478 protein-coding genes, 8 tRNA genes, 3 rRNA genes, 1 other RNA gene and 5 pseudogenes (2 of these 495 cut by a window edge) are annotated in these 440,814 nt (G+C 68.6%); 209 read left to right on the forward strand and 286 right to left on the reverse strand.

The genetic code is table 11. The features are described from left to right. The 3 genes from cgi121 to NBT82_RS15145 all read left to right on the forward strand — a co-directional run. Positions 1-199, forward strand: the end of a protein-coding gene (gene cgi121, locus NBT82_RS15135; protein WP_251328941.1) for a KEOPS complex subunit Cgi121. It extends 329 nt beyond the left edge of the window; 199 of the gene's 528 nt are visible here — the last part of the coding sequence; its start codon lies off the left edge, out of view; its stop codon occupies positions 197-199. Positions 200-281: 82 nt separating this feature from the next. Next, on the forward strand, positions 282-2,000 hold the full coding sequence (locus NBT82_RS15140; protein ID WP_251328942.1) for a formate--tetrahydrofolate ligase: 1,719 nt from the start codon (positions 282-284) through the stop codon (positions 1,998-2,000). A 200-nt stretch (positions 2,001-2,200) separates the two neighbouring features. After that, positions 2,201-2,527 carry a DUF8062 family protein gene (locus NBT82_RS15145; protein ID WP_251328943.1) on the forward strand — a complete coding sequence of 109 codons (327 nt, stop codon included), beginning with the start codon at positions 2,201-2,203 and terminating at the stop codon, positions 2,525-2,527. Between the two features lie 4 nt (positions 2,528-2,531). Here the strand turns inward: NBT82_RS15145 and NBT82_RS15150 are convergent, their stop codons facing one another. Next, positions 2,532-2,885: a TFIIB-type zinc ribbon-containing protein gene (locus tag NBT82_RS15150; RefSeq protein ID WP_251328944.1), complete on the reverse strand. Its 354-nt coding sequence runs from the start codon at positions 2,883-2,885 to the stop codon at positions 2,532-2,534. A 78-nt stretch (positions 2,886-2,963) separates the two neighbouring features. On the opposite strand from NBT82_RS15150, the gene NBT82_RS15155 reads away from it, so the two are divergent. After that, on the forward strand, positions 2,964-3,623 hold the full coding sequence (locus NBT82_RS15155; protein ID WP_251328945.1) for a precorrin-2 dehydrogenase/sirohydrochlorin ferrochelatase family protein: 660 nt from the start codon (positions 2,964-2,966) through the stop codon (positions 3,621-3,623). Here the strand turns inward: NBT82_RS15155 and NBT82_RS15160 are convergent, their stop codons facing one another. From NBT82_RS15160 to NBT82_RS15195, 8 genes and pseudogenes are all read right to left on the reverse strand, one after another. Next, positions 3,624-3,959, reverse strand: coding sequence for a ferredoxin (locus tag NBT82_RS15160; protein WP_251328946.1), 336 nt, complete (start codon positions 3,957-3,959; stop codon positions 3,624-3,626). It abuts the gene before it with no gap. Further along, positions 3,956-4,975 (reverse strand): anthranilate phosphoribosyltransferase, encoded by a 1,020-nt coding sequence (locus tag NBT82_RS15165; protein ID WP_251331300.1) that lies wholly within the window; start codon positions 4,973-4,975, stop codon positions 3,956-3,958. The genes NBT82_RS15160 and NBT82_RS15165 overlap by 4 nt, the downstream gene beginning before the upstream one ends. A 25-nt stretch (positions 4,976-5,000) precedes the next feature. After that, the gene (cobA, locus tag NBT82_RS15170; RefSeq protein WP_251328947.1) at positions 5,001-5,852 is read right to left on the reverse strand and encodes a uroporphyrinogen-III C-methyltransferase; all 852 of its coding nucleotides are present in this window, start codon (positions 5,850-5,852) and stop codon (positions 5,001-5,003) included. Further along, complete coding sequence (locus tag NBT82_RS20340) at positions 5,849-6,595, reverse strand: DR2241 family protein (RefSeq protein ID WP_251331301.1); 747 nt, start codon at positions 6,593-6,595, stop codon at positions 5,849-5,851. The genes cobA and NBT82_RS20340 overlap by 4 nt, the downstream gene beginning before the upstream one ends. Next, positions 6,581-7,369, reverse strand: a pseudogene (locus NBT82_RS20345) (CbiX/SirB N-terminal domain-containing protein); the annotation flags it as partial. The pseudogene NBT82_RS20345 and the gene NBT82_RS20340, both read right to left, overlap by 15 nt. Next, positions 7,366-7,650, reverse strand: coding sequence for a DUF6360 family protein (locus tag NBT82_RS15185; RefSeq protein WP_251328948.1), 285 nt, complete (start codon positions 7,648-7,650; stop codon positions 7,366-7,368). The gene NBT82_RS15185 and the pseudogene NBT82_RS20345, both read right to left, overlap by 4 nt. Position 7,651: 1 nt before the next feature. After that, a complete protein-coding gene (locus NBT82_RS15190) occupies positions 7,652-9,430 on the reverse strand; it encodes a nitrite/sulfite reductase (RefSeq protein WP_251328949.1) in 1,779 nt (592 codons plus the stop codon). 85 nt (positions 9,431-9,515) lie between these two features. Continuing rightward, entirely contained in the window at positions 9,516-9,857 is a 342-nt protein-coding gene (locus tag NBT82_RS15195; protein WP_251328950.1) for a DUF8134 family protein, read from the reverse strand. A gap of 228 nt (positions 9,858-10,085) precedes the next feature. Between NBT82_RS15195 and NBT82_RS15200 the strand changes: the two genes are divergently transcribed. After that, on the forward strand, positions 10,086-10,256 hold the full coding sequence (locus NBT82_RS15200; protein ID WP_251328951.1) for a hypothetical protein: 171 nt from the start codon (positions 10,086-10,088) through the stop codon (positions 10,254-10,256). Positions 10,257-10,337: 81 nt separating this feature from the next. On the opposite strand, the gene NBT82_RS15205 is transcribed toward NBT82_RS15200, so the two are convergent. After that, complete coding sequence (locus NBT82_RS15205) at positions 10,338-11,453, reverse strand: glycosyltransferase (protein ID WP_251328952.1); 1,116 nt, start codon at positions 11,451-11,453, stop codon at positions 10,338-10,340. 154 nt (positions 11,454-11,607) lie between these two features. Here NBT82_RS15205 and NBT82_RS15210 point away from each other — a divergent pair, with 154 nt between their 5' ends. From NBT82_RS15210 to NBT82_RS15230, 5 genes are read left to right on the forward strand one after another with little or no spacing between them, the layout of a single operon-like run. Beyond that, a complete protein-coding gene (locus NBT82_RS15210) occupies positions 11,608-13,587 on the forward strand; it encodes an aldo/keto reductase (protein WP_251328953.1) in 1,980 nt (659 codons plus the stop codon). Continuing rightward, positions 13,584-14,354, forward strand: a complete 771-nt coding sequence (locus NBT82_RS15215) for a CDP-alcohol phosphatidyltransferase family protein (protein ID WP_251328954.1) — start codon at positions 13,584-13,586, stop codon at positions 14,352-14,354. The genes NBT82_RS15210 and NBT82_RS15215 overlap by 4 nt, the downstream gene beginning before the upstream one ends. Before the next feature lie 20 nt (positions 14,355-14,374). Continuing rightward, on the forward strand, positions 14,375-15,430 hold the full coding sequence (locus tag NBT82_RS15220; RefSeq protein WP_251328955.1) for a zinc-dependent alcohol dehydrogenase: 1,056 nt from the start codon (positions 14,375-14,377) through the stop codon (positions 15,428-15,430). A 37-nt stretch (positions 15,431-15,467) separates the two neighbouring features. Further along, positions 15,468-15,845: a 6-pyruvoyl trahydropterin synthase family protein gene (locus NBT82_RS15225; RefSeq protein WP_251328956.1), complete on the forward strand. Its 378-nt coding sequence runs from the start codon at positions 15,468-15,470 to the stop codon at positions 15,843-15,845. Continuing rightward, positions 15,845-16,672, forward strand: coding sequence for a class I SAM-dependent methyltransferase (locus NBT82_RS15230; RefSeq protein WP_251328957.1), 828 nt, complete (start codon positions 15,845-15,847; stop codon positions 16,670-16,672). Before NBT82_RS15225 ends, NBT82_RS15230 begins: the two co-directional genes overlap by 1 nt. 32 nt (positions 16,673-16,704) lie before the next feature. Here NBT82_RS15230 and NBT82_RS15235 read toward each other — a convergent pair whose 3' ends face one another. Beyond that, positions 16,705-17,070: a DUF7475 family protein gene (locus NBT82_RS15235; RefSeq protein ID WP_251328958.1), complete on the reverse strand. Its 366-nt coding sequence runs from the start codon at positions 17,068-17,070 to the stop codon at positions 16,705-16,707. Positions 17,071-17,147: 77 nt separating this feature from the next. Here NBT82_RS15235 and NBT82_RS15240 point away from each other — a divergent pair, with 77 nt between their 5' ends. Further along, complete coding sequence (locus NBT82_RS15240) at positions 17,148-17,870, forward strand: glycosyltransferase family A protein (protein WP_251328959.1); 723 nt, start codon at positions 17,148-17,150, stop codon at positions 17,868-17,870. A gap of 19 nt (positions 17,871-17,889) precedes the next feature. Here NBT82_RS15240 and NBT82_RS15245 read toward each other — a convergent pair whose 3' ends face one another. Beyond that, positions 17,890-19,095 (reverse strand): MFS transporter, encoded by a 1,206-nt coding sequence (locus tag NBT82_RS15245; RefSeq protein ID WP_251328960.1) that lies wholly within the window; start codon positions 19,093-19,095, stop codon positions 17,890-17,892. Between the two features lie 51 nt (positions 19,096-19,146). After that, on the reverse strand, positions 19,147-19,536 hold the full coding sequence (locus tag NBT82_RS15250) for a DUF8048 family protein (RefSeq protein ID WP_251328961.1): 390 nt from the start codon (positions 19,534-19,536) through the stop codon (positions 19,147-19,149). Between the two features lie 115 nt (positions 19,537-19,651). On the opposite strand from NBT82_RS15250, the gene NBT82_RS15255 reads away from it, so the two are divergent. From NBT82_RS15255 to NBT82_RS15265, 3 genes are all read left to right on the forward strand, one after another. After that, positions 19,652-20,320, forward strand: coding sequence for an ABC transporter ATP-binding protein (locus tag NBT82_RS15255; protein WP_251328962.1), 669 nt, complete (start codon positions 19,652-19,654; stop codon positions 20,318-20,320). Further along, the gene (locus NBT82_RS15260; protein WP_251328963.1) at positions 20,317-21,162 is read left to right on the forward strand and encodes an ABC transporter permease; all 846 of its coding nucleotides are present in this window, start codon (positions 20,317-20,319) and stop codon (positions 21,160-21,162) included. The genes NBT82_RS15255 and NBT82_RS15260 overlap by 4 nt, the downstream gene beginning before the upstream one ends. 73 nt (positions 21,163-21,235) lie before the next feature. Next, positions 21,236-22,600, forward strand: coding sequence for a response regulator (locus NBT82_RS15265; RefSeq protein WP_251328964.1), 1,365 nt, complete (start codon positions 21,236-21,238; stop codon positions 22,598-22,600). Here the strand turns inward: NBT82_RS15265 and NBT82_RS15270 are convergent, their stop codons facing one another. Both NBT82_RS15270 and NBT82_RS15275 read right to left on the reverse strand, forming a co-directional pair. Then, the gene (locus NBT82_RS15270) at positions 22,601-23,074 is read right to left on the reverse strand and encodes a redoxin domain-containing protein (protein ID WP_251328965.1); all 474 of its coding nucleotides are present in this window, start codon (positions 23,072-23,074) and stop codon (positions 22,601-22,603) included. Between the two features lie 57 nt (positions 23,075-23,131). Next, positions 23,132-23,644 carry a hypothetical protein gene (locus NBT82_RS15275; protein WP_251328966.1) on the reverse strand — a complete coding sequence of 171 codons (513 nt, stop codon included), beginning with the start codon at positions 23,642-23,644 and terminating at the stop codon, positions 23,132-23,134. A gap of 196 nt (positions 23,645-23,840) precedes the next feature. On the opposite strand from NBT82_RS15275, the gene NBT82_RS15280 reads away from it, so the two are divergent. Further along, positions 23,841-25,469 carry a Na+/H+ antiporter NhaC family protein gene (locus tag NBT82_RS15280; protein WP_251328967.1) on the forward strand — a complete coding sequence of 543 codons (1,629 nt, stop codon included), beginning with the start codon at positions 23,841-23,843 and terminating at the stop codon, positions 25,467-25,469. Here NBT82_RS15280 and NBT82_RS15285 read toward each other — a convergent pair. Genes NBT82_RS15285 through NBT82_RS15295 form a run of 3 tightly spaced genes read right to left on the reverse strand, consistent with a single transcriptional unit; the run spans position 25,466 to position 28,050 of the window. Beyond that, positions 25,466-25,942, reverse strand: a complete 477-nt coding sequence (locus NBT82_RS15285) for a Zn-ribbon domain-containing OB-fold protein (protein ID WP_251328968.1) — start codon at positions 25,940-25,942, stop codon at positions 25,466-25,468. The two genes, NBT82_RS15280 and NBT82_RS15285, sit on opposite strands and share 4 nt — an antisense overlap. After that, the gene (locus NBT82_RS15290) at positions 25,935-27,098 is read right to left on the reverse strand and encodes a thiolase C-terminal domain-containing protein (protein ID WP_251328969.1); all 1,164 of its coding nucleotides are present in this window, start codon (positions 27,096-27,098) and stop codon (positions 25,935-25,937) included. The genes NBT82_RS15285 and NBT82_RS15290 overlap by 8 nt, the downstream gene beginning before the upstream one ends. Before the next feature lie 31 nt (positions 27,099-27,129). After that, the gene (locus NBT82_RS15295; RefSeq protein WP_251328970.1) at positions 27,130-28,050 is read right to left on the reverse strand and encodes a DUF5995 family protein; all 921 of its coding nucleotides are present in this window, start codon (positions 28,048-28,050) and stop codon (positions 27,130-27,132) included. A 97-nt stretch (positions 28,051-28,147) separates the two neighbouring features. On the opposite strand from NBT82_RS15295, the gene NBT82_RS15300 reads away from it, so the two are divergent. Continuing rightward, positions 28,148-30,286 carry a PAS domain S-box protein gene (locus NBT82_RS15300; RefSeq protein ID WP_251328971.1) on the forward strand — a complete coding sequence of 713 codons (2,139 nt, stop codon included), beginning with the start codon at positions 28,148-28,150 and terminating at the stop codon, positions 30,284-30,286. 5 nt (positions 30,287-30,291) lie between these two features. On the opposite strand, the gene NBT82_RS15305 is transcribed toward NBT82_RS15300, so the two are convergent. From NBT82_RS15305 to NBT82_RS15335, 7 genes are all read right to left on the reverse strand, one after another. After that, a complete protein-coding gene (locus NBT82_RS15305) occupies positions 30,292-31,437 on the reverse strand; it encodes a pyridoxal phosphate-dependent aminotransferase (protein ID WP_251328972.1) in 1,146 nt (381 codons plus the stop codon). A 96-nt stretch (positions 31,438-31,533) separates the two neighbouring features. Continuing rightward, on the reverse strand, positions 31,534-32,874 hold the full coding sequence (locus tag NBT82_RS15310) for an APC family permease (protein ID WP_251328973.1): 1,341 nt from the start codon (positions 32,872-32,874) through the stop codon (positions 31,534-31,536). A gap of 96 nt (positions 32,875-32,970) precedes the next feature. Then, positions 32,971-33,183, reverse strand: coding sequence for a hypothetical protein (locus tag NBT82_RS15315; protein WP_251328974.1), 213 nt, complete (start codon positions 33,181-33,183; stop codon positions 32,971-32,973). A gap of 102 nt (positions 33,184-33,285) precedes the next feature. Then, positions 33,286-34,548: an outer membrane protein assembly factor BamB family protein gene (locus NBT82_RS15320; RefSeq protein WP_251328975.1), complete on the reverse strand. Its 1,263-nt coding sequence runs from the start codon at positions 34,546-34,548 to the stop codon at positions 33,286-33,288. A 276-nt stretch (positions 34,549-34,824) separates the two neighbouring features. Beyond that, positions 34,825-34,897, reverse strand: a tRNA-Gln gene (locus NBT82_RS15325). A 122-nt stretch (positions 34,898-35,019) separates the two neighbouring features. Further along, on the reverse strand, positions 35,020-35,517 hold the full coding sequence (locus tag NBT82_RS15330; RefSeq protein ID WP_251328976.1) for a FlaD/FlaE family flagellar protein: 498 nt from the start codon (positions 35,515-35,517) through the stop codon (positions 35,020-35,022). A gap of 208 nt (positions 35,518-35,725) precedes the next feature. Next, a complete protein-coding gene (locus NBT82_RS15335) occupies positions 35,726-36,175 on the reverse strand; it encodes a pyridoxamine 5'-phosphate oxidase family protein (RefSeq protein ID WP_251328977.1) in 450 nt (149 codons plus the stop codon). A 143-nt stretch (positions 36,176-36,318) separates the two neighbouring features. Between NBT82_RS15335 and NBT82_RS15340 the strand changes: the two genes are divergently transcribed. Both NBT82_RS15340 and NBT82_RS15345 read left to right on the forward strand, forming a co-directional pair. After that, a complete protein-coding gene (locus tag NBT82_RS15340; RefSeq protein ID WP_251328978.1) occupies positions 36,319-36,891 on the forward strand; it encodes an IMP cyclohydrolase in 573 nt (190 codons plus the stop codon). A 146-nt stretch (positions 36,892-37,037) separates the two neighbouring features. Beyond that, positions 37,038-37,715: a metallophosphoesterase family protein gene (locus tag NBT82_RS15345; protein WP_251328979.1), complete on the forward strand. Its 678-nt coding sequence runs from the start codon at positions 37,038-37,040 to the stop codon at positions 37,713-37,715. 4 nt (positions 37,716-37,719) lie between these two features. On the opposite strand, the gene NBT82_RS15350 is transcribed toward NBT82_RS15345, so the two are convergent. Next, positions 37,720-38,901, reverse strand: coding sequence for an aspartate kinase (locus tag NBT82_RS15350; RefSeq protein WP_251328980.1), 1,182 nt, complete (start codon positions 38,899-38,901; stop codon positions 37,720-37,722). 453 nt (positions 38,902-39,354) lie between these two features. Here NBT82_RS15350 and NBT82_RS15355 point away from each other — a divergent pair, with 453 nt between their 5' ends. Beyond that, on the forward strand, positions 39,355-39,786 hold the full coding sequence (locus NBT82_RS15355) for a hypothetical protein (protein WP_251328981.1): 432 nt from the start codon (positions 39,355-39,357) through the stop codon (positions 39,784-39,786). A 34-nt stretch (positions 39,787-39,820) separates the two neighbouring features. Here NBT82_RS15355 and NBT82_RS15360 read toward each other — a convergent pair whose 3' ends face one another. After that, the gene (locus NBT82_RS15360) at positions 39,821-41,455 is read right to left on the reverse strand and encodes a DNA-directed DNA polymerase II small subunit (RefSeq protein ID WP_251328982.1); all 1,635 of its coding nucleotides are present in this window, start codon (positions 41,453-41,455) and stop codon (positions 39,821-39,823) included. Positions 41,456-41,553: 98 nt separating this feature from the next. Here NBT82_RS15360 and NBT82_RS15365 point away from each other — a divergent pair, with 98 nt between their 5' ends. After that, positions 41,554-42,300: a S26 family signal peptidase gene (locus tag NBT82_RS15365; RefSeq protein WP_251328983.1), complete on the forward strand. Its 747-nt coding sequence runs from the start codon at positions 41,554-41,556 to the stop codon at positions 42,298-42,300. A gap of 11 nt (positions 42,301-42,311) precedes the next feature. On the opposite strand, the gene NBT82_RS15370 is transcribed toward NBT82_RS15365, so the two are convergent. After that, positions 42,312-44,042, reverse strand: coding sequence for a Cdc6/Cdc18 family protein (locus tag NBT82_RS15370; RefSeq protein WP_345780657.1), 1,731 nt, complete (start codon positions 44,040-44,042; stop codon positions 42,312-42,314). A 596-nt stretch (positions 44,043-44,638) separates the two neighbouring features. On the opposite strand from NBT82_RS15370, the gene NBT82_RS15375 reads away from it, so the two are divergent. The 5 genes from NBT82_RS15375 to NBT82_RS15390 all read left to right on the forward strand — a co-directional run bounded on the left by NBT82_RS15375 (position 44,639) and on the right by NBT82_RS15390 (position 47,589). After that, positions 44,639-45,280: an Era-like GTP-binding protein gene (locus NBT82_RS15375; protein WP_251328985.1), complete on the forward strand. Its 642-nt coding sequence runs from the start codon at positions 44,639-44,641 to the stop codon at positions 45,278-45,280. Positions 45,281-45,285: 5 nt separating this feature from the next. Continuing rightward, positions 45,286-45,672, forward strand: coding sequence for a DUF2073 domain-containing protein (locus tag NBT82_RS15380; protein WP_251331302.1), 387 nt, complete (start codon positions 45,286-45,288; stop codon positions 45,670-45,672). Next, positions 45,672-46,364 carry an OapC/ArvC family zinc-ribbon domain-containing protein gene (locus NBT82_RS15385; protein WP_251328986.1) on the forward strand — a complete coding sequence of 231 codons (693 nt, stop codon included), beginning with the start codon at positions 45,672-45,674 and terminating at the stop codon, positions 46,362-46,364. Before NBT82_RS15380 ends, NBT82_RS15385 begins: the two co-directional genes overlap by 1 nt. 344 nt (positions 46,365-46,708) lie before the next feature. Next, on the forward strand, positions 46,709-46,798 hold the full coding sequence (locus NBT82_RS20350) for a hypothetical protein (protein WP_425601758.1): 90 nt from the start codon (positions 46,709-46,711) through the stop codon (positions 46,796-46,798). Further along, positions 46,798-47,589, forward strand: coding sequence for a DUF7089 family protein (locus NBT82_RS15390; RefSeq protein ID WP_251328987.1), 792 nt, complete (start codon positions 46,798-46,800; stop codon positions 47,587-47,589). Before NBT82_RS20350 ends, NBT82_RS15390 begins: the two co-directional genes overlap by 1 nt. 4 nt (positions 47,590-47,593) lie before the next feature. On the opposite strand, the gene NBT82_RS15395 is transcribed toward NBT82_RS15390, so the two are convergent. Together NBT82_RS15395 and NBT82_RS15400 are read right to left on the reverse strand one after the other, a co-directional pair. Then, a complete protein-coding gene (locus NBT82_RS15395) occupies positions 47,594-48,178 on the reverse strand; it encodes a DUF7090 family protein (protein ID WP_251328988.1) in 585 nt (194 codons plus the stop codon). Between the two features lie 53 nt (positions 48,179-48,231). Next, positions 48,232-48,654 (reverse strand): DUF2391 family protein, encoded by a 423-nt coding sequence (locus NBT82_RS15400; protein ID WP_251328989.1) that lies wholly within the window; start codon positions 48,652-48,654, stop codon positions 48,232-48,234. Positions 48,655-48,763: 109 nt separating this feature from the next. Between NBT82_RS15400 and NBT82_RS15405 the strand changes: the two genes are divergently transcribed. Further along, complete coding sequence (locus NBT82_RS15405) at positions 48,764-48,934, forward strand: hypothetical protein (RefSeq protein ID WP_251328990.1); 171 nt, start codon at positions 48,764-48,766, stop codon at positions 48,932-48,934. A 42-nt stretch (positions 48,935-48,976) separates the two neighbouring features. Beyond that, positions 48,977-49,765 (forward strand): AI-2E family transporter, encoded by a 789-nt coding sequence (locus NBT82_RS15410; protein WP_251328991.1) that lies wholly within the window; start codon positions 48,977-48,979, stop codon positions 49,763-49,765. Between the two features lie 3 nt (positions 49,766-49,768). Here the strand turns inward: NBT82_RS15410 and NBT82_RS15415 are convergent, their stop codons facing one another. Continuing rightward, a complete protein-coding gene (locus NBT82_RS15415) occupies positions 49,769-50,554 on the reverse strand; it encodes a sulfurtransferase (protein WP_251328992.1) in 786 nt (261 codons plus the stop codon). Positions 50,555-50,794: 240 nt separating this feature from the next. Between NBT82_RS15415 and NBT82_RS15420 the strand changes: the two genes are divergently transcribed. Both NBT82_RS15420 and NBT82_RS15425 read left to right on the forward strand, forming a co-directional pair. Then, positions 50,795-51,661 carry a sulfurtransferase gene (locus tag NBT82_RS15420; protein WP_251328993.1) on the forward strand — a complete coding sequence of 289 codons (867 nt, stop codon included), beginning with the start codon at positions 50,795-50,797 and terminating at the stop codon, positions 51,659-51,661. Between the two features lie 180 nt (positions 51,662-51,841). After that, positions 51,842-52,459 (forward strand): transcription antitermination protein, encoded by a 618-nt coding sequence (locus tag NBT82_RS15425; protein WP_251328994.1) that lies wholly within the window; start codon positions 51,842-51,844, stop codon positions 52,457-52,459. 51 nt (positions 52,460-52,510) lie between these two features. Here NBT82_RS15425 and NBT82_RS15430 read toward each other — a convergent pair whose 3' ends face one another. After that, the gene (locus tag NBT82_RS15430; protein ID WP_251328995.1) at positions 52,511-52,774 is read right to left on the reverse strand and encodes a DUF7553 family protein; all 264 of its coding nucleotides are present in this window, start codon (positions 52,772-52,774) and stop codon (positions 52,511-52,513) included. A 73-nt stretch (positions 52,775-52,847) separates the two neighbouring features. On the opposite strand from NBT82_RS15430, the gene NBT82_RS15435 reads away from it, so the two are divergent. From NBT82_RS15435 to NBT82_RS15450, 4 genes are all read left to right on the forward strand, one after another. Then, entirely contained in the window at positions 52,848-54,707 is a 1,860-nt protein-coding gene (locus NBT82_RS15435) for an SLC13 family permease (protein WP_251328996.1), read from the forward strand. Positions 54,708-54,815: 108 nt separating this feature from the next. Then, on the forward strand, positions 54,816-55,688 hold the full coding sequence (locus NBT82_RS15440) for a fumarylacetoacetate hydrolase family protein (protein ID WP_251328997.1): 873 nt from the start codon (positions 54,816-54,818) through the stop codon (positions 55,686-55,688). Between the two features lie 160 nt (positions 55,689-55,848). Further along, entirely contained in the window at positions 55,849-57,906 is a 2,058-nt protein-coding gene (gene uvrB / locus NBT82_RS15445; RefSeq protein WP_251328998.1) for an excinuclease ABC subunit UvrB, read from the forward strand. Positions 57,907-57,989: 83 nt separating this feature from the next. After that, positions 57,990-58,151, forward strand: coding sequence for a hypothetical protein (locus NBT82_RS15450; RefSeq protein WP_251328999.1), 162 nt, complete (start codon positions 57,990-57,992; stop codon positions 58,149-58,151). A gap of 55 nt (positions 58,152-58,206) precedes the next feature. On the opposite strand, the gene NBT82_RS15455 is transcribed toward NBT82_RS15450, so the two are convergent. Further along, entirely contained in the window at positions 58,207-59,295 is a 1,089-nt protein-coding gene (locus tag NBT82_RS15455) for a sulfite exporter TauE/SafE family protein (protein WP_251329000.1), read from the reverse strand. A gap of 380 nt (positions 59,296-59,675) precedes the next feature. Between NBT82_RS15455 and NBT82_RS15460 the strand changes: the two genes are divergently transcribed. Both NBT82_RS15460 and NBT82_RS15465 read left to right on the forward strand, forming a co-directional pair. Beyond that, the gene (locus NBT82_RS15460) at positions 59,676-59,864 is read left to right on the forward strand and encodes a DUF7554 family protein (protein WP_251329001.1); all 189 of its coding nucleotides are present in this window, start codon (positions 59,676-59,678) and stop codon (positions 59,862-59,864) included. 7 nt (positions 59,865-59,871) lie between these two features. Then, complete coding sequence (locus tag NBT82_RS15465) at positions 59,872-60,378, forward strand: 2'-5' RNA ligase family protein (protein ID WP_251329002.1); 507 nt, start codon at positions 59,872-59,874, stop codon at positions 60,376-60,378. On the opposite strand, the gene NBT82_RS15470 is transcribed toward NBT82_RS15465, so the two are convergent. The 3 genes from NBT82_RS15470 to NBT82_RS15480 form a co-directional block, all read right to left on the reverse strand. After that, positions 60,375-61,721 carry a cytochrome P450 gene (locus NBT82_RS15470; protein ID WP_251329003.1) on the reverse strand — a complete coding sequence of 449 codons (1,347 nt, stop codon included), beginning with the start codon at positions 61,719-61,721 and terminating at the stop codon, positions 60,375-60,377. The two genes, NBT82_RS15465 and NBT82_RS15470, sit on opposite strands and share 4 nt — an antisense overlap. A 65-nt stretch (positions 61,722-61,786) precedes the next feature. Continuing rightward, positions 61,787-62,059 carry a DUF7967 family protein gene (locus NBT82_RS15475; protein WP_251329004.1) on the reverse strand — a complete coding sequence of 91 codons (273 nt, stop codon included), beginning with the start codon at positions 62,057-62,059 and terminating at the stop codon, positions 61,787-61,789. A 47-nt stretch (positions 62,060-62,106) separates the two neighbouring features. Next, positions 62,107-63,729, reverse strand: coding sequence for a methyl-accepting chemotaxis protein (locus NBT82_RS15480; protein WP_251329005.1), 1,623 nt, complete (start codon positions 63,727-63,729; stop codon positions 62,107-62,109). A 109-nt stretch (positions 63,730-63,838) separates the two neighbouring features. Between NBT82_RS15480 and NBT82_RS15485 the strand changes: the two genes are divergently transcribed. Beyond that, positions 63,839-65,572 (forward strand): excinuclease ABC subunit C, encoded by a 1,734-nt coding sequence (locus NBT82_RS15485; RefSeq protein WP_251329006.1) that lies wholly within the window; start codon positions 63,839-63,841, stop codon positions 65,570-65,572. Positions 65,573-65,650: 78 nt separating this feature from the next. Here NBT82_RS15485 and mdh read toward each other — a convergent pair whose 3' ends face one another. Continuing rightward, complete coding sequence (mdh, locus tag NBT82_RS15490) at positions 65,651-66,565, reverse strand: malate dehydrogenase (protein ID WP_251329007.1); 915 nt, start codon at positions 66,563-66,565, stop codon at positions 65,651-65,653. Positions 66,566-66,707: 142 nt separating this feature from the next. Here mdh and NBT82_RS15495 point away from each other — a divergent pair, with 142 nt between their 5' ends. Further along, positions 66,708-67,310, forward strand: a complete 603-nt coding sequence (locus tag NBT82_RS15495) for an Sjogren's syndrome/scleroderma autoantigen 1 family protein (protein ID WP_251329008.1) — start codon at positions 66,708-66,710, stop codon at positions 67,308-67,310. On the opposite strand, the gene NBT82_RS15500 is transcribed toward NBT82_RS15495, so the two are convergent. The 4 genes from NBT82_RS15500 to NBT82_RS15515 form a co-directional block, all read right to left on the reverse strand. Next, positions 67,307-69,715 (reverse strand): DEAD/DEAH box helicase, encoded by a 2,409-nt coding sequence (locus tag NBT82_RS15500; protein ID WP_251329009.1) that lies wholly within the window; start codon positions 69,713-69,715, stop codon positions 67,307-67,309. The genes NBT82_RS15495 and NBT82_RS15500 overlap by 4 nt on opposite strands. Positions 69,716-69,795: 80 nt before the next feature. Next, on the reverse strand, positions 69,796-70,038 hold the full coding sequence (locus NBT82_RS15505) for a ferredoxin (protein ID WP_251329010.1): 243 nt from the start codon (positions 70,036-70,038) through the stop codon (positions 69,796-69,798). 55 nt (positions 70,039-70,093) lie between these two features. After that, positions 70,094-70,780, reverse strand: a complete 687-nt coding sequence (locus NBT82_RS15510) for a DUF5828 family protein (RefSeq protein WP_251329011.1) — start codon at positions 70,778-70,780, stop codon at positions 70,094-70,096. 45 nt (positions 70,781-70,825) lie between these two features. Further along, positions 70,826-71,044 (reverse strand): DUF8007 family protein, encoded by a 219-nt coding sequence (locus tag NBT82_RS15515; protein ID WP_251329012.1) that lies wholly within the window; start codon positions 71,042-71,044, stop codon positions 70,826-70,828. Positions 71,045-71,131: 87 nt separating this feature from the next. Here NBT82_RS15515 and NBT82_RS15520 point away from each other — a divergent pair, with 87 nt between their 5' ends. The 3 genes from NBT82_RS15520 (at position 71,132) to NBT82_RS15530 (ending at position 72,873) form a co-directional block, all read left to right on the forward strand. Continuing rightward, complete coding sequence (locus NBT82_RS15520) at positions 71,132-71,503, forward strand: cupin domain-containing protein (protein WP_251329013.1); 372 nt, start codon at positions 71,132-71,134, stop codon at positions 71,501-71,503. Continuing rightward, positions 71,500-72,144 carry a DUF8052 family protein gene (locus NBT82_RS15525; protein ID WP_251329014.1) on the forward strand — a complete coding sequence of 215 codons (645 nt, stop codon included), beginning with the start codon at positions 71,500-71,502 and terminating at the stop codon, positions 72,142-72,144. Before NBT82_RS15520 ends, NBT82_RS15525 begins: the two co-directional genes overlap by 4 nt. Before the next feature lie 75 nt (positions 72,145-72,219). Continuing rightward, positions 72,220-72,873 carry a DUF6517 family protein gene (locus tag NBT82_RS15530; protein WP_251329015.1) on the forward strand — a complete coding sequence of 218 codons (654 nt, stop codon included), beginning with the start codon at positions 72,220-72,222 and terminating at the stop codon, positions 72,871-72,873. 12 nt (positions 72,874-72,885) lie between these two features. On the opposite strand, the gene NBT82_RS15535 is transcribed toward NBT82_RS15530, so the two are convergent. The 3 genes from NBT82_RS15535 to NBT82_RS15545 form a co-directional block, all read right to left on the reverse strand. Beyond that, entirely contained in the window at positions 72,886-74,706 is a 1,821-nt protein-coding gene (locus NBT82_RS15535; protein ID WP_251329016.1) for a carbon starvation CstA family protein, read from the reverse strand. Between the two features lie 125 nt (positions 74,707-74,831). After that, entirely contained in the window at positions 74,832-75,782 is a 951-nt protein-coding gene (locus tag NBT82_RS15540) for an ArsA family ATPase (protein WP_251329017.1), read from the reverse strand. Beyond that, the gene (locus tag NBT82_RS15545; protein ID WP_251329018.1) at positions 75,782-76,078 is read right to left on the reverse strand and encodes a DUF7990 family protein; all 297 of its coding nucleotides are present in this window, start codon (positions 76,076-76,078) and stop codon (positions 75,782-75,784) included. The genes NBT82_RS15540 and NBT82_RS15545 overlap by 1 nt, the downstream gene beginning before the upstream one ends. A 99-nt stretch (positions 76,079-76,177) precedes the next feature. Between NBT82_RS15545 and NBT82_RS15550 the strand changes: the two genes are divergently transcribed. After that, positions 76,178-77,401, forward strand: coding sequence for a CobW family GTP-binding protein (locus NBT82_RS15550; RefSeq protein ID WP_251329019.1), 1,224 nt, complete (start codon positions 76,178-76,180; stop codon positions 77,399-77,401). Here the strand turns inward: NBT82_RS15550 and NBT82_RS15555 are convergent. From NBT82_RS15555 to NBT82_RS15570, 4 genes are all read right to left on the reverse strand, one after another. Further along, the gene (locus tag NBT82_RS15555) at positions 77,398-77,619 is read right to left on the reverse strand and encodes a zinc-ribbon domain-containing protein (protein ID WP_251329020.1); all 222 of its coding nucleotides are present in this window, start codon (positions 77,617-77,619) and stop codon (positions 77,398-77,400) included. The two genes, NBT82_RS15550 and NBT82_RS15555, sit on opposite strands and share 4 nt — an antisense overlap. A 64-nt stretch (positions 77,620-77,683) precedes the next feature. Next, positions 77,684-77,875, reverse strand: coding sequence for a hypothetical protein (locus tag NBT82_RS15560; protein WP_251329021.1), 192 nt, complete (start codon positions 77,873-77,875; stop codon positions 77,684-77,686). Positions 77,876-77,917: 42 nt separating this feature from the next. Continuing rightward, the gene (locus NBT82_RS15565; RefSeq protein WP_251329022.1) at positions 77,918-78,328 is read right to left on the reverse strand and encodes an SRPBCC family protein; all 411 of its coding nucleotides are present in this window, start codon (positions 78,326-78,328) and stop codon (positions 77,918-77,920) included. Between the two features lie 17 nt (positions 78,329-78,345). Continuing rightward, entirely contained in the window at positions 78,346-78,666 is a 321-nt protein-coding gene (locus NBT82_RS15570) for a hypothetical protein (protein ID WP_251329023.1), read from the reverse strand. A gap of 95 nt (positions 78,667-78,761) precedes the next feature. Between NBT82_RS15570 and NBT82_RS15575 the strand changes: the two genes are divergently transcribed. Both NBT82_RS15575 and upp read left to right on the forward strand, forming a co-directional pair. Continuing rightward, the gene (locus NBT82_RS15575; RefSeq protein WP_251329024.1) at positions 78,762-78,935 is read left to right on the forward strand and encodes a DUF8107 family protein; all 174 of its coding nucleotides are present in this window, start codon (positions 78,762-78,764) and stop codon (positions 78,933-78,935) included. A gap of 88 nt (positions 78,936-79,023) precedes the next feature. Next, a complete protein-coding gene (gene upp / locus NBT82_RS15580) occupies positions 79,024-79,701 on the forward strand; it encodes a uracil phosphoribosyltransferase (RefSeq protein WP_251329025.1) in 678 nt (225 codons plus the stop codon). Between the two features lie 102 nt (positions 79,702-79,803). Here upp and NBT82_RS15585 read toward each other — a convergent pair whose 3' ends face one another. Together NBT82_RS15585 and trpY are read right to left on the reverse strand one after the other, a co-directional pair. Beyond that, positions 79,804-80,409 carry an IMPACT family protein gene (locus tag NBT82_RS15585; RefSeq protein ID WP_251329026.1) on the reverse strand — a complete coding sequence of 202 codons (606 nt, stop codon included), beginning with the start codon at positions 80,407-80,409 and terminating at the stop codon, positions 79,804-79,806. Then, on the reverse strand, positions 80,409-80,918 hold the full coding sequence (gene trpY, locus NBT82_RS15590; RefSeq protein WP_251329027.1) for a TrpY family transcription regulator: 510 nt from the start codon (positions 80,916-80,918) through the stop codon (positions 80,409-80,411). Before trpY ends, NBT82_RS15585 begins: the two co-directional genes overlap by 1 nt. 298 nt (positions 80,919-81,216) lie before the next feature. Between trpY and NBT82_RS15595 the strand changes: the two genes are divergently transcribed. Next, positions 81,217-81,525 carry a hypothetical protein gene (locus NBT82_RS15595; protein WP_251329028.1) on the forward strand — a complete coding sequence of 103 codons (309 nt, stop codon included), beginning with the start codon at positions 81,217-81,219 and terminating at the stop codon, positions 81,523-81,525. Positions 81,526-81,528: 3 nt separating this feature from the next. Next, positions 81,529-83,148: a methyl-accepting chemotaxis protein gene (locus tag NBT82_RS15600; RefSeq protein ID WP_251329029.1), complete on the forward strand. Its 1,620-nt coding sequence runs from the start codon at positions 81,529-81,531 to the stop codon at positions 83,146-83,148. Between the two features lie 66 nt (positions 83,149-83,214). Here the strand turns inward: NBT82_RS15600 and NBT82_RS15605 are convergent, their stop codons facing one another. The 3 genes from NBT82_RS15605 to hisA form a co-directional block, all read right to left on the reverse strand. Next, positions 83,215-83,463, reverse strand: coding sequence for a hypothetical protein (locus NBT82_RS15605; protein WP_251329030.1), 249 nt, complete (start codon positions 83,461-83,463; stop codon positions 83,215-83,217). An 87-nt stretch (positions 83,464-83,550) separates the two neighbouring features. Next, positions 83,551-84,135, reverse strand: a complete 585-nt coding sequence (gene hisB, locus NBT82_RS15610; protein ID WP_251329031.1) for an imidazoleglycerol-phosphate dehydratase HisB — start codon at positions 84,133-84,135, stop codon at positions 83,551-83,553. A gap of 109 nt (positions 84,136-84,244) precedes the next feature. Next, complete coding sequence (gene hisA / locus NBT82_RS15615; protein ID WP_251329032.1) at positions 84,245-84,967, reverse strand: 1-(5-phosphoribosyl)-5-[(5-phosphoribosylamino)methylideneamino]imidazole-4-carboxamide isomerase; 723 nt, start codon at positions 84,965-84,967, stop codon at positions 84,245-84,247. Positions 84,968-85,070: 103 nt separating this feature from the next. Between hisA and glmM the strand changes: the two genes are divergently transcribed. Next, positions 85,071-86,447, forward strand: a complete 1,377-nt coding sequence (gene glmM / locus NBT82_RS15620) for a phosphoglucosamine mutase (RefSeq protein ID WP_251329033.1) — start codon at positions 85,071-85,073, stop codon at positions 86,445-86,447. On the opposite strand, the gene NBT82_RS15625 is transcribed toward glmM, so the two are convergent. From NBT82_RS15625 to NBT82_RS15680, 11 genes and pseudogenes are all read right to left on the reverse strand, one after another. Beyond that, positions 86,448-87,575, reverse strand: coding sequence for a DUF7118 family protein (locus NBT82_RS15625; protein ID WP_251329034.1), 1,128 nt, complete (start codon positions 87,573-87,575; stop codon positions 86,448-86,450). It lies immediately after the preceding gene. Then, positions 87,572-87,940, reverse strand: coding sequence for a phosphoribosyl-AMP cyclohydrolase (gene hisI, locus NBT82_RS15630; RefSeq protein WP_251329035.1), 369 nt, complete (start codon positions 87,938-87,940; stop codon positions 87,572-87,574). The genes NBT82_RS15625 and hisI overlap by 4 nt, the downstream gene beginning before the upstream one ends. A 40-nt stretch (positions 87,941-87,980) precedes the next feature. Then, the gene (locus NBT82_RS15635) at positions 87,981-88,976 is read right to left on the reverse strand and encodes an A24 family peptidase (protein ID WP_251329036.1); all 996 of its coding nucleotides are present in this window, start codon (positions 88,974-88,976) and stop codon (positions 87,981-87,983) included. A gap of 99 nt (positions 88,977-89,075) precedes the next feature. Continuing rightward, a complete protein-coding gene (gene fer, locus NBT82_RS15640; RefSeq protein ID WP_251329037.1) occupies positions 89,076-89,465 on the reverse strand; it encodes a ferredoxin Fer in 390 nt (129 codons plus the stop codon). Positions 89,466-89,615: 150 nt separating this feature from the next. Continuing rightward, complete coding sequence (gene lpdA / locus NBT82_RS15645) at positions 89,616-91,040, reverse strand: dihydrolipoyl dehydrogenase (protein WP_251329038.1); 1,425 nt, start codon at positions 91,038-91,040, stop codon at positions 89,616-89,618. 60 nt (positions 91,041-91,100) lie between these two features. Beyond that, positions 91,101-92,360: a serine hydroxymethyltransferase gene (gene glyA / locus NBT82_RS15650; protein WP_256476632.1), complete on the reverse strand. Its 1,260-nt coding sequence runs from the start codon at positions 92,358-92,360 to the stop codon at positions 91,101-91,103. A gap of 84 nt (positions 92,361-92,444) precedes the next feature. Then, entirely contained in the window at positions 92,445-93,923 is a 1,479-nt protein-coding gene (gene gcvPB / locus NBT82_RS15655) for an aminomethyl-transferring glycine dehydrogenase subunit GcvPB (RefSeq protein ID WP_251329039.1), read from the reverse strand. After that, entirely contained in the window at positions 93,920-95,245 is a 1,326-nt protein-coding gene (gene gcvPA / locus NBT82_RS15660) for an aminomethyl-transferring glycine dehydrogenase subunit GcvPA (protein ID WP_251329040.1), read from the reverse strand. Before gcvPA ends, gcvPB begins: the two co-directional genes overlap by 4 nt. Before the next feature lie 63 nt (positions 95,246-95,308). Continuing rightward, a complete protein-coding gene (locus NBT82_RS15665) occupies positions 95,309-96,505 on the reverse strand; it encodes an iron-containing alcohol dehydrogenase family protein (protein WP_251329041.1) in 1,197 nt (398 codons plus the stop codon). 146 nt (positions 96,506-96,651) lie between these two features. After that, on the reverse strand, positions 96,652-98,124 hold the full coding sequence (locus NBT82_RS15670) for a M81 family metallopeptidase (protein WP_251329042.1): 1,473 nt from the start codon (positions 98,122-98,124) through the stop codon (positions 96,652-96,654). After that, positions 98,121-99,576 (reverse strand): annotated as a pseudogene (locus NBT82_RS15680) (aldehyde dehydrogenase family protein). The gene NBT82_RS15670 and the pseudogene NBT82_RS15680 overlap by 4 nt, the downstream one beginning before the upstream one ends. A gap of 165 nt (positions 99,577-99,741) precedes the next feature. On the opposite strand from NBT82_RS15680, the gene NBT82_RS15685 reads away from it, so the two are divergent. Further along, on the forward strand, positions 99,742-100,902 hold the full coding sequence (locus tag NBT82_RS15685) for a glutamine synthetase family protein (protein ID WP_251329044.1): 1,161 nt from the start codon (positions 99,742-99,744) through the stop codon (positions 100,900-100,902). Here the strand turns inward: NBT82_RS15685 and NBT82_RS15690 are convergent. From NBT82_RS15690 to lipA, 6 genes and pseudogenes are all read right to left on the reverse strand, one after another. After that, entirely contained in the window at positions 100,875-101,525 is a 651-nt protein-coding gene (locus tag NBT82_RS15690) for a hypothetical protein (protein WP_251329045.1), read from the reverse strand. The two genes, NBT82_RS15685 and NBT82_RS15690, sit on opposite strands and share 28 nt — an antisense overlap. 260 nt (positions 101,526-101,785) lie before the next feature. Continuing rightward, positions 101,786-103,009 carry a threonine ammonia-lyase gene (ilvA, locus tag NBT82_RS15695; protein ID WP_251329046.1) on the reverse strand — a complete coding sequence of 408 codons (1,224 nt, stop codon included), beginning with the start codon at positions 103,007-103,009 and terminating at the stop codon, positions 101,786-101,788. A 42-nt stretch (positions 103,010-103,051) separates the two neighbouring features. Continuing rightward, positions 103,052-104,563, reverse strand: a complete 1,512-nt coding sequence (locus NBT82_RS15700; protein ID WP_251329047.1) for a dihydrolipoamide acetyltransferase family protein — start codon at positions 104,561-104,563, stop codon at positions 103,052-103,054. Next, on the reverse strand, positions 104,560-105,552 hold the full coding sequence (locus NBT82_RS15705; protein WP_251329048.1) for an alpha-ketoacid dehydrogenase subunit beta: 993 nt from the start codon (positions 105,550-105,552) through the stop codon (positions 104,560-104,562). The genes NBT82_RS15700 and NBT82_RS15705 overlap by 4 nt, the downstream gene beginning before the upstream one ends. A gap of 1 nt (position 105,553) precedes the next feature. Further along, positions 105,554-106,720, reverse strand: coding sequence for a pyruvate dehydrogenase (acetyl-transferring) E1 component subunit alpha (pdhA, locus tag NBT82_RS15710; protein WP_251329049.1), 1,167 nt, complete (start codon positions 106,718-106,720; stop codon positions 105,554-105,556). A gap of 82 nt (positions 106,721-106,802) precedes the next feature. Beyond that, positions 106,803-107,747, reverse strand: a pseudogene (lipA, locus tag NBT82_RS15715) (lipoyl synthase); the annotation flags it as partial. Between the two features lie 91 nt (positions 107,748-107,838). On the opposite strand from lipA, the gene NBT82_RS15720 reads away from it, so the two are divergent. Both NBT82_RS15720 and NBT82_RS15725 read left to right on the forward strand, forming a co-directional pair. Then, a complete protein-coding gene (locus NBT82_RS15720; protein ID WP_251329051.1) occupies positions 107,839-109,281 on the forward strand; it encodes an MATE family efflux transporter in 1,443 nt (480 codons plus the stop codon). A gap of 110 nt (positions 109,282-109,391) precedes the next feature. Beyond that, a complete protein-coding gene (locus NBT82_RS15725) occupies positions 109,392-111,746 on the forward strand; it encodes a DEAD/DEAH box helicase (RefSeq protein WP_251329052.1) in 2,355 nt (784 codons plus the stop codon). Positions 111,747-111,798: 52 nt separating this feature from the next. On the opposite strand, the gene NBT82_RS15730 is transcribed toward NBT82_RS15725, so the two are convergent. Beyond that, positions 111,799-114,375, reverse strand: coding sequence for a PAS domain S-box protein (locus tag NBT82_RS15730; protein ID WP_251329053.1), 2,577 nt, complete (start codon positions 114,373-114,375; stop codon positions 111,799-111,801). Between the two features lie 94 nt (positions 114,376-114,469). Beyond that, positions 114,470-115,108, reverse strand: a complete 639-nt coding sequence (locus NBT82_RS15735) for an HAD family hydrolase (protein ID WP_251329054.1) — start codon at positions 115,106-115,108, stop codon at positions 114,470-114,472. Between the two features lie 74 nt (positions 115,109-115,182). Here NBT82_RS15735 and NBT82_RS15740 point away from each other — a divergent pair, with 74 nt between their 5' ends. From NBT82_RS15740 to pheT, 5 genes are all read left to right on the forward strand, one after another. Then, a complete protein-coding gene (locus tag NBT82_RS15740; RefSeq protein WP_251329055.1) occupies positions 115,183-115,911 on the forward strand; it encodes an Sjogren's syndrome/scleroderma autoantigen 1 family protein in 729 nt (242 codons plus the stop codon). Positions 115,912-115,954: 43 nt separating this feature from the next. Further along, positions 115,955-116,995, forward strand: coding sequence for a tRNA-intron lyase (gene endA, locus NBT82_RS15745; protein WP_251329056.1), 1,041 nt, complete (start codon positions 115,955-115,957; stop codon positions 116,993-116,995). 1 nt (position 116,996) lies between these two features. Further along, the gene (locus NBT82_RS15750; RefSeq protein WP_251329057.1) at positions 116,997-118,610 is read left to right on the forward strand and encodes a tryptophan--tRNA ligase; all 1,614 of its coding nucleotides are present in this window, start codon (positions 116,997-116,999) and stop codon (positions 118,608-118,610) included. Between the two features lie 246 nt (positions 118,611-118,856). Further along, positions 118,857-120,371 carry a phenylalanine--tRNA ligase subunit alpha gene (gene pheS, locus NBT82_RS15755; protein WP_251329058.1) on the forward strand — a complete coding sequence of 505 codons (1,515 nt, stop codon included), beginning with the start codon at positions 118,857-118,859 and terminating at the stop codon, positions 120,369-120,371. Beyond that, entirely contained in the window at positions 120,371-122,098 is a 1,728-nt protein-coding gene (gene pheT / locus NBT82_RS15760) for a phenylalanine--tRNA ligase subunit beta (RefSeq protein WP_251329059.1), read from the forward strand. The genes pheS and pheT overlap by 1 nt, the downstream gene beginning before the upstream one ends. Before the next feature lie 168 nt (positions 122,099-122,266). On the opposite strand, the gene NBT82_RS15765 is transcribed toward pheT, so the two are convergent. From NBT82_RS15765 to NBT82_RS15775, 3 genes are read right to left on the reverse strand one after another with little or no spacing between them, the layout of a single operon-like run. Next, positions 122,267-122,470, reverse strand: a complete 204-nt coding sequence (locus NBT82_RS15765; protein ID WP_251331377.1) for a PIN domain-containing protein — start codon at positions 122,468-122,470, stop codon at positions 122,267-122,269. Continuing rightward, complete coding sequence (locus NBT82_RS15770; RefSeq protein WP_251331304.1) at positions 122,431-122,622, reverse strand: PIN domain-containing protein; 192 nt, start codon at positions 122,620-122,622, stop codon at positions 122,431-122,433. The genes NBT82_RS15765 and NBT82_RS15770 overlap by 40 nt, the downstream gene beginning before the upstream one ends. Positions 122,623-122,656: 34 nt before the next feature. Next, a complete protein-coding gene (locus tag NBT82_RS15775; protein WP_251329060.1) occupies positions 122,657-122,893 on the reverse strand; it encodes an antitoxin VapB family protein in 237 nt (78 codons plus the stop codon). 148 nt (positions 122,894-123,041) lie between these two features. Here NBT82_RS15775 and NBT82_RS15780 point away from each other — a divergent pair, with 148 nt between their 5' ends. Further along, positions 123,042-125,642, forward strand: a complete 2,601-nt coding sequence (locus tag NBT82_RS15780; RefSeq protein ID WP_251329061.1) for a valine--tRNA ligase — start codon at positions 123,042-123,044, stop codon at positions 125,640-125,642. A gap of 37 nt (positions 125,643-125,679) precedes the next feature. Then, positions 125,680-125,823: a hypothetical protein gene (locus NBT82_RS15785; protein WP_251329062.1), complete on the forward strand. Its 144-nt coding sequence runs from the start codon at positions 125,680-125,682 to the stop codon at positions 125,821-125,823. A gap of 65 nt (positions 125,824-125,888) precedes the next feature. Here NBT82_RS15785 and NBT82_RS15790 read toward each other — a convergent pair whose 3' ends face one another. Together NBT82_RS15790 and NBT82_RS15795 are read right to left on the reverse strand one after the other, a co-directional pair. Beyond that, on the reverse strand, positions 125,889-126,947 hold the full coding sequence (locus tag NBT82_RS15790) for a quinone-dependent dihydroorotate dehydrogenase (RefSeq protein ID WP_251329063.1): 1,059 nt from the start codon (positions 126,945-126,947) through the stop codon (positions 125,889-125,891). Positions 126,948-126,994: 47 nt separating this feature from the next. Further along, positions 126,995-127,192 carry a hypothetical protein gene (locus NBT82_RS15795; protein ID WP_049937926.1) on the reverse strand — a complete coding sequence of 66 codons (198 nt, stop codon included), beginning with the start codon at positions 127,190-127,192 and terminating at the stop codon, positions 126,995-126,997. Between the two features lie 190 nt (positions 127,193-127,382). Here NBT82_RS15795 and NBT82_RS15800 point away from each other — a divergent pair, with 190 nt between their 5' ends. The 6 genes from NBT82_RS15800 to NBT82_RS15825 all read left to right on the forward strand — a co-directional run bounded on the left by NBT82_RS15800 (position 127,383) and on the right by NBT82_RS15825 (position 133,609). Then, on the forward strand, positions 127,383-127,694 hold the full coding sequence (locus NBT82_RS15800; RefSeq protein ID WP_251329064.1) for a non-histone chromosomal MC1 family protein: 312 nt from the start codon (positions 127,383-127,385) through the stop codon (positions 127,692-127,694). A 683-nt stretch (positions 127,695-128,377) separates the two neighbouring features. After that, a 16S ribosomal RNA gene (locus tag NBT82_RS15805) occupies positions 128,378-129,847 on the forward strand. Positions 129,848-129,984: 137 nt separating this feature from the next. Next, positions 129,985-130,056, forward strand: a tRNA-Ala gene (locus NBT82_RS15810). A gap of 208 nt (positions 130,057-130,264) precedes the next feature. Then, positions 130,265-133,181: ribosomal RNA gene (locus tag NBT82_RS15815) — 23S ribosomal RNA — on the forward strand. Between the two features lie 121 nt (positions 133,182-133,302). After that, positions 133,303-133,424: ribosomal RNA gene (gene rrf / locus NBT82_RS15820) — 5S ribosomal RNA — on the forward strand. The 16S, 23S and 5S rRNA genes sit together here with 2 tRNA genes alongside, the layout of an rRNA operon. Before the next feature lie 109 nt (positions 133,425-133,533). Then, positions 133,534-133,609, forward strand: a tRNA-Cys gene (locus NBT82_RS15825). Between the two features lie 94 nt (positions 133,610-133,703). Here NBT82_RS15825 and NBT82_RS15830 read toward each other — a convergent pair. From NBT82_RS15830 to NBT82_RS15840, 3 genes are all read right to left on the reverse strand, one after another. After that, positions 133,704-133,967 (reverse strand): DUF8150 family protein, encoded by a 264-nt coding sequence (locus NBT82_RS15830; RefSeq protein ID WP_251329065.1) that lies wholly within the window; start codon positions 133,965-133,967, stop codon positions 133,704-133,706. Beyond that, entirely contained in the window at positions 133,945-134,547 is a 603-nt protein-coding gene (locus NBT82_RS15835; protein WP_251329066.1) for a hypothetical protein, read from the reverse strand. The genes NBT82_RS15830 and NBT82_RS15835 overlap by 23 nt, the downstream gene beginning before the upstream one ends. A gap of 135 nt (positions 134,548-134,682) precedes the next feature. Further along, entirely contained in the window at positions 134,683-135,483 is an 801-nt protein-coding gene (locus NBT82_RS15840; RefSeq protein ID WP_251329067.1) for an SWIM zinc finger family protein, read from the reverse strand. Between the two features lie 509 nt (positions 135,484-135,992). Between NBT82_RS15840 and NBT82_RS15845 the strand changes: the two genes are divergently transcribed. Next, positions 135,993-136,730, forward strand: coding sequence for a hypothetical protein (locus NBT82_RS15845; protein WP_251329068.1), 738 nt, complete (start codon positions 135,993-135,995; stop codon positions 136,728-136,730). 29 nt (positions 136,731-136,759) lie between these two features. On the opposite strand, the gene NBT82_RS15850 is transcribed toward NBT82_RS15845, so the two are convergent. The 5 genes from NBT82_RS15850 to NBT82_RS15870 form a co-directional block, all read right to left on the reverse strand. Then, complete coding sequence (locus NBT82_RS15850) at positions 136,760-137,914, reverse strand: tubulin/FtsZ family protein (RefSeq protein ID WP_251329069.1); 1,155 nt, start codon at positions 137,912-137,914, stop codon at positions 136,760-136,762. Positions 137,915-137,961: 47 nt separating this feature from the next. Continuing rightward, on the reverse strand, positions 137,962-139,143 hold the full coding sequence (locus NBT82_RS15855; protein ID WP_251329070.1) for a tubulin/FtsZ family protein: 1,182 nt from the start codon (positions 139,141-139,143) through the stop codon (positions 137,962-137,964). 132 nt (positions 139,144-139,275) lie between these two features. Then, the gene (locus NBT82_RS15860; RefSeq protein WP_251329071.1) at positions 139,276-139,593 is read right to left on the reverse strand and encodes a hypothetical protein; all 318 of its coding nucleotides are present in this window, start codon (positions 139,591-139,593) and stop codon (positions 139,276-139,278) included. Positions 139,594-139,634: 41 nt separating this feature from the next. Continuing rightward, entirely contained in the window at positions 139,635-141,533 is a 1,899-nt protein-coding gene (locus tag NBT82_RS15865) for an ABC transporter ATP-binding protein (protein WP_251329072.1), read from the reverse strand. 24 nt (positions 141,534-141,557) lie between these two features. Next, entirely contained in the window at positions 141,558-142,994 is a 1,437-nt protein-coding gene (locus NBT82_RS15870) for a receiver/sensor box histidine kinase (protein ID WP_251329073.1), read from the reverse strand. 136 nt (positions 142,995-143,130) lie between these two features. On the opposite strand from NBT82_RS15870, the gene NBT82_RS15875 reads away from it, so the two are divergent. Together NBT82_RS15875 and NBT82_RS15880 are read left to right on the forward strand one after the other, a co-directional pair. Next, positions 143,131-144,147, forward strand: a complete 1,017-nt coding sequence (locus NBT82_RS15875; RefSeq protein WP_345780659.1) for an alcohol dehydrogenase — start codon at positions 143,131-143,133, stop codon at positions 144,145-144,147. A gap of 150 nt (positions 144,148-144,297) precedes the next feature. Then, a complete protein-coding gene (locus tag NBT82_RS15880; RefSeq protein ID WP_251329074.1) occupies positions 144,298-144,498 on the forward strand; it encodes a hypothetical protein in 201 nt (66 codons plus the stop codon). Between the two features lie 168 nt (positions 144,499-144,666). On the opposite strand, the gene NBT82_RS15885 is transcribed toward NBT82_RS15880, so the two are convergent. The 3 genes from NBT82_RS15885 to NBT82_RS15895 all read right to left on the reverse strand — a co-directional run bounded on the left by NBT82_RS15885 (position 144,667) and on the right by NBT82_RS15895 (position 149,020). Next, entirely contained in the window at positions 144,667-146,040 is a 1,374-nt protein-coding gene (locus NBT82_RS15885) for an ATP-binding protein (protein ID WP_251329075.1), read from the reverse strand. A 91-nt stretch (positions 146,041-146,131) separates the two neighbouring features. Next, complete coding sequence (locus tag NBT82_RS15890; RefSeq protein ID WP_251331306.1) at positions 146,132-148,003, reverse strand: cation:proton antiporter domain-containing protein; 1,872 nt, start codon at positions 148,001-148,003, stop codon at positions 146,132-146,134. A gap of 123 nt (positions 148,004-148,126) precedes the next feature. Further along, positions 148,127-149,020 carry an MBL fold metallo-hydrolase gene (locus tag NBT82_RS15895; RefSeq protein ID WP_251329076.1) on the reverse strand — a complete coding sequence of 298 codons (894 nt, stop codon included), beginning with the start codon at positions 149,018-149,020 and terminating at the stop codon, positions 148,127-148,129. A gap of 87 nt (positions 149,021-149,107) precedes the next feature. On the opposite strand from NBT82_RS15895, the gene serS reads away from it, so the two are divergent. Then, positions 149,108-150,490 (forward strand): serine--tRNA ligase, encoded by a 1,383-nt coding sequence (gene serS / locus NBT82_RS15900; protein ID WP_251329077.1) that lies wholly within the window; start codon positions 149,108-149,110, stop codon positions 150,488-150,490. A 50-nt stretch (positions 150,491-150,540) separates the two neighbouring features. Here serS and NBT82_RS15905 read toward each other — a convergent pair whose 3' ends face one another. Then, a complete protein-coding gene (locus NBT82_RS15905; RefSeq protein ID WP_251329078.1) occupies positions 150,541-150,867 on the reverse strand; it encodes a nuclear transport factor 2 family protein in 327 nt (108 codons plus the stop codon). 83 nt (positions 150,868-150,950) lie between these two features. On the opposite strand from NBT82_RS15905, the gene NBT82_RS15910 reads away from it, so the two are divergent. The 3 genes from NBT82_RS15910 (at position 150,951) to NBT82_RS15920 (ending at position 153,037) form a co-directional block, all read left to right on the forward strand. After that, positions 150,951-151,439, forward strand: coding sequence for a DUF367 family protein (locus NBT82_RS15910; RefSeq protein ID WP_251329079.1), 489 nt, complete (start codon positions 150,951-150,953; stop codon positions 151,437-151,439). Between the two features lie 51 nt (positions 151,440-151,490). After that, positions 151,491-151,964 (forward strand): hypothetical protein, encoded by a 474-nt coding sequence (locus NBT82_RS15915; protein WP_251329080.1) that lies wholly within the window; start codon positions 151,491-151,493, stop codon positions 151,962-151,964. A 68-nt stretch (positions 151,965-152,032) separates the two neighbouring features. Continuing rightward, positions 152,033-153,037 carry an NOG1 family protein gene (locus NBT82_RS15920; RefSeq protein ID WP_251329081.1) on the forward strand — a complete coding sequence of 335 codons (1,005 nt, stop codon included), beginning with the start codon at positions 152,033-152,035 and terminating at the stop codon, positions 153,035-153,037. On the opposite strand, the gene NBT82_RS15925 is transcribed toward NBT82_RS15920, so the two are convergent. From NBT82_RS15925 to NBT82_RS15935, 3 genes are all read right to left on the reverse strand, one after another. Then, positions 153,034-153,585, reverse strand: a complete 552-nt coding sequence (locus NBT82_RS15925) for an SIMPL domain-containing protein (protein WP_256476694.1) — start codon at positions 153,583-153,585, stop codon at positions 153,034-153,036. The two genes, NBT82_RS15920 and NBT82_RS15925, sit on opposite strands and share 4 nt — an antisense overlap. 150 nt (positions 153,586-153,735) lie before the next feature. Then, on the reverse strand, positions 153,736-155,148 hold the full coding sequence (locus NBT82_RS15930) for a TIGR00341 family protein (protein ID WP_251329083.1): 1,413 nt from the start codon (positions 155,146-155,148) through the stop codon (positions 153,736-153,738). Positions 155,149-155,212: 64 nt separating this feature from the next. Further along, the gene (locus NBT82_RS15935) at positions 155,213-155,917 is read right to left on the reverse strand and encodes a 5-formyltetrahydrofolate cyclo-ligase (RefSeq protein ID WP_251329084.1); all 705 of its coding nucleotides are present in this window, start codon (positions 155,915-155,917) and stop codon (positions 155,213-155,215) included. A gap of 81 nt (positions 155,918-155,998) precedes the next feature. Here NBT82_RS15935 and engB point away from each other — a divergent pair, with 81 nt between their 5' ends. Then, the gene (engB, locus tag NBT82_RS15940; RefSeq protein ID WP_251329085.1) at positions 155,999-156,613 is read left to right on the forward strand and encodes a GTP-binding protein EngB; all 615 of its coding nucleotides are present in this window, start codon (positions 155,999-156,001) and stop codon (positions 156,611-156,613) included. Between the two features lie 13 nt (positions 156,614-156,626). Here the strand turns inward: engB and ddh (NBT82_RS15945) are convergent, their stop codons facing one another. After that, positions 156,627-157,565 carry a D-2-hydroxyacid dehydrogenase gene (gene ddh, locus NBT82_RS15945; protein ID WP_251329086.1) on the reverse strand — a complete coding sequence of 313 codons (939 nt, stop codon included), beginning with the start codon at positions 157,563-157,565 and terminating at the stop codon, positions 156,627-156,629. Positions 157,566-157,928: 363 nt separating this feature from the next. Here ddh (NBT82_RS15945) and NBT82_RS15950 point away from each other — a divergent pair, with 363 nt between their 5' ends. Next, positions 157,929-158,336: a hypothetical protein gene (locus tag NBT82_RS15950; RefSeq protein WP_251329087.1), complete on the forward strand. Its 408-nt coding sequence runs from the start codon at positions 157,929-157,931 to the stop codon at positions 158,334-158,336. 70 nt (positions 158,337-158,406) lie between these two features. On the opposite strand, the gene NBT82_RS15955 is transcribed toward NBT82_RS15950, so the two are convergent. Beyond that, positions 158,407-159,636 carry an eIF2B alpha/beta/delta subunit family protein gene (locus NBT82_RS15955; protein ID WP_251329088.1) on the reverse strand — a complete coding sequence of 410 codons (1,230 nt, stop codon included), beginning with the start codon at positions 159,634-159,636 and terminating at the stop codon, positions 158,407-158,409. Positions 159,637-159,718: 82 nt separating this feature from the next. Here NBT82_RS15955 and NBT82_RS15960 point away from each other — a divergent pair, with 82 nt between their 5' ends. The 3 genes from NBT82_RS15960 to NBT82_RS15970 all read left to right on the forward strand — a co-directional run bounded on the left by NBT82_RS15960 (position 159,719) and on the right by NBT82_RS15970 (position 162,151). Continuing rightward, entirely contained in the window at positions 159,719-160,210 is a 492-nt protein-coding gene (locus NBT82_RS15960; RefSeq protein ID WP_251329089.1) for a metallophosphoesterase family protein, read from the forward strand. A 57-nt stretch (positions 160,211-160,267) separates the two neighbouring features. Beyond that, positions 160,268-161,026 (forward strand): coenzyme F420-0:L-glutamate ligase, encoded by a 759-nt coding sequence (locus NBT82_RS15965; protein ID WP_251329090.1) that lies wholly within the window; start codon positions 160,268-160,270, stop codon positions 161,024-161,026. Positions 161,027-161,167: 141 nt separating this feature from the next. Next, positions 161,168-162,151, forward strand: coding sequence for a 5,10-methylenetetrahydromethanopterin reductase (locus tag NBT82_RS15970; RefSeq protein WP_251331307.1), 984 nt, complete (start codon positions 161,168-161,170; stop codon positions 162,149-162,151). Here NBT82_RS15970 and NBT82_RS15975 read toward each other — a convergent pair. Further along, entirely contained in the window at positions 162,148-162,357 is a 210-nt protein-coding gene (locus NBT82_RS15975) for a DUF8024 family protein (RefSeq protein WP_251329091.1), read from the reverse strand. The genes NBT82_RS15970 and NBT82_RS15975 overlap by 4 nt on opposite strands. A gap of 78 nt (positions 162,358-162,435) precedes the next feature. On the opposite strand from NBT82_RS15975, the gene NBT82_RS15980 reads away from it, so the two are divergent. Beyond that, the gene (locus NBT82_RS15980; protein ID WP_251329092.1) at positions 162,436-162,645 is read left to right on the forward strand and encodes a DUF7573 domain-containing protein; all 210 of its coding nucleotides are present in this window, start codon (positions 162,436-162,438) and stop codon (positions 162,643-162,645) included. Here the strand turns inward: NBT82_RS15980 and mutL are convergent, their stop codons facing one another. The 3 genes from mutL to NBT82_RS15995 all read right to left on the reverse strand — a co-directional run bounded on the left by mutL (position 162,646) and on the right by NBT82_RS15995 (position 167,495). Further along, positions 162,646-164,298: a DNA mismatch repair endonuclease MutL gene (gene mutL, locus NBT82_RS15985; protein ID WP_251329093.1), complete on the reverse strand. Its 1,653-nt coding sequence runs from the start codon at positions 164,296-164,298 to the stop codon at positions 162,646-162,648. It lies immediately after the preceding gene. Beyond that, a complete protein-coding gene (gene mutS / locus NBT82_RS15990; protein ID WP_251329094.1) occupies positions 164,295-166,976 on the reverse strand; it encodes a DNA mismatch repair protein MutS in 2,682 nt (893 codons plus the stop codon). The genes mutL and mutS overlap by 4 nt, the downstream gene beginning before the upstream one ends. 99 nt (positions 166,977-167,075) lie before the next feature. Beyond that, complete coding sequence (locus NBT82_RS15995) at positions 167,076-167,495, reverse strand: DUF7975 family protein (RefSeq protein WP_251329095.1); 420 nt, start codon at positions 167,493-167,495, stop codon at positions 167,076-167,078. A 149-nt stretch (positions 167,496-167,644) separates the two neighbouring features. Here NBT82_RS15995 and NBT82_RS16000 point away from each other — a divergent pair, with 149 nt between their 5' ends. The 5 genes from NBT82_RS16000 to NBT82_RS16020 all read left to right on the forward strand — a co-directional run bounded on the left by NBT82_RS16000 (position 167,645) and on the right by NBT82_RS16020 (position 174,175). Continuing rightward, the gene (locus NBT82_RS16000) at positions 167,645-169,435 is read left to right on the forward strand and encodes a site-2 protease family protein (protein WP_251329096.1); all 1,791 of its coding nucleotides are present in this window, start codon (positions 167,645-167,647) and stop codon (positions 169,433-169,435) included. A gap of 415 nt (positions 169,436-169,850) precedes the next feature. Beyond that, a complete protein-coding gene (locus NBT82_RS16005) occupies positions 169,851-171,344 on the forward strand; it encodes a heme-binding protein (RefSeq protein ID WP_251329097.1) in 1,494 nt (497 codons plus the stop codon). A 77-nt stretch (positions 171,345-171,421) separates the two neighbouring features. Continuing rightward, on the forward strand, positions 171,422-172,315 hold the full coding sequence (locus NBT82_RS16010; protein WP_251329098.1) for an acyltransferase: 894 nt from the start codon (positions 171,422-171,424) through the stop codon (positions 172,313-172,315). Positions 172,316-172,345: 30 nt separating this feature from the next. Continuing rightward, positions 172,346-173,467, forward strand: coding sequence for a PQQ-dependent sugar dehydrogenase (locus tag NBT82_RS16015; protein ID WP_251329099.1), 1,122 nt, complete (start codon positions 172,346-172,348; stop codon positions 173,465-173,467). After that, positions 173,468-174,175, forward strand: a complete 708-nt coding sequence (locus NBT82_RS16020) for an Nmad3 family putative nucleotide modification protein (RefSeq protein ID WP_251329100.1) — start codon at positions 173,468-173,470, stop codon at positions 174,173-174,175. It abuts the gene before it with no gap. Here the strand turns inward: NBT82_RS16020 and NBT82_RS16025 are convergent, their stop codons facing one another. Then, positions 174,176-175,282 carry a peptidase gene (locus NBT82_RS16025; RefSeq protein WP_251329101.1) on the reverse strand — a complete coding sequence of 369 codons (1,107 nt, stop codon included), beginning with the start codon at positions 175,280-175,282 and terminating at the stop codon, positions 174,176-174,178. 341 nt (positions 175,283-175,623) lie between these two features. Further along, positions 175,624-175,694: transfer RNA gene (locus NBT82_RS16030), tRNA-Gly, on the reverse strand. A 91-nt stretch (positions 175,695-175,785) separates the two neighbouring features. Between NBT82_RS16030 and NBT82_RS16035 the strand changes: the two genes are divergently transcribed. The 8 genes from NBT82_RS16035 (at position 175,786) to NBT82_RS16070 (ending at position 182,743) form a co-directional block, all read left to right on the forward strand. Next, the gene (locus NBT82_RS16035; protein WP_251329102.1) at positions 175,786-176,076 is read left to right on the forward strand and encodes a hypothetical protein; all 291 of its coding nucleotides are present in this window, start codon (positions 175,786-175,788) and stop codon (positions 176,074-176,076) included. 104 nt (positions 176,077-176,180) lie between these two features. Then, on the forward strand, positions 176,181-177,038 hold the full coding sequence (locus NBT82_RS16040) for an NAD+ synthase (protein ID WP_251329103.1): 858 nt from the start codon (positions 176,181-176,183) through the stop codon (positions 177,036-177,038). Positions 177,039-177,154: 116 nt separating this feature from the next. Further along, positions 177,155-177,808 (forward strand): DUF7114 family protein, encoded by a 654-nt coding sequence (locus tag NBT82_RS16045; RefSeq protein ID WP_251329104.1) that lies wholly within the window; start codon positions 177,155-177,157, stop codon positions 177,806-177,808. A 43-nt stretch (positions 177,809-177,851) separates the two neighbouring features. Next, positions 177,852-177,923, forward strand: a tRNA-Thr gene (locus tag NBT82_RS16050). A gap of 471 nt (positions 177,924-178,394) precedes the next feature. Then, positions 178,395-178,766: an Hsp20/alpha crystallin family protein gene (locus NBT82_RS16055; RefSeq protein WP_251329105.1), complete on the forward strand. Its 372-nt coding sequence runs from the start codon at positions 178,395-178,397 to the stop codon at positions 178,764-178,766. A gap of 546 nt (positions 178,767-179,312) precedes the next feature. Then, positions 179,313-180,167, forward strand: a complete 855-nt coding sequence (locus NBT82_RS16060) for a DUF8171 family membrane protein (protein WP_251329106.1) — start codon at positions 179,313-179,315, stop codon at positions 180,165-180,167. A 27-nt stretch (positions 180,168-180,194) separates the two neighbouring features. Continuing rightward, the gene (locus NBT82_RS16065) at positions 180,195-181,904 is read left to right on the forward strand and encodes an ABC transporter ATP-binding protein (protein WP_251329107.1); all 1,710 of its coding nucleotides are present in this window, start codon (positions 180,195-180,197) and stop codon (positions 181,902-181,904) included. After that, on the forward strand, positions 181,904-182,743 hold the full coding sequence (locus NBT82_RS16070; RefSeq protein ID WP_251329108.1) for an energy-coupling factor transporter transmembrane component T family protein: 840 nt from the start codon (positions 181,904-181,906) through the stop codon (positions 182,741-182,743). The genes NBT82_RS16065 and NBT82_RS16070 overlap by 1 nt, the downstream gene beginning before the upstream one ends. A gap of 45 nt (positions 182,744-182,788) precedes the next feature. Here the strand turns inward: NBT82_RS16070 and NBT82_RS16075 are convergent, their stop codons facing one another. Both NBT82_RS16075 and NBT82_RS16080 read right to left on the reverse strand, forming a co-directional pair. Beyond that, a complete protein-coding gene (locus tag NBT82_RS16075) occupies positions 182,789-183,559 on the reverse strand; it encodes a PHP domain-containing protein (RefSeq protein WP_251329109.1) in 771 nt (256 codons plus the stop codon). Further along, entirely contained in the window at positions 183,559-184,251 is a 693-nt protein-coding gene (locus tag NBT82_RS16080) for a 2-phosphosulfolactate phosphatase (RefSeq protein WP_345780694.1), read from the reverse strand. The genes NBT82_RS16075 and NBT82_RS16080 overlap by 1 nt, the downstream gene beginning before the upstream one ends. 355 nt (positions 184,252-184,606) lie before the next feature. On the opposite strand from NBT82_RS16080, the gene NBT82_RS16085 reads away from it, so the two are divergent. Then, positions 184,607-185,077 carry a DUF7384 family protein gene (locus NBT82_RS16085; protein WP_251329111.1) on the forward strand — a complete coding sequence of 157 codons (471 nt, stop codon included), beginning with the start codon at positions 184,607-184,609 and terminating at the stop codon, positions 185,075-185,077. Here NBT82_RS16085 and NBT82_RS16090 read toward each other — a convergent pair. Beyond that, positions 185,074-185,709, reverse strand: a complete 636-nt coding sequence (locus NBT82_RS16090) for a non-canonical purine NTP pyrophosphatase (protein ID WP_251329112.1) — start codon at positions 185,707-185,709, stop codon at positions 185,074-185,076. The genes NBT82_RS16085 and NBT82_RS16090 overlap by 4 nt on opposite strands. 106 nt (positions 185,710-185,815) lie before the next feature. Between NBT82_RS16090 and NBT82_RS16095 the strand changes: the two genes are divergently transcribed. Genes NBT82_RS16095 through NBT82_RS16125 form a run of 7 tightly spaced genes read left to right on the forward strand, consistent with a single transcriptional unit; the run spans position 185,816 to position 190,729 of the window. Then, positions 185,816-187,048, forward strand: a complete 1,233-nt coding sequence (locus tag NBT82_RS16095; RefSeq protein WP_251329113.1) for a translation initiation factor IF-2 subunit gamma — start codon at positions 185,816-185,818, stop codon at positions 187,046-187,048. Between the two features lie 17 nt (positions 187,049-187,065). Then, a complete protein-coding gene (locus NBT82_RS16100) occupies positions 187,066-187,437 on the forward strand; it encodes a PIN domain-containing protein (RefSeq protein ID WP_251329114.1) in 372 nt (123 codons plus the stop codon). Position 187,438: 1 nt separating this feature from the next. Continuing rightward, entirely contained in the window at positions 187,439-188,011 is a 573-nt protein-coding gene (locus tag NBT82_RS16105) for a DNA-directed RNA polymerase (protein ID WP_251329115.1), read from the forward strand. After that, complete coding sequence (gene spt4 / locus NBT82_RS16110; RefSeq protein ID WP_251329116.1) at positions 188,011-188,208, forward strand: transcription elongation factor subunit Spt4; 198 nt, start codon at positions 188,011-188,013, stop codon at positions 188,206-188,208. Before NBT82_RS16105 ends, spt4 begins: the two co-directional genes overlap by 1 nt. Positions 188,209-188,210: 2 nt before the next feature. Further along, positions 188,211-188,753, forward strand: a complete 543-nt coding sequence (locus NBT82_RS16115; RefSeq protein WP_251329117.1) for a GTP-dependent dephospho-CoA kinase family protein — start codon at positions 188,211-188,213, stop codon at positions 188,751-188,753. 41 nt (positions 188,754-188,794) lie between these two features. Then, entirely contained in the window at positions 188,795-189,121 is a 327-nt protein-coding gene (locus NBT82_RS16120; RefSeq protein WP_251329118.1) for a 30S ribosomal protein S24e, read from the forward strand. Positions 189,122-189,127: 6 nt separating this feature from the next. Continuing rightward, positions 189,128-190,729 (forward strand): bifunctional N(6)-L-threonylcarbamoyladenine synthase/serine/threonine protein kinase, encoded by a 1,602-nt coding sequence (locus NBT82_RS16125; protein ID WP_251329119.1) that lies wholly within the window; start codon positions 189,128-189,130, stop codon positions 190,727-190,729. Here the strand turns inward: NBT82_RS16125 and NBT82_RS16130 are convergent, their stop codons facing one another. After that, positions 190,730-191,044: a DUF8106 domain-containing protein gene (locus tag NBT82_RS16130; RefSeq protein ID WP_251329120.1), complete on the reverse strand. Its 315-nt coding sequence runs from the start codon at positions 191,042-191,044 to the stop codon at positions 190,730-190,732. Positions 191,045-191,251: 207 nt separating this feature from the next. On the opposite strand from NBT82_RS16130, the gene NBT82_RS16135 reads away from it, so the two are divergent. Together NBT82_RS16135 and NBT82_RS16140 are read left to right on the forward strand one after the other, a co-directional pair. After that, positions 191,252-191,536 carry a DUF5808 domain-containing protein gene (locus NBT82_RS16135; RefSeq protein WP_251329121.1) on the forward strand — a complete coding sequence of 95 codons (285 nt, stop codon included), beginning with the start codon at positions 191,252-191,254 and terminating at the stop codon, positions 191,534-191,536. An 11-nt stretch (positions 191,537-191,547) separates the two neighbouring features. Beyond that, positions 191,548-192,546 carry a DUF5787 family protein gene (locus tag NBT82_RS16140; protein ID WP_345780695.1) on the forward strand — a complete coding sequence of 333 codons (999 nt, stop codon included), beginning with the start codon at positions 191,548-191,550 and terminating at the stop codon, positions 192,544-192,546. Positions 192,547-192,569: 23 nt separating this feature from the next. Here NBT82_RS16140 and NBT82_RS16145 read toward each other — a convergent pair whose 3' ends face one another. The 6 genes from NBT82_RS16145 to NBT82_RS16170 all read right to left on the reverse strand — a co-directional run bounded on the left by NBT82_RS16145 (position 192,570) and on the right by NBT82_RS16170 (position 197,410). After that, on the reverse strand, positions 192,570-192,746 hold the full coding sequence (locus NBT82_RS16145) for a hypothetical protein (RefSeq protein WP_251329123.1): 177 nt from the start codon (positions 192,744-192,746) through the stop codon (positions 192,570-192,572). A gap of 38 nt (positions 192,747-192,784) precedes the next feature. After that, entirely contained in the window at positions 192,785-193,609 is an 825-nt protein-coding gene (locus NBT82_RS16150) for an MBL fold metallo-hydrolase (protein WP_251329124.1), read from the reverse strand. Between the two features lie 39 nt (positions 193,610-193,648). After that, the gene (locus NBT82_RS16155; RefSeq protein WP_251329125.1) at positions 193,649-193,882 is read right to left on the reverse strand and encodes a DUF8028 family protein; all 234 of its coding nucleotides are present in this window, start codon (positions 193,880-193,882) and stop codon (positions 193,649-193,651) included. 70 nt (positions 193,883-193,952) lie between these two features. Next, positions 193,953-196,436 carry a heavy metal translocating P-type ATPase gene (locus tag NBT82_RS16160; RefSeq protein WP_251329126.1) on the reverse strand — a complete coding sequence of 828 codons (2,484 nt, stop codon included), beginning with the start codon at positions 196,434-196,436 and terminating at the stop codon, positions 193,953-193,955. After that, complete coding sequence (locus NBT82_RS16165) at positions 196,433-197,227, reverse strand: sulfite exporter TauE/SafE family protein (RefSeq protein ID WP_251329127.1); 795 nt, start codon at positions 197,225-197,227, stop codon at positions 196,433-196,435. The genes NBT82_RS16160 and NBT82_RS16165 overlap by 4 nt, the downstream gene beginning before the upstream one ends. A gap of 3 nt (positions 197,228-197,230) precedes the next feature. Beyond that, positions 197,231-197,410, reverse strand: a complete 180-nt coding sequence (locus NBT82_RS16170) for a DUF8131 family protein (RefSeq protein ID WP_251329128.1) — start codon at positions 197,408-197,410, stop codon at positions 197,231-197,233. Positions 197,411-197,511: 101 nt separating this feature from the next. Here NBT82_RS16170 and NBT82_RS16175 point away from each other — a divergent pair, with 101 nt between their 5' ends. From NBT82_RS16175 to NBT82_RS16195, 5 genes are read left to right on the forward strand one after another with little or no spacing between them, the layout of a single operon-like run. Beyond that, positions 197,512-197,703 (forward strand): hypothetical protein, encoded by a 192-nt coding sequence (locus NBT82_RS16175; RefSeq protein ID WP_251329129.1) that lies wholly within the window; start codon positions 197,512-197,514, stop codon positions 197,701-197,703. After that, positions 197,700-198,635, forward strand: a complete 936-nt coding sequence (locus NBT82_RS16180) for a halocyanin domain-containing protein (RefSeq protein ID WP_251329130.1) — start codon at positions 197,700-197,702, stop codon at positions 198,633-198,635. The genes NBT82_RS16175 and NBT82_RS16180 overlap by 4 nt, the downstream gene beginning before the upstream one ends. 15 nt (positions 198,636-198,650) lie before the next feature. Beyond that, positions 198,651-199,157 carry a cytochrome c oxidase subunit II gene (locus tag NBT82_RS16185; protein ID WP_251329131.1) on the forward strand — a complete coding sequence of 169 codons (507 nt, stop codon included), beginning with the start codon at positions 198,651-198,653 and terminating at the stop codon, positions 199,155-199,157. Continuing rightward, on the forward strand, positions 199,158-200,837 hold the full coding sequence (locus NBT82_RS16190; protein WP_251329132.1) for a b(o/a)3-type cytochrome-c oxidase subunit 1: 1,680 nt from the start codon (positions 199,158-199,160) through the stop codon (positions 200,835-200,837). A gap of 16 nt (positions 200,838-200,853) precedes the next feature. After that, positions 200,854-201,501 carry a hypothetical protein gene (locus NBT82_RS16195; protein WP_251329133.1) on the forward strand — a complete coding sequence of 216 codons (648 nt, stop codon included), beginning with the start codon at positions 200,854-200,856 and terminating at the stop codon, positions 201,499-201,501. A gap of 6 nt (positions 201,502-201,507) precedes the next feature. Here NBT82_RS16195 and NBT82_RS16200 read toward each other — a convergent pair whose 3' ends face one another. From NBT82_RS16200 to NBT82_RS16210, 3 genes are all read right to left on the reverse strand, one after another. Continuing rightward, positions 201,508-202,146 carry a hypothetical protein gene (locus tag NBT82_RS16200; RefSeq protein WP_251329134.1) on the reverse strand — a complete coding sequence of 213 codons (639 nt, stop codon included), beginning with the start codon at positions 202,144-202,146 and terminating at the stop codon, positions 201,508-201,510. Between the two features lie 82 nt (positions 202,147-202,228). Next, the gene (locus NBT82_RS16205) at positions 202,229-203,092 is read right to left on the reverse strand and encodes a hypothetical protein (RefSeq protein WP_251329135.1); all 864 of its coding nucleotides are present in this window, start codon (positions 203,090-203,092) and stop codon (positions 202,229-202,231) included. Positions 203,093-203,144: 52 nt separating this feature from the next. Continuing rightward, positions 203,145-203,327, reverse strand: coding sequence for a hypothetical protein (locus NBT82_RS16210; protein ID WP_251329136.1), 183 nt, complete (start codon positions 203,325-203,327; stop codon positions 203,145-203,147). A gap of 470 nt (positions 203,328-203,797) precedes the next feature. Here NBT82_RS16210 and hemH point away from each other — a divergent pair, with 470 nt between their 5' ends. Further along, the gene (gene hemH, locus NBT82_RS16215; protein WP_251329137.1) at positions 203,798-204,847 is read left to right on the forward strand and encodes a ferrochelatase; all 1,050 of its coding nucleotides are present in this window, start codon (positions 203,798-203,800) and stop codon (positions 204,845-204,847) included. Beyond that, on the forward strand, positions 204,844-206,142 hold the full coding sequence (gene hemG / locus NBT82_RS16220) for a protoporphyrinogen oxidase (RefSeq protein ID WP_251329138.1): 1,299 nt from the start codon (positions 204,844-204,846) through the stop codon (positions 206,140-206,142). The genes hemH and hemG overlap by 4 nt, the downstream gene beginning before the upstream one ends. Here the strand turns inward: hemG and hemE are convergent. Continuing rightward, a complete protein-coding gene (gene hemE, locus NBT82_RS16225; RefSeq protein ID WP_251329139.1) occupies positions 206,132-207,139 on the reverse strand; it encodes a uroporphyrinogen decarboxylase in 1,008 nt (335 codons plus the stop codon). The genes hemG and hemE overlap by 11 nt on opposite strands. Before the next feature lie 85 nt (positions 207,140-207,224). On the opposite strand from hemE, the gene NBT82_RS16230 reads away from it, so the two are divergent. Further along, complete coding sequence (locus tag NBT82_RS16230) at positions 207,225-207,569, forward strand: hypothetical protein (RefSeq protein ID WP_251329140.1); 345 nt, start codon at positions 207,225-207,227, stop codon at positions 207,567-207,569. Here the strand turns inward: NBT82_RS16230 and NBT82_RS16235 are convergent, their stop codons facing one another. Continuing rightward, positions 207,570-207,911, reverse strand: coding sequence for a winged helix-turn-helix transcriptional regulator (locus tag NBT82_RS16235; RefSeq protein WP_251329141.1), 342 nt, complete (start codon positions 207,909-207,911; stop codon positions 207,570-207,572). 221 nt (positions 207,912-208,132) lie between these two features. Between NBT82_RS16235 and NBT82_RS16240 the strand changes: the two genes are divergently transcribed. The 5 genes from NBT82_RS16240 (at position 208,133) to NBT82_RS16260 (ending at position 211,484) form a co-directional block, all read left to right on the forward strand. Beyond that, the gene (locus NBT82_RS16240; protein WP_251329142.1) at positions 208,133-208,549 is read left to right on the forward strand and encodes a DoxX family protein; all 417 of its coding nucleotides are present in this window, start codon (positions 208,133-208,135) and stop codon (positions 208,547-208,549) included. 220 nt (positions 208,550-208,769) lie between these two features. Continuing rightward, positions 208,770-209,273, forward strand: coding sequence for a DUF6789 family protein (locus NBT82_RS16245; protein ID WP_251329143.1), 504 nt, complete (start codon positions 208,770-208,772; stop codon positions 209,271-209,273). Between the two features lie 55 nt (positions 209,274-209,328). Next, complete coding sequence (locus NBT82_RS16250; protein WP_251329144.1) at positions 209,329-209,739, forward strand: hypothetical protein; 411 nt, start codon at positions 209,329-209,331, stop codon at positions 209,737-209,739. Positions 209,740-209,751: 12 nt separating this feature from the next. Further along, positions 209,752-211,143 (forward strand): hypothetical protein, encoded by a 1,392-nt coding sequence (locus tag NBT82_RS16255; RefSeq protein WP_251329145.1) that lies wholly within the window; start codon positions 209,752-209,754, stop codon positions 211,141-211,143. 20 nt (positions 211,144-211,163) lie between these two features. Continuing rightward, complete coding sequence (locus NBT82_RS16260) at positions 211,164-211,484, forward strand: DUF7410 domain-containing protein (RefSeq protein WP_251329146.1); 321 nt, start codon at positions 211,164-211,166, stop codon at positions 211,482-211,484. Between the two features lie 8 nt (positions 211,485-211,492). Here NBT82_RS16260 and NBT82_RS16265 read toward each other — a convergent pair whose 3' ends face one another. The 5 genes from NBT82_RS16265 to coxB all read right to left on the reverse strand — a co-directional run bounded on the left by NBT82_RS16265 (position 211,493) and on the right by coxB (position 215,659). Further along, entirely contained in the window at positions 211,493-211,687 is a 195-nt protein-coding gene (locus tag NBT82_RS16265; protein WP_251329147.1) for a hypothetical protein, read from the reverse strand. Positions 211,688-211,789: 102 nt separating this feature from the next. After that, positions 211,790-212,020 carry a hypothetical protein gene (locus tag NBT82_RS16270; protein ID WP_251329148.1) on the reverse strand — a complete coding sequence of 77 codons (231 nt, stop codon included), beginning with the start codon at positions 212,018-212,020 and terminating at the stop codon, positions 211,790-211,792. Between the two features lie 108 nt (positions 212,021-212,128). Continuing rightward, complete coding sequence (locus NBT82_RS16275) at positions 212,129-212,389, reverse strand: cytochrome C oxidase subunit IV family protein (protein ID WP_251329149.1); 261 nt, start codon at positions 212,387-212,389, stop codon at positions 212,129-212,131. Then, the gene (locus NBT82_RS16280) at positions 212,386-214,893 is read right to left on the reverse strand and encodes a cbb3-type cytochrome c oxidase subunit I (protein WP_251329150.1); all 2,508 of its coding nucleotides are present in this window, start codon (positions 214,891-214,893) and stop codon (positions 212,386-212,388) included. The genes NBT82_RS16275 and NBT82_RS16280 overlap by 4 nt, the downstream gene beginning before the upstream one ends. Before the next feature lie 4 nt (positions 214,894-214,897). Continuing rightward, positions 214,898-215,659: a cytochrome c oxidase subunit II gene (coxB, locus tag NBT82_RS16285; RefSeq protein ID WP_251329151.1), complete on the reverse strand. Its 762-nt coding sequence runs from the start codon at positions 215,657-215,659 to the stop codon at positions 214,898-214,900. A gap of 114 nt (positions 215,660-215,773) precedes the next feature. On the opposite strand from coxB, the gene NBT82_RS16290 reads away from it, so the two are divergent. From NBT82_RS16290 to NBT82_RS16305, 4 genes are all read left to right on the forward strand, one after another. Further along, on the forward strand, positions 215,774-216,877 hold the full coding sequence (locus NBT82_RS16290; protein ID WP_251329152.1) for a DoxX family protein: 1,104 nt from the start codon (positions 215,774-215,776) through the stop codon (positions 216,875-216,877). Between the two features lie 81 nt (positions 216,878-216,958). Further along, a complete protein-coding gene (locus tag NBT82_RS16295) occupies positions 216,959-219,280 on the forward strand; it encodes a methyl-accepting chemotaxis protein (RefSeq protein ID WP_251329153.1) in 2,322 nt (773 codons plus the stop codon). Then, a complete protein-coding gene (locus NBT82_RS16300; protein ID WP_251329154.1) occupies positions 219,277-220,017 on the forward strand; it encodes a bacteriorhodopsin in 741 nt (246 codons plus the stop codon). The genes NBT82_RS16295 and NBT82_RS16300 overlap by 4 nt, the downstream gene beginning before the upstream one ends. 135 nt (positions 220,018-220,152) lie before the next feature. Further along, positions 220,153-220,485 (forward strand): ATP-binding protein, encoded by a 333-nt coding sequence (locus NBT82_RS16305; RefSeq protein WP_251329155.1) that lies wholly within the window; start codon positions 220,153-220,155, stop codon positions 220,483-220,485. On the opposite strand, the gene NBT82_RS20125 is transcribed toward NBT82_RS16305, so the two are convergent. Then, positions 220,457-221,056 (reverse strand): 2Fe-2S iron-sulfur cluster-binding protein, encoded by a 600-nt coding sequence (locus NBT82_RS20125; protein ID WP_305882154.1) that lies wholly within the window; start codon positions 221,054-221,056, stop codon positions 220,457-220,459. The genes NBT82_RS16305 and NBT82_RS20125 overlap by 29 nt on opposite strands. A gap of 58 nt (positions 221,057-221,114) precedes the next feature. Next, entirely contained in the window at positions 221,115-222,011 is an 897-nt protein-coding gene (gene gnd / locus NBT82_RS16315) for a phosphogluconate dehydrogenase (NAD(+)-dependent, decarboxylating) (protein ID WP_251329156.1), read from the reverse strand. A gap of 127 nt (positions 222,012-222,138) precedes the next feature. Here gnd and NBT82_RS16320 point away from each other — a divergent pair, with 127 nt between their 5' ends. The 3 genes from NBT82_RS16320 to NBT82_RS16330 are packed head-to-tail and all read left to right on the forward strand — an operon-like array spanning position 222,139 to position 224,642. Next, positions 222,139-222,768, forward strand: coding sequence for a DUF7979 domain-containing protein (locus tag NBT82_RS16320; protein WP_251329157.1), 630 nt, complete (start codon positions 222,139-222,141; stop codon positions 222,766-222,768). A gap of 48 nt (positions 222,769-222,816) precedes the next feature. Beyond that, positions 222,817-223,914: an aminopeptidase gene (locus tag NBT82_RS16325; protein WP_251329158.1), complete on the forward strand. Its 1,098-nt coding sequence runs from the start codon at positions 222,817-222,819 to the stop codon at positions 223,912-223,914. After that, positions 223,911-224,642: a glycerophosphodiester phosphodiesterase gene (locus tag NBT82_RS16330; protein ID WP_251329159.1), complete on the forward strand. Its 732-nt coding sequence runs from the start codon at positions 223,911-223,913 to the stop codon at positions 224,640-224,642. Before NBT82_RS16325 ends, NBT82_RS16330 begins: the two co-directional genes overlap by 4 nt. Positions 224,643-224,645: 3 nt before the next feature. Here NBT82_RS16330 and rnpB read toward each other — a convergent pair. Beyond that, positions 224,646-225,106: RNase P RNA component (gene rnpB, locus NBT82_RS16335), an RNA gene on the reverse strand. Between the two features lie 123 nt (positions 225,107-225,229). Between rnpB and NBT82_RS16340 the strand changes: the two genes are divergently transcribed. Then, the gene (locus tag NBT82_RS16340) at positions 225,230-225,832 is read left to right on the forward strand and encodes a TIGR00296 family protein (RefSeq protein ID WP_251329160.1); all 603 of its coding nucleotides are present in this window, start codon (positions 225,230-225,232) and stop codon (positions 225,830-225,832) included. Here the strand turns inward: NBT82_RS16340 and NBT82_RS16345 are convergent. The 10 genes from NBT82_RS16345 to NBT82_RS16390 form a co-directional block, all read right to left on the reverse strand. Beyond that, positions 225,829-226,980 (reverse strand): nicotinate phosphoribosyltransferase, encoded by a 1,152-nt coding sequence (locus tag NBT82_RS16345; RefSeq protein WP_251329161.1) that lies wholly within the window; start codon positions 226,978-226,980, stop codon positions 225,829-225,831. The genes NBT82_RS16340 and NBT82_RS16345 overlap by 4 nt on opposite strands. A gap of 70 nt (positions 226,981-227,050) precedes the next feature. Then, the gene (locus tag NBT82_RS16350; RefSeq protein ID WP_251329162.1) at positions 227,051-228,475 is read right to left on the reverse strand and encodes an Hvo_1808 family surface protein; all 1,425 of its coding nucleotides are present in this window, start codon (positions 228,473-228,475) and stop codon (positions 227,051-227,053) included. Positions 228,476-228,532: 57 nt separating this feature from the next. Then, the gene (locus tag NBT82_RS16355; RefSeq protein WP_251329163.1) at positions 228,533-230,131 is read right to left on the reverse strand and encodes an Hvo_1808 family surface protein; all 1,599 of its coding nucleotides are present in this window, start codon (positions 230,129-230,131) and stop codon (positions 228,533-228,535) included. Between the two features lie 8 nt (positions 230,132-230,139). After that, complete coding sequence (locus NBT82_RS16360) at positions 230,140-230,430, reverse strand: twin-arginine translocation signal domain-containing protein (protein ID WP_251329164.1); 291 nt, start codon at positions 230,428-230,430, stop codon at positions 230,140-230,142. Between the two features lie 37 nt (positions 230,431-230,467). Further along, positions 230,468-230,752 carry a DUF3194 domain-containing protein gene (locus NBT82_RS16365; RefSeq protein WP_251329165.1) on the reverse strand — a complete coding sequence of 95 codons (285 nt, stop codon included), beginning with the start codon at positions 230,750-230,752 and terminating at the stop codon, positions 230,468-230,470. A gap of 4 nt (positions 230,753-230,756) precedes the next feature. Further along, on the reverse strand, positions 230,757-231,164 hold the full coding sequence (locus NBT82_RS16370; protein WP_251329166.1) for a prefoldin subunit beta: 408 nt from the start codon (positions 231,162-231,164) through the stop codon (positions 230,757-230,759). Between the two features lie 60 nt (positions 231,165-231,224). Further along, positions 231,225-231,521, reverse strand: a complete 297-nt coding sequence (locus tag NBT82_RS16375; RefSeq protein WP_251329167.1) for a KEOPS complex subunit Pcc1 — start codon at positions 231,519-231,521, stop codon at positions 231,225-231,227. Positions 231,522-231,526: 5 nt separating this feature from the next. Beyond that, complete coding sequence (locus tag NBT82_RS16380; RefSeq protein WP_114448489.1) at positions 231,527-231,661, reverse strand: DNA-directed RNA polymerase subunit P; 135 nt, start codon at positions 231,659-231,661, stop codon at positions 231,527-231,529. Further along, positions 231,661-231,933, reverse strand: coding sequence for an eL43 family ribosomal protein (locus NBT82_RS16385; protein WP_251329168.1), 273 nt, complete (start codon positions 231,931-231,933; stop codon positions 231,661-231,663). The genes NBT82_RS16380 and NBT82_RS16385 overlap by 1 nt, the downstream gene beginning before the upstream one ends. A gap of 51 nt (positions 231,934-231,984) precedes the next feature. Continuing rightward, on the reverse strand, positions 231,985-232,704 hold the full coding sequence (locus NBT82_RS16390; protein WP_251329169.1) for a DUF2103 domain-containing protein: 720 nt from the start codon (positions 232,702-232,704) through the stop codon (positions 231,985-231,987). An 88-nt stretch (positions 232,705-232,792) separates the two neighbouring features. On the opposite strand from NBT82_RS16390, the gene NBT82_RS16395 reads away from it, so the two are divergent. After that, entirely contained in the window at positions 232,793-234,148 is a 1,356-nt protein-coding gene (locus NBT82_RS16395; RefSeq protein ID WP_251329170.1) for a hypothetical protein, read from the forward strand. On the opposite strand, the gene truD is transcribed toward NBT82_RS16395, so the two are convergent. The 7 genes from truD to NBT82_RS16430 all read right to left on the reverse strand — a co-directional run bounded on the left by truD (position 234,145) and on the right by NBT82_RS16430 (position 240,111). Next, the gene (truD, locus tag NBT82_RS16400) at positions 234,145-235,479 is read right to left on the reverse strand and encodes a tRNA pseudouridine(13) synthase TruD (RefSeq protein ID WP_251329171.1); all 1,335 of its coding nucleotides are present in this window, start codon (positions 235,477-235,479) and stop codon (positions 234,145-234,147) included. The two genes, NBT82_RS16395 and truD, sit on opposite strands and share 4 nt — an antisense overlap. A gap of 132 nt (positions 235,480-235,611) precedes the next feature. Beyond that, positions 235,612-236,316, reverse strand: coding sequence for a high-affinity nickel-transporter protein (locus NBT82_RS16405; RefSeq protein WP_251329172.1), 705 nt, complete (start codon positions 236,314-236,316; stop codon positions 235,612-235,614). 238 nt (positions 236,317-236,554) lie between these two features. Then, positions 236,555-236,893, reverse strand: a complete 339-nt coding sequence (gene pth2 / locus NBT82_RS16410) for a peptidyl-tRNA hydrolase Pth2 (protein ID WP_251329173.1) — start codon at positions 236,891-236,893, stop codon at positions 236,555-236,557. A 45-nt stretch (positions 236,894-236,938) separates the two neighbouring features. After that, on the reverse strand, positions 236,939-237,163 hold the full coding sequence (locus NBT82_RS16415; RefSeq protein ID WP_251329174.1) for a hypothetical protein: 225 nt from the start codon (positions 237,161-237,163) through the stop codon (positions 236,939-236,941). Positions 237,164-237,202: 39 nt separating this feature from the next. Continuing rightward, complete coding sequence (locus NBT82_RS16420) at positions 237,203-238,285, reverse strand: actin-like salactin (protein ID WP_251329175.1); 1,083 nt, start codon at positions 238,283-238,285, stop codon at positions 237,203-237,205. A 49-nt stretch (positions 238,286-238,334) separates the two neighbouring features. Continuing rightward, on the reverse strand, positions 238,335-238,835 hold the full coding sequence (locus NBT82_RS16425; protein WP_251329176.1) for a FlaD/FlaE family flagellar protein: 501 nt from the start codon (positions 238,833-238,835) through the stop codon (positions 238,335-238,337). Between the two features lie 103 nt (positions 238,836-238,938). Then, positions 238,939-240,111, reverse strand: coding sequence for an MFS transporter (locus NBT82_RS16430; RefSeq protein WP_251329177.1), 1,173 nt, complete (start codon positions 240,109-240,111; stop codon positions 238,939-238,941). 106 nt (positions 240,112-240,217) lie between these two features. On the opposite strand from NBT82_RS16430, the gene NBT82_RS16435 reads away from it, so the two are divergent. Further along, positions 240,218-241,414 carry a potassium channel family protein gene (locus NBT82_RS16435; RefSeq protein ID WP_251329178.1) on the forward strand — a complete coding sequence of 399 codons (1,197 nt, stop codon included), beginning with the start codon at positions 240,218-240,220 and terminating at the stop codon, positions 241,412-241,414. Here NBT82_RS16435 and NBT82_RS16440 read toward each other — a convergent pair. After that, a complete protein-coding gene (locus NBT82_RS16440; RefSeq protein ID WP_251329179.1) occupies positions 241,411-241,701 on the reverse strand; it encodes a DUF7536 family protein in 291 nt (96 codons plus the stop codon). The genes NBT82_RS16435 and NBT82_RS16440 overlap by 4 nt on opposite strands. 132 nt (positions 241,702-241,833) lie before the next feature. Here NBT82_RS16440 and NBT82_RS16445 point away from each other — a divergent pair, with 132 nt between their 5' ends. Both NBT82_RS16445 and NBT82_RS16450 read left to right on the forward strand, forming a co-directional pair. Beyond that, complete coding sequence (locus NBT82_RS16445) at positions 241,834-242,790, forward strand: succinylglutamate desuccinylase/aspartoacylase family protein (RefSeq protein WP_251329180.1); 957 nt, start codon at positions 241,834-241,836, stop codon at positions 242,788-242,790. Position 242,791: 1 nt separating this feature from the next. Further along, positions 242,792-243,868: a pyridoxal-phosphate dependent enzyme gene (locus NBT82_RS16450; RefSeq protein ID WP_251329181.1), complete on the forward strand. Its 1,077-nt coding sequence runs from the start codon at positions 242,792-242,794 to the stop codon at positions 243,866-243,868. A 1-nt stretch (position 243,869) separates the two neighbouring features. On the opposite strand, the gene NBT82_RS16455 is transcribed toward NBT82_RS16450, so the two are convergent. Both NBT82_RS16455 and NBT82_RS16460 read right to left on the reverse strand, forming a co-directional pair. Next, positions 243,870-244,085: a DUF7511 domain-containing protein gene (locus NBT82_RS16455; RefSeq protein ID WP_251329182.1), complete on the reverse strand. Its 216-nt coding sequence runs from the start codon at positions 244,083-244,085 to the stop codon at positions 243,870-243,872. 129 nt (positions 244,086-244,214) lie between these two features. Next, complete coding sequence (locus tag NBT82_RS16460; protein ID WP_251329183.1) at positions 244,215-245,483, reverse strand: tRNA(Ile)(2)-agmatinylcytidine synthase; 1,269 nt, start codon at positions 245,481-245,483, stop codon at positions 244,215-244,217. Positions 245,484-245,615: 132 nt separating this feature from the next. On the opposite strand from NBT82_RS16460, the gene NBT82_RS16465 reads away from it, so the two are divergent. Further along, complete coding sequence (locus tag NBT82_RS16465; RefSeq protein WP_251329184.1) at positions 245,616-246,587, forward strand: transcriptional regulator; 972 nt, start codon at positions 245,616-245,618, stop codon at positions 246,585-246,587. A 205-nt stretch (positions 246,588-246,792) separates the two neighbouring features. Here the strand turns inward: NBT82_RS16465 and NBT82_RS16470 are convergent, their stop codons facing one another. From NBT82_RS16470 to NBT82_RS16485, 4 genes are all read right to left on the reverse strand, one after another. After that, entirely contained in the window at positions 246,793-247,065 is a 273-nt protein-coding gene (locus tag NBT82_RS16470; RefSeq protein WP_251329185.1) for a glutathione S-transferase N-terminal domain-containing protein, read from the reverse strand. A 60-nt stretch (positions 247,066-247,125) separates the two neighbouring features. Then, positions 247,126-248,526 carry an NCS2 family permease gene (locus tag NBT82_RS16475; protein WP_251329186.1) on the reverse strand — a complete coding sequence of 467 codons (1,401 nt, stop codon included), beginning with the start codon at positions 248,524-248,526 and terminating at the stop codon, positions 247,126-247,128. Positions 248,527-248,613: 87 nt separating this feature from the next. Next, positions 248,614-249,141 (reverse strand): orotate phosphoribosyltransferase, encoded by a 528-nt coding sequence (pyrE, locus tag NBT82_RS16480; protein ID WP_251329187.1) that lies wholly within the window; start codon positions 249,139-249,141, stop codon positions 248,614-248,616. A 72-nt stretch (positions 249,142-249,213) separates the two neighbouring features. Continuing rightward, positions 249,214-249,756, reverse strand: coding sequence for a CDP-2,3-bis-(O-geranylgeranyl)-sn-glycerol synthase (locus tag NBT82_RS16485; RefSeq protein ID WP_251329188.1), 543 nt, complete (start codon positions 249,754-249,756; stop codon positions 249,214-249,216). A 91-nt stretch (positions 249,757-249,847) separates the two neighbouring features. On the opposite strand from NBT82_RS16485, the gene NBT82_RS16490 reads away from it, so the two are divergent. After that, positions 249,848-250,468 carry a DUF502 domain-containing protein gene (locus tag NBT82_RS16490; RefSeq protein WP_251329189.1) on the forward strand — a complete coding sequence of 207 codons (621 nt, stop codon included), beginning with the start codon at positions 249,848-249,850 and terminating at the stop codon, positions 250,466-250,468. Here the strand turns inward: NBT82_RS16490 and NBT82_RS16495 are convergent. The 6 genes from NBT82_RS16495 to NBT82_RS16515 all read right to left on the reverse strand — a co-directional run bounded on the left by NBT82_RS16495 (position 250,465) and on the right by NBT82_RS16515 (position 254,939). Next, a complete protein-coding gene (locus tag NBT82_RS16495) occupies positions 250,465-251,412 on the reverse strand; it encodes a branched-chain amino acid transaminase (RefSeq protein WP_251329190.1) in 948 nt (315 codons plus the stop codon). The two genes, NBT82_RS16490 and NBT82_RS16495, sit on opposite strands and share 4 nt — an antisense overlap. 454 nt (positions 251,413-251,866) lie before the next feature. Next, positions 251,867-252,550, reverse strand: coding sequence for a 3,4-dihydroxy-2-butanone-4-phosphate synthase (gene ribB / locus NBT82_RS16500; RefSeq protein ID WP_251329191.1), 684 nt, complete (start codon positions 252,548-252,550; stop codon positions 251,867-251,869). Positions 252,551-252,552: 2 nt separating this feature from the next. After that, on the reverse strand, positions 252,553-253,263 hold the full coding sequence (locus tag NBT82_RS16505; protein WP_251329192.1) for a DUF120 domain-containing protein: 711 nt from the start codon (positions 253,261-253,263) through the stop codon (positions 252,553-252,555). A 171-nt stretch (positions 253,264-253,434) separates the two neighbouring features. Further along, positions 253,435-253,563: a hypothetical protein gene (locus tag NBT82_RS20075; RefSeq protein WP_256476641.1), complete on the reverse strand. Its 129-nt coding sequence runs from the start codon at positions 253,561-253,563 to the stop codon at positions 253,435-253,437. A gap of 39 nt (positions 253,564-253,602) precedes the next feature. After that, positions 253,603-254,640 (reverse strand): P-loop NTPase, encoded by a 1,038-nt coding sequence (locus NBT82_RS16510; RefSeq protein WP_251329193.1) that lies wholly within the window; start codon positions 254,638-254,640, stop codon positions 253,603-253,605. 56 nt (positions 254,641-254,696) lie between these two features. Further along, positions 254,697-254,939 (reverse strand): hypothetical protein, encoded by a 243-nt coding sequence (locus NBT82_RS16515; protein ID WP_251329194.1) that lies wholly within the window; start codon positions 254,937-254,939, stop codon positions 254,697-254,699. Between the two features lie 141 nt (positions 254,940-255,080). Between NBT82_RS16515 and prf1 the strand changes: the two genes are divergently transcribed. Continuing rightward, a complete protein-coding gene (prf1, locus tag NBT82_RS16520; RefSeq protein ID WP_251329195.1) occupies positions 255,081-256,325 on the forward strand; it encodes a peptide chain release factor aRF-1 in 1,245 nt (414 codons plus the stop codon). A 49-nt stretch (positions 256,326-256,374) separates the two neighbouring features. After that, entirely contained in the window at positions 256,375-257,601 is a 1,227-nt protein-coding gene (locus NBT82_RS16525) for a glycosyltransferase family 87 protein (RefSeq protein WP_251329196.1), read from the forward strand. On the opposite strand, the gene NBT82_RS16530 is transcribed toward NBT82_RS16525, so the two are convergent. The 17 genes and pseudogenes from NBT82_RS16530 to NBT82_RS16610 all read right to left on the reverse strand — a co-directional run bounded on the left by NBT82_RS16530 (position 257,598) and on the right by NBT82_RS16610 (position 272,887). After that, entirely contained in the window at positions 257,598-258,074 is a 477-nt protein-coding gene (locus NBT82_RS16530; RefSeq protein ID WP_345780660.1) for a DUF6276 family protein, read from the reverse strand. The two genes, NBT82_RS16525 and NBT82_RS16530, sit on opposite strands and share 4 nt — an antisense overlap. Before the next feature lie 33 nt (positions 258,075-258,107). Next, a complete protein-coding gene (locus NBT82_RS16535; protein ID WP_251329197.1) occupies positions 258,108-258,443 on the reverse strand; it encodes a hypothetical protein in 336 nt (111 codons plus the stop codon). An 84-nt stretch (positions 258,444-258,527) separates the two neighbouring features. Then, the gene (locus NBT82_RS16540; RefSeq protein ID WP_251329198.1) at positions 258,528-259,229 is read right to left on the reverse strand and encodes a V-type ATP synthase subunit D; all 702 of its coding nucleotides are present in this window, start codon (positions 259,227-259,229) and stop codon (positions 258,528-258,530) included. A gap of 34 nt (positions 259,230-259,263) precedes the next feature. Continuing rightward, positions 259,264-260,343 carry a Brp/Blh family beta-carotene 15,15'-dioxygenase gene (locus NBT82_RS16545; RefSeq protein ID WP_251329199.1) on the reverse strand — a complete coding sequence of 360 codons (1,080 nt, stop codon included), beginning with the start codon at positions 260,341-260,343 and terminating at the stop codon, positions 259,264-259,266. Between the two features lie 4 nt (positions 260,344-260,347). After that, on the reverse strand, positions 260,348-261,148 hold the full coding sequence (locus NBT82_RS16550; protein WP_251329200.1) for a lycopene cyclase domain-containing protein: 801 nt from the start codon (positions 261,146-261,148) through the stop codon (positions 260,348-260,350). A gap of 116 nt (positions 261,149-261,264) precedes the next feature. Further along, complete coding sequence (locus tag NBT82_RS16555; RefSeq protein ID WP_251329201.1) at positions 261,265-262,011, reverse strand: bacteriorhodopsin; 747 nt, start codon at positions 262,009-262,011, stop codon at positions 261,265-261,267. Between the two features lie 47 nt (positions 262,012-262,058). Next, positions 262,059-263,783, reverse strand: coding sequence for a bacterio-opsin activator domain-containing protein (locus NBT82_RS16560; protein WP_251329202.1), 1,725 nt, complete (start codon positions 263,781-263,783; stop codon positions 262,059-262,061). 110 nt (positions 263,784-263,893) lie between these two features. Further along, the gene (locus NBT82_RS16565; RefSeq protein ID WP_251329203.1) at positions 263,894-265,303 is read right to left on the reverse strand and encodes an ATP synthase subunit B; all 1,410 of its coding nucleotides are present in this window, start codon (positions 265,301-265,303) and stop codon (positions 263,894-263,896) included. Position 265,304: 1 nt separating this feature from the next. Further along, a complete protein-coding gene (locus NBT82_RS16570) occupies positions 265,305-267,062 on the reverse strand; it encodes an ATP synthase subunit A (protein ID WP_251329204.1) in 1,758 nt (585 codons plus the stop codon). A 1-nt stretch (position 267,063) separates the two neighbouring features. Further along, complete coding sequence (locus NBT82_RS16575; protein WP_251329205.1) at positions 267,064-267,387, reverse strand: V-type ATP synthase subunit F; 324 nt, start codon at positions 267,385-267,387, stop codon at positions 267,064-267,066. Next, complete coding sequence (locus NBT82_RS16580; RefSeq protein ID WP_251329206.1) at positions 267,384-268,433, reverse strand: V-type ATP synthase subunit C; 1,050 nt, start codon at positions 268,431-268,433, stop codon at positions 267,384-267,386. Before NBT82_RS16580 ends, NBT82_RS16575 begins: the two co-directional genes overlap by 4 nt. After that, positions 268,430-269,011: a V-type ATP synthase subunit E gene (locus NBT82_RS16585; RefSeq protein WP_251329207.1), complete on the reverse strand. Its 582-nt coding sequence runs from the start codon at positions 269,009-269,011 to the stop codon at positions 268,430-268,432. The genes NBT82_RS16580 and NBT82_RS16585 overlap by 4 nt, the downstream gene beginning before the upstream one ends. An 86-nt stretch (positions 269,012-269,097) precedes the next feature. Continuing rightward, positions 269,098-269,352 (reverse strand): annotated as a pseudogene (locus tag NBT82_RS16590) (F0F1 ATP synthase subunit C); the annotation flags it as partial. Positions 269,353-269,587: 235 nt separating this feature from the next. Beyond that, entirely contained in the window at positions 269,588-271,750 is a 2,163-nt protein-coding gene (locus NBT82_RS16595) for a V-type ATP synthase subunit I (RefSeq protein ID WP_251329208.1), read from the reverse strand. Continuing rightward, the gene (gene ahaH, locus NBT82_RS16600; RefSeq protein ID WP_251329209.1) at positions 271,737-272,069 is read right to left on the reverse strand and encodes an ATP synthase archaeal subunit H; all 333 of its coding nucleotides are present in this window, start codon (positions 272,067-272,069) and stop codon (positions 271,737-271,739) included. Before ahaH ends, NBT82_RS16595 begins: the two co-directional genes overlap by 14 nt. A gap of 97 nt (positions 272,070-272,166) precedes the next feature. Next, positions 272,167-272,397: a DUF7860 family protein gene (locus NBT82_RS16605; protein WP_251329210.1), complete on the reverse strand. Its 231-nt coding sequence runs from the start codon at positions 272,395-272,397 to the stop codon at positions 272,167-272,169. A 64-nt stretch (positions 272,398-272,461) separates the two neighbouring features. Continuing rightward, a complete protein-coding gene (locus NBT82_RS16610; protein ID WP_251329211.1) occupies positions 272,462-272,887 on the reverse strand; it encodes an OsmC family protein in 426 nt (141 codons plus the stop codon). Between the two features lie 120 nt (positions 272,888-273,007). Between NBT82_RS16610 and NBT82_RS16615 the strand changes: the two genes are divergently transcribed. After that, positions 273,008-273,259 (forward strand): DUF8151 family protein, encoded by a 252-nt coding sequence (locus NBT82_RS16615; protein WP_251329212.1) that lies wholly within the window; start codon positions 273,008-273,010, stop codon positions 273,257-273,259. Between the two features lie 205 nt (positions 273,260-273,464). Here NBT82_RS16615 and NBT82_RS16620 read toward each other — a convergent pair whose 3' ends face one another. Then, positions 273,465-274,460, reverse strand: a complete 996-nt coding sequence (locus NBT82_RS16620; RefSeq protein WP_251329213.1) for a radical SAM protein — start codon at positions 274,458-274,460, stop codon at positions 273,465-273,467. A 73-nt stretch (positions 274,461-274,533) separates the two neighbouring features. Beyond that, the gene (locus tag NBT82_RS16625) at positions 274,534-276,852 is read right to left on the reverse strand and encodes an Ig-like domain-containing protein (RefSeq protein ID WP_251329214.1); all 2,319 of its coding nucleotides are present in this window, start codon (positions 276,850-276,852) and stop codon (positions 274,534-274,536) included. A 408-nt stretch (positions 276,853-277,260) separates the two neighbouring features. On the opposite strand from NBT82_RS16625, the gene NBT82_RS16630 reads away from it, so the two are divergent. After that, on the forward strand, positions 277,261-277,839 hold the full coding sequence (locus tag NBT82_RS16630; RefSeq protein WP_251329215.1) for a cysteine hydrolase family protein: 579 nt from the start codon (positions 277,261-277,263) through the stop codon (positions 277,837-277,839). Between the two features lie 47 nt (positions 277,840-277,886). Beyond that, positions 277,887-278,315: a CopG family ribbon-helix-helix protein gene (locus NBT82_RS16635; RefSeq protein WP_251329216.1), complete on the forward strand. Its 429-nt coding sequence runs from the start codon at positions 277,887-277,889 to the stop codon at positions 278,313-278,315. 1 nt (position 278,316) lies between these two features. Here NBT82_RS16635 and NBT82_RS16640 read toward each other — a convergent pair whose 3' ends face one another. After that, on the reverse strand, positions 278,317-279,177 hold the full coding sequence (locus NBT82_RS16640) for a halocyanin domain-containing protein (protein WP_251329217.1): 861 nt from the start codon (positions 279,175-279,177) through the stop codon (positions 278,317-278,319). 138 nt (positions 279,178-279,315) lie between these two features. Here NBT82_RS16640 and NBT82_RS16645 point away from each other — a divergent pair, with 138 nt between their 5' ends. The 4 genes from NBT82_RS16645 to NBT82_RS16660 all read left to right on the forward strand — a co-directional run bounded on the left by NBT82_RS16645 (position 279,316) and on the right by NBT82_RS16660 (position 282,750). Next, positions 279,316-280,038: an alanyl-tRNA editing protein gene (locus NBT82_RS16645; RefSeq protein WP_251329218.1), complete on the forward strand. Its 723-nt coding sequence runs from the start codon at positions 279,316-279,318 to the stop codon at positions 280,036-280,038. A 134-nt stretch (positions 280,039-280,172) separates the two neighbouring features. Beyond that, complete coding sequence (locus NBT82_RS16650; protein ID WP_345780661.1) at positions 280,173-280,544, forward strand: hypothetical protein; 372 nt, start codon at positions 280,173-280,175, stop codon at positions 280,542-280,544. Further along, positions 280,545-281,417 (forward strand): class I SAM-dependent methyltransferase, encoded by an 873-nt coding sequence (locus NBT82_RS16655; RefSeq protein ID WP_251329219.1) that lies wholly within the window; start codon positions 280,545-280,547, stop codon positions 281,415-281,417. It begins immediately after the preceding gene. Positions 281,418-281,517: 100 nt separating this feature from the next. After that, positions 281,518-282,750 carry an MBL fold metallo-hydrolase gene (locus NBT82_RS16660; protein ID WP_251329220.1) on the forward strand — a complete coding sequence of 411 codons (1,233 nt, stop codon included), beginning with the start codon at positions 281,518-281,520 and terminating at the stop codon, positions 282,748-282,750. Between the two features lie 6 nt (positions 282,751-282,756). Here the strand turns inward: NBT82_RS16660 and NBT82_RS16665 are convergent, their stop codons facing one another. Further along, positions 282,757-283,566, reverse strand: coding sequence for a DUF7839 domain-containing protein (locus NBT82_RS16665; protein WP_251329221.1), 810 nt, complete (start codon positions 283,564-283,566; stop codon positions 282,757-282,759). 135 nt (positions 283,567-283,701) lie between these two features. Beyond that, positions 283,702-284,433, reverse strand: a complete 732-nt coding sequence (locus tag NBT82_RS16670; protein WP_251329222.1) for a helix-turn-helix domain-containing protein — start codon at positions 284,431-284,433, stop codon at positions 283,702-283,704. A gap of 271 nt (positions 284,434-284,704) precedes the next feature. Between NBT82_RS16670 and NBT82_RS16675 the strand changes: the two genes are divergently transcribed. Both NBT82_RS16675 and NBT82_RS16680 read left to right on the forward strand, forming a co-directional pair. After that, positions 284,705-285,811 carry a sensor histidine kinase gene (locus NBT82_RS16675; RefSeq protein WP_251329223.1) on the forward strand — a complete coding sequence of 369 codons (1,107 nt, stop codon included), beginning with the start codon at positions 284,705-284,707 and terminating at the stop codon, positions 285,809-285,811. Between the two features lie 81 nt (positions 285,812-285,892). Beyond that, the gene (locus NBT82_RS16680) at positions 285,893-286,330 is read left to right on the forward strand and encodes a hypothetical protein (protein ID WP_251329224.1); all 438 of its coding nucleotides are present in this window, start codon (positions 285,893-285,895) and stop codon (positions 286,328-286,330) included. Positions 286,331-286,668: 338 nt separating this feature from the next. Here the strand turns inward: NBT82_RS16680 and NBT82_RS16690 are convergent, their stop codons facing one another. After that, the gene (locus NBT82_RS16690) at positions 286,669-287,811 is read right to left on the reverse strand and encodes an MBL fold metallo-hydrolase (protein ID WP_251329225.1); all 1,143 of its coding nucleotides are present in this window, start codon (positions 287,809-287,811) and stop codon (positions 286,669-286,671) included. A gap of 55 nt (positions 287,812-287,866) precedes the next feature. On the opposite strand from NBT82_RS16690, the gene NBT82_RS16695 reads away from it, so the two are divergent. Further along, complete coding sequence (locus NBT82_RS16695) at positions 287,867-288,532, forward strand: hypothetical protein (RefSeq protein WP_251329226.1); 666 nt, start codon at positions 287,867-287,869, stop codon at positions 288,530-288,532. Between the two features lie 36 nt (positions 288,533-288,568). Here NBT82_RS16695 and NBT82_RS16700 read toward each other — a convergent pair whose 3' ends face one another. The 3 genes from NBT82_RS16700 to NBT82_RS16710 form a co-directional block, all read right to left on the reverse strand. Continuing rightward, the gene (locus NBT82_RS16700; RefSeq protein ID WP_251329227.1) at positions 288,569-289,438 is read right to left on the reverse strand and encodes an aldo/keto reductase; all 870 of its coding nucleotides are present in this window, start codon (positions 289,436-289,438) and stop codon (positions 288,569-288,571) included. 283 nt (positions 289,439-289,721) lie between these two features. Then, a complete protein-coding gene (locus NBT82_RS16705) occupies positions 289,722-291,323 on the reverse strand; it encodes an HD domain-containing protein (RefSeq protein ID WP_251329228.1) in 1,602 nt (533 codons plus the stop codon). 297 nt (positions 291,324-291,620) lie between these two features. Further along, complete coding sequence (locus NBT82_RS16710; RefSeq protein WP_251329229.1) at positions 291,621-291,911, reverse strand: HalOD1 output domain-containing protein; 291 nt, start codon at positions 291,909-291,911, stop codon at positions 291,621-291,623. Positions 291,912-292,015: 104 nt separating this feature from the next. Here NBT82_RS16710 and NBT82_RS16715 point away from each other — a divergent pair, with 104 nt between their 5' ends. Together NBT82_RS16715 and NBT82_RS16720 are read left to right on the forward strand one after the other, a co-directional pair. Then, the gene (locus tag NBT82_RS16715; RefSeq protein WP_251329230.1) at positions 292,016-293,419 is read left to right on the forward strand and encodes a cryptochrome/photolyase family protein; all 1,404 of its coding nucleotides are present in this window, start codon (positions 292,016-292,018) and stop codon (positions 293,417-293,419) included. A 91-nt stretch (positions 293,420-293,510) separates the two neighbouring features. Next, positions 293,511-294,524, forward strand: coding sequence for a phosphoribosylaminoimidazolesuccinocarboxamide synthase (locus NBT82_RS16720; RefSeq protein WP_251329231.1), 1,014 nt, complete (start codon positions 293,511-293,513; stop codon positions 294,522-294,524). Here NBT82_RS16720 and NBT82_RS20080 read toward each other — a convergent pair whose 3' ends face one another. Continuing rightward, complete coding sequence (locus NBT82_RS20080; protein WP_256476642.1) at positions 294,525-294,656, reverse strand: hypothetical protein; 132 nt, start codon at positions 294,654-294,656, stop codon at positions 294,525-294,527. A gap of 91 nt (positions 294,657-294,747) precedes the next feature. Between NBT82_RS20080 and purS the strand changes: the two genes are divergently transcribed. Then, a complete protein-coding gene (purS, locus tag NBT82_RS16725; protein ID WP_251329232.1) occupies positions 294,748-294,999 on the forward strand; it encodes a phosphoribosylformylglycinamidine synthase subunit PurS in 252 nt (83 codons plus the stop codon). Beyond that, the gene (gene purQ, locus NBT82_RS16730) at positions 294,996-295,688 is read left to right on the forward strand and encodes a phosphoribosylformylglycinamidine synthase I (RefSeq protein WP_251329233.1); all 693 of its coding nucleotides are present in this window, start codon (positions 294,996-294,998) and stop codon (positions 295,686-295,688) included. The genes purS and purQ overlap by 4 nt, the downstream gene beginning before the upstream one ends. On the opposite strand, the gene NBT82_RS16735 is transcribed toward purQ, so the two are convergent. The 3 genes from NBT82_RS16735 to NBT82_RS16745 form a co-directional block, all read right to left on the reverse strand. Further along, positions 295,685-297,922: a hypothetical protein gene (locus NBT82_RS16735; protein ID WP_251329234.1), complete on the reverse strand. Its 2,238-nt coding sequence runs from the start codon at positions 297,920-297,922 to the stop codon at positions 295,685-295,687. The two genes, purQ and NBT82_RS16735, sit on opposite strands and share 4 nt — an antisense overlap. Before the next feature lie 142 nt (positions 297,923-298,064). Then, entirely contained in the window at positions 298,065-299,135 is a 1,071-nt protein-coding gene (locus NBT82_RS16740) for an archaeosine biosynthesis radical SAM protein RaSEA (protein ID WP_251329235.1), read from the reverse strand. 67 nt (positions 299,136-299,202) lie between these two features. After that, a complete protein-coding gene (locus NBT82_RS16745; protein WP_251329236.1) occupies positions 299,203-299,574 on the reverse strand; it encodes a VanZ family protein in 372 nt (123 codons plus the stop codon). Positions 299,575-299,682: 108 nt separating this feature from the next. Here NBT82_RS16745 and NBT82_RS16750 point away from each other — a divergent pair, with 108 nt between their 5' ends. Further along, complete coding sequence (locus NBT82_RS16750; protein ID WP_251329237.1) at positions 299,683-301,617, forward strand: aldehyde ferredoxin oxidoreductase family protein; 1,935 nt, start codon at positions 299,683-299,685, stop codon at positions 301,615-301,617. A 39-nt stretch (positions 301,618-301,656) separates the two neighbouring features. Here the strand turns inward: NBT82_RS16750 and NBT82_RS16755 are convergent, their stop codons facing one another. Together NBT82_RS16755 and NBT82_RS16760 are read right to left on the reverse strand one after the other, a co-directional pair. Then, positions 301,657-302,217 (reverse strand): NUDIX hydrolase, encoded by a 561-nt coding sequence (locus NBT82_RS16755; RefSeq protein ID WP_251329238.1) that lies wholly within the window; start codon positions 302,215-302,217, stop codon positions 301,657-301,659. Between the two features lie 51 nt (positions 302,218-302,268). Next, positions 302,269-303,561 (reverse strand): arylsulfotransferase family protein, encoded by a 1,293-nt coding sequence (locus tag NBT82_RS16760; RefSeq protein ID WP_251329239.1) that lies wholly within the window; start codon positions 303,559-303,561, stop codon positions 302,269-302,271. A 107-nt stretch (positions 303,562-303,668) separates the two neighbouring features. Here NBT82_RS16760 and NBT82_RS16765 point away from each other — a divergent pair, with 107 nt between their 5' ends. Together NBT82_RS16765 and NBT82_RS16770 are read left to right on the forward strand one after the other, a co-directional pair. Beyond that, a complete protein-coding gene (locus NBT82_RS16765) occupies positions 303,669-304,604 on the forward strand; it encodes an MFS transporter (protein WP_251329240.1) in 936 nt (311 codons plus the stop codon). Positions 304,605-304,752: 148 nt separating this feature from the next. Continuing rightward, entirely contained in the window at positions 304,753-305,787 is a 1,035-nt protein-coding gene (locus tag NBT82_RS16770; RefSeq protein WP_251329241.1) for a disk-shape morphogenesis protein volactin, read from the forward strand. On the opposite strand, the gene NBT82_RS16775 is transcribed toward NBT82_RS16770, so the two are convergent. Beyond that, positions 305,763-306,233 carry a hypothetical protein gene (locus NBT82_RS16775; protein WP_251329242.1) on the reverse strand — a complete coding sequence of 157 codons (471 nt, stop codon included), beginning with the start codon at positions 306,231-306,233 and terminating at the stop codon, positions 305,763-305,765. The genes NBT82_RS16770 and NBT82_RS16775 overlap by 25 nt on opposite strands. 84 nt (positions 306,234-306,317) lie before the next feature. On the opposite strand from NBT82_RS16775, the gene NBT82_RS16780 reads away from it, so the two are divergent. Further along, on the forward strand, positions 306,318-307,205 hold the full coding sequence (locus tag NBT82_RS16780) for a PGF-CTERM sorting domain-containing protein (protein WP_251329243.1): 888 nt from the start codon (positions 306,318-306,320) through the stop codon (positions 307,203-307,205). A gap of 31 nt (positions 307,206-307,236) precedes the next feature. Here NBT82_RS16780 and fer (NBT82_RS16785) read toward each other — a convergent pair whose 3' ends face one another. From fer (NBT82_RS16785) to NBT82_RS16850, 14 genes are all read right to left on the reverse strand, one after another. After that, positions 307,237-307,884, reverse strand: coding sequence for a ferredoxin Fer (fer, locus tag NBT82_RS16785; protein ID WP_251329244.1), 648 nt, complete (start codon positions 307,882-307,884; stop codon positions 307,237-307,239). Between the two features lie 298 nt (positions 307,885-308,182). Further along, positions 308,183-308,255, reverse strand: a tRNA-Pro gene (locus NBT82_RS16790). Positions 308,256-308,305: 50 nt separating this feature from the next. Next, complete coding sequence (gene trmY, locus NBT82_RS16795) at positions 308,306-308,896, reverse strand: tRNA (pseudouridine(54)-N(1))-methyltransferase TrmY (protein ID WP_251329245.1); 591 nt, start codon at positions 308,894-308,896, stop codon at positions 308,306-308,308. A gap of 30 nt (positions 308,897-308,926) precedes the next feature. Beyond that, entirely contained in the window at positions 308,927-309,418 is a 492-nt protein-coding gene (locus tag NBT82_RS16800) for a DUF7974 family protein (RefSeq protein ID WP_251329246.1), read from the reverse strand. Then, a complete protein-coding gene (locus NBT82_RS16805) occupies positions 309,415-310,416 on the reverse strand; it encodes an ABC transporter ATP-binding protein (RefSeq protein ID WP_251329247.1) in 1,002 nt (333 codons plus the stop codon). Before NBT82_RS16805 ends, NBT82_RS16800 begins: the two co-directional genes overlap by 4 nt. Next, positions 310,413-311,471: an ABC transporter ATP-binding protein gene (locus NBT82_RS16810; protein ID WP_251329248.1), complete on the reverse strand. Its 1,059-nt coding sequence runs from the start codon at positions 311,469-311,471 to the stop codon at positions 310,413-310,415. The genes NBT82_RS16805 and NBT82_RS16810 overlap by 4 nt, the downstream gene beginning before the upstream one ends. Next, positions 311,471-312,484, reverse strand: a complete 1,014-nt coding sequence (locus NBT82_RS16815; protein WP_251329249.1) for an ABC transporter permease — start codon at positions 312,482-312,484, stop codon at positions 311,471-311,473. Before NBT82_RS16815 ends, NBT82_RS16810 begins: the two co-directional genes overlap by 1 nt. Next, positions 312,481-312,621 (reverse strand): hypothetical protein, encoded by a 141-nt coding sequence (locus NBT82_RS16820; RefSeq protein ID WP_251329250.1) that lies wholly within the window; start codon positions 312,619-312,621, stop codon positions 312,481-312,483. Before NBT82_RS16820 ends, NBT82_RS16815 begins: the two co-directional genes overlap by 4 nt. After that, complete coding sequence (locus tag NBT82_RS16825) at positions 312,618-313,571, reverse strand: ABC transporter permease (RefSeq protein ID WP_251329251.1); 954 nt, start codon at positions 313,569-313,571, stop codon at positions 312,618-312,620. The genes NBT82_RS16820 and NBT82_RS16825 overlap by 4 nt, the downstream gene beginning before the upstream one ends. An 11-nt stretch (positions 313,572-313,582) precedes the next feature. Continuing rightward, the gene (locus NBT82_RS16830; RefSeq protein WP_251329252.1) at positions 313,583-315,208 is read right to left on the reverse strand and encodes an ABC transporter substrate-binding protein; all 1,626 of its coding nucleotides are present in this window, start codon (positions 315,206-315,208) and stop codon (positions 313,583-313,585) included. A 57-nt stretch (positions 315,209-315,265) separates the two neighbouring features. Continuing rightward, positions 315,266-316,288: a DUF4350 domain-containing protein gene (locus NBT82_RS16835; RefSeq protein ID WP_251329253.1), complete on the reverse strand. Its 1,023-nt coding sequence runs from the start codon at positions 316,286-316,288 to the stop codon at positions 315,266-315,268. Then, entirely contained in the window at positions 316,275-317,174 is a 900-nt protein-coding gene (locus NBT82_RS16840; protein WP_251329254.1) for a S49 family peptidase, read from the reverse strand. Before NBT82_RS16840 ends, NBT82_RS16835 begins: the two co-directional genes overlap by 14 nt. Positions 317,175-317,250: 76 nt before the next feature. Further along, positions 317,251-318,018: an ABC transporter permease gene (locus NBT82_RS16845; RefSeq protein WP_251329255.1), complete on the reverse strand. Its 768-nt coding sequence runs from the start codon at positions 318,016-318,018 to the stop codon at positions 317,251-317,253. Beyond that, on the reverse strand, positions 318,015-318,968 hold the full coding sequence (locus NBT82_RS16850) for an ABC transporter ATP-binding protein (protein WP_251329256.1): 954 nt from the start codon (positions 318,966-318,968) through the stop codon (positions 318,015-318,017). Before NBT82_RS16850 ends, NBT82_RS16845 begins: the two co-directional genes overlap by 4 nt. Positions 318,969-319,192: 224 nt before the next feature. Between NBT82_RS16850 and NBT82_RS16855 the strand changes: the two genes are divergently transcribed. Together NBT82_RS16855 and aceA are read left to right on the forward strand one after the other, a co-directional pair. Further along, a complete protein-coding gene (locus NBT82_RS16855; RefSeq protein WP_251329257.1) occupies positions 319,193-319,420 on the forward strand; it encodes a hypothetical protein in 228 nt (75 codons plus the stop codon). Next, complete coding sequence (gene aceA / locus NBT82_RS16860) at positions 319,420-320,493, forward strand: isocitrate lyase (protein WP_251329258.1); 1,074 nt, start codon at positions 319,420-319,422, stop codon at positions 320,491-320,493. The genes NBT82_RS16855 and aceA overlap by 1 nt, the downstream gene beginning before the upstream one ends. A 20-nt stretch (positions 320,494-320,513) precedes the next feature. Here the strand turns inward: aceA and NBT82_RS16865 are convergent, their stop codons facing one another. Genes NBT82_RS16865 through NBT82_RS16910 form a run of 10 tightly spaced genes read right to left on the reverse strand, consistent with a single transcriptional unit; the run spans position 320,514 to position 327,080 of the window. Continuing rightward, entirely contained in the window at positions 320,514-320,852 is a 339-nt protein-coding gene (locus NBT82_RS16865) for an AzlD domain-containing protein (RefSeq protein WP_251329259.1), read from the reverse strand. After that, positions 320,849-321,535, reverse strand: a complete 687-nt coding sequence (locus NBT82_RS16870) for an AzlC family ABC transporter permease (protein WP_251329260.1) — start codon at positions 321,533-321,535, stop codon at positions 320,849-320,851. Before NBT82_RS16870 ends, NBT82_RS16865 begins: the two co-directional genes overlap by 4 nt. Before the next feature lie 51 nt (positions 321,536-321,586). Further along, on the reverse strand, positions 321,587-321,949 hold the full coding sequence (locus NBT82_RS16875; protein ID WP_345780663.1) for a DUF8048 family protein: 363 nt from the start codon (positions 321,947-321,949) through the stop codon (positions 321,587-321,589). 10 nt (positions 321,950-321,959) lie between these two features. Further along, positions 321,960-322,229, reverse strand: coding sequence for a MoaD-like domain-containing protein (locus NBT82_RS16880; protein ID WP_251329261.1), 270 nt, complete (start codon positions 322,227-322,229; stop codon positions 321,960-321,962). After that, positions 322,226-322,510, reverse strand: coding sequence for a ubiquitin-like small modifier protein 1 (locus tag NBT82_RS16885; RefSeq protein WP_251329262.1), 285 nt, complete (start codon positions 322,508-322,510; stop codon positions 322,226-322,228). The genes NBT82_RS16880 and NBT82_RS16885 overlap by 4 nt, the downstream gene beginning before the upstream one ends. Positions 322,511-322,568: 58 nt before the next feature. Next, positions 322,569-322,955 carry a DUF7971 family protein gene (locus tag NBT82_RS16890; protein WP_251329263.1) on the reverse strand — a complete coding sequence of 129 codons (387 nt, stop codon included), beginning with the start codon at positions 322,953-322,955 and terminating at the stop codon, positions 322,569-322,571. A gap of 40 nt (positions 322,956-322,995) precedes the next feature. Further along, positions 322,996-323,181, reverse strand: coding sequence for a hypothetical protein (locus NBT82_RS16895; RefSeq protein WP_251329264.1), 186 nt, complete (start codon positions 323,179-323,181; stop codon positions 322,996-322,998). Next, entirely contained in the window at positions 323,157-325,013 is a 1,857-nt protein-coding gene (locus NBT82_RS16900; protein ID WP_251329265.1) for an aldehyde ferredoxin oxidoreductase family protein, read from the reverse strand. The genes NBT82_RS16895 and NBT82_RS16900 overlap by 25 nt, the downstream gene beginning before the upstream one ends. A gap of 25 nt (positions 325,014-325,038) precedes the next feature. Then, the gene (gene arcS / locus NBT82_RS16905) at positions 325,039-326,796 is read right to left on the reverse strand and encodes an archaeosine synthase subunit alpha (protein ID WP_251329266.1); all 1,758 of its coding nucleotides are present in this window, start codon (positions 326,794-326,796) and stop codon (positions 325,039-325,041) included. Between the two features lie 26 nt (positions 326,797-326,822). Next, on the reverse strand, positions 326,823-327,080 hold the full coding sequence (locus NBT82_RS16910; protein ID WP_251329267.1) for a hypothetical protein: 258 nt from the start codon (positions 327,078-327,080) through the stop codon (positions 326,823-326,825). Positions 327,081-327,174: 94 nt separating this feature from the next. Here NBT82_RS16910 and NBT82_RS16915 point away from each other — a divergent pair, with 94 nt between their 5' ends. Next, positions 327,175-327,654: a pyridoxamine 5'-phosphate oxidase family protein gene (locus NBT82_RS16915; protein ID WP_251329268.1), complete on the forward strand. Its 480-nt coding sequence runs from the start codon at positions 327,175-327,177 to the stop codon at positions 327,652-327,654. Between the two features lie 402 nt (positions 327,655-328,056). On the opposite strand, the gene tgtA is transcribed toward NBT82_RS16915, so the two are convergent. The 3 genes from tgtA to NBT82_RS16930 all read right to left on the reverse strand — a co-directional run bounded on the left by tgtA (position 328,057) and on the right by NBT82_RS16930 (position 332,374). Next, the gene (tgtA, locus tag NBT82_RS16920) at positions 328,057-329,550 is read right to left on the reverse strand and encodes a tRNA guanosine(15) transglycosylase TgtA (protein ID WP_251329269.1); all 1,494 of its coding nucleotides are present in this window, start codon (positions 329,548-329,550) and stop codon (positions 328,057-328,059) included. 51 nt (positions 329,551-329,601) lie between these two features. Next, positions 329,602-330,420, reverse strand: a complete 819-nt coding sequence (locus NBT82_RS16925; RefSeq protein WP_251329270.1) for a CPBP family intramembrane glutamic endopeptidase — start codon at positions 330,418-330,420, stop codon at positions 329,602-329,604. Between the two features lie 94 nt (positions 330,421-330,514). Then, positions 330,515-332,374: a formate/nitrite transporter family protein gene (locus tag NBT82_RS16930; protein ID WP_251329271.1), complete on the reverse strand. Its 1,860-nt coding sequence runs from the start codon at positions 332,372-332,374 to the stop codon at positions 330,515-330,517. Between the two features lie 103 nt (positions 332,375-332,477). Between NBT82_RS16930 and pepF the strand changes: the two genes are divergently transcribed. From pepF to NBT82_RS16945, 3 genes are all read left to right on the forward strand, one after another. After that, positions 332,478-334,268 carry an oligoendopeptidase F gene (pepF, locus tag NBT82_RS16935; protein ID WP_251329272.1) on the forward strand — a complete coding sequence of 597 codons (1,791 nt, stop codon included), beginning with the start codon at positions 332,478-332,480 and terminating at the stop codon, positions 334,266-334,268. A 94-nt stretch (positions 334,269-334,362) separates the two neighbouring features. Then, positions 334,363-335,592 carry a proteasome-activating nucleotidase Pan2 gene (pan2, locus tag NBT82_RS16940; RefSeq protein WP_251329273.1) on the forward strand — a complete coding sequence of 410 codons (1,230 nt, stop codon included), beginning with the start codon at positions 334,363-334,365 and terminating at the stop codon, positions 335,590-335,592. Between the two features lie 100 nt (positions 335,593-335,692). Then, entirely contained in the window at positions 335,693-336,076 is a 384-nt protein-coding gene (locus tag NBT82_RS16945) for a DUF5811 family protein (RefSeq protein WP_251329274.1), read from the forward strand. On the opposite strand, the gene NBT82_RS16950 is transcribed toward NBT82_RS16945, so the two are convergent. After that, positions 336,057-336,296, reverse strand: a complete 240-nt coding sequence (locus tag NBT82_RS16950; RefSeq protein WP_251329275.1) for a DUF8015 family protein — start codon at positions 336,294-336,296, stop codon at positions 336,057-336,059. The two genes, NBT82_RS16945 and NBT82_RS16950, sit on opposite strands and share 20 nt — an antisense overlap. Before the next feature lie 293 nt (positions 336,297-336,589). Between NBT82_RS16950 and NBT82_RS16955 the strand changes: the two genes are divergently transcribed. Continuing rightward, positions 336,590-337,363, forward strand: coding sequence for a GIY-YIG domain-containing protein (locus NBT82_RS16955; protein WP_251329276.1), 774 nt, complete (start codon positions 336,590-336,592; stop codon positions 337,361-337,363). A 55-nt stretch (positions 337,364-337,418) separates the two neighbouring features. Here the strand turns inward: NBT82_RS16955 and infB are convergent, their stop codons facing one another. Further along, positions 337,419-339,221 carry a translation initiation factor IF-2 gene (gene infB / locus NBT82_RS16960; protein WP_251329277.1) on the reverse strand — a complete coding sequence of 601 codons (1,803 nt, stop codon included), beginning with the start codon at positions 339,219-339,221 and terminating at the stop codon, positions 337,419-337,421. Positions 339,222-339,365: 144 nt separating this feature from the next. On the opposite strand from infB, the gene NBT82_RS16965 reads away from it, so the two are divergent. After that, complete coding sequence (locus tag NBT82_RS16965) at positions 339,366-339,611, forward strand: PRC-barrel domain-containing protein (RefSeq protein WP_251329278.1); 246 nt, start codon at positions 339,366-339,368, stop codon at positions 339,609-339,611. After that, positions 339,612-340,070 (forward strand): NOB1 family endonuclease, encoded by a 459-nt coding sequence (locus NBT82_RS16970; RefSeq protein ID WP_251329279.1) that lies wholly within the window; start codon positions 339,612-339,614, stop codon positions 340,068-340,070. 84 nt (positions 340,071-340,154) lie between these two features. On the opposite strand, the gene NBT82_RS16975 is transcribed toward NBT82_RS16970, so the two are convergent. Next, a complete protein-coding gene (locus tag NBT82_RS16975) occupies positions 340,155-341,141 on the reverse strand; it encodes an LLM class flavin-dependent oxidoreductase (RefSeq protein WP_251329280.1) in 987 nt (328 codons plus the stop codon). 78 nt (positions 341,142-341,219) lie between these two features. On the opposite strand from NBT82_RS16975, the gene NBT82_RS16980 reads away from it, so the two are divergent. Next, a complete protein-coding gene (locus tag NBT82_RS16980; protein ID WP_251329281.1) occupies positions 341,220-342,968 on the forward strand; it encodes a Rieske (2Fe-2S) protein in 1,749 nt (582 codons plus the stop codon). 51 nt (positions 342,969-343,019) lie between these two features. Then, positions 343,020-343,544: an OsmC family protein gene (locus NBT82_RS16985; RefSeq protein WP_251329282.1), complete on the forward strand. Its 525-nt coding sequence runs from the start codon at positions 343,020-343,022 to the stop codon at positions 343,542-343,544. Here the strand turns inward: NBT82_RS16985 and NBT82_RS16990 are convergent. Then, positions 343,526-343,611 (reverse strand) — tRNA-Ser (locus NBT82_RS16990). The two genes, NBT82_RS16985 and NBT82_RS16990, sit on opposite strands and share 19 nt — an antisense overlap. A gap of 97 nt (positions 343,612-343,708) precedes the next feature. Between NBT82_RS16990 and NBT82_RS16995 the strand changes: the two genes are divergently transcribed. Next, positions 343,709-344,152, forward strand: coding sequence for a CopD family protein (locus tag NBT82_RS16995; RefSeq protein WP_251329283.1), 444 nt, complete (start codon positions 343,709-343,711; stop codon positions 344,150-344,152). 604 nt (positions 344,153-344,756) lie between these two features. Here NBT82_RS16995 and NBT82_RS17000 read toward each other — a convergent pair. Next, positions 344,757-345,047: a hypothetical protein gene (locus NBT82_RS17000; protein ID WP_251329284.1), complete on the reverse strand. Its 291-nt coding sequence runs from the start codon at positions 345,045-345,047 to the stop codon at positions 344,757-344,759. A 97-nt stretch (positions 345,048-345,144) separates the two neighbouring features. Here NBT82_RS17000 and NBT82_RS17005 point away from each other — a divergent pair, with 97 nt between their 5' ends. Further along, positions 345,145-345,312 (forward strand): hypothetical protein, encoded by a 168-nt coding sequence (locus tag NBT82_RS17005; protein ID WP_251329285.1) that lies wholly within the window; start codon positions 345,145-345,147, stop codon positions 345,310-345,312. Positions 345,313-345,532: 220 nt separating this feature from the next. Then, the gene (locus NBT82_RS17010; protein ID WP_251329286.1) at positions 345,533-345,976 is read left to right on the forward strand and encodes a molybdopterin-dependent oxidoreductase; all 444 of its coding nucleotides are present in this window, start codon (positions 345,533-345,535) and stop codon (positions 345,974-345,976) included. On the opposite strand, the gene NBT82_RS17015 is transcribed toward NBT82_RS17010, so the two are convergent. Genes NBT82_RS17015 through NBT82_RS17030 form a run of 4 tightly spaced genes read right to left on the reverse strand, consistent with a single transcriptional unit; the run spans position 345,973 to position 348,293 of the window. Next, positions 345,973-346,161 (reverse strand): DUF7987 family protein, encoded by a 189-nt coding sequence (locus tag NBT82_RS17015; RefSeq protein WP_251329287.1) that lies wholly within the window; start codon positions 346,159-346,161, stop codon positions 345,973-345,975. The genes NBT82_RS17010 and NBT82_RS17015 overlap by 4 nt on opposite strands. A gap of 30 nt (positions 346,162-346,191) precedes the next feature. Next, positions 346,192-346,491, reverse strand: coding sequence for a DUF8036 family membrane protein (locus tag NBT82_RS17020; RefSeq protein ID WP_251329288.1), 300 nt, complete (start codon positions 346,489-346,491; stop codon positions 346,192-346,194). Between the two features lies 1 nt (position 346,492). Next, complete coding sequence (locus NBT82_RS17025) at positions 346,493-346,765, reverse strand: ArsR/SmtB family transcription factor (RefSeq protein WP_251329289.1); 273 nt, start codon at positions 346,763-346,765, stop codon at positions 346,493-346,495. A 49-nt stretch (positions 346,766-346,814) separates the two neighbouring features. After that, positions 346,815-348,293 carry a molybdopterin-dependent oxidoreductase gene (locus NBT82_RS17030; protein WP_251329290.1) on the reverse strand — a complete coding sequence of 493 codons (1,479 nt, stop codon included), beginning with the start codon at positions 348,291-348,293 and terminating at the stop codon, positions 346,815-346,817. Positions 348,294-348,488: 195 nt separating this feature from the next. On the opposite strand from NBT82_RS17030, the gene NBT82_RS17035 reads away from it, so the two are divergent. Further along, positions 348,489-349,673: an MFS transporter gene (locus NBT82_RS17035; protein WP_251329291.1), complete on the forward strand. Its 1,185-nt coding sequence runs from the start codon at positions 348,489-348,491 to the stop codon at positions 349,671-349,673. On the opposite strand, the gene NBT82_RS17040 is transcribed toward NBT82_RS17035, so the two are convergent. The 3 genes from NBT82_RS17040 to ddh (NBT82_RS17050) form a co-directional block, all read right to left on the reverse strand. Further along, entirely contained in the window at positions 349,670-350,701 is a 1,032-nt protein-coding gene (locus tag NBT82_RS17040) for an NAD(P)/FAD-dependent oxidoreductase (RefSeq protein WP_251329292.1), read from the reverse strand. The genes NBT82_RS17035 and NBT82_RS17040 overlap by 4 nt on opposite strands. Before the next feature lie 111 nt (positions 350,702-350,812). Beyond that, complete coding sequence (locus NBT82_RS17045) at positions 350,813-352,234, reverse strand: MATE family efflux transporter (protein ID WP_251329293.1); 1,422 nt, start codon at positions 352,232-352,234, stop codon at positions 350,813-350,815. Positions 352,235-352,345: 111 nt separating this feature from the next. After that, positions 352,346-353,284, reverse strand: a complete 939-nt coding sequence (gene ddh, locus NBT82_RS17050) for a D-2-hydroxyacid dehydrogenase (RefSeq protein WP_251329294.1) — start codon at positions 353,282-353,284, stop codon at positions 352,346-352,348. 148 nt (positions 353,285-353,432) lie between these two features. Between ddh (NBT82_RS17050) and NBT82_RS17055 the strand changes: the two genes are divergently transcribed. The 3 genes from NBT82_RS17055 to NBT82_RS17065 all read left to right on the forward strand — a co-directional run bounded on the left by NBT82_RS17055 (position 353,433) and on the right by NBT82_RS17065 (position 355,700). Continuing rightward, entirely contained in the window at positions 353,433-355,046 is a 1,614-nt protein-coding gene (locus NBT82_RS17055) for a thiamine pyrophosphate-requiring protein (protein WP_251329295.1), read from the forward strand. Positions 355,047-355,205: 159 nt separating this feature from the next. Next, positions 355,206-355,388, forward strand: a complete 183-nt coding sequence (locus NBT82_RS17060) for a DUF2061 domain-containing protein (protein WP_251329296.1) — start codon at positions 355,206-355,208, stop codon at positions 355,386-355,388. A gap of 42 nt (positions 355,389-355,430) precedes the next feature. After that, a complete protein-coding gene (locus tag NBT82_RS17065; protein WP_251329297.1) occupies positions 355,431-355,700 on the forward strand; it encodes a hypothetical protein in 270 nt (89 codons plus the stop codon). A 31-nt stretch (positions 355,701-355,731) separates the two neighbouring features. Here NBT82_RS17065 and NBT82_RS17070 read toward each other — a convergent pair whose 3' ends face one another. From NBT82_RS17070 to NBT82_RS17115, 10 genes are all read right to left on the reverse strand, one after another. After that, complete coding sequence (locus NBT82_RS17070; RefSeq protein ID WP_251329298.1) at positions 355,732-356,574, reverse strand: aldo/keto reductase; 843 nt, start codon at positions 356,572-356,574, stop codon at positions 355,732-355,734. Between the two features lie 76 nt (positions 356,575-356,650). Beyond that, entirely contained in the window at positions 356,651-357,778 is a 1,128-nt protein-coding gene (locus NBT82_RS17075) for an ABC transporter permease (protein WP_251329299.1), read from the reverse strand. Further along, positions 357,775-358,464, reverse strand: coding sequence for an ABC transporter ATP-binding protein (locus NBT82_RS17080; protein WP_251329300.1), 690 nt, complete (start codon positions 358,462-358,464; stop codon positions 357,775-357,777). Before NBT82_RS17080 ends, NBT82_RS17075 begins: the two co-directional genes overlap by 4 nt. Beyond that, a complete protein-coding gene (locus tag NBT82_RS17085; protein ID WP_251329301.1) occupies positions 358,461-359,984 on the reverse strand; it encodes a COG1361 family protein in 1,524 nt (507 codons plus the stop codon). The genes NBT82_RS17080 and NBT82_RS17085 overlap by 4 nt, the downstream gene beginning before the upstream one ends. A 274-nt stretch (positions 359,985-360,258) precedes the next feature. Further along, a complete protein-coding gene (locus NBT82_RS17090) occupies positions 360,259-360,807 on the reverse strand; it encodes an NUDIX hydrolase (protein WP_251329302.1) in 549 nt (182 codons plus the stop codon). After that, positions 360,804-361,181 (reverse strand): hypothetical protein, encoded by a 378-nt coding sequence (locus NBT82_RS17095; RefSeq protein WP_251329303.1) that lies wholly within the window; start codon positions 361,179-361,181, stop codon positions 360,804-360,806. Before NBT82_RS17095 ends, NBT82_RS17090 begins: the two co-directional genes overlap by 4 nt. 42 nt (positions 361,182-361,223) lie before the next feature. Further along, positions 361,224-361,637 (reverse strand): DUF5809 family protein, encoded by a 414-nt coding sequence (locus tag NBT82_RS17100; RefSeq protein WP_251329304.1) that lies wholly within the window; start codon positions 361,635-361,637, stop codon positions 361,224-361,226. Between the two features lie 24 nt (positions 361,638-361,661). After that, a complete protein-coding gene (locus tag NBT82_RS17105; protein ID WP_251329305.1) occupies positions 361,662-362,099 on the reverse strand; it encodes a DUF5810 domain-containing protein in 438 nt (145 codons plus the stop codon). Positions 362,100-362,226: 127 nt separating this feature from the next. Further along, positions 362,227-362,709, reverse strand: a complete 483-nt coding sequence (rimI, locus tag NBT82_RS17110; RefSeq protein ID WP_251329306.1) for a ribosomal protein S18-alanine N-acetyltransferase — start codon at positions 362,707-362,709, stop codon at positions 362,227-362,229. 171 nt (positions 362,710-362,880) lie between these two features. Next, the gene (locus NBT82_RS17115) at positions 362,881-364,857 is read right to left on the reverse strand and encodes an aconitate hydratase (RefSeq protein ID WP_251329307.1); all 1,977 of its coding nucleotides are present in this window, start codon (positions 364,855-364,857) and stop codon (positions 362,881-362,883) included. 217 nt (positions 364,858-365,074) lie between these two features. Between NBT82_RS17115 and NBT82_RS17120 the strand changes: the two genes are divergently transcribed. Beyond that, positions 365,075-365,542, forward strand: coding sequence for a deoxyuridine 5'-triphosphate nucleotidohydrolase (locus tag NBT82_RS17120; RefSeq protein ID WP_251329308.1), 468 nt, complete (start codon positions 365,075-365,077; stop codon positions 365,540-365,542). 141 nt (positions 365,543-365,683) lie between these two features. Here the strand turns inward: NBT82_RS17120 and NBT82_RS17125 are convergent. The 3 genes from NBT82_RS17125 to NBT82_RS17135 all read right to left on the reverse strand — a co-directional run bounded on the left by NBT82_RS17125 (position 365,684) and on the right by NBT82_RS17135 (position 367,421). After that, positions 365,684-365,757, reverse strand: a tRNA-Lys gene (locus NBT82_RS17125). 105 nt (positions 365,758-365,862) lie between these two features. Continuing rightward, the gene (locus NBT82_RS17130; protein ID WP_251329309.1) at positions 365,863-366,534 is read right to left on the reverse strand and encodes a DUF7119 family protein; all 672 of its coding nucleotides are present in this window, start codon (positions 366,532-366,534) and stop codon (positions 365,863-365,865) included. A gap of 65 nt (positions 366,535-366,599) precedes the next feature. Then, positions 366,600-367,421: a DUF8155 domain-containing protein gene (locus tag NBT82_RS17135; RefSeq protein ID WP_251329310.1), complete on the reverse strand. Its 822-nt coding sequence runs from the start codon at positions 367,419-367,421 to the stop codon at positions 366,600-366,602. Positions 367,422-367,536: 115 nt separating this feature from the next. On the opposite strand from NBT82_RS17135, the gene NBT82_RS17140 reads away from it, so the two are divergent. Both NBT82_RS17140 and NBT82_RS17145 read left to right on the forward strand, forming a co-directional pair. After that, complete coding sequence (locus tag NBT82_RS17140) at positions 367,537-368,214, forward strand: lipoate--protein ligase family protein (RefSeq protein ID WP_251329311.1); 678 nt, start codon at positions 367,537-367,539, stop codon at positions 368,212-368,214. Positions 368,215-368,255: 41 nt separating this feature from the next. Beyond that, positions 368,256-369,563, forward strand: coding sequence for a dihydroorotase (locus NBT82_RS17145; RefSeq protein WP_251329312.1), 1,308 nt, complete (start codon positions 368,256-368,258; stop codon positions 369,561-369,563). A 64-nt stretch (positions 369,564-369,627) separates the two neighbouring features. Here NBT82_RS17145 and NBT82_RS17150 read toward each other — a convergent pair whose 3' ends face one another. Then, a complete protein-coding gene (locus NBT82_RS17150; RefSeq protein WP_251329313.1) occupies positions 369,628-370,251 on the reverse strand; it encodes a DUF5806 family protein in 624 nt (207 codons plus the stop codon). Positions 370,252-370,356: 105 nt separating this feature from the next. Between NBT82_RS17150 and NBT82_RS17155 the strand changes: the two genes are divergently transcribed. Continuing rightward, entirely contained in the window at positions 370,357-370,725 is a 369-nt protein-coding gene (locus NBT82_RS17155) for a universal stress protein (protein WP_251329314.1), read from the forward strand. Then, entirely contained in the window at positions 370,722-371,258 is a 537-nt protein-coding gene (locus NBT82_RS17160; protein ID WP_251329315.1) for a GNAT family N-acetyltransferase, read from the forward strand. Before NBT82_RS17155 ends, NBT82_RS17160 begins: the two co-directional genes overlap by 4 nt. On the opposite strand, the gene NBT82_RS17165 is transcribed toward NBT82_RS17160, so the two are convergent. Beyond that, positions 371,255-371,707, reverse strand: a complete 453-nt coding sequence (locus NBT82_RS17165; protein ID WP_251329316.1) for a universal stress protein — start codon at positions 371,705-371,707, stop codon at positions 371,255-371,257. The genes NBT82_RS17160 and NBT82_RS17165 overlap by 4 nt on opposite strands. Before the next feature lie 81 nt (positions 371,708-371,788). Here NBT82_RS17165 and NBT82_RS17170 point away from each other — a divergent pair, with 81 nt between their 5' ends. Continuing rightward, positions 371,789-372,259 (forward strand): universal stress protein, encoded by a 471-nt coding sequence (locus tag NBT82_RS17170; protein ID WP_251329317.1) that lies wholly within the window; start codon positions 371,789-371,791, stop codon positions 372,257-372,259. A 49-nt stretch (positions 372,260-372,308) separates the two neighbouring features. After that, positions 372,309-373,493 (forward strand): DHH family phosphoesterase, encoded by a 1,185-nt coding sequence (locus NBT82_RS17175; RefSeq protein ID WP_251329318.1) that lies wholly within the window; start codon positions 372,309-372,311, stop codon positions 373,491-373,493. Between the two features lies 1 nt (position 373,494). On the opposite strand, the gene NBT82_RS17180 is transcribed toward NBT82_RS17175, so the two are convergent. Further along, the gene (locus NBT82_RS17180; RefSeq protein ID WP_251329319.1) at positions 373,495-373,917 is read right to left on the reverse strand and encodes a DUF5807 family protein; all 423 of its coding nucleotides are present in this window, start codon (positions 373,915-373,917) and stop codon (positions 373,495-373,497) included. A gap of 87 nt (positions 373,918-374,004) precedes the next feature. Between NBT82_RS17180 and NBT82_RS17185 the strand changes: the two genes are divergently transcribed. Then, complete coding sequence (locus tag NBT82_RS17185; RefSeq protein ID WP_251329320.1) at positions 374,005-374,283, forward strand: hypothetical protein; 279 nt, start codon at positions 374,005-374,007, stop codon at positions 374,281-374,283. A 1-nt stretch (position 374,284) separates the two neighbouring features. On the opposite strand, the gene NBT82_RS17190 is transcribed toward NBT82_RS17185, so the two are convergent. After that, positions 374,285-374,719, reverse strand: coding sequence for a DUF7112 family protein (locus tag NBT82_RS17190; protein ID WP_251329321.1), 435 nt, complete (start codon positions 374,717-374,719; stop codon positions 374,285-374,287). Position 374,720: 1 nt separating this feature from the next. Further along, complete coding sequence (locus tag NBT82_RS17195; RefSeq protein ID WP_251329322.1) at positions 374,721-375,104, reverse strand: 30S ribosomal protein S6e; 384 nt, start codon at positions 375,102-375,104, stop codon at positions 374,721-374,723. Between the two features lie 188 nt (positions 375,105-375,292). Here NBT82_RS17195 and NBT82_RS17200 point away from each other — a divergent pair, with 188 nt between their 5' ends. The 4 genes from NBT82_RS17200 to NBT82_RS17215 all read left to right on the forward strand — a co-directional run bounded on the left by NBT82_RS17200 (position 375,293) and on the right by NBT82_RS17215 (position 380,727). Then, the gene (locus NBT82_RS17200) at positions 375,293-377,965 is read left to right on the forward strand and encodes a heavy metal translocating P-type ATPase (protein ID WP_251329323.1); all 2,673 of its coding nucleotides are present in this window, start codon (positions 375,293-375,295) and stop codon (positions 377,963-377,965) included. 184 nt (positions 377,966-378,149) lie between these two features. Next, entirely contained in the window at positions 378,150-378,683 is a 534-nt protein-coding gene (locus NBT82_RS17205) for a phosphate-starvation-inducible PsiE family protein (protein WP_251329324.1), read from the forward strand. A gap of 35 nt (positions 378,684-378,718) precedes the next feature. Further along, positions 378,719-379,606: an alpha/beta fold hydrolase gene (locus NBT82_RS17210; RefSeq protein WP_251329325.1), complete on the forward strand. Its 888-nt coding sequence runs from the start codon at positions 378,719-378,721 to the stop codon at positions 379,604-379,606. Positions 379,607-379,722: 116 nt separating this feature from the next. Then, positions 379,723-380,727 carry an AIR synthase family protein gene (locus NBT82_RS17215; protein WP_251329326.1) on the forward strand — a complete coding sequence of 335 codons (1,005 nt, stop codon included), beginning with the start codon at positions 379,723-379,725 and terminating at the stop codon, positions 380,725-380,727. A gap of 59 nt (positions 380,728-380,786) precedes the next feature. Here NBT82_RS17215 and NBT82_RS17220 read toward each other — a convergent pair whose 3' ends face one another. Genes NBT82_RS17220 through NBT82_RS17230 form a run of 3 tightly spaced genes read right to left on the reverse strand, consistent with a single transcriptional unit; the run spans position 380,787 to position 383,662 of the window. Beyond that, a complete protein-coding gene (locus tag NBT82_RS17220; RefSeq protein WP_251329327.1) occupies positions 380,787-381,362 on the reverse strand; it encodes an NUDIX hydrolase in 576 nt (191 codons plus the stop codon). A 45-nt stretch (positions 381,363-381,407) separates the two neighbouring features. Then, entirely contained in the window at positions 381,408-382,346 is a 939-nt protein-coding gene (locus NBT82_RS17225) for a CPBP family intramembrane glutamic endopeptidase (protein WP_251329328.1), read from the reverse strand. A 29-nt stretch (positions 382,347-382,375) separates the two neighbouring features. Beyond that, complete coding sequence (locus tag NBT82_RS17230; protein WP_251329329.1) at positions 382,376-383,662, reverse strand: glucose-6-phosphate isomerase; 1,287 nt, start codon at positions 383,660-383,662, stop codon at positions 382,376-382,378. Positions 383,663-383,770: 108 nt separating this feature from the next. Here NBT82_RS17230 and NBT82_RS17235 point away from each other — a divergent pair, with 108 nt between their 5' ends. Beyond that, positions 383,771-384,232: a DUF3592 domain-containing protein gene (locus NBT82_RS17235; RefSeq protein WP_251329330.1), complete on the forward strand. Its 462-nt coding sequence runs from the start codon at positions 383,771-383,773 to the stop codon at positions 384,230-384,232. Here the strand turns inward: NBT82_RS17235 and NBT82_RS17240 are convergent. Both NBT82_RS17240 and NBT82_RS17245 read right to left on the reverse strand, forming a co-directional pair. Next, on the reverse strand, positions 384,229-384,942 hold the full coding sequence (locus NBT82_RS17240; protein ID WP_345780698.1) for a hypothetical protein: 714 nt from the start codon (positions 384,940-384,942) through the stop codon (positions 384,229-384,231). The genes NBT82_RS17235 and NBT82_RS17240 overlap by 4 nt on opposite strands. A 73-nt stretch (positions 384,943-385,015) precedes the next feature. Then, positions 385,016-385,972: an AEC family transporter gene (locus NBT82_RS17245; RefSeq protein WP_251329332.1), complete on the reverse strand. Its 957-nt coding sequence runs from the start codon at positions 385,970-385,972 to the stop codon at positions 385,016-385,018. Positions 385,973-386,075: 103 nt separating this feature from the next. Here NBT82_RS17245 and hisS point away from each other — a divergent pair, with 103 nt between their 5' ends. From hisS to mobA, 3 genes are all read left to right on the forward strand, one after another. Further along, positions 386,076-387,374, forward strand: a complete 1,299-nt coding sequence (gene hisS / locus NBT82_RS17250) for a histidine--tRNA ligase (protein ID WP_251329333.1) — start codon at positions 386,076-386,078, stop codon at positions 387,372-387,374. A gap of 118 nt (positions 387,375-387,492) precedes the next feature. Beyond that, positions 387,493-388,302, forward strand: coding sequence for a tRNA pseudouridine(38-40) synthase TruA (gene truA, locus NBT82_RS17255; protein ID WP_251329334.1), 810 nt, complete (start codon positions 387,493-387,495; stop codon positions 388,300-388,302). A gap of 69 nt (positions 388,303-388,371) precedes the next feature. Further along, a complete protein-coding gene (gene mobA, locus NBT82_RS17260) occupies positions 388,372-389,001 on the forward strand; it encodes a molybdenum cofactor guanylyltransferase (RefSeq protein ID WP_251329335.1) in 630 nt (209 codons plus the stop codon). 51 nt (positions 389,002-389,052) lie between these two features. Here the strand turns inward: mobA and yqeC are convergent, their stop codons facing one another. The 5 genes from yqeC to NBT82_RS17285 form a co-directional block, all read right to left on the reverse strand. Further along, positions 389,053-389,790 carry a selenium cofactor biosynthesis protein YqeC gene (gene yqeC / locus NBT82_RS17265; protein WP_251329336.1) on the reverse strand — a complete coding sequence of 246 codons (738 nt, stop codon included), beginning with the start codon at positions 389,788-389,790 and terminating at the stop codon, positions 389,053-389,055. 53 nt (positions 389,791-389,843) lie between these two features. After that, the gene (locus tag NBT82_RS17270) at positions 389,844-390,443 is read right to left on the reverse strand and encodes a DUF7411 family protein (protein ID WP_251329337.1); all 600 of its coding nucleotides are present in this window, start codon (positions 390,441-390,443) and stop codon (positions 389,844-389,846) included. Next, entirely contained in the window at positions 390,443-390,802 is a 360-nt protein-coding gene (locus NBT82_RS17275) for a DNA-binding protein (RefSeq protein WP_251329338.1), read from the reverse strand. The genes NBT82_RS17270 and NBT82_RS17275 overlap by 1 nt, the downstream gene beginning before the upstream one ends. Before the next feature lie 50 nt (positions 390,803-390,852). Beyond that, a complete protein-coding gene (locus NBT82_RS17280) occupies positions 390,853-391,308 on the reverse strand; it encodes a 30S ribosomal protein S19e (RefSeq protein WP_251329339.1) in 456 nt (151 codons plus the stop codon). Positions 391,309-391,408: 100 nt separating this feature from the next. After that, a complete protein-coding gene (locus NBT82_RS17285; RefSeq protein WP_251329340.1) occupies positions 391,409-392,449 on the reverse strand; it encodes a lysylphosphatidylglycerol synthase transmembrane domain-containing protein in 1,041 nt (346 codons plus the stop codon). Positions 392,450-392,544: 95 nt separating this feature from the next. On the opposite strand from NBT82_RS17285, the gene thiL reads away from it, so the two are divergent. Beyond that, entirely contained in the window at positions 392,545-393,414 is an 870-nt protein-coding gene (gene thiL / locus NBT82_RS17290) for a thiamine-phosphate kinase (protein WP_251329341.1), read from the forward strand. Here the strand turns inward: thiL and NBT82_RS17295 are convergent. From NBT82_RS17295 to NBT82_RS17305, 3 genes are all read right to left on the reverse strand, one after another. Next, complete coding sequence (locus NBT82_RS17295; protein WP_251329342.1) at positions 393,411-394,538, reverse strand: site-2 protease family protein; 1,128 nt, start codon at positions 394,536-394,538, stop codon at positions 393,411-393,413. The genes thiL and NBT82_RS17295 overlap by 4 nt on opposite strands. A 109-nt stretch (positions 394,539-394,647) precedes the next feature. Next, entirely contained in the window at positions 394,648-394,902 is a 255-nt protein-coding gene (locus NBT82_RS17300) for a DUF7123 family protein (RefSeq protein WP_251329343.1), read from the reverse strand. Between the two features lie 214 nt (positions 394,903-395,116). Further along, positions 395,117-395,899 (reverse strand): molybdopterin synthase, encoded by a 783-nt coding sequence (locus NBT82_RS17305; protein ID WP_251329344.1) that lies wholly within the window; start codon positions 395,897-395,899, stop codon positions 395,117-395,119. 121 nt (positions 395,900-396,020) lie between these two features. Here NBT82_RS17305 and pyrH point away from each other — a divergent pair, with 121 nt between their 5' ends. Continuing rightward, positions 396,021-396,737, forward strand: a complete 717-nt coding sequence (gene pyrH / locus NBT82_RS17310) for a UMP kinase (RefSeq protein WP_251329345.1) — start codon at positions 396,021-396,023, stop codon at positions 396,735-396,737. Further along, positions 396,734-398,338 (forward strand): lysine--tRNA ligase, encoded by a 1,605-nt coding sequence (lysS, locus tag NBT82_RS17315; RefSeq protein WP_251329346.1) that lies wholly within the window; start codon positions 396,734-396,736, stop codon positions 398,336-398,338. The genes pyrH and lysS overlap by 4 nt, the downstream gene beginning before the upstream one ends. Positions 398,339-398,348: 10 nt before the next feature. On the opposite strand, the gene NBT82_RS17320 is transcribed toward lysS, so the two are convergent. Genes NBT82_RS17320 through NBT82_RS17330 form a run of 3 tightly spaced genes read right to left on the reverse strand, consistent with a single transcriptional unit; the run spans position 398,349 to position 399,812 of the window. Next, a complete protein-coding gene (locus tag NBT82_RS17320; RefSeq protein WP_251329347.1) occupies positions 398,349-398,687 on the reverse strand; it encodes a cupin domain-containing protein in 339 nt (112 codons plus the stop codon). A 40-nt stretch (positions 398,688-398,727) separates the two neighbouring features. Next, positions 398,728-399,075, reverse strand: a complete 348-nt coding sequence (locus NBT82_RS17325; RefSeq protein ID WP_251329348.1) for a DUF192 domain-containing protein — start codon at positions 399,073-399,075, stop codon at positions 398,728-398,730. Next, on the reverse strand, positions 399,075-399,812 hold the full coding sequence (locus NBT82_RS17330) for a hypothetical protein (protein WP_251329349.1): 738 nt from the start codon (positions 399,810-399,812) through the stop codon (positions 399,075-399,077). Before NBT82_RS17330 ends, NBT82_RS17325 begins: the two co-directional genes overlap by 1 nt. Positions 399,813-399,981: 169 nt before the next feature. Here NBT82_RS17330 and NBT82_RS17335 point away from each other — a divergent pair, with 169 nt between their 5' ends. From NBT82_RS17335 to NBT82_RS17365, 7 genes are all read left to right on the forward strand, one after another. Next, positions 399,982-400,944 carry a hypothetical protein gene (locus NBT82_RS17335; protein WP_251329350.1) on the forward strand — a complete coding sequence of 321 codons (963 nt, stop codon included), beginning with the start codon at positions 399,982-399,984 and terminating at the stop codon, positions 400,942-400,944. A 75-nt stretch (positions 400,945-401,019) separates the two neighbouring features. Continuing rightward, positions 401,020-401,229 (forward strand): zinc ribbon domain-containing protein, encoded by a 210-nt coding sequence (locus NBT82_RS17340; RefSeq protein ID WP_251329351.1) that lies wholly within the window; start codon positions 401,020-401,022, stop codon positions 401,227-401,229. After that, positions 401,230-401,427, forward strand: coding sequence for a DUF8143 family protein (locus NBT82_RS17345; protein WP_251329352.1), 198 nt, complete (start codon positions 401,230-401,232; stop codon positions 401,425-401,427). A 113-nt stretch (positions 401,428-401,540) separates the two neighbouring features. Continuing rightward, positions 401,541-402,686, forward strand: coding sequence for a multicopper oxidase domain-containing protein (locus tag NBT82_RS17350; RefSeq protein ID WP_251329353.1), 1,146 nt, complete (start codon positions 401,541-401,543; stop codon positions 402,684-402,686). A gap of 39 nt (positions 402,687-402,725) precedes the next feature. Continuing rightward, positions 402,726-403,292: a DUF7097 family protein gene (locus NBT82_RS17355; RefSeq protein ID WP_251329354.1), complete on the forward strand. Its 567-nt coding sequence runs from the start codon at positions 402,726-402,728 to the stop codon at positions 403,290-403,292. A gap of 52 nt (positions 403,293-403,344) precedes the next feature. After that, entirely contained in the window at positions 403,345-403,893 is a 549-nt protein-coding gene (locus tag NBT82_RS17360) for a GMP synthase subunit A (RefSeq protein WP_251329355.1), read from the forward strand. A 123-nt stretch (positions 403,894-404,016) separates the two neighbouring features. After that, complete coding sequence (locus tag NBT82_RS17365; protein ID WP_251329356.1) at positions 404,017-405,927, forward strand: DUF2070 family protein; 1,911 nt, start codon at positions 404,017-404,019, stop codon at positions 405,925-405,927. On the opposite strand, the gene NBT82_RS17370 is transcribed toward NBT82_RS17365, so the two are convergent. Next, positions 405,917-406,120 carry an HVO_0649 family zinc finger protein gene (locus NBT82_RS17370; RefSeq protein WP_251329357.1) on the reverse strand — a complete coding sequence of 68 codons (204 nt, stop codon included), beginning with the start codon at positions 406,118-406,120 and terminating at the stop codon, positions 405,917-405,919. The genes NBT82_RS17365 and NBT82_RS17370 overlap by 11 nt on opposite strands. A gap of 92 nt (positions 406,121-406,212) precedes the next feature. Here NBT82_RS17370 and NBT82_RS17375 point away from each other — a divergent pair, with 92 nt between their 5' ends. Next, positions 406,213-407,328, forward strand: coding sequence for a DUF373 family protein (locus tag NBT82_RS17375; RefSeq protein ID WP_251329358.1), 1,116 nt, complete (start codon positions 406,213-406,215; stop codon positions 407,326-407,328). Here NBT82_RS17375 and NBT82_RS17380 read toward each other — a convergent pair. From NBT82_RS17380 to NBT82_RS17395, 4 genes are read right to left on the reverse strand one after another with little or no spacing between them, the layout of a single operon-like run. Continuing rightward, complete coding sequence (locus NBT82_RS17380; protein ID WP_251329359.1) at positions 407,325-408,167, reverse strand: polyprenyl synthetase family protein; 843 nt, start codon at positions 408,165-408,167, stop codon at positions 407,325-407,327. The genes NBT82_RS17375 and NBT82_RS17380 overlap by 4 nt on opposite strands. Before the next feature lie 38 nt (positions 408,168-408,205). Then, positions 408,206-409,165 (reverse strand): electron transfer flavoprotein subunit alpha/FixB family protein, encoded by a 960-nt coding sequence (locus NBT82_RS17385; RefSeq protein WP_251329360.1) that lies wholly within the window; start codon positions 409,163-409,165, stop codon positions 408,206-408,208. Then, a complete protein-coding gene (locus NBT82_RS17390) occupies positions 409,162-409,953 on the reverse strand; it encodes an electron transfer flavoprotein subunit beta/FixA family protein (RefSeq protein ID WP_251329361.1) in 792 nt (263 codons plus the stop codon). Before NBT82_RS17390 ends, NBT82_RS17385 begins: the two co-directional genes overlap by 4 nt. Before the next feature lie 42 nt (positions 409,954-409,995). Then, positions 409,996-411,207 carry a helix-turn-helix transcriptional regulator gene (locus NBT82_RS17395; protein WP_251329362.1) on the reverse strand — a complete coding sequence of 404 codons (1,212 nt, stop codon included), beginning with the start codon at positions 411,205-411,207 and terminating at the stop codon, positions 409,996-409,998. A 130-nt stretch (positions 411,208-411,337) separates the two neighbouring features. Here NBT82_RS17395 and NBT82_RS17400 point away from each other — a divergent pair, with 130 nt between their 5' ends. Both NBT82_RS17400 and NBT82_RS17405 read left to right on the forward strand, forming a co-directional pair. Then, positions 411,338-412,702 carry a DUF7094 domain-containing protein gene (locus NBT82_RS17400; protein ID WP_251329363.1) on the forward strand — a complete coding sequence of 455 codons (1,365 nt, stop codon included), beginning with the start codon at positions 411,338-411,340 and terminating at the stop codon, positions 412,700-412,702. 16 nt (positions 412,703-412,718) lie between these two features. Continuing rightward, a complete protein-coding gene (locus NBT82_RS17405; protein WP_251329364.1) occupies positions 412,719-413,150 on the forward strand; it encodes a type IV pilin in 432 nt (143 codons plus the stop codon). Here NBT82_RS17405 and NBT82_RS17410 read toward each other — a convergent pair whose 3' ends face one another. The 4 genes from NBT82_RS17410 to NBT82_RS17425 all read right to left on the reverse strand — a co-directional run bounded on the left by NBT82_RS17410 (position 413,151) and on the right by NBT82_RS17425 (position 414,618). Continuing rightward, positions 413,151-413,771: a methyltransferase domain-containing protein gene (locus NBT82_RS17410; RefSeq protein ID WP_251329365.1), complete on the reverse strand. Its 621-nt coding sequence runs from the start codon at positions 413,769-413,771 to the stop codon at positions 413,151-413,153. 59 nt (positions 413,772-413,830) lie between these two features. Continuing rightward, positions 413,831-414,016, reverse strand: a complete 186-nt coding sequence (locus NBT82_RS17415) for a hypothetical protein (protein ID WP_251329366.1) — start codon at positions 414,014-414,016, stop codon at positions 413,831-413,833. Between the two features lie 3 nt (positions 414,017-414,019). Beyond that, positions 414,020-414,163: a hypothetical protein gene (locus NBT82_RS17420; protein WP_251329367.1), complete on the reverse strand. Its 144-nt coding sequence runs from the start codon at positions 414,161-414,163 to the stop codon at positions 414,020-414,022. Positions 414,164-414,351: 188 nt separating this feature from the next. Next, positions 414,352-414,618, reverse strand: coding sequence for a thioredoxin family protein (locus NBT82_RS17425; protein WP_251329368.1), 267 nt, complete (start codon positions 414,616-414,618; stop codon positions 414,352-414,354). A gap of 102 nt (positions 414,619-414,720) precedes the next feature. Here NBT82_RS17425 and NBT82_RS17430 point away from each other — a divergent pair, with 102 nt between their 5' ends. Genes NBT82_RS17430 through hisE form a run of 3 tightly spaced genes read left to right on the forward strand, consistent with a single transcriptional unit; the run spans position 414,721 to position 415,834 of the window. Then, positions 414,721-414,885, forward strand: coding sequence for a preprotein translocase subunit Sec61beta (locus tag NBT82_RS17430; protein ID WP_157689599.1), 165 nt, complete (start codon positions 414,721-414,723; stop codon positions 414,883-414,885). Continuing rightward, on the forward strand, positions 414,886-415,488 hold the full coding sequence (gene pdxT, locus NBT82_RS17435) for a pyridoxal 5'-phosphate synthase glutaminase subunit PdxT (RefSeq protein WP_251329369.1): 603 nt from the start codon (positions 414,886-414,888) through the stop codon (positions 415,486-415,488). Positions 415,489-415,525: 37 nt separating this feature from the next. Then, complete coding sequence (gene hisE / locus NBT82_RS17440; RefSeq protein WP_251329370.1) at positions 415,526-415,834, forward strand: phosphoribosyl-ATP diphosphatase; 309 nt, start codon at positions 415,526-415,528, stop codon at positions 415,832-415,834. Here the strand turns inward: hisE and npdG are convergent. From npdG to NBT82_RS17455, 3 genes are all read right to left on the reverse strand, one after another. Further along, positions 415,831-416,499 (reverse strand): NADPH-dependent F420 reductase, encoded by a 669-nt coding sequence (gene npdG, locus NBT82_RS17445; protein WP_251329371.1) that lies wholly within the window; start codon positions 416,497-416,499, stop codon positions 415,831-415,833. The two genes, hisE and npdG, sit on opposite strands and share 4 nt — an antisense overlap. A 115-nt stretch (positions 416,500-416,614) precedes the next feature. Further along, positions 416,615-416,800: a hypothetical protein gene (locus NBT82_RS17450; RefSeq protein WP_251329372.1), complete on the reverse strand. Its 186-nt coding sequence runs from the start codon at positions 416,798-416,800 to the stop codon at positions 416,615-416,617. Next, positions 416,797-417,657: a TIGR01548 family HAD-type hydrolase gene (locus NBT82_RS17455; RefSeq protein ID WP_251329373.1), complete on the reverse strand. Its 861-nt coding sequence runs from the start codon at positions 417,655-417,657 to the stop codon at positions 416,797-416,799. The genes NBT82_RS17450 and NBT82_RS17455 overlap by 4 nt, the downstream gene beginning before the upstream one ends. Before the next feature lie 26 nt (positions 417,658-417,683). Here NBT82_RS17455 and NBT82_RS17460 point away from each other — a divergent pair, with 26 nt between their 5' ends. Beyond that, the gene (locus NBT82_RS17460; protein WP_251329374.1) at positions 417,684-417,854 is read left to right on the forward strand and encodes a hypothetical protein; all 171 of its coding nucleotides are present in this window, start codon (positions 417,684-417,686) and stop codon (positions 417,852-417,854) included. Between the two features lie 85 nt (positions 417,855-417,939). On the opposite strand, the gene NBT82_RS17465 is transcribed toward NBT82_RS17460, so the two are convergent. Beyond that, positions 417,940-418,560 carry a beta-class carbonic anhydrase gene (locus NBT82_RS17465; protein ID WP_251329375.1) on the reverse strand — a complete coding sequence of 207 codons (621 nt, stop codon included), beginning with the start codon at positions 418,558-418,560 and terminating at the stop codon, positions 417,940-417,942. A gap of 56 nt (positions 418,561-418,616) precedes the next feature. After that, positions 418,617-419,030: a UPF0146 family protein gene (locus NBT82_RS17470; protein ID WP_251329376.1), complete on the reverse strand. Its 414-nt coding sequence runs from the start codon at positions 419,028-419,030 to the stop codon at positions 418,617-418,619. A gap of 39 nt (positions 419,031-419,069) precedes the next feature. Between NBT82_RS17470 and NBT82_RS17475 the strand changes: the two genes are divergently transcribed. Further along, a complete protein-coding gene (locus tag NBT82_RS17475) occupies positions 419,070-419,591 on the forward strand; it encodes an archaemetzincin family Zn-dependent metalloprotease (RefSeq protein WP_251329377.1) in 522 nt (173 codons plus the stop codon). Here NBT82_RS17475 and NBT82_RS17480 read toward each other — a convergent pair. Further along, the gene (locus NBT82_RS17480; RefSeq protein WP_251329378.1) at positions 419,588-420,040 is read right to left on the reverse strand and encodes a YbhB/YbcL family Raf kinase inhibitor-like protein; all 453 of its coding nucleotides are present in this window, start codon (positions 420,038-420,040) and stop codon (positions 419,588-419,590) included. The genes NBT82_RS17475 and NBT82_RS17480 overlap by 4 nt on opposite strands. 82 nt (positions 420,041-420,122) lie before the next feature. On the opposite strand from NBT82_RS17480, the gene hmgA reads away from it, so the two are divergent. Continuing rightward, positions 420,123-421,352, forward strand: coding sequence for a hydroxymethylglutaryl-CoA reductase (NADPH) (gene hmgA / locus NBT82_RS17485; RefSeq protein ID WP_251329379.1), 1,230 nt, complete (start codon positions 420,123-420,125; stop codon positions 421,350-421,352). Between the two features lie 15 nt (positions 421,353-421,367). Here the strand turns inward: hmgA and NBT82_RS17490 are convergent, their stop codons facing one another. Together NBT82_RS17490 and NBT82_RS17495 are read right to left on the reverse strand one after the other, a co-directional pair. Beyond that, positions 421,368-421,895 (reverse strand): DUF5817 domain-containing protein, encoded by a 528-nt coding sequence (locus NBT82_RS17490; RefSeq protein WP_251329380.1) that lies wholly within the window; start codon positions 421,893-421,895, stop codon positions 421,368-421,370. A 45-nt stretch (positions 421,896-421,940) separates the two neighbouring features. Further along, positions 421,941-422,711 carry a helix-turn-helix transcriptional regulator gene (locus NBT82_RS17495; protein WP_251329381.1) on the reverse strand — a complete coding sequence of 257 codons (771 nt, stop codon included), beginning with the start codon at positions 422,709-422,711 and terminating at the stop codon, positions 421,941-421,943. Between the two features lie 142 nt (positions 422,712-422,853). Here NBT82_RS17495 and NBT82_RS17500 point away from each other — a divergent pair, with 142 nt between their 5' ends. Beyond that, entirely contained in the window at positions 422,854-423,750 is an 897-nt protein-coding gene (locus NBT82_RS17500; protein ID WP_251329382.1) for a winged helix-turn-helix domain-containing protein, read from the forward strand. Positions 423,751-423,967: 217 nt separating this feature from the next. Here NBT82_RS17500 and NBT82_RS17505 read toward each other — a convergent pair whose 3' ends face one another. The 3 genes from NBT82_RS17505 to NBT82_RS17515 form a co-directional block, all read right to left on the reverse strand. After that, entirely contained in the window at positions 423,968-425,569 is a 1,602-nt protein-coding gene (locus NBT82_RS17505; RefSeq protein WP_251329383.1) for a COG1361 S-layer family protein, read from the reverse strand. Between the two features lie 118 nt (positions 425,570-425,687). Next, a complete protein-coding gene (locus tag NBT82_RS17510; RefSeq protein WP_251329384.1) occupies positions 425,688-426,476 on the reverse strand; it encodes an ABC transporter permease in 789 nt (262 codons plus the stop codon). Next, positions 426,469-427,353, reverse strand: coding sequence for an ABC transporter ATP-binding protein (locus NBT82_RS17515; RefSeq protein WP_251329385.1), 885 nt, complete (start codon positions 427,351-427,353; stop codon positions 426,469-426,471). The genes NBT82_RS17510 and NBT82_RS17515 overlap by 8 nt, the downstream gene beginning before the upstream one ends. 75 nt (positions 427,354-427,428) lie before the next feature. Here NBT82_RS17515 and NBT82_RS17520 point away from each other — a divergent pair, with 75 nt between their 5' ends. From NBT82_RS17520 to NBT82_RS17535, 4 genes are read left to right on the forward strand one after another with little or no spacing between them, the layout of a single operon-like run. Then, the gene (locus NBT82_RS17520; RefSeq protein ID WP_251329386.1) at positions 427,429-427,743 is read left to right on the forward strand and encodes an MTH1187 family thiamine-binding protein; all 315 of its coding nucleotides are present in this window, start codon (positions 427,429-427,431) and stop codon (positions 427,741-427,743) included. Between the two features lie 49 nt (positions 427,744-427,792). Beyond that, positions 427,793-428,725 carry a methenyltetrahydromethanopterin cyclohydrolase gene (gene mch, locus NBT82_RS17525; protein WP_251329387.1) on the forward strand — a complete coding sequence of 311 codons (933 nt, stop codon included), beginning with the start codon at positions 427,793-427,795 and terminating at the stop codon, positions 428,723-428,725. Continuing rightward, a complete protein-coding gene (locus NBT82_RS17530; protein WP_251329388.1) occupies positions 428,722-429,213 on the forward strand; it encodes a double winged helix-containing putative transcriptional regulator in 492 nt (163 codons plus the stop codon). The genes mch and NBT82_RS17530 overlap by 4 nt, the downstream gene beginning before the upstream one ends. Positions 429,214-429,266: 53 nt before the next feature. Next, positions 429,267-429,773: a DUF8056 family protein gene (locus NBT82_RS17535; protein WP_251329389.1), complete on the forward strand. Its 507-nt coding sequence runs from the start codon at positions 429,267-429,269 to the stop codon at positions 429,771-429,773. Here NBT82_RS17535 and NBT82_RS17540 read toward each other — a convergent pair. The 3 genes from NBT82_RS17540 to NBT82_RS17550 are packed head-to-tail and all read right to left on the reverse strand — an operon-like array spanning position 429,770 to position 431,798. Continuing rightward, positions 429,770-430,444 carry a TVP38/TMEM64 family protein gene (locus NBT82_RS17540; RefSeq protein WP_251329390.1) on the reverse strand — a complete coding sequence of 225 codons (675 nt, stop codon included), beginning with the start codon at positions 430,442-430,444 and terminating at the stop codon, positions 429,770-429,772. The two genes, NBT82_RS17535 and NBT82_RS17540, sit on opposite strands and share 4 nt — an antisense overlap. Beyond that, positions 430,441-431,103 carry a CehA/McbA family metallohydrolase gene (locus tag NBT82_RS17545; protein ID WP_251329391.1) on the reverse strand — a complete coding sequence of 221 codons (663 nt, stop codon included), beginning with the start codon at positions 431,101-431,103 and terminating at the stop codon, positions 430,441-430,443. Before NBT82_RS17545 ends, NBT82_RS17540 begins: the two co-directional genes overlap by 4 nt. Beyond that, positions 431,100-431,798, reverse strand: a complete 699-nt coding sequence (locus NBT82_RS17550) for a CDP-alcohol phosphatidyltransferase family protein (protein WP_251329392.1) — start codon at positions 431,796-431,798, stop codon at positions 431,100-431,102. Before NBT82_RS17550 ends, NBT82_RS17545 begins: the two co-directional genes overlap by 4 nt. Positions 431,799-432,039: 241 nt before the next feature. Between NBT82_RS17550 and NBT82_RS17555 the strand changes: the two are divergent. Beyond that, positions 432,040-433,254: pseudogene (locus NBT82_RS17555) on the forward strand (RNA-guided endonuclease InsQ/TnpB family protein). Between the two features lie 39 nt (positions 433,255-433,293). Here NBT82_RS17555 and NBT82_RS17560 read toward each other — a convergent pair. Continuing rightward, complete coding sequence (locus NBT82_RS17560) at positions 433,294-433,878, reverse strand: GNAT family N-acetyltransferase (protein WP_251329393.1); 585 nt, start codon at positions 433,876-433,878, stop codon at positions 433,294-433,296. Positions 433,879-433,961: 83 nt separating this feature from the next. On the opposite strand from NBT82_RS17560, the gene NBT82_RS17565 reads away from it, so the two are divergent. Then, a complete protein-coding gene (locus NBT82_RS17565; RefSeq protein ID WP_251329394.1) occupies positions 433,962-434,432 on the forward strand; it encodes a DUF5812 family protein in 471 nt (156 codons plus the stop codon). Positions 434,433-434,446: 14 nt separating this feature from the next. Here NBT82_RS17565 and NBT82_RS17570 read toward each other — a convergent pair whose 3' ends face one another. Then, positions 434,447-435,241 carry an alpha/beta fold hydrolase gene (locus NBT82_RS17570; RefSeq protein ID WP_251329395.1) on the reverse strand — a complete coding sequence of 265 codons (795 nt, stop codon included), beginning with the start codon at positions 435,239-435,241 and terminating at the stop codon, positions 434,447-434,449. Between the two features lie 44 nt (positions 435,242-435,285). After that, on the reverse strand, positions 435,286-435,993 hold the full coding sequence (locus NBT82_RS17575; RefSeq protein WP_251329396.1) for a helix-turn-helix domain-containing protein: 708 nt from the start codon (positions 435,991-435,993) through the stop codon (positions 435,286-435,288). Positions 435,994-436,123: 130 nt separating this feature from the next. Here NBT82_RS17575 and secF point away from each other — a divergent pair, with 130 nt between their 5' ends. Continuing rightward, positions 436,124-436,999, forward strand: a complete 876-nt coding sequence (gene secF, locus NBT82_RS17580) for a protein translocase subunit SecF (RefSeq protein ID WP_251329397.1) — start codon at positions 436,124-436,126, stop codon at positions 436,997-436,999. Then, the gene (locus tag NBT82_RS17585; protein WP_251329398.1) at positions 436,999-438,561 is read left to right on the forward strand and encodes a preprotein translocase subunit SecD; all 1,563 of its coding nucleotides are present in this window, start codon (positions 436,999-437,001) and stop codon (positions 438,559-438,561) included. The genes secF and NBT82_RS17585 overlap by 1 nt, the downstream gene beginning before the upstream one ends. A gap of 28 nt (positions 438,562-438,589) precedes the next feature. Here NBT82_RS17585 and rnhB read toward each other — a convergent pair whose 3' ends face one another. Continuing rightward, on the reverse strand, positions 438,590-439,228 hold the full coding sequence (gene rnhB, locus NBT82_RS17590) for a ribonuclease HII (protein ID WP_251329399.1): 639 nt from the start codon (positions 439,226-439,228) through the stop codon (positions 438,590-438,592). 318 nt (positions 439,229-439,546) lie between these two features. Here rnhB and NBT82_RS17595 point away from each other — a divergent pair, with 318 nt between their 5' ends. Both NBT82_RS17595 and NBT82_RS17600 read left to right on the forward strand, forming a co-directional pair. After that, positions 439,547-440,509: an AAA family ATPase gene (locus NBT82_RS17595; RefSeq protein ID WP_251329400.1), complete on the forward strand. Its 963-nt coding sequence runs from the start codon at positions 439,547-439,549 to the stop codon at positions 440,507-440,509. Next, positions 440,448-440,814, forward strand: partial view of a DUF58 domain-containing protein gene (locus NBT82_RS17600; protein ID WP_251329401.1) — the 5' end (the start) only. 761 nt of this gene lie beyond the right edge of the window; the window shows 367 of its 1,128 coding nt (coding positions 1-367); it begins with the start codon at positions 440,448-440,450; its stop codon lies off the right edge, out of view. Before NBT82_RS17595 ends, NBT82_RS17600 begins: the two co-directional genes overlap by 62 nt.

The raw sequence follows: 440,814 nt of genomic DNA on the forward strand, positions 1-440,814 counted from the left end.
GGCGGACGGGACAGAGACGAAGGCAGCGGCCGCCCTCCGTGACCGCCTGCCTCTCGATCCGACGCCGACGCTGTCGTCGATCGACGCCGAACGGGTACGGTCCTTCTTCGACGTGACGGATGCGGAACTCGACGCCGTCGAGGGCGACATCGCCGACCTAGTGTGCGAGCGCGTGGCGCTGCTGGACGTAGAGAAGTGACGCCGTGACGGATAGCGTATAAAAAACGGTGAGACAATCGCCCCCGCCGCTTACATGGTGAGGTGCCGTGTATCTCCGCAGGATGACTGGTGATGAATCCGACGACGACGACGGAGCACCGACGGACATGGAGATCGCGCGAGCGACGGAGACGCGGCCGATCGCGGACGTCGCCGGCGACCTCGGTCTCTCGCGGGACGACCTCGACCCGCAGGGGGACGGGATCGCGAAGATCGAACAGGACGCGATCCAGCGGACGCTGTCGGACGCCGACGAGGGGAAACTGATCCTCGTGACGGGGACGACCGCGACGCCCAAGGGGGCGGGCAAGACCGTCACGACGGTCGGCCTGGGCCAGGGGATCGACCACATCGGTGAGAACGGCGTCGTCGCCGTACGCGAACCGTCGCTCGGACCCGTCTTCGGCATCAAGGGCGGCGCCGCGGGCGGCGGCCACTCGCAGGTGCTTCCGATGGAGGACATCAACCTCCACTTCACGGGCGACCTGCACGCGCTGACGACGGCACACAACCTCGTCTCCGCGACGCTCGACACCAAGATCCACTACGGCAACGACCTCGACGTGGACGTCGACGAGGTGAGCTGGGAGCGCGCGCTGGACATGAACGACCGCGCGCTCCGCGACGTCGTCGTCGGCCTCGGCGGGTCGAGCAACGGCCCGCCCCGCGAGGAGGGATTCCAGATCACGGCCGCCTCCGAGGTGATGGCGGTGCTCTGTCTGGCCGACTCGCTGGCCGACCTGAAAGAGCGCCTCTCGCGGACCATCGTCGCCTACGACTCGACGGGTGAGCCCGTCACGGTCGCCGACCTCGGCATCGAGGGGGCGATGGCGATGCTGCTGAAAGACGCCCTGCGACCGAACCTCGTCCAGACCATCGAGGGGACGCCCGCGTTCGTCCACGGCGGACCGTTCGCCAACATCGCCCACGGGACGAACTCCCTCGTGGCGGACAAACTCGGCCTCGCGCTCGGCGACTACCTCGTCACCGAGGCGGGCTTTGCCGCCGACCTCGGCTTCGAGAAGTTCGGCAACATCGTCTCGCGTCACGGCGTCGCGCCCGACGCCACCGTCCTGACCACCGCCGTGCGATCCATGAAATACCACGGCAAGGACATGTGGCCGGTCGACTACGACGAACTGAAAGAGCCGGATCCGGACGCGGTGCGAGCGGGGATGACGAACCTCGATCACCACGCCGGCATCATCGAGCAGTTTGGCGTTCCCTTCGTCGTCGCGGTCAACCGCTTCCCGACCGACACCGACGCGGAGATCCAAGCCATCGTCGACCACTGTGAGCGGGAGGGTTACCCCGTCGTCGTCTCGAACGCCTTCGCCGAGGGTGGCGCGGGCGCCGCGGAACTCGCCGAGACGGCGACGGACCTCGCGGACAGCGATCGGGGGAACTTCCAACCCCTGTACGACACCGACGAATCGCTGACCGAGAAGATCCGGACGGTCGCCACCGAGGTGTACGGTGCCGCCGACGTCCACTTCACCGACGACGCCCGAGACGACCTGGAACGCCTCGACGAACAGGGCTACGGCGACATGCCGGTCTGTCTCTCGAAGACCCAACACTCGACGACCGACGACCCGACCCGGAAGGGCGCCCCGGCGCTCGACTGGACGCTGACGGTGCGCGAGTGTTATCCCGACGCCGGCGCCGGCTTCGTCGTCGTCCTCACGGGCGACGTACTCACGATGCCCGGCCTGCCCGAGACGCCCGCTGCGGAGGGGATGGACGTAGACGAGGACGGTAACATCAGCGGGCTGTTCTAGATCCGCGGTCCCGGCCGTCCGAAGGAAAAAGATTACCTCAGCCCGACCCCAGTGTTATCATGTCCGCCGGACAGTGGAGGCACCCATACGCCGGTCGTTCGATCGTCGTACCGGTGGACATCCGACCGCGACGGCCGTCGCGATCGCTCTCCCCCTTCCCTTTCGGATCGTTCAAGAGCGTCGGCCACGTACGTGGGCGCGTGTCAGACCGGATCGACGACGCTCCCACGGTCTCCTGTGAACGGTGTGGTCGGGAGTGGGACCTGTCCTACGAACTCGACGAACTGATGGCCGGGAACCGCGCCGTCGAGCAGTTCGCACTCGATCACGAACGCCACACCGGCCACTACCCCGACGGCGTGGCGACCTGGCGGGCGGTCTGTCGGCGCTGTCCGGACGGCGTCGAACGGCTCTCGGAGTCCGCCGCGCGTCGCTGGGCACGAACCCACGCCCGCCACACGCGCCACGACGTGACGCTCCGTCACGCCGAGGACGGCGAGACGACGCTGATCGAGGGCACGGAGTGAGCCCTCACCGCGGATCGCTCTCCCACCGGTAGCCACACGCCCCGCAGTCGGCGAACTCGGTGTCCCGGCGCGTCTCCGGGTAGAACGCGGCGTCGTCGATGCGTGCCTCACACGCCGGACAGATCGCGTGGTCCGGGACGAGGGTTCGCTTATAGACCGTCCCGCAGTCCGGACACTCGATCTGGCGGTCGGGGCCGTCGCCCTCGACGGTCGCACCACACTCCATGCAGGTGTAACGACGGCGCGGTCCGTCGCCGCCGTACTCGGTGCTCGGGGCGGACCAATCCAGGTCGGCGTCGTCGTTAGCGTCGGCGTCGGCGTCCCCCAGTCCGAGCCATCCAAATACCCGTCCGAGCATGGGTTCGGATACGAAGTCGAGCGCAAAACGGTTCGGGTGTGGGGGACGACTTTTCACCGCCGACCACGAGGATCGACCGTGATCCCGCTCGTCCACGACTTCGACGACGCGGTGGTGGTGGTGTTCGGCGGCGGTCCCGTCGGCGCCCGGAAGGCTCGCCGCTTCGCCCGCGAGGCCCGGGTCGTCGTCGTCAGTCCCGCCTTCGTGGACGCCGACTTCGGGGGAAGCGAGTTCGTCCGCGCCACGCCCGATCCGGAGGACGTGCCGGCGTGGATCACTCGGGCCGACCCCGCGCTGGTCGTCGCAGCGACGGACGACGACGCGTTCAACGCCGCCGTCGAGCGGTACGCCCACGAGGCGGGCGTCCTCGTCAACCGCGCCGACCGCGCCGGCGCCCGGGAGCCCGGAAGCGTCGTCGTCCCCGCGACCGTCGAGGACGACCCCGTGGGCGTCGCGGTCACGACGAGTGGCACCAGCCCGGCGGTGAGCCGCCACCTGCGACGGGAACTGGAGGGCGTCGTCGACGGAGCGGGGACGGTGGCGACCGTCGTGAGCGAGCTACGGGACGAACTGAAAGGACGGGAAATCGAACCGGACGCCCGGCGCGACGCGGTTCGGGCCGTCGCGAACGAGCCGGCGGTGTGGTCGGCTGCCAGGGAGGGAGACAGCGAGGAACGCGTCCGTGAGGTCGCGACACGGGCGGTCGACGGGGTTCTCGACGACTGGCGCTCGCCGTAACTACCAGTCGACGCTGAGCGTCCCGTCGCCCTCGGGATCGGGTGCGATCTCCTCGTCGGTGCGGCGGTCGATCACGTGGATGACGCCGCTGCCCTTCTTCGCCGGACAGACCTCGGCGGCGCGGACGTTGTGATCTAGCGCCGTCGCGTCGACGTAGTACGTCTTCGGGCGCGCCAGTCCGGTGTCGAGGTCGAGGTCCCAGTTCGCGGACACCTCGGCGCACTTCCCGGTGCCGATGCACTTGTTCGCCTCGAAGATGATCTTGTACGGTTTCTCGTCGACCGGCGGCGCGTCGGCGTCGCCGACGTCGCTCGGGCGGAGGACGTCGTCGCTCATCCCCACTCCCGCAGGTCGGCCAGCACGGCCGCGGCCGACCCGTCCGAAATGGCGGCGCGGGCGGCGTCGAGGGCCGCCGAAAGCGAGTCGGCGTCGTCGCCGGCGTAGATCCGGACGGCGGCGTTGAGCGCGACGGCGTCGGCCCAGTGGTCCGTGCGGTCGCCCGCGACCACCTCGCGGGTGAGCCGAGCACTGTCTTCGGCCACGTCGGGCACCTGCAGGTCCTCCGTCTCGAAGTCCATGCCGTACTCGGCGGTCTCGATCTCGTAATCCTCGAAGGCGCCGTCCGCCCGCCAGTCCGCGACCTTCGTGTAGCCCGGGCGGATGTCGTCGTACCCCTCCATCCCCTGGAACATGACGACGCGATCGAGGTCGTGAAACGCACTCTCTTCGAACGTCTCGACGACCTTCTTCGCGAAGGCGAGGTGATAGAAGGAGCCGAGGTGGACGCTCGCGCCGGCGGGGTTGGCGAGCGTCTCGACGGTGTTGACGAAGGTACGGACGCCCATCTGCTCCCGGCGGTCGAACAGGGCGTCGACGGCGGGGTTGAACGCGGGCTGGTAGTAGAAGCCGAAGCCGACGTCGTCGACGGCGTCGGCCGACTCGGCCGGCGTGAGGTCGGTCGCGACGCCGAGTTCGTCGAGGACGTGCTTGTACGTGTCCTGCTTCTGCGTGGGGACCCGGTCGCCGGAGTGGGCGACGACGGGCGTCCCCGCGGCGGCGGCGACGACGCCGGCGGCGACGCCCAGGATGGCCGACCGGCCCTTGCCGTCGTAGTTGGCGCCGCAGTCGACGGGGTCGGCGTCGGGGGTCGCGTACTCGACGCGGTCGCACATCCGGTCGACGAACGCGGCGAGTTCGGTTCCAGTGTTGTGCTTCCAGCGGTTGGCGAGCCAGAAGGCGCCGAGCGTCGTCGGGTCCGGGTCACCGTCGAGAATGCGCTCCATCGCCTCGCTCGCCTGGGCGCGGGTCATGTCCTCCGCGGACTTCGTCCCGGAGCCGACCACCTCGGTCATCAGACGCTTGAGCGGCCAGTCGCCGTCAGTCACCGTCGGTTACCTCCACCTCGACGATCCGCTCGTCGGGGGCGGCGAGGGGCGTCCCCTCGGCCATCGCGTCGCTGCCGCCGAGGCAGTGGGCGACCGTCTCGCGAACGCCCACGACGTCGCCGACGACGGTGACGGCAGGAGGTTCGATCGCCGCCTCGTCGACACGGGAGACGATGGTGTCGAGGGTGCCGGTGACGACCCGTTCCGCCGGGAGCGTGGCCCGTTCGACCATCGCGACGGGCGTGTCGGCCTCGGCCGCCCCCGCGCGAAGGGCGGTGACGTTGTCCGGCAGGCGACCGACGCCCATCAGGATCACCAGGGTCCCGCCGGCGTCGACGAGCGTCGACAGGGCGTTCCAGTCGAGGGCGCTGTCGGCCTTGGTGGGGTCCTCGTGACCCGTGACGACCGTCAGGCTGGACGCGTGGTCGCGGTGGGTCGCCGGAATGCCGGCGACGTCGGGAGCGGCGACGGCGCTCGTGATCCCCGGCACCACCTCGAAGGCGACGCCGTGGCGCGCGAGGTGTTCCGCCTCCTCGCCGCCGCGGGCGAACACGCAGGGGTCGCCCCCCTTGAGGCGGACCACGTCGTTGCCGGCCGTGGCCTCGCGGATCAGCCGGTCGTTGATCTCGGCCTGGGGCGTTCGCTCGCCGTCGGCGCGCTTGCCGACGTTCGCGACCCGCGTCGGGTCGGGGATCGATTCGATCACGCCGTCGCCCACGAGCGAATCGTGGAGGACGACGTCTGCCTCGTCGAGCAGACGCCGGGCTTTCACCGTCATGAGTTCGGGATCACCCGGGCCGGCGCCGACGAGATACACCGTACCGGTTGTCGTCGTGGTGTTCATCGGTGAGTGGTTGGGTTGCCGCCGGCCCGCCGGTACCGGACCCGGTAGCGGTTGGCCGGATCGGTCAGGTCGCCCGGCGGTACGTCGGCTGCTGGCTGTTCCGGTGGCTGTTCGTCCGGCGGTTCGTCGACAAGCACCTCGCGGGCCGCGGCGACGAGGAACGAACACGGCTCGCGGCAGGGGAGGTCCCCCGCGCCCCGATCGACGGGCAGCGTGTCGTCGGCCGTCTCGTCCCACGTGCGCCGCTTGGCACAGTTGCCACAGACCGCCGCGGTCACGTCGGTCAGTTCCGCACGCGAGAGGTTCGCGACGCGCTCGTAGATGCCGGTCTGTCTGGCGGCCACCTCGCGGTAGGGGACGGGGTCGGCGTCGTCGGCCCACTCCTCGATCCCGGCGGGGTACGCCGACGCGACGGCACGGAGCAGGATCGGGTCGTCAAGCCCCGGCATCACCCACCCCGTCGGCAGCGATCGCTCGCCGGCGAAGGGGCGGTAGCGGCCGTCGTCGTCGCTGCGGACGAACCCGCGGAACGTCGCGGGGTCGCGGTCGACGAGGTCGGCACGCGGGCGCCCCCGGTCGGCGCGGTGGCGGAGTTCGTACGCCTCGCCGTCGGCGACGACGAGGAGATCACCCCACTCGCGGGCCCGGCGACCGTCCGCGACGGGCGCATCGTCGACCCACGACAGGAAGGCGTCGCCGGCGTCGGGGCGGACGGGCGTCTCCGCCCCGACCGTCCGGTCCACGTCGGCGCCGGCGTCGGCCGCACGTTCCAACAGCACCTCGGGCATGAGCGGGTCGGTCCCGACGGCGGAGGTGTACCAGATCCGGCGGCCGTCGACCTCGCCGGGGACGGGGTAGCCCGAACGCGGGTCGTCCGTCACTCCGAGGAGTTCCGGAATCTCGTCTTGTGTGTGGAAGCCGTCGGCGATAAAGAGGGGGACGACCGCGACGTCGGCGGCGTCGAACCGATCGAGGACGTCGTCGACGTAGGGTTCCTCGTCCATGAACAGGGCGCCGACCTCGGCGAAGTCGGTCGTCTCGCGCAGGGCGTCGACGTGGTCGTAGATGGCGTCGGCGCTGTTGGGGTTGCGCTCGGTGCCGTGGCCGATCACCGCGAGCGCCGTCTCGGCCTCGGCGACGTCGTCGTCGAGGTAGCGACGGGCGCGTTCGGCGACCACCTCGGTCATGGCGGAGTGGGTGCCGACGGGATCGGTGTAGACGATCCGGGGTTCGTGTGACGTCCCGGTCACGTCGGCGACGCCGAGACCGAACTCCCGAGGGAGCACCCGATCGACGAAGTAGCCCTGACTCACGAACAGCGGGACGACGTAGGCCACGTCGGCGTCGACGGTTCGGATCGACGACCGGAAGGACGGGGACTCCTTCCAGAAGGCCTCCCGGACCTGCTCGAAGCAGCCACGCTCGCGGATCGCGTCGGCGTGGGCGTACGTCGGCGTCGCGGAGTCGGGGTTGCGGTGGGAGCCGTGGGCCGCGACGATCAGGGCTTGGTCGCTCATGACTCGTCGGCCCCGTCCACTCGGTCCGCGGCCTCCTGTAGTTCGGTCGCGAGGGTGCGTGCCTCCTCGGCCGAGAGCGTCACGTGATCGGCGTGCGGGGGAACCGACTCCAGTTGGGTGTTGTCGAGTTCGAGGTCGAGCGACACTGTCTCGGGATCGTTCCGGGCCGTCCGCACGTTCAGCGTGGCGAAGGCCTCCTCTTCGAACCCGTGCCCCTCGACGCTGGCGTCGAGGAGGTCGAACGTCGTGAAGGCGTTGACCTTCAGCACGCGGTCGGCCATCTCAGTCGTCCGACGGGAGCGGTTCGCCCTGGCCGTTCGTCGGCGCTGGCGAGGCGTCCATGTCGGTGTCCTCGGCGTAGGGGTACCACGTCATCTTCGTGTTGCCGAGGTAGGGGTCCTCGTAGCTCGTCTCCGCCGACTCCGCGAGGGCCGCGAGTTCGTCCTCGTCGCGGTCGGCGACGAAGTCACGGAACGACTCCTCGGGATCCGAGCGCTCCGCCTCGTAGGTTTCGAGGAGGTTTGCGATGTAGCCGGGCACCTCGTCGGCGGGCACGCGCATCTTCACCCAGTCGGCGAACTGCGGGTTCTCGCCCAGACCGCCGCCGAGGCCCACGTCGAAGGCCTCCACGGCGTCGCCGTCCTTCCGCGTTTTCATCCCCCGGAGGCTGATGTCGGCGATCTGTGGCTGGGCACACGAGGCCGTACAGCCCGAGAGGTGGATGTGGAAGTCCTCGACGCCCTCGGGGACGGGCACGTTGTCGCGGAGCCAGCGGCCGTACCGGACCATCCGATTCTTCGTCTCGACGATGGACAGCGAGCAGTACTCGGTGCCGGTACACGCGATGGAGCCACGCATGAACGGGTGCGGATCCGGCGAGTGCTCCGCCAGCAGATCCTCGGCGAGGAAGTCGTCCAGATCCTCGTCGGCGATGTCGCCGACGAGGACGTTCTGTCGCTGGGTCAGGCCGATCATCTCGGAGCCGTACTCGTCGGCCAGATCGGCGAGGTCGATCACGTCGTCGGCGGCCATGCGACCGACGAGGACGGAGAGGCCGACGAAGTTCTGCCCGTCACTCTGCTCGTGAACGCCGATGTAGTCGCCCGGGGAGTCAGAGCGGCCGGCGTTGTAGTCGTACTCGTCGCGAAGCCCCTCGCCGGCGGTGGGGAGTTCGTAGTCGACGTACTCCTCTTGCAGCACGGAGCGGACCTTCTCGGGGCCCCACTCGTCGACGAGGAACTTGATGCGGGCGTTGAAGCGGTCGTCACGGTCGCCGTAATCACGGAAGAGCGCGGAGAGCCCGGCGGCCACGTCGGCCGCGTTCTCGGGCCGGCAGAAGACGTCGATGTCCCGAGCGAAGCGGGGTTCCTTGCGGGCGAGACCGCCACCGACGTTGACGTTGAAGCCCTCGATTTCTTCCCCATCGATTTCCTTGATCGCGGGCTCGAAGGCGAGGTCGTTGATGTCGCCCTGGCCGGCGCCGCGGCGGTCGCCGGTCACGGCGACCTTCCACTTCCGGGGCAGGTTCGAGTAGAGGTCGTTGCCCTTGAACGTCTCGTGGAGTTCCTGCACGACGGGCCAGACGTCGATGAGTTCGTCGGCGTCGCGGCCGGCGACGGGCGAGCCCACGATGTTGCGCCAGGAGTCGCCACACGCCTGAATCGTCGAGAGGCCGACCGATTCGAGTTCGTCGAAGATGTCGGGGATGTCCTCGACTTTGATCCAGTGAAGTTGGATCGACTGTCGGGTCGTGAAGTCGGCGTACGCCGCGCCGAACTCGGGGTTGTCGACGGGTCCCGTCGCGTACTCCCGAGCCACTTCGCCGACGGTTCGAAGCTGTTCGGGCGTCATCCGGCCCATCGGCGTCCCGATGCGCATCATGAAGTAGCTCTCCTGTCCCTTCCGCTGGTGGTACAGGCCCCACCATTTGAACCGCTCGAACCACGCGTCGTGTTCGTCCTCCGGGATGGCGTCCCACCCCTCCTCCGCGAATCGGAGGAGGTGATCGCGTATCTCCATCCCGTAGATTTCGTCTTTCCAGCTCTCGACCTTGGACGGCATGGAGCCCTAGAGTGGACGCGAACATATACGGTCGGGCACGCCGTCAACCTTCCCCGGCTCTCCGGGGAGAAAGAAATACTTGCCGCTATCCTGGAGGCGGCGACTCAGTGCGGCGTCGCCGGCCTGGGACGTGGACGCTCCCGGGAATCACCGGACGGAACGCACCCGTCCCCGGATCGACGCGGCCGAGCATCAGCCAGTCGGTGACGCCTTCCTCGCCGCACTGGATACACCGGCCGGCGATCCGTCCCTCAACGCTCGTGCCGTCGGCACCCACCTCGACGAAGCCCTCGGCGAGGAAGTCGGCGAGTCGACAGTCACAGAAATCGTGGCTGGCGAGCCGCCAGAGGTCGCTCACGTTCACCTCGCGGGAGTCGTTGACGCTGACCCAGGCCCCGTCGTCGAGTTGGTGAACGTCGGTCGTCATGACCCCCGCTTGGCCCCCGACGGCGGTAAGCCCGTCGGCGGCCGCGAGGTTTGCCGGTCGTCGGACGGTCGATTCGGGGATCGAACGGCCGGAATCGGGAGACAGCGTTGGGTTCGTGGCCGAACACCCGCGTCAGGGAAACCGGAAAGGACCGCCTCCATGCGGGAGAACGGGTAGCGATTACGCCCTGACGCGGCCTTATACGGCCGTGACGTGTACGGATGTTCGATGAGCGAGAACAGCGAGGTCGTGAAGAGCCCGTCGGACGCCGAGGCGGAATCCGAACGTGACGAAGCTGCGGAAGCGCGAAACCACCTCTCCGACGTCGAGCCGGGTGCCGGCTGTACGGAGATTTGGGAACATCTGAGCGAGACCCGAGACGGCGCGGCACAGGACTAGCTTCTCTTTCCGTCCGCTCGATGCCGAGGCCGACGCCCCACTCCGGCCGTCGCCACCGAGCGACGCCGCTGCGGACCCGCCTCAGCGCGGGGCCGGAAGCGCCGCGACCGCGTCGCGGACGGCCGCGTGAAACCGGTCGCTCGCGTAACGGTCGCGAGGGAGCGTCGGGCGGGCGTCCGCCTCGATCGCCGCGGCGACGGTCGCCACGGCGTCGTCCGTCGAGGCGAACAGACGGTCGGGGCGACCGTCGAGCACCTCCCGCTGGCCGCCGGCGTCGGGGGCGAAGGCCACCATCCCCGCAGCGACGTACTCCGCGACCGCCATGCCGAAATGTTCCTCCGGCTTGCAGTTGAGCCCGTAGCGGTGGGTTTCGAGCAGTTCGTCGATCCGCTCGCGGGGCGCGTCCCGGTCGAGGTGGACGTACGATCGGTCGGCCGCGGCGGTGGCGACCCGCCGACCGTAGTCGGCGTAGATGGGCGAGGACGACCCGACCAGGTGGAGGTGGAGGTCGTGTCCCCGGGCGCGGACGCCGTCGACGATCCGGATCGCCCGGAGCGGCCGCTTGTCGGGTGCCAGTCGCCCGACGACCACGACTCCCGACTCGCGGTCGTCCCAGGGACGCGGATCGGGGGGCGGATCGACCGGCGGGAAACACACCGTCGGTCGGCGGCCGTAGGCGGTCTCGACGGCGTCGGCCGTCCATTCGGAGTTGGCGAGGAGGTGGGCGTCGGCGGGGAGTCGCCGGTGGCCGAGGCCGGCCAGTCGGCTCCAGAGCGAATCGAGGCGCCCCGCGTCCCCGGCCGACGTCGCCCGGCGGTTGAACTGCGGGTAGTGGACGTACTGGACCGATGGAAGCGGGAGGGCAAACTCGTTGGCGGTGCTGACGGCGGCGTCGAACCGGTCGGCGTGGCGGGCGAACAGGCGGCGAAGCAGGACGCTCCGGGGGGCCAGCGCCGGCCCGAACCGCTCGGGGAGGGCGTCGAACGCCCGGCAGACGAGGACGTTCCCCGGCGGTCGGTGGACGGGGACGTCGGCCGCGGTGTCGAACAGGCGATTCAGTTCGTCGAGCGACGACCGCGAGAGGGTAAAGAGCGTCACCTCGTGGACGGACTGCAGCGCTTCGCAGACGTGGAGACAGACGGTGTCGGCGCCGCCGCGGCCGTCGAGCGTGTTGTGGAGGACCGCCACCCGCGCCATGCCGGTCCTGGGGCGGCGACCGTCTTAATACGATGTATCGTAAGTCACTACCGGTGGTTCGCCGAGACGGTCCGGCGAATCACCGGTAAACAGGTACAATAATCCGTATAACTCCGGGCGGGAGGCTTTTCACGACCGCCGCCCGCCGACGGGTATGGAGTGTGCGTTCGTGGGCTGTGGCGCGGTAGCCGAGCAGTACGCCGCCGGCCTCGACGCGTCGTCGCTCTCGCCGGTCGCCGTCTGTGACCTCGACGCCGACCGGGCGGCGTCGCTCGCGGCCGCCACGGGCGCGACGGCCTACACCGACCTGGACGCGTTGCTCGAGGCCACGGACGCGCCGCTCGTGGTGAACCTCACGAGCCACGGCGCCCACGCGACGGTGACCGAGCGGGCGCTCCAGGCGGGGCGGCACGTCTGGAGCGAGAAACCGCTCGCGATGGAGGCCGACCGGGCGCGAGGGCTCCTCGACCTCGCGGCGTCGCGGGGGCTGGGGCTCGGCTGTGCCCCGATCACTCCGAGCGGCGAGAACCAGCGGCTCGCCCGGCGAGCGCTCGACGACGGCCGCCTCGGACCGGTCCGCCTGGGCTACGCCCACGCCCACGTCGGCCGCGTGACCGAGTGGCACGACGATCCCGGTTCCTTCCTCCGGGTCGGGCCGCTGTACGACGGGGCAGTCTACCCCTTGACTCTCCTCGTGGCGTGGTTCGGCCCCGTCGCGCGGGTGCGGTGCGCCGACGCCACCGATCCGTGGCCCGACCGCGAGGAGCGGTCACCCGAGCGACCCAGCCACGTCGAGGCGACACTCGACTTCGAGGCCGGGGCGCTAATCCGTCTCACTGCGAGCTTCTACGCCCCCCACCGGAGTCGAGAGTTCACGAGCCTCGAACTCCACGGCGACGACGCGTCGCTCTACCTCGGCGACGCGGGCGCGCAGGGCGGCGACGGCGAGAGTCACGTCTCGGTCGGCCGCGAGGGGCGGCACTACACCACGACCCCGCTCACCGCGCCGTCGCGGCGGACGGCCTACCTCGACGGGCCGGAGCGCCTCGCGGCGAGCGTCCGGCGGGGGCGGCCTGCCCGCGATACTGCCAGGCGGGCCGCCCACGTCGTCGCCGTCTGCAACGCGATCGAACGGGCGGCCGATCGGGGGGAGGCGGTCGCCGTCGACGCGGGGGGCGTCGAGACGCCGGACCGGCGCCGCGTGGTGTGGGGAACAAAGGGGGGACAGGACGCTGGAGTCGTCGGCCCGCCGACCGCCGCGCTCCGCCTGCCGCCGGTCGGGATCGGCTGTTCGCGCTACCGCGACGGGACGTACGTCGACCGCCGGGGCTCCATCGCGACGGCGCTGGACGCGGGCTATCGCCTCCTCGACTCCGCGGAACTCTACGGCAACGAGGCGCGGATCGGCGACCTCCTCGCGGCACCGGGGAGTCCCGACCGCGAGGCCCTGTTCGTCGCGAGCAAGGTGTGGAACACCAACCACGGCCACGTCGCGGAGGCCTGCGAAACGACGCTCGCGGATCTGGGGCTCGACCACCTCGACTGTTATATGATCCACTGGCCGGAGTCGTGGGCGTACACGGGGCCACTGCGACGGCTCGCAGCACTCCCCGTCGAGAAACAGGAGGCGCTCACCTTCCCCGAGACGGCGGACGGCGATCGGGACCGGGCAGAGGTGAGCCTCGAATCGACATGGCGGGCGATGGAGGACCTCCACGACCGGGGGCTGGCGGCGACACTCGGGATCTGTAACGTCGACCGGGAGATGCTTTCAGACCTGATCGAGTTCGCGCGTGTCCCGCCCGCCGTCGTCCAGGTGGCCCGGAACCCCTACCGGCCGCGCACCGATCTGGTCGAGTGGTGTCACGAGCGGGGGATCCGGGTGATCGCCCACTCGCCGTTGTCGGTACCGGGCCTGCTGGAAGAGCCAGCAGTCCGCGAGGGTGCCGCCGAGATGGGCGTCTCGCCGGCGGCGGCGGTCCTCGCCTGGCACGTCGGCGAGGGCGTCGTCCCCATCCCCGGCAGCACTGACCCCGACCACGTGGTCGAGAACCTCGGCGCCGCGACCCACCGCCTCCCCGAGGGGGCACGGGAGCGGTTCGCGGCGCTCGAAGACCCCGACTTCGAGCGATGAGCGGGGAGAACGTCCGCGGGCGGCGACTCGACGCCGCGGCGGTGACGGCGACGGCCGTGGCCGCCGCGGGCGTGGCCGTCGGCGGCTGGACCCTCGTCGCCGACGCGACCACGCGCGCCGCCGCGAACCGCTGGACGGCGATCACGGGAGCGGTGCTGGCCTACGAGGTGGGTTTTCTCGCCCTCCACCTCGACGCCGGCCGACCGGGGGCGGCCGTCGCCCCGCCGAACCTCGTCACGCTGGGCCGGGGACTGCTGTACGCCGCCACGGCCGGGTTTCTGGTCGTCCCCCCGACCACACCGGCGGTGCGCTGGGCGCCCGCAGCCTGTTACGGCACCGGCGTCGCCCTCGATTTCGCCGACGGACGCCTGGCGCGACGGACGGGACGGACGACGCCGCTCGGGGCGAAACTCGATCACGCCTTCGATACGCTCGGATTCCTGGTCGCGCCGCTCGTCGGCGTCGCGTGGGGGCGGCTCCCACCGATCTACCTCTCGCTGTCGGCCGCGCGGTACGTCTATCTCCTCGGCGTCGGGTGGCGGCGCCGACGCGACCGACCGGTCGGCGACCTTCCCGAGAGCCGGGTGCGACGGCCGCTGGCGGCGCTCCAGATGGGCTTTATCACCGTCGCGCTGGCGCCGGTCGTGCCGGCGTCGATCGTTCACCCGGCGAGTCTGGTCGCCCTCGCGCCGTCGCTCGCGACGTTCGTCCGCGACTACGTCGCCGTCACGGGGCGACTGGGCGAGACGGGCGGCAGTATGAAGTGAGCCGCGTCGCTAGAGCGGGCGTGACAGGGAGCGTCGACGACGCGGACGAGTCAGGTGCCGTCGTCCCGCCGACCGGCCGGGCGCTGTACTTCACCGGCCCCCGGTCGATCAGCGTCGAACGGGAGTCGGTCAGTGCTCCGGGGCCCGACGAGGTGCTCGTGGAAACGCGTCTCTCCGCGGTGAGTTCGGGTACCGAACTCTTGATCTATCGGGGGGAGATGCCCCGCGACCTGCCCGCCGACACGACGATCGACGCCCTTGACGGCGACCTCTCGTATCCGCTGAAGTACGGCTACGCGACCGTCGGCGACGTAGTGGCCCTGGGCGCGAACGTCGACGAGGCGTGGCGGGGGCGGCGCGTCTTCGCGTTCAACCCCCACGAGAGCCACTTCGTGGCGGCACCGGCCGACCTCGTGCCGGTGCCGGACGACGTGTCGACGGCGACGGCCGCGCTGTTGCCGACGGCGGAGACGGCGACGACGTTCGTCATGGACGGGCGGCCGCGGGTCGGCGAGCGTGTCGTCGTCTTCGGCGCCGGGATGGTCGGCCTCGTCACGACGAGGGTGCTCTCGTCGTTCCCGCTGGAACGGCTGACGGTCGTCGAACCCGTCGCCCACCGACGGGAGATGGCCACCACCCTCGGCGCCGACGAGACGCTCCGGCCCGCGGAGGCGGCACGCATCGGCGACCGCGGCGGCCCGCCCGGGGCGGATCTGGCGTACGAACTCTCGGGGTCGCCGGCGACGCTCGACGACGCCATCGACGCCGTGGGCTACGACGGCCGGATCGTCGTCGGATCGTGGTACGGGCGCAAGCGCGCCGAGACGGATCTCGGGGGCTTTTTCCACCGGAACCGGATCGACGTATCGTCGAGTCAGGTGAGCACGCTCGCCCCCGATCTCCGGGGGCGGTGGACGAAAGAGCGCCGACTGGACGTGGCGTGGGATCGCCTCCGCGAACTGTCGACCGACCGCCTCGTCACGCACCGCATCGGCCTCGGGAACGCGGCCGAGGCATACCGACTGCTCGACGACGGCCCCGAGAACGCGCTCCAGGTGTTGCTCACCTTCGAGTAGGCCGAGCGTATAAGTCGCTGCCCGCCAATCGCCGGATATGTACCGGCTCTCGGTGTCGCGGGACTTCGTGGCCCAGCACTTCCTCACGGTCCCCGACCCCGGCCCCGAAGGCGAGGTCCACAGCCACCACTTCGAGGTGGCGGTGCGCTTCGCCGGCCCCGATCTGAACGAGCATGGCTACCTCGTCGACATCGACGCGGTCGACGCCGCCCTCGACCGACTGGAAGCCCGGTATCGCGACGCCTTGCTGAACGACTTGCCGGAGTTCGAGGGCGCGAACCCGAGCGTCGAGCGGTTCGCACGCGTCTTCGGCGACCGGTTCGTCGAGGCCGTCCCGACCGAAGGACCCACGCGCCTGACCGTCCGGATGTGGGAAGACGAGGACGCGTGGGCCAGCCACGAGCGAGCGCTCTGATGGACCACGCGGACGAGCGATATCTGGAGGCGAAACGGGTGGTCGACGACCGGGCGCTCGACCGGCGGGTACGGGACCGCCTCCTCGACGAACTCCCGCCGACCCCCCGGGTGCTGGAGGCGGGGTGTGGCACCGGTGTCACCGTCCCACGGCTGGTGGACTGGGGCGTGACCGCCGGCACGTACCGGGGCGTCGACAGCGACCCGGACGTCGTCGAGCGAGCGCGCGACCTGCGGATGGCCGACCTCGACGCCGACGACGCCGACGACGCCGACTTCCGCGTCGACGATCTGACCGTCCGCTTCGAGGCCGGCGACGCCCTCGACGCGTTCGACGGCGAATGGGCGGACCTCGTGGTGGCGGGGGCGTTCCTTGATCTCGTCCCCATCGACGACGCACTCGACGCCTTCGCCGGGGCGCTCGGCACCGACGGTCTGGTGTACGCGCCGATCACCTTCGACGGGGAGACGATCTTTCAGCCGGACCATCCGGCCGACGACGCCGTCGTCGCGGCGTACCACGACGCCATCGACGACGAACCGGGGCGGGACGTCCGGGCCGGCCGGCACCTGCTCGACCGCTGTCGGGAACGCGACGGGGACCTGCTGGCGGCCGGGGCGTCGGACTGGATCGTCCACCCGCAGGACGGCGACTACGCCGCCGACGAGCGTCACTTCCTCGGGACGATCCTCTCGTTCGTCGAGGCGGCGGTCGAGGGATCGGTCCCGGGTGCCGAGGCGTGGCTCCGGACCCGCCGGCGACAGCTCGACGCGGGAACGCTGACCTACGTGGCCCACGGGTACGACGTCCTCTATCGGCCCGGCTGAGCCACGGCCGTCCGGCGCGAGGCGGGCGGGGGCTACGCTTCCCGGCGGTAGAGCACGACGAGGACCGCGATCAGCCCGGCCTGGACGATCTTGTCGGCGATGCCGCCCGGACCGAGGACGTCCGGCCAGTTCAGATAGAAATAGAGGACGATCTGCACGCCGGTAAACGGGATGCCGACGAGATAGAGCAGGCGGCGGCGGTAATCGAGGCGGAGAAGCAAGATGGCGACGAAGAAGGCGACGCCAGCGAGGACGAAACTGATGCCCTGGAGGGTGTCGATAGCGAGGACGCCGAAATAGAGGTGGACGATCCCCGTGATCGCCGCCAGCGCGATGCCGAGCCAGTGGAGTCGGGTGAGCGACGCCGTATCGAGGGTGGATTCGGACGTGGATGACATTCCCACGCGCAGTAGGGAGCGAGCGACCTAAATCGTCGGGTCGGAGATTTATGCACCGCCGGATCGTTCACGGGGGTATGGGCGTCGAGTACGTTCGACGGGCGACCGATCCGGCGGTGTCGGTCGTCGTGCCGTCGGTCCCGACGTACGATCACGACCCGACGATGGCGTGTCTCCAGGCCCAGACGTTCGACGACCCCTACGAGATCCTCCTCGTCGACGACGGGACGGTGGACCGGTCGACGGCGCGCAACCGGGGATTGGAAGCGGCATCGGCGGACGTGGTCGCGCTCACCGACGACGACACCAGGCCCCCGGCGGACTGGCTGGCGACGGCACGCGCGGCCTTCGAGGCGGATCCGGACCTGATCTGTCTGGAGGGGCCGATCTACGGGGGCTGTCGCAGTTTCGGCCCCCGGCACTACGTGGGGTGTAACCTCGCGGTCCGGCGGGCGGCCGCCCTCGACGTCGGCGGCTTCCGTTCGGCGTTCTCGGAGTGGCGCGAGGACGTGGAGTTCGGGTGGCGGATGGAGGCGGAGGCGACGGGGCGCTGCCGGTTCGAGGAGTCGTTCCGGATGTGTCATCCATCGGTACCGCGGACGGCGTTCGATCCGGCACTGGAGCGGCGACTGAAACGGGAGTATCCGGACCGCTACGACGAGGTGATGGACGCGACGGTGGGCCGACGCCTCTACCGTCGGGCGAGGGCCGTGGGACTCACCCAGCCGATCCAGCGGATTGGAAACGCACTCCGGCGGCGGCTGCGGGGGAAATGTTCCGCGGCGGAACGCGTCGAGTGACGACGACAGCGCCGGGTCCCTATCGACGCAGAGACAGGTAGACGGCGCCGCCGGCGAGCATCGCGCCGAGGCCGGCAGCGACCAGGAGGGCGCGGTAGCCGACGAGCGACGACCCGAACGCGAGTCCCGCGGTGGCGGTGAACCCGACCGGGCCGAGGGTCTGTCCGAGTCGCAACACGCTCGTTCGCATCCCCATCACGCCGGCGCGGAGGTCGTCGTCGACGAGGGTGACGACCGCGGTGTCGATGGAGGGCATCACGACGCCGAAGCCGACGCCGAAGATCAAAAGCGACGCGCCGACGGCGAGCGGTGACGGGGAGAGCCGAACGGCCAGCAGTCCCACGCCGTAGGCGACGAAGCCGAGGGCGACGAGTTCCGGTGCGGACCGACGTGTCGAGAGCCGGCCGTACTGCGAGGAGACGGCCGCACTGGCGAGTGCGACGGCCGACAGGACGGCGCCGATCCGGCCGGCGCCGAGGCCGAACGCGTCGCTCAGGAGGAGCGGGAGGACGGTGAGGACGGCGCCGTAGAAGATGAAGAAGGCGAGAAAGAGCGCGAGGAAGATAGCGAGCGCCTGCGGCAGGACGGCGACCGCCCGGAGGCGGCCGAGGTAGGTGCGCACGTCCGTCGAGCGGGCGGCGGTCGGTTCGCGCAGCGCCACGGTCGCGAACAGGCCGACGACGGCGCCGACGCCGAAAAAGAGGAAGGGCGCCGACCAGCGGATCCCCGCGAGCGCGCCGCCGAGAAGCGGGTAAAACGCCGCGCCGGTGCCGATGGTGCTCCCGTTCAACCCCATCACGGCGTCGCGGCGGCGACCCTCGTACACGTCGCCGATCAGCGTCACCGCGAGCGTGACGAGCGCGCTCGCGCCCACCCCCTGGAGGAGACGGAGGACGATCACCTCGGTGAAGGTGCGGGCGAAGGCGACGCCCGTCCCCGTGACGGCGAACAGAAAGAGGAGTGGGACGATCACGCGCCGGCGCCCGATCCGGTCGGCCGCGAGGCCGACGAAGGGCGTCACGACGACGCCCGGCAGGGTGTAGGCCGTGATGACCAGGCCGACCTGGGCGTCTGAGACGCCGAAGACCGGGCGCAGGTCGGGCAGGACCGGACTGACCAGCGAGACGCCCATCACCCCCATCAGCGAACACGACAGGACGACGTAGAGCGTCCGCGACCGCCACGGAACGAGCGCCAGCCCCCGGTCCCCGTCGAGGTCGGACACGACGGGAGGTGACGCGGCGGGCTTGTTACCGTTGCGTTCGCGGCAGCCGATCTAGAACTGCTCGGCGGTGTCGATGCCGATGACCACCCCCGCCTCGTCCGGGGAGAAGCGGTCGTCCGCGCCGACGGACGCGGCAAAGAGGAGTCGCGCCTGCTCGGTGTGGGCGAGGCGAACGGCCGCCGCCGTCGCCTCGCCGAAGTCGAAGTCGTCGATCAGCGTCGCCCACTCGTCGCGGTCGATCCGGTACGCCCGCGTCCCGTCGACGGTGACGTAGTCCGCGGTCCGCTCGAACGCCGCGTGGCGCCCCAGCAACTCCGCGTTGAGCGCGAGTAGGGCGTCGGCGATGGCGGACGGCTCGGGATCGACCCCCTCGGCCACCCGTTCGACGACCGTCCCGGTGATCGGTGCTTCGCCGGTCTCCACCGTCGCGTCGTTCGTCATATGTCAACTATTCACAGTGCTCGACCTTCGATCTTTTGGGCCGGGGCCGAACGTTGATGCGGGATGGGGTGGTAGGACGGGACGGGCACGGATCGATGGAACGCCCGGGACCCAGATGACGAACCTTCGAGCCGACTCCCTCCGGTACGAGATCGACGGCGACCGCATCGTCGACGACGTGTCGCTCGACGTCGCGAGCGGCGAGACGATCGCCATCGTCGGCCCCTCGGGTGCGGGGAAATCGACGTTTCTCCGCCTACTCAACCGACTGGACGAACCGACCGCGGGGACCGTCTACCTCGACGACACCGACTACCGGACGCTGGCGCCGGCGACGCTGCGAAAGCGGGTGGGGCTGGTGCCCCAGCAGCCGGCGCTGCGGAACGGGACCGTCCGCGAGAACGTCACCATCGGGCCGCGACTCCGCGGGGAGTCGGTCGCCGAGGAGCGTCTGACCGCGCTGCTCGCGGACGTCGGCCTGTCGGGCTACGCCGACCGGAAGACGGGCGACCTGTCGGGCGGGGAGGCCCAGCGGGTCGCCATCGCGCGGACGGTCGCCAACGATCCCGACGTGTTCCTGCTCGACGAACCGACGGCGAGCCTCGACAGCGAGGCCGAAGCGGCGATCGAGCGACTGGTGGCCGAGCTACTTGCTACGGGCGAGCGGACGGTCGTCCTCGTGACACACGACGAGCGACAGGCCGAGCGCCTGGCCGACCGGGTGGCTCGCTTCGCCGACAGTCGGATCGTCGAAGTGGGGACACCGAGGGAGGTGATCGCGTGATCGCCCTCCCCGACCGACTGGCCGATCCGGTCGTCGTCCGTGGCCTCGGCCAGGTGGCCGCCGCGACGGCGCTCGCGGCGGTCGTCATCGCCATCTCGTCGCTCCGGGACCTGGGGCTGGAGCGGGAACTCGGCGGCTCCTTCGCCCGGGGGTTCGTCCAGGTGCTCGCGATGGGCGCGCTCATCGGCGCGCTCTTTGCCATCCCGCTGGCCTACTCGGGGGTCCTGCTCGCCGCGATGGTCTGTTATGCCGCCTGGGAGTCGCGCAAGCGCGGCGACGGCGTCCCCAGGGCCTTCCGCATCTCCGTCGTCTCCCTCGCGCTCGGATCGGGGGTCGTCATCGTGACGATGGTGGCCGCGGGCGCCATCGAGCGGACGGTTCGGAACCTGGTCCCGGTCGGCGGCATGATCATCGCGAACGCGATGAAGACGAACTCGCTCACGCTCGATCGCTTCCAGGGCGAGGTGGAGTCGAACCGGGCGGAGATCGAGGCCGTCCTTGCGCTCGGCGTCCCCCCCGAACGGGCCGTCTCGGAGTTCGTCACGGAGTCGGTGCGGGCGTCGCTCATCCCCGTCGTCGACGCGATGCGGACGCTCGGGCTGGTGTACATCCCGGGGATGATGGCGGGGATGATCCTCGGCGGCGCGAACCCCATCTACGCCGCCGAGTACCAGTTCGTCATCATGGGGATGATCTTCGCCGCCGGGGGCCTGACCAGCATGACGACCAGCCTCCTGCTCTCGCGGGCGGCCTTCACCGACGCCGCACAGCTCCGGCCGTTCGACCCCGTCGATCGGACCCTGCTCGGGACGCTACGGGCGGCCCTGAACAGGGAGGGATGAGCCGCCTCGCGGCCGGGACCGTCGATCTGGAAGACTTATACGACTACACGCCAACCGGACCCTAGAGGCTTCGATGAGTGCCAGAACCGACCCGATTCGGGTGTTGCACGTCGACGACGACCCGAGGGTGCTAGATCTGGCATCGACGTTCTTCGAACGGGAGTCGGCCCGGACCGAGATTGTCACGGCCACGACCCCGAGCGAGGGAGTCGACCTCCTCGCCGGCGACGACGTCGACTGTGTCGTCTCGGATTACGACATGCCCGACCGAAACGGCATCGAGTTCCTGGAGGCCGTCCGCGCGGACCGTCCCGAACTCCCCTTCATCCTCTTTACCGGCAAGGGAAGCGAGGAGATCGCCAGCGAGGCCATCTCCGCCGGCGTCACCGACTACGTACGCAAGGGTCCGGGGACGGATCAGTATACGATCCTGGCCAACCGGATCGAGAACGCCGTCGAGGCCGCCCGCGCCCGAGAACGGGCGGCGCGACAGGAACACATCAACACGCTGATTCGCGAGGTGAACCGTCGGCTGGTGTCGGCGGAGACCGCCGAGGAGATCGAACGGGCGGTGTGTGAGTCGCTCGCGGACTCCGAGCACTACCGGTTCGCGTGGATCGGCGGCGCCGACGGCGACGAGATCGTCGCCTCCGCCTCGGCGGGAGACGCCGCCGCCTATCTCGACGAGGTGACGATCCGCCGCGGCGAGAGCCCGGAGGGACGGGGGCCGGGCGGTCGAGCGCACCGAACGGGCGAGTTACAGGTCGTCCAGCGCATTCCAGACGATCCGTCGTTCGAGCCGTGGCGGGAGGTCGCCGACCGCTACGGGTTCGAATCCGTGGCGGTCGTGCCGGTCACGTACGGGGACGACCACCGCGGCGTCCTCGCCATCTACGCCGACCATCCCCACGCCTTCGAGGCGGTCGAGCGGGCGGTGCTCTCCGAACTCGGGGAGACGATCGAGAGCGCACTCGACGCGGCCGACACGCGGCGGCGCCTGGAAACCCACGAGGCGGCCGAACGGCGGCAGCGGGAACATTACTACCGGACGCTCGCGGAGGCGCTTCCCAACGGCGCCGTCGCGCTGTTCGACACCGACCTTCGCTACACCGTGGTCGGCGGGACGGTGTTCGAGAAACTGGATATCTCGCAGGCGGAGATGGAAGGCGAGGCGCTGGCTGACGTCCACTCGGATCGGTTCCGTCGGCGGTATCTGGACCACTACCGGGCCGCGCTCGCCGGCGAGACGCGGCGTTTCGAGTTCGAGTACGACGGCCGCCGGTTCGAGGCCCACGTCGCGCCCGTCCGCGACGAGTGCGGGCGGGTCGTCGGTGGGTTGTCGATGACGCAGGAACGCCGCGAACGGGGATCGAGCCCCGGGTCCGGCGCCGATCGGGAGCCGAAATCGGGGACCGGGGCGAGGACGGGGACCGACTGATCAGGCCGACGCGACCGCGTCGAGGACGGCCCCGTAGTCGGGTTCGTTCGTCGGGTCGTCGGCGACCCAGCGGTAGGTGACGACCCCGTCGGCGTCGAGGACGAACACGGCGCGGTTCGCGATGCCGTGGAGGCCGAGGTCCGGAATATCCATCTCCAGATCGTACGCCCGGATGGCGTCGCCCGCCATGTCGCTCACCAGGTCGAATTCGAGGCCGTGTTTCTCGCGGAACGCGCCCTGTGAGAACGGCGAATCCGCGCTCACGCCGAAGACGGTCGCGCCGGCGTCGTGGAAGTCGTCGAGATGCTCCTGAAGTCCGAGCATCTCGTTCCGACAGGGTGGGGTGAAGGCGCCGGGGAAAAAGGCGAGGACGACCGGGCCGTCGCCGAGGTGGTCGGCGAGGTCGAACGATTCGTGTTCGGCGGTGCCGAGGGTCGCCGTGAACGTGGGTGCGGTGTCGCCGGGTGCAGGCATACGCGATACGTGGATCGGCGGCGGCATAAATCCAGTCACGAACGGGGACGGGCCCCGTTACGCGCGGCCGTTGAGCGGACAGATGAAGTACGCCGGCGGGCCGAAGCCGGGGCGACCGAGAGTCACGTCGATGTACGACTTCTCGAGAACGGCGTCCGCGTCGGTCAGTGGGGCGTCCTCGTTGAACGCGTCCACGTCCGTCACCTCGGCGGAGAAATGCGTCCACTTCCCCCCGTTCCAGTCCCCGTCGCCGGGGGCGGATTCGGAGACGAACGGCGACCGCTGGTCGTCGCTCGCGTCGGCGTTGTCGTCGATGCGCCGTTCCCCGTCGTTGAGGAAGTAGATCCTGTCTTCGGGATCCGGCCGCTCGTCGAGCGGTTTCACGACGTTCGTCCGCCAGAGCACGCCGTTCGCGTAGACCCGTCCGAACGTCTTGCCGTTGCCTCGCTCGTCGCCGTTCCCCGGGGTCGCCGCGGCGGGCGCGACGAGAGGGAGTGCCAGTCCCCCGACGCCGAGCGCGACGCCACTCCGGAGCACCTGCCGTCTGGTCGGATCGGTGTGTCCTGTCATTGGGAGTCGGAGGTCGTGAGCCTCCACGCGGAACCGGGCGGAGAACCCACGTGAATATTTTTCAAACTCCGAAGGAACTCCGTCGAAGGTCGGTCTAGACTGTCACTAGACTGTCTCTTCTGGCGCGGGCGATCACCGCTCAGCGGACGAGGACGATGAACGAACAACTAACACGGTGGCCGGGCAAACGGATCGCATGGCCGAGTTCGGCGTGCTCTCGCTCGTTCCGCCGTTGTTCGCGATCGGATTGGCCGTCGTCACGCGGAAGGCGGTGTTGGCGCTCTTCCTCGGCGTGTGGTCCGGTGGTGTGATCGTCACCGGTGGGATCGGGCTGGGGCGGGCGTTCGAATGGATCGCCGCCGCCGTCGGCGAGAGTACCTTCCACGCCCAGATCCTCATTTTCACGCTGTTGCTCGGGTCGGCGGTGGCGATGATCTGGCGCCTCGGTGGCTCCCACGCCGTGCGGGACTGGGCCATCACCCGCCTCGACAGCCGACGCAAGGTCGGTGTGGTGACCTGGCTGCTCGGGCTGCTCCTCTTTTTCGACGACTACGCCAACACGGCGGTCGTGGGGAGCACGATGCGCGACGTCTCCGATCACCTGCGGATCTCCCGCGAGAAGCTCTCTTACCTCGTCGACTCGACGGCGGCGCCGGTGGCGACGCTCACCATCTCCTCGTGGGTCGCCTTCCAGCTCTCCATGATCGAGTCGGGGTACGAGGCGACCGACCTCGCCGCGAGCGAGGTTCCCAACTCGTTTGCCGTGTTTTTGCAGTCGATCCCCTACAACACCTACGCCATCCTCGCCATCGCCATGGTCGGGATCGTCGTATTGAGCGGGCGGGACTACGGCGAGATGCTCACGGCCGAACGCCGCGCCGCCGAGACGGGAAAGGTGACCCGCGACGACGCCCGGCCGATGCAGGACGTCTCGGCCGAACTCGGCGAGCCGAACGTCGAGGAGCCGAAACTGCTCGCCTTCTTTCTCCCCATCGGCGTGCTGATCGCCGTCACGCTGGGGTCGGCGCTGTACACCGGCTACAGTCCCGGCGCCAGCCTCTATGATACGATCGTCGGCGCGGACTACGCGGTGGCGCTCATCTTCGGCTCCTTCGCGATGGTCGCCTCGACATACGTCATCGGCGTCGGCACCGGGCTCCTCTCGCTCGGCGAGAGCGTCGACACGACCATCGACGGCTTCGGCGTCATGCTCACTGCGGTGACCATCCTCGTGCTCTCGTGGTCCATCGGTAACGTCGTCGAGACGCTCGGCACCGGGGAGTACGTCGGGAGCGTGGCGGGCCAGGTGCTCGACCCCGGACTCCTCCCGGTCGTCGTCCTGTTCACGGGCGCGTTCATCGCCTTCTCGACGGGGAGTTCCTGGGGGACGATGGGCATCGTGACGCCCATCGCCGTCCCCGTCGCCTGGGACCTGACCGGCGGGCACACCATGGTGGCCGCGGTGGTCGGGGCCGTCTTCTCCGGTGCCATCTTCGGCGACCACGCCTCGCCCATCTCCGATACGACCGTCCTCTCGGCGACCTTTACCGGCGCCGATCTGATCGACCACGTCCGCACGCAACTGTACTACGCCGTCACCGTCGTCGTCGTGGCAGCCGGACTCCTGCTCGTGTGGGGCTACACCCGCGTGAGTCCGTGGCTCCTGCTCACGATCGGCGTCCTCGTCCTCGTGGGGTTGGTGTACGGCTTGTCCACCCTCGACGCGCGACGGCGCGGGATCGGGTCGACGGGCGCGTCGAGTCCAGGGGCGGACGACGGTGGTGGGGCCGAGACGGGAGCGGGAACGTCGACCGACGAGGGCTAGTCGTCCGCCGCGATCGGGTCGAACTCGTGGATCGGCCAGTCGCGCTCGTTGTCCAGGGCCATCGCCAGTTCGTCGTCGTCGGGCGGCCGGGTAGTGAGGCGCACGCGCATGCCGATGGCCGCGTCGGCGTGGGGGACTGTGAGCCGTCCGGTCAGCCGCGCGCCGGAGTCGAGTTCGACGATCGCGACGGTGTAGGGCGCCCGCGCTTCGAGCGCCGGCGGCGGCGTACGCACCTCCGTGTAGGTGATCACGTCGCCGGTCAGTGGCTGCGATTCGGCGCGGAGGGTCCGCCCCCCGCAGGCGTAACACGCCGGGCGCGGCGGGATCAGGTGGGCGCCACAGTCCCGACAGACGGCGGCCAGCAGGTCGCCGTCGGCGAGGGCGGCGAAGAACCCCGGGAGGGTGAAGGGACTGTCGGCGGTGACGTCGGCGGCGGTACGTGGGGCCGTCGGTGGGGACGTGTCGTCAGTCATGGATGAGGACGTGGGCGACGGTGACGGCGTCGGCGACGCCGCCCTCGTTGATCAGCAGGCCGGTCGTCGCGCCGTCGACCTGTCGGTCGGGGGTCGCGGTACCCGTAAGCTGTTCGTACACCTCGACCGCCTGGGCCAGTCCCGTGGCGCCGATTGGGTGACCCCGGGCCTTGAGCCCGCCGCTCGTGCTCAGGCGCGTCGCGGTCCATCCCTCGGCCCGCTCGTCGGGGGGGAGCGCGCTCTCGTAGCCCCGACCGCGTGGCGCCAGCCCCGCCGCCTCGGCGAGGAGCGCCTCGGAGACGGTGAAGGCGTCGTGGACCTCGGCGACGTCGACGTCGGCGGGGGAGACGCCGGCCGCCTCGTAGGCCCGGGTCGTCACCTCGCGGGCGCCCTCGACGACGGCGAGGTTCCGCTCCGCGACGGCGATGTTGTTCGTGCCGGCGCCGACGCCCGCGACCCTGACGGCGTCGCCGGGCAGCGTCGCCGCCACGTCCTCGCTCGTGACGAGGACGGCGGCGGCGCCGTCGGTGATCGGCGCACAGTCGAACAGTTTCAGCGGCGGGGCGACGTACGCGGAGTCGAGGACCGTCTCGACATCCACCTCCCGCCGGAACTGCGCGCGCGGATTGGCGACGGCGTTGGCGTGGTTCTTGACCGCGATGCGGGCCAGATCACGCTCCGTCGCCTCGGTGTCGTGCAGGTACCGCTTGGCGAGGAGGGCGTACTGACTGGGCGCCGTGACGCCGGAGCGGCCTTCGAGCGCGCGGTCGAACGCCGCCGAGAGCGCGGTGGTGGCGCCGGCGGTCCCCCCGGCGGTCATCTTCTCGACGCCGCAGGCCAGAACGGCGTCGCGGCGCCCGCTCCGGACGTCCTCGACGGCGTGACGGAGGGCCATCGCGCCGGCGGCGGCACAGCCCTCGACGCGCTCGGCGGGGACGTGGCGCAGGCCGGCCCACTCAGCGAGCAACGTCCCGTACATGATCTGTCGCTCGTAGGACTCGGACTGGTTGCCGACGTACACCGCCTCGACCACGTCGGCGGGGTCGGGCAACCCCTCGAACGCCTCGACGACGGCGGCGCCGAAGAGGTCCCGACCCGTGAGGTCGGTGTGGCCGAACGGCGAGGTGCCGACGGCCGCGACGTGTGGTTCGCTCACACACCACATCTCTCGGGCCAGCGAGTTAATCTTACGTGCCACTCGCGGCGTCGAGGTGGTCGGTGAGGGCGTCGAGCGCCCCGTCGAGCGAGAGCCGATCGCGCTCGACCCGGCGGAGCGCCGCCAGGACGGCCGGATCGATCGGTGGCGAGCCGATTACCCGGGCTCCCCCGGTGGCCGCTGCCCGGTGGAGCCACCGGGTGACCGCACGGGCCGGTGCCGCGCGGACGTCGGTCAGGACGGCAGCCGTGCGCCACGCCCACGCTCGCCCCTCGGTCATGGAGAACAGCGAGAACGCCTCGTCGAACCGGCCGAACGTCGCGTCGACCGCCGACAGTCCCGGCGCGTAGAGGTCGACCAGCGCCGCTTGCTGGGCGTCGACCAGGCCGGCGAGGACGTCGTCGATCCGGTCGTGATCCGCGCGCTTGCGAGCGCGACGGGGGTCGATGCCCAGGTCACGGAGGGTCAACGCGAGATCGTAGTTGATGTGCGCGTTGATGCCGAGAAAGGCGTCCTGAGCGACGAGGGCGTCGCCGGCCACGGCGACGTCGAAGGCCACTCGCCACGGCGCCGGCACGGCCGCGTACGCGCCGCGCTCGAAGGTCAGAAACGCCCGCCGGTAGTAGTCCGCGAAGGTCACCGTATACCGGCGCATCCACTCGGGATCGGCGAAGCGGCCGTCGTCGATGGCCGCGCGGACGGCGTGGGTCATCCGGGTGTAGATCGTCGGGAAGACGGCCCGACGGTCGCCGGCGGCGCGCAGTCGGCGTTCGAGTGCGCGCAGGCGGTCGTGGGCGTCGTCGACGGTCTCGAAGGGGGTATCGAGCAGATCGACGAACACCGGATCGGTCTCGTGATCGTCGGGGGTCGGCGCGGTCACCCGGGCGGCGAGGAGGGCCGCCCGTACGCGCCGGGCGTCGAACAGTCGGACCATCGCGGCGTAGCCGGCCATCGGGTGTCAGGGAGGTGGGGTACGAGCAAATAGATGGTGGCGTGGCCCGAGACCGGCGGAATCCCTTTGACGACCGGGAGCACACTGTCACGTCGAGATGGACGCATCGATCCGGGTGTTGCACGTCGACGACGATCCCGAGTTCAGGACGATGGCGGCGAAACTCCTGGAACGGGAGGACGAGCGAATCGTCGTCGAGACGGCAACGAGCGCTCGGGAGGGACTGACACAACTGGAGGAGGGCGACGTCGACTGTGTCGTCTCGGACTACGACATGCCCGGCCGGAACGGCATCGGGTTCCTGGAGGCCGTCCGCGAGGACTGTCCCGAACTCCCCTTCATCCTCTTTACCGGCAAGGGAAGCGAGGAGATCGCCAGCGAGGCCATCTCCGCCGGCGTCACCGACTACCTTCAGAAGGATGGCCGGACCGGCCAGTACGCCGTCCTGGCCAACCGGATCGGGAACGCGGTCGACCAGTACCGCTCGCGGCGGAAACTCGAAGCCAGTCGCGAACGGCTCTCGCTTTTCTTCGAGCAGTCGCCGCTCGGCGTCATCGAGTGGGACGAGCGGTTCGAGGTCGTCCGGGCCAACGACGCGGCGGTGGAGATCCTCGGCTACGAGGCGGAGGAACTCCGCGGGAAGTCCTGGGAGTGGATCGTCCCCGAGGCCGACAGGGACCGGGTAGAAGAGGTCGTCGAGGGCCTGCTCTCGGATCGGGGTGGCTACCGCAGCGTCAACGAGAACGTCCGCGCGGACGGCGAGGTGATCGTCTGTGAGTGGCACAACCGGGTCGTGACCGACGACGACGGCGACGCCGTCGCCGTCTTCTCGCAGTTTCAGGACGTCACCGAGCGCGAGAAACGCACGGAGCGTCTCCGTCGGACCTCCGCGCGCCTCGAAGCCCTCTTCGAGAACTCGCCGGACATGATCAACGTTCACGACACCGACGGGAACATCATCGATCCGAACCCCCGGCTGTGCGAGGAGACGGGGTACGACGCGGCCGAACTCACGGACATGAAGGTGTGGGACCTCGACCGGCGGATCGACCCCGAGACGGCACGGGAGGTGTGGGAGGGGATGGACGTGGGCGACAGGCGACGCTTCGAAGGCGTCTACCGGCGCCGCGACGGGTCCGAGTTTCCGGTAGCAATCCATCTCCGGCGCCTCGACCTGGAGGGTGACGAGCGGTTCGTCGTCATCAGTCGGGACGTCTCCGAGCGCAAGGCCCGCGAGGAGGACCTGAAGGCGACCAAAGAGCGGTTGGACACGGTCGTCTCGAACGTGCCGGTCGTCCTCTTCGCGGTCGACGCCGACGGCGTGTTCACGCTGTCGGAGGGGCGGGGACTGGAGACGCTCGGCCTGGAACCGGGCGAAGTCGTCGGCGACTCCGCGTTCGAGCGGTACGCGGAACGGCCGGAGGTGATCGAGGCGCTCGAACGTGCCCTCGACGGCGAGGAGGTCAGCACGATCCAGCGGATCGACGACCGCTTCTTCGAGACGGCCTACCAGCCGGTCGTCGAACCGGACGGCGGCGTCTCGGGCGCCATCGGCGTCGCCATGGACGTCACCGAGCGCCGTCGTCGCGAGCGGGAACTCCAACGGCAGAACGAGCGTCTGGAGGAGTTCGCCGGCGTGGTCAGCCACGACCTGCAGAACCCGCTGAACGTGGCCGCTGGTCGGGTGGAACTGGCACGCGAGGAGTGTGACTGCGATCACCTCGCCGACGCGGCACGCGCCCTCGACCGGATGGACGAGTTGGTCACGGATCTGCTCCGGTTGGCACGCGAGGGGACCCGGGTGGACGACATCGAGTCGGTCGCCCTCCCGGGACTGATCGAGGAATGCTGGGGCACCGTCGAGGCGCCGGGCGCGACTCTCGACGTCGAGACGGCGCTGACGATCCGCGCCGATCCGAGACGCCTCCGACACCTCCTGAGCAACCTCCTCCGGAACGCGGTGGAGCACGGCGCGACGGCGGGCGGCGTGACGGTCACGGTCGGGACGCTCGACGACGGGACTGGCTTTTACGTCGCCGACGACGGCCCCGGTATCCCCGACGACGAACGCGAGCGGGTCTTCGAGAGCGGGTACTCGACCGAGACGGACGGCACCGGCTTCGGCCTCGCCATCGCCGAGGAGGCGGCCGAGGCCCACGGCTGGTCGATCGACGCGACCGAGAGCGCGGCCGGCGGGGCCCGCTTCGACGTCTCGGGCGTGGACGTCGCCGAGTGACCGGCTCAGCGGTCGACCGTCGCCAGCAGGGCATCGAGGCGATCGATCGCCTCGCGGATCGCGTCGGCGTCGGTCGCGTAGGAGAGTCGGAGGTAGTCCGCTGCCTCCTCGCCGAAGTCGACGCCGGGGGTGACCGCGACCCCCGCCTCCTTCAAGAACAGGTCGGCGACGTCGAACGCGTCGCCGGGCAGGTCGCTCACGTCGGCCAGGAGGTAGTAGGCACCCTGCGGGGTGTAGCCCAGGTCGAGTCCCCAGTCGGCGACGGCGTCGACCAGGAGGTCGCGACGCTCCCGGTAGGTCTCGCGGATCGCGTCGAGTCGTTCCGGGGGCGTCTCCAGGGCGGCGACGCCGGCGTCCTGGACGAAGTTGGGGGCACAGATGAACAGGTTCTGCGCGAGGCGGTTCACCGCGTCGACGAGGGTCGGTGGAACGACCATCCACCCGAGCCGCCAGCCGGTCATGGCGAATCGCTTCGAGAACCCGTCGAGGACGACGGCCTCGTCCGTGTATTCGAGGGCGCTGTGTGCCTCGACGTCGTAGGAGAGGCCGTGATACACCTCGTCGACGACGGGCGTGGCGTCGTGTTCGGCCGCGAGGGCCACGAGGTCCGCGAGCGTCCCGCCGTCCATCACGGCCCCCGTGGGATTGGCGGGGGAGTTGAGCAACAGCGCCGTGGTGTCGGCGGACATCGCGTCGGCGAACGCCGACGTCCGGGGACGGAAGCCGTCGGCCGGACGCAGGGGAACCGTCTCCATGCGCCCCCCGACCGTCCGCACGAAGTTCGGATAGCAGGCGTAATGTGGGTCGGTGAGCACCACCTCGTCGCCCGGATCGACGAGCGCCGCCATCGACAGCAGGAGGCCCGTCGCGGACCCCGGCGTGACGACGACGCGGTCGGGGTCGACGTCGACGCCGTACGTGCGGTCGTAGTGGGCGGCGATAGCCCGGCGGAGGGCCGGCTTTCCCCGCGCAGCGGTGTAGTTCGTGTTGCCGGCCCGCAGCGACTCGACGGCCGTCTCGACGACCCGGTCCGGCGGGTCGAAGTCCGGTTCGCCGACCTCCAGGTGGATCGCGTCGTCGGTGTCGTTCGCTCGCTCCAGAACGTCCATCGCCAGGAACGGAGTCACGTCGGCAGCGCGCTCGGAGACCATCGGTGACGACGGTGGATACGACCGTGGGACGGGAATACGCTCCGGTCGCGGAACATCAGGGGTGCCGACCCGACGTCGGCGGGGGCCGACCGCGGCTCACGGCGGCACGTCGGGTGCGTACGAACTCCGATCGACGTAGAGATATTCGAGGAGGAAGACCGCCACGAACACCCCAACGATCCAGAGCAGGACGCCGACGTCGGTACGATAGAGGTGATAGACGACGATCGGAACGGCGACCGTGGTCCCGGCGAGGCCGAGCGCCGGAAACAGGCGGTTCGACCCCGTCTCGTCGGCGAGGCGGAGGTTGACGTAGTTCGTGACCGCAAAGGAGACCAGAAAGGCGACGGACCCGAACTCGGTGATCCACGTGAGCGTACCCAGGGCGGCGAAGGCGGCCGTCAGTCCCCCCATGATCAGAAGCGAGTAGACCGGCACGTCCGCCCGGTTGCGAAACGAGAAGATCCGGGGGAGCGCCCCCTCGGTTGCGATCTTATCGACGAGCCGTGCGGTGCCGAACAGCGTCGCGTTGATCCCCGACGAGGTACTCTTCATCGCCGAGAGGATGACGAGGACGAATCCGGCGGGCCCCAACACCGGGACGTGTGACACCGCCTCGGCGAGTGCGACTTCCTCGTGGGCGACGAGCTGTTCGGGCGTCAGGTGGAGCGTCGCCATGAACGACACGGAGACGTATATCAGGATGGCGATGGCGATGGCGAGATACATCCCCCGAGGCAGCACCTCCTCGACGTTCTCGATCTCCTCGTAGTCGTAGATCAGCAACTGGAACCCCTCGTAGGAGACGAAAATGATCGCAAACCCCGTGAGGGGACTGATCACGCCGCGGTCGAACACGTCGACCGCGGTCACGCTCCCCTCGTAAAAGACGATGCCCAGGACGGCGAGCGAAAGGAGAATGACGATCTTGACGTAGACCGCGATGTCCTCGAAGAGACCGGTCTCCTCGACGCCCCGGAGGTTGAGGGCGACGAACGCCGCGACGACGAGGACGGAGATGACCGGCCGCAGGAGTTGGGGTAGCTGAACGCCGACGACGGTGCGAGCGGCCGTGAGCGTGTACGCGCCGAACGCGAAGGCGTACATCGCCATGACGCCGACGTAGCCGACGACGAGGACCCAGCCGACGTACGCCGCGACCGTCGGGCTGTCGACGACGTGTTCGACGAACGAGAACACCCCGCCGTGCTCACCGAAATGCAAGGTGAGTTTGAGATAGGAGTGGGCGGTCAGCAGCGTGATGACGCCCGCGATCAGATAGGAGATGGGAACGGCGTTGCCGGTCTGACGCATCGCGACGCCGAGCACGGCGTAAATGCCGCCGGAGACCATCCCGCCGACGCCCATCGCGACGACCTCCGGGAGACCGAGCGTTCCGGAACGCTCACGGGACAGCAGGGCTGGGATCGAACGCATACCTATCGTCCCCTCGTCACGTCCGCTCGGTTATTGTTTCCGCCGATCCCCATCGAACGGGAGCGACGGGGCGGGAGGCTGGGCGGCGCCCCAGCGTCACTCCAGATAGCCCAGTTCGAGGAGTCGGTCCCGGGTCTCCGGCGCCAGTTCCAGGTCGTCGAGGACTTCGTTCGCGCGGCCGTGATTCTCCTCGATGGCTTCGAGCAACTGGATGGCCGTCCGGAGTTTGAAACGCGCCTCCTCGTCGGTCGTCTCCTGTAGGACGGCGTCGAGCAGGTCGTGAATCCGCTGAACGGTAGTGGTGCTCATACACGATGTCGGTCCGACCGGAATATAGATGATGCCGACGATTCCCGAACCGTTGGACCGGAGACGCCCGGCCACAGCTACATCGCGGACCGACCCGCAACGTCAGTCGGCCCCGGCCGACCCGACCTTGTACAGCCCACCCGTCGGCCCGTCGCCGTCGTCGAGGTACGCGCCTGATGCCCGGTCGGTGAAGTAGACCGCGCCGTCGACGACCGTCGGGGCGCTGGTCACGGAGCCGACGCCGTCCACTGCCCAGCGTTCCCGACCCGTTCGTTTCTCCAGCGCGTAGCAGGTCCGGTCGTACGAGCCGACGAGCACGTGATCCCCGGCGACGGTCGGACAGCCGATGATCGACCCGCCGGTGTCGAACGTCCACCGCGTGTCCCCGGTCGCGGTATCGAGGGCGTGGAGCCGGGAATCGTGACTCCCGACGTAGACGGTGTCGGTCGTCGTCTCGACCGCCGGCCCGGACATGACCATGTCCCCGGTCTCGACGGCCCACTCCCGGGTCCCGTCGTCGAGCGCGACCCGGTAGACGTGTTCGTCCCACGAGCCGAAGAAGGCGCTCCCGTCGTCGAGCGCGATGGGGCCTTTGATCGCGTCGCCGGTCGAGAACGACCACGCGAACGTCAGGTCGGGATACGTCCACGCGTACAGGTTGCCGTCGTTCGAGCCGACGACGAGCCGCCCGGCCTCGCGGTCGATGGCACACGTCGAGTGGGGGTGGTCCGTCGGTCGCCGATCCTCCCAGACCACCGCCCCGGTGACGGCGTCGACACCGAACATCGCGCCGCTCGGCTCGTAATACTCGACGGCGATGTAGACGGTGCCGTCGTGATATCCCGGGCTCGATCCGATGGCGTCGCCGAGCTTTCGGCGCCAGAACCGCTCGCCCGTTTCGAGGTCGAACGCGTAGAGTGCGCCGTCGTAGGCGCCGACGTAGACCGTCCCGTTGGCGATGGCGGGCGTGCCGTGGATCCCCCGTCTCGTCTCCTCGACGGCGGCCGTCCAGACGACGTCGCCGGCCGGAGTCACCCGTCGCAGGTCGCCGGTGTCGCCGGGGACCACGAGGTCACCGCCCGGCGTCGCGACGGGGCTCGCCTTCGCCGCCGTGTGGTCGCCCGTGTTCACGCCGCGGAGCGTCCACTCGACGCGGGGCTCGGCGGGAACCGTCGCGTCGGGATAGACGCCACGACGGTGGAGGCCGCCACGGAACGACGCCGTGGCGGTCGCCGAGGCCGGGAGGCCGTCGTCGTCGATGCGACCGGCCGCGGACCGTCGGGAACCGAGACAGCCGGCCACGCCGCCGGTCGCCGCGAGGCCGATGGCGCCGAGGACGGCGCGTCTGGAGCGAAAGGTGGGCATCGTGCGGAGGCGTCCACGCCGGAGGGACATAGTGCTACGGGCGGGGTGGGGCGACGCGGGCGCCGTCGCCGGAAGGCCCTTGGTCCCGACTGGACAGGTGAGGACGCATGCCTTCTCGCGACGCAGTCTGTCGAGGAGGTGGTCTGGCCGGCGGTCGAATCCGCCCTCAATGGCGTTTGCCGGCACGATCACCGTCTCACCCGGGACGCCGTTGGGTGTGACGACGGATACGCGGGGACGGTGATCCCTCCAACGAGGCTCGGAACGAACGGAGGATAGTCCATCCTGGATTCGAACCAGGGTCGAAGCCCCCAGAAGGCTTCAGGATTGGCCGCTACCCCAATGGACTGACACGTCGGCTCCCGCGAACCGCTTCGGGAGCTTCACCCGCCACTACCGGCGAGTCGCATATGAGTGTTGCGAAGTCGGTCGCCGTCGACGGACGCCCGGGTCCATCGGGACCCGGATCGGTCACGCCGTCGCGACGCCGAGCAAGCGGATCACGTGGGCGAAACTCAGCAGGTGGTCGGCCCGGTCGAGCGACCCGCCACCCGGAACGAGTGCCGCCACCGCGTCGTCGATGCGGGCGTCGAGAGTCGTGGCGGCGTCCTCGCCGAGCCATCCGAGCGCGCGGTAGCGTGAGATCGCGTTCCGGGTTCCCGTCTCACCCGCCGTCCGGACGAGGTAGGCGATCCAGTCTCGGCCGACGCGGCGGGCCTCGGGCGCGTCCGGGAAGGTCCCGAGATAGGGCCGTTCGCCCAGGGCGGAGGGGTCGACGCCGCCGATAGCGACCAGCCGCTCACACTGCTCTCGGGAGGGTTCGTCGGGCGCTGGCGCTCGATACCCCGACCCCTCCACTGGCGGGAGTGTAACCCCCGACTCGGGGTCGATGTCGGTATTGGGGTCCTCCGTGTCGGCGAGCGATCGGAGTTCCCGCGCGTCGTAGTCCCCGGGATCGAACACGTCCACCGATCGGCGCCGTCGCTCAAGGCTCTTGTGACCGGTATCACACCGGATATCGGAGGTCCGAGAGCGGGATCCGTAGCGTCGCGACGGTTCCGCGGGGCTTGGGATCGGCGTCCCCGATCCCCACGGCCACCCGGAGGCCGAACCGGAGCCGTGCTGGAGGTGGGTCTCCTCGCCCGCTTCGAGGGCGTCGAGTTCGGCGTCGGGACCGTCAGTCCGAACCGACGACCCGTCCCGACCGCTCCTCGATGTCGAGCGCCCACACGTTGGGATGTTCCTCGATGTCGTGTTCTCCGAGGAGATCCGACTCGAACGCGTTGTCGGCCAGCGCCGCGCGTGCGGTGTCCCACCGGTTCGGAGTGATCCGGTCGATCGGACCCGCGACGATGGCGCTCCGCCAACTCCCGTCGGGGTCGACGTCGAAGGCGGCGAAACTCGCTTGCCGGGATTGCTCCGCGTAGCGCTCCTTTTTGAGTTTCGTAGAGCGACCGACGAACAGGAAATAGAGGGAGTCCCCGTCGTATCCGAACGACAGCGGGACACCGTATGGTACGCCGTCGACACTCATCGAGAGCACCCCGACACCGGTCCGCGTGAGGAACTCGTCGATGTCCGATGGATCCATTTTCGAACCGAGAAGTGTGTGATATGGCGAGCTCATCGATAGTGGTTCGTCGTACGAAGGAAAAAATCTCCACTTCGGTTTTCAATCGTTGGGAACGTCCGCGTCGGTCAGTCCGGCTGGCTGCGGGCATCACGGGACGAAAGGAAAGACCCAGGTAGGCGGTGGCGGAAACGTCGGGCATGTACATCGGTCGCTTCATCGTCGTCGGTCCGGGGATCGGCGCCTACCGTGTCTCCTCTCGGTCCTTCCCGAACCGTCGGATCGTCGAACGAGGAGGGACGCTGACCGTCGCGCCCACTCCCGACGCCCCCGAGACGGACAACCCGTACGTATCCTACAACTGCGTTCGCGAGAGCGACGGCCGGGCGGTCCTCGGCAACGGCTCGCACGTCGATCCCGTGACGGAGAAACTCGATATGGGCTATCCGGCGCGGGACGCGCTGGCGACGGCGCTGCTCTCGCTGGATTACGAGAAGGACGACTACGACACCCCGCGAATCGCAGGGGTCGTCGGGGACGACGCGGCGACAGTCGGGGTCGTCCGCCGGGACGCGCTGCTGGTGGAGCGGGTCACAGAGCCAACCCTCGTCGCCACCTACGAGGAGGACGACCCCCGGCGCTTCGAGTTCGGGGCGACGACGGCCGCGGAGGCGGCCCGGGAGGCGTACGGCCTCGACTTCGAACACGCGGTCTGTGCGGCGGGGGTCGCGGTCGACGGGAGCGTAGAGAGGGCTGTCGTCAACGGAGAGTAGACGCCGCCCGACCGCGTCGCTGGAGTTCGGATCCAAGACGGGGTCGATGGCGATGGCGGCCGGACGATTGCGCCCACGGCGGCGGGCAGGACAGTCCCGGGGGAGGACACGACAAAGCCTAACCGCGGCGGGGCGCAAGCGGGACTATGCGACTGGGCGTCATCTCGGACATCCACGCCAACCGGATCGCCCTCGACGCCGTCCTCGACGACATGCCGACCGTGGACCGGCTAGTCTGTGCGGGGGACGTAGTCGGCTACAACTCCTGGCCGGTCGACTGCGTTGCCGCCGTCCGTGAACGGTCGATCCCGACGGTGATGGGGAACCACGACCGCGCGGTGGCTCGCGACACGGGCTTCCGGTTCAACGCGATGGCGGCGGCGGGCGTCGACTACGCCCGCGAGCGACTCGACGAGGACGCCCTCTCGTGGCTCGCGGACCTCCCGGACGCCCGCGTCGTCGCGGACGGGCGCGTGAAACTCGTCCACGGTCACCCGGCGGATCCGGACCGGTACACCTACCCCGAGGAGTTCTCGGCGTCGATGCTCGACGGCGAGGACCTCCTCGTCACGGGTCACACCCACGTCCAAGGGCATCGCGTCTTCGACGAGGGGGTGGTGATGAACCCCGGAAGCGTCGGACAACCGCGGGACGGCGACCCGCGGGCGGGCTACGCGGTGGTCGACCTGAACGCGGGGAGCGGCGGGGACGCCGTGACCGTCGAGGAACGGCGTGTCGAGTACGACGTCGACGCCGTCGTCGCGGCGGTGCGGGAGGCGGGGCTGCCGGAACGGATCGGGTCGCGACTGTACGAGGGCCGATAGCGGCTCAGATCGTCTGTTCCTGGACGATTTCGAGGGTCTCCTCGCGGTCGTCCCAGTCGACGAAGATGGCGACGGAGGTGGCCGAGGTGATGAGGTCGTGGATGTTGATGCCGGCCTCCGAGACGGGTTGGACGATGTCGAGGATGATCCCGGGACGGTTGGGGAGTTCGCCGCCCGTGACCCGGATGACGGCGAACTGGTTCTCGACGGTCACCGACGAGAGCGTCTCGTCGTTGACGACCTGTTCGTGGAGGACGTACTCGGCGTCCTCGGAGATGTCGTCGTTGACGTAGAAGGTGACCGAGTCCATCCCGCTGGCGACGGCGTCGATGTTGATGTTCTCGCCGCGCAAGGCGTTGGTGAGGTCGGCGAGGATGCCCGGTCGGTTGCGCAGGGCGCGACCGGCGACGGTGATGCAGGCCAGCGGTTCGTCCTGCATGTCGATGAGGTTCTGGAACTGGCCCTCGATGCGCGTGCCGCCGGTCAGCAGGTCGCCGTGCTGATAGTGGACGACCCGGACCGTCAGGTCCTCGTCTTTGTAGGAGAGGGCGCTCGGTGCGACCACCTCGGCGCCGCGAAAGGAGAGGTTCCGGAGTTCGTCGACGGTGATGTGGCCGACGTTGCGGGCACCCTCGACGACGCGTGGGTCGCCGGTCATGACGCCCTCCACGTCGGTGACGATGACCACCTCGTCGGCGTCCATGAACTTGCCGAGCATGACGGCGGTGGTGTCGCTGCCGCCGCGACCGAGGGTTGTCACCTTCCCGTCGAGGGTCTGGGCGAGAAAGCCCGTGATGACGGGGACGACGGTGTCCAGGTCGTCGGCGAGCGACCGGGCGCGTTTCAGCGTCTCCTCGGCGTCGACCTCGCCGAACTCGTCGGTGATGATCGGCCACGCCGCCGAGCCGGGTTCGACGAACATGGCGTCGACGCCGCGGGACGCCAGCGCAGCCTTCAGCATCCGGACGCTCGTCCGCTCACCCATGCTGACGATCTCCGCGCGGTCGGTATCCTCCGCCTCGAAGGTGATCTCGTCGAGGAGTTCGTCGGTCGTCGACCCCATGGCGCTGGCGACGATGGCCACCTCGTGACCCTCCTCGACGGCCTTCGCGACGGTGTCGGCCGCGCGTTCGATGCGGTCACCGCTGCCGAGCGAGGTGCCGCCGAACTTCGCCACTACGCGCATCGTGAGACCTCCCCAGGTTCCGGCCGATACGGAATCATGCGAGGGGGTAGCGAGATGGACGGTAATAACTGTGTTCACTCACACCGGACGGCGGTCCCGGGATGGGTCGGGAGGCTGGTGCTTTTGTGCTTATGACTGGTGATTTGATACTACGGAGCCGACAATGGACGACACCCAAGAGACGACGAAGACGGTCTACCCGTACTGTGGCGCGGGTGTGGCATCGCGGTGACCGACGACATCAGGGAGGGGTTTGACGACGGTCCACTTCTCGGCGGCGTTGGTCAACCGCCCCACCGACGACGTACTCGACGGAACGCGCGAAGATTCCCGAGTACAAGGCGCCCGCCCCGTCGATCGACGTTAGCGTCAAGCCGGCGGTGCCAGGCGACGACCCGCGACCGGGGCGGACGACGGCGAGCGTTTAAGCGGCTGCCGCCGTTAGGTCGTGGCATGGAAGTGCGCGACGCGGTCGAGGCCGACGCCGACGAACTCTCGGCCATCGCGGACGTGCCGGCCGACGTGGTTCGGAACCTGATCCACGATCGGACGGTCAGAGTCGCGGAGCGTGGCCCGACTGCGGCGGGGCCGAACGCCGACACCGACGACGGGAAGCACCGCGACGTCGTGGGGTTCGTGAGCTTCGACGTCCGGGATGGGACCGTCCACGTGACGCAACTGTCGGGAACCGGGACAGCCTGCGAGCGGCTGCTTGCCGAACCCGTCCGGTTCGCCACGACCGAAGGGATGACCGTCGAACTGCTGGCGATCAGCGGCGACGACGCGATCCGCGAGGCCGCCGAGGCGGCCGGCTTCGAGCGTGACGGGCAGGGGCCAACGTTCGACGGGAAATCGACCGTGCGATACCGGCTCGATCCCGCCTGAACGCGAGGGGCGACCGCCGGTCGTCGACTGACGGTCAGGCGAACTTCCGTACCGTCAGATCCAGCGTGTCGAGATCGAGGATGGGAGCGAAGCCGACGTCGGGATCGATGTTGACGCTCTTTTGGAAGGCGGTCTGGGCCTGCCAGCACCCGCTGTTGACCGCGAGGACGTTGTGGTACTTCCCGTATCCGAGCTTGTGGACGTGGCCGGTGTGAAAGACGTCGGGGACGTCCTCCACGACGAGGTAGTCCCGCTCCTCCGGTGCCAACCGCATGTGCCCGCCGTATTTCGGCGCGACGTGACGTTTTTTCAGGAGGTGGTACATCGCCCGGTGCGGGTCGTCGTAGCTCGCTTTCTCGTCGGGGAGTTCGGCGATCACCTCGTCCAGCGAGACGCCGTGATACATCAGTACCGAGACGCCCTCGACGGTCACGGTGGCGGGGTTACCGACGATCCGGGCGTCGTGGGCGGTCATGATGTCGCGGAGTTCCTCGTCGAACGCCGGCTGGGGCTCCGCGAGTCGGACGGCGTCGTGGTTGCCCGGAATCATCACGATCTCCAGATCGCCGGGCACCGCCTTCAGATGCTCCGAGAACCGCTCGTACTGGTCGTAGATGTCGACGATGTCGAGTTCCTCGTCCTGGTCGGGGTACACCCCGACCCCCTCGACCATGTCGCCCGCGATCAGCAGGTACTCCACGGCCGCGGCCTCCTCCGTGTGGAGCCAGTCGGCAAAGCGGTTCCAAGCGTCGGCGACGAACTCCTGGCTCCCGACGTGGACGTCGGAGATGAGCGCCGCCTGCACGTGTCGGTCGGCAGTGTTCGGCCGGTACGTCCGGGGGACGTCTGGAAAGTGGAGCGCGTCGACGAAGACGATACCCGCGTCGTCGGAGAGCGTTCCCTCGACGGCGATACATTCGTCGAGCAGGAGTTCGTCCACCAGATCGGCGATGTCGCGGTCCTTCGTGATCAGACAGGGGAAGGTGCCCGTGGTGTCCTCCAGTTCGACGATCCAGTGACCGTTCGCCGAGGAGCGGACGTCGTTCACCAGTCCAATCATCGCCACGTCGCTTCCACCCGGCATGTCGTCGATGGCCGACGTCGGTCGGTGATTCACCCGTCCGCGAAGCTGCCCCGAGAGGGTCTCGTAGCGGTCCCGAAACACCGAAACGAAGTCGTCGTATTCGCCGGTTCCGGTGCTCCGGCCGGTGATGTCGCCGTCGACCTCCGGCGGTTCGGGTCGACGCTCTGGAGCCTCCGACGCCGAAGACCCCTTCGTTTCGACTGGAGATTCCGACGGCATCGTGGTTGTTTCGGACGGATTCGGTGGAGTCGAAACATCGGTTCCGGACGGATCGGTTCCGGCCGGGTCTGGATCGGGGGAGTCGGCGTCGGGAACGGTGTCGGCGGGGGGAGCGTCGGTGTCGGGCGACGAATCGTCACGAGCGGGGGTCGAGGGGGTCGAACCCGTGGAGTCGGCCGTTCCCAGCGTCGCCCGGACGTGATCGGTCGTGAGTCGGAGGGCGTCGTCGGGCGCCGTCTCGACGGCGGCGTCGAGGGCCGCCGCGGGATCGGCGGCTCCCGCCAGAAGTGTCACGGCTTCCCGCTCGGCGTTGTATCCGCGACGGGCGAGTTCCCGGACGATCCGTGCGGGCGTCTCGAGAGGCACAGGGGAGGCACGACTGGCGCGGTCAAAAGGGTGCTGGATGCCGGGAGTCGAACGCACGGTCCAGAAGTTTCAACTCCGGCGACGGTAAACGGCAACCGATGAGTGCCGACGACGGTCCCCAACCACCCGACGAGTACGCGGACGACGACGAGTGCCCGCGGAAGTCGGGAGGACCACTGCGGCGGGTCGCCACGGCGAGCGAGGGGGTGCTGTTGGTCGTCCGCGAGGCGGCGCTGAGCGTCGGCGCCGTCGTGGCCATCGGTGCTCTCCTCTTTGCCATCAGCGGCGTCTGGCCGCCGATGGTGGCCGTCTCGAGCGGGAGCATGGAACCGCACATGTACAAGGGAGATCTGGTCTTCATCACCGACAACGGGCGATTCGCACCGGAAGCGGCCCACGACGCGACGGGCGTGGTCCCGCGAACGACCGGCCGGGAGGTCGGGTACCGGAAGTTCGGGGCCCACGGGTCGGTGATCGTCTACGACAACCCGACGGACGCGGGACCGCCCGTGATCCACCGTGCCCAGTTCTGGGTCGAGGCGGGGGAGAACTGGTACGACCGCGCCGACCCCGACCACGTATCGGCGGACGACTGCGAGGAGATGTCGAACTGTCCGGCGCCACACGCCGGGTTCGTTACCAAAGGCGACGCAAACGGCCGGTACGATCAGGTGAACGGTATCAGCGAACCGGTCAAGCCGAACTGGATCGTCGGCGTCGCACGCGTTAGGGTTCCCTACCTCGGATGGGTGCGACTCGGCATCTCGGGGGTCGTCCTCGAGACGTCACCGACGGTCGAACCGTCGATCGAGGGCAGCCTCGACCGGGTCCCGGCGCCCACCTGAACCCGCGGCGCTCAGTTGTCGAATCGGGCCTGGACGAACGGTTGTGCGTTCTCGATGTCGCCCAGTCGAGAGTCCGAAAGCAGGACCGCTTCGGTCTCCTCGACGGGGACCGAGAGGCTGATCTCCTTCGTCCGTCCGTAGCGTCCCTTGCTCACCACGACGGCGTTGACGATGCCGAGCATGTCGAGTTCGGAGATGAGGTCGGTGACGCGTCGCTGGGTGAGGACGTCGGCGTCGATCTCCTCACAGAGCCGCTTGTAGATGTTGTACACCTCGCCCGTGTTGATGTTGTGGACGCCGTTTTTCTCCAGGAGGATGATCGCGAAGAGGACGATCTTCGACTGGGTGGGAAGGGTGCGGACCACCTCGATCACCCGGTCGAGTTCGATCTTGTCCTGGGCCTGCCGGACGTGGCTCTCCTCAACGGTGTTGGCCTGGCCGCGCTCGGCGAGTTCGCCGGCCGTCCGGAGGAGATCGAGGGCCCGGCGGGCGTCGCCGTGTTCCTGTGCCGCGAACGCGGCACAGAGGGGGATGACGTCCTCGGTGAGTGCGCCGGGTTCGAAGGCCACGTCCGCGCGATGCTGGAGGATGTCCCGCAGTTGGTTGGCGTCGTACGGCGGGAAGACGATCTCCTCCTCGCCGAGACTCGATTTGACTCGGGGGTCGAGGAAGTCGGTGAACTTCAGGTCGTTCGAGATCCCCATGATCGAGATGCGGGAGTTGTCGAGTTCGGAGTTCATCCGCGAGAGGTTGTAGAGGGTGTCGTCACCCGACTTCTCGACGAGTTTGTCGATCTCGTCGAGCATGATGACCACCACGCGTTCGTGGTAGTCGACCGCCTCGAAGAAGGAACTGTAGACGCGGTCGGTGGGCCACCCCGTCATCGGGACGCTCTCCATCCCCTCGCGGTCCGCTTCGAGCGTCTCGATCCGGTCGTCGATGCCGTCGACCGAGTCGAACGGGGAGTCGGCAAGAGTCCGCTCGCCGTCCGTGACCGCCGACCGCAGCGTGCCGAGATCGTCGATCCGGCCGTCGATGACGTCCCGGTTTTTCTCGATGAACTTGTTGGCGAGTTGCGCGAGCACGCGATACTGCGTGTCGGTCACCTCGCAGTTGATGTACTCGACTTCACAGGGGACGTCGTACTTCTGAGAGGTGGACTCGAGTTCCTTGCTGACGAACTTCGCGCTCGCGGTCTTTCCCGTCCCCGTCTTTCCGTAGATGAGGATGTTCGACGGCGTATCGCCCCGGAGCGCCGAGACGAGGATGGTCGCCATCTGGTTGATCTGCTCGTTTCGGTGCGGGAGTTCGTGTGGCGTGTAGGACGGGCGGAGGACCTCCTTGTTCTCGAAGATCGGCTCCCCGGAAAGCAGATCGTCGAACAGTCCCTGACTGTCGTCCTCGTCGTCGAGCACGTCGTCGATGTCGACGTCACCGGAGATGTCGCTTGTCCGGTCGCGCGGTTGGGCGTCCAAGTCGCGCTCGTCGGCACCGGAGCGATCGTCGGGAGGTGAGTCGTTGGCATCCATTCGGTGAAACCCCGCCGTTTCGACTGGAAAACGCGCCCACGGGACTGGGGTGGTTCGATCGATCTCACCATCTCCGTGGGCCACTGGCGCGTCCAGATGATCCAGAGGAAACAGAGGAACAGACGGTAGAAAAACTTTCCCCCTCGTCGGGACGCACGTGTCCGAATCCGAAACCTCCGTGAACACGGGGTCAGGCGCCCTATCATCGGTCATTGGCCTACGGTCCCGTTTGGTGAGCGGTCGGTTCCAGTCGAACGGAGGGTGTGGGAGGGCAACCCCCCCACCCCTTCGTTTCGGGTGGAACGACGGAACAGTGGGGGGCGAGGAGAAGGCTACTAGAGCGACACTTATAAGTAACACTGACTGTAACTATACCCGCACTGCAGTAAAATAACTTATTACACGGGGCGGTTGTGTGGATACTAGGGATCGAGGACGACCCCCGATCGTCGGTCGCCGTCGACACCGGGGTGCCGTCCCCACGGGTTGGTCCTCTCCACCCGAAACGAAGGGGTGGGGGGCACCCCCTGCTGGGCGCCGCCACGTCGATGTCCGTCGTCCCGGTGGCCGCATCCATCGCCGTCCCGTGGGCCGTCCCGATCCGTGGTCCGACCGAGGGCCAACGGCGGCGATGTCGGCGCAGGCCTCGAAGTGGGCGTCGACGTCGATTACCGCCACTACGGCCGTCGAACGCCGGTCACTACTGACAGGTCGGTTATGGTTGTCTGACGCACACTTAAGTAATCGCGGTGACGTTCATCCCGCATACGCCCTCTCGCGGCGGTAGACGGGAGGAGCGGGAGGATAGGATGGGACTGCTCACAGGACTTAGAGACAGCATCACACGCGTAACAGAACGACTGTTCTCGGCCAGCGATCCCAAGCGGATCGGGATCTACGGGCCGCCCAACGCGGGGAAGACGACACTGGCGAACCGAATCGCCCGCGATTGGACGGGCGACGCCATCGGCCCGGAGAGTCGCGTCCCCCACGAGACTCGCCGGGCCCGTCGCAAGGAGGACGTCGAGATCGAACGAAACGGCCGCACGGTGAACATCGACATCGTCGACACGCCGGGTGTCACCACGAAAGTCGACTACAAGGAGTTCCTCGAACACGACATCGAGGAGGAGGACGCGGTCCGTCGCTCCCGCGAAGCGACCGAAGGAGTCGCGGAGGCGATGCACTGGCTCCGGGAGGACGTCGACGGCGTCATCTACGTCCTCGACAGCACGGAGGATCCGTTCACTCAGGTGAACACGATGCTCATCGGGATCATCGAGAGCCAGGATCTCCCGGTACTCATCTTCGCGAACAAGACCGACCTCGACGACTCCAACGTCAAGCGCATCGAGAACGCCTTCCCGCAACACGAGACGGTGCCGTTGTCGGCGCTCGAAGGCGACAACATGGACGAAGTGTACGACAAGATCGCGGAGTACTTCGGGTGATGGAGATGCCTGAAGCCACCCCGACCGACGTCGACGGTGTCCAGATCGACCTCATCAGCGGTGCCCGGATGGAGAACCTCACGAGCATGGAGAAGATCCGGCTCATCCTCGACGGGGTCCGTGACGGCAACATCGTCATCCTCGAGGAGGGCCTCACGCCCGACGAGGAGTCGAAACTCATCGAGGTGACGATGACGGAGATCAGCCCCGACGAGTTCAACGGCATCGAGATCGAGACGTACCCCCGATCGGAAACCGCCGACCGGAGCTTCCTCGACCGCCTGATGGGTCGGGAGTCGACGAAGAAACTCACCGTCATCGGGCCGGCCAACCAGATCCAGACGCTCCACAAGGACGAGAACCTCATCAGCGCGCTCGTCTCCAGAAAGTAATGCCTCACCAGTGTACGAACTGCGAACGAGTGTTTCCCGACGGCTCCAAGGAGATGCTTTCGGGCTGTCCCGACTGCGGTGGGAACAAGTTCCAGTTCAAGCCGGACTCCGCGACCGAGACGCCGACACTCGGCGACGATTCTCCGACTGCTCCGTCCGGTTCCCCCCCCGACGCCGGTGCGGCGGAGACGGTCGGCCCGTCCTCGACGTCCCCCGACGCACCGTCGGCAACCGGCGGCGACCCGACGCCCGAGTCGGACCCCGACCCCGACGCGGACACCTCGTCGTCCCCGCCGGTCTCCGAGGACGTGGCCGGGTCGGCGTCGGAGACCGATGGGACGTTCATCGAGGCCGACTCGGATCCGAGCGTCCTCGAGGAGGACACCGCACAGGCGGACGCTCGCCGCGACGTAGTCACCGCAGACGAACTCGACGACGCGTCGTCGTCCCCGCCGCCTTCGGCCGCCGACGCCGCCCGTACCGTCCCACCTGACGCGGACGAGTCGCCCGGAATCGACGATCTCCGCGCGGAACTCAACGACCAGTTCGAGAGCATCAAGATCCTCGAACCCGGCCAGTACGAACTGAACCTGATGGAACTGTACGACCGCCAGGAGTGCATCATCTCGCTGCAGGAGGACGGTCACTACGTCATCGAGGTGGCCGACACCTGGCGCGACGACGACCCGTAACCGTTCCACAGAATTCATCCGTTCCCGTCCCACACGCTCTTCTCGCCCGCGACGGATCACGTCTGTCCACGCTTCGGCGACGGACCGACACTGCCTCGCCCGCCCGTTCTCGCCGCCCCGACGAACCTACTTTACCCCCGTTCCGGACGTCCCCATCCATACCCCTTCGTTTCAACTGCAGTTCACTACCCGAAAGCTTCGAAGACGATTGTAGGGGCGCATCTCTATGGACGGGAAACGTTGGTGTCGGACGACCGTCACGGGATGGAACGTCCGGTCCGGGGCGTCGGTGTCGTCGGAGCGAGACTGCAATATTTATGCGGGCCCGTCCCGAGCCTTTCGGTATGAGTCAGGCGACGAAGATCGTGATCGGGACGCTCGGCGTATCGGGACTCCTCGCGGCGATTCTGGTGATCGGCTCACTGCTCGGTTGATGTTCGAGCGTCGGCGACTCTCCGCGGACCTCGAATCCGTCCGGGAGCGACACGCCCCGGACTCGCTCGTCTTCGGCGCCGACGCCGACTTCGAGACGCTCCCTCCGCCGACCGCCGAGGATCTCGGCTTGCTGGTCGACTCCCTCGATCCGGCCAGCTACCCCGAGTCCTGGGTGCCCGCGGATGCTCCTCGGCCGCTCCGCCGGTACGCGGGACCCGACTTCACCGTCGGCCTTCCGGGCGACGGGACGGTGATGTGGACTCGTCAGACCGTCCCCCCGACCGTCATCGTGAAGGCCCGCGCCGAGGGAACGCCCGACGAGTTCCTCGCGTTCCTGATCGCGGAGGCGCTCGTTCAGGTCGGCCTCGACGTGCCCGAGTCGTTCCTCCCCTTCTTCGGCGACGCGTATCCGGATCTCGATGCGGTCATCCCGCTCGACCCCGCGTCGGTCTATCAGATCGCGGCGGCGCTGTACGACGGCTGGGTGGGCCGGCAGACGCGCCCGATCTTCGCCGATTGGGCCGACGACTTCCCCGGCCTCCACGCGGCCTGGGTGGACGCCGGCGACAGTCTCCGGGACCGTGTCGACGGCCTCCCCGGCGCGGTCGCTCGCGGCGAGACCGACTTCGCCGACGCCACCGAACTCGCCTGCGCCGCGATCAAGCACGGACTGGATCTCCCCGCCCCCTTCGCCGCGCTCGATACGACGGCGTACGTGGAGTACGGGCCCGAGTACGCGGTCCGCTGGGCGGCGACGACATTCGAGAAGTTGACCGAGACCGACGATTGAACGCTCAGACGTCGAACGACGCGGTCACGCCGCCGCCGACCCCCAGGTCGAGAACGCCGTCGAACAGGTCCTGGAACCGGGTCAACGTCGCCTCGTCGTGGACTTCCTTCGAGAGGTGAAACAGCCCGACTGCGTCGTACTCGCCCAGCAGGTCGAGGAGCCGTTTCGTCGCCTCGTACACCTGCTCGTCGTCCGCGTAGTACGCCATCTCGGTGAGTGAGTCGACGCTCACGCGCCGCTTCCCACCGTGGCTTTTCAGGAACGCCTCGGTCTTGTCGACGATGCCGTCCAGGTCGTCGGGCGAGGCGACGTAGTGGACGCGGTCCGAGGGGCGCCGGGAGTAGCCCCGTTCGACCGAGAGCGTATCCAAGATGTCCGCGCGTGACTCGTCCACGTCGTAGTGTTCGAGTTTCTGTTCGACCTCCCGGGCAGTCGTTCGAGTCGAGATGACGAGGAAGTTGTCGGTGTCGGTCTTCAGAAAGTCGGTGTCGATGCGGTCGGTCTCGCCGATGCTCGGGTGGAGCAAGAGGACACCCGTCCCGCCGGGAACCGTCTCCGGCGCGCCGTCGATGGCGAGCGTGTAATCCATATCCGTCTCTCCGACCGGACGGACTTAAGACTGCGGGTGACCGCCTTCGGGTCTCAGAACAGCGAATCGGCGGTCGCTGCGCCGACGACGCTGAACACCCCGCCGACGCTGACGGCCTTGAGCGTCACCTCGATCGATCGTCTTCCCACATCCTCGCCGAGAAACGTCTCGGGGGCGCCGAACGCCAGTGCCAGCGCCAGCACCGAACAGTACGACACGAAGACGAGCGAGACGAACCGGAGCGGCACCCCGCCCACCTCGGTTTCGCTCTCGGGATCGCGGTCGTCGGCCTTGTAGAGTGCGCCATAACCGATCCCGAAGACGATGGCGACGGTCGCCAGCGTCTGCACCCAGGACATGTTCGCCGCCAGCGTCCACACCTCTTCGGTGACGACGAACGGCCCCGCGAGCAGGAACCCGCCGACGATCTGCTGAGCGGCGTCTGCCAGTTTGAACCGCCGGCTCGATCCGACCATGTCACGTCCTCACGCTCCCGGAATATAGGCGCGGGGTTCGGCGCCGGGAAACGAACGATGTTCGACGCCGGGAAACGGTTTTCCCCGCGCACGCCGCACGGGACGACGTATGACGCTCCAGCGTCGGTACGTCCTCGGCGCGGTGTTCGTGCTCGCGGCCGTCGGGACTGCCGTCCTCGTCGCGGACGTGTTGGCGACGGTGTTTTTCGCGGTGACCGTCGCCTACCTGCTTGTCCCCCTCCACGAGGGACTGACCCGCCGGGGGTTCTCCACGTGGTAGGCGAGCGTCGCCGCGACGGCGGCGGCGGCGCTCGCGGTTATCATGCTCGCGCTCCCGCTCCTGTGGATCGTCGTCGGCCGCCTCGACGAACTCCTCTCGGTCCTCTCGTCGCTCCCGCCGGCGCTGACGGTCGACCTCTATGGCTTCGCCGTGACGGTGACGCTCTCGGAGGCCAGAGCGATGGTGCTCGGGTACGGGCGCGGACTCGCCCGGTCGGTCGCTGTCGTCGTTCCCGTCCTCGCGCTCAAACTGACCGTGTTCGTGATGCTCGTGTTCGCCTTGCTCTCTCGGACCGCCGACGCCAACCGCGCGGTCATCGCCCTCGTTCCGCCGGGGTATCACGACCTGGCCCGCGGGCTGGGGAGTCGGACCCGCGCGACCCTCTTCGGCATCTACGTCCTGCAGGCGGCGACCGCGGTCGGAACGTTCGTCATCTCGGTGATCTTCTTTTTCCTGCTCGGCTACCCGTACTTCTTCACGCTGGCCGTCGTCGCCGCGATCCTCCAGTTCGTCCCGGTGATCGGCCCGTCGGTGCTGCTCGCCGTCCTCGCGGCGACTCACCTGATCGCCGGCGACCCGGTGCAGGCGGCGATGGTCCTCGTCGCCGGCCTCGTTCTGATCGCGTGGTTGCCGGATGTGTTGATCCGGCCGCGCCTCGCCCGCGAGACCGCCGACCTCCCGGGGAGTCTCTACTTCGTCGGGGTCGTCGGCGGACTCCTGACGCTGGGGCCCGTCGGGATCATCGCGGGGCCGCTGGCGGTCGCGCTCGCCGTCGAGAGCGCCGAACGCCTCTCGGCGGAACTCAACGAGGTGTCCGTCTCGGAGGGCTGAGCGCTACTCGTCCGGGTCGCCCTCCGCTACCGGTCCTCCTCGCTCCATCCACTCGGTGAGGCTGCCCTCGTAGAACCCCACGTCCTCGTATCCGAGATGGGTGAGGACGATGTACGTGTGGCTGATGCGTCGGGCCGTGTTGCAGTAGAGGATGATCCGGCTGTCGGGCGTGATTCCCCGGGCGGCGAGCAGCGACTCCAGTTCCTCGCGCGGCTTCAGTCCCCGCGTCCCTTCGTCGACGAGTTCCCGCCAGTCGAGTTGGATCGCGCCCGGGAGGTGAGCCTCTTCGTACTCCCACGCCTCGCGGGTGTCGACGATCAGTGCGTCGGTGTCGAGGGCGGACTCGACCGTCTCGAAGTCGACGAGCGGCGACGACTCCGGCTCCCGAACCTGGTAGGTCGCGCGCGACGGCTCCGGCGTCTCGGTCGTCGTCTCGTGTGATCGACTCCACGCGCTGTAGTCGCCGTCGAGGAGGTGGAGGTCGCGATGGCCGTACAATAGCGCCGTCACCAGGAACCGCGCCGCGAACACGCCGTGTTCGTCGTCGTAGGCGACCAGTCGGCCGTCGGTCGTGATCCCGGCCGCCTCCATCAGTTCCGTCCACCGCTCCTTGCCGGGGAGCATTCCCTCGTCGCCCGCCTCGCTTCGGAACCGATCGAAGGGAACGTTGACCGCCCCGGGGACGTGCCCGATTCCGTCGAACTCCCAGGCGTCGCGTACGTCGACCACGCGCACCTCGTCGCCGTGGGTCGCGAGCCAGTCGATGGATACGACGATGTCCTCGTTCATGGCCGGCGATGGGGGCCGACCGAATATAGTGACGGCGCTTCCGTCGTCCCGGCGGCGTCCCGATTCAGGTCAATATTTGCCGGTTCCAGTGCGCGCCGCCCCCGCCCCTCCCGGTCGATCCGCCGCCCCGAACGGTACGGCTCCCCAAGAGGAAGCAATAATTTCCGATTCGAGCGAGGGATGGCCGTGTCTGCCCGTAGTGTGAGGGTTATAGGGGTGGGTGCCGTAGGTGGGACCGCTATGTCAGATTCAGCGTACGCGAAAGACGTTCTGGTGTCGGCGGACTGGGTGGAAGACCACCTCGACGACTTCCAGAGCGACGACCCCGATCACCGGCTCGTGGAGGTCGACGTCGACACCGAAGCCTACGACGAGGGGCACGCCCCCGGCGCCATCGGCTTCAACTGGGAGACACAACTGCAGGACCAGACCACGCGCGACATCCTCTCGAAGGACGACTTCGAGGATCTGCTGGGGAGTCACGGCATCTCCGAGGACTCGACCGTCGTGCTGTACGGCGACAACTCCAACTGGTTCGCGGCTTACACCTACTGGCAGTTCAAGTACTACGGTCACGACGACGTGCGCCTGATGGACGGCGGGCGCGACTACTGGCTCGAGAACGACTATCCGCTGACCGAGGACGTCCCCGACTTCTCGGCTGTCGACTACGAAGCCTCTGGTCCCCGCGAGAGCATCCGTGCCTACCGCGAGGACGTCGAGAACGCCATCGAGCGCGGCGTGCCGCTGGTCGACGTGCGAAGCCCCGAGGAGTTCCGCGGCGAGATCCTCGCGCCCCCGGGACTCCAGGAGACCGCCCAGCGCGGCGGCCACATCCCCGGCGCGAAGAACATCTCGTGGGCCGCCGTCACCAACGACGACGGCACGTTCAAGACCCGCGACGAGATCGCGGACCTGTACGCCGACGAGGGCATCGACGGCGACAGCACGACCGTCGCCTACTGCCGTATCGGCGAGCGATCCTCCGTCGCCTGGTTCGCGCTCCACGAACTCCTCGGCTACGAGGACACGATCAACTACGACGGCTCGTGGACCGAGTGGGGCAACCTCGTGGGCGCGCCGGTGGAGAAGGGCGACGCCAAGTGAGCGAAGCGAACGAGGCGTCGTAGTGAAGCGGCGACACACTCACCGACGACCGGACATTTTTCGCACTGCCGACCCGCCGGAGCCGCCGCCGTCGCGTCCGAACGCCCGTCCCCCCGGGGACGCCGGCGGCGCCGGATCGCTGGCGATGCATACAAACGCGGGCCTCTCGTACCGCGGGCCATGGACGGAACGACGCTCGTGGACACCCTGACCGACGACATGGAGACGGAGCTGTCCCGACTCGGCTCGTCGAAGTGGCTGTACGCGCTGACGGACGGCGAGATGACCGCCGACACGGTTCGCGCCGCCGCGGCAACCGACGCCGCGGCCGCAGCCGACCGGTTCGAGGTGTGGGCGACCGACGCCGAGGGAGAGGCCGCGGCGCCGTTCGCGGCCCTCGCCGAGACGGCGAACGACCGGCGCGAGACCGTCGCCGCCGACCCCGCCCCCGATCCCGGGGAGCGCCGGACCTACGGGGCGCTCGCGGACCTCGACGACACCGTCGCCCGCCTCGGTGGGGCGCTCGGTCACGCGCTCGTCCTCGACCGGACCGTGGGGCAGATGGTCGGGTTCTTCGTCGGCGACGCCGACCCGTCGACGGCCGGTACCTTCCGTGACCTCCGGGATGCGGCCGACGACGACCGCGACCGGATCGTCGAGGCCCTCGATGCCCACTGCACGGGCGAGGACGACTGGGACCGCGCCCGGAGCGCCGCGGCGGCCGTCGTCGAGGCCACCTACGAGGACTACGTCGAGACCCTGGAGTCGATGGGGATCAAACCGAAGAACGTCTGCTGATCGATCTCCACCCGAAGCGAGGGGGTTCGTGAACGGTTCCCACCCGGCCGGTTACACCCCGTCGAGGGTCTCTCGGTACTCGCTGATCGCGTCCATCGCCGCCTCGATGCGTTCGCCGACGTCGGCGTCGGTCGCCGCCGTGATCTCCCGGAGCGCGTTCTCGTGACGGGCGAGACGGCCGTGGTCCGTACCGATCTCCGCCAGTTTCGCGAGCTGTTCGGCCTGTCGTTCGAGCCGGTCGCGTTCGTCGCCCGAGGCCAGTTCCGCCGCAGCGTCCAGTTCGTGGCTCGCTCGCTGGAGTCCTGATTGCGCCATGGGCGGAGCTACGACCCGGGGGGACAAGTTCCTGTCCCCATCTATTTCCCCGCTCCCCGCCCATGGGTGTTCGATGGTTCCGTCGCCGCCGCCGACCGGTACGCTCCTCGTGTTCGGCCTCATCCTCGCCGCGCTCTTCCTTTTCGTGACCGAGCGCATCCCCAACGACACCACCGCGCTCGCGGTCCTGGTCGCGCTCGCGGTCTTGGAGCCGTGGACCCTGATCACCCCGGCCGAGGCGCTCTCGGGCTTTGCCAGCCCCGCGACACTCACCGTCGTCGCGATGTACATGCTGAGCGAGGGTATCCAGCGGACGGGACTCGTCGGCCGCCTCGGCGCCACGCTGGGCCGACTCACCGGAGGGGACGAGCGCCGCCTCCTCGGCGCGACGGTGGGGACGACGGGACTCGCCGCCGGCGTCGTCAACAACACGCCCATCGTCGCGGTGTTCATCCCGATGATCACGGATCTCGCCGACCGATACGGCCTCTCCCCGTCGAAGCTCCTCCTCCCGCTCTCGTATGCGGCCATGCTCGGTGGGACGCTGACGCTCGTCGGCACGGCGACGAACATCCTCGCGAGTGACCTCTCCCGACAACTCCTCGGCCACCCGCTCTCGATGTTCGAGTTCACCAAACTCGGCGTCGTCGTCTTCCTCGTGGGCGCGGCGTACCTGCTCACGGTCGGCCGGTGGCTCACGCCCGCTCGCATCGATCCCGCCGCGGATCTCACCGAGACGTTCGATCTGGAGAACCACCTCGTTCGCCTCGTCGTCCGGGAGTCGTCGCCGCTGATCGGGGCCACTCCCGACGCGGCCGACGATCGACTCGCGGCCGACGGCCACGACCTGGACGTGTTACAGGTGGAACGCGACGGCGAGTCGTTCCTGGCACGGACGAGCGACCGACCCCTCCTGGCCGGGGACCTGCTCACCGTCCGTACGTCGCTCCAGACCGCCAACCGCGTCGCCGGCGAGTACGGACTGCGTCACCGTCACCGCGACGAGGTCACCGAGGACGACCTTTCGGAGACGCCCCACCGGGGCACGCTCGTCGAAGTGATGATCCCCGGCGAGTCACGGTTCGTCGGGACGCGACTCGGAGCGTCGGCCCTCGACGAACGGTTCGACACGACGGTGCTCGCCGTCCGTCGCGGCGACGAGGTGACACGGGCGGACCTCGACGACGTCGAACTCCGGGGCGGCGACACGCTCCTCCTCCAGACGACGGCCGGCGCCATCGCCTACCTCGCCGACCGGGACGAGGTGATCGTCACCCACGAGCCCGAAGATCCGGCGGATCTCGACGGGACGGTCCGCGCCGAGGAGCCGGGCGCTCCCCTCGATTCCCGCGCGCCGGTCGCCGTCACCATCCTGCTCACCGTCGTCGCCGTGGCAGCACTCGGCTGGCTCCCAATCGTCATCGCCGCACTCGGCGGCGTCGTGGCGATGGTGGTCACCGGCTGTCTCCGCCCGGCGGACGCCTACGACGCCGTCAGTTGGAACGTCGTCTTCCTGCTCGCGGGCGTCCTCCCCCTCGGCCTCGCGATGCAGCGCACCGGTGGCGACGCCCTGTTGGCAGGGGTCCTGGTCGCGAGCGACGCCGTCCTCCCGCTCGTCGGCGTTCTCGCGCTCGTCTACGTCGTGACCGCCCTACTCGCGAACCTCATCACGCCCGTCGCCACCGTCGCGTTGATGGTTCCCGTCGCCGTCGAAGTCGCCGCCCGCCTCGGCGCCACCCCCCTCACTTTCCTCCTCGCCGTGATGTTCGCGGGGTCGACGGCGTTCCTGACGCCCGTCGGCTACCAGACGAACCTGATGGTCTACGGCCCCGGCGGCTACCGCTTTACCGACTACCTCCGGGTCGGCGGCCCGCTGCAGGTGCTCGTGGCCGCCGTGACGACGACCGGGCTGACCGTCCTCTGGGGGTTGTAGGCCGAGCGACCTACGTCGTCGCGTCGCCGACGGGAAGCTATAAGCAGCGTTCGAGTGCGGTGTTCGGCCGGTGAAGATTTTATTGCGTCCCGGCAGCCTGACAGTTGTATGCGATACTATCGGTACACGGGAGCCGGAGGCACCAGCCACCTCGCCGTCCGTGACGGCGATACCGCGTACGACCTGACGAGTGTCGCCCCCGAACTCGAGACGTATCGGGACCTCCTTCGGACGGCGTCGGCCGCCGAGCTATCCGCGGACACCCTCGCCGAACGCCACGTCGACGAGGCCGACTCCGTCTCGCTCGACCGCCTTGCCACCGACAGGGGACAGCCCGTGGTGCCCCCGGAGGTGTGGGCCGCCGGCGTGACCTACCGGATCAGCGAGGAAGCGCGCGAGTCGGAAAGCAGTATGCCCGACCTCTATCTCGACGTCTACGATGCCGAGCGACCGGAGTTGTTCTTCAAGGCCACGCCGTCTCGCACCGTCGGCCCCGACGAGCCGGTGGGCGTTCGTGGGGATTCGGCGTGGAACGTCCCCGAACCGGAACTCGGGCTGGTGCTGTACCGGGGCGACGTGGTCGGCTACACGATCGGTAACGACATGAGTAGCCGAACCATCGAGGGGGAGAACCCGTTGTATCTCCCACAGGCGAAGGTGTACGACCGGTGCTGTTCGCTCGGCCCGTGTGTCGCCTCCGCGGATTCGGTGCCGGACCCGACGGATCTGGACATGCGCATGGTCATCCGACGGAACGGGTCGGTCGTGTTCGACGACGAGACGACGACCGCCGAGATGGTCCGTCGCCCCGACGAACTGGTGTCGTACCTGTATCGACACAACACCGTGCCGGACCTCTGTGTCCTCCTCACCGGGACGTCGCTGGTGCCCGAAGACGAGTTTACCCTGAAAACCGGCGACGAGATCCGGATCGAAATCGACCGGATCGGGACGCTGCGCAACGACGTCGTCGACGTCTGAAAGGGGCCCGTCGGGGTACCACGAAGACCTCGATCGCACGCGCTGCCGGAGTACGGTCGAGTCAGCGTGACCGATACACCTCCGATCCGTTCCGTCGGTTCGTTTTCCCCACTCCCCAAGCGAACCCGTAAAGTGATCCAGGATCCTACCCGGAGCTACCGTGAGCGAATCAGGTGGCCCCCTTTCGCCGGACAGACCGGACGCGGAGAAGGACTTCGAGGTCGACGCACCCTTCGAGCCGGCGGGCGACCAACCCGATGCGATAGCGCAGTTGGTCGATGGCTTTCGGTCGGGTATGGCACAACAGACGCTTCTTGGCGTAACGGGGTCGGGCAAAACGAACACCGTCTCCTGGGTCGTCGAAGAACTCCAGCAACCGACGCTGGTGATCGCCCACAACAAGACGCTGGCCGCACAGCTCTACGAGGAGTTCCGGACCCTGTTTCCCAACAACGCGGTCGAATATTTTGTATCCTACTACGACTACTACCAGCCCGAGGCGTACGTCGAGCAGACGGACACGTTCATCGACAAGGACGCCTCGATCAACGACGAGATCGACCGCCTGCGCCACTCGGCCACCCGCTCGCTGTTGACCCGCGAGGACGTGATCGTCGTCGCCTCCGTCTCGGCCATCTACGGCCTCGGCGACCCCGCGAACTACGTCGACATGGCCATGCGCCTGGAGACGGGCCAGGAGATCGACCGCGACGAACTGCTCGCTCGCCTCGTCGACCTCAACTACGACCGCAACGACGTGGACTTCACCCAGGGCACCTTCCGGGTCCGGGGTGACACCGTCGAGGTGTTCCCGATGTACGGCCGCTACGCCGTCCGCGTGGAGTTCTGGGGCGACGAGATCGACCGCCTGACGAAACTCGATCCGCTGGAAGGCGAGGTCAAGAGCCGGGAACCGGCCGCTCTGATCCACCCGGCGGAACACTACTCGATCCCGGAGGAGCGTCTCGAAAACGCCATCGACGAGATCGAGGCCCTGATGGCGGATCGGGTCGCCTACTTCGAGCGCCAAGGCGACCTCGTCGCCGCCCAGCGGATCGAGGAGCGCACCACCTTCGACATCGAGATGCTGCGGGAGACTGGCTACTGCTCCGGTATCGAGAACTACTCCGTCCACCTCTCGGACCGCGAGTCCGGCGAGGCACCCTACACCCTGCTCGATTACTTCCCGGACGACTTCCTCACCGTGATCGACGAGTCCCACCAGACGCTCCCCCAGATCAAAGGGCAGTACGAGGGCGACAAGTCACGCAAGGACTCGCTGGTCGAGAACGGGTTCCGCCTCCCGACGGCCTACGACAACCGCCCGCTCACCTTCGAGGAGTTCCGCGCGAAGACCGACCGGACGCTGTACGTCTCGGCGACGCCGGGCGACTACGAACGCGAGCACTCGGAGCAGGTGGTCGAACAGATCGTCCGCCCGACCTACCTCGTCGACCCCGCGATCGAGGTGGCCGAGGCCACGGGACAGATCGAGGACCTCATGGATCGGATCGACGGGCGGATCGAACGGGACGAGCGCGTCCTCGTCACCACCCTCACCAAGCGCATGGCCGAGGACCTCACCGAGTATCTCTCGGAGGCCGGGGTGGCGGTGGAGTACATGCACGACGAGACGGACACGTTGGAGCGCCACGAACTCATCCGGGGGTTGCGCCTCGGGGAGTTCGACGTGCTCGTCGGCATCAACCTCCTCCGGGAGGGGCTGGACATCCCCGAGGTGTCGCTCGTCGCCATCCTCGACGCCGATCAGGAGGGCTTCCTCCGCTCGGAGACGACGCTCGTCCAGACGATGGGGCGGGCGGCCCGGAACGTCAACGGCGAGGTGGTGCTCTACGCCGACGAGGTGACCGATTCGATGCAGGCGGCCATCGACGAGACGCGCCGTCGCCGCCGGATCCAGCGCGAGTTCAACGAGGAGCACGGCCACGAACCGACGACCATCGAGAAGGCGGTCGGCGAGACCAACCTGCCGGGGAGCGAGACGGACACCTCGGGCGTCACCGGCGACGCGCCGGAGAGCGAGGACGAGGCACGCGCCCGGATCGAGGCGCTCGAAGACCGGATGGCGGCCGCCGCCGACAACCTGGAGTTCGAACTCGCCGCGGACATCCGCGACCGCATCCGCGAACTCCGCGCCGAGTTCGAGTTCGACGACGCCGACGACGGGGTCGCCCCCGAGGTCGACGCCGACTTCTGATCCTCAGCGTTCGTCCAGTCCCTCGCCGTGCCAACCGTCACCAATGTTTATGTACCGAGGGGCGGAATGTAGAACCGTTACGGATGAGTCACGAATCCGATCCGACGCGCCTTCGCGGGGAGGGTCGCTCGACCCCCGAAGGCCCGGCGCCCAAGCGCCTCCTCGGCCGTCTCGAATCGCATCTCGCCGAGTGGCCGCGGCGCTACGTCGACATGCAGGTCGAAGCGCTCGATCCGAAGCAGTAACGCACCCCCGCGCCCAGCGCCCTCTCACGTTCGTCGCAGCCGCCCCGATGTCCGCTCAGCCCAGTCCCGCCGCCATCAGGAACAGCGCCGTCGCGATGACGCCAAAGAGCATCGCGACGAACCGCTTGATCGTCCGGGTGCTGAGCGCGTTCGACACGTAGGGAGCGACCTGTCCGCCCGTCACCGTCGCGGGGACGGTGAACACGACCATGTTCCAGGGCGTCGAGGCGAGCGAGAGCGAGTGGCCGCCGACGATTCCGCCGCCGAACACGTGGACCAGCGACGCGAGGATGGCCGTCAGCGCGACGACGATGTGGTTCGTCCCGATGGCCACCCGCACCGGCACCTTCGTCCCGAGCATCGAGATGATGCCCAGTTCGCCGATGCCGAACCCCGCGAGTCCCTGGAAGGTGCCGCCGATGCTGTAGTTCGCGGCTCGGCGCAGGTAGCCTCCCCGGGTGTACGTGTAGTCGTCACCGTCGCGGTCGACCCGCGTCACGGTGCCGTCCTCGGCCGTCTCGACCCCTGCCGGCCCGAGTTTGTTGCTGTCGTCGGGGAGGTCCGTCCCGGTCGCCGCCGTCCCGCCGTCGGCGGCGGCGCCGTCGCCGCTCCCGTCGCCCTCGCCGTGATCGAGGTTGGTCCTGAACAGCAGATACGCGGCCGCGAGCAAGGCGAGTCCGAGCAGAGCGTGAAAGACGGGTTCGGGGATGACAAAGGAGAGCAGCGCCCCGCCGACGACGAACGGGATCGACCCGCCGACGAGGGACAGCGCCAGCCGTCGGTCGACGAGGCCGTACTGGACGAACGCCACCGACGAACTCGACAGGCCGAAGGCCTCGCTGATCAGTCCGACTTTCACGAGCGTCTCGGGTTCGAGCGGCTGGGCGAAAAGCGGGAAGACGAAGATCAGGAAGGGGACGAACAGTGCGGACCCGCTGATGCCGACGGTGTTCACGATGGTCGCCCCGAGCAGGAAGGCGGGACAGAGCCACCAGAACTCGAGCCAGTAGTCGCCTCCCGCGTCGTTCGGCGCGGGCGCCGCGAAGAACACGCCGACGATGAAGATGACCGGCGCCGCGAAGACGAAGAAGTGCTGGTACTTCAGGAGCCACTTCTGTACGCGGCTGGATGACGAGGTACTCATTGGTCCGTCGGTGTCAGTGGTCGGTGGCCGTCGCCGCCGTCCGCGGGGGACGATGCGACGATACGACGTGGAAACGGGGTTCGTTCGCACGGTCACACCGTGGCACGGCCACCGCCAAGCGACGGGTCATCCCCATCCGGCGGGCCCCCTATCACCGAACGAACCGATCGTGTCGATGTCCAACACGCCGTCGACCGCGTCACGACTCATTGTCGGCCCGGTCGTAGCGCAGTCGGTGTAAAAAACCTTGAGATTCGCCATCACCGTGTGTACGGAGCCCACGCGGCCCGTCGCCCTCGACCGCCGGGAGTCGCCGATCCCCCGACACTGACGGGGGACCCGCCACCATCTTTTTGCCCGCGCCACGCTCATCGGCACGTATGCATCGCGCCTCGCTCGACGTCGAGGACCTACTGAAACTGGTCCTCCTCCTGGTCGTGGTCTGGCTCGCCCTCGAAATCGTCGGCGAGGTGTTCGACATCTTCTTCGGCCTACTCGGCTTCCTCCCGAACGTCCTCGGCCTCCTCGTCGTCGTCCTGATCGTTCTCTGGCTTCTCGACCGAATCTGAGGTCGACGTGTACAGCCTCAACGTCCCCGTGTCCGGTGCCGTCGAACGCCTCGCGGCGGATCTCCACCCGAAACTGACCGGGTTCGACCGCGTCCGTGACCGCCACGCCATCGTCTGCAAACGGTTCGAGGCCGACGAGGCCGACCTCCATCACCTCCGGGAGCGCCTCCGCTCCGCGCTCTCGCCGACGCCCGCCTTCGAGGCTCGGGTGACGGGGATCGACGCCTTCGAGACGCCGACCCACGGTCCGGGGCCGGTCGTCTACCTCGCCGTCGAGAGCCCCGGGCTCCGCGACCTGCACGCGCGACTGGTCGAGGCGTTCGGCGCCGTCGACGACGAACTCGAAGGCCCGGCGTACGTTCCCCACGTCACCCTCGCACGCGACGGTCCCGCCGACGCGGTCGACCGCCTGCTTGCGACGCCCGTCGACCCGATCACGTGGACGGTGTCGGAACTCCACCTCTGGAGTCGCGCCCGGCGCGAGACGGCGTGGAACGTCCCCGTACCCCGCTAGCGCGTCCGCACGCGCATCGGCATGCCGTCCTCGGGATGCATCGTCAGCGATCCCCGGAGATCGAACGGTTCCTCGCGGGCGTACGACAGGCTGTACTCCCGGCCGACGACCGCGAGGATGAGTTTCGCCTCGAGCAGCGAGAACTGCTTGCCGATGCAGTGACGCGGCCCGCCCCCGAAGGGGAAGTGGGCGAACCGGGGGCGGTCGGCCCGCCGCTCCCGCGACCACCGCTCCGGGTCGAACCGCCCGGGGTCGGTCCACCACCGCGGGGAGCGGTGGACCGCCCACTGTGGCAGCATGATCGCCGACCCCTCGGGCACCCGGTAGCCCCCGAGTTTCACGTCGATGACGGGTTCCCGAAACATGACGTAGACGGGGGGGTACAGCCGCATCGTCTCCTGTAGCACCCGGTTCAGGGACGCCAACTCGCGCGTGTCGGCGAACGTCGGCGGGCCGTCGAGCACCGAATCGAGTTCCTCGTGGACCCGCCGCTCTGTCGCCGGGTGTTCCGAGAGCAGGTAGAACGCGTAGGTGAGCGTCAGGGCCGTCGTGTCGTGGCCCGCGAGTAGCATCGTCACCACCTCGTCGCGCAACTGTTCGTCGGTCTGCTCCCCCCGGTTCTGCGCCCGGAGGAGGATCGAGAGGAGGTCCATCGGCGGATCCGCGTCGTCCTCGCTCCCCTCGGTCCCGCGGCGCTCGGCGACGACGTCGGCGACCACGTCTTCCAGTCGCTGGACGGCGGCCTCGTACTCGCGGTTCTCGCGGGTCGGGAGCCAGTCCGGCGTCACGAACCGGAAGGGATTCGGCTCGAACCGCGCACCCAGCGGTTCCAGGTTCTCCTGGATCGTCCGCACCCGTTCCTCGCCCAGATCGACACCCAGCATGGCGTCGGCGATGATCCTCACCGTCAGCCGCGCCATCTCCAGTTCCAGATCGAGTTCGTCGCCCGCCGACCACGAGTCGACCGCCTCGGTCGCGTGTCGGGTCATCGTCTCGGCGATGCCCGCGATCCGCGACATGTCGAACGCGGGGTTGGCGAGGTCGCGCTGTCGTCGCCACTGCTCGCCCTCGCTCAGGAGCAACCCGTCGCCGAGGAGGCGTCCGAGCGCGTCGTCCTGGAACTCCGGTTTCCGGTATTTCCCGTGGTCGCCGACGAGGATCCGCTCGATGTCCTCGGGGTTCGTCGCGATGTACGTCTCCAGCGGTCCGAGATCCACCTGGGTCACGTCGCCGTAAGCCGATTCACACGCCGACAGGAATCCGAAGGGATCCCTGGCGTACTGTCTGCTGTTACCGAAGACGGGCTCTCCACGGGGACCGGGTGGCCGTGACTGCTGACGCATCGCCGGCCGTTAGGAAGGGATCGGCATAAGCGCACGGCCCCGGGCGATTCCCGGTCGCGCCCCTCTCAGACGGTCGCGTCGGGGTCGTGTTTCTCGGCCATCCGTCGCGCCTCGCTCGCGTATCGCTCGCGCCGCGCCGTCTCCTCGACGGGCGTGAGCGTGCCCTCCTCGGCGTCGACGGCCGCGGTGACGCCGCCCGACCGCTCGACGGCGATCGGTGCTCGCTCGATCCGCCGGACCGACTCGCCGTCCGTCGTCGCGTACACCAGCGCGATGAGTCCCTTGTCGTCGTACGTTCGCTCGACGAGCCATAGCCGCGTCGTTCCGTCGTCGCTCATACCCTCCTCAATCGCCGCCACCGGGATTATACCCTCGGTCGTACGGGCTACCGGCGGTCCGCAGCGACCTGCCCGTCGCTTGCCCGCAGTTCGTCGACGCTCCGAGAGAGGTCGTCGATCACCTCGTCGGCCTCGTTGGCTGCGGCCACGATCCGGTCGGCGGCCGCGGCCGTCTCCTCTGCCCGGTCCCGGAGCGTCTCGATGGTCGCGGTGAGTTCCTCGCCGGTCGCCGCCTGGTCGTCGGCCGTCCGGGACACCTCGGCGACGCCGTCGGCGAGTCGGTCGATGGTCTCCGCGATCTCCTCGAAGGTTTCCAGTACGCCGTCGATCTGCTGGCTCGCCTCCTCGATGCGGTCGACGGACCGCGTGGCCGCCTCGACGGTCTCGTCCGTCTGTGTCTGGAGCGTCTGGATGTCGTCGGTGATCTCTTCGGTGTGGTCGTGTGTCTGCTCGGCCAGCGACTTCACCTCCTCAGCGACGACGGCGAACCCGTCGCCGTCCTCGCCCGCCCGTGCCGCCTCGATGTTGGCGTTGAGTGCCAGCAGATTCGTCCGGTCGGCCACCTCCGAGATGACCTCGACGACCGCCTCGATGTCGTCCATCCGGTCGCCGAGGGCGGTCACGTCCTCGACGAGTTCCTCGCTCACGTCCACGACGCTCTCGGTCGCTTCGCGTGCGTCCGCGCTCGCGTCGAGACCGTCGCTGGCCGCGGTCCGTGCCTCGTCGGCCGCCGATTCGACCTCGTCGGTCGTCGCCGCGACCTCCTCGATGCTCGCGCTGAACGACTGCATCTCCTCGGCTCCTTCCTGGAGCAAGCCGTTCTGGTCCTCGACGTTCTCCGCGATGTCGACCGCCGCCGTCGCCGTCCGGTCGATGGCGTCGGCCAGCGACTGCGTCTCGTCGTCGACCTCGCTGGCGAGGCTCTCGAACTCCTCGGCCGTCCGGTTCAACTCCGTGATCACCTCCGCGAGGCGGTCGTCGACCACGCGGTCGTCGGTGTCGAACGATGCCCTGGAATCTAGACGCCCGTCCGCCAGGTCGTGGAGGGTGCCCCTGATCTCGTCGACGAGGTCCGCGACGGCCTCCTGCCGTTTCACCTCGCTCGTCCGATCCCGAATCGCCTGGATGACGGCCACGAACTCACCCTCCTCGTTCAGCGGCATCGACGTGTGCCGGAAGTGGCGCGTCTCGCCCCGCCGGTCGGTCACCGTCTCGTCGGTCGCGTACAGTGACAGCGACTCGTCTTCGAGTTCTACTCCCTCGCGTTCGTCGGCCGATTCGGGCGACTCCAGGACGGTCTGGGCCAGCATCTCCCGCTCGCGCCCGTCGGGGTAAAACACCGTACTCGGCTTCGTCGAGCCGATGGCGACGTCGTCCCCGTTTCCGGAGAACTCCTCGATGCTGTGGTTCCACGCCGCGATGGCACCGCTTCCGTCGAGGATGAACACCGGCATCCCGACGCCGTCGATCAGGACGTCGTCGTCAACGTTCAGTTCCACGGCACGCCCCGCGTCCGCCCCGTCCGTAGCTCCCGTCTCCTCGGACTCCGTCGATTCGATGGTGACGGCGTCGGCGTTCGCTTCGGCACGGCCGCCGTCGGTTCGAATCCGCTCGGGACGAGGCCCGGCCACCGACGGCTGTGATCCTTGCGAGTCGGGAGTGCGATCCATGCTAGAGGCCTTACTACCGCTATTCTTAACGTTTTCCTGCAATTCTCAGCGATGAAAATGGAATCGGACACGTCAAGCTCATCAGTCCGTGGTCGCTACGAGGGCGGTGATGGACGCGAGTGCGGTTCGCGCGCGTGCGGCCAACCTCCCCCGTGATCCGGGGGTCTATCTCTTCTACGAGGCCGACGACGTGCGGTACGTCGGCAAGGCGGTCGACCTCCGGGACCGGGTCCGCTCGTACGCCGATCCGCGGAGTGATCGTATCCGGCGGATGGTCGACCGCGCAGACCGGATCGACGTGGCCGTTACCGACACGGAGACACAGGCGCTCCTGTTGGAGGCGAACCTCATCAAACGCCACCAGCCGCGGTACAACGTCCGGCTGAAAGACGACAAGTCGTACCCGCTCGTCCAGTTCACCGACCACCCGATCCCCCGGATCGAGGTGACGCGGGACCCCGAGGAGGGTGCGACCGTGTTCGGCCCGTTCACCGAGAAGGGGCGCGTCGAGACGGTCCTGAAGGCGATCCGCGAGGTGTACGGGCTCCGGGGCTGTTCCGATCACAAGTATCGGGACCGGGATCGGCCCTGTCTCGACTACGAGATGGGGCTGTGTAGCGCGCCATGCACCGACGAGATCGACGCGGCGTCGTACGCCGATGACGTGCGTGCGGCCCGCCGGTTCTTCGAGGGGGAGACGGGAGTGCTGGCCGATCCACTCCGCCGGGAGATGGCAGCCGCCGCGGAGGAGCAGTCCTTCGAGCGCGCCGCCAACCTTCGGGACCGACTGGAGGCCGTCGAATCGTTCCACGGGGCTGGCGGCGAGGCGGTGGCGTCGCCGGGCGACGAGCGGACGGTCGACGTCCTCGGGGCGGCCGTGGAGGGTGACCGCGCGACGGTCGCCCGCCTCCACAGCGAGCGCGGGCAACTCGTCGATCGCTCTCGACACCGCCTCGACGCCCCCGAGGGCGAGGACCGGATCGGCGCTCTCCTCGCCGCCTTCATCCCCCAGTACTACGCCGACCGGGACCTCCCCGACGCCGTCCTCTGCTCGGAGCGGCCGGCCGACGAGGAGCTGCTCGCGTGGCTGGACGCCGAGGGCGTCTCGCTGCGGGTCCCCGGCGCCGGCCGCGAGGCGAAGTTGGTCGACCTCGCGCTGAAGAACGCCCGGAGTCGCCCGGGCCAAGACGACGGCGGCGCCCGTCTCGCCGAGGCGCTCGGCCTCGACGGCCGGGTCGAGCGCATCGAGGGCTTCGACGTGAGCCACACCGGTGGTCGGGCGGCCGTCGGCAGCGACGTCTGTTTCGTCGACGGGAGTGCGGAGAAGTCGGCCTACCGCCGAAAGAAGCTCACCGATCGGAACGACGACTACGCGAACGTACGCGAACTCCTCTGTTGGCGCGCCGAGCGCGCCGTCGCGGGCGAAGACGACCGTCCCGATCCGGATCTCCTCCTGATCGATGGCGGCGAGGGACAACTGGCCGCCGCATGCGACGCCCTCGCGGAGGCCGGGTGGACGGTCCCGGCGGTGGCACTCGCCAAGGCCGACGAACGGGTAATCACGCCCGACGACGTCCGTGACTGGGACGACGACGCTCCTCACCTGCATCTCCTTCAGCGGGTCCGCGACGAGGCCCACCGGTTCGCGGTCCAGTATCACGGAACCGTCCGCGACGAGGTGTCGACGGCGCTCGACGAGGTGCCGGGCGTCGGCCCCGAGACGCGGCGGCGCCTCCTCCGACGGTTCGGGAGCGTCGAGAACGTCCGGGCGGCGTCGGCCGCGGACCTCCGGAGCGTGACGGGCGTCGGCGAGAAGACCGCCGAGGCGTTGCGACGGCTGTGATCGGTGGTTTCGTCGCTTTGCGGCGGTGGCCGTCTCGACGGGGGTCCTGACTGAGTGGAACCGTGGCGCTCGGGTCGCTTACGCGATCTCGTCGTACTGCTCGGCCAGTTTCTCCGCGGCGTCGTCCATCAACTCGACCTCGTAGTCGTCGAGATCCCACTCGACGACCTCCTCGACGCCGTTCGAGCCGAGTTTGACCGGGACGCCGAAGGCGGTATTCTCGTACCCGAACTCGCCGTCGAGGGCGATACTGCCGGGGAGGACCTCGCCCGTGTCCCGGATCACGGCCTCGACCATGTGGGCGACACCCGTCGCCGGGCCCCACTCCGTCGCACCCTTGCGCTCGATGACGTCCATCGCGGACTCCTGGAGGTTGCCGAGGATCTCCTCGCGTTCGTCGGCCGAGAAGTCGGGGTCGCGCCCGTCGACCCGGACCTTCGAGAAGACGGGGACCTGCGCGTCGCCGTGTTCGCCCAGGATCGTCGCCTCGACGTTCTGCACCGGCGCGTCGAATCGCTCCGAGAGGACGTAGCGAAAGCGCGCCGAGTCGAGTCGGCCACCGAAACCGATCACCGAGTGTCGGTCCCGGTCGCCCGTCTCGTAGAGATGCCGGTTCAACAGGTCGACCGGGTTCGAGGTGGTGATCGACACGAAGTCGTCGTTGTACTCGGCGATCGACGAGCCGATGTCCTCCATGATGGGTGCGTTGTCGCCCGCGAGGTCGATCCGGGTCTGGCCGGGTTTGCGCGGGATACCCGCCGTGATGACCACCACGTCCGATCCCTTGGTCGCCGCGTAGTCGCCCTGCCGGACGACCGTGTTCGAGTCGTAGGCGACCCCGTGGTTCGCGTCGGCCGCCTGTCCCACCGTCTCCGCCTCCATGTCCGGAATGTCGACGAAGACCAGTTCGTCCACGACGTCACGGAGCGCGATGTTGTACCCTGCCGCGGCCCCGACGGTTCCCGCCGCACCGATAATGCTCACTTTCGTCATATCACGTACCTGTGGCGACGGATTCCGATTAAACGCTTCGAAACACCCGGATTCGCCGCACGACCGCCGAACTGGCGTTCGACGAACGTCGATTTCTCTCCGTGCCGTGGGGTTTTTCGACCTCCACCGCCTCCGTCGATCCATGAGCGGCTTCGACAAGGAGGCCGAACGCGAGCGCCTCAGGGAGAAGTACGAACAGGACCAGGAGAAGCGAGCGGCGACACAGCGCATGAGCGAACTCCTCCTGAAGGGTGCGACGATGACCAACAGCCACTGTGATGCGTGTGGCGACCCGATCTTCCGCTACGAGGATCAGGAGTTCTGTCCGACCTGTCAGGCTCCAGACGAGGCCGGAACCTCGGCGTCCGCGTCCGCCGCCGACTCCACGTCGGCCAGCGACGCCACGCCCGCCGACGCCGACGCAACGACGGGGACCGAGGCCACCGAGAACCGGCCGACAGCCGACGCGTCCGACCCCGCCGAGTCGGGCGCGACCCCCGAGCGACCGGCGCCCCCCGCTGTCGACTCACGGGAGCGTCGCCCTGCCCCCGCCACCGGCGCCGACGCCGACGCCGGATCCGGCGCCTCCCTCGACGACGCCCGGGCGTCGCTCTCGCGGACGGTCGTTCGGTTCGCGCGGGCGGCCGAGGAGACGGACGACCCTCGGCGCGCCACGGACCTACTCGCCGCCGCCCGCGAGGCCGCCGAGACGCTCTCGGCGCTCGACGACTGCGGCCGGTTCTAGCGGTAGTCGCTCCCGACCACCGTCCGGATTCGGTCGGCGGTCACCTCTCCGACGCCGCCGACCGCCAGCAGATCCTCCTCGCGGGCCGTCATCACCGCCTCGACGCTCCCGAAGTGCTCCAGAAGCGCACGGGCGGTCACGGGACCGATGTCGGCGATGGCGCCCACGACGTACTCCTGTTGTTCGTCGAGCGTCTTCGCGCTCTTCTCGCCGTGGACGCTGACGGCCCGGTCGCGGGTGGTCTGTTCGCGCTCCGCGAGCACCGCAAGCAGGTCGGTGGTGTCCCCCTCGTCTTCGGTTCGCAGGACGCTCACGCCGAAATCGACCGTGAGCGACGCCAGCGCCCCCCGGATGGCGTCCGGGTGGACGTTGCGCTCCTCGTAGAGTCCCTCGCCTTCCAGCAGGACGACCGGGCGGGCGTAATGCCGCGAGAGGTCGCCCACCTGGTCGAAGAGGGAGCGGTCGCCGCCGGTGAGCGTATCGAGGAAGTCCGCGACGGTCTTGCGCTCGACGGCCACGCGGTCCGAGACGACGTAGTCGCCGACCGCGAGTGTCTCCAGACGCGTCTCGACCCCCTCGCGGGTCGAGAGGTCCCGCGCGATGGCCGAGTCGAGTTCCCGCTGGTCGACGACGACCTCCACGGCCTCGTCGTCGCCCTCGGCGGCCGCGACGACGCCCTCCGGCTCGTCGTCGCCGGGTCGGTCGCCGCCCGCCTCGCCGTCGGCCCCACCATCGCCTTCGTCCGGCCCGAACGCGGCGAGCCCCGGCTGGGCCGCCGCGCCGCCGTCGGCCTCCGCCGTCCCGTCCCCGTCGTCGAACGCGTCCAGCGCCGTCTGGTCGCCATCGAGTTCCTCGGCCATCTCGTCGGCGACCCCTTTCAACTTCGCGAGTTCGTCCTCCATCTCCCGCTCGCGGCGCCGAGAGATCCAGAAGAAGGCCTCGTCGCGGGTGTCCTCGGCCATGAGGACGACCACTCGGCCCTCGTCCTGGCGGCCGGTTCGCCCCTTCCGCTGGATCGACCGGATCGCAGTGGGAACGGGCTCGTAGAAGAGGACCAGATCGACCTCGGGCACGTCCAGACCCTCCTCGGCGACCGAGGTGGAGACGAGCACCTCGAACTCGCCGGCCCGGAACGCATCGAGGGTTTCGCCTTGCTCTTTCTGGGTCATCCCGTCGGACCCGTCCTTGTCGCCCTGGCCGACGAACCGTCGCACGTCGAAGCTCTCGGACAGGAAGTCGGTGAGCGCCTCGGCGGTGTCCCGTGATTCGGTGAAGACGATCACCCGCTCGCCGCCGCCGATGCCGAGCGTCCGGGCCAGCATCACCCGCGTCTGCCGGAACTTGGGGTGGAGGTCGTCGAAGGCCTCGGCCTTCCGCATCGCCTCCCGGACCTTGGGCTCGGCGACCAGCCGCTGGCTCGCCTTCGAGGCGCCGGAGGCGCGCGCGGCGTTGCGCTGGCGCTCGAAGTAGCGCCGGAGCGACTCCACCGACTGCGTCTCCGCGAGTTCGACGGCCCGCCGGAGCTTCATCACCTCGGCGTGGACGGACATCCCCTCGTACCCCTCGGACTGGTCGGCGTCGATCAACTCCTGTAGCTCGCCACGCATCCGGTTGAGGTCCCGCTGGGAGAGGTCCGGGCTCGTGGTGTTCGTGACGCCGAGTTCCTTCAGCGTCTCCAGTCGGTCGACGATCACCTCGTTGATCGCGTCGCGAATCTCCAGCACTGCGTCGGGCAACGTCACCCGCTCCCACTCCACGTCGGTGTCGTGGGTGTACTCGTCGACGTCGGCGTCGTCCTCGGTCATCACCGCCACCTCGCGGAGGCCGAGGTTCTCACAGACCGTCATAATCGCCTCCTCGTCGCCGCCGGGCGAGGCACTCATCCCCGTCACCAACGGCGCCTCGGCGTCGGCGTGGTAGCGTTCGGCGATGTAGACGTAGGCGTAGTCGCCGGTCGCCCGGTGACACTCGTCGAAGGTGCAGTGGGTCACGTCCGCAAGCGAGATGCGGCCGCCGATGAGGTCGTTCTCGACGACCTGCGGCGTCGCGATGACCACCCGGCTCTCCCCCCACAGGTCGGCCCGGTCCTCCGGGCGCACCTCCCCGGTGAAGACGGTGATCGCTTCGTCCGGGAGCGTGAGCGCGTCGCGGTAGAACGCCGCGTGCTGCTGGACCAGCGGCTTGGTCGGGGCGAGAAAGAGCGCGGTTCCCCCGACCTCGTGGAGTCGGTCGGCGGTCACGAGCAGGCTCACCGTCGTCTTGCCGAGCCCGGTCGGCAGACAGACCAGCGTGTGGTCCGCGGCGGCGGTGTCCGCGAGCCGTCGCTGGTACGCTCGCTGCTCGATGACCTCCGACGCGAGGAGGGGGTGCTCGACGTATTCGGCGTCGCCGTCGGTGGCCGCCATCGTGTCGGCTTGGTCGTCACCGGGGTTAAGGGTTGGCGAAGCGCGGTGAAAGTGATATCGCGTCCCGCGACCGCTCGCAGTCAGACGACTCGCTCGCCGTCGTCGTCGTACAGGCGGATGGCGTCGACCGGACAGGTTCGGGCGGCGAACTCCGCGTCGAGTTCCGCGTCGTCGGGCACCTCCCGGACGAACAGGTCCGCCTCCGTCTCCTCGGCGTCGACGAGGTCGGCCTTCCCCTCGTCGCGGTTCTCCTCGAACGCCGCCCACTCCTCGACGCACTGGAACATCCCGATACAGGTGTCGCGGTCGAACTCGACGTGCATACGACGCCGTAGACGGTTCGCGGGCATAGGTGTGGTGGGTCCGGCCGCCGATCGCTCAGTTGGTCGTCGACTTCGAATCGCCGCCGTTGGCCGGCGGTTCGACGCCCTCGACGACCTCCGCGACCGTGGTCTCCTTTTCGGTGTCGACGTGCCAGCGGTCGACGCTGTCCTCGTAGGTGGTGAGACGGTCGCTCACCGCTTCCTTGAGTTCGTCGTCGTTGACGTTCACCTCGAAGATGAACTGGTCCTCGTCCCCACCGCGGGCCGTCTTCTGGACGTTCGCACTCACGAGTTCGTTGTCGAAGTAGTAGGGCGCAAGTTGGGTCATTACCTTGCGGTAGACGGTGTCCTCAACGGCGCGCAGCGCCTTTCGTCCCGCCGAGTCGGCGGCGCGTGCGACGTAGTTGATCGAGTCCTGCCAGTGTTCGACGGCGCTCTCGTTGTCCCCTTTTTCGGCGCGCTCGTAGGATTCGGAGAGCTTCTCGCCCGCCGTCCGGAGGTCCTCGTCCGGGTTCTTCCCGGCCTTCTCGCCTTCGCCCTCGCCGACGCTCGCCTGCTCGGCCGTCTTCTCGTTGACGTCCTCGCCGAGGCGTTCGTGGGACTTCGGACGCCACTCGTCCCACTCCTCGAACGCCTCGCCCTCGGCGCCGTTGTCGCGGAGCGCCCGCGTGATGCGCTCCCCGTGTTCGACGATATCGGCCCACGTTCCCCGGCATTTGAATCCGGACACGCTCTCTTCCATCGCTTGTCAGGCCCACATGGTGTGGTCGTACAAAACCGTTCCGTGCTACCGCCCGTAGGTCAGACGGGTCGCGAACGCGTCGAGACGGCGTTTCACCCGTCCAAGCCACGCGGCCGGGGAGACGGCACGGAGTTGGCGTTCGTCGACCTCGATGCGGGCGTCGCCGAACGGGTCCCGTCCGTCCCCGCCGCCGTCCTCCGACGCCACGCTCACGACCGAACTCATGGCACAACGGCCACAGGCCTCGGTGTCTTTGCCACCCATCGTGCCCCACAGTACGGCCACGATCGGATTAAACCTTGTCGTGCGGGCGACGACGGGCTTTTGCCCCCGCCGCGACAGTACCCGCTCATGGGCTACCACGTCGTCGATTCCGACGAAGTCGACCCGGACCCCGACCGCCCCTGTACGCGCCGGTCGCTGTCCGATCCTGCCGGCCTCACGCGGATGGCGATCAACCGCTACACCGCCGACCCGGGTGAGGAACTCCCGCTGGCCTACCACTATCACGACGAGCAAGAGGAAGCCTTCTACGTTCTCTCGGGAACGCTCCACGTCGACACGCCCGAGGGAACGCTGGAAGCGGGACCGAACGCCCTGGTCACGATCGACCCGGGCAGCCCGCAGTTCGCGTACAACCCGGAGGATGCCGACGAGACGGTCGACGTCGTGGCCGTCGGCGCGCCGCCGGTCGACGGCGACGTCCACGCGTACGAGCCGTGAGCGACGACGACGCCGGCGTCCGAACCGGGACCGACGCCGACGCCAGCGGGACGGAGTCTCCCGACCCCACCGTCCCGGAGGACGTCCCCGAGTGGGACGACGAGTACGTCGACCGGGTGAGCGACCGCCTGATGTTCAACTACGACCTCGAACGCGACTACCGTGTCGACGGCGAGGCGTTCGACCTCTACGGCCGCCTCGAAATCCACACCCAGAAGAAGTTCTTCCACCCCGCGATCACGTACGGCCACCACGCCTCCTTCGAACACCTGTTTCTCCGGCGGGCCGAGAGCGTCCGGGTGGCGGATCTGGAGCGGTTCGTCGCCCTCGCCGACGACCTCGCCGACCGCTGGATCGAGGCCGACGAGGAACATTACGCCACGGAGTTCACCTTCGTCGTCGCCGTCCCGGAGATCACCGACGACGTCCGCGAGTTCGTCGGCTCTTTCTCCGGACGGGAGATGCTGAAGTACGGCTACAACGGCTACTACGAGGCCCACCTCGCCGTCGTCGCCCCCGAGGCCGAGACGGTCGTGACGAGTCGGCGCGCCGACGTGGCCGACGCGCTCACCGTCTGGGAGCCGATCGAATCCTCCCGTCCGGGACCGATCGAACGCCTCAAGCGACGACTCCTGGGCTGAGTCGTCCCACGCTCGTCCGCGTTCCGCGCACGACCGACCGACGCCTAAACCCCACGCGGGCGTACGGCACAGCCCGTGTACCGCACTGTTGTGCTCGTCGTCCTGGTCGCCGTCGCCGGCTGTGCCGGGGCGGGCGACGGCGCCGGGACGCCAACCGAGACGCCGCCGATCCGGGCGACCGCCGCGCCGGCGACGCTCGCGCCCGCCGTCGCCGAGGCGACCGGATACGCCCGGCGACGCGCCGACGCGCCACCTCTGAATACGACGGTCACCGCCCGCATCGAGGGGGACGTGACGCTCCAGACCACCCGGAGGGTGCGGGCGAGGACCGCCCGTCGGGTGTACGTTCGGGAGACGTCCGCCGGGCCGGCGGTCGTCGGACTCTACGCCGTTCCGGCGGTGAACCCCTTCGAGAACGCGGATCTGCGGAAGAACCCGGCCGCTGGTCTGTCGCCACCGACGCTCGCGATCCGTGCCCAGACCGTCTACGCCGACGTGCGCGACGTGTCGCAGTCGGGCGAACGGTCGGTGGCGATGCTCGGTAACGGGACGACGCTGACAACGTACCGTGCGACGGCGACCGACGACGGGGGGTCGCGGGCGGTCGCCGTCGCCGTCGCGACGGTCGCTCACGGCGGCGACTACGTCACCATCGTCGTCGTGACGCCGGCGGGACGGACGGCACCGCTCGATCGGCTGTTCGGAGCGGTCCGCCATCGAAAAGGGTGAGCGGCGTCGGCGTCAGTCGTCGTCGCTCGGTTCGCCGCCGTCGGCGACCGCCGCGCCGGTCCCTCGGGCGTTCCGGATGTTGTTGATGCCCATGTAGGCCAGCGAGAGTGCCAGCCAGACCAGCACCAGTGCGATCACGATCTGAATGCCGGCGGAGGCCATCTCGATGGTCGTCCCTCCGCCCGCCCAGTTACCCTGGATGAACTTCTGATACAGGTTCTGATACAGCGCGAGATACAGCAGGGCGGTGGTCGTGATGACCAGCATGAACGCCATCGGCGCGCCGGTGGAGATGAGCTGCTTCTGGTCGTCCCAGTTGGCGAGCCAGACGGTCGCGACCAGCAGCGCGAGCGCCGCGAGCGTCTGGTTCGCGCCGCCGAAGAGCGGCCAGAGATCCGCCCACCGGCCGGAGGCGACGAGGATGTACGCCGGAATCACCTGCAGGCTGGCGTTGACATAGCGGTTGGCCGCCACTTCCTGTACCTGCGTCTCCGGCGTCCCGACGAGTTCTTCGAGCATGTAGCGGCCGAGTCGAACCGCCGTGTCGGTGCTGGTGAGCAGGAAGCTCACGAGGACGAGCCCCATGAACGGCGCCGCGAGGGACTCCGGAATGCCGAACCCGATGTTGAGGATCAGGCCGCCGCCCGTGGCGAAGTTCGGGAGCGCGAGACCGATGCCGCCGCCCGTCGGCACCTCGGCGTACACCGCCACGGTGACGATGGCGACGGTAGCGAGCAGTCCCTCGCCGAGCATCCCTCCGTAGCCGATGGTCCGGGCGTCCGTCTCCTTGTCCAACTGCTTGGCCGTCGTCCCGGAGGAGACCAGCGAGTGGAATCCACTGATCGTCCCACAGGCGATGGTGACGAAGAGCAAGGGGAACAGCGGCAAGGTCGTTTCGACGAGCGCGCCGCCCCAGAAGCCGGCGTACGCGGGGACGTTGACGGTGAGCTGCTGGCCCGCGCCGGTGAGCGTCCCGACGATCACGGCCAAGAGCGTCCCGCCCACGCCGGCGTACAGCAGGCTCGACGTGAGGAAGTCACGCGGTTGGAGCAACACCCAGACCGGCAGGACGCTGGCGACGAAGCCGTAGACGAGGATCACCGGAATCCACGTCGCGATGTTGACGCTACCCAGCACCGGCGGTAGCGGACTCCCCGACAGCAACACGATGGTCCCCGCGGGGTAGTCGCCCGGTACCAGCGCGAGGGGGTACTGCACGCCGACCCACACGCCGGCGAAGACGGCGGCGACGAACGCCACCGTCCCCGGCAGGAACGGCAAGTCGAGCTGGTAGAGATACACCCCGAACACCAACGCCAGGGCGATGTACACCAGCGACGCCGTCGCGGCCTGTGGGTAGGCGTTGAACACCAGCGCGATCACGAGACCGAACACCGCCACCACGAGGATGATCGTCAGGAACGCGAACCACAGGATCATGTCCTTGCCGCGCTCGCCGACGTACTCCCCGATGATGTAGCCGATCGACTTCCCCTCGTGGCGCATGCTGGCCGTCAGCGCCATGAAGTCGTGAACCGACCCGAACAGTGGGTTGCCGATGGCGACCCAGAGGAACGCCGGGACCCAGCCCCAGACCACCGTCGCGGTGATCGGGCCGACGATGGGTGCTCCACCCGCGATGCTCGAATAGTGATGCCCCAGCAGCACCGGTTTCTTCGACGGGACGTACTCCTGTCCGTCCCGATACTTGTGTGCCGGCGTCTCACGCTCGTCGTCCAGGTCGACGAACTGCGAGAGGTATCGCGAGTACCCCAGATACGCCACCGTGAACGATACCAGCGTGAGCACCACCAGTGTGATAGCCTGTACCATGTGTGTGACCCAGCCTAATTTCAGGAAAAAATATTATTTAAACCTTGGGCATTTGCCCACGAAAGTTGCAATTTCGACTGACTCGCTGGCGCGTACCGTCGGTCGTCGGCAGGCGCGGCGCCGTCTCACACCCCCACGTCGAGTTCGTCGGCAACCTCGGCGAGCAGCGACCCCTTCACCTCGCGGACGCGGGTTTCCACCTCCGCGACCACCGGCGGATCGAACGTCTCGCGGAGTTCCTCGAGGCGTTCACGCTCCGTCGCCACGCGGTCCCGAAGGTATCGTGCGCCGCGGCCGTTCTCGTCGTCGTCCGGTTCCGGCGTCAGTTTGTTCACTGCCAGCCCCCGAACCGTGAGGCCGTGGTCGGTGAGGCTGTCGACGGTCCGTCGACTCTCCTTGATCGACAGTTCGTCGGGGTTGACGACCAGAAAGAAGGCTGCCTCGTCGCGGAGGGTGCGTTTCGCGAACTCGAAGGTTTCCTTGCGCTCCTGGAGGCGGGCGATGATCGGGTCGCCGTCCATCATGCGTCGGGGCTCCTGATTGCCGATGGCCGCGCGTTCGTACAGTTTGACGCTTTTCTTTCGCTTGTGGAGCAGGCGATCGATCCACCCCTCCAGAAACTCCGGCAGCGAGAGGAGCCGAAGCGTTCCGCCCGTGGGCGACGTATCGAAGACGATCCGGTCGTATGGGTCGGCGTCGCGCATCACGTCGACGAAGCGATCGAACAACGCCGCCTCGTAGGCGCCCGGCGTCTGGTGGGCCATCTCGATCTGGCGGTCGATCTCGTTGACCATCGCCGGGCTGACCTGGTCGCCCAGCGCCCGCTTCGTCTCCATCAGGTGTCGCTGGACTTCCTCGTCGGGATCGATCTCCATGACCGACAGCCCCTCGATCCCCTCGACAGGTTGCGGCTCGTCGTCGAACGCTTGGTCGAACACGTCGGCGGTGCTGTGGGCGGGATCCGTCGAGACGACCAGCGTCTCCAGGCCCGCCCGGGCACACTTCCGTCCGTAGGCACTCGACATCGTGGTCTTGCCGACGCCGCCCTTGCCGCCGAAAAAGACGAACCGCTCCATCAGAAGTGGTACTGCTCGCCTTTGCGTTCGAGCAGCGATCCCCGGTTCCACATCCGGCGCTCCCACGCCTCGAACTCGTCTTCGAGATACGGAAGGAGTTCGGCCGTGTAGTACGACACGGGACTCGGGATGCCGAAGGCCTCGGGGAAACACGCGAGCATGAACGTGTCCTCCTGGTCCTCGGCTTCGTGTTCGATCTTCTCGTAGGCCGGGTGACTCACCATGCCGTGATACAGTCCCCGGAGCCACTCCTCGGCCACCCGCCGGAAGTGGGCGATCCGTTCCGCGAGATTCATGCCTTCGACTCCCGTCGGCGCGGAGAAAAACGTATCGTCGGTCGTCCGGCGCGGCCGCACGTCCGCGGGGTTAAGAGGCCGCCCCACCCACGGTTTCCCATGCCACGGGACGCCATCCCCGTCACCATCCTGTGCGGGAGTCTCGGCGCCGGCAAGACGACGCTGCTCAACCACCTACTCCACGAAGCGGGCGACCGCGACGTCGCCGTCCTCATCAACGACATGGGCGAGATCAACGTCGACGCCGATCTGGTGAGTCAGAACGCCGATCTGGCCGTCGAGGGGGGTGTGACCGAACTCTCGAACGGCTGTATCTGCTGTGAACTGCAGGACGACCTCGAAATCGCCGTCGTCCGTCTCGCGGCCGACCGCGATTTCGACCACCTCGTCGTCGAGGCCTCCGGCATCTCGGAACCGCGACCCGTCGCCCGGCTCTTCGCGACGGGGTCGCGGGCCGCCGCCCGGTACGAGGTCGCCTCCATCGTCGCCGTCGTCGACGCCCGCCAGTTCCACGACGCGTTCGGCGACGCGGGCGCTGCGACCCGCCGAGGCGCGCCCGACGACGCGACCCGTCCGCTCTCCGATCTGCTCGTCGAGGACGTGGAAGCCGCGGACTTCGTCCTCCTGAACAAGACGGATCTGGTCACCGCGGCGGAACTCGACGCCGTCGAGGAGATGGTGCACGCCCTCCGTCCCGACGCCGAGATCCACCGGACGGAACACAGCCGCGTCGATCCGGAACGGCTCCTGCGGTCGCGCTACGACCCCGAGGCGGTCGAGCGAGCGGGCTGGAAGCGGGCGCTGGATGCGGACGGGAACGCGGGCGACGAGCCAGGACACGCTCACGACCACGACCACGCTCATCCCGAGACCGTCTACGGCGTCACCTCGTTCACCTACCGCCGCCGCCGCCCGTTTCATCCCGAGCGGTTTCGCGCCACGCTCGCCGACCTTCCCGCCTCGGTGATCCGGGCCAAGGGGACCTGCTGGGTCGCCAGTGGCGCCGATCTGGCCTACTCGATGCACCAGGCCGGCCCCTCCGTCCGCGTCGAGGCGACCGGCCCCTGGATCGCGAGCCTCCCCGAGTTCGAACGGGACGCCTACCGGCGAAACCATCCGGACCTCGACTGGGACGACCGGTGGGGCGACCGTCGCGTCGAACTCGTGTTCATCGGCCGGGGGATGGACGAGGAGGACCTGATCGCGGCGCTCGACGACTGCCTGCTCACCGACGCGGAGCTATCGGACTCGTGGGACGCGTTCGAGAACGCCTTCCCGACCGAGGCCGACGAGGAGTGGGTGGTCGTGGAGCCGACGCCCTAGCAGGCACACCCGGTCGATCCGGGCGACCGCTCGAACGTCATCGCCTCGCCACAGGCGGGGCAGGCCGGCGGTTCGTCGCCCTCGACGTCCAGATCGAGGCGCCGTTCCTCGCAGTCGTGACACCAGTACGCCCCCTTCGACTCCCCGCGCTCGTCGCCGCGGTTCGTCGACGAGGACGAGGCCTGCAGCGTCTCGGTGATCGTGTCGATCAGTCCCATAGTGAACGAATCACACGCGGACGGCTAAAGGCTCGCTCGGTTGTCCGCGGGCCGCGCACGGCCGTCACTCCTCCCCGCGTTCCGGGTTCCCGCCCCGCGGTTCCGGCACGGCGGACCGTTCCGACCGTGACGCCCACCGGGCGCCGAGGGCCGCCCCCGCGACGACGCCGCCGACGATGCCGACCGGTCCGAAGACGCCACCCAGCATCCCGAGGACGCCCGCGACCACGACGGTCACGAGGTCACGCCAGTCCATGGACGTACGTGGACGCCGGTCGTCCTATACGTGCCGTCTCCGTCACGTCGCCTCCGCGGCCAGACCGTCGAGCAGGCGTTCGAGTTCGCCCCGTCGCTTCCACGCCGCCACCCGGTCGGTCAGCGCCGGCACGGGGAGGCCCAGACTCACCGCCGACCGCGCGGTCACGCGCGACCCCTCGTCTTCCGCCTCGACCCGGAGTTCGGTCGTCATGGCGTCGAAGGGCCCCGCGTCGCCCGCCTGCGTGTAGTGGAGGCCGTCCGGTCGCGCCTCGAAGCGCAGCGTGAGTTCCAGCCCCCGGGCGCCCGCGGTGACGAGCGTTCCGTCCCCGTCCTCGCTCACGTCTCGAACCGTGAAGCTCCCCTCGCTCGCGACGACCGTCGTTGGCGTCAGCGCGCGCTCCACCGTCCGGGGCGGTGCTCGCACGAATCGTGAGACTTCCACCTCGCGCATCGTTTCGGACACACGCGTCACCGCACCAAAAGCGGGAGGGACAGCGCGGCCAGCAGCGCCGCACCCACCAGAGCGGTGTAGAAGAGGCCGAGGAGGCGCTGTTCCGGGGGGATCTCGCCCCTGAGTTCCGGTCGCGCGGTGTAGACGAGGCGATGGTACGCCACCGCGACGGCCCCCACACAGGCGAGGGCCGGGACGCCGACCACCGCCGTCCCCTCCAGCCCCACCGCGAGACAGTAGACGGGGCCAAAGGAGAAGGCGACGAGGCCGCTCATCGCCGTCACGACGAGGAAGGGGACGGCGTCGACGGGAGTGCCCTCGCGGTTCCGGAGGCGCATATCTCCTCCGTGGGACTCGGGGGCAAAAACTCGCGCGTCGGTCCCGTCACCGATCGACCCGACGGTTTAAGGTGTCGCCCCGGACACCTCGACGTATGGCCGAGGGCGACCCCCGGGTGTTGTTCGTGATGAACCTCGTGCTGTCGGGGCTCTTTGCCACCGTCGTGATCTGGGGACTGGATTTCATCGGCATCGTCGCGTTCACTCCGTGGAACGTCGCTTCCTTCGCGCTCCTCGTGATGGCCCTGACCTACGTCGTGACTCGGTGACTCCCCATTCGGTGCGTGGATCGGGTGTAGGACGCCTGCCGCCGACGATGTCGCCACTTTAAGGTTCTCGACTCGCGGAGTAGCGTGTATGACCATCGAAGACCGCGACGACGCCTACCTCATCACACACGCACTCGCGAAGGACACCCTCTCGAAGATCCGCGACGCCGACACCGAACAGGTCGCCTTCCGCAAGGGGCTGGTAAAACTCGGCCGCATCTGTGGCTACGAGATCATCGACGGGGCGATGGAGACCGAGTACGTCTCCATCGAGACGCCGATGGCCGAGACGACCGGGGAGCGCGTGAAGGGCCTCGACGACGTGGTCATCATCAACGTCCTCCGGGCGGCCACGCCGTTCGTGGAGGGACTGCTCAAGGCCTTCCCCCGCGCCAAACAGGGTGTCATCAGCGCTGGCCGCGACGAGGAGGCCGGGATGAACGAGGACGGCGAGTTCCCGATCACCGTCGACTACGTGAAACTCCCCGAGATCACGGAGGCAGACACCGTCATCGTCGCCGATCCGATGCTCGCCACCGGGTCGACGATGTCGGCCGTCCTCGACTACGTCCTCGATGGGCAGGCGACGCCGGAGAACCTCTTTGTCCTCTCGGCGGTCAGCGCGCCGGCCGGCCTCCTCCGCGTCGCCGACGCCGTCCCCGAGGCGGATCTGCTGACCGTCGCCATCGACGACCACCTCGACGAGAACGGCTTCATCGTCCCCGGCCTCGGCGACGCCGGCGACCGCGCCTTCCGGACGACCTAACCCCTTCGCTTCACGTCGAAAATCAACCGATTCCGTGCCGATCCGGGGTCGAGAAATCTCCACCGAAGCGGACCACCCCACCGCTCCGTAGTCCTCCGTAGCTCACCCGAGTTCGACCCGCCCACCGGTCGCGGAGCGCAGGCGGTCACGGAGCGCGTCGGCCGCTTCGACGGGCACGCGCACGTCGAAGCGCACGCGTTCCTCGTAGGCCGCCTCGAAGTCGACGCCCTCGCTCTCCAGAATCCCGCGAGCGGTGCCGGAGTCGTCGTAGTCGACGACGACCGTCATCCGTTCGTGGGGGCGTTCCTCGACCACGCCGGCGGCGTCGACGGCGTCGCTGACACCGCGGGCGTAGGCCCGCGCCAGTCCCCCGACGCCGAGGTTGACGCCGCCGTAGTAGCGGGTCACGACCGCGACGACGTTCCGCAGGTCGCGCTGGACGAGGACGTTCAGCGCGGGCTTGCCCGCCGACCCCGTGGGCTCCCCGTCGTCGCTCGACCACTCCCGGAGCATGTCGCCCCCGTCGGCGGGCACGCGGTAGGCGGGCACGTTGTGGGTGGCGTCGGCGTACGCCGCCCGTACCTCGTCGACGAATGCCTCGGCCTCGTCGACCGATTCGGCGGGCGCGACGTGGCCGACGAACTCCGACCCTTTCACTTCGAATGCCGCCTGTGCGCGCGCCCCGACCGTGCGGTACGTCTCGGTCATCAGAACTCGACCCGGCGGACGTACGGCAACTCGCGGATCTCGACCAGCAGGTCTCCCGGGAGCGTCGCGTCGGTGATGACGTAGAGTTTGGCGTCGTCGACGAACTCCGGATCCTCGCTGATCACCTGCCGGATGGCGATACCACGGTCCGCGATGGCGGTGGTTACGTCGGCGACGATGCCCGGTTCCGTCTCGTCGTCGACCCAGACCGTCAGCACCGACAGATCGAGCACCGGTGCCAGATCCATCAGGCTGGGGATGGCCGTGATGTTCTGGAAGATGCGCCGGAGTTCGGGGTCGTCGAGGATGGCGTCGGTCGTCGAGTCCACGACCCGGCGGTCGACGCCGATCTCACGGGCGATCCCCGTGTTCGGGATCTCGATCCCGCCGGAGACGACGCGTCCCTCGTCGCTGACGGAGAATCCCCGTTCGAGCAGGAGACGGATCACCTCCTGTTGGCTCGGACTCCCCTCGAACTTCTCCATGATTCTGTCGAACTCGTCTGCCATATCGAAACTCCCCGTCAGGGGTTACTCTCCGAATCGGCGTGGACTCTGATGGGCGTTGTGGTCGCCTCCCACCGACGGGAGTCCACCGAAAGCGACCACGAGAGGGGTCGATGCGAACGGCGCGTCGTGACGGAGGACACGCCCCCGCCGATCGGGGCGCTCCTCTCTGCCGAATCCGGTACGTGCCGCCGTGGGACGCCGATTCGAGGAATCAACGATGATATTTTGGACGGTAATTTATCATAGTTTCGGGCGAGCCTCACCGTGGGGTACATTACCAATGACAGGTGTATTCGGCGTGTTCGGTGCACAATCGCTGGTCGTCTTGATCATCGCAGTCGTCGGGCTCGTTCCCGTCGGACTGTACTACCGGAAGATCCCGCCGTGGTTCGTCGTCGCGTACGGCTTCCTGTTCGTCGCGGCGTTCGCGACCAATTTCGAGAACGTGTTCCTGCCGACGGCGATGAACCTGATCGAGCATTTCGTCGGGAATCTCGGAGCCGGAATCGCCTTTGCCGTCGCCGCGTACGCATACCGGCAGAAACGAATCGTCACCGGTGACGCGGACGCCACGGACACCGCGGACGACGCGGCGACGGGGGCCTGAGCTATGGTCGGTGAATCGATCATCCCGTACGCCGACGCGCTCGCGACGCTTGGATTCCTCGCCGCCGCCACCGTCGGTGCCCGAAACTTTCGGGACACCGAACTGGAACGGACGTTCTGGGCGAGTTTCGTGCTGGTCTCGGTCGCGGGTTCCCTCTGGATGGGACTCGTGACCGTCGAGTGGTTCGGCATCAGTGGCGAACTCATGGACACGCTCAACACGTCGCTGCAGGCCATCGTTCTCGGCGTGTTCTCGATCGGGTCCATCGGGACGTTGGCCGTCGTCGACGACCTCAAGGAATCGCAGGCGGAGACGGTCCGGCGCCGGGAGGAGGCGGAGCAAGCACGGACGGAAGCCGAAGACGCGCGTGCGGAGGCCGAACAGGCCCGCGTCGACGCCGAGGAGGCCCGCGAGGAGGCCGAACAGCTCAACACTCACCTCACGGAGAAGGCCGCGGCCTTCAGCACGACGATGAACCGCGCCGCCGCCGGCGACTTCACACAGCGGATGGACACCGAGAGCCGGACCGCCGCGATGACCGACATCGCGGAGGGGTTCAACGAGATGATGGCCGAACTCGAAACCACGCTGTCACGGGTCCGAACCTTCGCCGACGAGGTCGCGACCTCGAGCGACGAAGTGACGACGGGAGCGGCCGAGAGTCGGAAGGCGAGCGAGCAAGTCAGCGACTCGATACAGCGGATCTCCGCGGACGCCGAGACACAATCCGAGAACCTCAGACAGGTGGCCGACGAGATGCAGAGCCTCTCGGGAACCGTCGAGGAGGTGGCGTCTTCGGCCGGCGAGGTCGCTAACTCGGCACAGGCGACGGCCGACCTCGGACGGGAGAGCAAGGAGGCGGCCGCCGAGGCCATGGACGAGATGGCCGAAATCGAGGCTCGATCGGACGAGACAATCGAGGAGATGGAGCGTCTCGCGTCCGAGATCGACGAGATCGGCGAGATCGTGGACGTCATCACCGACATCGCGGAGCAGACGAACATGCTGGCGCTGAACGCCTCGATCGAGGCGGTCCGGGCCGGCGAGGCCGGCGAAGGGTTCGGCGTCGTCGCCGACGAGATCAAAGGGCTCGCCGGCGAGGTGTCGTCGGCGACCGAGGAGATCGAGGAGCTCATCGGCGAGATTCAGTCCTCGACAGACGATACGGTCGGGGACATCCGCGAGATGGGTGAGCGCGTCTCCTCGGGATCGGCAACCATCGAGGTCGCCCTCGAATCCCTGGACGAGATCGCGGCCACCGCCGAGGAATCCAACCGTGGAATCCAGGAGATCAGTACGGCCACGGACGACCAAGCGGCCTCCGCCGAGGAGGTCGCCGGCATGATCGACGAGGTGACCGACACGGCCGAGCAGGTCAGCGACGAATCCGAGAACGTCTCCGCGGCTGCCGAGGAACAGACCTCCTCGCTCACACAGGTCACACGGAACTCCCGGACACTCTCCGAACGAGCCGACGACCTCCAAGAGACACTCTCTCAGTTCCGGATCGACGCCGCCGATGACGGTCTCGGTTCCGACGCCGAAGCCGGAACTGGCCCGGCGACCGCCGACGGCGGCCTCGACCCGTCGGGGCCGGACGGTCCGACGGCACCCGATCGGTAGCCCCTCCTTCCGAACGCCTACGCTGCCCCTCGTTTCTAGCCACTCCGTGAGCGATGAACTGATCGACTACACCGGTTCGAGGGTCCGCCGCCGTTTGGGGCCGTCCCCGTCCCGGTCGGCCAGGACGACACGATTCGACCCCTCCAGTCGTCGCACCAGTCCCTCCTCGTTGAGGTAGCGGACGGTCGCCAGCACGGTCATCAGCGGGAGCCGAAGCCGGTCTGCGATCCGATCCGGCGTCGCGTCCCCGACGCGTTGCAGGTACAACACGACGAGCTTCGAGGTGTCGCTGTCGAGGGTTTCGAACGCCTGCATACGCGATCTCTCTTCCCCCGTCGACAAATAATTAACGACGTACGTCGAAAGGGAGTACGACAGCGGTTGTATACGGTGGCGTGTGGCTCAGAGTTCGCCTTTCGTGCTCGGCGTGTCCGACCGCCGGTCGTCGATCCGGGTGGCGTCGTCGAGCGTCCGCGCGAGCGCCTTGAACAGCGCCTCCACCTCGTGGTGGGCGTTCTCCCCGTCCACCTCGACGTGGAGCGTCAGCCCCGCCTGCATCGCCAGCGACCGCGCGAAGTGCCGCGCCATGACGCTCGTGAACTCGCCGACCCGTTCCTCGGAGAACTCGCCCTCGAACCGGAAGAGCGGGCGGCCGCTCACGTCGACGACGACGCTCGCCACCGCCTCGTCGAGTGGCACCCGTCGGTCGGCGAACCGGCGGATCCCCCGCTTCTCGCCGAGCGCCTCCGCGAACGCGCCCCCGAGGACGAGGGCGACGTCCTCGACGGTGTGGTGGTCGTCGATCTCTAAGTCGCCGTCGCAGTCGACGGTGAGGTCGAACAGGCCGTGTTTGGCGAACGATTCGAGCATGTGATCGAAGAAGCCGACGCCGGTGTCGATCCGGGCGTCCCCGTCGCCGTCCACGTCGAGGGTCAGATCGATCGTCGTCTCCGCGGTTTCGCGGCTTCGGGCGGCCGTTCGGTCCATGCTCGACCCTCTCGGGGCGCGCGTAAGTCGGTTTTGGGCGCCGACGAACGGCGTAACTGTTCACCGGCCGTCGCCGACGACGGTCGGGACTGATCTACGGCGGTCCGTCTCAAACCTCCATCGCCGCTTCGAGGGTGAACGCTCCCTCGTAGAGAGCCGTCCCGACGACGACCGCCGCGGCGCCCGCCTCCCGACACGCCCGCACGTCGTCGAGCGTCGCCACGCCGCCGCTGGCGATCACCGGAATGTCCACCGCGTCGGCGAGTCGTTCGATCCGTCCGGCGCGCACCCCGTCCAGGCGTCCCTCCACGTCCACGTCGGTGAACAGGAGGGCACCCGCACCCAGATCCGCGTACCGCGTCGCCGCTTCGACAGGGTCCAGTCCCGTCCCTTCGGTCCACCCCGAGACGACCACCTCGTCGTCCTTCGCGTCGAGGCTCACGACGACGCTTCCCGGGTGGGTTTCGCTGATCTCCGCGACGATCTTCGGCCGTTCGACCGCCGCAGTCCCGAGGATCACCCGGTCGACGCCCCGGTCGAGCAGGTTGGTCGCGTCCGCGACGGTACGGATGCCGCCACCTAGCTGGATCGGCACGTCGACCGCGTCGACCACCGCCTCGATCGCCGCGGCGTTCCCTCGCTCGCCCTCGAACGCGCCGTCGAGGTCGACGAGGTGGAGCGTCCGCGCCCCCGCATCCACCCACCGCCGTGCCGCATCCACGGGGTCGCCGTACCGCTTTTCGGTCCCACGCTCGCCCTGGACGAGCTGCACCACCTCGCCGTCCTGTACGTCGACCGCCGGGATCACCTCGAAGCCGGAGTCCTGTACCATGGCGGGGCGGAGGTGGCGGCGGGGTAAAATCGCCCCGGTCGGCGACGCGGACGTCCCCGGCGAGCGGAACGGATTTGTGCCCCGCGCGACGACGACTGCTCGAATGCAACTGTTCGGTTCGAGCGGCACGCGTGGGGTGGTCGGCGAGGAGTTCACGCCCGAACTCGTCCGACGGGTGGCGGCCGCCGTGGCCACCGTCTGGGACGCCGACCGGATCGCCGTCGCCCGCGACACCCGCCTCTCGGGCGGCCCGCTCGCCGACGTGGCGGCGGGCACCCTGGCGGCCGCCGGCGCCGACGTGGATCGACTCGGCGTCCTTCCGACGCCCGGGGTCGCCTACTACTGTGCGACCGCGTCGGTTCCCGCCCTTCTTCTCACCGCCTCGCACAATCCGCCGGCGTACAACGGCATCAAGCTACTCGGCGCCGACGGCACGGAACTCTTCGTCGACGCCTACGAGCGCGTCGAGGCGGCGGTCGGCGACGACGCCCTCGCCGCGTGGGACGCCGTGGGCGACGCCCGGCAGGTCGACGGCGTCGCCGACGAGTACCGGGCGGACCTGCTGGCCCACCTCGACCGCGAGGCCGTCGCGGCCGCCGACCTCACCGTCGCCGTCGACCCCGGCCACGGCGCCGGCTCGTCGATCTCACCCGACTTCCTCCGCGAACTCGGCTGTGCCGTCCGTACCGTCCACGCCGACCCCGACGGTCACTTCCCCGGCCGCGACCCCGAACCCGTCGCCGAGAACCTGACCGACCTCCGACGTCTCGTTCGGACGACCGACGCCGACGTGGGGATCGCCCACGACGGCGACGCCGACCGCGCCATCTTCGTCGACGAGACGGGCGCCGTCGTCGACGGCGACACCTCGCTCGCGGCGCTCGCGGCCGCGGAACTCTCCCGGATCGACCGGACGGCGTCCGGCGACGTCGCGGTCGTCTCCGCCGTCAACGTCTCACAGCGACTTGTCGACGTCGTCGCCGACGCCGGCGCGGAACTCGACCTGACGCCCATCGGCTCGACACACCTCGTCACGCGTGTGCGCGACCGTCGACGGGCGGGCGATCGGGTCCCCATCGCCGGCGAGGGCAACGGCGGCATCTTCTTCCCGAGATACCGTCTCACCCGCGACGGCATCTACGCTGCGGGGAAGTTCCTCGAGTTGCTCGCCGACGCGGACGCCACGGCGAGCGAGGTGGTCGCGCCCTTCACCGACTACCACTTGGTTCGCGAGAACCTGACTTACGACGACGACGCCGAGCGCGCGCGACTCCTCGACGCCGCCGAGACGTACGCCCACGAGGCCGACGTCGCCCTCGATACCACCGACGGCTACCGCCTCGATTACGGCGACGCGTGGGTGCTGGTCCGGCCGAGCGGCACCGAACCGAAGGTCCGGATCTACGCCGAGGCGCGCGACGCCGACCGGGCGTCGACGCTCGCGACCGACCTGCGTCGACGGCTCGACGCGGCGCGCTGATCACTCGGCCGTCGCCGTCAGCGCCGCCTCGATCCGCTCGCGTTCGTCGCGGGCGGCCGTCAGTTCCGCCTCGACGGCACCCCGCTCCAGCCGTTCTCGCTCCGCCTCGTCGAGTTCGTCCCGAGCGAGCGCCGTCTCCCGGAGGCGATCGTACGCGACGTCGTCGGGCAGGTCACGGAGGCGACGCGCCGCCGCGACGGTCCCCTCGTCCGCGAAGCGCGCGACGACCGAGACGAGTTCCGACGCCCGATACCGCAGGGTCTCGGCATCCGGCGGCGGCCACGACACGACGAGCGGGTCGGCGTCGAGGCGTTCGAGGTAGGTCCGGTGGGTGCCCACCCGGGTCCGCAGGGCCGCGGGGTCGTCGACGTAGTGTGAGAGCTTCGACGTCGAGTAGTCGGCGTACTCGAGCAGCGTCGGGATCGGCTCCTCGCCGGCGGGGCGGCTCTCGACGTACTCCCGCAGGTCTGGCGGGACCTCGGGGAAGGCGGCGAGCGGGTAGGCCCGACTCGCCGCGACGACGCGGAACACCTCGCGGGCGCTCGCGTCTCGCCGGAACGCCGCCCAGGCCTCCCTGACCGCCTCGTCGTAGGCCTCGATCGGCTCGCGGAGGCGGTCGACCGGCGCGTCGAGGTCCGCCTCCCCCAGTCGTTGGAGCCGCTCGAGCGAGTCGATCCGCGCGTCGAGGTCCCGCAGCCGCCGGCGCGCGTCCCGGCGCGCCGCCTCGAAGGCCTCGCGCGCCGCCTCGCGGTCCGCCAGCAGGTCGACCAGATCCGCCGCCGGGCCGAGTTCCTCGCGGGCCCGATCGAAGTCGTCCTCGCCGAGGCGCCGCTGATCGAGCAGGTCGTTCGCCGCCTTGAAGGCGTCCCGCGCCGGCAGGTCGTCGTCGAGGCCCTCGGTCAGTTCGACGAACGACTCCTGGAACTCGACGAACGCGGCGAAGTCGCCGGTGCCGGTCGCCCGCCCCTCGTACCGGTCGAGCAGGTCGGTCGCCTCGCGGTAGGCCGCTCGCACCGCCTCCAGTCGCGCCTCGCCGCGGGCCTCGACGGCCGCGCGGGCGTCGGCCAGGTCCTCGCTGGCCGCCCGCAGTCTCGACGCGACGTCGGCCGATCCGTCGTTCCCGCTCATTCGTCGTCGTACACCGCGTCGGGATCGAACACCCGCTCGCCGACCGTCTCGCCCTCGACGGTCCGGTAGAAACAGGAGCGGTGGCCGGTGTGGCAGGCGCCCCCCTCCTGGTCGACGAGATAGAGCAGCGTGTCGGCGTCACAGTCCACCCGCACCTCCTCGACGTGCTGGACGTTCCCGCTCGTGGCACCCTTCTCCCAGAGTTCGTCACGGCTCCGGGAGTAGTAGTGTGCTCGCCCCGTCTCGCGGGTGCGGTCGAGCGCCGAAGGCGAGACGTACGCCAGCATCAACACCTCGCCGGAGTCGGCGTCCTGTGCGACGGCGGGGACGAGGCCGTCGGCTCCGAAGTCCACGTCGACGGTCATATCCGACTCTGGGTGCCTTCCCCCGATAGGTCTTGTGTCACTACACGGCGCCGACCGCGCGAAGCAGTCCGAAGAGGAGGTCCCCGTAGGTCAAGGCGAGACAGAGTCCGAGAAAGAGTGGGACGATGAAGGGAATCCCGGGGGAGATCCACACCGACTCGCGGGTCGTCACGACGTCGAGTCCTTCCCGGAGCGTCTCCGGGGTCGTCCCGTAGGCGCTCCCGTCGATTTCGGCGAGGAACCGCTCGGCGGCCCACGGATCGTCGAACGACGCCTCTACGTCCGCGTCGGCCTCGTCGACGTCGGCCGGCGCCTCGCGGCGTTCGACGGCCGCCTCGTCGACAGCTCCATCGGTCGGTTCGTGTGTCTCGCCCACGCTCTCGGGGTCGCGGTAGGCTGCCGGGTTCGCCCGGAGTGCTGCGAGGCCGGTTCCCCGCCACCGCAGGTACATCCGCAGGGCGTCGAGATCGAGACCGCGCCGCGTGAACGAATCGGTCGTCTCGAACAGACGGCCGTGTTCGGCCGGCAGCGCGGAGACGTCGGTCCGCCGGCCGAGGAACATGACGGGCGCCTCGTCGCCCCGGAGGCCGTTGCGGACGCCGAGGTAGACCGGATAGGCCATCCCGACGAGGACGGCGTTCGTCAAGATCGTCATCGAGAACACGCCGACGTTCGTGACCACCGCCGGATAGGCGCCCGTCGAGAGGTAAAAGACCGGATAGGTGGGAAAGAGCACGGCGAGGGTCATCAGCGCCTTGGCGTCGGCGCCGCCGAAGCCGCCGATCCACCAGAGCCCGTACCCGAGGGGGACGAGAACGAGGACGCTGATCCCCACCCGAACGACAAAGAGTCGGTCGTCGACGCCCGCGACCGGCAGATGGGCGAGTGCATCCCACACGAGCGTCAGCAGTCCGACGGCTGCGAGGGGATACCACAGGCGGTTCGGGAGCCGACGAGTACGTACGTCGCGCCACGCCGCCCATCCCAGCGCCGGGACCGCGATCAACCGCAGCAGGTCCGTCGTCGCCGCGAGCATTATCGAACCCCGGCGCGGGGAGGAATTAGGGGTTCCGACTCGTCGGCGCTATCGCTCTCCGGTGTGGCCGAAAAAACGCGGATCGTGTCGGCGTCGCGCTCAGATGACGCGGTTCTGGAGGTAGTCGAGGTGTTTCGCGTTGTAGACGAGCTTCACCTCGTCGGCCGTCGGGCTGCCGATGCAGGTCAGCCGGACGTCCTTCTCCTCGACTTCCTCGTCCGAGAGGATCTGCTGCATGTCCATGTCGAGGTCACCCTCCATGACGATGGCCGCGCAGTTCGCGCAGGCGCCGGCACGGCACGAGAAGGGCCAGTCGTAGCCCTGTGCCTCGGCCGCTTCGAGGACGTACTCGCCCTCGTTGACGTCGAGTGAGCCGTAGTCCTCGTCGTCGAGCCCCGCGTCGGCGGCCTTCTCGAAGAGGTCGTCTTCGTCCATCTCCCAGCCGTGGTCGTCCAGCACTTCGTAATTGAGGTATTCTACCGTGGGCATCAACTGAGTAGTTGCGCGGCCACCCCATTAGACTTTGCTGTTCGGCGAAGACTCGTCGGCGAACCCGTTCGTTTTCGCCGCCGTCAACGTTGTTTCACGAACTGATGACGCTCCGAGTATGTGAACGCTGAACGATATGTGGCGCCGTGGCTACCGGTTCAGCGTGTGGATCGCCTGTCCGAGGGCGTTCTCGACGGCCTCCATCGTCGCCTCCGAGAGCGTCGGATGGGTGTGGATCGTCGCCGCTACGTCTTCCAGCCGGGCGCCCATCTCGATGGCCAGCGTCGGTTCGGCGATCAGTTCCGAGGCCTCGGGGCCGACGATCTGTGTCCCGAGCAGGAAGCCGTCTGCGCTCGCGACCACCCGGACGAAGCCCTCGGTCTCGCCGAGTGTCAGCGCCCGGCCGCTGGCGTTGAGGGGCATCTCGCCGGTCACCGGGTCGTACCCCTCCTCGGCCGCCTCGTCGGCAGTCAGGCCGACTGTCGCGATCTCCGGATCGGTGAACACCGCCGCCGGTACCGCCGCCGCGTCGAACGCCGCCGGCTCGCCCGCGATGGCCTCCGCGGCGACGATCCCTTCCGCCGACGCGGCGTGTGCGAGCATCGGCTCGCCCGCCACGTCGCCGACGGCGTAGATGCCGTCCACGTCGGTCTCGCACCGCTCGTCGGTCTCGAAGAACCCGTCGTCGTTCGGGTCGAGTCCCGCGTTCTCGGCGTCGAGCGAGTCGGTCACCGGTTCGCGGCCGACCGCGACGAGCACCCGGTCGGCGCCGTAGGTCGACTCCTCGCCGTCCGCGTCCTCGGTGGTGACGACGACCCCGCCGTCGGCGGCGTCCCGCCACCCGCTTGCCCCCTCGCCGAAGTTGAACTCGATGCCGAGCGACTCGGCGCGCTTGCGCACCACGCGCGAGACGTCCTCCTCGTATCCCGGGAGGACGTCGTCGAGCATCTCCACGACGGTCACGTCGCTTCCGAGTTTGGCAAACGACGTCGACAGCTCCATCCCGATGTAGCCCGCACCGACGACGACCAGCCGATCCGGCACCGTCTCGACCGAGAGCAGGCCGGCCGAATCCAGTACGGGATCGTCGGCGAAGTCGAAGCCCGGTAGCTGGATCGGTCGGCTCCCCGTCGAGACGATGCAGTGGTCGAACGCGACGGTTTCGGCGCCCTGCCCCTCGCCGCCGTGTTCGACGCGGACCGTCTCCTCGTCGACGAACTTCGCCGTCCCCTCGATCAGGTTCACTCCGTTGGCCTTACAGAGTTTCTCGACGCCGCCCGTGAGGTGATCGACCACGCCGTCTTTCCACTCTCGCATCCCCGCCAGATCGACGACGGGGTCGGCGTGGATGCCCATCTCCTCGGCCGTCGCCGCGTCGTGGGCGACGTCCGCGGCCGTGATGTACGCCTTCGAGGGGATACAGCCGCGGTTGAGACAGACGCCGCCGTAGGCATCGCGTTCCACCAGCGTGACGTCCAGGTCGCGCTGTGCGGCGCGGATGGCGGCGACGTAGCCGCCCGGTCCCGCGCCGATGACCAGTACCTCGGTTCCGGTAGTCACATCTCCAACGACCATCGTTGGTGAAACTCCGGGCGCCCCCGCATATAAAGCCCGGCGGGGTGCGACGGCGGACTATCACCGCGACTCGTACACCGGAAATTCGGTACAGAGGCGGTCGACTTCGGCGCGTACCTCGCTCGCCACGTCCGCGTCGTCGGGGGCGTTCAGCCGGTCGACGATCAGTTCGCCGACCGTCTCCATCGCCTCGGCGTCGAAACCACGGGTGGTGAGCGCGGGCGTGCCGATACGGATTCCGCTGGTGACGAAGGGTGAACGGGTCTCGCCCGGCACCGTGTTCTTGTTGACCGTGATGCCGACGTCGTCGAGGGCGTCCTCGGCCGCCTCGCCCGTGAGGTCCGGATGGGAGTCCCGGAGGTCGAGGAGGAGGAGATGCTTGTCGGTCCCGCCGGAGACGGGCGTGACGCCGGCGTCCAGAAACACGTCGGCGAGCGTCTTCGCGTTCTCCACGACCCGCTCGGCGTAGTCGGTAAACGAGGGGTCGAGCGCCTCGCCGAACCCCACCGCCTTCCCCGCGATGTTGTGCATCAGGGGGCCGCCCTGCCCGCCGGGGAAGATGGCCTTGTCTACCGCCTCCGCGTGCGCTTCGGTCGTCATGATCATGCCGCCGCGGCCGGCACGGATCGTCTTGTGCGTACTCCCGGTGACGAAGTCGGCGTCGCCGACGGGGGTGACGTGGACGCCGGCCGCCACCAGGCCCGTCACGTGGGCGATGTCCGCGAGGTGGTCGGCCCCGACCTCGTCGGCGATGGCCGAGAGGCGCTCGAAGTCGAACTCGCGGGGGTACGCCGAGGAGCCGCTGACGATCATGTCGGGATCGAACTCGGCGGCCTGGTCGGCGACGGCGTCGTAGTCGATATACCCCGTCTCGGGGTCGACGCCGTACTGTTCGACGTCGTAGAGTTGGCCGGAGAAGTTGACGTGGTGGCCGTGGCTCAGGTGGCCGCCGTGGTTCAGGTCGAGCGAGAGGATGCGGTCGCCAGGTTCGAGGGCGGCGAAGTAGACGCCCATGTTCGCCTGCGTCCCGCTGTGGGGCTGGACGTTGACGTGGTCGGCGCCGAAGAGTTCCGTCGCACGCTCGATGGCGAGGGTCTCGACCGTGTCCATATGCTGGCACCCGCCGTAGTACCGCTCCCCGGGGTAGCCCTCCGCGTACTTGTTCGTCATCACGCTCCCCTGGGCCTCCATCACCGCCTCGGAGACGTGGTTCTCCGAGGCGATCATCTCGAGGTTGTTCTCCTGTCTGCGCTCCTCGCCGGCGATGGCGTCGGCGACCGCCGGATCGGTCTCCCGAAGGGGTGAGGCGTTCGGTGGCACGGTTCGACCCAGGACCAACACCCAGTTAAGTAGCGGGGTCAGGTGGGACACCCACTCATTGACGGGGGCGCCCCTCCCGACCGACTACAGGTCCTGCCACGACAGCCGCGGGGTCCGTGCGGCCGCCGCCTGGTCGATCCGCCGTGCGGTCGTCTCGGTCGGCGTCTCGGCCAACCGCTCCGGATCCATCGCCGCGACGGCGTCGAACGCCGCCGCGAGGTCGTCGAGTCGCCGCTTCGACTCGGTCTCCGTCGGCTCCGTCATCAGCGCCTCGTCGACGATCTCGGGCCACTTCGTCGTCGGCGGGTGGACGCCGTGATCCAGCATCGCCTTCGCCACGTCCGCGGCGTCCTCGTCCGCGCTCGCCACGAACTCGTGGTGGAAGGGGCCGTAGGGCACCTCGTACTCGATGCGCGAGGCGAGGTAGTTGGCGTTCAACACGGCCGTCTCGCTCACCCGCTCCAGTCCCTCGTCGCCGTGCCGGAGGATGTACGCGTAGGCCTTCACCAGCACCAGCCAGTTGCCCACGAACTCGTGGACGCGCCCGATGCTGTGTTCCGGTTCGTAGGTCTCGTAGTCGCCGTCGGCTTCGCGGACCTGTGGGGTGGGGAGGTAGGGCGCGAGGGCAGCCCCGACGCCGATCGGGCCCTGTCCCGGTCCACCCCCGCCGTGCGGCGTCGCGAACGTCTTGTGCAGGTTGAAGTGCATGATGTCGAAGCCCATGTCGCCGGGACGGGCCTTGCCGAGCAGGGAGTTGAGGTTCGCGCCGTCGTAGTAGAGCAGGCCACCCGCCTCGTGGACGATCTCGGCGATCTCCTCGATGGACCGCTCGAACAGACCGAGCGTGTTGGGGTTGGTGAGCATCAGGAGCGCGGTGTCGTCGCCGGCGGCCGCCTCCAGCGCCTCGACCTCGACCCGACCGTCCTCGTCGGACGGCAGTTCCACCACGTCGTAGCCGGCCATCGCCGCGCTGGCGAAGTTGGTGCCGTGGGCCGACTCGGGGACGATTACCTCGTTTCGCGATCCCTCGCCGTGGGCCTCGTGGTAGGCTTTCGCCACCTGGATGCCCGTGAACTCGCCGGCGGCACCGGCCGGCGGCTGGAGGGTCACCGCGTCCATCCCGCCGATGGCTCCGAGCGTCTCCTGCAGTTCGTACAGCAGGTGCAGGATGCCCTGTTTGTCGTCGTCGTCTCGGAGGGGGTGGACACGGTTGCCCGGGTGAGCCGCCACGTCCTCGGTGAACGCGGGGTTGTACTTCATCGTACACGAGCCCAGCGGGATGGGGCCGGAGTCGATGCCGTAGTTCATCTGCGAGAGCCGGGTGTAGTGGCGCGTCACCTCCGGTTCGGCGAGGTCCGGAAGCTCCAGTTCGTCACGCGTCAGGTCGTCCGGCAGCGACGACGTCACCGAGACGGTTTCGGTGCCCTTCTCGCTCGACAGCGGCTCGTACCGGTCGCCGGCGTACCACCGCGCCTGCTGGTGGGGGGCCTCCCGCCCCGTTGCCGCCGACGTCCCTTCGTCGGACGATCCGTCGTCCGCTCGCTCGTGACGCTCTTGGCTCATGCGCCACCTCCGTAGCCGTCGAGGGCGTCGATCAGATCGTCCACCCGGTCGCGGTTGGTGTCGGTCACACAGACCGCGAGTCGCTCCTCGCCGCCGTCCTCGACGGTCCGGAGCGCGATGCCCGCGTGCCGGCAGTGATCGACCACGTCGGCCGGGGCGTCCGTCTCGACCAGCGCCTCGCGGAAGTGGTGGCCGTCGTAGACGGGCGCCTCGAAGCCGTCGAGGGCGTCGATCCGCTCGCAGGCATCGGCGATGCCGGTCACGCACTCCTCGGCCAGGTCGACGAGGCCGTCGGGGCCGAGCCACGTTGCGTGGATGGCCGCCCGGAGCGCCAGCCACGCCTGATTGGTGCAGATGTTCGAGGTGGCCCGCTCCCGACGGATGTGCTGTTCGCGGGTCTGCAGGGTCAGCGTGTACGCCCGGTTGTCCGCGCCGTCCTCGCCCGCGCCGACGAGGCGGCCGGGCACCTGCCGAAGGAACTCCTCGCGGCAGGCAAAGAGGCCGAGCCCCATCCCGTAGGTCGTCGGCAGCCCTAGCACGCTCGCGTCGCCGACCACCACGTCCGCGCCGTACGCCGCCGGGGGCTCCAACACCGACAGCGCGACGGCGTCCGACCCGACACAGAACAGCGCGTCGTGGTCCTCGGCTAGGTCACCGACCGCGTCGAGTTCCGTTTCGAGGACCCCCCGCGCGTTCGGCGTCGCCGCGTACACCATCGAGGTGGTCCCGTCGATCCGGTCGGCGAGGCCGTCCACGTCGACCGTTCCACCGCTCGTCGGATAGGTGTCGACGGCGATGTCGGGGCCGTCGGTGTAGTTGTCGAGCACCGACCGGACCCGGTCAGGCAGGTCGTCCGGGACGAGCACCCGGTCGCCGTCCGTCGCCCGTACTCGGTCCGCGAGCAGGGCCGCCTCGCCGAGGGCCGTCGCACGGTCGTACATCGAACAGTTGGCGACGCCCAGCCCCGTCAGTTCGACGACGAGCGACTGGAACTCGAAGAGCGCCTGGAGAAAGCCCTGCGCGATTTCGGGCTGGTACTGCGTGTAACTCGTCAGGAACTCCCCGCGGAGTGAGAGCTGATCGACCACCGAGGGCACGTAGTGGTCGTAGTGGCCGCCGCCGAGAAACTCGGTGAGGTCGGCCGACTCGTCGAGGATATCCCCGACGGCTGCCCGCGTCTCTCGCTCCGAGTGTGCCTCGATCCCGTAGTCGTCGTCGAACCGGACCGAATCGGGGATGTCGAACAGATCGTCGGGGTCCGCTACCCCGACGGCGTCCAGCATCTCCGACCGTTCCGCCTCGGAGTGCGTCACGTACGGCATGTTATTCGTCCTCGGGACGCTCGACGTATATATTCGGCGTTGTGCCCCGCCCTCTCCGGTCGATCATGTGGGCCCTCCCGCCGTTTCGAACGCCCCGTCGAACGCGCGTTCGAGGATCCCCGCCAGGTCGTCGGCGTCGGTCGTCCGGGGGTTGCCCGTGAGGCTCCCGTCCCGTGTCGCCTGCTCCGCGAGCCGGGGGATCGCCTCTCGCTCGGCCGCCGTCTCGGCGAGCGTCTCCGGGATGCGGACGTCGGCCGCCAGATGCCGCACCGCCCGCCCCGCCTTCGTCGCCTCGGTGCGCGCCGGCTTCGACGGATCCACGTCCTCGCCGAGAGCCGACGCCACCCTCACCAGTTTCTCCGGAACCTGCGGACGGTTGTACTCCATCACGTACGGCAGGAGGATAGCGTTCGCGAGGCCGTGGGGCACGCCGAAGGCGCCGCCGATCTGATGAGAGAGGGCGTGGACGGCGCCGAGTCCCGCCCCGTTGAAGGCCATGCCTGCCTGCGAACTCGCCCGTGCCATCTTCGACAGTGCCTCTCGGTCGCCGCCCCGGTACTCTACGGCGCGTGGCAGGTGCTCGCCCACCGTCTCCACCGCGTCGAGTGCGAGCGCCGAGGTGCCGCTCTGGGCCTTGATCGAGACGTACGCCTCGATGGCGTGGGTCAACACGTCCATGCCGGTCGCGGCCTTCACCGGTGCCGGCGCGCTCGCGGTCAGTTCTGGGTCGATCAGCGCCAGATCCGCGAGTAGCTTCACGTCCCCGATCTCCTCTTTGATCGAGGTCTCCGAATCCTTCACGATGGTCCAGTGACCGACCTCGCTCCCGGTTCCCGCGGTCGTGGGTACGAACACTGTCGGCGGCGTCGGGTTCGGCACGTTGCCGCTCCCCTCGAACTCCAGGATGTGGCCGTCGTTGGTGGCGAGGATGCTCGCCGCCTTCGCGGTGTCGATGGAGGACCCCCCGCCCACGCCGAGCATCAGATCGGCGTCGGCCGCGTCGTAGGCCGCCGCCGCCTCATGGACCACCGTGTCCGTCGGATCGGGCTGGACGCCGTCGTAGACGTCGTAGTCACGCCCCGACGCCGTGACGGTGTCGAGCACTGGGTCGAGGACCCCCGCGGCACGGACTCCCTCGTCCGTGACGATCAGGGGGTGCTCGGCGTCGAACTCGTCGAGATACGTTCCGATCTCCGCCGTGGCGCCCCACCCGAAGAGTATCCGGTTCGGGACGTTCCACATCTGTATGTCGTCTATCATGATCTACCGAGGCCTGTGTCGTCGGTCTCCGTCCCGAGGCTGCGTGTCTCGCGACCGGGCGGTGACCGTGGTGTATGTGATATGTTCCCGCTCCTACGCATGTCTGTTGTGTCCCACATCGCCGGGCAGTTAAATCGCCGTCCCGGCTACACGCCGTCGTCCAGCGGATAGATGGGTCGTGGCACGTGTTCGTACTCGAACGCCGAGAGGTCCGGACGACACAGTCCCGGGGTCGCCACCTCGCTGATCGCCCCGACCAGGGGATCGAACCCCGCGCGGTAGTGGACCGTGCTCTTGAGGACGAGTATCCGCGCTTCCTCCGGTGTGATCCCTTGACTCCGGAACGCCTCCGGGTCGTACGGCTGTTGCCGGTGAGAGCAGACGAGGACGTCGATCCAGTCGACTTCGATGCGTGCCGTCCGCCCGAACGACACCTGCAGGCCGGTCGACATCGGCCCCCGGTTGCGGTAGGTCCCGTCCGAGAGCAGGCGCACGCGCCCGGTCACGTCGAGAGGGTCGCCGTTCTCCCCGCTTCGACCGCCCAGCGACACCGACACCTCCTCGCCGACGCCCGCCGCGACCGCCGCGTCGACGGCCGCGGGATCGTATATCGTCGCCACCGCCGCGTCCTCGACGCCTGCCTCCAGCAACGCCGCGAGGAGGACCGTACCGTCCTGTGCGCTGCCGCCGCCCGGGTTGTCCGAGATATCCGCCAGCAACAGAGGGTCGTCGGCGTCCCAGTCCGCCGCTTCCGCGGCCGCAGCCGCGACGCTCGTGTAGTCGCGGTCGAACGTCCCTCGACGCTCGTACGCCTCGTCGGCGAGCGCACGGCAGGTTTCCCGCGTGTCCTCGGCGTGGCTCCGGTCCGCGACGCCAACCACCGAGACGCCGGCGTGGTCCACGTCGGCGTGGGCGAACCCGCCGAAGACGGAGACGTCCGGCACTGCCTCGTCCTCGGCGTCGGCCGCCGCCACGAGCAACGACCGCATGGGTTCCTCCGCGGTCCGCAGTGCCGGCAGGGGCGGGAGGAGCGGCGCCCGTTCGCCCACCACCTCGGGATCGAGGTCGCCGGCGAGCGTCGCCGCCATCGCCCGCGCTGCCGTCTCGCCCGTCCCCCCGATGTCGACGTGAGGGTAGGTGTCGTAGCCGAAGAGGCCGTCGGCGTGTCTGATCATCCGGTCCGAGACGTTGGCGTGGAGGTCGAGCGACGCCATCACGGGCACATCCGCACCCACGGCACGTCGGACGCGTTCGAGGATATATCCGTCCCCGTCCGGCGCCGCTTCGGTGACCATTGCACCGTGGAGTGCGAGGAGGACGCCGTCCGGATCCGTCGTCTCGATACCTGCCAGCACCGCCTCCAGTAGCGTCTCGCGAGCGTCCGCGGTGACCCGTCCCCCCGGCGTCGCGTCCGCGGCGACGGTCGGCACCACGTCCCAGTCCGCCTCGTCGGCGACCCGGAGGAATCCACCGATGGCGGTGTTCGTTCCCGCAAGGTCCTCGACGACCGCGTCGCCGTAGTGGAGCGAGGCGTCCGCGAACGCCGTCATCCCTGTCGGGAGCGACGAGAACGTGTTCGTCTCGTGTTCGATCTGTCCGAGCAGGACCGTGTGGCTCACAGGTAGGGGTCCTCCATCCCCTCGTGTTCGACCACGACGCTATCGACGGTCGTGAACGCCTCGATCCCCTCCAGGCCGCCTTCGCGCCCGATTCCGCTCTCCTTGTTGCCGCCCCAGGGACTCTGGGGCATCGACACGGGGAAGGTGTTGATCGCCACGAGGCCGTGATCGAGGCGGTCCGCGACCCGCGTGGCGTCCATCGACGCCGACCACACCGCCGCCGCGAGGCCGAACGGCGAGTCGTTGGCCACTGCGATCGCCTCCTCGGTCGAGGATACCGTCACGACACTCAACACCGGGCCGATAGATCTCCTCGCGCGCGACGGTCATGTCGGGTGTCACGTCGTCGAAGACGGTCGGCTCGACGAAGTGGCCGTCCACGAGCGCCGGATCGTCGGGCGTTCCGCCGCCGGTCAGGAGCGTCGCGCCCTCCGCCACCGCCGAGTCGACGTACTCCTCGATCTCCGCTCTCGTGTCCGCCGAGATGACCGGTCCCATGTCGGTGTCGGGGTCGGTCCCCGGCCCCAGTGTGATCCGCTCGGTCTTCTCGACGATCCGCGAAACCAGTTCGTCGTGGACGTCCTCGTGAACCAGACACCGCGAGGTGGCGACGCAGTTCTGGCCGGCGTTCGAGAACACCCCGGCCACGACGCCCCGGGCGGCGTTCTCCACGTCGGCGTCGTCGAGGACGATGGCGGGCGCCTTCCCGCCCAGTTCCACGTCCACGGGCGTGACGTTCTCGGCGGCGGCTTCGAGGACGCCCTTGCCGACGCCCGTCGACCCGGTGAACGTGATGGCGTCTACGTCTCCGTCCCCGGCGAGCGCTGCGCCGACCTCGCTTCCCGGTCCCGGGACGACGTTGACGACGCCGTCAGGCGTCGCCTCGGCCATCACTTCGCCGACCCACATCGTCGACAGTGGCGCCAGACTCGGCGGCTTGATCACCAGCGTGTTGCCCGTCGCCAGCGCGCTCGCGAACCCGCGGGTGCCGAGCAAGAGCGGATAGTTCCACGGGACGACGTGGGCCGTGACGCCGTAGGGACGCCGCCGGGTGTAGTTGAGACGGGTCGGCGCCGTCGGGATGGTGTCCCCGCGCACCTTGTCGACCGCGCCCGCGTAGAAGCGATACTGGGCGATCGCCTCCGCCACCTCGCCCTCGGCAGTGGGGAGGGGTTTGCCCGCCTCCGCCGCCAGCAGACGGGCGAGCGCGTCGGACACCGATTCCAGCCGGTCGGCGACCGCCCGGAGCACCGCTTCGCGGTCACCGGGTTCCGTCCGTTCCCACGCCGTCGTCGCCGTGCCGGCCGCATCGACGGCCGCCCGCGCGTCGGCCGCGCCGCCGCGTGCCACCGTGCCGACCGTCCCGCCCGTGGCCGGATTCTCGACGGACAGTGTCGCTGTAGTCTCCCGTCGATCCCCGTCGACCAGCAGGTCGTACTCGTGACTGTCCATGCGGCGAATCCCCCGTTACTGGGCCTAAGCGTTGTCCACCGGATGTGTGGTCGTTTATACGTGGCTCCACGAGCGGCGACTCGCCGCTGCGGTCGCCAACTTAATCGGTCGTAAGTCACCGGGTGAACCGCTATGCGTCGGGAGCGTCCTCGGTATCGTATCACAATGACTTCCGACGAGTACGAACGGGTTCGACTGATCTGGACGGACCTGAACGGCGTCGCTCGCGGCATCTCCCTGCCCGCCGGCGAGTTCGAGACGGCCGTCGAGGAGGGGGTCGGCTTCGCCAACGGCGTCGCGGAACTGACCCTCGAACCGGGGCTGCTCGACGATCCACGATACGGTGCCAAGGCGGGCGACATGCTGGCCCGTGCCGACCCCGACTCGCTCCGCGAGGTGGCTTGGGCCGACGACACCGCCGCCGTCTTCACCGACCTCACGAACGTCGACGGGACGCCCTTCGACCTCTGTTCGCGCGGGGCGCTGCGGCGTGTGATCGAGGACCTGCGGACCGAGAGGTTCGCCCCGCTGGTCGGCGTCGAGGCCGAATTCTCCACGCTCGTCCCCGACGGCGACGGGGGATGGGAGCCCTCAAACACCCGGTGTTCTTACGATATGGACGCGCTGGATATGGCCGCGGACGTCACTCGGGAGTGGGAGACGGCGATGGAGGCGGCCGGCGCGTCGGTACTCGGCGTCCACCAGGAGTCTCAGCCGGGACAGTTCGAGGTGAACGTCGAGTACGACGACGCCCTCACGACGGCGGACACCCTCGTGTTCTTCCGGCACGCCGCGAAGGCCATCGCCCGCGACCGGGAGATGAAAGCCTCGTTCATGCCCCGTCCGTACTCGGGCGAGGACGCAAACGGCCTCCACTTCCATCTCAGCCTCTGGGATACGGCGCTGGAGACGAACCTGTTTGCCAGCGACACGGGCGACCTGCAGTTCCCGGCCGGCAAACATCCAGACGACGAGTCCGGACTCTCCGAGACCGCCCGTCATTTCATCGGCGGTCTGCTCGATCACATGCAGGCCCTGACGACCATCTGCGCGCCGACGGTCAACTCCTACCGACGACTCCTGCCCGGCATCTGGGCCCCCGTCAACGTCGCCTGGGGCCCGGACAACCGCTCGACAGTGTTACGGGTTCCGCCGGAACTCGGACCGGCGACCCGGATCGAACACCGGGTCCCCGACTCGGCGTGTAACCCGTATCTCGGCCTCGCGGCGACGCTCGCGGCCGGTCTCGACGGGATTCGTCGGGAGACCGACCCCGGCGAGCCGACGCTCGCGAACGCCTACGAGGAGAACCACGCCGCGTCGTAGCTACTGTAGGCGTCCGCCGCCACCTCGTCCGTGTTCACGACGAAGGAGGCCCATCCGAACCGCTGGGGGGCGCCGTACATCGTCCCGTCGACGTCGAAGGTGTAGTCGTCCTCGTTGACGAAGGCGTACTTGTACCCGTTCTGCTTCTTGAACAGGTCGATGTACTGGTCGAAAGTGTACGGCTTCCAGCTCTCGTAGTCGATGGGGCGGATCAGCCCCGCCTCGACCAGACGTGGAATCCACGCCATGTCGAGGGTGGCCTGGTGGAACTGCTCCCACTCGCCGGACTCGAGCCGGTTGAACGCCTTCGGGTTCGACGTGAACAGGTCCAGTTGGGTCTGGCAGTCGAACTGCTCACGGAACGGATCTTGGACGTTCGACGCGTCGTACCCCGTCCACGTCAGGTGGTTGACGGTCTCACCAGTCTCGTCGCTCTCGTCGGGTTCGTACAGTGCCCCGTCCGACTCGGCCGGGACCGTCGCGAGCTCCTTTGTCCGCCAGCTGTTCCCCTCGCTACCGCCACCGCCGCCGCCACCGAGACAGCCGGCTGCGCCGGCCATCGCCGCGCCGGCGGTCGCTGCCCGGAGATATCGTCGCCGAGTGAGTTCGTGATCTCGTGCCATACTGGGTTCGTGTTGGGTCGTGGACGGGTGCGATGCGCCGTTTGCGTTCATCTCCGCCCACGTCACGGTACAGACTGCATGGGTGTCACACATCACCATTGCGCCGGCTACGTACGGTTGTTTATGTACTGCCCCGGAAAGAGCATATGTTTGTGCTATCCCAAAAATTTTTGAATGTTCGTCACTCCTCCGGCGCCCCCGATGGACGTGTCGTGCCGATTTCGCCCTCGTCCACAGTGATCGTCCGCTCCGAGGCCGCCTCAGTTCACGCGTTCGACCTCGTAGCCGGCGTCCTCGATTGCGCCCATCACGTTCGTGGCGTGGCTCTCGCCGCTCGTGACCACCTGGAAGACGAGGTAGGCGTCCCCGACTTCGAGGTCGCCGACCGCCCGATCGTGACGCACCGTTCGGATGTTCGCCCCCCTGTCGCCGATGATGCTCGAAATCCGGCCCATCTCGCCGGGCTGGTCGCGGATGCGGATCTGTAGGCGGAGCAGTTGACTGCGGTCGGTCAGGGCGTGGGTCAACACCGTCTGGAGCATCGACATGTCGATGTTGCCGCCACAGAGCAGGGGGACGACCGTCTCGCCCGCGACGTCCACCTCGTCGCTCAACAGCGCCGCGACCGACGCCGCGCCCGCCCCCTCGATCAGTTGCTTCGCGCGCTCCAGTACGATGAGGATACTCCGTGCGATTTCGTCGTCGCTCACCGTCACGACCTCGTCGACGTGTGACTCGATCAGGCCGAGCGTCAACTCCGAGACGCTCCCCGTGGCGATGCCGTCCGCGATGGTTTTGGGTGCCTCCTCGTCGATCGGCACCCCCTTCTGGAGGCTGTCCGGCACCGTTGCCGCTAGATCCGCCTGGACGCCGACCACCCGCACGTCCTCGTCGAGCGCGGACAGTGCCGTGCTGATGCCGCCGATCAGGCCCCCGCCCCCGATGGGGACGATGACGGTGTCCACGTCCGGAACCTGCTCGTGGATCTCCAGCCCCAACGTCCCCTGTCCGGCGACGATGGCGGGGTCGTCGTACGCGTGGACGAACAGGTGTCCCGGTTCCTCGGCCAACGACTGCGCGTACGACATCGCCTCGCCGAAGTTCGCGCCGTGGAGTTCCACCGTCGCGCCGTAGCTTCGCGTCGCGTCCACCTTCGCCTGGGGCGCGTTCTCCGGCATGACGATGGTCGATTCGAGGCCGACCGTTGTCGCCGCCAGCGCGACCCCCTGGGCGTGGTTGCCTGCGCTCGCTGCGACGACGTGGTCGTCGTTGCCCCGTTCGGCCTCCCCTTTCAGTTTGTTGTACGCGCCTCGCGTCTTGAACGATCCCGTCCGCTGGAGATGTTCCATCTTCAGGTGCACGTCCGCGCCGGACATCTCGGAGAGCGAGCGGTTCGTCTCGACCGGCGTCCGTCTGACGATGTCGGGGTCGTCGAACCGCTCCTGGGCGGCCTCGATATCCGCGAAGGTGACCGTATCAGTCATACGTTGACCCTCGCGCACGGAGTCCATAAAGGACGGCCCTGATCACTCAACCAGAAGTCGTGCCGGACTCGCGAGCAGTTCCATCACCCGGTTGGTGAACCGCGCTGCGACCGCCCCGTCGACGACGCGATGATCTACCGACAGCGACAACGGCAGGGTGTGCCGAGCGACCACGTCGCCGTCGACGACGCGGGGCCGTTCCTCGATCCGTCCGAGCGCGAGGATCGCCACCTCGGGATAGTTGACGATCGGCGTCGCGTACTCGCCACCGATCACTCCGACGTTCGTGACGGTGAACGTCCCCCCCTGCATCTCCTCGCGGGTGATGCTTCGGTCGCGCGCCCGGGCCGCCTTCCGTGCCGTCTCGTCGGCGAGGTCGAGAATCCCTTTCTCGTCGACGTCCTCGATCACCGGCACCATGAGGCCCGCGTCCGTCGCCGTCGCCACGCCGAGGTGGTAGTCGTCGTGACAGACGATCTCCTCGGCGTCCTCGTCGAGTTCGGCGTTGACCTGCGGGAAGTCCGCGAGCGCCCGAGCGACCGCTCGCAACACGAACGGGAGATAGGTGAGGTCGACGCCCGCCTCGGCGGCGTACGGTTCGAGATCGGCCTTCGTCTCGACCAGCGCCGTCACGTCGACCTCGTCCGTGTGCGTGACGTGTGGCGCCGTGTACTTCGAGCGCTCCATCCGCTCGCCGATGGCGCGACGAACCCCGCGGTAGGGGAGCCGATCGCCCGGGTGGGGGCCGTCGGCAGTCGCCGCTGCGGGCTCCCGTCCCGTCTCGGTCCCGCCGTCCCGGTCGTCCGCCGCCTCCCGTCCTCGCTCCGCGAACTCCCTGACCGCACCAGGCGTGACGAACGGCACGCCGTCACGGGCCCGATCTGTCGGCACCGCGTCGAGGTCGACGCCGAGTTCGTCGGCGAGACGGCGGGTGGCCGGCGCCGCGAGGGTCCGTTCCCGCTCCGCCTCCCCGCCCGCGCGGTCGACCGCCGCCTCCCGACGATCCTCCCGGTCGCTCCCGTCGGTCGCCTCGGCCGACGTCTCCGTCGCGGCCGTCGCCGCGGCGTCGACCGACCGGGGGGTCGGCGGTTCGTCGGCCGCCTCCGCGGCCGCGCGAACGTCGGCGGCGGTGAGGCGGCCGCCCGGTCCCGACCCCTCGACGCGCCCGGGGTCGACGCCGAGTTCGCGCGCCAGTCGGCGGACGCTCGGGGGCGCGAAGACGCGGCCGTGGCCGGCGGTCGTGTCGGTCCCGGACTCCGCGGTGGCTGTCCCCTCCCGCTCGCTTCGTTCTCCATCGCTTTCCCCTCGCTCGCCGTCCACCTCGATCGAGACGATGACCGTCCCCACCGGAACCATCTCCCCTTCCGTGACGTGGCGTTCGGTCACCGTCCCTGCGTACGGCGACGGGAGATCGACGACCGCCTTGTCCGTCTCCACCTCGGCAAGTGGTTGGTCCTCGGCGATCCGCTCGCCCGGTTCGACTAGCCACCGGACGAGTTCGCCCTCGGCGACCCCTTCGCCCACGTCCGGAAGAGCGAACGTCTCGACGGTCATGGGAACTCGACGGCCTCCCTGATCCCCTCCTCGATGCGCGTCGACGAGGGGAGGTAGTAGTCCTCGAGGGCATACAGCGGGACGGGCGTGTCGAATCCGGCGATCCGTTTCACCGGTGCCTCCTGGTAGAGCAGCGCCTCCTCCTGAAGGATGGCCGTAATCTCGCCGCCCAGACCACCGGTCTTCGGGGCCTCGTGGACCACCGCCGCCCGTCCCGTCTTTTCGAAGGACTCGACGATGGTCTCCCGGTCGAGCGGCGAGAGCGTCCGCAGGTCGATCACCTCGCAGTCGATTCCCTCGTCGGCGAGGGTCTCGGCGGCCTCCACCGTCGGCCGGGTCATCGCGCCCCACGTGTAGACGGACACGTCGCTGCCCTCCCGGCGCACGGCCGCCTCGCCAAGCGGGACCGTGTGATCGCCCGCCGGTACGTCCTCGCGGAACGCACGGTAGATGAGTTTGGGTTCGAGGAAGATCACGGGGTCGGGGTCGCGGATGGCCGACGCGAGCAGTCCCTTGGTGTCGGCCGGCGTCGACGGGATCACGACTTTCAGCCCCGGTTCGTGGACGAAGAAGGCCTCCTTCGACTCCGAGTGGTGTTCCGGCGCGCGGATGCCGCCACCGTATGGCGCCCGGACGACCAGCGGGCAGGTGAACCGCCCGCGACTCCGGTTGCGGAGCCTGGCTGCGTGGCTGACGATCTGGTCGAACGCCGGGTAGATGAAGCCCATGAACTGGATCTCGGGGACCGGTCGGAGGCCGTACGCCGCCATGCCGATCGAGGTGCCGATGATACCCGACTCCGCCAGCGGCGTGTCGATCACGCGGTCCTTTCCGAACTCCTCGTAGAGGCCCTCGGTCGCCCGGAAGACGCCGCCGTTCTTCCCGACGTCCTCCCCGAGGACGATCACGTCCTCGTCGCGGTGCATCTCGATCTCCAGACCGTCCCGTACCGCCTGTACCAGGGTCAAGTTCCGTGTGTCCGTGCTCATATCAATCCCTCAGGAAGGCGTCGTCGCCGTATCGGTCGCGCAGTCGACGCATCGTCGCCCGCTGCCGGTCCAGTTCCGCCGTCCGGACGGCGTACACGTCGTCGAACAGCGTCTCCGGGTCGGGGCGTGCGGTGGCTTCGGCCCGCTCGATGGCGGCGGCCACCTGTGCCCGTACATCCGCCTCGATTTCGTCGATCCGGTCGTCGTCGAGGCGCCCCGTCTCGCGCAGGAAGCGTTCGAGGCGGGGGATGGGGTCTCGCTTCCGCCACGCCGCAACCTCCGACTCGTCGCGGTAGACGGTCGGGTCGTCGGCGGTGGTGTGGGCGCCGAAGCGATACTGCACCGCCTCGATCAGGGTCGGCCGCGGCCGCTCGTCCGGATCGCGGGCCTTCTCGACCGCCGCCCGCATCACCCGATAGGTCGCCAGCGGATCCATCCCGTCGACCTGCACGCCGTCGATGCCGTAGGCGGCCGCCTTCCCCGCCAGCGTCGGACTCGCGGTCTGGCGCTCGCGCGGCACCGAGATGGCCCACCCGTTGTTGTTGCAGACGAACACCGCCGGCACGTCGAAGACGCCAGCCATGTTCAGTCCCTCGTGGAAATCCCCTTCGCTCGTGGCGCCGTCGCCGAAGTACGCACAGGCGACCGCGTCACCGGCCTGCGGCCGGTTTCCCGAGACACCCCCGTCCTCGCCGCCGCAGCCACCGAGTTTCGACGCCATCGCCAACCCCGTCGTGTGGGGGATCTGGGTCGCGATGGGTACCGCGGCCGGGAAGACGTTCGCGTCCGCCCCCCACCCGCCGGCTCCGTGACCCATCCAGTACAGCAGGATCTCCGAGAGCGACAGTCCGTGGACGTGGACCGCGGCGTGTTCGCGGTAACTGGGGACGATCCAGTCCTCGTCGTCGAGCACGACGGCACTGCCGACCTGAGCGGCCTCCTGGCCCGCCATCGGGGGGTAGGTCCCCATCCGTCCCTGTCGCTGGAGGGTCACCGCCCGCTCGTCGAAGTGGCGGGCGAGGCGCATGTGTCGGTAGATCTCGACCAGTTCCGCGTCGCTCATGTCGGGTGGGGTGCCGACGAGTGCTCCCGACTCGTCCAGCACCCGGACGCGGTCGTCGGGGGCGCGATCGAAGAGGGCGTCGTGACCTCCCTCTCCCCCGGTCACGGTCGACACGACCCCATGTTCGGATCCTCGCGCCCCCGCGTCTTATCGTTTCGGTGTACCGCCCCCGTGTCTCGCCCCCCGATCAGGTGGCGGCGTGTGCTTCGCGGCGCGCCTCGTCGACGCTCCGCCCGTCACGGAGGACGGCGTCGACGAACAGTTCGCCCGCCCGATAGGACGAGCGGACCATCGGTCCGCTCGCACAGTAGAGGAAGCCGAGTTCCTCCTCCGCGACCCGCCGCCACGTCTCGAAGGCGTCGGGGTGGACGTACTCGTAGACGTCGAGGTGCGAGCGGGAGGGCTGGAGATACTGCCCCAAGGTCACCACGTCGACGCCCGCTTCCCGGCAGTCCGCCAGCGCCCGGTAGACCTCGTGATCGTACTCGCCGAGGCCGAGCATCAGACTCGTCTTGGTGTACACGTCGGCGGTGTCTCCGGCGCGTTCGAGCACCGACAGCGACTGTTCGTACCCCGCCCGGCGGTCCCGAACCGGCCACTGCAGGCGCTCGACCGTCTCGACGTTGTGTGCGATCACGTCCGGCCCCGCGTCGACGATTCGGTCCACCAGGGCAGGGTCGCCCCGGAAGTCCGGGATCAGGACTTCGACGAGGATGCCGGGGTCGCGCTCCTTGATCGCCTCGATGGTGCGTGCGAAATGTCCCGCGCCCTGATCCGGCAGGTCGTCGCGGTCCACGCTCGTCAGGACGACGTAGTCCAGGCCGATCTCGGCGACGGCGTCGGCGACCTTCGACGGCTCCTCGGGATCGAGTGCCTCCATCCCGCCGGTCTCCACGTCACAGAAGTTACAGCCCCGCGAACACCGGTCGCCCATCAGCATGAACGTGGCCGTGCCGGGGCCGTTGCGGCCGCTCCAGCATTCGCCCAGGTTCGGGCAGTTCGCCTCCTCGCAGACGGTGTGGAGGTCCCGGTCCCGGAGCGTCTCCTTGATCTCCGTGAACCGCTGGCCCGACGGTGGCCGGTGTTTCAGCCAGTCGGGCTTGCGCCTACGTTCCATATCCCACCTTTCGGACTGCCTGGTAAAAACGTGTGGGCTTCCCCGGGTCGGTTCCCGTCGTCCCGACCGATACGTCTATGCCGGTGGTTCGTGAATCGCCGGCAACATGGGCGATCGGCGGGCGACAATCGTCCGGGGATCCATCCCGCGAACCCTCGTCGGCCTCGCCGTCCCGCTGGTCGCCCAGAACGTCGTCCGGGTCGCCCAGCAGGTGATCGACACGTTCTGGCTCGGCCGCCTCGGCGAGACGGCCGTCGCCGCCGTCGGCCTCACCATCCCCGTGCTCGGTCTCCTCTTTGCCCTCCTCGTGACGCCCTTCGTCGGCACGCAGATCCTCGTCTCCCAGCGGACCGGCGCCGGAAACGACGCCGGCGCCCGCCGGACCGTCGTCCACGGGGTCGTCCTCGCGCTCGCCGTCGGCGCCGGTGTCGGCGGTGCCGTCGCCCTCCTCGCTCGTCCCGTCGTGACGCTCGTCGGCGCCGGCCCCGACGTGGCGCCGTCGGCCGCCCTCTATCTCGGCACCGTCGCCCTCGGGCTCCCGGTGGCGGGCGCGAGCGACGCCCTCGAAGCCGGCTTCGTCGGCCGCGGCGACTCCCGTGCCTCCCTGTTGATCAACGTCGCCACCGTCGCCGTCAACGTCGCCCTCGATCCGCTGTTGATCTTCGGCGCCGGGCCGATCCCCGGCATGGGGGTTCGTGGCGCCGCGCTGGCGACGGTCGCCGGCTACGTCGGCGGCCTCCTCGTCGCGTCCGTCCTCGCGTTCTCTCCCCGGTTGGGGCTCGCGCGTCGCCATCTCTCGCTCTCCCGGCGTGACGTCCGTGCCCTCCTCTCGGTCGGCGCGCCGATCACGGGCCGGCGGGTGGTCAGCCAGAGCGTTCGCGTCCTCCTGATCGGCGTCGTCGCCGCCGCCGGCGGCGCCGCCGGACTCGCCGCCTACACCGTCGGTGCCCGGGTCGCCAGCGTGGCCGTCCTCCCCTCGCGGGGGCTCGGTCAGGCCGCCCAGAGCGTCGTCGGGCAGAACGTGGGCGCCGAGCGCCCCGACCGGGCCGGTCGGGCCGCCCGCGTCGGCGTCGGCATCGCCGCCGCCGCCCTCGCCGCCCTCGGTGCCGTTCAGTGGGCCGTCCCCGGTCCCCTCGCCCGCCTGTTCGTCCCGGATCTCGCCGGCCAGGGCTTCGCCTTCACCGTCCAGTACCTCCGCGTCCTCGCCTACGGCTATCCCGCCATCGGCGCCGTCGACCTCCTGCTCGCGGCGTTCAACGGCGCCGGTCACACCCGGACGAGTTTCGTCGCCGACCTGCTGAAATACTGGGCCGTCCGCCTGCCGGTCGCGGTGCTCGCCCTGCCCGCGACGGCCTCGGTATCGCTGCTCGGCGTCGCCGTCGCGCCCGGCCTCGGCCTGGGGATGCCCGCCGTCTTCTGGGCGGTCACGGGATCGAACGTCGTCGCGGCCGTCGGCGTCGGCGCCTACTACATCCGCGCGCGCCGTCGTGGGTTGTTCGCCGACGCGGTGGTTGAGGCGGCGGACGCCGCAACCGCCGGGACGGACTGAATCCGGGTCGGCCCGGCCGCGACGGAAACGCCTTTGCCTACACGGCCCCCCGACCCGCATATGATCCCTTGCCGCCTCCCGACACACGGGCCACGGGAGGTGCCGACCGCGTGAAGGTCGCCGACGCCGTCCCGGAGTTCGCCGACGCCTTCGACTTCGAGGAGTTCAACGCGATGCAACGGGAGGCGCTGCCCGTCCTCGTCGACAGCGACCACAACGTCGTCGCGTCGGCACCGACGGCGAGCGGCAAGACCGCGCTCGCGGAACTCGCGATCTGCAAGACGCTGAGCGAGGGGGGGACCGCGCTCTTTATCGCCCCCATGCGCGCGCTGACCAACGAGAAGGAAAGCGAGTGGGAACGCTTCGAGGAGATGGGATATTCGGTGTACGTCGTCACGGGCGAACGCGACCTGAACCCGCGGCGGGCCCGCCACGCCGACGTACTGGTGATGACCCCCGAGAAGGTCGACTCGGCCACCCGCAAACACGACTCGCGGCGCTACGACTTCGTGACCGACGTGGACTGTGTCGTCATCGACGAGGTCCACCTGCTCGACTCCGAGCGCCGCGGGGGCGTCCTCGAAGTGACCGTCTCCCGCCTGCGGCGGCTCTGTGACCCCCGGTTCGTCGCGCTCTCGGCGACGATGCCGAACGTCGGCGACGTGGCCGACTGGCTCGACGCCCCGCCGGAGGCCACCTTCGCCTTCGGCGACGACTATCGCCCCGTCGAACTTCGGACCGACGTCGAGACCTACACCCACGGCGAGAACAGTTTCGCCGACAAGTACCGCCGGCTCTACCGGGCGCTCGACTTGGCCGAACCACACGTCCGCGAGGACGGCCAGGCGCTCGTGTTCGTCGCCTCGCGACAGGACGCCGTCAGCGCCGCCGCCAAGACCCGCGACGAACTCGCCGAACGCGACGTCCCCATCGGCGCCCGCGGCGACTACGACTTCCACCAGGCGGCGAAGGAACTGGGAGACGACCGCCTCCGGAAGGGCGTCCTCGACGGTGTCGCCTTCCACCACGCGGGGCTCTCGAAGGACGACCGCGACCGCATCGAGGACTGGTTCCGCGAGGGAAAGATCGCGATCCTCTTTTCGACCTCCACCCTCGCCTGGGGAGTCAACCTCCCGGCGCGCTGTGTGATCGTCCGCGACACCAAATACCACGACCCGCTGGAGGGCGAGGTGGATATCAGTCCGCTCGACCTGCTCCAGATGCTCGGCCGCGCCGGCCGCCCCGGCTACGACGACGTCGGCTACGGGTGGGTGGTCTGTGACCGTTCCGACGCCGACCGCTACCGCCGGCTCCTCCGGGAGGGGACCGAGATCGAGTCCCACCTCGCGGCGGACCTCGACGCCCACCTCAACGCCGAAATCGCGATGGACACGTTGAACGACCTCGACGACGTGCTCTCGTGGCTGGAGACCACCTACTACTACGTCCGGGCGGCGTCGAAGCCCGCGGCCTACGACTTCGACGGCCTCCGCGACCGGGTGCGCGAGACGCTCGAATCGCTGGTCGACCGCGGCTTCGTCGAGATGGCCACGGACCTCGCGGTCGAGTCGACGCCCCTCGGCCGCCTCGCCTCGAAGTACTACCTCCGGCTCTCCACGGCGGAGGCGTTCCACGATCTGGCCGAGCGCGATCGGATCGACGCCGACGCCGTCCTCGAAACCGTCGCCGCCGCCGCGGAGTTCGACTCCGTCTCCGCCCGGCAGTCGGAGGCCGAGGCGGTCGCGGCCGTCCTCGGGAGCGAGGCCACCGCTGCCGACTCGGACCACCTCGACGACGGCGGCCGCAAGGTCCTCGCCATCCTCCGGGCGAGTCGGAGCGATTCGGTGCCCGCCGACCTCCGGAGCGACGCGTGGATCATCCGCCGGAACGCGCTCCGACTGCTCGCGGCGCTGGGGGAGTTCCTCGATCGCTTCTCCGGCCCCCAGGCCGCCAACCTCGTCCGGCGCCTGGAGGCCCGGATCGAACACGGCGTCAGCCGCGATGCCGTCTCGCTCACTGCCGTCGACGGCGTCGGCGCGGGCCGGGCGAGCAAACTCGCGACCGGCGGCCTCTCGCGTCCCGCCGACCTGGTCGCCGCGGGTGTGGACGAACTCGAACGTGCGGGCCTCTCGGCCGGCGTCGCCGAGCGGATCGTCGAGGCTGCCGCCGACCTCCCGGACGTCTCGGTGTCGTGGGACGACGTGCCCGACGGCGTCGCCGCCGGCGAGAGCGAGATGTGCGAGGTGCGGGTGCGAAACGGGGGTGGCGGCGCCCGTGTCGGCGTCCGCGTCACCGTCAACGGCGTCGAGATGCACGCGAAGACGACCTACCTCTCGGACGTGACGACGGTCCCCGTGGGCGTGTTCGGCGCCGACGCGGACACGCTCGACTTCCGGGTCGAAGTGACCTTCCCGGAGCTACCGGTTCGACCGGCGGCGTTCGAGCGGACGGTTCGGGTGGAGTAGTCGTCGAGTCGGCCGTTCGTAGCTGAGCGGACAGTGCGAGCGGTGTGAGATCTCACTCGGCCTTCGGCAACTCGACGACGAACGCCGCCCCGCCGTCGTCGCTGTCTTCGACGCCGATCTCGCCCCCGTAGTTCTCGACGAGTGTGTCGACCAGATACAGACCGATTCCGGTTCCTTGACTGTCGAGTCCCTTCTCGCCCTTGCCGAAGATCTGCGCTCGCTGGTTCCCGGGGATGCCCGGCCCGTTGTCCGCGACACGGACGGTGACGGCGTCGCCGTGATCGCTCACTGAGACCGTCACTTTTGGCGTCTCCGCGTCGTTGTGCTGGATCGCGTTTTTCAGGAGGTTCCTGAAGACGGAGTTCAGCATGTCGTTGGCCTCGACTGTGACCCGTGGAACGGTCGTCTCGGTTCCGATGTCGGCTTCGGGGTATATCGACTGGACCTCGGCGAGTTCGCTTCGGAGTGTGGTTCGGAGATCGGCGTGTTCCAGGTCTTGGTCGGTCGAGAGCATCACGTCGGCCATCTCCCGGGCCACGTTCGTGAGTTCGACCGCGTGATCGGCCCGTTCGAGTACCGTCTCGAGGTGATCGTCCATCTCCGCCTCGTCACCGTCGTCGGCGAGCATCCTCGTGTAGGCGGTTACCATTTGGAGGTCGTTGCGGATGTCGTGGCGGAGCACTCGATTGAGGACTTCGAGGTTGTCACGTTGCTCCTCTAACCGACGTTCGTACTCCTTGCGCTCGGAAATGTCACGTACTAGCCCGAGAAACGTCGGCTCGCCCTCGTACTCGAACCGACTGAGTTTCACCTCGGCGGGGAACGTCGTGTTGTCGACGCGCTGGTGGGTCCACTCGAAGAATGCTTCGCCCTCCTCGAAGGCCGTTTCGACGTGTTCCAGTGCGGCTTTCTCGGACTCCCTTCCGTCTGGCTGCTGGGGTGGGGAGAGATCCCAAGGTGTGTACTCGGCGAACGACTCGACCGAATCGGCGCCGAACAACTCCAGTGTCTGCTCGTTGCAGTCGAAGAACCCGTCGCGGTTCAGCAACATGAGCGCGTCGCGGGTGCCTTCGAAGAGGCTGCGATACTTCTGCTCTCGTTCCCGGAGTTTCTGCTCGCGCTCTTTGCGGTCGGTGATCTCGCGAGCCACGGCGATGAACTTCCGGACGTCGCCGTCGTCGTCGGTGATCGGTGCGACCGTCTGATCGAGGACGATCCGCTCGCCGTCCCTCCCCTCGTCGACCATCTCCGCTTCCCACCGCTCGCCCGAGCGTATCGTCTCCCAGAACTCCTCGTAGAACTCGTCGTCGTACGTCCCGGAGTTGAGGATGTGCGGCGTGTCTCCGACGGCCGCGTCCTCGCTGTAGCCCGTGATCGCTTCGAAGGCCGGATTGACGTACTCGATGGTTCCCTCGTCGTCTGTGATGTAGATGGCGTGGGCGCTCCGCTCGACGGCCGCTTTGAACTGTCGTAACTCGACTTCCCGGCGCTTGTGGTCCGTGACGTCGACGAGGTAGCCGAGCAGTTGGTCGGGATCACTTCCGCTTTCGACCGCTCTGGTGTACTCTTTCACCCACCGAACGTCGCCCGACGCCGTGATCACCCGATACGGGTCTAAGGTGATGCTTTCGACCCCCTCGGCGTCGAGTTCGCTCGCTTCCTCGGCGACCCGTTTCCGGTCTTCCCCGTGGATGAGGTCGGCGTACTCTATCTCTCTGGACCGGAGTTCGTCGGGTGTGTATCCGAGCTTCTCCTCGACGTTCTCCGAGACGTACTCGATCGGCCAGCCTTCGGTGTCTTCCCATTTGAAGACGATCGTCGGTCCCTCTTTGAACATGTCACGCTCCTGCTTCAGAGCCAGTTCGGCCCGCTTCCGATCGTCGATGTCTTGGTGGATGCCCACCGCCCGCACCGGCTCCCCGTCCTCGTCGCGCTCCACGACCTTCCCCATCGTCCGTACCCACTTCCAGGTCCCCGACTTCGTCTTCAGCCGGTGGTCGCACCGATAGTAGGGCGTCCGCTCAGCGACGTGTTCCGCCAACGCCTCGTCGTGCCGTTTCCTGTCCGCCGGATGTACTACTCGCTCCCATCCACGCATTCGATCGCCCATCTCGGCTTGCGTGTAGCCGAGCATCTCCGTCAGTAGTTCGTCGCGTGATACTTCGTCGGTTCGCATATCCCAGTCCCAGATGCCCAGGTTTGCCCCCTCCAGCGCCAGTTCCATGCGCTGTTTCGTCGTGACGAGGTCCGCCTTGCGTTCCTTGCGTTCGGTGATGTCGCGGCCGTTCACGATGATGCCACTGGTCGCGTCGCCGCCGCCCCGACTCCGCACGGTTGCCTCGAGCCAACACCACGACCCGTCGGCTCGCCGGACCCGGAGTTCGACCGTCCGTGGTTCGTCAGGAGCGGTTCGCATCGTCTCCAGCACAGTCGCGACGGTCTCCCGGTCGTCCGGATGCGTGTATTCGATCCCGTCGTTACCGACCACCGCCGCTGGATCGTATCCGAGTACCCGTTCCACCGCGCGGTTCACGTACGTTACCGTGCCATCGGTATCGACGACGGCGATGATGTCTCTCGACTCCTCGACGAGCCTTCGGTACCGCCCGGATTCCCCCACCTCTGTCATCAGTTCGGCCTACGGAGTTCGACCGTATATTACATGGGGTTGTCATCCACGCACATTTCTACGCCGTCAGCCCGGCCACGCCGCGTTTCAGAGCCTACGTGGGGGCGCCGAGTTCCGCCAAGACGGCCCGCAACGCCTCGGGATCGGCCGCGGCGTAGTCGGCAAGCGCCGACGCCTCAGGATCGCCACCGTAGGCCACCGTCGGTATGCCCGCTCGCGTCGCCGCCCGGACGCCGTTCGGGGAGTCCTCGACGGCCACGCAGTTCGCTGTGTCGACGCCGATCCGGTCGGCGGCCGCGAGGTAGACGTCCGGTTCCGGTTTCCCCGACCCGTCGACGTCCTCGGTACTCACCGTCGCATCCACATCGAGGTCGAACCGGTCGACGACCTGGGCGATCCACGCGGGCGGGCTAGAGGAGACGACGGCGACCCGCACGCCGCGGTCCCGGAGCGCGGCCAGCAGGTCTCGGAACCCCGGCATGAGGTCGGCGGACGCGTAGAGGTCCGCGGCGGCGGATTCGTAGAGACCCAGAAACGTCTCCCGGTCCACGGCCATCTCGTACCGCTCGGCGAGGTAGTCGTAGGTCTCGCGGTAGTTGACGCCGCGGATCTCGGCCTGATCGGGAGTCCCCTCGGCCACCGCCGTGGGCAGGATCACGTCCCGCTCTCGGGCGCGCCAGAACTCCTCGGTGTCGACGATCACCCCGTCCATGTCGAACAGCACGGCGTCCATACCGAGCGACCGCGCGCCATCGGTGAAAGCCCTTCGTCCGAGGGTTTTCACCCGGTGCCGCGGCCACCGCCCCCGTGACCGACGCCATCCGCGCTTTCGCCGGCGACTGCACCGTCGAGACCGACGACCGAACCCACCGCGGTCGCGTCCTCGTCCTCGTCAAACCCGACCGCACCGTCCTCGTCCACGACGCCGACGGCTACCAGCCGGTGGCGTGGCTCACCCGTGCCGACGCGGTCACCGTCGAAACCGACGGGCCGGGGTTCGGCCTCACCGCCCGCCTCGACGACCGCACGTTGCGGGTGACCGCCGACCGGATCCGGAAGTCGGTCTACAAGGTCACCGAGGCGGGGGTACCGGTGGGCACCAGCCCCGACACCGGCGGCCCGCTGGTTCGGACGGGCGGGGCGGTCGTCGACGTGGCCGACGACGTCCGGTACCCGCTGGTCGCGGGCGCGACCGTCCTCGATGCCGCGTGTCCGGACTGTGGCCTGCCGCGCATGCGCGTCGAGCGGGGTGCCGCGGTCGAGGTGTGCATCGACCGCGACTGTGACCCCCTCGACGACGCCGTCCGCGACCGGTTCGACCGGGCCTGGACCTGCCCGGACTGCGGGTCGGATCTGCGGATCATCCGCCGCAACGGCCGTCTGCTCGCGGGCTGTGACGCCTACCCCGACTGCGAGACGGCCTTTACCGTCCCGTCCGGCGTCGTCGTCGAGGACTGCCCCTGTGGCCTGCCGGTCTTCGAGACGGCGACCGGGCGGCGGTGTCTGGACGGCACCTGCGACCGGTGGTCGGGGTGACGGCACCGCAGACCCTTTACCCGCGCCCCGCCCCCATCCGGGTATGCAGGGGACCTTCGAGGACGGCGTCGTCCGCGTCGGGGGCGACGCCAGACAGCGCTTCTACGACGCCCGCGGCTACGGGCGGCCGCTCTCCGGTAACCGGATCGAACTCGCCCCCGTCGAGGCCGCTCACCTCCTCTTTCGGGGCGACCTGGGCGCCGTCGTCGCCGGCGACGAGCGGCTCGATTTCCGATCCTTCCTCGTCGCGACCGACACCGCCCTCACCTTCGTCGTGTACAAGGACCTGCGCGACCGGGGATTCTATCTCTCACCCGCTCGCGGGGGATGGGTCGACGACCCCGGGGGCGCGGACTTCGTGGTCTACCCACGGGGGAGTGGCCCCGAGGACGACGCCGTCGCACACCGGCTTCGGGTCGCCGGCGAACGCGAGACCATCCCCGCGGCGACCCTCGGCGACGTCACTCTCGCCGTCGTCGACGAGGAGGGCGAACTCACGTATCTGGAGACGGGCCGTCCGGACGCGGCGGGCGGGGCGGACGGCTCGGGCGAGCGGTACGACCCGCCGGACGGCCTCGACGCCGCCCTCCTCGCCGACCGGGCGGTGGTGTGGGCGCCGCCGGACGCCCTCCACGACCGCGGCTTCTACGGCCAGCGCCTCCACGGGCGAAACGCCGAGACCGGCCCCCTCCAACTGTCGCTGGTCGAGGCGGCCTACCTCGCCCGACGCGGCGCCCTCGACCTCGCCGAACCCCGCGTCGTCGAACGGGGTCGGGCCGTCGAGGGCGAGCGGTTCGACCGCCGACTTCGCACCTACGCGGCGCTCCGGGCGGCCGGGAGCGTCCCCAAAAGCGGGTTCAAGTTCGGTGCCGACTTCCGTACCTACGACACCTTCACCACGGTCTCGGAGATGGACCACTCCGCGCGCCTGATCCGCGTCGTCGCGCCCGACCACACCTTCCTCCCCCGCGACCTCTCGCTCGACGTCCGCCTCGCCGGCGGGGTCCGGAAACGAATGGTTTTTGCGCTGACCGACGTGAACGAGGGGATAGACTGGCTCTCGGTCGCCCGACTCACGCCCTAACATGACACGAGACACTGCGGACGACGCCGACGGAGTCGACGGCGAGGACCGACGGTCCTCGGTCGAGACGACCCCCGCCACCGACGGGGGGAAGGACACCGCCAGCGGCGCGGACGACGTGGCGCTCGACCCCTGGGGCTCCTCGACCGTCTCCGACTACCGCAAACTGTTCGACGAGTTCGGTATCGAGGCCTTCGACGAGGTGCTAAGCGAGGTCCCCGAACCCCACTACCTGATGCGTCGGGGCGTCATCTTCGGGCACCGCGACTACCGTTCCGTCGCCCGCGCGCTCCGGGCGGGCGAGGACGCCGCCGTCCTCTCGGGCTTCATGCCCACGGGCGACCCCCACATCGGCCACAAACTCGTCTTCGACGAGATCATCTGGCACCAGGAGCGCGGCGCCGACGCCTACGGCCTGATCGCCGACCTCGAAGCCCACAGCGCCCGCGGCCTCTCGTGGGACGAGATCGACGACCACGCCCGCGACTACCTGCTCTCCCTGCTCGCCCTTGGCTTCGATCCCGAGGACGGCGAACTCTACCGGCAGTCCACGAATCGGGAGGTGCAGGATCTGGCCTTCGAACTCGGCTCGAACGCCCGCTTCGCCGAGTTCGAGGGGATCTACGGCTTCGACGGCGAAACCTCCGTCTCACACATGCAGTCGGTCGTCACCCAGATGGCCGACATCCTCTACCCCCAACTGGAGGAGCCGAAGCCGACGGTCATCCCCGTCGGCCCGGATCAGGATCCGCACATGCGCCTCGCGCGGGACGTGGCCGCCCGGATGCGCTACTTCAAGGTGACCGAGGCGTACGCCTCCTTCGAGGCCGAGGCCGCCGAGCGTGACCACCTCGCGGCCGCCTACGCCGCCCTCGAAGACGACCGGGAGGTCGTCCGCTGTGCGGACGCGGCCGACTGGCTGGACGCGGAGATGACGCCCGACGCCGTCCGCGACGCGGCGATCGAGAAGCTCCGGTCCGCGGGGAAGGAGCCGCTCCGCCCCCGCGTGCGCTTCCTCGACCGCAACGCCACCGACGAGGCCTTCGACGCCCTGATCGAGGCGGTGCCGGGCGAGAAGCGCCGCTACGACGAACACGTCGACGCCTTCGAGATGGACCGCGAGGCGGCCGAGGAACTCGCCCGCGAGGTGGAGGTCGACAACGGCGGCTACGGCTTCCGTCCCCCGTCGTCGATCTATCACCGGTTCATGACCGGGCTGACCGGCGGGAAGATGTCCTCCTCCGTCCCTGCCTCCCACATCTCCCTGCTCGACGACCCCGAGGACGGCTACGACAAGGTGAGGGCGGCGACGACGGGCGGCCGCGAGACGGCGGCGAAACAGCGCGAACTCGGCGGCGAGGCAGATGAGTGTCCCGTCTACGAGCTGTACGCCTACCTGCTGGCGGGCGACGACGACGAGTTCGCCACCGAAGTGTACGAGGAGTGTGTCGGCGGCGAACGCCTCTGTGGCGGCTGTAAGGAGCAGGCCGCCGAACTCATGCGGGAGTTCCTCGAAGACCACCAGGAGAAACGCGCGGAGATGGAGGCCGTCCTTGACGATCTGGACCTCGACCTCGACTCGGAGCGCCGGGGCGTCGCCGGCGACGAACACTGACGGCATTCGGCCGTCAGAACGCTTTTGCCTCGCGGCGCGTTTCGAACGGGTATGGCGACCGAACCCGCCCCGCCCGCCCCGCTCGTCCGCGAAGCGACCGCGCTCGGGTTCGGCTTCTTCTTCGAGGCCTGAAACCACGGTCGGTGGACTCCGCCCGCGGTGGACGGACGAAACCGGGCCGCTCGGTGGGCCACGCTTCGGAACCCCTAACTGACCGGCTCGGATGCACCTGAACAAGAACGACGCATGCAACTCCCGGAATCACAGGTCGCGGTGTTGGAAGCCGCGAGCGCGACGGAGCAACGGACGATCGAACAGGTGAGCGAGGAGACGGGGCTCGACCCGGCGACGGTGACGGGTGCGGCCTTCGACCTCGACGATGCGGGGCTGATCGCCGTCTCGACCGACGAGACGGTGTCGCACGCCGTCACCGAGGAGGGCGCGACCTACGCCGAGGCGGGGCTGCCAGAGGTGCGACTCTACCGCGCCGCCCTCGCGGCCGGCGCCGACGAGGAGCCCGTCTCGATGGGGACGGTCATCGGGATGGCCGACCTCGGCGACGCCATCGACATCGCGCTGGCGAACTACGCGCGCAAGGGCTACGGCGAGGTCGAGTCGGGAGAGATCACCGCCGATCCCGACCGGGACCCGGACGCCGATCCCGAGGCCGCTGCCCTGAACGTCCTCGCCGAGGGCGACGACGATCCGGAGACGCACGCAGATGCGGACGCCCTCGACCAACTCGTGCGTCGCGGCCTCGTCGAGCGAAGCGAGCGGACCGTCCGCTCGATCACGCTCACGGACGCGGGCGTCACCGCGCTGATGGAGGGCGTCGAGGTCGCGGAGACGGTCGACCGCCTCACCCCCGAGATGCTCGCCTCCGGCGAGTGGCGGGACGTGGCGTTTGCGGACTACAACGTCGAGGCCGACGCGCCCGAGACCCGCGGCGGCACGGTCCACATCCTGCGTCAGACCGCCGAGCGCGTGAAGGACACGCTCGTCGGCATGGGCTTTCGGGAGATGGACGGCCCCCACGCCGACGCGGAGTTCTGGATCAACGACTGCCTGTTCATGCCCCAGGACCACCCGGCCCGCACCCACTGGGACCAGTTCGCGCTGGACGTGCCGCCGATGGAAGAGATTCCCGAGGACCTCATCGAACGCGTCCGTTCGGCCCACCTGGAGGGCGTCGGCGAGGACGGGCAGGGCTACCACTCCCCGTGGACCGAGGCGGTCGCCCGCGAGGTCGACCTCCGGGGGCACACGACGTCGCTGTCGATGCGCTACCTGTCGGGTCACGAGATCGGCGACCTCGACCCGCCCGAACGCTTCTTCAGCGTCGAGAAGGTGTACCGCAACGACACGCTCGATCCGACGCACCTGCTGGAGTTCTTCCAGATCGAGGGCTGGGTGATGGCCGAGGATCTCTCGGTGCGTGACCTGATGGGCACCTTCGAGGAGTTCTACCGGCAGTTCGGCATCACCGACCTGCAGTTCAAGCCCCACTACAACCCCTACACCGAACCGAGCTTCGAACTGTTCGGCGAGCATCCCGAGACGGGCGAGTTGATCGAGATCGGCAACAGCGGGATGTTCCGCGAGGAGGTCCTCCGACCGCTCGGCGTCGACTGCGACGTGATGGCCTGGGGGCTCGCCCTGGAGCGACTGCTCATGCTCATGTACGGCTTCGACGACATCCGCGACGTCCACGGGACGCTCTGTGATCTGGACCTCCTGCGGAACACGGAGGTGCTGCACTGATGCCCGTCGTCGACGTCGACCCCGACGAACTCCGCCGGCTGACGGGCCACGAGGGGAAGGACGACGGCGAGTTGATCGACGACCTGTTCGCCCTCGGCTTGGAGTACGAGGGCGAGACCGAGGACGGCGAGTTGCAACTGGAGTTCGGCCCCGACCGCCTGGATCGCCTGTCCGTCGAGGGGATCGCCCGGTCGCTTCGCTACCAGTACGGCGACGACCGCGGCGTCTACGTGCCGAACACGAACGATCCGGACTGGACGATCGTCGTCGACGAGTCGGTGCCCGACGAGCGGCCGTACGTCACCGGCGCCGTCGTTCGGGGCGTCGACCTCGACGACGACGCCCTCGACTCACTGATCCAGTTACAGGAGAAACTCCACGCGACGATGGGGCGCAAACGCGCCAAGGGCGCCATCGGTATCCACGACCTGACGATGCTGAAGGGCGCGTCGTACCGCGAGGAGGGCGAGAGCCGGAACTCGATCACCTACCGCGGCGTCGACCCCGAGGGCGACCGGTTCGTCCCCCTCGATTCCGACCGCGAGATGACGCCCGCGGACGTGCTCGTGGACCACCCGACCGGCGAGACCTACGCCCCCATCGTCGAGGAGTACGACCGCTATCCCGCCATCTACGACGAGATCGGGCTGTTCTCGTTCCCGCCGGTCATCAACGGCTGTCGGACCGAGGTGTCGACCGACTCGCGCGAACTGTTCGTCGAACTCACTGGCACCGACCAGTGGACCATCGACCGGATGTGCAACGTGATCTGCTATGCCCTCGATGCCCGCGGCGCCACCATCGAGGCGGTCGACGTCGAGTACGCGGACGGTCGGCTCCGTCGACCCGACTTCGAGGCGGAGCGAAAGACCGTCGCCCACGAGCGCATCGAGGGGATGCTCGGAATCTCCCTCGATGTCGAGGAGGCGGTCGACCTGTTCGAGCGGTCGGGGCTGGACGCCGAACCGAACGGCGACGATGGAGCGGTCGGCGGCGTCACTTACGAGGTGTCGATCCCGCCGTACCGCACCGACGTACTCCATCCGCTCGATCTGATCGACGACGTGGGGCGGGCCTACGGCTTCAACGACCTCGACCCTAGCTATCCGGACGTGGCGACCGTCGGCGGCCGCCACGAGCGATCGACGCTCGAAGCGGCGGCCCGGACGACGCTCGTCGGCCTCGGGTTCGAGGACCTGCTCAACTTCCATATGATCTCCGAGGGGGAGAACTACGAGCGAATGGGGATCTCCCCGGGCACCGACGTCGTCGGCGGCGCGTCCCCGGTGACCATCACCGAACCGTACAGCGAGGACTACACCATGCTCCGGACGTGGGCGCTCCCCTCGCTGCTGATGGTCCTCGAGAACAACACGCACCGGGCGTACCCCCAGGACCTCGCGGAGATCGGATTGGCGGCGGGTGCGGACGACGACGAGAACACCGGCGTCGCGGAACACCGGACGGTCGCGGGCGTCCTCGCGCGCCACGACGCCACCTACGAGGACGCCAAATCGCGGCTCGCCGCCCTGTGTCGGGACTTCGATGTGGACCTCGAAACGCCCGCGACGGACCACCCGACGTTCATCGACGGCCGCGCGGCCGACGTCGTGATCGACGGCGAGTCCGTCGGCGTGATCGGGGAGGTGCATCCCCGGGTGCTGGTCGATCACGACCTCGAACTGCCCGTGGCGGCCTTCGAGTTCCGACTGGATGCGCTGGCGTAGTCGGCGTCGCTTTCGAGCGGGCGCGAGCGCGACCGTCGGGAGCGCGCAGCGCTTTTTGGTCCAGCTTTTGCCGAGGGCTGGCGTCACCAGCCCGCAGCGCAAAAGGTGGGGTGTGCGGCCTTCGAGTTCCGACGGACGCGCTGGCGTAGTCGGCGTCGCCGCTCCGCGTCAGTAGGTCTCGATATCGACGCCGAACCGCTCGAAATCCGCCACGTTCCGTGTGAGAACCGGCTCAGCGACGATCTCCGCGGTCGCTCCGATGATCACGTCCCCGTCGGCGACGGCGTCCCCCTCGTTCGCTAGCTCGCCCGACAGGCGGCCGGCCTTCCGCATCACTGCGGTGTCGGCGGGATGAATCGGCTTCGAGGCCAAGACGTTCTCGACCGTCTCGCGCTCCGTCTCCGACTGCTTCGAGCGTGCAACCCGTGCTGTAACTCGAACAGCGTCATCGCCGAGACGCGTTGCTGAACGAGGTTCGCCTCCAGTTCCCGTGCTTTCTCCACGGCTCCGCCGTCACCGTCCATCAAGTCGATCAGAAACGACGTGTCGAGGAGCACGCTATGGCCCACGCAGTCGGTCGGCGACCCCTTCTAACTCCTCGTGGCGTCGCGCTCGGCGCTCGTCGACGGCTCCCCGGAGTGCGTCGGCCTCGTCGTCGTCGAGGATTCCGGCGAGGTCCAGCAGCGACCGCTCGCCGGCCAGCCTGAGGACGACCTCCGAGAACGTCTCGTCGTCGCGTTTGTGCGCGGCGAGACGTTCGTAGGCGTCTTCGGAGAGACGGATGCTCTTCGACATGTGCATACGGTTGTATGCACGTTGCAAAAGCGCTTTTCCCGGCCGGCGTCCTCCCCGACTCGCCCGTCCGGTATACGAACTAATCGTCCGGCTTGCGACCCCAACCGAGGCGTTTAACACCGGCCGCTCCGGTAGCCCCACGCGAGCAATGCCGAGCGGAGAATACGACCCGGAGACGGTCGAACGACAGTGGCAGGAGCGGTGGGTCGAGGAGGACCTCTACGCCTACGGGGACGGCGCGGTAGATCCGGATACCGTCTTCTCCATCGACTCGCCGCCGCCGACGGTGTCGGGCAGCCTCCACTGGGGGCACGTCTACGGGTTCACCCTGCAGGACTTCGTCGCCCGGTACAACCGGATGCAGGGGGGAGACGTGTTCTTCCCGTTCGGCTACGACGACAACGGCATCGCCTCCGAGCGACTCACGGAGGACGAACTCGACGTCCAACACCAGGAGTACGACCGCGACGTGTTTCAGGAGATGTGCCGCGGGGTCTGTGCGAAATACGAGGCGGACTTCACCGAGAAGATGCAGGCGCTCGGCATCTCCATCGACTGGGACGAAACCTACCGGACCATCGAACCGCGGGTCCAGCGCATCTCGCAACTCTCCTTCATCGACCTCTACGAGCAGGGCCGTGAGTACCGCCAGCGCGCGCCCGCCATCTGGTGTCCCGACTGTGAGACCGCCATCTCGCAGGTGGAGATGGAGGACTCAGAGCAGGATTCGCACTTCCACGACATCGCCTTCGAGGTGGTGGGGAGCGACGACACCTTCACCATCTCGACGACGCGGCCGGAACTCCTGCCGGCCTGCGTGGCCGTGTTCGTCCATCCCGACGACGACGAGAACGCCTCTCTCGTGGGCGAAGAGGCCGAGATTCCCCTCTTCGGCCAGACCGTCCCCATCATCGAGGACGAACGCGTCGACATGGAGACCGGGTCGGGTATCGTGATGTGCTGTACCTTCGGCGACCAGACCGACATCGAGTGGTACCAGGCCCACGACCTGCCGCTTCGCATCGCCATCGACGAGTCGGGGACGATGACCGACGTGGCCGACGAGTACGAGGGGCTGTCGGCCGACGAGGCCCGCGAGGCCATCGTCGCCGACCTCGACGACGCCGAGGCGCTTCTGGACCGTCGGCCCATCACCCACGTGGTCAACGTCCACGAGCGGTGTGACACGGAAGTCGAGTTCCTGGTGACCGAGCAGTGGTACGTCAAACTCCTCGACAAGACCGAGGAGTATCTGGAGGCGGGCCGGTCGATGGAGTGGTTCCCCGACAAGATGTTCACGCGGTACAAAAACTGGATCGAGGGACTCCAGTGGGACTGGGCCATCTCCCGACAGCGCTCGTCGGGCATCCCGTTCCCGGTCTGGTACTGTGGCGACTGCGATACGGAGATCATCGCCGACCGCGAGCAGTTGCCGGTCGACCCCCTCTCGGACGACCCGCCCGTGGACCACTGCCCGGAGTGTGACCACGACGAACTCGTTCCCGAGGACGACGTCTTCGACACCTGGGCCACCTCGTCGCTGACGCCGCTGATCAACGCTGGCTGGGACTGGAACCCGGAGACCGAGGAGATGGAGATCCAGCGCCCGGAGCTCTACCGGATGAACATGCGCCCGCAGGGCCACGACATCATCTCCTTCTGGCTGTTCCACACCGTCGTGAAGTGTTACGAGCACACCGGCGAGGTCCCATTCGAGAGCGTGATGATCAACGGGATGGTGCTCGACGAGAACCGCGTGAAGATGTCGAAATCCCTGGGGAACATCGTCTCGCCGGACGAAGTGCTGGCGGAGTACCCCGTCGACGCCGCGCGCTACTGGGCCGCCGGCAGCGCCGTCGGCGACGACCTCCCCTACAAAGAGAAGGGGCTGCGGGCGGGCGAACGCCTGCTGCGCAAACTATGGAACGCGTCGAAGCTCGTCGACGATCTGACGCCCGAGAAGCGCCCCCCACGGCCGGATCTCCGCGAGATCGACCGCTGGATGCTCGCGGAACTCGACGACCGGATCGAGACGGTCACCGGCCACTTCGAGCGCCGTGAGTTCTCGAAGGCACGCGACAGCCTCCGTTCCTTTTTCTGGCATACGTTCTGTGACGACTACCTCGAAATCGCCAAACAGCGCCTCCGAGACGGCGACGATCGCTCCGCCGCCTACACGCTCCAGACCGCCCACCGGCGGTTCTGCAAGCTGTTCGCGCCCATCCTCGCACACGTCACCGAGGAACTCTGGCGGGACATGTACAGCGGTGGGAGCGTCCACACGACCGACTGGCCCGAGCCACTCGGCGTCGAGGCGGACCTCGCGGCCGGCGAGCGGGCGATGGCGGTCGTCGGCGCCCTCCGGAAGTACAAGACCGACCACGAACTGTCGATGAACGCCGACCTAGACGCGGTGCGGGTGTACGGCGACGTCGCGGCCTTCGCCGAGGACATCGAGCGCGTGATGCACGTCGGCGACCTGGAATCGGTCGACGAGGAACCGCCGGTCGAGTCCGTGGTGACGGGCGTCGACCTCGACTACTCGCTCGTCGGCCCCGAGTACGGTGGGCGGGTGTCGGCCATCGAAGACGCCATCGCGAACGGAGCCTACGAGGTCGTCGGCGATCATCTCCACGTCGCCGACGTCGAACTCGACCCCGAGATGTTCGAACTGGAGGAAGAACGACGCTACGCTGGCGAGGGGGAGATGATCGAGGCGGGCGAGACGGTCGTCATCGTCCGGAACTAACCCTGGAGCCCGCTCAGTCTCTCACACGACGTGTCGTGTGACTCGGCGTCTACTCGTTCCGTTCGACGACTCGGACCCCGTTGGAGCAACGCCCGGTTCCGCCTGGCCGACCTGTCTCGAGGACCGAATCACGCTCCTGTACGTCGTCGCCAACAGCGACGACACCGTCGCCAGTGGGTGAGAAAACCGACCGACCAGTACCCGCAGTGGGCGCGAGTACGGCGTCGGTCTAGACACGGTCGTCGTCTACTCGACGTCGACGCCGACCGCCTCGGCGACGGAGTCGAAGCCGTCCCGCTCCAGCAGTTCGAGTAGCCCGCGGTTGATGTCGCGGGCGAGCCCCGGTCCCTCGTACACCAGCCCGGTGTACAGTTGGACGACGCTCGCCCCGGCACGGATCTTCCGGTAGGCGCCCCTCGCGTCGGTGATCCCGCCGACGCCGACGATCGGCACGTCGGTTCGCTCGGCGATGAAGCGGATCGTCCCCGTCGCCCGCTCCTCGATGGGTTTGCCCGAGAGCCCGCCCCGCTCGGCCCGGTTCGGATGCCGCAGGTCGGGCGGGCGCTCGACGGTCGTGTTGGTCGCGATGACACCCGACAGATCTAGGTCGTCGACGACGGCGAGTGCCTCGTCGATGGCCGGGGCGGCCAGGTCGGGAGAGAGTTTCACCAACAACGGCTCCGCGCCCGCGTCGACGAGTCCCCCGAGGATGCGTTCGAGCGACTCGCGGTGTTGCAGATCACGCAGCCCCGGTGTGTTCGGACTGGAGACGTTGACGACGAAGTAGTCGCCGGCGTCGGCGACACGCTCGTAGGTGTACCGGTAGTCGTCCGCCGCCTCGTCGAGCGGCGTCGTCTTCGACTTCCCGATGTTCACCCCGACCGGGGCCTCGGGGAGAGCCGCCTCGTCGAGTCTGGCGCCGATCCGGTCGGCGCCCTCGTTGTTGAAGCCCATGCGGTTGATCAACGCGCCGTCCTCGGGGAGTCGGAAGAGCCGCGGCCGGGGGTTCCCGGACTGGCGCTCGGCGGTGACGCCACCCACCTCGACGTGGCCGAACCCGAGCGCCGTCAGGATCGACGGGAGTTCGGCGTTCTTGTCGAAGCCGGCGGCGACGCCGACGGGACTGTCGAAGGTGAGGCCGAACGCCTCCGTCTCCAGTCGGTCGTCGTCGACGACATAGCGGTCACGAAGTCGGTCCTCGATTGTCGTCCCCTGGACGGTCCGGAGCAGTCGGTGCGTGGCGCGGTGGGCCGTCTCGGCCGGTAGGGCGAACAGCAACGGTTTGCACAGGTCGTAGCCCTTCATGGCCGTCTTGCCCGCTCGCTGCCGGGATCGCGAACGATCATCGGTGCTCAGAAGTCGTGTTCGACGTCGTCCGGATCGGCTTTCTGGATGATGATCTTCCCGTCGCGCACGCGGACGAACACCTCGTCGCCGATGTCCATCCCCGCCACGGCGAGTTCGTCTTCGTGCAGGTTGACGTGGACGTTGTGGTATTCGCCGTTTTCGTCCTTGGCGCCGCTTGGACTGAGCTTCTTTTTCCGGACCATCGGGGCTGTCTAGCCCCCTTTCGCCACAGGACACACATAAGTGTTGTCTACTCCAGGGTCCGTGGATCGAACGTCGCCGACACACCCCGCTTCCCGCCAGGATTTATACGTGTTTTTCCCCGACGAGCCCTCGCTTTGCCGATATATTTATGTTGTGGCATGTGCTCGATTCCCATAGAGGTGCAAAATCATGGTACGAGAGGACGGTAAGCGGAACTTCGTGATGCGTGAGGACGGCGAGGAGGACAGCGTGTTCTCGGGGAACATGCCCCGACAGGCCGCACTGAAGGCGGCACGGCGACTTTCCCCAGCGGAGTCGGAGGACGACGCCGAAGCCGACCCTACGGAGATCCGTCTTCGGGAGAAAGGGACCGACAAGGTCCACATCTTCGACGCGTGGGCGTGGGAGCAGGAGGCACCGGGCGACAAACCCGACTGGATGGGCGACCGTATCACGAAGGGCAACGTCTCGAAGAAGGGAATCGAACACCTCGACGAGTGACGAGTGGGGGGCGTCGCGGTGCCCCACCGACCAGTGCCGACAGGGCTTTGTCGGTCCGCCGATCACCTCCGTGCGCGCGGCCGCTCCCCGGTGGGACCGCTCGTACGAGCGAGGGATGACCGACCGGCCTCCAGCCGCGCAATATCCGTCACCGCGGACACCGTCCTCTCGCTTATCACCGGAGCGTGACGCACACCCGTGGAAACGAGTGACGATGCGCGGTCATTTCGACGGCCTTATTTATACCACCGTCCTCCGCAGTAGTACGCGCGTCGTCGGCCCCGATCCGTCGACCGGACACGATCCGGACGACTCACGATCGACGGCCGGCGGCGGAACGCTTCCGACGCCCTTAAGTGTATAAGGGGGCTCGGTGGTAATGCGAAGGGCGAGGGCGACGGTGCCCTCGGCCTCCCCGGACCGGTCACGCCGACCGGGGTGATTCCACGCCCGATCAACGGGCTTATGTGGGTTGCCCTCCTCGGTTCAGGTCCGGACGAAACATGAGGATCCCACCCCTGCGGTCCGCCGTAAGCCGGGATCTGATGTGAGCCTTGGTGGTTCGGTGTCACCCGGTCGGCGCGGTGACTCGAACCACGGACCTCAGTGGTCTATACGACGCGGAGACTGTCTCTCAGAGAGAGACAATCTCCCCGCCACCCCTCACTCGCAAGAGTGAGCCCATTCCGGTTGATCCTGCCGGAGGCCATTGCTATCGGGGTCCGATTTAGCCATGCTAGTTGCACGAGTTCAGACTCGTAGCGAATAGCTCCGTAACACGTGGCCAAACCACCCTCCAGCGAGCGATAACCTCGGGAAACTGAGGCTAATAGCTCATCCCCGTCTCACGTTGGAATACCGAGACGCGCAAAGCTTACGCGCTGAAGGACGTGGCTGCGGCCGATTAGGTAGACGGTGGGGTAACGGCCCACCGTGCCGATAATCGGTACGGGTTGTGAGAGCAAGAACCCGGAGACGGAATCTGAGACAAGATTCCGGGCCCTACGGGGCGCAGCAGGCGCGAAACCTTTACACTGCACGCAAGTGCGATAAGGGGACCCCGAGTGCGAGGGCATATAGTCCTCGCTTTTCAGTACCGTAGGGAGGTACTGGAATAAGAGCTGGGCAAGACCGGTGCCAGCCGCCGCGGTAATACCGGCAGCTCGAGTGATGGCCGATCTTATTGGGCCTAAAGCGTTCGTAGCCGGCCACGCAAGTTCATCGGGAAATCCGCCAGCCCAACTGGCGGGCGTCCGGTGAAAACTGTGTGGCTTGGGACCGGAAGACCCGAAGGGTACGTCTTGGGTAGGAGTGAAATCCCGTAATCCTGGACGGACCGCCGATGGCGAAAGCACTTCGGGAAGACGGATCCGACGGTGAGGGACGAAAGCCAGGGTCTCGAACCGGATTAGATACCCGGGTAGTCCTGGCCGTAAACGATGTCTGCTAGGTGTGACTCCCACTACGAGTGGGTGTTGTGCCGTAGGGAAGCCGCTAAGCAGACCGCCTGGGAAGTACGTCCGCAAGGATGAAACTTAAAGGAATTGGCGGGGGAGCACTACAACCGGAGGAGCCTGCGGTTTAATTGGACTCAACGCCGGACATCTCACCAGCATCGACAGCAACAATGACGATCAGGTTGATGACCTTGTCAGAGCTGCTGAGAGGAGGTGCATGGCCGCCGTCAGCTCGTACCGTGAGGCGTCCTGTTAAGTCAGGCAACGAGCGAGACCCGCACTCCTAATTGCCAGCACCGGCTTCGGCCGGGTGGGTACATTAGGAGGACTGCCGTGGCCAACACGGAGGAAGGAACGGGCAACGGTAGGTCAGTATGCCCCGAATGTGCTGGGCTACACGCGGGCTACAATGGCCAAGACAATGGGTTCCAACCTCGAAAGAGGACGGTAATCTCCTAAACTTGGTCGTAGTTCGGATTGAGGGCTGAAACCCGCCCTCATGAAGCTGGATTCGGTAGTAATCGCGTGTCAGCAGCGCGCGGTGAATACGTCCCTGCTCCTTGCACACACCGCCCGTCAAAGCACCCGAGTGGGGTCCGGATGAGGCCGTCGCACGACGGTCGAATCTGGGCTCCGCAAGGGGGCTTAAGTCGTAACAAGGTAGCCGTAGGGGAATCTGCGGCTGGATCACCTCCTACTGACCGGGACCTCCTTCACGGGAGGCCCACCACACGGCCACTGCCGTCCACGGTTCGCCCACCGCACCGATCGGGCACCGTAGAACCACCACGGCTCACACCACTACGCCAACGCTTCCGCCCTGTGGTGGAAGCGGGCCCATAGCTCAGCGGTAGAGTGCCTCCTTTGCAAGGAGGATGCCCTGGGTTCGAATCCCAGTGGGTCCATGCCAACCCACCCGCGCCGAATCGCACGCCTTAAGTGCGAGACGGCGTTGGGTTGGGTTACGCAAGACCGATGCACCAGCCCGCGAAAGCGCGGCTGGGAAGGGTCGAACGCGCTCGCATCCACGAGAGCGTAATGAGACCGTGTGTACGTGCGATCCAGGCGTCCACTGGACCCGACAGTCAAACCGGGTCACTAGTGTGACAACGATCAATCTGGCTACTGTGCCAGCTGGTGAATGGCTCGGCTCGAGAGCCGATGACGGACGTGCCAAGCTGCGATAAGCCTCAGGGACCTGCATGGAAGGAAAGAACTGAGGATCTCCGAATGGGAATCCCCTCGCAATTGCCTCGCGCAATGGGGAACGCTCCGAATTGAAACATCTCAGTAGGAGCAGGAACAGAACGCAAACCGCGATCCCGTTAGTAACCGCGAGTGAACGCGGGCCAGTCCAAACCGAATCTCTCACGAGACATGTGGTGTCGACTGACGATCACCGTCCGACCCGTCCCGAGAAGTCTCCTGAAACGGAGCGCGATACAGGGTGACAGCCCCGTATCGGGACACAGTACGACGCGAGTCAGTTCAAGAGTAGCGGGGATTGGATATTCCTCGTGAACGTCCCGGGCATCAACCGGGAAGACTAAACACTCCTCGAGACCGATAGCGAACAAGTAGCGTGAGCGAACGCTGAAAAGTATCCCGAGAAGGGAACTGCAATAGAGCCTGAACTCAGTTGGCGATCGAGCGACGGGGCATACAAGGTCCTTCGATAAACGACCGTGGGGCGACCCACCAGTAGGACTCGAAGGAAGCCGATGTTCCGTCGTGCGTTTTGAAAAACGAACCAGGGAGTGCACTTGCTTGGCGAGCCTAACTCGACCATCGAGGAAGGCACAGGGAAACCGATACGGCCGCAGTCTTAGGACCAGGGCCACCGTGTTCAAGCGCGGGGAGTCAAGTGGGTGCGACCCGAAACCGGGTGATCTACGCGTGGGCAGGGTGAAGCGTACCGAAAGGCACGTGGAGGCCCGTTAGGGGTGGTGTCCTACAATACCCTCCCGTGACCTATGCGTAGGGGTGAAAGGCCCATCGAACCCGGCAACAGCTGGTTCCAGCCGAAACATGTCGAAGCATGACCTCTGCTGAGGTAGTCCGCGAGGTAGAGCGACCGATTGGATGACCCGCCTCCGAGAGGAGTCGGCCATCCTGTCGAACTCCGAACTTGCGGACGCCACAGACGCAGGGAGTCCGGTGTGCGGGGTAAGCCTGTGCACCGTAAGGGAGACAACCCAGCGGTAGGTTAAGGTCCCCAAGTGTGGATTAAGTGCGATCGAAGGTGGTCCCGAGCCCTAGACAGCCGGGAGGTGAGCTTAGAAGCAGCTACCCTCTAAGAAAAGCGTAACAGCTTACCGGCCGAGGTTCGGGGCGCCCAAAATGATCGGGGCTCAAATCCACCACCGAGACCTACCCGTGTCCGTCACAGGACAATCGCGTAGGCTGGCACTCCGCTCGGGCGGAAGTACGGGAGAGATTTCGTATGGACCGAGTGGTGACGATAATCCTGGTCACAGTAGCAGCGATAGTCGGGTGTGACACCCGACGGCCTTACGAGCAAGGGTTCCTCGGCACTGCTAATCAGCCGAGGGTTAGCCGATCCTAAGTCTCGCCGTAACTCGACCGAGACAACAGGGAAACTGGTTAATATTCCAGTGCCACCACACGTTGAAAGTCGACGCTTTGGGGACAACCGAGCCGGGCTTTCGCCCGGTCGAATCGAGTACCGCCGTGGAAGCCGTAATGGCAGGAAGCGGCCAACTCTCGAGATAGTGTAAATCGGTCGTACCTAGAGCCCGTGAAAAGACGAGTGTGGTGTTCGTACCGAGATCCGACACAGGTGCTCTGGCAGCGAAAGCCAAGGCCCGTCGGGAGCAACCGGCGTTAGGGAATTCGGCAAGTTAGTCCCGTACGTTCGCAATAAGGGATGCCTGCTCTGTGGAAGAGCAGGTCGCAGTGACTCGGGCGCTCCGACTGTCTAGTAACAACATAGGTGACCGCAAATCCGCAAGGACTCGTACGGTCACTGAATCCTGCCCAGTGCGGGTATCTGAACACCGAGTACAATCGGACGAAGGACCCGTCAACGGCGGGGGTAACTATGACCCTCTTAAGGTAGCGTAGTACCTTGCCGCTTCAGTAGCGGCTTGCATGAATGGATCAACGAGAGCGCCACTGTCCCAACGCTGGGCCCGGTGAACTGTACGTTCCAGTGCGGAGTCTGGAGACCCCCAAGGGGAAGCGAAGACCCTATAGAGCTTTACTGCAGGCTGTCGCTGAGACGTGGTCGCTACTGTGCAGCATAGGTAGGAGGCGGTACACAGGTACCCGCGCTAGCGGGCCACCGAGCCAGCATTGAAATACTACCCGGTAGTGACTGCGACTCTCACTCCTGGCGGAGGACACCGGTAGCCGGGCAGTTTGACTGGGGCGGTACGCGCTCGAAAAGATATCGAGCGCGCCCGATGGTCTCCTCATCCGGGTCGGAAACCCGGAAGAGAGCGCAAGAGCACAAGGAGGCCTGACAGTGATCTTCCCAACGAGGATCGCTGACGCGAAAGCGTGGTCTAGCGAACCCACGAGGTTCATTCATGGGACCCGTGGATGACAGAAAAGCTACCTTAGGGATAACAGAGTCGTCACTCGCAAGAGCACATATCGACCGAGTGGCTTGCTACCTCGATGTCGGTTCCCTCCATCCTGCCCGTGCAGAAGCGGGCAAGGGTGAGGTTGTTCGCCTATTAAAGGAGGTCGTGAGCTGGGTTTAGACCGTCGTGAGACAGGTCGGCTGCTATCTATTGGGGGTGTTGACGGTACCTGACGGGAACAGGCGTATAGTACGAGAGGAACTCCGCCTGGGTGCCACTGGTGTACCGGTTGTCTGAGAAGGCAGTTGCCGGGCAGCCACGCACCACGGGGTAAGAGCTGAACGCATCTAAGCTCGAAACCCACCTGGAAAAGAGGTACCACCGAGGACACTCGTAGAAGACGAGTTAGATAGACTCGGGGTGTACGCGTCGAGGCAACGAGACGTTCAGCCCGCGAGCACTAACAGTCCAAGCCACATTCATTGGAGTTCGCACTGTGACCCGATTCGATTTGATTGTCGGGTCCAGGCGCAAACTGGATCGCACGTACATACGGTCAGACCGACGCTGGCGTGACGACGGTTCGATTCCGTCGGTCGGCATGAAGGCGGCCAGAGCGGCGGGGGCACACCCGTACCCATCCCGAACACGGACGTTAAGCCCGCCTGCGTATCGAGCAGTACTGGAGTGGGCGACCCTCTGGGAGTCTCGGTTCGCCGCCTCACTACTCATACTACGGATGGCGAGCGACGCGTTCGGACGCGTCGCTCGCCCTTTCCATATACACGGAGCGACCGCTAGGCTTAAGCGACGGACGCCGATACTATCGACTGCGCCAAGGTGGCAGAGTCCGGCCTAACGCAGCGGCCTGCAGAGCCGCCCATCGCCGGTTCAAATCCGGCCCTTGGCTCTCACACTTTTCCCTGAAGCCCAAGACGACTACGTCTTGGCAACTCCCCTTATTTCGAGGCGCTATGTACGGTTATCGAGAGGAAGGAGATCGACTACTCCGAATCGTCGTCGGACTCGTCGCTCGCTTCGAGGATCTCCGCCGCTACATCCGTTACGTGCTGCTGGTGGGCAACCGACGTCTGGACGCTTTGGGCTGCATCGAGCTGGTCGTTGACGACTGCGTTCTGCTGTGGTCCCCACGTCTCAGGGGGTTCGGACTCGATGTATTCGACCCAGCGCTTGATGCCTTCGATGCGCTGCTCACGGTTGCGTTCGTGCTTCGCATCGAGGCACTCATGCGCGTTTGAGTCGCTCATATTCGGCTTCGACGTCGAGTCGCGTTACCCACTCTTCGAGGCGGGGGACACTAAGACTTTCCTCGAAAAGGGCGTAGAGGTGGACCGCATCCTCGACGTCCTTCTGCGCGCCGAGGTAGAGTTTGTATGCGATCTGGAGCTCTAAGGGGCCTATCGGAATTGTCTTTCCACCGATTCGGGCCGTTGTAGCGTTTTCGAGGGACGTGCGGTCGAACTCGTCGCGCGCGAACTTGACTTCGAGGTGCGGCGTGATCTGATCCGTTGGCGCGACCCAGATGTTATCCCCGTTGTCGAGCATCTCGTACATCGATGTGAGTGGCATTGCCGGTCCCCAGAACCCTTTCTCGTCAAGCGTCTCTGCGAGTTCGTCTGCGGTCTCCTCGTCGATCTGTTCGATGAGGACGTCGACGTCTTCGGTAGAGCGCGCCCGACCAGCGAGGATGGTAACGTATCCCGCGATGTAACCGTGCTTGATGTCAAAGTGACCGAGAATCTCGGAGAACCCAATCGCCAACTCGTCGAGCCGATTTGGCTCACGCTCGACGATGAGTGTTCCGTTCCGTAGCTCGATACCGCCCATAGAGGTTCGTTTGCAGGTGGGCGCATAAATTGTCGGGAGTCTCTAGTCAACTCTCGAGTCCGACTTTGGTTCCCTGCTCCAAGGATCGTTCGGAGCAGAGCGTCCGAATCTTTTCCCGTGCGGGGGACCGGACCGTCATCGTCGCTCTTCGAGGTCGTCGATCGCTCGGTAGAACTGCTCGGTGTTCGCTGGTTGCTCCGACGTCGCTTGATCTTCTAGCGCACCGATATACTTCTCGAACTCGTCTTGGTCAGAATCGGCCGCGAGCACGCACTCGACGTATCCGTCGAGGGCAAACTCCAAGGCTTTGGCGTAGTGGTCGTATGCGGCGTCGATGCGGACTTCGTTATCGTCGATCTCCTCGAACAGCGCGCGATAGACGGCCGCGGCTTCCAGGTAGCGCTCGCGCTCGTGGTACTGCTCAGCCAACTCGAAGAAATGCGAGAAGTCGATGGCGTCGGTGACGACCGGATAGTCCTGTGTGTGCCGGTCGAACAGGTGCTCGATTTCGGCGCGATACTCTTCGACGGATTTGCTGGTGTCGGCAAAGCGTGCGAGGAACTGATCACGGAGATCCGGGCGTTCGGCGAGTACGTCGCGTAGGAATGGCCGGAGACCGTCGGCCGAGACGTTTTGGAGTACTGAGTCCACACGTCCGCTCTCGTCTCGGGGTGGATCGGCGGCAACGTCCAGCAACACTGCGACGACGTGTTTGCACTCGCCAGCATCATCGTAGGGACACGTACACCGGGCGTCGATGGTCTTGTCTCCCAGCTCGACGGTCACGTCGTATTGAGACGATCCCTGTACGACGGCGGTGACGACGTCGTCGAATCGTTCGATTCGCTGGATGCGTCTCTCGTTGCGGTACTTCTGCCCCCGCTCGAACACGGCATCAGTACACAGATCTCGGATGGTCGTTTCGTCGATGTTCATCCGTCAAGGCGTACTATGGAACTGAGGTCGTTTTGTTCCCTGGTCGTGTGGATGGCCTCCACCACGATCAACCGCCGTCCCCGCACTAGTAGTGCCGCGCTCTCGGGTTGACTCGTATTCGGGCTTGAGATACGACTACTCCCGAAATTCACCTCGTTTCCAGCCTCGTACTATATGAAACACTGCCTTAACTCAGGCGCTTGGCTTTCTCGGTCCGGACTTCTATTTCACGCACTGCACAGCGACTCTCGGTCGACAGTCCCGTCAGTGGCGACGCCGTCGACCGCTGGCCGAAGCGTTGGGGTGGGTTCGTACGACAACGCGGGCCGATGCCGACCGGTACCCAGGCGGTGGTGACCCCGTGTACGGCTCACCGTTTCGAGACACGGGGGACACGTGACGGTCGCTCCCGTCCCCCGGATTCGATGCCCACGAGGGATAGAGCGATGGCTGCAGACCGACGCGGCCGAACAAAAACTGTTAACCATCCGATTGACTATCTTGGACCGATGCAGACGGAATCCGAACTCGTCGCTGCGGTCAGAGCCGATTTCTTCCGGCTGCTAACTGCCTGGCGTGAGCTTCTGTTCTCGATGCACTCGGCCAACCACCCGGTTCGAAATCAGTGGCGTCCCCGCACGACACGAGATCGCCTCGCGTTCTGGGTCTGGAGTGTACTGGGGACCGTGCTGATCGTCGCCGTGTATCCCTTCGCAGTCATTGGGTTTTGGATTCGATACGTGACTCGACGGCTCAATCACGTCGCGACAGGGCTGGGATTGCTCGCTATCGTCGCTGCCGCGGCCGTCGCCTGGAGTGCGCTGACGGCGCTGGCGTGGGGGAGTTTTCCGGCCGCCGGATTCAAGGCCGTACTCACGGCAAGCGCGGTCGCAACGGTCTCGGCCGGACTCGCGTGGGGAACCACCCGTGCCGGTGGTCGGCGGGTGACGCTTCTCGCGGCGTATCCGTTCGCCGTCGCAGCGATCTTTCTCCCGCCCGTAACGGCTGCACTCTTTTCGCCCACGTTGGGTGCGATCATCTTGCCGAGCAGTACGTCGTTGGCCGAGTGGATCCTCGACAATATCTTGGTGGTCGGCGATCTCAGTGGCGTCATTCGACAGCAGTTCGACTTATCCGGCATCGCGTTCGTGGGGATGTGGTCCGGGCTTGCCGTCCCGATCGGGTGGGGACTGGGCCTTCTCGTCACGTTCGCGAACGCGGTCCGCCCCCACGACGATGGGGGGTGACGGTGGTCGGCCGTCGACGAGCCGGGCGATCAGTTCGACTCTTCGGGTGCCCGAAGTTCGCCAGTACCGCGTTCGTATTCGACGGCCTGCTGCTGTATCGCGTCGATCCTAGGCACCTCGGTAACGTTGGCGAGTAACACGACGGCCGCGACGGTCGACGAGTCGGATCGTGGGTCGTCGCCGGCGAGTACTTCGACCGTATCCGTCTCCTCTTCGAGCCACTGGCGGGCGCTTTCGAAGCCCCGTCGGGAGAGTTCATCCGGGGGACCGGACAGCACGACGAGTACTCGCTCGGCGCTTGATACCTCACACGGGAGCGTCAACTGTGAGTTGAGCGATTGCCGGACGAGGCTCTGGGTCTTTTCGGCGTCCGTCCGATCGTCTGCCGTCTCGTTTTCTCGGCTTCCGGTGAGGAGCGACCGGAGCCACGACAGAAATCCGCCGCCGTCCTCGAGTTCGGTTGCGGCATAGCCGACCGATGCGACCCCACCCGGCGAGAGCGTACGGATGATGTCGCTGGAGTCCAGGGTGTTCGCCCCGATCGACGAGGGATCGGAGTCGTCCCTGGCAAACAGCCTCAGGACTCGGGCGGCCAGTTCGCGGTTCGCAGGCTCGTACGGATATTCGGTGGCATCGGCCTCGGCGTCGGCATCGGCGCCGACCCATCGGTCGTTGTCGAACAGGAGGGTGCTGTCGGCCGCCGGCACGATCGACCGGAGCGAGCGAGCGGCGTTCAACGCCGCCTTGCCACCGTCGTTCGCCCCCGGCAGGACGCCGAGGACGTACACCGGCTTGTCGTACATCTCCTGTAGCCGCTCGACGAGTACGGCGCCGGCGCCACTCCCGGTGCCCCCACCGAGGCTCGTCACGACCAGCATTCCGTCCAGTTTGCGCATGGTGATCGAGTCGAGGGCACGGTGTATCTCGGGAAAGTCGGTACGGGCGATCTCGACCGCCAGATCCTGATCGCCGTCGACGCCGTCCTCGACCTCGCGGTGTGTGTCGCCGATCGTCACGTGTTGTTCCTGGGGGACGTGATCGAACTCGTCGCCGACCGTGCGCGAGATATCGACCGTCATCAGGTTCCCGTAACACAGTTGTCGGTCGCCCTCGGCCTCGATACTGCGGATGGTATCGACGAGACGGCTCCCGGTACCGCCGATGCCGACCAGCGCGAGTTTCATCGCTGCCCCCGTTGCGGGGCCGGAGCGAGTGCGGTTCGAGACACGGTTCAGACGACGGGGTCGAGGTCGTCGTTCTCGTCGGTGATCAGGTCGTTGATCTTTTGCTCGCGGGCCGCCTGCTGTTCGGCGATCTGTTCCTGCGCGTCGACGGCCTGGTTCTGAAGCGTCTCGATCCGGGAGGCGCCCGAGACGTTCGAGAGGAGTACGGCCGCCGCGAGCTGTGATGAATTCTCCCGTGGATCGTCGCCGACGAGTACTTCGACCGTTCCGGCTTCCTGTTCGAGCCACTGGCGGGCACTCTCGATCCCCTTTCGGGAGAATTCGCCTGGCGGTCCGGAAAGCACGACGAGCACTCGCTCGGCGCTCGACACCTCACACGGCAGCGTCAGCCGCGAGTTGGTCGCCCGCCGGACGAGGGACTTGATCTTCGTCGCCTGGCTGGCGTCGTCGAGGGGGTCGTCGTCGGCATCGTTGCCGCCCCACCTGTCGAGCAGGCCTTCGGGCTGTGCGTCGACCGCCGTGGCGGCGTAGCCGATCGAGGACACCCCGTCGGTGGCGAGCGTTCGGATGATGTCACTCGAGTCCATCGCGTTCTCCGCGACGTCCGTGTCGTCGGTTTCACCGGCCGCCAGCAGCGTCACGATCCGGGCTGCCAGCTCGCGGTTCATCTCCTCGTATCCTTCTTCGATCGTCTGGTCGCGGGCGCGCCAGGCGTCGTTGTCGAAGCCGATGAAGTTGTCAACCTTGTTGACGAACGACTGGAGGGAGCGGGCGGCGTTCAGCGCCGGGCGTCCCCCCTCGTACTCGCCGGGGAGGATTCCGAGGGCGTACACCGGTTCGTCGTACATATCTTGGAGGGCATCGATGACGACCGGGCCGCCGCCGCTACCGGTACCACCACCGAGGCCTGCGGCGACGAGGATCGCATCGACGTTGTGGATCTCGATGTCGTCGAAGGCACGACGTATCTCGTCGATATCCGCCGACATGACTTCGGCACCGATCTCCACGTCTCCACCCACTCCGTGGCCCTTCGATTTCTGATTCGTATCGCCGACCAGGACGCGCTGCTCTTCGGGGATGTATTCGGGCTTCGCGAGGTCCGTTCGGGCGGTGTTGATGGCATGGACGTGGCGACAGAGGTTCCGGTTGGTCTCGGATTCGAACTCGACCATCCGATCCACGACCTTGCTTCCGGCGTTGCCGACACCGATTGTAGCGAGTTTCATAACCGTCGGTCGTGTTGACTGTACGGAGGGGTATAGTTAATTTGGTTCGACAGCCGCTGGTCTCGGCGTTTCCGTTCGATCCCCCGTACCATCCGTGGGGTGACGGCTCCGGACGCGGTACGGACTCCGGTTTCAGGCCCGGTTCTCGTCGAGGGCGCGTTCGATACCTCGCCGGATCGCCGCGTCTCCGTCGACGCCGTCGTCGACGGCGGCCTCGTAGCCCGCGGTGAAGGAGACCATGACGTCTTTGGCCAGTTCGCGCGCGTCGGCCTCGGTTGGCTGGACGTTCTCGACGGCCGCCGATTCGTCAGCCTCCTCGTCGACGACCCACACTTCGAAGGTGCCGTCCTGTTCCGGCGTAGGTTGGAACTTCACCTCGACTTCGACGGTTCGGTTCTCGTACTCCCGGCGGCCGGTTTTTAGCCAGCCTTCGGGCACTGCTCGGCTCATGCGGGGTACTGGGTCCGTAATCAGGATAAGCGTATCCGTCGTCAATCGTCGGCGAGGGGGGCGGTGTCGGTGTCGGCCTGTGCGTGCCAGAGGGCGGCGTAATCGCCCTCGGCGGCGAGGAGGTCGGCGTGGGTCCCCGACTCGACGATCTCGCCGTCTTCCAGCACGACGATCCGGTCGGCGTCCTGGATGGTCGATAGCCGGTGGGCGATGACGAAGGCGGTCCGGTCCTCGACGAGGCGGTCGAGGCTCTGCTGGATGCGTTCCTCGGTTTCGGTGTCGACGTCGCTGGTCGCCTCGTCGAGGACGATGATCGCGGGGTCGTTGAGGAGGGCGCGGGCGATGGCGATCCGCTGGCGCTGACCGCCGGAGAGTTTGACGCCACGCTCCCCGACGAGCGTGTCGTATCCCTCGGGCAGGTCGGCGATAAACGCGTGCGCTTCGGCCGCCTTCGCGGCCTCGATCACCCGGTCGCGCGCCGGGGTTTCGTTCCGGCGCTCGGCGTCGAGCGCCGCCCGATCCCCGTAGGCGATGTTCTCCGCGACGGTGCCCGAAAAGAGGTAGGGGTTCTGTTCGACGACGGCAATCTCTTGGCGGAGGGCGTCGAGGGCGTACTCCCGGACGTCGACGCCGTCGACCCGGACGGCGCCCGAATCCACGTCGTGAAACCGGGGCGGGAGTTTCACAAGCGTCGATTTCCCCGCGCCGGTGGTGCCGGCGAAGCCGACGGTCGCCCCGGCGGGCACGTCGAGCGAGACGTCCCGGAGCACCGGCTCCCGATCGCCGTAGCCGAAGGTCACCCCGTCGAACGCGACGTCGCCGTCGACGGTGTCCGGGCGGTGGGGGTCGGGCGGCGAGGTGATCGTCGGCTCCTTCCCGAGGAGGCCGAAGATGCGTTCCGCGCTGGATTTCGCGAGCTGGTATTTGTTCGCGGACTTCCCGACCCGGCGCATCGGCGAGTAGAGGCGGCGGAGGTACAGAAAGAAGAGGGCGAAGCTACCGGCAGTGAGCGCACCCTCGGCGCCGGTGATGTTGTCGAGGCCGCCGATATAGAGGACGAGGACGAAGACGACGCCGGTGAGGAGACGGAGTGCGGCGAAGAAGGCCCGCCGGATGCGTAGGGCGCCGACCTTCTCGTCGTGGTAGGTCTGGCTCCGGTCGGCGACGCGGTCGCGTTCGAACGCGTAGCGGTCGAACGTCTTGATGACCGCCGCGCCGCCGAGGTTGTTCTCGAGACGGGTGTTGAGCCGCGAGACCGACTCCCTGATCGACTTGTACCGGGGCTCGATCCACGTGAGAAAGCGACCGCTCGCGAGGCCGATGAGGGGGACGGGAGCCAGTGCGATCAGGGCGAGTTTCGGCGAGTAGTGCCAGAGGACGACCGCGATGCCGCCGACGGTGGCGACGACCCGGATCACCTGTCGGAACTCGGTGTTGAGAAACTGCTCCAGGCGGTTGACGTCGCTGTTGAGGACGGACATCATCGCCCCGGTCTGGTGGTCGACGAAGAAGTCCATCGAGAGATGCTGGAGGTGGTCGTAGGTGTCGTCCCGGAGGTCACGCTGGATCTTCTGGGCCGCCGACTGGAGGAGGTAGCGGGAGACGAAGCGGGTGATCGACCGGACGAGATAGGCGAGCGCCGCGATGACGACCAGTCGTTCGAGGAGGGCGGTCCGGGCCGCCGTCCCGACGATGGGAGCGGCCGGCAGGAGACCCACCTGGGCCAACAGTCCCGGGTCCGCGGGACCGTTGATGACTCGGTCGATGGCGGTGGCGACGAGGATCGGCGGGACCAGCCTCGCGAAGCGGGTACAGAACGAGGCGAGGACGCCGACGGTCAGCCGGGGCCAGTAGGCGCGAGCGTACGCCAGCAGGCTCACCATCGGGTGTCCGTCGAGTGACTCCCTGACGTCCTCGAAGCCCCCGTGTTCGTCGGCCATCGACGCGCGATACTCGACGGACGGTCAAGTACTGTGGGGTTCGGGATCGGACCGCCGCAGTTCGACACAGAAAACGGCGCCCGTGGGGTCGTTGTCCTCGACCCAGACCGACCCGCCGTAGGTGTCGACGAGGTTGTCGACTAGGTAGAGTCCGAGGCCGCTCCCCGGGCTCTCAAGGCCCTTCTCGCCGCGGCCGAACACCTCGCGCTTTCGCGAGTCGGGGACGCCGGGGCCGTTGTCGGCCACACGGACGACGGCCGTGGCCTCGGTCACGTCGACCCCGACGTCGATCTCGACTTCGGACTTGTCGTTGTGGAAGACGGCGTTGTCGAGGAGGTTCCCGAACACCGAGGTGAGGATCGGCGTGGCCCAGACCGACACCGCCGGCAGGTCGTCGTCGCCGCGGACCGTGATCGACTGCGACCGGTAATCGAAGTTCGACCGAACGCGATCGATCTCCGTGCGGAGGACTGGAGCCAGCGCCATCGCTTCGAGTTCGGGATCGGTCGTGCCGAGGATGTCGACGAGGTCACCGACCGCCTCGGTGAGTTCCTTGGTGTGGGTGGCGGCGGTCATGATCCGTTCGAACGCGTCCGTATCCTCGGGGTCGATACGGTCGGCGAGTTCGCCACCCCAGCCCAGCGCGACCGACATGTCGTTGCGGATGTCGTGACGGACGATCTGGTTGAGGAGGGCGAGCCGATCGCGCTCGGTTTCGAGGTCCCGTTCGGCCTGCTTGCGGTCGGTCACGTCCTGCTGGAAGCCGACGTAGTGTGATGGCTCGTCGTTCTCGTCGTACAGCGGGGCGATGGTCACTTGATTCCAGAACTCCTCGCCGTTCCGTCGGTAGTTGCGCACCTCGACCGACACGGGCTCCCAGTTGTCGACCGCACGGCGCATCCGGGCGACCGTCTCGGGGTCGGTGTTCTCGCCCTGCAGAAACCGGCAGTTTCGACCGATCACTTCCGAGACCGGGTAGCCCGTGATGCGCTCGAAGGCGGCGTTGGCGTAGATGACCGGGTTGTCCGGTAGCGAGGGGTCCGAAATCGTGATACCGATGGGGGCCTCGTCCATCGCTCGCTCCTTGAGCCAGATCCCAACGGACGACCCCTTTCGGTCCTCCCGGTCCCCGTGTGAGATGACGGCGTACCGGTCGCCGTCGTGGACCAGCGCCGAGAGGTGGACGCGAAGTCCCTTCCCGTCCTCGTCGGCGTGGTACGACAACTCCTGCTCCGAGCGGCCGGTGCCGCCGAGGAGCGACCGTAGTTTGGTGCCGATCATCGACGCCTGGTCGTTCGTCGACCGGGTGAGCGCGTCGAGGTACGGCCGCTCGTCGTCGGGAACGAGCGGATGGTCGTGAGTTTCGGCGAACGTCCGCCACGGCGCGTTCGACTCGACTATCCCTCCCGTTTCGTCGAGGACTGCGATCCGGTCTGGGAGGGCATCGAGCACGTCGTCCATCAGCCACGGTGGCATACTATCGCCGTCACGACTCTTCTCTGTCGGGCCACGGTATTAGAACTGTTCTCTCGTCCGTGCGATACGCACCTCCGGAAAAACACGGGTTTTTGTGCCAGCACGCCGTCACGTCGCACACATGACGAACACGATGCGCGCGGCGGTCGTCACCGAGGCTGGCGCCGACTTCGACGTGGTCGAACGGCCGATTCCGGATCCGGATTCGACGGAGGTCCGCGTCGCCGTCGATGCCTGTGGAATCTGTCACAGCGACGCCTTCGTGAAAGAGGGGACGTTCCCCGGCGTGAGCTACCCCCGCGTTCCGGGCCACGAGGTGGTCGGTCACATCGACGCCGTCGGCGCGGACGTCACCGCTTGGAGCGAGGGTGACCGCGTCGGCGCCGGGTGGCACGGCGGCCACTGTTTCACCTGTGATCCGTGTCGGCGCGGCGATTTCCTCCAGTGTGAACACGGCGAGATAACGGGTCTCACCTTCGACGGCGGCTACGCGGAGTACGCGACCGTCCCCGCGGAGGCGCTGGCGGCCGTCCCCGCGGAACTGGCGGCGGTCGACGCCGCACCACTCCTGTGTGCCGGCGTCACTACGTACAACGCCCTCCGGCATAGCGACGCGCGCCCCGGTGATTTGGTCGCCGTCGTCGGCGTCGGTGGCCTCGGCCACCTCGGGGTCCAGTACGCCCGCGCCGCTGGCTTCGAGACGGTGGCCGTCTCGCACAGTCCGGACAAACGCGACCTGGCGCTCGACCTGGGCGCCGATCACTTCGTGGACGCGAGCGAGCGGGACCCCGCGGCGGCGCTGCAGGATCTGGGCGGCGCGCGGGTCGTCCTCTCGACGGCGCCCTCGGCGGACGCCATCGAATCGGTGCTCGGCGGTATCGGCGCCGACGGCGAGGTCGTGGTCGTCGGCATCCCCGGCGAACCGGTCTCGACCGACGTCCAGCAACTCGTCGGCACCCGCGGCGCCGTGTCCGGGTGGGGATCCGGACACGCCCGCGACTCCCAAGACACCCTCGAGTTCAGCGCCCTGCGCGACATCACGCCGGTCGTCGAGACGTTCTCCCTCGACGAGGTGGGCGACGCCTACGACCGGATGATGGCCAACGACGCCCGCTTCCGTGCCGTCCTCGACGTCTGAGTTCCGTCCGGTCACAGCAGCGTTGCCATGGTTCGAACGCCGCGTCGGGGGAGTCGTGCGGCGACGACCACTAGCCGTCGGGCGATATTCGACAAAATCTGCCGCCACCGAAACGGGATAGTGCCAGTCTGCCGTCACGGCCGGGCGACCATGGTGGACCGACGAGCAACGCTCGGCATGTCGTTCTCGGAACTGGTGATGGTTCGCATCGGGCACGGAGTCGCCGCGCTGTGTCTGCTCTTTTTGCTCCCCATCCTGCCGTTCGTCGCCGCCGCGGCGGCCGTCTCGGCGCTGGTTCGGCCCGACGGGGATCGTCCGGAGCCCTCCTACCGGCCGGACTGGGCGGAGTGAGCTGCGCGTCGAGACGGGCGTTCCACGTCGGACGGAGGCTCCGGCATTCCGAGCGGACGTCTCGACGGCGATCCGACGACCCGTGTCGGGTGGACAGTTCCCCGTTCGGGCATCGCCCGGTTGGGGCTGCAGGAGGGTGACCGATCGGTTGCGACTTCTCGTCCCCGATCAGTGATCGTGATCGTGGTCGCCCTCGGCGTGCCCGCCGTCGCCGGCGACGAGGGCGTCGGAGTCTCCGTCGATCATGTCCATGTTCTTGAGGTTATCGCGCTCCTCGAAGTCCTCGACCGCGTCGAGGACGTCCTCCTGGGTGAGCGTCGTGCGTTCCTCGGTGAGCGCTTCCAGCACGGCTTCCCGCAGGACCATCCGGAGGTCACTCCCGGTGAGTCCCTCGGTGCGTTCGGCGACGGCTCCCGGATCGAACTCCGCGATGTCCATCCGCCGCGTGATAACGTCGAGGATGTCCGACCGCATCTGCCGGTCGGGTTTGGGGAAGTTGACGATCTCGTCGAAGCGACGCCACGCCGCCGCGTCGAGCTGATCGGGGTGGTTGGTCGCGCCGATCAGGAGCACCTCGTCGCGGATGAGGCTGATGTCGTCGATGCTCTTGAGCAGGGTGTTGACCGCCCGCTTGAGTGCGGCGTGTTCGTCCGAGCGGCGGGTTTTGGCCACCGAGTCGAACTCGTCGATAAAGAGGATACACGGCGAGAGTCGCTTGGCGACCTCGAAGGTCTTCTCGACGTTCTTGGCCGTCTCGCCGAGATATTGGCTGGTGATCATCGAGAGTTTCACCTCGACGAAAGGAAGGCCGAGTTCGTGCGCGAGCGCCCGTGAAGCGGTCGTCTTTCCGGTTCCCGGCGGCCCGACGAAGAGCAGTTTGCCGATCTCGCGGAGGCCGATCTCCGCCAGATACTCGCGGTGTTCGATGGCCTTGACTATCTTCTGGATCTCGCCTTCCTGGTCCCGGGTGAGCACGAGGTCGTCGAGCGTCATCTCGATCTCCTCGGGGGCGCGCACCTGGACGAGGTCGAGCATCTCGCCGTCCTCGTCCTCGTCGAAGTAGGCGTCGAGGAGGCTGTCGATCCACACGCGGTCGGCGTGGATCGGTCGCGTCTGTTCGCGCGCCTCGGCAAGTGTCACGTCGACGTCGTCGCGGTCGGCAGCGGCCGACGCGAGCGTCGGGTTGGTCGCCAGGCGGTCCCGGTCGGCGCGCTCGATCACCCAGTCGATCGCCATCTCCGGCTGGGTGAGCGAGATGCGCCCCGAGAAGTTCTCCTGTTCGGTAAAGAGAAGCTCCGAGACGGCGTCCCAGGGGTGTTCGACCCCGGTCGCCTGTCGCGCGGTGGTCTCGGTGACGACGAGCGGCCGCTCGATCCCGCCGGTCGGCGACGGGTCGTCGCCCTCGTCGTCGGCCTCGTCCTCGTCGGCCCAGAACACCCGCCGGTATCGTGGCGGCAGGTCGTCCTCGTCGAGGCTCCGATCGTCCGTATAGATGTGGGCCGTGAGGAGGAACTCCACGACTTCGAGAGCCGGATCGGTCATCCCTATCCAGTTCTCGTGGCAGCCGTTTAAGATCGTCGGATCGCACAACGGCACCGACACGGCGCGTGAGTTCGACCCACGTCACCCGATCTCACGACTCGTCAGGGTGGGCGAACGAAAGCGCCTCCGTGACCGACTCGGCGTCGCCGATGAACGTGATGCGGTCGCCGCGTTCGAGCGTACAGTCGCCGTCGGGGACGATGGTCTGGCCGTCACGCGACACCAGTGCGATGAGACACCGTGGCGGAAGCTCCGGCCCGATCTCCGCAATGGTCTTGCCGATGAGTTCCTCTGAGGTCACCTCGATCTCCTGCACCTCGCCCTCGTGTCCGATCTCGCTCATCCAGTTGACGAGCGACGGACGCTCGATGTAGTCGTCGAAGGCCATCGCCGTCGCCTCGGTTGCGGAGATAGCCCGCACGCCGAGATCCTCGAACGCGTCGACGTTGTCGGGGTTGTTCACCCGCGCGAGGATGGTGTCGGGTGTGAACTTCGAGTCCGCAAGCTGGGATACCAGCAGGTTCACGTCGTCGTCGCCGGTGGTCGCGGCGACGATCTTGGCGTTTTCCGCCCCGGCGGAACGCAACACCTCGGTGTCGGTGCCGTCGCCGTGGTGGACGGTCAGCCCCCCGTTTCTGGCCTGTTCGACGTTGTTCGCGTCCCGTTCGATCAGGACGACGTTCTCTCCGCGGTCTTCGAGGCGCTGGGCGAGGGTCCGGCCCACGTTCCCGGCGCCGATGATGATTACACGCATGGGTATCACGTCGAGGAATTCGGCGATCTGTCTGGCGAAGCCGGCCTCCAGGGCGACCGTCAGGAAGATGACGAGAAAGACGGTGCCGACGAGGACGTTCGCCTCCGCGGCCATCCCCTGGGCCCGAAACTCGACGGCAAACAGCGTCGCGACGGACGCGGGGATGATCCCCCGCGGTCCGACGAAGCTCATGAAGAGTCGCTCCCCGCGAGTGAATCGGTCACCCTCGGTACTGACGAACACGAGCAGCGGTCGGATCACGAGCGCGACGAGGGCCGCGACGATTAGCCCGCCGACCCCCAGTCCGAGCAGATACTCGAACTGGAGGAGCGCCGCGAGCGTGATGAAAACAAACGAGAGGACGATCAACGTCACGTCGCCCTTGAAGTCCGTGATCTCGTCCTCGTAGGGCACGTCCGTGTTGCCGAGCAGGATGCCCGCGGTGGCGACGGCGGCGATGCCGGCCTCGGTGGCGACCGCCTCCGCGGCGCCGTAGGCCACCAGTGCTCCACCGAGCACCAGCAGTCTGGCGTTCTGGGGCGCGTTCCCCGGCGAGAGATCGACGTATCTGAGCGCGTAGAAGACGACGGCCGCGACGGCGATGCCGACGACGATGCCGGTCCCGAGTCGCTGGGTGAACAGCACGAACAGTTCGCCCGGTGCGCGGACGTCTTGAATGATCGCCTCGAAGATGACGACCGCGAGGATCGCGGCCGTCACGTCGTTGACGATCCCTTCGGTTTCGAGGGCGGTCCCGACGCGGTTCCGTACCGGCACCACCTCCAGGATCGGGGCGATCACGGTCGGCCCCGTGGCGACCAGCAACGCGCCGATCAGCGCAGCGACCATCCACCCCGCATCGAGGGCGTAGTGGACGACGATCGTCGTCCCGAGCAGTGCGATGGCGCCCCCGAGCGTCACCAGTTTGAACGTCGCGGCCGGGGCTTCACGCAGGCGGTCGATTCGCAGGTGGAAGGCGCCCTCGAAGACGATGATCGCGACCGAGAGGCCCACGATGGCCGACAGCGCGTTCCCGAACGAGTCGGGGCCGACGACCCCCAGCACTTCGGGACCGAGGATGACGCCCGACGCCAGCAGGAAGACGACGCTCGGGATCCGGAAGCGATCCGAGAGGAGTTGTGCGACGACGCCGACTCCGATCAGGGCAGCGACCAGCGTGATGAGATTCCCGCCCCCGGCGGCCATCAGAACACCTCCATCGTGTGCTCGCCGATGTGTGCGATGAGGATAAAACCAGTCCTTTCGCTCCCGAAACTTTGGCCGACGGACCACACGATCGATACCGTTCTCGCCGAACGACTGGACGACCGGTCAGTCGTCGTCGAGGTAGCCGAGGACGCCCCGGACGTTGAGGCGGTACTCGGCCCGCGTCTTGCGTGCCCCCCAGGGTTCGATCGGGTCGGCCGTCGCGGCGAAATGCTCGACGACGGCCTCGTCGTCGTTGAGTTCCGCCCGCTTTTCGCGCACCCGATCGACCCACGCCGAGAGGGTCTCGGCGTACTCGTCCATCAGCGCGGGGGAGAAGTCGGTGCCGCCGAAGTGGCCGAAACAGATGGTCCCGGGGTTTCGCTCGGCGATGGTCGCCGCGTCGTCGAGGCAGGTTTCGAGGTCGAAGTTCACCGGCGGGGAGGTCTGGAAGAGGTCGCCGGTGCCTCCCGGTCGGATGCCGCCCGCGTCGCCCGAAAAGAGGACGTCGTCGCCCCGGTCGTGGAAGACGACCTGGTGGGGGGCGTGGCCGGACGCGTGGATCACGTCGACGGTGCGGTCGCCCAGATCGATCGTGTCGCCGCCCGACAGCGGTTCGATGCGGTCCTCGGGGACGGGTTTCGGATCGACGTAGTACTGCCACTGGTCGCCGACGGCGGCTTTCGTCCCCGCGACCAGCCGCGAGGGGTCGATCAGGTGATCCACGCCGATTTCGTGGGTCAACACCGTCGCCCCGGGGAACGCCTCGGCCAGCAAGCCCGCGCCGCCGGCGTGGTCGAGGTGGACGTGGGTCGTCAGCACGTAGGTGAGGTCGTCGATGCCCACTTCGTCCAGCGCGTCGATCACGAGGTCCACGTTGGTCCCGAGACCGGGATCGACGACTGCGGGTCGCTCGGCGTCGACGAGGTAGACGGAGCCGTACCCGGGGACGTCGTAGGCACCGACGTCGACGTAGTGAGTGTCGGTACTGGAGACGGCGGCGAGGTCGCCGATGGCCATGCGCGAACGCCGGCGTCGTCGGTGAAAAGCGTTCTGTCGTGCGTCACGTCCCGACACGGTTTTGTCTCGCCCCCGAGAACTCCGCCCATGCTCAGCAGGCAGTACCTCCGGGAGAATCCGGACGTGGTGCGTCGAACGCTGGAGGACCGGGGGATGGCCGACGACGTGGATCTCGACCGACTGCTTGAGATCGACGAGGAGTGGCGGTCGCTCAAAAGCGAGGGTGACGACCTGCGACACGAGCGCAACCAGGTGAGCGATCGGATCGGCCGTCTGAAAGCCGAGGGCGAGGATGCGGAGGCCGCGGACGCCATCGAGCGCTCCCAGGAACTCAAGGAGCGACTGGAGGAGATCGAGTCCAGAGCCGACGACCTCGAAGCCCAGTTGGAGGCGGGGCTGATGGAGATTCCGAACGTCCCTCACGAGGACGTGCCCGTCGGGGCGGACGAGAGCGACAACGTCGAGGACCGGCGCCACGGCTTCGACGACCTGCGGGACCTGCCCGACGGGATCACGCCCCACTACGACCTCGGCGAGGACTTGGACATCATCGACGAGGCCCGCGGTGCCAAGACCACGGGTGCTGGCTTCTACTTCCTCAAAGGCGACGGCGCTCGCCTCGAACACGCCCTGATCCAGTTCATGCTGGACGTCCATCGCGAACAGGACTACGTCGACCTGTTCCCGCCGGTTCCCGTGAACTCGGCGTCGATGGAGGGGACCGGCCAGTTGCCCAAGTTCGCCGAGGACGCCTACCGTATCGGCGGGGCGGAGACCGACGAGTACGACGACGACGACCTCTGGCTCTGTCCCACCGCGGAGGTCCCCGTCACCAACATGTACGCCGACGACATCCTCCTGCGGGATGATCTCCCGTTGAAACACCAGGCCTACACCCCGAACTTCCGGCGAGAGGCGGGCGAACACGGCACCGAGACCCGCGGGATCGTCCGCGTCCACCAGTTCAACAAGGTGGAACTCGTCAATTTCGTCGAACCGTCGGAGAGTTACGACCGCCTGGAGGGACTGCTCGACGAGTCCGAGGAGGTCCTGCGGCGTCTCGGCCTCCCCTACCGCATCCTGACGCTCTGTACCGGCGACCTGACCTTCGCCTCGGCGAAGACCTACGACGTCGAGGTGTGGGCACCGGGTACCGACGCCGCCGACGGCCCCGAGCGTGGCGGTCGGTGGCTCGAAGTCTCCAGTGCTTCGAACTTCGAGGACTTCCAGGCCCGTCGGGCCGGCATCCGCTATCGTCCCGAGCGTCACGAATCGGCCGAGTATCTCCACACGCTCAACGCCTCGGGGACCGCCGTGGGTCGCGTCATGGTCGCCCTCCTTGAGTACTACCAGAACGAGGACGGGACCGTCACTGTCCCCGAACCGCTCCGTCCGTACATGGGGGGGCAGGAGGTCATCGAGGGCCACGAGAAGGTCGGTGAGAGCGCCGTCGGTGCGGGCGAGCGGTGAGCGCATCCGAACCGGCGACGCGCCCCCGCTGATCGGCCACGGCGCCGTCCCTAGTCGGTGTACGTCGTCAGCGACTCGATCCGTCCGTCGACGACCCGGAAGGCATCGACGAAGCCAAACAGGGCGTCGCCGTCGCGCGTCCGGAGGCGTCCCCGTGCGAACACCGACTCGTCGCCGCCACACACCTCGGCGAGGACGTGTTCAGTGTCGGTGCGCGGCCGGTCGTCGCGCATGAACGCCACGAACCCGTCCCGGCCCTCGAGCGTCCGGTCGGGGCGCCGGTGGACGAACTCCGGGGCGAGGAGGGCCGCCAGTCGCTCGTAGTCGCCGCGGTCGATGGCGTCGTAATACTCCCGTACGACGTCGCGCCGGTCCATGCACCCCCTTTCAGCGGGCGGCGGGATGAACCGTTCGGCCGGACGACCGCGGGCTTTTACTCGCCGGCCGTCTGGATCGGCCTGTGGACCTGCACGCGCGCTACGCGGGCGACGACGATCCCCAGAAGTGTACGGCCCGCAAACTCGCGCGGTTCGACCTGGTGGACCTGCACCGCTCGGACCGGGAAACGCCGTACGGAGTGGTGCTCAACCCACACGCTGAGCGGGCGCTCTCGCCCGCCGACGCGACCGACACCCTCGTCGCCCTCGACTGCTCGTGGGAGTCGGCCGGCGAGGCGCGCTTCTCGCTGCCGGGCGAACACCGCGCGCTCCCCTACCTCGTCGCCGCCAACCCCGTCAACTTCGGCCGGCCGATGCAGTTGACCACGGTCGAGGCGCTGGCGGCGGCGCTGATCGTCCTCGGCGACCGCCCCCACGCCGAGCGACTGCTCGCGAAGTTCACGTGGGGCGAGACGTTCCTCGAACTCAACGACGAACCCCTTCGGCGGTACGCCGACTGCGCGGACTCCGAGGCGGTCGTCGCAGTCCAGTCGGAGTATCTGGACCGGTAGCGGCGCCGACCGTGGCGTAGATTGATATGCGTCGGCTCGGAAGGCGACCGCATGCGATCCCGACGATTGGTCCCCGTCGCGCTCGCGGCCGCCGGACTGGCGGCCATCGTGATCGGCGTCTATCAGGGGTTGATCCACGTCGCACCGGGGTACGAAGGAACGATCATGAGCGGGTGGGACGGCGACCTGAACCACGAAGAGCGTCTGCTCGTCCGACTCGGTCTCGTCGCCGTCGGTGGCACGGTCACCGCCCTTCGGTGGCGACGCCTCGCCGTCGTCCCCGTGGTGGCGGGCGGCGTCGTCGCGTTCTACGCGCTCCGGGCCATCGTCCACTACGCGCTGGACCCCGGCCTGTACGCGGAGGTCGAAACGTACGGTGGCCACTCCACCCGGTTCGTCCTCGGCGCCGAACCGTTCCTGCTGGTCGCCGGTGCGGTGCTGCTCGCCGCCGCCGGCGTCCGCGCGTGGACGGCCCGCCCGTCCGGCTTCGCGGACACCGATTCCGCCCCGTCGTCGGCGACGTAGTCCGGACCCGGCGGTCTCGGCGGGCACGAACGGACGCCCTTTTATCCGCGCGTGTCGAAGGGCCGACAATGATTTTCGAAGGCCTGCCGACCACGCCCCGGTCGGAGGAACTCGTGGACAAAGCCTTCTCGCGGGCCGCCCGCTCCGGGCGAGCGAAGTCGGGGCTGGAGGCCCAGCAGTCGATGCTGCAGACGGCGGGCAACATCCTCTCGGACAACTTGGAGAACGTGGTGACCGAGTGGCCGGATTTCGGCGTCGTCGACCCCTTCTACAGGGAGCTCGCGGACGCGGTGTTGCGGCGCGAAATGGACTCGCGGACCGGCGACGACGGCGCCGAACAGGTGGGGCTCGACGCCCTCCGCGCCAGCCTCTCGGAGGTGACGTGGGCGAGCCGCCAGGTCGAGGAGATCCAGCGAGAGTACAACGCGAAACTCCGCAAGACCGACCCCGAGACGGCCCGGAAACACCGCAAGCAGGCGTTCGCTCGCATGGCCGACGTGGTCGAGGAGGTAGCCGAGGATCTCCGGCGCGTCGGCGACGCGCGGAACGCACTCCGTGACCTACCCGACATCCGCCCGGACGAACCGACGATCGTCGTCGCCGGCTACCCCAACGTCGGCAAGTCGTCGTTCGTGAACGCGATCACCCGCGCCGACAACGAGATCGCGCGTTACCCGTTCACGACCCGGGGCATCCAGATCGGACACTTCGAGCGGGGCCACATCCGCTATCAGATCATCGACACCCCCGGTCTTCTGGACCGCCCCGAGGCGGAGCGCAACGACATCGAGGGCCAGGCGGTGAGCGCGCTGGCCCACCTCGCCGACGCCGTGCTGTTCGTCGTCGACGCCAGCGAGGCGTGTGGCTACCCCCTCGACGCACAGCTCGCGCTCCGGGACGCGGTCGTCGACCGGTTCGACGCGCCCGTCCTCACGATCTGTAACAAGAGCGACCGGTCGCGGAACGTCGAGGCCGACGCCTACATGAGCGTCAGCGAGGGCGAGAACGTCGACGCGGTGCTCGACCTGGCCGTCGAGACGGTCGACTGGGAACCGGATCTCCCCTCCCGCTAGGCGGCCGCGTAGGTCACGTCGACGGTGGCGGTCACCGTCACGGGAGCGGGCTGGAAGACCGTCTCCGCCCCGGTAACGTCCTCGAACCGGGCGACGGGGAACACCTCGAACTCGGTGCCGGCAGCCGCGTGGCTCACGCCCGTCACCGACAGGTCCGCCGCCGCGATGCCGTCGGCGGCGCCACGCGCGGCGGTCATCGCGCGATCGAGTGCCGTCGCCCGGAGTTCGGCCCGGAGTGCGTCGCTCGGCGTGAACCGGACGCCGTCGACGGTCTCACCCGCGCGTCCGGGTTCGGCCTCGACGGCGAGCGAGTGAGCCCCGCGGTGGCCGCGCAGTCGTCGTTCACCGTCGTCGAAGTCGTAGATGGGGGCGATACCGAACCCCGCCGTCGTCACGTTCGCTTCGGAAACGCCCGCATCGGCGACCCCCGTCCGAATCCGGCAAACGTTCCGTGCCACGCCCGCTCTGGCCGCGGTCACTTCGACGCCGAGACTCACGACCGTCAGGTCCGCCTCGGCGTTCGCGGTGCCGGTCGCCGATACCGAGATGGTCGATCGGTCACTGGTGCCCGCCTCGGCTCCCGTCTGGAGGGGACCGACACAGCCGGCGAGGAGGACGGCGTACCGTCGTCTCGTGGGTTCACACGGCGGCGAGCTACGAAAGCTAGCTCGCTACGAGACACTCCGCTCCACGGCCGATCAGACCGCGACGGGTGTCGTCCGTGTGGACCGGCGCGCCGTGTGGCGCGGGGCAGCCGTCGGCGCGACTCGTCCCGCCGCCGTCCGGTCCTCGTTCGTCGCCGAGCGTGCCCGCTGGACGACGACGTATCGCACCTCGACAGTGACGGGTCGGTTCGCCCTGAAGGGTGTGCTGGTGATGGGTCCGAGGCGCTCGGCGAGGCGCCCGGCGAGTGCCGGCGTGTCGCTCCCCGGCGGGTGGCCGACGACGACGGTTACCTGCTCCGGACGGGTGAAGGGGAACGTCTCCTCGTATCGGACCGTGATCGAGATGCGTTCGAGGCGCTCGTAGTCGTCGAGGGTGGCGCCGACGGCGGCCCGGGTGTCCTCCTCGAAGGCCGCGGTCCGGTAGGTGCTGTACGTCACACCCGCGAGCAGCGTCGAGAGGACGAGCAATGCGGCTCCGAGCGCGGCGATGCGTTTCAGCGTCGCCACGCGCGCTTCCTCGTCCCGGAGCCACCCCCTGGGACGGTAGCCGGTCGCCCACAGGACCGCGAGCGCCGCGAAGTTGATCGAGAGGAAGTTGACGAGGACGAGGACGAGGGCTCCCGAGACGGTACGGGGCGAGCCCCACGCGAGCCCGATGCCGACGACGGCCGTCGGCGGGACGAGCGCGGCGGCGATCATGACGCCGACCAGGGCGGTCGAGACGCCGGTCGAGAGGGACAGCGCCCCCGCGGCGCCCGCCCCGAGGGCGATGACCAGCGACAGCACGTCGGGGACGAGTCGTTCGCGCACCTCGTCGATGGCGAACACGTCGGCCGTCTCCAGCGGGACGATGTGGCCGGTCCGCAACAGACCAGCGAATATCGTGGCGGCGACGACGGCCAGAACCCCTCCGACCACCTGCTGTTTCACGCCCCGCACGAGCAACTCGCGGTCGTCGACGACGGATCCCGTACTCGTGGCCATCGCCGGCCCGATCAGCGGGGCGATGACCATCGATCCGACGACGACGGCCGCGGAGTCGAGCAGCAGGCCGGCGGTGGCGACGACCGAACTCACGACCGTCATGATCGTGAACGTCCGCCAACTGGGCGCCAGCGAGCGCGCCCGCGCGGCGAGTTCCTCGCGGGCGATCCGGTCACCGTTCTCCTCGCCCTCCTCGTAGCGATCGACCAGGTCGTCGAACCGCCGGGAGATAACCGTCTCGGCGTTCAGAACGACCGTGTAGGCCTCTCGGTCCAGCCCCGCCTCGTGGAGGCTTTCGAGGACGGGTTCGACCGCCGCTTGCGGGAGCGGGAAGGTGACCGAGGCGGTGTACTCGCGGTTGCTCGTCTCTTCGGCGACGACGTAGTCGATCCCCTCCTCGTCGAGGGTCCGCAGGATGGCGTCGCGTTTCCCCGGCGGGACCATGACTTGGACGAGTCGCACGGTGGGACATCCATCTCCCGGCGGCATATAGCCTGCCGTCGTCTCGGTCCGCCGTCGCCGGTCGTCACTCCCGTTTCAGCCGTTCCAGCAGCGGCATCTCGGCGAGTCGCTCGTCGCTCAGGGCGTCCCACCGGATTCCGGACGGCTTCGTCGTCGCACCCGTTCGGACGGTTCGGTCAGGCGTCACGACCAGATCCATCGGGACGTCGTGGGATGCCGGCGGCGGGACGTCGCCGACGACCTGACGCTCGTGGACCGTCGTCACTGTCGTCGTTTCCCCGTCCACAAGGTCGAACCCTCGGAGAACGGCGAACTCCAGGTCGCTGAACCCCTCGCCTTTGCCGACGCGGGCCCCGTCACGGTTCACGGCGACGCTCCCGCTGACGATCAGGTCGATCCGTTCCATCTTCGCGGGACCGACCGGCGTGCCGTACTCGTCGATGCCGGAGACGGTGGTCGCGGCGTCGTAGTCGTCGACGGCGTCCGGATCGAGGCGGCGGAACGCCCGTTCGTCGCGCAACCGCGGGACGGCGACGTACACCGTCTTGCCGGCCCGGAGCGCCGCCCGCCGAACCGGGAGCTGTGGGGCGTCGGGGTTGGCCTTGACCGTCGCGGCCGCCTGCCACTCGGCCGTCCCGGCGAGTCGCTCGGCCGCCCCGTCCGCGCCCGCGAAGTTGGGGATGCGGCCGTGGGGCGGGAACGGGAACCGTGCCGCGCCGGAGTCCTCCAGGTCGTCCCAGACGCGCTCGCGGAGGCGATCCTTGTCCATACCCGATCACGACGCCGGAGACGCATACGTTCCGCGCCCCCGAGACGCCGAACTTAAACCCGTTAGCCGTCTACGCCGCCCATGTTCGAGGACCGCCCGGACCGCGACGAGGTCGTCCTCGTCGGCCGGTCGAACGTCGGCAAGTCGACGCTGATGCGTGAGCTGACCGGCCACGACGTCTCCACGGGCCGCAAACCGGGGGTGACTCGCCAGCCCAACCACTTCGACTGGGCGTCGGAGAAGTTCATGTTCACCGACCTCCCCGGTTTCGGCTTCATGTCCGGCGTCCCCGAGGAACAACGCGAGCGGATCAAGACCGACGTGGTGCGGTACGTCGAGGAAAACGCCGAGGACGTCCTCGCCGGCGTCCTCGTCGTCGACGGCAAGAGCGTCGTCGACATCATCGACCGCCACAGCGGCGAGGGCGAGGTGCCCCACGACGTGGAACTGTTCCACTTCCTCCGGGACGTGGGGGTCCCGACCGTCGTCGCGGTCAACAAGATGGACAAGGTCGACGACCGGGACGAGCGACTCGACGACCTCTGTGACCGCCTCGGCATCCTCCCGCCGTGGCAGCAGTGGCGGGACACGATTGCGCCGATCTGTGCGAAACGCGGCGATATCGACCCTCTGACAGACGCCCTCGAAACCCACTTTCACGAGGCGAAACGCGACGACTTGCTGAAGTTCCTCTGAGCGGCTGCCGGGATCAGACGACGCGGTTCGTCGGCGACTCGTCCGCCGCGAGACGACGCAGGTTCTCCCGAACGATGGTCGCCACCCGCTCGTAATATTCGTCGTTGATCCCCGCGGCGTGTGGCGTGACGATCACCTCCTCGCGGTCCCAGAGCGACGAGTCCGCGGGGAGCGGTTCGGTCTCGAACACGTCGAGACCGGCGCCGGCGACGGTTCCCGCGTCGAGGGCGTCGACGAGGGCCGCCTGGTCGACGACGGGGCCGCGGGCGACGTTGAGCAGGTAGGCGTCCTCGCGCATCGCGTCGAGTTCGGGCGCCGCGATCATGCCCTCGGTGTCGTCGGTCAGCGGCACCGCGAGTGCGACGAACCGCGCGTCCGCGATGGCCGTGTGGAGGTCCTCGGGGGGGACCACCTCCTCGACGCCGTCGACTGGCGTCGGCGTTCGCTTCACGCCGGTCACGTCCACCCCAAGTGCCGACGCCCGGGTGGCGATCCCTCTACCGAGCGTGCCGAGACCGACGACGCAGGCCGACTCCCGGCGCAGCGGGAAGGCTTCGTCCCACGCGGGCGTCCGCCAGTCGCCGCGCTCCTGGTTCGACCGGTGGACGTGCAGACGACGGGCGAAGGCGAGCATCATGCCGACCGCCGTCTCCCCGACGACGTCGCCGTGGATGCCGGTGCTGTTGGTGAGGCTGATCCCTCGCTCGGCCAGCGCGTCGAACGGGAACCGGTCCACGCCCGCCTGGATCGAGTGGATCCAGTCGAGGCCGGCGTCGAGGAACCGCTCCTCGTAGGCGAAGGTGACGAGGGCGTCACAGGCCGCGAGGTCGTCCCCGCCGCTCCCGACGACCCGGATCGACGGATCGGCGTCGGCGAGTGCGTCGCGGAACACCGTCGTGGGGAACACTTCCTCGACCGACTCGTGCACGCCGAGCGTCGACACTGACGACATGGCGCCGGCTACCCAGTCCGGGAGCAAAAGCCTATCTTCGAACCGCGACGGTGGCTCAGGGAGTGGGTGTCATCACACGGGGCTGAGTGGGGGTAACCGTCATCATCGCCACCGCCCCCATCTTGGATATCGCCGAGTAAAGAACTCACGGCCACCGGGCGGTCGGGTCACCCTGCCGATCGGTCGTCGCTCGCCCGCGCCGGCAGCGACGTGTCGCGTGACCGGCGGCGACGACGGACACACCCGCGTTCACCGAGCTTTATCCGGATTGAATCCGGCTTAAGGCTGGTTCAAACCGCAGAAAATCCGGGTTTACGGCATCAGGGATTCAATACCCCCTGGCCACAGTGTCCGAGCGCAACGATGACCCGAACGAAACTCGTCGCGATCGCGTTCGCGGCCCTCGTGGTGACCGTCGGTACGGTGGCCGCGACGCCCGGGAACGCGCCCGTCGATGTCGGTACGGACGACCAGTACGACGACCAGGCCGAGGCGACCGGTGACGACGCCGAGGCGCCCGCCGACGCGGGCAACGAGTCCGCCGAGCCGACCGACGTGCCGCCCGCCAACGCGGGCAACGGATCCGCCGCCGAGGCGGTCAGTGACGCCGACCGACGCGGCCCGCCCGCCGACCTGCCCGCCGCGGTGCCGGACCACGTCTCGGCCGTCCACGACCTGATCCGGTCGTTCCTCGGGGGCGACCTCGACGGCTCGCCCGGTGACGCCGTGAGCGACGCGACGCCCGACGACGGAGACGCGGACGCGGCGTAACGACCGGACTCACCCCGACCCCGCCCGAACGGCCGTCTCGCTCCGTGCCACGTGTCCCCCGCTTCGGCCCTCAATCGCGCCGTTCGTCCCACTTCGCGTTCGCTTCGTGTTCCGCCGCCACCGAGCGCACGCCCTCGCCGTCCAGTACGCCTCGCTCGGTGACCACGCCGGTCACTAGATCCGCGGGCGTCCGATCGAAGATCGGGTTCGCGACTGACACCGGCGCCGCGCCGTCGTAGAGGTCGGTCGCGTCGCCGTCCTCGCCGTGGAACCGCTCGTCCGGTCGCACCGTGTCGGCGGCGGCGGCGACGTACACCGGCACCCCGGCCCGAGCGGCGGCGAGCGCCAGGCTACGAGTGCCGACCTTGTTGACGACGCTCCCGTCCGCGAGCACCGCGTCGGCGCCGACGAGGACGGCGTCGGGAGTCCGGGCCGCGAGTTCCGACGGGAGCGCCGCGTCGGTCGTGAGGGTCACGTCCAGTCCCGCCACCGCGAGCGCGTCGGCCACCTCGGTCCCCTCCCGGGCGGGTCGCGACTCGCCGATCAGGACGCTCGGTCGCGCCCGTTCTAGCGTCGCCCGGACGGTTCCCGACCGCGAGAGGGTGGCGACGGACTCCCCACATCGCTCGGCGGCACGTGCGGCGGCCTCGGCGTCGGCGTCGAGGGCCGCCTCGACGGCTTCGGCGGCCCGGTCGCGGATCGCCACGACCGTTCGTTCGGCTTCCCTCATCACCCGGTTCACGCGGTTCGCGACGGCGGCCATGCTCGGGCGGGCGTCGCGCAGGTCGCGCGCGACGGTCGCGACGGCCGCGTCGTCATCCGCAACCGCAGCGCGGTCGCGCAGGACCTCGAGCGCACGCACGGATAGCCAGGCCGAGCCGTGGGTCCGGTCGCCGGCGACCGTCTCGACCGTCGGCCCCACGGCGGCGTAGGCATCCCACAGGCCGGGAACCGTCTCGCGGTCACGGATCGCCGGCGGCGACACCCACTTGTGGGCCGCGATCTCCTCGTTGGGCGTCACCTCGCGGTCCTCGGTCTCGAAGAGGAAGGGGTGGACGGTCCACTCCCGGTCGCTGTCCTGGATCTCGACGGGGTCACCGGCGCGGACGAGCGTCGCGTCGTCCCGGCCGGTCTCCTCGCGGATCTCGCGGCGGGCGTCCCGTTCGGCGTCGGCGGGGTCGCCCTCGACGTAGCCGGAGATCCCCGCCCAGCGACCCGTGTAGGTGCCGACGGCGTCGCTCCGGCGTCCGAGCAGGATCGCCGTGCGGTGACGCAGGAAGCAGGTGACCACGTGGGTCATGGGCCGCCTTCGGCCGCCGCGGATACGGATCTTGCGGCGCCGATGGAACACCGATTTGACGCTCGGCGCCCAACCCCTGCCTATGCGACTGGCGATCATCAGCGACACGCACGTCCCCGCCCGCGCGACGGGAATCCCGGACTGGGTTCGCGAACGCGCCGACGCCGCGGACCACGTGATCCACGCCGGCGACTTCGAGACGCCGGCCGTCGTCGACGAGGTTCGCTCGCTGGCCGACGGATCGTTCACGGGCGTCCGAGGCAACGTCGACCCCGCGGGCGTCGACCTCCCGGCCGTGGCGACCGTCGAACGCGGCGGCGTCGTGTTCGTGGTCACCCACGGCACCGGCGACCGGATCGGATACGAGGACCGCGTCGCCGCCGCCGTCGACGAACACGGCGGCGACGTGGGAATCGCTGGCCACACTCACGAGCACCTCGATACGGTCCACGACGGAGTGCGCCTCCTGAATCCGGGGTCGGCGACCGGCGCCGCCCCCGCCACCGAGACGACGATGCTGACGATTACCGTTGCCGACGGCGACTTTGACGTGACGCTCCACCGCGGGGAGTGACCCGGTCGTCCCCGCCCGTGGCGCGGCGCTTTTCACCGCCGGACGCCGAGAGGGGACATGAACGTCTTCGCCGTCCCGGACCTTCCGGAGGTCCGTCCGGGCGACTCGCTCGCCGCGCTGATCGACGAGCGGGTCGATCTCCGCCCCGACGACGTAGTCTGTGTCGCCAGTACCGTCGTCTCGAAGGCCGAGAGCCGGATCGCCGACCTCACGCAGTTCCCGGCGGGGGGCCGTGCCCGCGACCTCGCCGCCGGCCTCGAACGCGCCACGGGCGAGGGGAAGGATCCCCGGTTCGCCCAGGCCGTCCTCGAGGAGAGCACCGACCTCCTCATGGAGGCGCCCTTTCTCCTCACCGAGACGCGGTTCGGGCACGTGACGGTCAACGCGGGCATCGACCGCTCGAACGTCCCCGGCGGTGACCTGTTGCTCCTGCCCGAAGATCCGACGGCGAGCGCCGCCCGGATCGCAGCGGGACTCGACGCCGATCGGGTGATCGTCACCGACACCTGCGGGCGCCCGTTCCGACACGGTCAGCGCGGCGTCGCCATCGGCTGGGCGGGCACGCCCGCCGCCCGCGACTGGCGCGGGGAGCGCGACCGCGAGGGTCGCGAACTCGACGTGACCGTTCAGGCGGTCGTCGACGAACTCGCCGCCGCCGCCAACCTCGTCGCCGGGGAGGGCGCGGGCGGGACGCCCGCCGTCGTCGTGCGCGGCTTCGAGTTCGGCGACCACGGCGGGAGCGACGCGCTCTTTCGCGACGTCGAGGGGGATTTCGTCCGCCAGGCGCTCCACGAGTGGTCGTTCGAGGCGGACTGACGTCGCCCCCCGACCTCGACACCGACACCGGCAGGTCCCGTGACCGACGAACGGTTTTTGCGTGTCCGCGCCAACCGACGCACGAATGCACTCGACGCCTTCGTCCACCACGATCCGCTGCGGGAGGGTCAGGCATCGCTGATGTTCGGAATCGAACTCACGCCCGAACACCCGGCCGACCGGCTGGTCGACCTCGGGACGGCCGCCGAACGCGCCGGCTACGACACCGTCTTCGTTTCCAGTCACTACAACAACCGATCGCCGTTTGCCGTCCTGTCGCGGCTCGCGGCCGCGACCGACGAGGTTCGGCTGGGTCCCGGCGTGGTCAATCCCCTCGAACGCCACCCCGTCACCCTCGCGGGCGAGGTGGCGACTGTGGCGGAGGCGAGCGACGGCCGCGCGGTCTTCGGGATCGGTCCCGGTGACCCCTCGACGCTCTCGAACCTCGGCCTCGCCGAGGACCGCGGCCTCCGGCCCGTACTGGAGGCGTTCAAGGTGGCCCGACGGCTCTGGGCGGGCGAGCGCGTCACTCACGACGGCACCTTCGAGGCCGTAGACGCCGGCCTCAACTTCGAGGTCCCCACGCCCATCCCCACCTACGTCGGCGGCGAGGGGCCACACATGTGCAAGATGGCGGCCAAACACGCCGACGGGCTGCTCTTCAACGGCTCCCACCCCGCCGACCTGCGGTGGGCGCGCGAGCAGGTCGCGGACGGCCTGTCCGACCGACTCGACGACCTCGGGGCGTTCGACCTCGCGGCCTACGCGAGCGTCAGCGTCGCCGCGGACGAGACGGCCGCCCGCGAGGCGGCCCGGCCGCCCGTCGCGTTCATCGCCGCCGGCGCCGCCCCGCCGGTCCTCGCGCGCCACGACCTGGACGCCGACCGCGCCGACGACATCGGCGAGGCGATCAGTGCGGGCGACTTCTCGTCGGCCTTCGACCGCGTCTCGCCCGCCATGATCGACACTTTCTGTATCGCGGGGACGGTCGACACCGTCGCCGACCGGATGGCCGCGGTCCTCGACCACGCCGATAGCCTCGTCGTCGGGTCGCCGCTCGGCCCGGATCTCGACGCCGCCGTCGACCTCGCGGCGCGAGCCCACGACCGCGCGACCGACCGTTAACCGACGACTGCGTCGCGGAGGGCATCGAGCAACGCACCGACGGTCAGCAGGCCGAAGAAGCCGGCGGCGAACGTCGTGAGGACCGCTCCGGTGAGAAAGACCAGTAGTCCGATCGGGTCCTGCGTGGCCACGTCGGTCGCGAAGATGATGACGAGGTCGACGACGCTCCGAACCAGTTCGACGACGAGTTGCGTGACCGTGGCCATACGTCACGAACGCGCGGCGCTCACTTGGCCGTTCCGCCCGGCGACACGGCTAAGCGCCTCGCCGCCGTGGTGCCGGCCGTGCCCGACCGACCGCTCGACGAGTTCGTGACCGAGGACGGGGCCGAGAGCGAGGCCGATCGCACCGACGGGGCCGAGCCTGCGGCGCCGAGCGTCCCGACCATGCGCTGGTCGCCCGACGGCCCCCCCTGCGACGCCTGCGGCGAGAGCGTCGCCCGCCGGTGGCGGTCCGACGGCGCCTTCGTCTGTGCCGACTGCAAGGAGTGGTGATCAGCCCCGGCGCGGGTGGCGATCGAACCCCCGGGCCAGGTGTTCCTCGTCGATGGCGAGGACCGTCGGTCGCCCGTGCGGGCAGGCGAAGGGTCGGTCGCAGGCTCCCAACCGCTCGACGAGGGCCGCCGCCGCCTCGTCGGAGAGGTCGTCGCCGGCCTTCAGCGACGGGTGACAGGCCAGGTCAGCGAGGAGGGCGTCCCGGCCGTCCGGAGCCTCACCCTCGCGCAGGCCCGCCAGCGCGTCACGAAGCGATTCGGGGTCGGCCACCCGGCCGAGCGGTGCCGGCACCGCCCGTACGCGGACGGCCCCTCCACCGAAGGGTGCGGCGTCGAAGCCCAACGCCGACAGGTCGTCGGCGTGGGCCTCGACCGCCGCCGCGGCGTCCGGCGAGAGCGAGAGCGTCGCCGGCGGATCGAGCCGTCTCGACGGCACGTCGCTCGCCGCGACCGCCGAGCGCAGGCGCTCGTAGTTGATTCGTTCGTGGGCGGCGTGCTGGTCGACCACCAGCAACTCGTCGCCGTCGCCGGCCGCACAGAGGACGTAGCTGTCGCGAAACTGGCCGATCACGTCGACATCGCCCAGCACCGAGGGCGCCGTCTCGACCGGGTCGAGCGCTGCCTCCAGGTCCATCGCCACGTCCGCCGACCGCCGCAGGTCGGCCGTCGAGAGCGCGTCGGCGGCGGCTTCCTCGACGGCGTCGGCAACGGCGTCGGCCGCCCGGAGCGCCACCCGCTCTTTCGTGGGGTGGACGTTCGGGTCGACGGCTCGGGCGGGTAGCGACACCGACAGCGCGGCGACGGGGTGGCGGTCACCCGGGAGCAGCGAGCCGTACCCCCGTTCGATCGCCCGGCGGAGGTCGGGCATCGCCACCGGCCGTCCGTTGATCGCGACGCGGACGTGATCGGTCGACGCCCGGGTGATCGAGGGGTAGGCGAGCAGACCCCGCACCTCGACGGACACTTCCCGGTCGTCGACGGCGACGCCCGTCTCGGCGCCGAGGGTCGTACTCTCGCGTGCCACCTCGCGGTCGTAGACCGCCAGCGCGGCGTCCGCGACGGATCCCGACCCGGGGGTGGCGAAGGTCCGTCGACCGTCGTGATCGAGGGTGACGGCGACTTCGGGACGGAGGAGCGCGTACGCGGCGACGCGGTCGCTGATCCGCTCGAACTCCGTCGCCGGCGCGGCCAGCGACTCCCGGCGCGCCGGGCGGTTGTGGAACAGGTCCGTCACCTCGACGGTCGTCCCCCGTCCGCGGCCGGTGGTATCGACGGTCACCTCGCCGTCCTCGACCCGGACCCGCGTCCCCCGCGGCCCGCCGTCGTTCGTCGTCAGCGTCAGCGTCGCAACGTCGGCGATGCTGGCGAGCGCCTCCCCCCGAAAGCCGAGCGTCTCGACCGCCCGGAGGTCGCCCTCGGGGAGTTTGCTCGTCGTATGGCGCTCGACGGCGAGTGTCGCCTCGTCCTCGCTCATCCCGCGGCCGTCGTCGTCGACGCGGATCCGCTCTGTGCCGCCGCCCGTCACCGCGACCTCGACCCGGTCGGCCCCGGCGTCGAGCGCGTTCTCGAGGAGTTCCTCGACGACCCGGGCCGGCCGCGTCACCACCTCGCCGGCGGCGATTCGGTCGACCGTCTCCCGATCCAGGCGTCTCATGGCTCCTCGACCCGCGATTGCAGGTCCGCGAGGAGGTTCAGCGCCTCGATGGGCGTCGTCGTCGCGAGGTCCACGTCCCGGAGGTCGGCGACGACGGCCGGGTCGACCGTCGCGTCGGCCCCCCCGTGTGTCCCGTCGGTCTTGCCGCCCTCGTCGGCCACCGGGGCGCCGCCGACCCCCGACAGCGTCACCTGTATCCCCCCGTCGTGGCCGTTCGTGGTCCCGTCGGCGCCCTCCTCGACGAGCGCACGCGCCCGTTCGACGACTGGTTCGGGGACGCCGGCCATCCGCGCCACCTCGACGCCGTACGACGAGGACGCGGGCCCCTCGGCGACCCGGTGGAGGAAGGTCACCTCCGGCCCGTCGGCGGACGATCCCGCGGCGTCCCGTTCCCCGTCCTCTCGGTCGGCGGCGAAATGCAGGTTCCGGACGCGTTCGCGCTCGTCGGCCAGTTCGGTCAGATCGTGGTAGTGGGTGGCAAAGAGCGCCGTCGCGCCGACCTCGTCGTGGATGAACTCGGCGGCTGCGCGGGCGATGGCGCGGCCGTCGGCGGTGCTGGTGCCACGCCCAACCTCGTCGAGCAGGATCAGCGAGTCGGCGGTCGCCTCGTGCAGGATCTCGGTGAGTTCGGCCATCTCGCGCATGAACGTCGACTGCCCGCCCGCGATGTCGTCGCTCGCGCCGACGCGGGTGAACACCCGATCGACGACGGGGAGTCGCGCCGCGTCGGCCGGGACGAACCCGCCCGCCTGTGCCAGCACGACGATCAGCGCCACCTGGCGCATGTACGTCGACTTGCCGCTCATGTTCGGCCCCGTCACGAGCGTCACGCTCCCCGGCGGCAGCGCGGCCTCGTTCGGGACGAACCGCTCCTGGGTCGCCTCGACGACCGGGTGGCGGCCCGCCTCGATTTCGATCCCGCCGTCGTGGAACGTCGGCCGGACGTAGTCCCGGTCGACGGCCACCGTCGCCAGCGACGCCAGCGCGTCGAGTTCGGCGAGGGCGTCCGCGAGCGCCTGGAGGCGGTCCGTCTCCGCGGCGACTGCCTCCCGCACCTCGCGAAAGCGCTCGTACTCCAGCGCGTCGGCCCGCTCGGCCGCGCCGAGGATCTCGTCCTCTCGGCGCTTCAACTCGGGCGTGTAGAACCGCTCGGCGTTCTTCAGCGTCTGGCGGCGCGTGTAGTCCTCGGGCACCCGGTCGAGGTTCGGGTCGGTCACCTCGATGTAGTAGCCGTGAACCTGGTTGTGGCCGACCGACAGGGAGCCGATCCCGGTTCGCTCCCGCTCGCGGGCTTCGAGATCGGCCACCCACTCGCGGCCCTCGCGTTCGGTCGCTCGCAGGTCGTCGAGTTCGTCGTCGAACCCCTCGCGGATGACGCCGCCCTCGGTCACCTCCACCGGCGGATCGGGGTGGATCGCCCGTTCGATCAGGTCGCGGACGTCGTCGAGGGGATCGATCCGCTCGCGTAGGTCCCGCAGACGCGGGGCCTCGGCGTCGTCGAGGGCGTCGACGACGGCGGGTACGGCATCGAGCGTCGCCGCGAGCGACCGCAGGTCACGGGCGTTCGCCCGGCCACGCGAGACGCGGCCGGCGAGGCGTTCGAGGTCGTACACCTCGCACAGCGCCTCGCGGATCGTCTCCCGGGTGAGCGCCTCGGTGGCGAGTTCCGCGACGGCGGCGTGTCGCGCCTCGATCCGCTCGCGGTCGACGAGCGGCCGTCGGAGCCAGCCGTCGAGCGCCCGTCGGCCGAGCGCGCAGGCCGTCTCGTCGACGACCGAAAAGAGCGTCTCGCTCGCGCCGGCACCGCGGTTCTCGAACAGTTCGAGGCTCCGGATCGCCGTCGCGTCGAGCGCGAGGGCTTCCCGGGGATCGTACCGTCGGATCCGGGTGACGTACGAGAGGGGGCCGTCGTCGCCCTGCGTCCACTCCGCGTAGGCGAGGACGACCCCGCAGGCCCGGCGTTCGGCGGCCGACGCGACCACCGACTCCGGGCTGGCGACGTAGGCTTCGAGCCGTTCCGTCGCCGCCGCCTCGTCCATCTCGGCGGCCTCGTGGTCGGTCACCATCGGTTCGACGGTCAGCGCCTCGTGGTCAACCGTCGCGTCGGGGCCGACGAGCAGTTCCGCGGGCGCCAAGCGGTCGAGTTCCGCGAGCAGACGGGCGTCGTCCTCGACGCTCGTCACCAGACAGTCGCCGGTCGAGGCGTCGACGGCGGCGACGGCGCGGGTCGTCCCCGCCCGGACCACCGCGGCGACGTAGTTGGTCGTCCCCGTTCCGAGGAGTTCGTCGTCGACGACGGTGCCCGGCGTCACCACCTGCGTCACCGCGCGGTCGACGAGCCCCGACGCCGCTTCGGGTGGCTCGACTTGTTCCGCGATGGCGACGCGATAGCCCGCGTCGAGCAGGCGTTCGACGTACGTGGCGGCGTCGTCGACGGGGATGCCCGCCATCGGGTAGGTGCCGGTGCTGTCCTCGCGTCTGGTGAGGGTGAGTTCACAGCGCCGCGCCGTCTCCTCGGCGGCCTCGCAGTAGGTCTGATAGAAGTCGCCGTTCTGGAAGAGCAGGAGGGCGTCCTCGTAGTCGGCACAGCACTCGAAGTACTGGCGCAGCATCGGCGTCAGTTCCTCCCGGGCGTCGAGCATCCCGTCCGGGGGGCCGGTCACGGCGTCCGCGTCCATACACCCAGTCGGGCGGTCAAGAACCAAAAACCGTCAGGGTCGCCGACCGCCGCCTCCCGGGCGCGACCGAACCGGACACGGCCGGGACGGCGGCCGCGCTCAGAGTTCCGTCACCCACGCCCGGTAGTCGTCGTCGAGATCGTAGGTGACCTGCAGGGCACGGTCGAGGAACTGGCCGAGCCGGCTGGCGTCCGAGCGGGCGGTCACCCGCACGTTCGCGCCCTCCGCCTCCTCCGGCCGCTCGATTTGCTCGATGCGAAACTCCGGGAACTCGGCGAGCAGGTCCTTCAGTCGGCCGAGCTCCGCGTCGGTACAGTCGAGGTTGAACGTCTGCTCCGCGAACTGGATCCAGGGAGCCCCGCCGCCGTCTGCACCCTCCCCGTCGCCGTCCGTCTCCGGCGCGTCCGACGGGTCGACCTCGACGGTGAGGAAGGAACTCCCGCGGTTCCGGTGGGCGAGCACCGCCTCCGCGAACAGTTTGCGTCGACCGGCAGCGTCGGCGGCGTCGAACCGTGTCATGCTCCCTGCTTGAACCCCCGAGAGTAAAAGCCGGGGGGGTCCCGTCCCGGTGGTGTGGGTCGCCGCTCGGGGCGACGACGCCCCTCCGCCGACCACCGGACGCCCCCGTATCCGAACGCCTTTTGCCGTCGCGACCTTCCCTCGGGTCGATGAACACGCTGCTGTGGGTGCTCGTCGGCGTTCTCGTCTACTCTCTCGTCGCGAAGGCGCTCCAGATTCGGGGCTTCCTCCCGGACGCGATCAGGCTACAGGGCCCGATCGCCACGATCCACACCCGTCGCGGCCGCGCCCTCCTCACCCGCCTCGCCCGACCCAAACGCTTCTGGCGGGCGTACAGCAACCTCGGCGTCGGCGTCGCCCTCGTCATCATGGCTGGGATGTTCCTCCTCTTGCTCTTCCAGGCGATGACCATCCTCCGGAATCCGCCGCCGCCGTCGGCGGTCAACCAGCCACAGAACTTCCTCGTCGTCCCCGGGGTCAACGATTTCCTCCCCCTCGCGGTCGCGCCGGAGATCGTCTTCGGCCTACTGCTCGGCCTCGTCGTCCACGAGGGGGGCCACGGCCTGCTCTGCCGGGTCGAGGACATCGACATCGAGTCGATGGGCGTCGTGTTCCTGGCGCTCATCCCCGTCGGCGCCTTCGTCGAACCGGACGAGGAGAGTCAGCGCGAGGCCGACCGCGGCGGCCGCACCCGGATGTTCGCGGCCGGCGTCACCAACAACTTCGTACTGACCGCCGTCGCCTTCGCCCTCCTCTTCGGTCCCGTCATCGGTGCCGTCGGCATCGCTCCCGGCGTCGCGGTCGACGGCGCCTACGAGGGGTCGCCGGCCGCCACTGCGGGCATCGCCAACGGCGACCGCATCACCGCCGTCGCGGGGACCGCCGTCGAGACGGACGGCGACATGGACGACGCCCTCCTCGCCGCCGAAAATCGGACCGTCTCGGTCGAACTGAACGGCGAGCGGACCGTCAGGGTCGAGCGCTCGCTGGTCGTCGTCGGGAGCGTCGCGGGCAACCCCGCCAACGTCTCCGTCGAGAGCGGGAGCGATCCCATTCGAGTGACGGCCGTCAACGGCACGCCCGTCAACACCCGTGGGGAGTTCCGCGCGGCGACGGTCGACCGCGAGTTCGCCCGCATCGAGACGACCGCCGGCGACGCCGTCGTGCCCGTGGGGGCGTACGTCACCCGCGTCGCTCCGAACGGTCCGCTGGCGAACGCCAGCGCGCCGACCAACGCCAGCCTGATCGTCACCGGCATCGACGGCGAGCGCGTCACCTCCTCGGACTCCCTGGCGCGCGTCCTCGACGAGTACGACGAGGGTGCCCGCGTCCCCGTCCGTGCCTACGTCGACGGCGAGTTCGAGACGTACGACGTACGACTCGGCGAGAACCCACGCGACGGCCGTGGCTTCCTCGGCGTCGACATCTTCCCCGGCACGAGCGGCCTGCTCGTCACCGACTTCGGCGTCCGGAGCTATCCGGCCGGCACCTACCTCGAACTCCTCGGCGGCGACGGTGGGTCGAGCGCGGCGGCGTCGTTCCCGGGACTGACCGACTCGCCGCTCAGTCTCGTCTACGTCGCGCTCGTCCTGCCGCTCGCCTCCGTCGTCCTCGGGATACCCAACTTCCCCGGCTTCACCCCGTCGGTGACGAACTTCTATGTCGTCCAGGGACCGCTCGCCCCGCTCGGTGACGGGGTGTTCATCCTCGCGAACACCCTCTTCTGGGCCGCCTGGGTCAACCTCCAACTCGGGCTGTTCAACTGCATCCCCGGCTATCCGCTCGACGGCGGGCGCATCCTCCGGATGTGCGCCGAGGCGGTGGTGTCGCGGCTCCCCGTCGGCGACCCCGAACGCCTCGTCCGCACCGTCACCACCGGCGTCGGGCTGACGATGCTCGCGTCGCTGATCCTGATGATCTTCGGGCCGCAGCTACTCTGACCGACCTTTTGCTGCGCTCCGACCTTTTGCTGCGCTCGTTCGTTCGCTTCGCTCACTCGCTGGCAAAAGCTCGACCACCGCCAGAAATCGAAGATTTCTGGCTGTTCAGCCAGAACGCTCTGCGTTCTGGCGACAAAAGCCTTCGAGCCTCCCTCCGGTCGGCTCTCGGCCCGCTCGCTCACTTCGTTCGCTCGCGGTCGACAGCCCTCCCCACAGCTCCCCACAGCGACGGCCCCGCCACCGCGACGGCCCCGCCACCGCGACGGCCCCGCCACCGCGACGGCCCCGCCACCGCGACGGCCCCGCCACCGCGACGGCCCCGCCACCGCGACCGCCCCGCCCTGCGCCCGTTCCGGTTCCCACCGACTGACGCCGACACGCAACTCCCATACTCCCCCGGTCCTAACCTCCCTCCATGCGAGAGCCTCCCCAGACGGACGAAGGCTGGTACGCACTGCACGACTTCCGTCGCCTCGACTGGGCGGCGTGGCGTGACGCCCCCCAGCGGGAGCAAGAGCGGGCGATCGAGGAGGGCGTGGAGCATCTCCAGCACCACGAGGCCGTCGCCGACGCCGAGGACGGCGCCTCCGCCGTCTTCTCGATGGTGGGTCACAAGGCCGACCTGCTGATCGTCCACCTGCGGCCGACGCTCGATGCCCTCTCGACGGCCGAGCGACGCTTCGACCGAACGGCCCTCGGTGCCTTCACCGAGCAGTCCACCTCCTACGTCTCCGTCACCGAGGTGAGCGGCTACGTCTCCGACGACTACTTCGCGGAGGACGAGACGGAGGTCGACGCCGGACTGAAGCGGTACATCGAGGGGAAACTCGAACCCGAGATTCCCGAGGACCAGTACGTCAGTTTCTACCCGATGAGCCGCAAGCGGGGCGAACAGGACAACTGGTACGACCTTCCCTTCGAGCGCCGCCGGGAGATGATGGAAGAGCACGGCGAACACGGCCGCGAGTTCGGTGGTCGGGTGAAACAGATCGTCGCCTCCTCGGTCGGCCTCGACGACTGGGAGTGGGGCGTCACCCTCTTCTCCGAGGATCCCACGGATCTGAAGGATATCGTCTACGAGATGCGCTACGACGAGGCGAGCGCCCGCTACAGCGAGTTCGGTCCCTTCTACGTCGGCCGGCGTTTCCCGCCCGAGGACCTGCCCGCGTTCCTCGCGGGCGAGACGGTTCCGGCCGACGAGGCCGACGACGCTCACGGCCACGCTCACGGCGAGGATGGTGGACACCACGACGACGGCGACGGGCACCACGACGGCGACGCGGAGCACACCCGCGGCGACGGCGACGCCGACGCCGAGGACGACGCCGACGATATCCGCGGCGAACTCGAAGATCTGGACATCTACGCCGGCAAACCCCACGGCGAGGACGTGTACGCGACGGTGCTCTACTCCGAGGCCGACGCCGACGAACTGTTCGAGGAGGTCGACGGTCTGCGGTCGAACTTCGACCACTACGACACGCACGTCAAGACCGCGGTGTACGACGCCCTCGACCGGGACCGGCGGGCGGTCGTGAGCATCTGGGACACCGCGAGCGCGGCCGACACCGCCGCGGGCTTCCTCTCGGAGCTTCCCGACGTCGTCAGCCGGGCGGGCGAGGAGTCCGGCTTCGGCACCATGGGGATGTTCTATACGGTCAAGTCCGAACACCGCGAGGACTTCGTCGAGAAGTTCGAGACGGTCGGCGGCCTGCTCGCCGACATGGAGGGCCACGGCGAGACGGACCTGATGATCAACCTCGAAGACGAGAACGACATGTTCATCGCCAGCCAGTGGCGGTCGAAAGAGGACGCGATGGGCTTTTTCCGCTCCGACGAGTTCGCGGACACAGTCTCGTGGGGACGCGACGTGCTCGCTGACCGCCCCCGACACGTCTTCCTCGCGTAGACGGTTCCGCCGCGCAGATTCCCGGCGGATACGCACACCCGAACCCCTTTGGGTACCCCCGACTTACCACGCCTGCAATGACGAAGCGCCACGTCTCGCTGCCCGTCGAGGCCGACGCCGGGGTCAGGGAGTTCATCGACCACGTCGACGAGCGCTTAGCCTCCGACGAGGACACCTGCCGAGTCGTACAGGACGTGTTGATCGACCTGTTCGGGGACCGCGAGGCGTACGAGCGGTGGCAGGACGGCGGCGACGTGTCGCCGGCCGAACGCGTCCGTCTCCAGGGGTACGACCCCTGTAACGCCACGCTCGAAAGCGAGTACTACGCCGAGAAAGACGAGGACCGCTTCGAGGAGTCGAAGTATCTCCAGTGGCTTTGGCGACAGTTCGACGCCACGCCGATGGCCGACAACGTGGAGTTCGCGCTGCGCTTCCGGTCGATGCTCGCCGATCACCTCTTCGCGGAGTGTGGTGACGACTGCCGGTTTTTCAAGGGCATCACCTTCACCTACGGGCACAACATCTCGGTCGGCGACAACGTGGTCGTCCACGACGACGTCCACCTCGACGACCGGGGGAAGTTGACGATCGGCGACCGCGTCTCCATCTCCGACGGCGTCCACATCTACAGCCACGACCACGACATCGTCGACCAGACCGAGGTGCGAAACTACCACACCGTCATCGAGGACGACGCTCGCGTCACCTACGACGCGATGGTGCGTGCGGGCTGTCGGATCGGCGAGAACGCCGTCGTCGGCGCCCGGGCGGTCGTCCAGGGTGACGTCCCCGACCACCACGTCGCCGTCGGGATGCCGGCCAAGAGCGTCCGCGTCAAACCCGGCTGGGAGGACCGCGCCGCCCCCCTCGACGTCGGCGGTGAGAACCGACAGGAGTCGCGCCGCATCGAGTACGACCTCCCCGACGACCTCGACGTATTCGACGAGTTCCAGCGGGACCCCTCGACGTAGGCTTTTACCAGTCGAGCCCCCAGTGCGGACATGGACCGACGACGCTACCTGGCGACCCTCGGTGCCGCGGCGGCGCTCGGCGGGTGTGCTGGCCGGCCCCGCGACGGAGGCGCGGACGGAGCGGACGGAGTTTCTCCCACCGTCACGGACGGCGACACGCCGACCCCCGCCTCGGGTGACGGCGTCGCCGTCGAACCCCTCGCCACCGACCTGTCGGTGCCTTGGGGCGCCGCCTCCCGCGACGGCGACCTCTATCTCACCGAACGACCGGGGCGGATCGTCCGCCTCGCAGACGGGGCGATCGAACCGGTCGTCGAAGACGTCCCCGTGGCGGCCGTCGGCGAGGGCGGCCTCCTCGGTCTGGCCTTCCACCCGGAGGCACCGTACGCCTACACCCACCAGACGTACGAACCCGACGGGGGCGGGACGGCGAACCGACTGGTGCGACACGACCTGGACGACGACTGGGCCCCGGAGCCCCTGATCGAGGGGATTCCGGGCGCACACATCCACGATGGCGGGCGACTCCTGGTTCACGACGACGCGCTCTACGTGACCTGCGGCGACGCCGCGACCGGCGCACACGGGCAGGACCGCGACGTCCTCGCGGGATCCGTCCTCCGGGTCACCCCCGACGGCGACCCCCACCCCGACAACCCCTTCGACTCCCCGGTGTTCAGTTACGGCCACCGCAACCCCCAGGGGCTCACCGTCCGCGACGGCGCGGTGTACAGCACCGAACACGGCCCCTCGGTCGGCGACGAGATCAACGTCCTTCGGGCAGGGAAGAACTACGGCTGGCCCGAGGTGACGGGAGCGAGCGACGACGGCCGCTTCGCCGACCCCGTGACGAGTTACTCGCCGACGATCGCTCCCGCGAGCGCGGCCGTCTACGACGGACCGATAGAGGCGTGGCAGGGCGATTTCTTCTTCGGGACGCTCGCGGGCGAACACCTCCATCGCGTCCGATTCGACGGTGACGAGGCTCCCGGTGTCGCGGCCGAGGAACGGCTGTTCGACGGCGAGTTCGGGCGGGTCAGAACGGTCTTCACCGGACCGGACGGTCACCTCCACCTCACGACCAGCAACCGGGACGGTCGGGGGGATCCCGTCGCGGCCGACGACCGCGTGCTTCGGGTCGTCCCCGCCTAAATGGCCCGAGCCGTCGCCGTCAACGTCGGCGCCAACGCCACGCTTCCGGGGTTTCGGGGGCCGATCCTCCCCGACCGGCGGTTCGCCTACGTCCCCATCCCGGAACGGGAGCCGACGGCCGATCCGGTGCCAACGTACGCCGACCTCGACGTCCCGTTCGACGTGGACGTCTCGGCCGTCGCCGACCGCCGCGTCCATCTCGATCCCGAGTTTTCAGGACTGTACGGCTCGACCGCCTACACCTACGGCGACGAACACGGCGTGAAGGCCGGGCCACTCTCGGCGCTCGATCCGGGCGACTCCCTCTTTTTTTACGCGACGCTCTCGCTTCGCGGCGACCCCGCGGACGCGCCGGCCCTCCCGCCGGAGTGGGGTGCCTACCTGATCGGCGAGTTCCGCGTCGATCGGGCGATCACCGGCGCGGCGTATCAGGAGTTGCCGCCCGCCGAGCGCGAGCGGTTCGCGAGCAACGCCCACGTCAAGCGCGCCGCGTTCGACGCGAAGGTGCTCGTGGCCGGGAGCGAGGACTCCCGGCTGTTCGAGCGGGCGGTGCCGCTGAGTTCCCCCGAGCAGGGTGCGACGGCCGGCCCCCTCGTGACCGACCTCTCGGCCGACTCCGGGAAGGGACCGTGGTGGCGGCGCGTCCTCCGATACGACGCCGACGCCACCGAGCGACTCCGGGCCGCCGTCGACGACGCCCAGCCGTGACTACCGCCCGCGGAGGCGGTCGATCCGGTCGCCGAGAGCGACGTTCACCGAGAGCGGATTCGGCACGCGCCGGCGGGTCGGCGCCAGCGCGTGGACCGCGGCGTAGCGTTCGAGGGCGTCCGCGACCGCGTCCGCGCCGACCCGGTCCGCGGCGTCGTCGTCGGCCGCCCGGACGGCCCACCGACAGCATCGGAAGCCGACGAGGAGCGCGACGAACGCCGCGCCGAGTAACACCCACCGTGGCCCCCGCCCGGCGACCGACGCGACGAGGGGGACGGCGGCAGCGACGACACTCACCCCACGCAGGAGGTCGACGCGGCCCTCGATCCGCCCCGCCTGTACCGCCAGCAGCGCCGCGGCCGTCCCGTCGTCGAAGCGATCCAGGAACGTGCTCGTGACGAACAGCCGCCGGTAGCCCGGCGGCCCACGGACGTGGACCGTCGCCGTCTCCTCGTCGCCGGTGTCGAGCACCAGCGTGTCCCGCACGTCGAGTCCCGCCCGCTCGCGGAGCGCGTCGAGGCGGTCGCGGGTCGCGCCCGTCGGCGTCGTCGTCGAGCGCACCGCGGCGACGATCCAGGGCGCCCCGCCGAACAGCACCGCGACGGCGAGGACGAGGACGCCCGCCAGTCCCAGCGGCGACGCGATGTTCGTGAGGTGGAGCGGACCGAGGGCGAGGGCGACGACGGCGCTCACGCCGACGACGTAGCGGCCCATCCGGGCCAGCGCCCACCCGGTCGACAGGTCGATGCCGCGGGCCGCCCGCACGCCGCGGATCGTCGGCGCGTACGCCGCCAGTCCGACCAGGCCGCCCCCGAGGAGTCCCGCGAAGTCGGCGAGGACGGCCGCGGCGACGCCCTCGGTCCCGCCGAGGACGGCCGCCGCCACCGCGTCGCCCAGGCTCAGGAGCGCGAGCACGCCGTACGCGAGCAGCGCGAACGGGAGCAGGACGCCGACGTAGAGGAGTCGGTACTTGCCGACGGGGTTCGAGAGACGGCGAGCGACGGCGCTGCCGGCGGCACCGACGACGACCCCGAGGACGACGAGGACGGCGAGGATGGCCAGCGGCGGCGCGAGTGCGGGTGTCGACTGGAGGGCGACGGCGAACACGGGCGCCGGTGGGTCGCGACGACACAAAAATCGTGGCGCCGGGGTTCCGGGCGTGTGACCCGGCGGTGTCGAGTGCGGGTCCTGCGAGCGAACGGAGTGAGCGAGCAGGTCGAGAGCCGACCGAAGGGAGGCTCGAAGGCTTTTGTCGCCAGAACGCAGAGCGTTCTGGCTGAACAGCCAGAAATCTTCGATTTCTGGCGGTGGTCGAGCTTTTGCCAGCGAGTGAGTGAGCGCAGCGAACGAACGAGCGCAGCAGAAGGTCGGAGAATGCGCCATCCGGGAGTCCCGCGAGCGAACGAAGTGAGCGAGTGGAACTACGGGCGGCGCACGAACGAAGTGAGTGCGCCGTCCGGGAATTGAACCCGGGCTAGTGGCTTGGGAAGCCACTGTCCTACCACTGGACCAACGGCGCTCGCATCACGACGTCTCTCGGCGGCCCACTTCAACGTAGCGTTTCGGGGAACGAACGCTTATACTGGCTCGCGCCGTAGTTACGGGGTGATATGACCACCAACCAGTCGTTCGAAGTGTTCCTGACCGACGAGGCGAGCGAGGAGTTCGGCGACTCGTCGATCCGCGCCGAGTCGGTGGACTTCTACGACTCGGGGGTCTGGCTCACCCACGCCGACGGCCGAGATTTCTTCCCGTACCGTCGCGTCCTCCGGATCAGCGAGGGTGCCACGACGACGGACCCGGCGACAGAGGGTGGGCGTGAGGGATCGGTGGCCGAGCGTCGGGACGCCGCAAGCGGGACCGCCGGCGCCGCCGACGACACCGAACTCGACGTGACGTGACGAAACCACCAATACCGTCGGTTTCGGCCGGGCAATACGGACGCATGTCCACCACCTCCGGCTGATGAGAGAGTATTTCAAACCCGGCGCCGTATCCACGTCCGATGAGCGACGAATCCGTCATCCTGGAAGCGTCGGCGCCGCTCGATCTCCGTCTCTCGGAGGCGGAACTGGCGGCGACCCGAGAACACATCGAGACCTTCGTCGAACGAACGGTCGACGACGCCGCGGCCGAGGGCGCGGTGCTCGGTCTCTCCGGCGGTATCGACAGCACGCTGACCGCCCACCTCGCAGTCGAGGCACTGGGTTCGGATCGCGTTCACGGACTCGTGATGCCCAGCGACGTGAACGCGGCCGACAACATGAGCGACGCCGAACGCGTCGCTCGCGACCTCGGGATCGAATACGACGTGATCGACATCGCCCCCATCTACGACGCCTTCGTCGAGGCGTTCCCCGGTGAGGCGACCGAACGGCGGGTCGAGACCGATCCGCTCCGCACCGCCGCCGGTAACGTCCGCGTGCGGATCCGTGCCGTCCTGAACTACTTCGTCGCCAACGCCGAGAACCGGATCGTCCTCGGGACGGGCAATCGGAGCGAGGCGCTCACCGGCTACTTCACGAAGTACGGCGACGGCGCGGTCGACTGTCACCCGATCGGCAACCTCTACAAACAGCAGGTGCGACAGCTCGCCGCCCATGTCGGGGTTGACGAGGACCTCGTAACCAAAACACCCTCGGCGGAGATGTGGACGGGACAGACCGACGAGGAGGAGATGGGACTCGGGTACGACACGCTCGATGCCATCCTCGCGCTCCACGTCGATGGGCCGCTCTCGCGGTCCGCGACGGTCCGTCATCTCGACGTGACCGCCGAACAGATCGAGCGTGTGGTCTCCCTCTACGAGATGAGCACCCACAAGCGGTCGATGCCTCCCTCGCCCGATCCGCTCCACCTGTAGTCGCGGCCGTCGTCGGTGGTCGTTCGGCCGGCGACGAGACGACGGTCACGCCGATCTCCCGGCCGCGGCCGGGCGTTTCCAAAGGTCTTTGGCTATCGCCCCGCAACCGTACGGCAATGGACAAAGCCGTGCGGGCCCGGCGTGCCGCCCGCGACGCGCTCGCCGACATCGAGCCCGAACGGCTCGGCGAGGTGCTACAGGACCGCCTCGCTGACGCCTCGATGACGCCGAGCGTCCTGACGCTGGTGAGCGCCCGGGCACTCGACGGCAGCGTCGATTCCGACCACCTCGCCGAACGCGCCGCCGGCGTCCAACTCATCTACGAGGGGCTCCGGCTCACCCGCTCGCTGGCCCACACCGAACCCTGGGTCGGCGACGACGACAGCGCCCGTCGGGCCGACCTCGACATCCTCGCCGCCGACGTGTTCGTCTCCCGCGGGTTCTACCTGCTCGCTCGGACCGAGACTGCCGACCGCGCCGTCGAGGTGGTTCGCTCGTTCGGCCGGGACCAGACCCGCCGCCGCGAACCGGGCGCCGACCGGGGCGCGCTGGATCGCAGCCTCGAAGCCGACGTGTTCGTCCTCGCCGTCGCCGCCGGGACGACCGCCGTCGGGGTCGTCCCCGGCGACGACCTCCTCGAGTACGCCGCCGACCTCGCCCGCGAGTTCGACGGCGATCTCCCTCCGCCCGACGCCGCGCTCCCCGACGCGGTGGCTACCCGCGTGCTCGCCCTCGCCGGAGGCGACGCCGCCCCACCTGCCGACCCGTAAATCGAAACGCCTAAAGACAACTCCGGCCAAGCGGTGTACGCGTGCCTGGGTAGCTTAGCGGTAAAGCGCGTCCTTGGTAAGGACGAGAGCCCGGGTTCAAATCCCGGCCTAGGCTCTTTCTACCGTACACACGCTGTACGCGCACTCTTTGGGCACCACTTCGTTGAAATCACTCCAGTCAAGAATCCCCTCTCGCTAACCAAGGTGCCCCACGCTGTATTTCGATTCACCACCGTATCAGGAAAACAAACCTCGTGTTTTGCCTGGCTCGATGAAGGCCCAGGCTTTCACTCCCGTTTTCGGGCGTTTCGGCGTCCCTCGGTCGCTCGAATACGATCTCGACGCACGACGAGTCGAGTCGAGACGCCGGCACACGACTGCACATGGGGGTCACGTACCGCGAGTACCGCCGCGAACCGGGCAAGTGGATCTCCCCTCGACAGAACCGAACCGCGCCGTGGGATACGGCCACGACACGCACCCCGGCCGAATCCTCCCGAAGCGGCGACCTCCGTCGGTTGCGGCAGCAGCAAAAGATTTTTATAGAACCGCGAACAACATTCAGTTGCAATCGAGGTGACCAGCCATGGCGTTGCGACCGAATCCGCCAAGTTCGTGGACGAGCGGCATGGACTTTCCCAGTCAGTTCTTCGAAACCGGCCGTGACGACTACGAACTGTACGAGGAGGACGACGAATTCGTCCTGAGCGTCGAGATGCCGGGGTTCGATCCCGAGGATATCGACGTGACGTGGGACGACAGCGTCCTCAACGTCGCAGCGGAGCGATCGGACGAATCGCGGAACCGACGACGGACCTACCACCGCCGGTTCCGCTTCCCGAAGACCGTCGCCGACGAGGACATCTCGGCGCAGTATCGTAACGGCATCCTCGAGATTCGGCTCCCGGTACTCGAAGGTGCGGCGGCTCAGGGCACGGAAATCGAGATCGAGCACTGATCCGGACGAAGGATCGACCGACGACGCCGAAGCGGTCGGACGTCGTCGAACTTCCCCCCGGAACTCGATGCCCGGCCCCGTGAGCGTGTACGGGCCTTCGCTCCGGAACGTCGCGGCCGAAGACGGCGCCGTGGGGGAACGGCGCCGAGCACCGAGGTGCCAGTGGGGTGTGCCGGGCGCGCGGGTGGGGAGGATGGGAACTGAAGCCGGTAGTGCGCGCCCAGTCGGACGGTTGCCGTCCCTCGACTTAAATATACGTCAGACGATGGTGAGGTTGCCGACACGTCGACGGGGGGCAGTTGACCGGCCGGAAGCCGTGACGACACCGTCCACAGTCGGTGATCGACGCGACCGGAGCGGGTCGAAATTCGTAGCCCCCCTCCGTCGTCGTCGGGCGACGGACCCGTGATCCGGAGCGACCGACCCACGGCCAGTCGAGGGGTTCGAAGGGTCGTTCCAACGGTACCGAGGGATCGGGAGTGGCGCATACTGGAAAATATAAAAATTATAAACAGTATTCAGACACTGCCGGACAGCAGTATCTGGATGTCGCTGACAAACCAGCAGGAAGAAGGGTTGTTCAGTTTCGACAATCAGGACATGATGGTGTTCATACTCGTCATGTCACTTCACGGATTGCAGATGATGTTCGCGGAGCTGCTTCCGTCGTTCTCGCTCGGGGGGTTGGAACTCGAACTGGGGCCGTTTCTCTTCATTTCCTACACGCTCGTCTTCCTCTTTCGGTCCTTCTGGGCGTGTCTGGCCGTTCCCGTCGGTGGCATCGTCTTCGGCGAAATCCTGATAGGTGATTTCAGTGCGTTCGGGGCCGTCGAGAGCCTCCTCATGATCACGATTTCGCTGTACATCGCGACGACGATGATCAGCGATCCGGAGGACGTGAAGTGGCTCGCGGTGCTGGCGGTGGTCGCCAAGGGGCTGGAGGAACTCGCGGCACAGTTCATCGACGTCGGGAAGTTCTACGTCGGCGTCGAATCACTGGAGGCCATCGAGTGGCTTCCGGAGACGATTTGGGCCGTCGAAGTCGCGGGTGCGACCACCCAAGTCATCATCGCGGGGATTATCTTCGGTGCGCTTCCGATGATGTACTTCTATCCGCGGATGCGCGGGAAGATCGAACCGCTGCTCGGGATGGAACCGGTCGAGGGACATCCGAGCGGCAAGCGGATCAACCGGGACACGTACAAGGGACTTATCGCGTGGGTCGTTCTGACGCCCATCGCGTTCGTCTTCGAGGCCTTCAGCGAGACCAGCGGTGCGTTCCTCGTCTTCGAACCGCAGTTCGTCGAGTCCTACGGACAGGTCTTCTTCGCGGTCCCAATCGTCGCCGCCGCAGTCGTCGCCTACGGCGTGGTGTACTACCGCCAGCGGGACACCGCGTAATCGCAACGGCTCGATTTTTATACTCCAATGGCTTCAACGACAATCACTGTCGAAGACCTGACATTCAGATACCCGGGGAGCGACGACCCAGTGTTACGGAACGCGAACGTCGAGATCGACTCCAGTGAGTTCACCGCGATCATCGGCGGTAACGGGAGCGGCAAAACGACGCTCTGCAAGGCGTTCAACGGACTGGTCCCGCACTTCTTCGACGGAACGTTCGAGGGGACGGTGACGGTTGGTGACACCGTCACGACCGAGAGCGACGTCTCGGCGCTCTCCCGGACGGTCGGGTACGTGTTTCAGGACTTCGAGAACCAACTCGTCCAACCCATCGTCCTCGACGACGTGGCGTTCGCTCCGAAAAATCACGGTCTGGAAGACTACCGAGCCCGTGCGATGGACGCACTCGAAGCGGTGGGGCTCGGCGATGTGGCTGACCGCTTCATCTGGGAACTCAGCGGCGGCCAGCAACATCTGGTCGCCCTCGCCGGGGTATTGGCGATGGCACCGGACGTCATCGTCGTCGACGAGCCAGCGGCCCAACTCGACCCCGACAACGCCCGCCGAACCTACGAACAGCTCCGGGAGATCCAACGAAGCACCGACGTCGGCGTGATCGTGATCGAGCACCATACGGAGTTCATCGCCGACTACTGTGATCGGCTCGTCATGGTCGCCGACGGCGACGTGGCGTGGACCGAACCGGTCGACGCCGGTCTGAATCGGGTCGAGGAACTGCTCGACGCGAACATCCATCCGCCACAGGTCACCCAGATCGCTCGGCGACTCCCGGAGGGGGACGGAGCCTTGGCGAACGGCCGGTATCCGGTGACGGTCGAACAGGCCGTCGATGCCTTTCCGGCGGCCGTCCCCGAAGGGAGGCGTACGGTTACGCCGGACGGCAGTGGGGGTGCTGAGACCCTCGTTAGCGTCCGCGACGTGACCCACGGATATCCGACGCTCCGCGAGGGCCGAAAGACGGTTCTCGACGGGGTCGATATGGATCTGTACGCCGGGAACAGGGTCGCACTCGTCGGTGCCAACGGAACCGGGAAGTCGACACTACTCCGGTTGCTAACCGGCCTCGAATCGCCGGACGAGGGTTCCGTCGTCGTTCTCGGCAACGATACGAACGATACGCTCCCCGAGGAACTGGCCGAGGAGACGGTGTACATCCACCAAAATCCCGAGGAGATGTTCGTCGAGGAGACGGTCCGGGAGGACGTCGCGTACTACTTGAAAAATCGGGACGCGCCGAACGTCGACGAGCGGGTCGACGACGTCGTCGACTTTCTGGACCTCGAAGGGATCGCTGACCGGGACGGTCGCCTCCTGAGCATCGGCCAACAGCGACGGGCGTCGCTGGCTATCGGTCTGGCGACCGAGCCGACCATCGTGTTGCTGGACGAACCGACCGGGAGCCTCGACCTCCAGAGCCGCCGCGAGGTGACGCGAATGCTCTCGCGGTCGGAGTCCCGGACGGAGACGGTCGTCGTCGCTACCCACGACCTCAAGCTAGTGGCCGAGTGGGCGGATCGGGCCGTAGTTCTCGGTCCCGACGGGATCCTCGCCGACGAAACTCCACGGTCGCTGTTCGAACGGCCCGAACTCTTGGAGCGGGCCCACCTCCGGGCACCGCAAGTCGTCGAACTCAGTGAACGACTCGGAATCGACCCGCCCTCGCTGACGACGTCGGATATCATCGAGCGGCTGTCGAAACAGGAGGCCCGGTGATGGGGTATCTCGACGCGCTCCGGAACGTCACAATCGCCGACATCAAGGTCGACCTCATGCGGACAGCCTATGACAACGACGACGCACTGCTGAACAAGTTCGATCCGCGCGTCGTGATCATCTGGTCGGCGATATTCGTCATCGTTCCCTGGTTCTTCTACGAGCCCGAACCCCTGTTCGTGATGCTCGTCGCGTCGCTGCTCCTGGCGTACCTGTCACAGACCAGTATCTACCTCCTCGCCCTCCTGATCTGGGGGAGCCTCTCGAACATCGGCTTCATCGTCATCGTCAGTTCGGTCGTCTACTGGTGGCAAGGTGGATCGGGAGGGCTCCAGGGCGCGGTCGTCGACAACAGCGTCGCGCTCCTGCCGTTCACGATGAAACTGACCGTCATCTCGGTCGTGAGTCTGGCGGCGTTCTCGGCGATGAGTCCGAAGAAACTCGCCAAGGGAATGTTGAGCCTCGGGGTTCCCCGTCCGTTCACCTTCGCAATCGCGTACGGCTACCGGATGATGCCGGTCCTGCTCGAGGAGTACCACGATCTGGTCAACTCGTTGCGGCTCCGAAACAAGGCCCCCGAGAACCGCGGTCTACTGCGGTGGCGATACTACCTGTATCTGCTGAAACTCTCTATCAAGGCGTTCTACCCGATGGCGTTCAACGTCGCGAAACGCTCCAGAGTCACCGTCGAGGCGATGGAGACCAAGGGGTTCTCCCACTCGCTGGGCGACGAGGCCAGCCGGGAACTCAGGCTGGGCGGCCTCGAAATACAGCCTCGCGACGTGACGTTCCTGTTGGTGTCGCTGCTGTTCGTGGTCGTCGTCGCGGTATTCCTGTAGGTCGACGACCGTCGGGTGACGCGTTCGACACGCGACCCCCGGCCGCTACGCCAACAGGTCGTCGACCCCGACGAGTTCGATAGCCGCGTCGTCGGTGACGTCGCGAAGCGCCGGGACGCGATCGGTCAGTTCCCCCGGTCGGTGGCTGTCGCTCCCGAGGACGAACCCGACATCGCGGTCGGCGAACGGGCCGAACATCGACGGATCGGGGTGGGGGCGTCCCAGTGCCCGGTCGATTCGCCCGGCGTTGAGTTCCGGGACGGTCCGTGAGTCGGCCAGCGCCGCGGCGACGCGTTCGTAGTCCTCAGCGCGCGAGTGACCGCGCAGCGTCTCCAGTCGCTCGGGCAAGTCGAGGTGGCCGAGCACGTCGAACAGGTCCGATTCGACCAGGCTGACGACGGCGTCGTAGTACCGTTCGACCGCTGCCCGACGGAACCCGTCGCTCTCGCCGACGTAGGGGGTGTCGCTGGTGTAGTCGTACTCGCCGGCGAAGTGGACGCTGCCGATGGTGTAGTCGAAGCCGGCGGTTTCGAGGAACGCCTCGGTCGTGTCGGTCTCGCTCCCGACGTAACTCACCTCCGCGGAGTCGTACAGCGTCAGGTCGACGCGCTCTCGGGCCGCCTCGATGACCTCCCGCCGGCGCTCGTACGTCTCGACGAGGTCGTATCGCGTCCGGCGACCGAACGCGTCGTCGGCCACGATGCAGTGGTCGGTCAGTCCCAGAGCGTCGAGGCCGGTGTCCTCGGCCGCATCGATCATTGTGGACAGTTCGGAGCCGTCGGAGAAGGTCGTATGCGCGTGGACGTCCGTCCGCATCACGCGCTACCGGCGACGTCGTACAGTTTCTGGCCATCGAGTTTCGGCACGACGTCCCGGCTGTCGACAGCCAGGGCGTACTCGTAGAGGTCGGTGCGCTTGATCTGGGGCCGCCGTTCGTACTTCGGCCCCTTCGAGAACGCGACCATCTCGTGGTAGACCGCCAGTTCGCGGTCGGTCGGCGGATCGCCGAGCAGGTGGCGCGCGATGAACAGCGCGCCGGCGACGTCCTCCGGCGACGGCTTCCCGTTGGAGCCGGCGGCGACGAAGTACGTCTCCGCGTCCTGTTCGCGGAGGTGATCGGCCAGCGCGACGCCGTTGGTCAGGCCGCCGACGTAGACATCGACCTCGTCGCCGCCGGCCGACCGGAGGTCGGTGACGGCGTTGCCGCCGTTCGTGGAAGTCATCGCCGTCGGGCAGCCCGCGACGTCGACGCCTTGGACGAAACTCGGCGAGTTGAAGAAGTCGTAGCCCGGCTCTCCCCGGTAGTTCGGACCGGAGCCGCCACCGATCTTCGCCCGGGGGTTGGCTTCCTTGAACGCCAGTTCGTCGCCCCGGTCTTCGGTGACGTGGACGTACGTCGCGCCGTTGGCGAACAGTTCGGGCACCGTCGTCGAGAACTGCGCCACGTCGACGACGACGTAGTTCCCCGGGGTCGGATCCTCGGGGATCTGTGCCCGTGCGGGAATCATCCGGTCGAGAGGGAGAGACGCCGCCGTCCCGTCTGCGAGTAGGCTCACGCTCGCAGAACGCCGGACGATCACATGAGTGTAACTAAGAGGACTATATGCCACTACGAAGCCCTCTCGAGTTGCGGGGGAGCGGCGTCCGACACCACGGACCGAGGGGCCGTCCCGGTGCGACGCGGGACGCGCCGCCGCCCGTGCAAGGCACACCGACCGGCGAGGTTAAGCCTCTTTATCCCTCGTGACCCAGCGTCGGCCGTGACATCGACTTGGGACGACCTCTTTGCGCGCGCCGACGACTACGACCGGACCGAGGCCGACGTCATCGACGCCCTCCGTCGCCACCGTACGGCCGCCGACGATGATTGACCCCGCGCCGACGCGGGTCGTCGCCGGCGCCGACGTCCTCGCGGCGGACGTCCTCGTCGGCGACCCCTCGCGAGCGGCGCTCGATCACGTCCGCGAACACTCGTGGATGACCCTCGTCGCGGGCGACCCTCTCCTCGACGACGCCGAGGCCGTAATCGCCGACCTCGGCGACGAACGGCTGGCGGCGGACTGGCGCGTCCGCGCCGCCGAGGCCTGCGAACTCGTCGACCATCCCCCCGAGGACCACCCGGCGCTCGCGGCCGCCTACCGCGGCGGTGCGATGCACGTGTTGACCCTCGACGAGTCGCTGCTGTCGGCGTCGGCGGGGGCAGCCATCCGCGGACGAGTCGAGGCGAGCGTTCGCCACCCGCGGGCCTTCGCGACGCTTTTCGACGCCGAGAGCCTCTATCGCGAGGCCGTCGGCGGGGCGTATCCGGGGCCGGACCGCGATTCGCGAGACTAGCGGTTCGGATACCACTCCGCGAACTTCTCCAAGGCGCGGCCGCGGTGGGAGACGGCGTTTTTCTTCGCGGGCCCCATCTCCGCGAAGGTCGTTCCGTCGTACTCGAACACGGGATCGTAGCCGAAGCCCTCGTCGCCGCGCGGGTCGACGAGGCGCCCGCGGACCGAGCCCACGAAGAGTTTGACCGGGAGGTCGTCGGCATCCTCGTCCTCGTCCTCGTCGGCCGCCGCGGCCGCGGCCCGTTCCCCGCGGTCGATGGGGTCGGGGCTGGCGTCGAAGGGGTCGCCGTCGCAGTACGCGAGGACACACCGGAAGGCGGCCCGTGCCGGGTCGGGATCCGCCGCCTCGCGGGCGAGGGCGCTCACGCGCTCGATCCCGAGTTTCTCCTCGGCGTACGCGGTGTAGGGGCCGGGAAAGCCGTCGAGGGCGTCGACGAACAGGCCGGCGTCGTCGACGAGGACCGGCCCGTCGGCGTGGCGGTACGCCTCGCGGGCGCCGCGGGCGGCGATCGGTTCGAGGGTCGGCGCCTGGATCTCGGCGTAGTCGAACTCGAGCTGGGCGACCGAGCCGTCGTCGAGATACTCCCGGACCTCCCGGACCTTCCCCGGGTTGGTCGTGACGTAGTTGAGCATACCGACGGTGGGATCGGTCGTGGCAAAGAGGCGTCGGTCCGCTCCGCGCCGGAGAACAGCAACTTTATCACCGGCAGGGAGCGAAATTCCTCCAAGATTACTCTCAATGGCGACGGAAACACATCAGCAACCGGAGGTGAACATCGGTCTCGTAGGCCACGTGGACCACGGCAAGACGACGTTGGTCCAGGCCCTCAGCGGATCGTGGACGGACCAACACTCCGAGGAGATGAAACGCGGTATCTCCATCCGACTCGGATACGCGGACGCGACGTTCCGTCGGTGTCCTGGCGTCGACGAACCGGAGTGTTACACCGTCGACGAGACCTGTCCCGACGGCTCGGAAAGCGAGGTCCTGCGGACGGTCTCGTTCGTCGATGCGCCCGGCCACGAGACGCTGATGGCGACCATGCTCTCGGGGGCCGCGCTCATGGACGGCGCGGTGCTCGTCGTGAGCGCGACCGAACCGGTCCCGCAAGCCCAGACCGAGGAGCACCTGATGGCGCTCGACATCATCGGCGTCGAGAACATCGTCATCGCCCAGAACAAGATCGACCTCGTCGATCGCGAGCAGGCGGTCCGTAACCACCAACAGATCGAGGAGTTCGTCGAGGGCACCGTCGCCGAGGACGCTCCTATCGTCCCCATCAGCGCCCAGCAGGAGGTCAACATGGACCTCCTCATCGACGCCGTCGAGCGGGAGATCCCCACGCCCGACCGCGAGGAGACCGACGCCGCACGGATGTTCGTCGCGCGGAGCTTCGACATCAATCGCCCGGGGACGACGTGGGGCGACCTCAAGGGTGGTGTCGTCGGCGGGAGCCTCGTCGACGGGACGCTCGAAGCGGGCGAAGAGATCGAACTTCGACCGGGCCGCGAGGTCGACGAGGAAGGCCAGACCGAGTGGCGGCCCATCACGACCGAGGTGCGATCGCTCCAGGCGGGCAGCCAGTCGGTCGGCGTAGCCCGCCCCGGCGGCCTCTTGGGCGTCGGTACCGGGCTCGACCCGTCGCTGACGAAAGGCGACGCGCTCGCGGGCCAGGTCGCCGGCGACCCGGGGACGCTCCCGCCGACCCGCGAGGCCTTCGAGATGGACGTCGAACTGCTGGATCGCGTCGTCGGCGAGGACGGCGACGAGATCGAGGAGATCTCGACGGGCGAACCCCTGATGCTCACCGTCGGCACCGCGACGACCGTCGGGGCCGTGAGCAGCGCGCGCTCCGGCGAATGTGAGGTATCGCTGAAACGTCCCGTCTGTGCCGAGTCGGGGTCGAAGATCGCCATCAACCGCCGCGTCGGGGCCCGCTGGCGGCTCATCGGCATCGGCACGCTCAAGTGACAGGGCCACCCGTCGCCATGGACACCAGTGCGCTCATGATGCCGGTCGAATGCGACGTGCGGGTGTTCGACGAACTCGACCGCCTCCTCGGCGACGTCGAGTTCGTGACGCCAGCCGCGGTGATCGCGGAACTGGAGTCCCTGTCGGTGGGCGCGGGCGCGGGCGAGGAGGCGACGGCCGCCAGCGTCGGCCGGGATCTGGCGGAGCGCTGTCGCGTGGTGGAGACGGACGTATCGCACGCAGACGACGCGCTCGTCGAACTCGCCGACCGGGGCGAGTGCGAGTACGTCGTGACGAACGACGGTCCCCTTCGTGACCGGCTGCTCGAACGTGGCGTTCGGGTGATCGGTTTAAGGGGTCGGAACACACTGAACATAACACAACCTTAGCATGTACAAACGGGTACGACTCAAGGACACGGTCGAGGTGCCCCCGCGGCACCTCGCCGACGTGACGCCCGAGCGGGTCAAGCGCCTGCTCCAGGACAAACTCGAAGGTCGGATGGACGAGGAGGTGGGGAGCGTCGTGAGCGTCATCAAGGTTCACGACATCGGTGACGGCGCCGTGTTGCCCAACCGCCCCGGGGTCTACTACGAGGCCGACTTCGACGCCATCACCTTCGATCCACAGATGCAGGAGGTCGTCGACGGCACCGTCGTCGAGGTCGTGGAGTTCGGCGCCTTCGTCGGGATCGGTCCCGTCGACGGCCTGCTCCACGTCTCACAGATCTCCGACGAATATCTCGCCTACGATGGCGAGAACCAGCAACTCGCCTCGACCGAGACCAACCGCACCCTCGGCGTCGGCGACGAGGTCCGGGTTCGCATCGTCACCAAGAGCGTCGACGAGCGCAACCCCCGGGACAGCAAGATCGGGCTGACGGCGAAACAGCCGGGGCTCGGCAAACACGGCTGGCTCGAGGAGGAGCGACAGAAACGCGAGGCACAGATGGAGGGTAACTGATGGCCGAGGACCGCCTCGCCTGCCGTGAGTGTCACTTCATCAACGACCCCGACACGCAGACCTGCGCGAACTGCGGGTCGTCGAGCCTCACGGAGGACTGGGCGGGCTACGTCATCATCACCCACCCCGAGCGCTCGGAGGTCGCCGAGGAGATGAACGTCTCCGAAGCCGGCGGGTACGCGCTGAAGGTCCGCTGACCGTGCTCGAACTCCCGGACGACCTTCGCGGGGCGTTCAAGGAGCCGCTGGGCCGGGTGTTCACCGATCCTCGGGCGCTTCTCGCCGCCGACGGCGCCGGCGACCCACTCGTCGCGGTCGGCGACGTGGTCACCGCCCACCTCGTCGACGCCGGCCGGCGGCCGGACGTGGCCGTGATCGACGGCAAGACCGAACGCCACGCCGTCGACGATGAGGTGGCGCGGGTTCTCCCGAAGCCGGACGTCGAGGTGACGAACCCGGCGGCGACGCTCTCCCGGGACCTGCTGTCGGCGCTCGTGACCGCCCTCGACGACGGCCCGACCGTCATCGGCGTCGACGGCGAGGAGGACTTGGCGACGCTCCCGGCCGTCCTCGCGACGCCGCTCGGCGGCGCCGTCGTCTACGGACAACCCGGTGAGGGGATGGTGCTCGTCCCCGTCACCGACGAGTCGCGAGCGACCGCTCGCGACCTGCTCTCGCGGATGACTGGCGACGTCGACGCCGCCCTCGCGCTCCTCGCCGACGGGGATTCGGGCGCTTCGTAATCCTTTTGTCCGGTTCGAGACCACGTATGGGTAACTGAACGATGGATATCGATATCATCGAGGAAGACGAGAACCCCATGTTGCACCGCACGGACGTGCGTTTCCGGATCACTCACGAGGACGCGACCCCCTCCCGTCTCTCGGTTCGAGACAGTCTCGCGGCCAAACTCAACAAGGACTCCGCGGAGGTCGTCGTCCACGAACTCGACACGAAGTTCGGGATGCGCAAGACCATCGGCTACGCCAAGGTGTACGAGAGTCCGGACCACGCCCGCGACGTGGAACAGGACCACATGCTCGACCGGAACAAGATCAGTCCCGACGCCGAGGACGCCGAGGACGCCGAAGCGGACGCCGAAGAAGCGTAGCGGTCGATGCGGATTCTCGGCATCGAGGGGACGGCGTGGGCGGCCAGCGCCGCGGTCTTCGCGTACGACCCCGACGACCCCACGCCCCTCGACGCCACCAATCCCGTGATCGAAACCGACGCCTACCAGCCCGAGAGCGGCGGCATTCACCCGCGCGAGGCAGCCGAACACATGGGCGAGGCCATCCCCACCGTGATCGAGACGGCCCTCGACGCCGCCGACGGGCCCATCGACGCCGTCGCCTTCTCCCGTGGGCCGGGACTCGGTCCTTGTCTGCGCATCGTCGGCACGGCCGCCCGCGCCCTCGCGGGGACGCTCGACGTGCCCCTCGTCGGCGTCAACCACATGGTCGCACACCTCGAGATCGGGCGCCACGGTGCTGGCTTCGACTCTCCGGTCTGTCTCAACGCCAGCGGTGCCAACGCCCACCTCCTGGGGTATCACGACGGGCGGTACCGCGTCCTCGGCGAGACGATGGACACCGGTGTCGGCAACGCCATCGACAAGTTCACCCGGCACGTCGGCTGGTCACATCCCGGCGGACCGAAAGTCGAGGCGGCGGCCGCGGACGGCGAGTACGTCGACCTGCCCTACGTCGTCAAGGGGATGGACTTCTCATTCTCGGGGCTCATGAGCGCCGCCAAGGACGCTTACGACGAGGGGACGCCCGTCGAGGACGTCTGTTTCTCCCTCCAAGAGACGATCTTCGCCATGCTGACCGAGGTGGCCGAGCGCGCCCTCTCGCTGACCGGGTCGACCGAACTCGTCCTCGGCGGTGGCGTGGGACAGAACGAGCGCTTGCGGGAGATGCTGTCGACGATGTGTGCCGACCGCGGCGCCGCGTTCTACGCCCCCGCGGCCCGATATCTCCGGGACAACGCCGGCATGATCGCCGTCCTCGGAGCGAAGATGTGCGCGGCCGGCGAGACGATCACCGTCGGGGAGTCGGCGGTCGACCCGAACTTTCGGCCGGACGAGGTGGCCGTCGCGTGGCGGAGCGACGAGTCGGTCGCCATCGATCCCGTCGAGACGACGGAGCGACAGGGCGCCGAAGCCGTCGTCACGGTCGAGGCGGATCGCGTGATCAAGCGTCGCCTGCCGAAAGCCTACCGGCATCCCGCTCTCGACGCGCGACTCCGTCGGGAGCGCACGGTCGCCGAGGCTCGCCTGACGAGCGAGGCACGGCGCCGGGGCGTCCCGACGCCGGTCGTGCGTGACGTCGACGTCGCCGAGGCGACGCTCACCCTCGACCGGATCGGCGACCGTGACCTCGCTGCCGCGCTCACACCCGCCCGTGCCCGGGTCGTCGGCGCCCATCTCGCGACTCTCCACGACGTCGGCATCGTCCACGGCGATCCGACGGTGCGGAACGTCCGGATCGGCGGGGGCCGGTGCTACCTGATCGACTTCGGCCTCGGCTACCACAGCGGCCACGTCGAGGACCACGCGATGGACTGTCACGTCTTCGAAGGGAGCGTTCGTGGGACGGTCGCGGCGGCGGACGCAGAGAACGCCCTGTCGGCGTTCGAAGCGGGGTACGCCGAGGCGGGCGACGGAGCGGTTCTCTCACGACTCCGGGAGGTCGAGGGTCGTGGTCGGTACCAGTGATCAGCAGTCGGAGTCCGCCGAGGGGCGGCCGCCGAGCAGCGTCGTCCACGTCGACCAGTAGTCCGTCCAGGTGTCGACACACCGGTCGAGCGAGGACGCGGCGCTTGTCGGCTGTGGCTCCGGGGCACGCCGCTCGTCCACGACCGATCTGCAGTCGGGACAGCGGACGCAGCGGTGTCCGGCGACGGTTCGCTCGTCCCAGTCGCCGTCGAGTGGACTGGCGTGTCCACAGTCGGGGCAAAACAGCGTCGCCTTGCGGCCCTCACTCTCCCGAGGAGACGACCGGGAGGGGGTGACAGCGGAGGTGTGTTCCATGGAGATGACGTACGTGCCCAGAAGGGATAATTCTGGCGTCACAGCGTTCAGAACGGACGATAGTGAACGATTCGGGATGCGGAATCGTCGCCGGACTGCCGCCGCGTCCGCCGCCCCGTCGACGCCCCTGCGACCCGGTGGCCGTGGCAGGGTCATCCCCGCTCCCGAGCCGAAACGATTTATCCCGGGGAACCGTACCATCCCCCCATGGTCGACAAACCGCAGTCCGGTTCGATTCTCGGTATCCCGTACAACTTCGAACGCCCGAGCCTCGGGCGCCTGCTCTCCGCACACTGGAAACCCGGCGAGGGGATGGTCGTCGAGAAGCCCTTCGGCATCGGCTACACCCTGAACCTGGCGAACTGGCGGTCCTGGCTCGTCGTCCTCGTCGCCGGCGTTCTCCTCTGGCAGGAGAACGACGGCGGCCTGACTCCGGACGCGGACGCCGACGGCGGCGACGACGACCCCGTGGAAGTCGTCGTGGACGACTGATAACGGGCGTGGTGACGGAGTACGCGTTCGAACTGGCGCTGTGTTCCCACCTCGAAGACCGTCGTGAGTGGGTGCTTGGCCGCCAGCTCGGCGCCGCCGTCGCCGATCCCGGATCTCGCGTCGTCGACGTCTGTGCTGTGGTCCCCGGCCCGGCGTTCGACCACCGCACGGCCATCACGAGCGAGACGATCCCACCGCGAGCGATCGAGAGCGACGTGGGTCCCGGCCGGGCGGTCGATCCCGTCGACGCCTTCGACTGCTCGCCGGACGCCGCCCGCCGCGCCGCCGACCGCGCGGTCGAGGTGGACTTTTTCGAGGCGGAGCGACGCGGAAGTCGCCGGTACGTCCGCCAGACGACCCGCTATCCCGACTGGATCGGCCGGCTGATCGGCATCGAGAACAAACCCGACCTCGGCCGGCCGGGGGAGCTGGAGTGGCAGTTGCGCCGCGACGTCAGCCTCGGCCTCTTCGACGCCGTCGTCCTCGCCACCGAGAGCTACGTCACCGGCGCGCACCTGAACCGGATCCCAGAGGCCGTCGGAGTCTGGCGATTCTGCGGAAGCGGGGAGCCACGACCTGCGGACACCCTGGCACGGTCCGACGACGGAGAGTTCACGGTCGTCCGGGAGCCGACGCCGCTCGCACCCGACGAACCGGGCATCGAGCCCCTCGACGAGCGGCCGCTCCGGACGGACGTGGTCGTCGTCCCGCCGGCCGAGAAGGCCCGAAAACGGCGGGCGATCGCCGAACGCGCCTACGGCAAGGGGTGGCGTCCCCGGTCGTATCCGCCGTGTGCGTCGATGTGCCCGACCGACGACGGGCGGCCCTACTGTGCGGCGTTCGATCGGGTCGTCGATCCAGGGAGCGCGTGTGGCGAGTCGTGTCCGGCCTTCGAGCCGGGTGATCGGCCACCCGTTGACCGCGAGGGGCTACGCGACGCGCGGACGCCGTGGATCGCCGATCCCGACGGGGTTCGGCGGCGGCAGGCCGGACTCGACCGGTTCACCTGAGGCGCCCGGACTCGCGACGGCTCTCAGCGCCGCCCTGCGAGCGCGGTGAGGCCGGCGACGGCGACGCCGAGGACGAGTCCGACTGCGGCCGCCCGCCGCGGCTCCGGGGCGCCGAGAACGAGTAGGGAGACGGCGATCCAGACGAGCGCCCCCGCCAGCCCGCTGGCGGCGCCGCGGCCGAGCGTCGAGACGACGGTCACGGCTGTGACTGTGGCCGACCGCGGGTTATACGTTTTGTTCACAGGTCGTAGGTCTCCCCGTCGACGGCGAGGGGTTCGGCGAAGGCCTCCTCGGCGGGATAGAAGTGCGCGAGGTGGACCAGTCGGGTCCGATCGGTGTCGAGTTCGGCCGCCAGTTCCAGCGCCCCCTCGCGGGTCATGTGTTTCGTGCCGAAGGTGCGGGGGACGCCCTCGGCGTTCCGGTGTGAACCACCGTGTGGGTGGTGTTCGCACAGCGACGCCGGAACGATGGCGTCCGCCAACAGGAGGTCGGCTCCGGCGAGGGCCGCCCGCGACTCGTCGGGGATGTCGAAACTCGTGTCGCCGGTGAGCGCGCATTTCGCGCCCGTCTCTGGATCCTCGACGACGACGCCGTAACACAGGAGCGGGGGATGATCCACGGGGACGAACCGCACGTCGAGCCCACAGATCCGGACCCGTTCGTGAGGGGCGTGGTCGTGGACGCTCACCCGATCCAAGTAGTCGTACTTTCGGCGGATCGTCTCGGCGACGCTCTCCCCGGTGGCCGGATCGACGACGTCCGTCGCGTGGACGGGCAGGTCGTCGAACAGGCGGTAGGCGTTGCCGAGGCCGTCGAGGTGGTCGAAGTGGATGTGGGTCACCAGGGCCGCGTCCGGGAGCGGAACGTCCTGTGTGAGAAACTGGTGGCGAAAATCGGGGCTACAGTCGACCAGCAGCGACTCGCCGGTCCGGTCGTTCTCGACGTGGACCGAGAAGCGTGAGCGTTCGACGCCACGGGCAGTGGCACGTTCACAGGTGGTACAGTCACAGCCGACGGTCGGGGTGCCGGTCGTGTCGCCGGTGCCGAGGAGCGTCACCCGCATTCGGTCGGACGTTGCCGGGCGGCGGCCTTATACTGCCGGTTAGCGGCCGTGGCCGTGGCTTCGGTTCGGACGGGTCCGATAGCCGTGCCCGACGACCAGCGCCGCGGCGTTGAGGGCCAACACGGCGCCGACGAGGCGAAGGTTCCACCCGAACGTCAGGAGGGTGATGGCGGCAAGTGGCAGTGCAACGGCGGCCCAGAACGCGGCGGCACGCACGGCGGTCCCGGCGCGGGCGATGGCAGACCGGGCGTGGACGGAACGGACGGAGGGCATCGTGGTCGATCCTTCGACACGGGGATGCAAAAGGCTGTGTAAGACCAAAATACGCCTTTGAGCGACGCCGTCACTGACCGCCGTCGGTCGCCGCCGGTGTCACCGACGGTCGGGTGTCGCCGTCGGCCCCGCCGACGCTCGTCCCGTCGGCCACGTCGTCGATGTCGAACCCTCGCGCGGAGTTCGCGACGACCAGCAGGCTGCTCGCGCCCATGGCGACGGCGGCGACGAGGGGGTTGAGCGCGCCGAGTAGGGCCACCGGTACCGCCACGGCGTTGTAACAGAACGCCCACCCCAGGTTCTGCCGGATGCGCCGCCTCGTCGCTTCGGTGAGGTCGAACACCTTCGGTACGGTCGTCAGGTCGTCGGTCGTGACGACGGCGTCAGCGGCGTCGGCTGCGAGGCGTGTCCCGCTCTCAAGCGAGATGCCGAGGTCGGCGGCCGCGAGCGCCGGCGCGTCGTTGCTGCCGTCGCCGACCATCACGGTCGTCCCGTCGACGCGGAGGCGGTCTACCACTTTCGCCTTTGCCTCCGGGGGGACGTCCGCGAACACGTCGTCGATGTCGGGATGGTCGCGAAAGCGGGCAGCGGCCGCCTTGCCGTCGCCCGTGAGTACGACGACCCGGTCGACCGTCTCGGCGACCGCCGAGACGACCGACTCCCACTCCGGTCGCGGGCGGTCGCCGGCGACGAGGACGCCCCGCACCTCGCCGTCCCAGCCCACGAACGCGGGGATCCGTCCGGCGTCGACGGCGCGGTCGTATCGCTCGCGGTAGCGCTCCGGCACCGTCGCGTCCGCGAACAGGTCGGCCCGCCCGACCGTCACCCGGACGGCGTCGTCACCCGTCGGTCCCTCCCCCCGGACGACGCCGCTGACGCCGCGCCCGGGGTGGCGTTCGAAGTCCTCGACCGACGACTCGCGGGCGTCGACGGCCTCGCCGATGGCCCGTCCCATCGGGTGGTCGGCGAACGTCTCGACGGCCGCCGCCCGCGCGATGGCGTCGTCGTCGCCGACGGCGTCGTGGAGGCGCATCGCCCCCGTCGTCAGCGTTCCCGTCTTGTCGAAGGCGACGACGTCCGCCTCGCTCGCCCGCTCGAAGGTGTTGCCCTCCGCGATGACGACCCCCCGGTCGAGCGCTTCGCGGACGCCCGACGCGACGGCGAGCGGTGTCGCCAGTCCCAGCGCGCAGGGACACGACACCACGAGCACGGCCAGTCCGGTCAGGAAGGCGGCGGTCGGCGCCGCGCCGAGTCCGAGGTGGACGACGACCGCCGCGGCGGCGAGGACGACGACCACGGGGACGAACACCGCCGCGATGCGGTCGGCGAGACGCTGGACGCCCGAGCGCGAACTCCGGACACGCCAGAGGTGGGTCACCAGCCGATCGAGCGTGCTCGTCGCCGCCGCGGACGCCTCGATCACGATTCCACCCTCGGTCACCAGACCGCCGCCGATCACCTCCTCGCCCTCGCTCCGACGGACGGGCACCGACTCGCCGGTGACGAGCGACTCGTCGACGGCGGCGGTCCCCTCGATCACCCGGCCGTCGACCGGCACCCGTTCGCCCGTCCCGACGACGAGTTCGTCGCCCGGGTCGACGGCGTCGACGGACACCCTCTCCTCGCCCTCGGCCGTGCGGCGCCGTGCTTCGTCGACCCGGCTCTCGGTGAGTTCGGTCAACTGTCCCGCCGCCCGCTCTTTCAGTCGGGTCTCGTAGTAGCCACCCAGCGTGACCACGAGGACGACGACCGTCGTGATGTCGAAGTACACCTCGGTGCCGCCGAGCAGGAGCGTCGCGGTGCTGTAGACGTAGGCCGTGCCCGCCGCGAGCGCCACCAGGAGGTCCATGTTCGGTCGCCCGGCCCGGAGGCTGACGTACGCCCCGCGGAGGATGGGATAGCCGGTGTACCCGAGGACGACGCTCGTCATCACCCAGACGTTCCAGAGGAGGTAGCCCCCGGCGGCCCCCGTCACGTCGAACAGCAGGAGGTCCGAATCGAGACCGAGATACGTGGGATAGAGAAAGAGGACGTACCACGCCATCGTCATCATGCCGAAGAAACCGCCGATGATCAGGCGCCCGACCGTCTCGGTGGTGTCGTCCTCTCCCTCCGCGTCGACGTCGCGGGCCCGGTAGCCCGCCCCGTCCAGTAGCGGCGGCAGTTCGTCCGCGTCGAGGCGCTCCGCGTCGTAGCGTAGGCGCACCAGGTTCGACGGGTAGGACGCCTCCGCCGCCACGACGCCTTCGTTGTCGGTGGCCCGCGACTCCAGGAACGCCTCACAGGTCGCACAGTGCATCCCGTCGACGGCGACGAAGGCGGTGTCGGTCTCGGTCGTGGGGGTGTCGTCGGCCGCCTCGCCGCCGTCCGCCCCGCCCGACAGCGTCGCCCGGACGTCCTCCGGATCGGTGTCTGCGGCGGTCCGGTCGTCGTCGACCGCATCTAGCTGTCGGGCCACCTCCAGACAGCCACGACAGCAGAACGTTCCAGCCACCTCGTCGTCGGTGACGGGCGAGTCCGGCGTCGGCAGGTCACAGAGCGTACAGGACATCATCCGAGGGGCTGGTAGACGGGGATCGGTGGGTGGGGGAGGTGGATCCCGAGGAGCATCAATCCGTGTGCTAGCGGCAGGTAGCCGAGGGCGATGAACGCGACGCCGAGAGCACGGTGGAGCCCCACCCGTGAGTCCGTCCCGAGCGACTGAAAGACGGTGCCGTACGCGAGCAGCGTCGGCACGGTTCCGATTCCGAGGACGCCGAGCGAGAGCGCCCCCCTGAGCGGCGAGCCGACGGCGAAGGCGTAGATGAAGGCGGGATAGAGCAGGGGGCAGGGCAAGAGGCCGTGGAGTGCGCCGAGGGCGACGATCCGCGGGCCGCCGACCCACGCGTCGACGCGTGCGGTGACGGCACCGTACACTCGCGAGAAGGCGTCGCCGACGAGCGGGATCGAGACGCCGTGGCCGACGGAGCCACGGCGGAGGTAGCCCACGCCGGTGAAGACGATGAAGCCGCCGGCGAGGATCCCCGTGACCCCGCGCACGTCGGTCGCGAGCGTGGCGACGGCGGCGACGTCGAAGAGTACCGCCCCGAGTGCCCCCATCACCGCCCCGATGGCGGCGTAGCTAACCGTGCGGCCGGCGTTGAACAGGAGGTGCTGACGGACGTCGATGGGCCGGACACGGTCGGTCTCCGCACCCATGCGGTCGGCGTACAGCGTGACGAGCGGGCCACACATCCCGAGACAGTGGGCCCCGCCGAGGGCACCGATCGTGAGGAACACGAGCAGGGAGACGTCACCCTCGGCGGCGACGGCCGACGCCACGCCGGAGCCGGCGAGTGGGATCATCGCCTACGCTGAGGCCGCCTTGAGCGTCGACTCGCTGGGCAGGAACATCGTGTACACGCTCGCGGCGATGAGGACGACGTTGACGAGTGCCACCACGACGATCGTATCGACGGATAGCGCGTACAGCGCGGCCGGGAGCAGCGCAAGCAGCGCGACGGACGGTACCTGGTGGACGGAAACCATACTGGATGTCTGGGCGTGTCTGCTTAATAACTGCCGCCGCTATTCCAACGTTCCGAAAATGGCCGTTCGTATTATGTGACGTAGGGTCCGTGATCGCACGTATGGTGGCATTCGACGGTAGCGAACGGCTCACCGACGAGCGGTCCGGGGGTGACCCCGGGAGACGACGGGACCGTCCCTCCCGGCGTCGTCCTCGTCGGCACGAGGGACAGCGGCGGTGTCCGATCGGCCGGCCACGGCCGACGCGTGAGACGTTCACCGACGACCACGGGAACGGGGGGCGACGCGCATGACGGGGACCGATCCGACGGACCGATCCGTCCTGACTCGCCGGGGAGCGCTCCGGGCCGCCGCCGGGACCGTAGCGGCCGGCACGACGGCGGCCGGCCTCGGTGCCCGTCCCGTCGCCGCACAGAACGGCGTCGACTACGGTGGCTGGTTCGGCTCTAGCCGGGGTGCCGAGACCCAGAACTTCGACGGTACGGTGGATCGAACCGGACAGGATTCGGTGACAGTCGAGGTCGGCGCCGAGGGCAACGGCGGCCCGTACGCCTTCGGCCCGGCCGCCGTCCGGATCGATCCCGGCACGACGGTGACCTTCGAGTGGGTGTCCGACACCCACAACATCCTGCTCGAATCCCAGCCGTCCGGCGCCGGCTGGCAGGGCGTCGAGAGCATCGAGAACTCCGGATACTCCCACGAACACACCTTCGAGACCGAAGGCATCTACAAGTACTACTGTCAGCCCCACCTCGCGCTCGGCATGAAGGGCGCCCTCGTCGTCGGTGGCGGTGGCGGCGACGGCGGCGGTGGTGGTGGCGGCGACGGCGGTGGCGGTGAGGCCGGCGGCGGTGGTGGTGGCGGCGACGGCGGCGGTGGCGGTGAGGCCGGCGGCGCCTCGCCCACCCTCTCGCTCGCGTTCCGTCTCGTCGGCGGTGCCGTCGCGGCGGCGCTCGCGCTCGTTCTCGGGGTCACCGCTTGGGTGTTCCTCAACTACGACGAGTTCACGACGACCGGAGAGACGGACACGACTCCGTCCCAAGCCGCGCGGGCGCCCTCCGAATCGGTGTTCGAGGCGGGGGCCGTCCGCGACTTGGACCACGACGACTACGACCCCTACGGCACGGCGACGTTGATCGCCATCTACGTCGGGATCATCAGCCTGCTGTGGGTGTTCATGTACTTCGTCGAGTTCCTCGGTGGCGGACCGACGGTGATCGGCTAACTGGGGGGAACACGAATGGAAATTCATCGATACGAGAAAATCTGGACTGCTGTTGCGCTCCTGTTGATCGTCGGCCTCATCGCCACGGTGACCTACGGAGCGCTCGGCCCGGGGGTAAAGATGGTCGACGATTCGGGCGGCACGATCGACGCCGACTCGCTCGGCGATACCGAGTTCGCCGATCCCGGCGTGACGAAAGTCGGCGAGGACCAGTACGAGGTTCACGTCGTCGCCAGACAGTTCCTGTTCCAGCCCGGAACGACGTCGCCGATCCGCGTGCCGGCGAACTCAGAGGTGACGTTCTACATCACCAGCCCGGACGTGGTTCACGGCTTCGAAATCGCGGGCACGAACGTCAACACCATGGCGATTCCCGGGCAGGTAGCGGAGGTCACCGTCCGGTTCGACGAACCGGCCGAGTACGGGATCGTCTGTCACGAGTACTGCGGGGCCGGCCACCACACGATGGCGGGCCAACTCGTGGTCGTTCCCGAAGACGAGTACGACACGGAGGGTAGCTAAATGGCATACGTCGACGACTTCCCGACCGACGCACGAATCGTTCGCTGGAACATGCTGGTCGCGTTCACGGCGCTGGGGATCGGTGGTCTGTTCGGCATGATCCAGGGGCTCCACCGAACGGGATACTTCCGTGGCTTCGTGAGTTCCGCGGACTACTACACGGTGCTCACGGGTCACGGCGTCCTCCTCGCACTGGTGTTTACCACCTTCGCCCTCTGTGGCCTGTTCACGTGGGGGGTTACCCGGAGCCTCGATCGACCGCTCCCGAGCGCGCGGTTCGCGATGACCTGGTTCGGCCTGATGCTCGTGGGCGCGGTCATGGCGGCGGTCACCATCCTCGGCGGACTGGTGCCCCAGATGCCCCTGAACGCGGACGTGCTCTACACGTTCTACGCGCCGATGAAGGCACACCCGGCCTTCTACGCCGGGCTTGCGCTGTTCATCGTCGGCTCGTGGCTCGCCGGCGTCGACTGGTTCCGCACGTACTGGCGCTGGCGCGGTGACAACCCAGACCAGCGCATCCCCCTGCAGACGTTCATGGCGCTGACGACCATGCTGATGTGGTACATCTCCTCGGCCGGCGTGGCCGTCGAGGTACTCGTGTTCCTCCTGCCGTGGTCGCTCGGCCTGATCCAGCAGGTCGATCCGCTGTTGACCCGGACGCTGTTCTGGTACTTCGGCCACCCGGTCGTCTACTTCTGGCTCATGCCGGCGTACTTCATCTGGTACACCGTGTTGCCGAAGCTCTCGGGCGGTCGTCTGTTCAGCGACCCGCTCGCGCGAGTGGTGTTCGTCCTCTTTCTCCTGCTGTCGACGCCGGTCGGGTTCCACCACCAGTACGTCGATCCCGGCATCCCGGAGGGATTCAAGTTCATCGCGATGACGAACACCATGTTCCTCCTCCTGCCCAGCCTGCTCACCGCCTTCACCGTCGTCGCCAGCATGGAACACGGTGCGCGACAGCGCGGCGGCGAGGGTCGACTCGGGTGGCTGCGGGAACTCCCGTGGGACGAACCCGCCTTCGCCGGCTGTGCGCTCGCCGGCCTGATGTTCGCCGCCGGGGGTTTCTCCGGCATGATCAACGCCGGCATGAACATCAACTACCTGATCCACAACACGCTGTGGGTGCCGGGTCACTTCCATCTCACCGTGGGGACGGCCTCCGCGCTGACGTTCATGGCCGCGGGCTACTGGCTGTTCCCGCAGATCACCGGCAACCGCCTGCGATTCCGCTCGCTCGCGACGATCCAGCCGTACGTCTGGTTCATCGGCATGACGCTCATGTCGAACGCGATGCACCGGGCCGGGCTCGCGGGCATTCCGCGCCGCACCGCCGAGCCCCAGTACGACAGCATCACGTTCCAGGGCGTCGTCGGCGGCGTGAGCGAGATGCGCCTGCAGATAGCCATCGGCGGGACGATCCTGTTCTTGGGGCTCGTCCTCTTCCTGATCGTGATCTTCGGGACGTGGCTCGGCGGTAGCGGGAACGACTCGCTTCGGGTCAACGGGGCGATTCCGGCGCCGCTCTCCGGTCCGGAACACAGTCCGCGGATCCTCGACAACCTGAAACTGTGGACGGCGGTCGCCATCCTGCTGATCGTCCTCGCCTACGGCCTGCCGCTGTCGGCGATGATCAGCGACGGGCTGTTCGCCCCGGGTAGTCCGCCCATCCCCGTCTGATCCCCTCCATCCACTCGTGACCGACGACCTTCCGACCGGAACCGACGAGACCGACGGTACCGAGAGCGGCGCCGACGATCGGACGGCGGACGGTCCAACTCCGGACACGGACCACGGGGCGGTCGGCGGCCTCTCGAAACGGACGCTGATCCGGCTGCTCGTCGGATTCGGGATCGGCATCCCGATCCTCGTCGAGGGGCTCACGTTCCTCGGTCTCCTCCGGAACCAGTTCGGCGGCGGCGGCGGGGGATCGTCGGGTGAGGACACCGCGACGGCCACTGTCGGCTCGGACGCGGTCGCCGTCGGCGACGACATGCTTCCGGAGACCGATCGGGCCGAAACCCTCGCCTCGGCCGTCCTTCGGGAGATCGACGGCGACCGCTGGCCGCTCTCGCTGACCGTCGACGTACGGAACACCGGCGACACCGACTACGAGTTCCAACTGCTCGGCGTCCACCTCGACGACGGCCGGACCGTCTCCGGACGGACGAGTACCGATCGCCTGGCGCCGTCCGAGAGCCGTACCATCACCGCCGAACGGTCCATCCCCGCGGGGTCGACCCCGAGAGCCGTCGAGGTCGTCGCCCTCCTCTACGGCGGCGGCTCCGTCGAGACGGTCGAACGACGCGTCGAACTGGCGAAGATCCCCGTCCGCGGCGGCTGACCCACCTCACGTCTCGCTCTCGGCGTCGCCGAAGGCCGTCGGCTTCCAACGGAGCGTGCCCCGCACTGCCTCCCACTCGTCGCGCTCCTGCAACCGGTAGCGGGCGAAGGCCGGGTTTCTGACGAGTTCGAGTTCGGCCAGCCGTAGCCGGACGGCCCACCGGAGGTCCGCCCACGCACACTGATCGCGGCCTTCCTCGATTTCCTCCTCGGCGGGTTCGAAGTCGATGTACTCGTCGCCCTCCACGAATCCCTTCACGACGCCGTGCTGCGAGCGGAGCCACCGCTCGTACGACTCGAACGGGATCGTCTCCGTCGGTGTGGGCTCCCGCGAGAACAGGGATTTGAACCGCATGGCCGACTCGTCATCGCCCCACCGGTATCCACGGGCGGTCAGTTTGATCGTCCCGGCACCGTCCACGGCGCAGTTGAATTGGAGTCGCGCGTAGCCACCCGGTCCCGGGACGTCCGTCCCCTCCGCCGTCTTCGGCGTCAGAAAAGCCCCGTCCGCGTACTGGATCGGATACCGAGTCCCCACCGCACGCTCGATGACGGGCACGGCCGGCGATCCCGACGTATCGGACGGGACCTCTGACGTCCCCCATGTGCCGGCCGCCGTCTCCTTCGGGTCGATCCAGACTTTCATGGTCTATAATTGGAGACGGGTCAAAAAACGGTTCCGCCGCGTGGCGGCGACGTTGCGGCAGGAAGAGACGGGCCGTCAGTGGTCAGTATCGCGAGGGCATGTAGGCCATGCCGAGCAGCATGATCGCCGTCGCGAAGCTCACGATGGAGATTCCCCACAACCCGTTGACGTGTTCGTGGTAGGTGTCGATCTCCGCGGTCTGCCGTTGATACACGCCGTAGTCGCTCTCCAACACGAGCGTGCTGTTGTCGGGGAAGTACGCGAAGTACTGCTGGCCGTTCAGCGTGACGTTGGCCTCGTCGCCGACGTCGACGGGGTTCGTCCGGGGGGCCGTCCACGCGAGCGTCGCACTGTCGTTCGACACGCTGCTGACCGTCGTCGTGTTCCCTTGGTACGGCAGCGAGTCGCCCTCACTGTACTGGGTCGACGCCGGTTCGGGGAAGTACTCGCTCGCCGGGGTCAGCGTGCGGTTGCCGTCGGTCTCGCGGACGACGTACTCCGTGCCGTTCACCGTGACGAGTTCGTTGCGGGCGGCGGAGTCGTTCCGGAGGATCGCGCTCCGGTTGATCACCTCTTCCAGGCCGAACGTCGTGGGGTCTTCCTCCTGGACGACGACGACCCGGTAATCCTCTCCCTGGTAGGTGACGGTGGCGTCGTGTTCCCACGTCTGAGTGTACCGGGCGGAGTCGTTAGTCCAAGTGAGTTGTCCGGAGCGGGTGACACTCGCCGCACCGCCGTGGCCGCCGCCGCCACCCTCCATCTCCGCCGAGATCGTCGTGACGGTGTACTGGCGGTTCTCGACCGAGAACTCGTCCCCTTGCGCGAGCCTGTGATCGGGGTTGTCGAACTCGACCGTCGGCGCAGTGGCCGTGGCGATCAGCGAGTACGACGCCGCGCCGAGGACGATAAAGAACGCGACGTAGATGGCCGCAGCGCGTCGTTGCATACGTGGGGCCTAGTCCACCCCGCGTATAACGATTACTAACTGCCGACGACGGTTACGGACCGGGATCGTCGAGGGCCTCGACGAGTTGTAGCGCCTGCCGGAGGTGGAACCGCGTTTCGGGATTCTCCGCGTCGTCGAGCGCGGCGTGAAGGTGTCGCTCGATCGTCTCGCCTGCCGACGGCGTGATTCCCGTCTCCCCGTTCCCCTTTCGATCGCTCGCTGGTTCGGAACTCATAGCGTGTCGTTTGGCGTCATATGGCTTAGGTATCGGGAGCATACCGGGGGGTTCTACGGTTCATCGAGATCGGTGTCGATTTCTCCAAAACGTTCTATTCGTCGGGTTTCGGATGGTTCTAACCACCGATATACGTCGGCCACCACTCCAGACCGATCGGGCGTCGGGGTCGAACTCGTCGATGACGGGGTCACCGCGCCGGCGGACGTCGTCTTCGCGGGGGACGACCCGCTCGCCGCCGATCAGCCGGGGTGGGTGTTTCGTGGCGATTCGGCCGAACCGGCACTCGATCTCACGGATCGAACGGTCGATCTCTCGGTCGGTCGCTTCCGCGGACGATCCGACCCGGCCGATGTGTTCCGCGGACCGGCGTCCCGTCCGGACGGACCGTTACTTAAATGTTCGGGTCTACCCCCGGGTCGTCGGCCCGACCGACAGGTTTTGTACCGACCTGTCCCTAGGTCGAGCGCATGACCACCGGGATCGTGTTACTCAACTTCGGTGAACCTGCGGAGCCGGACCGGGACGTCGTCGTCGACTACCTCGAACGCATCTTCTTCGCCAACATGGACATCGAAGGCGAGGAGACGACCGAGGCGGAGGCACGGGAGCGCGCCAGCCAGTTGGCCGGGCGCCGCGCCCCCGGTCTCATGGAGGAGTACGGAGCGATCGGCGGGTCGCCGCTGATCGACCATGCGACCACGCAGGCGACGATGCTCGCCGAGGAGTTGGACCGCCGCGGCTACGACGTCGAGACCTACTATGGGATGCAGTACACCGAGCCGTTCATCACGGACGCCGTGGAGCGCGCCCGAGCGGACGGCGTCGACCACCTGATCGGCCTGCCGGTCTATCCGCTGTGTGGCCCCTCGACGACCGTCCAGTCGCTCGACGAACTCGACGAGGCGCTCGACGACGTGGGCTGGGACGTGTCGGTCGACGGCCTGACGGGCTGGCACAAACACCCCGCGTACACCCGCGTCCGCATCGACAACATCCGCTCGTTCCTGAACGAGAATGATCTCTCGCTGGGGGACGGCACGCAGCTCGTCTTCTCCGCTCACGGGACGCCCCAGTACTACCTCGACGAGGGGAGTCGCTACGAACAGTACGTCGAGGAATTCTGTGGCGTCGTGGCGACGGCCCTCGACGCCCCGGACTACGCACTTGGCTACCAGAACCACGAGAACCGCGACGTGGCGTGGACCGAACCCGACGTCGAGGAGGTCATCGAGACAGTCGAAGCCGACCGGGTCGTCGTCGAACCGGTCAGCTTCATGCACGAACAGAGCGAGACGCTCTCCGAACTCGACGTCGAACTGCGTGAGGAAGCCGAGGCGGCGGGCCTGGAGTTCTACCGCGTCCCCATCCCCTACGACGACGAGCGGTTCGTCGGCGCGCTCGCGGACCTCGTGGAGCCGTTCGTCGCAGGATACGATCCGTCGTACGCCGGTCTCCAGCAGTGTGAGTGTCGGGACGTTCCGGGGACGATGTGTCTGAACGCGCCCCACGACGAATGACGGTCGGTATCGTCGGCGCCGGCATCACGGGGCTCGCGCTCTCGCAGTACTGTCGCGAGCGCGGCGTCGACGCCGTGGCATACGAGGCGTCGGCCGATCCCGGCGGGGTCATCGGGTCCGAACGGGTCGACGGACGGGTGCTCGAACACGGCCCCCAGCGCACCCGCCTGACGCCCGAAATCGAGGCGCTCGTCGACGACTGCGGCCTCCGGTCGGACCTCCTGGTCGCCGACACCGACCTCCCGCTGTACGTCTACGCGGACGGCCGCCTTCGGCGAGTGCCCTTCTCCCCCCGGGAGTTCCTGTCGACCGACCTGCTCTCGACGCGGGGCAAACTCCGCCTGCTCGCGGAGCCGCTGACCGGCGGCGCCCGCGACGACGAGACGGCAGCGGACTACTTCGTCCGGAAGTTCGGCACCGAAGCGTACCACAACCTCGTCGAACCGCTGTTCGGTGGCATCTACGGCTCCGATCCGGCCGAGATGCCCGGGAAGTACGCCCTCCGGACGGTCCGCAAGATGGAGCGTTCGGGAAGTCTCGTGTGGGCGGCGGTCAACCGGCGCCTCGAGGGGAAGGAGCGCCAGCCCCCGATCTCCTTCGCCGACGGGATGGTCCAACTCCCCCGCGCACTCTACGAGCGCAACGCCGATCGCGTGGAACTGGGGACGGCGGTCGAGCGCATCGTCCCCGAGGGGACGGGGTATCGACTCGAAACCGAGGCGGGAGGGCGGACCGTCGACCACGTGGTCGTGACGGTACGGGCCGACGTGGCGGCGGGGCTGCTAGCGGACGTCGACGCCGGGAGCGCCCGGGCGCTTCGCCGCCTCTACTACAACCCGCTCGCGTACGTCCACCTCGTCTCGGAGGCCGATCCCGACGGCTACGGCTATCAGGTGCGCCACGACGACCCGCTCCACACCCTCGGTGTGACCTGGAACGCCAGCCTGTTCGACCGCGACGGCGTCTACACCTGCTTTCTCGGCGGCATGGAGAATCCGGGGCTGGTCGACCGCCCGGCGGACGAACTCGGGCACATCGCGGCCGAGGAGTTCGAGACGGTGATGGGCGCGTCCGCCGACGTGGTGAACGTCACGCGCCACCCGCGCGGCATCCCCGCCTACGACGGGTCGTGGACGGCGATGGAGTCGGTCGACCTCCCCGAGGAGATCACGCTGGCGTCGAACTACGCCGGGCGGATGGGCGTCCCGGCGCGAATCCGCGAGGCAAAGCGGCTGGCCGAACGGTTCGCGGGGGCCGACGCGGCCAATACGGCGCCGGTCGCGACTACCGGCTGATCGACTTCGCCGTCTCGACGAACGCCAGCACCGACTCGACGGGGGTATCGCGGTCGACGCCGTGGCCGAGGTTGAGGATGTGGCCGCGCGGTCCGGCGGCGTCGATGACCTCCGTCGTCCGCTCGCGAACGAAGTCGGGCGATCCGAAGAGGTACTGGGGATCGAGGTTGCCTTGCACGGGGCGGTCGCCGAGTTGCTCGCGGGCGTCGGCCATGTCGACCGTCCAGTCGAGGCCGACCACGTCGGCGCCCGTCGCCTCCAGACTGTCGAGTCGCCCGCTCATGTTGCGAACGAAGACGATGGAGGGCACCGAGAGGTCCGACAGGATCTCGCGGTGGAGCGGCAGGACGAACTCGCGGTAGTCGGCCGGCGAGAGCACGCCGGCGTAGGTGTCGAATAGCTGGACTACGTCGGCGCCGTGGTCGGCCTGATACTCCAGATACTCCCGGACCACGTCGGCGAACGCCGAGAGCAGCGTCCGGAACGCCTCCGGGTGGCGAGCCCGGAAGCGTCGCACGGGGCCGTGGTTGCGCGAGGTGCCGCCGGCGACGGCGTAGGAGGCGAGCGTGAAGGGGCCGCCGGCGAAGCCGATGATGGCCGTCTCCGACCCGACCCGTTCGACCAGGTTGTCGAGGAGCGCGCCGACGAAACCGAGGTCGTCGGCCACCGATCCGCGGGGGCGGTCGGCGTCCGCAGGCCCGTCGACGGGGTTCTCGACGACGGGGCCGACCCCGCTCTCGAGATGATAGTCGAACCCCAGCGGTTCGAGGACGGTCAGGATGTCGGAGAACATCACCAGCCCGTCCGGTTCGTACAGCTCCCACGGCAGGAGCGTGATCCGGGTGGCCACCTCCGGCGTCTCGATAGCCTCGCGGAACCCGTAATCGGCGCGGATCTCCCGGTATTCGGGGATATGCCGCCCGGCCTGTCGCATCAGCCAGACGGGCGGGCGCTCCGTTCGTTCGCCCCGTGCCGCGCGGACGAGGAGGTGCGTCATGGACGGAGGTTGGGCCGAGGCCGGCTAAGTATGTCGCAATCGGTCCCGGCCGACGGTATATGTGGCTAGGTCCCGTAGCGCGTGCATGACTTCACGGCTGCTCATCGGTGATTCCCCCCTCGACATCAGTCTGCTCGGACTCATCGCCGTCATCGTCGGCGGCTACGGTCGCGAGATATCGGTCCCTCCCGATACGTCGCCGCATCTCATCCGCTTTTTTTCGGTGTCGCCGGACCGCACCTATCCGGCAGTGATGCCCCAGGACAAGGCGTTGCTCCTCCTGAACGATCCGTCGACGACGGAGGCCACCAGAGAGGCTACCGCGGCCGGCGGATCGCTCTACGCCGTCTGGACCCTCGTCGCGGTCGTCGGCGTGTTGCTCCTGCTTGCCGGGCCGGCCGTCGCCTGGCGGAACCGGGGCGACGACTGATCAGCCACCCAGTTCCTCCTCGGCGACCCACTCCCTCGCCCAGTCGCCGATGGCGTCGAACACCGGACAGAGCGCCTCGCCTTTCTCGGTCAGCGAGTAGTACGTCGCCACCGGCGCGTCCTCCTCCAGTCGCCGGTCGACGAAGCCCATCTCCTGTAAGTCGTCGACGACCCGCGAGAGCGTCCGGGAACTCGCACCCGTCGACCGCTTGAGTTCGTTGAACCGCTTCTCCCCGCCCTGCAGGTCGTGGAGGACCGCCAACCGCCACTGGGAGCCGATCTGTTCGAGTGAGTCGATGACATAGCAGGTCTCCGCGTCCTCGGTTCCCGTCTCTATCGCCATATCTACCTGTCGCCGCTCGGACGGTTAGCAGTTACGCTACGAATCAGGTGTCGGAGTGTTACTACGCTGGGAACGGCCCCCGGTAACATCCGCGTCACCCGGTGACACCAATGTCAGATAACGTATATATTCGTCGAGGTCTTGTGAGTCGATACGATGATCCGCTCATCCACTGCCGACGCATCGCTCCGGACGACCGCCCGTCCCGAGGTGATCGCCTGATGGCCTTCGACACCGCCGGCGCGGGCGTCGCCTTCCTACTCGCCCGCCTCCTGTTCGGCGCCGTCCTCGCTTTCACTGGACTGAACCACTTTCAGAACGCGGAGGGCATGATCGGCTACGCACAGTCCAAGGGGATTCCCATGGCGTCGCTCGGCGTCCCGGCCTCCGGTGGCCTCCTGATCGCCGGCGGGCTTGGCATCGTCCTCGGCGTCTTCCCGACGCTCGCGGCAGGCGCCCTCGCCGTCTTCCTCGCCGTCGCGACGCCGACGATGCACGACTTCTGGAACGCGCCCGAGGAACAGTACCAGGACGAGTTCAACAACTTCCTCAAGAACGCCGCCCTCCTCGGTGGCTCGCTCGCTTTCCTCGTGTTCGCGAGCGAGCCGTGGCCGCTCGCCGTGAACGTCGGACTCTGATCGCCTCCCGTGGCTGAATCCGCGGGCGTTCGCCTCACGATACCCTAACCGACGGCCGGTCGTCGCCCGGCCCCGAACGTGATCGGTGCCGACCGACCATTCACCCGAACGTGATCGGGTGAGATCGCTTCTGATCGCCGTAACACGCCGCTCCGGACGTCTCACCGGCTAAAATGTTATCACAGTAACAATTATTTCCATGAAGAACCATGAAGGATGTATGGCCAACGAGCCTCGGACGGAGACGGCCGTCGAGGAACCGGCCCTTGGAGAGAGCGAGGAACCACTGTCCCTGCGGAGCATCACGAGCGCCTTCGTCGGTGGCGCCGCCGGCCTCATCGCTATGTCGCCGCTGATCGCCGGGGTCCCGATTCTGCTCGGCATCTTCCAACTGGAGTCGCTCGCGCGGCTTGCCGAGTTCGTCATCTCACAGGCCGACGCCACCCTTGGGCTGCTGTTTTTCGGCGGCGGCGGCGTCGTCGTCCTCCCGCTCTTTTTCATCGTCACGGCGACGTTTCTCCCCCCGAAGCAGCCCCGATACCTGCGCGGGGCCACCATCAGTTCCTTCTTCTGGGTCGGCTTCGTCTACATCTTCTGGCCCGCCGGGGGCGTGTTCATCAACGCGACGTTCGTGGTCGTCACGCTCGTGTCACACTGGATCTACGGCGCCGTCCTCGGACTCGTGATGCAACGACTCACCGGTATTCCGGAACACGCCGTCTGACGTCCGACCCGAACTTTCTTGTCAGAGTAAAACAAATTCTTGCGAGTGAACACGTATGTCGGCCCGAGAACTCCTGCTCGTCTCCGTCGTGATGGGACTGCTGGCGGTCGGGACCGCCGCGTCGGTCGGCCGGATCCGGCGTGAGGCGACGTATCGGCCGTCGAGTCGTCGCGTCCCGAGACTCGCCGGGGGTACGGTGGCGGGGTCGTCGACCGTCCGTTCGGACACCGTTGGCCTCGGCCTCGTTGCGCTTCTCGCCGTCTTCCTCGTCGCCACGGCGGTCGTCGACACCGCGCTGGTCGCGGTCGTGGCCCTGGCGACGGCCATCCTCGGCTACTTCGCCTGGGGTGTGTACAGCCTCGCGCGCCTCCGTGGGCTCCCCCGGGCACACGCCGTTGGACTGAGTGTGTGGCTGTTCGGCGTCGTCCTGATCGGCGTCGTCGCGGTGCAACTCCTGGTCGGGTGACCCGTCGGGCCCATGTCGACTGCGATCCCCGACCCGGTCGGGCCCCCACTCCACGTCGGTGGCCTGAGCGACGCCGTCACTGCGGCGCCCGTCCCCCCGTGGCTCACCGTTCTCACCGGCGGCGTCCTCGTCGGCGCCTCCTTTCTCGTCACCAGCCTCCTGACCGACCACGCGGCCATCCGTGCCGTCAACGCCTGGTACGCCCGCCTCCCCACACCCGTTTCGCTCCACCGCGGCGTCGCCGCCGCGCTCTCGGCGGCCGGCGTCGTCACCTTCGCCGCCGTCCTCGTGTCCGGCGCCGCCGGATCCGCGACTCCCACCGCGAACTTCGCGGTCCTCGTCGTCTGGGTCGGCTGGTGGGCCGGCTACGCGATGTCGACCTATCTCGTCGGGAACACCTGGCCGGCGGTGAACCCCTGGCGAACGCTCGCTCGCTCGCTTCCCACGACCGGGCGGCGGGTCCTCCCGAGGCGGTACGGGGCGTGGCCGAGCGTGGGCTTCCTGCTCGCGTTGGTGTGGATCGAGGTCGTCAGTCCGCTCGCGACCGTCCCGCGGGCGCTCGTCGCCCTGATCCTCGGCTACACCGCGATCACACTCGCAGGCGCGCGAAGATACGGCGTCGTCACGTGGTTTCGCCGGGTCGATCCGGTGTCGCGGGTGTTCCGCCTCTACGGACGGGTCGCGCCGGTCCAGTTCGACCGCCGGATCGAGGATCCCCCCGTGGTCGCCGGCGTCGACCTCCGGGTGCGGCTCCCGGGCGCCGCGCTCACCGACCCGACCACCGACGACCCCGGCGCGACCGCCTTCGTCGTCGCCCTCCTCTGGGCCACGACGTTCGACGGCCTCGTGACGACGCCCGCGTGGAACGCGTTCGCGCGCCGCCTCCTCGCACCGCTCGCCCCGCTTCAACTCGCCGGCCGGCCTCTGGTGTGGCTGTTCTACCTGCTCGCCTTGCTCGTCGGCTTCGCCGGCTTCCTCGGCGCCTACCGGCTCGCGGTCGCCCGGTCCCGGTCGGTCGCCGGGAGCCTGCTGGCGCCCGTCGCCATCGGCCGCCGGTTCGCGCCCGCACTCCTCCCCATCGCCGCCGGCTATCATCTCGCTCACTTCCTCGGCTACTTCCTCACGCTGTCGCCCGCCCTCGCCGCCGCCCTCGCCGACCCGTTCGGCGGGGGAACGGTCCAGGTCGCCGTGTTGCCCGCGTGGTTCGGCACGCTCCAGGTCGGGGTCGTCGTCGCCGGCCACCTGCTCGCCGTCTGGGTGGCACACGCCCTCGCGATGGACCTGTTCCCGGGCGTCCTCCGGCCGATACGGAGCCAGTATCCGCTCGTCGGCGTGATGATCGGCTACACGATGACCAGCGCGTGGATCGTCGGCCAGCCGACCGTCACCCCCGCCTTTTTGTGACGCCCGTGCCTACCTCCTTCGTGTTCCCCGACGCCGACCGCGGCGACGCGCGTGGGACCGTCACGACCCCCGAGACGGCGGTCCGCGCCGACGAGACCGTGGCCGCCGTCTGTCCCTACTGCCGTCGCCCCTTCGCCGAGCGCGAGGCTCACGACCTGCACGTCGGCGAGCGCCACGCCGAGGCCTGTTCGGCGGTCGAGCGCGACGCGTACGCGGCCGCCCGCGAGGCCGAACGCGACGCGCTGTTTTACTTCCACCTGCGGGTCGTCGCGGCGATCGGCGTCCTCTATACGATCACCGTCCTCCTCTATATGATCGCCCTCGGCGGCGGCTTCCTGTAGCGCGGCGATCAGCCGTCCGCCCGCGTCGGCGGTGGCGACCGCGCGATTGCGGCCGTCAGTCCCCCCACGGCGAGGAGCGCGAGACCGCCGCCCACGGGAACCAGATAGCCGACGCCGTGGAAGAACTCGCCGGCGAGTAGCGCGGCGACGCCGACGATCAGCAGGCAGAGCACCCCGCCGTAGGCAACTCCCGAACGGTCCATGGTAGCACGGTACGTGGTCCGGCCGAATAAAGCTATAGTAGCGATTGAAACTGCTTGCTCAGCCGATCGTACACCGTACTGCGATCAGCTGTGCAATGACGTTCAATCGCTACTATAGCCGGCGTCGGGGGACGTCTCCGTCGCGCCACGGTGGGTCGCGCCGAAGACGAAACCGGCCACGAGGAGCGCCGCCGTCCCGCCCGCCCCGACGACGAGCGGATCGGCGAGCCCGGTCCCGGCGGTCCGTGCGGTCGCCAGGGCGATGCCGCCGCCCATCGGTAGCCCGAACAGCAGCGCCCACACGGCCCGTGCCCGCACGGTCGTCATCGGCATCGCCCCGTGCGTCGCGACGGCGGCCGACCGCCACGGGCGTCGCGCGCGACGCGGCACACGGTCCCGACGCGGGCAGGAACGGCGGCAGTGGACGGTGTGAACACGGATTCAGGTGATCGAGTACGTCGAGGCGACGGTCAACGCCAGCGCCGCGAGCAGCCCCAGTCCGACGAGATACGTGAGCGACCGCGGCTCCCACCGGAGATGCTGGTAGTAGCCCGCGACGACGGCGGCCTTGACGAACGACAGCGCCATGATGAGCGCGAATGCCCGCCCGTACGGGAGCCCGGCCCCTTCGACGAGCACCTGTACCGTCGCCGAGACGAACAGGACGACGTATATCGCGGTATAGAGTTTGAGCCTGGTCATAGGATGTAAAACAGGGGGAACAGGAACAGCCACACGATGTCCACGAAATGCCAGTACAACCCGAAGTGCTCGATCGGTCCCGCGTCGTCGAGATACGCGCCCCGCCACGCTCGCGGGAGCAGGTAGGCGACGATCACCAGCCCGGTGATGACGTGGGCGGCGTGCAACCCGGTGGTCAGGAAGAACGTCGACGCTCGGATGTTCGACGAGAGCCCGACGCCCTCTCCGAAGAGGTGGGCCCACTCGATGGCCTTGTTGCCGAGGAAGCCGATCCCGAGGACGAGCGTCGTCACCAGGCTGGCGACGACTCCGAGACGGTTCCGTCGCTCGGCGGCCTCCAGGGCGAGCACGACCGCGAAACTGCTCGTCAGGAGGAGGTAGGTGTTGATCAGCCCGGGTCCGATGTTCTCCGGAATCGGCTCCCATCCCGTCCACCCGACCGAAAACCGGAGGAAGACGTACGCGCCGATGAACGCGCCGAACAGCACCACGTCCGACGCGAGGAAGATCCAGACACCGGTCTTGAGGTTGTCGACCCCCTCGAACGGCCAGCTCTCGCCGAACGGACCGCTCGGTCCGTGGAACCGTTCGTATCCCATTCCGACCAGCGTCGCGAGCGTGGCGACGAGGCCCAGTCCCAGCGTGACGGCGTAGACCGGCCCCATCGTCCCCGTCGGGAACGCCCCGTTTTCGAGCCCCGAGAGGCCGAAGAAGACGAGGAAGGCGGCGACGCCGACGCCGAACGGCCAGACGCTCGCGTGGTCCTCGCCGTGGCCGCTCGCGGCGGCACCGCCGTCGGTCACCTCCCCCGCCTCGCCGCCCGCGGTGGCCGTGGCGGACCGATCCAGGAATCGGAGGGTGCCGTCGCCGTAGCTCGGGAGCCCGGGGAAGTTCTCCAGCGGCGGCGGCGACGCGACCGCCCACTCCGCGGTCGACGCGTACGTCCAGGGGTTGTCCCCGGCGGGCTCACCGGCGTAGGCGGAGACGACCATGTTGTAGAACATGAGGAGGAACGAGGCGCCGAAGACGACCGCCCCGACGGTCGCGAGCTGGTGCCACGGCGTCATCCCGGCCTCGTACTCGAAGACCCGTCGGGGCGTCTCCCAGGCGACGAACATCGGGAAATAGAGGAGGTTGAACCCGACGAAATACGTCGCGAAGTGGAGTTTGCCGAGGAACTCGTCGTACATCCGCCCCGTGATCTTCGGATACCAGTAGTAGAGGCCGCCGACGAGCGCGGTCACGCCGCCGACCATCACGTAGTGGAAGTGTGCGACCACCCAGTAGGTGCCCCGGAACTCGTAGTCGAGGACGACCGCACCCAGAAACACGCCGGTGATCCCGCCGACGATGAACAGGAGGAGGCCACCGAACGAAAAGAGGAAGGGCGTCTTGAACCGGATGCGCCCCTTGACCATCGTGTAGATGAGCGCGAACACCATGAGGTCGAAGGGCAGCGAAATCCCGATGGTGGTCGCCATGAAGAGCGTCTTGATACTGAGGTTGATGCTGGTGAGGAACATGTGATGCATCCAGACGATGAAACTCTGGAGGGCGACCAGCACCATCGAGGCGATGAACCACTTGCGGCCGACGAGTCGCCGTCCGGTGAACGTCTGGAACGTCTCGGCCATGACGCCCACCGCCGGGAAGAAGACGATGTAGACCTCCGGGTGGCCGAAAAACCAGAACAGGTGCGTCCACAGGAGCGAGCCGTTCGCGGCCTCAGTCGCGAAGTACGTCGTCCCGAGCAGCCGGTCGGCCGAGAGGATCAGGAGCGCGGCGAGCAGCGCCGCGAAGGCAAACAGCATCATCCAGACCGTCAGCAGGATGGTCCAGGTAAACAGCGGGAGGCGACGGAGCGTCAGGCCCTCCGCGCGCATGCGGTGGATCGTCGTCAGGAAGTTCACCGAGCCGACGGTCACGGAGACGACGAAAAGCATCAACGCGAGGATGGCGGAACTGCCGCCGACGCTCGGGGTGTAGGCCGGCAGATTCAGCGGCGCGTACATCGTCCACCCGCCCGCGAACGATCCGCCCTGGAAGAACGAGACGCCGAGGAGGAGCCCCGAGGCCAGGTAGAGCCAGTAACTCAGCGCGTTCAGCCGCGGGAAGGCGAGGTCCTTCGCGCCGATCTGCAGGGGCACGACGTAGTTCGCGAAGCCGAAAGCAAAGGGCGAGAGAAACCAGAACACCATCACCAGCCCGTGGACGGAGACGGCCTGATTGTACGCGAGCGCGGAGAGCGGACCCGTTCCGGGTGCTCGCGGCACCCACAGTTGCGCCCGCATCAGGAGGGCGAGGACGCCCCCCATGGCGAGAAAGAGCAGCGACGTGACGAGATAGAGGATGCCGACGTCCTTGTGATTCGTCGTGACGAACCAGCGCTTGATCGACGCCTTCGGGGGGAACGCGTGGTCTACCGGGTCACTCGCCCCCTCGCGGGCGATTCCTCCGTCCGATCGCGCGGTCGAGCCGTCGGTCGCTGAGTCGGATGCTGACATGAGGTTACCCTCCGATACGGACGCGATCGGTCGCGTTCACGCCCGCCGTCGCGCTCGCGTTCCCTCCCTCCGCGCTCCCGTTCGCGTACCACGCCCGGTAGGCCGCCGGCTCCATCACCCGCACCTCGGCGTCCATATAGGAGTGGGCGGCCCCACAGAGTTCGTAGCAGTGCGCCCGGTACGTCCCCGTCTCCTCGGCCACGAACCACGTCTCGCTTCGCTGGCCGGGGATGGCGTCGGCCTTCGCCCGCAACTCCGGCACGCCGAAGTTGTGGAACACGTCCGCCGAGGTCACCCGCAACCGGACGCGTCGATCCTCCGGTACGCGGAGGGTTCCCGCCACCGAACGGCCGTCGGGATAGACGAACTCCCAGTAGAACTGGTGGCCGACGACCTCGATCTCCAGTGCCTCCTCGGTCTCCGTCGGCGCTGGGTCTTCGACGTACAGGAGCGTGAAGTAGGTCCACGTGATCAGCGAGACGACGACGACGGCGCTGAGAGCCAGCGAGACGAACAGTTTTCGGCCGCCGCCGCCACCCGTCGGGAGTTCGCCGACCCGCGGCCGCTCGCGGTCGTCGACCGTGTAGTCCGCTGCCGCCCGATACCGGTACGCCTTCTGCAGCATGTACGCGACGACGACGACGCCGATGGCCGTCCCCAACACGAGAAAGACGACGTAGATCTCCTGAAAGATCTCCGATCGTGCGCCTCTCGGGATCAGCGACGACTGTAAGAGCCCCTGTGGGAGACGATCGGCGGGGAACATGGCCCGTAATGTTAGACTATATTAATTATTGTTATGTAAACATTTCGCCCGGATCGCCGCCGACACCGGACCGCGGCCGAGACTTTATTATCGCCGATTGCGTCAGACGAAATAATGAGGCACGCCCGGTCACGCCGCGTCGCGGCGGCGGCGCTCGTCGCGGCGGCCGTCGCCACTCGTCCGGCCACGGCCCACGTCGACTACGTGACCGACGGGGGCGGCGACGGCCCGACCGCCGTCGAGTTCCTGACGGCCGTCTTCTCGGCCCCGCTCAACCTCGTTCTCCTCGGCGCCGGGGGCGCGGGAGTGGCCGTCGCGACGGCGGGGTGGCTCCGGTACGGTGACCACCTGGCGGACGTGACCGTGCTGCGGCGGACGCTCCGCTCGTACCAGCCGTATCTCGGCTGGCTGTTACGCCTCGCCACCGGCCTCCCGCTCATGGGCGCCGGGTTCGGGGGATATCTCTTCTCGCCTGCGGTGCCAGCCGAGGCGCGTCTCCTCCAGATTACGCTGGCGTTTCTCCTCCTCTTTGGCCTCGCGACCCGGCTGGCGGCGGCCGCGGGACTCGTGGCGTACGCCGTGGGGCTGGCGACGCACTTCCCGACGCTTCTCCTGAGTTCGGAGTACGTCGCGGGCTTTCTCGGCATTCTCGTCGTCGGTCCCGGACAGCCGAGCGCCGACCTCCTCTTCCGACGACTGGTGCTCACCGACGGCACGCTCGCCAGTCGGTTCCGCGACCTGACGACGCCGGGGGACATCCTCGCCGCACTCGGCGTCCAGAAAGCCGTTGCGCCCCTCCTCATCCGTCTCTTTCTCGGGTTCAACTTCGCCTACCTCGGCGTGACGGAGAAGTGGCTGAACCCCGGCCGGGCGCTCGAAGTCGTCGAGAAGTATCAGCTCACGCGTGTCCTGCCCGTCGCTCCCGAGATGTGGGTGTTCGGTGCCGGCCTCGGCGAACTCGTCGTCGGGCTCTGTATCCTCACCGGCACCTTCACGCGGAGCGCGGCCGGCGCGGGCTTTCTCATCCTCACGACCACGCTCTTTGGCCTCCCCGACGACCCGGTGCTCGCTCACGTCACCCTCTTCGGGCTCTCCTCGGCACTCCTGATCACGGGCAGTGGCCCGGTCGCGCTCGACCGGTCGGTGATCCCCCGCCTCCGGGCACGCTTCGGCACCACCCCGCTGACCGACGACGGGCCGGCCGCCCCGTCCGACTGACTCGCAGCCGGCAGCCGATTATCAGATATTGTACTGTGAGGGGTGCGGTTATTATAACCGCTTCACTACCCGGACGTAGGCATGGCCATTCCCCTTCTGGATCATATACGAGAGCGGTACGGGCTGAAGTTGGCTGCCGCGCTCGTCGCAGCACTCCTCTTGACCGTCGCCGTCGGCGGTGTGGTGAGTGCCAACGCGTCGACCCAGTTGCGCGAGGACGTCGAACACCACATGACGGACCGAACGGAACAGCGCTCGGCACAGCTCGACGCGTGGCTCACCGGTCTGACGACCCAGGCCCGGGTGGCCTCGGACCACCCGGCACTCCGGAGCGACGACCGGGCGGCAGTCGAGTCGTATCTCGACGAACTGGTTCGGGACGAGCGGGCGCCGCCGGGCGTCGCCGCGGTCCACTACGTCGACGCCACGTCCGGCACCATCGTGACGAGTTCCAACGACGAACTCGTCGGTGTCGACGCGCGCGCCCAGGGCGCACCGTTCGCCCAGGAAGACGTGTCGTTCGAGGGGTCGAGTGACGTGTTGGTCACCGATCCGTTCCGCCCGAACGTCGTCGACTTCACGACTGTCGCCGTCGCGACGCCGGTCGAGGGGCGGTCGGATCGGTTGCTCGTCTACATGGTCGACTTCGAAGCGCAGGTGAGCCAGTTCGCCGGCGCGAGCGACGCCGGGCGGACGGTCGTCGTCGGCGAGGACGGGACGATCATCGCGCACCCGGAGACGGACCTGATCGGCACCGGGGCGGCGGAGACGTCGACGACCGTTCCCGACGGGGGGTTCGATGGGGCGACGTTCGTCCAGCGGGACGGCCGCGCCGTCGCAGCCGCGCCGATGGAGACGACCGACTGGGCGGTGGTCGTCTCGGAGCCAGCCTCCGAGGCCTTCGCCGTCCAGCGGGGGATCGTCTCCGGCATCGTCGGACTCATTCTCGTGGCCGTCATCTCGCTGTCGCTGATCGGCGTCACCATCGGCAGTCGGACCTCCCTGTCCCTGCGGCGTCTCTCCGGGAAGGCCGAGGCGATGGCGACGGGCGATCTGGACGTCGACCTGACGACCGGCCGAACCGACGAGATCGGACAGCTCTACTGGTCGTTCGATCAGATGCGTGCCTCGCTCCGAGAACGCATCGACGAGGCGGAGGAAGCGCTCGACGAGGCGGAGACGGCCCGCGCGGAGGCGGAGGCGGCCCGCGCGGAGGCGACCCGGACTAACGAACGCCTCGAACGCACCGCCGAGACCTACGGGGAGGTGATGCAAGACGTCGCGGACGGCGACTTCACCCGCCGGATCGACGTGAGCGACTCGAACGACGCGATGGCCACCATCGGAGTCGCGTTCAACGACATGGTTTCGGCCATCGAGTCGACGATCCGCGAGGTCAAGACCTTCGGCGCCGAGGTGGCCAACGCCGCCGAGGCAGTCGACCGGAACGCGGCCGAGGTCAAGGCGGCGAGCGAGGAAGTGAACGAGGCGGTCGCGGAGATCGCCGACGGGGCGCGCACACAGACCGAGAGTCTTCAGGAGATGACCGGGGAGGTAAACGATCTCTCGGCCAGCGCCGAAGAAATCGCGGCGACCGTCGATACGGTCGCGGACACCTCCGAACACGCCGCCGAGGCGGGTGCCGACGGCCGTGCCGCCGCCGAGGCGGCCGTCGAGGAACTCGCCGGGATCGAGGAGACGACGGCGGACACCCAGACCGAGGTGGAGGCACTCCACGACGAGATGGCCGAGATCGGCGAGATCGTGGACGTCATCTCCGACATCGCCGAGCAGACGAACCTGCTGGCGCTCAACGCTTCCATCGAGGCCGCTCACGCCAACGGCGAGGCCGGCGACGCCGACGGGTTCGCCGTCGTCGCCGACGAGGTCAAGAACCTCGCGGAGGAGACCAAAGAGTCCGCGAGCGAGATCGAGGCCCGCATCGAATCCGTCCGGGAGCGAACCGAAGGGGTAGTCGAAGGCACCCAGGAGACGGGCCAGCGCGTCGCCGAGGGCGTCGAGACCGTCGAGGGAGCCATCGAGGCGCTCGAACGTATCGCAGACTACGTCGAGGAGATCGACACGAGTATCCAGGGGATCGCCGACGCCACGGACGGCCAGGCCGACTCCACCGAGCGGGTGGTCGGGAGCCTCGACGAGGTGGCGGCCATCAGCAAGCAGACTGCCGAGGAGGCCACCGGCGTGACCGACACCGCCAGTCGACAGGAGCGGACCCTCGCCGAGGTGGACGACGCGGCCGACGAACTGACACGGCGGGCCGCCCGCCTGCGCGAACAACTCGCGGACTTCGAGGTCGATTCGCCAGGGGCCGACGCGGCGGACGGGAGTTCCTCGGCCGGTGCGATCGGTGACGGCGGCCACACGGAGGGGGAGCGCCGATGATCGGCTCGACCGCGACGTGGGCCGCAATCGGCGCCGTCGGCATGGCGCTCGGCACCCTCCCGCCGCTGTGGGGGCTGGGGAACGATCCCGAGCGGCGCACCCACTACCTCGTCCTCGCCGGCGTGACCGGCATCGCGGCCGTGGCGTACGCGCTGATGGCGTTCGGGATCGGAGACCTCGTCGTCTCCGGACGGGTCGTCTCACTCCCGCGATACGTGGACTGGCTGCTCACGACCCCGCTCATTCTCCTCTTTCTCTCCCTCTTGGGGAACACCGGCCGTGGCTCGCTCACGCGACTCGTCGTCGCCGACGTGACGCTACTCGTCCTCGGCGCCGTCGCGGTCGCCGTACCCGGGACCGTCCGCTGGCTGGCGTTCGCCGGCGGTCTCGCCGCCTTCGGGGTGCTGGTGTACGAACTCTACGCCCGCATTCCCCGGCTAGCGTCGTTCTCCAGCGAGCGGGCGCGCATCCTCTTCGTCACGCTTCGCAACCTGACGATCGCGCTCTGGACGCTGTACCCCGTCGTCTGGGTCCTGGCGCCGTCGGGCATCGGCTTGCTCACCCGTGACATGACGATGCTGGTCGTCGCCTACCTCGACTTGATCAGCAAGGCGGCGTTCGTCGCGCTCGCAGTCGACGGCATGGACGCTCTCGCCGACGTCGACCGTGGCGCCGCCGCCGCCGGTGCCGTCACGGTCGAGCGCGCCCCGGACGCCGACTCGGGAACCGCCGACTGACGCCCGCGATCTCGTTTTTTCCCGAGTGTCTCGGCGCTCACACCACGACCCATACAGCGGCCGACTCCTCGGTTTAGCTTCTCTCCGTGGATGGCGATGCGTCCGCCGAGACCGGCGAGGTCGCCGTCCACATAGATGGGGGCCGACGATCGGCTGTCGGTCCGGACGGTCACCGACGCCACCCTCGACGCCGCGACCGTCGCCCTCTACACCGACGAAAGCGAGGCCGCCGCCAGCGACGCCATCGCCGACGACGGCTCCGGCATCCCCGACGCGGAGCGGGAAGCCGTCTTCGAGATGGGCGACACCACCGCCGACGAGAGGACGGCACCGGAGCTCGCCGTCGTCGAACGGATCGTAGACGAACACCGGCGGACCGTCGGCGTCGGCGATCTCTACGAGAAAGGGGCGGGAGAAGGCGGAGTGTCGACGTCGTCGACTAGGGCGCTTCGCCGGTTTCGATCGTGAAGTCGGCCTTCGGGTAGGCCACGCAGGTCAGGGTGTAGCCGTCGCCGAGTTCGTTGTCGTCGAGCATCTGCTGATCGTCGTGGACGACGTAGTCCTCGGCGTTCCCCCCGGAGGTGATCTGGCCGGCACACGAGACACACTGGCCCTGCCGGCAGGCGTAGGGCAGGTCCCAGCCGGCGTCCTCGCCGGCTTCGAGGACGGTCTCGTTCTCGGCCACCTCGATGGTGTCCCCCTCCTTTGCGTACTCGATCTCGAAGGTTTCGGCCTCGTCGTCCGAGACGTCCCACGGACCGGACTCCTCGGCCGCCTCGGCGCCTCCTTCGAGTTCGGCGCCCTCCTCCTCGCCCGCCACGGCCCCCGCGGCGACGGCACCGCCGCCGCCGGCGCCGATGGCCCGGTTCATCGGTTCCGGGAACTCCGTCTCGGGCACCGACTCGGCCCGGCGCTCGAGTACCTCCTGGCTGATGTCGGTTGTGGGCGTCCACCCCGTCCCCTTCGAGAGATGCAGGGCGACGGCCGTGAGCGTGAGGGCTGCGCCGATACTCAGCCCCACCAGATTTACCTCGACCATAACCGGGGCTTTGGATGCAGGGGTTAAGGGAATTGTGATCCTCGCGCCGGCCGGGGGTTCACTCCTCCCGGCGGGCGACCTCGTGGCGGCCGAACCCGTAGCGCAGACGGTTGGCGAGGCGTCGCGAGAACCGATCCCGGCGCGAGGCGAACCGCTCGGCGAGCGCTTGGTGGATCAGCGGTACCGGCACCTCGCGTTCCAGCGCCTCCCAAACCGTCCACGTCCCCGTCGACCCGCCGGCGACGTGGTCCGCCACGTCGCCCAGATCGCTCCCCTCCTCGCGGAACGCCTCCTCGCAGAGTTCGAGCAGCCACGACCGGATCACTGCGCCGTTGTTCCACGTCCGTGCGACCGCTTCGAGGTCGAGGTCGTACCGGCCCTCGAAGAGTAGCTCGAACCCCTCGCCGTAGGCCTGCATCAGGGCGTACTCGACGCCGTTGTGGACCATCTTCACGTAGTGGCCCGCGCCCGCGGGGCCCATCCGGTCGTGCCCGTCGGGACCGGTCGCGACGGCGTCGAAGACGGGACGCATCGTCTCGTAGGCGTCTTCGGGTCCGCCGACCATGAGCGAGAAGCCGAGGTCGGCCCCCGCGGGCCCGCCGCTCGTCCCGCAGTCGAGGTAGGCGGCCGGCGTCGACTCGGCGCGGCGGACGGAGTCCTCGAAGTGGGAGTTGCCGCCGTCGACGACCACGTCCGCGCCCGACAGGTGTGGTTCGAGTTCGTCGAGTGCGGCGTCGACCGCATCCCCCGCCGGCACCATCAGCCAGATCCGTTTCTCGTCGCCGAGGCGGTCCGCGAGCGCCGACAGCGAGTCGGCCGTTCCCGCGCCAGCGTCGGCGGCCGTCGCCACCGCTTCGTCGTCGATGTCGAACGCGACGACGTCGTGTCCCTCCGTGAGGACGCGTTCGACGACGATCTGTCCCATCCGCCCCAGTCCGACCACACCGAGTTCCATACCGGGGACTCCCGCGCGCCGGGAGGTAGTGGTTGTGGTTGTGGTCGTGGTTGCGGGTCGGTCCCCCACCGCCTCGCTACCCCGTACCACCGGAAGACGTTTTATCGTCGGCCGATCCGTCACCCGTATGAACCGGTCCCTGTCGACGCTGCTCGCCGCGCTCGTCGCCCTCTCGCTCGTCGGCGCGCCGGTCACGATGGCCGACTGGGGCGAACAGGCGACCGTCTCCGCCGAACCCGTCGAGCCGAACCGGATCGACGACGAGACGCCGGTCCTGCAGTACCGGTCGCTCTCGCCGTCCGCACGGACGGCCGTTCGCCGCGCCATCGAGGACCCCGACGGCACTCACGTCATCTACGGTCAGGAGGACTTCCCCGAGGACTTCGCCTACTCCGACTACAGCGAACCCGGATACGGGCTGTACGCCGTCGCCTACGAGGGACAACACTACCGGCTCTATACGTATGCCGCCGGGGGCTTCCCGTTCGTCTACTGGCTCTACGAACTCCCCTTCGTCGTCTACGGACTCGTCCTCGGCTTGCTCGCGTTCCGCGTCGCCCGGGGCGAGCGCTCGCCGCGGACGGCGACGCTCGCGGCGCTCCCCGGTGTCGCCGTCCACCTCCTCGGCCCCGAGTTCGACTTCCCGCTGCTCGCGCCGATGGCCGTCGTCGCGCTCGGCGCCCTGTCGGCCGCGATTGCCGTTGTCCTCCTCGTCCGTGATCCCGACCTGGATCTCGGCGACGTCCGCCGGGGGTGATCGCCCGCCGCCCCGGGCGCTTTTGCCCGCCGGTCGTCACGCTCACGTATGGACGACCGCATCCGCGCCCACGCCGAGACGCTCGTCGACTGGAGCGCCCGCGTCGATCCCGGTGACGACGTGGTGCTTCGCGTCGCCGAGGATGCTCACGACCTCGCCGTCGCTGTCGCGGCCGTCCTCGGCGACCGCGGGGCGAACCTACTGGCCACCTATGGCTCCGACGAGATGACCCGCGCGTATCTCCGCGCCCACGACGGCGACTTCGCCCCCGCCGAGGCCGAACGCGCACTCTACGACCGCGCCGACGTCTACCTCTCGCTCGGCGGCGGCCGGAACACCGCCGCGACGGCCGACGTCCCCGGCGACGTACGGGGGGAACACGCCCACGCTCGGGCGGAGGTCCGCGAGGCACGCATGGCGACCGACTGGGTGTCGACCGTCCACCCCACCCGCTCGCTCGCCCAGGCCGCCGGCATGTCCTACGCGGCCTATCGCGACTTCGTCTACGACGCCGTCCTCCGGGACTGGGAGAGCCTCGCCGCGGAGATGGCGGGGCTGACGGAGATCCTTGACGACGGCGACGAAGTCCGGATCGTCGCCGACGGCACCGACGTGACCCTCCCCATCGAGGGACGGACCGCCGTGAACAGCGCCGCCTCCGTCGCCTACGACTCCCACAACCTTCCCAGCGGCGAGGTGTTCACCGCCCCGGTCGGCGCCGATGGCGAGGTGACCTTCGACGTGCCCATCACGGTCCAGGGGACGGCGCTCCGTGACGCCAGCCTCGTCTTCGAGAGCGGCGAGGTGGTCGAGTTCTCGGCGGCGGCCGGCGAGGCGGCCCTCGCCGACCTACTCGACACCGACGACGGCGCGAAGCGACTCGGCGAACTCGGGATCGGCATGAATCGCGGCATCACCCGCCCCACCGACAACGTCCTCTTCGACGAGAAGATGGCCGGGACCGTCCATCTCGCTCTCGGTCGTGCCTACGACGCCTGCCTCCCGGACGGCCAGGCGGGCAACGGGAGCGCGATCCACGTCGACCTCATCACCCGGATGGGTGAGGGATCGCGCCTCGTCGTCGACGGCGCGACGATTCAGCGGGACGGCGTCTTCCGGTGGGAGGAGGGGTTCGACGGACAGTGACCGCCGTCGTCGCCCACCGCGGCTTCGCGGGTGTCAACCCCGAGAACACCGTCGCAGCCGTCCGCGCGGCCGCCGCCCGCGCCGACAGCGTCGAGGTCGACGTGGTCGCCTGCGCCGACGGCACGCCCGTCGTCTTCCACGACGCCCGCCTCGACGGCCGCGGGGAGAGCCGCGGGATCACCGACGGGACGGGGGCGGTGGCGGACCTCCCGCCGGAGACGGTGACGGCCGCGACCGTCGGTCCGAGCGAGGAGACGGTGCCCACGCTCGCCGACCTCTGTGGGGCCACGGCGGTTCCGCTGGACGTGGAACTCAAGCGCCCCGACGCAGTGGTCCGTCGGGGGTCGATCCCGCCGTCGGACCGCGACGCCGCCCGGGAGCGGTGGCTGCCGTTCGTCGACCGCGTCCTCGATGCGCTCGACGACCGGTCGGTCCGCTTCTCGTCGTTCTCGGAGGGGGCGCTTGCGGCGGTCCGGGAGCGCGATCCGGACGCCCGTCTCGCGGCGCTCTGTCGTGACTACGCGACGGGGCGGGAACTCACCGATCGGTACGATGCCGACGCGATCCACCCGCCGCTGTCGGCCGTCCGCGGCGCCGACCTCGACGCCGACTGCACGGTCAACGTCTGGACGGTCCGGACGTGGGACGAGGCGGTCGCGGCGGTCGAGGCCGGCGCCGACGGCCTGATCGCGGACTATCCGGGGCTAGAGCGGTGGCTGGAGGCGTAGAGCGGCTGAGAGGAGTAAGCCCCCTTCCGTTCTCCCGGCATTCGGCTGAGCGTCCACCTCCGCGTCCGGACTACCTTGACGAGGCGGACTTGCACCGGTGAGGATTCGCCGTTCCATCCGTTCTCGGCCGTCGAATTGCGGCTTCCGCCGCTCGCATCGTCCGTGATCGCTATGCGATCACGCGGTTCACGGCTTGCACCGTTCACCTGCCGGAGACGCGTAGCGTCTCCCTACTCGCGACTGACGCCGCTCGCATCGAGGCGCGGAGCGCCTCACAGCCCTCGGTGGGTCAACTCCCCTCGCTTGCGCTCGGGTTCGCACACCTCATCGGTCGGGCCGAGTGGTCTCGTTTCTGTTCCAGAGCCAGCCGTCTCCGACTCCGGGCTTGCGCCCGGTCACCCGTCCGGACGGTGGGGGGACTTTCCTCATGTCCTGGTGGACACGGGAGCCGGGCTCTCTCTGCCACGCTTATCTACCCGGGGTGGCCGAATAAGCCGTTCGGTCGACCGACCCGTCGGCCGGAAATCATCACGGTCTTCCCCGGTGGAAAGGAAGGCTTAAAGTCGGTTCGGGGCATCGTATGACGCATGTCAGAGGCGCAGACGGTACACCTTTCTTACGAGGATGGCGCCCGAGCGGTCGAACTGGCCCGCGAGGCCGTCGAAGCGTACGTGCTTCAGGGGCAGCGCGAACAGCCAGGGAGCATGCGCGACGCGTTCTACGCACGCACCGGGTCGTTCGTCCGGATCACGTCGACCCGCGGCCGCGGACGCCTCCGCGGCTGTGCCGGGGCCTATCGCGGGAACGACCAGCTCGGCCACGCCATCGTCGACGCCGCCATCACCGCTGCGTCGGACGACTCCTGTGGCTCCGAAGTCGAACCCCCCGAACTGGAGAGCCTCAACATCTCCATCTGTGTCGTCTGCAATCACGTCCTCACGAACGACCCGCTCGCCGACCTCGAACTCGGCACACACGGCATCGCCATCGACGCCGACGGTCAGCACGCCTGGATGTACCCCACGCTCCCGGTCGAAAACGACTGGAACGAAGAACAGTTTCTCACCCACGCCTGTCGGAAAGCCGGCCTCACACCGCTCGCCTGGCAGGACGACGACACCATGATCACGCTCTTCGAGGGACAGGTCTTCCGCGAGCGCCCCGAGGGCGGCAGCGTCGAACAGCTCTAGTCCGCACCGAATCCGACCGTTGCCGCGTCCGTCAGCGCCCGCTCGGCCGCCGCGTCGAGGTCGAACTCCCGGACGACCTCCCCGTCACGGATCAACGGTTCGAGCAACGGCTCCCCGTCGGCCGGCCCCTCCCGATCCGCGAGACGGATGTGGTGACCGCCCGCCGGCGTCCGATAGACCTGTTTCGTCCCCGAGAGCTTTCCCCGCTTGGCCGCCGGTTCTCCCCCGACCTCGACGATGTCGAGCGCGAAGTCCACGGGGTCCGCGTTGGAGACGTACCCACCGACGCCGAAGCCGTCGACCACGTCCCGGAGTTCGCGGAGGCGGGCGGGGCCCAGGCCGCCGCTCGCGAACAGGGTCACGTCGTCGTGCCCGCGGGCGTCGAGTTCCCAGCGTACCTCCCGGAGGATGTGACGGAAGTCACCCCGGCGGGACCCCGTGGTGTCGATCCGAACGCCGTCGAGGTTCTCGCCCAGCGCCTCGGCCGCGCGCAACACTTCCTCCACCTCGTCGCCGTAGGTGTCACAGAGCGCGACCCGCGGCACGTCCGGCCCGACCGCCTCGTCGAACGCCCGCCACCCCGCCTCCTGGTTCCCGCGCCCGAAACAGATCAGCAGGGCGTGGGGCATCGTCCCGCCGGCCTCCCGGCCGAGCACCTCGCCCGCGGCGACGTGAGAGAAGCCGTCGAGCCCGGCGAGCAACGCGCTCCGCTCGACCATCGCCGCCATCGAGGGGTGGACGTGTCGTGCGCCGAAAGAGAGCACCGTCGAGTCCGGTGCCGCCCGCCGCGCCTCTAGGGCCGCCGTCGCGATGCCGCTCGCGTGGGAGAGAAAGCCGAGCAGCGACGTCTCGAATCGGGCGAACTCCAGGTACGGTCCCTCGATGCGGAGGACCGGGCCGCCGTCGAACAGTCGCCCCTCCCGCATCGCGTCGACGTCGACGTCGAGGCCCTCCAGCAGCGTCGCGACGTCTTTCACTCCCGCTACCAGTTCGAACTCCCCGTCCGGGAACTGATCGGCAGTCACCTCGGCGACGACCGTCGGGTTCCGATCGGCGTGTCGTAGCGTCGCCTCGGTCCGCAGAAAGTAGGCGTCGGTCGCCGTCCCGTCGCGGATGGCCGCCGGGCCGACGATGTCGAACGATCCCATACCCGCGGGCTTCGACCCCGCCGGTGAAAAATCCGTTCGTTCGGTCGCCGGGGTCGAAGAGGATTCCTCTTCATCGGGCGTGGACCGAATCCAGCGCCTCGACCGTCGGTGCGTTCACGACGGTGACGGTCGTTCCGTCGTGCGTGACGCGGAAGGCGTCGGCGTAGGGGCCGGCGGGCACCACCAGTACGTCCCCGTCACGCCGTTCCGCGCCCCGACGCTCCCGAAGAAGTTGCCGGTAGGTCGCCGCGAACGCGGCGGCGTCCTCCTCCGTCGCCCACGCGGTCCGGAAGACGTAGCCCGTCCCGCCGTCCGCGCTCCGGTAGGGGACGATCCGATCGCCGGTCCACCCCGTCGTCACGGGGTGGCTGTAGTTGTACGCCCGGTGGGGCCGGCTCGTCCGCTGGAGGTGGAACGGCTCGACGGCGCCGTTGGCTCGGAGCGTCGCGAACAGCGACGCCTCGCCCACCGTGGTCCCCGGCGGCGTGTGGTTCAGTCGCGACCAGTTCGTCGCCGATCGGTCCGCGATCCGAACCCGCTCCGCCGACCAGTTCGGATATCGCTCGGGGTGGATCACCTGTGTCGAACTCGTCGGCGGGTCAGCGTAGGCGGCGTTCACCGCCTCCCACCCGCCACGCTGTCGGAGGTGGTGGACGAACGCCGGCCCGTCGCTGTAGGGCTGGTAGACGGCGACGTAGACGCCAAGGTCGCCGTCGAGGCTCGCTCCCGGGCCGCTCGGCGGCCGGGGCCGGCAGGGCCAGTCCGCCCGACACCGCCGCTCGTAGCGGTCCTCGACGTAGCCGGCGTCACCCTCGATCAACCCCTGGCGTGCCAGCCGCTCGTCACGCGTGACCCTCTGCCGGTCGACCCCGAAGTGCTGGTCCTGCAGGGCGTGGACGAGTTCGTGGGCGAGTGTCCGCCGGTCGATCCTCGGCTCCGCCGCGTCGCTCACGACCAGGATGCGGTCCTCGCTCGGCACGTACGACCCCTGCACCGACGCGCCGTAGAACGACTCGAAGGTCGCCTCGACCGACCGGTCCTCGCCGATCAGCAAGAGCGCCTCCCACACCGCCTCGTCGAACGCCGTGGCGGTCACTTCCTCCTCGGCGCGGTACGTCTCGCGGTCCACCACCGCGACCGGGACCGGGTCGGTGAACTCCAGCCCTCGAATGCGTTCGACGCGGGCCATCGTCCGCGCGACGACGGCCGTCCGCTCGCTCCCGTTCAGGCCGTCGGTGGCGTTCACCGACAGGGGCTCGTCGTACCACCGTCCCGCCTCCCAGCCCAGTCGGTCCGTCTGGGGGTCGGCGAAGTCGGGGTGATCTGCCGGCGTCGGCGTCGGCGTTCCCGTCACCGTGAACGTCGACGTCCGTGTCTCCGTCGTGTCGGCCGTCACCGTCGATGTCGTCGACTCTCCCTCGGGTGCGGTGAGGCCACCACACCCGGCGAGGACGATCAGGAGTGCTGCGAACGCAGGTGCCGAACGCCGGGCCATTCCGTCGGCCCTCGGCGTCGCCGCGTGAAAAGGATGCCGTCGGTCCGCGCCACCGCCTCAGTCGCGTCGCCGCGCCGCCACGAGCACTACCGCGGCCAGAACCGCGACGAGAGCCGCCAACGCTCCGAACCCGGGCGCTTCGAGGCCGGTCGAGCCACCCTCGTCCGTCGACGCGGCGGTCGCCTCGTCACCGCTCGCGGTCGTACCGCCCGCCGTCCCGTCCCCGTTCGCCGCCCTCGGGCGGATGTCCTCGACCGCTTCGGGCGTCGGTCCGTTGACGATGGTGACGCGCGTCCCCGACCGGTCGATGCGGAACGCGTCGGCGAACTCGCCGTCGGGGACGACGTATCGTCCCTCCCCGCTCACCTCGGGGACGCCTTGGGCTTCGAGGATGGCACCGTAGGCTCGGACGAACTCCGAGGCGTCCTGCTCGCTGTCCCACTCGGTCACCCAGACGTAGCCGTACCGGGCGTCGTCACCGCTCCCCTTTCGGTAGGGGAACACGCGATCGTTCCCCCAGCCCGCCGATGGCTCCGCGTCGTAGTTGTACAGATCGAGCGGCCCGGTCGTTTGCGTCACCGACTGGACCGGAACCGTATCGGCGCGGGCGGTCCGCGCCTGGTACCAGAACATCACGTACATCGAGGCCTCGCCGACCGTGTCGGAGCCGTTCTCCCCCTGGTTCGGGAACGTCTCCCAGCCGTTGCGGGCGCGGTCCTCGTACTCGATCGGGGTCGGCGGATCGTCCGTCCGGTGAATGATCTGCTCGCTCGATTCGGGCGGGTTTTCGAAGGCCGTGTCGACGGCGTCCCAGCCACCCCGCTCGCGGAGCCAGTCGATGTACACTGGGCCGTCGGAGTACGGTTGGAGCAGCGTCAGCAGGATGCCGAGGTTCGGCGGCTCGCCGGGGGAGCCGCCGTCGCTGGGTGTGCCCACACACTCCCACTCGTCGCCACACCGCTGGGTGTATCGCCGCTCGATGTAGTTGGCCTCGCCCTCGACGACGCCGTCGACGGCGAGGTCACCGTCCTGGGTCTCGGTGCTGCTGATTCGCTCGCCCAGGTTGTCGTTCTGGTCCTGCAGGGCGTGGACGAGTTCGTGGACCAAGGTCGCGTTGTCGATGGTCGGGCTGTCGGGCGAGTCGGTGATGATCCGGATGCGGTCGTCCGCCGGGGCGTAAAAGCCCGCAGTCGTCTGCCCGGACGCACTCTGGAGGGCGGTGTTGGCACCCGTATCCTCACCGACGACGAACAGCGCCTCCCACACCTGATCGTTCCAGGCGTCGAAGGAGGCGTTGCTCGTCGCGTTCCCGGACTGTCGCTGCTGGAACTCCTCGCGGGAGAGGATTTCGACGGGCACGTCGGCGTCGAACTCCTCCTGACGGATGTACTCCACGCGCGCCATCGCGCGGCTGACGTAAGCGTCGATCTCTGCGTCGCTCAGGCCGTCGGACTGGTTGATATCCACCCGCTCGTCGTGCCAGTATCCACCCTCCCACCCGACGGTGTCGGTGTCGGGATCGGCCCGCTGGGGCGTCACGTCCGCCCCGGTCGTCTCCGCGTCGACGGCGGTCGGGGGTTCGGCCGCCCCCGCTATCGGACCGACCGACGCCACGACGAGCAGTACCGCGAGACCGACGCATAGCCGCGTTCGCATACCCCTCGTTAGAAACCGGGACAGAAGTACCTTGTCCGCGGTGTCGGGGGTCGTCGAGCGGGCGGCTCCCGTTCGAGCACGTAGCCGCTCGCGCCGACGGCGTATTCGCCCTCGACGGTCGTCTCCACGTCGTAGAGGGTGGCTCCGATCGGCGTCTCGGCGTTCATCCACACGCGATCCGCGGCGCCGATGGTCGGCACGACCGCCAGGGCGGCGGCCGCTGCGCTACTCCGGAGGAACGTCCGTCGCGTCGTCTCGTGTATCGAACACTCCACCCGGGGCTGTGATCCGTCGGTCATTAATGTCGGGTGGCGGTTAACGGGAATTCAACCGAGTTTACGCCGCGTCGTCGGCCCGCGCGTCGGAATCGACCCCGAACAGGTCGTCGACGGCGGCCTGCGCCGCCCGCGCGGCCTCGTCGGCCACCGCCTCCGGGTCGGGGTCCGACTCGTCGTCCGGCACGTTCAGATACACGTCGACGTCGAGAACACCTTCCTCGAACGTGACCGTCACGTCGAGGTCACGGACTACCGACTGCCGGTAGTTGGCGAACACCACGCCCTCGGCGGCCTCGGCAGCCGTCCGCACGACGGTCTCGTCGTCCGGTTCGTCGGCGGCCACGGCCTTACGCGCCGCCGGCGCCGCCCGGTCCCATCGGGCCGCCGCCGGCGCCGCCGGCGCCGCCCGCGCCACCCTGCAGCATCTGCTGGAGCTCCCCCTGGAGCGACTCGAACTGCTCGCGGACGCGCTCCTCCTGTTTGCTCAACTGCTCGACGCGAACCTCCAGGCTGTCGACTTTCTCCTCTAGGTCGTCGTAGGCCTCGTCGTACTCCGTCTCGACGAGCAACTCGCCGACCTCGCGGTACATGGCGGTGTCCTCCTCGATATCCTCGAGGGCGTCGAGCGCCGTCTGGGACTCGTTGAGTTGGGTCTCGGCCTGCTGTTTCTGGGCCGCGACCTGCTGTGCCGTCTCTTGGAGATCCTGCAGTTCTTCGAGCTTATCCTGGGCTTCCGGCGGCAGATTTCCTTGCATAGGCGAATCGTCGGGACCCGGAGTGAAAAAGCCCCGTATTCCCGATTCGGGACGGTGGGGTCACCCCCCGTCAGTCCGACTCGGGACCCCCTCGGCCGCCCCGGTCACCCGCTCCGCCACGTCGAGTAGCCGCGTCCAGGTGTTCGTCCCCGCCCGGAGGGCGACCAGGTCGGCCGCGCCGATCCACACCCGGACCGTCCGTCCCTCCCGCTCGACCCGTGCTGTCGACCGCGCGTCGTCGATCTCGCCGACCTCGACCCGTACGCTCCGCTCGACGACCGCCGCGTGCCGTTCGGTGTCGTACTCGAACCGGAGGGAGAGACGGTGTGGCGCGTCGTCCGTGGACTCGACTGCCACGGGCGTTACTCGACGTCGACTTCCTTGATGGTCGGGGCGCGCTCCTTCAGGAGCACGCGATGCCCGCAGTACGGACAGCGAACGCCGCCGTACTCGTCGAGTTCGACGTCGCGCTTACACCGGGAACACTTGTAGCTCATTACTCCTCGTCGTCGGTGGCGAGTGCCGCGCGGATCGACCGCTGGACGGTGCGACCCCCGGGCGTCTCCGGCCGGTAGGCCCCGCCGGTGAAGACCTCCCCCGTCTCCTCGTTCTTCCAGACGCCCGTCCCGACTCGCGTCACGCTGTCGCCGTCGAGGGTGGCGTTCTGCATCTCGCCTTCGATCTCCTTGACGCGGCGACGGGCGACGCGCCCGTATCGCGCGCCGAATCGGCCCGCGCTCCCGGTACTGCGTGCCTTGTTTTCGGCCATGGTACCGTTCGATACCCGTAGCGAACGGATAAAGCCTGCGAGTCACGGCCGTTACTGCAGGTCCGCGGCCGCGAGTTCCTCGTTCAGATCCGTCCTGACGCGTTCGCCCGTCTCGCGGTCCATCGCCGTCGTGACGATCCGGTTTTCCTGTACGCTCGATCCGTCGCGAAGCAACAGACGGACGTTCCCGTTGCCGTCCGCCCGCGTCACCTTCGCCCGCAGGCCGGACTGCGATCCCGTCCCGCCGGCGTCGATGGGTCCGGGGACGATCTTCTTGACGTGGGGGTGTTCGGCCACCGTCGAGATAGCTCGCCGTCCCGTCCGACCGCCGATCAGCGTCGTGTGCCGCCCGCCGAGTTTCTCCTTCGGCGGCGTCTCGACCACCTCCAGTGCGCGCTCGCCCCGCCGGTCCAGCACCGCCGCCACGGGGTCTTCGCCCGCGACGCGGTAGAACTCGTAGTGGGTCTCGGCCCGCACCGCCCGGATGACCTCCCGGTCGCCGGCCGCGAACACCGTCTCCGGGCGCTTGCGACGGATCTCGTCGGCGATCAGCCCGGCGAAGTTGCGCCGTTCGATCACCCGGCTCCGCCCCTCCTCCTCCGGCCGGGTCGTGATGGTCGTCTCTCCCAGCACCGTCTCGTCGTCCAGCATGGTCAGGTGGGCACGGTCCACCGACACGTCGAGGACGACGGCGTCGCAGTTGCCGGTGTGACAGACCAGACAGTAGTCGCCGGGGCGTTCCAGCGGGGACCCACACCGCCCACACTCCATGGTGGTGACAGTCGGTCGCGTCTGATAAGTTCGTCCTTCGACGTGGCTCGACACAAGATCCATTGGGACGCGGCGGCACACGCCCCCCATGGTCCGCCGCCTCTCCCCCGCACACCTCCTGATCGCTACCCTCCTCGTCGGATCGGTACTGGGGGTCGGTCTGACGACCGCCAGCCCCCGCCCCGTCCAGGTCTGTGCGCCCTGCGACCGCGGCTTCGTCGGCGCCGCCCAGACCCACGACCTCGACGTTCGGATCGAGCACAGCACCGCCACGATGCGCGTCCACCGCAACGGGTCCGCGACGTGGACCGTCGAGACCCGACTGGCCGACGCCGAACCCTTCGAGAACGCCACGCTCCGGGAGTCGGTCGCCCGCGAGGCCGTCGCGGTTCACGACGGTCGCCTCCGCTCGACGAGCGTCGACGGCGACACCGTCAGGGTGCGCTACCGCACGCCGGACGTCGCCGTCGACGCGCCCGGCGGCCTCCTCCGCGTGACCTACTTCCGTGACGACGGGGGCGCGACCGTACGGGACGGCCTCGGCGCCGACCGCCTCACCCTCGTCGCGCCCGAGGGGATGGTCGTCGAGCGCGGTCTGCCCGGCGCCGACGTGTCCGGCCGCCGGATGACGGCCACCTCCTTCGAGGGGTCGGGCGACGGGCCGTTCGTGACGCTCGCGCCCGCCGACGCCGCCCTCGCGCCCCTGTGGAGTCTCCTCGCCGTCTCCCTCCCCCTCGTGCCCGTCGTCGGCCGCAACCTCCTCCTGCTGGTCGCGATTCCGGCGGCCGTGTTCGTCGGCGGCCTGGCGGCCGTGGCCTGGGGAACCGAGCGCGTCGGCCTCGGGACCACCGCCACCCCCGACCGCCGCGCCCTGGCCGTCCTCGCACTCGGCGTCCTCGCGCTCGCACACCCGCTCTACGCCGAGGCCGTCGTCGCGGGGACGACGCCACCGTTCGTCGCCGCCGGTGTCGGCGCCCTCGCCCTCGGCGGCACACTCGCCGTCCCCGCGGTCCGCGAGGGGCTCTCGGCTCGCCGCCTCGCCGGCGTCGTCCTCGGTGCGTTCGCCGTCGCCGTCGCGGCCGGCCTCCTGCTCCGGGCGCTCCCCCTCGGCGACCTCTCGATCCGGGACGACGCCAGCGTCCTGACGCTCGTCCTGCCGGCACTCCCCGTCTACGCGGCCACGCTCGTCGGCTACGCGGCCGCCCACGGCTCGCTCCGCCGCGGGCTGGCTGCCGCCGTCGGCGCCTTCGTCCTCGTCCTCGTCACGACGTTCTCCATCGCGTCACAGGGTGGGACGCTCTACTTCCTGGGTGTCGTCCTCGCCGTCCTCGGCGCCGTCGGGGGCGTCGTCGTGGCTGTGCCCTTCTTCCTGCTCGGCTACGGGCTGCCCGGGCCGAACGGTCGCGGCGACGGACGACGGCACGACGCCGGCGACGGTACCTAGAGGTCCTGCGGATCCACCTTCAGGAACTCCCGGAGGACGGCCGTCGCGTAGGATCCCCGTGGCAGGGAAAAGGAGAGCGAGAGCGGGTCGCGCTCGACGGTGAGGTCGGTGCCGACCAGTATCGCGCGGCGGGTGCCCGTCGAGTCGAAGTTGCCGGGCAGGTCGAAATCCGCCGGCGCGAGGTCGAGGGCGTCGAGTACCGCCCGCTCGATGTCGCCCGGGTCGCCGCCGCCGAGGTCGGTTTCGGTGCCGACGAGCGGCGCGGTGACGAACGCCCGCCCCCGCTCGCAGTGGCGACGCACCACGTCGACGCGGTCCTCGGTCACCCGCTGGAGACGGTCGGTGTCGGGAACGACGAGGTCCGACGGGGCGTCCGCATCCACGAAACAGACTACGTCGCCGACGACGGGTCGGTCGAAGGGAAGCCCGCGGCGCAGGCGCTCCGAGCACATCCGATTGAACGCGTAGGACTGGGCCGCGTTGACGAACAGTCGCTGGAGGTTCCATGGAACCGCCTCCAAGGCGGCCCGGAAGTCCGCCGCCTCCCGGCCACCGTTCTCGACCAGCGCGTGGAGCATCGAACGCTCGTAGCCGAGATGGCCGGGCATCGCGTCCAGGGCGGCCGGCCAGTCCGGGTCGTCGCCCGCCGCCACGTCCTCGACCGTTGCCCGGGCTGTCCGGGTTCGCTCCGGCTCCGTCTCGGCCGGATTGCCCACGTAGGCGAGGACAGCCTCGCGCCACTCCCCGCGGACGACGTGGAGCCCCACCTCGTGGGTGACGGGGCGCCGGCTACCGAACCGCTGGTGGCCGAACCAGTTCGGCACCGCGGGGCGCCCGCCACCGAACGTTTCGAGCGCGTCGAGAACGCTGTCGACGGCGTCTGGCCGGGGCGGCCCGGCGACCCGAATCTCGAAGGCGTTGCCGGCCAGGTCGCCGAACTCCAGGTTGCGGCCCACCCGGCCGAGCGCGGTCACCTCCGCGCCGTCGAGGGCGGGCAGGTCCGCGGGATCGACCCCCTGAACCGAGAACAGCTGTGTCGTGACCGCGCGCTTGTCCTTCGTCCCCGCCCACGACACCCGCTCGCGACTGATCCCGAGGGCGTCCGAGAGCGCCCCGGCGAAGTCGTTGGTGTCCCAGTCGGTGAGCGTCGCCCGGACGAGCAGGTGGGGGTACGCTCCCGGGTCGGCAGCGAGCGGTTCCGGCTCGACGGCTTCGCGTTCCCGTACCCGGAAGTCGGCCGGCGCCTCGCGGAGGCGCCCGCCGATCCCGGGACCGTCGCTCACGTAGTACTCGATGCCGACCTGCCGTTCCAGCGGGTGTGCCTCGCGCATTGCGGTCGTCGCCGATCGTTCGCGGTGCCGATGGGTGAGGGTGTCGGTTCCTCTCGTAGCGTTCGTCAGTCAGCACACAGCTCATCGCATGACTGCGTGCGATCGGCTGTGTAGACAGTTACGAACGCTACGCTAGCCGACGAGACCGACCCACTCGACCACCAGCAGGAGGCCGACGCCGACGCCGAGGACGCCCGCGAACGTCCGAAGCGCCCGCTCGATGCTGGTGTCGAGCGTCCGCCGCCACAGCGCCGAGACCGTCGCCATCGTCAGCACCGACGCGAGACCGAAGGCCGCGAGGAAGGACGCCGCGGTCGGGAGGTCGGGCGCCGTCGAGACGAGGGCGACTACGAGCGCGCCGCTCCCCGCGACGCCGTGGAGTGCGCCCACGATCGCGGAGTCGCCGTGGACGTGGACGTGCCCGCCGCCGATCGACAGAGTTCCCACGTCGACGTGGCTGTGGAGTGGATGCGTGCCGTGGGCGTGCTCCCGGAGGCCGACCACGCCGGCGAGCATCCGCCCGCCGAGGTAGACCAGGGCGACCCCGACGGTCGCTTCGAAGAGCCCGACCACCGACTCGGGGAGGCGAAGCCCGAACACGAGCAGGGTGACGCCGAGCGCGGCGATGGGGACGGTGTGACCGATCCCCCAGGAAGCCCCGACGAGGCCGGGGCGCGATACGCCCTCGCTGTCCGAGGTGCGTGACCCCTCGCCCTTCTCCGGGGTGTGTGGCTCCTCGCCGTCGATCAACGTCGCGATGGCGGCGAGGTGATCCGTTTCGAGCGCGTGGTGAGCGCCGAGGGCCCCCCCGGCGACAGCCGCGGCGATCAGCGACATACCGGCCACTTGCCCACGCCACACTTAGCCGTTGTGTGCTCGGTCGACCCTCGTGTCCGCCGGCGCCCCGAAGACACACCCAGACCTACCGCTATCCGGTGAGCGAGGACGCGACCGAGCGCCGGGCGGTCGAGACCCGCGCGTCGGTCGGCTATCGTAGCGTTTGGAACTGTTTGCACACCTGATCGCTAGACTGCGTGCGATCCGGTGTGCGATGACTTACAACGGCTACGATAACTCAGTACAGCGATAGTTCGCCGGTCACGCGGTCCACCTCGTCGTCGTCGCCCGGCCCCACCGCCAGCGCCGTCACGGTTCCCGGCTCCAGTTGCGTGTGGCCCGCGTCGCGGACGATGGCGTTCGGCAGTCCCGCCCGCTCGGCGGCGTCGGCCAGTTCGAACAGCTGTGACTCGCCACTCCCCTTCAGGACGACCTTCTTCTGCCCCTCCCCTTTCCACGCGCGTTTCGTCCGCTCGTCGGCGTCCTCGTAGGCCGACAGCGCGGCGTGGGCGACCTGCGCGGCGAGTTTCCCCTGGCCCATCCCGACGTCGGTCCGTGCGACGATGGCCTGTTTCATGTCCCTCCGTCCACGCGGGCGGGTCAAAGCGTCGTCGGTCCGACGTCAGTCCCGGACGGACTCGGGTGGGTCACGGACGCGCCCGACGCCCCGAACGACGCTTCCCAGCAGGTACAGGAACGCCCCGACGAACAGCGGGATCGTGACGAACGTCGCGATGCTCCCGGCGCCACCGGGGGCGATTCCGTACAGCTGCGCGGAGATGGCGCCGAGTTGCAGGAGTAGGAGGGCACCGACGCGACGGACGGTCCGCTGGAGGGCGGCGGTCATGGCCGTAGTCCCGGCAAGAGGTCGAAAAGAATTTTCGCTCTAGTACGCCCCGGCGTCGACCAGTCGTTTCGCGATGCGCTGGGCGCCGACCGCCGCGGACTCCGCCGGCTCGTCGGGCGCAACCGCCTCGACGTCCCGCTGGAGTTCCTCGCTCAGGCGTTCCTCGAACTCCTCGACGATGCCGGGGATGCAGGCCATCCCGCCCGTCAGAACGATGGGCCGATCGAGCGCCAACTGGTAGACTTTGATGTGGTCGTTCGCCAGTTCGGGGAGGAAGGCGTTGGCCACCTCCTCGACGGCCTCGTCGACGTACTCGTCGACGGCGTCCATGACGCTGCGTTCGATGGTGAACTCGTGGGAGCCGCCACCGGGTTGCTGGATCACGTCCGTGAACGGCTCGAAGTCCACGAAGTCGGCGTGGTCTTCCTTGTACTCGCGGGCGGTCGTGTTGTCGATGTTGACCCGTCCCTGGGTCTCTTCCTCGACGTAGTTGGCGACCATGCGGTCCACCTCGTTGCCGGTGACCGCGCCCGTCGTGAAGGGGACGAGTTGTTCGCCGCGACGGTAGGCGGACGCTTCGAGGTTCGTCGAGCCCAGATTGACCGTGACGAAGATGTCCTCGACGGCCTCTAGGTCGTCGCCGAGGGCGGGCACCGACCCGCAGAGCGATTCCGGGTAGCTCCGGATCAGCGCCTTGCCGATGGCGCTTCCCTCGATGACCGACTGGAGGTTCTCGAGCCCCCGCTCGTTGTCGATGGTCGGGATGGCGTACACCACCGCGCTGTCCGTCGGCACGTCGTTCGCCGCGATGACCTCCTCGAAGAACGTCGCCGTCAGGTCCGCGCCGGATTCGTCCTCGGGGAGTCCCGACCGGAGGGTGTACTGCACGCGGTCGGGGTACTCCGTCGCCGCCTCCTCGCCGTAGAGCACCCGCTCCTCGCCCGTGATGACGTCCTCGTAGGTCGCGAGGCACGTGAGCGTCTTGACCGTGCGCAGTCCGTCGCCGTCAGGGATGGCGATGACCGTCCGGGTGCTCCCGAGTTTCACCCCGATGGGCGTCGGTTCGTCGCTGCCACCGTCTTCAACCGGCTCTTCGGCCTCGTTCTCGTCGGAGTCACTCATACGGCCGCCGCTACACGCGGGGGTGATAAATAAGCACTCCCGGAATCGGTCAGCGCCCGGCGAGCGAGGCCAGTCGAGCGACGTAGTGGAGGCTGACCCGGTGGTCGTCGGCGTCAAGGCGGTTCGCGTCGTTCGCCCGCGCGTCGTCGATGCCCGCGAGGTAGGCGCCGAGCGCCTCCGCGGCGTCCGCTCCCAGCCAGCCGACGGACTCGTAGAACGCCAGCGCGTCGGCCACCGACTCGCGGCCCGCCTGCAACACGAGGAACTCCAGCCACTCGAAGATCAGCGCCTCGGCGGTCAGCGACGCCGGCAGTGCGGGGAGGTAGGGACGTTCCATCGGCCCGTCCCGGTGGTCCATCGCGACCAGATCGCGAGTTACCGACTCTTCGAACGCGGCGTCGGCTGCCGGACGGTCCGACTCGTCGGCCGTCGGTTCGTCGTCGCGTTCCTCCGCCGCGTCGTCGTCCGGCCACCCGGCATCGCCGAGCGGCGACGCGTCGCTGGCCGTCCGGAGTTCGTCGAGGTCGTAGTTTCGCGGGTCGATGGCCATCGAACGCCGGGAAATAGGGACGCCCAGAAATTAAACCTTCCCGACCGTCTGCCGTCCGTCCGACGGTCCTGTTCGGGCGTCGCTGGGGCGGGTGAGCGCGACGTCAGGCGTCGACGCCGAGCGTCCGGGTCAGGAGCAACACGACGACGAGGAGCGCCAGGAGCCCGGCGATCAGTCCGTACGCCGCGAACCAGCCCACTTCCTCGGCGACCGTCCCCGTCACGCCGCTGCCGAGCGAACTGACGAGCAACAGGACGGTCCGCACGAGGCCGAACCCCGTCCCGCGCTCGTCGGCCGCGAGGTGGTCCATGAACCGGGAGTTGACGACGCCCGGCCACGAGAGCCCCAGCGCGACGAGCCCCGTTCCCGCGACGACGGCGACGGGCCCGCCGTCGCCGAACAGGAAGCAGGCGTAGCCGGCGACACCGGCGAGAAAGGACGCCCCGAGCGCCGGATCCCGCCCGGTCGTATCCGACAGCCATCCGAGGACGGGGGCGGTAACGAGGGTGAGCGCGAACACGGCGCCGAACACGAGGCTCGCACGCCCGGTCGCGAGGCCCACGTGGGCACGGAGAAAGGTCGGGAAAAACGAGGCGAACGACTGCCAGGTGAAGAAGGCGACCATGGCAAGCGCGGTCGTGAACGCGATGCTCGGTCGGGTGAGGAGGCCGATAAGTCGCCGAGGGGTCGTCCTGTCGACGACGGCCCCGTCGCCGCTCGGCGGCGTCCTCGGGACGCGCCACGCGAACAGGACGAGGACGACCGGCGCGACGACGGCGGGGACCAACACTCCCGCCCGCCAGCCGAACCGCGTGGCCGCGGCCGCGCTCGCGACGGGGGCGATCAGCCCCGCCGACGACGCGCCGATTTCGTGGATCCCGAGCGCCCGCCCGGTGTCGTCGAACTGGGCGGTGAGAAACGACGTGCCGGCGGTGAAATACAGGCCGGCGGCCCCGCCGAGGGCGACGGCCGCGACGGCGAAGACGGCGAAGGTGGGGGCGCTCGCCAGTGCGAGACTCGCCGCGGCGATGCCCGCCATCGCGAGGAGGATCACGCGCCGCTCCCCGATCCGATCGGCGATGACGCCGCCCGGGAACTGAAACAGGGCGTAGGCCGCCCACATCCCCGAGAGGGCGACGCCGACCGTCCCGGTCGTGACGCCGAAGGCGTCGATGATGCCGGGGACGAGCGGGCTGGGCGCCAGCCGTGCTACCATCGTCACGAAGAAGGCAGCGGTCGTGACACCGAGGAGATCCCAGCCGCCGGTTCGGTCCATCGTCGGTCGATCAGTCCCGACCCGCTTCGTTCTTGTGTTCGGCGTCGACGTCTCGACCGCTCCCTGCCGGGTGGCTTTTTACCGCCCCGGCGACATTGGTCCGGGTATGGATCCCGGGGACGTCGAGTACGAACCGGTCAGCGTGAAGGCCGTCCTCGTCGAGATGAAGGACACAGCCGAACTCCTCATCGACCTGGCGTACTCGGCGGTCCTCCACGGGAGCGACGAGGTGGCGGCGGAGGTGCTGGAACTCGAAGAGCGGATGGACGTGTTGCAGTTGCAGGCGCGGATGAGCCTCCTGATGGCCGCACGCAACCCCGAGGACGCCGAGAAGTTGGCGCCGGTCCTCGGCGTCGTCGGCGCCGCCGAGAAGATCAGCGACGCCGCGGGCGACATCGCCAAAGTGGTGTTGGAGGATATCGGCGTCCCCGAGGCGATGCGGACGGCCATCCCGGCGGCCATGGAGACGGTGATCCGTGCCGAGGTAGCTTCCGACTCGACGTACGTCGGCGCCTCGCTCGGCGGCCTGAACCTCGAAACGGAGACCGGCGTCCGGGTGATCGCCCTCCGCCGGGCGGGCGAGTGGATCGTCAACCCGGACCGCGACACCACCTTCGAGGCCGCGGACGTGGCGCTCCTCCGGGGCACCGAGACGGCGCTGTCGGGGGTGTACGAGACGGTCACGGGCGACGCCTACGACCCGCCCGCCCCGGTCGATTCGACCATCGACGACCTGGATCGTGCCGTCGACTCCATCGTCCTCATGAAGAACATGAGCGAACTCGCGGTGGATCTGGCCTACGGCTCCGTCCTCTTCGACAGCGAGGGGGTCGCCGCGGAGGTGGTCGAACTCGAAGCGGAGGTCGACGCTCTGAAATCACGGTTCGAGGCGTGGGTGTTGCGCGCCGCCGGGCGGGTGGAAGACCCCATCACGCTCCGGGGACTCGTCCACCTCGCGAGCGCGACGGAGGTCATCAGCGACGCAGCACTGGAGATCAGCGAGGGCGTCCTCCGGGGACTGGACACCCATCCCGTCGTCGCCGCCGCCGTCGAGGAGTCCGACGAGGTGATCGTGCGGGTGGCCGTGACCGCCGAGACCCCGCTTGCCGACGCCTCGCTCGGTGCTCTCGAGGTGAAGACCGAGACGGGAATGCGCGTCATCGCCGTCCGCCGCGGGGACGGCGACTGGGTGATCTCACCCGGTCCCGAGACGACGGTCCACCCCGACGACGTGTTGATCGCGAAGGGGACACGCGCCGGGGCCGCCCGACTCTCGGAACTCGCGGGCGACGACTTCGCCTAGAGGCGGCGCGAGACGCGGACGGCGGTCGCCGCCGTCAGCGCCGCCGTCACCAGCAGCGCCGTCGCCGACGCGAGGACGACCCCGAGGACGAGAAACCAGCCCTCGGGGCCGATGACGGGGTACCGCTGGGTCCCGGCGTTCGGGCCGAGCAACTCGAACGTGCGGACGAGGTAGACGAGGAGCGCGAGGGCGGTGCCGACGCCGAGTCCGACGGTCGCGTTCCGCCGCACTCGTAGCGCCTCGACGAGTCCCGCCGCAGGCGGTCGATCCGGTCGGTCGTCGCTCACGGTCGTCGTCGGGGCTCCAAGATCAAAGCCCCATCGACCTCCCGGCGCGTGGCGGCCGCTCCGACCGCCGTCGTCCGACCGCCATCGGGCGGGACCGAATCGCTCAAAGGGGACGAGTCCCTGTGTCGGACAATGACTTCGGTGGGAAGCGCGGACGCGTCACCCGGGACGGCCGACACCGGCCGTCTCGAGGTCGGCGAGACGCGCGACGGCAGTCCGTTCGGCCTCCCCGTCGCCGTCGTCGAGGGTGCCCGCGACGGCCCGACGCTCTACGTTCAGGCGGCCAGCGACGGCGACGAACTCAACGGCGTTGGCGTGGTCCAACGCGTCGTCCCGCAGCTCGACCCCGACGAACTCGCGGGGACGGTGATCGTCGTCGGCATCGTCAACTACCACGCCTTCCAGGTGGCCGAACACCGCAACCCCATCGACGATACGAAGATGAACCGGGCGTATCCGGGCGACGAAAACGGCACGTCGAGCGAGCGTATCGCCGCCGCCACCTACGACATCGCCCGGGAGGCCGACCTGATCCTCGATCTCCACCAAGGGTCGACGAGCCGAATGATCGACGAGGTGCGGGTACGGTGTGGACGTCGTCACCAGCTCCACTCCCAGTGTCTCGACCTCGCGAAGACGTTCGGCTGTGGCTACGTCCTCGACCAGAAGGGACCGGACGGCCAGTTGGCCCGCGTCGCCCCCTCGGACGGCGTGCCCGCGATCGATCCCGAACTCGGCGGTGCCGTCGGCTGGGACGAGGACAGCATCGCCACGGGCGTCGAGGGCGTGTTCAACGTGCTCCGTGGCTACGACTTCCTCGACGGCGAGGTCGCCGTCGAGGCCCAGACGCGGGCCAAGGGGTTCGACCAGTACGGCTCCCCGGTCGGCGGCCTCGTCCGCTTCCATCACGACCTCGGGGACCGCGTGACCGCCGACGAGACGCTGTTCGAGGTAACCGACCCCTTCGGCGGGCTCAAGGCCCGGATCACCGCCGACAACGACGGTATCTTCTGGCGCAGTCGCCGCCTCCCGCAGGTCGCCACCGGCGAGTACGTCTGTTCGGTCGGGAAGAACGTCGACAGCTACTGACATGCCCGCGGGCCTCGTCTGTCCGGCGTGTGACCGCACCTACGCCGACCGCTGGCGGTGTCCCTGCGGCGCCCCCCTGGAGTTCGCGTCGCCGCCCCGTCCCGACGGGTCGGCACCCCCCTTCGAGACGTTCGACTCCCGGCGCGGCCTGTGGGCGTTCGACGGTTTCCTGCCCGTCACGGCGGGCGTTACGCTCGGCGAGGGATTCACCCCGCTCGTCGACGCCTCCGCGTGGGACGCGGCGTTCAAACTGGAGTACGTCTCGCCGACGGGGAGTTTCAAGGATCGGGGCGCCGCGACGGTGATCTCCCGGGCGGTCGAACTGGGCGTCGACCGGGTGATCGAGGACTCCTCGGGCAATGCCGGCGCGGCCATCGCGGCCTACGCCGCCAACGCGGGCCTCGACGCCGACGTCTACGTCCCTGCGTCGGTCACGCCGGCGAAACGGCGAGCCATCGAGGCGACGGGCGCGCGGGCGATGGCGGTCGAGGGCGACCGCGAGGCGGTCGCCGACGCGTGTCGGCGGGCCATCGAGGCAGACGAGGGATGGTACGCCAGCCACGCCTGGAACCCCGCCTTCTTCGCCGGCACCGCCACCTTCGGGATCGAACTGGCCGCTCAGCGGGACTGGTCGGCCCCCGACGTCGTCGTCGTCCCGCTGGGTCACGGCACGCTCCTGCTCGGCGCCTACCGCGGGTTCCGCGCGCTCGTCGAGGCGGGGTGGGTCGACGAACTCCCACGTCTCCTGGCGGTGCAGGCGGCCGGCTACGCCCCCGTTGCCGACGACCGGCAGGACGCCTCCGAGGACGGGGGAACGAACGACCTCGCGGACGGCATCCAGATCCGCGAACCGGTCCGGCGCGGGGCCATCGAGGCCGCTCTCGATGCGACGGACGGGGACGCCATCGCGGTCTCGGCCGCCGCAGTCCGGGCGGCCCTGGACGACCTGCTGGAGGCGGGGCTCGGCGTCGAACCGACCGCCGCCGTCGCCCCGGCCGGACTCCGCGCCTATCGTGACCGGGACGCCGTAGACGCCGACGCGGACGTGGTCGTTCCCCTCACCGGCCGTGCGAAGTGACTCACCGGATCTCGTCGATGGCGACGAAGGCGTCGTCGGTCGCCTTGATCCACGCCGTGAGTCGTCGGTCCTCGGGGACCTCCGACGGGTAGATCGTACACTGACTGCCGTCGCAGCCGACGGCCTCGACGGTGTGATCGAGCGTGAACGTCGGCCACCGGTCGAGCGCGGGGCTGTCCACCGTCGCGGGTCGGTCGTCCTCGTGGATCGAACTCACGACGGGTCACTCCGGCGAGGTGTGTCTTGCGTACACATCACACCGACGGTCATGCCCATTCCCCTTCGCCATTCACTGCTTACCGGGGCGGTAACGGCTCATTGAACCGCCGGTGAGCGCGGGGTACGGTCAGCGCTCGGGGTGGACGGGGGCGTCGAACCCGCCCCGGATCAGGGGTTTGGCGACGTGCCGGCGAGCACACGGCGGGACCTCGTACCAGCCTCGGTCGAGTTGACGGTCGAGGGCCCGCGTCACTCGGTCGGATGCGGCCGTCCCGCAGTCCCGACACCGGTAGCCCTGGTCCCGGCCGGCGCTCTCCATCGACCGCTCGCAGTCCGGACACGTCGGGACGACACGCTCGATCGTCACCGGCTCCCGGAGAGCGAACTTCTCGAGTTTGAGCGTGCCGCGTCCCACCTCGCCACAGACCGTGACGCGGTCGCCGGGACGAAGCTCACGCACCCGATCCCGGAACCGCTTGGTGGGTTCGAACGCCACGCAGGGGAGTCGGTCGTCACCGTCACGGATCGTCAGGTGGACGTGGCCGCCCGTCCGGGTTTCGGGGCCGTCGTCGACGACGCCCTCGACCCGGTAGGCCCGCCCGTCCGCGACCGCCCCGACGCGTCCCGGCCGCAGGTGGGCGTCGGTTCCCTGGTTGGTCAGGAACGTCGCCTCGCGCTCGACCGGTTCGCTCTCGATGTCCGCCGCCACGGCCCGGACGGTCTCGGCGTCGTCGCCCCGGATGCCGTAGAGGATGGGCCCGGGTGCCGACGGCACGCAGACGGGTTCGTCCTCGATCCGATCGACCGTGTCCCAGACGTCGGGGTAGGCCGCCCGGGCGGCGTCGAACACCGACTCGCGATCCACCTGCCGTGGCGTCCCACAGCGATCCAGTTCCCGGTAGACGATGTGCTCGTAAGTCCAGTCCGCGAAGGCGCGGCCGGCGCCCACGGCCGCCAGCGCACCGACCACCCCCCGGCCGCCGTCCCAGCCACGGTGACGGTAGCCGAGTTCGCCGATCAGGTCTCGGGCGTCCGCAGGGTCGATTCGCTCCCGGAGCGCCCGACGGGCGAAGTCCGCGACCGGGTCGGGGACGGCGTTGGCCGGTCCCGCCGCGACGACCAGACCGGGGCTCGTCCGCGGATCCTCGACCGCCGCGAGCGCCTCGATTTCGGCGGCTGCGAGGTCGAGGGCTCTGTCGCGTGCGAGGTCCGTTTCGAGGCAGAGCGCCGCGTTGCCCCGGGTCTTCCACTCGACGGCCGGGTTGAGACGGACCAGCCGTCGCTCGGTGACTCGGCCGCCGGCGGCCGCCACGGCCGCGGCGATCCGTGTCGCCACGTAGGTCGTGCACATTCCCCGTTCCCGGGAGTCGGTGTCGTCGAGGCCCACGAGCGTCACGGGTGCGCTACGCCGAGGACCGTTGAAAGCCGTTTCGCGTCCGAACGGGTCGGCCATCCGACACCCAATCGCCGGACGTCGGCCGGATCGCCGACACAACTTATATATGTCGCGGAGCGCTTACTTTTCGGTATGTCACGGTCAGCACTGGTCGGAAACATCACTGCGATGCTCCAAGACGCGGGATTCGTGGTGAGCGACCGGTGTTCGATTCGTCCCAAGAGCTTCGACCTGGCGGCGCGGCGCGGCGACGACCTGCTCTTGGTGAAGATCCTCGCCAACGTCGACGGTCTCGACGCCGAGACCGGCACCGAGATGCGGCGGCTCGGGTCGTATCTCTCGGCGACGCCGCTGGTCATCGGCCTACGAACCCGCGACGAGGAGCTAAAACCGGAGGTGGTGTACTTCCGACACGGCATTCCTGCGATCAACCCGGATACCGCCTTCGATCTGTTCGTCGAGAACGTCCCGCCGCTCATCTACGCGGCGCCCGGTGGCCTCTATGTCAACATCGACGGCGACCTGCTCTCGGACGAACGGGAGGAGCGCGGCTGGAGCCTCGGACGGTTGGCGACCGAACTCGGTGTCTCGCGGCGCACCGTCTCGAAGTACGAGGACGGCATGAACGCCAGCATCGAGGTGGCCATTCAACTCGAAGAGCTGTTCGACCAGCCGTTCAGCGACCCGGTGGACGTGATGGACGGCGCCGAGGGCGTGCGGGAGGCCGATCCGACCCCCGAGGACCCCGCCCTCGACCCGGACGGGGACCACGTCCTCGCCGTCCTCGCCCGCGTCGGCTTCACCGTCCATCCCACGAACCGCGCGCCCTTCACCGCCGTCAGCGAGGACGGCGACCACGAGATCGAGAACCTGCTGACGGGCCACTCCGCGTTCACCCGGAGCGCGGAGAAGCGTGCCCGGATCATGTCCTCGCTCGGCGAGGTGACCCGGACCCGTTCGATCTACGTCACCGAGGAACGCGAGAAGCGCGACGCCGTCGAGGGAACGGCGCTGGTGAGCCAGGAGGAACTCGCCGCCCTCCGGGACGCCGACGACCTCCGGGATCTCATTCTCGAACGCGCCCGGGCGCCGGCAGAGAGTTAGTCCCCGACCGCGTCGCGTCGGAGGCGGTCCGCACTCTGATCGATCACACCGACGAGACGGACGTTCGGCTCGCCGTCGGCGCGCCGCCGGTCGACACCGCCGGGAACGTCGGGGCGTCCGTGGTCGCGGAGCGAGCTATAGTAGCGATTGAAACTGGTTGCTCAGCCGATCGGACGCGGTACTGCGATCGGCTGTGTGATGACTTTCAATCGCTACTATAGTTCTCGGCTTTGGCGCCGTAGGTCTTCTCCAGGTAGGCGACGATGTCGTCGCTCTCGGACATCCCCTCGACGCCGTGGTCGGGGTCGACCAGCACCGGGACGCCGGTCTGTCCGCTCACCTCCTCGACTTCGGTTCGCTCGGCGTGTGCGCGTGGCACCTCGTGGGAGACGTACTCCAGGCCGAGTTCGTCGAGTTTCGTCGTGACTTTCGCACAGTAGGGACAGCCGGGCAGTTCGTAGAGTTCCAGCGATGGCATCGGTATCTCGTACTCGCTCCGTCCTCTTGAGGGCGGCGGCCGTGTGTGCCGCCGCCGCCCCTACGCGAGGGTGTTCGTCCGCACGACGTAGTAGAGAACGAACGCGCCCGCGAGCGCCCAGTGACCGGGACGGATGTCGTCCCACTCGCCGCGCGCGGCCTTCACGATGGGGTAGGTGACGATGCCGGCCGCGATGCCCGTCGCAATGGAGTACGTCAGCGGCATGACCAGGATGGTCATGCCCGCCGGAATCGCGTAGGAGAGGTCGTCCCACGCGATGTCGACGACGTTACCGAGCATCACAACGCCGATGACGACGAGGGCGATGTGAGAGGCATAGAGCGGGATGGCGGCCGCCAGCGGTACGACCGCGAGCGACGCGAGAAAGAGCAGGGCGACCACGAGGGCGGTCATCCCCGTTCGTCCGCCCTCCTCGACGCCCGAGGCCGACTCGATGTACGTCGTCACCGTCGACGTGCCGAGCATCCCGCCGACGGTGGTGCCGACAGCGTCGGCCATCAGCGGCCTGTCGATGCCGGGAAGGTTGCCGTCCTCGTCGAGAAAGCCCGCGATCTGGGCGACGCCAGTGAGCGTCCCCGCGGTGTCGAAGAAGTCGACGAAAAAGAAGGTGAAGACGACCAGCGCGAAGGTGAACGCCTCGATGTCGGCCACCCCGGTAACGAAGGCCCCGGCCAGCGGCGTGATGTCGTAGGTCGCGCTCGGCCCACCCGCGACGAGGGCATTCGCGGCCTCGCTTCCGACGATCCCAGCGTTGGCGACGCCCCACCCCAGTAGCGAGGTGGCGACGATGCCGATGACGATCGAGCCCCTGACCCCGCGGGCGTAGAGCGCGAACGTCAGGAACAGGCCGACGACGGAGACGATGGCCACCGGATCGGAGGCGACCGCCCCCAACTGGACGAGCGTCGCGGGGTCGTCGACGACGATACCCATCGCCTGTAACCCGATGATGGCCAGGAACAGGCCGATCCCCGTGCCGACCGCGAACTTGACCGGTTCGGGGAACGCCCGGATGACGTACTCTCGGGCGCCGGCGGCCGTGAGGGCGATGAAGATGATGCCCTCGACGACGACGGCCGCGAGTGCCGTCTGCCAGGGGATCCCCAGCGCCCCGACGACGGTGAACGCGAAAAAGGCGTTCAGCCCGAGTCCCGGTGCCTGCCCGAACGGGCGGTTCGCGTACAGCGCCATGATCAGCGTCGCCGTCGCCGCCGCGATGATGGTCACCACCGCGAGCATCGACTGGACTTCCGGCAGACTGTATCCCGGGACCGTGATCCCGGGTTTCTCCCCGGGGATTCCGGCGAGGATGCTCGGGTTCACCACGACGATGTAGGACATCGTGAGGAACGTGGTCAGCCCCGCGAGTACCTCCGTCCGGAGGTCCGTCCCGTGCTCTTCGAAACCGAAGTAGTTCGCCAGCGAGTCACTCAGCGCCATGCACGGGTGAGCGTATCCGCAATGTGGGACTTAACGGTTGGCATGCGACGGCCCCGAAATACGAACGAACGTCGATGACGGTCCCCCTCACTCGTCGGCCAGCAGGTCGGTCGCGGTCAGCAGGGCGTCGAGTTCGATGCCGTGGTCGGCGAGCAGTTCCCGGGCGCCCTCTTCGCGGTCGACGACCACCAGTACGCGGTCGACGACGGCGCCCGCCTCGCGGAGCGCCTCGACGGCATCGAGGGCGCTGTTGCCCGTCGTGGCGATGTCCTCGAGGACGACGACCCGTTCGCCCTCGTCCAGTCGACCCTCGATGCGGTTGCCCGTGCCGTACTCCTTGGCCTGCTTGCGGGCGATGACGTAGGGGCGGTCGGTCTCGGCGCTCGTCACCGCCACCAGTGGTACCGCCCCCAGGGCGACGCCAGCGAGTTTCGTCTCCACCTCGTCGATTCGTTCGGCGAACGCCGCGGCGATGAGCCGAAGACATTCGGGATCGGTCTCGAAGAGGTATTTGTCCACGTAGTAGTCGCTCGTCCCACCGTGGGAGAGTTCGAACTCGCCGAACCGCACGGCCTCCGCGTCGCGGAGCGCCGCCACGAGGTCCTGATTCGTCATTAGCACCGTGGGGGCCGCGAACCGACATAAACGGGGCGATTCGCCACGCAAACCGCCGGTGTCAGTGACGGGTTACCACGGTTCGGATTTCAGCCCCAGGAGATACGCCCCGGCGTTCGTGGTGACGTGGAGCAGTGGCGTGGCGAGAGCGATCACCGCCAGCCGCGCGGGCGAGAACGTCGCGAGCGTCCACGTCGGCGCGAGGACGGCCGCGAGGAGGAGCGCCCCGACCACGAAATCGAGTTGGTCGAGGCCGGGGACGGCGGCGCCGCGCTCTCGTCCGAGGCGGCGCTTCAGGAAGGAGGCGCCGATGTCGCCGAGCATCGCGCCGAGAGCCAGGCCGAGGGCCGCCCGGAGCGAGAAGACCGGGAGGTCGGCGCCGAGTGCCCCGGCGGCGCCCGTCCGGACGGCGTTGAGCGCCATCGCGAGGGCGACGCCCGCAACCGTCCCGACGGCCGTGCCGCGCCAGGTCTTGCCGTCGCCCAGGAGGCGACGCCCGTCGACGGTCCGCCCGCCGTCGATGGGGTGGCCGCCCCCGGCGAGGACGGCGGCGTTGTTCGGAACGTACGCCGGCAGCATCGCCCAGAGCGCGCCGGCCACGAGCGAGACGACCATACCTTCCGTTGGTGGGCGATGGATGAAAAGCCCCGGCGGTTCGCGTCGACGGGTGGACACGCTGAAGGTCCCTCCCGTCCACCATCCGGTAATGTCTTCGTGGAGACGCGACGTGGCCAGCGGGCTGGTGGTGCTCGTCCCGATCCTCGTCATCCTGTTCGTCCTCAACTGGCTGTACTCCAAGGTTGCGGAACTTCCCGTCGTCCGAACGCTGCCCCCGCATTACGGCGTCCCGGTCGCCGTCGTGGTGTTCGTCATGCTGGTGCTGTCGATCGGTTACCTGATGCGGACGACGGCCGGCCGCCTGGTCGAACGCGGCCTCGACAGCGCGATGAACCGCGTCCCCCTCATTCGGGTACTGTACAACGCCTCGAAACTCGCCGTCGAGACGGCACTCACTGGCACCGAGGATCTCCAGAAACCGGTCCGGCTGGAAACCTGGCCCGGGATCAACATGACCGCGTTCAAGACGGGGAAGACCACCGCCGACGGAAAGGTGGTGCTGTTCATGCCCACCGCTCCCAACATCACCACCGGATTCGTCATCGAGGTCGATTCCGACCGCATCGAGGAGACCGGTGAGAGCGTCGAGGAAGCACTGACGCGCATCCTCAGTGCCGGGTTCGCCGAGGACGAACACGCACAGGGCATCGACATCGCCGTCGAGGACGCGGGCGCGGAGACGACGACGGAGAGGGACGGGATCGACTAAACGTCGACGTACGTGAACCAGTCGGCGTGGGCGTCCGTCCGCCGCTCCACCAGGTCGAAGAAGGCTTGCTGGATGTCGGTCGTCACCGGTCCGCGGGTACCCTCGCCGACGACGACGTTGTCCACCTTGCGGATCGGCGTGACCTCCGCCGCGGTGCCCGAGAAGAACAGTTCGTCGGCGGTGTTGAGTTCGCCGCGGCTGATCGTCGCGTCGTCGTGGACGGTGTACCCCTGCTCGCGCGCGAGTGTGATGACGGTGTCCCGGGTGATGCCGTCGAGGATACCCTCGGCGAGGCCGGGTGTGTAGATTTCGTCGTCGCGGACGAGAAACAGGTTCTCGCCCGGCCCCTCGGCGACGTTCCCCTCCTCGTTGAGCAGGAGCGCCTCGGTGTACCCCTCGCGTTTGGCCTCCAGACTCGCCAGCACGCTGTTGACGTACGGTCCCGTCGTCTTGGCGTTGGTCGGGATCTGCGAGGAGGCGTACTTCCGCCACGAGGAGACGGTCACTTCGACGCCCTCCTCGAGGGCGTCCTCGCCGAGATACGCACCCCACGGCCAGACCGCGATGGCCACCTTCTCGGGGCAGGTCTCGGGACTCAATCCGAGCATATCGTAGCCGTAGTAGGCGACCGGCCGGATGTAACAGGAGGGGAGTTCCTGTCGGCGGATGAGTTCCGTGGTCGCCTCGGTCAGTTCCTCCCGCTCGAAGGGAATCTCCAAGTTGTAGGGCTTCCCCGACTGGTAGAAGCGGTCCAGATGCTCCTCCCAGCGGAAGATGGCCGGCCCCTCGGCCGTATCGTAACAGCGGACGCCCTCGAAGATGCCCGTCCCGTAGTGGAGGCCGTGTGTGAGGACGTGAACCTCGGCGTCGTCCCAGTCGACGAACTCGCCGTCCATCCAGACGGTGTCGACGTCGCCCGCCTCGCGCATCTCTTCGAAGCCCATCTCACGCACCCTCCGGACGCCGGTGGGTGCTTCCCGTCCGAGTCGCGTCGCGAGAAGTCGTCGTATCGAACAGCATGAGTTGGTGTCATTTGGCCCAATCCGCTCTTAACAGTTTCCGTGCGGGCCGTGGGGTTCGATCCGACCGTAGTGCCGGTCCCCCTCGCTCGACCACGGGAACCCCGCGGCTCCGTCGACTCTCCGTAGCGTGTGGACCGTTGCCGGTCCACGGAAAGAGCGAAAGACGAACGGGATCGTCGCCTGCGTGAGACCGGCGATTCGGTCAGGGTTTCAAATGGTCGCTTGTGGGGTTGAACCCCCCGCTCGCGGAACGCTGCTCGGATCTCTGCCTCGCGTTCCGGACGGACCCGTGTGGGGTCGACCCCCGACGGATTCGACGCGACCGGTTTCGGATCGCCGGGACGAAACGCGACCGCTTCCGGGTCGCCGACGCCGGTCAGGTTAGTTCGTCGACCAGCGCCGCTCCCTCGACGAACGGCAGGTCGTGCCGGCGGGCGTAGGCCAGCGCGTCGGCCGTCGAGAGCGCCTCGCCGGTCTCGTCGTCGAGCATCTCACAGCCGGCGACGGCGGGGGCGACGCCGGCCTCCCGGGCCAGCGCCAGCCCCAGTTCCGTGTGCCCGAGACGCTCGGTCAGGAGGCCGGGCGCCGCTCGCAGGAGGTGGACGTGACCCGGCGTCCGGAACTCCTCGGCGAAGGCCTCGACGTCGTAGCCGTCGTCGTCGCTCGCCTCGCCCAGGCGGCGGATGGTCCGCGCCCGGTCGTCGTCGGTCACGCCGGTGAAACTGTCGCGGTGGTTGACGGTCAGCGAGAACGAGGGCCGGGTATCGTAGTCGAGGTCGGTGTGATCGTTCGCCGGATGGTCGAGTTCCTCGTGGAGGAAGGGGAGGGCGAATCGATCGGCGACGACGGCAGTGAGGGCGACGAAGACGAGGCCGCCACCGTCGTTGCGGAGACGACTCACCGCCGCCGGCGTCACCGCGCTCGCCGGATAGAGCAGGTCCGTCTCCCCTTCGCGGTCGTCCGCGTCGTGGACCAACACCGGCTCCCCCGCACGGAAGGCGGCGACGGCGCGGTCGAGTGCCTCCGTGCCGGCGCTCGTCGACTCCCCGCGACCACGCATCGTTACTCCTCCCCCAGGTGGACCGTCAGAGCGTCACCGTCGGCGAGGGCCAGTTCGTCGCGGAGTTTGTCCGGGGCGATGAGTTCGAGCTGGGTGGCGTCGTGGTGGGTTCGATCGGGAACGATGACGTGAGCTCCGTCGTACGACGCGTCGTCGGTCTCGACCCGGGCCGCGTAGCACGTCGCCGGGCCGAAGGTCCGCTCTTCGTCCTCCCAGCCGTCGATCGGCGTCACGCCACGCTCCAGTGTGTCCATCTCGCCGCGGGTCCGGACGCTCTCTTCGGTCAGTTCGAGGTTGAGCGTGCCGGGGAACGGCTCGTAGCCGAGTCGGTCGCGGAACTGCGTCATGTATCCGGACAGCGAGATGTAGTGACGGCCCTCGCCCATGCCGCTCGTGATGGTGCCGTCGAGCGATAGCGCCGTGTCGTCCTCGAACAGGCGCCGATAGTCGGCGTACTCTCCCCGAAGCGCGGCCGTCCCCGCGTCGGTGAGGGCGACGAACTGTCCGTCGGCAAGCACCTCGCGATCCAGGAGGCCGGCGTCGTCCAGTCGCTGAAGCCGCCGTGAGGCGGTCTGGGCCGACGTGTCGAGTCGGTCGGCCAGGCCGGAACAGGAGACCTTCGTCCGTCCCGACAGCCCGCCGTCGAGTCCGATTCGCTTCAGCGCGGCGAGTTCGTCGTGGCTCACCGACGACGCCGCTACGCTCTCTGCCATACCCCGGTTTGTCGCTCGTCGCGTATAAGCATATCGAATATGAGAAGCATAACGAAAACGTGATGATTGCTCCACGTCACGTCTTGGTCGACCGAAGGTAGCGACCGTGGCGGCCTAAACGCGTCGGTGAATCGCCCCCCGACGGGTGACTCGGCCGCCCCGCTCCCCGCGTCACACCAACGGAACGGTGCCGGCGATCAGCGACCCGCCGACCGCCGACACTGCGAACGCACCGATACCGAGCGCGAGCAACAGAAACAGCAGTACCCACCAGAGCGGAACCGCGTTCGACTCTTGCATACTCCACCGTCGTCGTGGCGTCCTCAAAGAACTTCCCGTTCAGCCCAGGAGCCAGCGGAGGAATCCGGTTCGCTCGCTCCCGTCGTCGTCCTCGCTCTCGACGGTGACCACCTCCTCGTCGTCGGAATCGTCGTCGCTCGGCGTGTCGCCACGGTCCATCGCGGCCGCGGGGGTGTCGTCCGTCGAGTCTTCCGCACCCACCGCGATTCCGGCTTCCTCGTCGATCCCGGCGGCGTCCGTCTCCCCGTCGCGGGCCATCTTCTCGGCGTCGGCGACGACCACCCCGTCCGCGTCGGCAGTCGGTCCGGAAGCGGGTTCGTCGGCCGCCGCCGGGCCGAGCGAGTCGTCCCCGACCAACTCGACGGCGAGCCGACGGTAGGCGTCGGTTGCAGGGGCGTTCGGGGCGGCAGTGACCAGCGGCTCGCCGGCCTCGGCGGCGGCGGACACCGCCGGATCGTCGGGGACCGTTCCACGGACCGTGACACCGAGTCGGTCGGCGACGGTGCCGGCGTCACCGCCTTGTGACCGACCACCCCGGGAACGCCCTTCCCCCTTCCCGGCCGACGCGCGCGTCGCTACGGCACCCCACACGGGCGTTCCAAACCGGTCGGCCACCTCGCGGGTCTTCGCCGTATCGCCCAGCGCCCCCCGTTCGGCCGTCGACACCAGTACCACTTCGTCGACCACCCGGAGGGGCTCGACGCTGTCGTGGCTCAGTCCCGCCGAGGTGTCGAGGAGGACGATCTCCGTATCGAGGTCGTCGAGGAGCGTCGAGAGCGCGCCCGGATCGCCGGTCGCGAAATCGTCGAGGTCGTCCGACACTGGGAGCACCGACAGGCCGACCGGGCCCTCGCGGATGGCCGCGTCCACCGTCGCCGTCCCCGCGAGCACGTCGTTGACCGTCGGTCCCGCGTCGACGTCGACACCGAGGACGCCCGCCAGGTTCCCCATCCCGAGATCGGCGTCCACGACGACCGTCTCGTGGCCCCCCTCCGCGAGGACGGCCCCGAGGTTGGCCACCGTGGTGGTCTTGCCGACGCCACCCTTTCCACTGGCGACCGCGTACACCCGGCTCATAGGTCGTCAGAAACCTCCGCCGACGAGCATATAACTCTACTCCCCGGGCCGACCGCTCACCGTCGCACCTTCGTCGGTCGCTCGGCCCGGATGAAGGGTTCTTCCCCGTCGCCTCCGGCGAACGCCACACCGCCCTCGGCGGGCCGCGTGACCGTCCACGTCGGCAGTTCGGGGATGTCGTAGTCCGTCGGATCACGGTACCGGAACGCGACGGTCCACGCGCGGGCCCGCATGGGTGACGCCGCCCGCGGTGAGCCCCGCTCCGCCGATCCGTCGCGTCGCCTGGTGTCTTCGACCATGTTTTTAGGCAAGCCTAAACTGGCATAATCGTTCTGTTTTAGGCTGGGCTAAAACAAGAAGTCACGAACACGAGGCGGGGTCGTCGGGCCGTCTTTGCCCAGTCAAAGGTTACTTAGCCGCGGGACGGGCTAGGGACACCAATGAGTACCGACACGCAGGACGCCGACGATGACCGTCGGAAATACGAGTTCCGGAGGGTCATCGAGGATCTCAAGGAGTACGAGGGCTCCGGCACCCAACTCGTCACTATCTACATTCCGCCGGACAAACAGATATCCGACGTCGTCGCCCACGTCACCCAGGAGCATTCGGAGGCGAGCAACATCAAGTCCAAGCAGACCCGGACGAACGTTCAGGACGCGCTGACGAGCATCAAGGACCGCCTCCGCTACTACGACACCTACCCCCCGGACAACGGCATCGTGATCTTCAGCGGCGCCGTCGACGCCGGCGGCGGCCAGACCGACATGGTCACGAAGGTTCTGGAGAGCCCGCCAGATCCCATCCAGTCTTTCCGGTACCACTGTGACTCCGACTTCCTCACCGAACCCCTGGAGGGGATGCTCTCGGATAAGGGGCTGTTCGGCCTGATCGTCCTCGATCGCCGCGAGGCGAACGTCGGGTGGCTGAAAGGCAAGCGCGTCGAACCCGTCAAGTCCGCCTCCTCGCTCGTTCCCGGCAAGCAGCGGAAGGGTGGCCAGTCGGCCCAGCGGTTCGCCCGTCTCCGCCTGGAGGCCATCGACAACTTCTACCAGGAGGTCGCGGAGATGGCCAACGACCTGTTCGTCCCCCAGCGCCACGATCTCGACGGCATCCTCGTCGGCGGCCCTTCGCCGACGAAAGACGAATTTCTGGACGGCGACTACCTCCACCACGAACTCCAGGACCACGTGGTCGGCAAGTTCGACGTGTCCTACACCGACGAGTCGGGACTCTACGACCTCGTCGACGCCGCACAGGACGTCCTCGCCGACCAGGAGGTGATGAAGGACAAAAAGCAGATGGAGGAGTTCTTCGAGAACCTCCACACCGGCGACCTCGCCACCTACGGGTTCGAACAGACCCGTCGCAACCTGGTGATGGGCTCCGTCGACCGTCTGCTCATCAGCGAGGACCTCCGAAAGGACGTGGTGGTGTTCGACTGCGACGGCCAGGAGGAGTTCGAAGTGATCGACCGGCGACACTCGACGCCCGATCACGAGTGTGCGGACGGGAGCGAGGCCGAGGTTCAGGAGCGCGAGGACGTGATCGAACACCTGATGACCATCGCCGAACAGCGCGGCACCGAGACGAAGTTCATCAGCACGGACTTCGAGAAGGGTGAACAGCTCTACGACGCGTTCGGCGGTATCGCCGGCATTCTTCGGTACTCCACCGGCATCTAACCGCGTAACCGCGTCGTTTTTTGGGCTCCCGAGTCGCACTCCCGACCGAATGTCGCTCCCCCGCCGACTGCTCGCCCGCCGCCACGACCGCCCCCTGTTCGTCGTCGTCGCCCTCCTCGCACTCGTCGCCATCGGCACGTATCCCGCCGTCGACTGGTACCTCCGCTCGGTCGGCATCGCCCCGCGCTTTGGCTTCTGGGACTTCGGCGCCTACTCCAGTGCCGTCGACCGCTGGACGGCCGGCGAGTCGCTGTACGCTCCGAACGACGACGGCGGCTACCACGGGAGCTACCTCTACCCGCCCGTCGCGTTGCTCGCGTTCGCCCCCTTCCTCCTCGCGCTCCCTTTCCGTCCGGCCGCCCTCCTGTGGACCGTCTGTACGGTCGCACTCCTCTGGCTTGCGATCCAGCGCCTCGTCACCGCCCTCGGCGTCCGCCTTCGGCCGTGGGAGCGCCTCGCTGTCCTGCCGCTCGTCGCCGGCTTCCAGCCCGTACTCCTCTCGATGAAACTCGGGCAGACCGCGGCCGCCCTCGGCGCGCTTCTCACGTTCGCGGCGGCGGCATCGCTCCGCGGACGGTCGCATCTCAGCGGCGCGCTCACTGCCTGCTGTGGCGTGATCAAACTCCCCTACGCCCCGGCGGGCGCCCACCTCCTCGGCGACCGCGACCGGTTCGTCGGCGCCGTCGGCGGCGGCCTCGTGCTCTTTCTCCTGTCCCTTTTCGCGTTCGGCATCGACGCCCACCGCACCTTCCTCGACGTGCTCGCGTGGGGGATCGACGAGGGGAGCGTCGCCCGGTCGCCGCGAATCTGGCTGCCGCCGTACTACCGACCGCTGTACGACCTCCCCCACTCGCTGGCGATTCGCCTCCTCGCCAGTCTCGCCATCGTCGGCGGCGTCCTCCGTGCCCCGACCGACGCCGTCCGGGAGTCGACCGCGCTTGGCTTCGCCGCCGTTCCGCTGCTCGCACCGCTAACGTACGCCTACTACTTCGTCGCCGCACTCCCCGCCGTCGTCCTGCTCGTGGCCGCCGAACTCGACCGCCCGGACGGCGTTCCGGCGGTCCCCGTCGTCGGCCTGTTGCTCCTGCACGGTCACTCATACGGGCTCCGGACGGCGGGGCGGACGGCCCCCGAGTGGGTCCCCGCCCTCCTGCTCCAACCCGGGCTCTGGGGGAATCTCCTCCTCGTCGGCCTCGCGGCCGCCCGGGTCGCCACAGCCGGTGGCTCCGTCTCGATCCGCTCGCTCGCATCAATGGCTGGACGGCGTGAGGACTAGCGGAGCATCTCCGCCAACTGGTGACGCCGCCGGTCGACGTCGACGTGAGGATCGATCCCCTCCTCGGCCGCGAGCCGATCGAGCGTCAACAGGACGTCCGCCCCCGCCCGCTCGGCGTACGCACAGCAGTCGTCGATGTCGTCACGTCGGAGGGCCAGCGAGTTGAGTAGGCCGAGCGACAGCGCCAGCGCGGCCCCTGCCTCGCCGTCCGGGAAGGCGGAGTGGACGGCCGCGAAGTCGGACGGACCGTCGACGGCGTCCCCGCCGACTGCATGGGTCCGCAGACAGTTCGTACAGATGGCCGCGTGCCCGCCCGATCCGGGGGCGTGCTCGCGGAGCGCCGACGGCACGGCGAACGCGACGGTGTGCGCACCGCAGACCGGACACGTCATGGTCCCGCTCTCACTCCCGTCCGCTCCCACCTCGCCGCGTGCCACCGGGACGTCCCGCCGGCTGACCCTGGATCGTTGCACATGGCTCGTCGTGACGGGGCGTGGCCGGAAAAGCTAGAGGACGACCCAGAGGTTGACGCCGACCGCGCCGATCCACGGGACGGCCAGTCCGGCGAGGTTGAGGCGTCCCAGGTGTCTCGGCAGCAGGAGCCACCCGGCGAGTCCGATCAGCAGGGCCGGGGCCTTGAGGAACGCCAGAGCGGCGTAGCCGAAGAGATCGAGGCCGAACAACATGACCGGGTTCCGTTCGAGCAGCCCCTGTTTCAGGCCGTAGATCGTCAGGCCGATATCTGCCAGCATCGCGACGATCACGAGTCCCCAGAGCTGTACGTCGCGTCGCTCCAGCGCGTACGACGGTGACAGCCGTCCATCCCCGAGACGAATGTCCATCCCGACATCGTCGGGAACTGAGACTGATAAGTGTTGTCGCCACCCCGCTGGGGATCTACGTCGGAGTCGGAGTCGGAACCGCGATCAGTCGTCGGCTTCGACGACTTCGAGTCCGTTTTCGGCCTCGGCCTCGGCCTCGGCGACCGCCTCCGCTTTCTCCTCTTCCTCTTTTTTGGCCTTGATCTTCTTCAGGCGGAAGATCTCTTCACGTTCCTGCTCTTCGAGTTTCTGCTCGATGTACTCCTTGTTCTCGTGGAGGTCGGGCAGGAGTTTGAACTCCAGCGCGTTGACGCGGCGCTTGGTGGTCTCGATCTCGGTCAGCATCTTCTTCATCGCCGTCTCCACCTCGGCGGCGAGGATGATCGACTCGAGGAGTTCCTCGTAGGCGTCCGCGGCCTCGTCGATGCGTGCCGAGGAGCCGAGCAGGCCGTACCCCCGTTGATCGAGGCTCTTTCTGACGCGCGAGGACTCGATCTGTGGCACGACCACGCCCATGATGTTTTTCGACTGGGTCGTGATCTCAGGGTGTTCCTTGAGCGCGGCGGCGGCGCCGCGGACGGCCACGTCGCCTTCCATCGCCCGCGCCATGTTGATCTTTCGCTGTGCGGTCTCGTAGTTCGCGTCGAGGTCCGCGCGAATGTCCTGGGCCTGGTCCAGGATGTCCATGAACTCCATGATGAGGCCGTCCCGCTTCTGTTCGAGCGTGTCGTGTCCCCGCTCGGAGAGTTCGATCCGGTCCTCTATCGCCATGAGGTTCTTTCGAGTGGGTTTGACGTCCTCGGCCATTGCCGGAGAGTTGTGGGCCGAGCCCCTTATCCTTTTACTGTTTCCCGGCGCGCCACCCCAGGCCGAGCCGCTCCGTCCGGTCCATCCACGTCACTACGACGACGTGTGGAAGCGTCAGGACGGCGATGAAGACCAGATACAGCGCCGCCAGCGTCTCGGGTGCCGTATCCACCCCGGCGACGACGGCCACGCCGACGAGCAGGAGGACCGATACGGCGGTCAACGGCGTCGCGTCGCGTCCCGTCCGCAGGAGCGCCGCGGTCGGGCCACGGGCCGCCGCCGCCGTCCGTGCCCCGTCGTCGACGCCGATCAGCCGAACCACGTGTCGCAGCGAGTGCCACACACAGAAGTACACTCCGACGGCGAACAGCGGCGGGACGACGAGGAAGTACGCCCACAGCAACAACGTCTCGGCGGCGTCGCGGCGCCAGTCGCGTCCCCCGCTGGAGCGGTAGCCAGCGAGGAGCGTCCCGACCGTCAGGGCCACGAAGGCGACCCCGAGGCCGAGACGAACGTCGGGGGCCACGAGCCACGTCGCATCGAGGTTCCGGCCGAACAGTGCGACCCAGGCGTCGATCACCGACCGGTAGCGCTCCGGGAAGCGAAACAGCGGGACCAGCATCGGCAGGCCGCCCCGGACGAGCAGTGTGCCCGTGCGCGTCCACCGCCCGTCGAGGTGGTCGTTCCCGAGGACGTCGAGGGCGTAGAGGTCGCCCTGCCCCCAGTGCAGCCAGGTCAGCCCGACGAACAGCGCCGCCGAGGCGGCCGGCGCGACGACCCAGAACGCGGCGTAGGCCCCGCCGAACAGGAGGTAGCCGAGGCCGACGACCGCCATCGATGGCCCCGTCGGCCGCCGCCCGGCCGCCCGGGCCGGCGCGAGGTGGTCCACGGCGCCGTGGGGCAACCCGAACGCCAGGAGGCTCACGGCCAGCGGGAGATAGCGCACGAGCGGCGGAAGCGTCGGAGCCACACCGATCGCCGCCGTGACGACTGATCCGAGCGTCAGGGTCCCGACGACGATCCAGGCGGGGCGACTGCCCACCGTGTACATGAGTGCCGCTCGAATCGTCTCCCCTGACCCGTCGGCGTCCGCAGTGTGGTGTGTTCCCTCCATCGCCTCACGTCGAGTCCGGGTCGCTGACGTCGTCCGGTTTCGGTGCCGCCTCTGCCGTCCCGTACCGGTCGAGAACCCACCGGTAGAGGACCAGTCCCTGCACGACGAAACAGTTCGTCACGAGGAAGAAGGTCGCCTCCTCGACCGGGAGTCCGCCGACCGTGTGGCCGGTGGTGTACCGCTCCGAGAGGATCCAGATGCCGTACTCGATGGCGATCCGATCGGCCACACAGAGATACGCCGTCGGTACGAGGGTACCGAGCGCGACGAGTCGCCGCCGCGCCCACAGTTGCGGCGCGCCGACGGCCCACTGCAGGGCCAGTACCGGTGCCGCCCACGCCAGGATCGCTCCGAGGTAGAACGTCGCCGGCGTGCCGAGCAACCGCCAGCCGGCGACCCCGATGGTCGCCGCGAGCGCCAGCGCACCGAGCCGTTTGCGGATCGGCCCGTCGACCGTCGGCCACTCGGTCGGCACGGACAGGTGGGAGAGCCACAGCGCCGTCAGCCACGGTTGGACGAGGATGAACAGATACTCCTCGACCGGCGCGTGGCCGAGCGTCGCGAGCGTACTCCCCGCGCCGTACGACCAGACACCCCTCGCGATGAGGTAGTTGTCCCACGGCGTCGTGTACACCAGCGCGACGACGGTGATGATGGCGACACCGGACCAGTAGTCCCGCCCACCCCCGAACGCCCGGACGGTGGCCCCCACGTGCGTTCGGCTCACGAACGCCGTCGCGACCATGAACATCATGGCCGGGAGCAGGAAGGCGAGGTGGAACTGCAGGTACGTTGGTCCGGTCATCGGTGTGGGGTGTCGCCGTCGTCCGAAGCGGGTCGGGGCGGGAGTTCGTCCGATCCCGGTATAGCTTCTGGGGTCACGCTATCACGAACGGAAACGTGAGCGTGACCCACCGCCGATCAGTCGGCCGGTTCCGCGGCCGCCGCACTCGATCCCGCGGCGTCGAGTACCTCGCGGCTCGACAGGAGGATGATGCCGAAGCCGACCTTCGCGACGAGGTCGAGCACCATGAATCCCGCCGTCTCGATGGACAGTGGCACCATCTGCAGCCCTTCGGTACCGACGATCCACCACACGGGGTAGATCAGCCAGACCACCACGATCAGCGTCCGTAGCGTGCTAAACGTCGAGGCAGCCGACCCCGAGAGCTGACTGGCCTTCTCGTCGAGCGACCCGTACAGCATGTACAGGAGGACGAGCAGGAAGCCGGTGGAGACGCCCCACCAGATCAGCCGGCGCGCCCCCTCGCCGAGGGCGCCCGGTCCCGCCGACAGCGTCGCGACCGCTCCCGTCCCGATCATCAGCATGTCGAGGCCGACAAGCGCCGATAGCTGGTTTCGGCTCGCCCCGACCAGCAGGCCGAGATCGAGGAGCAAGAGCGGTGTCGTGAAGAACCAGTCCGTGTACCGCGCCCAGTAGATCGGTAGCTCCTCGCCACCGACCATCACCGTCGTCAACCCGAACCCCAGTGCCATCGCGAGATAGTTTACGAACGCGATGGCGGTGATGAAGATGGTGACGATGTAAAACTCCTGTCGCCGCCGGTCAGTTTCGCCCCAGCCCCTGGCGATGAAGTACAGCATCCCCAGGAACATGCCGAGCGTGCCGATCCAAAGCCAGATGCCTTCGCTACCAGGTTGTGGCATAGTGCGAGCAAGTATTACCGGTCGACCGTTGTAAGCGAGATGCACAACTAGTTGGGACTTGCCTCGCCGTCCGTGACCGCGCCGGCGTCGGCCCCGAACCCCCTGTCGACGAGCGCACCGACGAGTTTCCGCTCCGCCGCCCGCAAGTGCTGGTGGAACGTCGAGCGACAGACGCCCATCGCCGACGCGATGTCGTCGCCGGTCGCCTCGTGTGGCCACTCGAAGTAGCCGCCGGTGTACGCCCGTACCAGCGCCGCGTGCTGGCGCTCCGTCAGGTCGGCTTCGAGGGTCGCGAGAAACTCTCGTTGCGTTTCGGTCCGTCGGTCCTGCCGCCGAAAGCCGAGCAGATCGGCGCTCTCGAACCGTTCGGTCACGGCCTCGGCGAGCGACCTGGCGAGCGACTCCCTCGCCACGTTGACCGTGAACTGACCGGTACTCCGATCGAACGTCGCCGCCCGCAGTTCGGCCCCGTGCTCCGCGAGGAGGCCGCGGAGTCCCGGATCGGCGACCGACAGTTCGACGAGGCAGCCGTCGGCCCCGTCGACGAGGACGGCGAGTACGTCCACGTCCAGCCCCGTGACCGCCCTCCGCACCGCCTCGCCGTCGACCTCGCAGCCGGTCAGTTCGAGCAGGTCGGCCGGCTGGTCGCGATCGCCGACGCTCCCGGTGTATCTCACCCGACAGTCCAGCCGGGCTGCGAGTTCCGTCAGCGGATGCTCGTCGAACAGGCCGAACCGGAGCTCTACCGCCTCGTCGGCACGCAGTGTCCGCTGGCTCTCCAGGGCGTTCGTCCCCGTCGCGACCGTACGCCCGAGCGCCGTCAGGACGTCCCGCTCGTGTTCCGCGAACACGCTGCAGTCTCGGGAGTAGACACAGAACACCCCGTACTGGACGTCGCCGTACCACAGCGGTACCGCGGCCACCACGTTCACCTCCCCGGTGGCCGTCGCGAGCGACTCGATGCGGACGCGCCGGTCGTCGAGCGCCCCCGACACCGCCGTCGCGACGGGATCGTCGCCCCCGTCGCCCACCGGGAACGTCCGAGCCGGGACGTCACCGGCCGTCGTCCCCGCTTTCGCTGCCGGGACCACGACGTCGGCGGCGGGATCGTACTCGCCGTACCACGCGCCCGCGTACGTCGATTCGAGGCTCGAGACGACACCACACACCAGGTCGCCGTGCGACCGTGCCCGAGAAACCGCCGCCGTCACGTCGCCGACCACCCCGTCGAGACGGTCGAGGAGGTGCTCCTGTGTCGCCTGCTCGGACTCGATACGGGCGGCCCGGCGCGCCGCGGCCCGTTCGGCGTGTTTGCGTCGGGTCACGTCCTGCTGGAAGCCGACGTAGTAGGCGACCTCTCCGGTCGCGTCCCGGAGCGGTGAGAGGGTCACCTCGTTCCAGAACGGGTCGCCGTCCCGGGTGTAGTTCCGCAGTTCGACCGAGGTTGCCTCCCCCGCCTCGATGGCGGCCCGCATCCGTGCGACCGGTTCGTCGCGCGTCGCCTCGCCCTGCAGAAACCGGCAGTTCCGGCCGACGGCGTACGTCGACGGATAGCCGGTGATCCGCTCGAAGGTGGTGTTCACGTACACCAGCGGCATGTTCGGCGTCGTGGCGTCGGCGACGGTGATTCCCACCGGCGCCTCGTCTATAGTCCGCGTTTTCAACGCTTCGTCGACGGCGTCGCTACTCGCTACCCCTGTCGCCGTCCAGTCATCCGGTTTCGTCACCCCGATGGGGTCGCCCCCGGTAAACGCTCTCGGCACCTCCGACATGGCCCCCCACGGGCGTCGCTCCCAAAATGGCCGTCGGCGGTTGGCTCAGTAGTGTAAGAACGCGCACAAATTCTGGGTCTTTCCGACTGACTCGAAAAGAATCGCCGCGATCAGTCCGCCGTCGCCTCTTCTTCGGCGACGTCTTCGCGGTAGTACTCCGCGATGAGTTCCTCGTCGATCCGGTTGAGCTCCTCCTCCGGAAGCTCCGAGAGGAGGTCCCAGCCGATGTCCAGCGTCTCGCCGATGCCGCGGTTCGTGTCGAAGCCCTGGTCGACGAAGTCGCTCTCGAACGCGTCGGCGAAGTCGAGGTATTTGTTGTCACGATCCGACAGCGCCTCGCGACCGACGATGTTCACTAGGTCACGCAGGTCCTCGCCCTCCGCGTACGCGGCGTACATCTGGTCGGAGACGTCGGCGTGGTCGGCGCGGGTCAGCCCTTCGCCGATGCCGTCGTCCATCAGACGCGACAGGGAGGGAAGCACGTTGACCGGGGGCTGGACCCCCTGACTGTTGAGGTCGCGGTCGACGTAGATCTGGCCCTCGGTGATGTACCCCGTCAGGTCGGGGATCGGGTGGGTGTCGTCGTCGCCGGGCATCGTGAGGATCGGGATCTGGGTCACCGAGCCGTCACGGCCCTGAATCCGACCGGCACGCTCGTACAACTGGGCCAGGTCGGTGTACATGTAGCCGGGGTAGCCACGGCGTCCCGGGACCTCCTCGCGGGCGGCACCGATCTCGCGGAGCGCCTCACAGTAGTTGGTCATGTCCGTCAGGATCACCAGCACGTGGTAATCCTTGTCGAAGGCGAGGTACTCGGCGGTCGTCAGAGCCATCCGCGGCGTGACCGTCCGCTCGACGGCGGGGTCGTCCGCGAGGTTCATGAAGACCACGGAGCGTTCGAGCGCGCCGGTGCGCTCGAAGTCGTCCATGAACTCGTTGGCCTCCTCGGCGGTGATCCCCATCGCGCCGAAGATGACGGCGAACTCGGAGCCTTCGCCCTCTTCCTCCTCTTCGGGCACGCTCGCCTGTCGCGCGATCTGGAGCGCGAGTTCGTTGTGCGGCAGCCCCGATCCGGAGAAGATCGGGAGCTTCTGCCCGCGAACGAGGGTGTTCATCCCGTCGATGGCGGAGACGCCGGTCTGGATGAACTCCTCGGGGTACTCGCGGGCGTACGGGTTGATCGCCGCGCCGACGATGTCCCGTCGCTCCTCGGGTTCGATGGCCGGGCCGCCGTCGATGGGCTCGCCCGATCCCGAGAGGACACGGCCGAGGAGGTCCTCGGTCAATTTCATCTTCAGCGTCTCGCCCTGGAAGCGGACGAACGCGTTCTTGTCGATGCCCGAGGTCCCCTCGAACACCTGGATGGCGACGAGGCCGTCCTCGGATTCGAGCACCTGCCCGCGGCGGATCTCGCCGTCGGCCGTCTCGATCTCGACCATCTCGTCGTAGCCGATGGGTTTGTCCACCTCGGCGAACACCAGCGGGCCGCTGATCTCGGTGATCGTCTTGTACTCTTTCATGTTAGTACAGCTCCCGGAGCTGTGCCGTGATGTCGTCTTTCAGTTCGTCCATGTACGCCTCGTAGTCCTCTTGGACGCCGATGCGGTTGATGCGCGGCAGCGCCTCGATCGCCGTGATCTCCTCGACCGGCACGCCCGCTTCGAGGGCGTCGAAGGCCTCGTCGTTGAACGTCTTGATCGTCGTGAGGATCAGGTAGGTCTTGTCGGGCTCGCAGTAGGTGTCGACGTCGTGGAAGGCGTTCTGCTGGAGCCACGCCTCGCGGAGGTACCGTGCGACTTCGAGGGTGAGCTGCTGGTCCTCCGGCAGGGCGTCCTTGCCGACGAGTTGGACGATCTCCTGCAGTTCGCCCTCCTCGTCGAGGGTGTCGACCGCCCACTGGCGCACCTCGGGCCAGTCCTCGGAGACGTTGTCCTCGAACCACGGGTCCAGCTGTTCGCGGTACAGGGAGTACGACTCGTTCCAGTTGATCGAAGGGAAGTGTCGGCGTTCGGCCAGGTCGGCATCGAGCGCCCAGAAGCACTTCACGATCCGGAGCGTGTTCTGGGTCACCGGCTCGGAGAAGTCGCCGCCCGGCGGCGAGACGGCTCCGACGACCGAAATCGACCCCTCGGTGCCGTTGATGTTGTCGAAGTAGCCCGCGCGCTCGTAGAACTGGGAGAGCCGCGCCGCGAGGTAGGCCGGATAGCCCTCCTCGCCGGGCATCTCCTCCAAGCGCGAACTGATCTCGCGCATGGCCTCCGCCCACCGCGAGGTGGAGTCGGCCATCAGCGCCACGTCGTACCCCATGTCGCGGTAGTACTCCGCGATGGTGATTCCCGTGTACACGCAGGACTCACGGGCGGCGACGGGCATGTTCGACGTGTTGGCGATGAGCGTCGTCCGGGCCATCAGCGGGTTCCCCGTCTGCGGGTCGGGCAGTTCCGGGAAGTCCTCGATGACCTCGGTCATCTCGTTGCCGCGCTCGCCACAGCCGATGTAGACGACGATGTCCGCGTCGGACCACTTGGCGAGCTGTTGCTGGGTGACGGTCTTCCCGGAGCCGAACGGTCCGGGGATGGCGGCGGTGCCGCCTTTGGCGATGGGGAACAGGCCGTCCTGCACCCGCTGGCCGGTCAGGAGCGGCTCCGTCGGCGTCTTCTTGTCGCCGGCGGGACGGGCCTCACGGACCGGCCACTCCTGGTGCATCCGGATCTCCTCGCCGTTGTCGAGTTCGACGACCGTCTCCTCGACGTTGAACTCCCCCGACTCCGCGGCGACGACCTCGCCGCCCTCGTAGTCCGGCGGGACGAGCACCTTGTGCTCGATGGTCACCGTCTCCGGGACCGTGCCGACCACGTCGCCGGCCTCGACGGTGTCACCCTCCTCGACCTCGGGGGTGAACTCCCACTCCTTCTCGAGGTCGATGCCGGGCGCGTCGACCCCGCGGTCGAGGAACGCACTGTTCATCTTCTCTTGGAGCACGTCGAGGGGCCGCTGGACGCCGTCGTAGATGGTGTCCAGCAGCCCCGGTCCGAGGTCGACCGTCAGCGGCTCACCCGTGTTCTCGACGGGTTCGCCGGGGGCGACCCCGGAGGTCTCTTCGTACACCTGAATGGTCGTGATCTCGCCCTCGATCTCGATAACTTCGCCCATCAGCCCTTCGTCGCCCACGTAGACGACGTCGTTCATTCGGGCGTCGAGATCGACGGCGGTCACGACCGGACCACTCACGCTGTCGATGATGCCGTCCTCTCGGACGATCGTGTCTGCCTGACTCATGTTAGTCTTCCTCCATCAGATCGATACCGATGGCTCGCTTGATCTGCTCGCGCAGGCCGCCGCTGCCGGCGCCGCCACCCAGGGTGACGAGCACCGGTTCGATGCTGCCCTCGACGGCTTCCCGGGCCTCCCGGGAGAGATGCGCCATGTCGTCGTCGTGCATCACGACGATGCCGACGTCGTCGTCGTCGAGCGTTCGCATGACGGCGTCGTCGAGTTCCTCGTCTTTCCGTTCGTCCGGTACGTTCTCGAACTTCCGTACCCCCGCGAGTCGGAAGCCCGTCGTGAAATCGGGGCTGCCGATGACGGCGATTTCCTGGCTCATAGGATCACCAGTTCTTCCTCGATCTCCGATTCGGACAGGCCGGCTTCGCGGCCGCGGGCGATGGCGCGGATGTTGTCCACCTCGCGCTCCTTCGCGAGGATGTAGGAGATGATCGGCGCCACCGACAGCGGGTGGACGAAGCCGAGCCGTTCCGAATATTCGAGCAGTGCCGCGTCAAGCGCCCGCTCGAACGAGATGAGGCTGTCGGCTTCCTCGAACTCGTCGAGCGCGCTGTCGAGGTCGTCACCGTACGTGCTCTCGCGGATCGCCACGACGAGTTCGTCGAGGTTCGACGCCAGGGCGTTCAGTTCGCCCGCGGAGAACAGCCGACCGCCGTCGATGTAATACTCCGAAGGATCGACGTCGGCCCCGCTTCGGGCCAGGCGGAGCGCGTTCCGCGCGTTCCGGAAGTCGATCTCCGCTTCGAGGAACTCGCGGTAGGTCTCGGTCGCCTCGTCGACCACCAGTTCCGCTAGGAGTTGCTCGTAGAAGACGCGGTCGACCGCGTTCTCCAGCGGGACGAGCACGCCGGTGTCCTCGTACTCCTCGATCGCCTCGCGGAGTGGGTCCGCGAACATCGTTCGATCGAGGAGATCGATGACCTCCTCGATCGACCCCGCGTCGAGTAGCCGGTCGAGCAGCCGATCGTCCAGCTCGCCCGCCCGGATGAGATCGTTTTCGACGTCCTCGCGCTCGGCGTCGGAGTAGATGCCCCGCAACACCGTCTTGACGTTCCAAGCGTCGAACTTCCGCAGATATCGGGCGATCAGATCGTACAGGCGCCCGTTGGCCCAGTCTAACAGGTCGTTGAAATGCTTCGCGAGGTTCCGGTTGAGCGCGTACTCGATGAGGTCGACCCCCGAGTGGCGCGCCCCGAGTGCGTTGATCTCGCGCTCGTACTCCGACTCCTCCATGAAGCGGGCGATCTCCGCCGGCCCCATGCGAACCAGTTTCCGGTAGTCGTCGTCGCTGAACAGCGACGCTCGACGCGACCGAACGCGGGTGGTGACGTACTCCGGATTCGAACCGCCGGGGCTCGCGCTCATCGCTCGAACAGTCGGTTACTCAGTTCCTTCAAGTTGTCCTCCCAGACCGTCTCGAGGATCGAGTCGAAGGTGTTGTTCACGCGGACCCGCGACTCCTCGCTCTCGACGACGACGCCGCCCAGGCAGTCGTACTCCCCGGCGACGTCGAAGCCGTCGTACTCCTCGAGCAGGTCCTCGAGCAGCGCCTCGTCGTCCGCCCGTCCGTAGACGGACACCGACTCGCCGTCGTCGAACTCCTCGGCGGCCGCGTCGAGCAGCGCCCCCGTGAGCGACCGGCGCCGCTCGCCGTCGATCCCGGCGATCGCCGTCTCGACCTCCCCGCGGACCTCTTCGAGCGCGTCGCGGCGGGCCTCCAAGCGGGCCTGCTTGGCTTCGAGTTTCGCGCTGGAGACGGCCTGTTCGCGCTGTTGTTCGATCTCGCGTTCGACCTCCGCCTCGCGCTCTGCGAGGATCTCCTCGGCGTCGGCCTCGGCATCCTCGACGATCTCCGCGGCGTGCTCCTCGCCCTCCTCGCGGATCTCCTCCGCACGCGCGCGGGCCTCGTCTCGAATGTCCTCGGCGACTGTTTCCAAACTCATAGTGGGGAGAACTGGGGGCGTTAGTTACCTGCAGCGCTGAAGACGGCCTCGAGGAATCCCTCGCCGCCCCACGGGATCGAGGTCGTGAGGAACAGCGTCACGAGCGCCAGGATCACCAGCGTCTCCGGCAGGACTGTGAAAATCAGGCCCCGAACGAACATGTCCTCGTCCTCGGCGACGGCGCCGACGGCGGCCGCACCGATCCCACGCTCGGCGTAGCCCGCACCGAGTGCGGCCAGCCCGACCGCGAGCGCCGCAGCGGCGTTGGCCGGGATTGCGGGGAAGGACGTGGCGTTGTTCTGCAGTACGACCGTCGCGAGTTGTGAAGTAGCTTCGAGCATTGGGGTCACTTCGGATTTCCGAACAGGCACACGTCCGTATAGACCAGCCATAAAACTTCCCAAAAGAGACGGGCACTCTGACCGTTGGAGCCGGTGATTTCGGGCGAATCCATGAGAGGCGTTGACAGCATCACCCGACACACGCCGGTCCGCGGCGGTCGGGGATCGTCGCTGGCGGCGCTCCACGGGATCGGAGCGGGAACGCGAACGGGGAAGGCGACGAGACCGAGACCGTTCAGTCGTCGGTCGTGTACTGCCGTTCGTAGCCGAACGGCTGGTACTCACGACCGCCGCCCTCGTAGAACTTGCCGAAGAACTCGACGTACTCGAGACGCACCGCCTGCAGGCCGGCGCTGGTGACTCCCAGAGCGAGCACGAGCAGGTGTCCGAGCAGAAGCACGAAGAGCCCGAGGATCAGCATTCCCGGACCCATGTTCTTCAGCCCCGCGAACAGCACCGTGCCGTGTGCCTCGCCGCTGTACATGAAGTGATACGCGCCCTCGCCGCCGATGTACGCCCCGAAAAAGAGGAGGTTGACCGTGAAGGCCATCCCCGCCTTCGCGAGCAGCACGGCGGCGATCCGCGTGTACGACAGCGCGTTCACGAACACGTTGAGGAACTCGATGGCTTCGACGGGTTCGCCGACGACCAGCATCACCAACCCGAGCCCGAAGATGGCGATGGCCACCTGTCCCACGAGCGGGCTGAACCCCGCGAAGGGGAGCTGGAACGCCTCCTCGAAGACGGTGAAGAGCAGTTCGGGCTTGACGCCCCGAGCGTGGGTGGAGAACACCCACACCCAGAGCCCGTTGAGCATCAGGAGCCACGATCCGCTCTCGAGAACCGCGTGTTTGGCGTCGTGCAGCTGGAGGTTCTCGACGAAGTCGAACAGCCAGCCGACGTTGAGATGCAGGATGCCGGCGAGGACGCTGATCACGAGCCACGCCTGCGCCCACGCGAGGTAGGCCGGCTGGAGCCCCTTGTGCAGGGGGGCGTGTACGTGGAACAGCCCCTCCCAGAAGAGCGTCGTCACGAAGTGCGTCCCGAAGATCTCGCCGTACAGGACGCCGAAGAGCATCGTGAACACGCCGGCGAAGATCGTCACGCCGCCCATGCTCTTGAACGCCTGGCTGTCGAAGTTGGTGTAGAGGTAGTAGCCGATCAGGGTGTACAGTGCCCCGTAGCCGAGGTCGCCGATCATGAACCCGAAGAAGGCCGGGAAGGTCAGGAAGAGCACGACCGTCGGGTCGAACTCGTCGTATTTCGGCCGACTCACTGCGCCGGTGAGCACCTCGAACGGTTTGACCAGTCCGGGGTTGTTCTGGATGACCGGCGGGGAGTCGTCGTTCATCACGACGCCGCCGCCGTCGGCCCGGACCTCTTCGTCACCCCCGTCGGCGGCCGCGGCGCCGCCCTCGACGCCGCCGCCGACGTTCTCGCGGACCGCCTCCTCGCCGTGGGAGTCGAACGTCGCCCGCTGGAGTTCCTCGACCTCGACGTGGTCGCCGACGGCCTCGGTGATCGCCGCGGCGAAGTCGGTGTACTCGTCGGTCGGGATCCAGCCCTCGGCGACGAAGGCGTTGTCCGTCGTCGCGAAGGAGAGCGGCGCCTCCCGCTTCTGGACGTCGATGGAGAGTTTCTCCTCGGCGGCCAGCAGGAACCCCGCCGCGTCGAGTTTCACCTCCTCGAGTTCGTCCTCGACGGTACGGCGCTTCGATTCGAGTTGCTGTTGTCGGTGTTCGAGCTCCGCGACGTACTCCTCGGGGGAGCCCTCGGCATCGGGCACCTCGAGGGCGGTAAAGTCGACGCCGACGAGAGCGTCCGTGATCACGTCCTCCTCGGCACCCTGGGTTGGCTTGGCGAAGACGGCGACGACGCCGTCCTCCGCGAACAGCTCGACGTCGTCGACGCCGTCCGCGTCGACCATCGCTCGCTCGACGGCGTCGGCGCTCCCCTCGCCGACGACCACGTTCAGCGTGTCGTATCCCGAGAGCAGATCGAGGTCGATGCCGAGCTTCGCGAACGGCTCGACTGCCCCGATCCGCTCCTCGACTTGACCGAGTTCGCTCCGAATCTCGTCGCGACGGTCCTCCAGGTCGTTGACCCGTTCGCGGATCTCCTCGAGTTCGTCCTCGAGCGCGTCGTCGGTGACGATCCGCGTCGGTCCCGCGTCGGCGTCCTCCACGTCGAGGATGCTCTCGATGGAGCGGACGGTCACCAGTTTCTCGGAGGCCTCCTCGGCACCGTCGATCGGGTTCCCCGGTTCGAACCCCTCCCAGGTCCCGTCGTACTCGGTGACGTGCAGCAGGTTGCAGTCGTGGACCGCCTCGACGACGTCGTCCATGACCGTCTTCGAGCCCGTCACCGACACTTTGCTCATCCGTTCAGGTCTGAGCATGCACCGCCTCCTCGAACTGTGTGATGGCGTACTCGATCGCCTCGTCCATCTGTGCCTCCGCCTGGGCGATGAGTTCCTCTTGGGCCGCCTCCCCCTCTTCCCGGATCTCCGCGGCCCGCGCTTCGATCTCCGATTCGGCTTCGTCGAGACGGCGCTCGGCCATCTCCTCGGCCTCAGATTCGGCCTCGGCGCGGATCTCGTCGGCCTGCTCCCGCGCCTCGGCGATCCGTTCCTCCCGGTCCGCCTCGGCCTCCTCGACGATCTCTTCGGCCTCGGCCTCGGCCGTCTTGATCCGTTCGAGAACCTCTGGTCTCGGCATGCTACTGATCGTTGGGACGTTGCAGTATCGGATATAAGGTGTTTGCGGAACGCCGACGCCGCTCGCGGTCGCTTTCGGACCCGGCCGCCCCGTCGCACTACTCCGTCAGCGGGAGCAGGAGGCCGAACACGAGCGGTGACAACAGAAAGAGGAGGACACCGATCACCTCGGCGTCGAACAGTAGCGCTGCTTCCCACGCCGGAAGCTGCAGGCCCACTGCGCTGGCCGTTAGTTCGCCGAGCGCGCCGACCACGAACAGGCCGACCCCGAGCAGTGTCCCCCGCTTTGCCCACGTCGGATAATCGAGATCGCCGTACCGTCCGGTCATATCCTCCGGTCGTTCCCTCCCGATCAAGAAGCTTCGGGTTCGGGTGCCGACGCGACCGACCTGCCTACGTGGTCACGAGTTCGGTCGTCACGGAGACGTCGAAGTCGACGGAATCGAGGATGAAGCAGTGTTCCTGTGTCCGTTCGAGTATCACGTCCGCCTTCTTCGAAGACGCGTCGGCCCGCAGCGTCACGTCGAGGGCGAACGAGTCGACGACCGTTTCCCCGTCGTGGGGACGGAGTTTCAGGGTTCCCTCGGCGGCGAGTTCCTCGAACTCGAGTGTCGAGTTCCCCGCGATCACTTTGAACGTCGCCACGTAGCAGTTGGTGAGCGCGATCGCGTAGTAGTTCTCCGGCGCCGGCCCGTCGAAGTCACCGCCGAACTCGGGCGGGATCCCGACGTCGAACTCGCCCCGCGAATCCGTCGTCCAGTGGTCCGCGTCGTCGGTCGCGCTCGCGACTGCGTGGTAATCCTCGGAGTATTCCACCATGTCCCCGGTTGGTCCTACCGGGACAAAACGGTGCCCCCGGCGGCCGTAGCGCCGCCCGGACGCCGGGTCCATGTGGGGGGCGACCGAAAGATCCACAACGGATGTAGCGTTTGAGTGCGTATGACCACGACTCTGCTCGAACTACTCCCCGAACTCCTCGAACTGCTCGTTTTCGGCCTCGGCAGCGTCGGACTGTCGGTCGCCGGTCTCTACATCGAGCGGTTCGCGCTCGCGACCGTCGAGAGCGGTCACGTCAAACTCGGTGCGTGGATCGGATTCATGGGTGTGATGGCGTTCTACTTCGCGTACCTCATGAGTACCGACAAGTTCCGGCCGAAGTTGGCCGCGGTGCGTCGTCGACTCGCCGAGTAGCGACACCCCCGTCGACGACCGCTACGCCAGCGGCGTCCGCTCGACGACCGTCCCAGTCCCACCTTTTACTCGGGGCTCGCTGCGCTCACCCCTCGCAAAAGCTGGACCAAAACTCACGCCAGCGGCGTCCGCTCGACGACCGTCCCAGTCCCACCTTTTACTCGGAGTTCGCTGCGCTCACTCCTCGCAAAAGCTGGACCAAAACTCACGCCAACGGCGTCCGCTCGACCACTGTACCGTCGACCGTCGGATACTGCTCGACGATCTCGCCTTCGCCCACGTCGCCCTCGTCAACCATCTCCTCCAGCAACCACCACGCGAGTTCGACGTGGTCGGATTTGACCGTGTAGAACTCCTCGGGGACGCCCAGGTCGCGCAGGCGCTCCTCGGTCACCCACGTCTTGCCGTAGACGAGGGTGCCGTCGTCGGTCACCTCGTCGAACTCGCGGCGGATCTTCCGGGCCATCCGCTTCAGCCGCCGGCGGTGTTGTGCGGCGTCCTTGAACACCGACGTACAGAAGTAGACGCGGTCGTGATCGCCCATCACGTCGAGGATCTCCTCTTTGGGGGAGTCGACCGCGCTCATGTGACCCTCGCGCAGGTCGTAGCCTGCCTCCTGCATCCGGCGGTAGTTGCCGTCGGACATCTCGAACTCGTTGATGTTACAGAACTCGGCGGCGCCCTCGTCGAGAAAGTCGAGGAACTCGGGTTCGGCGCGGATACCGGGAATCTCGAATGCCGGGGTCAGCCCCTCCTCGCGGGCGATGTGGAGGATTTCCTCCCACTCGGTGCCGTGGAGGTCGCCCCATAGATCCAGCGGCGGGTGGAAGCGAATCTCGTCCAGTCCTGCCTCCGAGAGACGGCGCATGTTCTCGCGTCCCCCCGTGATGCCGGTGTAGAGGTGGGTGTGGTGGTCCTCGCCGAACTCGTCTTTCAGGAGGGAGAGGTAGTGACAGGTGCGGTCGAGGGACTCCTGGGGCTCGCCGCCGGTGATCGACGTCCCGAGCGCGTCCATCCGGCGGGCCTCCGTCAGGACGTCCTCGTCGGATTCGACCTCGCGTTCGTTGGCGTAGACCGTATCGACGTTCTTGCGGTTCTCGCCCAGGGGACAGTAAAAGCAGTCGCGCTGATCGCAGTAGCCGTAGACGAACAGTACCATCTTTCCGCCCTTGGCGCACTGTTCACAGCCCTTCGAGATCATTCGTTATCGGTATGACGGCGCCGAGGTGGGAAAAGCCGTCGGTACGGATCGTGCGCCGGACCGGCTGGCGAGATCAATCACGCCGGCGGGCCAGCAGGCTCACCGCCAGCAACGCGACCAGCGTGCCGACGCCCCCGAATCCGGGGCTGCTCCCCGCGGTCGGCGTCCGCGTTCCGGTGTCCGCCGTCGGCGTGGCCGTCGTGGTCGGGGTCGGCGTGAGTGGCGCGGTTGACGTGTGCGTGGGTGTCGAGGTCGGAGCTGGGGCGGGTGTCGCGGTTGGTGTCGTTGTCGGCTGGTCACGCACAACCACGCCGAACACCGAGAATCCCGGCGTCTCGGCCGTCAGGACGACCTCTCGACTGTCGGCCCGCGCGACGGACGTCTCCAAAGGCTGGAGTCCGACACCATCGTAACGGACGATCTGGAGGCGCTCCGGCGTCCCGCCCATGGCGTCGACCGCCGATCGGGCCACGGTGATCCTGAGTGACCCGGCGTCGGACGTCACGTCGCTCGGTGGCGTGATGTCGACGGCGCCGAGCACTCGTCCGTCCGGTACCGGGGCCTCGCTCGGGAACGACCCGACCGGGTCGACGGTGACCGACCCCGTCGTCGTCGACCCGAACGTCGCCTCGACTTCCTCGACTGGACCGGTGTGGATAGTCTGAGACACCGAGTCCTCTCCAACGAGAGTCGACCGGCCGACGTTGTTGCGAGCGTTCCGCTCGCCGACGCCTGTGATGGTGACGGTGATCGTGCCCCGGTCGGTGCCACCGTTTCCGTCAGCCACACTGTAGGTGAAACTGTCCGTGTCCGTCTGGCCGTCGCCGAGGCTCCCGAACTGGCCGTTGGGATCGTAGACCCAACTACCATCACCGTCGACGGTGACCGTCGCCCCGCTATCGAGGGTGACAGTGCGTCCCGAGGAGAAACTCTCCCCGTCGACCGCGCTGAGTGAGAGCGAGTCTCCCTCGACGTCGGTGGACCGTTCCAGCAGATCGGCACTGTCCCCGTCGTCGACCGAGAGTAGGGTGTTCTCGTCGGTGGTGGCGGTGTCGTCGTTCGCAGTTGGCGCGTCGTTGACCGGGGTGACGGTGACGTTCAGCGTCGCCGTGTCGGTACCGCCGTTGCCGTCGCTCACTTCGTAGGTGATGGAGACGTCGCTGGTCGCGTCGGCGCCGGGGTCGAACTGAACCGCGTCGTTGCTCGCGCCGGTGATCCGGGCCGTGCCGTGACTCGGGCCGTTCGTGATGGCACTCACGTCGAGGGCGTCGCCGTCGGGGTCGGTGTCGTTGGCGACGACGTCGACGGTGACGCTGGTGTCCTCGTCGGTGGTGGCGGTGTCGTCGTTCGCAGTTGGCGCGTCGTTGACCGGGGTGACGGTGACGTTCAGCGTCGCCGTGTCGGTGCCACCGTTGCCGTCGCTCACCTCGTAGGTGATGGAGACGTCGCTGGTCGCGTCGGCGCCGGGATCGAACTGAACCGCGTCGTTGCTCGCGGTGATCTGGGCCGTGCCGTGACTCGGGCCGTTCGTGATGGCGCTCACGTTAAGCGCGTCGCCGTCGGGATCGCTGTCGTTGGCGACGACGTCGACGGTGACGCTGGTGTCCTCGTCGGTCGTCGCGGAATCGTCGCTGGCCGTGGGCGCGCTGTTCACCACGTTGCTCTCCTGGGTGGTCGCCGCGCCGCCGAAGAAGTTGAACGAACCGGCATCGTTCTCGGTCACGTTGATGGTAACCTGCTGGAGCGTCTTGCTCGAATTCGCTGCCACGGCGTAGCCCCAGATCCCGGGTTCGTTGGCGTCCTCGTAACCGGTTCTGTATCGATCCATGCCGTCCCGAATCGCGTAGCCAGGGTCGCTGGGTGGTGCCCCGAACCAGTCGGGGACGGTGAACACCTGTGACGTCTTGGTCGATCCGTCGCCGTAGTGGAGTTTGATCTCGAACTTCGCCGGCGTGCTCGGCCCGGCACCGCCGGCCGACGCGACGACGTGGACGGTCTTGTACTGGTCGGGGCTGACTGACGCCTTCACGCTCCCCGTCCCGGTAGTCTGCCACGCGTTGCTGTCCGCGGAGTCGAAGTCGGCGAGGTCGAACTTGGGGTGAACGTCCGTCTTTGCGGGGAACACGCCGTCGTCTGGAACGCCGTCATCGGCTGGATTACCGTTGTTCTGGGCCTCCGAGGACGAGACGAGTGTGTAGCCGCCATTGTCGAAATCACCGTCCGTACTGTCGGTCGTCCCGCGCACGACGTCGGCGTTGTAGATCCCCGTGAAATCGAGTTGGGATGTCGTCGCGGCCGTGGCCGTCCCCGAGAACGCGACGACGCCGGCGAACGTCGACGTGACCAGCAGCACCGACAGCGTCAGTGCACGCAGTTTCGGCGCTCTCGACATCACGACTCTCCCGTGACGTGTTCGTGCACTCCCGTCCAGTCGGCCGACTGCCGTTCTATCGACCTGCCCGTGTGTCCGCCCACTCGACGACCACACGACGATCCAAGAGACTGAACCGCCCTGGATCCGGCTCCATCAGGTCCATGCTTCATGTGCGATAATGGGATAGATGTGACAAAACCGTTCGGGTAGCGCTGTGGCGGTGTGTGAGCCCGTATGGAGGGAAATGCGCGAGGAGGTGATCGACGGTCGGGCACGACTGTCGGACCGACGACCGGGATGCCACCCGTTCGCGCACCCGGTGGGACTCCCCGGTCGTCGGTGAGGATCGAAGTCCGACCGACAGCTAGCGCCACCCCGACGTGCGTCGAACGTGCTTTTAGGCTTCCCGCACTCTTACCGACGGCTATGCCCTACGATCCCGACAGCACGGCGGTGATCGTCGTCGACATGCAGAACGGGTTCTGTCACCCGGACGGTAGCCTCTACGCGCCGGCGAGCGAGGCGGTCGTCGACGAGGTGGCGTCGCTCGTCGAGGCTGCCCGCGAGGCGGGCGCACGCGTCGTCTACACGCGCGACGTCCACCCGCCCGAGCAGTTCGACGACGCCCACTACTACGACGAGTTCGACCGGTGGGGCGAGCACGTCGTCGAGGGTTCGTGGGAGGCCCGAATCGTCGACGACCTCGACGGGCGCGCGGATCACGTCGTCGAGAAGCACACCTACGACGCGTTCCACGAGACGGAACTCGACGGCTGGCTCTCGGCCCGCGGGATCGACGACCTCCTCGTCTGTGGCACCCTCGCCAACGTCTGTGTCCTCCACACCGCGGGCAGCGCCGGCCTCCGGGACTACCGACCCGTCCTCGTCACCGACGCCATCGGCTATCTCGACGAGGCCGACCACGAGTACGCCGTCGACCACGCCGACTGGCTGTTCGGCGAGACGACGACCGTCGACGCCGTCGAGTATCTCCCCGCCCGCTGACCGCCGCGATAGTAATGGTTATTATCCAAACGGCTTTGAGTTAATATATGACGGTCGTCAGCGTCTCGATGCCGGAGGAACTGGTGGAGCGAATCGATGCCTTCGCGGCGGAACACGGGTACACCGGGCGGAGCGAGGTCGTCCGCGACGCCTCACGCAGCCTGCTCGGCGAGTTCGAGGACAAGCGGCTGGAGAATCGCGATCTCATGGCCGTCGTCACGGTCATCTTCGACTACGAGACGACGAGCGTCGAGGAGCGGATGATGGGGCTCCGCCACGACTACGAGGGTCTGGTCGTCGCCAACTTCCACAGCCACGTGGGCTCGCACTACTGCATGGAACTGTTCGCCCTCGAAGGGCGCCTGGAGGCCATCTCCTCGTTCGTGGGCAAGATTCGGGCGACCCAGGACACCCTCAGCGTCGACTACTCGGTGATGCCGGTCGACGAGTTCGGACCGCTGGCACCGTCGGAGTGACTCACTCCGAGGGGTCCCCCGTCTCGACGACGATGGCACCTTTCGCCCCGAGCGAGTGGTGCGGGGCGCAGGCGTAACGGTAGACTCCCGCCTCATCGAACGTGTGTTCGAACCGGACACCCGGCTCGGTCTCCACCTCGCTCCCGATGTCGGCGTCCTCGAACGAGATCTGGTGAGGGCCGCCGGTCCACACCCACCGGACGGTCGTTCCGGTCGAGATCCGGGCCGCCGGCGGCGAGAACGTGAACTCGCTTTCCCCTTCCGCGGAGCCGACCGTGACGAGCGGCGACGGGTAGTCCCGCCAGTCGGCGACTGTCCCGTCGTAGATGTTCACGTCCGCGAGCCAGTCGTCGACGGCCGGGTAGTCGCTCGACGGCGGGTCGGCGACGACGGCGGCGCCGAGCATGCCCGCCGCACGGCTCGGTTCCGAGACGTAGCGGTAGGTACCCCGTTTCTCGAACGTGTGGCTGAACGTGTGGCCGTGGACCGACACGGGGTCGCCGCTGTCGAAGGCGTCGTCGAGGGCGACGACGTTCGCGGGGTCGCCGTGCCCGCTCCACTCCCAGGTAACCGTCGTGCCGGGTGTGACGCGGACCGCGGCGGGACCGAAGGCGTCGTGGCCGTGGCCCGCGCCGACCCCGTCGCCGACCGTCACCGAGGGGTCGTCGTCGGGCCCGTACCGCTCGATGGCGCCCTCGTAGCCGTTCGCGTCGGCCAGCCAGTCGTCGAGACAGCCACTCGACGTGTCGCTGGCGTCCGCGTCGTTGGGTTGCCCTCGTGCCGTGCAGCCGGCAATCGCGCCGGTGCCGAGGAGGGAAGCGGCCACGAACTCGCGCCGGGACCAATCGGACGGATTTCGCATGGCTAACACACCTCCCGTCGAACTGGCCGACTGCGTGTAAAGTACCCCCCGTCGCGTTCCCGGCGTCCGGGAACCGTCCAGTCGGGCGAATCCGTCCCGATCTGCAGCCTTTTGCCCCTCCGGCACCATCCGTCGATCGTGACCGACCTCCGTTACCTCCCCGACGCCGACGGCGTCACCGAGTTCGAGGCCACCGTGACCGAGGTGACCGACGACTACGTCGTCCTCGACGGGACGTACTTCTACCCCGGCGGCGGCGGCCAACCCCCAGACACCGGTGCCATCGAGTGGGACCGCGGCCGGGCGACCGTCGTCGACGCCGAGAAGAACCACGGCGACGTGCGCCACCACGTCGCCGACGTCGAGGGGAGCCTTCCTCGGTCCGGTACGACCGTCACGGGACGGATCGATGCCGAGCGTCGCGACCGCCTCCGCCGGACCCACACCGCCCAGCACGTCGTCTCCCGGGTCGTCCTCGACGAGTACGGCGCGGCGACGGTCGGGAACCAGGTCTCGGTCGACGGCGCCCGCATCGACTTCGAACCCGCCGACTTCGACGACGACGACCTGGCGACCATCGAGCGCCTGACCAACCGAGTCCTCGATCGCGACCTGCCCGTCGAGAAGGCCGAACGGCCCCGTCCAGCCGTCGAGGACGCGGTGCCCGAGGGCCGAACGCAACTCGACCTGATCCCCGAACACGTCGACCCGCTCCGCGTCGTCGCCATCGACGACTTCGACCTGTGTCCCTGCGGCGGGACCCACGTCGACCGGCTCGGCGAGGTCGGGCGCGTCCGGATCACGAACCGTGTCTCGAAGGGGGCCGACGTCGAGCGGATCGAGTACGTGCTGGAGCCCTGAGACGGGTCATCGTCCGTCAGTACCGGAGGTTCGCCGAGACGGTCCGCCGAATCACCGATACACAGTGATGATACTCCGTAGGGGACGACGCTCGCGGGGTCACGTATTTCGGGGCGTGTGACGTACCCCCAGTCATGCTCAGGAAGGCGCTTCACGCACTCGGCTACGTCATCGCGCACGTCCTCTTTCTCGGCGCCGAGACGCCGGCGGCCGTGGTCGGTCGCCTCCGGGTGGCGTACCGCCTCGTCGGCGTCGACATCGTCGAGACTCCGCGCGTCGACGACGCCGAACGGACCATCTTCCTGTGTCCTTATCGGAACCTCGGCGCGACCTGGTTCGGCGAGAAGTGGCTCTGTCACGACGTGCTCGACCGCGTCGACGACGGCTACGTGACCTTCCTCCGGCGACACAGGGACATCGACTACCAGCGTCCCCGCGGCTGTGGCGACCTCGCCTACTGCGACGACTCGGCGTACTGCTACTCGGAGGTCTCGGACCGCCGGTAGATGGATCGGGACGACCTCCGATCGCGGATCGCCGACCAGTTCTCCTATCGCGGCCAGCGGGCCGACATCTGGCGGGGATTCGATCTGGTACTCGACACCGACGCGTTCCTCAACCTCGGCTACTCCCCGTGGTATCTGCCACACGTCGTCGGATCGAGTCAGTCGCGCCTCGCCGACGAGGTGGGGACCCGTCTCGCGGCGGCGCTCCCGACGACCGACGGCGTCCGCCTCCTCGACGTCGGCTGTGGACGCGGCGGCCCGACCGACCACCTCGCCGACCGGTACGGGGTCGACGCCGTCGGCGTCGACCTGGTGCCGTACAACGTCCGCCGGGCCGCCCGGCGCCCCGCCGACGCGTCGTTCGTCGTCGGCGACGCCACCCGCCTCCCGTTCGTCGCCGGAACGTTCCCCGCCTGTACGGCGATCGACGCACTCGTCTACGTCCCCGACCGGGCGGCCGCCTTCGGGGAATTGGCGCGCGTCCTCGAACCCGGCGGCGTCCTCGTCTGTTCGGATCTGGTGGCGGCGCCGACCCTCGACGACGCGGAGCGCCGGACGGTCGACGCGTTCGCCGACGCCTGGGACATGCCGTCGCTCGCGACCGTCGACGCGTACGAACGCGCCGTCGACGGCGCGGGACTGGCCGTCCGTACCGTCGAGGATCTCACCGCCCACAGCGTCGGGCGCTTCCGACGGTGGACCGCGCTCTACCTGCGGCTGGCGTCGGCGTTCGGCGGCCGCCCGCTCGCCGCCTGCCTCCGGCGCGTCGGCCTCGATCCCGCGGCCGTCACCGAGCAGATCCACCGCGCCCACGCGGCGCTCCCCCACCTCCGGCACGTCGTCGTCGTCGCCGAGCGGCCCGCCGCGAGGTGACGGTGTTCGGCGACGTCCCCGGTGTCGTCCCGACGGTTCCCGTCGTCTCACCCGTCCGAAAGCGACGAACTCAAACGCCCACACCGCCACGGATCGGCAAATGGACGTTCGCTTTCTCGGCGGTGCCGGCGAGGTCGGCCGGAGTGCCATCCTCGTGAACGACCGCCTCCTCCTCGACTACGGGCTGCTGACCGGGAACCCGCCGCGGTTTCCGGTCGAATCCCCCGATCCGGACGCGGTCGTGGTCGGCCACGGACATCTGGACCACGTCGGCGCCGTCCCGTCGCTCCTCTCGGGCGATCGGCGGCCGCCAATCCACTGGACGCCGCCGACCCGGGAGTTGGCGCTCACGCTCGCCCGCGACACGCTGAAACTCCACGGCGGGTCGTACCGGTGCCCGTTCACGGAGAACGACGTCAAACGCGTCACCGAGGTTTCGCGGACACACGGATACCGAGAGACGTTCGAGGCGGCCGGCCACGAGGTGACGTTCTACAACGCCGGCCACGTTCCCGGAAGCGCCCACGTTCTCGTCGACGACGGCGGCACTCGGCTCTTCTATACGGGCGATTTCCACACCGACGACCAGCGCCTCGTGTCGGGGACGACCGCACGACCCGACGCGGACGTCGTCATCTGTGAGAGCACGTACGCCGACGTCGACCACGAGGATCGGGCCGACGTCGAGGAGCGGTTCGTCCGGAGCGTCGAGACGACGCTCTGGGAGGGCGGAACGGTCGTCGTTCCGGCGTTCGCGATCGGACGCACACAGGAGATGATGCTCATCTGTGACACGTACGACATCCCCTGTTACGTCGACGGGATGGGGACGCGCGTCACCGAGATGCTACGGCAGTACCCCGAGTTCATCCGGGATGCCGATGCGCTTCGGCGTGCGAAGTCGCATGCGCGATTCGTCACCGGCCGCGACGGACAGCGCAAGCGCATCGCCGAACAGCAGGCAGCGATCATCACCACCAGCGGAATGCTGTCCGGTGGGCCCGCGATGACGTACATTCCCGAGATTCGCTCTAACCCGGTGAACAAGGTCACGATGACCGGCTATCAGGTCGAAGGAACTCCTGGGAGGGACCTCATTGAGTCGGGTCGCGCCGAAATCGACGGACGCGTGATGCCCGTGAGTGCCCAGGTCGAACGGTACGATTTCTCCGCCCACACCGACCGGGACGGGCTGTTTGCGTTCCTCGACTCCTATCGGGACGCCACGGTACTCGTGAACCACGGCGACCGCTGTGAGTCGTTCGCCGCCGACCTCGCCAGCGAGGGGTTCGACGCGTCGGCCCCGACGACCGGCGACGAGATCACCGCCTGAGCCGGATCACTCCGCGGTGTCGACGACCTCGTAGTTGATGTTGCTATCGCGGAGGCGGTCCAGATGCGTCGAGAGTTCGTCGGCCACGGCGAGCAAGAGGACGTCGAGTCCCCTGGCGGCGGCCTCCCCCACCGCCTCCGGGGTTCCGAACCGGATGTCGGGGTCGAGATCCGCCGCCTGTGCGGCCGCGAGCGCCTCGGTTCCTGCCGTCGCGAGCAGGTCCGCCCCGGCGGCTTGGTCGACGATCGTTTCGGTGGTGACGTCGGCGCTCCCGCCATCCTGCACCCGGGGTATCGAGACGGCGGTCACGCGACCCAACTCGTAGTCGAGGACGCCCTCGAAGTCGGTGACGCCCACGTCCCGTCCCGCCTCGGCGGTCGTGACCGAAACTGCAGTTGTACTCCCCGCGGCGCCGGGCGTCGCGCGCAGGACGCCGTCCCGCATCGACAGCGAGACTGCTTCCCCTTCCGCGATGGACGCCGTGGCCAGGGCGGTCTCGATCTCCACCTGCCCGATTACGTCCTCGGCAACGTGCGTGACGAAATCGCGGAGTTCGTCGGTCTGGGTGATGAGCCAGTCGACACCCTCCTTGGTCACCTCGTAGCGGCCACGGCCGGGACTCCGCACGTATCCCTCCTCGGTGAGTCCCTGCAGGTAGTCGCTCACCGCTTGGGCCGTGATCCCGATGTCGTCGGCGATCTCCCGTTGACTGACTGCTGGCTGTCGCTCCGCGATACCCACGAGGATCTGATACCGGGTCGCCGAGCGCTTGCTCCGCAGGACGCCCGAATCGTCGCCAGTCCCTGCCATCGCCATCACTCCGGCTGCACTCCCCAAGTATCTTTGTGATAGTACGGGTGTAATTGGCGAGATAGCCGAAAAAGGAAGATATAGATTCATTAGAACAAGTTGATTTGTCCAACGTTTCACGGGAGTTGTCGTTCGAGGCGCTTACCGATCCCACCGATCGGCGCCGTTTCCGAGGTCGTTCTCGAAGACGACCGACAGCAGATGTCGGTGGGCCGAACGCAGGTGTTGGCTGACGGTCTCCTGACTGATGTCCATCGTTTCGGCCAGCGCCGACTGGGTGACGTCGCGCGGCCGTTCGAAATAGCCTTCGTCGTGGGCGAGACGCAGCGCCTGCCACTGTCGATCGGTGAGGCGCGCTTGCAGGGTCGCCCGGAAACGACGCCGCGTCAGAAACGGCGGCGCGACGGGCCGGTCGGTGACGGCGACGACCTGCATCGAGGGGTGGGCCGTCCGGACCGTCTCGACGACCGTCTCCGTCGACCGGGTGGGCGGCAGGTGTGCCGTCAGTCGGGATCCGTCGTCGTCGGCGTGAGCGTCCGAGAGGATCGCCCCGGCGTCGGTCACCGATCGCACGGCGGCGTCGTCGACGGCGACCTCGAGGAGCGCCTCCCCGTCCCGTCGATCCAGCAGGACGGCACGCCGTGTGCGATCGCAGGCCTCGACGGCGTCGGCGACGCGGTCGGACCCCCCTTCGACCCCAAAATATTCCAGCGTGTGTTCGTGTTCCCCCGCCGAGGGGATCGTCTCGAGAACGTCCACCCGACAGCCGAGTTCCCGGGATGTGTAGACCAGCGGATACGCGGGATCGTGGAGTGCGAACTCCACCTCGGTGATGCTTCGGGCCGAGGACGTGCCGACGTCGTTCGGGTTCATGACCGTGCCATCTCCGTTCGCACCGACGTACCGACCGTCGGAACGGAGCGGTGTCTCGCTATACGTTCGGACTCGATCGACAAATGTTCGGTGGCTACTGTGGTGGGTGCGAGATCACCACCGATCCGGGAGCGACTTACGTCCCGCGATCGACCCGATACTGGCTGTGCGGGGCGTCGAGGAGGACCGACGCTCGCTTTCGGCGGATGAAATCAGGGGTGATAATCGGATCCAGTCGTTTATGTAACGAGTTCTCGATGCCTCGGATAGAATGGTTTCGAAGGGGGACCTGGGGGTGAGCTACCTCATCTGTGTCGGCGTCGTGCTTTTCGGCACGCTGAGCACCGGCATCGTGGTCCCGCTCGGAGAGTTGCTCGCCCCCTCGACGTCCCTGCTTGGCCTCACGATGGGCGTGATGGTCGTCGGTGGCTTCACGATGACCGGCGTCGGGTTGGCGAACAGCCGCATCGACGACCACCGGGTGTGGCGCGTAGCCACCTGGTCGACGGTCGGCTTGGGCGTCCCGACGCTGCTCGCCGTCGTGTTCCTCCTCTTGGCACCGTCGTCGCTCCGAGTGGCCGGCTGGCAGAACGTCGTCACGGTCAACATCGCGGCCGGGGGCGTCGTCGGCGTCCTCGCGGGCGCGCTCTTCGAGTTACGCGCGGAACACGAACGAGCCCGAACGCTGAACCAGCGCAACACCGTCTTCCTGCGTCTGTTCCGCCACGACATCCGGACCAGCATCAACATCGTCCGCGGGCACGTCGACATGCTCGACGGCGATTCGGCGGCGCCCGTCGACGTGATCCACGAGCAGATCGATCACATCGAACGGCTGAGCGACGCCGCGAACCGTCTCGAAGACCTCGAATCGACGACGGAGACGGAACCGATCGATCTCGGACGGCTCGTCGAGGACCGTATCGCCGACCTCCGACGGACGAACGACGCCGTGACGGTCGAAACGGAGATCCGGCCCGAGACGTACGTGTGGGCGAACGATCTACTGGCGTCGGTCGTCGACAACCTGCTTCGGAACGCGGTCGAACACAACGACGACGATCCGTGGCTGGCCGTGAGCGTCCGCCCCGGCGGGCCGCGGACGAGCGCGGTCGAACTACAGGTCCGGGACGACGGGCCGGGGTTTTCCGCCGCCGAACTCGCGGTCCACGCCGAGGCGACCGAGACGCCGCTCCAGCACAGCGACGGGATCGGCCTCTGGCTGGTTCGGTGGATCGTCGACTCCCTCGACGGCGAGGTGTCCGTCAGCAACCACCCCACGGGCGGCGCCGTCGTCAGCGTCACGCTCCCCGCGGCCGACCCTGCGTCGTCCCGCCGCCGGTCCCGGGTTCCGGGGCTGTCGTCGATCCGGGAGTAGCGATCGCTGGCCGATACCCACCGCGTCGCTCGTCGGCCGACCGTCGGGATTAACGGGACTGGATCGGCTATCGGACCGACGATGCCCGCCCCCGACGTGTACGACCACGTGTCGCCGGCGACCGCCGACCTCCCCGACGGAACCTATCGCGTCGTCGGGACGACCGACCGGACCGTGACACTGCTCCGGGTCGGCACTGCCGACGGCCGGCGCGTCGTCACCGGCGAGACGGTCACCGTCGACCGCGACGCGTTCGACGGATTCGAACCGGCCGCGAACCCCGACGGGAACCGGTCGCCCGCTGCCGTCGTCGCCTCGGCCGCCGGGGCGGGCTACTGGTCCCTCCGGGCGTTCGTGCGGGAACTGCGCTCGCGCCCGCTCCCGGCCGCCGCCGCGCTGGCGCTCGTGCTGTTCGGCCTCGGCGGCGACCGTATCGTCCGGCTTCCGGACCTCGCCTTCGGCGGACTGATCTTCGCGGGGAGTCTCGCCCTCGCGTACCTCGGGAGCGGCCGGTCGTGACCGCCGGTACGTGCCGACGGACCCGTCGCGTCGGGGTCGGTACGCCGACGGGTCGGCCAACTGGGTGGCGACGGCGCCGAGCAGGATGGCGTCGAAAGCCGCCAGTCGGTCTAGCCCGTCGTCGGGCATGAGCGCCCCCTCGTCGAGGTAGCGCTCGCTCCCCCAGTCGAACCACGTCGGTTCCACCCCGACGCCGTCCGCCGCCGCGACGTCGACCCGCAGCGGCACGACCGCCTCGACCACCTCGTTCCCGATACCGTCGCCGGGAACGACCGCGATGTCGTAGGACATGGGCGTGGGTGTCGGGGTGCGAGCATAAAGGACCGGGAGGCGTGCCCTCAGCCCGCTGCACAGTTGTTCGGGCCGAGTTCGAGTTCGAACGCCTCGTCGTCGTCGGGGACCTCCCGCCCGAGGTTGACGGCGACGATGCGCTCGGCGTTGGCCGGTTCCGCGCCGACGCGAGTCGCGTGATCGACGAACGCCGCCTCGTCCATTCCGAAGACGGCGAGTCGCTCCCGCAGGTCGTCGAGGCGGGCGACGGCCGGACTCGTCCCCTCGGGACCCGCCTCGGCGTGGCCGGGTGCGATCAGTGTCTCCCCCGAAACCCGTTCGAGCCGGTCGGTGAGCGTCGCGTACAGCTCTCTGGCCCGTCCTCTGGGGTCGGCGCCTTCCTGCAGGTCGGGCCGCGCAACGCCGTCGAGAAAGAGGCTGTCGCCGGTCAGGAGACAGCCGTCGACGTCGAAGCCGGTCATGCCCGTCGTGTGACCGGGAAGCGCCGCCGCCGTCATCGCCGTCCCACCCACGTCGAGGGTATCGCCGTCGGCCACGGCCTCGAATCGCTCGGCGTCGACGACACCGCGGTCGATCGAACCCTGCGGGAGGACGGCCACCGCGCCGGTCGCCGCCGCGAGCGCCCGCACGCCGCTCACGTGGTCGGCGTGGACGTGCGTGTCGACGGCGTAGGTCAGGTCGACCCCCAGTTCGGCCGCGTCGCTCCGGTAGCGGTCGACGAACGCGCGCAGCGGATCGACCACCGCCATCTCGCCGTCCCCGACGACGGCGTAGCCGAGACATCCGCTCGCGGGCCGGCGGTACTGGTAGACCGTCCGACCCTCCCGTTCGGCGACGACGGTTCGGTCGTACAGCCGTGCCCACGCGTCCATCCCGCCGGCCAAGTTCTCGGCGTCGATGCCCGCCGCGACCAGTTGGTCGGCCACCTCGGCGCTCGCCTCGCCGTGCGGGCAGACGACGACGACCGGTTCCTCGACGTCGGCCGGCACGAGGTCGCTCACGTCGCCGGAGACGCCCGCGGCGACGAACTTCATGTACGGTACGTGGACACGGGTGACAGACGGCGACTCGATCCGCCAGCGTTCCACCTCCTCGCGGTTCCGCACGTCGAGGAGCGTCATCGGCTCGCCCGCGGCGAGTCGCTCGCGGAGCGTCGACGGCGCGAGTTCCCCTGCGGTGTGGGCTGTCATCGGCGACTCTACGCGCCGGACAGCGTTAAGCGTAGGGTGACGTGGGGCCAGGGTAATGACCCTCGCCGCCCTACGGCCCCGCATGGACGGTGACACGCTGGTCGAGACCCTGACCGAGAACCGGGCGACCGAACTCGACCGACTTGGCTCCGAGAAGGCGCTGGTGGCGACGACGGCCGCCCGACTCGACCGGACGACAGTGCTCGCCGCCACCCACGACGCCGAACACCGCGCCGCGGAGACGTTCGCGGCGTGGGCGGCGGACGAACCCCACGACGCGGCACGTGAGACGTTCGACCGCGTCGCGGCGCGGGAACGCGACCACGCCGACCGAGTGGCCGGCCTGTTCGAGGGGGAGCCCCCGACCGCCGACCCCGATCCGGACGCCCTACACGATCACCTCCGGGGACTCGATGGGACGCCCGAACGAGTCGCTGCGGGACTGGTCGCCCGGCCGCTGGTGAGCGACCGCTCGCTCCTCCAGGTGGTGAACTTCTTCGTCAACGAGGCCGACGAGGCCGCCGCCGACGTCGTCCGCGGCCTGCGGTCGGAGACCCGCGATCTCGTCGACGACGGCACGGCCCTCCTCGATACCTGTTGTGACGAAGACGACGACTGGGATCGGGCGGCCGAGGCCGCCGACCGAACCGTCGCCATCGCCTACGCCGAGTACGAGGAGCACCTGACGGAGATGGGCGTCGACCCGAAACCGGTCTGTTAGGGTCACGATCCTCCCGTCGCGACGCTTCGATCGCCGTCAGCCGTCCGCCCAGTCTGCCAGCCGCGAGCGGGCGAACCCGGTGAGTGCCCGCAGTTTCGACGGCTGCCGGATTCGTTCCATCTCCGCGTCGGTCAGTTCGAAATCGAACACGTCGAGGTTGGCCCGGAGGTGATCGCGGCTCGTCGCCTTCGGCACGGTACAGACGCCGTCGTGTTGGATGGCCCACCGGATCGCCACCTGCGCCGCCGTCTTGTCGTACCGTCGACCAATCGCCGTGAGCACGTCATCTCGGAGGACGCCCCCGTGGCCGAGCGGACTGTACGCCGTCAGCAGGATCCCGTGACGTCGACAGTACGACAGGAGGTTGCGCTGGTCCCAGTAGGGGTTGAACTGCACTTGATTCGTGAGGATCGGCACATCCACGAGTGACCGCGCCTCGTCGAGCAATCGAACGTCGAAGTTCGAGACGCCGACGTGGCGCACCCGACCGTCCGCGACCAGGTCGGCCATCGCCGTTAGCGTCTCCGAGAGCGGGGTGGCGCCGGGCAGAGACACGGGGGAGAACGGGGGTTTGGCGTTCGGCCAGTGGATCAAAAGGAGGTCGAGGTAGTCGGTGTCGAGCCGACGGAGGCTCCGGTCGACCGACCGACGGACCGCCTCACGGCTCCGGGAGTCGCCGTCGAGTTTCGTCGTCAGGAAGACCGCTTCGCGGTCGACCGAACTCCGCTCGAGCGCGGCGCCGACCTGCCGCTCGTTGTCGTAGGCCTGGGCGGTGTCGACGTGCCGATAGCCGAGTTCGAGCGCCGTCTCGACGGCCCGGCGGCAGTCCTCGCCACGCAGACGCCACGTGCCGAGACCGACCGCGGGCACGTCGACGCCGCCGACGGTCACGGTGTCGCATGTCATACAATACCACGGGGGGCGCGGCGACCTAAGGGTGACGCCCGACGAGGGATCGTTCGGAGAGTCGCGACCTCACCGCCTCCCGTCGTGTCAACACCGGCCGCGTGCGACCTCGGGGTCCGGACGGTCGTCCTCGTCTTCGAGCATCGTCGCTCGAAGAGGGCAATTTATCGACGGAGTACGGAACCGTATCACGCAGGGACTAACGGCCGGTTCATCGTTTCGAACGCACTTCCCCCTCATCCCGTGGTCGACTCTACCATCTAGCCACCGGATCCGCCAGGCATCAAACCACCTCCCAACAAATGTGCACTTGGTGCATCGGATCCTTCTTCTCTACCATGCCACTGACTACCATGCCTTCTGACTTAAATTCACCGGCAATCTCCCTCACCAGTCCTCCGTTCTGTCTCTCCTCTCGACATCGTACGTTCTCGATTTCCAACGGTTCGGGATAACGGATCTCGAATTCTACTTCACCTGCGTTTCCGGTCACGATATACACCTCCTCCTCCTGTGGGAACAGTTTCTCCCAGTCGTATTCGTACGTATACGTGTATTCTTCGTTTGCCTCCAGGGTCTTGGGAAACTTGATCTTGAACCGCTTGTTGTTCGGCCGGTCGATCAACTCCTCTACCTGTAGCGTCCGATCACTTGCGTCGTATACCCGTAGATCGCTTTCCCAGTCCCACTCCATCGGATTATCGAAGCTACGGACGAAATGCGTCCGGTCGTAATCCTCCTCCAGCAGTTTCATCGTCGTCTCTCTGGACACGGTAGCGTCGCCCTGCCGGTTCCGAACTTGGATGCTCCACTTGTTGCGTATATCGTGGAAGTTCGATATTTGTCTCTCACGGATGGACTCGCTTTCCTGACTCAGTCGTTCTAGGTGCTGTTCACGACCACTGATCCTGATACTGTGGTCGACGGCTGTCCGGTGATCACTTTCGACTACGATGTCGGTGAGATGAAATTTGAACGGCTCTCCGGCGATGATCTCCTCGATATCCTTATACTCGTCGTACAGATGTTCGGCCTTCATCTCCAGCAGATGTCGTTCCCGCTCCGAGCTGTGATGAGCTTTGATGGTCAGCTGACGGTCAACTCCATCCAATTCGATACCTGTGATAAGTTGACAGACCTTCCAGTGTTTCTGACTCTCTTCCGGAAGCGACTGGAGGTAACTACTGATCTCCGGTGCTCGCTCCTTGCCGATATCCAGAGCATCGGCAAACTGGAGGAGAGCCGCGAGGTCGCGGAGCGCGACCTCATGGCGAACCGACGATTCGTCTACGACGACCGATTCTTCCACCCGGGTGGTATCAGCCCGGCGTCGATGGGCGCGGCATAGCTCCGCGATATACTTCGACAAATAGTAGTCGTCGAGGCCAAGTCGATCGGCGTTGTTTCGAACGAAGTTCCAAGAGAGGATGTGGTGCCACTTGCGGATGAGGTCGTCATCGTCGATCGTCCGATCTTCCTCTTCGGTCGTTCCGATCTCGTGGAACCACTCCGTTCTGGTATCCTCCCCGATAGAGATCTGGCTGGTGGATATCTTTTCGTTGATGCTCATCCCGATGTCGTGAAGCCACGAAGCAGCCGCCAGCAGGAACTTTTCGGTTTCGTTCAATTCGATGTCGTATTCTATCATCAATAATGTTATGTTTCCGAAGATCCGCTCGGTGTGTCGCGACCCGTGATCGTTGAAATATCGGTTGTGAGCGGGGATCTCTTCGAGTCCCTCCTTGATTTCCTCGACGAGCGTCCGATACCGGTTCCCGTAGACCGACATGAACGACTCGTGGAAGGTGACGACCCTGTCGGCGATCTGTGTATCCCCGAAAACACCACTGAGCCACCTTCGAACGTCATCCTCCGTTTGATTCATTACCTTCACCTAACACTTGCGCTCAGTATAAAAAGTCCGGGCGATCGACCCCACCGAGTAACGGTTGAACGTGTTTTCCGCTCACTGAACGGATCGTACGGAGAGAGTTCGGTGGTGCTCTCCGGACGCTCGACCACGATTTCCTTCGGAAGACGCGGTCGATGGCGGTTGGGGGCCGACCACTTCTACCGTCACCGTAATCCACGGCGACGTGTCGATCAACGACACGCAGTGACAGTCGATCCTGCCGGGCGCCCACCCGGTGCGGATCCACGACCCCCGGAAACGGGGTCGGCGTCACTCCGCGTCGGGCTCCGGCGCGTAGATCCGCATCGCGTCGGTGGTGATCGTCACCGGGTGGCCGTAAAGTTCGAGTGTCGTTCGGATCGGCGCAGTTCGCGACTTCCGAAAGAGGTTCCGAAGCGCGTCGACGTCGACAGTCTCGTGGAACGGGGTGTCCCGTTCCATCACGTCGATGCCGACCCGGTCGAAAGCTCTGGCCAGCGCTAGTTCGAGCGCCTCGTCGGATTCGCGGTCGTACGTCGCGAGCGTGCGTCGGTCCGTGAGGGGCTGGGACTGGGATGGCACTGACCGATCTCTCTCGAATACGTGGCTGGACCATAATGAATCTCCCGATCCGTCGCCGCCCGCCCGCATCGAGCGTTTATACTCCCCCGTTCCTACGTTCCCGTATGCGACTCCACTGGCACCGGACGGACCTCCGTCCGTCAGACAACCTTCCCCTGGTGAGGGGTGACGACCCGATCCTGCCGGTGTACGTCTTCGACCCGAAGGTACTCGCTCACGCCGCCCCGCCGCGAGTGGCCTTCGTCCGCGACAGCCTTGCGACCCTCCGGTCGTGGTACCGTGCCCGCGAGAGCGATCTGCTGGTCGTCCGCGGCGAGGCGCCGGCCGAACTCGCCCGCCTGGCCGACGAGTACGACGCCGAGACGGTGTCGTGGGCGCGGGCCTACTCCGGGCTGGGCCGGCGTCGCGACGACCGCGTCGCCGACCGCCTCGCCGAGATGGGCGTCGAGTCCCGAACCGTTCACGACCACCTGCACCACGAACCTGGCTCGATCACCACCAACGACGGCGATCCCTACCAAGTCTACAGCTACTTCTGGAAGAAGTGGCGCGACCGGGAGAAGGAGTCCTCGGTGGCGGCCCCGGGCGCGGACCGCCTCGTCGATCCCGGCACTCACACCCCGATCCCGACGCTCGCTGATCTCGGCTTCGACGAACCGGAGGCGACGATCCCGCCCGGCGGGTACGAGACGGCGCGTCACCGTCTCAACGACTTCTGCTCGGGGCCGATCTACGACTACGAGACGGGACGCGACCGACCGGCCGCGGACGCCACCTCCCGCCTCTCGCCACACCTGACCCACGGCACCGTCGGCGTCCGGACGGTCCACGACCGGGTCGTGAGCGCCCGAGAGGACGCCCCCGACGAGGCGGCCCGCGAGGCCGTCGAGACGTTCCGTGGCGAACTCGCGTGGCGGGAGTTCTACCACCACGTCCTCCATTTCAACCCGGCAGTCGTGACGGAGAACTACCGAGACTACGAGAACGACATCGAGTGGCGAAGCGACGAGGAGGCCCTCCGGGCTTGGAGGGACGGCGAGACGGGCTATCCCATCGTCGACGCCGGCATGCGCCAGTTGCGCGAGGAGGCGTACATGCACAACCGGGTGCGGATGATCGTCGCCTCCTTCCTGACGAAGGACCTCCTGATCGACTGGCGCGAGGGGTACGACTGGTTCCGGCGGAAACTCGTCGACCACAACCCCGCGAACGACAACGGCGGCTGGCAGTGGGCCGCCTCGACGGGGACGGACGCCCAGCCTTACTTCCGCATCTTCAACCCGATGACCCAGGGGGAGCGCCACGACACGGACGCCGAGTACATCCGCGAGTACGTCCCCGAACTTCGAGGGGTCGCTCCCGACCGGATCCACGACTGGCACGAACTCTCGGACGCGGAGCGCCGCCGGACGGCCCCCGAGTATCCGGCACCGATCGTCGATCACAGCGAGCGACGGGAGGCGGCGCTCGCGATGTTCGAACGGGCCCGGGGCGAGCGGGCGGACTGACGCGTCGACGGTCCCGTCGCCGACGGCGCGGCGCCGGCCGCGCGACGGTGGACCGGAAAGGTTCTTGGCGGCGGCGCGCGCGACCCTCACCATGACCAGCGTCAAGGAGTTCCGCGTCGAGCGCGAACCCACGGCGACGGCGACCGGGCGCGGACGCTTCGCCTTCACCGACGACTACTCCGTCTTCGACTGGGGGCCGATGCCCGATACGATTCCGGAGAAGGGCCGGAGCCTCTGTACCATGGGGGCGTTCAACTTCGAGTTGCTGGAGGGGGCGGGCGTCACCACCCACTACCGCGGCGTCGGCCCCGACGCCGTCCCGCTGGCCGAGGTGGACGACGCGCCGCGGGAACTCGCGATCGAACTCGTGCAGGTGCCGGACCTGCCCTTCGCGGACGGGGCGTACGACTACGACGCCTACCACGCGGCGGCGGGCGGGAACTACCTGGTGCCGCTGGAGATCGTCTTTCGCAACACCGTCCCGGTGGGGTCGAGCCTCCGGACGCGTAGCGAGCCGGCCGACTACGGGCTGGACCGCGAGTCGTGGCCGGACGAACCGGTCGACCTGCCGGAGCCGATCGTCGAGTTCTCGACGAAGTACGAGGAACAGGACCGCTATCTCGACCGTTCCGAGGCCGAACGGATCGCGGGCGCCGCCAACCTCGACGCCCTCGAAGCCCTGGCCCACGAGGTGAACCGGGTCGTCACCGACCGCGCGAACGAGGCCGGGTTCGTCCACGAGGACGGCAAGATCGAGTGTTGCTACGTCGACGGCACGGTGGCGGTGGCGGACGTGGTCGGCACCTTCGACGAGAACCGCTTCGCCTACGACGGCCAAGAGGTCTCCAAGGAGGTGGTACGCCAGTACTACAAGCGCAGCCATCCCGAGTGGGTCGAGGCGGTGAGCGAGGCGAAGGCCGCTGCCGACGAACGGGGCGTCGCCGACTGGCGGCCGCTCTGTGACGTCGATCCGGACCCGCTCCCGGGGTCGGTGATCTCCGCCGTCGCCGACCTGTACGCCGCGGGCGCCAACGCCTACACCGACGAGTCGTGGTTTGACGCGCCGCCGATCGACGACGCCGTCGACGCCGTCCACGACCTGTAACTACGGGAGGGCGGAGGGCCACGGCAGGTCGCTCAACAGCGTCGTCGCGAACCGGTAGAGCGCCGCCGCGACGAGCAGCGACAGCAGGAACAAAAGGAGGTGGTGGATCCGGTCGAGGGACTGGACGGACATGGGGGCGCTAACAGGCCGAACGACCTATAGGGTTCGGCTGGACGCGGGCACTCCAAAACGGCTTTCCCCCGCGGCCGCGCAGGAGCGACCGATGACGGCTTACACCGCGACGGTCACGGTGCGACTCAAGCGGGGCGTCCTCGACCCCGAGGCCGAGACGACCCAGCGCGCGCTCGAACGACTCGGGTTCGACCTCGACGACCTCCGATCGGCCGACCGATTCGAGATCGACCTCGACGCGGCGTCGGCAGAGGAAGCCGCCGACCGCGCCGACGAGATGGCCGAGCGCCTACTCGCGAACCCGACCATCCACGACTACGAGGTCGCGGTCGAGGACCGATGACGGTCGCGGTGATCCAGTTCGGCGGGAGCAACTGCGACCGCGACTCGGTGCGTGCGCTCTCTCACCTCGGGATCGACGCCGAGCGCGTCTGGTACGAGGACGGCCTGCCCGCGGAGGCGACGGGCGTCATGCTCCCCGGCGGATTCTCCTACGGCGACTACCTCCGGGCGGGCGCCATGGCCGCGCGGACGCCGATCGTCGAGTCGATCCGCGAGGCCGCACGCGAGGGGCTCCCCGTCCTCGGCGTCTGCAACGGCGCCCAGATCGGGTGTGAGTCCGGACTCACTCCCGGTGCGTTCACCGTCAACCGGAGCGCACGTTTCCAGTGTGAGCGCGTCCACGTCCGCGTCGAGAACGCCGACACGCCCTGGACGCGAGCGTACGACGAAGGGGCGGTGCTGGAACTCCCTATCGCCCACGGCGAGGGCCGGTTCGAGGCGGCCGACGACACCTACGAGCGACTGGTCGACGAGGACCGGATCCTGCTGCGGTACTGCGACGCCGACGGCGACGTGACCGACGACGCGAACCCCAACGGCTCGCGGGGGTCGGTCGCGGGCATCCTCGGTGACCGGGAGACGGTGGCAGTGATGATGCCCCACCCCGAACGCGCGACGCTCCCCGACCTCGGCGGAACGGACGGCGCGGGTGTGCTCCGTGGGTTCGAGGCCACGCCGGCGACCGTTTAGAGCGTTTCGGCGGCGGCCGCCTGGTTCGTCCGGCGCCGGGCCTCCCGCAACTGCCGGTCGGTCGCGGCCGCCCGTTCGGCCGGCAGCGTGTCGCGGAGTCCCTCGAACCGCTCGATCGCGCGTTCGAGGTTCGACGCGAGCGCCGAAAGCGCCCGGTCAGACCCGCTCCGGTCACCCGACTCGGCCCGCTCGGCCGCGCGACCCGCGGCGCCGCTGACCGCCTCCAGCGCCCGGAGCAGACCGCCGAGGGTCCGAGTCGACCCCGAGGCACCGGGTTCGTCGTCGTCGTCGCCACCCTCGTCCTCGTCGCCGCCGTCGTCGCCCACCGCGGCGAGGCGGTCCGTCGTCTCGCCGACCAGCGTCTCGACGAACGACGCCAGCGACGCTGTCCCCGTCCGTGGGCGGTCGATCCGGATCGGCTCGGTCCCCGAGGGATTGACCCGGAAGGCACCGACGGCGCCGTCGACGTCGCGGACCTCCGCCGTGTACGCCCCACCCCGATGGACGTAGACGGTGTCTGGGCCGCCGACCGCCGCCTCGTACAGTCGGCCGCCGAAGTCGTCGTCGACGGCGAACGTCGACAGGTCGACGTCGACGCCCTCGGCGTCGACCTCGACCTTTATCGCCTCGCCGGCGGGGACGAGGGGAATCTCGCCACCGACGCCCGCGAGGGTGACGGCAGTGAGTCCGTCGGACGGGGTGGCGGTAGTCGTGTCGGCGCCAGTAGCGGTGGCCGTGTCGGTGTCGGTGGTCGGCGTCCCCCCACTCGCACCCTCGTCTCCGACCGTCACCGGTTCGGTGTGGGGGGCGACGCCGGCTCCGTTGACGGTCAACTGATGGTCGCCGGCCTCGACGCCTCGGAGCATCGCCACGCCGCGGAACGTCGGCGCGGCGACGGGATCACTCCGGAGGAGCGTGATCGTCTCGACGGATGGCTCGGTCGTCTCGACGCCCTCGTCTTCCGGCGCGTCGGGCGACTGGATCGTCTCGGATATCGTCGCGACGAGGTCGTTGAGCGGGCCGGGCGGCGCGACGGCGTCGTAGCGATCGGACAGCGCCGCCCGGTGGGCGGGTTCGGTGATATCCGCGGCCGGGTCGTCGTATCGCTCCTGGTTCCAGGGCGTCCCCGCAGTCGTGATGTGGCTCGCGACGGCGTCCTCGGCGACCCCCGGAATCGCGAACTCGAAACTCAACTGCGGGCCGGTGAACTCGTCGATGTCCTCGAGTTCGTGCGTCGGGACGAGGTCGTAGGTCACGTCGGCGCCGTCGTCCGTCTCGCGGTCGGCGGGGGCGAAGACGACCCCCGTCTCCCGGGCCGAGAGGTCGGTCGGCGGCGAGGAGAGGGCGTCGAACGACCGGACCGTCAGCGAGTCGGGGACGAGTGCGTCCCGGTCGACCGACGGCAGGTCGGGGTGTTCGTAGATCGGTGCCCCGTCGAGTTCGGGGACGACGTACGGCAGGCGGAGCCCCTCGTCGCGGGGGAGTCCGTAGGCGGCCGGGAGTTCGGCCAACTGTTCGACGGCGTCGAGTGCGCGGTTCGTGATGTCGGCCGGGAGGTCGTCGAGGGGCAGACGCTGGAAGCTGTTCCGACGGTCGTTCAGCGACAGTGCGCTAGAGTGCGAGCCCAGTTCAGAGAGGATCCGAGGCACGCGGTCGGGGTCCGGATCGAGGTGTTCGTTGTTCGGTACCCGACCCGAGTGCGAACTCGCGACGAACAGCTGTGGGTCGCCGGTGTCGGTATCGACGAAGACGTGCAACACCTCCCAGTCGTGCCAGTGGAAGTTGGTGGTGAACTGGTCGAACGCGGAGTAGTACCAGAACTGGACGACCGCGAGGGGCGAGTCGCCGTACTCGACGACGTGGTAGAACACCGCCGGCTCCGGCGGATCGCCGGCCTCGTCGTACCGCCGGGTGTAGCCGTCGAAAGCGTCGAAGCCGTCGACGACCGTCCGGCCGTCTCGCTCGCTCGTGTACGGCCGGGGATCGGTCGGGAGCCACTGCTCGGCGTCGTCGAACGCGAACGTCGGCGCGAACCGCTCGGCCAGTTGGCGTGCCATCTCGGGGTCGGCCGTCGTCGTCGGGGTCGGGTCCGCGCCGTCGCCGTCGCCGTCGCCGGGAGTCTCCCCACTGTCGTTCGACGCCGGACAGCCGGCCAGCGACGCGGTGCCGGCGCCCGCGAGGGCGGCGAGGAGCGACCGGCGACGGAGGCCGGGCGAGGGGTCAGCGTCGATCATTCGACTCACCCGGCCGGATCGGACGGGGTGTCGGGAGCGTCGGTCGGACGGGGGGAGCGCCCCGGGGGGTGACCGGGGATGGGACTGCTCGGGACATGGATCCACCTGCGGCCGGCGAGCGAAAGGTGTTGTGGCGGGGTCGTCAGCGCGCGAGCGGCATCGCGAAACTCGTCTCCTCGTCGAGGATCGCCTCCCACGTCGCCTCACAGTCACAGGATACCTGCTCGAACACCGTAGGGTCCTGCCGGAGGTCGAAGTCCTTGATCGCCCGCTGGACCCGGTCGTCACACTCGCCGCAGTTGTGCGGGCCGCGGTCGCTCCCCGCGCCGACGGGATCGGAGACGACGATGGCGTCGGCGTCGGCGGTCCGTTCGAGGACGTCCGCGACCGACCAGAGCCACGGCGGTCGGTAGCCGCCCTCGAAGTGCAGGTCGTCGACCATGGTGTACCGCTGGACGTTACAGGGGTTCATCGAGACGGTGTGACAGTACTCCGCACACCGGCGCACCGACTCGACCATGTCCTCGACGGCCTCGCGCTCGGAGAGGAAGGGCGGTTTCATGAGGAGGTACGCCTTCACGCCCGCGCCGGCGGCGGCGGCCTCCTCGGTCGCGGCGACGAAGTCCGCGAAGTCGAAGTACTTGTTCACGCAGTCGTGGCGGACGCGGTCGGTGGCGGTCTCCAGCCCAACCGCCACGTCGGTGTCGAGGCCGCAGTCGGTGAAATCGGCGAGTTTCTCGCGGTCGACGAAGTCGGGGAGCGATTCGACGACGATCCGTTCGCGGTCGGCGAACGTCTCGGCGATGGCCTTCCGGGTCTCCGCGCCGACCTCGCGTTCGTCGAGGAAGGAGCCGGAGGTGTAGATTTTGATCAGGCCGGACGTCTCGTCGGCGTTCTCGCGTTCGTGGTCGAGACAGGCGTCGATCTGGTCCATCAGCGCGTCGTGGGGGACCGACCCGCCCTCGACGGATTCGGCGACGTAGCCACACATGGTGCACCCGCCGGCGCGCGCCCACCGACACCCGCCGGTGTTGAGGATGATCGTCAGCGACTGGTAGACGCCGCCGGGCGTGTTGTCCTCGTCGATCCACACGCGGGTCGGCTCGTGGGGGTCGTACGTCTCGTCCTTGCGGGAGCGGATCTCCCGCATCACCTGGTTGTGGGCGTCCATCCCCTTCCCCCGTTCGTAGACCTCGGGGCTCGGCTGGCTCATTGCCGTCGGGTAGCCGGCCGACGCGTAAAGCGGCTTCGGGGTGTGGACGCCGGTCGTCGGTCGGCGATCACTCGTCGGGCGACGACGCCCGGTGCCGGCGGGAGAGCCACCACCCCCCGACACCGAGACACGCCCCGACGCCGTTGACCGCCGCGTCGGCGAGGCTGCCGGTCCGGGTCGCGAGGCCGAGTTGCAGGAGTTCCACCCCGGCGCCGTAGCCGGTGGCGACGCCGACGGCGACGGCCGCTCCACGCCGATCCGGGCCGACGACGGCGGCGACGGCCGCGCCGAGGACCGCGTAGCCGATCAGGTGGAGCCACGCCGTACCCCCGGTCGCCGCGGCGCCGGCCGCACCCAGCCACCGGGGATCCAGACTCGACGCCACGAGGAGCCCCACCGCGGCGGTAACGCTGATGAACGTTCGTCGTGTTCGTGACACATTTTCGGCACATGACGCCCACATAAAGAAGGCTCGTAACCCGTTCCGGTTACATCATCGAAGCAACGACTAACAGCATGGAGATGTAATAAACTAACGTACGTTACCATGACAGACTTAGGTGGATTCAGAGATCACGTAGCGCACGTGGACCTCGGCGCGGGCGATGTCTCGTATCAGGGCATCGACGACGAGGACGCGAAAAAATACATCGGCGGGCGCGGACTCGGCGTGAAGTACGTCTTCGACGCCGGTCCCGACGTGGATCCGCTGGGTCCCGACAACCGACTCGCGTTCATGACCGGCCCCCTGACGGGGTCCCAGGCGGTCATGAGCGGCCGGATCGCGATCTGTACGAAGTCCCCGCTCACGGGCACCGTCACGGACTCCCACCACGGTGGCTGGTCCGGGGCGCGACTCAAGTGGTCGGGCTTCGACGGACTGCTCTTCGACGGGCAGAGTGAGGATCCGGTCTACGCCGTCGTCGAGGACGGCGAGGTCGAACTCCGTGACGCCTCCCACCTGTGGGGCAAGGGCGTTCACGAGACCCGCGAGACGATCGAAGAGGAGATCGAGGGGTCCTACGGCAAGAACCTCTCGATCATGGCCATCGGTCCGGGCGGCGAGAACGAGGTGCGGTACGCCTGCATCGTCAACGAGGACGACCGCGCCTCGGGCCGTGGCGGCACCGGCTGTGTGATGGGCAACAAGGGCCTGAAGGCCGTCGTCGTGAAGTCGGGGACGAAGATGCCGAAGCCGGCCGACTCCGATACGTTCGGCGAGGGTGCCCGACAGGCGATGCAGGTCATCCAGGAGTCCGACGTCACCGCGCCCAACGAGGGCGCGCTCTCGATGTACGGCACGAACGTGCTGATGAACATCACGGAGGAGATGGACGGCCACCCGACGAAGAACGGCCAGTACACCTCCGGGTTCGCGATGAACGAGGCGGAAGACTCCGACCTCGTCGCCGAGCGCATCAGCGGCGAGAACGTCCGCGAGAACATCCTCGTGGACGAGCCCACCTGTCACTCCTGCCCGGTCGCTTGCAAGAAGGAGGTCGAAGTCAACTACAAGCACAAGGGCCAGGACATGAACGTCCAGATGGAGTCCTACGAGTACGAGAGTGCGTGGGCCCTCGGCACCAACTCCGCCAACGACGACCGTGACGCCATCGCGATCATGATCGATCGCTGTAACGACATGGGCGTCGACACCATCGACATGGGGAACATGTTCGCCATGGCGATGGAGATGAGCGAGAAGGGCTACCTCGACGACCTCGACGACCGGATCGACTGGGGCGACGAGGAGCACATGATCGACCTCATCGAGGAGGTCGGTCACCGCGACGGTGACCTCGCCGACCTGCTGGCGAAGGGGCCGGAGCGTGCCGCCGACGAGGTGGACGCTCACGACACCCGTCTCGACGTCAAGGGCCAGACTATCGCCGCCTACGACCCGCGCTGCATGAAGGGCATGGGCATCGGCTACGCCACCTCGAACCGTGGCGCCTGCCACCTGCGCGGCTACACGCCGGCCGCCGAGATTCTCGGCATCCCGGAGAAGGTCGACCCCTACGAGGAGGAAGGCAAAGGCGAACTGTGTGCCACCTTCCAGGACCTCCACGCCATCTCCGACTCCTTCGACATCTGCAAGTTCAACGCCTTCGCGGAGGGCATCGAGGAGTACGTCAAGCAGTACAACGGCATGACCGGCCGCGACCTCTCCGAGGAGGAACTCATGACGGCCGGCGAGCGCGTGTACAACCTCGAACGCTACTTCAACAACCTCGTCGGCTTCGACGGCGCGGACGACTCGCTACCCGGGCGGTTCGTCGAGGGCGACGACGAGGCCATCCCCGGTCAGGGTGGCTCCGAGGGCGAACTCTGCGACCTCGCCACGATGAAAGAGGAGTACTACAGCCACCGCGGCTGGGCGGACGGCGTCGTCACCGACGACACGCTCGAACGCCTCGACATCGACGTCGGTCCGGGCACGGGCGTCTCCGGATCCGGCGGGCAGGCGCCGGCCGACGACTGATCGGCTCCCGATCCCTCGATTTTTTCACCGACCCCGTAGCTACGGCGCTCTCCCGACGCCGTTCCGGAGTTCGTACCCCGTGACGGCGGCGACGGTCCGCCCGTCGCGAACGTCCCCGTCGAGGACGGCCGCGAGCAGATCGTCGTAGCCAGTCGTCGAGACGCGGATGCTCTCGTTGAAATCGAGGTCCCGATCGCCCGTCGACACGCAGTCACGGGCGACGAAGTAGTGATGGACGGAGTTGGCGATGCCGTTGGTCGGTTCGGCGGCGAACAGGTGCGAGACGGGACCGGCCTCGTAACCCGTCTCCTCGCGGAGTTCGCGCCGGGCGGCCGCCGGGAGGTCGGCGTCGGTGCCCTCGACGGATCCCGCGGGTAACCCCCGGTTCACCCGACCGACCGCCTGGCGCCACTCGTCGATGACCACGACGTCGCCGTCCGGAGTAAAGGGGAGGACGACGACCGCCGCGGGTTCGTCGACGTAGTGGTAGTCGGTCTCGGTGCCGTCGGGCAGTCGCACCTCGTCGCGGCGCACGTCGAAGCCGGGACAGGTGTAGTCGACCGCCGAGTCGGTCGTCTCCCAGGTCAGATCGTCGCCCATGGGGTGTCGTGGGGGCGGGCCCCGCAAAAGCGCCCCGGCCCCGCCCGTCACCTACCCGTCGCGCCACCGGAGGATCAGGCCGGCGCCGACGAGGCCGACGGAGACGAGCGCCCCGAGGAGGTGGAGTTCGCTAACCCACCGCGGGAGGCGGACGGCAGCACTGAGAAGCCGGAGCAGGGGCGTGAGCACGGGGACCGTCGAGCCGGCCGCGGCGGCCGTGTCCGCGTCGCCGTAGGTCGGCCCACCGATGGTCTCCCCAGCCGGTAGGCGGTCGGCCTCGTAGGGGAGGGCTCGGTAGTCGAGTTGCCGTTCCCAGACGAGGCTTCCGGACTCGTTGACCTCGACGATGCGGCCGTTGCGCGTGTCGGTGATCAGGGTGTTGCCGTTGGGGAGCCGGTCGGCGTCCCGCGGCCAGTCGAACTTCTGCCCGCCGGCGCCCTCGAGCACCCAGGCGGGCTCCCACCTGCCGCTCTCCGTCCGGTGGAGTTCGACCACACGGTGGTTTTCGCTGTCCGCGACCAGCACGGCGCCGTCGCCGAGCCACTGGGGGTTGTGCTGGTGGTAGAGTACCGACGGATCGCCGACGAGTCCGTCGTCGTCGGTCTCGTCGTCGTGATCGCGGTTGATCACCTCGACGACGCCCTCGCCACGCTGGAGGACGACCAGTTGATTCGCGTTGCGCACGGAGACCAGAAAGCGGCCGTCGCCGATGCGGTCGACGTCGTTGATGTGGAGCCAGTCGGTCTTCGTCGGGTCGGGGGGCGCCTCGTAGCGGGAACTCGCCTTCCACTCCCAGACCACCTCGCCGTCCTCGACGATCAGGACTCGTTCGTGTTCCATGTCGGCGACGACGAAGCCACCGCCGGGCAAGGGCTCCACGTCGTGAACCTCGCTGGCGACCCGATTGCGAACCGGGAACGACCACTCCTCGACGACGGTGGGGGTGGGATCGGGGTCGATGATCCGGTAGCCCGTGCGATGACATGGCGGGTCGTAGGGACCACAGTCCTCGTAGCCGCCGGCCATGTAGCCGGCGAGTACCGAGCCGTCGTCCAGTTGCGTCACGTCGAAGTAGACGTCGGCAGAGGATTCCCGCCATCGCTCCTCGGTTCCGGAGAGCAGCCGAACGGATCCTCCCTCGACGTAGCTACCAACGCCCTGGACGCCGACGAGGGTCAGTCGCTCGTCGTCGGGCGCGACATCGCCACCGCCACCGGATCCGGACCCGGACGCGGCGCCCGTCGTGCCGGCGGGCGCGAGTGCGGCACCGAAGGCGACCGTTGCGAGCAGACAGAGACAGCCCACCGCGACGAGCGCGTTGCCGAGGCCGAACCGAGAGGACATCAGTGTCCGGGTCGGGGGAGTTCGCGCATAAGCCTTCGGATACGGCGTCAGCCCCGCGTCAGACGGGGCGCCAACAGTCAAATGGGTTGAGCCTGTAACGCCCACTAATGACCACGGACGGCACCCCCGACAACGTACTCTTCGAGTGGTACGAGCGATACATCGGCGACCCCGAGACGGAGACGGACGTCTACCTGGGGTTCGCGCTCTTTTTCGGCGGCATCGCCCTGGGCGCCGTCGGCATCCTCGTGTTCCTGCTGTCGGCAGCGATGAGCGGCGGTGGCACGCCGGCGTGGGCGATCCGCGAGGTGGCGATGGTCGCCGCGTCGGTCGGCTTCCCCGTCATCCTGCTCGGGATGGTCGTCCTCCTCCCGGGCGACCGGCGGATGACGTACGTCTCGCTCGGCGGCCTGGCGGTGTGTCTGGTCGCGGTCGGGCTGTTCGTCGCCACGTATCCGATGCACTGGAACGTGGCGCGGACGCCGGACTACAGCGCCCAGGGCGTCGCCATCTACGCCGTCGGGCTGGTGGCCGTCGTCGGCGCGACCGGGGCAGCACTGGTCGGCCATCAGGTCGAACGCGCCACGCCGGGCGAGCGTGCCGCCGAGGTGGCCGCCGGAAGCGGGACGGGCGCGACGGGAGCGGGTGGAGCGGACGGCGACGCGGGGAAGACGGTCTCCGACGAACAGGTCCGCCGCGACATCGACGAGGCGATGGCCGACGCCGACCTGTCGTGGGGCGGCGTCAGCCGGAAGAACACCACGCGACTCGAACTCGATACGGACGCGGACGTGGAGGTCGACCGCGAGGCGTTCGAGAACGCGGAGGCGACGACCGTACGATCCTCGGGAGACGGTGTCGACGACGCGCTCTCGAACCTGCGGAAACTCCAAGGGCGCGAACAGCAGACCGACGCGTCGACGGGCGTCGACGACCAGACGGCCGCGCTGACGGAACTCCGCCAGCAACAGCAGGTCGAGGAGGTCGCCACGGAGGACGACGAGAGTATCGTCGACCGTGCGAGGGATCTGTTCTCGCGGTAGCCGTCGCCCCCGGCGCTGCTGTCCGGCGTTTCGAGGCGACGACGATTTCCATACGCGGCGATTTCGACCGTCTGACGCCCGTCAGACCTAGGTAAGCGGTCGGACACTTGTGCGAACGTTTATGATGACGACGAGGTATCACACGCGTATGGCTAAAGGCCTAGACGTCGGCACCATGAATCTCATCTCGGCACAGCAGGAGGGCGCTGAGACGGTTTTCGTCCAGCAGCGCAACTCCTTCGTCGAAATCGAGTACTCCGACATGGCAGAGCAGATGCTCTCGCGGAGCGACGTCCTCCACATCCGGAAGGACGACAAGGTGTACGTCGTCGGCGACGACGCCCTCAACTTCGCGAACATCTTCAACGAGGAGACGCGCCGCCCGATGCAACACGGCATCCTCTCCTCCGAGGAGTCCTCCGCCATCCCGATGATCAAGCTCATCACCGAACAGGTGGTGGGCCAGCCCAACCACCCCGGCGAACGACTCTACTTCTCCTCGCCCGCCGACCCCATCGACTCAGACCTCTCGACGCTGTATCACGAGAAGACCCTCGAATCCATGCTCGGCGACATGGGCTACGAGACCGAACCCATCAACGAGGGGATGGCGGTCGTCTACTCCGAACTCGCCAACCGCAACTTCACCGGCCTCGGCGTCTCCTTCGGCGCCGGCATGACCAACGTCTGTCTGTCCTACTACGCCGTCCCGGTCATGAAGTTCTCCATCGCCCGCGGGGGCGACTGGATCGACGAGCAGGCCGCCCAGGCCACCGGGACCCCGGTCGACAAGGTCACCTCGATCAAGGAAGACGACTTCGAACTCGACTTCCGCACCGACGTGGGCGGCGTCGAGGGTGCCCTGGCCATCTACTACGAGAACCTGCTCGACTACGTGATCGAAAACATCGCCCGCGAGGTCGACGAGGAGGACGTCGAGGAGGACCTCGACGTGCCCGTCGTCGTCACCGGCGGGACCTCCAGTCCCCGCGGCTTCGAGAAACTGTTCGAGGATCACCTGCGCGACGCGTCGATTCCCTTCTCGATCAGCGACGTCCAGAGCGTCGACGAACCGCTCTACAGCGTCGCCCGCGGTGCGCTGGTGGCCGCCCGATCCGACGAGGAACAGGAGGAAGACGGGAGCGGTAGCCGGCAGGCTCAGGAGTCGCCCGCGGAAGACTGAGACGTCCGGGTCGTCTCGGTCTCTGCCTCCGACGCGTCCGCCTCCTCGGTCCCCCCAGCCGACGTCTCGGTCGCCCGTGTGTCGTCGGCGTCGGCCGACCCATCCTCGGGTGACTCGTCCGCAGCGTTCTCGCCTTCCGGCTCGCCGTCGTCCGGCGATCCGCCGGTCCGTCGATCGTAGAATCGACGGAGCGCCTCGTCCCACGACTCGCCGGCGTCGTCCTCGGAGGGACGGGAGAGTGGCGGGCGAACCTGGACTCCCGGTTCCGCATCGGCGCCGTGTGCGCGGTAGAACCGTCGGAGCGCCTCGTCCCACGACTCGATCCGGTGAGGGTCGCCGCGGTGTTCGGCGGCGATACCGACGTAGCCGCAGTCCTCACAGACGGACGCCTCGCGGCCGCCCAGGGCGTACGTGGCGAGCGTGCCCTCACACTGCGGACAGTCCATACCTCCGGATTTCCGCCCCACGTATTTAGCCTTCCCCCCGGCAGGGTCCACATTCATACGACTGCTGATGTAACAGGCCAGACAGTGAACGAACACACGACACGTCGGTCGGCGACCCTCCTCGCGCTCGTCCTCGTGATCGGGACGGTCGCGCTCCCGGCGGTCGCCGTGGACGAACCGCGGGAGGAACCGGCCGATACGGAACCCCCGGTCCGAATCTACGTCAGCGAGACGCTCGACATCTCCGGGATCGAACTGACCGGGAACGGCGAGTCCATCGGAACCGATGAGACGACGTTCGAGGCCGTCGGTGGCGGCCCGTCGTTCACCGTCACGGATCCGACCGCCGCCGACTTCGACGGGATCGAACCCGGATCGTACTACGTCGCCACCGACAGCGACGTCCGGGCGGAGATCTCCGTGGTCACCCCGGACATCGATTCGGTCGAACTGCGGAACGAGGACCAGTCGACGGTCACCAACGGCAGCGACGACCCGGAGGAACTGAACAGGCTCTCGATCAGAGCCCGGTACAACTTCGACGAGGTCGACCGCCTCGACGTAACGGTGACCGACCCGTCGGGCGAGGCCGTGGCGACCGGACGGATAACCCAAAGCGGCGACCGGATCCGGGTCGACCTCGGCGAGCCCACTTCCGGCGTCTACACCGTCACGGCGACGGGAAGCAACGTCGACGCGGCCTCACGGACGGTGACCGTTCGCGTCAGGGGCGCGACGCCGACGGCCACCGCGACGGCCACGCCGACCGTCACTGCGACCCCGACGGCCACGCCGACCGTCACCACCACATCGACGGCCACGCCGACCGCCACCGTGACGGCGACGGGCACCGCGACACCGGCAGCTACCGCGACGCCGATGCCTACCACGTCCACCGACGGTCCAGGATTCGGCGTCCTCGTGGCCCTTCTCGGGGTGCTCGCCGCTGCAGGGGTCGCTCGGTGGCGTTGATCCGATCACCGCCGGCGCGGGTCGCGCGAAGTCAGTCGACCGATCGCGCACGCTCGAACCGGTACGGCGGGAGGATGAGGTCGTCGAGGTCCGGCATCAGTTTGACGTTGTAGACGATCCGCAGTTCGGCCGTCGTCGGGGCGCCGATACAGGACAACTGGATGCCGCGATCGAGCATCTCGGACGAGAGGACGTGATCGATCGGCATCGTCATCTCGCCGTCGACGACGGCGACCGCACAGTTCGCACACGCGCCGCCACGGCAGGCGTACGGCCACGCGAACCCGCGGTTCTCGGCCGCTTGCAGGAGCGTCTCGCTCGGTTCGGCCAGGAACTCGCCGTAGTCCGCGGGATCGAGGTCGGCCGCAGCCGCCTTCTCGAACAGGTCGTCGTCGTCGAGGCTCCAGTTCCGGTCGTCGATCACCGCGTAGTTGAGGTACTCGACGCGGGAGCCATCCGGACGGGTCGCCCCGTCCCGATCCTCCTCGGCTGACTCGTCGCTCCCGTCCCCGTCGACCTGTCCGTCGACGATCGCCTCGTACGCCGCCTTGACTCGCTGGAACGCGCGAACCGAGCCACCCTGATCCGGGTGGGTCTCCATCACCCGCCGGCGGTACGCCCGATCGATCTCCGCCTCGTCGGCGTCCGGATCGACCTCCAGAACGTCGAATGCGTCCACGTCAGCGGGTAGGGGTTCGGACGGATAAATCTCCTTGGACCGGGGTGGCGCCGCCGCGGACTCGTGGCGGGAGCTCCCGTCGTGAGTGCCGGGGTGACGGCCATCCGATGGAGACTACAATAGAGTCGAACTGCGCGAGAAGTGGGGCCGGCGGGACTGTCGAATCACGCCCAGACGTGCTCGCTTCGTCGCCGGCCTGCGGCCGGCTTCCAGCGGGACCTTCGGTCCCGCACTGCTCGCGGGAACGCGGGTACGGCCACCCGAAGATGGGTGCTGGTCGACGTGAGAATGCGGGAAGTGGGCCGGCGCGAATTCGAATCGCGGTTACGGCCACCCGAAGGCCGAAGGATACCAAGCTACCCCACCGGCCCGCGGTCGGACGAACGCCAGCGGCGAGTTTAACAGTTGTGATTCGGCCCACTCAGTACGACCGGAACCCCTCGGTGTCGAGGTAGTTGTGGGCGACGGTGATGGCGTGGTCGGCGTGGAGCGCGCGCGGGCCGAGGCGGACGCGGCGGTCCGCCCGCTCGGACAGGCAGTCGGCCTCGCGGTCGGCGAAGTCGCGGTGGTCGGAGAGGGCGAAGACGGGGTCGGACGGCGGGTCGCGGTCGACGACCGGCGTGCCCGCCTCGTGGAGTTGGACGAGCGTGCCGTCCAGGGCGTCGAGGGTCGCCTCGAACCCGCGGCGACGGATCGAGACGCCGGGGCTCGACTCGACCGGCTGGTGGCCGATGGCGTCCTCGCGGCGCTCCAGTGCCCCCCGGATCAGCGCGGCCGTGCTCCGCTCGTCGGGATTGAGCCGGCGGAGGTCGCTCCCCTCGAAGGTGATCGTGAACGCGTCCCCGAGGACGAGGTGGACGCGGACGTCCTCGCGGATGGCATGGGAAAGGAAGAAGGCCGACGTGACACACCGACAGAGTACGTCGAGGCGGCCGGCCCCGCCCGCGAGGTCGTCGAGCGTGAACTCCGGGGCGGTGGGCGCCTCGTGACCGACGACGACGAACTGGCGCATGGCGGACGTGGGCGGCCGGCGGCCTTGGTTCTACTCGTTCCCGATCCGGATCGTCGTCGACGCGGCGAGACGGGAGTCGTCGACGAGGAGGCGAGCGGTCAGGGTGTGTTCGCCGGGATCCGCGGCGATCCACTCGTCGGCGGCGACCCGAAACCGCTGGAACCAGCGGGTGTGGAAGGTCGTGCGTCCGCGGCGGGCGACGTCGAACGTCCCCGACTCCGCGGGGAGGGTGTCGACGGTCGACGCGCGGTCGACGCCGTCGACGGCCCACGTCCACGGGACGGGTGCGGTCGTTCGCAGGCGGAGCGGGATCGGCAGGCGGTTGCGGACGGTGACCCGGAGCCGGACGGGTTCGTCGGGCGCGTATCGCTCGCGGTCGGTCGCGCAGTCGACGACGAGGGCGCGCCGGCGGACCCACTGGGGGAGGAGGGCGTGACTCGCCTTTGCGGCGTCGAGCGAGCGCGTCGTCCCGGGCGTCGACGTCGAGGACGGCGAGTTCTCCCGACGGGGCGGCGCGGTCACGGACCGCCCTCCAGCAGGTCGTGGTACGGACAGGCGATCGCGTGATCGCCGGCTTCGTCGACGTGCTCCAGGTCCGGGTGGGCATCCCACTCACCGCAGTCGTCCTGTGCGATCGGACAGCGGGTGTGGAAGGCACAGCCGTCGGGCGGATCGGTCGCCGAGGGGACGGTCCCGTCGAGGACGACGCGGTCGCCGTCCCATCGGGGGTCGGGTTCCGGGATCGCCGAGAGCAGCGCGTAGGTGTAGGGATGATAGGGGGGCGAGAACACCTCCCCGACGCTGCCGCGCTCGACGACGTGTCCGAGATACATCACCGCCACTCGGTCGGCGAGATGTTCGACGACCGAGAGGTCGTGAGCGACGAGGAGGTACGCGAGGTCACGCTCCGCCTGCAGGTCGGCCAGCAGATCGAGGATGCCCGCCTGCACCGAGACGTCGAGGGCGCTGACTGGCTCGTCACAGACGACGAATTCGGGATCGACCGCGAGCGCGCGGGCGATGCCGACGCGCTGGCGCTGGCCGCCGGAGAGTTCCCGCGGGTAGCGCGCGGCGTGACTCGGGCGGAGGCCGACCGTCTCCAGCAGGTCGGCGACCCGCCGGTCGCGGTCGGCGGCGAGGTCGTGGGCGTCGATCCCCTCGACGATCGCGTCGCCGACGGTGAGGCGCGGGTCGAGACTGGCGGTGGGGTTCTGGAAGACGTACTGGAGGTCGCGGCGCCGCTCCCGGAGTGCGTCCGGCGACAGCGTGCCGAGGTCGTCGCCGCGGTGGTAGACCGAGCCGTCGGTCGGCTCGTCGAGGTGGAGGAGAGTGCGCCCGAGCGTACTCTTGCCACACCCGGACTCGCCGACCACCGCCAGCGTCTCGCCGGCGCGTACGGTCAGGTCGACGCCCTGAACGGCCTGCACCCACCGACGCCGCCCGAGCAGCCGATCGAGAAAGCGATCCGAGGTGGGGTACTCCTTGACCAGCCCCTCGGCGCGGAGCAGCGGGGCGGTCACCGATCCTCACCCCGATCGGGGGCGCCGTCGGGACGGTCGGTGTCGTCGACCTCGACGGCGAACGTCAACTCGCCGTCGAGGTCGCCGGTGTAGGCGAGACAGGCCGCCCGGTGGGTCGTCCCCTCGGCGTCGTCGTCGACCGCGGCGAGCGGCGGGTCGCGTTTCGTGCAGGCGTCCTCGGCGTAGGGACACCGCGGGTGGAACCGACAGCCGGGCGGCGGCGCCGAGAGGTCCGGCATCGACCCCGGGAGCGTTGCGAGGCGGTCGCGGTCGTCGCCGAGTCGGGGCACCGCGCTCAACAGCCCTGCGGTGTAGGGGTGTTTGGGGTCGTAGAACAGTTCCTCGACGTCGGCCCGTTCGACGGCCTGCCCCGCATACATCACCAGCACGCGGTCGCAGAACTCCGCGACGACGCCGAGGTCGTGGGAGACGAGTTGGACGGCGAGGTCGTCGGCCGCGAGGTCGTCGAGCAGTTCCAGCAACTGCGCCTGGACGGTCACGTCGAGTCCGGTCGTCGGTTCGTCGGCGATCAGCAGGGCGGGGTCGCCCGCGAGCGCCATCGCCACGAGTACGCGCTGGGCCATGCCGCCGGAGAACTCGTGGGGGTACTGGCTGGCGCGCGTCGCCGGGTCGGGGATCCCGACTCGCTCCAGCAGCGAGACGGCGCGGTCGTGGGCGGCCTCGCCCGCCAGATCGGTGTTTGCACGCACCGCCTCGGCGACCTGCTCGCCGACAGTGTAGACGGGGTTGAGCGCCGTCTCGGGGTCCTGAAACACCATCCCGATCTCGCCGCCTCGGACCGATCGCAGGCGGTCGTCGGTTGCGGTCCGAAGATCCTCTCCGGCGAAACGGACCGTTCCTCCCTCGATCCGCCCGGAGGCCTCGAGCAGGTCGAGGACGGCGAGCGCGGCGGCGGTCTTGCCCGCGCCGCTCTCGCCGACGACGCCCAGTCGCTCGCCGCGGTCGACGGCATAGGAGAGCCCGTCGACCGCACGCACGACGCCCTCCTCGGTGTAGAACCGCACGTCGAGGTCCTCGACTTCGAGCAGCGCCATCAGCGCGCCTCCCGGCGGTAGGCGTCGCCCTCGGCGTCCGGATCGAGGGCATCTCGAACGCCGTCGCCGACGAGGTTGATCGCGAGGACGAACAGGAAGATGGCGAGCCCCGGGAAGACGGTGACCCACCACTCGCCGCCGACGAGGGTGTCGCGGCCGGCCGAGAGCATGCTCCCCCACTCGGCGGTGCCCGGCGGGAGGCCGAGGCCGAGGAAGCCGAGCGCTGCGGCCGAGAGGACGACGGTGCCGACGTTGAGCGTCGCCTGGACGACGACGGGGGCGACGGCGTTGGGGACGACGTGCCGGGCGAGGACGTGCCGGTCGCGCACGCCGAGTGCCCGTGCCGCGAGCACGTAGTCGCGCTCGACGACGCTCAACACCTCGCCCCGAAGCAGGCGGGCGTAGCTGATCCAGCCGACGGCGACGAGTGCGGCGACGAGTTTCCAGAATCCCTGGCCGAAGGTGGCGACGAACGCGATGGCGAGGACGAGAAACGGAAAGGCATAGAGCACGTCGACGAGTCGCATGATCGTCTCGTCGACCCATCCGCCGACGTAGCCCGCCAGCGCCCCCAGCGGGACGCCGACGGTGACGGCGAGGCCGACGGCGATGGCGCCGATGGAGAGGCTGTACCGTCCCCCGTAGAGCACGCGGGAGAACACGTCGCGGCCGGCCCAGTCGGTGCCGAAGGGGTGGGCGAGCGAGGGGGAGAGATACGGCTCGGCGACGCCGGAGGCCGCGGGATCGTACGGCGCCAACGCGATCGGCTGGACGACCACGCCGCCGACCTCGATGGGGCGAGCGAAGAGGGCAAGCAGCGCCATGACGCCGATGACGCCGAGGCCGACGACGGCGGTGCGGTCGCGGCGGAACCGCCGCCAGGCCCGTCGCCGGCGGTCGACCGAGGCGGTCGCGTCTGGCGCCGCGTCCGTCGTTCCGTCGTCGGCGTCCACTCCCTCGAAGCCGCGCACGCGCAGTCGGCCGCGGTCGGCGAGCGGATCCGGTCCGGTCATGATCGGTAGCGAATCCGTGGATCGAGGTAGGCGTACAGTACGTCCGCGAGGAGGTTGGCGACGACGACGGCGACCGCCGCGTCGTCGCCGTCGCGGGTGAGCGCGTCCGATCGAACTGGAAGTGGGTGCCGGATCATGATCGGTAGCGAATCCGTGGATCGAGGTAGGCGTACAGTACGTCCGCGAGGAGGTTGGCGACGACGACGGCGACCGCCACGAGCAACACCACGGCCTGCACGACGGGGAAGTCGCGCTGGAGGATGGCGCGGACGAGCAGGCGGCCGAGGCCGGGCCACGAGAAGACCCGCTCGATGACGACGGCGCCATCGAGGAGGACGGCCACCTGGAGCGCGGCGACGGTGACGACCGAGATCAGCGAGTTCCGCAGGACGTGTTTGACCAGCACCGTCCGCTCTGGGAGCCCTTTCGCGCGGGCGGTGCGCACGTAGTCCCGCCGGAGTTCCTCGCCGACGGCCGAGCGGGTGAGCCGCGTGAAGAGGGCGGCCGAGGCGGTGCCGAGGGTGAGCGCCGGCAGCGCGAGGAAGGCGAGCGATTCGGGGGCAAGAAGCGGCGCGACCGGCGGGATGACGGGCACGAGGTTCAGGTGGACGCCGAACACGAGGATGAGTAGGAGCCCGAGCCAGAAGTTCGGTGTGGCGATGCCGGCGAGCGCGACGACGCGGCTGATCTCGTCGGCGGGACCGCCACGGTTCACCGCTGCGAGGACGCCGGCGGGCACGCCAACGAGGAGCGCGACGACCAGCGCGGCGGTGCCGAGTGCCAGCGTCGCGGGCAGTCGTGCCGCGACGGCGGCGCGGACGCTCCGGTCGGAGACGACCCGCTCGCCGAAGTCGAGGTGGAGGACGTCCCACAGCCAGAGCGCGTACTGCGTGGGGAGGGGTTCGTCGAGGTGGTACTGGGCGCGGAGCGACGCGCGGAGGTCGGGGGTCGACTCCTGGAACTGGAGGACGTAGTCGACGGGCGTCCCCGGGAGGAGTTTCACGAGGCCGAAAGTGAGCACGGAGACGCCGATGAGGATCGGGACCGTCAACAGGACCCGCCGCAGGACGTACCGTCGTAGTGACATCGGCTCGTGGCTCACCCGCCCCCGGTCGCGGTGTAGGTGTCGGCCCAGGGGGCGTAGATGGCGGTGAACTCGCCGGCGTCGATTGGATAGGTGCGAAAGCCCTCGACTGCGGCCGATCGGACGGCTTCGAGGCGTCTGTTGAAGCGGATGAAGGCGGCGGGCACGTCGGCGACGATCCGGCGCTGGGCGTCCTCGTAGAGCGCGCGGCGCTCGGCGGTGTCGTACGTCGCCAGCGCCTCGTCGAGCAGGCGGTCCACCTCGTCGTTCGCGTAGTGGGCGGCGTTACAGCACGAGGGGGTGGCCTGATCGCCGTGAAAGAGGTTCCGGAGGTAGGTGTCGGGGTCCCAGCCGCCGGTCCACCCGAGCGCCATCATCGAGTCCGACTGGTTGGAGTCGCCGGCCAGCACCCGCGAGACGTAGGTGTTCCACTCGAACTGGTCGAGCGAGACGTCGAAGAAGTCGGTGCGGTCGAGTTCGTCGCGGACGAGTTGTGCCCACCGCACCCGTTCCGGCGTCTCGTTGGTGACGATGGTCGTCTCGTAGGGGGGCGAGACGTCGAGCGTCTCGAAGCCGGACGCCAGCAGTTCGCGTGCGCGCTCGGGGTCGTACCCCTGGTGTTCGTCGCGCATCTCGGCCTGGAACGACTCGGAGGAGTAGTCGTCGAGCAGGGGGGAGATGGGGGCGTACGCCGGGCGGCCGATCCCGCCGTACACCGAGGAGATGATCTCCTCCCGGGGGATCAGTCGAGCGATCCCCTTTCGCACCTCCCGGTTCGAGAACGGGGCGGAGGCGAGGGGGAAGACGACCATCTCGAACCCGCCGGCGAGGCGGTCGGTGACGGTGATGGCGTCGTCATCGCGGAGGTCGGCGATCGCGTCGGCCGGTGGGTTGTTCGCGAGGTCGACGTCGCCGGCTCGGAGCGCGGCCACCTGCGAGGGCCCCTCGACGATGATGCGGAAGGTGAGCGTCTCGATGGGTGGCTCGTCGGGCACCTCGCCGGCGCCGTCGTACCAGTGATCGTCAGCGCGGGTGAGCCGGAAGAGCTGGTCGGGTTCGTGGGTGTCGAAAGCGTAGGGGCCGGTCCCGACGGGGGTCGTCGAGAGGTCGAGATCGCCGGCGGCGGCCGCCTCGGGGACGATCGGCACGCCCCCAAGTGAAACCCGGAAGGGCGCGTACCGGTCGGTGAGGGTCACGTCGAGCGTGTGGTCGTCGACGATCGTCGCGTCGTCGTACCAGAGGTAGACGTCGGATTCGCGGGGCGTCCCCTCGTAGCGCTCGAAGGTGGCGACCACGTCGCTCGCGGAGAACTCGCTCCCGTCGTGGAAGGTGACGCCCTCGCGGAGGGAGAGTCGCCAGGTGAGTTCGTCCTGCCGCTCGACCGCGGTGGCGAGGGCCGGGCGCGCCTGCCCCTCGAAGTCGATCGCGAGGAGCGGTTCGTAAACGAGGCCGAAGGCCTTTCGCGAGGTGGTGTCGTTCGCCCGCGCCGGATCGTAATTTTTCACGTCGGCGGCGAGCGTCGCGACGAGTTCGGCGCCGTTCGATCCGCCCGAGTCACCCGTACAGCCGGCGACACCGGCGGCAGCCGTCGCCCCGACCCAGCGAAGCAGTCGGCGGCGTGATGTGGTGGCCGGTGGCATACTGTACGTCCGGCGGCCGACGCCGAAATAGGCTACGGTCGGACGACGGTCGTCCGATCAGGCCGGCGCGGGCGTCGGTGCCCGCGGCGGGCGTTCGGGGCCGCCGCCACCCGGCCCGCTGGCCGGCGTGTCGGCGTCCGGTTCCTGTGGGGCGCCGGGCGTCTTCTCGCCGGTCACGAGGAAGTCGGCGAGATTGCCGATGAGGACCTCGTTGTCGGCGTCGTAGGCGTTCTCGCGCGAGAGGAAGGAGGTGTCACCGACGGCGGTCACGTTCCCGCCCTCGCTCCGCGCGAGGACGGCGTACCGACCGGCGTCGCGGGTCGTCGACAGGGTCGTCCCCTCGGTGCCGACGAGGACGCGCGTGCCGCTGCCCGTCCGGATCGGCACGGCGTCGCGAACCACGACGCGCTCGATGCCGTCCGCGAGGCCGGCGCTCGACGCCGGCCGCGCGTAGATGCTCTTGTAGTTGTTGTCGTTCTCCTGCATGTTGTAGAGGTAGCCCGAACCGTAGGCGAGGCCGTACGTCGAGGCCAGCCCCGTCGTCCGGGGTGCGGTGGGTTCGAAGCTCCCGAGGCCGAACAGCAGGCCGCCGGAGGCCTGGACGGAGGGTGGCCCGCCCATCACGAGGACGCGACCGCCGGCGTCGGTGAAGGCTTCGACGCCCGCGAGTTCGTCGCTCGTGTACCGCTCCTGGGGGCTGGCGACGACGAACGCGTCGGCCGAGCGGAGCGACTCGTTGAGGCTGCGGCGCTGGCCGCGGTAGAACCGCACCCGGTGGCCGTTCTCGACGAGCGCCGAGAGCATGGGTTCGAGTTGGGTCTTCGAGACGCTGTTCCGATGGCCCACGTCGACGAGGACGGTCTTCCCGCTCGTCGAACTCTCCATGCTGATCTCGCCTTGCTCGGGCGTCTCGTCGGGGAGGACCGTGCCGGGCTGGAACTGCTGGTTCTCGACGGTCGTGGCGTCGCTCCCGGGGTCGTCGCCCGAGCCGAGTGCGTAGGGGGCGACGGCCGCACCGCCGACGAGCACGACCACGATGACGACGAACAGGGCGGCGAGTCTGGACTTAGGCGCTGACATTACCGATCACCTCGTCTTGGGTTCGCACGTCCCCGTACACCATCAGGTAGGTGGGGGACTCGACGGCGTCGTAGCCGACCGGGCTCTTCTCGACGACGACCGTGCCGCCGTCTTGCGTACTGAGGAGGAAGAGCCCGCCGGTCCGTGGCGGTTCTTTGCGATAGACCTCGTAGTCGTCGAGGCCGGCCGCGTTGGCGGCCTGTCGGATGGCGTCCTGCGTCGAGCCGATGTCGTCGGCCATTCCGTTCTCGACGGCCCGGGCGCCGGTGTACACCTTCGCGTGGGCGACCTCGGTGCGGGTGAGTTCGAGGTCGTCGCTGCGGTGTTTCATGACGCTCCCGACGAACGCGCGCTGGAGGGTTTCGATCTGGGCGCGTCGCTGCTCGGCGGTGGCGCTGGCCTTGTCGGGGCCGCTCTTGATCTCTCCGGGGAGCGAGGGGCCGGGCGCCGCACCGCGGACGCCGACGCTACCGACGACGGAGGCCGGCGTGACGTAGATGTCGCGGGTCGGGAGCATCGCGTAGTAGGCGCCGGAGGCCCCGGTCGATTTGACGCTCGCGACCACGGGCATCACTTCGGCCGTTCGCTGGACCGACAGGTAGAGTTGTTCGCTCGCGGCCGCCCCGCCGCCGGGACTGTCGACGTTGAGGACGACCGCCTCGACCGATTCGTTCTCGCGGGCCTCGCGGAGGTCCTCCTGCACCTCGGACACCGAGTTGGAGGAGATGAACCCTTCGACGGTGATGACGGCGACGCTGCCGTCGGGTTCGGTCGCCCGGTCGTACGCGACCGGGGCGAGGACCGCGCTCAACAGGACGGCAGCGGCCACGACGAGGGCATAGGACTGGAACCTCGTCAGCGAACTGCCATCTGGACTGTTCGACATAGTGCATCCGCCCGTCCTCACTACGTCGGGTAATAAGCTGGCTAAACGAAAACGGCGATTGCACCTTGTGATGGTGTCACTCGGTCAGACCGTAGCCACGCTTGAACAGGACGAAATCGACGGACAGCACGGCTACGGTCACGCCGGAGAGCACGAGGAGTGACGTGTTCGGGTCGATCTCTGTCACGCCGATCATCCCGTAGCGGACGCCGTTGACCATGTAGACCATCGGATTCAGTAGCGACACGTCCCGCCAGAGCGGCGGGAGCACGTCGAGCGAGTAGAACACGGCCCCGAAAAACACCAGCGGGCGGAGGATGAACTGATTCATCACGGTCAGATAGTCGAAATCGTCGGCCCACAGTCCGCCGATGATGCCGAGTCCGCCGAACAGCGTCGTGATGACAAGGGTAAACGCGACCAGGTACAGCGGGTGGGAGAGCGGGACGGCGGTGAACACCGACCCCACGCCGACGATCAGGATCGCGGTGAGGATCCCTCTGGTCGCGCTCGCGATCACGTAGGAGACGACCATGTTGAGATTCGACATGGGCGTCACGATCACGGCGTCGATGTAGTCGTTCCAGCGTCCGTGGAAGATGGAGAAGGAGGCGTTCTCGAAGGCGTCGGAGATCGCACCGAGGACCACCAGACCGGGGAGGACGAACTGGACGTAGCTCACGCCCGCGATGGGGCCGATGCGACTGCCGAGGATGACGCCGAAGACGGCGAAATACAGCGTGTTCGTGATGATCGGCGGCAGGAAGGTGTTGTACGGCCGTCTGACGAAACGGAGGATCTCTCGTCGAACGAGCGTCTTCAGTTGGACGGTGCGTCGGCTCACGGCTGCGCTCCGTCCGTGACCGTCGAGTCCTGTCGTGTCATCTCCACGAACACCTCCTCCAGCGACGTCCGCGAGACGTCGAGGTCGACGATTTCGTAGCCCGCGGCGTCGAGTTCGCGCACGAGGTCGGGGGCGACGAGCCCGCCTCGCGACGCCGAGACGACGAGGCGACCGTCCGCCACGTCGACCGCTTCGATCTGGCCGTCGCCGACGGCGGTGACGGTCGGCGCGGTGTCGATTGGCTCGCGGAACGTGACGGTGATGCGGTCGGTACCGCGATCCATGAGGTCGTCGGGGGAGCTCACCGTCACGACCCGGCCGCCGTCGAGGATCGCCACCTCGTCACAGAGCCGTTCGGCCTCCTCGATGTAGTGGGTCGTGAGGAGGATGGTCGTCCCCCCCTCGTTGAGGTCGGTGATGAGATCCCAGAGGTCGTGGCGAAGTTGGACGTCGACGCCCGCGGTCGGCTCGTCGAGAATCAGGAGGTCGGGATCGGTGACCAGCGCCCGCGCGATGAGAAAGCGCCGCTTCATGCCGCCGGAGAGCCAGTCGAACCGCGTGTCGCGTTTCCCGTAGATACCGACCTGCTTCAGGGCCTCGTCGGCGCGCTCACGGGCCTCCGCCGCCGGAATCCCGTGATAGCCGGCCTTGTGTTCGAGGACTTCACGGATGGGAAAAAAGCGGTCGACGTTGAACTCTTGGGGCGCGAGGCCGATGCGGTCGCGCGCCTCGCGGTACTCCGTCGTGACGTCGTGCCCGAACACCTGCGCCTCGCCGCCGGTCTTCCGGACGAGGCCGACGAGGACGTTGATGAACGTCGTCTTCCCCGCCCCGTTCGGCCCGAGGAGCCCGAAGAAACTCCCCTCGGGAACCGACAGTGAGACGCCGTCGAGCGCCGTCACGTCGTCGTATCGCTTCCGAAGGTCGTCGGTCGCTATGGCGGCTACCATCTGGAGACGACTCCGCGCCGAACGGAATTAAGCCCCGTGAACTCTCCGTGTCTTGCGGTAGCACGGAACACATAAGGGGTTAAAACACATTAACGAATATTATCATGATCAATCATTAAGTTTATACACCAGTCAGTCGTCCCATCGGGTGCGATGTACGTACGCGACCACCACACCGAGGCAGGCCGAACCGCCGGACGACCCACGACAGACACACCACCTACATGGATCCCACGACTCAGCGACCCGACGACGAACTAGCCCAGCAAGCACCCCTCGTGCCGGACCTCAGTCGACGCGATGGAGACCGTCCGCCGACGCGCCGCGTGTCCGTGACTGACGCGGCTACTCGGCGGACGAACGACGACGAACTGGCCCAGGCGGCGCCGCTCGTGCCGGATCTCGGCCGTCCGGAGCGTGCTTCCCCCGCCGACGCGGAGGCACCCAACTGATGACTCCCGACGAACTCGACACCGACACGGTCACTCGCGACATCGACAACCCGGCGGCCGAACGGTTCCGCGACCGACTCGCGAACCAGCAGTTCGTCTTCGCGCCGGGGCTCTATCACGCCCTCGACGCCCGACTCGCCGAGATGACGGGTCACGACGCCGTCTACATGAGTGGCTACTCGACGGTCCTCGGTCAGTTCGGCTTCCCGGACCTGGAGATGGTGACGATGACCGAGATGGTCGAGAACGCAAAGCGGATCGCGGAGGCCACGACGCTGCCGGTGATCGCCGACTGCGATACGGGCTATGGTGGTATCCACAACGTCCGCCGTGCGGTCCGCGAGTACGAGAAAGCGGGCGTCGCCGCGGTCCACATCGAGGACCAGACGACGCCGAAGCGCTGTGGCCACATCGCGGGCAAGCAGGTCGTCTCCCGCGAGGACGCCGAGGCCCGTTTTCGGGCGGCCGTCGACGCCAAGCAGTGTGACGACACCGTCGTCATCGCCCGGACCGACGCCTACGGCTCCGCCAACGGCGACTGGGAGGAACACCTCGAACGCGGGCGCATCTACGCCGACGCCGGGGTCGACCTCGTGTGGCCGGAGATGCCCGATCCCTCCCGTACGGACGCGGTCGAGTACGCCGAGACTATCCACGAGACCCACCCCGACCTCGATCTGGCGTTCAACTACTCTTCCTCCTTTGCGTGGTCCGAGGAGGAGGATCCGCTGACCTTCGCGGAACTCGGGGACCTCGGCTACAAGTACATTTTCATCACCCTCTTCGGGTTACACTCGGGCGCCCACGCCGTCTACGAGGACTTCGAGCGACTCGCCGAGGACGACGAGACTGCACAGTTCGACCTCGAAGACCGCTATCTGGGTCACCCCACGGAGAGCCACCACGAACTCTCCTTCGTCGACAGGTACCAGGAGGTCGAAGCCGCGTTCGATCCCGAGGCCCGCCGCCGCATGGCGGAGTCCGCGGGGTTCAGCGAGGAGACGAACGACCCCATCACCAGCGACGAGGACCGTGGAGGGACGCCCGAGACGCCGACGACCGACGACGACTGACCCACGGCGTCTCGCCCCTTTCAGAGCAGGAACGTGACACCCCAGAGCGTCACCATCCCGGCTGCGAGCGTCGCGAACATGTTCTCCGTCGCCCACGCGACGCCCGCGGCGACGACGCCGGCGAACAGGCGGCCGTCGAAGAGTGTCGCGGCCACCGTCGGGCCGGGATCGAGGACGGACGGCGCCACGAGCGCAGCCAACACCGCCGCGGGGACATACCGGAGCGCTCGCTCGATCCGCGGCGGCATCCCGTCGACGTGGCCGAGGAGGTAGATAAACGAGTACCGGATGCCGAAGGTGAGGACGCCGACGACGAGGACGACCGCCCAGATCGCGAGCGGTCCGTAGGTGGTCGTCACGAGGCCGTCCTCCCCTCGGCGACGACGCCCGCGGCGACGCCGGCGAGTGCCCCGCCGAGCAACCCGAGGTTCAGCGGCCACCCCGCACCGACGACGGCGATGCTCCCCCCGACGAGCGCCGCGACGGCACGCGGGCGATCCGACAGTTCGGGAAGCAGCAAGGCGAGAAAGACCAGCGGCACCGCGAAGGAGACTCCCCAGCGATCGGGGATACGCGCCCCGAGGACGGCGCCGGCGGCGGTGGCGACCTGCCAGACGAGCCACATGGGAACCGCGACGCCGAGGTAGTACCACCGCCGGTCGGTCGGCCCGTCGGACCGGAACTCGGCGACGGCGAGCGCGTAGGACATATCGGTCAGGAGATACGCACACGCCGCCTCCCACCGGCGCCGGAACGATTCGAAGTACGGGGCGATCGAGGCCGAGTACATGCTCATCCGCAGGTTGATGACGACGGCCGTGAGGACGACCACGGCGAGGGGCGTGTCGGTGGCGAGGAGGTCGACGGCGGCGAGTTGGGAGGCGCCGGCGAACACGACCACCGACAGACCCACGGCCTGGACGGGTGAGAGCCCGGCGTCAACCGAGGCGACGCCGGCGACGAGGCCGAACGGAACGACGCCGAGGAGGAGCGGGAGCCCCGCCCGGACGCCGGTGCGGAGGTCGTCGGGAACCGGAGGCATATCGGACGGTGGACGGGGGACCGGCAACGACCTTTCGGTTCCGGGCCGGCGTCACCGACCGATGACGACGGCGTCGCGGATTTCGAGAGCCGTCTCGAACTCGTCGCGACGGTCCGTCTCGGAGCCGATCCGCCGAAGCTGTTCGGCGTGGGCGCGTGCCACCGCCTCGGTCTCTCGACGGTCGAAGCCGAGGCGGTCGCCCACCGTCTCCCAGTGGTCCGTCGGGACGAGAAACACCTCGCGGCCGTCGTCGTCACCGTCGGCGACCCGTTCGAACTCGCGGCGGTAAGTGCCGAGGCCGTCGCCGAGGTCGACTTGGACGCTGGCAAGGAGATCAGAGAGTCGGCCGGGGCCGACGCTCGCCTTCGCGGCGGTGAGCATGAACACCTGCCCGTCGATGGGGGAGTTCGACACGCGGGACACGTCACCCACCCGCACGCATCGCCTTCTGTGCGAAGCGTTCGATGAGCGGATCGAGGGTGTCGGGATCACCCTCGAACACGAAGTCGATCTGGGTGAGCGACACCGACGGTCCGACGCCGACGGTCTGCGCCGAGAGGTCGGCCGCCCAGTCGTCGCCCTCGACGCGGTCGTCCGCCACCTGCTCGGCGCCGAGGGTCTCGAGGTACTGGATCGCCAGGCGCTTGGAAATTCCACGGAAGGAGCGCTCCCGGCGTACCCAGTCGTCGGTCATGTGCCGCCCGCCACCGGCGGGAACACCGACAACGTGTCGCCGTCTTCCAGTACCGTCTCGGTTCCCTCCATGTGGAGCACCTCCCGCCCGTTTTTCAGGATGTTGAGATTCGGCTGCAGGTCGCCCTGGTCGTCGATCAGTTTGCCTTCGAGGCCGTCGTACGCCGATTCGAGCGTCAGGAGAACCTCGCCGACGGTCGCGCCGTCCTCGAACTCGCGTTCGAGGGTCTTCTGGCCGACAGCCTCGCGGAACGTCGCGAAAAACCGCAGTTCCAAGTCCATGTCAGCCGTTGGGGGCGCGGTCGTAAAAAGTCACGCGACGCGGTGTGTCGTCGCTACCCTAACGGTCGCTCAGGCGGATGCCGTCCTCGACGGTTCGGTAGTTGCGCTCCCGATCGAGGCGCTCGGCGACCCAGCCGACCTCCTGAATCTGCATGATGAGGTCCGCCTGCAGGTTCCGCCACGCGATGGCGTAGATGGGCGACTGCCCCCACGCACGGAGTTCGGGGACGAACTCGTCGTACTGGTCGAGTTGATCCTCCAGTCGTTCGAGGGCGTCGACGACGCCCTGTGCGGCCTCGCGTTCGTCCGCCGCGGCGTCGACGGCCTCGTTGAGTCGGGCTTCGAGGCCGGCGACCGCCCGCTGCATGTCCTGCCGGGCCGCGTCGTCGTCGTCGGGGAGCGAGTCGAGGATCTGTCGGGGAACGCCGAGGTCGAATTCGTCCATACCGTCGGGTGGCTCGCGAGGTGTAAAAGGCTCCCGACAGTCAGTCCAGAAAGTCACGCAGGTCGGCCGCGCAGGACCGACAGAGCAACACTCGAAGCTCGCCGTCGGCGTCGAGGAGGTCGAGTGCCCCGTAGACGTGTCCCGGTTCGATCGTCCCACCACAGCGATGACAGTCGTGGGGGCGGGAGGGGTTCGACCCGGTCACCGTCCGTGGCCGTGGTTCCACCCGCGGCGGGGGCCGTCGTGTCGCTCTCCGTCGGCGGTCCGTGGACGGGTGGTCGGCGCGTCCCCGAGGGGCGTCCCGGCGTCGACGACGGACCCGAGGCCCAGTCGCTCGACCGTCTCGGCGGTCGGGACGCCGTCCGCCGACCACCCACGGGCCGCGTAGTAGGCGTCGAGCATGGTCTCGAACGCCTCGCGGTCGACGGTGCGGCCGGCGGCCGGCCCGTCGGGGAGCGGCTCCTCGAACAGCGCCGGCAGGGAGTCGTCGTCGCGGCCGAACCCCTCGCGGACGTTGAACAGGCGGACGAGCGTCCAGATCCGCTCGCCGACCGTCGCCAGCGACTCGCGGTCGTAGTCGAGGCCGACGGCCGACAGCCACTCCGCGCCGAGGTCCTCCCACATGGTTTCGCCGGCGAAGTCGTCGACGACGAGGCTCCAAAGCGTCGACCGGACGTTCTGTGCGCCGATCACGGTGGCGACGCGGTCGGCGGTCGTCCACGCGTCGCGGGCGAAGGCCTCCCGCTCGACGGGGCGGGCCCGGCGGTGACAGCCGCCGCGGTCGCTGGTGGCGTAGGCGAGTGCCATCCCCGCCGCGCCGCGCGGGTCGTACGCCGGCAGTTCCATCGACTTCACCGTCGGCACCGCGCCGGCGCCGTAGTGCTCGCGGGCGGCCGCCACCCCGTCGGCGAGCGTGTCGCCGAGGGCGGTCGACCGCGCCGCGATCGCCGCGAGCAACCCCTCGGCCGCGTCGGCGTCGCCGAAGGCGAGATCCGGCCCGGGATCGATCGCGCCCTCGGCCGCGGCGCGGGTGGCCCAGGCGACGGCGTTGCCCGCGCTGATGGCGTCCATGCCGAGGTGGTCACAGGCGGCGACGAGACGGGCCACGTCCCCGAAGTCGTCGATGCCGAGTCCCGCCCCGAGGGACATGAGCGCGCCCCCCCGGGGGACCGACTCGCCGTCCCCGGCGTCGACGCGGAAGCCGCCCGGCACCGCGTCGTCCTCGTTCTCGCGACCGGTCGCCGCCTCGCGGACTGCCTCGACGCCGATGTCGCCGGCGTCCTCGAAGCGGCCGCCCTGCCAGCCGCGAGTCGAGAGGACGCCCACCTCGTTGGCGAAGTCGACGCTCTCGACCGTCTCGCCGGCGGCCTGCCAGCGGCCGGTGTCGTCGTCGCGGTAGGCGGTGCCGTACCGCTCCCGGAGGTCGGCGAGCGCCGCGGGGGGGGCCGGCGGGTCGCCGCGCACCGCCACGGCCTTCAGGCGCTTTGCCCCCATGACGGCCCCGGCCCCGCCCCGACCGGCGTGGTGGTCGCCGCCGTCGCAGGCGATCGTGGCGTAGGCGACCCGCTTTTCGCCCGCCGGCCCGACGCAGGCCACGGCGCCGTCGAGGGCCGCGTCGGTTGCCGCGATGTCGGCCCCCCAGAGGTCGCTCGCGTTCTCGATCCGGACCTCGCCGTCCGCGACGACGAGCGTCGTCGGGGCGTCGGCGACGCCCTGGATCAGCAGGCCGAACGCCTCGGGGAGCGCGCCGGCGAGGGCGTCGGCGAACCGGCCGCCGCTGTAGGAGTCGAGGAAGGCGCCGGTCAGCGGCGACTTGGTGACCGCCGCGTATCGCGATTCGCCGGGGAGGTAGCCCGAGAGCGGGCCGAGCAGGAAACAGAGGCGGTTGTCCGGCCCCAGCGGGTCGGTGCCCGCGTCGAGTTCGTCGTAGAGGTAGCGGGCGCCGAGGCCCTTGCCGCCCAGCACCTCCCGCCGCCAGTCCTCCGGGACGCGCTCGCGGGAGACGGTCCCGGCGGAGAGGTCGACCCGCAACACGTCGCGCCGGACTGGCGGTGACATCGGCTCACGTAGTCGGGAGGCGGTGTTAAGGGTTGTCCTCGCCCTCGACGTGACGCATCTCGACGGCGACGCCGCGCGTGCTCTCGCGCATCTCGGCGCCGTGCATCGCCGCGCGGCCGACGCCGAAGGCCGCCGGCCCCTCGACCACCACTTCGTCGCCGACGCGGACCGCGTCGTCGGCGTCGACGACGCCCGGCGCGAGGACGCTCCCGTGTGGCACGAAGCCGTCGATTTCGACCCGCTTGGTCGGCGCCGCGCTCTCGGCCCAGTGGCGGGCGCCGGCGAGGGTAAAGGCGAGGACGCCGTACTGGGGCACCTGCGCCGCGAGTTGCGTGTCGTCGCCGTCGCGCACCTGCAGTTTGGGGTGGCGGCTCGTCGTCCGCAGATCCGGAAAGAGGTCGTCGCCCGCGTCCGACCCGAACTGGTAGTCGGCGATGGCCCGGACCGTGTTGTGCTGGCGCTCCCGCTTCGAGTATCTGAGTTCGCCCGCCAGCGCGTCCGAGAGGTTCGACAGCGACGCCGACGTGGTGGGGTGGTCTTCGACGGTGAACTCGAAGGGGACGTCGACGCGGTCGGCCACCCGCTCACAGATGTCGCGGTAGCCCTCGCCGGGGACGTGGGCGACCACCCGCGGGTAGTCGTTCCGGTCGAGGTACCGCTCCAGTACGCGGGCGACGAAGTCCTTCTCGCCCTCGGTCCAGTCGCCGGTGACCACCGCGTCGTAATGCTGGGCGGGGTACGTACACTCCAGTTCCTGGGGCACCACGCCGATGGGCGAGGTCATCGAGACGACGTGCCCGCGGTAGTCGATGGCGCGGTGGAACTGGGCGTGGCTCTGGGAGTCGCTGTAGGGCTTTCGCGCCGAACAGGGCAGGAGGACCAGCGGGTTCCCGAAGCGGTTGCGGTAGCGGGTCGTCACTCGGTCGGCGAAGCGCTGGATCTCCACCCGGTTCAGGGTGTCCTCGCTCGCCGCACTGAGTTCCGTATCGCGGATCACCGGCGTGCGCTCCTCCAGGTAGCGGTACTCGTGGTCGAACCCGCGGAACGCGGCCGTCAGCCAGTTCTCGTGGCGGGCCTGCCCTTCGAGGTAGTCACGAAGACGCCCACGGCGGATCCGGGTGCGGACGGTTCGGAGTTCGGCCTCCAGGGCCGCGACGTTGTGGGCGACACAGTCCTCGCGGGTGAACTCAGCGAGGGGCGGATCCGAGGGGAAGGCCCCGGGAAGTTCGTCCAGTTCGTCGAGGTGGTACGCGCCCTCGGTCGTGAGATACACGCCCTGTCGGCCCTTCACGCGGGCGAGTTTGGCGTCCACGAGGTCGGCGCCTGCGGCGACGAGGGAGGCGACGTTGCGCGGCGTGGCGACGCCGGCGAGGTAGAGTGCGGTGTCGGCGGGGACGGCCTCGCGGACGGCGATCAGTTCGTCGCGGAAGGTGGCGCCGTGGCCGACGACCCCCGGCGCGTTCGAGAGGACGTAGGCGTCACAGCCGTAGTCGGCGGCCGTCTCGGCGGTGACGACGCCGGCGCTCGGGAAGTCCACGTCGGGGTAGTCGACCGCGAAGGACTCCTGTACGGTCGGGTCGGTCCCTGCCGGAAACGAACGGTGGGGGAGCACCGTGAGGTCGGCCTCGCTCCCGTCGGGGTGGTCCCGGTCGCTCCCCCAGAGGCTCCCGGCGTCGACGACGACGTCGTCGGCGACCGCCGGGGTCGTCACGGGGTCGCGAAGGCGGAGTTCGCCCAGGCGGGCGCCCCCGTCCCGGGCGTGGACCTCGAAGTACTCGGTCATGAGGTGTCGTGGAGGGGGGCGCGGAACTACGTTTCGTTCCCGGACTCCCGCCGCCCCGATCCGACTTCGTCGCGGACGACGTAGTAGAGGATCCAGACGACGAGGCTGCCGAAGAACGCGCCGAGGGCCCAGGCGAGCGCGTGCCGACTGTTCCGACCCGTCGCGTCTCGATAGACCAGATAGGAGACGGCGAGCGGAACGACGACGGAGAACGCCATCACGGACAGGAGGATCAGGATCTCGATGCCACCGGGGACGCTGAACTGCAGTGCGGGGACCGGCATGGTCGCGAATCGAACGACTGGCGACAAAAGTGTTCCTCGGACAACGCATCGCGACCACCCACGCCCTTTAGCCGACCGCGTCCCAACGCGGGGCATGACCGAGTACACCGGCGAGTGGGACCGGGCGGCGGTCGCGGCGTTTCTGGCCGACGTGCGGGTTCCCATCCGGGTGGCGTGTCGGACGCCCGGCGGCAGCCTCTGGATGCTCTCGCTGTGGTACGACTTCGACCCCGACGCGGCGGAGTTCGTCTGTGCGACCGCCGCCGGGGCGGACGTGGTCGAGTACCTGCGTGCCGACGATGGGGTCGCCATCGAAGTGTCGACCAACCACCCACCGTACCGGGGCGTCCGGGGCAACGGGTCGGCGACGATCAGTCCCGACGACGGGACGGCGGTGTTGCGCGGCCTGCTGGAACGATATCTTGACGGCACCGACTCGTCGCTCGCCGAACGCCTCCTCGATCCGGACCGCGACGAGGTGGCGATCCGGATCGACCCCTCGCACATCTACTCGTGGGACTTCAGCGACCGGATGCGCGACGTGAGCGTGGCGTCGGATCCCTCCAGCGGCTAACGCCGTCCCCCCTCGCATCACCGTGAAATCGCCAGCGTGGGGCGTGTCGAGCCACGTGGGGGTCGTATGCGCATCACCCGCTCCGCGGTCGGCACCGGCCGACTGCTCGGGCGTGGCTCCCGGTCCGTCGCGTCGTAGCAGTCGCCCCGGCCGCGCGTAGCCGCTCCGAGGGCCACGACCCCACGGGAGTGCCGGTCACGGACGCGCCGGTCACGGATGCGCCGGTCGGGCGGGACCGTCGACGTTTCCGTATGGCCCACCCCCCTCACCCTCACCCTCACCCTCACCCTCACCGTCCTCCGGGCCGGTACAGGCCGCGAGGGGAACCACTCCAGCGGTCGCGGTAGCTATCACGAAGCGTCGACGGTTCATATGTGAGTGTCGGTAACACACTCCAAAAAATCATTCCTCGTCGCGAGCGGGTCGCGCGCCGAGGCGCTCGACGGTGACCGACGCGGGCAGCAGGGACAGCGCCGTCTCCGCCCAGCCGTCGTGGGCCACCGTCACGTCCGTGTCGGGGTTGGCGTCGACGAGGCGGGCGACCCCGCGGGCGGCGGCCTCGTGGGCGGCCCGGCCGAGACGCTCGGGGCGTTCGGCCGTGAACGGGTACGTCTCCGAGAGCGCCCGAGGGACGGGACCGAAGGGTGGCAGGAGTCGCCACGAGCCGTCGAACCGGTCGCCCGACGGGGCCGAGCCCTCGGTCACGAGCAGCGTCTCGGGGGCGTCGAGCCGGCCGATCCGCTCGTGGTGGCGGATCACCTCCGGTCGGCGGGCGCTCTCGGCCGAGCAGTAAAAGAAGGTTCCCTTGGCGGCGGGGTCGTGGCGCTCCAGTTGGGCGGCGTGATCCAGCAGGGCGCGGTAGCCGTCGAGCATCGCGGGGTGCCCGCGGGCACGCGTCTCGACGAGTTCGAGGAGAGCCCCCTCCCGGACGGCGTCCTTGACGCGCCGCAGTTCGCCGAAGGAGACGTGGAGGTTGTGTTCGGCGAGTAGGCGCTCGCGCTCGTCGTCGGATTCGGCCCGGAGGTCCTCGGGCGATCGCGAGGTACAGATCGGACACTCACAGGGGAAATACGTGAGGTCTTCCAGATGCTTCGTCCCGCGAACGGTGAGATAGCGGTCGTCACGGGCGTAGATGGCGTAGGCGGCGGAGTCGAACAGATCACAGCCCATGGCGACGGCGAGCGCGAACATCATCGGGTGGCCGGCACCGAAGAGGTGGACCGGGCGGTCGGCGCCGAGGCCGCGCTTTGCGGCCGCGACCACGTCGACCACGTCGGCGTACCGGTAGGCGTTCATCAGCGGCACGACCGCCCCGACGGGGAACACGTCGAGTGCCGTGCCGTCGGCGTGGCGGGCGGCGGCCTCCCGGAGGTCGAGGTGGGTCGAGCCCTGTATCGGGGCGTTGACGAGCATCTCCCCGGTGTCGGCGGCCGCGGCGTCGGCGAGCGCCCGCTCGGTGGTTTCGAGGTCCGCCTCGGCCGTCTCGCGGGCGGCGTCGGGCGGCGTCGGCACGTCGACTGGCGTCGCCACATCCGAGCCGATTGCGTGTTGAAATTCCAGGATCTCGCGGGTCGTCACGTCGATGTCGCCGTACTCGGCGAGCTGGAAGGAGCCGGAGTCGGTGACGATGGCACCCGAGAAGTCGAGCATGTCGTGGAGACCGACCTCGAGGGCACGCTCGCGGAGGTCGTCGGCCCCGCGGATGATGTAGGCGTTGGTGATGAGGATCTCGGCGCCGAACTCGGCTTCGAGGCGGGCGGGCGACACCGTGCGGATGTTCGGGTTGATGACGGGCAGCAGGGCCGGCGTCTCGACGGTGCGGTCGGCGCGGGGGACGGTCAACTCCCCGATCCGGCCCAAGGCGTCGCCGTGGCGCTGCTCGAAGCACTCGCGCATACCGCCACTGTTCGGGCCGCCGCGGTAAGGGTTCCGCTCCGAAGCGGAGGATTACGCCGGCAGCGCGGCCACGCCGTCGAGGAGGAGCGCCGCCGTCTCGCCGGGTCCCGGCTCCTCGGGGAACGACCCCGACTCCGAGAGCCGAAAGGCCAGATACGCCAGCGAGAACAGCGTCGCGTTGTACGCGCCGTGGACGAGGGCGGGAACGACGAGGTTGTCGGTGAGTTCGTAGACGGCGCCGAAGACCAGTGCGGGGAAAAAGAGCACCGTCACCGTGACGAGTCGGCCGCCGGCGCCGCCGGTCAGCGCGACGAAGTGGACGGCCGCGAAGATGGCGCTGGCGAGGGCGACGCCCGGAACCGGCTCGAACGTCTCGCGGAGGCGCCCCTGTACGATGCCGCGAAAGAGGAGTTCCTCGCCCGGACCGATGAGGAGGAAGGAGGCCGGGATCAGCCACAGCAGGACGCTCGGATCGGCGCTGGCGAACTCGGTGACCTGGTTCTCGCCCGCGGGTGCGCTGGTCGCGCTGATGACGACCGCGCCGGCGATGGCGGCCAGTAACGCCGTCACGTACCCCCCGACAACGAAAAGCAGGTCGCGAACCGAGGGGATCCGGACACCGAGATCCGGGAGTGACCAGCCACGGACGAGGAGGTAGCCGACGGCGACGCCGCCGAAGGCGATCCCCTGTATCGACACGAGCGACGCGACGAGGAGGACGAGGGGGGATGGCTCCACCCCGAGGCCCACCAAGAGGAGAGAGAGAGCGAGTACGAGGCCGACGCCGACGCCGAGGCCGGTTCCGGACACCAACAGGACGACGACGACCGCCCGCAGGCGGGCGACCGTCCGATCGTCGAGCGAGGGCATACCCACCCGTGGGAGTGGGAGCCTCGAAAAGCTTCCCACCGGTCCCCGTCCGGGTTCGGGGACGTCGCGTGGGGACCCCGCCCACGCTCGGCGGTCACTCGTCGCCGGTGTCGGCGTCGGCGGGCGCCTCCACGCGGTTCCGGAACGCCCGTGCGGGGTGGCGTGCGCGGGACGGGGCGCCGAACAACCGCTCGCGGATCGACCGCTCGGAGGGGCGCTCGGCCAGCAACACCGAGCAGTCCACGTCGTGGATCACGTCGAGGTGCAACGAGTTCTGGACCAGTCGGGAGAGCAGCCCCTGTTCGGTCGCGCCCATCATGAGCATCGTGCTGTCGGCGGCCGCGCGGGCGATGGCCGCCTCGACGTCGCCGGAGTCGACGGTGATCGCCGCCCCCTCAAGATCGTGTTCGGCGGCCCAGTTCCGGAGGAACGCCTCGCCGGCGCGCTCGTCGGTCTCGTCGGCGACGACGTGGAGCAACTCGACCTCCGCGTTCGTGACCTCCCGGAGCGCCCGGGCGACCGCCGCGTTCAGGTCGGAGTCGGGGCCGCCCGCGGTCGGGAGCAGGATCCGCGAGGGATCGAGTCCGCGGTCGTTGGCGATCAGGAAATCACAGGGCAGCCGGTTGGTCAGTTCGTCCAGTGGTCGCTCGGCGCGGGCCGAACTCCACAGCCCCTCCCGGTCCCAGTCCATCACCACCAGATCGGGACTGGTCCGGCGGGCCAGCGTGAACATCTCCTCGAACGAGCGCGGCGTGACCACCGTCGAGGTTTCGAGGGTGACGTCGTGGTTGCGGCCGATCCGGCGGGCGTCCTCGAGGAGTCGCTCGGACTCGCGCCCGATCCGGTCCTGCGGGGCCTCCTCGGCGTCCGTGGACCACCGTCGGGGCGCCTGGACGACGTGGACGACGTGGACCGTCCCCTTCTCGCGGCTGCTGGCCAGTTGGCAGGCCAGCCGCACCACCCCGGCCTCAGTCCGGGGGTTGGCGATGGGGACGAGGATCCGGTAGGTCTCCGGATCGCGGACGATCTCCTCGACGGTATCGAGGACGGGGACGTACGAGCGGCCGGCCAGCGACCCCGCCAGCCACTCCCGGAGCGAGAGTCGGCGAACGTTCCGGAAGCGGTCGATCTCCAGTCGCCGGTCGGAGGTCTGGTAGTAGTTGACCACCGTCACCAGCACCACGCCGCCGAGGGTGTTGCCCAGCAACACCGGCAGCACGAACCCGGTCAGCGCGGGCAGCGGATCGGTGCCGGTGACCAGCGCCAGGTAGACCACCTCGGTGAACGACACCACGACGTGAAACAGGTTGCCCATGGGGATGGCGAGGAAGGCCAGATAGACGACGAGTAGCCGCGAGACGGTGTCCCGGGCGGCGAAGTTGATCCAGACCACGCCAGCGACGATCAGTCCGGCGAAGGCGGCCTTGACGAACAGGTCGGTGGCGGGGGTGGCGATGCCCTTCTCGGCGAAGCCGAGCGCCACGTCCGCGGTGGCGGCGTCGAACACTCCGCCGTAGGCCAACGCCACCGCCCCCAGTCCGCCGCCCACGAAGTTGCCCGCGAGTACGATTAGCCAGTGACGACACAGCGTGGGGATCGAGACCAGTTGCTCCAGGGTGAGCGCCACCGGCGGCAGCGTGTTCTCGGTGTACAGTTGGTAGCCACCGATGATGATGTAGACGAATCCCAGCGGGTACAGCAGGACGCCGACGAACTTGGTCTCGGCTGTCGCCGTCACCGAGGCGTACAGCAGGAAGGTGACGGTGATCGCAAATCCGGCAGCCAGCGCACTGAAAAACAACTCCCGGAGTCCGGAGGTGACCTCGTGGTCGGCGTCGGCGACCACCCGCTGGTACACCTCGTCGGTGGAGAGTTGGTCGGCGAGTACGTCGTCGTGCCCATCGTCGCCGCCAGAGTCGGTGGCTGACGTGGGGTCGGAGGTCGGACCGGCCATCTCCGTACGTACCGTCTCCCCGAGGGAACGGTAAGTAGCTTTGTGGACGGCGACCGGCACCGAGTACGAACCCTTACGGCGCCCCCATCCCAACGGCCCGTCGATGAGTTCGGTTCCCGAACGCAGCGAGATCGACCCCGAGGACAAGTGGGATCTGGAGAGCATCTTCGCCACCGACGAGGACTGGGAGGCGGCGTTCGCGGACGTCCGCGACCGGATCGACGACCTCGCGGCCTACGAGGGCCGCGTCACGGAGAGCGCCGAGACGCTCGCCGAACTCCTCGAACTGCGCGAGGACCTGCTCCGGGACGTCTCGAAAGTGTCGACCTACGCCAATCTGCGGAGCAGCGAGGACACCCGCGAGAGCGAGTATCAGGCCATGTCGGCGCGGGCGGAGTCGCTCGCGGCCGACGCCCGGAGCGCCACGAGCTTCCTCGAGCCCGAACTGCAGGAACTGGACGAGGCCGAGATCGCGGCGTTCGTCGAGGCCGAACCGGCCCTCGCCGAGTACGACCACTACTTCGACGACGTGCTCCGGGGGAAGCCACACACCCGATCGACGGAGGTGGAGGAACTGCTCGCGGATCTCTCGGACGTGACCGACGCGGCGAGCGAGGTGTACTCCATGCTCTCGAACGCGGACATGGAGTTCCCGACGGTCGAGGATCCGGCGGGCGAGGCGGTGGAGATCTCGCTCGGCAACTTCACCAAACTCCAGAAGCGGCCGAACCGCGCGTTCCGGCGCGAGGTCCACGAGGCCTTCTACGACCGCTGGGCGGACGTGCGTAACGGCGTCGGGACGGCGCTGAAAAAGAGCGTGACGAAGGACGTGAAAATCGCCCGCGCCCGCCACTACGACACCGCCCGCGAGGCGGCCCTCGACGGTCCGAACGTCCCCGTCGAGGTGTACGACACCTTGGTCGGGACGGTGCGGGACAACCTCGACTACCTGCACCGCCACGCCGACCTGAAGGCCGAGGCGCTGGACGTCGAGGAGCTACGGATGTGGGATCTCTACGCCCCGATGGCCGCGGGCGATCCGCCGGCAATCCCCTACGACCGGGCGGTGGAGTACGTCGTCGACGCCGTGGAACCGCTGGGTGGAGCGTACCAAGAGCGGATGGCCGAGGGGCTTGATTCCCGGTGGGTGGACGTCTACGAGAACCGGGGCAAGCGCTCCGGCGCGTTCTCGGCGGGCACCTACGACACCCAGCCGTTCATCCTGATGAACTACCAGGACGACGTGGCCTCGATGTTCACGCTGGCCCACGAACTCGGCCACTCGATGCATTCGGAGTTGACCAACGAGACCCAGCCCTGGCAGTACAGCAGCTACGACATCTTCGTCGCCGAGGTGGCCAGTACGGTCAACGAGACGCTGCTGACCCACCACCTGCTGGACACCGTCGAGGACGAGCATCTGCGACGGCACGTCCTCGACGAGTATCTCGAACGCTTCCGGTCGACGCTGTATCGCCAGACCATGTTCGCGGAGTTCGAACTCCGCATCCACGAGGTGATCGAGGACGGCGGGGCGCTCACGCCCGACCGCTTCGACGAACTCTACCGCGGGCTGAAGGCGGACTTCTACGAGCCGGCGGTCGTCGACGACCGCATCGCCCGCGAGTGGATGCGAATCCCTCACTTCTACTACGGCTACTACGTCTACCAGTACAGCACGGGGATCAGCGCGGCGACGGCCATCGTCGAGCGCATCCGCGAGGAGGGGGCGTCGGCGGCCGAAGACTACCGCGAGGCCCTGCGTCTGGGGGGCAGCGCCTACCCGCTCGACGTACTGGAGACGGCGGGCGTGGACATGCGGACGGCCGCGCCGATCGAGGACGCCCTCGACGTGTACGGCACTTACCTCGACGAGATGGCGACGCTGCTCTGAGCGGACCGGACCGGAGCACGTCGGCGTCGACGGGACGGAAACGACGCCGCGACCCAAAGGCACATTTACGCCGGCTACTTAGCGAACACAACCAATGTCACGGAGTCCGTCGCTTCCGGATCGGCCGCGCCTCGATCTCGATCCGGAAATGTCAGACGCGGAGCGCCTCGACGCCATCCGCAAGCATTACGAACGCATGGTCCGCGTCAACGAAGAACTCTCGGAACGTCTCGACGAGACCGACGACCGTCGCGAGGAACTCATGGAGGAGGTCGACCACCTCAAGCGGCGCAACGAGGTGCTGAAGACCTCGTCGCTGTACGTCGCCACCGTCGAGGAAGTGGCTGACGAGGGGACGATCATCAAACAGCACGGCAACAACCAGGAGGTCCTGACGGAGCCGTCGCCGCGCATCCGCAAGGAACTCTCGGCGGGCGACCGCGTGGCCGTCAACGACTCCTTCAGCGTCCAGACCGTCCTCGACGACGAGACGGACTCCCGCGCCCAGGCGATGGAAGTCGAGGAGTCGCCGACGGTCACCTACGACGACATCGGCGGCATCGACGATCAGGTCCGTGAGGTCCGCGAGGCCGTCGAGGATCCGCTCTTGACGCCGGAACTGTTCGAGGAGGTCGGCGTCGACCCACCCTCGGGCGTCCTGCTCCACGGGCCGCCGGGCACCGGGAAGACGATGCTGGCGAAGGCCGTCGCCAACGAGACGGACGCCACCTTCATCAAGATGGCCGGCTCGGAACTGGTCCGGAAGTTCATCGGCGAGGGATCGCGGCTGGTCCGCGATCTGTTCGAACTCGCCGCCGAGCGCCAGCCCGCGGTCATCTTCATCGACGAGATCGACGCCGTCGCCGCCAAGCGGACGGACTCGAAGACCTCCGGCGACGCCGAGGTCCAGCGGACGATGATGCAGTTGCTCTCGGAGATGGACGGCTTCGACGATCGGGGCGAGATCCGCATCATGGCCGCGACCAACCGCTTCGACATGCTGGACGAGGCCATTCTCCGGCCGGGGCGGTTCGACCGCCTCATCGAGGTGCCGAAACCGGGCGTGGAGGGGCGGGCACAGATCCTCCGCATCCACACCCGCGATATGAACATCGCCGACGGCGTCGACTTCGAGGCACTGGCCGACGACCTGGACGACTACAGCGGCGCCGACATCGCCTCGCTGGCCACGGAGGCGGGGATGTTCGCCATCCGCGACGACCGCACCGAGGTCAGGATGAGCGACTTCCTCGACGCCAAGGCGAAAATCGAGGACACCGACGACTCCGGGCCCGTGATGGCCTTCACCGACTACCAGTACTGAATGCGGTGACGGACGGGTCGCGTCACGGATCTCCGTGTGGGAACCGATCGCACGCTCCGACGGCTTTTTATTTGGGCTTCGCGTATCTGGACCGACTCGGATGAATGGAAACACGCCGTACGGAGGCGCACCCGGAGTAGTCGACGCGGGACAGCTGTCGACGGACGTCGAACTCACGACGGACCAACGGCAGTCCCTCCAGCGGGCCGTGGCTGGAATCGTCTCACAGACCCGATCCTATCTGCCCGACAGCTACACTGTCGGATCGGAACTGTCCTACGGATCGAGCGGGCCGACGGCGACCGTGGCCGTCCGGCCCCCGGCCGGCCACCCGGTCAGCGCGGGATTCGCACCCGACCTCGACGACCTCGAAGCGGGGATCGGCGCGGACGAACGTGACGAAGTCGCGCGCGGGTTGGCCGCCAGCGCGGCGCTGCAGGTGATGGACGCCGTCGGCGACGGAATCACGCCGACCGCCCGGTGAGGTCGGGTCGCGTCGGAGCGGCGACGGTGATCGCGTAGCCGAACACCATCGCCGACAGGAGGCTGCCGGCGCCGACACCCAGTTCCAACGGCACGGACGTCAGTACCGACGCGAACGCACCCAGGAGCAACGGCAACGGAAGCAGTACCAACAACAGGTCGTACCGTGTCGGCGCGGTCGTCACGGCGGTACTGTCGCTCGGGGTCGTTCGAACACTCATCGGCACTCACCTCGCTATAACGTTACGCGTTTCTCCACTAAAACGTTTTCCCGAGTGTATCGAACCCGTCGAACGAAGGCTCAGGTAACTGCCGGAGAACGCATTCGAAACCTCCGAGAATATTTTTGAAACTTCTGAAAATAATATGAGACCGCGAAGTGGCGTCGATACCGGCGGACGGGACCGCGGACGTTCGGCCGCGACGTTCCGGCCGGAACTGGCCGCACGGTACCGGTCGGCGCGAACGGGACCGGACCCTCCGTCCTCGGTGACCGGGCGGACCCACAGCAACTATGTTCGAGGGCGCGGACGACACCACGGAGTCACGCATGTCTGCCACGGCTCGTCGGCGCGACCTCGACAGGTTCTACGATCTCCTTCACGACCTCGAACGGCGAGTTGGCGGTCCGCGAAAGTTGAAACACTGCACCGGATACATGCAGTGGCCCGACCGCGGCGTCTACGTCTTCCTCGAACCGGGCGAGACGCGAAGCGCGACCGGCCGACCACGCGTTACCCGCGTCGGCACCCACGCGGTATCGGCAGGGAGCAGTACCTCGCTCTGGGACAGGCTCAAGCAACACTACGGGACGGGAAGCGGCAGTAGCGATCACCCCCATGGTGGGAACCACCGCGGTTCGGTGTATCGGAAGCGGGTCGGTGAGGCGATCATCGAGAAACACGACCTCCACGACGACTATCCCGACTGGGACGAACGATGGTCGAGCATCGACCGAGACCGCGCCGAGGTTCGCGACGAGGAATACATTCTGGAACGGCGCGTGAGCGCCTACATCCGCGAGCAGCCGTTTCTGTGGGTCGACGTCGACGACGAACCAGGTGCAGACAGTGACCGAGCATACATCGAGCAAAACGCCATCGCCCTGCTGAGCAACTTCGAGGACCGGACGATCGATCCCCGTTCGGACGGATGGCTCGGGACGTACAGCCGGAGCCGAGAGATTCGAGCATCGGGCCTCTGGAACGTGAACCACGTCGCGGAGGCGTACGACCCTGACTTTCTGGATCTGCTGGAAGCCGCTCTCGACGACACGACGTCGCCGTGAGGCGACCCTGGTTGAGCGGTATCGGTCCCCCGGTGGCGTGCACACGCCCGAGCGGCTACTTGCCCCAGAACGGGTCCCGTCGTCGATGGTTGTCGAGAAATCCCTGCAGCGCTTCGAGTTCGTCGGCGGGGATCTCGTCGGTGAGTTCCTGTTCCAAGATCTTCGCGTGTTTCTCGGGCAGGTCGACCCAGAGTTCGTCGCCCTCGTCGATCTGTCGGCCGACCGTCGGGCCGTCGATGGCGACGCTGACGCGTTCGCCGGCCCGGGCCTCGGAGACGTCGTCGCCGCTCTTCTGGATGCCGCTGAGTTGGCCCAGTCGCTCGAACTCGTTGCCGTCGAACCGCCCCACGTGGGTGTTGTTCTTCAGGGTGCCCGAGAGCACCTCGACGCCGACGACGGCCGGGTCGTTCTGTCGGAAGACGTGATCGGGGAGGAGTTGGAAGCGTGCCGGGCGGACGATCTTGTCCAGTACCGTCTCCTGTTGGGCGCGCTGACGCTCCTCGACGAACGCCTCGTAGTCCTCGACGAGCTGATATATTACGTCGTCGCGGAACAGACGCACGTCGCTTTCCTCCAGTTCGTCCTCGGCGTTCGTGAGGACGTCGACGTTGAACCCGAGGATGACCCGATGTTCGGCCTCGGCAGCGGTGCTGGCGACGGCCACGTCGCGGGGGGCCACGTCGCCGACCTCGGCACGGAGGATGGGCACCTCGGCGTCGACCAGAGCGTTGGCCATCGCCTCCAGGCTCCCGAGGGTGTCGGCTTTCACGACGACGCCCTCCTCCTCGGTGTCGACTTGGATCTCGGCGAGTTCGGATTCGACGTCGGCGATCGCCGCCTCGCGGTCGCGGTCGCGGATCACGCGGACGGGCGCACCGGCCATCGCGTCTTCGAGGTCGGGGGCGGCGATCTTCACCCCGGCGGCGGCGGCGACCGACTCGACCCGGTCGAACCGCTTTTCCGTTCGAATCTCCGCGAGCGGCTTGGGCTGGAGGAGCGCCCGTACCTCCGTGACGATCGGCGCCTGCATGCCGCCGACGACCATCTCGTCGCCCTCGCGGATCGTTCCGTCGTACATCACCACGTCGAGGGTGGTGCCGAACCCCTTCTCCTCTTTGACCTCCAGCACCGTGCCGGCTCCCGGCCCCTCCACGTCGATGGCCATCTGATCTTTCATATACCGCTGTGAGAGGCCCATCAGGACGGTCAGGAGGTCGGGGACACCCTCCCCGGTGACGGCGGAGACGGGAACGACGCCGACGTTGCCCTGGAAGTCCTGGACGCGCCAGTAGAGGTCGGCCGAGAAGCCCGCGTCCGAGAGCTGGCCGATGATCTCGTAGAGGTTCTCGTCGAGACGGGAGCGGGCGCGGTCGCTCTGGGCCTCGTAGGTGGCCTGGATCGGCTCGCCCTCCTGTGGGTTCCAGCCGGGCGTGGTGTCGACCTTGTTGGCCGCGACGATGAAGGGCGTGCCGGTCCGCTTGAGGATGTCGATGGCCTCCTCCGTCTGTGGCTGGAAGCCGTCGTTCACGTCGACGACGAGGACGGCGATGTCGGCCAGCGCCCCGCCACGAGAGCGGAGCGTCGAGAAGGAGTGGTGGCCGGGCGTGTCGATGAACAGGAGGCCGGGCAGGTCGAAGTCGTCGGGGTCGACGAGGCTCCCGGCGATCCCGGAGATGGTGTCGAGTGGGACGGCGGTCGCCCCGATGTGCTGGGTGATGGCGCCGGCTTCGCCCTCGCTGACGGCCGAGCCGCGGATCTTATCGAGCAAGCTAGTCTTCCCGTGGTCGACGTGCCCGAGCACGGCGACGATGGGGGTGCGAAGCGCATCCGGTCGGTCGCGTGTGTCCGAATCTGACATAATATCCCCCGGCAGAACGTTCCTTGTTCCCGAAGAGCCGTGGACCGAAGTTAAGTCTTTCAACATGCTGGCGCCGATCGGGGCCGTCGGCCGCCGGGGGACGACCCCGTGGCGTTTAAGGTCGTCCCCGCGAATAGCCCACTCATGTCCGACGTACTCGCCGAAAACCTCTCGGGGAAGTCCGTGATGGGCTCCGACGGGACCGAACTCGGCATGCTGTACAACATCACCATGAACCTGAAGACGGGCGCCCTGAACGACCTCCTCGTCTCCCCGAACGACGAGTTCCCGGTCGGCGACTCCCGCTTCCAGCAGGACGAGCAGGGACGGCTTCACGTCCCGGTCTCGCGCGTGCAGGCCGTGAAAGATTACATCGTCATCGACCGGTAGATGCACGTCCTCGACTCTTCTGCGTTCATTCACGAGTACCACACCTCCGAGCAGATGGCGTCGATTCCGGCCGTCGAGGAGGAACTCGAAGACGAGAGCGCCTACCGCTACGACGCGATGGAGGGCGCGGGGATGCACATCCACATCCCGGCGGACAACACCGTCGAGACCATCGAGCGTGCGGCGACGGAGACGGGCGACGCCGCGGAACTCTCGGCGACCGACGTGCGCCTGATCGCCGCCGCCTTCGAACTCGACGGTACGCTCGTCACCGACGACTACGCGATGCAGAACGTGGCCGAACATCTGGGCGTCGCCGTCGAAGTGATCGCCCGCGAGGGCATCTCCGAACAGCGCGACTGGCGCTTCCAGTGTCAGGGCTGTGGGCGCGAGTTCGACGACCACCGCGACCGCTGTCCCATCTGCGGGAGCGATCTCTCGCGGAAGAACCCGGCGTGATACGGCTTATTGTAAGTCGATACCGGTGGTTCGCCGGACCATCTCGGAGACCCACCGGTAAACAGTTACAATAAGCCGTATGAGTCACCTCCGCTCGTCCGGCGGTGCCAGCGTCGCGACCGTCCGCGTTCGCATCCGCTCGCCGACCCCCTCGGGCACGACCACCATGGGGTGATCGACGACGGCCGTCTCGGCCACCTCGCGGAACCGCTCTCGCGCCCGGGCGGGCGTCCCGGCGACCCCCAGAGCGTCGACCATCTCCGCGGTGACGGCCGCCCGGGCGGCGTCGCGGTCGCCCGAGCGCCACGCCTCGGCGATTCGCTCGCTCTCCGCCGGGAACGCCGACGCGACCGCCCGGCGATACCCCTCGCCGCTGCCGACGTAGTACGCGAGGTGCCGGCGGATGGCGGCGTGGGCCACCTCGGGGTCGTCGTCGACCGCCGCGGGGACGTAGGGAGCGACGGTGATTGCGTCCGGATCGCGCCCGGCCTCGCGGGCCGTCGCCGCGATCGTCTCGAAGGCCTCCGACAGTTCGGGGAACGGAACGTTGTGGGGGAGCCAGCCGTCGGCGACACGGCCGGTCGCCCGCCGGGCGGCGGGACCGAGCGCCGCGGTGTAGACGGGCACGTCGACGTCGAGCGCCGGGAACTCCGAGACCGAGACGGTCTCGCCGTCGTAGTCGACGCGCCCCTCGCCCGCCGTGAAGGCGGCGACGAGTTCCGCCGTCTCGTGGAGGCGACGCACCGGACGGTCGTAGTCGCGGCCGTGCAGGTTCTCGATGGCCGTGGCCGTGCTCGGCCCGATGCCGAGGCGGACGCCCGCCGGCGCGACGTCGGCGACCGACGCCGCGGCGGCCGCGAGCGTCGCAGCCGACCGCGAGAACACGTTGACGACGGCGGTACCGAGATCGATCCGGTCGACGGCGCCGGCGGCGGCGGTCAGCGCGACGAACGCGTCCCGGCCCCAGAGTTCGCCCGCCCAGCAGGCGTCGTACCCCAGTCGCTCACACCGGGCGGCGAACTCGCGGGCGTCGACCACCCCCTCCCGCGGCATCACGGCTCCGCGTGACATACCGACGCTGGGTCCGGGCGTGGCATATATCCTCGGCCCGAGCGGGGGCTTATGCCGACGGGCGTGGTACGGTGACACATGTCGAGATTCGAGCGCATCGGGGCGGTCGACGAGACCCGCGAGGCGTGTCCACAGGTCGTCCGGCTCGGCGGCCGGGCGCTCGGCCTCTTTTACCACGAGGGGTCGTTCTACGCCATCGACAACCGTTGTCCGCACATGGGCTTTCCACTCACGGACGGCTCCGTCGACGACGGGATCCTCACCTGTCCGTGGCACCACGCTCGCTTCGAACTCTCCTGTGGCGACACGTTCGATCCGTTCGCCGACGACGCGCGGACGTACCCCGTCGAGCGGCGCGACGACGGGGTGTACGTCGACGTCGACCCGGAGCGGGAGGCGACGCCCGAAAAGCGGTGGACTGACCGACTCGAACACGGCCTGCAAGAGTCGCTCGCGCTCGTCGTCGACAAGGCCGTCATCGGACTCGGCGACGCGGGCGTGGACGCGACGGTCCCGTTGACCGTCGGCGCCACCTTCGGGACTCAGTACCGACGCCGTGGCTGGGGGAGCGGACTGACGACGCTGAGTGCGATGGCGAACCTGCGTTCCGACCTGCGGCCCGCCGACCGGCGGCGGGCGCTCGCGGTCGGTCTCGGGGCCGTGGCCGACGACTGCGCGGGCGAACCGCCCTTCTTCGTCCAGGACCCGCTTTCGACCGACCGCGTCTCGGCCGATCGCCTGACTGCGTGGTTCCGCGACACGATCGAGGTGCGCGACGCCGACGGCGCCGAACGGGTGTTGCGGGCGGCGATCGCGGCGGCGGCGCGCGACGACACCGACGTCGATCGCTCGACGCTCGCGCGGCTGTTCGTCGCCGCCGGGACCGATCACCGCTATCTCGACTCCGGGCACCGCCTCGATTTCGTCGACAAGGCCTTCGAGTTGCTCGATCACGTCGGCTGGGCCCACGCCGACGCCGTCCTCCCCAGCCTCGTGCCGGCGCTCGCCGACGCGAACCGGGCCGAGGAGCGGTCGTCGTGGCGCCAGCCGATCGACGTGGCGGCGCTGGTCGAGGAGGCCGCGGCCGACCTGCCGGATCTCCTCGCCCGCGGCGCGGGGAAGACGTGGACCGAACCCGCAGAGTTCGTGGATCGGCTCCTCGACGACGACCCCCACGCGATCGTGGGGCAGTTGACCGACGCCGTCGCGGCGGGGGCGACGGCCGAACAACTCGCGAGCGCCGTCGCCGACGCCGCAGCCCGCCGGATCGCACGGTTCGGCACCGCCAACGAGTTCCGCGATTGGAACACGGTCCACCACACCTACACCTACGCCACCGCGGTGTGTGGACTGACCGAACGGACCGACGCGCCCGAACGCTATCGTGCCGTCTTCGACGGTGCCGTGAGCGTCTATCTGGACCGGTTCCTCAACACGCCGCCGATTCCCCTTCCGGACCCGGACGGCGATCGGGACCCCGGGGCCGCCCTCGACGACCTCCTGAAGACGTTTGAGGTCGAAGCCGACGGGACGGTGGATCGTGCCGGGCGCCACGCCGCCGAATACCTCGCGAGCGGCGGCGACGCCGCGCGGTTGAAGCGGGCGCTTGGAAAGGCGCTGTTGCGCGAGGACGCCGGCTTCCACCCCCGGCAGAACGTCGAGGCCGCGTTCGGCCGGTACGACGCGGTCGGGGCCGATCGGGGACGGCTCCACCTCGTCGCCACGGCTCGCTATCTCGCCGCACACACGCCGACGCGCCGCGAGGGCGAACAGACCTTCCGGATCGCCGAACGGCTCAGCCGGGGGGAGGCGATCCACGAGGGCTGACGGCGCGTCACCCCCGGAACCCTTTTTCGGTCCATCCGCGCATGTGAGGGTATGACGGATAGTGACCTCCGCGAGACACAGAAACCGCTGAAAGCGACCTACGAGGAGGACCCCGAGGCCGCGCGGATCACCTTGACTGCGACGGGCGACGAGCGGGCCAACGCGACGAGCTGTCGCGTCGAGGTCGGCGAGGCCGTCTACGAGGCTCAGCTCCACGAGGGCGCCGGCGGCTCCGGCACCGCGGCGTGTTCGGGCGACCTCCTGCTCGGGGCGCTCGCCGCCTGCTCGCAGTTGACCGCGCAGGCGGTGATCGAGAACCTCGGTGCCGACGCCGAGGTGTCCGTGGGGGTCGAGGGGGACCTGGATCTTCGGGGAACGATGGGCGTCGCCGACGTTCCCGTCGGCTTCCAGGACATCCGCCTCGACGTGACGCTATCTGGCGATCTGGACCCCGAGACGGCGGCGTCGATCCGCGACGCGACCGAGCGGTACTGCGTGGTGTACCGCACGCTCGTCGAGTCGCCGGGCGTCGCTACCGAGTGGACCTTCGAGGAGAGCGCCGAGGATGAGATTTGAACTCATGTGTCCTGAACGGACAGTTGCTCTCGAAGCAACCGCCTTGGCCGGGCTAGGCTACCTCGGCTCACCCCAAGGTGGGATGGCGGGCGTTTAATCGGTTTCGATTCGCCGCCGCCGGTCGATCCCGCGGATTCAAGTCGCCGGCGTTCCCAGCGGCGGGCATGGCGACCATCGACACGGCGATAAACGCGATCCACCTGTCGTTTGCCGGACTGTGGGCTGGAAGCGTACTCTTCGTCGCGTGGGGGCTTCTGCCCGCGGCCCGCGACGGGAACCTCGACGCGACGCCGCTCCGGTCGTTGATCGGGCGATTCCGAACGGGGTCGCGCGTCTCGTCGCTGGTGCTTTTCCTGACTGGTGGCCATCTCGCGGGGACGCGATACACCGCCCAGAGCCTGCTCGGATCGACCCGCGGGTACCTCGTCGTCGCGATGGTGCTGCTGTGGCTCGCCATGACCGGTCTGATCGAGGTGGGGTCGGGACGACTCGTCGATGGCCTCGACGAACGGAAGATCCGAGAGCCGGCACGCGCGGCGACGCCGTTTCTCACGGCGGCTGCCGTCGCCGGTGTCGCGTTGCTCCTCATCGGCGGCGTCCTGCTCTGATACGGATTATTGTAACTGTTCACCCGTAGTTCGCCGAGACGATCCGGCGAACCACCGGTACTGACTTACAGTAACCCGTACGAAACGGTCGTTCCTGCCGTGACGGCACGTCTGCTCCCGCCCGCCCCCTACAGCGGGGTTCAAACCCACCCCGAAGCCCGGTAAGGACCGATTACCTAAGTTGTCGGCGTCGGGAGCCGCCCGTGGGGACGTCGTCACACGCTCCCCCCCCTTATGTCACGCTGCCCGAACTGCGGGACGGAGATCCCACGCTGGCGGATCGTCGATCCCGAGAACGGTCGAGAGACGTACGCGGAGTGCCCGGACTGCTGGGAAGTGCATCCGGTGTCGTCGCCGGCGTAGCGACGGGACGACACCGGGGTGGGTTGTCACGACGCACGGGGCGTGGCGATGCCGCCGGCGATCGCGCCGTCAGCCACGCGCCGGTTTCGACGCTCCGTAGACGATTCGCTCGACGATTTCGTCGAGGTCCGGTGGTGTGCGGTCACGTCTCGGTTCGTCGGCTGGCACGTGCGGGACGAGGGTCATTTGCCATCACCCCGCGCGTACGTGACGGTATCCTGATTCAAAAGCGTCCCGCCGATCACCGGTAGGTGCCTCTGAGGAGGTCACCGACGGCGACGATGGCGACGCTCATCGTCGCCGCGGCACCGCCACCGACCGCGACGGCGGTTTTCACGAGCGTGCGGACCGCCGAACACGAGAGTTCGAGACTCTCCGCACCGGAGGCGCCGACGACCATCGTGCCCGCCGGTCCCCCGGCACAGGAGACCAGGAATCCGACCGCCGCGCCGGTGACGAGATACAGGAAGATCGGTGCGAAGATCGTAACCGCGAGGAGGGTGCCGACCCAGCCGAGGACGTCACGGTACATGTCGCGTCCATCTTCACCCGATCACAAATGTGTCGCGGTCGCGGGCCGGCGCACGGAACCGCACCCTTTTTATTTTAGGTACCCCTAAAGACTGGCAATGCCCACTGGCACGCAGTCGGGAGCCGACGACGAGGGGGAGCCGGAACTCCACGAACGGCCGACCGTCTCCGTCTGTGAGAGCTGTCCCGGCCGAACCGTCTTCATCGAATCCGGGAACACCGACGGCTGGATCGCGAGCGATCTGACGGTCGAGCCGACGCTGTGATTGCTCTTCCTCGGCGACTCTCTCCCGTCTCGACCTACGTGTAACGTCCTCCACGAAGTCGTTCGCGCGCCGTCCCAGCGGCTGACAACCGGCGTCCGAGTTTTTACCCCGCAGTGTCACCGTTTCCGTATGCCACGCGACTACGGCCGACACCGGGGCTTAGCCCAGTGCCTCGGTCCGGAGTGGTGGTCGTTCGAGATTCCGGGGGAGGTGGCCGCCGATGGCGGGAAGTGAGCCGGCGGTGGGTGCCGACTGGTCGGTCGCCGTCGACGGCGTCGGCGTCGTCGATCCGACCGGCGCACCCCGCGGGACGGTGAGCGCCTCCTTCCGGTGTGCGAGCGGGGAGCGATGGACCGGCGAGTGGCGGGGCGTCCCGGTCGAGTGGATCCTCGACCGTCTGCAGAGCGACTCCGCGGCGACACACCTCCGGATCCACGGGCCCGCCGACCACGTCGCCTGCGTGGCCCTCGCGGACGCGGTCGGCGGCGTCCTCGCGGAATCGCGACTGGACGGCCCGGCGCGGGCCGGCGGGGATGGGTGGCCGCGGTTCGTCGCCCCGCGGGTCGTCGGCGCGCGGACGGTCAAGCGGGTGCCGCGTCTCGAACCCGTCGCACTCGGGGCCGGTGAGGACGTCGACGCGTACGAAACCCTCGATACGGGCTAGCCTGCCGACCGCCGGCGCCACTCGTTGATCAGCGTCGGAACGAGGACGCCAACGCCAAGTAGCGCCGCGAGTTTCGCGGCGCTACTCGTCGTCACCTGTCGGACGAGGTACCACGAGGTGAGGCCGAGGCACACGAACAGGAGGACGATCCTCGTGTCGGTCGTGAGGAGGGCATCACGGACCATACGGAGAGATGCGAGGCGGGCCACTTAGCCTCACCGCAAGGTCACGTAGGTCAGGAAGGCGAGCGCGACGAACTGCAGGGCGCGCATGGCGAGGACGGCCAGTTGCGCGGTCGAATCGGCGGCATAGAGCATCCCGGAGCTGAAAAAGAAGCCGATGGCGACGACGTTCTCGACCGCGAGGACGAGGGCGAAGGCGACGAGGCCGAGCGTGAGCGGCGTTCCGAACTGGCGGTAGTTGCGCCACCAGACGGTCAGCAAGGCGGCCAGTAGCGCGATGCTCAGCCCCGAGAGGGCGCTCGCGATCGTCAGAGTGGGGGTCATGGGTGCCATGTTAGACGTGTTCCGTGATCGCCTCGAACCGGTCGCGGTGTCGGTCGAATCGGTCGGTGAGGAAGTAGAGCCGGCCGTACTCCTGGTCGCCGCTCTCGATCACGTCGTGGTCTTCGAGCATGTCGAGGTGGTGGCGGACGGAGTTGTAGTCCAGGCCGAGTTCCTCGTGTAGCTGGTTGGCGTTGCGCGGCCGCTCGTCGAGGAGACGGATGATCCGCGCGCGGTTCTTCCCGCCGCGCGTCCCGGCGAGCAGATACCAGAGTGCCTTCTCCATCGGCGGCCGTGTGTGAATTCGGTGGCGTGAGGAAAACAGTTCGCCCGCGTCACAGCGAGTCGGGGGCGACGGATCGTGACACCCACCCGCTCGGTCCACTGGGGAAGGCCCGCTTCTCGTCTTCGGGCTGGAGCGTCCCGGTGCCGTCGACGGCGCGGACGACCACCTCGTGTTGCCCGGGTGGATCGTAGCGGTAGACCCACTGGCGCCACACGTCCTCGCCGGGCAGAGGATCGGAGAGGTCGGCCGCCGCCCAGGTGTCGCCGCCGTCGACCGACACCTCGACGGACTTGATCCCGCGGGTGCCGGCGTAGGCCGCGCCCGCCACCTCGATCCGGCCGTCGTTGAGGCGGTTCGTCGCCCACAGCTTCGCCACCGTGTTCACCGGGCCGGTGCCGTGCCACCCCCGCTCCTCCCAGTAGCCCGTCGCCGGTTCGTCCAGGATCTCGATTTCGGTGAGCCACTTGACGTTGATTTCGCCCCAGTGACCGGGGATCAGCGCCCGCGCCGGCGCGCCGTGGGCGCGGGGCAGCGGCTGTCCGTTCATGCCCACGGCGAGGAATCCGGTTTCGAGCGCGTCGACCGGGAACTCCTCGTAGAAGCCGTCGGCGGCTCGGAGCATCACGTAGTCGCCCTCCGGGTCGGCGTCGTCGATCAGATCGGCGATCGGTACGCCCGTCCAGAGCGCGTTGTCGAGTTTTCGGCCGTTGAGCGACTCGCCGACACAGCGAAGCGAGACGAACCGGTGTTCGTGGTCCATCGCCTCGACGTCCGCGAAGGTGACCGTCGTCTCCTCGCCGACGGCGCCGTGGATCCGCACCGACCAGTCCTCGCGGGCCGGATCGGGGTCGACGTTCGCGACGTCGACGCGGTAGAAGTCGTCGCTGATGAGCGGTTCCAGTCCCTCGACGTCCAGCGACTTCTCCTCGGCCTCGGCGAGGAGGGCCGCCACGTCGTCCTCGACCGGCGCCCTCTCGACGGGGTCGCTGGGCGCGAACGCCCGCCGTCCGCCGACGCCGAGTGCGGCGACGGCGATGGCGGCGGCGGCCGAGAGGAGCGCTCGCCGCGGGCCGTCGGTGGGGTCCCCGGTGGACTCGTCGCCGGCACCGAGGGCGGCGACGGTCGAGACGAGCGCCGCACCGACGACCGCGCCGACGGTCGAATCGAACGCGCCGGAGAGCGCGGCGGCCACGACGCCGACGCCGAGGGCGACGGCGACGGGTGCGAGTAGCGGACGCCCGGCCCTTGCGGCGGCGATCCGGCCGACCGCGACCACGAAACCGAGGAGGGCCGCCGCGGCGGCGAGGCCGCCGCCGTAGGCCAGGTCGCTCCCCAAGTCGCCGAGGACGGTGATGGCGAAGGTGACGAGAGCGGCGGGCGCGAGCGTGACGGTCAGGTTCGAGACCGGCGCCGCGACGAAGGTAGGGGCGTCGCCGACGACGGCGTAGGAGCCGGCGACGGCCGCGATGCCGCCGGCGAACGCGGTGGCCGCGGCGAGGAGACGCCGACGCCAGGCGGTCGGGATCATCGCGTCGTCACCGGGGCCCGGGCGATTCGCTGCCGGTCGAACCGTGCGGTTCCATCCATACCGTCCAGAAGGCGGGCGGACGGGTAAGCGATTTTGCAAGATCCGCCCGAACTCCGTCTAGAATTCGTCGTGACTCGCGCCCTCGACCCGAAAGGCAGTAGAGGATGGCTCACCGCGTTCCGTCGACGGAGAGTCGTGTCCCGAACCCGCAGTCGCGTCGCGCTCGCCGGCGTCGTGTACGCCACCCTGCTGGCGCAGGTACTCCTCTATCCCGGGATCGACACGCTCGTCGAGGCGCTCGGCGCCGCGACGCATCTCGACGCGAGCATGTGGTTTCTGGCCGCGGAGTTCGCGGCGTTCGTCGTCTTCGCGGTCCCCTGGGGACTGGCGAGCGACGCCGCCGGCCGCCGGGTCCCTTTCGTCGTCGCGGGCGCGCTGCTCGGCTCCCTCGGCTACCTGCTTCTCGCGGTCCTGCCCGGCGCCCTCGCCCTCTCCTTTCCCGCCGTGCTTGCGCTCCGGGCGTTCCAGGGTGCGGCGACCGTCGGCGCCTTCTCCCTCGCGATGACGATGCTCATGGATCTGGAGGGGTCACACGGCCGCAACATGGGGGCGACTGGCATCGCCATCGGCCTCGGGACGGCCACGGGTGCGCCCCTCGGTGGCGTTCTCTACGGACTGGGCCCGTTCGTCCCGCTGTACGCGGCCGCCGGAGTGTTCCTCCTGGTCGCCCTCGGTGTACCGTTCGTGGTGGACCGAGCGCCCGCCGCCGGGGAACGGGCGTCGCCGTTCGCGGGGCTCCGCCGGACGCCGCGACTCGCCCTCCCCTACGTCTTCGGCTTCGCGGATCGCCTCACCGCTGGCTTTTTCTCCCTCGTCGGGACCCTCTACTTCCGCACCGTCTTCGACCTGAGTCCGGCAGCCACGGGGGTGACGCTCGCGCTGTTTTTCGCCCCCTTCGCGCTGTTGCAGTACCCCTTCGGCGTCGTATCGGACCGGATCGGCCGGACCCGTCCCATCGTCGCGGGGTCGGCGCTGTACGGCGGGGCGGTGATCCTCGTCGGTGCGGTGTCGAGCCTCCGGGCCGCACAGGGAGGGATGGTGTTGGTCGGCGTCCTCGGTGCACTCATGGTACCGGCGACGCTGGCTCTGGTGACGGATCTCGCGGCTCCCGGCGACCGCGGCGTCGCCATGGCGGGGTTCAACATCGCCGGGAGTCTGGGCTTTCTCGTCGGCATCGTCGGCGGCGGCCTCGTCGCGGACGCCTACGGCTATCGGGCTGCATTCCTGCTGATCGGCGGCCTCGAAATCGGACTCGCGGCGGCGACGCTTCCCGCCTTCCGGCGGATCGAGTCGGGGCAGGCGACGGGGAGTGGTCCTTAGAGCGCGTACGCCAGGCGTTCGCCGGTATCCAACCCGTTCCGGACGGCGGCGTGCAGGCGGGCTTCGCCGTCGACCCAGTCACCGAGGACGTAGCATCCTTCCTCCTCGGCGGCGGTCCGCGCCCCGCGACGGAGCCCCGACTCGGGGAGGGCGTACCGCCAGCCCTGGTGGTCGGTCCAGGCGGGGTCGGCCAGGCGGTCGTCGGCAAGCAGCGTGGCCGCGTGGGCGGCTAGGTCGGCGACGTTTTCGGCCGGGTCGGCGTCGTATCGCTCGACCGACCACTCGTGGTTCGCCTGCACGACGAGCACCGACTGCCCCTCGGGGACGTGGCCGGGCTTGCACTCCTCGCGGGAGATCCACCCGACTTCGTGCTCCTTGTCGGTGTTCACGACGGCGTAGTACGGCCGGTCGAGTCCGAACTCGTAGCCGAGGACGGCGGTCCAGACGGTCCGATAGTCCACGTCCCGTGTGGCCGCGAGCAGGTCGGTCCGGGCTTCGCTCTCCCAGTCCGCGGTCTCTAGGAGCGCCGCCGTCTGGGGTGCCGGCGGATTGAGGACGAGCGTGTCGAAAGAACCCCACTGCTCGCCGTCGTCGTCGGTCAGGGTCCACGCGTCCCCCTCCTTCGTCACGCTCTCGACCCGCGTCCGCCGGTGGACGGTCGCGTCGGTGGCGCCGAAGAGGTGTTTCGCCAGCCGGGTCAACCCGGTCCGGTAGGTCCACTTCCGCTCGTCGGCGTCCCGCCCCTCGTGGACCGCGCCCGAGCGGTCGAAGGCGTAGACCTCTCCGTCTACCTCGACGAGGCCGTCGTCGAACGTCGAGACGAGGTCGACCACCCGCTCGTCGTCGTCCTTGAGGTAGTTGGCGCCGTAGTCGTAGGTCACGTCGTCGCGGCGGCGGGTCGCAGCCCGACCGCAGAGTCCCCCCGACTTCTCCAGTACGGTGATCGAGGCGTCGGGGACCGCGCCGTCGACGACGTACGTCGCCGCGGCGGCGGCCGCGCCCGCGCCCACGATGCCGATGTCGGTCATACGTCCACTACGACCGGAACGGCAAAACTCCACGGACCGGAAACGGGGCCCGGTCGCTCGCCCGCACCGTCCGCCCCGGTCGGAGCGGGTCGGCGCGTTCGCCGGGCAGTGTTAGTCGCCCGCGCCGGCCGTCACGTGTGCCCGCCCGAATGCCTTCCAGCGGTTCGACCGAACGCGGGAGACGTTCAGCGCGGCCGGCACGGCCGTCTCGACAACCATCGCCCCCAGCAACGCGCTCGTGCCGAGGGGCGTGACGAGGCCGAGCGCCGCGAGCGGGAGCGCACAGCCGTAGCGCCCGGCCAGCGAGGTGAAGAACGGATAGCGGGTGTCGCCCGCGCCTCGGAGCGTCCCGGTCGCGGCGCCGTCGACGCCGAGGAAGACGGCGCTGATGGCGGCGGCGGCGACGAAGGGACCGGCGACGGCGACGACGGCCGCGTCGTCGACGAACAGCACGGCGATCCGCCCCGACAGCCCGAGAACGACCGTCGATACGAGGACGTACACGGTCGCCGAGAGCCGAACGATGGCTCGGGCGTAGGCCTCCGCGTCGGCCGCGTCGCCGGCGCCGAGTCGCTGGCCGACGAGCGTGCTCGCGGCGATCGAAAAGCCCCACGAGAAACTACCGAGGAGGGTCCGGACCCGTCGCGCCACCTCGTAGGCGGCCACGACGGCCGGACCGAACGTGGCGGCGATGGCCACGAGCGGGAAGGCGACGAGGGTCTCCGCGGTCCGGCGAGCCATCAGCGGCGCGGAGACGACGAGGAGGCGGCGGGTGAGGGGGACACCCCCGTCGAACCGGAGCGTCGCCCGCGTGACGGCGACGGGACAGGCGCCACGGCCGAAGTAGGTCCGCCCGGAGAGCCCCCACGCGAAGACGCCAGTCACGGCGCCGGTCGCGATCGAGGTGCCGGCGGCGGCGCCGGCGACGCCGCGCCCGTAGCCGAAGATCAGGACCGCCGAAAGGACGACGTTCGCCAGCGCTCCGCCCGCGCGGATCGCCATGGGCGTCAGCGTATCGCCGACGCCAGCGTAGGTTCGGCTGGCGATCAGGTTCGGAAACTCGAAGAGAAGCGCGGGGGCGACGAGCGCGAGGTAGGTGGCGGCGTGACGGAGAGGTGCCGGCTCCGATCCCAAGACGGCGACGAGTTCGGGCGCGAAGGCGGCGTAGGTGGCGACGATCGGCGCCGCGACGACGGCGGCGACTGCAAGGGAGACGCCCACGGCGGCGCTCGCTCGGGCCGAGTCCCCGGCGCCGTAGGCCTGGGAGACGAGGGAGACCGTCCCGCCCGCGAGGCCGATGCCCAGGAACTTCCCCACCTGCCAGTAGGCGTTGGCGAACGCGAGGCCGGCGACGGCCGCGGTGCCGACGTCCCAGCCGACCATGGCCAGATCGACCGTGCTCTTGGACATGATGGCGAACCCGGTGACGACCCGGGGCCAGGACAGATCGAACGTCTCGCGAAAGCGCCGGGGATCGATGATCCCGGCGCGGTCGAGGGCACGGGCGAGCGCGTCGAGACGAGGACCAGCCATCGAGCGCCGTTACGCCGGCCGCATCTTGGAGGTTTCCACTCGTCCCGGGACCGACCGCCCTGACGACGGAACCTGGGGCGTGGTTCGGGCATCCCACTCCGAACGTGGCTGTCAGGCGACCCGGTTTCGGAGCGGTTCGCCCGCCTGATACTGGCCGAAGATCTCCATTACGAGGTCGGCGATGTCGAGGTGATAGCGGTTGGTCGCGGAGCCACGATGCGGGGAGATGACGACCTCCTCGAAGTCCCAGAGCGGGTTGTCCTCGGGCAGGGGCTCGGTCTCGAAGACGTCGAGGCCGGCGCCCGCGATGGTTCCGGAATCGAGGGCGCCGATCAGGGCGTCCTCGTCGACGATGGGACCGCGGGCGACGTTGATCAGGTAGGCGTCGTCGCGCATTCCGTCGAACTCGGGCGTGGAGAACAGATCCTCCGTTTCGGGGGTGTGGGGGACGGCGATGGCGACGAAGCGGGCGTCCGCGATGGCCTCGTGGAGATCGTCGGGCTGGTAGAGTTCGGAGACGCCGGGGACGGACTCGTCGGCGCGGCGGACCCCGACCACCTCCATGCCGAGGGCGTCGGCACGGGCGGCGATCCCCTGCCCGAGGGTGCCCAGGCCGACGACACAGAGCCGTTCGTTCTCGACGGTGAACGGCCGTTCGTACTCGGGTTCGAACCAGTGGTTCTCGTTCTGGTGGTCGCGGTAGACGTGGAGCATGCGCGCGAGCGACACCATGTAGCCGACGGCCATCTCGCCGACCGTGGTACCGTGGATGCCGGTGCTGTTGGTGAGGGGAACGCCCGCTGCCTCGTAGGCGTCCGTGTCGAACTCGTCGTAGCCGGCACGGATGCAGTGGACCCACCCGGCGTCGAGGAACGCATCGCGCGGTCGAAAGGACGCGACGGCGTCCGTGCGGTCGAACGCCTCACCGTCCCCGACGATCTCGACCGTCACGTCGAGGTCGTCGAACGCCCCGACGAACCCTTCGGCGGGAATCTTGGTCGAAACCGACTCGTGAACACAGAGTCGTTCGAACTGCGGTCTTTCGGACACGTGTCGGAAATCTGCACTCTAGCTTATCAACGTTTCGACAGATGTCGACGTACTGTTAGCCGTCCGTCCTACTTTTCGACAGATACCGAAGGCAAGCACCCATCTGTCCGTACTTTTACAATCCCAGACGGTGGTACTGTTCAACGATATGATCGTAACGGATGCCGTCGCGGGGATCCTGGCCGAAGAAGGTGTCGAACACCTGGTCGGATTCCCGAGCAATCCTCTCTTCGACGACGACGCGGCCGAGGATGCCGGCATCCGGTCGATCGTCGTTCGGCAGGAGCGGACCGGCGCTCACATTCTTGACGGCATCGCCCGCATCACGTCGGGCGATCAGGTCGAAGCGTTCGCCTGCCAGCACGGCCCCGGAACGGAGAACTCCGTCGGCGGCATCGCCCAGGCGTACGCGGAGTCGGCACCCATCGTCGCGCTGCCGGCCGGCTACTCCCGTGCGAAGACGAACACGGACCCGAAGTTCAGTTCGCTGATCAACTACCAGGCGGTCACGAAGACGACCGAGCAGTTGACCGATCCGGCGGCGACCGAGGAGACGATCCGACGAGCGTTCCAGGCGGCGCGCAACGGTCGCCAGCGCCCCGGGCTGGTCGAGATACCGAAGGACGTCTTCTCGGAGGCGGTCGGCGAAATCGACTACGAGCCCACGTCGTCGACGCGGACGGCGCCCGATCCACGCGCCGTCGAGGCGGCGGTCGACGCGCTCCTCGACGCCGAGCTACCCGTCATCAACGCCGGACAGGGCGTCCACTACGCGAAGGCGTGGGAACCGCTGCTGGAACTGGCCGACCTGCTGGAGGCGCCGGTCGCGACCACGCTCAACGGCAAGAGCGCCTTCCCCGAGGACCATCCGCTCGCGCTCGGCGCGGGGTCGAAAAGCGAGCCCCGCCAACTCAACCACTTCGTCAACGAGGCCGACGTACTCTTCGGTATCGGCTGTAGCTTCACCGAGACCGCCTACGGCATCACGCCGCCGACCGAGGACAACACTCTCATCCACTCGACGAACGATCCCGGCGACGTGGACAAGGACTACAAATCCGATCTCGCAGTCATCGGCGACGCGAAACTCGTCCTCGAAGCCATCGTCGACGGAATCGAGGACCGCGTCGCCGACACGGGCTTTGGCCGGTACGACGACGTGACTGCCGAAATCTCGGAGGTCGAGGCGGCGTGGCGCGACGACTGGGCGGACGTCCTGACGTCCGACGAGACGCCGATCAACCCCTACCGCGTCGTCCACGAACTCGATCGGACACTCGACAAGGAGGAAGTCGTCGCCACCGCCGACGCCGGCAACACCCGTGACTTCATGGCGCCCTTCTTCGAGGTGACCGAACCTCTCTCCTATCTCGGCTGGGGGAAGACCACGCAGCTGGGATACGGGCTGGGCCTGATGATGGGCGCGAAGCTCATCCACCCCGAGAAGACCTGCGTCCACGTCATGGGGGACGGCGCCATCGGCATGGTCGGCATGGACTTCGAGACGGCCGTCCGAGAGGATATCCCGATCATCGCCGTCGTGCTGAACAACTTCGAGATGGCGAGCTACGACACGCCGTTCTCGGGGCACTACGCCGACTTCGCCGAGTCGATGGGCGGCTACGGCGAACGCATCGAGGACCCCGAGAACGTCTCAGACGCCATCGAACGCGCCGTCCAGAAGACCGAAGCGGGCACGCCGGTCCTACTCGAGTTCCTCACCGCGACGTATACCGAGCTCTCGCGCCCCGACCTCGAGTAGGACGGCCCGCTGTTCCGACCAAGATATAACCATTTCAAGTCACATAGGGGAGACGAGTTATTGGTTGTAGTTATATTTACCCGCCAACCGGCCGTATCGTGAGCCATGGCACCGAACGGCACGATTGGATAGCCACGCCAGGCCCGGCGTCGGGCACTCGTGAAGACGCTCTGCTATCGCGTCCTGATGGTAGGTGTCACCGTCGCCGTCACCTTGCTCGTCGTCGGGGACATAGGCGACGCCGTGAGTGTCGGCCTCGTCGCCAACCTCGCCAAGACGGGCGTGTACTACGCGTACGAACGCCTGTGGGATCGGATCGAGTGGGGGCTGTCGCGGCCGTGACCGTGGAAAAAGCTAACGAGTATCGAGCACGTAGGCCGCCCGATGGCCTTCGAACTCGGCTTCCTCGTCGGGTCGCTGGCGCTGCTCGGTCTGTTGATCTACGTGACGCGGTTCCGTGGCCCCTCGCTCCCCCACGAGACGGCGGAGGGCGAACGGGAGATCCCGGAGGGCGACACTGTGGTCGACGGCGTCCACGCCCCATCGGCCGAGGCCACGGTCGAGCAGTGCGACCTCTGTGGCGAGAACCCGGCGACGCGCTCCGTCAGCGACATGCGGGTCTGTGGCGAGTGCGACGAGGACCTGCTGACGTAGCCGCCGTCGCCCCGTCCGGGCCGCTGCGCCGTCACTCCGGAATGCCGTATACGTCGTCGGTCCAGTCCCGGGTCGGGGTGTCGTAGATCGGCGCGTTCCGATCCCGGTCGTCGAGTCGCTCCACATCGGCCTCGTCGAGCTCCCAGTCGGAGATATCGGCGTTCGCGCGGATGTGCGCGGGCGTGGACGACTTCGGCAGGACGGTGATGCCGCGCTGGATCGCCCACCGCAACACGACCGTCGCCGGCGACCGGTCGTACGTCTCGGCGAGTTCCCGGACGACCTCGTCCTCGAAGATTTCGGTCCTGGCCAGCGGGGCAGCCGCCTCGACGGCCACGCCCGTCTCGCGGCAGTACTCGACGAGATCCGGCCGCTGGAACCAGGGGTGGAACTCGATCTGGTTGACCGCGATCGGCACGTCGGCGACGCGCTGTGCGCAGCCGAGCTGGTAGGCGCTGAAATTCGAGACGCCGACGTTCCGGACCAGCCCGCGGTCGTGCAGCGTCGCCATCGCGTCCAGCGACTCCCGGAGTGACACGGCCGGGTTCGGCCAGTGGATCAGGTAGAGATCGAGGTAGTCGACGCCCAGTCGGTCGAGCGACGCCTCACAGGACTCGATTACCGACCCGTAGTGGAGATGCTTGGGGAGGACCTTCGAGGTGAGAAACACGTCGTCGCGGTCGTACTCCGCGAGGGCGGCGCCGACGGCGGCCTCGTTACCGTACCCCTCGGCGGTGTCGACGTGGGCGTAGCCGGCGTCGATGGCCGTCCGGATCGCCCGATCGATCGTCTCGTCGTCGAGGTTCCACGTACCGAAGCCGAGCCGTGGGAGTTCGTCGCCACTCGGCAGCGTCCGGGTCGGAACGGTCGTCATACCCGAGCCACCGTCCGGCGCCCAATTGAAACTACGGGTCGCGGCGGCCGGCGGACGACCGCCGGCGCGGCTCGGCTTACCCCCGCAGCACCTCGACAGGGTTGGCCGTCGACGCCTTCCAGGCGGGGTAGACGCCGCTGAGCGTGCTCGCGACGACCGCGAAGCCGAACCCGAGCGCGAGGAATTCGAGGTTGCGCGGCTGGAAGACGAGCATCGGCTGCCCGTTGAGCTGTCCGTTGACGGTGTAGCCGACGAGCACCGACAGGACGACGCCGACGGCCCCGCCGACGACGCCGACCAGCGCGGCCTCGGCGACGATCATCCGCATCACCTCCCGGCGACGGATGCCGACCGCCCGGAACACCCCGATCTCGGCCCGGCGCTCCACGACGCTCATCAGCATCACGTTCAGGATGCTGACGCCGGCGACGACCAGCGAGATGGAACCGACGCCCAGCAACGCGGCGTTGAGGGTGGCGAAAAAGCCGCTGACGCTCTCCTGGATGTCCGCGGGAGTGAACGTGTCGACGACCTCCTCGCGCTGGTTTACCTCCGCTGGGATCTCCGCCGCGAGTCGCTGGGCGTCTTCCCCGTCCTCCGCGACGACGGTCACTTGGTCGTAGCCATCCCGGTCGATGTCGTCGAGTGGGACGACCACGGAGACGCCCTGGCCGAAGCCGCCGGGTTCGTCGAGGATGGCGATGATCCGGTACGAGCGACCACCGATCGAGACGGTCTGCCCGAGTTCCACGCCGAGTTCGTCCGCGAGTTCGGCGTTGAGCAGGGCACCGCTCCGCATCGGCGACGGGATGGTCCCCTCGGCGGCGTCGTAGAGCGCGGCGGGGCGGGAGACCGCCTCGACGCTCACCTGCCGGCGCTCGGAGCGGGAGGCCACCTCCAGCGTCTCGGTTCGCTGGGGAGCGACCACCGCGCCGGTCGCCACCCGCTCTATCGAGTCGACCTGCGCGTCGGTGATGACGTTCTCGGCGTTCTCCTCGCCGGGAAACACCGTCACCGTGTTCGAGAGCCCGCCCAGTTCCTGCGTAGCACCGTACTGCAGCGCCGTGCCCGTGATGCCGATGGCGGCGATGGCGACGACCCCGATGACGATTCCGAGGGTCGCCAGCCCGGTTCGGAGCTTGTTCCGCCAGAGGTTGAGCCACGCCATCCGGAGCGCCGGAAACTCGAGCGAATCGAGCGTCACTGAATCACCCCGTCGACGAGTTCGACCGTCCGGTCGGTGAACTCCGTCACCAGTTCGTCGTGGGTGACCGCCACCACACCCACCTCCTCTTCAGTGCTGATGCGCTCGAACTCCTCCAGGATGTTGCGCCCGGTGTCCCGGTCCAGGTTGCCAGTCGGTTCGTCCGCAAGCAGGAGCCGGGGTTCGTTCACCAGCGCCCGCGCGATGGCGACGCGCTGGCGCTGCCCGCCAGAGAGCTGATCGGGTCGGTGGTCGAGTCGGTCGCCGAGCCCCATCCGGCCGAGGAGGTCACGCGCCCGTGGGGTCCGATCACCCTCGACGAACATCGTCGGTACGAGGACGTTCTCGGTGGCCGTCAGCATGGGGACGAGATGGAAGGACTGGAAGACGAAGCCGATGGTTCGCCGTCGGGCCATCGTGCGTGCCTCGTCGTCGTAGTCGGTCACGTCGTCGTCGTCGAGACGGACCGTCCCGGCGGTGGGAACGTCGAGGAGGCCGAGGATGTTGAGCAGCGTGCTCTTTCCGGAGCCGCTGGGGCCGATGACAGCGACCATCTCGCCGGGATCGACGGCGAAATCGACGTGTGAGAGGGCGGCGATGGTTTCGCCGCCGCTCCGGTACTCCTTGGTGACGTCGTCGAGTGTGGCGACCGGCCCGGTCGCGCCGCCGCGGGGGTGTTCGGTCATGCCTCGTCGTCGCCGCGGCGTTGCCACCAGTAGATCAGTCCGCCGCCCACGGCGACGACGGCCGCCAGGCGAAGCAGGATGCCGACCACGTCGATCCGGCCGAGGCCGAGGACGCCGCCACCGCCGGGCGGCCCGTCACGGTCGGGGGCGCCCTCCGGTGGCCCGGCAGCGGCGCCGGTGTCGCCGATCGCCACCTCGGTCACCCGGGTGTACTGCTCGCCGTCGGCGATGTAGCTGATGCGGATCGGGACGGTGTCGGTTCGGTTGCCCGCCAGTCGCGCCGTCAGTTCGAACGAGGTGAACTCGCCCGCGGGGACGTTGCCGACGAAGTAGTTTTTCGTCGGCGAGACGGGCGTCACGCGCTCGGTGTCGACGACGCCCACGACGGCGCCAGTCACGGCCGTCTCGCCCGTGTTCGAGGCGCTCCCGGCGAGCCTGATCGATCCGCCGGTCGGGATCACCTCGATGCCGGTCAGCGTGATGTTGCCGTCGGTCGTCGGCGCGAAGTCGACGGTCGTCGTCGTCTCGTGGCGCTCGCCGGCGGCCTCGTAGACGGCTCGCAGGGTCACGGGGCCGGCCGGGAGGCTCGACTCGCCGACGGTGATCTCGCGGGTCGACTCGGCGACCACGTCGGCCACGAGTTTCCGGGCGACCGTCTCGCCGCCGGCCTCGGCACGCAGTCTGACATCCTCCAGCGGCACGTTGCCGAAGTTGGTGAGCGACGCGTCGATCCGTGCCGTGTCGTTCTCTCGGACCACCTCCGCGTCCAGTTCGGCGTCGACCCGGGCCGGATCGACGTCGAACGTCCGGGAGGTGGAGACGGTCTGCCGGTCGCCGCCGCCGTCGCGGTAGACGAGCGTCGCGGTCAGTGGGGTGGCGCCGGCGCCGGCGAAGCTGACGTCGTACCCGACGATCCGTTCGCGGCCGGCCGGCAGCGAGGCGTTCACGCGTCGCGGATCCTCGACGGTGGCGTTCGGCCCCGAGAGCGTCAACTGGAGGTTGGAGATGTCGTTCGGGGCGCCGTTGGCCACGGTGACGTTCACGCGACCCTCGGTGGAGGGGTCGGACGGCGTCTCCAGTGACAACTGTACGTCGCTGTCGCGTTCGTCGACCGACACCGACACCGGGTACTTTATCGAGAACACGCTACCGTCGGTGCCCTGGGCGTAGACGTGGAGGGTGAGATCCTTCCGTCCCGGCGATCCGAACGTGGTCGTCAGCGGGACGTCGATCGATCCGCCGGAACCGATCTTCCCCAGATCAGACGCCGAGGCGACCCGCCGGCTCCCGGCGCGGAGCGACACCTGGTTGATCCGGGCCGCGTCGGTGCTGCTCTCGAAGTTTCGAATCGTCGCGTTGATCGTCACGTCCTCGCCGACGCGAGGATCGGACGGGGAGACGGTGACGGACTGGACCGCGACCTGACTGTCCGCCGTCGCGACACCGGCGCCGAGCGTGACGGCACTCGCCGTCAGGGCGACGATCAGCGCGAGGACGGCGACGACGGAGCGGTCAGGCATGCCACCACCGCGGCACGCGGGTGGCTCGTTCGACGGATGGGGCGGTGTGGCCGGTATCGAATCCCAAACGGGAGACCATCACCGGTCTATCGGTGCCATCGGGACTTATGCTGTTGGATGACTGGAATCGAGATTTTCGTTACCGACGGCCGATCGTCACTCCTCGTCCGCCGGCGACTCGGTGGTCGTTTCCGATCTCGTTCGGTCCGCGTCGGTCGCGATGGCGTTGCCGAGTCCCTGCAGATCGGCGGGTCCCGACGCCGGTCGCGCCCGGCTATAGCATCCCCTCCTCGCGGGCCAGCAGTATCCCTTCGACCGTGGCGTCGTTGGTCGGTTGGGCGCGTGCCACGTCGAGGGCATCTTCGATAGGGATCGACCGAGGCCGGAGGAACTCGTTGCCGTCGAAGTCCCGACGCACGGGCGTCAGCCCCTCCGCGAAGACGATGCCACGACGGTGGCGGAGGACGCCCGTACACGTCCAGAACTCCTGGAGGAGTGCGGTCGTATCCGGGGCGACCCCCGTCTCCTCGCGGAGTTCGCGCGCCGCGGCGGTCGTGAACGACTCGCCGTCCTCGACGATGCCCGCGGGGAGTTCGAGGTGGGTCTCGCGGATCGTCGGACGGAACTGCTCGACGAAGAGGACGTCGTCGTCGGCGACGGCGACCACCACGGTGGCGGGTGGTAGTTCCGCCCAGTAGTACCGCTTGGTCGAGCCGTCCGGCTGTTCGACGAGGTCGTAGCCGCCGGTGTACCAGCCGGTTTCGTACTCGGTCACCGACTCGATCACCGGCCAGTCGTGCTCCGACTCGTCGGCGTCGCTCACGCTCGAACCACCTCGATCAGATACCGGTCGCCGCCGTCGACGACGACGACGGCACCGTCCCGCCGTGCATCGGGGTTGCGAGCGACCAGCCCCTGGCGCTCGTCGAACGGCGAGTGTGAGAACGTCTCCTTCAGGCCGACCGGGCCGCGGCGGTAGGCATCCGATCGCCCCGAGTCGATGGCCTCGGTGAGGTAGGGGTAGCGACGCTCCGAGAGTCCCGTGACGTTGACCGCCGGCCCGTCGGCGTCCGTCGGCGTCGCCGTCAGATGGTAGGGATCGCCGGTACCCAGCAGCGAGGGCAGGGCGCCGAGTGCGAGCAGAGCGAGGACGACGACGACGAAGCCGAGTACCGCGCGGCGCGTGATCGGTCGCACGGAGGCCGTTGGGTCGGTGCGGGGAAAGCGATTTCGCCCCGGCTATAGCCGGTCGCGGTAGCAACGGCCGAAAGCCTGCCGGCGGAGCGTGGCCACCGCCGCGTCGCGCTCGTCCTGAAACGTGGCGGCGACGGCCGCGTCCGCGAAGGGGGCGACGTGCCAGACCACACGCTCCACGTCCGGACTGCCGAGGACCGTCACCTCGACGTCGGTGTCGGCACGCCAGGACTCGAACGTGTCGCGGTCGGCGATCCGGACGACGAGCAGCGAGGCGAAGATGGCGTCCCGAGCCGCCTCCACCACGTCGCTCGTCACGCGGTCTCCGTACTCCTCGCCGTCGAAGTCCATCGCCGTCGCCGTCTCGCGGACCGCGGTTTGGGCCGCTGGCCCGACCGACTCGTAGGCCTCGCGGGCCGCCACGAGTGTCTCGGGATCGAACACACCCTCGGTCTCCATACGTATCCCTCCGGATGCCCCGGCTTACGCCTTTCCGTCCGCGTCGTCGTGGTCGTCCCCGTCAGCGTCGTCCGGACCGCCGTCGGTGGGAGCGCCATCCGTCTCGCCGTCGAGCATCGCCCGCGTCATCTCGCGGGCCTCCGTGAGGGTACGTCGCGTGTCGTCGTCCAGGTCGTCCGTCACGACCGTCGGTGTGTCGCCGGTGGGAACGGGACGGTCGTGTGCGTGGTCGTGATCGTCGGGAACGGACTCCTCGAACACCTCCTCGTAGACGGCTTCCTCGGCGTGTTCGGCGACGACGGGACCCAGTTCCGCGGCACCCTCCCCGGCCCACCCCGGGACCGTCTCGTCCAGCCACCGCTCGTGGGCGTCACCGTGGAGCATGGCGGTAAAGGCGAGGTGGTTGGCGAGATGTTCGGCGTCGCGCTGGGGTGTCTCGCACACCGGACAGGCAAGTCCCATGGGCCGTGTAGACGCTCCCGCCTGATACGGATTATTGTAACTGTTCACCGGTGGTTCGGCGGACCGTCTCGGCGAACCACCGGTAGTGACTTACGATAAACCGTATGAAACGTTCGACGCTCGGTACCTACTCGTCCCGCCAGTCGGCCACGTCGAGCACCATCACGAGGGCGTCCTCGCTGTCGCGGTAGTACCGTGACACCCGCCGCGCCGTCTCGAAGCCCACGTCGCGGTAGAGCGCCTGGGCCGGGTCGTTGCTCTCGCGCACTTCGAGTTTCACGAGCGACGCCCCCTCGACGGCGAGGGCGGCGAGCGACTGGACGAGCAGCGACCGTCCGATCCCGCGCTGTCGGGCCGGAGCCGCAACCGCGAGATCCTTCACGTGTCCGATGCCGCGGCCGAAGTTGGGCGTCACGTCGCCGACGACGTAGCCGACGACGGCGTCCTCGCGGGTGGCGACCAGAAAGCCGGATTCGCCGAGAAAGCGCTCGAAGGCGGTGTAGGGCCACGGCTGGCCGAACGCCGCCCGCTCGATCCGTACGACCGCTCCCAGATCCGACTCCTCGGCTCCGCGGATCGTCACGTCGGTGGGCTGGGGTGGAACGGCCACGCGCCGGGATACGGGCGACGGGCGCAAAAGCCCTCGGGCCACGTCGCGCCCCGACCGTTTCGGCGCGGCAACACCGTCACTCACGGCGTCGTCCCGGGTGGGATTCCGCTCGTCCTCCGTTGTCGGTGTCGGTCGCGTTCTCGGCCGCAAAAAAGTGCGCAGCGACGGGGCTCAGTCGTCGGCGGGCGCCGCGCCGCTACCGTCCTCTTCGTACTGCTGTTTCGTCAGGGTGAGTTTGCCGCCGGCCGCGAGGATCTCGCGCTCGCGCTCGGAGGCGTCGAACCCGGCGGTCGCCTCCCAGTCGTCGTTGACACGGATGGTGAACTCCTCAACGCCGGACGCGACCGCGTCGGCGACGTCGTCGACGACCTCGACGTGGTCGCCCTGCTCGATCCGGTCGTAGGTCTCCTCGTCGATGGTCAGCGGGAGGAGGCCGAAGTTGTACAGGTTCGCCTTGTGGATACGGGCGAAAGACTGTGCGAGGACGGCCTCGACGCCGAGATACATCGGGCACATCGCGGCGTGCTCCCGGGAGGATCCCTGCCCGTAGTTCTCGCCGGCGACGAGGACGCCGTGATCCGACGCCTTGGCCCGCTCCGCGAACGTCTCGTCGACGCGGGAGAGCGTGAACTCGGAGAGCTTGTCGATGTTCGAGCGGTACATCAGGATGTCCGACGTGGCCGGGATGATGTGGTCGGTCGTGATGTTGTCGGGCATCTTCAGCAGCGTCTCGCCGGCGATGTCGGCGCCCAGCGGGTCCTTCAGCGGGACGTCGCCGATGTTCGGACCTTTGATCAGGTCGTCGTCGACCGCTTCGTCGGGCTCGATGATGTCGGCCTTCGAGCCGTCGTATCGGTCGGGGAGTTCGACGCCCGGCGATTCCAGATCGCCCAGTTCGTCGGCCAGGTCACGCGGATCGACGATCTCGCCTTTGAGCGCGGCCGCGGCAGCCACCTGCGGCGAGCAGAGGTAGACCGAGTCGTTCTCGATGCCCGACCGACCCTCGAAGTTGCGGTTGAACGTCCGCAGGGAGACGGAGTCGGAAGCGGGGACGTGGCCGATGCCGATGCAGGGCCCGCACGTCGACTCGGAGACGTTGACGCCAGCAGCCATCAGTTCGGAGGTCCACCCCTCGCGGGCCAGGAGTTCGCCGGCCTGCTTCGATCCGGGCGCGACGATCATCTCCAGGTCCTTCTTGATCTCACGGCCCTCGACCATCTTCGCCGCCGGGAGGATGTCCGCGTATCCGCCGTTGGTACAGGAGCCGATGATGACCTGTTCGACGTCCTCGCCGGCGACCTCGCGGACGGGGACGATGTTGTCGGGCATCGACGGCGTGGCGATCAGCGGTTCGAGTTCCGAGAGGTCGACGACGATCTCGTCGGCGTACTCGGCGTCCTCGTCGGGTGACAGTTCGACGTACTCGTCGCCACGGCCCTGCCGTTCGAGGTAGTCTTTCGTCCGCTCGTCGGTCGGGAAGATGGAGGTCGTCGCACCGAGTTCCGTCCCCATGTTCGTGATCGTGGTTCGCTCGGGTACCGAGAGGCTCTCGACGCCCGGGCCGGTGTACTCGAACACCTTGCCGACGCCGCCCTTGACCGAGAGGCGGCGCAGCATCTCGAGGATGAGGTCCTTCGCACTCGCCCACTCGGGGAGTTCGCCCTCCAGACGGACGTTCACGACCTCTGGCATCTCGACGAAGTACGGCCCGCCGCCCATGGCGACGGCCACGTCGAGGCCGCCGGCGCCGATGGCGAGTTCGCCCAGACCGCCGGGCGTCGGCGTGTGGGAGTCGGAGCCGAGCATCGTCTTGCCGGGGGCGGCGAAGTTCTCCTTGTGGACGTTGTGGCAGATGCCGTTGCCCGGGCGGGAGAAGTACGCGCCGTACGTCCCGGCGGCCGAGCGGAGGAAGCGGTGGTCGTCGGTGTTCTTGAAGTCGAACTGGTATGTCTGGTGGTCACAGTACTGCGCGGCGAGTTCGGTCTGAACTTCGTCGAGTTCGAGCGCCTCGAACTGCAGCCAGACCATCGTGCCGGTCGTGTCCTGTGTGAGCACCTGATCGATCTCGATCCCGATCTCCTCGCCGGGTTCGAGATCACCCTCGACGAGGTGGTCGTCGAGGATCTTCTCTGTGAGCGTCTGTCCCATAACGTCCGGCCATCGACCGCCGACGGATATAAATCCCGCGCCTTTCGGAACGCTAAATCCGTCCACCGGGGCGTCTACCACAAGTTTTAGACCGTCTCGGGGTGTATAACTGCGCCGCAGCCTGCTGCCGTCACCCCCGTTCCCGGCGGGTTCACGCCGTAGCGGTGATCGCCGCCCGGATCGGCACGGTTTTGTCGTCCCTGTTCGATCGGCCCGTATGTTCCGTGCCGGTTCGTTCGTCGCCGACCACGTGACGCCGATCACCCCCGAGCAGGTCCAGCCGAACGGCGTCGATCTGACGGCCGCGGCGGTCTTCGAGACGGAGGGTGGCCGGATCGGTCGCGACGGCAAGCGGATCGGGGACCGTCGGGCGATCGATCCCGACCCCGACGCCGCGGCGTGGACGCTGTCGCCCGGCGGATACGTCCTGCGCTACGGCGAGACGGTCCGGATCCCGGAGGGCCACGTCGGCTTCGTCTATCCCCGGTCGTCGCTCATGCGCAACGCCGCCATGCTCCACACCGCCGTCTGGGACGCCGGCTACGAGGGTCGCGGCGAGGGGCTGCTGGCCGTCCACGCGGGGATCGAGATCGAACCCGACGCCCGGGTGGCCCAGCTCGTCCTCGCCGAGGCGAACCACGACGGCACGTACGACGGGAGTTATCAGGGCGAGAACGTGGAGTGAGCGGCCGCCGTCGCTCGCGGGCCGGGATGGAGTCGAACCACGGTCGTTCCGCTCACTACGTTCGCTTCACTCTCTGGTTCAACTCCTCCGTCCGCCGTTCACGCGACACGGCTCCTTGCGTCGCGTGATGTCGCGTAGAAGCGGGCCGGGAGGGAGTTGAACCCCCGACCGTCTGGTTAAAAGCCAGACGCTCTGCCTGACTGAGCTACCGGCCCTACGCGTAGCGAGGTAAGCGGAGGTGTAAACACTTACGATGGACCGTCCGCCGGAGCCCGCGGCCGCCGCCGTTCAGCGCGAACGCACCGGGGCCGGCCCACCGCTCACAGCTCTAGAAACTCGTCCAGCGCCTCGGCCACTAGGTCGTCCGGATGTCGGTTCTCGATCGACGCCCGACGACGGAGTTCGATGTACTGGGCCGGGGGGAGCGTCACGCCCATCCGGCCGAAGGTGACGTCGCGGTCGTCGAGGGTCGCCTCGACGTCCTGCCCGTCGCTCACCTCGCTCGCGAGGCGACGAATCTCGCGGACGGTGAGGTCGTGTTCGAGCGTCGCCCACGCCAGGGCGTAGCGGTCGTCACCCGAGACGCGAGCGATGTGTTTTGCCGCCGTCGGGGCGATGGTACCGCGGGCGACGTGACGACGGATCGCCTGTGGGAGGTCGTGTACGCGCGCCCACTTCCGGATGAAGGCGACCGAGACGTCGCCGCCGGCGCGTTCGGCGGCGGCTTTGTACGATCCGACGCCGCGGACCAGCGCGGCACACGCCGCCGCCCCCCGGAGCATGTAGACGTGATCCTCGGAGCCGACCGTGTTCTCGGCGAACGAGCGAACCACGTCCGCGGCGAGTTGGACGCTCTCGGGGTCGTCGGGGTCGAACCCGACGGCCTCCTCCGCCCGCTCGCCCGTCACCGACGGATCGGCACGGACGACCGGTTCGCCGACCGGCGACTTCCGGTCGGCCGGGCGGTCGGGCACATCGGAATCGTCGCTCATCGTACGGTCCATTCGGCGAGGACGTTCAAAAGTCTCCCGTGCGCGTGTGCCGGCATCGTCGGAGCTCACTCCCGGGCCACCGACACGCGGACGCGGTCGCCGGGCGCGAAGTCGTGGTCCGGACAGACGAGTTTCGCGCCGAAGTCGGCGTCCTGTGCGACGAACAGCGACAGTCCCGTGATCGGACGGCCGTTCGCGCGAACGGTGACGGGACCCCAGGTCACGGCCCGGCCGTCGGCGACGCCGACACGGTCGCCCGCCACCGAGACGGGTGTCGGGGCGTCGAGCGCGGGGAGGACGCCGCCGCCCTCGTAATGTGGGCAGCCGCCGTCGAGGACGACCCCCGGGGCGGCGGCGAGTCCCGCCCACGACCCCGGATCGGGGTGGTGCGGACGGTCGAGGACGACGTACGTCTCGCCGGCCTCGCGGACGACGCCCGTGCCGTCCCAGTCGAGGGGGCGTACCGGCACGTCCACCTCGACCGGCAGGGAACCGGCGGCGCGGTAGGGGTTCGCGTCCGGGTCGCGGAACCCGAGGTGGACGTGGTTGTCGACCCACGGGCCGAAGAACCCGGATCGAACCATCTCGCCCAGGACGTCGCCCACGGCGACTCGGTCGCCCGCCGCGACCTCGGGGTCGACGTGCAGGATCCGGGCGACGTGGTCACCGGTGTCGATCAGGATCAGATGATCCTCGCTGACCGCGTACGGGCGGGACGGCGCGCGCACGCTCCGGGTGTCGACGACGACGCCCGCGACAGGCGAGCGCCCGCGGTTCGTCTCGGGATAGAGATCGACGGCACATCCGCGGTCGTGGGCGTCGTAGGGGGAGTTGAACAGGGAGAACCGTCGGTAGCGCGACAGCGTCGACGCCGGGACCGTGACCATACCGGGGATTCGGACGGGGAGGCTTATACCGTCGGGTCGCACACGACGGACGGCAGGTGTCGGCGTCGCCGTCGACTCGCGGGGCAGTTATGTGCGTCCGTCGCCCATATCCCGTATGCGTGTCCTCAGTGGACGGGCAGCGACGATCGACGCCGACCGGGAGCGGACCGCCACGATGCTCGCACGGACGGCCGAGACCGGCGAGCCGGCGGTTCGGGTGTGGCGGCCCCATCGACAGGTCGCCTTCGGTCGCCGCGATGCGATCGAGTCGGGGTACGACCGTGCCCGTGCCGCCGCACGAGACCGGGGGTTCGATCCCGTCGAACGGGAGGTCGGCGGACGGGCCGCCGCCTACACCGGGTCGACGCTGGCGTTCGCCCGTGTAGTCCCGGTCGACGACGCCCGCACCGGCCTGGACGACCGGTACGAAACGGCGAGCGACCGGCTCCAGCGGGCGCTGTCGCGTCTCGGCGTCGCCGCGACGTCCGGCGAGCCTCCCGAGTCGTTCTGTCCGGGCAGCCACTCGCTGCAGGCCGACGGCAAACTCGTTGGGATCGCCCAGCGGGTGCGGTCGGACGCGGCGCTGGTGGCGGGGTGTGTCGTCGTCGCCGACCGCGAGGAACTGGCGTCGGTCCTCGCGGCGGTGTACGACGCCCTCGATCAGCCCTTCGATCCGGCGAGCGTCGGGAGCGTCGCGGCGGCCGGCGGCCCGGCCGATCCGGAGCGGGTCCGGACGGCGGTCGAACGGGAACTCGTCGGCGACGCGGCGACCGTACGCCGGATCGCGGTGTGAGCGAACGGGACACTTACGGCGGCCGGGCGACAGGTGGTGGTATGCTCGTCAGAAACGCACGACTGGCCGACGGTCGCGTCCGCGACGTCCGGATCGACGGGGAGCGGATCGCCGCCGTCGGCACCGGTCTCGATGCTGCGGGTGACGCCGTCGACGCGCGGGAACGACTGTTGCTCCCCGGCGCCGTCGACGCGCACGTCCACTTCCGGGAGCCGGGTGCGCCACACAAGGAGACGTGGCAGACCGGGTCGCGGAGCGCCGCGGCGGGCGGCGTCACGACCGTCGTCGACCAACCCAACACCGATCCACCGACGACGACCGGCGCGGCGTTCGACCAGAAGGAGCTGTGTACTCGTGACTCGATTGTCGAATACGGCATCAACGGCGGCGTCACGGCCGACTGGGGCCCCGACACGCTGTTCGACCGCCCCCTGTTCGCCCTCGGCGAGGTCTTCCTCGCCGACTCCACCGGCGACATGGGCATCGAGGGCGACCTGTTCGAGGACGCGCTCCACCGGGCCGCCGAGGCCGGCGTGCCCGTGACCGTCCACGCCGAGGACGCGACGCTGTTCGACGAGGGTGCCCGCGCCGCCGCCGGCGACGAGGTGGGTCGGGACGCCGGAGCCGACGTCTGGAGCGCGTATCGAACCGCCGAGGCCGAGATCGTGGCCGTGGAGCGCGCCGTCGAGATGGGTATCGACGCGGGCGCCCGCCTCCATGTCGCTCACACCAGCACGCCCGAAGCCGTGGATATCGTGGCCGACGCACCCGAGACCGTGACCTGTGAGGTGACGCCTCACCACTGCCTGCTCTCGCGGGCCGACCTCGACGAGTTGGGGACGTACGGCCGGATGAACCCGCCGCTGCGGAGCGAGGAGCGCCGAACAGCCCTCTACGAACGGGTAGTCGACGGCCGGGTCGACCTGATCGCCACGGACCACGCGCCCCACGCTCGCGAGGAGAAGGAGACGTCGCTGCTGTCGGCACCGAGCGGCGTCCCCGGCGTCGAGACATTGGTGCCGCTCCTACTCGCCGAGACGCGGACGGGACCATTGACCGTCGAGCGCGTCCGCGACCTGGTCGCCACGGCGCCGGCGGCGACGTTCGGCCTGGAACGAAAGGGACGGATCGAGGCAGGGATGGACGCCGATCTGGCGCTGTACGATCTGGAGCGGTCGCGAACGGTGCGTGGCGACCGGCTCCACTCGAAATGTGGGTGGACGCCCTTCGAGGGGTTCGAGGGCGTTTTCCCCGAGTGGACGCTGGTTCGTGGCGACCGCGTCTACGACGGCGTGACGGACACCTTCGGGACGACGGCGGGCGAGAACGTGCGCCGGGACTCGTCCTGAGTCGCGGCCGCTCCCCGTCCCCTCGGGGCGACGACAGTCTATTCGGCGGTTGCGACGCGAGCGACTACTCCAGGTCGTCGCGCAGTTCCTCGCTCGATTCGCGGACCTCGCGCATGACCTCGGAGATGCGGTCCTCGGCGTCGAGTTCCTCGGCGACCGAGAGGTCGACGCCCTCGACTTCGAGGAGGAACTTCGCCACCTCGGTCACCTCGTACATCATCTCGTCGAGTTCCTCGGCCGTAAAGAAGCCGGACATCGCGCCGTAGAGGAACGTCGCACCGGCCTTCTGGACCTTCTCCTCGAAGGCGGTGCGGGCCTGATTGACCGCCTGTGGCGTGTAGGTGTCGGTCATGAAGGGGACGAGACGGGGCAGGTTCTCGCCGATCTTGGTCATCTCGACGCCGGTTTCGGTCCGGAAGTCGACACAGAGGCGGGCGATGGCCCACTCGCGAGCCGTGATGTACGTCCGGTCGCGAAGAAAGGTGTTGACGCGGTCGTACTGGGCGCCGTCCATCTTTTTGAACCGCTCGTATTTGCGGACGTCGGCGGGTACCGACCCGTCGGCGGTCGACGACCCGGACGCCGCCGGCCCACTTGCGTCCGCGGGGGTTCCGGCGTCGTCCCCGGCCGACCCGTCGGAGGACCGTCGCTCCTCGCCGTCACCGGACTGCGGCGCGTCCTCACTCATGCGCCGGCGTTCCGCGCGCCGACGCAAAAGGGTTCCGTCGCCGTCAGCCGACCGTCCGACGGCGGGTCGCGTACCTTTTTCACCCGGCGCGCCGAGGCGTCGGACATGAAGCTACTGCTGGGAATCGGTGGGAGCGACGACTCGTTGCGCGCCCTGGAACGCGCCGTTTCCCGCGTCGCCCAGACGGGCGACGAGCTGACGGTCGCCGTCCTCCGGAACCCGGCAACTGAGACGGATCCGGAGACGATCGAACGGCGCGTGCGGGCGGTCCTCGACGACGCGGACGTGACGGCGCCGGTCCGCCACCTCGACGGGGATCCAGGGAGCCGGCTGGTGGAACTCGCGGAGCAGGAGGGGTTCGACCGAATCGTCCTCGGTGGCGGCGAGACCAGTCCGATGGGGAAGATCAAACTGGGGGGTATCGCGGAGTTCGTCCTCTTGAACTCCCACGTCTCGGTGACGCTGATCAGATGACCGACGACAGCACCTTCCCCGACGAGGTGGCGGGGCCGTTCCCCGAACCGCCGACGACGTTCGAGGATCGCGATGAGCGGTCGATCACGATCAGGCGCTACGACCCCGGCGCGGATCGCGAGGCGTTGACGGCGATGTACGAGGCGTTCGACCCCGCGGACCGCGCACAGGGCATCCCGCCGACGAACGAAGCGCGCATCGCGAACTGGCTGGACACCATCACGGGCGGCGAGACGGTAAACGTCGTCGCGGTCGACGGCGAGACGGTCGTCGGCCACGCGACGCTCGTCCCCGACGAACCCGAGGGGACCGCCGAACTCGCCATCTTCGTCCTCCAGGACTACCAGCACGCTGGCATCGGCACCCGGCTACTGGAGACGCTCCTCGGCGCCGGTGCGGCGGCCGGCTTCGACCGCGTGTGGCTCACGGTCGAGCGCTGGAACGACCCCGCGATCAACCTCTACGAGAAGGTGGGATTTCGCGCCACCGACACCGAGAGCTTCGAACACGAGATGGCGCTGCGCCTGGATTAAACCGAGAGAACGGGCTGGCTGGCATAGAGGAGGACGTACTCCGCGGCCTTCGCCAGTACCTCCTCGGAGTCGCCCGAGACGGGTTCGCGGGGGACGACCACGAAGTCGGCGCCGAGTTCCTCGGCCGTGTCGAGGACGACGCTCCCCGGATGTCTCGAGAGCCGGCGGGTAGAGAAACCGTAGGTCATCGACATCGAGAGTGGGACGCCCACGTCGTCGACGGTCTCGACCACCGCCTCCAGAAACGCCTCGGTGTCGGCCGCGAGCGTCGCGTCGTCGACGGCGCCGGTGTCGATGGCCCGAGCCATCTCGTCGTTGACGACGTAGAGCGCGTGGATCGTGGCAGCGTACTCCTCGGCGATGGCCGCGGCGTACTCGACGGCCACGAGCGACTCCTCGCTCCCGTCAACGGGGACGAGGACGAGCGACGGCGAGAGCGAATCGGTCATGCTCGGACGTGCGCGGGCCACGGGCAAAAACTCTCCCCGTGTGACACCGGGTTTATGTCTCGACCGCCCGAAACCACGCGCATGTTCGATACCATCGTCATCGCGACGGACGGCTCCAAGAGCGTCCGGCGGGCCGTCAGCGTCGCTCTCGACCTGGCCGAGCGGTTCGACGCGGCGGTCCACGCCCTCTACGTCGTCGACGAGGGGGAGGTCGAGAGCTCGCCCGAGCGGGTACGCGAGGAGATGCGCGCCGCCCTCGACGAGTCCGGCGAGGAGGCACTGGCGGCGATCCGAGACGCCACGGATCGCGAGGTGACGACCGCCGTCCGTGAGGGCCGGCCGGCGACGGAGATTCGGGAGTACGCGAACGACTACGACGCCGACGTGGTGGCGATGGGGACCCGCGGCCGTCACGGCGAGAACCGCTTTCTCATCGGTAGCGTCGCCGAACGGGTGGTCCGGACCTGTCCAGTCCCCGTGTTGACCGTGCGACAACTCGGGAAGGAGGAGCGCGACGACGAGGAGGGCGTCCGCGACGCAGCTCCCGCCTGAGAGTCGGGCGAATCGCGAGATACTTCGGGGCGGCCCCCGTCCGGTCGGTATGGACGACGACCTGATCGACGGCGACGGACTCTCCCTCTCGCGGAAGTCGCGGCTCCCCGGCGAGGGCTTTTTCTACCCCGACTCGCTCGACGAGGAGTACGCGGACCGGCGCGCCCGGGAGGCAATCGAGGGTGCGGAGGTGGTGGTGGTCGCGGACGGCGACGCCGACGGGTTGGCTTGTGTTGCCCTTCTCCGCGAACGCTACGACGCCGCACTCGACGTGGCGCCGTTCGAGGCGTCGCTCGCCGCGCGGACCGATCCGAGCCTCGGTGCGGACGAAGCGGACGATGACGATGCGGACCGTGAGGACTCCCCCGTCGGCCTCGTGACCGCCGGGCCCCACTCCCTGCCGGACGCCCTCGACCGCGTCGCGGCGTACGCCGACCCCGGCGTCGACGTCTACGTCTGTGACCTCTGTCCGGACGACGAGTCCGTCACCGAAGTCGTCGACGCGGTCGTCGAGCGCGCGGACCGCGTCCGCTGGTTCGACCACCACCAGTGGGACGACGAGGTGGCGGCCGCGGTCCACGACGCGGGCGTCGACCTCGTCGTCGGCGAGAGCGACGAGGAGTGTACGGCGGACGTGGCGCTTCGCTCCCTCGAGTACGAGTTCCCGGACCACCTCGCCGACCTCGCGGCGGTCACCCGCGACCACGACCTCTGGATCAAGGCGGATCCCCGAAGCGACGACCTGGCGGATTACGCCCACTGGGCCAGCGCCGAGGAGTACGTGACCGTCGTCGGGCAGTACGGAGCCGCCCTGCCGGATCCGGTGGTCGAGTACCTCGACGAGCGGCGGGTCGAGAAAGAGCGGTTGATCGAGGCGGCCGTCGACCGGGCCGAGTTGCGGTCGGTCGGCCCGTGGACCATCGGCGTCACCTACGGTCGGTGTTCGCAAAACGAGGTGGCGGAGGCGCTGCGCGAGCGGGGTGCGGACGCCTCGGTGATCGTCAAACCCGCGGGTAGCGCCAGCATTCGCGGGAGTGAGGGCTTCGAGCGCTGCCACGAGGTGGCGGGACAGGTAAACGGCGGCGGCCATCCCCGCGCCGCAGGCTGTAAACCCGACATCTACGAGGACATGCTCGACTACGCCCACCACTGGACGACGGAAGGGTACGCGACCAGGCAGGTGATCCTGGCGGCGTTCGAGCGGGTCGCCGCGACGGACCCGGTGGACGAGTGAGCTACGCGTCGGCGACGACCCAGCGGTCCGAGAAGGCCGTGCCGTCGGGACAGGCCGCGTAGGCGTGGATCACGTCTCCCTCGGCGTAGATGCCGCCCACCTCCTCGTTTCGCGCTTCGGCGAACGCGAGGACGAAGGCGACGCCCTCGCCGCAGTCGGGGCAGGCGCCCCCGGTCAGGCCGTGGTCGATGTCGCCCTCTGTTCCCATCGCCTCCTTGGCGAACGCCATGGCGTCCATGCCGGTGCCGGCCGAGAACAGCTGTCGGCCCTTCTCGCCCGGGACGACGAGGACGACGCCGTCCTCGACGGCGGTGCCGTACTCGGCGAGGGTCCCGTCGTCGTCGAGGTAGTCGTCGGTGAGAAAGAGCGCGACGTGGTCGAGACGGTCGCCCGCGAGGAAGGCATCGAGTTCGGGGTCGCTCATACCGGTCGGTGGCGGTCGAGCGGTAAAGAACGGTCGCTTCGGCGTTTGCACCGTCACCGTTTTGCCTGCCCTCCCCGTGGCTGGGACGTGGATCGGACGCGACTCACGCGGATGACGTACCTCCTGTTCGGCATCGCACTGCTGGCGAGCAACGCCCTCTCTCTGGGATCCTCGGTCGCCCCCCTCCCCCTCGTAGCGGTCGTCCTGAGCGTTCTGGTCGTCGTCGCGTCGGTCGCCGGACTCGTGTACCCGGAGGCGGCTCCGTTCGGCGTGAGCGTCGATATCGGCCCACAGCCGACGTGGGCGCTCACCCTACTGTGGCTCGGGAGCGCACTGCTGCTTGCGGGCGTCGCACTCCAACTGTAACTCAGCGGTCGTCGGTCAGGGTCTCCGCGATGTCGGCGAGCGACGAGTCCGGTTGCCGCGTCACCGTGTACACGGCGCGACGGCCGGGGACGCGGACGCCGTAGAGATAGCCGGGCGTCACCTCGTCGACGTCGACGCTCCGACCGACGTCGAGGTCGGTGCCGCGAACCCACTCGACGAGGCGGTTCGTCCCCTCGCCGCCGGTCCGCGCGAGGCGGCGGTTGTCGTAGGCGCCACGAATCAGGGGTCCCTTCGCGTCCGACTCGACGCGGGCGTGGGTCTCGTCGCCGTCGAGGACGAGTCGGATCAGGTCGCCGGACGTGACGGCGACGTCGTCGGGGAGACGGAGACAGGGCCGACGGGTGCCGCCGCTCCGGGCGAGTTCGGCGCGGTGTGTCGTCACCGCCGCCCCGTCGCTGGCGACGCGGTCGGACACGTTACTCGTTGTCGGCCTCGTCGTCGCCGAAGCCGGCGTCGCCGTCGACGACCTTCGCGTTGATCTGGACGACGGCGTCGCTGATCTCGCGACCCCGAACGGTCACGCGCTTTCGCTCGCCGTCGCGCGACGGGTCGAAGCCGACGCCACCTTCGAGGAGGACCTCCTTGAGGGACGGACCGGCGACGTCAGCGCGGAGGGGGCGGCCGGCGTCGTCCGACCCGCCCGTCAGTTCGAGCGTCGTGCCGTCGAGGCCGACGGCGCCGCCGTCGACCTCGTTCCCGAGTTCGCGCCCGAGAAACCGGTTCGCGTCCTGTCCGTCGGCCTCGAACTGTTCCGTTCGACCCGTATCCGGGTCCGAAACGACGACCTTGAAGTCTGCCATGCCCGGATTCAGACGGTCGGCGATAAAAAGCACGTCGAAACCGAGCGTCACCCGCCGAGCGACCGAACGGCGGCGGCCCGCCGCCGTATGATTTACTAGATCACACTCTAAGAATTATCAATCATTCCCCCTCAAATCCCTGTTTTTGGCAGTAGGATTAATATAGACGTGACGGCTAGCCTCGACCGATGACCGACGAGTTCGGGAGTGACGCGGACGGCGAGGGGGACGACCACGCCGGTCGTGACCGCGGGGCGGCGGCCACCGCGGACGCGACGTTCCGGGCGTCCGTGCCGTCGATGGACTGCTCGTCGTGTGCGGGCAAGGTCGAGCGGAGCGCCCGGGACCTCTCGGGCGTGACGTCGGTCGAGACACGGCCGACGTCGGGGACGCTGGTCGTCGGCTACGACCCGGCAGCGACGACGCCCGAGGCGATCCGGGCGCGGGTGACTGCGGCGGGGTACGCCGTCGCGTCCACGGAGACGGAGACGTTCGCGGTGCCGTCGATGGACTGTTCGTCGTGTGCGGGCAAGGTCGAGTCGGCACTGTCGGCGGTCGACGGGGTCGTGGAGTGCGACACGCGGCCGGCCGCGGGTCGCGTCGAGGTGACCTACGACCCCGACCGGGCCGGACGGGGCGACGTGCTGGCCGCGATCGAGAACGCGGGGTACGAGGTGGTCGAGGGCGAGACGGCGTCGGCGTCGGTGTGGCGGAGCGGGCGGGCGCTCAAGACCGCCGTCGGCGCCGTCGCCCTCCTCCTCGGCGTCGGCTTCGAGTACGTCTTCACCGGGGCGAACGCGACGCTGCTGACGGCGTTCGGGCGGACGATCACGGTCGACTGGGCGCTGTACGTCCTCGCGGCCGCGGTGGCGGGCCAGGCCATCCTCCGGAACGGGTGGTACTCGGCGCGCACCCGGAGCCTGGACATCGATTTCCTGATGAGCGCCGGGGTCGTGGGCGCCGTCGCGGTCGATCTGCCCTTCGAGGCGGCGACGCTCGCGGTCCTGTTTTCGGTGTCCGAACTCCTCGAACGCTACTCGATGGACCGTGCCCGGTCGTCGATGACGGAGTTGATGGATCTCTCGCCCGATACCGCGACCGTGCGGCGCGAGGCGGCCGGGGAGGACGACGACGGCAGGGACGAAGTGACGGTGTCCGTCGACGAGGTGGCCGTCGGGGACGTGGTGGTGGTCCGACCGGGCGAGCGCATCCCCGTCGACGGCGTCGTGATCGAGGGATCGAGCGCGGTCGACGAATCGCCGATCACGGGCGAGAGCGTGCCCGTCGACGCCACCGAGGGCGACGAGGTGTACGCGGGCAGTATCGTCGAGGAGGGATATCTGGAGGTGACGGCGACGGCGCAGGCCGACGAATCGACGCTGGCGACGGTCATCCAACTCGTCGAGGACGCCGAGCGCGACAAGTCGGAGCGCGAGCGCTTCGTCGACCGGTTCGCGTCGTACTACACGCCCGCGGTGGTGGCGCTCGCGGCCGTGACGACCCTCGGGCCGCCGCTGTTCGTCGGCGCACCCTTCGAGACGTGGTTCACACGAGGGCTGACCCTCCTGGTGATCGCCTGTCCCTGCGCGTTCGTCATCAGCACGCCCGTCAGCGTCGTCTCGGGCATCACGAGCGCCGCACGCAACGGCGTCCTCATCAAGGGCGGCGATCGTCTGGAGGCGATGGGCGAGGTGGACACCGTCGCACTCGACAAGACGGGGACGATCACGACGGGTGACCTCGGCGTCACCGACGTCGTGGCGTTGAACGGGACGAACGAGGACGACGTGGTGCGGTCCGTGGCGGCGCTGGAGCGGCGGAGCGAACATCCCATCGCGAGGGCCATCGTGGAGCATGCGGACGAACGGGGCGTGGCCCCGGGTGCCGCGGGACGCCCGCGGGAGGCCGACGGTGACACCTCCGAGATCACCGACTTCGAGTCGATCACCGGCGAGGGCGTCCGTGCCGACCTAGACGGCGTCACCCACTACGCGGGCAAGCCGGCGCTGTTCGAGGATCTCGGGGTCGACCTGGAACACGCCCACGTCGAGACCGACGGCGGACTGGTCGTCGACGACGACGTCGAGCCCACGGACTGCGATCACGGCTCCTACCTTGATCTGGTGAACGACGTGGTGCCGCGCCTGCAGGCCGAGGGCAAGACGGTCGTCCTGGTCGGCAGGGTCGGAGACGCTCCGACGGACGGACGGCCGCAGTCCGGCGACCCGGCGATCGAACTGGTGGGAATCGTCGCCGTCGCGGACACGGTCCGTCCCGAGGCTGCCGGCGCCGTCGAGCGCCTGTCCGATCTGGGCATCGATCGGGTCGTCATGCTGACCGGCGACAACGAACGGACGGCCCGCGCCATCGCCGAGCAGGTGGGCATCGACGAGGTGCGCGCCGATCTGCTGCCCGACGAGAAGGTGGCCGCGATCAGGGAGTTCACCGCGGACTCCGAGGCGGCCGCCGCCGAGGACGCGCGCCGTCTGCCCTGGAACCGGACGAACGGCGGCGTGGCGATGGTCGGCGACGGCGTCAACGACGCCCCGGCGCTCGCGGCCGCGACGGTCGGCGTCGCGATGGGCGCCGCGGGCACCGACACCGCCATCGAGACGGCCGACGTGGCGCTGATGGGCGACGACCTGACGCGACTGCCCTACCTCGTCGCCCTCGCCCGGAAGGCAAACGGCGTCATCAAGACGAACATCTGGTCGTCGTTGGGCGTGAAACTGGTACTCGCCGCGGGCGCGCCCCTCGGCCTCGTGGGCGTCATCCACGCCGTCGTGATCGGCGATATGGGAATGAGTCTCGCCGTGACGGGCAACGCGATGCGGCTGGCGAACGTCGAGCCGGGGGAGTGACCGCCGTTACGGCGCCGGACGATACGGCCGTCCGACCGACTGCGGCGTCACTGCTGTGTTCAGAGACGGAGCAAGAGTGAGACGGTGCGATTTTCGAGTGCTCGATGCTCGAAATCACACGCCCCGACGTTGGGACCCGCCCCGGTCCCGTCGCTTTTATATCTCGGAACGGTAGTTTCGCGGCGTGTCGCGCGACGACGGGAACGCGAACGGAAGCACCGAGGGTGACGAGCCACCCACGGAGTCGCTCGATCCCGAGGGCCGCGAGACCTCGGTCGGATCGAGTTGGGTGGCCGACGCGACCAATCGGTTCATCCACGGCGTCGAACTCGTCGCGGCCGCCGTCTTCGCCCTCCTCTTTGCCATCGGCGTCGTCGACCTCGTGATACAGATCGTCCAGGCGGCCCTCGCCGGACGGATCACCGACCCGCTCGTCGTCATCGGCTTCATCGACACTGGTCTCCTCCTCCTCATCATCGTCGAAGTGTACGAGACGGTCATCGCCTACACCGAGGAGAGCGAGACGCGACGGATCGTTCGTCTGGTTATCTACACCGGCGTCATCGCGATGGTGCGAAAGACGATCATCTTCCGAACCGGGGAGTACGCGACGTCACAGGACGCCCTCTTTGCCGCCATCGCGTACACCATCCTCATCTTCGGTCTCGTCGCGTTGCTCCTCGTCGAACGCGGGCAGGGCGAACGACTCCTGAACTGACGCGGGCTTTTGTGCCTGCGGCCGTACGCCCGGACGTGACCGACCCCGTCCGTCCGCGTCCGTCCGAAGGCGAGTCGACCGTCGTCGAGAGCAACGGCGTTCGCCTCCACGTCGTCCGAACCGGTCCGCCCGACGGGACGCCGGTCCTACTCTTGCACGGCTTTCCCGAGTGCTGGTACGGGTGGACGCCGGTGGCCGGTCACCTCGCCGACGCGGGCTACCGCGTGCTCGTTCCCGACCAGCGCGGGTACAACGCCAGTGAGAAGCCGTCTGGCGTCGGCGCCTACCGGCTCCCGACGCTCGCCGCGGACGCCGCGGGCGTGTTGGACGCCGTCGATATCGGGGCCGCTCACGTCGTCGGTCACGACTGGGGGGCTGCGGTGGCCTGGTGGCTGGCGCTCGATCACCCCGACCGGGTCCGATCGCTCGCGGCGCTGAACGTCCCGCATCCGACCGTGATGCGGCGGACGCTCGGCCGGTCGTGGGACCAGCGCCGCCGGAGCTGGTATTTCGCCGCCTTCCAGGTGCCACGCGTCCCCGAACTGGTCGCGAAGGCGGGGAACTACCGCCTCTTCGAGCGGTCGATGCGAGAGTCGAGTCGTCCGGGGACGTTCGACGACGCCGACTTCGAGCGATACCGGGCGGCGTGGCGACAGCCCGGGGCGCTCACCGCCACGGTGAACTGGTATCGGGCGGTGGCACGGTACCCCCCCGACGAGCGCACCGATCCGGTCGAGCCGCCGACCCGCGTCGTTTGGGGTGCGCAGGACCGCTTCCTCCGGGCGACGATGGCAAGGGAGAGCGTCGCCTACTGCCGGGACGGGCGGGCGATCCTGCTCGACGACGCCACCCACTGGCTCCACCACGAGTTCCCCGACCGGGTGGCCGGCCACCTGCGGGACGGGTTCGAGGCGGCGGACTGACCTGCGAGGCCGGGGACTGGACGCCGAACGGGTGACGGCGGTGACGGCCGGGGATCGCGGCCGGCGTGACCGGCGGGAGCGCCACGCCTTTGACCCACGCGCGGCGAGCGACGGGTATGCCGGATCTCGGAAAGATCGACCGCGGCGTCTTCGAGCGACACGTCCGACCGCGGCTGGGTGCCGACCGCGACGACGTGCGCCTCGGCCCGACGCCGGGCGTCGACTTCGGTCTGCTCGACGTGGGCGACCGAGTCGTCGCCATCGCCACCGACCCCGTCTCCATCCTCCCGGCTCTCGGCTTCGAGCGTGCCGGGCGGTTCGCCCTCGACGTCGTCCTCGCGGACGTGGCGGTCAGCGGACTGGCGCCCTCGCATCTCGCCATCTCCTTCTCGCTGCCGCCGTCGATGAGCGACGACGACTTCGCGGCGGCGTGGGAGGGACTCCACGCGGAGGCCCGCGACCTCGGCGTGAGCGTCGTCACCGGCCACACTGCCCGCTACGAGGACTGTTCGTTCCCGTGGGTCGGCGGCGCGACGGCGCTCGCCATCGGCGACGCCGCGGACGTGGTCCGCCCGGACGGCGCCCGTCCCGGCGACGATTTGGTGGTGACACGGGGGCCGGCCGTCGAGACGACCGGATTGTTGACGACGCTCTTTCCCGAGCGGATCGACCTCGACCCGGAGACGCTGGCGACGGCCCAGGAGCGACTGGCCGAGGCGAGTTGCGTCCGCGACGCCCTGACCGCCGCGGCCGCGGGGCCCGTGACCGCCATGCACGACGCCACCGAGGGCGGCCTCCACGGCGCACTCGTCGAGATGGCACGGAGCGCGGGCGTCCGCCTCGACGTCGAACGGGACCGCGTTCCGATCCGTCCCGGAGTGCTGGCGACGTGTCGCGCCCTCGATATCGACCCGTGGACCGCCACGACGTCGGGATCGCTCGTCGCGACAGTCGATCCCGCGGGGACCGACGACGTGCTAGCGGCCCTCGACGACCGAGGTACGGCCGCCGCCCGCGTCGGCCGCGTCGTCGAGGGTGAGGGCGCCTTCGTCGACGGCGAACGGGTCGAGGCGCCGACGGTCGACGCCTCGTGGGCGGCCTACTCCCGGCTCTCGACCTGACCGGTGGGGCGGGACGGCCGCCGTCGACGGTCGACACGGGAGAACCGAAAGGACGGAACTCAGTCGAAGTCGCGGCGCATGGCGATTTCGAACCACGGACAGAGCCGGAGCTGTCGGTACCACGCGGGGTGGTCGTGGAGGTGGTCGTAGTCCACCCACAGGCGGCCGGCGACCTCCGCCTCGTCGGGATCGAGCGACGTATCGTCGAGCGTACACTGCAGGACGGAACAGACCTCCCACTCCAGGCCCGCGTTCTCGTAGTAGCGCTTGTACTCGAACTTGTCCGTCACGCGGAGGTCGTCGTACTGTTCGGTGGTGACGCCGAGTTCGTCGACGAGGCGCTGGCGCGTGGCCTCCTTCTGGGTCTGGCCCGGGCGAGGGTGGGAGGCGACGGTGCCGTCCCAGTGGGTGTCCCAGAGGCGCTTGTCCGGCGCGCGCTGGGCGAGAAGTACTCGGCCCTCGCCGTCGAAGACGAGGGCGGTGAAGGCGCGGTGGCGGACGCCGTCCCCGGTGTGTGCGTCGAGGCGGTTGACCGTTCCCTGTTCCTGATCGTCGGCGTCGACGGCGATGACCTCCTGTTCGGCGTTGGGATGTCGTTCCGACGCCCCGGCGTCGCCGCCCTCGTTCGCAGGCATGGCCGACGTTGCGTGAGGGAGGCTAATGGCGTCTTCGGTGCGCGGTCAGACTGCGCCCGTCGCGGAGAGGTACTGGGCGCCGAACAGCACGGTGTTGTAGAGCCCGTGGACGAGGGCGGGGACGACGAGGTTGCGACTCCGCTCGTAGAGGTAGCCGAGGACGAGTCCGAGGGTGGCGGCGACGGTGACGTAGGGGACCCGCGAGCCGCCGCCGCCCGTGAGCGCGATCCAGTGGACGAGGCCGAACAGGACACTGGAGAGGGCGATGGCGACTGCGGGCCCCCAGGTCCGCCGGAGGATGCCCTGGACGCCGCCCCGGAAGACGAGTTCCTCGAACGGGCCGACGAGCAGGACGGCGACGGGGATCATATAGAGGAAGTAGCGGGGGTCCTGCTGACCGGTGACGACCACCTGGTTCTGGGCCACCTCGACGCTGAGCGCCGTCAGCAAGCGCGCGATGACGATCTGGGCGCCGACGAGGGCGACGACGCCGACGGCGATCAGGCCCACCTGACGGAGGGACGGTCGGCTGATCCGCACGAGATCCCAGTCCCGCGTGATCGCGAGGTAGCCGCCGACGGCGACGCCGAAGCCGACGAACTGGAGGACGGCGCCGACGACCCGGTACTCGAGGGTGCCACGCGTGAGGAGGCCGGCCGCGGTCAGCGCGTTCGCCCCGAGGCCGACGACTGCCGTCGCCGTGAGGAAGGCGGCGAGAACGAGCAGGAGGCTCCGGAGGAGGTCCCGCCCTCTGGCGGCGAGCGGCGCGCGTCGTCGCTCGGCCGCGGCCGGGAGGGCGCCGAACCGGTCGCGGCGGAGGTAGTAGCCGGCGGCAAAGACCAGCCCGAGGACGAGGGTCGCCACCGCGAGGACGGCCGCGTGATCGCTCTCTCGGAGCGACGCGTCCTGATGAACGAGCGTCGCGAGCACCAGCCCGCCGAGCAGGTGGAGCATCGCCCCCAGCACGAGGAGGTCGTTGACCATACCGGCCCCAATTGGCCCGAGAGTAAGTATCAGTCGATGACCAACCGCCGTTTCTCGCCCACTGCGTCGGCCTCGGGGAAGTCACCGCCGCCGAGCAGGCCGCGGGCGGCGCGTTTCCCCCACTCCACCGCCGGCTGGGTGAACGTCTCGACGCCGGCGAGTTCGCCGTACATGACACAGGCCGCCTCCATTCCGTAGAGCAGTTCGCCCACGCCGTGTGCGTCCACGCGGTCGATTTCGATCCGGACGTTCGGACAGTTCGCGGCGGCGAGACTCGCCTCGGTCGCCCGGAACTCCGCGTCGAGTAGGCTCCCGAGGCTCCTGCCGCCGAGATACGCGAGACCCTCCAGATCCGTCTCCGGGATCGGCTCCTCGGGGCGGTCCAGCGGGCGGACGAGCGTCACGACTTTGTCCCGAGGGCCGGCGCGGTAGAGCTGCAACTGGGAGTGCTGGTCGGTCGCGCCGAGCGCGCGGGCTGGCGTCTGGCCGACGGCGTCCTTGCCGAGGCTCTCGGCCCACAGTTGAGCGAACCACTCGGCGAAGGACTCCAGCGACTCCGCGTAGGGCATCACGGCGTTGATCCCGGCGCCCCGGCGCTCCAGCGCGTAGCAGGCGGCGCCGTAGGCGTAGGCGGGCGACTCGAAGAGCGACCCCGCGAGCCGGTCGGCCTCGGCCCGGGCGCCGGCGAGGAGCGCGTCGAGGTCGCCGCCGCCGAGGGCGACCACCGGAAGGGCGACCGTCGAGAGCGCCGAGAAGCGTCCGGGGACGCCCGCGGGCACGTCGAGGGCAGGCAGGTCGTGGCGCTCGGCGAGGCGGCGGAGGTTGCCCTCGGGGCCCGTCGTGACCAGCGTGCGTTCGGTCCAGTCGACGCCCGCGTCGGCCATCGCCTTCCGGACGACCAGGAAGTTCGCCAGCGTCTCCGCGGTCGTCCCGGAGCGGGAGACGACGTGGACGACGGTGTCGGCGAGGGGAACCGCATCGAGGACGGCGCGGACGCCGGCGGGGTCCACGTTGTCGAGGACGTGGTGGTCGACATCGGCGCCGAACGCGTCGACGAGCGTCGCGGCGCCGAGGGCGCTCCCGCCGATGCCGACGGTCAGGACGGCCGCGGGGGCATCGAAGCGATCGACCGCGGCGCGGACGACGTCCGGGTCGGCGGTGGTCGGCAGGTTCAGCGCCGCGTAGCCGTGTTCGGCGTCGGCGCGGCCGCGTTCGATCCGGTCGTGGGCGGCGGCGACGCGGTCGTCCAGTCGCTCCAGTGCCTCGCGGGTGAGTCGGGGGTCGGCGCCGAGTGCGTTGCCGAGGTCGACGTGCATGCCCAAACCGGGGTCGCGCGCCAGCAAAACCGTTTCCCGTTCGGTACGCGTTTCTCGGCTCGAAGCGTCGAGGTGGGGTTTAATGAGCCGACGCGATTCGCATCGTTCATGGAGATCAACGGTCCATCGAGCCGTCTCGGGATCGCCATGCTGTTGCTCGTGGGCCTCGCGTCGATCGGGTACGGGGCCTACAGCTACAGTACACAGTCCGCGGCCCTCGACTCCACCGAAGAGGTGACCGTCACCGTCACCGAGACGTCGGTGGCGAAAGACGGCGGCAAGACCGTCTCGTACGAGCCGCGGGCGACGTTCGAGTACACGTACGGCGGCGAGCGACACACCGCCTCGAACGTGTATCCGGGGACGCTCGGCAAGGACTTCGACACGGCGGAGGCGGCCAGAGCCGAACTGGAACCGTACGAACCGGGCGAGACGGCGACCGCGTACGTGCCGACCGACGACCCCGGGAACGCCTTCCTCGAACACGAACGCTCCACCAAACCCCTCCTCCTGATCGGTGCCGGCGTCTTCTTCGCGCTGAGTGCGGTGTACTCGGGGATTCGGAACTAGACGCCCCACCGCAGGTAGACCATCACGACGACGATGGCGAGTTGGAAGAGCCCCTGTAGTCCACTGAGCCGGGCGTTGCGCATCCCGATCCGACTGACGACCTCGGGGTCCGGATCGCCGGACTGGAGCTGCCGGTAGATCCGCACCTCGCCGGGGAGGAGGACGCCGAACCCGAGCACCGTGAGGACGGTGACGATGGCGAGCGCGAGGGCGATCGTCGGGCGCGTCATGCCGAACGCGGAGGCGGTGACGGCGAGGTAGGCGCCGCCGCCGAGGAGGGCAACGGCGAAGGCGGCCAGCCACCGCGGATCGTCGAAGGCGTCGAACTGCCAGCCCAGCAGGAGGAGCGCGGGGACGGTCGTGGCAAGGGTCAAGAGGGCGATCCAGGGGGCGGCGTGTGGGAACAGTCCCATGCGCTCGGCGAGGGTGACGCCGCCGCCGATGGTGACGAGCGCGAGCGACGGCATCAGGAAGGCCATCTTGGGGGTGAACCGCTCGAAGACGCTCGCGCGCGCCTCGACGGAGAGGCCGCCGAGCACCGGCCCGAGGACGATCGCCATGAAGAGGTCGATGCCCGTCCACAGCACGCCGGCCATCACGTGGACGTAGCTGTGCTGGACGATCGGTGCGAACGCGAGCGCGTAGACGAGGGCGGCGACCGGTACCGCGACGGCGCCGACGGCGAAGGCCGGATTCGCTCGATTCCCCATGCCCCGAATCGTTCCCCGAACGGTCGCTGCCATGTGGGTGGCGACCGGCCGAGCGGTCAAAAGCGTTGGTCCATCAGAGGAGGGCGCCGCTCCGGAGCAGCGCGATCAGGAGGGTCAACACCGGGACGCTCGCGAGCGTCGTGACGAAGATGGTCATGGTGAGATACTCGGAGGCGGAGAGCCCCTCGCGCTCGGCCACGTCGCTGTACGAGAGGGTGAGCGCGAGGGGGATGAGCGCGACGGGCGTCGCACACAGCAGGACGAACACCCGAGCGACGGGGACGTCGCCGAACGTGCCCAGCGCGAGCGCGACGCCGAGGCCGACGAGCGGTGCGACGAACAGTTTGATGACCGCCGGACGGATCACGCGGCCGACGCTGGCGTACTCCAGACCGTACAGCTGGATGCCGACGATGACGAGCATCAGCGGGATGGAGGCGTCGCCCACGAGGCTGGTGGTCGACATGAACGTACCGCCGGGCGGCGGTGCGACACCGAGCAGGCGGACGGCGGCGGCGGCGGCGACGGCGTAGACGAGCGGGAGGCGGAAGATCTCCTTGATCGCGCCGATGCCGGCCTCGCCGCCGCCGCGGGAGGCGACGTAGACGCCGAGGGTGTACATCAGAAACGACTGGGTCGTCATGTAGATGACGGCGGTCGTCCGGCCGATGTCGCCGAAGGCGAACTCCGCGAGGGGGATGCCGTAGAACCCCACGTTGGGGAGCGAGCCCGCGAGGACGTCGGCGCTCCGGTAGGGTTCCGGGACGCCGAGCAGGCGGTCGGCGAGTTCGGTGAGGGCCATCATTGCGGCGACGAACAGCACCACGCCGGCGACGAGGGTGGCGACGGTGTCGCCGCTCAGCGACGTCGTGGCGACGCTGTGGAAGACGAGCGCAGGCAAAAAGAGATAGAGCGCCACCCGGTTCAGCGGCTCCACCTCGACGTCGAGGACGGCCGCGAGGAGGCACCCGAGCCCCATGACCGAGAGGATGGGGAGGACCGCGGAGGTGAACGCGGAGACGAGGGACATGGACGGGGAGAGGCCACCCGGGAGGCTCAACCTCCGTGTGGGAGCAAGAGATTCCGATACCGAAAGGGCAGGTTTCAAGCGCGGCGGGCGCCGACGACGCGGTATGTACGACCGACTGAAGGGGTTCCGCGACTTCTACCCCGAGGAGATGGCCGCCCGGCGGGCGGTCGCCGACGTCTTGGAGGGGACGGCCCGCCGGTACGGGTTCCGGGAGATCGGCACCCCGGCGCTGGAGGCCGTCGATCTCTACACGGACAAGAGCGGCGAGGAGATCGTCGAGGAACTGTACGCCTTCGAGGACAGAGGGGGCCGCCACGTCGCCATGACGCCGGAGTTGACGCCGACGGTGGCGCGGATGGTCGTCGCGAAGGGCCAGGAACTCCAGAAGCCGATCAAGTGGATGTCGACCCGGCCGTTCTGGCGGTACGAGCAGGTCCAGCAGGGACGCTTCCGCGAGTTCTACCAGACCAACGTCGACGTCTTCGGGTCGGCCGACCCGACCGCCGACGCGGAGATCATCTCGTATGCGGCCGACGCGTTGACGACGCTCGGACTGACGGCGGGGGAGTTCGAGTTCCGCGTCTCCCACCGCGACATCCTCGGCGGCCTCCTCCGGGCGTTCGACGCCGACGTTGACGTCCGCGAAGCGATCCGCGCGGTCGACAAATCCGAGAAGATCGAGGCCGCGCAGTATTACGACCTGCTCCACGACGCCGGCCTCTCCTACGGCCAGGCCGAGCAGTTCGACGAGTTGCTGTCGAGCGAGGACCTCGACGAACTCGTCGACTTCGCCGGCACCGACGACGTGGCGGCGGCCGTGGGGAACCTGCAGGCCGTCCTCGACGCCGCCGCCGACTTCGGCGTCCGCGAGCACTGTTCGGTCTCGCTGGAGACGGCCCGTGGCCTCGATTACTACACCGGCACCGTCTTCGAGTGTTTCGACACGCAGGGCGAGGTGTCCAGGGCCGTCTTCGGCGGCGGCCGGTACGACGACCTGATCGAGAGCTACGGCGGCCAGCCCACCCCGGCGGTGGGCGTCGCCCTCGGCCACGCCACGCTCTCCTTGCTCCTCGAACGGGCGGGCGTCTGGCCCGAGGAGGCGCTCACGACGGACTACTACGTCCTCTCGGTGGGCGACACCCGGGGGACGGCCGCGCGGGTGGCCCGCGACCTCAGGGATCGAGGCCACGTCGTCGAGACCGACCTCGCCGATCGGAGTTTCGGCGCGCAGATGTCCTACGCCGACGGCGTCAACGCCGAGACGGTCGTCATCGTCGGCGAACGGGACCTGGAGAACGGCGAGGTGACGATCAAGGCGATGGAAAGCGGCGACCAGACGACCGCACCCGTCGACGACTTCCCGGGCGAGCGCGACCGACCCACGTACGACGACTTCGTCTGATACATTCGGGGCCCGGAAGCGGCGCTCCGTCGTTGCAGGGCCGGGATCGCCGCGCCTCCTCGTGACCGTCGCCGCGCCGCCCGACGCCCATTTGTACCGGGCGGCCGGAGTGTCGCCGATGCCGACGCGCGCCTTCCGTCTCGCCTACGACGGCCGCCCCTACTCGGGCTTCCAGCGACAGCCCGACGTACCGACCGTCGAGGACGTCCTTCTGGCCGCCCTGCGTGATCGCGACGTACTCGACGAGGGGCGGGACGTCCCGCCGGGCTACGCGGCCGCCGGGCGGACCGACGCCGGCGTCTCGGCGCTCGCCCAGACCGTCGCCTTCGAGGCGCCCGACTGGCTCTCGCCCGCCGCGCTGAACGGTGCGCTCCCCGCGACGGTCCGGGCGTGGGCACACGCCGACGTGCCCGACGGCTTTCATGCCACCCACGACGCCCGCCGTCGGACCTACCGCTATCACCTGTACGCGCCAGCCCTCGACGACGGCCGGGCGCGGGCGGCGCTCGACCGACTGTCCGGCGAGGGCGACTTCCATAACCTCACGACAGACGACAAGGGGACGGCTCGGCGTCTCGACGCAACCTGCGACCGCGACGGCGACTTCCTCGTCCTCACGCTGTCGGCGGGCGGGTTCGCCCGGCATATGGTCCGCCGGATCGCCGCTCTCGTCCGGGCGGTCGGCGCCGGCGAGAGCGACCTCGACCGCGTGGACCGGGTCCTCGGCCCGGACTCCCTCGACGGGCCGGCCGGGGTGCCCACCGCGCCGGCGACGCCGCTCGTCCTCGCGGACGTCACGTATCCGGGTGTCGATTTCACGGTCGATCCGGACGCCGCCGAGAGCGCCCGCGAGGCCTTCGCGGACCGGCGGGTGGCGGCGCTGACCGCCGCGCGGGTCGGCGGCGACCTGTGTGACGGGATCGAGTGAGCGGAGCGGGGCAGAACGGGACCGGGTCTTCCCGACGAGCTAAAATCCCGGGGCCGTGTAGCAACCCCTATGCCAGAGCGCACAGCCGTCGTACTCGCTGGCGGCCGGTCGACGCGGTTCGGCGACGCCGACAAGGCCGTCGCCGACCTCGCGGGGACGCCCATGATTCGACGGGTGGTCGACCGGGTCGCCCCCGCCGTCGACGCCGTCGTGATCAACTGCCGGGGCGCCCAGGTGCCGGCGATCCGGGAGGCGCTCGCCGGCGTGGCCGTCCCCGTCGCGTTCGCGGAGGACGACTACCCCGACGAGGGGCCGATGGCGGGTATGGCGACGGGGCTCCGGGCCGTCGAGAGCGAGTACGCCTTCGTCGTCGCCTGCGACATGCCTTTCGTCGAGGCCGACTTCGTGGCGCACCTGTTCGAGCGCGCAGCGGGCCACGACGCCGCCGTTCCGCGGCCGGAGCAGTGGTTCGAGACCACGCACGCGGTCTACCGGGCGCCCGCGATGGCTGACGCCTGCGAGGCGGCCCTGTCGGCGGGCGAGGAGCGAATCGTCGCGCCACTGTTCGATCTGGACTTCGTCGTCGTCGACGCCGCGGCGGTACGGGAACACGGCCACCCCCGCACGTTCGAGAACTGCAACACGCGGGCGGACTTCGTCGACGCCGAGCGGCGGCTGGAGGAGTCTAGTAGCGATTGAAACTGGTTGCCCAGCCTATCGGACGCCGTACTGCGATCGGCTGTGTGACTCTCAATCGCTACGACGGTCGACCACGTCGACGACCGACGGGTCGGCCATCCGCGCGAGGACGACCCGCGGCACGTCGGCACGCGCGTGGACGGCCGCCGCGATCTCGCGGCCCGTCGCCGCTAGGTCGTCGTCGTCGACCATGTTGATCAGCGGAACGACCGTCGCCGTCGGCGGCACGCGCTTGTGCCCGCCCAGTCGGTGGGCGAGGACGGTCCCGACGTCCTCGGGGGTGATCGGCTCGCCGAGCGAACGACCGGTGAGGTCGGCCACCCGCTCCGGTCGATGGACGTTGTCGTCGGCGAGGGGGGCGCCGACGACCCGGGCGCTCGCGACGGGGATCACGGTGTCGGCGGTCGCGGGAATCTGTGGCTCGCGCTCGTTCGGTGCCTTCAGGAGCCGAGTTCGTGCCCCATCGGCTTTCGCCAGCACCGTTCCGTGGCCGGGCGTGGCCCGGATGGCGGTGACGGTCTCGCGGTCGTAGCCGAGGTAGCGATCCGACCGTTCCCGTTCGGGGACGAGTCCGAGCGGCCACTCGGTCGCGTCGCGGAGTGTGCCCACGGGGTCGCGCGTGACGCGCACGTCGGCGACGTGGTCGTCGAAGATGGGGATGCGAACCGTCGCGGTCACGACGGCCCGCTCCAGCCGGTCCGCGAGGGCGTACAGCGTCGTCTTCTTGCCGCCGGCGCCGACGACGCAGACGAGTTTCGCGTCCGCCGACAGCGCCTCGATGAGATCCATGACCCCCGGTTTCGCGTCCAGTCACTTCGGCGTATCGACGGTGGCGGCGACGGCTACGGCGACCCGTCGCGGCCACGGACCACCGTCTGCTCGTGGGCGGGGAACACCGCGTCGACGGCGTCGTCGCCCTCGCGGTCGGCGAGCAGCGTCCGGAGTTCGGCCTCGTAGTCGGCCTGGGGGACCGCCTCGCTCGGCCCGGAGACCACGTCGAGGTGTGCGTCGACGAGGCGGTCGACCGCACCCCGCCCGAGTCCGGCCAGCGGAGCGAGGTAGTCGACGTCGTGGCGGTCTTCGAGGCTCTGGGCCGTCGCCCGCGAAACCGTCGGGACCCGGTCGTCTCGGCGGGTGCCGTCGGCGACCGCGGTCACGTCGAGGGCAGCGGCGCGTTCGAGCGCGTGCTCGTGGACGGACTGGATGCCGTGGCGGGGATAGCCGTCCGCGACCATCCGGTCGACCGCCTCGACGGCCACGGCGCGATCCAGGTCGAGGGTCCGGAAGGGGAGGTCGAGTCGGGCGGCCGCCCGACTGGCGTGGCGCCAGTCCGAGCCGATCCCGAACGTGCCGGTGACGAGCCGGACCTCGTAGAACCGGTCGAGCCAGAGCGCCGCGAGCGCCGAATCCTTCCCCCCGCTGAACAGGAGGGCGGCGTCCACTATCGACGGCGGATGTCGAAGCTCTTGTCCGGAGTCAGTTCCTTCAGCAGTTTTCGCATCTGGTCTTCGTCGATGCGGTCCTGGATGCGACCGCTCTGGGCGAGGGCGACGACCTGCTGTTCGACCTTGTCGGCGACTTCGGGTTTCGACATCTGGACGGCGTTGAGTCGCTGGCGCGCGCCGTCTGTGAGGTGCTGTTTCAGGAGCGCCTGTTTCTGGGCTTCGGCCTGCTCCTGGGCGGCCTGCTGGGCCTCGGCTCGCTCGCCCCCGGCGCCGCCCTCTTGGGCCTGCTCTTTGAGTTCCTGCATCTTCTGCTGGCGAAGCTCTTCGAGTCGTTCGTCGTCGGGGTTTCCACTCATGGATATGAATTCCGTCGAAACGGTGAAAACGATTTCGGAGGGTCGGGCGCTCAGGCGTACTTCTCGAGTTCGGGGCGGTCGAGGTCGTCGAGCACGTCCGCGGCGACCTCGTCGAGGAAGCTCTGTCCCTCGGGCGTGACGACGCGACCCTCACCCTGTGCGGTCGCGATCAGGTCCTCCTCTTCGAGCTGCTGGAGGATCGTCCGGATGATGTTCTTGCTCCCGGGCTCGGTGTGTTTGGCGGCGACACGGTAGCGGGTCGACCCCTGCTTGCGGTCGCCGTAGGCAGTCGAGAGACGGTCGACGCCGACGGGGCCGTCGACGGCGACCTTTCGGAGGAGACTCGCGGCGCGGACGTCCCAGAAGTCGTCCTGTTGGGGGGGGAGTTCCTTGCTCGACCCCGTCTTGGCGTAGTTCACCCAGTCGGGCTCCTCGGTGCGGTCGGCGAGCCGGTCGGCGAGCTCGTCGATGAGCGCGTCCGCCGGCACGTCGTAGAGAGTTACCATTGGCGCAGGATTCCCGTGGACGGCGTTTAAACCCATCGTATTCGGTGCGCGATCGGGTGGCTCGTCGGAGGCGAAGGGGTCCGGAGTCGGCTCCCGTCGGCTACGGGACGGGATCCGACCGGAGGCCGACTACACCGGTCACGAGGCCGCCCAGTACCGTCGGCGTCCAGTAGATCATCCCACGGAAGACGACGACGGCCGCGAGCGCGACTGGCTCGGTGACCGCCGGGAGCGGCGCCGCCACGAGGAGGACGACCAGCACGCTCTCGATGCCGCCGGCGCCGCCGGGGAGGGGGGTCACGCCCGCGATGGCCCCGATTGGGACGACGAAGAGCGCGACCGACAGGGGGATGGGCGTCCCGATGGCCCGGAAGGCGAGCCACAGGCCGAGCATCTGGCAGAACCAGCCGATCGAGGAGAACGCGAGTGCGATCGCGAGCCCCCGGGGATTCGCGGCCACGCGCTCGATGGCGCGAAAGAACCCGTTGATCCGGCGTTCGATGCCGCCGACCGTGGGAACCGGAACGCGAGGGACGTGACGCGCCACCCGTCGAACGGCCGGCGTGAGGACGCCTACGATCCGGGCCTCCAGCCGATAGCGACGCTGCCAGCCGAGATAGACCAGCGCCGGCACGCCGACGGCAAGCCCGATCACCGCCACCAGGGCGAGTTCGAGTCGGCTGTTCGTGCCGAACGCCGTCTCGGTGACGAAGTAGCCGACCCCGACGAGCGCGATGGTGATGGAGGGGACGAAATTGAGCGTGTCGACGCTCGCGATGGCGGCCAACCCCGTCTCGTACTCGGTGTCGGCGACCCGCGAGATGAGCAGGGCGGTGATCGGCTCGCCGCCCGCCTGCCCGAAAGGGGTGACGTTGTTCGAGAACATCGCTCCCGTGAACACGAACAGCGCTTCGGGCACCGTCAGCGACACCCCGAGCACGTCGAGGACGACCCGGAGGGCGAGGCCCCAGGCCGCCAGCCACCCGAGCGTCACGAGGAAGACGAGGCCGACGAGTCGGAGGTCGGCACCCGAGAGCGTCGAGAGAAGGTCGTCGACGCCGACGAGTGAAAAGAGGACGGCGAAGACGACGAGCGCGCCGACAAAACCCAGGACGGTCGCCCGAATGCGTCCGCCAGCCATACGTCCTTCGAGGGCTAGCCGACGCATTAACCCACCGGATCGGCGTCGGTCCCGGCCCCGGCACCGTTTTTGGTTCGCGGCCGCGAACGGCGGTCATGGACGAACGGAGCGCGCTGGCCGCCCTCGCCCGGACCGTCGACGGCGCGGGCGACGACGCGGCAGTGATCGACGGGCTGGTCTTGACGACGGACATGCTCCACGAACGGACCGACTTTCCGGCGGGAGTGAGCCGATACACGGCCGGCTGGCGGGCGATCGGGGCGTCGCTCTCCGACGTGGCGGCCATGGGTGGCGAGGCGACGGCGGCCGTCGCGGCCTACGGGGCCCCGGCGTTCGATCCCGACGAGATCGACGCGTTCGTCGGTGGCGCGACCGACGTCTGCGAGACGGTCGGCGCCCGGTACGTCGGCGGCGACCTCGACGATCACGACGAGTTCACCGTCGCGGGCGCGGTCGTGGGTCGCGTCGCGGATCCGGTCTACCGGCACGGGGCCACTCCCGGCGACGGCGTCTACGTGACCGGCACGCTCGGCCGGACGGCCGCCGCGATCCGCGAGTTCGCGGCCGGGAACGCGGACCGGGGGAACGCGCTCTTCCGGTTCGAACCGCGGGTGGCGGCCGGGCGGGCGCTGGTGTCCGTCGCCACGGCGATGATGGACTCCTCGGACGGACTGGCTCGCTCGCTTCACCAGCTCGCGGCGGCGAGCGACTGCGGGTTCGACGTCTCGTGGGACCGCCTGCCGGTCGACGAGAGCGTCGACGCCGTCGCGGACACCGGGACGGAACGCCGGGAGCTGGCGACCTTCTTCGGCGAGGACTTCGAACTCGTGTTCACCGCGCCGCCGGCAGAGTTGGAGGCGGTGCGAGACTCGGTGTCGGTCCCCGTCACCCGGATCGGCCGGGTGACGACGGCCGACGTCGTCGCCGACGGCGAGGCGCTGCCGGATCGCGGGTACGGCCACTAACCGAGCAACTGGATGGGGACGAGCAGGAAGCAGAGCGCGCCGAGGGCGAAGGTGACCATTCCGAGGAGCTGTCGCTTCCAGCCGATCGGCGTCTCGTCCGCGGGGTTCGCGGGGCCGTTGTACGCGATGACGGTCGCGAATAGGCCCCAGACGGCCCACAGACCGACGGACTCGTTGACCCCGAGGTCACGGACGTAGTAGAGGTAGGCCGCCAGGGAGAACAGACCGAGAGGCACGAGCGAGGCGAGCGTCTCTTGGCGGCGGCCGAGCATCGCTCGGACCATGTGTCCGCCGTCCAGTTGCCCGACCGGGAGTAGGTTGAGGACGGTGAAGAACATCCCCACCCAGCCGCCGATGATGACCGGGTGGACCGTCTTGGTCGGATCGGCGTAGCTGGTCGGCCGATCGAGCGCCCGAGCGATCAAATCGAGCAGCGGCGGATTGTTGAAGATGATGATCCGCCCGGGCGCCTCGACGACCCGCGACGGGATGGTCATCGGGTCGAGCGAGAGACCGACAGCGGTCACGACGACGGTCGCAGCGAGGCCGGCGAGCGGGCCGGCGACACCGATATCGAACAGCGTCTTTCGGTCGGGCATCCGTCCGCGCATCCGGATGATGGCACCGAGCGTCCCGAACGGGACGATGAAGGGGATGAGATACGGCAGGGAGACGTCGACGCCGTGATATCGACCGACGAGGTAATGTCCCAGTTCGTGGGTCGTCAACACCCCGAGGACCGCGGCGGTGAAGGGCCACGCCCGCAGGGCGAGCAGCGGGTTGGCTGCGAGTTCGGACGGGGGAATGTAGTACCACGCCACGGCGCCGACGACGAGCGTCGAGAGCACCGTCGCGACGAAGAGGGCGACGTTCGTCCACGGGACGCCGTCGATACGGCCGTCGGCGGGGGTGGCGACGACGACCGTCTCCCACGGTTCGCGGCCCGCCTCCAGATCCAATCGGTAGCCCGCACGGCGGAACGGCTCCCGGAGTTCGTCGACCAGCGATCGCTTCGGGACCAGTGGCTCGCCGTAGTAACGAACGCTGTCGCCGTCGCGGTCGGTTTCACGGACGTAAAACACCGCTTCGAGGGCATCGGACGGTGGCCCGTCGACTCCGTCCATCACGACCGGGTAAGACGTTCGACGGTATAAAACCCGTGACGGCGAGGCAGGACGGGGCGGCGAGAAGACGGGACGGGGCGGTGGTGGCGCAGCGGGGACAGGGGACCGATCAGGCGGCCTCGATCCGCCACGTGGTCGCGCTCGTGTACGACCACTTCTCGACGGAGAGGTCCGATGCCGACTCGCTGAGTTTGACCATCAGGGCGCCGATCTCCTTGGGCGAGAGATCGACCTCGTCCGCGATGAACTTGCTCTTGAAGTAGTGTTCACCGTCCTGGGCCTTCGAGAGCAGGTACTGCTTGAGCCGCTCCTCTTTGGACGCACTATCGTCGGAATCGGTGGAGGGGTCTGCGGTTGCGCTCATTGGTTGTCGCCTCGTCCATCCGTACACCCCGGAGGATGTTATAAAGGCAGGAACGTTCGGAGCAGTTCGGGCAGTTTTACCCATTTGGCCGACTTCACGAAACGTTCAAGACGTTTTACGAACCTACGAGACATTTTACAAGCTATTCTGAGGATTTGTTTCTTTAATTTCTAGATGTATATAACTGCGGCCGACCGGGCGCCGATTCGGGGATTCAGGCCTTCTCGTGGATCCAGAACTCCTCGTCGACCGTGGATTCCTTCTTGAAGATGGGGACTTCGTCCTTGAGGCGGTTGATGCCGTCCTCGACGGTCTCGAAGGCTTCCTCGCGGTGGCCCGCGAGCACGACGACGAACACGATATCTTCGCCCTCCTCGAGGACGCCGGTGCGGTGGTGCATCAGCACCTCGAACACGCCGTCACGCGCTTCGAGCTCCGATCGGATAGTCCGCATACGATCGGCGGCGACGCCCTCGTACTTCTCGAACTCCAGTTGAGTGGTCGGCGCGTCGTCCTCGGAGTCTTTCACCCGGACACGGCCGGTGAACGTGGCGATGGCACCCGACCGCTCCGCGAGCGGCGAGGTCTTCGCTCGCTCCACGAGGGATTCGAGCGTCACCCGCGGGTCGAGGTCGGCGACGAGGTCGTGGATGGCATCGAGGTCGGCGTCCTCGACGTCCGGAACCGCGAGACGGGGATCCCCATACGGCTCGGCGTCGTCGATGGCGACCGTCGGGAGGTGCGCGTCGTCGAAGCCGACGGTGAGGGCGTGATCGTACTCCGGGGTCAACGAGTCGAGGAGGTCGTCGAGGGTCTCGCCGTCGCCGGCGCCGATCCACGACCCGTCCGCGGAGAGGCCGTAGGCCGCGCCGGCGTCGGTGTCGCGGGCGGCGGTCTCGGGGAGCGTCTCCACGGTCGCGACACGGCCGTCGAGTCGGGGGACGAGCCTGTCGGCCAGATCGACGGCTCCCGGGCCGACGATATTGAGCGTCTTCATACGTCGAGAAGCGGACGCGGACCCTTAACTGTGACCCGACGGGCCGGGACCACGCGGACGACTCACGCACGGTCGGCGGCTTGACAACCCTTAAGCCGGCCTCGGGGCTACCCGATGGGTAATGCGAGTCGTGATCTCCATCGGCGGGAGTGTCCTCGCCCCTGACCTCGACGCCGACCGCATCGCGGGCCACGCGTCGGCGGTCGAGGCGCTCCTCGACGAGGACTGCGAGGTCGGCGCGGTCGTCGGAGGTGGCGGCGTCGCCCGCGAGTACATCGGGACGGCGCGCTACCTCGGCGCCAACGAAGTACAGTTGGACCAGTTCGGCATCGACGTGACGCGGCTCAACGCCCGCCTGTTGATCGCGGCGCTGGACGGCCTCTCCGCGCCATCGCCGGCCCACGATTACGAGGAGGCCGGCGAGGCCCTGCGCCGTGGCGACGTCCCCGTGATGGGCGGGGTGATGCCCGGCCAGACCACCGACGCCGTGGCCGCGGCACTCGCGGAGTACGTCGACGCCGACCTGCTGGTCTACGCGACGAGCGTCGACGGCGTGTTCAGCGCCGATCCCGCGAGCGACCCCGACGCGGAGCGGTACGGCCGGCTCACGGGCGCGGAGCTCGTCGACCTGATCGCGCCCATGAGCCGCGGCGCTGGCGCCTCGGCCCCGGTGGACCTGCTTGCGGCGAAGCTCATCGAGCGGTCGAAGATGCGGACGATCGTCCTCGACGGGACCGATCCCGACCGGATCGAGGCGGCCATCCTCCGGGGCGAACACACCGGAACCGACGTGGTGCCCGAGGGCTGTGAGACGGATCCGGACGGCTGGAACCGATGACCGACCACAACGCCTTCTGGGCCGACGACGTCGCCGACGAGATCGAGGCCCGGGACCCCGACGAGCCGATCGTGATCAAGGGCGGCGTCTCCCCGTCCGGCGTCCCCCACCTCGGCCACTTCAACGAGATCATGCGCGGCTACTTCGTCGCGAGCGTCCTCCGGGAGCGGGGCCACGAAGTGCGACAGGTGTTCACCAGCGACGACCGCGATGCCCTGCGGGCGGTGCCGCGACGACTCGCCGACGGGAACTGGACCCTCGTCGGCCTCGGGGAGGTCGACGCCGGCGCGCTGGGACGCAACCTCGGCAAGCCCTACACGGACATCCCGGACCCGTTCGGCGAGAGCGACTCCTACGGCGCTCACTTCACCGACCTCCTGGCACGGAGCGCCGAGGCCGTCGGCGTCCCCGTCGAGATGGTGTCGAACACCGCCCTCTACGAGGCCGGCGAGTTCGAGGCGGTCACTCGCGAGGTGCTCGAAAAGCGGGACCTCGCCCGCGAGGTGCTCGCCGAGTATCAGGACGGCGTCGACGAGGACTACGTGCCCTTCATGCCCCAGTGTTCGGCGTGCGGACGGTTGACACAGGACGTCCGCGACGTCGACCTCGACGCCGGCGAGGTCGCGTACGTCTGCTCGGGGCTCGACGCCGGCGGCGACCACATCGACGGCTGTGGGAACGAGGGCGTCGCCACGCTGCGACAGGGAAAGTTGCCGTGGCGCTTCGAGTGGCCCGCCCAGTGGAAGGTCCTCGGCGTCGACTTCGAACCCTTCGGGAAGGACCACGCCGAGGGGTCGTGGCCGAGCGGCGAGGAGATCGCCCGCCGCGTGCTGGATGTTCGGCCGCCGGTCCCCATGACCTACGAGTGGTTCACGCTCGACGGCGAACCCCTCTCCTCGTCGTCGGGCAACGTCGTCACCGTCGACGAGGTGCTCGACCTCCTCGAACCCGAGGTGTTGCGCTACTTCTTCGTGCGCAACCCGAAACGCGCCAAGGATTTCGACCGCGAGCGGATCGACCTGCTGGTCGACGAGTTCGACCGGTTCGAACGGGTCTACTTCGGCGAGGCCGACGATCCGGACCTGCAACCCCTGGCGGATCGGGCCTACCCGTTCCTCGTCGACGAGGTGCGGAAAGAGCGGGTTCGGCTGCCCTACACGTTCGCGGCGGTCCTCGGCATGACCGACGACCGCGACCTCCGGATCCGAATGGCGCGCAACCAGGGGTTCATCGACGACGACACGCCCGCGTGGGCGGTCGAGGCGGCGCTCGGCCGCGTCGAGCGCGCACGAACCTGGGCCGAACGGATGGACAACGCGTACAACTACCGCCTCCAGGCCGCGTTGCCAGAGACGGACTTCGACGACGACACCGTCGCCGCGCTGGAAGACCTCGCGAACTTCGTGGCCGAGGGCCACGACGGCGAGGCGATACAGGGGCAGATGTACGAGATTCCACGCGACCACGGGGTCGACGTCGGCGACTTCTTCGCCGCCGGCTACCGGCTCTTCTTCGACGACACCGAGGGCCCACGGCTCGGGGAGTTCCTCGGCGAACTCGACGAGTCGTTCGTGGTGACGCGGCTCCGACGCGAGGGGTAGCCGATCGCGTTCAGTCCTGCCAGTCGGGGTCGGTCCGCGGCGGGCTGAAGACGTCGACGCCCTCGAACGGCTCGTCACTCCGGTTCTCGACGGCGTGTGGCACCTCGCCGGGGATGACGTAGGTGTCGCCGGCGCTCACGACGCGCTCCTCGCCGTCGACGACGAACACGGCTTCGCCACGCGTCGCGAGGCCACCCTGTTCGTGTGGGTGGCTGTGTTCCGGCACCCTCGCACCGGGGTCGATGGTGTACCCCTGAACGCTCATCTCGTCGCCCGCGGCCAACTGGGAGAGGTGGACGTCGGGGACCGCTTCGGTCGTCTCGGCGTCGTCGCTGGATCGGATCTGCATGTGGCGCCCACGGTGTCCGGAGGGTATAAATCTCCGCCCCTCACCCGCCCACGACACCGATCGCGTCGCCCTCGCCCACCCCGTCGGCGGCGCCCGCGGGAAGTTCGATCACCGTATCGGCCGTGGCGCGCCCCAGCCCGGTCCAGGCCGACAGGCGGGCGACGCGTTCGACTCGCCCGTCGCGAATCCAGAGAGCGTCGATGTCGAAGGGGACGGCGACCATGTGGAGCGTCCGGGGAGTGGCGCCGTCGAAGGGAAAGACGAGGGCGTCGCCGGGGAACGAGCGGCGGAACATGAGACCGCGGGCCTTCGCGAGGAGGGTGTCGGCGACGGTCACGTCGGCGGCGAGGACCCGGTCGCCGTCGTCGCGGTGGACGACTCGCGTCACTAGAGCCGTCCGGAGGCCGTCGCGTTCACCCGATCGGAGCGCGACGCGCCGGTCGAGGACTCGCCGATGGACTCGCTGATGGCGGTGAAGGCGGCGGCACCCGCGGCGGCCGTGGCCCCGGTGACGACGACGCCGACGGCGAGTTCGACGACGGGAGAGAGCAGGGTTGTCAGCGTAGCGACGACGACCAGGGCGAGCGGAACGGCAGCGACGGCGAGTCCGACGGCCGCGATCCGGGCGCGATTGCCGCGGGCCCGTTTCCACGTCCGGTCGACCGCTCGGCCGATCGGATCGCCGTCGGCGGCGACGGCGACGAACACCAGCGGCAGGTGGACGAGCACGACGAGGCCGGGCACGACGAGCGCCGCGAGGCCGAGTCCGGCTGCGACGACGCCGCCGACGGCGACGACGACGGCCCGCGCGTAGACCAGCACCGTCTCGATCGGCGTCTCACCGGCACCGAGCGCGTCGGCCTCGGGCGCGAACGACCGGACCAGCGCGGTCAACACGGCGACGCCGGCGACGGTGGCGGCGGTGAGGCCGCCGACGGCCCCGAGCCCCGTGAGGGGAACCGTCAGGTAAGTCGTCCCGAGGCTCGACGCCAGCCCGGTGCGGGCGAGCAGCGTGTTGAGCGAGACGTTCCACGCGGCGTTGACGACGAACAACGTGACGACGAGTGCGGCGGTCCGGGGGCCAACGCCAACCCCGCGACCTGCGGACGAATCCTGGAGGGTCATCGTGCGTGTCTGTGCGGCGACGACGACCTATATGTTTTTATCGAATTCTGATATGTGTCTGACGCACGTCGCACAGACCGTCTCGGAAGCGTGAAATCAGCTCGTTCGCGTCTCACGTGTGTCTGACAGCATCGATACGTTTTACTGATATGGACCCGGAGGGTCAGTCATGGATCGACGTGCCTTCCTCGTCGCCCTGACCCCTCTCGCGGCCGGTTGCTTCGGCGGACAGCCGAGCGAATCGAACGCCACCGCGACGGCCACCTCCACCGGGACGCCCGAATCGACGCCCACCGAGACGCCCGAACCGACCGCGACGCCGACGGCCACGGCCACGCCGGAGCCGGAGGCGTCCGAGGCGGCGGCGGAGTTGATAAGCACTGCACAGGGACAGCTCGCCGAGGCCGTCTACGTCTACACCGACGGCGTCACCGGCGACCTCATGTCGGTGACGGCCGACACGGAGTCGTTCAGGGCACGCGAGGTGCTCCTCCAACTCGACGGTATCCAGCGGACGCTCGTCGAGGCGGAGGCCGAGGCGACGACCGAGGACCAGCGGGAGACCATCGAGGCCATCGACGCCATGCAGCAGTTCCTCACACACTCGACCGACGCCCAGTCGTGGCTCATCGAGGGACACGACGCGCTCACCGAGGCGTACTCCCACATGGACGACGACGATCTGGGCGACGCGGAGGACGACGTCGAGCGGGTGAAGACCGCCGCCGATCAGGTCTCGGAACCGATCGAGGCCATCGGCGCCGAGACGGAGGAGTCGCCGGCGGCGGCCGTCGATGCCATCGACGCGGACGAGCACGGCGCGAAGGTGACCCAGTTGACCGACGAATCGGAGGTCCTCACCACCCTCGCCGACGACGCAGACGACATCCGAAACGGCGTCACCCTGCTGTCGCGGGCACGCGACGAAATCGACGACGACCGGACCGATCGAGCCGCCGACACGGCCGATCGGGCCTACGACACGTTGAACGACGCCGAGGACCGCCTCGACGACCTCCTCGACGACTTCCCGGAGCGTGCCAGCGCCTTCGAGACCGTCGCCGAGGATCTGCGGTATCTCGCCTCGCGGAACGCGGACGACGCCGACAGCATCTACGAGCAGTACAACTGAAGCGGCGAATCCGGTGTCTCAAACGCGTCTTTGAATCAACGGAGGTTCTTTGCCTCGACGAGCGGAAGACGGGATATGGAGACGGACGACCGCGGCTGTCCGAAGTGTGGATCGGCCGAGACCGACGTGGGGAAGATCTCCACGACCGGCGGCGGCCTCAGCAAGATGTTCGACATCCAGACCAACTCCTTCCGGGTGGTGTCGTGTGTGAACTGTGGCTACTCGGAACTCTACCGCGACACCGGCTCGCGGGGGAGCGACATCGTCGACGTGTTCCTCGGGTGAATGGCCGGCGAGGGAGCGGTCGTCATCGTTCTCCTCCTCGGCCTCGGGGCACCGCTGGTGCTGTACGCCCTGGTCCGGGCGGAACACGAGGACCGCGAGGTGATGGATCGGGCGGCGGCCGAACGGGCCGCACGCCGGGACCTGTCGGACGAACGGGACGGCCAGCGGCGTGACCGGGGCCGGAACCGCGACCGCTGACGGCGACACCCTACTTATACCCCCCGAACCGGTTCGGGATGTGGCGACGCCGTTGCCGACCCGCGAGAACCGTCGAGGGGGGTTTGTCCCCCGCGGACTGACGCCTAGTCGTTATGACGAAGCAAGTCGGTGCACCCGGAACGAAGCTCTCGCGTCGGCAGTTCATCGCGGCGACCGGAACGACGGGGGTGCTCGGCCTCGCCGGTTGTGCCGCGCCGACGAACGACCCCTCACGTGCGGACGCCGCGACGGCGGCCCAGCGGTCGGCCGGGTCGCTCCCGGCCGCGGCCAAGCCACAGGTCGTCGACGTGACCGAGCAGAGCAATCAGGTGACGCTACGGGCGGTCACTTCGACGCTGCCGGTCCACCCCGGTGACGCGATGGGCGGGCCGGTCGAGTTGCCGCGAGTCTGGGCGTGGCAGGCCGATGACCGTGCGCCGAGCGTGCCCGGGCCCATCATTCGGACGACCGAGGGGGAAGACGTCGAGGTGACCCTCGACAACACCGACGCCGACATGCCCCACACCGTCCACTTCCACGGCGTCCGCAAGACGTGGGAGAACGACGGCGTCCCGACGACGACGGGGATGACGGTGATGCCCGGCGAGAAACACACCTACGAGATCCCGGCGAACGTGCCCGGGACCCACCTCTACCACTGTCACTACCAGACCCACCGGCACATCGACATGGGAATGTACGGGGTCTTTCGGGTCGATCCGAAGGGGTACGAACCGGCCGACCAGGAACTGTTCATGACGGTGAAAGAGTGGGATTCCCGGCTCAACCGGAAGATGGCGGGCGAGGACGTCAGCTACAGTCCCCGGAATCGCCAGCCCGACGTGTTCACCATCAACGGCCGCGCGGCGCCCCGAACCCTCCATCCGGAGGACGGCTCGCCGGTGCTCGTCTCGCAGGGCGACACCGTCAGGATACACTTCGCGAACAACGGCTACATGAACCACCCGATCCACACCCATAACCACCGGTTTCGGGTGGTCGAGAAGGACGGATCACGGATTCCCGACGTCGCTCAGTACGAGGAGGACATCCTGAACATGGCCCCGGCCGAGCGCAAGACGATCGAGTTCGAGGCCGACGCCGACCCCGGCATCTACCTCATGCACTGTCACAAGGTCAGCCACGCGATGAACGGGAACTTCTACCCCGGTGGGATGGTCGGCGCCATCGTCTACGAGTCGGTGATGGACACGGATATCTTCGGCCAGTTGATGGAGTACGCGGGATACGAACCGTAGTCGAACACGTTCATATCCGTCGGGGCCGACCACTCCACCATGGAGCGGACGCCGACGGGAACCACGGTCGGGGTCGACGACCCCTACGACCACGCCGACCGCTGTGACCACCTGACATCGGACGGTCGCTGTCGGTTCGCGCTGGAACGTGCCGGCGACGGCGGGGGACGACGTTCCCCGAGTAGCCGGCCGTCGGCCGGCGACGACCCCGAGTTCGCCGCCGCCCGCCGTGCGGAGGGGTACGACTGCGTCGTCGCCGGCGACGCCGAGTGGTGTGACTGTCCCCACTACCGCTCGACGACCGACGGCCGCGAGTGTCGGCGCTGCGGGCTCGACGAGGTGCGGATGGCTCACGACGACGCCCGGCCACTGCTGGAAGAACACCACCTGTCCTACGGGGGGGCCGACGACGGTGACGGCCCGACCCACGAGATCACGGTCGCGCTCTGTCGCTGGTGTCACGCGAAGGTCCACGCGGGATGGGCACGGATCGACGACGGCGTCAATCCCGACGCGGAGGCCCTCGCGGCCCGCGAGGAGCGCCGAAGCGCGGAGCGAGCGGAGTTCGGGTTCCGGACGGCCGCCGAGCGGGACGACCGGGAGTGACCCCGAGTCGGTTCCGGTCCCCTTTTAGGCGCTACCGCCCTATTCGGGCGTAATGACCCGGATCGTCGTCGTCGACAATCACGGCCAGTTCACGCATCTGGAGCGGCGGGCGCTCCGCGACGCGGGCGTGGACACCGAAATCGTCGACAACACCACGCCGCCGGCTGACCTCGACGCGGACGGCCTCGTCCTCTCGGGGGGACCCGACATGGACCGCATCGGACGCTGTGGCGAGTATCTCGGCATGGACGTGCCGGTTCTCGGCATCTGCCTCGGCATGCAGATCATGGCCGCGGAAATCGACGGCGCGGTCGGCGCGGGCGACTACGGCGGCTACGCCGACGTCGACGTGCGGATCGTCGACGACGCGGACCCACTCGTCGGCTCGCTCGCCCCCGAGACGCGGGTGTGGGCCAGCCACGCCGACGAGGTGGTCGACCTCCCGACGGGCTTTACTCACACCGCCACGAGCGACGTCTGCGAGGTCGAGGCGATGAGCGACCCGGACCGGGAGCTCTACGGCGTCCAGTGGCACCCCGAGGTCGCCCACACCGCGGAGGGCGAGGACGTGTTCGAGAACTTCATCGCCCGCTGTCGGTGACGTCGCGGGTCGTCCGACCCGTCGGTGGATCGCGGTGGCGATTCGGGGATCCTCCGGGGGACCGTGACGACGGCCCTACTGAAGGGAGAGATTTACCACGCCCCGACTCGTCGGGCCGACTGAATGACGGCGACCCAGTCCGACCTCGCGGGGCTGTCGCGGTACATCTTCACCGCCCCCAGTTGGTACGCCAGCCTCGGGTTCGCCCTGATCCTGGCCGCGATGGCCGGCATCGCGGCCTTCGACTCGGGGGACACGTCGCCGACGTGGCGGAACCTGCTCATCCTGGGGCGTGACGCCTGGCAGGGGATCTTCTTTATCGGCCTCCCGACGATCATCGCGTCGGTGGGGACGACCGGCGTCGACCGGTACGTCGGCGGCAAACTCACGCCGAACCGGTCGTCGTTGCTGGCGCTCCTCTCCGAGGTCATCCTCGTCGCCATCCTCACCGTCGCAGGCATCGTCTCGCAGGTGACGATGCTGGGCCAGACGTTCGTCTACGACGCGCTGGTGATCGCATTGGCCTCCATCTTCGCCTTCCGGCTGCTGGTCGTCATGGCCGTCTCACAGTCCTCGCTGCTGATCGCCGCGGTGCCCGCCAGCCTCCAGACCGTCGTCTCGGCGGTCTTCCTGTTCGTCTACAGCGGGACCGTCCGCTTGCTGGAACTCGGCGGTCCGCTCGTGGACGCCTACCTGATGCCCTATCTCTCGCGGGCCTCCGAGGCCCCGCCCGAACTGTGGGTCATCGACGCCAACCACTTCCAACTGCTCGCGATCACGTGCGTGCTCTACGCCGGCGCCGTCTACACGTTCATCCGGGTGATCGACCGACCGTGGCAGCGCAGCCTCGGGGTCTCCGTCCTCGACTTCATCCGCGGATTCGTTGGGCACGTGGCCGAGGGCTCGCGCGAACTGGAGGATTTCTTCGAGAAACTCGGCGAGGAGGCCATCGTCCCCGTGACGGTGCTTTCCTTTCGCTCGGCCGACGGCGACGAGAAGGCCCGGTTCGTCCTCCCGATGATCCACCCGGGGCCGATGGGGGAGATCGGGGGCGGTAACTTCCCCGTTCGGGTGGCCGAACACACCGAGGGGCTGGTCTTTCCGCCCCACGCCACCGCAGGCCACGACTTCAACCTCGTGACCGAACGCGAGGTCGACACCATCCTCGACGCCATCGACGACGCCGAGGAGCGACTCACGTACGTTGAGGAGGCGTCGCGGAGCGTCCGCACGGAGTCGGGCGAAGTGTCGATGCTCGGGCAGGCGTTCGGCGACGACGCCCTGCTGATCGCGACGTACGCGCCCGGGTTCGCCGACGACGTGGAGTTCGGCGTCGGCCTGTCGGCGGCCGCCGAGGCCCGCACCGTCGGCCTCGACGACGTACTCCTCGTCGACGCCCACAACTCCAACAACGGTCTACAGGGCGAGGACCTCGGGCACGTCACCCCGGGGAGCGAGCGCGCGTTCGACATGATCACGGCGGCCAAGCGGGCCGGGCGGCGACTGGGCGAGGCGCCGCGTGGCCCGATCCGCCTCGGCGTCGCCTGGGACCGGACCGAGTGGGACGCGCTGGACGGAATCGGTCCCCTCGGGATCCGCGTCGCCGTCGTCGAGGTCGACGGCCAGCAGACGGCGTACGTCCTCGTCGACGGCAACAACATGGTCCCCGGACTCCGGAGTCGCGTCCTCGATGCGGTGACCGCCGTCGCCCCGGTCGACGCGGCGGAGGTGATGACGACCGATACGCACATCGTCAACAGCGTCGAGGCGGACAACCAGGTAGGGTCGGCCATCGACCACGGCGAGTTCGTCGCGCTGATCGAACGACTCGTCGGGGAGGCCGTCGACGACCTCGAACCGGTGTCGGCCGCGCTGGCGACCGAGCGCACGACGGTGACCGTCTTCGGCAACGACCGGACGGAGACGCTCGCCAGTCACGCGAACGCCCTCGTCTCGATGGGCGGGGCGCTCGCCGCCGTCATCATCCTCGCCGCCATGGCGGCGAGCGTCCTGATCTTCTTCCTCACAGGCTGAGTTCGCGCGTGTCCACCGCGTCACAACTCGGACACCGGTGCCGGTACTCGACGCGCCGGCCGGCAGCGGCGGTCACGCGCCACTCCACCTCGCGGTCCTCGTGTCCACAGGCCGGACACGCCGCCCGTGACTCCTCGTAGTGGGCCCGAAGCCGGCCGAACGGTGTCGACGCGGATCGATCCTTCATTGACATACGTTACCATTAGTCAGGAAACACGTTAACTCTTTGTACCGTTCGGCGGTGGGTCCCGAAAGCAGAAATATCCGGACGGTCTACGGAGTGGCGTGCTCCTGGTGCTCTGTGTGGACCTCGACGACGACCTCGGCCGAAAGACCGGCATCGAGACGCCGGTCGTCGGCCGCGACGCCGTCAGGGACGCCGCCGTCGCCCTCGCCACGACGGATCCGGAGGACTCCGACGTAAACGTCATGTTCCAGGGACTGCACGTGCTCGACGACCTCCGGGACGAGGAGAGCGAGGAGGTGGAGGTGGCGGCGGTGACGGGCGTCCAGGGCAGCGAGGTGCGGGCCACCCGCGCGGTCGGCGAGGAGGTCGACCGCGTGCTCGCGGGACTCGCCACCGGGGAGTCGGTGCGGGCCATCGTCATCACCGACGGCGCCCAGGACGAGTCGGTCCTGCCGGTCATCCGGTCGCGGGTCCCCATCGACAGCGTCCGCCGGGTGGTCGTCCGGCAGGCACAGGACCTGGAGTCGATGTACTACACGATGAAGCAGGTGCTCGCGGATCCCGAGACCCGCGGGACGCTTCTGGTACCGCTCGGCATCCTCCTGTTGATCTACCCCTTCGTCACCATCGCCACCTTCTTCGACATCCCGGGTGCGGCGGTCCTCGGCCTCATCTCCGCGCTGCTCGGCCTCTACACGCTGTTCCGGGGGCTCGGCCTCGAATCGACGGTCGACGAGGTCGCCGATCGGGTCCGGAACGTCCTCTACGCCGGCCGGGTGACCATCATCACGTACGTCGTCGCGGCGGCGCTGCTGATCGTCGGCGGGGCCGAGGGCGTCTCGACGCTCCGGACCGTCGAGGCGGGCGTCCCCGGCGACCCGTCGGCGGTGACGGTACTCGCTGCGCTCGTCAACGGCGCCATCCGATGGTTCGCCGCGGCGGGGATCACCAGCAGCCTCGGGCAGATCACCGACGAGTATCTCGCCGACCGGTTCAAGTGGCGCTACCTGAACGCCCCCTTCTACGTCGCCGCCATCGCGGTCGTCCTCTATGCCGTCTCGGGGTTCCTCCTCCCGCCCCTCGACGAGGTGACGACGCTCACGCTCACGGACCTCGCGGTGGCACTCACGGTGGGAACCTTGCTCGGCGTCCTCAGCACGCTCACCTTCGCCATCGCGGAGTCACGGTATCCGACCGGCGTCGATCCGGCCTAACGCTCCCGGACGACGACGAACTCCGCGAGGTCCTGGAGATAGTCGACCGCGTCGACCTCCTCGGTGTCGGCCGCCGCCAGTGCCGCCAGCGCCCGGTCCGACTCGCGGCGTGCCCGCTCGTTGGCCGCCTCGGGCGAGATGTCGGTCACCTGCACCAGTGACGGGCGGTCCATCTCCGCGTCCTGCCCCGTCGGCTTGCCGAGGTCGTCCGCGTCGGCAGTGGCGTCGAGCACGTCGTCGCGGATCTGGAAGGCGACGCCGACTCGTTCGGCGTAGTCGCCGAGCGATTCGACGGTGAAGGCGTCGGCGCCGCCCGCCACCGCACCTAGCTCCGCCGCCGCCCGAAAGAGAACCCCCGTCTTCCGGCGTGCGAGTTCCATGTACTCCGACTCGTTCGTCGGACGGGCGACCAGTTCCGTCGCCTCGCCCTCTCCGAGTTCGACCATCGCCTCGGCGACGATCCGCATGGCGCGTTCGTTCTCCGAGAAGAGCGCGAACGCCTCGCCGAGCAGGCCGTCGCTGGCGACGATGGCCGGCCCGTAGCCGAAGGCCTCCCACGCGCTCGGCGTGCCGCGGCGCACCGCCGAGCGGTCGATGATGTCGTCGATCACCAGCGACGCGTTGTGGACGAGTTCGACACCCACCGCGAAGTCGACGGCGTCGGCGGGGCTCCCACCGACCGCCTCGCAGGTCAGCACTGTCACCGCGGGGCGGACCCGTTTGCCCCCGGCGAGGGCGACGTGTTCGAGTTCCGCCGCCAGTTCCGGGGGCTCGACCGCCTCGACGAGCGCCTCCAGCCGGTCGTTCACCAGACCGACGCGACGATCCAGATACTCCATTGCCCGGGCGAAAGGGCGGGCGCGGCAAGTACGTGACGCTATGCGAACCGCTCGATGAGTTCGGGAACGACCTCGAACAGGTCGTCGACGATCCCGTAATCCGCGATGTCGAAGATCGGCGCGTCGGGATCGGTGTTGACGGCGATGATCGTGTCCGCACCCTTCATCCCCGCGACGTGCTGGACCGCCCCGGAGATTCCGAGCGCGAGATAGACCGTCGGCGTGACGACCTTCCCCGACTGTCCGACCTGCCGGTTTTTCGGTAGCCAGCCGTTGTCGACGATGGGGCGCGAGGCCGCGACGGTCGCGTCCAGTGTGTCGGCCAGTTCCTCGACCAGTTCGAGGTTCTCCTCCTCCTCGATCCCTCGGCCGACCGAGACGATGAACTCGGCCTCGCCGATGTCCACGTCCCCGGCGCCGACCTCCTCGAACCCACGCACCGTCGACCGCATCGACGCCTCGTCGACGTCGACGTCGAAAGGGATGATCTCGGCGTCGCCGTGGTCCTCCGCCGGGGGCCACTCGCCGCCCCGGACCGTCACGGTGACGGGGTCGGCCGCCACCTCGACCGTCGTCTCCACTTTCGACCCGTACATCTCGCGGGTGACGACGAGGCCGTCCGCGACCGTCAGGTCGACCGCGTCGCTGACCATCGGTGTCGAGAGACGCGTCGCGACCGCGGGGGCGTAGTCGAGACCGTTCACGCTGTTGGGCAGGAGGAGGACGCTGGGCTCGACCGACCCGGCGAGTGCCGCCGTCGCCGCCGCGTACACGTCGTGATTGAACTCCTCGCCCTCCTCGACGGTGTGGACGGCCTCGACGCCCGCGCGGTTCAGCCGTTCGCCGAAGCCGTCGACGTCGCCGCCGATCACGGCGACGTGCAGGTCTCCACCCAGGTCGTCGGCCAGTTCGCGACCCGCGGTGAGCAACTCGAAGCTCACCGGCCGGAGTTCGCCCCGCCGGTGTTCGGCGACGGCGAGGACGTCACCGTCGCTCATTCCGCACCCACCCCCGCATCCCGCAGGACCGTCTCCAACTCGGCGGCCGTCTCTTCGGGACTGCCCTCGAAGAGTGTGGCGTCCGACTCGCTTTCCGGTTTCGCCATCCCCGAAAGCGTCATCTCGCCGTCGAGGACGGCCGGATCGAGGCCGAGGTCGTCGAGCGTTCGCACGTCGAGGTCCTTGCGCTGGGCTTGTCGGATCCCCCGCAGGCTCGCGTAGCGCGGGTCATTGATCCCCGTCTGGATCGTCAGCACGGCGGGCAGGGAGACGGTCGTGAGTTCCTCGACGCCGCCCTCGAGTTCCCGACGGACGGACGCCTCCTCGCCGTCCAGTTCCAGATCGTTCACGACGGCGGCCCACCCGTAATCGAGGTGTTCGGCGAGGGCGACGCCCGTCGCTCCGAAGCCGTCGTCGGCGGCCTGCACGCCCGAGAGAACGAGATCCGGCGTCTCCGCCTCCGCGACGGCCGCGAGGACGCGGGCGGTCGCCGTCGGCTCGACCAGATCCGCCTCCGCGAGTGCGTCGTCCCAGACGCGGACCGCGCGGTCGACGCCCTTCGCCAGGGCCATGCGGATCGTCTCCTCGCTCCGCTCGGGACCGACCGTGACGGCGACGACCTCCACATCGTCGTCACGGTTCTCGGCGATCCGGACGGCCGCCTCGACGGCGTAGTCGTCCCACTCGTTGAGGTCGTATTCGAGGAACTTTTCGGGGATCGTCAACCCCTCGATCTCGAAGTCATCGGCGACTTCGGCGACCTCCTTGACGGTCACGAGAACCTTCATGCTCGGCTCCTTTCCGGGCCGGGAGTAAACGTTTTCCGGAGGCTACGCGTCGGGGTCCTCGTCGGGCAGGGAGATGAGATTCTCGCGGCCGAGACGAAGCTTCTCGACCCGCCCGTCGTCGGCCATCGTCGAGAGCAGTTGCGACACCTTGGCGTCGGACCACCCCGTCTCCCGGACGATCCGTGCCTGCTTCATCCGCCCGCCGTTCTCGTCGAGGAGCCGTTCGACGCGTTCTTCGTCCGAGAGCAACGACGGATCGACCCCGTCGTCCGCATCCTCATCCTCGTCTTCGTCTTCCTCGCCGTCCCCGTCATCGGGGAGCGACGCGCCCGACTCGGTCGCCGTCCCGTCGGCACCGTCCGCGGCGTCTGCCGGGGAAGCGGCGGTCGGGTCCTCGTCGGGCGGGGTCGGCGCCGCCGCGCCGTTTGGACGGTCGTCTCCCGAGTGCGTCCCCGTACCGTCACTGCGGCGGCGAGCGTAGATCGCGGCGGCGACGAGCCCCATCCCCACCAGCAGGGCGCCACCGACGAGCGCCCAGGGCGTCGACTCCTCCGGCGGTTCGGTCGCGGTGCGCTGATAGGAGATGGTGAGGGGTTCGCGGAACGTGTGTGGGCCTTGGATGACCACCGAGCCGTTGTCGAGGCCGAACCGCGTATCGGTCACCCGGTAGCCGGACGGCGTGTCGACGACCAGTCGCTGCGACGGGCCGATCGAGGCGAGCCACGTCCGGTTCTCGGGCATCAAGACGGCGTCCTCGATGACGAATCCGTCCTCGGTGCTGGTGACGAAGTTCGTCCACGTGAACGTGAGGCTGAGGACGCCGGTTCCGTTGGTGATCGTGGCGTTCCGACGGAGGTTCCGGATCGACATCTCCCGTCCGGTCGCGTCGCTCGCTTGCCCGGCGAGCGTCCGGAAGAACCGCCCGTCGAGACTCGTCTCGGCGTCGCCGGCTTCGAACGCGCGGCCGTACCGTTCGAACGCCGCCCGGTCGACCGACGACGAGAGGTTGTAGTGAATCGAGACGTTCCAGCGGGCGTCCCCGGCGGGGTCGGGGTCGATGTAGAACCGGGTGACTATCGGGTCGTCGATGCGAGCGAAGGACGGCCCCGCAAGTGCCGGGCGGTCGACGGGTGACGGAGGGACGGTGCTCCCCGTCCGGTCCGGGGAGGGACCACCGATCCCGGCGACGGCCGTCGCGGGGAGCGTCCCGGTGAGAATGATCAGGAGGGCGAGGAGGGGCGCGGCGATCCGCATTACTTCGTGCGTCTCGATGAGACGGCAAAACGCTTTCCATCGTCACAGAGGCCCTGTCGGCGAGATAGCGGCCGTCAGACGCGAGACGGAAGGCGGGTGTTTTAGTAGCAGGCGATTGTACCGCCGCGGGATGAGAGCCCTCCCCGTTCTCGTGGTTGCCCTCCTCCTTTCGTCCACGGTCGGGGCCACGGGTGGCCTCGCCGGGGTCGTCTCCGAGCCCTCGCCACCGGCGCCCGCACCCGAATCCGGTCCCGAGCCCGCAGCGCTCGACGCCCCGGTCGTCGCCCAGACCGACGAGAACCGCACCACTCTCCGGCAGATCAACGTCCTCGACGTGCCACCGGAGTCGGTCGACCGGTCGGTCGTCGCCCGACACTACGTCGACCTCGGACCCGCCGTTGGACTCTCGACCAACGCGACGACCCACCGCCTGCGGACGCTCGCGATGGTCGAACGAGTACGGCGCGCCGAGACGACCGACCTGCGGCGCGAACGCCTCCTTGCGGCGCTTCGGGACCTGGAGACGGCGGTAGACGAACTGGACCGCCGGCAGACCGCCGCGGTCGACGCGTACAGCCGCGGCGAACTGACCAGCCAGGAACTGCTCGTCACGCTGGTCGGCATCAGCATCACCGCACAGGAACTCAACGACCGGCGGACGCAACTGGAGGAACTGTCCGCCGACACGCGCGGCTTCGACATCGACCGCGGGCGGCTGGCCTCGATCGGGAACCGCCTCTCTGCGTTCATCGGACCGGTCCGGGGACACGCCCGTGCGGTACTCCGTGGCAACGCCGACCCCCATCGGTTCTACGTCGCGACGGGCGCCGGGGGGGTCACCATCTCGACCATCATCGGCGACACGTACGTCCGGGAGGCGTACCGGGGTGACCTCCGAAACGGCGCTGGCTCCGCCATCGAACTCGAAGTCGCCCTCGACATCGTCGCGGAGAGCTATCCGGTCATCTGGAACACGACCCGCGAACAGACGCAGGTGTTCGGCGGCGGCGAGACCTACCCCGTCAGGATCGGCCACAGCAGGGGGGACTTGACCGCGTACGTCGACAGCGACGCCCGCATCGTCTACGCCGAACACCAGCGACGACCGCTGGAGACGGTCGTCACGGACCAGCGTCTCGAGCGCGCCGACGGCGGCCTGCGACTCGTCGTGAACCACACGTACCCCGGTGGCCCCGTCCAGATACGGGTCGTCGACGAGGCGACCGACGATCCCGTCGAGGCGTCCGTCACGATCAAGGCCGGACCGACGCCCCCGGAACCGGTCGGCACGACCGGTAGCGACGGCACACTCTGGACGCTCTCGCCCAACCGACAGTACACCGTCACCGTCGAAGCGCGGGGCACGAACGTCAGCACCGTCGTCGTGCCGGGTGTCCCGCCGCGGGTAGTGGGCGGCGGGGACGGCGGGGACGGGAACGCAACGGCGACGGCGACGCCGATGGACGGCGCCGTCGCTGACCTTTATCACCCGTGACGGCGCCAGCCGGCCCATGGCCGACCGGATCGCAGCGGGACTCCCCGTCGCCGTCGTCCTCGTCCTCGCCGTCGGCGGTGTCGCACTCGGGACGCTGCCAGCGGCGCCGCCGACCGTCGCGGCGACCCTCTCGGTCGACGGGGACCGCGTCCTCCTCACCCACCGTTCGGGATCGGCGGTCGACGTGCACCGACTGGACGTGGTCGTGCGTGTCGACGGCGATCCGCTCGCTCACCAGCCGCCGGTCCCGTTCTTCTCGGCCCGAGGGTTCCACTCCGGACCGACGGGGCCGTTCAACGCCGCCGCCGATCCGACCTGGACGCCGGGCGAGCGGGCCGCCTTTCGCGTCGCGTCGACGAACCGTCCGTCGATCGCTGCCGGTCGGCGCGTGACCGTGGACCTGCGGTGGAACGGGAGACGACTCGCGACCCTGTCGGCGACGGCGTGACTACTCGGGGACGTGAGCCAGCGTCGTGATCGCGATTTCGGGATTGTACGCCGGCCCCATCGTCACGTGGGTCACCTCGGCGAACCCGGCCTCGTCGAACATCCGGTCGGCCTCCGCCTCGTCGTAAAAGAGCATGATCGCGTCGGCGACGCGTTGGAACACCGAACTGCTGGGATAGTTGGGACCGACGACCAGCACCGGCCCCCCGGGTTTCACGATCCGCCGGAACTCGGCCAAGGCGTCGACCGGGTTCGGCCAGTACTCGATGGAGCCCGACGACCAGACCGCGTCGAAACTGTCGTCGGCAAAGGGGAGGCGCTCGGCGTCGCCTCGGTAGAAGTTCACCTCGTCGGTCCGGCCGAACTTCTCGAACGCCTTCTCCATCTGGTGGATGCTCTGGTCGAGTCCGTGGACGTCGTCGGTGTACCGGAGCAGGCCCTCGGTGCCGAAGCCGGTGCCACAGCCCACGTCGAGCACCCGATCGTCGGGAGCGAGATCGAGGAGTTCCAGCGCTTCCGCACGCATCTCCTCGTTCCAGATGAACGGGTTGACCCGGTCGTACACCGTCGAGAGGTACTTGTAGAACAGCCGCGCCCGGGACTTGTCTTCGAGGATCCCCATTTAAATCCCGGTTGGGGTTCGATCGTCATAACGATGGGGATTCCGTGGTGGAACGCCGACTACCGCATCCGGTCGAGCGAGCGGGCGGTCTCCCGATCGGCGGTGATCCACTCGGTGGCCAGTCTCCCGGTGTCGGGGGTAAAGATCGTCAACTCCGCGGGATCGGTCGGGTCGTCGAAGAGACACTCCAGTTCGAACTCGGGGAGCGACCGCAGGTCGACCGTCGAGGCGTCCGTGGCCGACATCGATCACCCGCGACAGCGTACGCACAGTTTCCGTGCGGCCGCATCGGCGTCGGCGGGTGCGACCTGTCCACAGCCCACACATTGGATCCGGGTGCGGGCGTACTCGGTGTGAGAGGCGATACGGGACGTGTTTCGATTCTGGCTCATATGATACCATACGTTCAGGTATACAAATAATTTTGGATTCAGTGAATGGTTTTCGGCGCTTAGTATCCACGATACCGAAAGAAATTCGCGGATACGAGTACGATCGTCCGTCAGTCCGGAAAAAGATGTGATCGCGAGCGGCGTGGCTCGGCGGCGGTGGGGCGCGGAAAACGGGGAACGAAGCGTGGTCAGGCGCCGGCCTGTTCGAGGGCCGATTCGATGTCCGGCCGCTGAGTCACGCCGACGAAGCGGTCGACGATGCCGTCGTCGTTCTCGACGACCACGGTCGGGAGGGACTGCACTTGGTACTCGTTGGCGGTGTCCTGGTCCTGTTCGACGTCGATCTTCTCGAACTCGACGTCCCCGTAGTCGGCGGCCAGTTCCTCCAAGACCGGGTCCTGTGCGTCACAGGGGCCACACCAGTCGGCGTAGAAATCGAGCAGTCGAACGGTCATTGGTCCGTGGCTCGCTACCGGAGCGACCCCGATAAGCGTTCCCCATCCGGCGGTGCCCGCCGGAGCGAAACGTTTAGGCGCGCGACGGCCCCAGAGGGGCGTATGAGTGGAAGTCAGGGCGGCGGCGGACTGATGTCGAGTGCGGGGCTCGTCCGCTACTTCGACGCGGAGGACCGCAACGCCATCCGGATCGATCCCAAGACCATCGTCGCGTTCGGCGTGCTCTTCGGCGTGCTGGTGCAGGTGCTGAACGTCGTCTCGCTGTAGATGGGCGAGCGTCGAATCGGGGTCGTCGCCGTCCAGGGGAACGTGAGCGAACACGTCGCGGCGATCGAACGGGCGGCGGCGGCCACGACCGATGCGGTCTCGGTCGTCGAGATCCGCGAGGCCGGGATCGTTCCCGACTGCGACGCCCTCGCGCTCCCCGGCGGCGAGTCGACGACCATCTCCCGTCTGCTGGGCTCGGAGGGCATCGACGAGGAGATCATCGCCCACGTCGAGGCGGGAAAGCCGGTACTTGCGACGTGTGCCGGCCTCATCGTCGCCTCGCGAGACGCCCGAGACGCCCGCGTCGATACGCTCGGCGTCGTCGACGCCGCCGTCGACCGCAACGCCTTCGGCCGACAGGTCGACAGCTTCGAGGCCCCTCTCGACGTCGCCGGCCTCGACGAGCCCTTTCATGCCGTCTTCATCCGCGCGCCCGTCGTCGACGACGTAGGTCCGGGGGTGACGGTACTGGCCACCGTCGAGGACCGGCCCGTAGCGATCCGCGACGGGCCGGTGGTCGCCACCGCCTTCCACCCCGAACTCACCGACGACGACCGCCTGCATCGGCTCGCGCTCTTCGACCCCCTCGAGGCGACGGCGTAGCGACAGGCCCTTGCCCCCGCCGGCCGTCCGGCCGTCCATGACCGACGAAGACGACCCGGCACCCGACGCCGTCCTCGACGCGCTCTTTGCCACCATCGAGGACCGCCGCGACGAACTCCCGGAGGGCTCCTACACGGCCTCGCTGTTCACCCACGACAAAGGTGAGAACGCCGTCCTCGAGAAGGTCGGCGAGGAGGCCACCGAAGTCGTCCTCGCGGCGAAGGACGACGACCACGAGGACCTCGTCGCCGAATCCGCGGACCTGGTCTATCACCTCCTCGTCCTGCTGGCGATGAAGGATCTGACCGTCGACGACCTGCGCGCGGAACTGGAAGAGCGATTCTAGTCGAACCGCACGCCGAGGTCGTGCATCCCCTCGTTGTTCGTGGCGACGTTGATCAACAGCGGCGTCAGCGCCTCGATTTCGGGGGCGTTGGCGAGCCCACCGGCGTCGAGGGGACGGAGACCGTCGATGCCGTCGGCGAGGAGCCGAACCGTCTCCTTGGCGTCCGGATCGTCGGCGACGAGGAGCGTGTCGATGCCGAGGTCGGCGTCCAGGTCCGCGAGGCGGCCGGCCGCGAGGTTGTGGAACGCGCCGACGACGGGGATACCCTCGGGGGCGGCGTCGACGGCCAGTCGCGTCACGCTCCCCGCGCTGGGGCGGTGGTAGTGAAAGCCGTCCTCGTCGCGTTGCATCCCGGTCGCGGGCGTGACGAGCACGTCGCCGTCGTCGAGGGAGTCGGCGACCGCCTCGACGGTGTCGCTGACGTGGTAGGCGGGAACCGCGAGGACGACGACGCTCGCCCGGTCGGCCGCCATCGCGTTCTCGAAGCCGTTCACCTTGCAGTCGACGCCGCGACTCGACAGTTCGACTTCGTACTCCTCGGCTTTCGTACGGGCCTTGTCGGGATCACGCGACCCGATCACCACCTCGTGGTCGGTGTGGAACGCCCACCGGAGGGCGAGCCCTCCGCCGATGTCGCCGGTACCGCCGAGTAGTGCGATTCGCATGGTCCGACTGTGGACCCGCGGGAAGTAAGCGTGTCGGGAGTGGCCTTATAGTCGCGATCGAACGTCATTGCACAGCTGATCGCAGTACGGCGTCCGATCGGCTGGGCAAACCGTTTCAATCGCCACGATATTCTCCGCCGACGGCGACGAGGTAGGCGACGACGATGGCGACGACGGCGCCCGGGAGGAATCCCCTGAGTAGCGTGTACGGGTCCGGCGGCGAGGTGAGGGCGACGACCACGACCACGACAGCGACGAGGGCGGCCGCGACGGCGACGAACCGGAACGGATCGGGCCTCACGACTCCAGCAGGGCCGGCAGGTCGTTCACCGTCTCGATCACTGCCGCGGCGCCGGCATCCTCGTAGGCCAGACGTCCCGACTCGCCGGTGAGGCCGCCGGTGAGGACGCCGATCCCGTGGTACGTCCGGTCGGGATCGGTCGCGGCCGCGTTCGCCGCGGTCCGCACGTCGTCGAGCGTATCGCCCGCGAAGGCGACCCGCTCCGCGTCCAGCCGCTCCGCCAGCGTCGTCAGCGCCCGAGGGTGGGGTTTGCCCTCGTCCCAGTCGTCCATCGTGAATCGGCGGGCGTCGGGGACCGACAGGCCGACCCGGCCGAGGGCGATGGTCGCCTCGGCGGCGGGCCGTCCGGTCAGGACGCCGACCGGGAAGCGATCGGTGAGCCTTTCGATCGTCGCGTCCTCGACGAGGACGGGTTCGTCGTGGATGTAGCCGCGGGCCTCGAAGGGTGGCTCGGCGCCCTCCAGGTCGCGGTAGAGGTCCGCACCGAGGTAGAGCGCCTGGAAGGTCTCGCGCAGTTGCCCGGGATCCCAGCGGTCGAAGGCGTCGTCGCCGATGTCGGCGTCCCGAACGACCGCCTCGGCGGCGTCGAGTCCGCCCCCTGCGGCGGCGACGGCGTCGGTGAACGTCGCGACGTCGCCCTCGTATCCCGCCTCGCTGGCGAGGACGTAGAGCGCCGCCGCGTACGTGAGTTCCCAGTCGTTGTTGAAGCCGCCGGCGTCCTTGAACCGCTGTACTCCGGCGTCGTCGACCGTCCGTCCGTACACCCGGTCGACGGACTCGACGATGGCCCGGCGGTAGGAGTCCGCCACGTCGACGAGCACGCCGTCGATGTCGAGGACGACCGCGTCCGCGTTCATGTGCCGTGGCCGTCGCGTCGGGGCAAGTGCTTTTCCATCCCTCCTCGATCGGGGGGACCGCGTCGCCGTCGGGGTCGGTCGGGATCGCCGGTCGCCGGTTCACCCGCTCTAAGCGGCTCCCGCTCGACGGCGACGGAGTGGTCCTCCACGCCGTTTCCCGCATCCCGCGAGCGTTCGCGGCCGAGCAGGTCCCGTAGAAGCGCCGCGTTCGGGACCGTCACTTCGAGCGCCGTGTGCGGGACATCCAGGCGGTCCGATGCGTCGGACGGGGGGATACGGTGCCTACTCGACGCGTGTGCTGATCTCCTCGGCGATCCGGCCGCCCGGGTAGCGAAGCTGGCCGCTCTCCACCTCGTAGACGTAGCCGTGGACCGTCGCGTCGACCAGCGGGTGTTCGTCGAGATAGCGCACCTGGGCGGCGCAGGCCTTATGGATATCGTCGGTCATGCGCACCCAGTCGGCCACGCCCGCGTCGCCGATGGAGAGTTCCGGAAGCGCGGGGTCGAGGTCGACGTCGTCGAGGCTGCCGCCCGCCGCGGCCTCCAGTCCCTCGACGACGGCGTCGTCGGGCGCGCTCATCATCCCGCAGTCGGTGTGGTTGACGACAATGATCTCCTCGGTGTCGAAAAACTGGGTCGTCAGCGCCGCCGACCGGATCACGTCGTCGGTCACCTTCCCGCCCGCGTTGCGGTAGATCTGGGCGTCGCCGAGTTCGATGCCGAGCGCCTCCTCCACGGGGATGCGCTCGTCCATACACGCGATGACGAGCAACTGCTTGTCCGTCGGAATCCCCTTCCGTCGCCGCCGGGCCCAGTCGGCGTGGGCGTCGACGGCCGCGTCGACGGAGGTGTGGTGGTGGCCCGGTTCGCGGTCGGCGTCACCATCGTGTGTGTCTTCGGACATATCCTCCGGTGGGGGCGCCGGCGGCTTCGCCGTTGAGCCCTCGGCAACGATGCCCGCTATCTCGGACGGGCGAGATACAGCGTCTCGCGGCCGACCGACTCGCGCTCGACCGGGACTGTCGGCTCCTCGAAGCCGAGGGTGGTAAAGCGGAAGTCGGCGCCGGCGGCGCGGGCCACGTCGCGGGCGGGACACTGGAGTTCGGCCGGGAGGTTGAGGGCGTAGACGGCATCGGCGCGGTAGGGGGGGCCCGGATGCCCGCCGTCGCCGAGACTCTCGGCGCGCGCCACCACGTCGTCACGGACGAAGGTCACGCCGTCGGGGACGGGCACCTCGACCACATCGACGGCAGTGACCGTACACCCGGCGTCGGTGAGGGCCGCCGCAACTGCCGGCCTGCGACCGATCCCCACCTCGACGAGGCGGTCGTAGGCGGCGAGTCCGTCGACGATTTCGGCGCGCGTGGCGGTCACGTCGGGATATTTATAGCGGGGCCGCGCTTAATCTCTCGCATGCTCGTCGACATCGTGCCGATCGGGGACGTGCCGGCACAGGTGAAACGCGAGGCTTCTTCCGGTCTGCGGGCGGTCTACGACTGTGACGTGACGGTCCACGACGCCCAGCCGATCCCCGACGGCGCGTTCGACCGAAGTCGGAACCAGTACCGCGCCGAGGAGTTCATCGAACTCGCCAGCCGCGAAGGGTCCGGCGAGAAGAACATCGGCATCACCTCCGAGGACCTCTACTACCGTCGCCGGAACTACGTCTTCGGCCTCGCGTACCTGAACGGCAACGGCTCCGTGGTCTCGACCTATCGTCTCCAGACCTCCTCGGACGGGGGTATCACCTCCAAACCCCAGTCGGAGGTGTTCGCCGATCGCGTGCGCAAGGAGATCATCCACGAGATCGGCCACACTGTCGGCCTCGAACACTGCGACAACGAGCGCTGCGTGATGAGTTTCTCGCCCACCGTCCGCGAGGTCGACAAGAAAGAGCAGAACCTCTGTGGCTCCTGCGACCGGACGCTGTTCTAGGGCGCGTACGTCCCCTCGTAGGTCGCCTCCTCGACGACGTGTCCCTCCATCGCCCGCTCTAAGTCCTCGAGCGTCGCGCCGGCCGGGACCTCCAGTTCGTCGTCGAGCGCGAACAGCCGGAACCGGTAGGTGTGCTCCCCGTCCGGCGGGTTCGGACCGCCGTAGCCCACTTCGCCGTAGTCGTTCTCGCCCTCGACGGCGGTGGCGGTCTCGGTCGACCAGTCCTCGGGGATGCGTTTGCGCGTCGGGTTGACGTTCCACACCAACCAGTGTCGCCACACCTTTCCCGCGGGTTCGAGCGCGTCGGGGTCGTCGACCACGAGGACGAGCGACGCGGCCTCGGTGGGGGCGTCGGTGATCTCCAGGGGCGGGTTGACGTTCTCCTCGGTGTAGCCGTACTGTCGGGGGATCGGGTCGCCGTCGCGGAAGGCGGGACTGGATAGCTCCATACGTGGGCCTGCGCGCCCCGACGAATTATGTTTGGTGCACGGACCGGTAACGCTTAGGCGCGGGGCCAACCACGGGTCGGGCATGACCGACGATTCGGGCACGACCGACGCGAGCGCCCTCGTCGAGCGGGTCCGCGACGGCGACCTGCGCGTCCACGAACTCGAAGACCACGCCGACGCCGATACGGCGGCGACCGCACGCCGACGCCTCGTCGAAGCCGAGACGGGTGCCGACCTCGACGCCGTCGGCGCCTACGGGTTCCCCGCCGACCGCGCCGACGCGAACGTCGAGAACATGATCGGCGCGGCCCGGATCCCGATGGGCGTCGCCGGGCCGGTGACCGTCGACGGCGGCGCGCTGGCCGGCGAGCGGTACCTCCCGATGGCGACGACCGAGGGGGCCCTGGTCGCCAGCGTCAACCGCGGCTGTTCGGTGATCGACGCCGCGGGCGGCGCGACCGCCCGGGTCACCAAGTCGGGGATGACCCGCGCGCCCGTCTTCCGGGTGGGCGACGTGGCCGAGGCCGAGGCGCTCGTCGAGTGGGTCCGTGACCACGAAGACCACCTCCGCGAGGCCGCCGAGGCGACGACCAGCCACGGCGAACTCCGGGGAGTGACTCCCTACGTCGTCGGCGACTCGGTCTTCCTCCGGTTCCGGTACGACACCAAGGACGCGATGGGGATGAACATGGCCACCATCGCCACGCGGGCGGCTGCCGACCTGATCGAAGCGGAGACGGGCGCGTCGCTGGTCGCGCTCTCGGGCAACCTCTGTACGGACAAGAAGCCGGCCGCGATCAACGCCGTCGAGGGGCGAGGACGAAGCGTCACCGCCGACGTGACGATCCCCCGCGAGGTGGTCGAGGAGCGTCTCCACACCACGCCCGGGGCGGTCGCCGAGGTGAACACCCGCAAGAACCACGTCGGGAGCGCGAAGGCCGGCAGTCTCGGCTTCAACGCACACGTCGCCAACGTCGTCGCCGCGATGTTCCTCGCAACGGGGCAGGACGCCGCCCAGGTGGTCGAGGGGGCCAACGCCATCACGACCGCCGAGGCGCGCGAGGAAGGCCTCTACGTCAGCGTCTCGCTCGCGAGTCTCGAAGTGGGAACCGTCGGCGGCGGCACGAAACTGCCGACACAGAGCGAGGGCCTCGAACTGCTCGGCGTGGCCGGTGGCGGGGACCCGGCCGGATCGAACGCCGACGCCCTCGCCGAGGCGATCGCCGTCGGCGCGCTTGCCGGCGAACTCTCCCTGATCGCGGCACTCGGTTCGCGCCACCTCTCCTCGGCCCACGAGTCGCTCGGACGGTGAGGCCGTACGGTCGACCTACAACAGCCGGTACGTGCCGTCGGACTCGCTGACCTCCCCCCGGCACACCAGCCGATCGAGCAGGTCGGCCGCGGCGTCGGCCGGGACGCCGTGGTCGGCCGCGTACGCGACCACGGCGGCCTCGTCGGGGGCATCGAGCGTGCGAAGGGCGTCGCGAACGACGGCCGGTCGGCTCCGATTCCCGGCGGTCCCGGTCGCCCGCTCGCCCGCCGCCTCGGCGGCGTCAGCGTCGATCCCTGCCGCGTCGAGATACTCGTCGTCGTCGACGACGGCCTCGTCGGCCGCAGCGTCCATGTCGGCGGCGTGCGGCGTCGCCGCGAACACGTCGGTCGCGTCGGCCCGCTCCGCGAGCATCGCCGCGCGGGCCTCGCGGGCCTCGTCGCGGTCCGTGGCGGTGTAGAAGCGCTTCAGGCTCGCCGTCCGATGACGGTGTCGACAGCGGGGACAGGTCGCCGTTTCGGCCGTTTCGGGGTCCGCGAGCAACCACAGCGCGTGACACTCGGAGCAGCCGACCACCGCGTACATGTCGAGGGGTTGCTCGCTATCGGTAATGAACCCGTCGCCCCAACGCTACGACAGCGGCTCCGCGCGGTCGAGATACCGCTCGACCGATCGCTCGGCCCAGTCGACGACTGCGGCGTCGTCGCTCTCGAGGAGTGGCCCTGGCATCCCCTCGAGGTCGGTCGACCCGACGAAGGCGTGACGGTCCGCGACGCCGAGGGCGAACGGCACGTCGTCGACGACGTGGACCGCGACGCTCGACGCGTCGAGCAGACACCGGAACCGGTCGCAGTACGCCGGCGAGAACCGGGACGGGGTGGGCGTGGCGTCTTCGAGGACGAGCGTCACGTCGGGGGGCCGGTCGCCAGTCACCCGGTCTACGAGTTGTTCGACCGTATCGCGGAGGAGAAACGGCGCGACCTCCCGCACCTCCGTCGCCTCGGCACGGAGTTCGAGGAGTCGGTCCACGGGGGCGGTGGGGTCGTCGTCGGGTCGAACCACGGTGGCGTCGGCCAGTACCTCGACGTCGAGGTCGAACGCCGAGGCCGGGGTCCGTTCGAGAAAGGGTCGGAACCGGCGGGCAGTCCGTGCCCGGTCGCGGAAGCGGTCGTAGGCCGAGAGTATCGCCTCACCGAGCGCCGTGAGTTCGTACCCGTCGGCCGCGGGACGCACCCAGCCACGCGACTCCATCGTCCGGAGCGTGCGCTTCAGCGTTCGGCGGGACGTCGCCACCCGCTCTTCGAGTCGCCGTGCCGGGAGCGCCCCGGCGTCACGGAGCGCAGTCAGGGTCTCGGGACGCGTCTCCGACCCGAGCAGGTATTCGAGAGCGCCGTCCGACATCCGTCCCTATCCAGTGACTCGTCGGGGGGCTAAAACCCCCGGCGTGATCCACCATGCAGGCGGCGGACTGCGTCCCGGAGATTGCCGAGACAGTCGCCGGGGGCCAAGCGTATATGTGCGCGTATCACGCACAGTGCGAACGGTGACCGAGGACACCGAGAGTCTGCGTCCGGACGACGCGTTCACGCTGCTGGCCGACCGGACGCGCATCAAGATCATCAGGGCGCTCGGCGACGCCTCGACGCCCGGCGTTCCCGAGACGCTCCCCTTCTCGGAGTTGCGACGCCGGGCGGACATCTCGGGGAGTGGTCGGTTCAACTACCACCTGAAACAGCTGGTGGGGCAGTTCGTCGAGGAGACCGACGAGGGCTATCGCCTCAGCTATCCGGGCGTCCGGGTGTATCAGGCGATGAAGGCCGGCACTTTCACCGAACGAGTGCGGATCGAGCCGTTCGAACTCGACGCGACCTGTCACGTCTGTGGCGCTCCGCAGGTGGCCGGCTACCACGACAGCATGTTTCGGGTGCGGTGTCGCGACGAGGCGGGCGACTGCGGCGCGGTGTTCTACAAGTATTTCTGCCCGCCGAGCAGTCTGACCGAGCGCGAACGGGCGGGCGTCCTCCGGGCGGCCAACCAGCGCATCCAGCGCGAGATCGCGTCGATGGCGAAGGGCGTCTGCCCCTGGTGTTGTGGGCGAATAGACGCTCGCGTCCTGCCGACGGACGCGGAGATGCCCCAGCGGGACAACCCGGCCATCGAACACCGCGTCCTCCACACCTGTGACACCTGCGACGGATCGCTCTATACGCGACTCGGCGGACTCGTGGTCAGCCATCCCGCCGTCGTCTCCTTCTTTCACGACCACGGCGTCGACGTGACGCGCCGGCACGTCTGGTCGCTCCCCTTCGCGTCCTCCGACGAGCGGACGACGGTCACGGGGAGCGATCCCTGGCGGGCCACGGTCCGGGTCGGCTGCGAGGGCGACGTCCTCCGCGTGCGACTGGACGACGAGCCCTCGGTGGTCGAGGCGTGTCGTTGAGCGGGGGCAGCCGATCCGCCACGCCGTTCCGGGGGCGAGTCCCGCCGCTACGTGGGCCCCCGAGACAGTCGTAGTGACGGGACTGTCCCGCGTCGGCGCGCCCGTGGTCGCCGACCGTCTCGACGTCCACCGGTTCGTGGGCGGTCGCGTCGCGGCCACGCCCGATTGATCGGTATCACACCGGACGGGGCTGGCGATCACTGGGAGCGGTGTCGGGCTACCGCCGGAGCCACCATCCGCCCCCGACGAGTAGGACGACGACGGCGACGATCCAAGCGGCGAGGACGGCCGTGTCGGTCGGCCCGGACGGCGCGGTGACGGTGACGGGGACCTCGTACGTGCCGACGGGGATCACCTCGCCGTCGGGTCGTTCGCCCGTGACGTTCATCGTCACCGAGGAGTGGGTCGGTACCGCGTCCTCCGAGACTGTGAGGCCGAACGCGAACGTCGCCGTCTCGTTGGGTCCCAGCGCCGCGACGTAGGCGTGTCGCGATTCGGTCGAGAAGGGCGCCGTGACGAAAATCCGGGCGACTACGTCCCGAAGCGGAACGCGCGCGACGTTTCGCACGCGGACGGCCAACCGGTTCTCCGTGTCGACGTCGACGGTGGCCGCCTCGGGCGTGACCACCAGCCAGTCCCGTTCGGGTGCGACCTGGACCGACGGTTCGAGCGGGTCGCTCACCTGCCGATTCCGGCGGTCGTCGCGGTACCTGACGGTGAGGTTCAACTGCTGGGTCGTGGGGGTCGCGCGGTCCGCGACGTCGACCTCGAACGTGAACGAGCGGCGCTCCCCGGGAGCGAGTCGCCCCAGTGCTACCTCGGCGTCCGTGGGATCGAGGTTCGGGTTCGACGACCGGTAGACGAGCACCGCGTCGTGGACCGTCCGCGGCCCGGTGTTCGTGATCGTCCCTCGGATCGTGCCGGGTTCGCCGACGTGGAGGACACCCGAGACGTTCGTCGTCGCGAACGTCTGCTCGACGAGGGGCGTGATCCCGGTCGTCACGTTGCGAGAGGTGCGCTCGACACCGTCGCGGTCCCGGTAGCTGACCCGGCCGGTCAGCGGATACTCGCGGACGACCGCGTCCGAGGTGGCGCTTGCGGTGAACTCGAAGGTTCGGTTCTCGCCGGGTGCCCACGTCCCCGCGAACGCCCGTGCACCGGTCGACTGCGATCCGAGACGGAGTTCCTCGGACGGGGCATCGAGTCGTAACGTCGCGTCGCGTGCGGGGGCGGTGCCGACGTTACGGACGGTGACCGAGACGTTGCCTCGACCACCAACGCCGACGGTCGAGGCGGCGTCGACGATCTCGAAACGCGGGACGTCTCGGATCGAGAGCGTCAGATAGTACCGCTGGTCGTGGTAGCTGTCGACGAACTCCGGCGGAGTGGTCCCGTAGTCGACGAAGAGAGTGTACGTGTACTGTACCCGGACGGGAATCCGGTAGGTTCCCGGCGTCGCGTCCTCGGCGACGGTGATCGAGACGGGGTACGGGCCGGCGGTTCCCACGGGGACGCTTCCCGCCGGATAGCGTCCCGTATTGACCTCGATGGGTGCCGAACCGGGCATGACGGTGAACGTCAGCCCGCGGGCGGTCGTCACGCGATCGACGTACTCCGACGGCCCGGCCCGCCGCAGGTCGCCGCTGTTCGAGAGGTACACCGGCAGGGAGACCTCTTCGCCGGGAGTCACCTGGTGGTCCGGGCTGAACACGGCGATCTCGGGGGAGCCGATGACCTGACCGGCACCGAGGGCCGGGGACACGGCCGCGAACAGGAGCGTCAGAGCCACGACCGCACCGAGGGCTCGTCGTCCAGTCATCGGCGCCGGCGGTCCGATCGCCGCGATCGACCTCGGTCGGCGGGCACCGGGAGGGGGACGTCCGCGTTCATGCCCCGGAGTGGCCCCCGACGGCGCATAAATGCATAGGCCGGGACCGCTACACGTCGCGTCGCTGGAAGTGACGGAGACTGGCGACCACCAGCGCGGTGGCGACCACGAGCAACAGGAGCGGATCGACGAGGTCGACGGTCTCGTGGAGGAGGATCGCGGTCGGATCGATATATCGGGTCGGACTGACTGCACCCAGCCACTCGGCGTCCGTCCCGAGCGTCACCGAATCGAGCATGAAGAGGAGGAAGACGAGCGCGATCCCCCCGCGCTGTGCGGTGTCACCCCGGTCGAGGACGACCGAGAGCAGCAGGCCGATGCCGCCACAGACGAGGAGGTACGGGACCGAGAGGAGGTGGACGACGACGAGGTAGTAGGGATCGAGGGGATAGTCGACGGCGACGGTGCCGCCGAACACGAACAGCGGCATCGTCAGGTTCAACACGGCGATGGGGAGGCCGAGGGCGAGGAACTTCTCGGCGGCCACGCGCTTGCGCGAGACGGGTGCCGCGAGCACCAGGTACAGCCGGCCGGATTCGACGTCGTCCGCGAGAACACCCCCGGCCGTGTACGCCATATAGAGGCCGAGCAGGAGGACCCAGATAGTCTGGTACACCTCCGCCGCGACGAACCCCTCGATGGTGGTGTACGTTTCCGCACCGAACCCTTCGCGGACGGACTCCGGGAGGGACTGGATCAGGGCGTCGATGTCGGCGCTCGACTCGGCGATGGTCGGGTAGATGTAGATGACCAGCAGCGCGAACGCGCCGAGCAGAACGGCGAGGGCGAGGGTTCCACGGAGGCGCTGGCGTGCCTCGTACCGCGTCGTCTCAAGCATCGTCGTCCCCGTAGAAATGCATGAAGACGTCCTCTATCGGCGGTTCGTCGATCTCGACGTCGACGATTCGTCGGGTGGCGAGGGCCTCGAACAGCGCGTCGTAGTCTCCGGTGAAAGTGAACTGGGCTTCGCGCCCCTCGGCGGCGAAGTCGACGACACCCTCGATCCCGAGTGCCGACTCCGTCAGGGGCCGCTCGGTGTGGACGCGGACGCGCTTGCCCCCGCGGGCCAGCAGTTCATCGACGTCCTCGACGGTGACCAGTCGGCCGTCGCGGATGATCCCCACCCGATCACAGACGCGGCGAACCTCACCGAGGACGTGCGAGGAGAAGAAGACGGTCGTTCCCCGGTCCCGTTCCTCGCGAAGAAAGCGGTTGAACGCCTCCTGTTTGAGCGGGTCGAGCCCGGAGGTCGGCTCGTCCATGACGAGCAGGTCGGGGTCGTGCATGAACGCCTGCACGATGCCGAGCATCTGCCTGTTGCCGGTGGAGTACTCCCGGATCTTCCGGTCGAGCGGCGGCGTGAACAGATCGAGCAGTTCGTCGCGGCGCTCGTCGCCCTTGAGTGCGGCCTGGTAGTCGAGAAACTCAGCGCCGGTGACCGAGGGCGAGAACGCCGGTTCTCCGGGCAGGAAGCCGATCCGGGCGCGTGTCTCCCGCAGGGCCGCCGCGTCGCGTACGTCGGCCCCGAGGACCCGCGCGGTGCCCGCTGTCGGCGACTGAAAGCCCATGAGTTGGCGGATCGTCGTCGACTTGCCCGCACCGTTCGGCCCGAGGTAGCCGAAGATTTCGCCGTGCGCGATGGAAAATTCGAGACCCTCGTTGGCCAGGGTGTCGCCGTACGCCTTGGTGAGGCCCTGCACCTCGATCGCAGCCATGCTCCCGTCCACGCGACGACGGGAGATATATCCCGGGTCGATAATGCCATCCCTCCGGCTGCCGTACCCACGCCCATGACCGTCGTTGCGCTGTTGAGCGTCGCACCGGTTCGGGAGGGGAGCATGGCCGACGAGGTGGCGGACGCGGTCGCCACACTGGACGAGTTCGACGTTGCTTACGAGACGAATCCGATGGGAACGGTGATCGAGGCCGACGACGTGGGCACGCTCTTTGCGGCCTGCGAGGCCGCCCACCGCGCGGTGGACGCCGACCGCGTGAGCACGGTGCTGAAAGTCGACGACAAGCGGACGAACGACGACCCGGCGGCGGCGAAAGTGGAGGGGGTCGAGGAGGCGCTGGGACGGGAGGCGCGGGGAGACCGGGAGTGAGCGGACGCCACCGACAACCCATTTAACCGAAAGCGCCCAACCCGCCGGCATGGAGAGTCTCAATCGGATGGCCGTCGAACTGGTCGACGAAGCCATCGACTTCGCCGGCGAACTCAACGTCGACGTGACCGAACTCGGGTCGGGGGCGACGGTCCTCGATTTCGGCGTCGAGGCGGCCGGTGGCCTCGAAGCCGGACTACTGCTCGCAGAGATCCAGACCGCGGGACTGGCGACGATCCAGACCCGCATGGACGAGGTGGCGGGGACGCCGTTCCCCCACGTCGAACTGACGACCGACAAGCCGGCGCTCGCCCTGCTCTGCTCGCAGAAGGCGGGCTGGGAACTGGTGGCCGAGGGCATCGACGGCCTCGGCTCGGGACCGGCGCGGGCGCTCGTCGGCGAGGAAGGCGAGTTCGAGGCAGTCGGCTACTACGACGAGTTCGACCTGACGGTGCTGACCGTCGAGGCGGCGACGCTGCCGGGCGACGGCACCGCCGAACAGGTGGCCGATCGGGCGGGCGTCGCCCCCAGCGGCGTGTTCCTGCCGACCTATCCGACGGGGTCGATGGCCGGCAGCGTCAGCGCCGCGGCCCGGGCCCCCGAACTCGCGCTCTTTCGTCTCTTCGAACTCGGCTACGACCCGACCGACGTGGTGTCGGCGGCCGGAAGCGCGCCGGTCGCGCCCGTCAGCCACGACGAAGGGGTCGCGATGGGCCGCACCAACGACGCGCTGGCCTACGGCGGGCAGGTGTATCTCCAGGTGCGCGAGGACTTCGATCGGTTCGACGAGGTGCCCTCGACCGCCGCCGCCGAGTACGACACCCCATTCGAGCAGGTGTTCGAGGCCGCCGACTGGGACTTCTACGAGGTGCCAGAGTCGGTCTTCGCGCCCGCACAGGTCACCGTCGACGTGATCGACGGGCCGACCTACGCGCTGGGCGAGACGAACCACGATCTGCTGGCCGAATCCTTCGGGCTGTGAAGTTCAAACTCGTCCCCGCCGCCCCCGACGAGTTCGGCGTCGTCGAACGCGCCCAGCGGGCGGTGCCGCTCGTTCCCGGCGCCGAGGACGACTGCTGTGCCCGCCTCATGTCCCGCCTCGATCTCCCGAGCCGCGACGTCGCGCGGACCTGGCTCACCTTCCTGCGCGCCCTCGACCTCGCCGCGGAGACGCCCTCGGGATTCCGGCGGACGGACGTCGAGCCGACGGTCGCGGGCTGTCGCGCGGCGCTGATCGATCGGGTGTTCGCTGCCGCGGCCGTCCGGGATGCGCTCGACGACGACCCACGAACCGCCGTCGCCGTCTTCGAAACCGTCCGCGGGACGGTACCCGCCTGGGAGCGGCACAAGAACCCGTCGCGCTGGGAGTCGGTCTGGCAGGAGCGCGTCGAGGACCTGCTCGGGTGGCTCGTGCTACTGGACGCCGCCGAGCAGGTCGACGACGAGCCGGCGCGGTACGTTCGCCGCTGACTCGCGCGATCGAATCCGGGTCCGTTAACTCGCCGCGACGACTACGGCCGGCGATGGCAGACGACTACGGCGGTATCGTCGGCGCCTTCCCCTACGCCTTCCGGGCGAGCGACTCGCGACTGTTCCGATCGTACGTCGTCCTCGGCGGACTGCTGACCGTCGCCGTTGCCCTGCTTTTCGTCACCGCCGTGATCGGTGTTATCGCGGGCACCGTCGGCGGCGGCGGAACGCTGACTCTCTCGCGGTCCTTCTTCGCGGTGGTCGGCCTGCTCGTGGTCGTCCCTCTCGTCGCTCCGGTGTTGTTCGTGGCGCGTCGTCACCGACGGGCGGGCGGGAGCGACGGCCGGTACGACGCCGGCCTCGCGGCGAGTGGCTACCTGTTCGCCCTGTCGCTGTACGTCGGCGTCGTCGCTTCGGTCCCACCCGCCCAGCAGGCGACGCCGACCGGGACGCTGGCGCCAGTCGTCGCGGCGCTGTACGGCCTGCCGCAACTGGTCGGGATCGGACCCCCGCTGGTCGCCGCTGGGCTCTTCTTGCTCGTACATCGCTGGCTCCGCTAGCCCGGGTCGGCGTACGAGCGCCCGGCGTAGACCAGTGCGGCGACGAGTGCGATCCCGGCGAGCGCCGTGAGCGCGGCCAGCGGTCGGGAGGCGGCCGCCCGGTTCCCGGCGTAGGCGACGAGTGCGAACGAGGGCGCCCGGCCGACGACGACCAAGATGAGGAGCGTTCGGAGACGCATCGTCGAGACGCCCGCGAGCGCACAGAGCAGGTCGTCGGGGAAGGTCGGAAGAAGAAAGAGAGCAAACAGCGCCAGGGGACCGGTGTCGTCGGCGATGGTGTCGAAGCGATCGACTGCGTCGGTGTCGAAGGTGCGCTCGACGAACGGGCGACCGAAGCGACGGGCGAGCGCGAAGGCGATTGCGCTCCCGATGGTGACCCCGAGCATGCTGTACAGGAAGCCGGGCCAGGTGCCGAACAGGTAGCCGCCGACGCCGCCGAGCGCCTGGCCCGGGACGGGCGCGACGACGACCTGGACGGTCTGGAGAGCGACGAATCCCAGGGGGGCGTACGGGCCAAGCGAGTCGAGGATCGCACGAAGCCATCGGGGGTCGGCCAGAAACGGGGCGAACCGCCAGAGAGCGAATGCGGCGACGAGGAGGAATGCGGTGACGAGAAGCGCCCGTCGGATCGCTCGGCGACGGGTGGCCGGCGAGGCGAACGGATCGATCACACCAGCAGCGCCGCGTTGGCGAGGTACTTCCGGAGGAACTGTCCGGTGGTGGTCCGGCGCCCACAGGGCGTCGTCCGGCCCGCTCGGATGGCGTCGAGGAGGGCGTCGGTAGTCAGCGGGTTGGCATCGACGGCCACCTCGGTGAAGCCGCGGCCGACGAGCGACGCGGAGTGGGCGTCGCTGGCACCGATACCGGGGAAGCTGTGGCGGCGGGCAAACGACTGCGCCTGCTCGTTTCGGACGCCGAGGAGGGTGTGGGCGTTGTGGACTTCCACGGCGTCGGGGGCGGCGTCCTCGATGGCCGACGCCGAGGCGCCGTGACGGGAGCGCTGAAACGGATGGGGGACGACGCTCAGGCCGCCGAGAGAGCGGACGGCGTCGACGGTGACGGGGAGCGAGCGCCCGGGGTCGGGTCGGCTCTCGACGCCGAGGGCGAGGAGGTGGCCGTCCGCCGTCGACACCTCGACGCCGGGCACGGCCAGCAGGTCGTAGTCGGGGGCGCGTTCGACCGCCCGGAGCGACGCCTCGATGGCGTCGTGGTCGGAAATGGCGAGGGCGTCCAGCCCCGCGTTCGCGGCGCGGTCGAGCAGGCGGTCGACCGGCGCGTCGGCGTCGTAGGAGGCCGCCGAGTGGACATGGGGATCGAACCGGACCGTCATACCGCCCCGAACTCGATGGCGAGGCTGAGCGCGACGGCGACGGAGCCGACTCCGGCGACCAGCCAGTGTCCCACGTCGGTTTTGTACGCCCGGTAGCGCGAGGTCATCAGCGGGCAGACGGCGACGACCGTCAGCCCCGCGAGCCAGCCGTTCCAGGGGTCGACAAGCGTGATCAGATAGTAGTTCGCCAGCACGACGACGTGAGTGTGGACGACGGTAGTGCCGACGTAGTAGCTCTCGTCGCCGTCGGAACCGAAGCCCTCGGTGGTGTGGCGGACGAGTCGGAGACCGCCGAACATCAGGAGGACGAAGCCGACGACGACGCTCACGACCGGGTGGGGCGCCATCGTGAAGTGATAGAGCAACGCGGCCGAGACGACGTAGACGAACACGTCGATGAACGAGTCGATGCCGCGTCCGAACCGGGAGACGGAGCCGGTGGTCCGGGCGTAGAAGCCGTCGAGTTTGTCGAAGACGAAGCCGCCGAGGACGGCCAGTATCGCCCAGTTCGGTTCGCCCCGCAGGAACAGGACGCCGCCAACCCACGCACAGAACAACGCGGCCAGACTCAGCCAATCGGCGCCGCCGAGGCGCCCGACCATGTTGCCGTCGCGCGACGATTCGATAACCCGACTCGCCCGGCCGTCGAGCCCATCGATCACACCCAGCATCGCGGAGAGTCCCTTGTTCGTCATGACGCCTCTACGCGAACGATCCAGCGCCCGAACCATAAATTTTCGCCCCGTGAGTATATAATATAAAGTTAAATATATACATTCCTCTCAGTATATATTCATCATCTTTCTACAAGCGGGAAACCCCGCCGTTTACCGCGGGGAGGAACGCGACACGGTGAGAAACAACCGCCGTTCGGTGGCCGACCGACTCCCCACACCAAACGCAACCTGCATGAATGTAAGGTTCTACACATGAAGTATGGCGGAGGTACGTCGCACGGTCGTCGTCAAACTCGATATGGACGACAGCGACGCGACTCTCCTCCACGGAACCGTCAAGCAGTACCTGTGGGCGTGCAACTACGTCGTCCAAGACGCGTGGCAGGACGACTACAAGCCCACCTCGAAAACCAAACTCCACGACCGGACGTACTCCGACGTTCGCGAACAGACACGGCTTCAAGCCAACCTCGTTCAATCCGCACGCAACAAAGCCGCCGAAGCCATCAAGGGCGTCGTCGCCCGCTGGCAGAACGGCAAGAAGGCGTCACAACCACACTTCACGACCCCATCCGTCAGATACGACAAACGGAGCGCGACGTTCTACGACGACCGCGTATCCCTCTCCACGGTGAACGGACGTATCGAAGCCGAATACGTCTTTCCACCAGAGGGAGACAACCCGCACACGAAGTTCCTCCACGACGACGACTACGAGGTCACGGGTGCGACGCTCCAGTACCGCGACGCGACGGACACCTTTTTTCTCCACATCGGAACAAAGGCCGATGTGGAGTCCGAGATACCGGACGAAGGCGACGCCGAGAACAGCACAGTCCTCGGCGTGGACCTCGGTATCGAACAGATTGCCGTCACGTCAACCGGAATGTTCTGAAGCGGCGACTACCTCAATCACCGCCGTCGGGAGTACGAGCGGGTGCGTGGCGACCTGCAACGGACAGGTACGGAATCAGCCCATCGAACCATCGAACGGATGGGCGACCGAGAAACACGGTGGGTCGAAGATTACCTGCACCGGATCTCGAAAGCCATCGTCAAAGAAGCCGTCGCGCACGACTGCGACCGGATAGCCTTCGAGGAGTTGACCGACATCCGCGACCGGATGCCGGGCGCCAAGAAGTTCCATACGTGGGCATTCCACCGTCTGTACGACTACACGGCGTACAAGGCCGAAGCGGAGGGAATCAAAGCCATGCAGGTAGACCCAGCGTACACGTCAAAACGTTGCTCGAAGTGCGGGACGACGCTGGACGAGAATCGTCCGTCACAAGCGAGGTTCTGTTGCCAGAAGTGCGGGTACGAGGTTAACGCGGACTACAACGCGGCGAAGAATATCTGATTTCGGCTACTCCGTGCGGAGCAAAAGTCTCCGCATGGAGGGGCGACACGTCACCTCGCCCTGAAGTCGGGGACGCTGAACGTGAATGGCGGCTACTCGCCTGCCACCCAGTAGGGTCGGCCAGAACGGGAGTTCACCGACAAGCTCCGCCCTTTAGGGCGGAGAAGGTGACTCCGCCGTGACCGGGCGTCGCCGCCGGCGGACGAGGGGGCCGAGGCGGTCGTAGGCGTGGCGTGCGACCCGTTCGTAGCCGCGGGACTCGAAGGTCCACTGCGACGGGCGGTTGTCGACGGCGATCAGCGCGGCGGCCGTGTCGGCGCCGTGGTCCGCGGCGGCGGCGTTCGCGGCGGCGACGAGCGCCGAAGCGATCCCCCGCTGGCGGTGGTCGCGGTCGACGTAGAGGCGGCGGACGTAGCCGCCGTCGAAGCTCATCTCCCGCCCGAGTTCCGGCACCGGTACCGTCGCCCCGGCGCTCAGGAACAGGTAGCCCGCGAGGGCGTCGCCGTCGACGGCCGTCAGGACCGTCTCCGCGTCGACGAGTTCCTCGACCGGCACGCCGTCGGGGAGCGCCGCGGGGTCGGCCGGCCCGATATCGACGCCGGCGGGCGGTGCGGCGTCGTCGGTCGGGAGGTCGGCCCGGTACTCGTAGAGACGGCTCACGGTGACACCCAAGTCGTCGAGGCGGGCGTGGAGTCGCTTGCCGAACCGGTTGCGCGTCACCCGCCAGAGCGGAAGCATCGACCGGTGGTCGCGGCGCGAGCGACAAAGATCATTCGCGCCGTGACGAAACGCCGAAACCCGTCGACCACCTACCGTCGCCCATGAGCGACGAGAAGACCGGGACCTTCCTCGCGACGGCGGCCGACGACGACTCGGCCATCCTCACCGACGTGGCGGACGGACAGGTCCACACGCTCGCGACGAATCCGGACGTGACCGTCGGCGAAGCGATCGAGGGGACGGTCACACCGGAACCGCCGCTGGAGGTGGCGTGGCGGCTCACCGACGTGACCGACCGGTGGACGATCAGCGTCGAGGAGAGCGCGGAGGCGCCGACGACGCTCGCCCGCGAGGTCGCGGCCGAGCAGGCAGTCGGCGAACTCACCCGCCGCGAGCGCGCGGGGACGGGCGAGGTTCACGTCCTCACCGTGTCGGAGGCGGAGACGGAATCGGCCGTCGCAGACGTGTTGGACGACACCGAGGGCCTCCGCTCGCGGGCGGCCCGCCTCGGCGTCGCCCGCGTCGTCGTGCGCTCGGAACCGGGCGTGGTGAGCGTGCGATACCTGCCGTAGCCCGGAAACTGTGTCTACGCGGTCCGGGGCGAGGCCGCCTTCAGGAACGCCCGTACCTCGGCGGCTACGCGGGCCGGCGCCTCGGTCGGACCGCCGTGGCCGACGCCCTCGATCTCGACGAGTCGGGCGTCGGAGAGGGCCTCGCTGATCGCGCGCACGCTGTCGTGGAGGTGGGCGGGCCCCTCGCTCCCGGCCAGAAGGAGTGCCGGCGCGTCGACGTCGAGCGAGTCGGGCAGCGGGTGAGCTTCGATCGCCCGGTTCATGCGAAGCGAGTTCTCGACGTGGTCGACGGGAGCGGGCCAGACCGGCCACTCGTCGAGCCAGGCGTCGAAGTCGTCGATCTCGCCGCCGTGGACCACCTCACGGAGGTGGAGCTTCGCCGCTCCCTCGCGGTCGCCGGCGTCGAGACGTGTCTGCATCCGGGCGGCCAGGTCGGCCGACTCGCGGTACTCGTCGTCGAGGTAGGCGGGCTCGAAGGCGACGACGCCCGCGACGGGCGCGCCGCGGGCGGCTTCGATGGCCTGGAGTCCGCCGAATGAGTGGCCGAACAGCACCGGCTCGCCCTCGACCGCGTCGATCACGGCCCGGGCGTCCGCTACCTCGCGTTCGATGCTGTAGGCCGCGGCGTCTCCGCTGTCGCCGCGGCCGCGGCGGTCCGGAACGACGACCGTGAAGTCGTCGGCGACGTGCGGGACGAACGGGTCCCAGTACCGCCGTGTCAGGCCGCCGTGGAGGAGGACAAGCGGCGGGCCGTCGCCGCGTCGTTCGTACGCGATGCGCGTGCCGTCGGCGGAAGTCACCGTCTGCATGACTGGATGCGCACATCGATCCGCCGTCGGCCAAACGCTGACTCTCAGTCGTGCGGGCCTTTATTAGCGTCCGGCAGGGGCGGCCACGTCGAGGCCACGGTCGTCTCGACGAGGTGGGTCTGGGCGCGGCGAAGCCGCTCCGAGAGCGAAGAGGCGGTGATCCCGAGTTCGGCGGCGACGTCGTCGAGCGATGCCCGCCGCGGGATCTCGAAATAGCCCATGCCGTAGGCGGTCCGAAGCGCCTCCCGTTGTGGATCAGTCAGGCCGTCGCCCGGCGCCGCCGGTTCGCCGTCCCGCGAGAGTCGCCGCAGCCGGAAGTCGTCGTTGCGCACCCAGAACGTGCGAAATTCGTCGAACGCCTCGCGATCGGCGAACCAGCCGTGCTGGATCCAGCCGTTCGGCGTGACGCGGATGCGATCGACGATGGCCTCGGTCGTCGCCAGCGCCCGGAGGTCGTCGAGGTCGTCGAGGTGGTCGTCGAGCAGGGCGTCCATCCCGACGGCGGGGCGGATCTTGTACCGGCGCGTCTCGCCCGCTCGCCCGACGAGCGTGTACGTCGCCACGAACGCCGCCGACTCGAAGGCCCGTTCGACCGCCGTCCCCGACTCGCCCGTCGCGTGGACGAGGAAAGGCGGGCGGTCACCGTGGTTGAACTGAATCTCCACCTCCAGCGTCGCCCCCGGGACGGCCGCGGCGACGCCGACGAGCGGCAGGTGCTCGCAGGTAATCTCGTACTCGGCGACGAGTCCCATACGTCCCGATGACCGGTAGCGCTAATGGGCGTGTCGGTGGCTCAGGGGGGGCGTCGTCCCGGAACGCGCCCGACCGTCCGTTCCAGCGGACATAAGAAGGCTTAGTAGGCGTCGGGGTGGACCGGCGGGCATGGTAGCGTTCGAAGTACCGGAGATCGACTACACCCGGTACACGAATCGCCAGCTTGCGGCCGTACCGCTCGCGGTGCTCGCCGTTGCCCTCCTGATCATCGCGGGGTGGTATGTCGCGACCGGCGTGCCGGTCACCCCCGGCCTCGATTTCACCGGCGGCGCCGAAATCCGCGTCTCCGTCGACGCACCGGACGGGCAGGCACGCGAACAGATCCAGCAGGCGTTCGATCCGAGCCCGGAGACGATCCGGCAGGTGGGTACCTCGGACACGTACATCCTGACGTTCCAGACCGAGGAAGTCGGCATCTCGGCGCTGGAAGAGCAGGCCAGAGCCGCGGGCTTCTCGGTCGAGTCGAGCTACAGCGTCTCCGCGTCCTTCGGCGCTCGGACGCAGCTCCAGGCGCTCTTGGGCGTCGCCGTCGCCTTCCTCGGGATGAGCGTGCTCGTCTTCCTGATGTTCCGGACGTTCGTCCCCTCCATCGCCGTGGTCGTCTCCGCCTTCTCCGACATCGTGATTCCGGTGGCGCTGATGAACGTCCTCGGCATCGAACTCACCCTCGGAACCGTCGCGGCGCTGCTGATGATCATCGGGTACAGCGTCGACTCCGACATCCTGCTCAACAACCACATCCTCCGACGGTCGGGGGGGTTCTACGAGTCGACACACCGGGCGATGCGGACCGGCGTCACCATGACGCTCACCTCGCTCGCCGCGATGATCGTCATGACGATCGTTGCGACGCTGTTCGGGATCCAACTGCTCGCCGCCATCGGGACCGTCCTCGTGTTCGGTCTCGCCACTGACCTCATGAACACCTACATGCTCAACCTCAGCCTCCTGCGCTGGTACAAGTACGAGGGGGTGGGTAACTGATGGGCGTCGTTCGCGAGAACTGGCGGATCCTCCTGCTCGTGGTCGTGCTCACCGCGAGCCTCTTTGCCCTGTTCTCGCCGACGATGGCGTCCGGTGAGGGGGCCGACGCCCCGGGGCGCGCGAGCAGCGGCGCGACCAACCTCCAGTACGGGCTCCAGCTCTCGGGCGGCACGCGCATCCGCGCACCCCTGATCGGCGTCACCGCCGAGGCGGTCGAGTTCGAGGGCACCCAACCCCCACAGATCGAGCGTGACGTCGCGGGTCAGCTCGACAACGTGACCGTCGCCGACGTGATCGTTCGACCGACGAGCCAGTCGACCGGCACAGTCGAGGTGACGGCCGACGGGGTCACACCCGAGGACCTCGGCGGCGCGCTCGATGCGGCCGGGTACACCTACGACTCGACGCGTGACGGCGTCACCGAGGAGACGCGCCAGCAGACCGTCAGCATCCTCTCGAACAAGATCAACGAGGCGGGGCTCTCCGGCGGGACGGTCCAGCAGATCACCACCCCCACCGGCGAGAACTACGTCCTCATCGAGGTGCCCGACGAGAACCGCCAGCAGGTGGTCGATCTGGTGAACCAGCGCGGGAACGTCCGTGTCGACACCTACTATCCGACCGACGACGGGACGTACGCCCAGACGACGGTGCTCGAACGGGACGACTTCCAGAGTATCGGGACCGCCAAGCAGGGCGGCGAGGGACAGTTGCCCAACGTCCCGGTCGTCGTTCGCGAGAGCGTCGCCCCCGAGTTCCAGCAGCGGATGATCGATACGGGCGTCGCCCAGGCCGGCGGCTCCCGGTGTCGGTACGGTGCGGCGCCGAACAGCACCGACCCCTGCCTGTTGCTGATCGTCGACGGGGAGGTCGTCAACGCCTTCGGCATGAGTCCGGGACTGGCGAGCGGCATGCAGTCCGGTGACTGGGCGCAGGATCCCCGGTTCATCCTCCAGACCCAGAACTTCAGCGAGGCCCGACAGGTGGCCGTCAACCTCCGGGCTGGCGCGCTCCCCGCCGCCCTCGACATCGGGCCGGACGGCGAGGGAACCTCCTCGTTCATCTCGCCGAGTCAGGGGCAGCAGTTCCGCACGAACTCGCTGCTGACGGGACTCATCGCCGTCTTCGCCGTCGCCGGCGTCGTCTTCCTCCGCTACGGTGAGGTGGAGGTCGCGCTGCCGATGATCGTCACCGCGCTCTCGGAGGTGGTGATCCTGCTCGGCTTCGCGGCCGGGATCGGCTACCCGCTCGACCTCTCGGTGATCGCCGGCTTCATCGCGGTCATCGGGACGGGGGTCGACGACCTCATCATCATTGCCGACGAGGTGATGGCCCAGGGCGACGTGAACAGTCGCCGCGTCTTCCAGTCGCGGTTCCGGAAGGCGTTCTGGGTCATCGGTGCCGCCGCCGCGACGACCATCATCGCGATGAGTCCGCTGGCGGTCCTCTCGCTCGGCGACCTCCAGGGTTTCGCCATCTTCACCATCCTCGGCGTCGTCGTGGGCGTCCTCCTCACCCGGCCCGCCTACGGTGACATCCTGCGCGCGCTGCTGACGCGGTAGGTCCGGCCGCCTTTCGCCGGAGCGAGGCTCAGAACTCGGATAGTGACGACTGTTCGGCGGCCGCAAGCACGTCGTCACACGTCGCCCACGACGCTCTGGCACACGCCGGCAGGTGACCGTGTTCGTCGACGTAGTCGGCGAGGAACGCGCGCGTCCGCTCGTCGCCGGGATAGCCGCTACCCACGTCGCCGAACGCCTCGGTCAGCGCCTCGATACGAGCGTCCCGCTCGACCTTGGCGAGAACGCTCGCCGCCGCGACGTGGGCGTGCCGTTCGTCCGCGCGGTGTTCGGCCTGCATCTCCACCGCGGTGTCGACGGCCTCCCGGACGCGGCGTCCGAACCGGGCGGCGTCCACGTCGCCCGCGTCGACGACGACGTGGTCGCCGTCCCCCGCCACCGCGGCGATGGCCTCGGCCTGTGCGGCGACGGTCAGACCGTTCATATCCGTGGCCGGGTCGTCGATCCGGGCGGGCCGTACGACAGCCACCTCCGCCGCGACGGCGTCGGCGGCGCGGAGGCGTTCGGCGAGGTCGTTCCGCCGTTCGGACGACAGCCGCTTCGAGTCGTCGACGCCCGCCGGAATCGCGTCGGCGGGCGCCCGCACCGCCGCTGCGACCATCGGTCCGAGTACCGGTCCCTTGCCGGCCTCGTCGGCGCCGATCTGCATAGCCGCAGGTGCACGGACCGGAGACAAAGCCGTTGGGGTACGTCTCGGCGGGGGACCGGCCGAAGCAGCGTCGGCGTCCCGGCCGTCGCGGGCGAGTCTTCCGTTCCGTCCTCCGTTCGACGCTCCGCAAGCAGTTCGATCGGTTCGTGGTGTCGACACATGGTGGCGCTCCCGACGGGTTCGGCAGCCACGGAACCGTAACCGTCGGCCGTGACGCCGGGCCGAAGGTATAGGTGTGTCGGGATGTTACACGTCCCCACTCGCCGTCGGTCGGGTGCCCGGACGCCCGGGCGTGGTCGTCGGCTCGCTCACCCATCCATGACGGACGCAGGCATCCCGGAATCGGATCATGCGGACCAGGTACCGCCGCTGTCGGTGTCCGCCGCCGCGACGCTCACCGACCGAATCATCGACAACGTCGAGGAGGTCATCGTGGGCCAACACGACGCCGTCGAACACATTCTGGTCGCGGTCCTCGCTCGTGGTCACCTCCTCCTCGAGGACGTGCCCGGCGTCGGCAAGACGGTCCTCGGGCGCGCCGTCGCCACCTCCGTCGACTGCTCGTTCAAGCGCGTCCAGTTCACGCCCGACCTCCTCCCCTCGGACGTCACCGGCGTCAACGTGTTCAACCAGAAGACCCGGGAGTTCGAGTTCCGTCCCGGTCCCGTCTTCGCGAACGTCGTCCTCGGCGACGAGATCAACCGCGCGCCACCGAAAACACAGGCCGCGCTGCTGGAGGCGATGGCCGAAGAGCAGGTAACCGTCGACGGGGAGACCCGCGCCCTGCCCGACCCCTTCACCGTCATCGCGACACAGAACGACGTGGAGCCCGGGCGCACGTACGACCTCCCGATGGCCGAAATCGACCGCTTCATGAAGAAACTCCGCCTGGGCTACCCGAACGAGGACGAGGAAACGGCGCTGCTGGAGCGAGTCGCCGGGGACCACCCCATCGAATCGCTCGACTCCGTTGCGAGCCTGGACGACCTCCGGGGCGCCCGCCGGACCGTCGCGGACGTCACGCTGAGCGAACCCATCCGGCGATACGTCTCGCGGCTGGCGACACACACCCGCGAGAACGCGACCCTCGGCGTGAGTCCCCGGGGCGCCATCGCGCTCGTCCGTGCCGCACAGGCTCGCGCGGTGCTGAACGGCCGCGACTATGCCGTCCCCGACGACGTTCAGACGGAGGCACCGAGCGTCTGGAGCCACCGCATCGATGCCGATCGACCGGGACGCGACGTCGTCGACGCCGCGCTGGCGAGCGTCGTGGTGGAGTGAGATGCCGCCGCGCATCCTCCCGACGCGACGTGGTCTCGCCGTCGTCGCCGTCGCAGGCGCCGGGTTCGCCATGGGGGCGACGTTCGGCCCGCGGTCGCTCGACGCCGTCGTCCTCCCGGCCGGCATCGTCCTCCTCGCCGCGGGCGTCCAGCTCGCCCTACTCGATTCACCCCGTGCCGAGCGTACGACCCCGCCGGCCGGCGATCCGGGTTCGACGCGGACGGTTCGGCTCGCCGTCGCCACCGACACTCCCGTCACCGCCGTCGTCCACGATCGCCTCCCCGACGGTGTCGACGGCGACGCCG

The organism is Haloplanus sp. HW8-1, from assembly GCF_023703795.1.
In the GTDB taxonomy this organism is placed as follows: Archaea; Halobacteriota; Halobacteria; order Halobacteriales; family Haloferacaceae; genus Haloplanus; species Haloplanus pelagicus.

Coding starts and splice junctions, on each gene's coding strand:
- NBT82_RS15140 (WP_251328942.1), top strand. CDS start 282: ATGACTGGTGATGAATCCGACGACGACGACGGAGCACCGACGGACATG.
- NBT82_RS15150 (WP_251328944.1), bottom strand. CDS start 2,885: ATGCTCGGACGGGTATTTGGATGGCTCGGACTGGGGGACGCCGACGCC.
- NBT82_RS15160 (WP_251328946.1), bottom strand. CDS start 3,959: ATGAGCGACGACGTCCTCCGCCCGAGCGACGTCGGCGACGCCGACGCG.
- NBT82_RS15165 (WP_251331300.1), bottom strand. CDS start 4,975: ATGACCGAGGTGGTCGGCTCCGGGACGAAGTCCGCGGAGGACATGACC.
- cobA (WP_251328947.1), bottom strand. CDS start 5,852: ATGAACACCACGACGACAACCGGTACGGTGTATCTCGTCGGCGCCGGC.
- NBT82_RS15185 (WP_251328948.1), bottom strand. CDS start 7,650: ATGGCCGACCGCGTGCTGAAGGTCAACGCCTTCACGACGTTCGACCTC.
- NBT82_RS15190 (WP_251328949.1), bottom strand. CDS start 9,430: ATGCCGTCCAAGGTCGAGAGCTGGAAAGACGAAATCTACGGGATGGAG.
- NBT82_RS15195 (WP_251328950.1), bottom strand. CDS start 9,857: ATGACGACCGACGTTCACCAACTCGACGACGGGGCCTGGGTCAGCGTC.
- NBT82_RS15200 (WP_251328951.1), top strand. CDS start 10,086: ATGAGCGAGAACAGCGAGGTCGTGAAGAGCCCGTCGGACGCCGAGGCG.
- NBT82_RS15205 (WP_251328952.1), bottom strand. CDS start 11,453: ATGGCGCGGGTGGCGGTCCTCCACAACACGCTCGACGGCCGCGGCGGC.
- NBT82_RS15210 (WP_251328953.1), top strand. CDS start 11,608: ATGGAGTGTGCGTTCGTGGGCTGTGGCGCGGTAGCCGAGCAGTACGCC.
- NBT82_RS15215 (WP_251328954.1), top strand. CDS start 13,584: ATGAGCGGGGAGAACGTCCGCGGGCGGCGACTCGACGCCGCGGCGGTG.
- NBT82_RS15225 (WP_251328956.1), top strand. CDS start 15,468: ATGTACCGGCTCTCGGTGTCGCGGGACTTCGTGGCCCAGCACTTCCTC.
- NBT82_RS15230 (WP_251328957.1), top strand. CDS start 15,845: ATGGACCACGCGGACGAGCGATATCTGGAGGCGAAACGGGTGGTCGAC.
- NBT82_RS15235 (WP_251328958.1), bottom strand. CDS start 17,070: ATGTCATCCACGTCCGAATCCACCCTCGATACGGCGTCGCTCACCCGA.
- NBT82_RS15240 (WP_251328959.1), top strand. CDS start 17,148: ATGGGCGTCGAGTACGTTCGACGGGCGACCGATCCGGCGGTGTCGGTC.
- NBT82_RS15250 (WP_251328961.1), bottom strand. CDS start 19,536: ATGACGAACGACGCGACGGTGGAGACCGGCGAAGCACCGATCACCGGG.
- NBT82_RS15255 (WP_251328962.1), top strand. CDS start 19,652: ATGACGAACCTTCGAGCCGACTCCCTCCGGTACGAGATCGACGGCGAC.
- NBT82_RS15265 (WP_251328964.1), top strand. CDS start 21,236: ATGAGTGCCAGAACCGACCCGATTCGGGTGTTGCACGTCGACGACGAC.
- NBT82_RS15270 (WP_251328965.1), bottom strand. CDS start 23,074: ATGCCTGCACCCGGCGACACCGCACCCACGTTCACGGCGACCCTCGGC.
- NBT82_RS15275 (WP_251328966.1), bottom strand. CDS start 23,644: ATGACAGGACACACCGATCCGACCAGACGGCAGGTGCTCCGGAGTGGC.
- NBT82_RS15280 (WP_251328967.1), top strand. CDS start 23,841: ATGGCCGAGTTCGGCGTGCTCTCGCTCGTTCCGCCGTTGTTCGCGATC.
- NBT82_RS15285 (WP_251328968.1), bottom strand. CDS start 25,942: ATGACTGACGACACGTCCCCACCGACGGCCCCACGTACCGCCGCCGAC.
- NBT82_RS15295 (WP_251328970.1), bottom strand. CDS start 28,050: ATGGCCGGCTACGCCGCGATGGTCCGACTGTTCGACGCCCGGCGCGTA.
- NBT82_RS15300 (WP_251328971.1), top strand. CDS start 28,148: ATGGACGCATCGATCCGGGTGTTGCACGTCGACGACGATCCCGAGTTC.
- NBT82_RS15305 (WP_251328972.1), bottom strand. CDS start 31,437: ATGGTCTCCGAGCGCGCTGCCGACGTGACTCCGTTCCTGGCGATGGAC.
- NBT82_RS15310 (WP_251328973.1), bottom strand. CDS start 32,874: ATGCGTTCGATCCCAGCCCTGCTGTCCCGTGAGCGTTCCGGAACGCTC.
- NBT82_RS15315 (WP_251328974.1), bottom strand. CDS start 33,183: ATGAGCACCACTACCGTTCAGCGGATTCACGACCTGCTCGACGCCGTC.
- NBT82_RS15320 (WP_251328975.1), bottom strand. CDS start 34,548: ATGCCCACCTTTCGCTCCAGACGCGCCGTCCTCGGCGCCATCGGCCTC.
- NBT82_RS15335 (WP_251328977.1), bottom strand. CDS start 36,175: ATGAGCTCGCCATATCACACACTTCTCGGTTCGAAAATGGATCCATCG.
- NBT82_RS15340 (WP_251328978.1), top strand. CDS start 36,319: ATGTACATCGGTCGCTTCATCGTCGTCGGTCCGGGGATCGGCGCCTAC.
- NBT82_RS15345 (WP_251328979.1), top strand. CDS start 37,038: ATGCGACTGGGCGTCATCTCGGACATCCACGCCAACCGGATCGCCCTC.
- NBT82_RS15350 (WP_251328980.1), bottom strand. CDS start 38,901: ATGCGCGTAGTGGCGAAGTTCGGCGGCACCTCGCTCGGCAGCGGTGAC.
- NBT82_RS15355 (WP_251328981.1), top strand. CDS start 39,355: ATGGAAGTGCGCGACGCGGTCGAGGCCGACGCCGACGAACTCTCGGCC.
- NBT82_RS15365 (WP_251328983.1), top strand. CDS start 41,554: ATGAGTGCCGACGACGGTCCCCAACCACCCGACGAGTACGCGGACGAC.
- NBT82_RS15370 (WP_345780657.1), bottom strand. CDS start 44,042: ATGACCGATGATAGGGCGCCTGACCCCGTGTTCACGGAGGTTTCGGAT.
- NBT82_RS15375 (WP_251328985.1), top strand. CDS start 44,639: ATGGGACTGCTCACAGGACTTAGAGACAGCATCACACGCGTAACAGAA.
- NBT82_RS15380 (WP_251331302.1), top strand. CDS start 45,286: ATGCCTGAAGCCACCCCGACCGACGTCGACGGTGTCCAGATCGACCTC.
- NBT82_RS15385 (WP_251328986.1), top strand. CDS start 45,672: ATGCCTCACCAGTGTACGAACTGCGAACGAGTGTTTCCCGACGGCTCC.
- NBT82_RS20350 (WP_425601758.1), top strand. CDS start 46,709: ATGAGTCAGGCGACGAAGATCGTGATCGGGACGCTCGGCGTATCGGGA.
- NBT82_RS15390 (WP_251328987.1), top strand. CDS start 46,798: ATGTTCGAGCGTCGGCGACTCTCCGCGGACCTCGAATCCGTCCGGGAG.
- NBT82_RS15395 (WP_251328988.1), bottom strand. CDS start 48,178: ATGGATTACACGCTCGCCATCGACGGCGCGCCGGAGACGGTTCCCGGC.
- NBT82_RS15400 (WP_251328989.1), bottom strand. CDS start 48,654: ATGGTCGGATCGAGCCGGCGGTTCAAACTGGCAGACGCCGCTCAGCAG.
- NBT82_RS15405 (WP_251328990.1), top strand. CDS start 48,764: ATGACGCTCCAGCGTCGGTACGTCCTCGGCGCGGTGTTCGTGCTCGCG.
- NBT82_RS15410 (WP_251328991.1), top strand. CDS start 48,977: ATGCTCGCGCTCCCGCTCCTGTGGATCGTCGTCGGCCGCCTCGACGAA.
- NBT82_RS15415 (WP_251328992.1), bottom strand. CDS start 50,554: ATGAACGAGGACATCGTCGTATCCATCGACTGGCTCGCGACCCACGGC.
- NBT82_RS15420 (WP_251328993.1), top strand. CDS start 50,795: ATGTCAGATTCAGCGTACGCGAAAGACGTTCTGGTGTCGGCGGACTGG.
- NBT82_RS15425 (WP_251328994.1), top strand. CDS start 51,842: ATGGACGGAACGACGCTCGTGGACACCCTGACCGACGACATGGAGACG.
- NBT82_RS15430 (WP_251328995.1), bottom strand. CDS start 52,774: ATGGCGCAATCAGGACTCCAGCGAGCGAGCCACGAACTGGACGCTGCG.
- NBT82_RS15435 (WP_251328996.1), top strand. CDS start 52,848: ATGGTTCCGTCGCCGCCGCCGACCGGTACGCTCCTCGTGTTCGGCCTC.
- NBT82_RS15440 (WP_251328997.1), top strand. CDS start 54,816: ATGCGATACTATCGGTACACGGGAGCCGGAGGCACCAGCCACCTCGCC.
- NBT82_RS15450 (WP_251328999.1), top strand. CDS start 57,990: ATGAGTCACGAATCCGATCCGACGCGCCTTCGCGGGGAGGGTCGCTCG.
- NBT82_RS15455 (WP_251329000.1), bottom strand. CDS start 59,295: ATGAGTACCTCGTCATCCAGCCGCGTACAGAAGTGGCTCCTGAAGTAC.
- NBT82_RS15460 (WP_251329001.1), top strand. CDS start 59,676: ATGCATCGCGCCTCGCTCGACGTCGAGGACCTACTGAAACTGGTCCTC.
- NBT82_RS15470 (WP_251329003.1), bottom strand. CDS start 61,721: ATGCGTCAGCAGTCACGGCCACCCGGTCCCCGTGGAGAGCCCGTCTTC.
- NBT82_RS15475 (WP_251329004.1), bottom strand. CDS start 62,059: ATGAGCGACGACGGAACGACGCGGCTATGGCTCGTCGAGCGAACGTAC.
- NBT82_RS15480 (WP_251329005.1), bottom strand. CDS start 63,729: ATGGATCGCACTCCCGACTCGCAAGGATCACAGCCGTCGGTGGCCGGG.
- NBT82_RS15485 (WP_251329006.1), top strand. CDS start 63,839: ATGGACGCGAGTGCGGTTCGCGCGCGTGCGGCCAACCTCCCCCGTGAT.
- mdh (WP_251329007.1), bottom strand. CDS start 66,565: ATGACGAAAGTGAGCATTATCGGTGCGGCGGGAACCGTCGGGGCCGCG.
- NBT82_RS15495 (WP_251329008.1), top strand. CDS start 66,708: ATGAGCGGCTTCGACAAGGAGGCCGAACGCGAGCGCCTCAGGGAGAAG.
- NBT82_RS15500 (WP_251329009.1), bottom strand. CDS start 69,715: ATGGCGGCCACCGACGGCGACGCCGAATACGTCGAGCACCCCCTCCTC.
- NBT82_RS15505 (WP_251329010.1), bottom strand. CDS start 70,038: ATGCACGTCGAGTTCGACCGCGACACCTGTATCGGGATGTTCCAGTGC.
- NBT82_RS15510 (WP_251329011.1), bottom strand. CDS start 70,780: ATGGAAGAGAGCGTGTCCGGATTCAAATGCCGGGGAACGTGGGCCGAT.
- NBT82_RS15515 (WP_251329012.1), bottom strand. CDS start 71,044: ATGGGTGGCAAAGACACCGAGGCCTGTGGCCGTTGTGCCATGAGTTCG.
- NBT82_RS15520 (WP_251329013.1), top strand. CDS start 71,132: ATGGGCTACCACGTCGTCGATTCCGACGAAGTCGACCCGGACCCCGAC.
- NBT82_RS15535 (WP_251329016.1), bottom strand. CDS start 74,706: ATGGTACAGGCTATCACACTGGTGGTGCTCACGCTGGTATCGTTCACG.
- NBT82_RS15540 (WP_251329017.1), bottom strand. CDS start 75,782: ATGGAGCGGTTCGTCTTTTTCGGCGGCAAGGGCGGCGTCGGCAAGACC.
- NBT82_RS15545 (WP_251329018.1), bottom strand. CDS start 76,078: ATGAATCTCGCGGAACGGATCGCCCACTTCCGGCGGGTGGCCGAGGAG.
- NBT82_RS15550 (WP_251329019.1), top strand. CDS start 76,178: ATGCCACGGGACGCCATCCCCGTCACCATCCTGTGCGGGAGTCTCGGC.
- NBT82_RS15555 (WP_251329020.1), bottom strand. CDS start 77,619: ATGGGACTGATCGACACGATCACCGAGACGCTGCAGGCCTCGTCCTCG.
- NBT82_RS15560 (WP_251329021.1), bottom strand. CDS start 77,875: ATGGACTGGCGTGACCTCGTGACCGTCGTGGTCGCGGGCGTCCTCGGG.
- NBT82_RS15565 (WP_251329022.1), bottom strand. CDS start 78,328: ATGCGCGAGGTGGAAGTCTCACGATTCGTGCGAGCACCGCCCCGGACG.
- NBT82_RS15570 (WP_251329023.1), bottom strand. CDS start 78,666: ATGCGCCTCCGGAACCGCGAGGGCACTCCCGTCGACGCCGTCCCCTTC.
- NBT82_RS15575 (WP_251329024.1), top strand. CDS start 78,762: ATGGCCGAGGGCGACCCCCGGGTGTTGTTCGTGATGAACCTCGTGCTG.
- upp (WP_251329025.1), top strand. CDS start 79,024: ATGACCATCGAAGACCGCGACGACGCCTACCTCATCACACACGCACTC.
- NBT82_RS15585 (WP_251329026.1), bottom strand. CDS start 80,409: ATGACCGAGACGTACCGCACGGTCGGGGCGCGCGCACAGGCGGCATTC.
- trpY (WP_251329027.1), bottom strand. CDS start 80,918: ATGGCAGACGAGTTCGACAGAATCATGGAGAAGTTCGAGGGGAGTCCG.
- NBT82_RS15600 (WP_251329029.1), top strand. CDS start 81,529: ATGGTCGGTGAATCGATCATCCCGTACGCCGACGCGCTCGCGACGCTT.
- NBT82_RS15605 (WP_251329030.1), bottom strand. CDS start 83,463: ATGCAGGCGTTCGAAACCCTCGACAGCGACACCTCGAAGCTCGTCGTG.
- hisB (WP_251329031.1), bottom strand. CDS start 84,135: ATGGACCGAACGGCCGCCCGAAGCCGCGAAACCGCGGAGACGACGATC.
- hisA (WP_251329032.1), bottom strand. CDS start 84,967: ATGGTACAGGACTCCGGCTTCGAGGTGATCCCGGCGGTCGACGTACAG.
- glmM (WP_251329033.1), top strand. CDS start 85,071: ATGCAACTGTTCGGTTCGAGCGGCACGCGTGGGGTGGTCGGCGAGGAG.
- NBT82_RS15625 (WP_251329034.1), bottom strand. CDS start 87,575: ATGAGCGGGAACGACGGATCGGCCGACGTCGCGTCGAGACTGCGGGCG.
- hisI (WP_251329035.1), bottom strand. CDS start 87,940: ATGACCGTCGACGTGGACTTCGGAGCCGACGGCCTCGTCCCCGCCGTC.
- NBT82_RS15635 (WP_251329036.1), bottom strand. CDS start 88,976: ATGCTCGCGGCGACGACGGACCTGCTGCGGTTGATCGCGGTCCCGGCG.
- fer (WP_251329037.1), bottom strand. CDS start 89,465: ATGCCCACGGTAGAATACCTCAATTACGAAGTGCTGGACGACCACGGC.
- lpdA (WP_251329038.1), bottom strand. CDS start 91,040: ATGGTCGTTGGAGATGTGACTACCGGAACCGAGGTACTGGTCATCGGC.
- gcvPB (WP_251329039.1), bottom strand. CDS start 93,923: ATGAGCCAAGAGCGTCACGAGCGAGCGGACGACGGATCGTCCGACGAA.
- gcvPA (WP_251329040.1), bottom strand. CDS start 95,245: ATGCCGTACGTGACGCACTCCGAGGCGGAACGGTCGGAGATGCTGGAC.
- NBT82_RS15665 (WP_251329041.1), bottom strand. CDS start 96,505: ATGATAGACGACATACAGATGTGGAACGTCCCGAACCGGATACTCTTC.
- NBT82_RS15685 (WP_251329044.1), top strand. CDS start 99,742: ATGACTTCCGACGAGTACGAACGGGTTCGACTGATCTGGACGGACCTG.
- NBT82_RS15690 (WP_251329045.1), bottom strand. CDS start 101,525: ATGGCACGAGATCACGAACTCACTCGGCGACGATATCTCCGGGCAGCG.
- ilvA (WP_251329046.1), bottom strand. CDS start 103,009: ATGACTGATACGGTCACCTTCGCGGATATCGAGGCCGCCCAGGAGCGG.
- NBT82_RS15700 (WP_251329047.1), bottom strand. CDS start 104,563: ATGACCGTCGAGACGTTCGCTCTTCCGGACGTGGGCGAAGGGGTCGCC.
- NBT82_RS15705 (WP_251329048.1), bottom strand. CDS start 105,552: ATGAGCACGGACACACGGAACTTGACCCTGGTACAGGCGGTACGGGAC.
- NBT82_RS15720 (WP_251329051.1), top strand. CDS start 107,839: ATGGGCGATCGGCGGGCGACAATCGTCCGGGGATCCATCCCGCGAACC.
- NBT82_RS15730 (WP_251329053.1), bottom strand. CDS start 114,375: ATGACAGAGGTGGGGGAATCCGGGCGGTACCGAAGGCTCGTCGAGGAG.
- NBT82_RS15735 (WP_251329054.1), bottom strand. CDS start 115,108: ATGGACGCCGTGCTGTTCGACATGGACGGGGTGATCGTCGACACCGAG.
- endA (WP_251329056.1), top strand. CDS start 115,955: ATGCAGGGGACCTTCGAGGACGGCGTCGTCCGCGTCGGGGGCGACGCC.
- NBT82_RS15750 (WP_251329057.1), top strand. CDS start 116,997: ATGACACGAGACACTGCGGACGACGCCGACGGAGTCGACGGCGAGGAC.
- pheS (WP_251329058.1), top strand. CDS start 118,857: ATGCAACTCCCGGAATCACAGGTCGCGGTGTTGGAAGCCGCGAGCGCG.
- pheT (WP_251329059.1), top strand. CDS start 120,371: ATGCCCGTCGTCGACGTCGACCCCGACGAACTCCGCCGGCTGACGGGC.
- NBT82_RS15770 (WP_251331304.1), bottom strand. CDS start 122,622: ATGGACGGTGACGGCGGAGCCGTGGAGAAAGCACGGGAACTGGAGGCG.
- NBT82_RS15775 (WP_251329060.1), bottom strand. CDS start 122,893: ATGTCGAAGAGCATCCGTCTCTCCGAAGACGCCTACGAACGTCTCGCC.
- NBT82_RS15780 (WP_251329061.1), top strand. CDS start 123,042: ATGCCGAGCGGAGAATACGACCCGGAGACGGTCGAACGACAGTGGCAG.
- NBT82_RS15790 (WP_251329063.1), bottom strand. CDS start 126,947: ATGAAGGGCTACGACCTGTGCAAACCGTTGCTGTTCGCCCTACCGGCC.
- NBT82_RS15795 (WP_049937926.1), bottom strand. CDS start 127,192: ATGGTCCGGAAAAAGAAGCTCAGTCCAAGCGGCGCCAAGGACGAAAAC.
- NBT82_RS15800 (WP_251329064.1), top strand. CDS start 127,383: ATGGTACGAGAGGACGGTAAGCGGAACTTCGTGATGCGTGAGGACGGC.
- NBT82_RS15830 (WP_251329065.1), bottom strand. CDS start 133,967: ATGAGCGACTCAAACGCGCATGAGTGCCTCGATGCGAAGCACGAACGC.
- NBT82_RS15835 (WP_251329066.1), bottom strand. CDS start 134,547: ATGGGCGGTATCGAGCTACGGAACGGAACACTCATCGTCGAGCGTGAG.
- NBT82_RS15840 (WP_251329067.1), bottom strand. CDS start 135,483: ATGAACATCGACGAAACGACCATCCGAGATCTGTGTACTGATGCCGTG.
- NBT82_RS15845 (WP_251329068.1), top strand. CDS start 135,993: ATGCAGACGGAATCCGAACTCGTCGCTGCGGTCAGAGCCGATTTCTTC.
- NBT82_RS15850 (WP_251329069.1), bottom strand. CDS start 137,914: ATGAAACTCGCGCTGGTCGGCATCGGCGGTACCGGGAGCCGTCTCGTC.
- NBT82_RS15855 (WP_251329070.1), bottom strand. CDS start 139,143: ATGAAACTCGCTACAATCGGTGTCGGCAACGCCGGAAGCAAGGTCGTG.
- NBT82_RS15860 (WP_251329071.1), bottom strand. CDS start 139,593: ATGAGCCGAGCAGTGCCCGAAGGCTGGCTAAAAACCGGCCGCCGGGAG.
- NBT82_RS15865 (WP_251329072.1), bottom strand. CDS start 141,533: ATGGCCGACGAACACGGGGGCTTCGAGGACGTCAGGGAGTCACTCGAC.
- NBT82_RS15870 (WP_251329073.1), bottom strand. CDS start 142,994: ATGGACGACGTGCTCGATGCCCTCCCAGACCGGATCGCAGTCCTCGAC.
- NBT82_RS15875 (WP_345780659.1), top strand. CDS start 143,131: ATGACGAACACGATGCGCGCGGCGGTCGTCACCGAGGCTGGCGCCGAC.
- NBT82_RS15880 (WP_251329074.1), top strand. CDS start 144,298: ATGGTGGACCGACGAGCAACGCTCGGCATGTCGTTCTCGGAACTGGTG.
- NBT82_RS15885 (WP_251329075.1), bottom strand. CDS start 146,040: ATGACCGATCCGGCTCTCGAAGTCGTGGAGTTCCTCCTCACGGCCCAC.
- NBT82_RS15895 (WP_251329076.1), bottom strand. CDS start 149,020: ATGGCCATCGGCGACCTCGCCGCCGTCTCCAGTACCGACACTCACTAC.
- serS (WP_251329077.1), top strand. CDS start 149,108: ATGCTCAGCAGGCAGTACCTCCGGGAGAATCCGGACGTGGTGCGTCGA.
- NBT82_RS15905 (WP_251329078.1), bottom strand. CDS start 150,867: ATGGACCGGCGCGACGTCGTACGGGAGTATTACGACGCCATCGACCGC.
- NBT82_RS15915 (WP_251329080.1), top strand. CDS start 151,491: ATGCGATCCCGACGATTGGTCCCCGTCGCGCTCGCGGCCGCCGGACTG.
- NBT82_RS15920 (WP_251329081.1), top strand. CDS start 152,033: ATGATTTTCGAAGGCCTGCCGACCACGCCCCGGTCGGAGGAACTCGTG.
- NBT82_RS15935 (WP_251329084.1), bottom strand. CDS start 155,917: ATGGACAAGGATCGCCTCCGCGAGCGCGTCTGGGACGACCTGGAGGAC.
- engB (WP_251329085.1), top strand. CDS start 155,999: ATGTTCGAGGACCGCCCGGACCGCGACGAGGTCGTCCTCGTCGGCCGG.
- ddh (WP_251329086.1), bottom strand. CDS start 157,565: ATGTCGTCAGTGTCGACGCTCGGCGTGCACGAGTCGGTCGAGGAAGTG.
- NBT82_RS15950 (WP_251329087.1), top strand. CDS start 157,929: ATGACCCGAACGAAACTCGTCGCGATCGCGTTCGCGGCCCTCGTGGTG.
- NBT82_RS15955 (WP_251329088.1), bottom strand. CDS start 159,636: ATGACCCACGTGGTCACCTGCTTCCTGCGTCACCGCACGGCGATCCTG.
- NBT82_RS15960 (WP_251329089.1), top strand. CDS start 159,719: ATGCGACTGGCGATCATCAGCGACACGCACGTCCCCGCCCGCGCGACG.
- NBT82_RS15965 (WP_251329090.1), top strand. CDS start 160,268: ATGAACGTCTTCGCCGTCCCGGACCTTCCGGAGGTCCGTCCGGGCGAC.
- NBT82_RS15970 (WP_251331307.1), top strand. CDS start 161,168: ATGTTCGGAATCGAACTCACGCCCGAACACCCGGCCGACCGGCTGGTC.
- NBT82_RS15975 (WP_251329091.1), bottom strand. CDS start 162,357: ATGGCCACGGTCACGCAACTCGTCGTCGAACTGGTTCGGAGCGTCGTC.
- mutL (WP_251329093.1), bottom strand. CDS start 164,298: ATGAGACGCCTGGATCGGGAGACGGTCGACCGAATCGCCGCCGGCGAG.
- mutS (WP_251329094.1), bottom strand. CDS start 166,976: ATGGACGCGGACGCCGTGACCGGCCCCCCGGACGGGATGCTCGACGCC.
- NBT82_RS15995 (WP_251329095.1), bottom strand. CDS start 167,495: ATGACACGGTTCGACGCCGCCGACGCTGCCGGTCGACGCAAACTGTTC.
- NBT82_RS16000 (WP_251329096.1), top strand. CDS start 167,645: ATGAACACGCTGCTGTGGGTGCTCGTCGGCGTTCTCGTCTACTCTCTC.
- NBT82_RS16005 (WP_251329097.1), top strand. CDS start 169,851: ATGCGAGAGCCTCCCCAGACGGACGAAGGCTGGTACGCACTGCACGAC.
- NBT82_RS16010 (WP_251329098.1), top strand. CDS start 171,422: ATGACGAAGCGCCACGTCTCGCTGCCCGTCGAGGCCGACGCCGGGGTC.
- NBT82_RS16015 (WP_251329099.1), top strand. CDS start 172,346: ATGGACCGACGACGCTACCTGGCGACCCTCGGTGCCGCGGCGGCGCTC.
- NBT82_RS16020 (WP_251329100.1), top strand. CDS start 173,468: ATGGCCCGAGCCGTCGCCGTCAACGTCGGCGCCAACGCCACGCTTCCG.
- NBT82_RS16035 (WP_251329102.1), top strand. CDS start 175,786: ATGACCACCAACCAGTCGTTCGAAGTGTTCCTGACCGACGAGGCGAGC.
- NBT82_RS16040 (WP_251329103.1), top strand. CDS start 176,181: ATGAGCGACGAATCCGTCATCCTGGAAGCGTCGGCGCCGCTCGATCTC.
- NBT82_RS16045 (WP_251329104.1), top strand. CDS start 177,155: ATGGACAAAGCCGTGCGGGCCCGGCGTGCCGCCCGCGACGCGCTCGCC.
- NBT82_RS16055 (WP_251329105.1), top strand. CDS start 178,395: ATGGCGTTGCGACCGAATCCGCCAAGTTCGTGGACGAGCGGCATGGAC.
- NBT82_RS16060 (WP_251329106.1), top strand. CDS start 179,313: ATGTCGCTGACAAACCAGCAGGAAGAAGGGTTGTTCAGTTTCGACAAT.
- NBT82_RS16065 (WP_251329107.1), top strand. CDS start 180,195: ATGGCTTCAACGACAATCACTGTCGAAGACCTGACATTCAGATACCCG.
- NBT82_RS16070 (WP_251329108.1), top strand. CDS start 181,904: ATGGGGTATCTCGACGCGCTCCGGAACGTCACAATCGCCGACATCAAG.
- NBT82_RS16075 (WP_251329109.1), bottom strand. CDS start 183,559: ATGCGGACGGACGTCCACGCGCATACGACCTTCTCCGACGGCTCCGAA.
- NBT82_RS16080 (WP_345780694.1), bottom strand. CDS start 184,251: ATGATTCCCGCACGGGCACAGATCCCCGAGGATCCGACCCCGGGGAAC.
- NBT82_RS16085 (WP_251329111.1), top strand. CDS start 184,607: ATGATTGACCCCGCGCCGACGCGGGTCGTCGCCGGCGCCGACGTCCTC.
- NBT82_RS16090 (WP_251329112.1), bottom strand. CDS start 185,709: ATGCTCAACTACGTCACGACCAACCCGGGGAAGGTCCGGGAGGTCCGG.
- NBT82_RS16095 (WP_251329113.1), top strand. CDS start 185,816: ATGGCGACGGAAACACATCAGCAACCGGAGGTGAACATCGGTCTCGTA.
- NBT82_RS16100 (WP_251329114.1), top strand. CDS start 187,066: ATGGACACCAGTGCGCTCATGATGCCGGTCGAATGCGACGTGCGGGTG.
- NBT82_RS16105 (WP_251329115.1), top strand. CDS start 187,439: ATGTACAAACGGGTACGACTCAAGGACACGGTCGAGGTGCCCCCGCGG.
- spt4 (WP_251329116.1), top strand. CDS start 188,011: ATGGCCGAGGACCGCCTCGCCTGCCGTGAGTGTCACTTCATCAACGAC.
- NBT82_RS16120 (WP_251329118.1), top strand. CDS start 188,795: ATGGATATCGATATCATCGAGGAAGACGAGAACCCCATGTTGCACCGC.
- NBT82_RS16125 (WP_251329119.1), top strand. CDS start 189,128: ATGCGGATTCTCGGCATCGAGGGGACGGCGTGGGCGGCCAGCGCCGCG.
- NBT82_RS16130 (WP_251329120.1), bottom strand. CDS start 191,044: ATGGAACACACCTCCGCTGTCACCCCCTCCCGGTCGTCTCCTCGGGAG.
- NBT82_RS16135 (WP_251329121.1), top strand. CDS start 191,252: ATGGTCGACAAACCGCAGTCCGGTTCGATTCTCGGTATCCCGTACAAC.
- NBT82_RS16150 (WP_251329124.1), bottom strand. CDS start 193,609: ATGCGGGTGACGCTCCTCGGCACCGGCGACACGACCGGCACCCCGACC.
- NBT82_RS16155 (WP_251329125.1), bottom strand. CDS start 193,882: ATGCCCTCCGTCCGTTCCGTCCACGCCCGGTCTGCCATCGCCCGCGCC.
- NBT82_RS16160 (WP_251329126.1), bottom strand. CDS start 196,436: ATGATGTCCTGTACGCTCTGTGACCTGCCGACGCCGGACTCGCCCGTC.
- NBT82_RS16165 (WP_251329127.1), bottom strand. CDS start 197,227: ATGATCCCACTCGCCGGCTCCGGCGTGGCGTCGGCCGTCGCCGCCGAG.
- NBT82_RS16170 (WP_251329128.1), bottom strand. CDS start 197,410: ATGGTTTCCGTCCACCAGGTACCGTCCGTCGCGCTGCTTGCGCTGCTC.
- NBT82_RS16175 (WP_251329129.1), top strand. CDS start 197,512: ATGGTGGCATTCGACGGTAGCGAACGGCTCACCGACGAGCGGTCCGGG.
- NBT82_RS16180 (WP_251329130.1), top strand. CDS start 197,700: ATGACGGGGACCGATCCGACGGACCGATCCGTCCTGACTCGCCGGGGA.
- NBT82_RS16185 (WP_251329131.1), top strand. CDS start 198,651: ATGGAAATTCATCGATACGAGAAAATCTGGACTGCTGTTGCGCTCCTG.
- NBT82_RS16190 (WP_251329132.1), top strand. CDS start 199,158: ATGGCATACGTCGACGACTTCCCGACCGACGCACGAATCGTTCGCTGG.
- NBT82_RS16200 (WP_251329134.1), bottom strand. CDS start 202,146: ATGAAAGTCTGGATCGACCCGAAGGAGACGGCGGCCGGCACATGGGGG.
- NBT82_RS16205 (WP_251329135.1), bottom strand. CDS start 203,092: ATGCAACGACGCGCTGCGGCCATCTACGTCGCGTTCTTTATCGTCCTC.
- NBT82_RS16210 (WP_251329136.1), bottom strand. CDS start 203,327: ATGAGTTCCGAACCAGCGAGCGATCGAAAGGGGAACGGGGAGACGGGA.
- hemH (WP_251329137.1), top strand. CDS start 203,798: ATGACCACCGGGATCGTGTTACTCAACTTCGGTGAACCTGCGGAGCCG.
- hemG (WP_251329138.1), top strand. CDS start 204,844: ATGACGGTCGGTATCGTCGGCGCCGGCATCACGGGGCTCGCGCTCTCG.
- hemE (WP_251329139.1), bottom strand. CDS start 207,139: ATGACGCACCTCCTCGTCCGCGCGGCACGGGGCGAACGAACGGAGCGC.
- NBT82_RS16230 (WP_251329140.1), top strand. CDS start 207,225: ATGACTTCACGGCTGCTCATCGGTGATTCCCCCCTCGACATCAGTCTG.
- NBT82_RS16235 (WP_251329141.1), bottom strand. CDS start 207,911: ATGGCGATAGAGACGGGAACCGAGGACGCGGAGACCTGCTATGTCATC.
- NBT82_RS16240 (WP_251329142.1), top strand. CDS start 208,133: ATGGCCTTCGACACCGCCGGCGCGGGCGTCGCCTTCCTACTCGCCCGC.
- NBT82_RS16245 (WP_251329143.1), top strand. CDS start 208,770: ATGGCCAACGAGCCTCGGACGGAGACGGCCGTCGAGGAACCGGCCCTT.
- NBT82_RS16250 (WP_251329144.1), top strand. CDS start 209,329: ATGTCGGCCCGAGAACTCCTGCTCGTCTCCGTCGTGATGGGACTGCTG.
- NBT82_RS16255 (WP_251329145.1), top strand. CDS start 209,752: ATGTCGACTGCGATCCCCGACCCGGTCGGGCCCCCACTCCACGTCGGT.
- NBT82_RS16265 (WP_251329147.1), bottom strand. CDS start 211,687: ATGGACCGTTCGGGAGTTGCCTACGGCGGGGTGCTCTGCCTGCTGATC.
- NBT82_RS16270 (WP_251329148.1), bottom strand. CDS start 212,020: ATGCCGATGACGACCGTGCGGGCACGGGCCGTGTGGGCGCTGCTGTTC.
- NBT82_RS16275 (WP_251329149.1), bottom strand. CDS start 212,389: ATGACCAGGCTCAAACTCTATACCGCGATATACGTCGTCCTGTTCGTC.
- NBT82_RS16280 (WP_251329150.1), bottom strand. CDS start 214,893: ATGTCAGCATCCGACTCAGCGACCGACGGCTCGACCGCGCGATCGGAC.
- coxB (WP_251329151.1), bottom strand. CDS start 215,659: ATGTTCCCCGCCGATCGTCTCCCACAGGGGCTCTTACAGTCGTCGCTG.
- NBT82_RS16290 (WP_251329152.1), top strand. CDS start 215,774: ATGAGGCACGCCCGGTCACGCCGCGTCGCGGCGGCGGCGCTCGTCGCG.
- NBT82_RS16295 (WP_251329153.1), top strand. CDS start 216,959: ATGGCCATTCCCCTTCTGGATCATATACGAGAGCGGTACGGGCTGAAG.
- NBT82_RS16300 (WP_251329154.1), top strand. CDS start 219,277: ATGATCGGCTCGACCGCGACGTGGGCCGCAATCGGCGCCGTCGGCATG.
- NBT82_RS16305 (WP_251329155.1), top strand. CDS start 220,153: ATGGGGGCCGACGATCGGCTGTCGGTCCGGACGGTCACCGACGCCACC.
- NBT82_RS20125 (WP_305882154.1), bottom strand. CDS start 221,056: ATGGTCGAGGTAAATCTGGTGGGGCTGAGTATCGGCGCAGCCCTCACG.
- gnd (WP_251329156.1), bottom strand. CDS start 222,011: ATGGAACTCGGTGTGGTCGGACTGGGGCGGATGGGACAGATCGTCGTC.
- NBT82_RS16320 (WP_251329157.1), top strand. CDS start 222,139: ATGAACCGGTCCCTGTCGACGCTGCTCGCCGCGCTCGTCGCCCTCTCG.
- NBT82_RS16325 (WP_251329158.1), top strand. CDS start 222,817: ATGGACGACCGCATCCGCGCCCACGCCGAGACGCTCGTCGACTGGAGC.
- NBT82_RS16340 (WP_251329160.1), top strand. CDS start 225,230: ATGTCAGAGGCGCAGACGGTACACCTTTCTTACGAGGATGGCGCCCGA.
- NBT82_RS16345 (WP_251329161.1), bottom strand. CDS start 226,980: ATGGGATCGTTCGACATCGTCGGCCCGGCGGCCATCCGCGACGGGACG.
- NBT82_RS16350 (WP_251329162.1), bottom strand. CDS start 228,475: ATGGCCCGGCGTTCGGCACCTGCGTTCGCAGCACTCCTGATCGTCCTC.
- NBT82_RS16355 (WP_251329163.1), bottom strand. CDS start 230,131: ATGCGAACGCGGCTATGCGTCGGTCTCGCGGTACTGCTCGTCGTGGCG.
- NBT82_RS16360 (WP_251329164.1), bottom strand. CDS start 230,430: ATGACCGACGGATCACAGCCCCGGGTGGAGTGTTCGATACACGAGACG.
- NBT82_RS16370 (WP_251329166.1), bottom strand. CDS start 231,164: ATGCAAGGAAATCTGCCGCCGGAAGCCCAGGATAAGCTCGAAGAACTG.
- NBT82_RS16380 (WP_114448489.1), bottom strand. CDS start 231,661: ATGAGCTACAAGTGTTCCCGGTGTAAGCGCGACGTCGAACTCGACGAG.
- NBT82_RS16385 (WP_251329168.1), bottom strand. CDS start 231,933: ATGGCCGAAAACAAGGCACGCAGTACCGGGAGCGCGGGCCGATTCGGC.
- NBT82_RS16390 (WP_251329169.1), bottom strand. CDS start 232,704: ATGGAGTGTGGGCGGTGTGGGTCCCCGCTGGAACGCCCCGGCGACTAC.
- NBT82_RS16395 (WP_251329170.1), top strand. CDS start 232,793: ATGGTCCGCCGCCTCTCCCCCGCACACCTCCTGATCGCTACCCTCCTC.
- truD (WP_251329171.1), bottom strand. CDS start 235,479: ATGCGCGAGGCACACCCGCTGGAACGGCAGGTCGGCATCGAGTACTAC.
- NBT82_RS16405 (WP_251329172.1), bottom strand. CDS start 236,316: ATGTCGCTGATCGCCGCGGCTGTCGCCGGGGGGGCCCTCGGCGCTCAC.
- pth2 (WP_251329173.1), bottom strand. CDS start 236,893: ATGAAACAGGCCATCGTCGCACGGACCGACGTCGGGATGGGCCAGGGG.
- NBT82_RS16415 (WP_251329174.1), bottom strand. CDS start 237,163: ATGACCGCCGCCCTCCAGCGGACCGTCCGTCGCGTCGGTGCCCTCCTA.
- NBT82_RS16420 (WP_251329175.1), bottom strand. CDS start 238,285: ATGAGTGACTCCGACGAGAACGAGGCCGAAGAGCCGGTTGAAGACGGT.
- NBT82_RS16425 (WP_251329176.1), bottom strand. CDS start 238,835: ATGGCCATCGACCCGCGAAACTACGACCTCGACGAACTCCGGACGGCC.
- NBT82_RS16430 (WP_251329177.1), bottom strand. CDS start 240,111: ATGGACCGAACCGGCGGCTGGGATCTCCTCGGTGTCACGACCGCTGCC.
- NBT82_RS16435 (WP_251329178.1), top strand. CDS start 240,218: ATGGATCCCGGGGACGTCGAGTACGAACCGGTCAGCGTGAAGGCCGTC.
- NBT82_RS16445 (WP_251329180.1), top strand. CDS start 241,834: ATGACTTCGGTGGGAAGCGCGGACGCGTCACCCGGGACGGCCGACACC.
- NBT82_RS16450 (WP_251329181.1), top strand. CDS start 242,792: ATGCCCGCGGGCCTCGTCTGTCCGGCGTGTGACCGCACCTACGCCGAC.
- NBT82_RS16465 (WP_251329184.1), top strand. CDS start 245,616: ATGTCACGGTCAGCACTGGTCGGAAACATCACTGCGATGCTCCAAGAC.
- NBT82_RS16470 (WP_251329185.1), bottom strand. CDS start 247,065: ATGCCATCGCTGGAACTCTACGAACTGCCCGGCTGTCCCTACTGTGCG.
- NBT82_RS16475 (WP_251329186.1), bottom strand. CDS start 248,526: ATGGCGCTGAGTGACTCGCTGGCGAACTACTTCGGTTTCGAAGAGCAC.
- pyrE (WP_251329187.1), bottom strand. CDS start 249,141: ATGACGAATCAGGACCTCGTGGCGGCGCTCCGCGACGCGGAGGCCGTG.
- NBT82_RS16485 (WP_251329188.1), bottom strand. CDS start 249,756: ATGGTCGTCTCGCTCGTGGCCGGCGCGCTCTGGGCGATGCTGCCGGCG.
- NBT82_RS16490 (WP_251329189.1), top strand. CDS start 249,848: ATGTCTTCGTGGAGACGCGACGTGGCCAGCGGGCTGGTGGTGCTCGTC.
- NBT82_RS16495 (WP_251329190.1), bottom strand. CDS start 251,412: ATGGGCTTCGAAGAGATGCGCGAGGCGGGCGACGTCGACACCGTCTGG.
- ribB (WP_251329191.1), bottom strand. CDS start 252,550: ATGCGTGGTCGCGGGGAGTCGACGAGCGCCGGCACGGAGGCACTCGAC.
- NBT82_RS16505 (WP_251329192.1), bottom strand. CDS start 253,263: ATGGCAGAGAGCGTAGCGGCGTCGTCGGTGAGCCACGACGAACTCGCC.
- NBT82_RS20075 (WP_256476641.1), bottom strand. CDS start 253,563: ATGCAAGAGTCGAACGCGGTTCCGCTCTGGTGGGTACTGCTGTTTCTG.
- NBT82_RS16510 (WP_251329193.1), bottom strand. CDS start 254,640: ATGAGCCGGGTGTACGCGGTCGCCAGTGGAAAGGGTGGCGTCGGCAAG.
- NBT82_RS16515 (WP_251329194.1), bottom strand. CDS start 254,939: ATGGTCGAAGACACCAGGCGACGCGACGGATCGGCGGAGCGGGGCTCA.
- prf1 (WP_251329195.1), top strand. CDS start 255,081: ATGAGTACCGACACGCAGGACGCCGACGATGACCGTCGGAAATACGAG.
- NBT82_RS16525 (WP_251329196.1), top strand. CDS start 256,375: ATGTCGCTCCCCCGCCGACTGCTCGCCCGCCGCCACGACCGCCCCCTG.
- NBT82_RS16535 (WP_251329197.1), bottom strand. CDS start 258,443: ATGGACATTCGTCTCGGGGATGGACGGCTGTCACCGTCGTACGCGCTG.
- NBT82_RS16540 (WP_251329198.1), bottom strand. CDS start 259,229: ATGGCCGAGGACGTCAAACCCACTCGAAAGAACCTCATGGCGATAGAG.
- NBT82_RS16545 (WP_251329199.1), bottom strand. CDS start 260,343: ATGGAGGGAACACACCACACTGCGGACGCCGACGGGTCAGGGGAGACG.
- NBT82_RS16550 (WP_251329200.1), bottom strand. CDS start 261,148: ATGACCGGACCAACGTACCTGCAGTTCCACCTCGCCTTCCTGCTCCCG.
- NBT82_RS16555 (WP_251329201.1), bottom strand. CDS start 262,011: ATGCCACAACCTGGTAGCGAAGGCATCTGGCTTTGGATCGGCACGCTC.
- NBT82_RS16560 (WP_251329202.1), bottom strand. CDS start 263,783: ATGTCGGAGGTGCCGAGAGCGTTTACCGGGGGCGACCCCATCGGGGTG.
- NBT82_RS16565 (WP_251329203.1), bottom strand. CDS start 265,303: ATGAAAGAGTACAAGACGATCACCGAGATCAGCGGCCCGCTGGTGTTC.
- NBT82_RS16570 (WP_251329204.1), bottom strand. CDS start 267,062: ATGAGTCAGGCAGACACGATCGTCCGAGAGGACGGCATCATCGACAGC.
- NBT82_RS16575 (WP_251329205.1), bottom strand. CDS start 267,387: ATGAGCCAGGAAATCGCCGTCATCGGCAGCCCCGATTTCACGACGGGC.
- NBT82_RS16580 (WP_251329206.1), bottom strand. CDS start 268,433: ATGAGCGCGAGCCCCGGCGGTTCGAATCCGGAGTACGTCACCACCCGC.
- NBT82_RS16585 (WP_251329207.1), bottom strand. CDS start 269,011: ATGAGTTTGGAAACAGTCGCCGAGGACATTCGAGACGAGGCCCGCGCG.
- NBT82_RS16595 (WP_251329208.1), bottom strand. CDS start 271,750: ATGCTCAGACCTGAACGGATGAGCAAAGTGTCGGTGACGGGCTCGAAG.
- ahaH (WP_251329209.1), bottom strand. CDS start 272,069: ATGCCGAGACCAGAGGTTCTCGAACGGATCAAGACGGCCGAGGCCGAG.
- NBT82_RS16605 (WP_251329210.1), bottom strand. CDS start 272,397: ATGACCGGACGGTACGGCGATCTCGATTATCCGACGTGGGCAAAGCGG.
- NBT82_RS16610 (WP_251329211.1), bottom strand. CDS start 272,887: ATGGTGGAATACTCCGAGGATTACCACGCAGTCGCGAGCGCGACCGAC.
- NBT82_RS16615 (WP_251329212.1), top strand. CDS start 273,008: ATGACCACGACTCTGCTCGAACTACTCCCCGAACTCCTCGAACTGCTC.
- NBT82_RS16620 (WP_251329213.1), bottom strand. CDS start 274,460: ATGATCTCGAAGGGCTGTGAACAGTGCGCCAAGGGCGGAAAGATGGTA.
- NBT82_RS16625 (WP_251329214.1), bottom strand. CDS start 276,852: ATGTCGAGAGCGCCGAAACTGCGTGCACTGACGCTGTCGGTGCTGCTG.
- NBT82_RS16630 (WP_251329215.1), top strand. CDS start 277,261: ATGCCCTACGATCCCGACAGCACGGCGGTGATCGTCGTCGACATGCAG.
- NBT82_RS16635 (WP_251329216.1), top strand. CDS start 277,887: ATGACGGTCGTCAGCGTCTCGATGCCGGAGGAACTGGTGGAGCGAATC.
- NBT82_RS16640 (WP_251329217.1), bottom strand. CDS start 279,177: ATGCGAAATCCGTCCGATTGGTCCCGGCGCGAGTTCGTGGCCGCTTCC.
- NBT82_RS16650 (WP_345780661.1), top strand. CDS start 280,173: ATGCTCAGGAAGGCGCTTCACGCACTCGGCTACGTCATCGCGCACGTC.
- NBT82_RS16655 (WP_251329219.1), top strand. CDS start 280,545: ATGGATCGGGACGACCTCCGATCGCGGATCGCCGACCAGTTCTCCTAT.
- NBT82_RS16660 (WP_251329220.1), top strand. CDS start 281,518: ATGGACGTTCGCTTTCTCGGCGGTGCCGGCGAGGTCGGCCGGAGTGCC.
- NBT82_RS16665 (WP_251329221.1), bottom strand. CDS start 283,566: ATGGCGATGGCAGGGACTGGCGACGATTCGGGCGTCCTGCGGAGCAAG.
- NBT82_RS16670 (WP_251329222.1), bottom strand. CDS start 284,433: ATGAACCCGAACGACGTCGGCACGTCCTCGGCCCGAAGCATCACCGAG.
- NBT82_RS16675 (WP_251329223.1), top strand. CDS start 284,705: ATGGTTTCGAAGGGGGACCTGGGGGTGAGCTACCTCATCTGTGTCGGC.
- NBT82_RS16680 (WP_251329224.1), top strand. CDS start 285,893: ATGCCCGCCCCCGACGTGTACGACCACGTGTCGCCGGCGACCGCCGAC.
- NBT82_RS16690 (WP_251329225.1), bottom strand. CDS start 287,811: ATGACAGCCCACACCGCAGGGGAACTCGCGCCGTCGACGCTCCGCGAG.
- NBT82_RS16695 (WP_251329226.1), top strand. CDS start 287,867: ATGACCCTCGCCGCCCTACGGCCCCGCATGGACGGTGACACGCTGGTC.
- NBT82_RS16700 (WP_251329227.1), bottom strand. CDS start 289,438: ATGACATGCGACACCGTGACCGTCGGCGGCGTCGACGTGCCCGCGGTC.
- NBT82_RS16705 (WP_251329228.1), bottom strand. CDS start 291,323: ATGAATCAAACGGAGGATGACGTTCGAAGGTGGCTCAGTGGTGTTTTC.
- NBT82_RS16715 (WP_251329230.1), top strand. CDS start 292,016: ATGCGACTCCACTGGCACCGGACGGACCTCCGTCCGTCAGACAACCTT.
- NBT82_RS16720 (WP_251329231.1), top strand. CDS start 293,511: ATGACCAGCGTCAAGGAGTTCCGCGTCGAGCGCGAACCCACGGCGACG.
- NBT82_RS20080 (WP_256476642.1), bottom strand. CDS start 294,656: ATGTCCGTCCAGTCCCTCGACCGGATCCACCACCTCCTTTTGTTCCTG.
- purS (WP_251329232.1), top strand. CDS start 294,748: ATGACGGCTTACACCGCGACGGTCACGGTGCGACTCAAGCGGGGCGTC.
- purQ (WP_251329233.1), top strand. CDS start 294,996: ATGACGGTCGCGGTGATCCAGTTCGGCGGGAGCAACTGCGACCGCGAC.
- NBT82_RS16735 (WP_251329234.1), bottom strand. CDS start 297,922: ATGATCGACGCTGACCCCTCGCCCGGCCTCCGTCGCCGGTCGCTCCTC.
- NBT82_RS16740 (WP_251329235.1), bottom strand. CDS start 299,135: ATGAGCCAGCCGAGCCCCGAGGTCTACGAACGGGGGAAGGGGATGGAC.
- NBT82_RS16750 (WP_251329237.1), top strand. CDS start 299,683: ATGACAGACTTAGGTGGATTCAGAGATCACGTAGCGCACGTGGACCTC.
- NBT82_RS16755 (WP_251329238.1), bottom strand. CDS start 302,217: ATGGGCGACGATCTGACCTGGGAGACGACCGACTCGGCGGTCGACTAC.
- NBT82_RS16760 (WP_251329239.1), bottom strand. CDS start 303,561: ATGTCCTCTCGGTTCGGCCTCGGCAACGCGCTCGTCGCGGTGGGCTGT.
- NBT82_RS16765 (WP_251329240.1), top strand. CDS start 303,669: ATGACCACGGACGGCACCCCCGACAACGTACTCTTCGAGTGGTACGAG.
- NBT82_RS16770 (WP_251329241.1), top strand. CDS start 304,753: ATGGCTAAAGGCCTAGACGTCGGCACCATGAATCTCATCTCGGCACAG.
- NBT82_RS16775 (WP_251329242.1), bottom strand. CDS start 306,233: ATGGACTGTCCGCAGTGTGAGGGCACGCTCGCCACGTACGCCCTGGGC.
- trmY (WP_251329245.1), bottom strand. CDS start 308,896: ATGCGCCAGTTCGTCGTCGTCGGTCACGAGGCGCCCACCGCCCCGGAG.
- NBT82_RS16810 (WP_251329248.1), bottom strand. CDS start 311,471: ATGGCGCTGCTCGAAGTCGAGGACCTCGACGTGCGGTTCTACACCGAG.
- NBT82_RS16815 (WP_251329249.1), bottom strand. CDS start 312,484: ATGACCGGACCGGATCCGCTCGCCGACCGCGGCCGACTGCGCGTGCGC.
- NBT82_RS16820 (WP_251329250.1), bottom strand. CDS start 312,621: ATGATCCGGCACCCACTTCCAGTTCGATCGGACGCGCTCACCCGCGAC.
- NBT82_RS16825 (WP_251329251.1), bottom strand. CDS start 313,571: ATGTCACTACGACGGTACGTCCTGCGGCGGGTCCTGTTGACGGTCCCG.
- NBT82_RS16830 (WP_251329252.1), bottom strand. CDS start 315,208: ATGCCACCGGCCACCACATCACGCCGCCGACTGCTTCGCTGGGTCGGG.
- NBT82_RS16835 (WP_251329253.1), bottom strand. CDS start 316,288: ATGTCAGCGCCTAAGTCCAGACTCGCCGCCCTGTTCGTCGTCATCGTG.
- NBT82_RS16840 (WP_251329254.1), bottom strand. CDS start 317,174: ATGTCGAACAGTCCAGATGGCAGTTCGCTGACGAGGTTCCAGTCCTAT.
- NBT82_RS16850 (WP_251329256.1), bottom strand. CDS start 318,968: ATGGTAGCCGCCATAGCGACCGACGACCTTCGGAAGCGATACGACGAC.
- NBT82_RS16855 (WP_251329257.1), top strand. CDS start 319,193: ATGGATCCCACGACTCAGCGACCCGACGACGAACTAGCCCAGCAAGCA.
- aceA (WP_251329258.1), top strand. CDS start 319,420: ATGACTCCCGACGAACTCGACACCGACACGGTCACTCGCGACATCGAC.
- NBT82_RS16870 (WP_251329260.1), bottom strand. CDS start 321,535: ATGCCTCCGGTTCCCGACGACCTCCGCACCGGCGTCCGGGCGGGGCTC.
- NBT82_RS16880 (WP_251329261.1), bottom strand. CDS start 322,229: ATGACCGACGACTGGGTACGCCGGGAGCGCTCCTTCCGTGGAATTTCC.
- NBT82_RS16885 (WP_251329262.1), bottom strand. CDS start 322,510: ATGGACTTGGAACTGCGGTTTTTCGCGACGTTCCGCGAGGCTGTCGGC.
- NBT82_RS16890 (WP_251329263.1), bottom strand. CDS start 322,955: ATGGACGAATTCGACCTCGGCGTTCCCCGACAGATCCTCGACTCGCTC.
- NBT82_RS16900 (WP_251329265.1), bottom strand. CDS start 325,013: ATGTCACCGCCAGTCCGGCGCGACGTGTTGCGGGTCGACCTCTCCGCC.
- arcS (WP_251329266.1), bottom strand. CDS start 326,796: ATGACCGAGTACTTCGAGGTCCACGCCCGGGACGGGGGCGCCCGCCTG.
- NBT82_RS16910 (WP_251329267.1), bottom strand. CDS start 327,080: ATGCCGGTCCCCGCACTGCAGTTCAGCGTCCCCGGTGGCATCGAGATC.
- NBT82_RS16915 (WP_251329268.1), top strand. CDS start 327,175: ATGACCGAGTACACCGGCGAGTGGGACCGGGCGGCGGTCGCGGCGTTT.
- tgtA (WP_251329269.1), bottom strand. CDS start 329,550: ATGCGCGAGTGCTTCGAGCAGCGCCACGGCGACGCCTTGGGCCGGATC.
- NBT82_RS16925 (WP_251329270.1), bottom strand. CDS start 330,420: ATGCCCTCGCTCGACGATCGGACGGTCGCCCGCCTGCGGGCGGTCGTC.
- NBT82_RS16930 (WP_251329271.1), bottom strand. CDS start 332,374: ATGGCCGGTCCGACCTCCGACCCCACGTCAGCCACCGACTCTGGCGGC.
- pepF (WP_251329272.1), top strand. CDS start 332,478: ATGAGTTCGGTTCCCGAACGCAGCGAGATCGACCCCGAGGACAAGTGG.
- pan2 (WP_251329273.1), top strand. CDS start 334,363: ATGTCACGGAGTCCGTCGCTTCCGGATCGGCCGCGCCTCGATCTCGAT.
- NBT82_RS16945 (WP_251329274.1), top strand. CDS start 335,693: ATGAATGGAAACACGCCGTACGGAGGCGCACCCGGAGTAGTCGACGCG.
- NBT82_RS16950 (WP_251329275.1), bottom strand. CDS start 336,296: ATGAGTGTTCGAACGACCCCGAGCGACAGTACCGCCGTGACGACCGCG.
- NBT82_RS16955 (WP_251329276.1), top strand. CDS start 336,590: ATGTTCGAGGGCGCGGACGACACCACGGAGTCACGCATGTCTGCCACG.
- infB (WP_251329277.1), bottom strand. CDS start 339,221: ATGTCAGATTCGGACACACGCGACCGACCGGATGCGCTTCGCACCCCC.
- NBT82_RS16965 (WP_251329278.1), top strand. CDS start 339,366: ATGTCCGACGTACTCGCCGAAAACCTCTCGGGGAAGTCCGTGATGGGC.
- NBT82_RS16970 (WP_251329279.1), top strand. CDS start 339,612: ATGCACGTCCTCGACTCTTCTGCGTTCATTCACGAGTACCACACCTCC.
- NBT82_RS16975 (WP_251329280.1), bottom strand. CDS start 341,141: ATGTCACGCGGAGCCGTGATGCCGCGGGAGGGGGTGGTCGACGCCCGC.
- NBT82_RS16980 (WP_251329281.1), top strand. CDS start 341,220: ATGTCGAGATTCGAGCGCATCGGGGCGGTCGACGAGACCCGCGAGGCG.
- NBT82_RS16985 (WP_251329282.1), top strand. CDS start 343,020: ATGACGGATAGTGACCTCCGCGAGACACAGAAACCGCTGAAAGCGACC.
- NBT82_RS16995 (WP_251329283.1), top strand. CDS start 343,709: ATGGCGACCATCGACACGGCGATAAACGCGATCCACCTGTCGTTTGCC.
- NBT82_RS17000 (WP_251329284.1), bottom strand. CDS start 345,047: ATGTACCGTGACGTCCTCGGCTGGGTCGGCACCCTCCTCGCGGTTACG.
- NBT82_RS17005 (WP_251329285.1), top strand. CDS start 345,145: ATGCCCACTGGCACGCAGTCGGGAGCCGACGACGAGGGGGAGCCGGAA.
- NBT82_RS17010 (WP_251329286.1), top strand. CDS start 345,533: ATGGCGGGAAGTGAGCCGGCGGTGGGTGCCGACTGGTCGGTCGCCGTC.
- NBT82_RS17015 (WP_251329287.1), bottom strand. CDS start 346,161: ATGGTCCGTGATGCCCTCCTCACGACCGACACGAGGATCGTCCTCCTG.
- NBT82_RS17020 (WP_251329288.1), bottom strand. CDS start 346,491: ATGGCACCCATGACCCCCACTCTGACGATCGCGAGCGCCCTCTCGGGG.
- NBT82_RS17025 (WP_251329289.1), bottom strand. CDS start 346,765: ATGGAGAAGGCACTCTGGTATCTGCTCGCCGGGACGCGCGGCGGGAAG.
- NBT82_RS17030 (WP_251329290.1), bottom strand. CDS start 348,293: ATGATCCCGACCGCCTGGCGTCGGCGTCTCCTCGCCGCGGCCACCGCG.
- NBT82_RS17040 (WP_251329292.1), bottom strand. CDS start 350,701: ATGACCGACATCGGCATCGTGGGCGCGGGCGCGGCCGCCGCCGCGGCG.
- NBT82_RS17045 (WP_251329293.1), bottom strand. CDS start 352,234: ATGGCTGGTCCTCGTCTCGACGCGCTCGCCCGTGCCCTCGACCGCGCC.
- NBT82_RS17055 (WP_251329295.1), top strand. CDS start 353,433: ATGATCGTAACGGATGCCGTCGCGGGGATCCTGGCCGAAGAAGGTGTC.
- NBT82_RS17065 (WP_251329297.1), top strand. CDS start 355,431: ATGGCCTTCGAACTCGGCTTCCTCGTCGGGTCGCTGGCGCTGCTCGGT.
- NBT82_RS17070 (WP_251329298.1), bottom strand. CDS start 356,574: ATGACGACCGTTCCGACCCGGACGCTGCCGAGTGGCGACGAACTCCCA.
- NBT82_RS17080 (WP_251329300.1), bottom strand. CDS start 358,464: ATGACCGAACACCCCCGCGGCGGCGCGACCGGGCCGGTCGCCACACTC.
- NBT82_RS17085 (WP_251329301.1), bottom strand. CDS start 359,984: ATGCCTGACCGCTCCGTCGTCGCCGTCCTCGCGCTGATCGTCGCCCTG.
- NBT82_RS17100 (WP_251329304.1), bottom strand. CDS start 361,637: ATGGAGACCGAGGGTGTGTTCGATCCCGAGACACTCGTGGCGGCCCGC.
- NBT82_RS17105 (WP_251329305.1), bottom strand. CDS start 362,099: ATGGGACTTGCCTGTCCGGTGTGCGAGACACCCCAGCGCGACGCCGAA.
- NBT82_RS17115 (WP_251329307.1), bottom strand. CDS start 364,857: ATGGGACAGACGCTCACAGAGAAGATCCTCGACGACCACCTCGTCGAG.
- NBT82_RS17120 (WP_251329308.1), top strand. CDS start 365,075: ATGTTCCGTGCCGGTTCGTTCGTCGCCGACCACGTGACGCCGATCACC.
- NBT82_RS17130 (WP_251329309.1), bottom strand. CDS start 366,534: ATGAGCGACGATTCCGATGTGCCCGACCGCCCGGCCGACCGGAAGTCG.
- NBT82_RS17135 (WP_251329310.1), bottom strand. CDS start 367,421: ATGGTCACGGTCCCGGCGTCGACGCTGTCGCGCTACCGACGGTTCTCC.
- NBT82_RS17140 (WP_251329311.1), top strand. CDS start 367,537: ATGCGTGTCCTCAGTGGACGGGCAGCGACGATCGACGCCGACCGGGAG.
- NBT82_RS17145 (WP_251329312.1), top strand. CDS start 368,256: ATGCTCGTCAGAAACGCACGACTGGCCGACGGTCGCGTCCGCGACGTC.
- NBT82_RS17150 (WP_251329313.1), bottom strand. CDS start 370,251: ATGAGTGAGGACGCGCCGCAGTCCGGTGACGGCGAGGAGCGACGGTCC.
- NBT82_RS17155 (WP_251329314.1), top strand. CDS start 370,357: ATGAAGCTACTGCTGGGAATCGGTGGGAGCGACGACTCGTTGCGCGCC.
- NBT82_RS17160 (WP_251329315.1), top strand. CDS start 370,722: ATGACCGACGACAGCACCTTCCCCGACGAGGTGGCGGGGCCGTTCCCC.
- NBT82_RS17165 (WP_251329316.1), bottom strand. CDS start 371,707: ATGACCGATTCGCTCTCGCCGTCGCTCGTCCTCGTCCCCGTTGACGGG.
- NBT82_RS17170 (WP_251329317.1), top strand. CDS start 371,789: ATGTTCGATACCATCGTCATCGCGACGGACGGCTCCAAGAGCGTCCGG.
- NBT82_RS17175 (WP_251329318.1), top strand. CDS start 372,309: ATGGACGACGACCTGATCGACGGCGACGGACTCTCCCTCTCGCGGAAG.
- NBT82_RS17180 (WP_251329319.1), bottom strand. CDS start 373,917: ATGAGCGACCCCGAACTCGATGCCTTCCTCGCGGGCGACCGTCTCGAC.
- NBT82_RS17195 (WP_251329322.1), bottom strand. CDS start 375,104: ATGGCAGACTTCAAGGTCGTCGTTTCGGACCCGGATACGGGTCGAACG.
- NBT82_RS17200 (WP_251329323.1), top strand. CDS start 375,293: ATGACCGACGAGTTCGGGAGTGACGCGGACGGCGAGGGGGACGACCAC.
- NBT82_RS17215 (WP_251329326.1), top strand. CDS start 379,723: ATGCCGGATCTCGGAAAGATCGACCGCGGCGTCTTCGAGCGACACGTC.
- NBT82_RS17220 (WP_251329327.1), bottom strand. CDS start 381,362: ATGCCTGCGAACGAGGGCGGCGACGCCGGGGCGTCGGAACGACATCCC.
- NBT82_RS17225 (WP_251329328.1), bottom strand. CDS start 382,346: ATGGTCAACGACCTCCTCGTGCTGGGGGCGATGCTCCACCTGCTCGGC.
- NBT82_RS17230 (WP_251329329.1), bottom strand. CDS start 383,662: ATGCACGTCGACCTCGGCAACGCACTCGGCGCCGACCCCCGACTCACC.
- NBT82_RS17235 (WP_251329330.1), top strand. CDS start 383,771: ATGGAGATCAACGGTCCATCGAGCCGTCTCGGGATCGCCATGCTGTTG.
- NBT82_RS17240 (WP_345780698.1), bottom strand. CDS start 384,942: ATGGGGAATCGAGCGAATCCGGCCTTCGCCGTCGGCGCCGTCGCGGTA.
- NBT82_RS17245 (WP_251329332.1), bottom strand. CDS start 385,972: ATGTCCCTCGTCTCCGCGTTCACCTCCGCGGTCCTCCCCATCCTCTCG.
- hisS (WP_251329333.1), top strand. CDS start 386,076: ATGTACGACCGACTGAAGGGGTTCCGCGACTTCTACCCCGAGGAGATG.
- truA (WP_251329334.1), top strand. CDS start 387,493: ATGCCGACGCGCGCCTTCCGTCTCGCCTACGACGGCCGCCCCTACTCG.
- mobA (WP_251329335.1), top strand. CDS start 388,372: ATGCCAGAGCGCACAGCCGTCGTACTCGCTGGCGGCCGGTCGACGCGG.
- yqeC (WP_251329336.1), bottom strand. CDS start 389,790: ATGGATCTCATCGAGGCGCTGTCGGCGGACGCGAAACTCGTCTGCGTC.
- NBT82_RS17275 (WP_251329338.1), bottom strand. CDS start 390,802: ATGAGTGGAAACCCCGACGACGAACGACTCGAAGAGCTTCGCCAGCAG.
- NBT82_RS17280 (WP_251329339.1), bottom strand. CDS start 391,308: ATGGTAACTCTCTACGACGTGCCGGCGGACGCGCTCATCGACGAGCTC.
- NBT82_RS17285 (WP_251329340.1), bottom strand. CDS start 392,449: ATGGCTGGCGGACGCATTCGGGCGACCGTCCTGGGTTTTGTCGGCGCG.
- thiL (WP_251329341.1), top strand. CDS start 392,545: ATGGACGAACGGAGCGCGCTGGCCGCCCTCGCCCGGACCGTCGACGGC.
- NBT82_RS17295 (WP_251329342.1), bottom strand. CDS start 394,538: ATGGACGGAGTCGACGGGCCACCGTCCGATGCCCTCGAAGCGGTGTTT.
- NBT82_RS17300 (WP_251329343.1), bottom strand. CDS start 394,902: ATGAGCGCAACCGCAGACCCCTCCACCGATTCCGACGATAGTGCGTCC.
- NBT82_RS17305 (WP_251329344.1), bottom strand. CDS start 395,899: ATGAAGACGCTCAATATCGTCGGCCCGGGAGCCGTCGATCTGGCCGAC.
- pyrH (WP_251329345.1), top strand. CDS start 396,021: ATGCGAGTCGTGATCTCCATCGGCGGGAGTGTCCTCGCCCCTGACCTC.
- lysS (WP_251329346.1), top strand. CDS start 396,734: ATGACCGACCACAACGCCTTCTGGGCCGACGACGTCGCCGACGAGATC.
- NBT82_RS17320 (WP_251329347.1), bottom strand. CDS start 398,687: ATGCAGATCCGATCCAGCGACGACGCCGAGACGACCGAAGCGGTCCCC.
- NBT82_RS17330 (WP_251329349.1), bottom strand. CDS start 399,812: ATGACCCTCCAGGATTCGTCCGCAGGTCGCGGGGTTGGCGTTGGCCCC.
- NBT82_RS17335 (WP_251329350.1), top strand. CDS start 399,982: ATGGATCGACGTGCCTTCCTCGTCGCCCTGACCCCTCTCGCGGCCGGT.
- NBT82_RS17340 (WP_251329351.1), top strand. CDS start 401,020: ATGGAGACGGACGACCGCGGCTGTCCGAAGTGTGGATCGGCCGAGACC.
- NBT82_RS17345 (WP_251329352.1), top strand. CDS start 401,230: ATGGCCGGCGAGGGAGCGGTCGTCATCGTTCTCCTCCTCGGCCTCGGG.
- NBT82_RS17350 (WP_251329353.1), top strand. CDS start 401,541: ATGACGAAGCAAGTCGGTGCACCCGGAACGAAGCTCTCGCGTCGGCAG.
- NBT82_RS17355 (WP_251329354.1), top strand. CDS start 402,726: ATGGAGCGGACGCCGACGGGAACCACGGTCGGGGTCGACGACCCCTAC.
- NBT82_RS17360 (WP_251329355.1), top strand. CDS start 403,345: ATGACCCGGATCGTCGTCGTCGACAATCACGGCCAGTTCACGCATCTG.
- NBT82_RS17365 (WP_251329356.1), top strand. CDS start 404,017: ATGACGGCGACCCAGTCCGACCTCGCGGGGCTGTCGCGGTACATCTTC.
- NBT82_RS17370 (WP_251329357.1), bottom strand. CDS start 406,120: ATGTCAATGAAGGATCGATCCGCGTCGACACCGTTCGGCCGGCTTCGG.
- NBT82_RS17380 (WP_251329359.1), bottom strand. CDS start 408,167: ATGGAGTATCTGGATCGTCGCGTCGGTCTGGTGAACGACCGGCTGGAG.
- NBT82_RS17385 (WP_251329360.1), bottom strand. CDS start 409,165: ATGAGCGACGGTGACGTCCTCGCCGTCGCCGAACACCGGCGGGGCGAA.
- NBT82_RS17390 (WP_251329361.1), bottom strand. CDS start 409,953: ATGAAGGTTCTCGTGACCGTCAAGGAGGTCGCCGAAGTCGCCGATGAC.
- NBT82_RS17395 (WP_251329362.1), bottom strand. CDS start 411,207: ATGCGGATCGCCGCGCCCCTCCTCGCCCTCCTGATCATTCTCACCGGG.
- NBT82_RS17400 (WP_251329363.1), top strand. CDS start 411,338: ATGAGAGCCCTCCCCGTTCTCGTGGTTGCCCTCCTCCTTTCGTCCACG.
- NBT82_RS17405 (WP_251329364.1), top strand. CDS start 412,719: ATGGCCGACCGGATCGCAGCGGGACTCCCCGTCGCCGTCGTCCTCGTC.
- NBT82_RS17410 (WP_251329365.1), bottom strand. CDS start 413,771: ATGGGGATCCTCGAAGACAAGTCCCGGGCGCGGCTGTTCTACAAGTAC.
- NBT82_RS17415 (WP_251329366.1), bottom strand. CDS start 414,016: ATGTCGGCCACGGACGCCTCGACGGTCGACCTGCGGTCGCTCCCCGAG.
- NBT82_RS17420 (WP_251329367.1), bottom strand. CDS start 414,163: ATGAGCCAGAATCGAAACACGTCCCGTATCGCCTCTCACACCGAGTAC.
- NBT82_RS17425 (WP_251329368.1), bottom strand. CDS start 414,618: ATGACCGTTCGACTGCTCGATTTCTACGCCGACTGGTGTGGCCCCTGT.
- NBT82_RS17430 (WP_157689599.1), top strand. CDS start 414,721: ATGAGTGGAAGTCAGGGCGGCGGCGGACTGATGTCGAGTGCGGGGCTC.
- pdxT (WP_251329369.1), top strand. CDS start 414,886: ATGGGCGAGCGTCGAATCGGGGTCGTCGCCGTCCAGGGGAACGTGAGC.
- hisE (WP_251329370.1), top strand. CDS start 415,526: ATGACCGACGAAGACGACCCGGCACCCGACGCCGTCCTCGACGCGCTC.
- npdG (WP_251329371.1), bottom strand. CDS start 416,499: ATGCGAATCGCACTACTCGGCGGTACCGGCGACATCGGCGGAGGGCTC.
- NBT82_RS17455 (WP_251329373.1), bottom strand. CDS start 417,657: ATGAACGCGGACGCGGTCGTCCTCGACATCGACGGCGTGCTCGTCGAC.
- NBT82_RS17465 (WP_251329375.1), bottom strand. CDS start 418,560: ATGTCCGAAGACACACACGATGGTGACGCCGACCGCGAACCGGGCCAC.
- NBT82_RS17475 (WP_251329377.1), top strand. CDS start 419,070: ATGCTCGTCGACATCGTGCCGATCGGGGACGTGCCGGCACAGGTGAAA.
- NBT82_RS17480 (WP_251329378.1), bottom strand. CDS start 420,040: ATGGAGCTATCCAGTCCCGCCTTCCGCGACGGCGACCCGATCCCCCGA.
- hmgA (WP_251329379.1), top strand. CDS start 420,123: ATGACCGACGATTCGGGCACGACCGACGCGAGCGCCCTCGTCGAGCGG.
- NBT82_RS17490 (WP_251329380.1), bottom strand. CDS start 421,895: ATGTACGCGGTGGTCGGCTGCTCCGAGTGTCACGCGCTGTGGTTGCTC.
- NBT82_RS17495 (WP_251329381.1), bottom strand. CDS start 422,711: ATGTCGGACGGCGCTCTCGAATACCTGCTCGGGTCGGAGACGCGTCCC.
- NBT82_RS17505 (WP_251329383.1), bottom strand. CDS start 425,569: ATGACTGGACGACGAGCCCTCGGTGCGGTCGTGGCTCTGACGCTCCTG.
- NBT82_RS17510 (WP_251329384.1), bottom strand. CDS start 426,476: ATGCTTGAGACGACGCGGTACGAGGCACGCCAGCGCCTCCGTGGAACC.
- NBT82_RS17515 (WP_251329385.1), bottom strand. CDS start 427,353: ATGGCTGCGATCGAGGTGCAGGGCCTCACCAAGGCGTACGGCGACACC.
- NBT82_RS17520 (WP_251329386.1), top strand. CDS start 427,429: ATGACCGTCGTTGCGCTGTTGAGCGTCGCACCGGTTCGGGAGGGGAGC.
- mch (WP_251329387.1), top strand. CDS start 427,793: ATGGAGAGTCTCAATCGGATGGCCGTCGAACTGGTCGACGAAGCCATC.
- NBT82_RS17535 (WP_251329389.1), top strand. CDS start 429,267: ATGGCAGACGACTACGGCGGTATCGTCGGCGCCTTCCCCTACGCCTTC.
- NBT82_RS17545 (WP_251329391.1), bottom strand. CDS start 431,103: ATGACGGTCCGGTTCGATCCCCATGTCCACTCGGCGGCCTCCTACGAC.
- NBT82_RS17550 (WP_251329392.1), bottom strand. CDS start 431,798: ATGACGAACAAGGGACTCTCCGCGATGCTGGGTGTGATCGATGGGCTC.
- NBT82_RS17560 (WP_251329393.1), bottom strand. CDS start 433,878: ATGCTTCCGCTCTGGCGGGTGACGCGCAACCGGTTCGGCAAGCGACTC.
- NBT82_RS17565 (WP_251329394.1), top strand. CDS start 433,962: ATGAGCGACGAGAAGACCGGGACCTTCCTCGCGACGGCGGCCGACGAC.
- NBT82_RS17570 (WP_251329395.1), bottom strand. CDS start 435,241: ATGCAGACGGTGACTTCCGCCGACGGCACGCGCATCGCGTACGAACGA.
- NBT82_RS17575 (WP_251329396.1), bottom strand. CDS start 435,993: ATGGGACTCGTCGCCGAGTACGAGATTACCTGCGAGCACCTGCCGCTC.
- secF (WP_251329397.1), top strand. CDS start 436,124: ATGGTAGCGTTCGAAGTACCGGAGATCGACTACACCCGGTACACGAAT.
- NBT82_RS17585 (WP_251329398.1), top strand. CDS start 436,999: ATGGGCGTCGTTCGCGAGAACTGGCGGATCCTCCTGCTCGTGGTCGTG.
- rnhB (WP_251329399.1), bottom strand. CDS start 439,228: ATGCAGATCGGCGCCGACGAGGCCGGCAAGGGACCGGTACTCGGACCG.
- NBT82_RS17595 (WP_251329400.1), top strand. CDS start 439,547: ATGACGGACGCAGGCATCCCGGAATCGGATCATGCGGACCAGGTACCG.